This window comes from Paenibacillus sp. OAE614, assembly GCF_040546645.1.
GTDB classification, from domain to species: domain Bacteria; phylum Bacillota; class Bacilli; order Paenibacillales; family Paenibacillaceae; genus Paenibacillus_AQ; species Paenibacillus_AQ favisporus.
Genome location: NZ_JBEPOD010000001.1, coordinates 4,622,939 through 5,084,311, shown reverse-complemented (window position 1 = coordinate 5,084,311; position 461,373 = coordinate 4,622,939). Strand labels below are relative to the sequence as shown.

Sequence of the window (461,373 nt, the reverse complement as noted above, 5' to 3'; positions counted from 1 at the left end):
AGTATTAGCGGCTGACGTCTCAGTCTTTGCCTCGCTGGCAGCAGAATCTGCGCTTTCTTTCTCCGAGCAGCCTGCGAAGAGCAGGGAGGAGAGGATAATACCGGCGGGAATGATCGTATGTAACTTCAAGTTCAAAGCAGCTCCTTTTTTAAGATTATAGAATGTGTACATTTTCAGCGGCGCTGAATGATTCTGTAACCACGAGAAAAACTTCCTCTATTTCTTATAGAAGAAAGGGGATAGATCAGTTTGATAATGATTCTCAATTTCATTGATAGCAACATCATAATGAGTTACCGACCATGTGTCAACTGCCATTTTAAAATGCCGAAATCTCTCCTGCTGTAAGCCCTTTCAAGGCAGGTGCCTAATTTTTATGCATAACGACACCAAAGCCCGGTGCCTTACATAATATGAGTTGACTGTATCCCTTTACCTTGTTATACCATACAAACCCGAGCAAGGAGGGGTGACACCATTGAAGGGGAACGATCATAAGAGCAAATTTTTGTTGACTCATCGTGAGCGCGAAGTATTTGAACTGCTCGTTCAGGACAAAACGACACGCGATATCGCCGGTCAGTTATTTATCAGCGAGAAGACGGTCCGGAACCATATTTCCAATGTGATGCAGAAATTAAACGTCAAAGGCCGTTCTCAGGCCGTTGTCGAGCTGATCAAGCTTGGGGAATTAAAAATCTGATCGAAGCCTCTCTTGCGACCTTGGCCTTCTGCGAGATGTCTTCCTTGACGGGAAGGCATAGCGGGAGGTTCTTTATTTTGTTCACTTCCATCTTATGCGGGGATTTCGTTACATGGGAAAGGGTACCCTGACGGGCACCCTTTGTAGATGATTACTGTCTGATAATAAGAATGTCTTGAGGCGGTCTGCCGGTGCTTTGAATTTGGGAAATTTCGGCATTCGTCAGGTTGCGTCCAACGAGGATGAAAGAAGACGTGACGTTGTTAAAGTTGAAATTGCCCAGGTTGGCTACATTTTGGCTGCCACGGAACACGCGGAAAGATCCCTGGAAATTAATTCGTGAGAACAAAACAAGCGTCACTTGATTGCTCTGCACCGTATTTCTGAGACGGAAGCTGGAGAGAAGATTGTCGAAGCGGAAAGCTCCAAGGTCGCGGACCGCAACTCCACCGCGTCTGAACAAGATTCTGCGGCCCGTAAAATTAATGCCGGACCAAAGGGCAAGACGTACATCGCTGTTTGCCAAATATATCACTCCTTTTCTTAAGATTGATATATTCTATGCCGGCTTCACAGATCGGTATCGGACAGATGATCGTGTGCAAAAGTTTGTTTTTCAAAGATTCATATTTATGAGCACGTAGGGGAGCGGAAAGCGCCCCGGCTAAGGAAAAAAACGCTATACCCAAACTTTATCGCTCCATCAAAGTGATTGCATGAGATAATGAGCGAGGCAAACCAATACCATTTTTTGGAGGAATACATATTGTCAAACTTTACGATTCGCCGTTTTGGCAGGGAGGATTTTCAAGCAGCCGCGGCGCTGCTGAGCCTGATCTGGTCGGAACCCGTCACCGCCAAGCAGCTGCAGGACGAAGAAGAGAGTATACCGCCGGGCCAGCTTCATTACGACGAAGAGGGGCGGCTGATGGGCTGGGATCGCCCGAAATGGGTCGCCGTTAACCGGGCAGGAGAGGTCATCGGTTACGCCATCGCCTGGCGTGCGCCCTGGAACGAACCCGGCAGCCTCAACGTTACACTTGTCGTCCATCCGGATGAACGCGGCTGCGGAGCTGGAAGGGCACTGTCCCGGGAAGTGCGCGAGTGGGCGTGCCTGGTTAAGGCTTCCCGTCTCGTTTGTTTTATGAGGGAGAATGACGGGGCCTCGCTATCGTTTGCGGAACGCCGGGGCTACCTGCTGGAACGCCACACCTTTGAATCTGTGCTGGATCTGTCGTCTTTTACCGACCAAGCTTTGCTGCCAAGCATTCGCAGCGCCGAGTCATCCGGCATTATGTTCGTGACGCTGAAGGATGAGCCTGGAGAGGCGCAGGAGCGGAAGCTTCATGAGCTGTATAGGATCGCCCATCAGGACATTCCGGGATACAACGAGGATTTCCCCTGGTTTGAGGAATGGAAGAAATGGAATATTAACCTGGCCGGCGTGCGGCCGGAGTATGTACATATCGCCAAGGACGGGGACCGCTATGTCGGCGTCGTGACCCTGCAGCAGAACGAACAAACCCAGGCGATGTGCCACCAGTTTACCGGTGTGCTTCCGGAGTATAGGGGCCGGCGGATCGGGCTGGCGCTGAAGCTGTTGGCCATACATACCGCACGCGCTGCCGGTGTGCCTTATTTGCGAACCCACAACGATTCGCTGAACGGTCCCATGCTTCGCATCAACCGCGATCTGCTGGGGTTTCAGGCGGTACCCGGAAACTTCAAAATGGTCTGTTCTCTGGAGAAGGGGCGGTCATAAAAACAGCAGCATAAACAACCCGATTACGATAAAAATCGAGCCGAGCACGATCGCAAGGAAGCCGCGGACCTTTTGGAGTTCCAGGTAGGACTCGCTGGGCTCCGCTTCTTCTACTGTCTTCCAGCTTTCGCTGCTCCGCCATCCCCTTCCCAGGTTCCGGCGGGTCATGATACCGCCTCCAATCAAGATCAGCCCAAAGATGATCAGATACATGTTCATATCCATCAGCTCCTTCCTATATAGAACGTCTGAATGGAGGAGGATGTTCCCGGACACAAGTAATATGCAGCTTCATATTATTTTCAGCAATTCATAAGAAATCCCGGGAAATGAACCATGCTAGGATAATGGCAGAACCAACGAATCCTTTAAAACTTGGAGGAGGATACCCGTGGATACGAAAAACACAGCACTTCCGCAAATCGTTTCGGAACAAGAGTGGGTGGACGCGCGCGATAAGCTGCTCGTCAAAGAGAAGGAGCTTACCCGGGCGCTGGACGCGCTGGCCGCAGAGCGCCGCAGGCTGCCGATGGTACGGATCAGTAAAGATTATATGTTCGAGGGACCGGATGGTACAGTGCCGCTGCTTGATCTTTTTGACGGACGCCGCCAGCTCGTGGTGTACCACTTCATGATGGCTCCAGGCGCCAGTCAAGGCTGCACAGGCTGCTCCTCTTTTGTCGACAACATCGGCCACCTTGCCCACCTGAATGCCCGTGATACGACCTTTATTCTCGTCTCCCCTGCGCCCCTGTCACAGATCCGGCCGTTCAAAGACCGGATGGGATGGAATGTACCTTGGTTCTCTTCAAACGGGAACGAATTCAACAATGACATGGGTGCAGGGGACGGGTTCGGCTTAAGCGTCTTTCTCCGCGATGGAGATGAGGTGTTCCGCACCTATTTCACAGCCTCCCGTGGCGTCGACAGGATCCGCGCGGACTTCAATTTGCTCGACCTGACACCCTTTGGCCGCCAGGAAACGTGGGAGGATTCACCTGAAGGATGGCCGCAAACCCAGCCTTACATCTGGTGGCGTCTGCATGACGACTATCGTTAATCCGTTTTGACGACACGCGATGCCGCTCAGGTTACCACCGTCGGTTTTTAACCCGAGTTCTTTCCAAAAATGAAGGCAGCCTCTTTCTCCGACATGGAGAAGGGCTGCCTTGTGCTGTCTGCTGACCCGATATCAGGCCAGCTTCTTCAGCATGGCGTTGATCATTCCGACATGCGATGCTTCATGATTAATGTTCATGACCAGCAGCTCGTCGATCGTCTCGGCTTTGGCAAAGTTGTCCGCTTTGGCGACTGGCTGATTTAGGTCGTCACCGAGCTGCTCTTGGAACACGCGAATCTGCTCGGTGAGCTGCGAAATCAGGGTATCCCACGCCGGTGCCTCGCCCTGCCAATCTGCCGGTTTCGTCCCCGAAGCAAAATAAGGGCGGTATTCGGCCGGAATGACGCCGTCCTTGCCGCTGTACTGGAGCACGAGCATGTCGGATATGACCAGCAAATGCCCGAGGTGCCAGTGGATATTGTTGTTGAATCCGTCGGGGACGATATCCCGCTTGGATTCAGGCAGCGCGGACACCTTGTTGATGATGCCCGTGCGCACGCGCTCGATTTGGCCGAACAAATAAGCATTTCTCATTATTGTACCTCCGTCGTTCTCCGATTATGATGTAACAGTAGTTATTGTAAATCTGTCCGGCCAGGGAGGCAACCCGGGCGAACGTCCCGGAGTCTACCCCAGCGGGGAACCTCTGCAGAGCATAAGCATGTGTTGGGAAGAGCTGAGAGTCCGCAAACAGTAGATCGCCAGGGACGGCAGCTCACCCGCAGCCAGTATGTAAAATGATTGGAATGAAAAGAAAAAGTTTAAAAAATGCTTGTCGGTTAAAAGCTATACCGGTAGTTTGTTACGAGTAAGGCAGTAAAGGAGTGTGGCACCATGTACAAGGTGGTTCTGGTCAGACATGGGGAAAGCGAGTGGAACCGCGAGAACCGGTTCACAGGCTGGACGGATGTCGATCTGACGGACAAAGGGGTCCAGGAAGCGATCAAGGCCGGGCATCTGCTGCAGGATATTCCCTATGAAATCGATATCGCATATACGTCCGTATTAAAGCGGGCGATCAAAACGCTGAATTATATTTTGGACGTCAACGACCTGCTGTGGATCCCGATCCGCAAATCGTGGAAGCTGAACGAACGGCATTACGGCGCGCTTCAGGGACTTAACAAAGAGGAGACGGCGAAGAAATACGGCGCGGAGCAGGTCATGCTGTGGCGCCGGAGCTACGACGTGCCCCCGCTGCAGATTACGGCCGACGATGACCGCTACCCTCCCAAGGATAAGCGCTACGGCAACTTGACGAAGCAGGAGATTCCGCTGGGAGAAAGCCTGAAGGACACGATCGCACGCGTGCTCCCTTATTGGGAAGCGGAGATCGTGCCGCAGATCAAGGCGGGCAAGAAGGTGCTCGTCGTCGCGCACGGGAACAGCCTGCGGGCCTTGATGAAGGTGCTGGAAAATATAAGCGAGGAGGACATCGTGGATCTGAACATCCCGACCGCGGTGCCGATTCTGTACGAGCTGGACGACGATTTGAAGCCGCTGAACCGCCATTTTCTGGGGAGCCCGGAGCGTGTGCAGGAGAAAATCGACGTCGTTGCCAACCCGTCGAAAATTATGGAATAGCGGCGTCAGGCATCGGATTTGGGGTATCAGCAGTATCCATTGGCATTTAGGAGTGATCTCTTGGGGAGGTGACTCCTTTGCCGTTTTTATGGTAGGTTAGTAATGCCGATATATTTAGATCGGGCACAGCTTTAGAAAGAAAGAGAAAGAAGGGAACGGCTTTGCCTTTTGTCAGATTTACAGGTTTTGAAAAGAATGTGGTGGAGACCGCCGCACCGGCCATTATCGAATGCATTTCAGGAATCGCCAACATTCCGGAAGAAATCGTCAAAATTGAGCTTTTACATGTGGAAAAAATCACAAACAGCCCCCGGTCCGTGGAAATTTTCATGTTCCCGCGCGAGGAAGAGAAGCATCATGCGATCGCCGAGAACATCAACCGGATCCTCGAGAACCTCGGTTGCCCGCATACCCATATTTTCTATGTGCTGCTGAATCCGTCGCTGTATTATAAAGAGGGGCAGCCGCTGAAGCGGATTCCGGCCAAGACGCCTCCCGAAATCAGGCTGTAATCAAGCCTTCAGGAATAAATCTCTGTAAAGGAATTGGAATATAGCCCAATTCCCGCTATAATCGTATGTAGATTACGGCATGAACCAAGTCTTCATTTATTCCAAACGATAAAGGAGCAGTTGAAACCATGGCAAAAACATTGATTTTCGGGCACAAAAACCCGGACACGGACACGATCACATCAGCGATCGTATACTCTTACCTCAAGAATAAGCTCGGCCATAATACGGAGCCGGTTCGTTTGGGCGCCGTCAACGGCGAAACGCAGTTTGCGCTGGATTATTTCAAAGCCGAGGCCCCTCGCCAAGTGGAAACCGTGGCTAACGAAGCAAGCGAGGTTATTCTCGTTGACCATAATGAGCGCCAGCAAAGCGCTAGCGACATCGATCAGGTGCGCGTGAGCGAGGTCATCGACCACCACCGCATCGCGAATTTCGAGACAAGCCATCCGCTGTACTACCGCGCAGAGCCTGTAGGCTGCACGGCAACGATCCTGAACAAGCTGTTCAAGGAAAAAGGCGTTGAAGTTACGCCGCAAATCGCCGGTCTGATGGTATCCGCGATCGTATCCGATACGCTCCTGCTGAAATCCCCGACCTGCACCGAGGAGGACGTAGCCGCTGCGCGCGAGCTCGCCGAAATCGCCGGAGTCAACCTGGAGCAGTACGGGCTGGACATGCTTAAAGCGGGTGCAGATGTCAGCAGCAAGACGATTGCCGAGCTGATCTCCCTGGACGCCAAAGAATTCCAAATGGGCAGCAGCAAAGTGGAAATCGCCCAAGTGAACACGGTGGACCCTAACGACGTCCTGAACCGTCAGGCTGAACTGGAGGACGCCCTGAATGCGATCATCAGCGAGAAAGGTCTCGATCTGTTCGTGTTTGTCGTAACGGATATCCTGAACAACGATTCCGTGGCGCTGGCCCTCGGAAAATCCACTGCTGCGGTCGAAACGGCTTATAACGTGAAGCTTGAGAACAATACCGCCGTATTGAAGGGTGTTGTGTCTCGTAAATCGCAAATCGTACCGGTGCTGACCGAAACGCTGAGCAAATAATTACATTGAACGGCTGAACTGGAGCAGGCTGATTCCTTGAAATGGGAGGATGGCCTGCTCGTTCTATTTTTGCGATCGAAATTCAAAAAACCTGTTCATCGCTGAACAGGTCTGTTGGATTAGCTTCTGTGTATCTGGGAGAAGGGATTGTGTTGCCAGTTAAGCTTCTTCGTCGTCTTCTTCATCGTCGGCTTCTTCGTCTTCGTCCTCATCCGCCTCTTCTACGAATTCGGATTCTTCCTCGTCTTCCGCCTCTTCATCTTCTTCTTCGATGTCGTCGATCTGCTCTTCCTGTTCTGCTTCTTCGTCAGCCATCAAGATGTCCAATTCCAAATGCTCCATATCTAATCCCTCCAATTTTTAAAACACTATGATTAGTGCATATTTACTATATCACCAGTCTGGTGAAAGGTTTGTCGCAATATGGGCCGGGTTCCGCATTATTTTCCGCTATATTTCGGCAAATGATGGCGGCTGTGGCAGCTCTCCTAATGCTCTTCATTTAAGGGGGTCGACACCGAAAGGCAGATGGATTAATCTGGATTCAATTCATTCAATGCGTTTCGAAGGAGGAGACATGAAGATGAGGCTGGAGACGAACAGGCTGGTCATCCGCGAGTTTGTGCCGGAAGACTGGGAGAGCGTACACCGTTACGCATCAGATCCCAAAGTTACCCGTTATACCCTTTGGGGTCCGAATACCGAGGAGGAAACGAAGGACTATGTCGCAGGCATGAAGGCGATGCAGCAGAAAGAGCCAAGGACCCATTACGAGTGGGCGGTAACCCGCAAAACGGACGGGGAGCTGATCGGCGGCTGCGGAATCAACGTCTCGGGCTCGAACGGAGAAATCGGCTACTGCTTCCATGCGGATCATTGGGGCCAAGGCTATGCTTCGGAATGCGCGAAGGCGATGCTGGAATTCGGCTTCCGTCAGCTGGGAGTACACCGGATTTATGCGACCTGCCGTCCGGAAAATATCGGGTCCGAGCGGGTCATGCAGAAGATCGGCATGCAAAAGGAAGGCTATCTCCGCGAGCATATGCCGACGAATAAAGGAGGCTTTGCGAATTCCTGGCTGTATTCGATTCTGTCGCATGAATATGTGCCTGGGTCGTAAACCGGACCAGCCTTATCGGCTCGATTCATACAATCCCATGGCGCGTCGAATCCTATACTGCATACGGCGGGCACAGGCTGCCAGCCGGCTGGTTTCAACCGTCCTTTTTGAATGTAATAATTCATGGAACCGACTCACATACACAGGAGGATGACGCAGAGGATGAAGGATTGGTATGAAAAAAGTTTCGGAGAGGACTATCTCCTGGTATATAAGCACCGTGACATCGAAGGGGCAGCCCGGGAGGTCAAGACGATGATCTCCTGGCTGGACCTGCCGTCAGGGGCGCAGGTGCTCGACTTGTGCTGCGGAACAGGCAGGCACTCCCTCGCGCTGGTGGACGCGGGCTACCGCGTCACCGGGGTTGACCTCTCCGACGTACTGCTGCGGGAGGCCCGGAGGCTGGACACGAAGGAGCGGGTGGAATGGCGGCAGGCCGATATGCGCGAACTTCCGCTGGAAGGCGGGTTTGACGCGGTCGTCAATCTGTTTACGTCGTTCGGGTATTTTCGCGAGGACGGGGAGCAGCTCAAGGTACTCCGGGAGATTCGCCGAATGCTGAAACCCGGAGGGTGGTTTATCATCGATTTCATGAACTCCCCTTATGTCCGGAGGCATCTGGTTCCGGAATCGGAGCGGGAGGAAGAGGGGCAGCGGATCGTGGAGAAGCGCCGAATCGAAGGGGATTTTGTAATCAAGGACATCTCCATATCGGATATGCACGGCACCAAGGGCACACGGGAGTATCACGAGCGGGTGAAGCTGTACACGCGCGGCCGGCTGGAGGAAATGCTGCAGGAAGCCGGGCTCATGACAGACGAAGTGTACGGCGGCTATAATGAGGAAGTCGATTATGACGAGGGGCGCTCACAGCGGATGATTTTTGTGGGACGGCGCCCGCAGGAAGAGAAAGCATAAATGAAAGAAGGACGGGGCATTGAATATACCCGAGATTACGCACTATGAAGACGGCATCATTCAGGTAAAGATGGCGATGTCATACCCTTTGCGCTGGGTAAACAGCTATATTCTGCGGGGGCCTTCAGGAGGGGTTACGGTGATCGATCCGGGACCGCGGACCGCGGAGAATGAAGCTGCCTGGAACAAGGTATTGGATGAGCTGGGCATCCCTTTCGGGAACGTGGAGTCGGTCGTGCTTACGCACCATCATCCCGATCATTTGGGATTGTCGGGGTGGTTCCAGGAAAAGGCGGGCTGCCCGGTCCGGATGTCCGCGCGGGCGGCGGAGGAAATGCAGCGGATGTGGGGCGAGGCATCCACGATGAATGACGACCTGCCGCTATTGTTTCGGCAGCACGGCATGCCCGAGGCGTGGACAAGCCAGCTCCCCGCCCATTTGGAGAGCTTCTTCCCGCAGGTAGAGCCGCTGCCTTCGGCGCTGCCGCTGACCGAAGGGGAACCGCTGGAGATGGGCGGGCGGCGATGGATGCCCATCGAAACGTGGGGCCATGCGCCAGGCCATATGTCGCTGCTGCACGAGGAGAGCGGGGTCATGCTGTGCGGAGATGCGGTGCTGCCGCAGATCTCCCCGAACGTCAGCCTGCTGTCCGGAAGCGATCCTGAGCCGCTGCATTCGTTTCTGAACGGGCTCAGGAAGCTGCAGGGCTTCCAGGTAAAACGGGCCTATCCGGGACACCGGAATCCGTTTGACCATTTTGAGGCCCGGCTTGAGGCGCTCCTGCAGCATCATGAAGAGCGGCTGGTGCGGGTGCTGGGACGGATTCAGGCAGGGCCGGCGACCGGTTTTGAGCTGTGCGCCGCCCTGTTCGGCACCGCGCTCGGCATTCACCAGATGCGCTTCGCCATGTGCGAGACGCTGGCGCATACGCAGGAGCTGGAGCGGCGAGGCCAGGTGAAGAAGGTGCCGGGTCATGACGGCATCTTTCGCTATGAAGCCGCCGTTACATAGCGGCAGGAAGAGCAGAAAGGACGGCCAAGAGGCCGTCCTTGTTTGCGTTCGGAGCGTTGCATTAGTCCGGCTCCGAACCTTCTGCGTTATTTTCCTCGCCAAATGACAAGAGAAGGGCTGACGAATCAGCCCTCCTCGATGATGATAGAGTTGTTTTAGTGATCTTCGGGAAGCCGAACCTCATCGGGCCCGTCGCCCGTTTCCTTCTCCGCCTGCTTGCCGTGCGCGATCCGGCTGCTGGCCGCCGCGGCGACCGCGCCGACGATATCGTCCAGGAACGTGTGGGTTTCCCCGGTGCTTTTGTCATTCAGGCGCTCGAGCACGCCGGGCTTGAGCTTATCGATATAACCGTAATTCGTAAAGCCGATGCTTCCGTATACGTTAACGATGGAAAAGGCCAGCACTTCGTCGACGCCATACAGGCTCTCGTCATTTTCCAGCATGTCCTGCAGCGGGGAGAGCAGCTTGCCCTGCTCGGCCAGCATATCGAGCTGGATGCCGGTCAGTACCGCGTTTTGCACCTCGCGCTTGCTAAGCACTTTCTCCACGTTCAGGATGCATTCCTCCATCGTCAGGTTCGGATAGTACTTTTTCTGCAGCAGCATAACGAGCTCGGCGATCTCCTCCACCCTCACGCCCCGGTTATGAAGCCACTCCCGCGTCGCTTCGGATACCTTTTTACTGTTTAAGCTGTATGGAATTTTTGCTTGTTTTGCCTCATTTGCTTCACTCATTACGTCACCCCGTCATCCAAGTAGTATGTAACTTCACGCAATTTGATTGTATGTTTTGCAGTATATCTTTGTCCAGTTATGCCCATTTTGACGCATCCTCAAGCAGCAGGGAAGGCGCAGGAGCCTGGATAAAATTAATATGGGCCGGCTGTTATTTTTTCGGAAGGGGGCTCGTATACATGGTAGTACAAACTGTACAAAATGATTAGGAGGAACCAGACTTATGACCAAGCTTAACAAAATTCGCGGCATTTCCGCCGCCGGATTGCTGGCCGTTCCCGTTATCCTGTCCGGCTGCGGTTTGTTCGGGACCCATTCGGCTTCGGAAGACATCGATGCGCCGCCGAAAGCGGTCGAGGAGCAGATGCTCAATATGTCGGACGGCACAGGCACCACAGGCGCCAAGGCTAAGGCCGAGCTCACCGGCACCCCGACGACCGTGTATTTGGCGGACGGGAACGGGATGCTTGCCCCCGTCACCCTCGGTCTGCCGGAAGTAAAGGATAAAACTTCGGTTCAGCTGTCGGTGGAAACGCTCGTCTCCGGCGGAGCCTATGCCAAATATATTCCGGAAGGCTTCACGGGCGTCCTGCCTGCAGGAACCGAGGTCAAGAAGGTCACGGTGGACAAGGATAACAAGCTGGCCGTTGTCGAGTTTAACAGTGCATTCACGAAATACAAAGCGCCGGATGAGCGCAAAATTCTCGAATCGCTGGCCTGGACCCTGACCGGTAATGCGGATGTGCAAAAGGTCCAGCTGTGGGTTGACGGCAAGAAGCTGTCGGAAATGCCTGTAGGGGGCACTCCGCTGGATCAGCCGCTCAGCCGGAGCATGGGCATCAATCTGGAAGTCGGGCAGGGGGCCACGCTGACGAATTCGTCGCCAGTCACCGTTTACTTCTCGGCGGCATCGCCGGCCGGCATTCAGTATTACGTTCCGGTAACGCGGCTTGTCAAACCGGGACAGGACGCGCTGCAGTCGGCACTCGCCGAATTGATCCGCGGTCCGCAGGAGACAGACGGCCTGGAACAAGTCATGACCGACGAGACGCAGCTGCAGTCCGTGAAGAAGGAGAAGGACGGAACGGTAACGGTCTCCTTGAAGGAAGACATGTTCGCCGAAGGCGATGCGGTACCGACCGAAATGCTCCAGTCCGTCGTGCTGACGGTGGCGGAAAATGCGGGGAATCCAAAGGTCAAAATCGAGCTGAACGGGGAGTCCAAGGTCGTCGGAACCGACAATTTGGACTACAGCCAGCCAGTCACACGCCCCGATTATATTAACGAAATCCCGCTTTAAGGGCAGCTCAGGGTGTTTTTATCCCTCCATTTTGGTAAAATAAAGGTTGCTTAAACAGGATGCGAACGAAGTAGGAGGCAGAAATGATGAGATCAAACGGACGCAGCAGCCATCAGCTTAGGCCGATGAATTTGACAGTGAACGTAAACAAGTACGCGGAAGGCTCCGTGTTCATTGAGATGGGGGACACCAAAGTCCTTTGCACCGCCACGGTGGACGAGAAGGTTCCTCCTTTTTTGAAAGGACAGGGGAAAGGCTGGGTAACGGCGGAGTATTCGATGCTGCCCCGGGCGACGCAATCCCGCAACCAGCGGGAAGCCGCGCGCGGCAAACTCAGCGGACGTACGATGGAAATTCAGCGGCTGATCGGCAGAGCGCTACGCTCCGTTGTGAATTTGCAGGCGCTGGGCGAGCGGACTATCACGCTGGATTGCGACGTCATTCAGGCAGACGGAGGTACGCGCACGACGTCGATTACCGGATCGTTTGTGGCGATGGCCATTGCGATCAACAAAATCGCCCAGCAGCACAAGCTGCCGGTGTTCCCGATCAGCGACTTTCTGGCTTCGGTCAGCGTCGGAGTGGTCGGTGAAGAGCCGCTGCTCGATCTGAATTATGAGGAAGATTCGAAGGCGAAGGTGGACATGAACCTCGTCATGACCGGCAGCGGCGCGTTCGTCGAACTGCAGGGAACCGGCGAGGAAAGCCCGTTCACGCGGCAGGAGCTTGATGAGCTCCTGAAGCTTGGAGAGCAGGGCATCCGCGAGCTGATCGCCAAGCAGAAGGAAGCCCTTGGCCCCATTGCGCTGATGATCGGCTCGGGACAAGCCGGAAGAGAGGCCTAGCATGATTCCGGCGGGCGATACGATTATTGTGGCGACGAAGAACAAAGGGAAGGTCAAGGAGTTTGAGCATGCCTTCGCCGCGCTGGGCAAACAGGTGAAAAGCATGTTCGACTATCCCGGCATCCCGGATGTAGTAGAGGACGGGAGCACGTTTGCGGAGAATGCGCTGAAGAAAGCCAAAACCGTAGGCGATGCCCTCGGGCTTCCGGTGCTGGCCGACGATTCCGGCTTATGCGTTGACGAGCTGGAAGGCCGTCCGGGCGTGTACTCCGCCCGGTTTGCGGGTGAGCATGCCACGGATGAGCAAAACAACGAGAAGCTGCTGCAAATGCTGGAGGACAAAAAGATGGGCGCGGACGTTCAGGATTCGCTGCTCAGCCCGGCGAGCTTTGTCTGCACGCTGATACTGTATGATCCGGCAACGGGCGGCTTCATTGAGGCCTCCGGCTCGGTTCAGGGATGGATTACCGCCGACCGCGCCGGCTCGGGCGGTTTCGGGTACGACCCGCTTTTCTATCTTCCCGAATACGGGAAAACAATGGCCGAGCTGACGATGGAGGAGAAGCAGGCGATCAGCCACCGCGGAGCGGCGCTCCGCAGCCTGATGGCCAAGCTGGCCCCATAAACAACGTGTTTCCGATAAAGGCTGCTCCTTTGGATCTACCCGATCCAAGGGGGCGGCCTTTTCGCCGTGTCCTGTATTGGCGTCCCACATAGGAGATCCCACAAAGCAAAGCACGATCATATCAAAGCTGTGAACCCGTCTGAAGGGGATTAATCGTGCCTTTAACCAAATTTTGTGATCGCTTTCCAGCGGATTATGGTAGAATGGGCGTGCGTAAACTTTGAGAAATGAGGTGTTGATGTGAGCAACACAGCCATACCGGAGATGGAGCTCCGGTTCATGTCGTATAACATCAAAAACGACTATGACAAGGAAGGCGAGAATACCTGGAACAGCCGGCGGGACCTGGTTGCCGGAATCGTCCGCTTCCACCGCGCCGACTTGGTCGGCATGCAGGAGGTGCTGCATAACCAGCTGACGGATCTGGAAGAGCGTTTGCCGGGGTACGGCTGGATCGGAGCCGGCCGGGAGGACGGGAAAGCAGGACGGCGAATACGCCTGCATCTTTTACCTGAAGCAGCGGCTGAAGCCGCTGGAGCATGGACATTTCTGGCTGTCCGAAGAGCCGGAGAAGCCGGGCAAATTGGGCTGGGACGCAGCCTGCACCCGGATGGTAACCTGGTGCCGGTTCAAAGATACATATACGGGAAAAGAATTTATCCATCTGAACACTCATTTTGATCACATCGGCGTGGAGGCGGTCAAGCAGAGCGCACATTTGATCAAAAGCCGGATCCGGGACTTGGTGGAAAAGGGCGCCGCGGTGCTGACCGGGGATTTCAACGTCACCAGCGATTCGGAAGCCTACCGCGTCCTCTGCGGCGAAGAAGAGGGCGAGGCTCTGTTGCGTGATGCGGCGGTCAGCGCGGATTACCGGCATTTCGGCCCGGCATTCACCTTCCAGGGCTTTGACTCCCGGGAAACGGCCGCGCGGCTGTTCCCTGCGTATTTGAACTCGGGCGAGGAGCATGGTCTCGAGTTCGAGAGCGCCATCGATTTTATTTTCGTGACCGGCGGGGTACAGGTGCGCAATTTTGGCGTGATCACCGACCACCGCCAGGGCAAAATGCCGTCCGACCATTTTCCGGTGGTCGCCGACCTGCTGGTGTAAGCAGGCATTGGCAATTCGCATTTCAGCAAAAAAACATCCGCTTGGCTTCGTCAGCCGTGGATGTTTTTTTGTAATACGCCCATCTGTTTATCCGTTTAGCGTCGCTGTCTCGGATCCTGCGCCGGCCGTTTTGCCGTCATGGCGAACCATCGTCAGGAACAGCAGGGCGATCAGCAGGCTGGCCGACGCGACGACAAACAAGGAGGCATAGCCGAACTGGTCGATGATCAGCCCGAGCAGCGGCGGCGAAGTGATCGCCGCCAGGGAGGACACGAGGTAATACAGTCCGGTTCGGGTTCCGATGCTCGCTTCGCTTCCGGTCGATACGATGAACGGATAGGAGTTAATATTGATGCACGCCCAGAAGATGCCGCCGAGGGCAAGCAACACGCGGAGCGGTCCCACGGTCCCGATGAACGGAACAGCCGCGAACACGAGAAACAGGCCGGCGACACCCGTCAGGATGATCTTCTTCTTCCCGTAACGGTTGCCGAGCCAGCCGCTCGGGATGGCAAACAGGACGAAGAACAGCGAAAAGAAGGTCAGGGAGAAGGAAGCGGCGCTTTCCTGCAGCCCCATATGATGCTTGCCGTAAAGCGTAAACAACGATTCGACTCCCTGATAGCCGACGAACCAGAAAAAGATGGCGATCAGCAGCAGCACCGTCGTCCGGTCCAGCTCGCCGCGCAGCTTGATCCGGCTTCCTTCCTGCGGCGCGGAGGAAGGTGTGGAACCGCTTCCCCGAACGGGGACGAAGCGGTACAGAATCCACAGCGACAGCAGGGTGATGACCGCCGCGGCGATAAACGGGAAGGAGCGGTTCTGGTTGTACAGCAGCGATCCGCCGGCAAACGCGAGAATGCCGCCTACGCCGCCCATGAAGTTGATGACGCCGTTGGCTTTGGTCCGCTTCCCTTCCGGCGTGATGTCCGGCATGAGCGCGATCGTTGGCGAGCGGTAGAGGCTCATCGCCAGGTTCATCAGCATCATGAACAGGACCAGCGTCAGCAGACTGGTGTGAAAGGGGATCAGGACGACGAACAGGGCAGCGAGCGGCATGCCGATAAGCAGGTAGGGCATCCGCTTGCCGAAACGGGAGACGGTCCGGTCGCTCCGATTGCCGATCCATGGCTGCAGGAACAGGGCGAAATAATTGTCGATGGTCATCATGAAGCCGATCCACGCGGCGCTCTTCAGATACGGATCGAGGAAAAACGGAACAAACGCATTGTACAGCGCCCAGGTGATGCTGATGCTGAAAAATCCGAAGCCAAGCAGCCAGGTCTTTTTCATGGACGACAAATCCTCCGTTTCGTTTAGTGGTCATTTTCCACTATTATACAACGGCAGTGTATCCGGTAGCTTCATGCGAGTGTAAAAATTATTTCAGGAAGGATATTCCTGCCGCGTGTCGTATTATGTTTCAGGACACCCCAAGTGGGAACATTATAGGAGGTTTTTGTCATGTTGAAAGGAATTTCTGCATTGCTGTCTCCTGAGCTGTTGAAAATATTAAGCGAAATGGGGCACGGGGACGAGATCGTATTCGCCGACGGAAATTTTCCTTCCGCCAGTCTGGCCAAGCGGCTGGTCCGGGCGGACGGCCACGGCATTCCCGAGCTGCTCCAGGCTGCGCTTGAGCTGCTGCCCCTGAACAGGTACGTGGAGTATCCCGTCATGCTGATGCAGGTGGTGCCGGGAGATCCGGTGGAAACGCCGGTGTGGGAAGTATACCGCAAGATCGTGCATGAGACGGAAGGGGAAGACATCAAGTTCACCGAATTGGAACGTTTCGAATTTTATGAACGCGCGAAGAAAGCCTACGCAGTCGTGGCGACCGGAGAACGTGCGTTGTACGGCAACCTGATTTTGTCCAAAGGGGTCATTTCTTAAGGGAATGACAGATACGAATGGTCCAGATTCCTCACCCCCAAGCAAGCAAAAACGGTGCTCTCCTCGCCTAAGAGGAGGCACCGTTTTGTTGTATTTTCTGACATGTCACGAAAATGTAACACGCTTAGAGCTGGGGCAAAATATCTGCCCAGACGGCGTCGAGAATGCCCTGCATATCATCCTCGTCACTGTTGATGGCGATCACGGCCTCTTTGTCCGGGATGACGACGCAGAACTGTCCACGCATGCCGTCGGCGCGGTATGCTCCATGCGTGCACATCCAGAATTGGCCGCCGTAACCCGCACCCCAGTCCGCCGTTCCCGGCGTGTCGATTTGCTTCCGCGTAACCTCGCCGATCCATGCCTCCGGGATCAGCTGGACGCCCTGCCACCGCCCCTTCTGCAACAGCAGCTGACCGAACCGGCTCAGCTCTTCGCAGCTGATCCACAGCCCGGTGCAGCCGAGCGTGACGCCTAGCGGCGACGTGTCCCACCGGACATCCCGGATGCCGAGAGGCTCGAACAGCCGCGGCACCAAATAATCGCGCACCGTCTCTAGGGCGGCGGCCTGAACCATGGCCGAGATCATAAACGTATCGCCGCTGCTGTACGTGAAGGTCTCTCCGGGAATCCGGTCCAAGGGCAGGGACATATAGTATTTTGCCCAATCCTTCTCCTGCAGCGTTTCCCGCTCTTCCGCCCAGAGCGGCGGGGCATCGTGGCCGGAAGCCATCCGGAGCAGATGACCGAGGGTCAGCTCTCCCGGTGGATAGGCCGAATCCTTCACCGATTTTCCATAGTCAGGGAAAAAATCGTTTAACCGTGCATCCAGCGTCAGCTTTCCTTCGGCGATGGCAAGTCCGACCGCCATGCTTGTAAAAGACTTGCTGACCGAATGCTGAAGCCGGCGGGCGTCGCCCTCCTGGTCCCAGAGCCCCAGCAGCTGCCCATTTTGCAGCACCCGGACGGATAAAACGTTTAGTTTCCTGCTGCCTGCGTTATCGATAAAACCGTCGATTTGAAATGTCATCGTTAAGCCTTCCTTCCGCTTGATCCCTATGGCTGAAACGGGTTACTGCATATGCCGTTCCGCTACGGCCGTCAGGGAATAGGATGAAATCTATAGAAACGTTTCCACATTGATTCGTTAATCTTGAGATTATTACAGATTACTTTATGTTGTCAACTCCATTTTGTAAGCGGTTACCATTTGCAATCCGCTAGGGATTTTGTCGCATTAACGTAAGTGAGATCAAGGATTTGCACAAAAATACAGTTCGCTGGGCCTTTGTAAAAAAGGTTGTTGACAGGTTTAGACAACGGGCTTATGATGTTAATCGAAACGATTCGAAAAAATCGCTTTCATCGCTTTTGACGCTCCTGCGGCAGCTACCGATAACGCCCGATGAGGCTGAATCGGATCTTGCTTAGGCGGGAACGCAATCGGCGATCAGAAGAACCAATGACGGGCCGAAACTGTCCGTTATCGGCTCAGCCGGGCCGGCTTCCCGAAAGGGGGCTGCTGCTGACTAAGGCGGACAACACGATAGAGCAGTCGAACTGAAATGAAAGGGGTTACATATGGCGCATCTAACGATCGATACCGGCTCGCCAACGCTGCGGATGACGACCAGCATCCATGTGATCTCTCCGGTGGATACCGGCATCCCCACTTCAAGCACGCTGTATCTTCTGCACGGAGCGGGGGACAACGCCAGCACCTGGCACCGCCTGACGACCGTGGAAATGTTCGCGGCGAGGCACGGCTGTACGGTGATCATGCCGGAAGCAGGACGAAGCTTTTATACCGACATGGTTTACGGGCTGGACTATTTTCACTACATCACGGAGGAGCTACCCGAGCTGTGCGGGCGCCTGCTGCATTTGAATACCGATCCCGAAAGAACGTTTGTGGCGGGATTGTCGATGGGCGGCTATGGAGCGCTCAAATGCGCGCTCACCTACCCGGAGCGGTACGCCAAAGCAGTATCTTTCTCGGGCGTGACCGACATCCGTCAGCGTCTGAATGACCCGGCGATGCCGGAAGGGATGCGCAGGGAGATGCAGGCCGTCTTCGGACCGGGGCTTGAGGTGAAGCCGGATCAGGATGTGTATGCGCTGTCCGCGAAATTGATCGAAGAGGGCCGAAGGCTGCCGCCGGTGCTGTGCTGCTGCGGATCGGAGGATCCGTTCGTCGGAATGAACCGGCAGTTTGCCGCCAGCATGGAGAACAGCCCGTTCGATTTCCGGTACGTAGAGGGACCGGGAACGCATGACTGGCTCTTTTGGGAAGAGCATTTAAAGACCGCTTTTGATTTTCTGTTTGAAGACAAGACCCAAGAATAGTGAGGAGATGCCAATTGAAACCCGCAGCCTTAGGGCCGAACAAAAATGCAAAGGGGCGTTCCAAAACCGGTAATCTGTTTACGGAAATTTGGAAGCACCGGATGACGTATACGCTGCTTATTCCCGGCATCATCTGGCTGATCCTGTTTGCTTATCTGCCGATGGGCGGCTTGTCGCTCGCGTTTAAGCATTACAAAGCCAACATGGGAATTTGGGGCAGCCCTTGGGTCGGCCTGGAGAACTTCAAGTATGTATTCCGCGACCCGACGTTTGCCCAAGCGGTGTGGAGAACACTGTATATCAACATTATCAAGCTGATCATCACCTTCCCGTTCCCGATTCTGCTGGCGCTCCTGCTGAACGAGCTCCGGATGCGGAAGACGAAGAAGCTGTTCCAGACGATCTTTACGTTTCCGCAGTTCCTGTCGTGGATCATTGTTTCGGGGATCGTGATCAACGTCCTTTCCTATGACGGCCTGCTGAACAGCGCGCTGCAGCTTCTTGGACTTCCGACGATCAACTTCCTCGGCTCCGAGCCCATGTTCCTGCCGATGCTGATTTTGACGGACATCTGGAAATCCACCGGATGGGGGGCCATCATCTTCCTGGCTGCCATCTCGGGGATCGACCAGGATCAATACGAATCGGCGCAGATCGACGGCGCTTCGCGGATGCAGCAAATTTTCAAAATTACGCTGCCGAACATTTTGCCGACCGTCACGGTCATGTTCATCCTGAACGTGGGCGGGCTGATGTCCGCCGGCTTCGACCAGATCTTCAACTTGGCGAATGCGGCGACGCAGAACGTGTCCCAGGTGCTCGACGTGTACATTTACCGGATCACGTTCCAGTCTTCGACGGACTTCTCGTTCTCGACGGCGGTCAGCTTGTTCCGTTCGCTCGTGAACATGATTCTGCTGCTTGCTGCGGACCGCGTGGCCAAACTGATGGGCGGAGACGGATTGTTCCGTTAGGAAAGGAGTGTTAGAGAGATGAGTACGCATGCTGAGAAACGGCATAAATACCGGGTCGGTAAAATGACGCTTCTCGATTACATCATGTTTATCGTGCTGATTGTGTTGGCTTTAATTATTTTGATTCCGTTCCTGAACGTGATCGCGATTTCGCTCGCCTCACAGAAGGAGTATGCCGATAATCCGATGATGCTGTGGCCGAAGCATCCGACGCTGGACGCCTACCGTGCGCTGTTCGAAGACGGCAGGCTGCTGACGGGCTTCTGGAACACCATTAAAATTCTGGTGGTCGGCCTGCCGCTGAGCTTGTTCCTGACGAGCACGATGGCTTACGGCCTCAGCCGCAACAAGTTCCCGGGGAAAAAGTTTATCTTCTTCCTTGTCCTGTTCACCATGATCTTTAACGGCGGGATTGTGCCACTGTACCTGGTCATGAAATCGCTGCACCTCACCGGTTCCCTGTGGTCTGTCATCCTGGTAGGAAGCTTCAGTGCCTTCAATATGATCCTGATGATGAACTACTTCCAGGGCCTGCCGGAGTCCTTGATGGAATCCGCGAGGCTCGACGGGGCGGGCGAATGGCGCATCTTGTTCTCTGTCGTCCTTCCGCTCGCGGCGCCGATTATGGCGACCATTACGCTGTTCTATGGCGTGGCCTTCTGGAACGGATGGTATGATGCAATGATCTTCCTGCGAAAAGCGGAAATGCTTCCGCTGCAAAACGTCCTGCGGACCATTATCGTCGAATCGTCGACAAACGTTTCGAATGCGGCCAGCGTGGACGCCCTGAACAAATCCGGTTTTTCCACGGGAATGAAGATGGCTTCGGTCTTCGTATCGATGGTGCCGATCATGTGCTTCTTCCCGATGCTGCAAAAGCACTTCGCCAAAGGGGTGTTAACAGGGGCTATCAAGACCTGATTACACAATAGATTTTTTTTACCACAAAAAATCTGATCAAAAGAGGGGAAAAAACATGAACACCAAAAAGCTGTTCAAACCGCTTCTGGCCGTTGCGCTGTCGGCGGTGATGCTGACGGTGACTGCCTGCGGGAAAGACACGGCATCATCCGGCGGCAACGAAAAAGACGCGGACGGGAACTACAAGGACAAATTAAAAATTTCCGTCGCGCAGACCACGGAAGTAAAAGACGGTGTGCTCGACAACGAGTTCCACAAGTACTGGATGGACAAATTCAACGTCGAGTGGGATTACAACTACGTACAGTGGGATTCCTGGCCGGAAAAACTCCGCTTGTGGATCAACTCCGGCGACCTGCCTGACGTGGCCAGCTGGAACTACGTGCACGGCGATTTCATGAACTATGTCGATCAAGGACTGCTCTACAAATTCCCGGATGACTGGAAAGAGCGCTGGCCGAACGTAGCGGCAGCCTACAAGCTGACCGGCCTCGGCGACAAGCTGGAAGAGCTGACAGGCGGTACTTACATTCTGCCGAAACCGGTGTACTACCAGAACAAACCGGCTGATCCGCTTGTGAACCAAATCGGCGTCATTGCGATCCGCAAAGACTGGGCCAAAGCTGTCGGGTTTGAACTTAAGGATGCTTACACCACAAGCGAACTGATTCATTATGCGGAACTGGTCAAAGAGAAAGACCCAGGGAAGCTGGGCTCCAAGCTGGTTCCGATCTCATACACAGCGGATGACGCTTTGACCAACATCATCATGGCCAACAGTGAGCACTCTCGAGTGGAATCGGCGTTCTACAAAGGAGAAGACGGCAAGTTCCATTGGGGACCAGCCGATCCGGAGACGCTGACCGGTCTGAAGCTGATGCAGAAAGCGTACAAAGAAGGCCTGCTTAATCCGGAATTCTACACCTGGAAAAACAACGAAGGCAGCGACAACTTCAGAGTCAAAGGCGTTGCTGCGATGATGTCCCTGGGCGGTCTGGCTTCGTACAGACAAGACATGGACAAGAACATGCAGAAGAACCTGGGCGTAAGCAGCGACGACCTCGTCCATACGGCGATCGTTCTGGGTGACGACGGCAAATACCGCAACCTGGAGCAGCCGAACTTCTGGTCTGCGCTGATCTTCTCGCCGAACATCAGCAAAGAGAAGTTCGAACGCATCATGGATATTATCGATTACTCGACGACCAAAGAAGGACAAATGCTCCTGAACATGGGCTTTGAGGGCAAGGATTGGAAGTACGACGAGAACAAAGAGCCGGTCAGCCTGCTTCCGGAAGGAACGACCCTGGAAGACAAATATCCGGCACGTTTTGAAGGACTGTACATTTTGGGCGACGACTTCAGTATCGTGAACCCTGCGATCAAGAAGGAATACCGTGACCGCGCCGTTGAGCTGTTTAAAGAGAAAGCGAAACTGGGCAGCGAAGGCGGCAAGCTGGCAACTTACGACTGGGATGTGCAGCTGTACGATTCCAAAGCGAAGAGCCAGGCATCCTTCGATTACCAGAACGAGTATGCCAACCTGATCCTGCAAGGCGGCGATCTGGAAGCAAACTGGAAGAAGTGGGTACAAAGCAAGCAGTCCCTCGTTCAACCGGTTCTGGATGAACTGAACAGCAAATTTGCCAAGTAACAGATCGTTCTGAAATAAGGCTAAGAACAGAGCATTATACGCAGTCCGAGTCTAAGGAACCCGGTGTGAAGCACATTTTGATGCAGCCGGGTTCTTCTCTTCCACGGTGGTGCGGGCCGGGTTTCTTCTATTATAAATAGGCCGGCCTGGCCGCAGGGAGGAGACATAGATTCTTATAACGATTAAAGAATGCAAATGTACATCGATAGACGCTTTTCTTCATGAGGAATTTGCACAAAAGATAAGCGCCAAGGACGGGTTTCATCCTTGCTGCCCTTGTCAGCCAGGTTTTGTGCAAGCTCCTGAGAAAGGAGAAAGGGTCTGAAAGAGCCGGACCATTCGTGTCCGGAAGGCCTGGATCATCATACGACTTTGTTGTGGAGGGAATGGAATGGACAACCGGCAGTTAACCGAACTGTTACATCAGATGACGCTGGAGGAGAAGATTGCGCAGCTGCTCCAGCTGACCGCCAATTTTCATGAAGGCGGCGAAAGCCAAATTACCGGACCGCTTGAGGAAATGGGGATCACCGAATCGATGGTGACCGCCAGCGGCTCCGTTCTGGGGTTATCGGGAGCGCAGTCGGTCATCGACGTGCAGAAATCATATTTAAGCAAAAGCCGGCTCGGCATTCCGCTGATGTTTATGGCCGATGTGGTGCATGGCTTCAAAACGATCTTTCCGATCCCGCTGGCGATCGGATGCTCCTGGGATACGGAGCTGGCCGAGAAGAGCGCCGAAATTGCTGCGAGAGAGTCGGCGGTGTCCGGCATTCACGTCACTTTTGCCCCGATGGTCGATCTGGTGCGCGATCCGCGGTGGGGACGCGTCATGGAGACGACCGGCGAAGATCCGTACCTGAACAGCCTGTTCGCCCGCGCTTTTGTCCGCGGCTATCAAGGCGGGAGCCTGAAGGAAGAGCCGGAGCGGCTGGCTGCCTGCGTTAAGCACTTCGCCGCATATGGCGCTCCTGAAGGGGGACGCGACTACAACACGGTCAACATGTCGGAACGCAATCTGCGGGAGCAGTATCTGCCGGCTTATAAAGCGGCACTGGACGAAGGCTGCGAGATGGTCATGACGTCGTTCAATACCGTGGACGGCATTCCGGCTACCGGCAATGAGAAGCTGATGCGCGGCATCCTCCGCGATGAGTGGGGTTTTGACGGCGTCCTGATTTCGGACTGGGCGTCGATCCGCGAAATGATCGCGCACGGCGCGGCGGAGGACGATTGCGAGGCCGCTTATCGGGCGATCCGGGCCGGCGTGGATATCGAGATGATGACACCTTGTTACGTACAGCATCTGCCGGGCCTCATCGAGAGCGGACGCGTGGACGAAGCCTTGGTCGACGAAGCGGTGCTGCGGATATTGCGGCTGAAAGACAAGCTCGGGTTGTTCGACAATCCGCTGCGAGGAGCCGATCCGGAGCGTGAGCGCGAAGTGCTGTTCTGTCAGGAACATCGAAACGTTTCTTACGAGCTGGCAGCCAAATCGAGCGTACTGCTGAAAAACGAAGGCGGCCTGCTGCCGCTTGCGCCTGGGAAGAAGGTTGCCCTGATTGGGCCGTTCGCCCAGAGCGACGACATCCTCGGCTGGTGGTCCTGCGTCGGCGTGAAGGAAGACGCCGAGAAGCTGGGAACCGCGCTGCAGGAGCGGCTGGCTGAGGGACAGCTGGTCATTGCCGAAGGCTCCGGCGTCGTAAGCGTGGAGCAATCGCAGATTGATGCTGCCATCGCCGCGGCTCAAGACGCGGACGTGATCCTGCTCGCACTTGGCGAAGATTCGGCCATGAGCGGGGAGGGCGGATCCCGCACGAACATCCGCCTGCCGGAAGCCCAGCTGGAGCTGGTGCGGCAGCTGAAGAAGATTGGCAAGCCGATGGCTGCGGTGATCTTCAACGGCCGCCCGCTGGACCTGCACGGAATCATTGACGAAGCGGACGCCGTCCTGGAAGCCTGGTTCCCGGGCAGCGAAGGCGGAGCTGCGATCGCTGACATTCTGATCGGGCGCGTGAATCCTTCGGCCCGGCTGACGATGTCCTTCCCGCATTCGGTGGGACAAATTCCGGTCTATTATAACCATTACAATACCGGCCGTCCGATGAATCCGGACAAAACGGAAGAACGGTATGTGTCCAAATATATCGACAGTCCGAATGATCCGCTGTTTCCGTTCGGATACGGCCTATCCTATACGACGTTTGAATACGGCGAGCTGAAATTGTCCGGAAACGAGATAACGGCCAATCAGCCGCTTCAGGTCAGCGTGAACGTAACAAACACCGGGGATCGCGCAGGCATCGAAACGGTTCAGCTGTATATCCGCGACGTGGCCGGTGAAGTGGTCCGTCCGATGCGCGAGCTGAAAGGCTTCGTACGTCTTGAGCTTGCTCCCGGGGAAAGCGCGGATGCGGTCTTTACGATCACGGAGGAACAGCTTCGTTATCATCATTCCGACCTTACGCAAGCCAGCGATCCGGGAACGTTCCAGGTGTTTGTCGGTCCGAACAGCCGGGACACCCTTGCTGAGTCGTTCCGGCTGGTTTAGATGAACAGACGGCCATGCGCGTACACAAAGAACAGCGCATGGCCTTGGAGAGAGCTGACCAACAAGACGATGCAGGATGAAAAATACTGTAAAAGCTGCCTCGAAGCCGTACCGGACAGGTTCCGGCCGGCTTCCGGGATAGGAGGATGAACAACTATGACAACCATTACGAATTCCAAGCTTCATGTCCAGGCCGGCGATCTGTCCTTTACGTTCTGGGAAAGCGGCGACCTGTTCCAAGCCGTCAGCGGCAAGACGATGATCAACCAGCTGATGAGCAGCCCGCTCGACGGGGCATTAAATAACCTGTATCTCCGCATCCATGACGATTCCGCCATCCGCTTCTACCCGCTGCTGGGCATCCGTTCGGACAGCCGGGTCAGCACAGGCGAAGGACGTATCGTCTGGACGGGAGAAGCCGAAGGGGTAGCGTACAGCGTAACGTTTGCGCTCAGCCCGCTCGGCGTATGGTTCTGGGACGTTCGGGCGACCGGGCAGGGCCTCAAGATCGACGTTGTTTACGGCCAGGATATCGGGGACGCGGATCCGGGCGCCGTTCGCAGCAACGAGGCGTACCTGTCCCAATATATCGACCATACCGTCTTCGAAGACAAAGACCACGGCTATGTGGTGTGCTCGCGCCAAAACCAGCCGCAGGGCGGAACGTTCCCTTACATACAGCAGGGTTCGCTGACGCGTGCCGCGGGGTTCTCTACGGACGGCTTCCAGTTCTTCGGCCTGTCTTATAAAGAAACGAACGTGCCGGCATGCCTCAGCCAGCCTCAATTGGCGAACGAGGTCTATCAATACGAGTTCGCCTACACGGCGCTTCAGTCCGAAGCGGTAACGCTGGACGGGGAAGCACGCTTCGTGTTCTACGGCTTGTTCAAGCCGGATCATGCGGCTGCGGTAACCGAGCTGGAATTCAAGGACGAGGTGCTGAAAGCCTGGGATCAGGTGCAGGCAAATCTGGCCGCTGCGGCCGGTCTGCTGCGCGAACTGCCGCGGGTCCGCCTGAATCCGGAGATCGGCGAACCGCTGCGCACACTGCCGCTTACCGCGGAGGAGCTCGAAGCCCTTTTCCCGGCAACTGGAAGACAGGAGGAGGAAACCGAGAACGGACAGCTTCTGGCGTTCTTTACCGACACCTATGAGCATGTCGTGCTGAAAGAGAAGGAGCTGCGGGTGGAGCGTCCGCACGGTCATATTCTGATGAGCGGCGGCAGCGTCAAGCTGGGCGCCAAAGTCGTGACGACGACTTCTTATATGTACGGCATTTTCAACTCCCATCTGGTGGTGGGCAATACCAACTTCAACAAAATGATGAGCAATGCCCGCAGCGCCTTGAACGTGCCGAAGACGGCGGGACAGCGGATATACGTAAATATCGAGGGAGTGTACCGTCTCCTGACGATGCCGTCCCTGTTCGAGATCGGCTTCAATTACGTGCGCTGGTATTACAAAACGGCGGATGACATGCTGGTGATCACCAATTTCGCGGCGGCGGATGCGCCTGAAGTCCGCCTTCATGTGCGCTCGGAGAGCGGCAAAGCGTATGAATTCCTGGTGACCAGCCAGGTCACCATGGACGTCAACGAGTTCGGAGCGCCGGTCCGCATGACGGAATCGGCGGGTGTGTTGACGTTCCACGGCGCCCAGGATGCACTCCGGAAGGAAGCCTATCCGCACCTGAAATACACTATGCGGATTGACGGCGCCAACGCGGCTGTTAGCGATGAAACGGCACTCGCAAGCGGCGTTCAGGCTGGGGAAGCGTCGGTAGTGACGCTCAAGCTGGATGCTGCCTCGGAGTGGACTTTGACGATGCAGGGGCTTCTGGACGGGGAAGACCTTCCTGAGGCTAACCGCAGCGCAGAGGATGAAATCGCGAAGTACCGGGAGTTTTTCCGGGACGTGATGAACGGATTCCGCTTAACCGGCGGGGACGGCACGGAAGGCAAGGACTTTTTCAAAGTGAATGCGCTGGCCTGGTGGTACACCCATAACATGCTGGTTCATTATTCGGTGCCGCATGGCTTGGAACAGTACGGAGGCGCGGCTTGGGGAACGCGTGACGTCTGCCAGGGGCCGACCGAGTACTTTATGGCGACGCAAAAATTCGAACAGGTGCGCGACATTCTGACAATGGTGTACTCCCACCAGTACGAAGACGACGGCAACTGGCCGCAGTGGTTTATGTTCGACAACTACTTTACCGTCCAGCAGGAGGAGAGCCACGGCGATATCATCGTATGGCCGCTGAAGGTGCTCAGCGATTACCTGCGGGCGACCGAAGACTTTGGCATTCTCGAGGAGAAGGTTCCGTATACGGTCAAGCACAAGTTCCATTTTACCGAAGAAACCGCCACGATTCTGGATCACGTGTACAAGGAGATCGGTTACATTCGCAGCCACTTCCTGCATGATACCCATCTGTCCTCTTATGGGGATGGAGATTGGGACGATACGCTGCAGCCTGCCAACGCCCAGCTGAAGCAGTATATGGTCAGCAGCTGGACCGTCGCCCTGACGTACCAAACGATGACACAGCTCTCAGGCGCCCTGAAATCCGCCAAGCCGGAATTGGCTCAGGAGCTTCATGACATGGCGCAGGGAATCAAGCGCGATTACGAAAAATACATGCTCGGAACGGAAGTCATTCCTGGGTTCCTCTATATGGAGAATCCGGACGAGGTGAAGCTGATGCTCCATCCGACCGACGAAGAGACCGGCATTCAGTACCGCCTGCTGCCGATGACCCGGAGCATGATTGCAGAGCTGCTGGATCCGGAGCGCGCGAAGGCGCATTATGAGCTGATCAAAGAGAAGCTCTTCTTCCCGGACGGCGTCCGTCTCATGAACCGCCCGGCCCAGTATGCCGGCGGCGTCAGCACGCACTTCAAACGGGCGGAGCAGGCGTCGAACTTCGGGCGCGAAGTGGGCCTGCAGTATGTTCACGCCCATATCCGCTTCATTGAAGCGATGGCGAAGCTCGGGCATGCGGATGATGTATGGAACGGCCTGAACGTGATCAACCCGGTCGGCATCCGCAATGTCGTGCCGAATGCCGAGCTGCGTCAAAGCAACGCTTATTTCAGCAGCTCCGACGGCAAGTTCAATACGCGTTATGACGCGCAGGCGCATTTTGATGAGCTGCGCAGCGGCAGCGTGCAGGTGAAGGGCGGATGGCGCATTTATTCCAGCGGCCCGGGGATCTACATGAATCAGCTGATCTCGAACGCCCTGGGCATCCGCCAGGAGCAGCAGGATCTCATCGTGGATCCGGTGCTGCCGAAGGCGCTGGACGGCCTGCGCTTCGACTTCCGCTACGACGGTCAGGACGTGGCTTTCATTTACCATTTGAACGGCACCGGCGAGCGCCGCGTGAAGCTGAACGGCCGGGAGCTGGAAGCTTCGGCGGTGAGCAATCCGTACCGCGAGGGCGGACTGCGGATTTCGAAGGACGTGTTCGAGCAGGGAATGAAGCCGGACGGCCACAATGTGGTTGAGATTTTTATGTAGCAGTTTAAGGCGATCTTCACGGATCGCCCTTTTCCATGAGAACTGGAATATGGATAATTTTGGACCTAGCAATGGTTTGATACGGGGGAGCGAGGAACATTGGTTAGTATTAAGGATATCGCTAAAAAAGCCGGGGTTTCTATATCGACGGTATCATATGCACTGAACGGCAGCAGCAAGGTGACGGATGAAACCCGCTCGAAAATTTTGGCGATCGCCAAGGAACTGAACTATGTGCCGAACGCGGCCGCGAGATCGCTGAAGAAGCGGGAGTCCCGGATCATCGGGGTATTTCTGACGGATTTTAAGGGGGACGTGTATGGCGACCTGCTCGACGGGATGAAGGAGGTCTGCAACGCCCAGGGCTACGACCTGATCGTATGCAGCGGCAAGCAGGCCCACCGGATGCTTCCGGAGAGGATGATCGACGGAGCTATCATACTGGACCATGCGTTCACGAACGCCGAGCTGCTCAAATATGCCGAGCGGAACCACAAAATCGTCGTGCTGGACCGGGAGCTCGAGCATCCCAACATCAATCAGGTGCTGCTGGATAATAAGGCAGGGGCTACGCTGGCCACCGAATTTTTGGTCGAGCAGGGCCACAAGAAGATTTACATCGTGACGGGGCCAGATGACTCGTTTGACTCCATTCAGCGCATGAAGGCGGTCAAAATGGTTGCGGACCGCACGGAAGATGTGGAGTGGATCGAGATCCCCGGCGATTTCAAGAAAAGCGGAGGGGAACGCGCCGCCGAACGGGTCATCGGTGAGTATACCGGCCCGGCGGCCGTGTTCTGCCTCAATGACGAAATGGCCATCGGTTTCTGCAACCGGCTGGCGGAGACCGATTACCGGATCGGGGAGCATGTGCATTTGATCGGCTTCGATAATATTGAGCTGACGAGCTACATGCAGCCGCGCCTGGCGACCATCAACTACTCCAAACGGAAATGGGGGGCGCTGGCGTCGGAGCAGTTGATCAAAATTTTATCCGGTGAGGAAGTGGAGCATGAGCGCATCTACGTCACGCTGATCAAAGGGGAATCTGTCGGAAAAAGAGCCCGGCAGGTTAACGTGGGTTAGATGAAGCACGCATGCACCGCGGTAAACAAACAGAAGGGTATCCGGCTGACTAGAGCCTGTCGGATACCCTTTTTGCATGTTCATTTTACGTTAACGAATGGCCACATTGTAGGTTTTCAACCAGTTGTTGACCTGGGCCAGGTAAGCAAACAGCTGCGGCCCCGACATCAGCTGGCCGAACCATGGCAGATTCGAGGATGCCTCAGGGGAAGCGGCGATCTCGAGAATTCTATTCTTGTCGATCAGCGGCAAGATCGGGGCAGACGGATCGTCCAGAATATCGAGCATCTGCTGCTTGACGGCGGCAAGGAAATCCGGATTGTGGGTTTTCGGATACGGGCTTTTCTTGCGGTAGAGCACGTCGTCCGGCAGCACGCCTTCCAGTGCCTTGCGCAGAATGCCCTTTTCCCGACCGCCGGTCATTTTGATTTCCCAAGGGATATTCCATACGTACTGGACCAGTCGGTGATCACAATAAGGCACGCGCACTTCGAGGCCGACGCCCATGCTCATGCGGTCCTTGCGGTCCAGCAGCGTCGGCATGAAACGGGTGATGTTCAGGTAGGACATGACCCGCATTTTGGCCTGCTGGCCGGTCTCGCCGCGCAGCTTGGGAACTTCCCGTACCGCATCGGCGTAACGGTCTCCCAGGTAATCCAGCGGACGGATCCATTCGCGGATTTCGGGAGACAGCAGGCTGGCCCTCATGTCGGGTGCGACCGACCAAGGGAACGTGCCGGAATTCAGCATTTCCTCGCGGTGAAACCAGGGATAGCCGCCGAAAATTTCGTCGGCCGCTTCGCCGGAGACGGCTACCGTCGCCCCTTTTTTGATCTCACGGCAAAATAAGTAGAGCGAGCCGTCTACGTCCGCCATGCCGGGCAGGTCCCGGGTCAGGGTGGAGGCGTTGAGCGATTCCACGAGCTCGGGGGTATCAAATTCGATGTAATGGTGCTGTGTCCCGAGTTCCTCCACCATCCGCTGGATAAACGGAGCGTCGGCTCCCGGCTGGAAGGCATGCGATTTGAAATGCTTCTCATTGCCGACGTAATCGACGGAGTAAGTGTGGACCTGCCCTTGGTTGGTCCGGTTATAATACTGAACGGCAAGGGCCGTCAGGGCGCTGGAATCCAGCCCTCCGGACAGCAGCGTGCAGACCGGAACGTCCGAAACCAGCTGCCGTTCCAGCGTATCCTGCAGCAGCTCGCGCAGCTTGGCCGCCGTTTCCTCCACGCTGTCTTCGTGGATGTGGCTGTCCAGACGCCAGTAGGCGTAACTGCGCAGCCCGTCGCGGCTGAAGATCATCGCGTGCCCTGCCCGCAGCTCCTTCATGTCTTTATAGACGCCCTGTCCCGGCGTCCGCGCCGGGCCGATAATGAACACTTCGGCGAGCCCTTCCGGGCCGACCACGGGCTCCATTTTGGGATGCTGCAGCAGCGCTTTGGGCTCAGAGCCGAATATTAAAGTGCCGTCGATGTAGGCGTAGAACAGGGGCTTAACGCCCAGGCGGTCCCGCGCCATAAACACCTGCTCCCGGACGCTGTCCCAGATGGCAAAGGCAAAAATGCCGTTGAACCGGTCCACGCAGGCCGGCCCCCACTCGATGTATGAAACCAAAAGAACTTCCGTATCGCAATGGGTCCGGAAGTGATGTCCTCTTTTGACCAATTCGCTCCGCAGCTCGGCCGCGTTATATAGCTCCCCGTTATAACAAATCGCATACACATCATCATCATCATGAACGATCATGGGCTGTGCACCGTTTTCGGGGTCAATGACGCTCAGACGGCGGTGGCCGAAGGCGCATGGATTGGAGATCCATGTTCCCGAAGCGTCCGGTCCGCGATCCGACATCGTTTCAGTCATTTTGACAAGGATCTGCGAATCCTGGGTTAAGTCGCCGCTCCATTGTATAAAACCGGTTATTCCGCACATGATGGGTCATCCTCTCTTTGTCGTTTGTCCACTCGCTGTCCTTTCTGTTTGCCAAAGTGATACAGTTATATGCCGAATCGGGGCATAAAATGTCTGTCCTTTAACGAAAACTATAGGAAAGGCAGTGTAAGAAAAACGTGTCTGTCGACGTACTTCTACAGCAGGCAGGCCGCATTTAGCGGATGTTTTTCTTGCGATCATGGAATGGTTCAGCTCCGCTGAAAACTTATAAATTTCTATGATCTTTACAAAGGAGAGTAATGTGACATGGATAAGCAGCATTTTTATGTATCGGTACACGGCAGAAGCGTTCTTGCCGAACAAGGCGCCGCTCCTTATGAGCTGGTGATGTACTGCACGGTGGGGCAGGCCAGGGAAGTGCAGCAGATGATGGAGGATATGCAGGAGCATGCCGAAGATTCCTTCCTCGCCTATACGTTTCCATGGCCGGATACGCCGGAGGATGATGTCAATTCGCAGTACACGGAGAGCCTGAACAAGCTGTACCGGAAAATATATGAATACGGCACGGCAGAAACGCGCCAGCATCTGACGGAGAACAAAATGCTGGGTTATACTTGATTTCTGAATTCAAGCTGACCGGGAGAGGAGGAAAGCATGTATTATATTAAGGATGCCAAGGTGCGTCGGATGACGGAGCTGGACGGGGTCCGCTGCGCCGAAATCGGCGTGCTGCCAGGGGCGGTCGACGATCCCGCGCTTTTGGCTTATGTGGCCGAACTGTCCCCGGGCTGCTACGATCTGATCCGGCTGATCCGCAATGATGCCGACACAGAGCTCGACTGGTACGACAACAGCATGCATCAGGCGTATACCGATGTGACGATGCAAGCGTTCGAAGGCAGCTTTTTTCTGACGGCCGACGAGGAGCGGGATCTGTTCCTGCGCGATCTGATCTCTTTTGGGAACGTAGAGGAGGATCTGCGGAACAGGTTCGCAAAGTAAACGCAGCCATAATTTAAGAAACATAGCCGGCAGACTCCCGCCCCATACTATGGTTTAGGGGAGGTGAGCTAAATGGCGGACTTCACGAACAAAAAAGGCAAGAGAAGCAAGTACGCCCGACAAAACGCTTTTGCTGGTGGAGTGACGAGCAGAAATTCGAGAAATTTGGCTGTGCCCCATAACCCAAGACGTTTTGGCAACCAGTAACCTCCTTGAATCATGAACAAACCTCCGGGGATATCCCCGGAGGTTTGTTCAGCTGTTACTTAGCTGTTCGCGCTTTACGCATATTCGCGAAGCACCTGAATGCCTTTCACGATGTTGTAGACGAACGTGCCGAAGTAAATAACGCAGAACAGCAGGATATATCCCAGGATCGAGCCGGCATGGTGGGCTGCCAAAGTAAAAAACAGCAGCGGTACGGCCGCAATGAATGGCAGCAGATGCGAGAGCAGCGCTCGCTTGGCATGCCTGGCGACATATTCGTCCCGGACGGCGATCCATACGATCACCGGCAGGATAAACGGGGCGAAAAATATGCTGAAGTAGGAAAGTGAAGATAACAACTGTCGCATGGAAATGCTCCTTTACAACTTATTTTGTTAAGTTATTACCCATAGTATTTCCCGCCAATCGGCTTTCTCATTTTCCTCTTGAAAAATTGGCTAAATGCGGTATAATAAATAACGCATTCGCTTTTTTTATTACATAACAAGTCCCAGTAGCTCAGCTGGATAGAGCAACGGCCTTCTAAGCCGTCGGTCGGGGGTTCGAATCCCTCCTGGGACGTACAAGGAAAGCCCTCACTCGAGGGCTTTTTCTTTAGATATAAGCAAGTGGTGCGAGAAGGGAGAGAGACCGGATGAATCAGGATATTAAAGTATCACAGTGGACCGCAATTCTGATCGAGCAGGCGAAGCGGGCCGGACTGTCTGCGGCCGCCATCGCTGAGGCTGTCCAAAAAAAGGACGCTGAGCCGTTTATCCAGGCTGGGCTCGAAGGCGAGCGATATGCCAACCTGTTCGGCTACTCGGAGGAACACGGGGAGCCGCTGGCCCAGGCGGCAACGGAAGGCTACCGCATGACGTTTAACACGCGGAACGGGCTGAAAAACTGGCTGGTGCAGCGTTTTGGCCTGGATGAGGAAAAGGACTTTGAGGTTGGCGAGGGCGTGATTCACGGGCTCCGGCTCACCTTGGAGCAGCTGGCTGCATTGCAAAAAGCACTGGCCGTAAATTGGGTGATTGCCGGATCGCGCGACCTTCCGGGCGGCATGGTGGAGCTGGATTTGTCCATTCGTGCCCTTCAATCCGCTTCTCAAGCTTAATTCGATCTAATTAGGCGTTGCCGGTTAGCCATAATAAAAGGGGCTGTCCCATGCTGTCGTGTCATGCACGACGGTGGGCAGCCCCTTTGTCATTTAGTCTCCATCGCTCCCATCGAACGATTCCTGCTTACTTCCTTGTTAACCACGCCTAGCCGAAGGTCCACGCTAACTGATCAACATCAGGATGATCGAGGACAATGACAGGCAGGCACTGAGCAAATAGATGAACACGACCGCCTGCTTCGGGCTCAGCCCCCAGGACAGCAGCCGATAATGGAGCTGGCTTCGGTCGGCCTTGTACACCGGCTTGCCGTCGCGATACCTTTTGATTACAACGTAAATGTTATCGAAGATCGGCACGCCAAGCGCCAGCACGGGCACGAGAATGGAAATGACGGTCACCTGTTTAAAGGCTCCGTCCAGTGCGATGATGCCGAGCATGAACCCGATAAACGTCGCGCCTGCATCCCCCATGTAGATTTTGGCGGGCGGCTTGTTGTATCTCAGATAACCGAGCGTCACCCCGACCAGCAGCACTGCCATGATCGCGGAATGGGACTGGCCTTTAGCAATAGCAACGATAAACAGCGTCAAGGCCGAAATTGCGGCCACGCCTCCGGACAGCCCGTCCAGCCCGTCCATAAAATTAATGACCGTCGTGACGCCGAAGATCCACAGAATCGTCAGAATAAACTGCAGCCACTCCGGAAACACGACCATATGGCCGGCGAACGGAACGGTGATCCCTTCAAATGAGATCCCTGAATAATAGACGATCACCGCAGCGCCTACCTGCACGAGCGTTTTGGGCAGAGCGGCAAAATCCTTGCCTTTCGTCTTGTACCAGTCATCGATCATGCCGATGCCGAGGATGAGCAGCGAGCCGGCCACAATGCCGGCCATTTCCTTGTCCCAGTGTCCGGTGAGAACGATGTAGGGAACCATGAAGCCGAGAAAGATGGCGATGCTTGCCAGATGCGGTACGGGTTCCTTATGTATTTTGCGAGTGGTGGGCCGGTCGACGAAATCAACCCGGATCGCGAGCTTCCTTAAAGGAGGGATCAAAGCCAAAACGATAACAAGCGACACAATAAATCCAATTACATACACAATGGTCAGGCCTCCAATACTTAGCTTTGCAATTTCTGTCGTTTCATTCAAAGTCTCTGGTTGGTTTTCGGATAGGGTCAGCTAGATTGAACTAAAGATTTTTATCGAAATTGTTGGTAAAGCGGCTCAATTAGGCGCTGATTTCTTTAGTTCATTTTACATAGATGTAGCATTTGTATTTTTAACTAGAATAATCGCTATTTTTGCAAAATACAACGATAAAATATTTAATATTTCCATAACATTCCAACTAACCGCTTTTTACAATTCTAGTAGAAAATAGGTCTATAGCACTTATGCTAATAGAAGAAGGGTGAGCCGATGTTGAAGAAAAATAAAATGTTTCAGGTACTGATGGCCTCTGCGGTTGTAACTTCCGTACTGGCCGGAGGAACGGCAGAAGCTGCTTCCACTGCAAAATCATCCGCTGCGGGTCAGGCTGCAAAGATGGCGTCGCCAAAACTGAAAGCGGCCAAGGTGGAACTCAGCGTGAACGGCGCGAGCGTCTCCGTCAATGCGGTCCAGCTCAACCAGGCTTACCTGGTAGCTGTGTCAGACATCGTCAAGGCTTTCGGGGCAAGCGCAAGCGCCGCCAAAGGAATCGTCACGATAAAGGATGCGACCGGTTCACGCGTCGTTCAGCTGCAGGCAGGAGCAAAGTCCTATAAGGTGAATGGAGAGGCCGCAGCCTTTACGAACGCTCCTCTGCTTCAAGATGGCAAAACCTACGTAGAGCTTCAATCGCTCGTGGAAGCACTGGGCGGGGAATGGATCGCAGGCAGCGGACAGACGCAGCAGGTATTGACGGTTCAAAGACCGGAAGGAAGCTATTCTTCGGTACGCTGGAACGCCCAAGGGCAAATCATTGCCAGCCGTGACGACGCGGAGTCCGCCCAAATCGTTAAACTGGACCCGGCAAGCTATGGCAGCACGGTGATCTCGACGGACGAATATGCTGCGGAATTGGCGGTGTCCCCGAACGGGCAGTGGGGAGCTTATACCGATAACGCCGGCCAGCTCTACCTGATGAACCTTGCCAGCGGGCTGTCGCAAAAACTCGGCTCCGACACTTCCGTCAAGACAGATTTGACCTGGTCGGCGGATAACAGCCGGATTTATTTCATCCAGGGCGACAAGCAGGAAAAAATATCCTACATGAATGTCGGCGACGGCAAGGTGACCGAAGTGCTGGCCGACAAAGTGGAGAACAAGTCCGATGTGAGCCTGTCCGCGGACGGCAAACGATTGGTCTATATCGTCAATGTGACCGGCGTGGCCAGCAGCGATAAGGACAGCACGGAAGAATCGCTCAGCATCGACTATTCAGGCGCGGGCCAGCAGCTGTATTCCCTGGACCTCACGGATAAAGAGGCTAAGCCGGTTCAGCTAACAACGGGTAAAGACAATAAATTGTATCCTGTCGCACTGGATGGCGGCAAAGCGGCGTATTTGAGCGCCGATCCGGATAGCGTCACTGCCAAGGACGTCATCAAGGTGATCGGCCCAGGCAGCAGCGTCCAGGACCTGTCTAGCATCATCGATGTGACGGTCATCGCGGCCGGGCCATCCGGAACGCTTGCTGCAGCGGGCATCGCCGCCGACGGCAGCACGAAAGTGCTGAAGATCGACAGCGGCAGCCAGGCGCAGCTTTACAGCACGTCCGGAACCGTCAGCGAGCTGGCGGTATCTGCGGACGGCAGCCGGATCGCGCTGATCGAAGACGGCAGGATTGTAGTCATAACAGGCGGAAAGACCATTCAGCTTACCCAATAAAAGCGGTTCTTAACCGAAAAGGAGAATAGACAATGAAACTGTTCAAAAAATTAACGCTGGCTGCCGTCACTTCCCTGGTAGCGGTAACCACCCTGGTCGGTTCCGCTAGCGCCGCCTCCGGCATCTCCGGCAAAATTACGATTAACGGGTCCACTGCGCTGCTTCCACTCACGCTTCAGGCAGCCAAGGAATTTCAGAAAATCAATCCGAAAGTCAGAATTTCCGCTTCCGGCAAAGGCTCGGTAACCGGACCCCAGGCTGTGAAGAAGGGCATTGCGGACATCGGGGCGTGCGACTGGGACGCCAGCATGGACGTACCGGGCTTCAAGGCTTTTGAAGGCCAGGTAGCGAACAAGGTGGCCGTCATTCCTTTTGCGACAGTCACCAACAAAAACGTGAAGGTGAACAACCTGACCACCGAACAGCTGAAAGGGATTTTCTCTGGCAAAATCACCAACTGGAAAGAAGTCGGCGGTGACAACGCGGACATCGTCGTCATCACGCGCGCCTTCGGCTCCGGCACCCGCGTCAACTATCAGGCCAAAGCGCTGGCTGGCGGCGACATCGTCAAAAAGGCTAAAAACTACAAGGAAGTCGGCTCCAGCGGCGACATGAAAACCGCCGTAGCTACAACGCCGAACGCCATCGGATACATCGACCTGGTGTACGTAAACAGCGACATCAAGGCGCTGAGCTATAACGGCGTGCAGCCGACGACGGACAATGTCATCAACGGCAGCTACAAAATTTGGGCATACGGATATTACATGACCAAAGGCCAGCCGACCGGCGCTACCAAGGCGTTTATCGAGTATGTTCAAAGCGCGAAATTCCAGCAGGGTTCCCTGAAAAAACTGAAATTCATTCCGATTTCCGCCATGCGTTAAGGCTAGTGGATTGAGCTGATCCAAGCCAAGCCATATTTATGATCGCGGCCAGCCCTCAAATACTGATGGGGCTGGCCGCTTTATAGGAGGAGAGCCAGTTTGAGCACCCCCGTGCAGCAGTACGTGCCCGAGGAACGTCAGGTGCTGACCCCGCCCGCGAAGCGTCGCAGGTTCAGCCGCAGCGCCAGGGTCCGTTTCACCAACCGCATGTTTACGTATTATTTCTGGTTCAGCATAATTGCGCTGTGCCTGGTGCTGGGCCTGGTGATCTTTTTTATCGGCAAAACCGCGCTTCTGACCTTCCGCGACATCTCCTTTGCGGATTTCTTCCTTTCCTTTAACTGGACCCCGGAGGAGGAGCACTACGGCGCAGCCGCGTTTATCATTAATACCCTGTCCCTGACGGCGCTTACGCTTGCGCTGGCCGTGCCGGTATCCGTCGGGCTGGCGGTGCTGATCGCCGAAATCGCGCCCGGCTGGCTGAAAAACGCCATGCGGCCGATTCTGGACCTGCTGGTCGGGGTTCCTTCCATCGTCTACGGATACCTTGGCCTGACGGTGCTGATTCCGTTTTTGCGCCGGCTGAGCGGGGAGAATCTGGGCGACGGGCTGCTGGCGGCGGCGCTCGTGCTCGCCCTGATGGTGCTGCCGACGATATGCCGGATCAGCGACGACGCGATTTCCGCCGTGCCGAAAAAATACCGCGAGGCTGCGTATGCCATGGGCTCCACGCGCCTGCAGGTCATGATGCGGGTCGTCATTCCCGCCGCCGGCAGAGGCATCATTGCGGCGGTGATTATGGGGATGACCCGGGCGATCGGGGAGACGATGGCGGTGGTGATGGTCATCGGAAACACGGCGCAGCTCGCCAAGTCCCTGTTTACGCCGGCTTCGGTGCTGACCAGCAACATCGTGATGCAGATTTCCAATGTGGAGTTTGACTCCACCTGGAATTACGCGCTGCACATGATGGCCTTCCTGCTGCTCATCATCTCGTTTGTCCTGATTTTGTTCATCCGCTATTTGGGACGCAAAGGGAGGGAGCAGGCATGAGCGAATGGACGCGCACCCGCAAAATGCAAAGATCGCTTGTGTACGACCGGCTGGCAACGTACGGGTTTTACGGGCTCGGCATCCTGGTTCTGCTGCTGATCTTCTGGCTGCTGCTGACCATCCTGGGCAAAGGGCTGCCCGGGCTGAGCCTTGAGTTTTTGATGAAGCTGCCCGAGGACATGGACCCCGGCGGCGGTATCGGGCCGGTGCTGTTCAACTCGTTTTATATTTTGATTCTGTCGCTGCTTATTTCCGTTCCGATTGGGGTCGGAGCAGGGATCTACATGGCGGAGTACGCCCCGCCGAATAAATTTACAGAGGTGCTGCGGATTTGCGTCGAGAGCCTCTCCTCCGTTCCGTCGATCGTATTCGGGATGCTGGGCTTGGCCATTTTTGCCGAGTATTTTCAAATTGGCCTGACCATTCTCGGTGGAGCGGTTTCCCTGGCCTTCCTCAACCTGCCGATGCTGGCCCGGGTGACGGAGGAAGCGGTGCGCGCGGTGCAAAATGACGTAAAGAACGCATCCTATGCCCTCGGGATGACCAAATTCCAATGCATCCGAACTGTCATTATCCCGATGGCCATGCAGGGAATTGTGACGGGCATCTGCCTCGTGGCGGGCCGGGCCTTCGGAGAATCGGCCGTCATCCTGCTGACCGCTGGGCTCAGCACCTCCGGGGAGATGTGGGACTTCAATCTGTTCTCACCGGGTGAGACGCTGGCTGTACACCTCTGGTACGTGCAGTCGGAAGCGATCGTGGAGGATGCCCGCCAAATCGCCGACAAGTCGGCCGCGGTGCTGGTCATCGTCGTCCTCTTGATGAATCTGCTGTTCCGCATTCCGCTGTGGATCAGCAACCGGCGCCTGAAGAAATAGGGCCTTCTAGAGGTTGTTCAAAAAGTCCGCTTTTGATCACGAAGTAAATCGGGAAGCTGATTCGGCATCGAATCTTGAATTCAGCCGGGTCTAAGGTGGATGCTTGCGTAGTATGTTTCCTTCGGAAACATTTCAGGTGCTCACGTACCCACTACGTACGCTCTGCTCCTCAGCCCCTAGCTTCATCCAATCTTCTCGGTGCTGAAAACCGACCTTTGAACATGCATTTATATGTATTCATACTGAAATAAGCTTTGATCTAGGAAAAAAGGGCTGTCTTCCGGCACAATGACTCTGCCGGAAGACAGCCCTTTAAGGTTGACTGATTTATCCGCTTATTCAGCGATGCTGAACGCTTCGGATTGCTACAAGCGAGTAACTTTCGGCTGAAAGTGGTCAGCATTGTTGCCCTCAACGGCCCGTAATAATATCCAGCTGTGCGGAAGTATCGTATACCATCTGGTAAGGGTCGGCGCTGTACGGAGTAAGCTCGGCCGTGACGGTATCCGTGTAGCCGATCTCGTTCAACGCCTTCCGCACTTCGTTCCAGTTGACGCTGCCCGACAGCAGCGGGACGAAGCCGTTCGGTCCGGCTGCCGGATTAAAGTCCTTCACGTGGACTTTGCGGATCCGCTCGCCCAGCGTCCGGATCCAATGCTCGGGATAGCCGAAGAGAAGGACGTTTCCGATGTCAAAATAGGCTCCGGCCCAAGGCGAATCGAGCTCGTCGATATACCGGGCCATCTCCAGCGGGGAGAGCAGAAATTTGTTCCAGACGTTTTCGATGCCGATATGAACGCCGTGCTGTTCAGCCAGTGGGATGAGTTCCCGCAGTTCTTCCTGGCTGCGGCTATAACATTCCTCATAGGAGACGGAAGGCGTCACCGCCCCGGGAACGACCAGAACGGTGTCCATCCCGAGCAGGGATGCAAGCTCCAGCTGCCGGGTGACGATCTCCCGTCCGCCGGCGCGGACATCCGGATCCGCCGCGGACAGGGGGGATTTCCACAGCATGCCGGTCGACAGGCTGCGCAGCTGAATGCTGTGACGGGAAGCCAGAGCCAGTACGGCCTCCGCCTCCTGGGCGGTGGTGTCCATGGTCAGCCCGGTTCCGCCGGACGGGTACAGGTTCAGCTCGACGGCATCGTAACCCGCCTGCTCCGCATGAAGAAAAATCATCTCGAGCGGGGTTCCCTCCGGAAATCCCCATTGATTTATCGACTTCAGCATCGCTTCATACACCCCTTTGTCAGGTTTAGGTTCAGAGCTCTGCAGGCGAAACGGCGGACAATCGCTCCGCCGAGCGGTATGCAGCCAGGGCCACTTCGAGCGCCTTGAGCCCGTCGACGCCCGTCACGTTCGCCTCGGTCCTGCCTTCTGCGATCGAGGCTACAAAATCCCGGACCAGGCCGAAGTCCATATCGTCGCCCCAGAAATGGTGCCGGTAACCGCGCTCCTCGCTGAATACATTCAGCTTCTGTCCGAAGGCGTCGATCGTCAGGGTGCCGGCCGTCCCGACGATTTCCAGCGTCACGTCGCCCCAGGTCGGGAAGGAAGGATTCCTGGACCAGCTGCAGTCCAGCGTGGCAAAGACGCCGTTGTCAAATTCGATCGACAGAATTCCGCAGTCATCGATGGGGGCGGCGGACATGAGCTGCCCGATTTCCGCGTATACCTCTTTTACTTCCGCGCCGATGAACCAGCGCATAATATCGGCGACATGAACGGTGTGGTCAATGACCGCTCCGCCGCCGGACAGGGCGGGGTCGACGAACCATCCGCCCGGATTTTGTCCGCGGTTGGTCCCCTTCATGGCGAGGATCCGGCCGAGCTTGCCTTCGTCGATCATTTGCTTGGCCCGGATGACGGACCGGTTATACCGGACCGGAAAGGCCGTCTGCAGCATAACGCCGGCGGCCTTGCAGGCCTCGATCATGTCCCGGGCGTCCGCGGCATTGGTCGATATGGGCTTTTCGCACAGCACATGGACCCCTGCCTTAGCGGCCGCAAGGACATGCTGCTTATGGTTTGCGTTCTCCGACGTAACGATGATCCCGCTGAGTCCTTGCGACAGAAGCTCCGCATAATCGCCGTAATAGCTGGTGCCAAGGATGCCGGCGAACTTTTGACCCCGCTGCTCATCGGGATCGTAAATGCCGGCGAGCTCCACTCCTTCCAATTGGATCAGCGCTTTCGCATAACTGTAAGCGTGCATATGGGCAAAACTGGCGATGCCGATTTTCATGAACCGATCACTCCTTTGCTGCTCGGGTCGGCTGCACCGGTTCCCAGATGAACCGGCCACCCGGTCTCCATCGATTTCAGCGCCGAGAGCGCAATCCGGAGCGCCTCATAGGCGTCTTCCGCGGTTACGATCGGCTCTTCATCCTGCTCGATGCAATTCAGGAAATGGCGAAGCTCCTGGAAATACGGGTTTTCCTCGACCGGGCTTTCCGGAACGGGGACGCCGCCGCCTCCGCCTGCATGACCGCCGCGCTGAAAAGACAGCAGCGGCTGATCCCGGGCACTGTCATAGCCGATGATCCCCTGCGTGCCGGCCATCTCCAGATTCATGGAGAAGCCTTCATGCGACCAGGTTCCCTCGACGTGGGCGATGGCGCCGCTTTGAAAGCGGAGGGTCACGAGCGAATAGTCCAGCTGGGCGTGAACTCTCCCATGGAGCCCCTTGGCATACACACGTTCCACTTCGCCGAAGCACCAGCGAAGAAAATCGAAATCGTGGATCATGGCGTCCAGCGTAATGCCGCCGCTGGCCCCGAAATCACTGTACCAGTGCTGCCAGCCGATCGGATACCCTCCACCGCGGCCTGCGCGGATGACGGCCGGCTTGCCGATGACGCCATCATCCAGCAGCTGCTTGGCATGCGCATATTCGTGGAAGAAGCGGAGAACATGCCCGACAAACAGCCGGACGCCACGCGAACGGCAGTGGTCGATCATTTCCCTGGCGTCGGCCAGACTGCGCGCCAGCGGTTTCTCGCAGATGACGTGCTTGCCGTCGTCGGCCGCTTGAAGAACAAACTTCTTGTGGAGCGGCGTCGGCAGGCAAACATCGACGACATCGACGCGGTCAAGCGCTTCCATCGCCTCCGCGTAGGAAGTGAACGAAGAGGTGCCGCATGCCTTGGCAACCCGCGCTCCCTTGCCGTCGTCGGTGTCGACGATACCGGCCAAGTGCGCATTCGGCATATCGGCATAGGCTGCGGCATGGGTGCTCCCCATCGCCCCCGCGCCTATAACGAGTACGTGAATCATAACGGTTTTCAGCTCCTTTTATGATGGACCGGTTACACTTGTAAAAGGTCTATTCGTTTCCTTATCCTTTGATGCCATTCATAGCGATTCCTTCTATAAAATAGCGCTGCAGGAAAATGAACAGGATGATGATCGGCAGCGTAGCCATCACGGCACCCGCCATCAGCAGCGGATAATCGGTCGAATGCTGCCCCTGGAAGGAGGAGATGCCGATCGACAGCACGCGCATATCCTCCGAGCTGGTCATGATGAGCGGCCACAGCAGGTCGTTCCATGCCGCCAGAATCGTAAAAATGGCCAAAGAGACGAGAGCGGACTTGGACAGCGGCAGGTAGATGTTCCAATAAATCCGGAAATAGCTGCAGCCGTCGATTTTGGCCGCCTCCTCCAGATCCTTCGGCAGCGTCATGAAGAATTGCCTCAGCAAAAAGGTGCCGAATGCGCTGAAGATGCCGGGGATAATCAGGACATAGAAGGTATCCAGCCAGTTCAGCTGCCGCATGATGACAAAGCTCGGGATCATGACGACCTGGGACGGCACCATGAGCACGGCCAGCAGGGCGAGAAAAATGACGTTTTTCCCCGGGAATTTCAGGCAGGCGAAGGAGTATGCGGCCAGGGAACACAGCAGCAGCTGTCCGGCCGTGCGGCCCAGCGTCACCAGAATCGTATTGAGGTAGTAAGTGCCGAAGTCGATGGTGGTCAGCACCTTGGCGTAATTTTCAAAATGCCATTCCGACGGCAGCAGCGTAGGGGGCACCTTCATGGAATCCGCAAAGGACTTAAACGATGTGGACAGCATCCAGACAAAAGGGGTCACCATCAGGACGGCTCCCGCGATCAGCAGAATATGAACGGCCAGCCGTCTTCCGCGGTCGGAAGTTCGGGTTATCATGACAGCCTCTCCTCCTCATGAAGGTTATTGATAATGAACCCAGCGTTTTTGGAAATACATCTGAAACGCGGTGATGATCAGGATGACGATAAACAGGATGAACGCCTCCGCCGAAGCGTAGCCCATGTTGAAGTACTTGAAGCCGTCCTCCCAAATGCTGTACACGACGGTGCGCGTGGAATCGAGCAGGGAGGTCTGCTGTCCCATCATGATGAAGACGAGGTCGAATACCTGGAAAGAGTTGATGAAGGACATGACGAGAACGAAAAACAAGCTCGGCGTCAGCAGCGGCAGCGTTATCCGGAAAAAGCGGTAGACCGTGCCGGCGCCGTCCAGTGACGCCGCTTCGTAATAGCTCGACGGAATTCCCTGCAGCCCTGACAGCAGGATGACGGCGTTGTAACCGACGCTTGTCCAGACGCTGACAATGACGATAGACATGAGCGCAAACTTTTCGTCGAACAGCCAGTTCGGCTGGGGCAGATGCATCGCCCCGAGCACGTAATTGATCAGGCCGAACTCGGAGTTATACAGCCATTTCCACACCATGCCGACCGCGATCGGCATGGTGATGACCGGGATGAAATAGAACGTGCGGTACACGACCATCCCTTTGATATGCTGATTGAGCAGCACGGCGAGCAGCGTGGCAAAGACGATGGACAGCGGGACAGTCGCAACGGTATAGAGCAGCGTATTCAGCAGGGAACGCGTAAACTTCTCGTCCTGCATCAGCTGGGTAAAATTGTCGATCCCGTTGAACGCCGGAGCGGACATGCCGTCCCAGTTCGTAAAGGACAGAATCAGGGAAGCGGCGGAAGGCACCATATAAAAGAGGGCCAGACCCAGTGCGACGGGGAGGATAAATACGTACCCCCAGACCGCCTCCTGGATGGCCAGCTTGGAAGTTTTCCGCTTCCGGGCTGCAGGCAGGTTCGGGTCTTTCGACTTGACGGCCAGCGGCGTATTCACCGGCAGCACCATCCTTTCTCTCGAAGTTAAGTGGATACAAGCATTTCTTTAATCCTTCTTCTCTTCCGCGAGAATCTCGTTCATTTTATCGGCTATCGTCTTCAGCGCTTCCTCAAACGACTTTTTCCCGAGGTAGGCGTCCTGAAGCTCCTTGGTCTCCACGTCCTGCCACTCGGCCGTCCGCTCGGACACCGGATACGGCACAGCAAAGTCCAGACTATCCACGAATACCTTCAGGTCAAGGGAAGGGATCGACTTCAGCCAGCCTTCCTCCGTTCCTTTATAAGCGGGAATGCTGAAGCCCGATTCGGCCAGGTACTGCTCGCCTTCTTTGCCGGAAAGCACCTGGATCAGGTCCCATGCTTCCTGCTGATGCTTCGTTTTTTCGTTCATCGCCCAGCTCAGGCCGTGAACGATCGTCGCTCTCTGCTTGCCTGCGGGCAGCGGGGCAACCCCCAGCTTGTCTCCCAGCAATTTGTACAGCTCGGGCGCGCTGACGGAAATGGCGGGGAACATGGCGGCTTTGCCGGAGCCGAACAGCTGGAGCGCCTTGGTCTCAAGCTGCTGCTGGGCGTTCGGGGAATAGCCCTGGTCCATCAGCTTTTTCTCCCATTGAAAAGCGGACAGCGCTTCGGGCGAATCGAAGCCGGATTTCGTTTTATCTTCGGAGATGATGTAACCGCCGGCCTGGTGGATCAGATCGTAATATCCCGACTGGCTGTCAATCAAAGCGGTGTAGCCGTACACGCCGTTCTGCTTGTCCGTCAGCTTGGCGGCATTCTGCTCGATCGTATCCCAGGTCCAGCTGCCGTCCGGGTAAGACACGCCGGCTTTGTCGAAAAGTTCTTTATTGTAGTAGAGTCCAACCGCATCGAGGAAATAAGGAAGTCCATAAAGATGATCGTTGTAGGTGTACAGATTGACGAGGGCGTCGGTGTAAACGGAGGTATCGAGCTTGCTTTCATCAATAAGCGGCTGCAGATCCTTGATCCAGCCTTTGGAGGCATAAGCGTAGAAGTTGGGGCCGTTCATCCAGAAAACGTCGGGCCCACTGTTGCCGGCGAGACTTGTTTTCAATTTGGTCCAATAGTCGGCCCAAGGGGTGTAAGTTACTTTGACTTCCACGTCGGGGTGGTTTTTCTTGTACAGCTCAATCGATTTGTTGACGGTGTCCTTCACGTTCTCATCCCATAGAGCCACGTTGATTACTTTTTTGCCGCCAGCTTCTCCGGAAGAGCCGCTGCAGCCCGTCATTACAGCAGTGAACAGAAACAGGAACACGAGGATGATCGACATTTTTCTAGCCATTCCAATAACCTCCTCTAAATATGGTTCTTGCACTCATTCTTGATCTGCCGCAGTTCCAATGATGTACGAATTTCCCCCCCCTTATCTTGCGAAAATCCATCGCCATACTTATTCCAATAATCAAAATAAGTAGATGCCAACTGACCATTCGATGTGAGGTTTCAGGAAAAGAATGGCATCTATTTGCGTAAGATTATATATTTGGTGATTTTTATTTTCAATAGTTTGATAAATATTTGCATAAAAACTTTTGGAAGGCAGGAAAACGGCGTTTTCAAGTGGAAAGTATCGGTTTCCGCATATTTTGGTCATTGGAATATGTTACATGGAATGGAGCATTGGGAACTATATTTTACTGTAAATATGGAATAAGATGGAATATATTGATGCATTTTGCCGAAGAAAGGGGAAGATGGTTGAAAACGATGAGAAAAGGCGATTGGAAACTGATTCAGGAGCTGAACCGGTCGATCATTTTAAATAAAATCCGCCTGGACGGCCCGATCTCCCGGATCGAGCTGGCCAAAGGAAACCGGATTAGCCCCTCCACCGTAGCTGCGGCGGTTCAGGAGCTGATCCGGGAAGGCTATGTGACCGAAATCGGCAGAGGAGAGTCCAGCGGCGGGCGCAAGCCCATTTTGCTGCGATTTACGCCGGATAACCATTTTTTGTTTGCCGCATCAATCTCAAACACAGTCATCGAGGTTGCCCAATTAAACCTGGAGGCGAACATCCTGCGCAAAGAATCCGCCCTTGTCGGAACGCGGCAGGGAGAAGGCGTCATCGAGCTGATGCTCGGCATGATCGACCGCTTCGTCACCGAAACCGGCAGCCTGGACGCTTGCATCGGCATAGCCGTCACGACGCCGGGCGTGGTTAATGTTGAGCAGGGGGTTGTCTACTATAATTCCAAGCTCCGCCTGAATGACGTTCCGGTCAAGCAACTCGTGGAAAGCCGCTATGGGATTAAAACCTGGGTCGAGAACGATACGAACTCGCTCGTGCTTGCGGAACGGCGGTTCGGGAGCTACAGCTCTTTTGCCAATCTGATCTATATTATGGTCGGCAATGGGATTGGGGCGGGCATCCTTGTCGACGACATGATCCTCCGGGGAAAGCTGGGAGGAGCGGGCGAATTCGGCCATACGAGCGTCAACCGGAGCGGAATCCGCTGCGAATGCGGAAACGTCGGCTGCCTGGAGAACTCGGTAAGCTGGCCTGCAGTGCACTCCCGAATGATGGCGGCGATGGCTTCGGGCCGGCAGACGCTTATCCACGATCTGACAGGCGGTGACTTCAGCCGGATCGAGCCTGCGGTGTATAAAGAGGCACTGTCCAGAGAGGATCGGCTGGCCATGGACATCACCGAGGAGATCGCCGAGCATCTGGGTGCCGGCCTCGTCAACCTGGTGAACCTGTTTAATCCGGGAGCGATCGTGTTAGGCGGGAACGTGGCTCAGGACAATCCTATTCTGCTCCATAAGGTTGAGGAGCATATTTCAAGGTATGCCATGCGTATTTTGAAGGACGATCTGGTTGTGGGGCAGTCTTCGCTTGGGGATGACGGCAAATTAATCGGTGCGGCCGCTGTCGTGCTGCAGGATCTGTTTCAGTTTTCGTTAACATAACCGTCATCCTTCGGTGAGGAGACTGTGAGGAAATGAAAAAAGAAACTGGAAAAGGCTTCATACATAAATATGGTTGATGGAAACCGGTTCTAGCAGTACAATAAGGCAGCGGTTCTCGAAGGAATCCCTTAACATCTTTTGCAACCGGCAGAGAAAGGTTTGATATGGTGACGAAGGTAAATGCAATGATGCAGAGGCTGCGTCCTCTCGCCCCACTAGTACTGATGCTCGTTTTTCCCGTTCTGGGGTCGATTTACCAGCTGGTGAACCACCCGAATGACCGCGTGTATTCCCTTGTCACGCAAGCGGATCTGGCTATTCCATTTATAAAATATTTTGCGCTCCCTTACGGCGTATGGATCTTCTATATCTATGCCTGCCTGGTCTACCTTTTCTTTAAGGACCGGAATTTGTATTACCGGGGCATTATACTGTACACGGTATGCGCAATGACATGCTACGGCATTTATCTTGTATTTCAAACGACGGTGCCAAGGCCGGTCGTGACCGGCAGCGATCCGTTCAGTGAGCTTGTCCGATTTATTTATAAAAGGGATCAGCCCTACAACTGTTTTCCGAGCATTCACTGCTTCTCGAGTTACATGGTTATGCGACTCTTTCTGACAAGCAAGTCCCGGAGCCGCATGATCATGATTCTCGTCAGCACGATGTCGATTCTTATCATCGCCTCGACACAGTTCGTGAAACAGCATGTCCTCTGGGACGCCGTTTCGGCGATCGCGATGGTTGAAATCTACCACTTCGTGATCTATGTCCTGCCCGGGGCACACCGCAGCCGGGAGAAAGTACGGCAGCAGAAGGAACTTCAAGCATAAGGCAGCATGCTTTAACTGAGCCGGCTGCACCAGATCGGCAGTCTTCCGAGTGAAGGCTGCCGTTGCTGCGTTTCAGGGCCAATGATGGTGCGAAAACGAAAAAATTGTGCAGGAAACCGAAGTTCATGCTACAATGAACCAAACATCCTATGTTTGGAGGTATTCGAATGAACTTGCAGCGTCCAACGCGTTCAACGCTTGTCGAGCAGGTCGCTTCTCAGCTGGAGAAGCTGATTGAGGAAGGCCAATGGCCCGTTGGGGAACGCATTCCTCCGGAACCGGAGCTGGTAGAGAAGCTGGGCGTCAGCCGAAACACGATCCGTGAAGCGATCCGTGCCCTGATTCATGCGGGACTGCTCCGGACGCGGCAGGGGGACGGGACGTACGTCGTCGCGTCGAGCAGCCTCGGTCCCGTCCTTCAGCGGCGGATGGAGCGCTCCAAGCTGAGCGAGACGCTGGAGGTTCGCGCTGCGCTGGAGCAGGAGGCCGCCCGGCTCGCTGCCCAGCGGAGCACGGCGGATGATATCAAGCAGATCCGGCTTACGCTTGCGGCCTGCAGCGCCGCTGAACAGTCCGGAGATATGGAAGCTTACATCATCGCCGATTTGGCCTTTCACAAGCAGGTGATCGCCGCTGCGCATAACCGGCTGCTCAGCGAATTGTATGACAGCATTAGCGAATCCGTGACGAGTTCCCTCTCGCTGGGCAGCTTGCGCTGGGATCTGGTGCTTGTGCACTGCCGGCTCAATGAGCGTCTGCTTGAAGCCATCATCCGGCGGGACGCGGCGGAGGCGGGCGAAATTGTTCGGTCGTATATCCAGGCATCCCAGGATGCCTTGCTTGATTTGTCTGAAGGAGGAAATACAGAACAGCATGAATAAAACATACGAAATATCTACGCAGCAGGCGGAGAATCCCCAGGTTTCCACAGGGATGAAGGCGCTGCTGCTGGTTCTTGGAATTATCCTGATCGCGACGACGCTGCGGGCGCCGATCACTTCGGTGGGTCCACTCGTTGAAACGATCCGGCTCGATACGGGAATGTCGCATACCCTTGCGGGGCTGCTGACGACGTTCCCGCTGCTGGCCTTTGCCGTCGTCTCCCCGATTGCTCCGAAGCTGGCCCGGAGATGGGGCATGGAGAAGACGCTGTTTAGCGGAGTGGCCGCTGTAACGCTGGGCATTGCCCTGCGGTTCGTTCCTTCGGTCGCCGCTTTATTTGCCGGCACGATTCTGCTCGGCCTCGGCATCGCGGTCAGCAATGTGCTGCTGCCGAGCCTGATTAAGCGGGATTTTCCGCTGCGGGTGGGTGTCATGACGGGAATTTATTCCGTTTCGATGAACATCTTTGCGGCTATCGCCTCCGGCGTCAGCCTTCCGGTGTCGAATCATCTCGCTTCCGGGTGGCGGGGATCCCTGCTCATCTGGGGAATCCTGTCGTTGATCGCCCTCATCGTCTGGCTGCCGCAGCTCCGGTACCGGCATCGGACCGGCGGGGTGCGGATTTCGTCGAAAAGCAGCATCTGGCGCTCGAAACTGGCGTGGCAGGTCACGATTGTTATGGGTTTGCAATCCTTCGTATTTTACTCGGTCGTGTCCTGGCTGCCTGAAATTTTGACCGATCGGGGCATGAGCGGTTCGACGGCAGGCTGGATGCTGTCGCTGATGCAATTTTTCAGCGTGCCGGTCACGTTCTTCGTGCCGATTCTGGCGGGACGCTTTCAGAATCAGCGCGGACTGGTCGTCGGGACGTTCCTCTGCTTTGTTCTGGGCTTTGTGCTGCTGCTTAGCGGATGGAATGCGATCGTTCCGGTCGCGGTCGTATTGGTCGGAATCGGCACCGGTGCGGCCTTCGGCCTCGTAACGATGTTCTTCATGCTCCGCACCCGCCGGACCGAACAGGCTGCGGAATTGTCCGGTATGGCCCAGTCGGTCGGGTACCTGCTGGCCGCTGTCGGACCTCTGCTGATTGGACTTGTCCATGACCTGAGCGGCAGCTGGACGACCGCGACCTCGGTCCTGCTGATCGTGGCGATCGTCTATATGCTGGCCGGATGGGGCGCCGGAAACAACACTTACATTGAAGAATAAAGCACAACCTCCGCCGGAAGGGCGGAGGTTGTTTGCATTTTTTTTGATACGGCCGTTACAAATAGATGCCGCTGCTGAAGCCCTGAATGTACATGGCATGCTTTCTGCGGGAGCTGCGGCGCATCGTAAGGATGCGGGACTTGCTGCCGGTCGCAGATTTGTGCCGGGAGTACCTGGAGTGTCTGGAGGCTTTTCTCCGCTTCCTCATGACGACCCGTTCACTCTGTTCCCTTTCGCTCCGGTGGCGGGAGGATGGTTTTCTAGGCGAGTGTTTGCGGGTTTTGCGTTTCATAAGCAGATGCCGGGCTTTTCTGTCCGCGCTTCTTTTGATGGGCGCCGGGAGTATCGGCTCCTTGCTCCATGGCGTTAATCTCAGATTATCCTGATAGAGGACATATCCTGGGGAGAGCGGGTCCCAGCACTTCATGTCACCGGCAAAGTGAACGATTTTTTGCTGGAGGTCCATTTCGGAACCCGGGACGTAAAACCAGTTGAACCGTTGATCCAGCAGCAGGCAGTTTCCCCCGAATACGTGGTTCAGGCAGTCCTGGTCTGGCATCGAGGTGCCGGGAAAGGCGCGGAAAAAGTTCAGCATTTCTTCAAACCACGTCACGTGCTGCCGAATGGCATTGAGGTCAAATACAAGGACCCCGGAGTTAAAATAGGTTTCGGGGTTTAAACCCTGGACGGCCACGACTTCTGCGATGCCGTGGATGCCTTGGTCGTGGATAGCCCCAAGGTAGCCCCCGTTCAGGTTGATCTCCCAAAGCTCGGTGATGTCCATATTGACCATCACGTCGCAGTCGAGATAGATTACCCGTTCAGCAGGTACCACGGCTGGCAGCAGCAGCCGATAAAGACTGCCCCACGTCCATCGGTCGATGGAGCCGGTTCCCGAGAGAACGTTTATCATCTCGACCGGCAGGGTCACAGGATAGAAGTGGATCGGATGCTTGAAATCCGCCGCCAGCTGGGCGAGCTTGTTCCTGTTTTCTTCCAGGAGCGAATCGTCATGGAGGATGTGAACCTGAAGCTCGGAGGAAGTATTACGGAACACCGAAGCCAACGCGGCGGCAGCGTGCTCGGAATAGCTTCCGTCCTTATCCGTAAAAGCTAAAGCCAATTCAATCATTTGCGGGGACACCTCTCTTTAGAATTGGTTTTCCGTTACATACCTGCATCACGAGAAGGCAGGCGGGTGAAGCTTGGGCTTACGGCGCAGGGTCACCGGAACCGGAATCCGGTGATTGCGGGTCCTCTTTTAACAGCTCGCTCATTTCGTCCTGCAGGTGTTGCTTCAGTTGCGCTCTTTGCTTCGTCAGTGCCAAAATGGCCTTCACATAACCCAGCGGATCACCGACGTCATGCCAGCGGCCTTTAATCTCGCAGGTATAAATCGCTTCTTTGACAAGTAATTGATTCAATGCGTCCGTCAGCTGGATTTCGCCGCCAACTCCCGGGGATTGGTTTTCCAGGATATCGAAAATGGATGCAGTCAAAATGTAACGGCCCACCATGGCCAGCCTCGAAGGAGAGGCATCGACCGCGGGTTTTTCCACCAACCGGTTCACATACGCAAACGAATCGACCAACGGTTTGGCGTCGACGATGCCGTAGCTCGATACCTTGTCAGCCGCCACGCTCTGCACGCCTACGATGGACGTCTGCAGCCGGTCATACCCATCCATAAGCTGTTTTAGCGACGGCGGATCAGCGTCAAAAAACGTGTCTCCAAGCAGGACGGCAAAGGGCTCGTTTCCGATAAACTTGCGCCCTACCCCGATGGCGTGCCCCAGACCTTTACGCTCTGATTGGCGGATATAGTGGATGTCGACAATGCCGGTAAATTCCCGGATTTTGCGGAGTTCCTCGAACTTGCCTTTTTGCTCCAAATAATATTCGAGCTCCAGCGCCGAGTCGAAGTGATCCTCGATCACCTTTTTGCCTTTGCCGGTCACGATCAAAATTTCCTCAATCCCTGAAGCCGCGGCTTCTTCGATAATAAACTGGATGGTGGGCTTATCGATAATAGGCAGCATCTCTTTGGGCATTGCTTTGGTGGCGGGAAGAAACCGCGTTCCGTAACCGGCTGCCGGAATGATCGCTTTACGAATCTTCAAGCGGTCCTCCTCCTTTGCTGATAGCAATTTCGCATACTGTCATCTTATGCCGAAGAGAGCTGCGGATCGTGGACATTTATCCAGTGCGGCAAAATTAATGGACGGCCGGTTTTTTGCAGGCAGAAGTAAGACTCCAAAAAAAATTTATCCGTTCCGGGACACGGTTTTTTCGCTGCTCTGCCAGGTTGGGAAAAGCCCAATCTTTTTTTTCTGTGGTATATTTTAATGGATGGGTCGGAAGCGGGTAATGATGAAGTATCAATTCAATTGAAACCAAAGGAGGGAATGGAACTCTTGAAAAGCTTCGAGCTGCTCACCAATTATTTGAAGAAAAACGCGCTTCTCTACCTGACCGCCGTCATCCTGATCATCCTGTCCAACGTGGATCAGGCGCTGCTGCCGCAGATTCTCGGTAAGGTGACGGATGGACTGAAGGAACGTTCGATCGGTCGCGAGGATATCATCCGCTACAGCCTGATCCTGCTGGGGATCGCCGTGTCCTATGGCGTGCTGTTCGGCTTAGGGCAGTTTACCATTATGCGTCTCGGCCGGCGGTTCGAATTTTTGACAAGGGGCCAGATCTTTGCCCAGTTTTCCCGCCTCAGTGAGGACTTTTTTTCCAAACAGGGGACCGGCAAGCTGCTCAGCTATGTCATGAACGACGTGACTTCGGTTCGGGAAGCGATTTCATTCGGAGTCACGCAGACGACCAACGCCGTGTTCATGGTCATCTCCTGTGTTGTCATGATGCTGGTTACAGGTATACCGGTAACTCTGATTCTGGTCAGCGTGTGCCCGCTGGTCGCCATTCCGTTTCTGGTCATTTATTTCGGTCCCCGCATCCGGAACCGGTCGATGGATGTGCAGGAAGGGTTGGCCACGATGACGGAATCCGCTGATGAGCAAATCGGGGGCATCCGCGTTACGAAGACGTTTGCCATCGAGGAGACGGCGCAGCGCCGGTTTGACGAGACGGTCGACGGGGTGCGCAGCGCGCAGCTGCATCTGGTGAGGATGTCATCCTTGTTCCAGGCGCTGCTTCCGTTCTTGGGGGCGTTATCCCTGGTCGTCTCGCTGCTGGTCGGCGGGTATATGACGATTCAGGGCCGGATGACCCTTGGAAGCTTCGTTGCGCTGACCTTCTACCTCCGGATGCTGACGGGACCGCTGCAGCAGATCGGCAACGTGATTAACATGATGCAGCGCTCAGGAGCCTCCCTGGAACGCGTCAACCGGCTGCTGGCCCGGGTGCCGAGCGTGAGGGACAAGGACGACGCTTCGGACCTTGCCCGCATCGGGGATATCGCCGTGGACCACTTGACGTTCTCTTATCCGGGGACGTCGGAACAAGCGCTTAAGGACGTCAGCTTCACCATTCCGGAAGGCCGCACCGTCGGGCTCATCGGCCGCACCGGCAGCGGCAAATCGACGCTGGCAAAGCTGCTTCTGCGCATTTATGAGCCCCCGGCCGGCAGCATTAAGGTGAACGGCCAGGATATTACCCGTGTGACCCTGGAGTCGCTGCGCCGCAAGATCGGCTATGTGCCGCAGGACGGCTTCTTGTTCAGCACGGATATCGCCGACAATATCGCCTTCAGCGACCGCTCCGCCAGCATCGAGCAAATCCGCGAGGCAGCGGCCCAGGCTTTGCTGCTGGAAAGCGTCAACTCCTTTGAAGCGGGATTTGAGACCCGGCTCGGCGAGCGGGGCCTTACGCTGTCCGGCGGTCAAAGGCAGCGTGCGAGCCTGGCGAGAGGGCTGATGAAAAAGCCCGAGCTCTTGATTCTCGACGACAGCATGAGCGCCGTCGACGCGATGACGGAATCAGGCATCCTCGGCAATTTGATCCGGGAGCGCAGCGGCAAATCGACGCTCATTATCGCGCACCGGATCAGCAGCGTCCAGCATGCCGATGAAATCATCGTGCTGGATCAAGGCCGCATTGTCCAGCGGGGCAGCCACGAGGAATTGATGGCCTGTCCGGACGGGCCATATGCATCTTTATACCGGATTCAACAGGAGGGACTGCAGCATGCCTAATTCTTCAGCCGCTGCCCTCAAGGCAACGCAAGCAAAGGATGCAGCGGACAAGAAAAAATCATTTGAAGCCTTCAGGGCGATACTGGCTTACGGCAAACCGCACAAGTGGGCTTTTGCCGGCGTGTTTGTCTGCGCGATCCTCGGCATTTCCGCCGATCTGCTGCAGCCGTATCTGGTCAAAATCGTGATCGACGATCATTTGGCTGTCGGCGGCAGGGACATGGGTTATATCGCCACGATCGCCGGCATTTATCTCGGCATTTCGATCGTCAGCTTCTTATTCACGTATTTGCAGAATAATCTGCTTCAGTACGCGGGTCAAAGCATCGTGGCACGGATCCGGAAGGACTTGTTCCAGCATATTTCCAAGCTGTCGATGTCCTATTTCGACCGCGTGCACCGCGGCAGTCTGGTGACCAATGTCTCCAGCGACACGGAGACGATCAGCCAGTTTTTCACGCAGGTGCTGCTCAGTTTGATCCGCGACGGCATGACGCTCGTACTGATCATTGTCTTTATGTTTCAGCTCGATACGACGCTCGCCTGGTATTCGATGATCGTCCTGCCTGTCATCGGCCTCGTGGCCTTCCTGTTCCGCCGCTATCTACGCCAGGCGTACCAGGTAACCCGGAGCCGCTTGTCGCGGTTAATCGGATTCATTGCGGAGAATTTGTCCGGGATGGGTCTGATTCAGGCGTTCCGCCAGGAAGAGGAGCAGACCCGGCGTTTTAACGAAAATAACCAGAGCTACTGGGAAGCGAACATGAGGGAGGTCCGCGCCAACGTGCTGTTTAACCGGACCTTCGACATTCTGGGCAACGTCGCCCTCGTCACGGTTGTCTGGCTGGGCGGACTGGCGGTATTCCATGAGCATATGGCCGTCGGCGTTCTGTACGCGTTTACGAGCTACATCCGGCAGTTTTTCCAGCCGATCAACCAGATCACCATGCAGTGGAACACGTTCCAGTCGACGACCGTATCGATGGACCGGATCTGGAAAATATTCAGCACCGAGCCCGAAGTGAAGGACCCGGAGCCTGACAAAACGTGCCGGCTGCGCTTGTCCGAAGCCCGCGGCCGGGTCGACTTCAATCACATTTCTTTCGGCTATTCGGAATCCAAGCCGGTCATTCCCCATCTCGACCTCCATTTGAAGCCCGGAGAGATGGTCGGCATCGTCGGCACGACGGGAGCGGGAAAGAGCACGATGATCAGCCTCTTGAACCGGTTCTATGACGTTAATTCCGGCAGCATCAAAATCGACGGGGCGGATATCCGCGATATTCCGCAGCAGCAGCTCCACCGTCTCGTCGGACTGATCCAGCAGGAGCCCTATCTGTTCGCGGGAACCGTCCTTGATAACGTCCGGCTGTTTCAGGAGGACATCTCCCGTGAAAAGGTGATGGATGCCTGCCGGTTCGTAGGAGCGCACGACATGATCATGCGGATGTCCGGCGGATACGACACGCTCCTATCGGAGCGGGGCAGTGGCCTGTCAGCCGGGGAGCGGCAGCTGATCTCCTTCGCGCGGATCATGGTCTTTGAGCCGCGGATCCTCATCCTTGATGAGGCGACCGCCAACCTGGATTCGCATACGGAGCAGCTGGTGCAAAGCGCGCTGGCGAACGTGTCTACCGGTCGGACGACGCTGGTGATCGCCCATCGGCTGTCCACGGTCATGCACGCCGACCGCATTTTGGTCATGAAAGACGGCCGGGCGATTGAGGAAGGCACTCATGACGAACTGCTGGCCATGCACGGATACTATGAGCAGCTGTACAATCATGCAAGACAGGCGGCCGATGAAGAGTAGCCCGGGATAGCCGGATGTATAGAAACGGGGAGAGAGCGATGCTCTTTCCCCGTTTTATTTTGCAAACAGGAAAACGAGGCTTCCAGCGTAACGCGATCGGATCATAGCTGTAGTAACGGCGTACCTCTGGGCGCAGGCTCTGACGCGTGAAATACTCCCTCAACCGACGAGTTTTTAAGTGCAAAACGGATTCTACTGCGACTTTTTAACCATTTACTTAAGACCTAGTGATCTTCTAAGATAGTGAATAAACCTAACATGAAGCTCTGTGATAAAGCCGAATGGTTTATTAGCAAGCGTTTTCAATGTTATATAATATTACATAATCATTTCATAAACCGACGTAGGAGGGATCATATGCAGCATTGGTTCGGAACATCCTTGAAGCATAAGCTGTCTCTGCTCACCATTCTGGCCGCGCTGGTTCCGCTGCTGTTCCTCGGCATTTTCTCCTACAAAATGGCCGAGAGCCTGACCGAGGAAAAGGCCAAAACCTCCGGAATGAACAATCTCAGGCAGCTGGATGTCTATCTGGAGACGATGGTCAAGGACGTTGAGAACATTTCGCTTTTTCTGATCGGCAACGAAGGCGTGCAGTCCTATTTAAAAAGCTCCGAAAGCAATTACGTGCAGCAGACCGCCGTCATCAACTTTCTGACAAGCCTCGCCTTTTCCAAAGATTATATCGCGAACATCATCGTCGAGCCGCTTGGGGCCAAGGACTCGATCTCCTACAAGTCGCTGGTGCGGTCGGAGTTCCAGGATGTCACGGAGAGGGATCCTGATTATTATGCCGAGCATCCCAAATGGTGGTCTTCGGTCCACCGGCAGTGGACCTTTGAAGGGGTGAGGAAGATGATCACGCTGGCAAGACCGATCCGCAGCACCGATAAATACAAGCCGATCGGAAATCTGCAGATCAATCTGGATCAGGGGGTCATCGCCAGCCAGGTCCGGCAGGTGGCATTGGAAAAAACGGGCTTCGTGCTGCTGCTGGACGAGAACAACCGGATTCTCGCAGGCCCCCCGGATATGGAAACGAATCTTGCGCTGGACGCTTATTATCCTTCGATCGGCCCTTTTGAGGGACAGAGCGGGGATTTGGTCTACGGGCAGGGGAGCGGCAAGAAGACGATTTTGTATAAAAAGATGTCCAGCGTGGGCTGGAAGCTTGTCGGGATCATACCGGCTGCGGAATACAGCTCGCAAAACCAGTATTTTCTAAGGCTTACGGCTGTCGCTGTCACCGCTGCGATCCTGTTTGTCATCATTCTGGTGCTTTTTCTGATTCAAAAAATAACTAACCCGCTCTCCGCGCTCACCAAATTCCTCAGAAACGCCAGGCCGGAAGAACCTCTGCCTGCACTGCCGGTCAAAACGATAGACGAGGTAGGTCAGCTGATCATCAGCTATAACCGGCTTACTTCGCGGATCGTGAAGCTCACCGATGAGGTCAAGCGCAATGAATCACTGAAGAAGGAAGCCGATATGCATGCGCTGCAGGTGCAGATTAACCCGCATTTTTTGTATAACACCCTCTCCTCGGTGCAATGGCTGGCGCTGATGAATCAGGACGGTGCCAAGATCGCCGAGATGGTCGGCTCGCTGAGCGATTTTCTGCGGTTCAGCTTAAATGCCGGCCAGGAATACTGCACGGTGCTGCAGGAGATCACGCATGTCCGTCATTACATGAATATCCAGTCGATCCGGTATCCCGACAAATTCGATTTTCGGGTCGATGCGGCCGAGAGTTTGCACCATCTAACGATGCTTAAGCTGCTGCTTCAGCCGCTGGTGGAGAATGCGATCCTTCACGGCCTGCTCGGCCGAGACGGGCGGGGCATGATCCGGATTGCGGTGGAACGCAGCGGGGGGTTCCTCGATTTCGCCGTTGAGGACGACGGGACGGGAATGCCCGAAGAGAGGCTTCAGTGGCTCCGGAACCGGCTGGCGGAGCATCCGGCGGCCTTCGGGCAGGAGCCTGACGCCCGCGGGAGCTACGGGCTGCGCAACGTCAACAAGCGGCTGGCGCTGCATTACGGCAGGGAGGCCGGACTTCGGGTAGAGAGTGCGGAAGGAGCGGGCACGCGGATTACATTCAGGATCCCGATCGTGCAGGAGCCAAAGGAATGGACTCGGGAAGAATCAAGCAAAGGGGAGAACGAAGATGAAGGTTATGATCGTTGATGACGAAGTGATTATCCGAAACGGGCTAAGCACGGTGGTCAATTGGGAGGAGAACGGTTTTACGGTGCTGGAGCCGGCCGCTTCCGCCGAAGAAGCGCTGCAGCGGATTCCGGATGAGCAGCCCGAAATTATATTTACCGATATTCGGATGACGGGGCTCAGCGGTATCGATATGGCCCGGGAGGTGAAAAAGCAGTTCCCGGATACCGAAATTATCATCATTTCCGGATTCGACGAGTTTGCCTATGCCCAGCAGGCGATGCGTGAAGGAGTCAGCGACTATTTGCTGAAGACGAGCAGACCGGGGGAAATCATCCAGTCCGCGGCCAAGGCCAGGGAGCGGCTGGAGGTTCGCCGGCGGAACGAGGAGGGCGGCAGGGTCCAGCAGACGATCGTGAACCGCGGGTTCTTAAGGAGACTGTTGGCTTCGGGATCCGCACCCGATGCCCGAACCGAAGCCGAGTTTTGGGACCGGTTCCCCGACCTTCGGCCCGATGCTGACGGGCTCACGGTGCTCCGGATTTGGCTGCTGTCGGTCCATTCCTCCAGCTCGGGGGAAAGGGGCAGCCGCCCGGACGGCGATGTATACCGCATCATCGGCAGCCGGCTGGCTGAACGATTGCCATGCGCATGGCTCGAATGGAACGGTGCACTGCTTCTTCTGGCAAAAACCCGGGGCGAGGACGACTGGAGCCGCATGAGGCCGGTGCTGGGCCATGTGGAGGCTGAGCTGGGCTGCCGGGTCACGGCTGCCTGCGGGCTGCCGTTCACCCAGCTTCAGGACCTGCCCGGCGCCTTAGCTGCCGCAGCGGAGGCCGGCTCCTATGCATGGCTGCTGCGTGCAGAACGGCGGATCCGGTATGAAGAGGTAGCCTCCCGCCGGGGCATCCGGACGGTATGCACGGTGGAGGAAGAAACCGAGCTGTTTGGCCTGCTCCGGGCGGGCGACACGTCCCGCCTGCAGTCCTGGATTACGGATTTGCTTGAACGGATCATACTGGACCCCGAAGCTACACCAGGATCGATGCAGGCTTACCTTCATTCCATTCTTCTCTCGGCCCGTCGGTGGCTGGAGCGGGCCGCCGCTTCGATCGGTTACTCCAGTCCGCTTCCTTCAGGGACTCCATTCGATATCTACGAGCTGGCCAAGTGGCCAGAACGAATCATGGTTCATGAATTGAAACAGATCATGCAGCAGTACAGCGGGATGGTATCGGCGTCCAGTCCGGTAGAACGGGCCATTGCTTACATTCACGACCACTTGGACCAAAGCCTGTCGCTGCAGCAGGTGGCGAAGCACGTCCATATGAACCCGAACTATTTCAGCGAGCTGTTCAAGCGGGAGACCGGCCGCAACTATCTCGAATACGTCACGCAGGCGAAACTTCGCAAGGCGATGAGGCTCCTGCGGGAAACGCCGGCCAAAATCAGCGAGGTCGCCGGCGAGATCGGTTACGAAGACCTGAAGTATTTTAATCGCCTGTTCAAGAAATTCACCGGTCTGACCCCTTCGGAATATCGGGCAAGTGCTGAAGTTTGTCCCTCCCTTGACTGAATTCTATCCCCTGTGGGAGACGTTCATCCTCTTTTATACTTGGGCTAATCATCGTAAGGCTGATTGAACTTAAGATTTATATCAGAGGGGGATGACCATGAAAACTACACGCAAATTAGGCATTGTTCTGCTGCTCATGACGATGCTCCTTGCCGCTTGCGGCAGCGGGGAGAGCGGCAAGCAGGCAGAGGGAAACGCGGACGGTCAGGAGAAAGTGAAACTGACGATCTGGCACAATTTTGCAGGGGATGATTTGCGGGCCAAATCGGTCCGGAGCTTCATCGAGCAGTTTGCCAAAGACCATCCGGAGGTAGAACTCGACGCCCAGGCCATCCCGCCTGACGGTTACCGCCAGCGACTGAGCACGGTTGCCGCGGCGAATGAAATGCCGGACGTATTTTTCGTCTACGCGGGCAGCCAGTCCTCCGAGCTGTATCAGGCCAAGTTGCTCCAGCCGATTACGGAGGTGCTTGACGCGCATTCGGATTGGAAGGACAAGTTCCTGCCAGGCGCTTTTGAACCGTATGAGTTCGAGCAAGGTCAGATCTATTCGGCTCCGCTGGGCATGTCGGCCACCTCAATCCTGTACTATAATAAGGCCTTGTTCGAAAAAAGCAACGTCAAAGTCCCGACCACGTGGGATGAGATGATGACGGCCGTCAGCGCATTCAATGCCAAAGGCATCACCCCGATTGCGCTGGGCAACAAAGCCCCGTGGGTAGCGCAGTCCACGATTCTCGGTTCGCTCGCCGACCGGGTAACGGGAACGGAATGGTTCAAGAACGCCGCTGCGCAGAAAGGGGCCAAATTCACTGATCCGGAATTCATCCAGGCGCTAGGTCATTTTAAGGAGCTGGTGGATCACAAGGCGTTCCAGGACGGCGCCAACAGCATCGACAATACGCAGGCTGAGCAGTATTTCATACAGGGGAACGCGGCGATGATGATCAGCGGCGCCTGGACGCTCACGAACCTGGCGGCATCCTCTACGGAAGACCAGATGAAGGATATCGAAGTGACTGTGCTGCCGCCAATCCCCGGAGGGAAAGGGAAGGCAGGCACGATTTCCGGCGGTGCCGGCGGCGGACTTGCGCTCAGCAGCCGGACGGAAGGCAAAGCAAGGGAATTGGCGCTGGAGCTGATTTATGCGGTCAGCGGACCGGATGCCCAGAAAGCGATCGCCGAGAGCAACTCCATGGTGATGTACGACACCGATATCGACAAGTCTAAGGTGACTTCCCTCTACTATAAAGCCTTCAACCTCGTCAAATCGACCGAAGTCACGCCGGTCTATGATGCTTATTTGTCGGCGGAAGCGGCCGAGGTTATTAATAACGGCCTCCAGGAAATCATGATGGGCGGCTCCGTAGAAGGCGTCGCACAGAAACTGCAGGACGCGCAGGCCCGGTCGGCCGCGCCTTAATGACGGACATGAGAAAGGGAGGAAGCTGCCATGCCGACAGCGATGCGAAGTAAAGGATTCATAGCACTAGCTCTTCTTCCGGCGCTTCTGCTGTTTTTGATCTTCGTCATTATTCCGGTGTTCTGGTCGGCGTATTACGGGTTTTTCAGCTGGAAAGGCTTTGGAGACGCCAAATTCATCGGGCTGGACAATTATAAGGAGATGTTCCGGGATCCGATTTTCTGGCGGGCGCTTCGCAACAATCTGATCTTGGTCGTATCGTCGATCGTCGGCCAGGTTCCGGTCGCGCTCGTTTTGGCCATCGTATTGTTCAAGAACTCGCTGTTCTCCCGGTTTGTCCGTTCGGCCGTTTTTATGCCGATGGTGCTGTCAACCGTCGTTGTCGGCCTCATCTGGGGATACATTTATCACCCGCAGTTCGGGGTTGCGAACCATGTGCTGGATCTGCTCGGCCTCCACTCCTGGACCCGGGCCTGGCTGTCCGACCCGAAGGTCAACATGCTGGCCATATCCATTCCGATCAACTGGGCGAACATCGGCCCTTACCTGGTCATTTTCGTCGCGGCGCTGCAAAATATTTCACCCGAAATTCACGACGCGGCCAAAATCGACGGCTCCGCCGGCTGGAACAAGCTGATTCACGTCACTCTCCCCATCATTTGGGGGACAGTGGTCGTCACGATCGTACTTTGCATCTCCGGAAGCCTGAAAGCCTTCGACCATGTCATCGTCATGACGGGCGGGGGGCCGGCGCGGTCAACCGAGCTGCTGGCGACGTACATGTACAACAGCACGTTCAGCGTTTACCGGTACGGTTACGGCTCGGCCGTGTCCACCATGATCATGATCGTCAGCGCGGTGCTGATCGCCTTGAACTATTTGGCGACGCGCCGCAAAAGCAGCTGAGGGGAGGAGAAGCAAGGATGAATGCAACGATTACGGCCGCTTCCCGGAGCGGCACGGGCAAAAGAGCCGTCTTCAAAGGGCTGGCCGGCTTCGGCAAGCTGATCCTGCTGGCGTATGCCGTCGTTACGCTGTATCCGCTGTACTGGCTGTTTACGAGCGCCTTTAAAACAAACCAGGACTTCTTTGCCAATCCGTATGGACTGCCGAAACAGTGGATGGCGCAAAACCTGGTGAGGGCGTGGGATCTGGGGAATATGGGAAGGGCGATGCTGAACTCCGCGGTGGTGACGGTCTCGGCGGTTATCCTGACCGTCCTGCTCAGCGTGCTTGCGGGGTATGTGCTGTCGAGATTTTCGTTCCCGTTAAAAAAAGTCGTCGTCGTGCTGTTTACGATGGGGCTTCTGATTCCGATCCACAGCACGCTGGTCCCCTTGTTTATCATGATGAAAAACATGGGTCTCCTCGACACCTACGGTGCGCTCATTCTGCCCTATACAGCGTTTGAGCTGCCGATCGCCGTGTTTCTGTCCATGGCCTACATGTCCTCGATTCCGAAAGAGATTGAAGAGGCGGCGATGATCGACGGCAGCGGATGGTGGGGGATATTCGGCCGGATGATCCTCCCACTCTGCACGCCGATCGTGGCGACGATTTCGATTCTGGCGTTTCTGCGGTTCTGGAACGACTTTTCCTTCGCGCTCGTCTTTATTAACACGCAGGCGCTGAAGACGCTGCCGCTCAGCTTGTCCCTTTTCTCGGACGGTTTCGGTACGGATTACAGCCTGACGATGGGGGCGATGGCCATCGCGGTGCTTCCAACGATCGTCATCTATCTGATCCTTCAGGAGAAAATCATGAAGGGCATGGTGGCCGGCTCCACCAAAGGATAGGGTGGATGTTCAATGATCGAAAACAATCTGCTCGCGTAAAATCAGGCAATCCGTCAACGGTTCATACCGGGCGGGTTGCTTTTTGATATGACCGTTTATTTGTCCGGCTGCGGTTTGGCATCAGGTGCGAAGCTCTCCCTGTATTGGGCCGGCGACATCCCGTAGGCGCTGCGGAACACGCGGTGATAGTAAGAATAACTGGCAAAACCGCAGGTTTCGGCAATCTCCTCCTGGGTCATGGTGCTGTATTTCATCCGTTCGATGGCGGCGTTCAGCCGGATTTCCAAGGCGTATTGAATCATCGTTTTGCCGTACTGCTCCTTGAAGATTTTGACAGCTCTGGACAGGCTCAGGCCAACATGGGCGGCGGCTTCTTCCAATTTAAAGGTAACGGTGGCATGCTCCTCGACAAAACGCTTCAGCCTCAGCGCGGTATAAGCGGTGCGGTTCGCCGGTTTCGTCTCCGTGATGGCTCGGTCCAGGCAAAGGCACAAGCTTCGCAGCAGGTAACCGGTGAGCTCCACGTTCTCCCCCTCCAGGCCGCGCCTTTTTTCTAGCAGCAGCTGCCTCCAGAGACCAAGCAGGCGATCGTCGCTGCCAATCCGGCTGACGACCGGCCGGCTCATCCGGCTCCACCAGGCATCGATCCACCCGCCTTCGCAAAACAGAAAATAATCCCCGCTCGAGACGCGTCCCCCGCCGGCATCTTCATGCACCATAAGCTCGTATTCGTCTCCCGGCTTCAGCAGCAGCAGGTCCCCGCCTTCGACATGGTAATCGGTGCCGTTGCAGAATACGGTGCAGGATCCTTCCGTCTGCAGCCGGAACAAATAGGTCGTCAAGCCCGCGCGGTGGCTGTTGCTGAACTGCTGGAAATGGTAGGAATAATCGCATATCAGGAGTCTGGCTTCCATCATGTACTCCCCCTTCTTAAAAAAACAACCAGATAGTTCATGTTGCAATCATATTGTTTATGTTCATTTTAGCTTACTTGCATGTATGATAGTAGCAGATAGAGCAATCATTTTATTGGGAAACGAGGTGCCCTGTTTATGAAAAAATTGAACATTGGCTTGCAATTGTATACGCTTCGTGATGAAACGGCTAAGGATTTCCGAGGAACGCTTCGCAAAGTGGCTGAGCTTGGGTATGAAGGTGTGGAGTTTGCCGGATACGGTGACATTCCTGCTGAAGAAATGAAAACGCTTCTTCAAGAGCTCGGTCTTCAAGCGATCGGCGCTCATGTGGGCCTGCATCTGCTTCGGGCCGACCTGCAGAAAGAGATCGATTACCTGAAAACGATCGGCGCGACAACCATGATGTGTCCTTACGTTGCACCGGAAGACCGGGAGAACATCGAGCAGTGGAAGGAACTATTTGCTTTCCTGGAGGAAGTGGGTACCGAGGCGCGCAAACAAGGATTGACCTTCGGATATCACAACCACGATTTTGAATTCGCGGACAAGATTGACGGCGAGTTTGTATTCGATGCCATGTATTCCTCTACTTCGCCTGAAGCCGTTCAAGTGGAAATGGACGTATGCTGGGTGCAGTTTGCCGGACAGGATCCGCTCACCTATATCCCGAAATATGCCGGACGCCTGCCGCTCCTTCACCTGAAGGACTTCAGCAAGGATGCCGAAGGCAACATGAAGACGCTTGAGCTTGGTCAAGGGGACGTGAATTTGCCGGGCGTCATTCAGGCCGCTTCCGATGCTGGTACGCAGTGGCTGATCGTCGAGCAGGACGTGTGCCAGAATCCTCCGCTGCAAAGCGTGGAGAACAGCATGAACTGGCTGAAACAGAACTACCTGAACCAATTTTAATTTGATGAAGATCAGAGCCAAGGAAAGGGAGATTTGTATCCATGAGTAAAATTAGAGTAGCGGTTTTCGGCTGCGGCGCCATCGCCCAGCGCAGACATATTCCTGAATACGCAGCGAACCCGAACGTGGAGCTGGTTGCTTTCGCGGATCCGCTCAAGGAGCGCGCTGAAGAAGTGGCGGCACAATACGGTGCCAAAGCATACACCGACTACAAGGAACTGCTGAAGAACGAGAAGCTTGACGCAGTCAGCGTATGTACACCGAACTACCTTCACGCTTCGATGAGCATCGATGCAGCGAATGCCGGGCTGCACGTCCTGGTGGAAAAGCCGATGGCGACCACGAAGGAAGAAGGGGAGCAGATGATCGAAGCGGCCCGCAAAAACGGCGTCTTCCTGATGGTGGGCCACAATCAGCGCCTCATGCCTCCGCACGTGAAGGCAAAAGAAATTCTGGATTCCGGCAAGCTCGGCAGAGTGCTGACGTTCCGCACGTCTTTCGGCCACGGTGGTCCGGAAAGCTGGAGCGTCGACGGACGCGACAGCTGGTTCTTCCGCAAGGATGAAGCGATCATGGGCGCTATGGGCGACCTCGGCGTGCACAAATCCGACTTCATCCGCTATTTGCTGAACGACGAAATCGTGGAAGTCGCCGGCTTTATCGGTACCGTACATAAAGAAGGTACGGACGTGGACGACAATGCGACCTGCATCGTGCGCATGAAGAGCGGAGCTGTGGGCACGCTGATGGCGAGCTGGACGCACTACCGTTCCGGCGACAACGGTACGGTGCTCTGGTGCGAAAACGGCTGCATGAAGATCGGAACCGTTGAAGGCGACGAGGTTATCGTCGAGCTGACCAACGGCACTGTGGAAACGTACAAGGTAGGCGCCATGGCGACGAATGAAAAGCAAGTACCGAGCGGCGTCATCGACGCGTTCGTGGAATCGATCCTGACCAACACGCCGCCGCAAATTTCCGGCGAAGAAGGTCTGCGTTCCCTGAATGTCATCCTGGGCGCGTTTGAATCGCAGGACACAGGCAAAATCGTTAAGCTGTAACAAGCATGGGATAGAGAGGACCTTGGGGTAACCTTGGGGTCCTCTTTTTTGTGTTCAGCTGAGCGAATGGGTAGGGAAGGTTACAGAAGAGAAGATTCTCGGTACGTATGCTTCAACGGACCCCTGTAGGGGTTCTCAATTCCCTCCTGGAACTAAAAAAAGCTCTCCAATAAGGAGAGCTTTGTTACGTCCCAGCTCGGGATACCGCCCTGACGGGCGGACTGCGAAGCGGGTGCTATCGAAGCATATGCTTCGACGAACCCCTTGAGGGGTTCTCATCCCTATGGACGCAAAAACACATCCCAGCTCGGGATACCGCCCTACGGGCGGACTGCGAAGCGGGCGCTAACGAAGCGTATGCTTCGACGAACCCCTTGAGGGGTTCTCAATTCCCTCCTGGGAGGGATACCGCCCTGACGGGCGGACTGCGAAGCGGATGCTAACGAAGCGTATGCTTCGACGAACCCCTTGAGGGGTTCTCAATTCCCTCCTGGGAGGGATACCGCCCTGACGGGCGGACTGCGAAGCGGATGCTAACGAAGCGTATGCTCCGACGAACCCCTTGAGGGGTTCTCATCCCAATGGACGCAAAAACACGTCCCAGTTCGGGATACCGCCCTGACGGGCGGACTGCGAAGCGGATGCTAACGAAGTGTATGCTCCGACGAACCCCTGTAGGGGTTCTCAATTCCCTCCTGGAACTAAAAAAAGCTCTCCAATAAGGAGAGCTTTCTTACGTCCCAGGAGGGATTCGAACCCCCGACCGACGGCTTAGAAGGCCGTTGCTCTATCCAGCTGAGCTACTGGGACATGAAAAATTCAAGCAAGAAAGATCATAACATATATTTGCGATAACATCAACATGTTTTTCTTTCCTTTCTCAAAGTCCCCCTCATCTGTCTCCGGGCATGAGAAAAAAGTTGTTTCAATCCCCGTTTATATTATTAATGGTTTCTATACGTTTTTCATAGAACGATTGGATTCCCCGTCCATTCACATGTTTTTTTTCAAGTTGAAAGAGGTATGCTATAATCAACAATTATTTGCACAAGCACGGGGGAAAGGAGGTAATACATATTAAAGAACATATTTCCCCAGCGAAGGACAACGTCATTCTTTTTCCAAAGACGCTCGACTTCTATCAGATTCAGCTCACCGTCATGCTGGAAAATGAACGGTACGGGGAAGCGATGGAGCTTTTGCGTTTCCTGCTGCAGTGCCAAGGGCAGGATGAGAGGCATTATGAAGAATGGCAGGCGCTTCTGGAATGGCTGGAAGCCGCTTTTCCACAATATATGAATCACGGCGGCGGGCAGGGTGCAGGCTTGGACTCTCATGAGCATGAGGAGGAGCCTGACGAGGAAGAAATGAAACGGCAGAACGTGCGGGCCAAGCTGGCCGAAGACCAGCATTACGCCGACAAGCTGCTGCACACCGCCATGGAAGAGCCTTTATCGGAGCAGACCATGCTTGCTCTCGAGCAGCTGTCCTATCTGGAAGGCTCGGATATCGACGACAAGCTGGTGGGGTGGCTGATGCAGGCTCGCCTTCATCCGCTGCTGCAGTTCAGGGTGCTTCAAACGCTGCGCAAGCGCGGTATGCAGGGCACGGTGCAGTTTAAGCGCGGACAGGAGCAGGTAAGCGTCGATATGGAGACGGTGCCTTTAACGCCGGAGGAGTTTCCGCCGCAGGTGGCAATGGTAACAGAGCGCGTGGCTGCACAGACCGAAGTGCAGGAGCCGACGCTGTATTATTTTGCCCAGGAGCTGTGGTCGCAGTTTATTATGGCGATCTACGGGACGGAGGATTACCGGTCGATCCTTGACGAGGACGACACGACGATCGACATCTGGGCGGCTGCCCTGCATCAGATCGTCACCGAGAGCCTCACAGGCAGCCGCAACGAGGAGGAGTCCCGGGCGATGTACGGGATCACGGACACGATGCGCTTCCGTTTTGAGCAGGCTTATCGAAGCTTCAGGCAGTTCGTGTCGGCCGGCATGCAGGAGTAGGCGATCGGAAACGTTTACCTGAAGAGTTGCCAAGGGCTTGCCCTTGAAAAACACGGCAATGTTGTTTATACTATAATGGTTATTCTGTGCGTGCTGATAACTTAAGTACATGTGAATTATTTTTGGAGGGGAAAGCATAAAATGAAAGCAACCTGGGAAAAAATAGAGAAGAACCTTGGCGTTCTTGAAGTTGAAGTGGAAGCAGACCGCGTAGCTGCAGCCCTCGACAAAGCTTTTAATAAAGTAGCAAAAAAGGCTAACGTGCCTGGTTTCCGTAAAGGTAAAGTGCCTCGGCCGATCTTCGAAGCCCGTTATGGCGTCGAAGCTCTGTATCAAGACGCAATCGACATTTTGCTTCCTGAAGTATACACAGAAGCTGTCGACCAAACTGACATCTTCCCTGTAGACCGTCCTGAAGTGGAGATTGACCAATTCGCGAAAGGCGAAGTGTTCAAATTCAAGGCGAAAGTAACGGTTAAGCCTGAAGTGACTTTGGGCGAATACAAAGGCGTGGAAGTTCCGGTACAAAAGGTTGAGGTTTCAGACGAAGAGCTTGACGCTGAACTGAAGCGTCTGCAAGAACGTCATGCCGAACTGTCTGTTATCGACGAAGGCGCTGCCGAGAACGGAGACGTCGCCGTGATCGACTTCGACGGATCTGTTGACGGCGTTCCTTTCGAAGGCGGACAAGCTGAGCGTTATTCTCTGGAACTGGGAAGCGGCACGTTCATTCCTGGATTTGAAGAGCAGGTTGTCGGCATGGCGACTGGCGACTTCAAAGATGTGGAAGTGACTTTCCCTGAGACATATCATGCAGAAGAACTGGCCGGCAAGAAAGCCGTGTTCAAAGTGAAAGTGCATGAAATCAAGCGCAAACAGCTTCCTGAACTGGACGACGAATTCGCCAAAGACGTAAGTGAATTCGAAACGCTCGCCGAGTACAAGGAAGACCTGAAGAAACAGCTTCTGGACCGTAAGGAACAAGAAGCCAAAGGTAACAAGGAAGCAGCTGTCGTAGACAAAGTTGCCGCCAACGCCGAAGTGGAAATTCCACAAGCAATGATTGACAGCGAAATTCAAAACATGATGCGTGATTTTGACAACCGTCTGCGCAATCAGGGCATGAACCTTGAAATGTTCCTCAGCTTCTCTGGCCAAACGACGGCTGATCTGCAAGAGCAAATGAAGGAAGATGCCGAAAAACGCGTCCGCAACAACCTTGTTCTGGAGCAAATCGCCAAAGAAGAGAACATTGAAGTAACTGAGGAAGACATCAACAAAGAGCTGGAAGTGATGGCTGAATCTTACAAGCGCACGGCTGACGAGATCCGCAACATTCTTACAGCAAACGGTTCGCTGGGAAGCCTGCGCGAAGAAATTTCCCTTCGCAAAACGGTGGATCTCCTGATTGAGAACAGCAAAGAAGTGGAAGCAGCCGAAGAAGCTGCTGAAACTGCTGAAGAAAAATAAGAAGGGAACGGACGCGGCCATCTGCATCTGATCTAAGTGTGGAGGCTGACATAAGGGACCTATAGAGAGATAAGGCACGTATATTCATTTGCGTGCCTTATTTTTAACTAAAAGTATCCATTTATATCTAAATCTTGCATGAAAATGGATGCTTTGTTTCCATACATATTCGATTCAAGAGTCCGTTTCGGGTTATAATTGTTAGAAGACTCATACACTGTATTAAATGGTGTGGAGTGAAAAAATGACATCGTGCTTTGAACATGTTAGAATAGTGCTGTAAACTTGATTGAAGCACGCATCACATCTTTTACATGGAAAAGAGGTTGGACACATGAGTCTGATACCTATGGTTGTAGAACAAACCAATAGAGGCGAGAGATCGTACGATATTTACTCCAGATTGCTCAAGGACCGCATTATCTTCCTGAGCAGTGCGATTGATGATGATGTTGCCAATCTCGTCATAGCTCAATTATTGTTCCTGGCTGCGGAGGATCCGGAGAAAGATATTCATTTGTATATCAATTCACCGGGTGGTTCTGTCACAGCGGGGATGGGTATATATGATACGATGCAGTTTATCAAGCCTGATGTATCCACGATTTGCGTTGGTATGGCGGCGAGCATGGGATCTCTGCTGTTGACGGCCGGAGCACCCGGCAAGCGTTTTGCGCTGACGAACAGCGAGGTCATGATTCACCAGCCGCTCGGCGGTGTTCAGGGCCAGGCGTCCGACATCCAAATCCATGCGAGCTGGATTATTAAAACCAGGGAAAAGCTCAATCAAATTTACGTGGAGCGCACGGGTCAGCCCCTTGAAAAAATTGAGCGCGATACGGATCGTGACTTTTTCATGAGCGCGGAGGAAGCGAAAGCATACGGCATAATTGACCAGGTTCTCACTTCACCGATTAAATCTTAAAGGGGTGTTTACATGTTTAAATTTAACGATGAAAAAGGGCAGCTGAAGTGCTCTTTTTGCGGGAAATCCCAGGAGCAAGTGCGCAAGCTTGTTGCTGGCCCCGGTGTCTATATATGTGACGAATGTATCGAGCTCTGCACGGAGATCGTGGAGGAAGAGCTCGGACATGAGGAAGAGCTGGATCTGAAGGATATTCCGAAACCGAAGGAAATCTGCGATATTTTGGACCAGTATATCATCGGTCAAGAACAAGCGAAGAAATCGCTGTCTGTTGCCGTGTACAACCATTACAAACGGATTAATACCGGCAGCAAAATTGAAGACGTCGAGCTTCAGAAGAGTAACATTCTGCTATTGGGTCCAACCGGTTCGGGTAAGACACTGCTTGCCCAAACGATGGCCAAAATTTTGAACGTTCCATTTGCCATCGCCGACGCGACTTCCCTTACGGAAGCGGGGTACGTGGGCGAGGACGTAGAGAACATCCTGCTGAAGCTGATTCAAGCAGCCGATTACGACGTGGAAAAAGCCGAACGCGGCATTATCTATATCGACGAAATCGACAAGGTGGCGCGTAAATCCGAGAACCCTTCGATTACCCGTGACGTATCGGGTGAAGGGGTACAGCAGGCGCTGCTGAAAATCCTGGAAGGAACGGTCGCTTCGGTTCCGCCACAAGGCGGGCGAAAGCATCCGCACCAGGAGTTTATCCAAATCGATACGACGAACATCCTGTTTATTTGCGGCGGTGCCTTTGACGGCCTGGAGCAAATGATCAAGCGCCGGATCGGCAAGAAAGTTATCGGCTTTAACGCGGGTACCGACAACCAGAAAGATCTGAAACCGGGTGAATACCTCGGTCTGGTTCTGCCGGAAGACCTGCTGAAATTCGGCCTGATCCCTGAATTCGTGGGACGTCTGCCGATCATTTCGACGCTGGAGCCGCTCGATGAGAAGACGCTGGTGCGTATTCTGTCCGAGCCGAAGAATGCGCTGACGAAGCAGTATCAGAAACTGCTCGAAATGGATAACGTAACGCTGAAATTCGAGCCGGAAGCCCTTGAAGCGATTGCCCGCGAAGCGATCAAACGCAATACGGGTGCCCGCGGACTTCGGGCCATCATTGAAGGCATCATGCTGGACGTAATGTATGAGGTTCCTTCCCGCGAGGATATCAAGGACTGCATCATTACGGAGCAGGTTGTCAAAGAGAAGATGATTCCGGAATTGATCAGCAAAAAAGATAAAAAACAAGAGGAAAGTGCGTAATCTGTTTGTAAAACAGATGCCATTTTCCCAAATTTAGGTGCCGATTCTCCACTTCCGCCCTGCCGCTTGCTTCGCGGGGACGGGGTGGAGTCTTGGCGTTATGGGAGAGAACAATCATGTTTTTGAGACAAGACACACGGCCGGTCAAGGTCGGTAATTTGACGATTGGCGGTAACAACGAAGTCATTATCCAAAGCATGTGCACGACGAAGACCGCAAACGTGGAAGCCACGGTGGCGGAAATCCTTCGACTCGAAGAAGCCGGCTGCCAGATTGTCCGGGTAACAGTCAACAATGTGGAAGCGGCGGAAGCCATTAAAGAGATCAAGAAACGCATTCATATTCCGCTCGTTGCGGATATTCATTTTAACTACCAGCTGGCGCTGAAAGCCATCGAGAACGGCATCGATAAAGTCCGGATCAACCCCGGCAATATAGGAAGCCGGGAGAAGGTGGAAGCGGTCGTCCGGGCTTGTAAAGAGCGCGGGATTCCGATCCGGATCGGCGTCAACGCCGGTTCGCTCGAAGCTCATCTGCTGGAGAAATACGGGTATCCGACGCCTGAAGCTATGGTGGAAAGTGCCCTATATCACATAGGCATTTTGGAAGAGCTCGACTTCCACGATATTATCGTGTCTCTGAAAGCCTCCGACGTGCCGATGGCCATCGAAGCTTACCGTAAGGCGGCCGAAGTGATTCCTTATCCGCTGCACCTTGGTATTACCGAATCGGGAACGCTGTTCTCCGGTACGATCAAAAGCTCGGCGGGCATCGGCGCCCTGCTCTCGATGGGCATCGGCAGCACCGTGCGTATTTCCCTGAGCGCAGATCCGGTGGAAGAAGTCAAAGTGGCGCGTGAGCTGCTCAAGACCTTCGGTCTGATCTCGAACGCCGCAACGCTCGTGTCCTGTCCGACCTGCGGGCGGCTGGACATCGACTTGTTCTCCATCGCCAACGAGGTGGAAGCCTACATCTCCCAGCTAAAAGTGCCGATTAAAGTGTCCGTGCTTGGCTGCGCGGTCAACGGTCCGGGCGAAGCGCGTGAAGCGGACATCGGCATCGCCGGCGGTCGCGGCGAAGGACTCCTTTTCCGTTACGGAGAGATGATCCGCAAAGTGCCGGAAGCCGAGATGGTGGACGAATTGAAGAAGGAAATCGACAGCATCGTCAAAGTATACGAAGAAACCGGAACGATCCCGGGGCGCAAACACTAATTTTGCCGCAAGAAGCCGCAGTCCTGCTTATGCAGTGCTGCGGCTTCTTTTTTGAATGAGGGCGGACAATTTCCAAAAAAGATGCAAAAAACCCGGCCCATCCCGTTTACTCATGGGTGAAAAGGCTATACTACCATGTATCAGGCTAACGAACCTATTTCCGGCAAGATGATTTATCAATCTAAAACCATGCCGGAGGAGAAGCCACTGAACTGAGAATCGGGAGGGATTTACTATGGATTTAACCATGATTATGATGCTGGTACAATTTTTCTTTGCGATCATCATCGGCGTCTATTTTTGGAATTTGCTCCGAGGGCAGAAGACGAACCGCACCGCGGTGGATCGGGAATCACGCAAAGAGATGGATAAGCTGCGCAAGCTGCGTTCGGTTTCGCTGACCAAGCCGCTGGCCGAAAAAACGAGACCGCAGTCGCTGCAGGATATCGTCGGACAGAAGGACGGGCTTCGTGCGTTGAAGGCCGCGCTGTGCAGCGGGAATCCGCAGCATGTCATTATCTATGGGCCACCGGGAGTCGGGAAAACCGCAGCCGCCCGGGTCGTGATGGAGGAGGCCAAAAAAAATCCGGCCTCGCCATTTAAAGCCGATGCCAAATTTACCGAAATCGATGCGACCACCGCCCGTTTCGACGAGCGGGGGATTGCCGATCCATTAATCGGATCGGTCCATGACCCGATCTATCAGGGGGCGGGCTCCATGGGCGTCGCCGGCATTCCCCAGCCTAAGCCAGGTGCGGTTACGAAAGCGCACGGGGGAATTTTGTTTGTCGACGAGATTGGGGAATTGCATCCGATCCAAATGAATAAATTGTTAAAAGTACTGGAGGACCGTAAGGTCCTGCTCGAAAGTGCATACTATAATTCGGAGGACAGCAACACCCCGGCCTATGTGCACGATATTTTCCAGAACGGCCTTCCGGCCGATTTTCGTCTGGTCGGGGCAACGACACGCTCGCCGCAGGAAATTCCGCCGGCGCTGCGTTCGCGCTGTATGGAAATCTTTTTCCGCCCGCTGCTTCCTGAGGAGATCAGCCGCATTGCGGAAGATGCGATTCAAAAGATCGGTCTGAAGCCATGCCCGGAGGCGGTCGAGGTTGTGAAGCAATATGCCACCAACGGACGCGAGGCGGTCAATATCATTCAGCTGGCAGCAGGTTTGGCCTTGACGGAAAAAAGGGACTCCCTGTCGGCTTCCGACGTCGAATGGGTAGCAAGCAGCAGTCAGCTTCAGCCCCGTCCGGACCGGAAGGTTCCGGAGCGACCGCAGGTTGGCCTGGTCAACGGCCTTGCCGTGTACGGTCCGAACATGGGAGCGCTGCTTGAAATCGAGGTGACTGCCGTTCCTGTCGCCAAAGGACAAGGTATTTACAATATTACCGGGGTCGTCGAAGAGGAAGAGATCGGCGGGGGCAGTTCCAGAACGCTGCGCCGCAAGAGCATGGCGAAGGGTTCCATCGAAAACGTGCTGACCGTTCTGCGCTCCATGGGTCTTTCGCCGGGCGATTACGATCTGCATATCAATTTCCCTGGAGGAACGCCGATTGACGGTCCTTCTGCCGGGGTTGCCATGGCTACCGCCATCGTTTCAGCGATGAAAGGGCTGCCGGTGGACAATCGTCTGGCCATGACGGGCGAAATCAGCATTCACGGCAAAGTAAAGCCGATCGGGGGCGTTATCGCCAAAGTTGAGGCGGCCTTCCAGGCAGGAGCGACGACAGTGATCATTCCGAAGGAAAATTGGCAGACTCTGTTCGAGGATTTGAACGGACTGCGCGTCATTCCGGTGGAGTCGATCCAGGAAGCGTTCGGGCATATTTTCGGAAGCGAGCTGGATCGTCAAGTCGACAGCAGCGCAGAGGAAACGATCGAACCCAGCGCGGCCCCGGAGACATTCCCGGCAGCTTCAGCTTCCTTCCTGCATGCCAAGCCTGCGCGTAACAGCCAAATAACGGATGCCGGCTCCTGCTGATCAGGCTACAAAGATTGGTGTTTTATGTGAACATTTGCTAAAATAAAATCGAATGTCATAACCCTGAGAACGGCTGGAGGTGCAAAAGCGATGGGGCCCAGTAAATCAAAAGGCCGCCGGTTTCCTTTACTGCCTTTGCGAGGCCTTCTAGTCTACCCGAGCATGGTTCTGCATCTCGATGTAGGCCGGGAGAAATCGGTCAAAGCGCTGGAAAAAGCAATGGTGGAAGATAATTTGATTCTCCTTTGTTCTCAGTCCGAGGTGAACATAGAAGAACCAACGCAGGAAGATATTTTCCGGGTTGGCACAGTCGCCAACGTCAGACAGATGCTGAAGCTTCCGAACGGCACCATCCGGGTGCTGGTGGAAGGGATGGAGCGCGCCGAGATCATTCAGTACACGGACAATGAAGAATATTACGAAGTCATTGCCCGCGAGCTGAAGGAGGAAGACAGCGACGATCCTGAAGTGGATGCACTGATGCGTACGGTACTCAGTCAATTCGAGCACTATATTAATTTATCGAAAAAGGTAACGCCCGAGACGCTTGCCGCGGTGTCCGATATCGACGAGCCCGGCAGGCTGGCCGACGTCATTACAAGCCATCTGTCGTTAAAAATCAAGGATAAGCAGGATATTCTGGAGACCGTCGACGTTGGCAAACGGCTCGAGAAGCTCCTCGATATTCTGAATAACGAACGCGAAGTGCTGGAGCTGGAGCGCAAAATTAACCAGCGCGTCAAGAAGCAGATGGAAAAGACGCAGAAGGAATATTATTTGCGCGAACAGATGAAGGCGATTCAGAAGGAGCTGGGCGAGAAAGAAGGCCGCGCCGGAGAAGTCGAAGAGCTGCGTGAGCAGATGAACAAGCAGGAGCTTCCCGAAAGGGTCAAAGAGAAGGTGGAGAAAGAAATCGACCGTCTCGAGAAAATGCCTGCAAGCTCGGCGGAAGGCGGCGTGATCCGCAATTATCTCGATTGGCTGCTTGGCCTTCCCTGGTCGGCTAAAACCGAGGACGATCTGGATATCCATAAGGCGGAACAGGTGCTCAACGAGGATCATTACAGCCTCGACAAGCCGAAGGAGCGCGTACTCGAATACCTGGCCGTTCAGAAGCTGGTGAAGAAGATGAAAGGGCCGATTCTGTGCCTGGTCGGACCTCCGGGCGTTGGTAAAACTTCGCTTGCCCGGTCGATTGCCAAATCGCTGAACCGCAAGTTTGTCCGGATATCGCTCGGCGGCGTGCGGGATGAAGCGGAAATCCGCGGTCACCGGCGCACCTATGTGGGAGCGATGCCGGGACGGATTATCCAGGGAATGAAGAATGCGGGTGCGCTGAACCCGGTATTCCTGCTGGATGAGATCGACAAGATGGCTTCGGATTTCCGGGGAGACCCGTCTTCGGCGCTGCTTGAAGTGCTCGATCCGGAGCAGAACAATACGTTCAGCGACCATTTTATCGAGATTCCGTTCGACTTGTCCCAAGTAATGTTTATTACGACGGCGAATGCCATTCATAATATTCCGCGTCCGCTGCTGGACCGGATGGAAGTGCTCAACATCCCGGGTTATACGGAACTGGAGAAGCTTCAAATCGCCATGCGCTATCTGCTGCCGAAGCAGAAACGGGAGCATGGCCTGAACGAAGACCAACTGGAGATCGGGGAAGAGGCGCTCATGAAAGTGGTCCGCGAGTACACCCGGGAATCCGGCGTACGGAACCTGGAACAGCAGGTCGCGGCGCTGTGCCGGAAGGCTGCGAAGATCATCGTATCCGAAGAGATCGATAAGATTACCATTGGGCCGGACGATGTCAAGGACTATTTAGGCAGCCCGAACTTCAGATATGGCGTGGCCGATCTGGAGGATCAGATTGGTGCGGTAACCGGCCTGGCCTGGACCGAGGTCGGCGGCGTAACATTAATGGTCGAAGTCACGGTCGTGCCGGGATCCGGCAAGCTGACCCTGACCGGCCAATTGGGGGACGTGATGAAGGAATCGGCACAGGCCGCTTTCAGCTACACGCGTGCCAAAGCCGATGAGCTTGGCATCGACCCCGATTTTCATGAGAAGAATGATATCCATATTCATATCCCTGAAGGGGCGATTCCGAAAGATGGACCTTCGGCAGGCATTACGATTGCCACGGCCCTCGTGTCGGCCCTGACCAAGAAACATGTCTCCAAAGACATCGCCATGACCGGTGAAATCACCCTGCGCGGCCGGGTGCTGCCGATCGGCGGACTGAAGGAGAAATCGCTGGCTGCGCACCGCGCCGGCTACAAAAAAATACTGCTCCCCAAAGACAACGAGCGGGATCTGCGCGAGATTCCGGACAGCGTCAAAGAAGAAGTGGAGTTTGTTCCGGTGTCCCATATGGACCAGGTGCTGAAGCATGCACTGGTGGAGCAGGCGGGAGTGCACTAGAGAGGGTTTTATTTAACATGAAAGTTACGAATGCAGAATTTATTATCAGCGCCGTCGGCCCTGACCAATATCCTGTGGACGCCTTGCCGGAGATTGCTCTGGCAGGGCGTTCCAATGTCGGCAAGTCCTCGCTCATCAACCGGATGATCAATCGGAAGAACCTGGCGAGAACAAGCTCGACCCCGGGCAAAACCCAGCATATGAACTATTATCGTATTAATGAGGCTTTGTATTTTGTGGACTTCCCAGGGTACGGCTACGCCAAAGTGTCCAAGACGCAGCGGGCTGCCTGGGGCAAGATGATTGAGAAATACATGCTGGAGCGGCAGACGCTGAAGCTGGTTCTCATGGTGGTGGATCTTCGCCACCCGCCGACCAAGGATGACGTCATGATGTATGACTGGCTTCAGCATTATGACATTCCGATCTGCGTCGTGGCTACGAAAGCGGATAAAATACCGAAGAGCCGCTGGCAGAAGCATGTCAAGCAAATGAAGGAGAGCCTCCTTCTCCGCAGCACTGATTTGTTCGTCATGTTTTCTTCGGAGCTTGGTGTGGGTAAAGAAGAGTTATGGGCTGTGATCCAGTCATTTACGGAAAACGGCGACTCTCCGCAGTCCGGGGCGGTTCCGCAGGAAGGGCAGCAGCAGGATAACCCGTAACGCCTCAACCTAACGAAAATGCGATAAATTCGCTGTATACTATAGGGATTCAGACTTTTCGCGGGAGGAAAGTGAGCATCCCATAAGATTTTTCGGCTACAATCCGGTTTAATCCGTTATTTTATGAAATATGAAGGAAATTCATGGTTCGCTCAGCAAGCCAATGCTCGAGGATGTGCTGTATAATAATACTAAAGGTTGTTTAAAGAGGCCTTGAGCCCCTTTAACGATCTTCGCCCGCCATGTCCGGCGGAAATTTTTCTTGCGATTATAGAATCGAACCGTGCTGGAGCACATCGTTCTGTAATCATAAAAAAGAATTGAGGAGATTTTTATGGCTCAGCGGTTAGCCACAGAGTATGTTCAAACTACTTTACAAATGACGGAGCAGCAATTGAACCAATTTTTGCATTCGGCGGAAAGCTGTCATGTGCATCCTTATGTGAAAGTACTGGACGGCGGAGGACAAGAAATTGTGCTTGAAGACGAAAGCGGCGAGGCGGTTCATCTCCCTCTGGAGCGTAAAGGTTCGTTATACATCTGTGAATTGTCTTGCCGCTTGGTGAACCCTCATCTGACAAACGCGGTCCGCAAACTGTTCGTCGCCTGCAAAGGAGACGGAATCGTCAATCGCATTTATCAAGGATTCACGATGATGTATTATTATGAAAAAGGCTCGGTTCGCAAAATTGCGGAAGTTACGACTTCCCAGAGTAAGCTGGTGTATGAATATAAGCATACGGCCGGAGAACTCCAGCGAATGTTCCAGCTCACCGAGGTCGAACAGGAAATATCCCGTTTGTACCAGGATATTAACTTTTGGCTCGATGAACGGAACAAAGCGGTGACCCCTGAACAGATTGCTCTCATTGACCAGAAACTGCGCCTCACCACACATAAATGGTTTGCACTTGAGGCTTGAGATGGCCTCGGAGAAAGAGAACCCTTCGGTAACTGAAGGGTTCTTTTTACGTCTCAAATGCCCAGTAAAACGGGTCGGGTGACGCGGGGATGAGTGGCTAAAAATAAATATTTGCAAAGGATAAAAAAGGGTTGCAATTAGGGCGGATAGATGTTATTTTTAATCTCGTTGAAAAGAATTATATAGGAACCAGGATTCACTCAGGACATTGAATGTTGCGAGAGATTATTCCCTCGGGAAGTGAATGACGTAGGTCCTAGCGGATGAAATTTTCAAACATTTTATTCCTAGGAAGGGGGAACCGAAGGATGGAATATTCAACTTTCGGAAGACACGTTGCTGTTGATACTTGGGGTGTAGATTTTGACATGCTGAATGACGCGGAATTTCTGCAGGCTCAGATGGTTGAGGCAGCCGAAGCATGCGGTGCTACAGTCATGTCGGTACAATCCAAGCAGTTTGAACCACAAGGCGCTACAGTACTCGTATTGTTGTCAGAAAGCCACCTCTCGATCCACACGTATCCTGAGAGAGGATTCGCAGCGATCGACTGCTACACTTGCGGTGAGACGGTAGATCCACAGTTGGCCATTGATTACCTGGTATCCGTATTGAAACCTGAGAAAACTTACGCCAAGAAACTGGTGCGCGGTTTGGGTGAATTGACGGTAGAAACCCCTGAACTGAAACAGACCGAGCTGGTGTAACTTCGCGGCACGAATAACGATATCTAAATCATAACCATGGACATCTCCATGGTTATTTGTTTTTTTGGACCCCCATACAATGAGTAGTAAGCTTGTTAACAGGGAGGTTCGCTTAAGCGTGAGAAGGAGAAAACAGAGGGATTTGCTGTTTGTCGGTCTGCTGCTGGTACTGCTTGTCAGCCTTGTCTACCAAGGATACCGGATGATTTGGCCTCATACCGAAGGAGAGAATGCCGAAAGGATGCTGTTCGAGGTGGCCCAGTTTCAAATGCAGGTGCTGGGAACGTCCCTGGCGGATGCGGCTGGCAGTTCGCGCACCGATGAGCTGAACGCCCTCAAGCTGGCGGCATATTCGGCGTCGTATGCTCACGACCGGCTGGCAAAAACATTTGGGGACGGTGCCGTCGATCCGCTTAAACCGGTCGGTGATCTGGTTAATGTAATCACAGAATGGCAAATCGGCGGCAACCGCCTCCTCACCGACGCGGAGAAGGACATGCTGCTTCGGTACAGCCAGCTGTATGCAGGTGTCATGCCTGTATACGAAAAGCTGCTGAGCGAGGACGGGCACGTGATCGCCTCGCAAGCAGGCCAGCTGAAGAAAATCGGCAAAGAACTCGCCAAGACGCTGGAAGAAACGCAATAAAGAGGGTATAAAGCCCAGTGCTTTGTGACACAATAAATCACATGTAATTTCATAAACATTTCAAAAATAGTTCAGAGAGAGCAGGACATTTGTGATATAATGAACACGTTGTTAATGAACGTACCGTAAGAAAAGCGTCTATCGACGTACCTTCAAAGAAGACAGACCGCGTTTAAATGTAATTTTTCTTGCAATATCAGGAAGCCATGGCTCTGGAGTTTAAACTTTCTGATATTATCAAAAAAACGTCCTGAACTGGATCTTTTTTTTTGAAATGAAACATAGGCAGGTGAACACGTAATGCACATCGTCGTTGTCGGATTAAACTATCGTACAGCGCCTGTAGAAGTGAGGGAACGTTTTACATTTGATCAAAGCGAACTTCCAAAGGCACTCAGCCAGCTGATGCTGACGAAAAGTGTAATGGAAGGCGTGATTGTGGCTACGTGCAACCGCACTGAAATATACGTGGTGGTGGACCGTCTTCATATGTGCGGATATTTCATCCGCAGTTTTGTGGAGCAATGGTTTGACATCCCAAGAGAAGAATTTACAAAGCATTTATATATATATGAAGACGAGCAGGCCATTTCTCATTTGTTCCGGGTGACCTGCGGCCTGGACTCCATGGTGATCGGGGAGACGCAAATTTTGGGTCAGGTCCGCAGCGCCTTCCTGCAAAGCCAGGAGGAGAAAGCGACGGGCACCTGGTTCAACATGCTGTTCAAGCAGGCTGTGACCCTTGGCAAGAGAGCCCATTCGGAGACTTCCATTGGGGAAAGCGCAGTGTCCGTGAGCTACGCGGCCGTTGAGCTGGGCAAACGGATTTTTGGCATGTTCAACGACAAGAAGGTGCTCATTCTCGGTGCCGGCAAAATGAGCGAGCTGACCGTCAAGCACCTGTACGCGAACGGGGCCGAAGAGGTGATCGTCGCCAACCGGACCCTGGCGCGGGCGGAGGAGCTGGCCAGCAAGTTTCGAGGTACGCCGTGCACGATGGAGCAGGCGATTGCCCGGCTTCACGAAGTGGACATCCTGATCAGCTCGACCGGTGCCAAGGATTACGTCCTTACGCCGGCGCAGGTCAGCGAGAGCATGAAGAAGCGGCAATCCCGGCCGCTGTTTATGATTGATATTGCGGTGCCGCGGGACATTGATCCGGCTATCGCCGAGATTAGCAACGTATTCCTGTATGATATTGACGACTTGGAAGGAATCGTTGAGAGCAACCTCGAAATGCGCCGGGCGGAAGCCGCGAAGATCGAAGTGATGATCGAAGAGGAGAAGACGGCGTTCTATCAATGGCTCAAGACGCTCGGCATCCGGCCGGCGATCCGTGCGCTTCAGGAGAAGTCCACGGCGATTCATGAAGAGACGCTGGAAAGCCTGTTTAACAAGCTGCCTGAACTGAACGACCATCAGCGCAAAGTCATTCGCCGGTTGACCAAGAGCATCGTCAATCAGATGATGCACGATCCGATCAACCGCTTGAAGGAAATGGCCGGCGGCAAGGAAGGCAATGAGGCGCTAGAGTTTTTCACACATATATTTGCTTTGGAAGAGGACATGAATGCGTCCGGTCATGGCAGCAGCGTCATGGAGAAATCCGGCAAGGTCCCGCAAGGGATCAGCAAGAACCCATCGGACATGAAGCTGTCCAAGGTTTCTTTGACTCCTGCAAGCCTGTAAACCGGTAGGGGGAGTTGACATTGCTCACTGGTTTTTACGATGCCGGCATTTATATCTACGCCCTGAGCCTTCTGTTTTTTATCTCGGATTGCATACGACGCAATCAGGGGGCAAAGCGGATGGGTACAGGGCTTCTTGTTGTAGTTGGCGTTTTGCAGGGAGGCGCGCTTCTGATCAGAGCGTGGCAGGAGAGCATGCTGCCGATCTTTACCCCGTTCGATTTTTTGCTCTTATTTTCATTTAGTATCGTCATCGCCGCGCTGATCATGAACTGGGTGCAGCGGTCGGAGTTTGCCGTCCTGCTGCTCAGCATCATCGGATTCAGCGCCATGGTGCTGAACCGTTTATGGTTTGCGGCCGGGAATAACCCGCTGCGTCATTGGGAGACGGTACACGGCCTGCTCATACTGCATATCACGCTCGCCAACCTAAGCTTCGCCGTTTACACCATTACCGCCGTATTTGCCGGCATGTATTTGTTTCTTCATAAAAGGCTGAAAGGGAAAAAATGGAGCGACACCGTCCGCCGGCTTCCGAGTCTTGAGCTGATGGACAAGTATACGTACCTGCTCGCATCGATCGGAACCCCGCTCTTATCCGTTTCGTTCATCGTCGCGGTGCTGTCGCTTATTTCCGAAGGCAAGCTCAGCCTGCTGCTGGACTTGAAAGTAGTGGCTACGCTTGCCGGACTGGCGATTTATTATTTTTTTCTGATTCGTAAACGTTCCAAACAGCATTCCGGTCAAGTGATGGCCCAGTGGATTCTGATCGGATATGCGTTTATTATCTTTATTTTCGTACTGAATACGTGGTCCGATTTTCACCGTTGGACAGGAGAGTGAGTCCTTTGTCGGTATATTTGCCCGTAATGCTGGATTGCAAGGGGCGCTGTTGCGTCGTGGTGGGCGGCGGGGCCGTGGCCGAAAGAAAGGTAAATTCCCTGCTTGCGGCTTCGGCCGATGTGACGGTGATCAGTCCGGAAGTGACACAAGGACTGCGGCAGCTTGTAATGGAAGGCCGGATCCGCTGGATTTCCCGCGAGTACGCGGCGGGAGATTTGGCGGGGGCCTTTTTGGTCTATGCGGCAACCTCCTCGCCTGACGTGAACGGTGCCGTGATCGACGAAGCAGAGCGGATGGGTGCGCTGGCAAACGCGGCCGGCGGCAGTAAGCCGGGTTCTTTTATCAGCCCGAGCGTGCTTCGCCGGGGCAGGCTGGTGGTCGCCGTGTCCACATCGGGCGCCGGACCGGCGCTGGCTGCGGAGATTTGCGACAGGCTGGAGGAAGAATACGGCCCCGAATACGAGGAATATCTCGAATGGATGTACCGGATGCGCAGCAGCATCAAGAGGCAGGTTACGCGCCCGGAAACCCGGCAAAGATTATTAATGAAAGCGGCAGAGCTTGAAGTGCTGGATGAAATCCGCAAGGGCACGTTTGAGCCGTGGGATACGGAACAAATCAAGCAATGGATTGCGAACAACCAGGAGGAATCATGATGCGGACAATCGTAGTAGGCAGCAGACAAAGCGCTTTGGCATTAACGCAGACAGGGCAGGTCATCGACCAGCTGAAGCAGCTGTGCGCGGAACACGGGTTTGATTTTCAATTTGAAGTGAAAAAGATCGTAACGAAAGGCGACCGCATTCTGGATGTGACGTTGTCCAAGGTCGGCGGGAAAGGCTTGTTCGTTAAAGAAATCGAGCAGGCTATGCTGGACGGCGAGATCGATATGGCCGTGCACAGTATGAAGGACATGCCTTCGGTTCTCCCCGAAGGTCTGATGAACGGTGCAGTGCCCCGTCGCGTCGATCCGAGGGACTGCCTCATTTCCCTTCATGGGAAAAGCATTGACGAGCTTCCGCAGGGAGCGAAAGTGGGAACGAGCAGCCTGCGCCGCTCCAGCCAGCTGAAGGCTCACCGGCCGGACCTGGAACTGGAGCCGGTTCGCGGGAATATTGACTCGCGTCTGCGCAAGCTCGAGACGGAAGGCTTTCAGGCGATCATTCTCGCCGCTGCCGGACTGTACCGCATGGGCTGGGAGGATAAAATCAGCTCGTATATTCCGGTGGAGACCTGCCTGCCGGCTGTTGGCCAAGGAGCGCTCGGCATCGAATGCCGCGAAGATGATGCGGATCTGCGCAGACTGCTTGATTTATATAACGATAAGGAATCGGAGCTGACCGTTGCTGCCGAACGCAAATTTCTCGCCGTACTGAACGGCGGCTGCCAGGTGCCGATCGGGGCCCACGCCGTACTCGTTCCGTCCGAAACGGAGCATTCCCAAGGGACTCCGCCCGTTATACAATTAACGGGAATGGTAGGATCTCCCGAAGGGGACGTCATTTTAAAAGAAACGCTGACGGGAACGGATCCACAGAAGCTTGGGGAAGACGTTGCCAATAAGCTGATTGCCCAGGGAGCCGAGAGAATTCTGGAACAGACCAGGGAGTAGGGGATGAGAACATGGCGGGAAGAGTATTTTTGGTGGGAGCCGGGCCCGGGCATGCCAAATTAATTACGGTAAAAGGGCTGGAATGCCTGCAAAAGGCGGATGTCGTCGTATATGACCGCCTGGCTGGGCCGCAGCTGCTGCATTCGCTCAAGCCGGGAACGGAAAAAATATACGTCGGCAAGCTCCCGGACCGCCATACGATGAAGCAGGAAGAGATCAACCAGCTGCTGGTGGACCTTGCCCTGCAGGGCAAAACGGTCGTGCGGCTGAAGGGCGGCGATCCGACGATATTCGGACGCGTAGGTGAGGAAGCCGAGCTGCTAAGGCGAAACGGCATTCCGTATGAAATCGTGCCCGGCATTACGGCGGCGATCGGGGTACCGGCGTACGCAGGCATTCCGGTGACCCACCGGGATTTGGCATCTTCCTTGTCCATCATCACCGGACATGAAAGCCCGGACAAGCTGGACCGGATGATCGAATGGGACAAGGTCACGAACGCGACCGGAACGCTGGTCTTTATGATGGGCGTGGCCAAGATCGGTTATATCGCCGAGCAGCTGATGCGCCATGGACGCAAGCCCGGCACGCCAGTGGCCTTGATCCGGTGGGGGACACGGGCGGAGCAGGCGGTGCTCGCCGGGACGCTCGCCGACATCGCGGAGAAAGTGGAGCAGGCGGACTTTCAGCCGCCGGCCGTCATCGTTGTTGGCGACGTCGTGCGGCAGCGCGAGCAGCTCAAATGGGCGGAGTCGCTGCCGCTGTTCGGCAAGCGAATCCTCGTCACCCGCTCCCGGGCCCAGGCAAGTGATCTGGTCAACCGGATCGAGGAGCTCGGCGGGGAGCCCTACGAATTTCCGGTGATCGAGACGGTGTATCCCGAAGCGTCCGAGCTTAAGCAGGGCATTCGAGACGCCTTCGATCGGCTCGATGAATACGACTGGGTGTTCTTCACCAGCACCAACGGCGTCGACTACTTCTTCCGCCATTTGATGGAGCAGGGGAAGGACATCCGGCAGCTGCACCGGGCGCGGATTGCGGCGGTCGGCCCGGCCACAGCCGAAGCGCTCGGGCAGCGGGGCATCATCCCCGTGGAGCTGCCGGACCGCTTCCAGCAGGAAGGACTGATCGAGTCGCTGGGCAGCCAGCTGCTCGCCGGCCAGAAGGTCTTCCTTCCGCGCGGGGATCTGGCACGAAACTGGCTGCCTGAGAAGCTCGCGGAGATGGGACTCGAGGTCACCAGTGCGGTGATGTACCAGACGATCGCCGGGCGGGAGGACGATCCCGAATTGATCCGGCTGCTGGAAGAGGGCGGGATTCATGCCGTGACGTTTACCAGCTCGTCGACTGTGAACAATCTGCTCTCGATTTTGAAGCGGATGGGAGTGCAGGACCCGGCAGCGCTGCTGCAGGGCGTAGAAGTTGCATGTATTGGAGAAATTACGGCCAAGACAGCCCGTGACGCGGGGCTTGAAGTAGGCATCATTGCCGAAGAAGCGACGCTGGACAGCCTTGTCCGGTCGCTGTGCCTGTGGAACGCGGAAGCTGCGGCCGCATCAGAATAGAAGGGTCTGGGATGACCTAGACTCGTAAATATCTACCAACAGGAGGTTTACAGCTATGAGTTTTCCAATGGTAAGACACCGGCGCCTCCGCCAGTCCGCGGGCATGCGGAACATGGTGCGCGAAACGGTGCTGAACGTGAATGACCTGATCATGCCGATTTTTGTAACCTATGGAGAAAACATAAAAAACGAGATTTCATCCATGCCGGGAGTCTATCATTTTTCGCTGGACCGGCTGAAAGAAGAAGTGGACGAAATTGCCTCCCTCGGCATTCCGGCCGTGCTGTTGTTCGGCATTCCGGAAACGAAGGACAGCATCGGCTCCTCGGCCTTTGCTGAAGACGGCATCGTGCAGGAAGCCACACGCCTGATCAAGTCCTGGTATCCGGACATGCTCGTCGTAGCCGACACCTGCCTCTGCGAGTTTACGGATCATGGACACTGCGGCATGGTGCATACCTATGAACGGGATGGCCATGTGTGCGGCGACGTCATGAACGATGAATCGCTGGAGCTGCTGGTCAAAACGGCGGTGTCCCAGGCAAAAGCCGGCGCCGATATTATCGCTCCGTCCAACATGATGGACGGCTTCGTGAAGGCGATCCGCGCAGGGCTTGATGAGAACGGCTTTGAGCATATTCCGATCATGTCTTATTCGGTCAAATATGCTTCCGCCTTCTATGGCCCGTTCCGCGAGGCAGCCGACTCGGCACCTCAGTTCGGCGACCGCAAAACGTACCAGATGGATCCGGCCAACGCGCGCGAAGCGCTGCGTGAAGCGGAATCCGATGTGCTTGAAGGGGCCGACATGCTGATGGTCAAGCCTTCTTTGTCCTATATGGACATTATGCGCACGCTGAAAGATCAGTTCGACCTTCCGCTCGTCGCCTACAATGTGAGCGGGGAGTACTCCATGGTCAAAGCGGCGGCCATTCAAGGCTGGATCGACGAAAAAGCCGTAGTGCAGGAAATGCTGACGAGCATGAAGCGCGCCGGCGCGGATATCATTATTACTTATTTTGCCAAAGACGTGGCCCGGTGGATCAAGGGATAACCGAAGCATCGGAGCAAAATCCCCGCTTAGCGGGGTGATTTAAACCGATAGATTGGAGTGAATGACATGAGCAGTATGTCAGGAAAGCGCAAGGAGGAGGCTTCCCGGTCGGCCTTTGAAGAAGCCAAGCAGTATATCCCCGGCGGGGTGAACAGCCCGGTCCGCGCCTTTAAATCGGTCGGCCTTACGCCGATTTATGTGGACCATGCCCAAGGATCGCGCGTGTACGATATTGATGGCAACAGTTTTATCGACTACGTCGGCTCCTGGGGACCCCTGATTATGGGACACGCCCATCCGGAAGTGATTGCTGCGGTTCAGGAAACGGCGGCCAAAGGCACGAGCTTTGGCGCTCCTACGCTGATTGAGACGGAGATGGCCAAGCTCGTATGCGAGCGTGTCCCTTCTATCGACATCGTCCGGATGGTCAATTCCGGTACGGAAGCGACGATGAGCGCGATTCGCCTAGCCCGCGGGTACACGGGACGCAGCAAAATTTTGAAATTCGAAGGCTCCTATCATGGACACGCGGACAGCCTGCTCATCAAAGCCGGCTCCGGGGTGGCGACGCTGGGTCTGCCTGACAGCCCGGGCGTGCCGGAAAGTGTGGCCAGCAACACGATCACGGTTGCATACAACGACCTTGAGTCCGTTACGCTTGCTTTTGAACGCTTTGGCGAGGAGATCGCCTGTGTCATCGTGGAGCCGGTAGCCGGCAATATGGGCGTCGTACCTCCGCTTCCGGGCTTTCTGGAGGGCCTGCGCGAAATTACGACAAAATATGGCAGCCTGCTCATTTTTGATGAGGTCATGACCGGGTTCCGTGTTCATTTGAACTGTGCCCAAGGCCGGTTCGGCATTACGCCTGACCTGACTTGCCTGGGCAAGGTTATCGGCGGCGGACTGCCTGTCGGCGCATACGGCGGCAAGCGCGAAATTATGGAGAAAGTGGCGCCATCCGGTCCGATTTATCAAGCGGGCACGCTGAGCGGAAATCCGCTGGCCATGGCGGCTGGGTTTACGACGCTGAAGCTCCTGACGCCTGCCGTATATGACCAGCTGGAAGAGCGCGCAGCCCGTCTGGAGGCCGGTTTTGTGAAAAATGCCAAAGAGCTTGGCATTCCGGTGACGATTAACCGCGTCGGTTCCATGGTATGTCCTTTCTTCACGGAAGGGCCTGTCGTGAATTACGATACGGCGAAGACGAGCGACATTCCGCGCTTCACCAAATATTTCGGCAATCTGATTGAGGAAGGCGTGAGCGTGGCTCCTTCCCAATTTGAGGGGATGTTTGTATCGGCTGCCCACAGCATCGAAGACATCGATGCGACGATCGAAGCCAATTACAACGCCCTCAAGCAGCTGTGAGCCTGAACCACTGGCTCCGGCGCGGGGAATGGCTGGAGCTGGCTCCGGGCAAAAAAATCGCATCGGCCGAAGACCGCGAAGCGGCGGCCGCAGTGTGGCTGCTGAACGAGGCAGGCATGCCGGAGAAGCTGCTTGGACAGCTTAAGGCATCAAATGGCATCGAGTGGAAAGGGGACCGGCTTCGGCTGGCCCTTTTTGCTGCCCGCAAGGCAGGGATCGAGCCGATCTGGACGGATCTCACCGTGCTGTACGAGGACGACTTCTGCCTGGTCGTTCACAAGCCTGCCGGGATGAAGGTTCACCCGGATGGGCACTCCGACGAAATCACGTTGGATCATGCCGTGGCCGCCCATTATCAGATGCAGGGGGAAGAGATTGCGGTCAGGCATATTCATCGGCTCGACCAGCATACCACTGGGCCCGTACTGTACGCCAAAAATGACTGGGCGCAGCTTGTGCTGGACAAGGAGATGAGCGGCAAGCGGATTTCGCGGATTTACGCCGCCTTTGTCGAGGGGCGGATCCCTGCGGATCTGAAGGTCATCGACCTGCCCATCGGCAAGGACCGCCATCACAAGCAGCGCAGACGGGTGTCTCCGGGAGGACAATCTGCGGTGACCCGGATTCTCCAGGCAGAAGCCGGGAATCAAGCCAGCCTCGTCTACTTGGAACTGGAAACCGGAAGGACGCATCAGATCCGTGTTCATCTCAGTCATGTCGGCCACCCGCTGCTGGGCGATGCCCTGTATGGCGGAAGCATGTCCGCCATCGGCAGGCAGGCGCTTCACGGGGAGCGTCTCTCTTTCGCCCATCCGCTCACACGCGAGCAGATTGAGGTGAGCGATCCGTGGCCCGAGGATATGGAGCGTCTCAAAGCCCTTGTGAGAGCATAAACCTAAGTATCATATGAAAACTGGCATGCTCCTCTTTTTAAAGCATATAAATAGAACGAGTAACGATTTAGGCTCGTGCTGTGGGGTTGGCCCACGGTTAGAAATATGCCGAAAAGGAGGACGTTATTTGTGTTTGACCAGTCCTACGGTTTACGCTTTGACATTTATGAACGCATTCATTTAAACGAAGACGTGGCGGGAATCGAAGAACTCGAGGAAATCGAGCTGCTTCCGCATATTCAAGTGATCAGCCAGGACGAACAAGCCAGTCTGCGCGGGCATCTGCTCCTGTCGGGGCTGTACAGAAGCGAAGGTGAGGAAGAAGGGACGCAGCGGCTGGAGCATTTCATTCCAGTGGAGATTACGGTTCCCTTGAACCGGGTAACCTCGCTGGATGACATTGCGGTGGAAATCGAAAATTTCGACGTCGACCTGCTGTCCAAACGGAGCCTGAATATTACGGGCGTTCTCTCTCTGCGCGGCATCGAGACTCAGGTCGCGGAATCACCCGCCTGGAAAGCGGATGAATTCACGGTGGTTCATGCACCGGACGAGGACCTTCCGGAGGAAGCGGCTATCTTCGCGCAAGAGCGGGAGGAAGAACCGGTTTCCGCAGAACCTGAACAGCGTGAATTCACGCCGCCGGACGACCCTGCGCCTGTCTGGACCGCACCGGCTCCGTCCTTTGCGCCGCCTCAGTCCCAAATTCAGGCAGAGCAGCCGGAACAGGTTCCGATCGAAGCCGCGGAAGCCAGTGACTCGGATGAAGCACGGGAAGCGGCAGCCTGGCAAGCCGCATGGCAAGCGGCTGCTGTTCCTCCGTCCGAGCCGGAGGAAGCGGCTGTGCCTCAGGCGTCCGATTCCCGCGAAACTGCGCCGTCTACCGCATGGGAATTTGCCCGCGAACCTGAGCGGGAAGCGGCAGCGCCTCCGCCGCAGGTGGCCGGATTATCCGCTTTACATACGGACAAGGAACCATCAGACCGGACAGCGGAGCCCCAGTACCCGAACAAGTGGCATTTTGAGCATGAAGAGGAGTCGGAGCTGCTGCATCCGGAAGCGACGGCGGTTCAGGCGGATGAGGAGCAGGAAGACATCTATTTGAACGCGGCGGGTAAAGACCCGTTCAGCGAGCCTACGTTCCCGTTTGGAGCTTTCCAGGATAAAGTTCAGCAGGAAGAACCGCCCGAAGACCGGGAAATGCGGATCGCGTTAGGAAGCAAGAAGGAACCCGAGTCCGGCGAGAAGGAAGCGATCGGTTTTTCCTCGATCTTATCCTCAAGCCGTTCGATCAAGGAGCTTGAGTACCAGCAGGCGCAGGAGGAGCAGCAGGCTGCTGAAGCCGTCGCCAGCGCGAGTGCTGCTGAAGCCGATGATATCAAATGGAAGAATCTGTTCCTCGGCAGTATCTCCGAGCAGACTCCGTTCCGTAAGGTCCGGCTGTGCATCGTTCAGCGGGAAGAGACTCTCGAGACGATCGCCGACCGTTACCAGCTGACACCGCGGGAGCTTGTGCTGTACAACCGGCTGGCGGATCAGACCGTGCAGGAAGGTCAAATTCTGTACATCCCGTAACGTTTTTGATGCAATCCCAAGAGTCTGGCGCTTTGTTGCGCCGGGCTTTTTTTTGTTCCTAGGATGAGGTCTGCCTGAACACGGGAAAATGGTCCTGCACTTTGGGCCAAGGGAAGTTGACTATCGACATGAAGCGCGTTATTATGGAGTATATGTTTTGCAGAAAAACATCACTGAACGTCAAATACAGATGACATCCTGTATTTGGCCGAAGTTTTTCTTGCGATATGAATCGCTTCAGCTTCGCTGAAAATGAATCCATTTCACCATCTTCACAAAAACGATGAACGGGAAGAGTAGGCGGTATTGCCCTTCAGAGAGCGGAATTGCAGCGCTGGAAGATTCCGCAGGATGCAGCTGTCCGAAGTCGCCCGGAAGTTGTCGGTTTGAGCACTTGCGTCCGAAGGCGCGGGAGGTAGAGCCGGCCGGCTGCAGCCGTTATCTGTATGAAGTGTTGCGGGGCATGCGTGTTTATGCTGCCTGACGCAAAACAAAGGTGGTACCGCGAAAGAACAGCCTTTCGTCCTTTGAGGACGAAAGGTTTTTTGTATTTTTGGCAAAGCTGATCTTGTGATGGAGGATGAACAATATGACAGACCAGGATAACCAAGCAACAACCGGGATGCCGACGACGTATGACCCGAAATCGGCCGAGAAGAAATGGTACAAATACTGGATTGACGGCCAATATTTCAAAGCTGGGCAGAAGCCCGAGGCGGAGCCGTATACGATCGTGATTCCGCCGCCAAACGTAACGGGGATGCTCCATATCGGGCACGCCCTTGACTTTACCCTGCAGGATATTCTGATCCGCACGAAGCGGATGCAGGGATACGACGCCTTGTGGCTTCCGGGCTCGGACCATGCGGGCATCGCGACGCAGACCAAGGTGGAGCAGAAGCTGCGCGAGCAGAATATTAGCCGCCACGACCTGGGGCGCGAGAAGTTCCTGGAGAAAGTGTGGGAATGGAAGGACCAATACGCGGAAACGATTCATGAGCAGTGGGCCAAAATGGGCTTTTCGCTGGATTACTCCAGAGAGCGGTTTACGCTTGACGAAGGTCTGTCGAAGGCGGTTCGCGAAGTTTTCGTGAAACTCTATGAAAAAGGGCTGATCTACCGCGGCAAAAAGATCATCAACTGGGATCCGGCCGCCAGAACCGCCTTGTCCGATATTGAGGTTGAATATAAAGAAGTCAACGGCCATCTGTATCATTTGCAGTATCCGCTGAAGGACGGAAGCGGCCACATTACGGTAGCGACCACGCGTCCCGAGACCATGCTTGGCGATACGGCGGTTGCGGTTCATCCGAAAGATGAGCGCTACAAGGACATGGTCGGCAAGATGCTCGTGCTTCCGATTGTCGGACGCGAGATTCCGATTATCGCCGACGAGTACGTGGAACGTGAATTCGGCAGCGGCGCCGTGAAAATTACCCCGGCACACGATCCGAACGATTTTGAGGTGGGATTGCGCCACGATCTGCCGCAAATCATCGTGATGGACGAGACCGGCACGATGAATGACCAGGCCGCGAAGTACGAAGGCATGGACCGGGCCGATTGTCGCAAGCAGATCGTTCAGGATTTGAAGGACCTTGGCGTGCTGATCAAAATCGAAGACCATGTGCACCAGGTAGGTCACAGCGAGCGCACAGGCGCCGTAGTCGAGCCTTACCTGTCGACGCAGTGGTTCGTTAAAATGCAGCCGCTCGCGGAAAGAGCCATCGAGGCGCAAAAGGCGGGCAATGGGGTACGCTTCGTTCCGGAGCGTTTCGAGAAAACATACCTGAACTGGATCGAAAACGTCCGGGATTGGTGTATTTCCCGTCAGTTGTGGTGGGGACACCGGATTCCGGCTTGGTACTGCGAATCCTGCGGCGAGATCCACGTAGCCCATGAGGATGTAACCCAATGCTCCAAATGCGGAAGCACCGAGCTTACGCAGGACAACGACGTTCTGGACACCTGGTTCAGTTCGGCGCTGTGGCCGTTCTCTACCCTCGGCTGGCCGGAGCAGACGGCGGATCTGGAGCGTTATTATCCGACGAACGTGCTCGTTACGGGCTATGACATCATCTATTTCTGGGTAGCCCGGATGATCTTTACCGCGCTGGAATTTACGGGCGAAATTCCGTTCAAGGACGTGCTGATGCACGGTCTGGTCCGGGATTCCGAAGGACGGAAAATGTCCAAGTCGCTCGGCAACGGCGTCGATCCGCTCGACGTCATCGAACGGTACGGCGCAGATGCGATGCGCTACATGATCTCCACGAGCAGCACGCCGGGGCAGGATCTGCGCTTCCGCTGGGAACGCGTGGAGCAGGCGCGCAACTTTGCCAATAAAATCTGGAACGCTTCCCGATTCGCTCTGATGAATCTGGAAGGATTCACATATGACGACATTGACATAAGCGGAGAGCTCAGCACGGCGGACCGCTGGATTCTCCACCGCCTGAACGAAACTTCCCGTGACATTACGCGTCTAATAGATGCCTACGAATTTGGTGAAACGGGCCGGCTCCTGTATAACTTCATTTGGGATGACCTCTGTGACTGGTACATTGAGTTTGCCAAACTCTCTTTGTACGGAGACAATGTGAGCGCCAAGAAAACGACGCAGTCGGTGCTTAGCTATGTGCTGGACCGCACGCTGCGGATGATTCATCCGTTTATGCCGTTCATCTCCGAAGAAATTTGGCAGCATCTGCCTCACGAAGGGGAGACGATCACGCTTGCGGCATGGCCGGAGTATGATCCAGCCTTCGAGGATGCCGAAGCTGCAGCCGAGATGTCGCTGTTGATGGATGCCATCCGCGCCGTTCGCAACATCCGCGCAGAGGTTAATGTTCCGATGAGCAAGAAGATCGAGCTGATGCTGAAGGCGGGCGACGAACAAGTGCTGCAGATCGTGAACCGGAACGAAGTATACGTTCAGCGCTTCTGCAACACCTCGAGCTTTACGGCAGGTCTGGACCTGACGACACCGGACAAGGCGATGACCGCCGTGATTACCGGTGCCGAGCTGTACCTGCCGCTTGCCGGTCTGATCGACATTGACCAGGAGATTGCGCGGCTGGAGAAAGAGCTGCAGCATCTGAACAGCGAAGTGCTGCGGGTGGAGAAAAAGCTGGCCAATGAAGGCTTTGTGGCTAAAGCGCCGGCAAAAGTCATTGAAGAGGAGAAGGCCAAGATGGCCGACTATTCCGATAAACGCAGCAAAGTCATCGCACGGATCGAAGAGCTGAGAGGCTGATCACGACGCAGCAGAAACTTAACTAAAATTCAGAAGGTGAATGGTATGGGGGATCAATTGGAAGCCGGACGGGAGGCTTCTCTGCGCACATATGAAGAGGCGGCGAATTGGATTAACGGTCTGATTCCGTTTGGGATCAGACCGGGGATGCAGCGGATCGAAACGTTAATGGAGAAGTTCGGGAACCCGCACCGGAGGCTGAAATTCATTCATGTCGCCGGTACGAACGGGAAAGGGTCGACATGCGCCTACTTGACCCGTGTACTTCTGCAAAGCGGTTATTCGGTAGGCACGTATACTTCACCGTATATCACCAAATTCACGAACCGCTTTCAGTACAACGGGGAAGACATTCCGGAGGAGGTGCTGCTCTCCCTGGCGAACCGCCTGTACCCTGCGGTGCAGGAGATTGCGGCCACGGAGCTCGGATCGCCGACGATGTTCGAAGTGTCCACGGCTCTGGCGATTCTGTATTATGCCGAGGAATGCTACCCTGACGTGGTTGTATGGGAGACCGGGCTCGGGGGAAGGCTGGATGTAACGAACATCGTTCACCCCATCGTCTCCATCATCACCAATGTCGGGATGGACCACACCGATATTCTTGGCGATACGCTTGTGGAAATCGCCACGGAAAAGGCCGGCATTATCAAACCAGGCGTTCCGGTGGTCAGCTGCGTGAACCAGCCGGAAGTCATTGAGGTGCTGAAGCAAAAAGCCGAAGAGTGCCGCACGACGCTGTATTTGGCGGGTGAGCAGTTCACCTACGAATATACCGGTCTGGACGGTTCCTTGCAGACGTTCCATTTCAAAGGCCCTTTCCGCGAGCTGGATCTGAGCATCGGGATGAAGGGCGAGCACCAGATTGCCAATGCCGCCGGCGCGATGATGGCGCTGGAAGTGCTGCGGCAGTACATGGCTTTTGTCATGGACGATGAGGATCTGCTGAAGGGGTTCCGGGATACGAAGTGGGCCGGCCGGCTCGAAGAAGTGGGCGATTCTCCGCGGATTGTTCTGGACGGGGCGCATAATCCGGAGGGGCTGGAGAGCCTCAGCAAGAGCCTGCAAAGGCATTATCACTTTAAACAGTTAAATTTGATGATGGGAATGCTGTCAAATAAGCATCATGAGTCCTCTTTGAAGCATATACTTCCAATAGTGGATACGCTTATCCTGACCGAGCCGGATTTCCGGAAAAAAATGGACGCTGATGCTTTGCTGGACATTGTGGAGCGGCTGAAGCATTCTCACGGCAAACCAGGTTTGCAGATCATCGTAGAACCGGATTGGAAACACGCGCTAGACATACTTAAGTCACGGACAGAACCGGGGGATTTGGCAGTGGTGTCCGGCACGCTGTATTTGATTTCTGATGTGCGGGCAGCCCTGCTGGGTCAGACCGATTCTGAAAAAGGTTGGTGAAAATCTGTTGAATTCTGAACATGTTCATTTTATCGGTATTGGTGGCTACGGGATGAGCGCCATCGCACGGGTTATGCTGGAAATGGGATACACGGTCACGGGTTCGGACGTGGCTGCCCAGGAATTAACGGAAAAACTGGCTGCCAAGGGAGCCAAAATTTATATAGGCCATACGGCCGAGCAGGTTCACGGAGCGGATTTGGTCGTCTATTCGACGGCGCTTCCCAAAGACAACGTGGAACGAAGAGAGGCGGAGCATCTGAACATTCCGATCCTTCACCGCTCGCAAATGCTGGCCAGATTGCTGAATGAGCGCAAAGGCATCGCCGTTGCGGGAGCACACGGCAAGACAACTACGTCGTCCATGATTGCACTCGCCATGGAGGAATGCGGCGCAGATCCGACATTTATTATCGGCGGGGAAATTATGAACGTCGGCACGAACGCCAAAGCCGGCAAAGGGGACTACGTGGTGGCTGAGGCGGATGAGAGCGACGGCTCCTTTTTGCAGTACCATCCGTGGCTCGGCATCGTGACGAACATTGAAGCGGATCATCTTGAAAACTACGACGGCGATTTCGAGAAGCTGAAGAGCGCTTATGTGCAGTTTTTGAGCCAGATCAAGGAAGACGGCACGGCCGTCGTCTGCGCTGATGACGCGAATATCCGCGCGATCCTTCCTTCGATCCGCTGCAATGTGGCCACCTACGGGATCGATTCCGATGCGGAATATACCGCCGAGGATCTGGTCCTGGGCGACCGTCACGTATCCTTCACGATGAAGCATAACGGACAGACGCTGGGAACCGTCGAGCTTTCGGTTCCGGGACGCCACAACGTCTATAACGCCATGGCCACGGTGATCGCCTGCCTGAAGGCCGGGATTCCGTTCGAATCCATCGCTGCGGGCGTTTCGAAGTTCCACGGCGCCAAACGCCGTTTCCAGGTGCTCGGTGAGAAGAACGATATTCTGATCATCGACGATTACGCGCATCACCCGACGGAGATCGAAGCCACCATCAGCGCCGCCAAGGCTACGGGCAAAAAGATTATCGCCGTGTTCCAGCCGCAGCGCTATACACGGACCTTCTTCCTGCTCGATGCATTCAGCCGGGCGTTCGGCGGAGCCGATGAAGTGATCATTACCGACATTTATTCGCCAGCCGGAGAGAAGCAGATCGAGGGCGTGAGCTCTTCAAAGCTGGTTGATCTGATCGTCAAAAACAGCAATGCGGGCGCCCGTTATTTGCCGACGAAGGAAGATGTCCTGAACGATCTGAAGCCGCGGCTCCAGCCAGGGGTGCTTGTCCTGACCATGGGGGCAGGCGACATTTGGAAAGTCGGGGCGGAAATCGCCAAGACAATGTAAGGAATGCCTCTGCCGGATGGGCACGGGCTGCATATGATCATGACTGAAGAAACCGTAATTCCCTGATTCTGAAGGGGGATTACGGTTTTTTTGCTCTTGTCATTTTCGTGGGACAATCAAACATAACTTCTGGAAATCTATCATATATACATAGTAGATACGGACAAGGGTGAGGTGTTTGGGTGTGAACAAGGCGAGAATGACGTTCCGGTTTGATGAAGAACAAGGGCGCCAGCTTGAAGATAAGAAGGACCGCGGACAGCTGACGGTTGCGGGATCGGCTGCACAGAACCCTGCATGGGCGGATGATCGTAATTCCGGTAGCAACCGCCGCGATGTTGAAACAAAGCGTACCCCGATATCGGCTGTGCCTGCGTCGATGCAGGGATGGAGTGATCCGTTCAACAGGGAGGACAGCTGGGAGCGTCTGGAGGAGAGGATGGGTTACGGAATCCAGGAGCGGGCAGACGATACTCCTGAGCATGATTCCGTTGCGGACGGGCCAGATCATCGCTATCCGGACAGCTCAGAAGACTGGGACCTGGATCGTGCCAATAATAGGTACACGGTCAGGGAGGACTATGATGCCTACGATAACATCGAGAACAGACCCGAGGAAGCGGGGCCCGGGCCCATCATCGAGGAGTATTCCTACCGGCCTCACCGGCCGGGATCGATATGGAAAGTCGTCGGAACGGTAACTGGAGCAATCGTCACCGGGGCGTTGTTCGGTTTGGTGGTCCTCTCCTTTTTCAAGGACGGATCTGCGGGAATGGACCCGGGCGGCAACACAGGAAACCCGAGTGCTGTAAGCACCTCTGCGCAGTCCGGTGAGGATCAAGCTTCCGTCCCGGCGGTCGCCGTCGAGGTGGGTCCTCAAACCTACTACATGCTGCAGTATGGCGTCTTCAGCACCACCGACCGGGTTCAGCAGGCGAAGGATGAACTGGAGCAGTACGGCATTGCCGCAGGGAACGACCCGGATGAGGAAAACCGGGTATATGCGGGACTGTCCACAGACCGCGAACAGGCCAAGCTGCTCAGCAATCAGCTGAAGGCGGAAGGGGTTGATCTATATGTGCGGGAGGTGGATCTCCCGGCCGCAACCTCCCTGCATTTTAACGGAGACGCGGAGGCCGTTAACCAATACTTTCAGGTGAGCGCGGACCTGGTTGCGCTGCTGAGCCAAACATCGGCGAGCCTCCTGGGCAAGGATCTTCCGGGGAAAATCGGTACTGAGGATATGAGCCGTTTGACCGATCTGCACCGGCAGTGGACGGAGGCGGCCAAGCCATTCCAGGCCGGTCTTGGCGCGGATCAGCAGGAGATGGGCAGGCAGCTGGAGCAGGCGATGAACAGCTCGCTTTCGTCCGTCGAGGAATACAACAAAAATACGGCGAAGGGGCATTTATGGGAAATCCAGTCCAGGATGATGGAATTCATCATGCTGCAGAAGCAGCTTGTCGCTTCCCTGGAAAAAGCATAAAACACAAAGATCCGGCGTGGAAATGGAAATACTTCCCCATGCCGGATTTGTGTTTGTATTGACGTCCAAATAACCGTATAATAATGTGGGTGTCAAATTATGGCGAGGGAAGAGAAGAATGAAGAAGAATGTTGGAATATTACTGCTGTTTCTGCTGCTTGGCTGGCTGGCGGGAGCATGGATAGCCAAAGCGCTGGAGCCTGTACAAGCTCTTTCTTTTCTGACCGCATCCACGATGATCAAATGGTCACCGCAAGCTAATTTGGACATTATCAGTTACGACATTACCATTCAAATGAAACTAAGCCTGCTGAGTTTGATCGGCATCATTGTCTCCGTGTGGCTGTATCGCAGGCTTTAACTACCGGACAAAGGAGATCCTTTCATTGAAATCAAACCATTCACGCCGCATTATTCTGGCATCAACTTCACCGAGAAGGCAGGAGCTGATCGCTTCTCTACATATTCCGTTTGAGATCCGTCCCAGTCACGCTGAAGAACATACACCCGAAGATTGGACACCGCAGCAGGTCGTGGAAGGACTGGCCTTACGCAAAGCGGAAGCCGTTCATGCCTCGCTTCATGATGATAAGGAGGATGCCGTGATCGTCGGCAGTGATACGGTTGTTGTGCTGGACAATCAGGTGCTGGGCAAGCCGGTCGACAAGCAGGATGCGGTTCGCATGCTGACATCGCTGCAAGGCCGGACCCACGAGGTATATACGGGAGTCGCCGTCATCGATGTCATGAACGGCAAGACGATGGTGCGCCATCGTGTGACGTCGGTGACGATGAAGCCGCTCACCGGGCGCCAGGTAGAGGCTTACGCCATGAGCGGAGAGCCTGATGACAAAGCGGGCGCCTATGCGATCCAGGGACTCGGGTCAACGATCGTCGAACGGATCGAAGGATGCTATTTTAACGTGGTCGGACTGCCGCTGTCCCTGCTTTCGGACATGCTGGGCGAGTTCGGAATCGACGTTTTGTAAAACTTGCGGATGTTATTTGAATGAAGGGAAAGAAGGGGAACTTATGGAGTCGCAAACTTATCTGCTGCGCGACATCCCCCATGAAGAACGCCCGAGAGAACGCATGCTTGAATATGGGGCGAGTGCTTTAAGCCATGCCGAACTGCTTGCTATTTTGCTTCGGACGGGAACCCGCCAGGAGTCAGCCGTACATTTGGCTCAGCGTATACTGAAGCAAGTCGGCAGTTTGCGAAATCTGGTCGACCTGAGCGTAGAGGAGCTGATGTCCATTCGGGGCATCGGCAGTGCGAAGGCGCTGCAGCTCAAAGCCGGAATCGAGCTTGGACAGCGCTTATCCAGAGCGCGCAAAGATGAACCCGTAACGATACGGAGCCCGAAGGATGCCGCGAATGTGCTGTCGGAGCAGCTGCGGTATTTGCAGAAGGAACATTTTGTCTGTTTGTTTTTGAATACGAAAAATCACATTATTGCTCAAGAGACGCTTTCGATCGGCAGTCTGAACGCCTCTATCGTGCACCCCCGCGAGGTGTTTCGCGCAGCCATTAAATGCAGCAGCGCATCCGTCGTTTGTGCACACAATCATCCCAGTGGAGATCCCACACCTAGTCCAGAAGATATTTCCCTGACCGCCCGGTTGAAGGAGGCTGGGGACATCGTGGGCATCGAGGTGTTGGATCATTTGATCATCGGCGATGGAGGATACGTCAGTTTGAAGGAGCAAGGCTTGATGTAATATAATAGTTGAGATTGACGAAGAAAGGGAGATTACAGCATGTTTGGGAGCTTCACGAAAGATTTGGGTATTGATTTGGGGACGGCGAATACGCTCGTTTATGTCCGTGGAAAAGGAATTGTCGTTAGGGAGCCCTCGGTAGTCGCTTTGCGCACCGATACGAAGAGCATTGAAGCCGTTGGTGAATCCGCCAAGAAAATGATCGGCCGCACGCCGGGGAATATCCGTGCCATCCGTCCGATGAAGGACGGGGTCATCGCAGATTTTGACACGACGGCCACCATGATTAAATATTTTATCCGCCAGGCGCAAAAGCAGCGCTCTATGTTCCAGCGCCATCCGAACGTGATGGTTTGTGTACCTTCGGGCATCACTGCGGTAGAGCAGCGGGCGGTTGAAGATGCCACCAAGCAGGCGGGTGCGCGTGAGGCTTACACCATCGAAGAGCCGTTTGCGGCAGCCATCGGTGCAGACCTTCCGGTATGGGAGCCGACAGGCAGCATGGTCGTTGACATCGGCGGGGGGACAACTGAAGTTGCGGTTATTTCCCTGGGCGGTATCGTTACGAGCCGTTCGGTCAGAGTGGCCGGCGACGAAATGGACGAATCTATCATTCAATATATTAAACGGCAATACAATTTAATGATCGGGGAACGGACTTCGGAGCAGCTGAAGATGGAAGTAGGCTCTGCGCTGCCGCTGGAACAGGTGGAAACGAGCGAAATCCGCGGGCGTGACCTCGTAACCGGCCTGCCGAAGACGATTACCATCACATCCGACGAGATCAGTGAAGCTCTGTCTGACACGGTCAATGCGATCGTTGAAGCGGTGAAGGTGACGCTGGAGAAATGTCCGCCGGAGCTTGCCGCCGACATTATGGACCGCGGTATCGTCCTGACCGGAGGCGGAGCCCTTCTGCGCAACTTGGACAAGCTGCTGGCACAAGAAACCGGCATGCCGGTCATCGTGGCGGACAATCCGCTGGACTGTGTCGCCATCGGTACAGGCAAGGCGCTGGAGAACATTCATCTATTCAAATCCCGCAGCAGTTCGGCCGTACGTTCCAAACGTTAAGCCGTTATAAAGCGGGTCACCCCTGATCATGGGAGAGAAATCAGTAAGTTAGAGGGTGTTAGAACTGTTTAAACTGCTCGGCAATAAGCGATTGTTTGTCATACTGATTGCTCTAGTTATGTTTATTGCGCTCATGGGATTTACGTTGGGGCCCCGGGCCTCGTTATCCTGGCCCGAGAAGTTTTTGAGGGATACAGTCGGATTTGCCCAAAATATCTTTTATAAGCCCGCTGGTTACATAGCGGGCTTGTTTAAAGATATTGCCAATATGCGGGACATCTACAAAGAAAACGAGGAGCTCAAGATTGCTCTTGCCCATTATACGCGCGATAAGGTCAAATATAATCTCATGGAAGAGCGAAATAAGGAACTTGAAGAAAAGCTGGATTTTACGAATGCCCAGAAAGAGCAGAACAATTATACTTATCATATTACCCAAGTTGTTAGTGTCAACTCGGATACGGTGAACCGCTCCCTGGTCATTGATCTGGGCGAGCGGGACGGCATAAAGGTCGGCCAGTCTGTCATTTCGAGTGAGGGCCTTGTTGGGGTGATCAGCCATGTCAGCAACTTCACGTCGACCGTCAAGCTGATTACGACGATGGATGCGAAGGACCCGAATTCCAACGGCATTTCAGCGACGGCTTTAAACAATCATAAGGTGTTCGGAATTATCGAAAGTTATGACGAGGTCAGCAAGACCCTGCAGATGACCCAGATCAAAGAGGACGATCCGATTAAGAAAGGGGATACCATCGTTTCCGCAGGAGATCCGAGCAAGTATCCGCAAGGCCTGATCATCGGCGAAGTCACCAAGGTTCAGGTCAGCCCGTTCGGGAAGACGAAGACGGCAACTATCAAGCCTGCGGCGGAGTTCCAGGATTGGAAGCTGCTGTTCGTCGTGTCGCAGCCGGAGGTACAGCAATAATGGTCCGCAAGCAAGTGCTGATCCTGCTGCTGTTCGTCCTTTTTCTTCTCGAAGGCACGATCATTCCCTGGCTGCTGCCGAGTTCCTGGCAGAACGTTATTTCGCCGAATTTGGTCTTTATCGTCCTGTTGTTTGTTTCGGTATACCATCACCGTCATACTGCGCTCGTACTCGGGATTATTTTCGGCATGCTGCATGATATCGTCTTTTACGGGGATATGATCGGTACATACTCCTTTGTTATGGGTGTCTCTGCTTACCTTATGGGCTTTATTTTTCGGATGCCGCGCGCCCAAATGCCTGTTATGATGACGGTCATCATTTTGGGGAGCCTACTGTTTGACAGCCTGCTGTACGGGATCTACCGGGTGTTCTCGCTCACGGCCGTTCCGTATAACTGGAACCTGCTGCACCATATTCTGCCCGATCTGGTCGTTCATTTCGTTTTCGGGTTAATCATTTATGTTCCGCTGCGCAAGCAGCTCGAGAAGCTTGGTAAACGCGCAAAAGTGGAAAAGGCGGCGTAAACCGCCCTTACAATTTGCATAATCAGGCAGGAACTTATGCATCCGGGGACGAAATGTATAGAGATGGGAGGGACAGGCATGGCAGTCAAATCGAATCATGTGACGATTAAGGGCATCAAAGATGGCCTGGTTTTCCTGCTCGATGACGAATGTGAATTTGAGGAACTGCTGGGTGAGCTGAGGTATAAGCTGGAGCATACTCATCAAAATATTTTGACCGGACCGATTATTCATGTGGACGTAAAGCTTGGGTCAAGGCGTATATCGGAAGACCAGAAACAATCCATGCTGGACATCTTGAAGCAAAAGGGAAATTTGCTGATCCGTTCCGTGGAGATGCCTGAGGGGGAAAACGAACCCGGGAAAGAGCCGGCTTATGCGGTCATGAGCGGAATGGTCCGATCAGGCCAGGTGCTGCATCATCACGGGGACCTGCTGTTCCTGGGCGACGTGAACCCGGGCGGAAGCATTCTGTGCACGGGTGATATTTATATATTGGGGGCTCTGCGTGGAATGGCCCATGCAGGCGTTGAGGGAAATGAGGAAGCGATCATTGCAGCCTCCTATTTTGCCCCCACCCAGCTCCGGATTGCCGAAAGAATCAGCCGGCCTCCGGACGAATGGAACATTCGGGAGACGAGCATGGAGTTTGCGTTTTTGCGCGACGGAGCCATGCAAATCGATAAAATTAGCAATATTGTCCGGATACGGCGGGATTTTAACGTGTTTAAAGGGGTGTAACACATGGGAGAAGCTATCGTCGTTACTTCCGGTAAAGGCGGTGTGGGCAAAACGACCACATCGGCGAACATCGGAACCGCGCTTGCGCTGCTTGGCAAAAAAGTGTGCCTGGTCGATACCGACATCGGCCTGCGCAATTTGGACGTCGTGATGGGCCTGGAGAACCGGATCATTTACGATTTATGCGATGTGGCGGAAGGGCGCTGCCGATTGAACCAGGCGCTGGTGAAAGATAAGCGCTTTGACGAGCTGTATATGCTTCCGGCAGCCCAGACCAAGGACAAAAACGCGGTGTCGCCGGAACAGGTCAAGGATATTATTCTTGAGCTGAAGAAAGAGTACGAATATGTCATTATCGACTGTCCTGCCGGCATCGAGCAGGGATTTAAGAACGCGATTGCCGGAGCGGACAAGGCGATCGTCGTTACCACGCCGGAGAACGCCGCGGTTCGCGACGCCGACCGTATTATCGGGCTGTTGGAGAGCTCTGCCGTGGAGTCGCCCAAGCTGGTCGTGAATCGGATTCGGCCGAATATGGTCAAATCCGGAGACATGCTCGACATAGAGGATGTGCTCCAGGTGCTCAACATCGATCTGATCGGGATCGTGCCGGATGACGAGTACGTCATCAAGGCAGCCAACAGCGGGGAACCCACGGTGATGAACCCGGAATCGCGGGCCGCGATCGCGTACCGCAACATTGCGCGCCGCATCCTGGGCGATACGGTGCCGCTAATGCAGCTGGACCAGAAGAAAAGCATGTTCACCCGTTTCAAAAAGCTGTTCGGAATGGGTTGACCGGATTCATTTATACGATGATTATTCTAAATAGAGAAGGGATGGAGCCAAGCGGCCTCATCTCTTTTTTTGCGTTTGAGCTCCGCATCATTTCCTCCAAATCCCCTTGATGTATAGGCCATTTCCTTTCATTCATCCATTCTGGTCGTGAATAGAGGCTTGGCGAATTGGGTTAAGTTACTACATAGACAACCTGAGAATAGACAAGGGGTGCTTATTATGCTCGGAATACTGGTATTTATTTTCGTCATCCAAATCGTGTACGTTTCTTTCTTTACGCTGCGCATGATCTTGACGTTGAAAGGCCAAAAGTATTTGGCCGCGGTGCTCAGTATGTTTGAAATTACGATTTATGTGCTCGGACTCAGCATCGTGCTGAAGTATGTCAATCAGCCGCTGTCCCTGATCGTGTATGCCGTGGGCTACGGTCTTGGCGTTCTGGTGGGCTCCTGGATCGAAAACCGGATAGCGCTCGGCTATATTACGATGAAGGTCATCGTCAATGATCCCGAGAGCGATATGGCCAACACGCTGCGCAACATCGGGTATGGCGTCACCTCCTGGATCGGCAGCGGGCGCGACGGCCATCGACTTGTCTTCGAAGTGCTGGCCAAACGGAAAAACCAGAAGAAGCTCTACAACTCCATTCTGGAGCTTGACCCGAAGGCATTCATTGTCGTCACCGAGCCTGTCATGCTGCATGGGGGATTCTGGACCCGGGGAACGAAAAAATAGTACCGGCGGACATTTCACGCGGGGTCGGGAGACGGTGCTGCAGAGGCTGCATTTTCTTTTTATAAAAAAGCCCCCTGCCTGTTTCATTTTGCAGCAGAATGGGTAATAAACTAAAACCTGCTGTGAGCCAGCCAGGCAGGAGGTCCCAAATTGTTGCTTGGAACCGGATCCACAGTCGCATTTCGCCAATCTTCCGTCCAGGTCCAAAAGAGTTAGGCTTGTCTATTTGCAGTTTGGCATGTCTGTTGAACGCGAGAATCTAAGGATGCACGGATGCTTAGCTTCATCCATTCGTTGCATATGGCAACGTTCACGCCGTATATGGATGATTCCTTTAACTCCCCGTTAGGAAAACCGCTTTTCCACTACATAACAGGCCCGTGAGCCTATCTATGAAACAAGCTCGGATACTTGAAGATTGAAGCCATGTTTGATGGGCCCGCTCCCATTTGCGGACGGACCATGTGTTTGCGCCGGATGGCGGATGATATGCGAAATGCTCCACATACTATGAATACAGCTGGCTAAAGGAGCGATTGAATGATTGTACTGGAACATGTAAACAAAGTGTATGATGACGGGTTTCATGCCCTCAAAGACATCAACCTGGAGTTTAAGAAGGGTGAAATTACAGTCTTGATCGGCCCCAGCGGCTGCGGCAAATCGACGACCATGAAGCTGATCAATGCCCTGAACACCCCTTCCTCCGGAAAAGTACTGATCGACGGAAAAGACATCTCCGGGCTTAACCCGGTGGAACTGCGCCGGAATATCGGTTATGTCATTCAGAGTGTAGGCTTGTTCCCTCATATGAATATCGCCAAAAACGTGGCGGTCGTCCCTCATTTGAAAAAGTGGGATAAAGAGAAAACTGACCGGAAAGTGAACGAGCTGCTCGACCTGGTTGGTCTCGACCATACCATATACCGGAACCGTTATCCTTCCGAGCTCAGCGGCGGGCAGCAGCAGCGGGTCGGGGTTATCCGGGCGCTGGCGGCCGACCAGGATATTATCCTGATGGACGAGCCGTTCTCGGCGCTCGACCCAATTAGCCGGGAGCAGCTGCAGGATGAGCTTATCCGGCTGCAGCAGGAGCTGAACAAGACGATCATTTTCGTGACGCATGATATGGACGAAGCGATCAAAATCGCGGACACGATCGTGCTGATGAAGGATGGGCAAATCGTGCAGACCGGGAAACCCGAGGCGATTCTGCGCCACCCGGCAAACGATTTCGTCCGCAACTTTATCGGTCAGAAGCGGCTGCAGAGCGAGAACGAGTTATCCTATGAAATTCCGCTCGTTGACGACGTCATGATTACGAATCCCGTAACGGCCTTTCCAAACCGCGGACTGGCGGAAGCGATCAAAATGATGGAGTCCAAGCGTGTAGACTCCCTGTTTATCGTGGACCGGAACAAGCAGCTGCAGGGCGCGGTTTCGATTTACCGGGTGCTGGACATGTACGGGGAAGAGGGCAAAACGGTTGCCGACGTCATGGTCCCAGTCCGCTTCTCGGTAGCTTCGGGGAGTACGCTTCCCCAGGCTATTGAGCTCATGGACAGCCACCAGCTGAGCAATATCCCGGTGGTCGACGGAAATAACCGGTTCCTGGGACTGGTAACCCGGGGCAGTGTCGTCAAGCATCTGGCCGAGGTGTATCCGAACCTCGCTCCTCCGCAGCCTGCCGGAGAGGGGGAGCCGGTGTGAATGAATTTTGGAGCTTTATCACCGAAAGGTACCCGGATATCCTGCTGGCCCTCCGGCAGCATCTGACCATCTCCTTTTCCGCGGTGATCCTCGGGACGATCGTGGCGGTCCCTATCGGCATTTTGCTGGTATACAACCGGGTCGGCTGGATCAACAGCGTCGTATTTTTTATCGCCAACCTGTTCCAGACGATCCCGAGCCTGGCGCTGCTGGCCATTCTGATTCCGCTGCTTGGCATCGGCGTGAAGCCGGCGATTTTGGCGCTGCTGCTGTATTCCCTCATGCCGATTCTGCGGAACACTTACGACGGATTCCAGTCAGTGGATAAAGGCGTGCTGAATTCCGCCAAAGGCATGGGATACAGTGCAGCCCAGACGATTCTGAAAATCCAGCTTCCCTTATCGCTTCCTTATATCATGTCTGGCATACGGATCACGACGGTATATATCATCAGCTGGGCGACGCTTGCTTCCCTGATTGGGGCCGGCGGACTCGGGCAGCTGATCGTTTCGGGGCTTGGCGTCAACAAGCCGGAAATGATCTTTATCGGCGGCATCGGCGCAGTTGTGCTGGCTCTGGTGGCCGACGGCCTGCTGGGGCTGCTGGAAGGCTGGCTGACCCGGCGCTACCGTCAAACCCGAAGTGCTGCCGTATGACAAGGCTGACGAAGCCCTTTAGACTGATCCGAGGAGACGTGATGAAACTGAAAACGTTGAAATTGTCGTTATTTTTGTGCTGTGCCATCCTTCTGACAGGCATCACTTCGGCCTGCGGGATCCAGCAGGATGTGGTTATCGGAACCCAAACCTACACCGAAACGAAAATTTTGGCCGAAATGTACAAGGCCTTGATTGAAGATAAAACCAACGTCAGCGTCGACATCATTCCCGACCTGGCTTCAAGCTCGATCGTCATCAACTCGATGAAAAGAAACGACATCCAAATGTCCACGCTCTATACGGGCGAAATTTTCAACAACCATTTTCCGATCAGCGAAACCAAGGACCGGGCGAAGGTGCTCGAAGAAGCCAAGGCTGGGTTTGACAAGTACTTTCATTTTACCTGGCTGGATCCATTAGGCTTTGAAAATACGTATGCCTTTACGGTCCGTAAGGATCTCGCCGATTCGAAGGGCTACCAGAAGATTTCGGATGTCAAAAAAGATATGGCGTCCATGAAGCTCGGCGTTGATACGACGTGGCTGGAACGGGAAGCGGACGGTTATCCGGCTTTTTCCAAGGCTTATGGCATCAATTTCGGGCAGGTGTTCCCGATGGAGATCAGCCTGGTGTACAGCGCGGTGGCGAACCGTCAGGTCGATATCGTGCTGGCCTATTCCACGGATTCCCGCTTGAAAGCCTATCAGCTGCAGACGCTGAAGGACGACAAACAGTTCTTCCCTCCGTATGACGCGAGTCCGGTGATCCGGACGGACATCCTCCAAAAGCATCCTGAAATCAAAGACGCCATTGCTCCGTTGATCGGGCATATCGATGCCGACACGATGATTTCGCTGAACTACCAGGTGGATATCGAGAAGAAAAGCGAGCGGGAAGTCGCGATTGCTTATTTGAAGGAGAAAGGTTTGATCAAGAGCTAGAGGAGGGTTAGCATGGACGAGAAAAAGCTAACGTTTATGGATTTCGTATCTTATGTCTCGCGGAACAGCGGGCTATTATGGGAGTATTTCATCCAGCATATTTTGATGGTGGTGATCGGACTGGGGCTTGCGATCGTCATCGGGGTACCGCTCGGTATATTGTGCTCCAGAAGCCGCTGGGCGGCGAAAATCATTTTGTTCATCACCAACATTCTGCAGGTCATCCCCAGCCTGGCGATGCTCGTCATCCTGATGCTGTGGCTCGGCCTGGGCATGAAGACGGTGATGGTCGGTTTGTTCCTGTATTCGCTCAACCCGATCGTCCGCAATACGTACGTCGGGCTCAAGCAGGTGGACCCGAGCTATATGGAATCCGGCAGAGGCATCGGCATGAGTCCGTTTCAGCTGCTCTATAAAGTCCGGTTCCCTTTGGCGCTGACCTACCTGATGTCAGGGATCCGCATCGCCGCTGTCATAGCGATCGGTGTCGTGACGATTGCGCCACTGGTCGGCGGCAGCGGTCTGGGGCGGGAAATTTATGCGGGACTGAACAGCAACAACTCGCTGCGGATTTTTGCCGGGGCCATCCCTGCGGCGCTGCTGGCGATCGTGGCGGACATCGTGCTGGGCTACCTGCAGAAGAAGCTGGACCTGAGCAAAAGGAAGTCGTCGGGCGCCGCCCCGGTCCCGCCTAAAATTCAGAAGGTGTGAGGAATGGAAGCAAAAGCAGCTTCGGGAATGTCCCGGGGGTGCTTTTTTGCTTTCCGTAACGGTGTGAATAGGCATTGGAGCAGCGAGGGCCCTGAAACGCCAATAGCCAATGCTATGGAATCACATGGTGGAACAGGCTTGTTCTAAAAACGGGACTTTCCCACATAAACTGGTATAAAACAAGCCTCGAAAAGGGGATGAGCACAAGTGGACATGAAATCTTCCATCAAACAGCGGAGAGAAGAACGGATCCGCGATCTGCTGACCAGAGACGATTTGTCAAAAACGATGCCGATTCAGCCGCCCTCGCAGCCTTCACCATTGCCTGTACAGGACGAGCCAAGGCTGTGGAGCCGGGGCAAACTGCCCGAAAGCTACGTGCCCGAGCCCGATCCGGAGAAGCAGTGGAAAAAGGAACGTTATCAGGCCGGCGGCCCCTTCCATAGAAAGCACCACTTTGTTTCCGGCTTCATGTGGCGCCTGTTTTTTAGCGCCATCGTGTTTGCGGGAGTGTGGGGCGTGTTCCACTTTCCGATCAACCAGCCGTGGAGCGGCAAAGTGCAGAGCTTTGTCGTTCAATCGCTGAACCGGGAAATGGATTTTCAGGCTGCGGAAGCCTGGTATGAAACATACTTCGGGAAAGCTCCCTCTTTTATCCCTATTTTCAAACAGGATCCGGTGTCCCCATTGAAAGTCGATGCGTCCAAATCGATGGTGCCCCCGATCGAAGGTAAAATCGTACAGGCCTTCGCCGTCAACCTGAAAGGAGTAGAAATTGCTCCGGATGAGGTTTCAAGCACGGCGCTTCAGGTGAAAAGTGTAGAAACGGGACGAGTCATGGAAGTGTCGGATTCGCCGGAAACCGGAGTCTCGGTGACCATCCAGCACTCCGGCGGCCTGGTAGCGACATACAGCCATTTGCAGGAGACGCAGCTGCAGAAGAACGATTGGGTTGAGGCCGGAGACCCGGTCGGGTCGCTCGGACAGGGGAGTGACGGCGAAACGCCGACCTTGTTCTTTGCGGTCAAAGAAGGGGGCCATTATGTGGATCCGGCCGATGTGATCCCGATTGATTAACGTTCGCGGAATGACCCTGTCGCTGCACCCGTTTTTCGTGATCCTGATGCTGTTTTCGGTCGTTACCGGGCATTTCCTCGAGCTAATTACGCTGTTCGTCATCGTATTCATTCATGAGCTGGGACATGCCGGGGCTGCGCTGATGTACGGCGTGCGCATCCGTTCGATTCAGTTCCTCCCGTTCGGCGGGGTGGTGGAAATCGAAGATCAGGGCCGGCTGTCCGCGTGGAAGGAAATCGTCATCGCGGCAGCGGGGCCTTTGCAAAACGGAATGATGATCCTGTTCGCGCTGCTCCTCCGTCTGGCCGGCTGGGGGGATGGCGCCTTTCTGTCTTATGTAATTTATGGCAACGCGATGATTGCATTGTTTAATCTGCTGCCGATTTTACCCCTTGACGGAGGGAAAATATTACAGTCGGCTGCCAGCTTGTTTTTCCCTTATCACCGTACGCTTCTCTGGTCCTCGAGGATCAGCGTTGGGGCGAGCGTGATCGTCATTATATGCGCGCTGGCGCCGCTTTTTCAAGGGAAGGGCAGCGTTCAGCTCAACCTGCTGTTAATCGGTATTTTTCTGCTGTACTCGAACTGGGTCGACTACCGGAACCTGCCCTACCGATTTACAAGATTTCTCATGCACCGTGAATCGATGTACACCCGCTCCAGAGCGGACGGGGAACTCGCGCAGCCCATCGTTGCCGATCCGGCGAAACATTTGGACAGTATCCTGCGTCTATTAAAAAGAGAGAAATACCATCTTATTTATGTGATGAACGAGCGCGGAAAAATCATTGCCGTGCTTCCCGAGCAGCGCATTATTTCTGCTTATTTTGCGACAGATCGTACTTCGTGGATATAAATACGCAAGGAACAACGAACGTGAAAAAGGTGTGAATGCGGGCTGCTCCTAACTCAGGGATGGAGCTAATTTAAAGGAGATTTCATGGTACAATGAAAAAGATATGTCTTCTGGCAGGGGTGAAGCCATGAAACAAATGATCGTTCACATCGAACCGAAGCTGACCCAGATGGCGCTCTTGGAGGAAGGCAAGCTGGTGGAATTCGCTGCCGAGCGGAGCCAGGGGCACAGTCTGGTCGGGAGCTTTTACAAAGGGCGAGTCGTCAACGTATTGCCCGGCATGCAGGCCGCGTTTGTGGATATCGGCCAGAAAAAAAACGCCTTTTTATACGTGGACGACGTGCTGCATCCGCATTTGGAGAAGCAGCCGAAGGACAAGCCGAATATCGAATCGCTGCTGCGCGTCGGGCAGGAGATCGTCGTTCAGGTGATGAAGGAGCCGCTTGGCGGCAAAGGTCCAAGGGTGACGACGCACTATTCGCTTCCGGGCAGATGGATCGTGTATATGCCGCATGCGGATTATGTGGCCGTCTCCAAGAAGGTATACCGGGAGCATGACCGGAACCGGCTGAAGGTGCTGGGCGATTCCCTCCGGAGGAGCGGAGAGGGCGTCATCATGCGGACCGTCTCCGAGGATGAGCATCCGGATGCCATCGAAGGGGATTTGAACGCGCTGCGGGAGCGGTGGCTAAGCATTCAGGAGAAGGCTGACGCCTGCGCGGCACCGTGCCTGCTGCACCGGGATCTGAGCATCGTGCAGCGGTTTATCCGCGACGTGTTCGATCCGGAGCAGGACGAGCTCTGGATTGACAGCAGGCCGGAAGCGAGAGAAGCCGAGCTGTTTCTGGAGGAGATTGCCCACGGCGGACACCGGCCCGTTCGAATGCACCAGGGCCACGAGCACATTTTTAGGGCCCATGGCGTTCAAGAGCAGCTGGAGCGGGATTTTGCGCGCAGGGTGACGCTGGAGAGCGGAGGCACGATCGTGCTGGACCAGACCGAGGCGCTGACGGTGGTCGACGTCAATACGGCGAAATATACCGGTGGCGGCAATTTGGAAGAGACCGTCACGAAGACCAATCTGCAGGCGGCTGAAGAAATCGCCCGGCTGATCCGTCTCCGCGACATCGGCGGCATCATTATTGTCGATTTTATCGATATGGAAGAAGAGAAGAACCGGCAGGAGGTTGTCAACCGGCTGGAGGCGGGCATGAGCCGGGACCGGACCAAAAGCCATGTCGTCGGCTGGAGCAAGCTTGGCTTGCTGGAGCTTACGCGGAAGAAAGTAAGAGAGGACACGGCTGTCATGTTTTCCAAATCATGCGAAGTATGCGGCGGGACGGGGAAAATAAACCTTCTGAGCGCGCATTGACTTATGATGGACGGATATGTTAATATCTATGAGTATGTGTCCAGTATTTATTGCTTGTCACATGCTGTAACCGCTCCGGTCGGGTTTACAAGTGCCGCTGTTGAAGACGGCAGGCCACCTGGATTAGGCGAGTCTGAGACATGAGGAGGTGCAAGCAAATGTACGCAATTATCGAGACAGGCGGTAAACAATACAAAGTTCAAGAGGGCGACGTATTGTTCATCGAGAAGCTGAACGCAGCCGATGGCGAAAGTGTAACTTTCGACCGTGTATTGGCCGTATCCGGTGACAACGGTCTGGTGGCAGGAACTCCAGTCGTAGCCGGCGCATCCGTAACCGCTAAAGTTGAGAAGCATGGTAAGGGCCAGAAGGTTGTTGTATACAAATACAAGCCTAAGAAGAACTACCACAAGAAGCAAGGTCATCGTCAGCCATACACAAAAGTTACGATCGAGAAGATCCAAGCGTAAGAAGGTGCGCTAATTGATTAACGTACGGATATTACGCCGGGAAGACGGCAAGATTCGTGGCTTTGAAGTGAAGGGGCATGCGAACTACGCGAAGGCCGGAGAAGACATCGTATGCGCCGGAGTATCGGCGGTCACGGTGGGAACGGTCAATTCGGTGGAAGCATTAACTGGAACGGTCATGGACAGCAGAATGAACAACGGTTTTCTGAGCGCGGACGTTCCTTCGATGGAGGAATCAGGCGTGCACGACCAGGTTCAGTTGCTGCTGGAATCGATGGTGGTTATGCTGAATTCCATAGCAGAATCATACGGGAAGTATATTCAAATACAAGAAGTACATTACTAACAGAAGGAGGAGACAACATGTTAAAGCTGAATCTTCAATTGTTCGCTTCGAAAAAAGGTGTTGGTTCCACAAAGAACGGACGCGACAGCCAAGCGAAACGTCTCGGCGTTAAGCGTGCTGACGGCCAAACCGTTACTGGCGGAAGCATCTTGGTTCGCCAACGCGGAACGAAAATTCATCCTGGTACGAACGTGGGCATCGGCAAAGACGACACTCTGTTTGCTAAAGTGGACGGCGTTGTGAAATTCGAACGTTGGGGCCGCGACCGCAAGAAAGTGAGCGTTTATCCTGTGGATGTCGCTCCTGTAGCGGCAGCAGTAGAAGCTTAATTGTCTGCGAACGCAGAATGAACAAGAAGCCTCCGGCAATGCTTGCCGGGGGCTCTTTTTGAATTAAAGCATATTCTTGGGAGTCCCCCCTGCAAATCAGCTGATTATGCGTTGGAGCAAAAGCCCCACTTGGTGGGGTTATTTTGTAGGCCGTGTATTATTGATGAACATAACTGGACAATTATGGTATACTGGGCAATGATGTTAACTATCTCATGTGTGGGACGGGGACGGGGAGTGCTATGAAATTTGGGAAGAGCATAATGGCCGCTGCGGTCATTTCAATCGTGATTCCGTTAGTATTTATATACCGTGGCGGCTCGTGGATTTGGTACATGATCCTTCCGCTGTGGATATTAGCGGTGCTTTTTCTCGGATATGCGCAGATTCGCCGGAGTACTTCGCGTCATCATGATGCCGTAGTCCGCAGTCTGGAGCAAACGGCCATCCGGACGCTCAACCATCACCGCCATGACTGGATGAACGATTTGCAAATTTTGTATGGTTATATCAAGCTCGGAAAAAGTGATAAAGCGGTTCAATGTGTGGAAAGAATAAAGGAACAGATGGCTGTCGAAAGCAAAATAGCCAAGCTGGGCATTCCTTCGCTTATTTTCTACCTTCAGTCTTTTCGCAGTACCAGCAGCAATTTGGAGCTGGACGTTCACGTGGATGACCAGATGACGCTGATCAACAACCTCAGCCAGGAAGAAGGGGCAAATCTGGCCTTGGCCGTCATCCAAACGATCCGGGCATATCAATACAGCAGCAAGTCTTCGCGGGGCGAGTCCCGCAAACTGTTCCTGAGCCTTTATGAGGAAGGCTCGGAGTTGATCGTAAGATTTGAGGAAGAAGGTTCCCTTGGGGACCCGGAACTGCTTCGGCAGCAAATATATAATGTGGTACAAGGCAAGAAAATGAAAGCAGAGCAGATCGATCCGACTCAGGCTTCATTTGAATTGCGCGTGCCGTGTGGAGCATGAGGAAGGTGAAGTCATGTTTGTAGATAAAGCGAAAGTCTATGTCAAAGGCGGCGACGGCGGTGACGGCCTGGTGGCTTTCCGCCGGGAGAAATACGTGCCGGAAGGCGGACCTGCCGGCGGTGACGGCGGCAAGGGCGGAGATGTCATCTTCCGTGTGGACGAAGGTCTGCGCACGCTGATGGATTTCAGATACCAGCGCCATTTCAAAGCCAAACGCGGCGAGAAGGGCCGCAATAAGAGCCAGCATGGCGCAGGGGCGGATGACATGATCGTCCGCATTCCGCCGGGTACCGTGCTGATTGACGATGATACGGGCGAGGTCATTGCCGACTTGACGCGTCATGGACAGCAGGTGGTCGTTGCCAAAGGCGGCCGCGGCGGCAGAGGCAACATCCGTTTTGCCACCCCGAACAACCCGGCTCCCGAGCTCGCCGAGCACGGGGAGGAAGGCCAGGAACGGTATGTGGTGATGGAGCTGAAAGTGATGGCCGACGTCGGTCTGGTCGGCTTCCCGAGCGTAGGGAAGTCCACGCTCTTGTCGGTCGTTTCCGGTGCGAGACCGAAAATCGGGGCGTACCACTTTACGACAATTACGCCGAACCTCGGCGTCGTGGAGGTCTCGGAAGGCCGGAGCTTCGTCATGGCCGATCTGCCGGGATTGATCGAGGGTGCTCATGAAGGGGTCGGCCTCGGGCATGAGTTTCTCCGCCACGTGGAACGGACTCGCGTCATTATCCATGTGGTGGATATGGCGGGGTCCGAAGGCCGGGATCCATACGAGGACTGGGTCAAAATTAACGACGAGCTGAAGCTGTACAACGCCACCCTGGCCGAGCGGCCGCAAATCGTAGCAGCGAACAAAATGGATATGCCGGAAGCGGAAGACAACCTGGCCGAATTCCGTGAAAAGGTCGGCAAGGACAGACCTGACCTGGAGATCATGCCGATCTCCTCGCTGACCCGGCAGGGCGTTCAGGAGCTGCTCTACCGGGCGGCGGATTTGCTGGACCAGATTCCTGTGGAAGCCGCGCTGGAAGAAGTACCCGAAATCACTGAACGAAAAGTGTACAAGCTGGATAAGACCGAGGACAACTCGTTCACAATTACGAGAGACAACGAGGCTTATGTGGTCCACAGCGTCAAGATTGAGCGCCTGCTCAAACGCATGCAGATGAACTCGCATGAAGCGATTCTGAAACTTGCGCGGACGATGCGCCATATGGGGATCGACGATGAGCTTCGCAAACGCGGTGCCGCTGAGGGCACCATTGTGAGAATCGGCGATTTTGAATTCGAGTTTGTAGAAGGCAGCAGCTACTATTAAACATACAAGAACCGGACACCGTATATTTCGTATACGGGGTCCGGTTTTTTTGTTGCTGCACCTTCTGTTCTGACATTTTACGTTACATGGCGGGCATTTTTTTGTATGATGGAGATTAAAAAGGCGTCGGACTATTGACCGTCAGGCAAGGGTTCCTATATAATGTCCACTATATGAATACATCAGTCTTTGAGGAGAGGACGTTCGTGAAAGAACGCTATTATTTGGTCCGGGAAGACATTTTGCCGGAAGCCGTTGTCAAGACGATGCAGGTGAAACAGCTGCTAGCGGCCGGGGACGCGAAGACGGTTCATGAAGCCGTGGAACAAGTCGGGCTGAGCCGCAGCGCTTTTTATAAATACAAAGACGGAATCCACCTGATCAACCAGCTGGAGCGCGAGCGGATCGTGACGATTTCCATCGATATGGAGCACCGGGCGGGCATGCTGTCGAAAGTGCTGAGCACGGTGGCCGGTTATGGCGGAAACGTGCTGACGATCCACCAGAGCATTCCTTTGCAGGGGATGGCGAACGTGGTGATATCCGTCGAGGTGACGCGGCTTGGCGACGAGCTTGGGGACATGCTGGAAGGCATGCGCGACGTAGCGGGAGTCAAGCGGGCGAATTTGATCGGACAGGGGTAAGTCCGTGCCTGGTGTCACAGAAGACAAAGAATGTTATTTGGAGATTCACGGGAGGTATGAGAATGAAGCCGGTTAAAGTTGGATTGTTGGGTCTGGGCACGGTCGGTACGGGGGTCGTCAGGATCGTGGAAGGCCATCAGGAGGATTTGAGCAGCCAGGTGGGCTCTCCGGTCGTCATCGAAAGGATCGCGGTGAAGAACTCCGGGAAAACGCGCAGCGTGGCCGTTGATCAAGGCAAATTGACAGAAGATCCGTGGGATGTCATCCGTGACCCGGAAATCGACGTCATCGTCGAGGTGATGGGCGGCATTGATGAGACGAAGTCCTACATTTTGGAGGCGCTGGAGCGCGGCAAGCATATCGTCACGGCCAACAAAGACCTGATGGCGCTGCATGGAGCGGAGATTTTGGCCAAGGCTCAGGAGAAGCAGTGCGACGTTTTTTATGAGGCGAGTGTGGCGGGAGGCATTCCGATTATCCGGACGCTGATCGAAGGATTTTCTTCGGACCGCATCTTGAAGATCATGGGGATCGTGAACGGTACCACCAACTATATTTTGAGCAAAATGAGCCAGGAAGGCGCGTCCTATGAGGATGTGCTGGAAGAAGCGCAAAAATTGGGCTATGCCGAAGCCGACCCGACCTCCGATGTCGAAGGCTTGGACGCTGCCCGCAAGATGGCGATTCTGGGCACGCTCGGCTTCCGCTCCAACATCGAGCTGAAGGACGTCAGCGTGCGCGGCATCTCGCAGGTGACCAAGGAAGACATTACGTATGCCAAACGCCTTGGCTACGAAATGAAGCTGCTTGGCATAGCGGACCGGCAGGACGATCATTTCAGCATCAGCGTGCAGCCGACAATGGTGCGTAAAGGGCATCCGATCGCCGCTGTGAACGGCGTCTTCAATGCCGTATATGTGTACGGGGAAGCGGTCGGCGAGACGATGTTCTACGGCGCCGGCGCCGGCGAAATGCCGACGGCTACCTCCGTTGTGGCCGACCTGATGGCCGTCATCAAAAACCTTAGACTGGGCGTCAACGGCCTGAAAGCGATCGTTCCTTACAAGCCGAAGAAGCTGAAGACCGATGAACAGATCAGTTACAAAAACTTTATCCTGCTTCACGTTGACGACAAAGCCGGTGTTCTCGCCAAAATTACGCAGGTGTTCGCCGAATTCGGAGTCAGCCTGGAATCGGTCGTACAGCAGCCGAACGAGCACAATCCCGAAGCGGAGATCATCATCGTGACGCATCAAGCCAACAAAGCGAGCATGGATAAAGTGCTGCAGCATTTTGAAGGGCTGGACGTCATCCGCAGAATCAAGAGCGTATACCGGGTTGAGGGGTAACCCCGCCCATTCAAATAACTACCTCGAATACAGAAAAGGAGTTTTACGATGCCATACCAAGGTTTACTGCAAACGTACAAGGAATATTTACCCGTGAACGACAATACGCCTCTCCTGACGCTGAAGGAAGGCAACACCCCGCTGATCCGCGCCGAAAATTTGTCGGAGGAGCTTGGACTCGATCTTTATTTTAAATATGAAGGGCTGAATCCGACCGGTTCGTTCAAAGACCGCGGCATGGTCATGGCTGTTGCCAAGGCTATGGAGGAAGGCAGCCGTACGATCATGTGTGCTTCCACGGGCAACACCTCGGCTGCAGCGGCGGCCTACGCGGCGCGCGGCGGCTTGAACTGCATCGTTCTCATTCCGAACAACAACATTGCGCTCGGCAAGCTGGCACAGGCCATGATTTACGGTGCCAAGGTCATTGCCATTGAAGGCAACTTTGACCGGGCTCTGGAGATCGTGCGCGACATTACGGCCAAGCATCCGATCACGCTCGTAAACTCCGTCAACCCTTTCCGCATTGAAGGGCAAAAGACGGCCGCATTCGAAGTGGTGGACCAGCTGGGCAAAGCACCGGACGTGCTGGCCATTCCTGTAGGCAACGCAGGCAATATTTCCGCGTACTGGAAGGGCTTCAAGGAATACAACGCAGCCGGCAAAGCCTCCTCACTGCCGCGCATGGTCGGCTTCGAAGCCGAAGGCGCGATGGCCATCGTGAAGGGCGAGCCGATTCTCGAACCGGAAACGGTCGCAACCGCCATCCGGATCGGCAATCCGGCCAGCTGGAAGACCGCTGTTGCTGCGGCGGAGGAATCCAACGGTCAGATTAATTACGTCACTGACGATGAGATTCTGAGCGCATACCGCACCATTGCCGCACGTGAGGGCGTCTTTGCCGAGCCGGCTTCCGCCGCATCGGTAGCAGGGGTGTACAAGCTGAAGCGCGAAGGATTTTTCAAAGGTGGAGAGACGGTTGTCTGCGTCCTGACCGGGAACGGACTGAAGGACCCGAACGTGGCGCTGAAAACGGTCAACGCTGAGCCTATCGTCGTTCCGGATACGGAGGAAGCCGTTATGGAGGCGATCGCGAAGCTGGAAGAGGAGCGGGTATGATTCAGCCTGACGGGGTACGGGTGAAAATTCCTGCCAGTACCGCGAATCTCGGGCCGGGCTTTGACACGCTGGGCATGGCCTTGTCGCTGTACGCCTGGATCGAGATGAAGGAAGCGGAGCATACCGTATTTCATTTGTACGGAGACGAAATGCAGGGAATTCCCCGGGATAAAAGCAATCTATTGTATCAAGTCGCGCAGCAGGTGTTCGAGCGGGCGGGAGTTCAAGTGCCCGAGCTCGAAATATCCATGTATTCCGACATCCCCTTGACCCGTGGGCTGGGAAGCAGCGCCACGGCGATTGTCGGGGCATTGGCTGCGGCCAACGCACTCATCGGGTCACCGCTGAGCAAAGCGGAGTTGTTTGATATGGCCACAGGGATCGAGGACCATCCCGATAATGTCGGGGCTTCTCTGTATGGCGGCATCATTACGGCGATTTGGGACGGTGTTCATGCCGAATGCATCCGCTTCGATCCGCCTAAAGATCTGGAAGTGCTGGTCGTCGTCCCGGATTTTGAGCTGCAGACTTCGGAAGCCAGGAAAGTTTTGCCGGATCATATCAGCCGTAAGGATGCGGTGTATAATGTAAGTCGGGCCTCCTTTTTGGTCGGAGCGCTGGCCGGCGGCCGGTTGGACCTCATCGGAAAAGCGATGTCGGACCGTCTGCACCAGCCGTACCGGGCTCCCCTCATTCCGGGCATGACCCGGATTTTGGAGGAAGCGGGGAATCACGGCGCGCTTGGGGTGGCGCTGAGCGGTGCGGGTCCCACGCTGCTCGCTTTGGTGGACCGCCAACAATCCAGAAAGAACGAACTGGAAGCCTTCCTCCTGAATACGATGAGGGCTGAGGGCATCAACGCATCCGCCAAATGGCTGCTTCCCGACGTGGAAGGAGTCGTTGAGATTTCCGGGATGCCGTCCCGTTCATTTATGGATATGGTAAAGGGGAAGTAAGCGCATGAAACGAATTGCATTATTGCCGGAAGGGTCGGTGTCGCACGAGGCCGTCGCGTATTTGCTCGGGGATGAGCCGGTGGAGCTGGTCTATCATAAGCTGATTTCCGACGTGTTTTTGTCGACGGCTCAGGGAAAAACCGATTATAGCGTCATTCCGATCGAGAACACGATTGAGGGCTCGGTAAGCCTGCATATGGACTGGTTGGTGAATGAAGTCGACATTCCAATGCGGGTGGAGTGGGTCTATCCGTCGATCCAGAATTTGATCGGTGACCGCCAAGAGTTTATGTCCGAGGCAGGGGAGATCGATTACAGCCGGATAGAGAAAATTTTGTCTCATCCTGTAGCCACGGCCCAGTGCCAGCAGTTTATCCGCCAGCATGCTCCGCAGGCCGAGCTGATCAACGCAGGCAGCACAACCGAAGCCGTAGGCATCGTCAAAGCCAATCCGGGCAAAGGCTGGGCCGCCATCGGAACAACACTCGGAGCGGCTACTCACGGGCTCGACGTGCTGGCCAAACGCATTACCGATCATGACAACAATTTTACCCGGTTCGTACTGATCGGCCATGAGGAACTTCCGCCGCTCAACCGGCCGGTTGAACAGCAAAAAACGAGCGTGCTGGTGACGCTGCCCGAGGATTTTGCGGGAGCGCTGCATCAGGTGCTTGCAGCTTTTGCTTGGAGGCGTTTGAATTTGTCGCGGATTGAATCCAGACCAACCAAGAAAAAGCTGGGAAGCTATTACTTTTATATCGATGTGCTCGAATCCGTGGACTCGGTGCTGCTGACGGCGGCCTTCGGCGAGATCGAAGCGCTGGGCTGCCAGGTACGCGTGCTGGGATCTTACCCGAGCTTTACTTATCAGGATCAGGAACAAAATTCGGAGGTGCGGTAACAGATGTCAGAACAGTGGATTTACCTAGATGGAGAATTTGTAACGAAAGAAAACGCGAAAGTTTCGGTGTTTGATCACGGCTTCCTGTATGGGGACGGCATTTTTGAAGGAATCCGAATCTATGAGGGTAACATTTTCAAATGCAAAGAGCACTTGGACCGCCTGTATGATTCCGCCAAATCGATCGATTTGGTCATCCCGCTGTCCTTCGAGGAAATGCGCGACGCCATGGCGGAAACGATTCGCCGGAATGATATGCGCAACGGGTATATCCGTTTGATCGTATCGCGCGGTGTGGGGAACCTGGGCCTGGATCCTAGACGCTGCCCGAAGCCAACCGTTCTTATTATTGTGGAGCAGCTGGCGATTTATTCGGAGGAAGCCTATTTGAACGGACTGAGAGCGGTCTCGGTATCGCAGCGCCGCAACCTGCCTGATGCACTGAATCCGAAGATTAAGTCCCTGAACTACCTGAACAACATTTTGGTCAAAATCCAGTCGAACTTCGCGGAAGCAGACGAGGCGATCATGCTGAACGCGCAGGGTTATGTGACCGAAGGATCGGGCGACAACATTTTCCTCGTTAAAAACGGTGTCGTCTACACTCCTCCTTGCTACCTTGGAGCACTGGAAGGCATTACTCGCATGGCGATTATCGAGCTCTGTGAGAAGCTGGGCTACAAGCTGAAGGAAGAACCGTTCAGCATGCACGACGTGTACATTGCCGACGAAGTTTTCTTTACCGGAACCGCTGCCGAAGTCATCGCCGCCCGCGAAATCGACGGACGCGTCATCGGACAGGGACAGGCTGGACCGGTCACTTTGAAGCTTCTTGAAGAATTCCGGAAAATCGTTACGCAGGACGGCTACAAAGTTTGGGAATCCTGATTCCGACAGCCTTTTTATGACCTGTTTTTCTCTAAAATCCTTTCACGATCTTCTTCGTGGAAGGATTTTTTTGTCTAAAGGGATGTCATCCGCCTATCCCCTGCATAAGATGTAGTAACGAATGGAGGCGAACCCACGCCTACAAGAAGTTTAGGAGGTATTTGCCGCGTGAAAATACACATGGTCAAAAGTGGCGACACATTATATGAGCTTTCGAAAAAATACGGCGTTCCTTTGCAAAAAATTATCGACGCCAACCCGCAAATCTCCGATCCAAACCAGCTAACGGTCGGACAGAAAGTCAAAATTCCTGCGGAACCGATACAGGTTCCAAACAACGATCAAATCATCCATAAGCATGTCGTCAAGCAGGGAGACAGCCTTTGGAAATTGTCCAAAGCCTGGGGTGTGACGCTCAAGGATATGATCGACGCCAACCCGCAGCTCAAAAATCCGAACGCGCTCCTTGTGGGGGAAGTGGTCAACATACCTAAAGTCGGTGGCGTCACAGCAGAGAGTGTAGACGGGAATGCGAATGCCAAAACGATCCCCGGCAACAAAACATATACCGGTCCCAAAGAAGAACTGACGGCACCGATTGAGGAGAACGTGGAGCCGGAAGAGGCGGAAAAACCGAATAAAGAAGAGCTTACCGCGCCTATGGAAGAAAATAAGGAAGAAAACAATGCCCAGGTGCTGCCGCAGCAGCTTCCCGAGCTGCCGAACATACCGTCTCCACCCCCGCTCCCCAACCTGTCGATGAACCAGGAAATGCCGGAAATGACCTCGCCGAATTACACCTTTCCAAACGTGATGCCCATAGCGGAAAACCAGCCTAACATCATGCCTGCTGCCGAAAACCAGCCCAATGTGATGCCTATCATGGAGAACAAACCTAATATCATGCCTGCGGTGGAAAATCAACCGAACGTGATGCCGGCAGCCGAGAAGAAGCCGACCTACAGCAAAGAGACCATTTACAGCGAAGTTACGCATAACCTCTTTATTCAGTACCCGGGTCCCGTGCACGAAGTGGCTTCCTATCACGACATGCCGAATGCCGAGAACGCAAACCTGCAGCACGCCATGCAAGAAAACAAGCAGAAAACACCTTATTATCCGGGAATCGTTCAGGGTACCGAGTATGAACCGGGTCCCAACGCTTATCCGACAAGTGTGTCCCCTGCCTATGCGCCGCATTGGGAAAATCACGAGCATCCGGTCGCTTATGAGCCCATCCATGTGGGGCCGGCCCATTACCAGCCGAATGAGGCGTTTCCGCACAGTGTAGAGCCGGCGTTTTATCATCCGGTTCACGCTGGAATTGCGCCGTATAGTCCATGTGGGTGCCAAGGAGTGGTATCTTCGTATTCGGGAGTAGATCCGTTCTACGCTCAGCCTTATAGTGAGCCGATAGCAGCATATCCAAACGCGAATGCCATGTTTCCGAATACTCAAGTAAGTCCGGCAGCAGCCTATCCGAATCAAATGCCAATGGTATCTCCGGCCGAAGCTTATCCGAACCAAATGCCGATGGTATCTCCGGCCGAAGCTTATCCGAACCAAATGCCGATGGTATCTCCGGCGGAGGCTTATCCGAATCAAATGCCGATGGTATCCCCGGCAGCGGCCTATCCGAACCAAATGCCGATGGTATCTCCAGCCGAAGCTTATCCGAATCAAATGCCGATGGTATCTCCGGCAGCGGCCTATCCGAATCAAATGCCGATGGTATCTCCAGCCGAAGCTTATCCGAATTACGCACCGATGACTCATTATCCAGAAGTAGATCCGGCATACGCCTATCCGCATCATGCTTATCCCACTCCATATGATTGGTGCTACCCGTCACCTTATGGAATGGGGTTTCCCTCGACGCTGGGAGCCTATGATCATGCAGGGCCCAACGCCCCTTTTGTAGGGGCCGCCGAGAACGCGGCGTACTGGGACCGTAACCCGGCGCCTGCCTACCCAGCCCCGATTGGGGAAGAGGTGGCCCAAGCGACAGCTACCATCAATGAGGCGGCGGTCCATGAGACATCCGAGGTAGAGGAGTCTGAGCCTGCGGCTGATGAGACTGCATCCAAAAAGATCAGCGATCCGAAGGATAAAGCAAAGGTAAATAAATCGAAAGCTCCCGCCGCTAAAAAGGAAAGAAAAAGCACAGTTGCTGACAGACCGCGTAAAAACCCATGGATTAATGGATGATAGCAGGTCAATTTGAGCAGAAGCAGGCATTTCGAGGTGAACGCCGGAATGCCTGCTTTTAATTGAGTGAGGTTCGTATCACTGTAACCATTCTTTAGCAAGAGCATTTCCGCTTAATGGCGGTTTGAACTCTATGAATGCTGTATTAATTTTATAAAAGAACTAGTATGAATATATGAAAAAGATGCTTGAAATATGCTAGAATTTATTTTGTTGTGGGTAAAAGTATAGTATGAATATTGGATGGAATATTTTGTGTGTTGCGGCAGTAGTGAGAACTGTGATAAATTATAAGTCCGGCCGAGTTAACGAGTTAGCAGGTCGGGTAAAATGAGATTTGATAGAAAAAAACTTCTTCAAAAAAAGTCTTGCAAATCTATCGAGTCTGTGATATATTATAAGAGTTGCTGCTGAAACACTGAGTGGTAACGAAACGAAATTTGATCTTTGAAAACTGAACAACGAGTGAGTATAAACGCGATGGTCTTATGACCGGAGCGATTGAGATTAAATCAATCTCGTCAGATTCAAAATGAGCTATATCAACTTTCTTGGAGAGTTTGATCCTGGCTCAGGACGAACGCTGGCGGCGTGCCTAATACATGCAAGTCGAGCGGACTTGATGGAGAGCTTGCTCTCCTGATGGTTAGCGGCGGACGGGTGAGTAACACGTAGGCAACCTGCCTGCAAGACCGGGATAACCCACGGAAACGTGAGCTAATACCGGATATCTCATTTCCTCTCCTGAGGGGATGATGAAAGACGGAGCAATCTGTCACTTGCGGATGGGCCTGCGGCGCATTAGCTAGTTGGTGAGGTAACGGCTCACCAAGGCGACGATGCGTAGCCGACCTGAGAGGGTGAACGGCCACACTGGGACTGAGACACGGCCCAGACTCCTACGGGAGGCAGCAGTAGGGAATCTTCCGCAATGGGCGAAAGCCTGACGGAGCAACGCCGCGTGAGTGATGAAGGTTTTCGGATCGTAAAGCTCTGTTGCCAGGGAAGAACGTCCGATAGAGTAACTGCTATCGGAGTGACGGTACCTGAGAAGAAAGCCCCGGCTAACTACGTGCCAGCAGCCGCGGTAATACGTAGGGGGCAAGCGTTGTCCGGAATTATTGGGCGTAAAGCGCGCGCAGGCGGTCATTTAAGTCTGGTGTTTAAGGCCAAGGCTCAACCTTGGTTCGCACTGGAAACTGGGTGACTTGAGTGCAGAAGAGGAGAGTGGAATTCCACGTGTAGCGGTGAAATGCGTAGATATGTGGAGGAACACCAGTGGCGAAGGCGACTCTCTGGGCTGTAACTGACGCTGAGGCGCGAAAGCGTGGGGAGCAAACAGGATTAGATACCCTGGTAGTCCACGCCGTAAACGATGAATGCTAGGTGTTAGGGGTTTCGATACCCTTGGTGCCGAAGTTAACACATTAAGCATTCCGCCTGGGGAGTACGGTCGCAAGACTGAAACTCAAAGGAATTGACGGGGACCCGCACAAGCAGTGGAGTATGTGGTTTAATTCGAAGCAACGCGAAGAACCTTACCAGGTCTTGACATCCCTCTGACCGGTACAGAGATGTACCTTTCCTTCGGGACAGAGGAGACAGGTGGTGCATGGTTGTCGTCAGCTCGTGTCGTGAGATGTTGGGTTAAGTCCCGCAACGAGCGCAACCCTTGATTTTAGTTGCCAGCACTTCGGGTGGGCACTCTAGAATGACTGCCGGTGACAAACCGGAGGAAGGCGGGGATGACGTCAAATCATCATGCCCCTTATGACCTGGGCTACACACGTACTACAATGGCCAGTACAACGGGAAGCGAAGCCGCGAGGTGGAGCCAATCCTATCAAAGCTGGTCTCAGTTCGGATTGCAGGCTGCAACTCGCCTGCATGAAGTCGGAATTGCTAGTAATCGCGGATCAGCATGCCGCGGTGAATACGTTCCCGGGTCTTGTACACACCGCCCGTCACACCACGAGAGTTTACAACACCCGAAGTCGGTGAGGTAACCGCAAGGAGCCAGCCGCCGAAGGTGGGGTAGATGATTGGGGTGAAGTCGTAACAAGGTAGCCGTATCGGAAGGTGCGGCTGGATCACCTCCTTTCTATGGAGAATCGCTTCCTGCGATGGAAGCATTCAAATACAAATCTAGCCGGGTCGGCTAGTTACTCACTCGTTGCTCAGTTTTGAGAGTTCAAACTCTCGCATGCGATTTCCAGAACTTGCTTGTAGCCAAGCGATTCGGGATTTGGTATGATATAAGTCCGGTCGCGAGACTGGATGATTTGATCCTTGAAAACTAGATAACGAAACGAATCTGCGTTTTAGAAATATCCTTTTAGCTGCTTGTGTCTTCATTGAAAGACCAAGAAGTAAAAAGTAGCAGACGAGTGTTTTGAACGATGAGTGCCTTTGGCTTTGCGCGCAGCGCAAAACAAGAAAACGAATCGGGCAAAATAGGAGTCATTATGGTTAAGCTACTAAGAGCACACGGAGGATGCCTAGGCGCTAGGAGCCGATGAAGGACGTGGCGAACAACGATACTGCCTCGGGGAGCTGTAAGCAAGCTTTGATCCGGGGATGTCCGAATGGGGAAACCCGGCTGATGTAATAGTCAGTCACTCATAACTGAATACATAGGTTATGGTGAGGCATACCAGGGGAACTGAAACATCTAAGTACCCTGAGGAAGAGAAAACAAGAGTGATTCCGTCAGTAGCGGCGAGCGAACGCGGAACAGCCTAAACCGGTCAGCTTGCTGGCCGGGGTTGTGGGACGTCTCACATGGAGTTACAAAGGGATTGGTTAGGCGAAGAGGTCTGGAAAGGCCCGGCATAGAAGGTAAAAGCCCTGTAGCCGAAAGTCAGTTCCCTCCGAGACGGATCCCGAGTAGTGCGGGGCACGTGAAACCCCGTATGAATCTGGCAGGACCATCTGCTAAGGCTAAATACTTCCTAGCGACCGATAGTGAAACAGTACCGTGAGGGAAAGGTGAAAAGCACCCCGGAAGGGGAGTGAAATAGAACCTGAAACCGTGTGCTTACAAGAAGTCAGAGCCCTGTTTATGGGTGATGGCGTGCCTTTTGTAGAATGAACCGGCGAGTTACGTTCCCGTGCAAGGTTAAGGTGAGAAGCCGGAGCCGCAGCGAAAGCGAGTCTGAATAGGGCGAATGAGTACGTGGACGTAGACCCGAAACCGTGTGATCTACCCCTGTCCAGGGTGAAGGTGCGGTAACACGCACTGGAGGCCCGAACCCACGAATGTTGAAAAATTCGGGGATGAGGTGGGGGTAGCGGAGAAATTCCAATCGAACTCGGAGATAGCTGGTTCTCCCCGAAATAGCTTTAGGGCTAGCCTCGGTGAATAGAGTCGTGGAGGTAGAGCACTGATTGGGTGCGGGGCCCGCAAGGGTTACCAAGCTCAGTCAAACTCCGAATGCCATAGACTTGTAACCGGGAGTCAGACAGTGAGTGCTAAGATCCATTGTCAAAAGGGAAACAGCCCAGACCATCAGCTAAGGTCCCCAAGTGTGTGTTAAGTGGGAAAGGATGTGGAGTTGCACAGACAACCAGGATGTTGGCTTAGAAGCAGCCACCATTGAAAGAGTGCGTAATAGCTCACTGGTCGAGTGACTCTGCGCCGAAAATGTAACGGGGCTAAACACACCACCGAAGCTATGGCTTGATGCTTTGCATCAGGGGTAGGGGAGCGTTGTATACAGCGTTGAAGGTATACCGTAAGGAGTGCTGGAGCGTATACAAGTGAGAATGCCGGTATGAGTAACGAAAAGATCAGTGAGAATCTGATCCGCCGAAAGCCCAAGGTTTCCTGAGGAAGGCTCGTCCGCTCAGGGTAAGTCGGGACCTAAGGTGAGGCCGACAGGCGTAATCGAAGGACAACAGGTTGAAATTCCTGTACCACCGTATAACCGTTATGAGTGATGGGGTGACGCAGGAGGGTAGTGACGCGAGCTGATGGATGCTCGTCCAAGCAGTGAGGCTGGTGTGTAGGCAAATCCGCACACTATTAAGGCTGGGCTGTGATGGGGAGGGAAAATTACAGTACCGAAGGTCATGATCTCACACTGCCAAGAAAAGCCTCTAACCAGGTGAAGGTGCCCGTACCGCAAACCGACACAGGTAGGCGAGAAGAGAATTCTAAGGCGCGCGGAAGAACTCTCGTTAAGGAACTCGGCAAAATGACCCCGTAACTTCGGGAGAAGGGGTGCCCCGGTAGTGTGAATAGCACGAGGGGGCCGCAGTGAAAAGGCCCAAGCGACTGTTTAGCAAAAACACAGGTCTGTGCGAAGCCGCAAGGCGAAGTATACGGGCTGACGCCTGCCCGGTGCTGGAAGGTTAAGGGGAGCGGTTAGGGAGCAATCCCGAAGCTGTGAACCGAAGCCCCAGTAAACGGCGGCCGTAACTATAACGGTCCTAAGGTAGCGAAATTCCTTGTCAGGTAAATTCTGACCCGCACGAATGGCGTAACGACTTGGGCGCTGTCTCAACGAGAGATCCGGTGAAATTTTAATACCTGTGAAGATGCAGGTTACCCGCGACAAGACGGAAAGACCCCATGGAGCTTTACTGCAGCTTGATATTGGATTTGGGTACGATCTGTACAGGATAGGTGGGAGCCTTTGAAACCTGAGCGCCAGCTTGGGTGGAGGCGCCGTTGGGATACCACCCTGATCGTATCTAGGTTCTAACCTGGTACCGTAATCCGGTATGGGGACAGTGTCAGGTGGGCAGTTTGACTGGGGCGGTCGCCTCCTAAAGAGTAACGGAGGCGCCCCAAGGTTCCCTCAGAATGGTTGGAAATCATTCGAAGAGTGCAAAGGCAGAAGGGAGCTTGACTGCGAGACCTACAAGTCGAGCAGGGACGAAAGTCGGGCTTAGTGATCCGGTGGTACCGCATGGAAGGGCCATCGCTCAACGGATAAAAGCTACCCTGGGGATAACAGGCTTATCTCCCCCAAGAGTCCACATCGACGGGGAGGTTTGGCACCTCGATGTCGGCTCATCGCATCCTGGGGCTGAAGTAGGTCCCAAGGGTTGGGCTGTTCGCCCATTAAAGCGGTACGCGAGCTGGGTTCAGAACGTCGTGAGACAGTTCGGTCCCTATCTGTCGTGGGCGTAGGAAATTTGAGAGGAGCTGTCCTTAGTACGAGAGGACCGGGATGGACGTACCGCTGGTGCACCAGTTGTTCCGCCAGGAGCATGGCTGGGTAGCTACGTACGGACGGGATAAGCGCTGAAAGCATCTAAGCGTGAAGCCCCCCTCAAGATGAGATTTCCCAGTATGTAAGACCCCTTGTAGACGACGAGGTAGATAGGTTGGAGGTGGAAGTGCAGCAATGCATGGAGCTGACCAATACTAATCGGTCGAGGGCTTATCCAAAATTACCCCAAAAAGTGACGTGAAGCGTTGGAACAACACCGATTACTTTTCGGGGACCCCGGGATACAAACCGGGTGAAGCTACGAAGATAAAACACAGATTCGTTTCGTATCTAGTTTTCAGGGAGTCAAAATTGCTGATTTCACTCCAAGCGGGTGAGAGCAGCCGGATGACTTTCAGCATTTGGCGATGCTGAAACCTGAATTATGCATTTGGTTATTAACCAATGCTCCGTTTGGTGGCGATAGCGGAGGGGTTCCACGCGTACCCATCCCGAACACGACCGTTAAGCCCTCCAGCGCCGATGGTACTTGGACCGAAGGGTCCTGGGAGAGTAGGACGTTGCCAAGCGATACATATTCCCTGATAGCTCAGTTGGTAGAGCACTCGACTGTTAATCGAGTTGTCACAGGTTCGAGTCCTGTTCGGGGAGCCACTTGTGGAGAGGTGTCCGAGTTGGCCGAAGGAGCACGATTGGAAATCGTGTAGGCGCCAAAAGCGTCTCGAGGGTTCGAATCCATCTCTCTCCGCCAGCTTGGATTTTAATAGCGCGGCCCGTTGGTCAAGGGGTTAAGACACCTCCCTTTCACGGAGGTAACATGGGTTCGAATCCCATACGGGTCACTTTCTTATTAACATCAGGGATGAGAATCCAAAAAGGGTTCGTCGGAACATTACTTCGGTAGCATCTATATCGCAGTCTCGAACGAAGTGAGAGTATCCCATACGGGTCACTTATTATGGAGGCTTAGCTCAGCTGGGAGAGCATCTGCCTTACAAGCAGAGGGTCGGGGGTTCGATCCCCTCAGCCTCCACCATTATCCCCAAAAAGTGAACAGAAACCTTCGTAGTTAATTCCGAATACTTTTCGGGGGCCCCAATAACAAAATACTTTTAATGACGCGGGGTGGAGCAGTCCGGTAGCTCGTCGGGCTCATAACCCGAAGGTCGTAGGTTCAAATCCTGCCCCCGCAATTATCTCCTTAAGATGGAGATCCCAAAGGCCGTGGAACCGTGGTGTAGAGGCCTAACATGCCTGCCTGTCACGCAGGAGATCGCGGGTTCGAATCCCGTCGGTTCCGCCACTTTAAAACTGCTTCAAGGGATGAGAATCCGAAATAAGGGTTCGTCGAAGCATCCGCATCGTTAGCGCTGCATCGCAGTCTCGAACGGAGAGAGAGTATCCCGTTAGAACCGCCATGATCTTTACTTCAGGGATGAGAATCCTCTTGAATTAAGAGCCATTAGCTCAGTTGGTAGAGCACCTGACTTTTAATCAGGGTGTCGAAGGTTCGAGTCCTTCATGGCTCACCAGTTTTATTTTTGGTTTTGCGGACGTGGCTCAGCGGTAGAGCATCGCCTTGCCAAGGCGAGGGTCGCGGGTTCGATTCCCGTCGTCCGCTCCATTTTTTTTTGCCTTTACCGGCGCCCTTAGCTCAGCTGGATAGAGCGTTTGACTACGAATCAAAAGGTCAGGAGTTCGAATCTCTTAGGGCGCGTACTTTTGTTTTACCGAGCCGGTGTGGCGGAATTGGCAGACGCGCGCGACTCAAAATCGTGAGGGAAACCGTGGGGGTTCGAGTCCCTTCACCGGCATTTTAACATTTTCAGATGAATAACGGGACGTAGCTCAGCTTGGTAGAGCACCTGGTTTGGGACCAGGGGGTCGCATGTTCAAATCGTGTCGTCCCGATCAGATCAACCACCGAATGAATTTCGGTGGTTTTTTGCTGTATAATTTGGTATTTCCCCGGTCACAATAAAGGAAAAAGATAGAGAATAGAAGGGGATTATCGTGAATGCAGCGCGAATCAAAAAGAAAATACAAAAGCAATGGAGACGTTGGAGACGCAGAGCGTTGACGCTTGGGATCTCTTCGTTAATGCTTGCCTTGGTCTGGCTCGGATCCTATCTTCCGGATCAGGTACAGAGCCTGCTCAGCACGAAACCGCCGGTTGCCATTGAAACGCTTCAGCATTATGAACAGACGGAAGGTTCCGATGACACCGTGGATAATTCGGAATTCTGGAAGACGTTGAATCAAACGAAGGGTACAAACGAAGTAACCGTTCACCAAGTTTATATATGCGGTGAGGAGGAACAGGTGCTCGGACAACTGAGCAGCGATGACATCTACTCCCTGATGAATGAGCATCCAACCTGGAAAGGCGAGTTTACCGGGAAGGGACAAATCCGGTTTGAGGAAACCATTTCGGATCTATCACCGACCTGTAAGGAACAGGCTTACATCAGCCTCGACAAAGATGGGAATCTGACCTTGTTCGAGGGACCGCCGACACACGAAAAGGTCATTAAAACCTTTTTCCAACTGGATATCAACTCGATGGAATCCTCCCTGCCAGACGGAGCCGTACAGCAGCTTTATGACGGCATCCGGGTGCAGGATATTGACGAATACAACAGCGTGCTGTCCACATTCAGCGATTATGCCAGAAAAGGGTAAAGACCGGGATGTTCGATGTCCTTTGCTTTAAACGGATTTTCGAAAAAAGGAATAGAACGCAAATGAAAAAGCTTTCCTGCCAGCGATGAGGCGAACAGGAAAGCTTTTTTGCATTCATCCTATCGGGACTTAAACGGGCATTGTCCATTTCAATGGATCTGGAAGCCGCCCGGTCTGGATACCCGTTAGGGTGTCATACAGCTTTTGCGAGTATGGGCCGATTTGGCCGTTGTTAATGAGGACTTGCCGGTCATTCCAATATAATTCGCCGACAGGAGAAATGACAGCCGCAGTCCCCGTGCCGAACACTTCCTCCAATTCGCCTTTGGCATTGGCCTCAAAAATCTCCTCAATCGATATTTTCCGCTCTTCCACCGGGATGTTCCAGCTGTCGAGCAGCTCCAGAACCGAAGCCCGGGTCACACCTTCCAGTATGCTGCCGTTAATGGCCGGGGTGATCACTTTACCGCCGATTTTGAAAAAGATGTTCATGCTGCCGACCTCTTCAATGTACTTCTTTTCCAGCGCATCAAGCCACAGCACCTGAGAGTAGCCGCCTTTCTTGGCATTGCTTTGGGCCTTGATGCTTGCGGCGTAGTTGCCGGCTGCCTTCGCATGCCCGATTCCGCCCTGCACGGCACGGGTATAGGAGCTCTCCACATTAATTTTTACCGGGGCAAGCCCGCCCGAGTAGTAAGCGCCTACAGGCGACAGAATGACGATCAGCTGGTAGGTGTGGGATTCTCTCACGCCGAGGCAAGCTTCCGTAGCAATGATAAAAGGCCGGATGTACAGCGATGTTCCTGGAGCCGACGGAACCCAAGCACGATCGATGTTAATGAGGGTGCGGATCGCTTCAATGACAAAGTCGCCTGACACTTCAGGGATGCCCAAGCGTTCGTTGGAGCGGTTCAGCCGCTTCATGTTTTTGTCAGGACGGAACAAAAGGAGGTCGCCGGAAGAAGTTTGGTATGCCTTCAGACCTTCGAATACAGCCTGCCCATAGTGGAATACCATCGAAGCCGGATCCATCTGCAGCGGGGCGTAAGGGACGATCCGCGGATCATGCCATCCCTTCTCCAGCGTAAAATCCATCATAAACATGTGATCTGTAAAATACTTGCCGAAACCAAGCTTCTCGCTGTCCGGACGTGTTCGCGGCTCGGTAGTTAACTGAATGCTGATCTCTTGTGTCATTGCAACGCTCACCTCATCTATAGAAATTTATTATTCTCACTATAGGGAATAAAAAATGATTGGTCAATTCAATGTTATCAATTAAAATAATAGTTATTAACTATGGTTTGGGTGAAGGGGGAGGCTTATGGATTTCCGCCTGCTGGAATACTTTCTTGCCGTATGCGAAGAGCTTCATTTTACGAAAGCAGCCGTTCAATTGGGCATCAGCCAACCGACGCTCAGCCAGCAAATCCGCCTGCTCGAGGAGAGAGTGGGCATGCCCCTTTTTCAAAGGATCGGAAAACGGAACTATTTGACGGAAGCGGGGCAAACGCTGAAGGAGCATGCGCTGAACATTTTTCATGAGCTGGAGCAGGCGCAGTCCGAAATCAATGAACTGAAAGGGATGCAGCGGGGGAGGCTGACGATCGGCTGCTCAGGCAACCATCTGCTGACGAGGACGCTGATTTCTTTTCACCAGAAGCAGCCTGGCATCTCGATTTCGGTCGTGGAGCTGGCGACGGAGGAAACGAGGGCCGGTCTGCTGGCTAACAAGCTGGATCTTGGAGTAGTTTTTCTCCCGCTGGAGGACGAGCAGCTGGTCAGCAAAGAGCTCTACACCGAAGAGCTGTGCCTGGCTGTGGCGAAGCAGCATCACCTTGCAGCCGCAGAAGCTGTGAAACTGGACCAACTGACAGAGGTGCCGCTAATCCTTTTTCCTGAAAAGTTTCTGGTACGTCAAATGGTGGACAGCTACAGTGCTCAAGCAGGGGTGCAGCTTCAACCGGCGTTTGAGCTATCGACTATGGACTCCATGCTGCAGATGGTCCGGCTCGGGGTCGGCGCGACCATACTACCCAGGTCCTACCTTTTACAAGGCTCTGATCCTTCGATCTGCACTGTACCGATCGTTGAGCCCGTCCCCCAGAAAAAGGTCGGCATCGTTTACCGGAAGCAGACGTTTCTGAGCACAGCGATGCTTGCTTTTATCAACGAGCTCATCCGGACGTTCACTCCTTCCGGTACGGAGTCTGTGTAGGCAGATCCCGGTTGCAGGCATACCTCTTTTAGTAGAATCATAGACTTGGTATGAAGTTTTACATTATAATGAAGAGAACGAATACATATGTTCGCTTTATACCAAGGGAGAGAAATGACTTGCGAATTTTAGGAATTGACCCGGGGATTGCGATCGTCGGATTCGGATTTATCGATAAAAACGGAAGTAAGGTCACTCCGGTTCAGTATGGATGCATTCAGACGGAAGCCCATACACCTGATGAAGAACGGCTGCTGCACGTCTATGAGGCGATGCTCCAGCTTATTGATAAGTATCAGCCGGAAGCGGTAGCATTCGAGAAATTGTTTTTTAATAGAAACGTCACGACGGCTATGTCCGTCAGTCAGGCGCGCGGCGTTCTGATTCTGGCGTCAACGCAGCGCGGGCTGCCGATCGCCGAGTACACCCCGATGCAGGTGAAGCAGGCCATTGTCGGATACGGCAAAGCGGAGAAGAAGCAGGTGCAGGAAATGGTTCGCATGTTTCTGAAGCTGCAGGCGGTGCCCAAGCCGGATGATGTGGCCGACGCGCTGGCCGTGGCGATCTGCCACGCCCATTCGTACACGTTAAATTCCAGAATAAATGAGGTATTGAGAAAATGATCGATTTTTTGAGAGGACCCGTGGTCCATCTGGAGAATGAGTACATTGTGCTTGACGTGCAGGGAGTAGGCTACCGGGTATTTTGCCCGAACCCTTTTGTGTTCGCCAAGACGGATGGTCCGGTCACCGTATATACCCACCACCACGTCAGGGAAGACGCCATCCTGCTGTTCGGCTTTCCAACGCGCGAGGAGCAGCAGTTGTTCCGCAAGCTGATCGATGTGTCGGGGATCGGCCCTAAGGTAGCCTTGGGCATTCTCGGCGGGGGCACACCGGATCATGTCGTGACAGCCATTTATCAGGAGAACATTACGTTCCTGACCAAGCTGCCGGGGATCGGCAAGAAGACCGCACAGCGCATGATTCTGGACTTGAAGGACAAGCTCGACGGCTTTGGTACGGCGGCTATGGCGACAGGTCTGTTTGCGGTTCCTGAACCGGTGGAAGGCGACGGATCGGCTTGGTCCGAAGCGCGCGAAGGCCTTAAGGCGCTCGGTTATACCGACGTCGAGCTGGACCGGGTGTGGCACAAGATCAAGGATGACACGGCGTTTGGGGATTCGGTGGACATTTTAATGAAACGGGCGCTCAAGCAGCTCTATGCGGGATAGTTATGGTAGGCGGGCGTTACAAGAGGAGCGATAGCAATGGATGACCGTATTATATCGGCAAACCTGATGATGGAGGACCAGGCGGTAGAGCTTAGCCTGCGTCCTCGTTATCTTGCGGAATATATCGGACAGAACCAGGTGAAGGAAAACCTGAAAATTTATATTGAGGCGGCCAAAATGCGCAATGAAGCGCTGGATCACGTGCTGCTGTACGGGCCTCCGGGCCTCGGAAAGACGACATTGGCCAATATCATTGCCAACGAGCTGGGCGTGAACCTGCGGACGACGTCGGGGCCGGCCATTGAGCGGCCGGGAGACCTGGCTGCGCTGCTGACGAATCTCCAGGAAGGGGACGTGCTGTTCATTGACGAAATCCACCGGCTGCACCGGACGGTAGAGGAAGTGCTCTACCCGGCGATGGAGGATTTTGCACTGGACATCATGATCGGTAAAGGGCCCAGTGCACGGTCTGTGCGGCTGGACTTGCCCCCGTTCACCTTGATCGGAGCGACGACACGGGCAGGGCTGCTGTCCGCACCGCTGCGGGACCGCTTCGGCGTCGTCAGCCGCCTCGAGTTTTATACGGTGGACGAGCTCAGCTACATCGTCTTCCCGGGGTGCCGACATTCTCGGCATCGAAATAATCGGGGATGCGGCCGACGAGATCGCCCTGCGGTCCAGGGGGACGCCGCGGATCGCGAACCGGCTGCTGCGCCGGGTCCGGGATTTTGCCCAGGTCCGGGGGGACGGCATGATTACGCCGGCCATCGCAGAGGAGTCGCTGAAGATGCTGCAGGTCGATCCGAAAGGACTGGATCAGATCGATTATAAAATGCTTCACGCTATGATCACGAGCTTCCGTGGCGGTCCGGTCGGCCTCGATACGATCGCGGCCACCATCGGCGAAGAGAGCCAGACGATCGAAGATGTATACGAGCCTTACTTGCTGCAGATCGGATTTCTCCAGCGGACGCCGCGGGGAAGAATGGTGACGGCTGCGGGCTATCAGCATTTAGGTCTGCCGATGCCGACAGACCAGTAAAGAGTAATTGTTACGAGGCTGCCGGACGTGAAATGGTTCGAACACATGTTCAGACAGAAGCGGGAGGAGAATGACGAGTGGGAAATTGGTGGAGAACGAAAGCGGGCCAGTGGGGAAGCAAGGGGATTTTGGCTGCCGTGCTGGCAACGGGAGTCCTGCAGCTGCCGGCTGTGACCGCAGAAGCCGCGGGAACGAGCATGGATCAAATCCGCGTAGGCTTGTTCCTCGACTTGGGAAGTACCTATAAATCAACGACGCCTGTCGTCACACTGTCATCGGGACAGTCATGGTCTGCAGGAGTATCGGCTGCTTCGGGGGCTCCGGCTCTTGTATCCTTTGGGGCTAACGAGACGGCTAAATTCAGCGTGGATGGATTCCGCGTGAAAGTACTCGCTACTTCGGATGCCAAAACGGCGGCGGATGCCTATAAAAAATTGAACGCGACGGCCGACAAGCCGGTCATCTTTACCGCATCGACGGGTGCCGGAACAGTATATCAGGTGTATACCGGCATGTATGCAAGCCAGCAGGCGGCTAACGATGCCGCGGCGCGGACAGCCAAGACAGCCGCGGGACAGCTGAACGGACAGACTCCGGTCGTGACCGGCGGCAATCACTTGTCGGCAGGGACCTATGGATCGGAGGCTGAAGCGGCAGCTGCGGCCCAGCAGATCCAGGCAGCCGGCGCCGATGCGTTTGTGGCGGTTCAGCCGGGCGGAGACGGCGGCGGCAGTTATGCGGTATGGGTCGGCGAAGCGGTAGACGCATCCGGCCTTGCGGCGGTGCGCAGTGCGGTAAGCGCAAAGCTTCCAGCGGCTACGCTGTCGGAGGTGGATGCATCGCAGCCCGCGCTGATCATCCGCAGTGATGCCGGGAGCAGCCCGGGAAGCTCCGCCGCGGTGAAACATATCGTGGTCAGCGGGACCAATACCAAAGGCTGGATTACCAGCAGCGGTGACCAAATTAAAGTGGCGGAAAGATCGGGGCGTACATACCGGGGCGGCATGGAGATCAGCATGGTGAACGGCCAGCTGGCGCTCGTGAACGAGCTGCCTTTTGAGCAATACCTCTATGCGGTCGTCGGCGGCGAAGTGCCGTCGTCCTGGCCGGAGGAGTCGCTCAAAGCCCAAGCCGTGGCTGCCCGCAGCTATGCTGCTTTCCAGATCAGCAGCAGCAATAATAAGTTCAAGGTGGCGGATGTCGTGGATACGACGCTCAGCCAAGTTTACAACGGAGTTGCCTCCGAAGCGCCAAGCGTCATCGGTGCCGTAGACGCCACACAGGGCGAAGTGCTGCTGCATAACGGCAATGTTGTCGAGGCCGTATTCTCTTCCAATGCCGGGGGCGCATCGGCCGATCCGACCGAGGTATGGAACAGCGGTGGAGCTGCGTTCGGCACCGTCGAGAGCAAGGAAGACGTAGCCGCGCAAAACGGGGCTAAAACCTGGTACCACGTTCTTCTCAGCAACGGGATTACCGGTTATGTCAGAGAGGACAACGTCAAGGAACTGGGCACGGCGACGGCTGCCGGACTTGCAAAAGTCACGGTGACGGCCAAGAACACCAATGTGCGTCCGCTTCCGCTCATTCAATCGAACGTCGAGCCTGCCGCGCAGATGAACCCCGGCGATACCGCCGTCGTTCTGGAGCAGGTGAAGGAATCGGGAACCTACGACTGGGTTCGGGGACCTTATACTTCGGCCGAGCTGGTCGCAACGCTGAAGGGCAAGACCTCGACGGCTGCACCTTCCACGATCAGCACGCTGGAGGTCACCAAGCGTGGACCGTCCGGACGGGCGATCCAAATTAAGGCCAACGGGCAGATTTTAGATGTGAAATATCCGGATATGTTCCGTTCAGCTTTGAACGGTATGCCAAGCACATTGTTTGATATTGTACCGACAGGAAGCTATACTGTATTAAGCGCAAACGGGACAACGACGAAGGTTTCCGGCACGTCCGACACGTCGGTCATTTCCGCTTCAGGGACTTCTTCCATCGCTGGAAAAGGCACGATCGTCATGAACGGGGATACGAAGGCGCGCCGGATCGAAGCCGGGGAAGCGTTTCTGTTTGTGGGCCGCGGCAACGGCCATGGCCTCGGACTCTCCCAGTGGGGAGCTAAAGGAATGGCGGATGCCGGGTATGGGTACCAGGACATTTTGAAACACTATTATCAGAATGTAACTATTGTTAAGGAATGACGAACAGATGAATGTAGACTTATACGATTTTGAGTTGCCAGAAGAATTAATCGCACAGACTCCTTTGCCGGAGCGGACGGCATCCCGCCTGTTAACATTGAACAAGCAGGACGGATCGATCGCCCACCGCACCTTCAAAGATATCGCAGACGAGCTTCAGCCCGGCGACACGCTGGTTCTCAACGATACCCGGGTCATTCCGGCGCGACTGTTTGGCGTGAAAGAAGAGACGGGGGCCAAAGCCGAGGTGCTTCTCCTGAAAAATTTGCAAGGGGACACCTGGGAAGCGCTCGTAAAGCCTGGGAAAAAGCTGAAAAAGGGCAGCGTGATCCGGTTCGGCGACGAGCTGCAGGCGGTCATAGAGGATGAGGGTGAAATGGGTGAGCGGAAGCTGACCTTTACCTATCAGGGGATTTTCCAGGAGATTCTCGACCGGCTGGGTCAAATGCCGCTCCCGCCTTATATCAAGGAGAAGCTGGACGACAAGGAGCGTTACCAGACGGTCTATTCCAAGCATGAGGGTTCCGCTGCGGCTCCGACCGCAGGCCTTCATTTTACCGAAGAGCTGCTGGATCAAATCCGTGCCAAAGGCGTGACGGTCGCTTTCATTACGCTTCATGTCGGTCTTGGCACGTTCCGGCCGATGTCGGTTGAGCGTGTCGAGGATCATGTCATGCATGCGGAGTATTACTCGGTGAACCAGGAGACAGCGGATATCCTGAACGAGGCCAGAGCCCGCGGAGGAAGAATTGTTGCCGTAGGGACCACCTCCTGCCGGACGCTTGAGACGATCGGGACGCGCTTTGAAGGCGGCCTGCTCGAAGCCTGCAGCGGCTGGACCGATATTTTTATCTATCCGGGGTATACGTTCAAAGTCGTAAACGCCCTGATCACTAATTTCCACCTGCCGAAATCGACGCTGGTCATGCTGGTCAGCGCGCTGGCGGGACGCGAGCATATTTTGAACGCATATGCGGAGGCTGTGAAGGAAAGATACCGCTTCTTCAGCTTCGGCGATGCGATGTTTATCTATTAAGACCGGTTGATCGGCATATAAGAGGATGGTATTTAATCATGGCAGCAGCAATTACTTATGAGCATATTAAAACGTGCAAGCAATCCGGAGCCCGGCTGGGGCGTGTGCATACGCCGCACGGCGTGATCGAGACGCCGATCTTTATGCCGGTTGGAACGCTGGCCACGGTCAAGACAATGAGCCCGGAAGAACTGAAGGAAATGAATGCGCAGATCATTTTGAGTAACACGTACCATCTGTTCCTGCGCCCGGGCCATGACATCATCCGCGAAGCCGGGGGACTGCACCGCTTCATGAACTGGGACCGTCCGATTCTGACGGACAGCGGCGGATTTCAGGTGTTCAGCTTGAGCGAGATGCGTAAAATTACCGAAGAAGGCGTGCATTTCCGGTCCCACCTGAACGGAGACAAGCTGTTTCTGTCGCCGGAAGTGGCCATGGAAATTCAGAACGCGCTTGGTTCGGACATCATGATGGCTTTTGACGAGTGTCCGCCGTATCCGGCCGAATACGACTACGTCAAGAAGTCCCTGGAACGCACGACCCGCTGGGCCGAGCGCTGTCTGAACAGCCATGCCAGACCGCATGATCAGGGGCTCTTTGCCATCGTTCAGGGCGGCATGTATGAAGACTTGCGCAAACAGAGCGCACGTGATTTGACTTCCATGGATTTCCCGGGGTATGCTATTGGTGGACTCAGCGTAGGAGAGTCCAAGCAGCTGATGTACGAAGTGCTGGATTACACCGTTCCGCTGCTTCCGGACAACAAGCCCCGCTATTTGATGGGCGTAGGGTCGCCGGATGCACTGATCGAAGGCTCCATTCGTGGCGTGGACATGTTTGACTGCGTCCTGCCGACACGGATCGCCCGGAACGGAACGACCATGACCAGCCAGGGACGGCTAGTCGTTCGCAATGCGCAATACGCCAGAGATTTTGGCCCGCTTGACCCAGCATGTGACTGCTATACTTGCCGGAACTATTCAAGAGCCTATCTGCGGCATTTGATCAAAGCGGATGAGACCTTCGGACTCCGTTTGACCACTTACCACAACCTGCATTTCCTCATCAATCTGATGAAGCAGGTGCGCCAGGCCATTATGGAGGACAGGCTGCTTGATTTTCGCGATGAGTTTTTTGAACAATATGGGCTTTATGACAATGATAAAGGGTTTTAAGCTTCAACAGCAGTATTGTATTTGAAAGGGGGGAAAAGTATATGTTCAACCAATCACAAACCTTTGAATTAGCAGCTGGTGCTGGCGGCTCCGGAGGAGGCGGCATTGTCGGCTTGATTTTGCCGCTCGTCCTGATGTTCGCGATTTTCTACTTCCTGTTGATTCGTCCGCAGCAGAAGAAACAGAAGACCCGGACTTCCATGCTGAGCTCATTGAAGAAGGGGGATAAGGTCGTAACGATCGGCGGTCTGCACGGAACGATTATGGAAATTACGGACGATATCGTGGTCCTGCGGGTGAACGACGTGACGAAGCTGACCTTCGATCGCGGATCCATCAGCCACGCGGTTAGCTCGAGCTCAGGCGAATCCGAGAAATCGTCCTAAGACGATCCGGATACACGGGAGAGCGTTCATAAGCAACATTTCCAGTAAGACCAAGCACATCACATAACGATAGCGGCAGAGGGAGCTCTGCTGCTGTCGCCGATGTTCATACTTACGGATGACAAAAGGCTGCACAGCTTGTCTACGGACAAGGGTGCAGCCTTTTTGTATTAGAGATCGGATACGATGGGCTTTACTTTTTGCTGCTTCGGGTGCGCAAGCCTCCGTCCCCAGTAGATCCCGGCGGAAGCGGCAAGCAGACCGAGCAGGGTACCGGCGACCGAATCCGTCAGCCAATGGATGCCGAGGTAGAAGATGCTGAAAATGATGATGACGGCGCTGACCAGCGTCATGAGGGACAGTCGGCGATTCCCCGAACGGATCCCGAGCACCAGCATGGTGATGGAAATCGAAGTGTGGAGGCTTGGAAAGCAGTTGTTAATACCGGATAGCGGCCGGTACGCCTGTTCGAATTTCGGAAAAACCTCCAGCATGTAGAACGACGCGCCGGATGGCGGAAAGGACCAAACCTCGTTCACGGGAAAGAAGAGGTAAAACGGGATGGCCACCGCATAATTGATGAAGACGGCTATGCAGGCAGCCATGAGAAAGGCTTTGTTCCCGTCGGCCGCAAAGATTCCAAGCATAGCGATCAGTAAGGATTGGAACACCACTACGTAAAAAAATACCGATACGGGCGTAATGTAAGGACTGTGAAAAAACTGCTGCAGATGCTGTACGAAATGCCCCTCGATCCCGAATACCCATGGGGTGAAGTCTTGCTTCACATGCATGCCTGCTTCGATTTGCAGTTCGTACCTGTTGAACAGGAGGATCGCAGCCATCAAAGCGAATAGACCCAAAAATTTGCGATTGGTCCCAAACTCCCGGATCAGCAGCCATCCGGCCCTCAGAGGGTTGCGCAGGGTGCCCAGCCAGATCAGCCCGATCGCCAAAACAAGCGTTGCTGCCGAAATATAATTCATAGAGTCATACAACACGTCGGGGACGTCCTCCTCTTGCTTTAAGTGCACTTAGTGTAGCACATGCAAGGAGTTTAATGGTTACGATTTGTTTTTTAAATTCACCCCGAACATGCCCCCGATGGCTCCCGAAGCAATAACGGCTGCGATCAACAGCAAATCTCCAAGCCGAAGGCTGCTGTCAAGGGCCAAAAATCCGATTATGATGATCATGAGACCGTACAAAATGCCGGTTAATCCGCCCTGGTACCAACCCCGTCTGCCTGAACGCTTCCCGGATACAAGACCTCCAAATGCCGCGGCGACAGCATGAACCACGTAAATGTAGCGGGACAGGCTTTGTTCTTTCATGCCGCTGGACCACAACAGGAAAGAAAGTATAAGCGCCCCGACCATCATCCAGAAAAAGGAATAATACAGTCCCGACAAAGTGGGATTGGAGATCCGAAAAGAGAACAGGCGACGGATCAAATGCATAAGAGAACCCCCTTCATAGTTCCACAATTTAATGTAAATTTATGTGACGGCTTGCCCCAGTAGTACAAGTAATTTTCCAATAATTTATCGCTCCGGCTTCTGAATGTCTGTGTTCCCGAAAGGTCAAAATATCCTTAATTGGCATGATGAATGGCACAGAAAGGAGCGGGTGGCCGTGATATCTGATATACTGATTCCTGTTTTCCGAACCGTCCTGATGTACTTTGTCATCTACCTGACCCTCCGGATCATGGGCAAGCGGGAGATCGGGAAGCTGTCCATTTTTGACCTGGTCATCTCGATCATGATCGCCGAAATCGGCGTTTTTGTGCTGGAGGATACGGCGCGGCCGATTACGGACGGACTCTTTCCGATGGCTACGCTTGTCTTGATACAGATCACGATTGCTTTCATCAGCTTGAAGAGCCGGAAAATCCGCCTGTTATTCGAAGGAAAACCGGCCATCCTCGTATCGGGAGGCAAGCTCAACCGTGAAGAAATGAGGAAGCATCGGTATAATCTGGACGATTTGCTTCTTCAATTGCGCGGGCGAAGTATCGAAAACGTGGCGGATGTGGAATTTGCGATTCTGGAAAACTCCGGGCAGTTGACGGTTATTCCTAAATCCAAACGGAATGAAAAAAGAGAAAAGTACGACATGCCCGTTCCTCAGGAGAAGCCAAATCGTAACGGAAAACCACAAGGACTCGCCGGCAATGCGGCAGCTATTTCACGTTCAGAGGAGATCGCCGGCAAGCCGAAACAGACTTATAGAACCCCATATGCCGATCCGTCCCGGGTACCGGCGAGAAACCGCAGTAAAAAAATTCTGGTTCCCAGCGGAAAATTTACCTATGGCATACTGCCGATCCCGCTCATCATGGACGGAAAAGTACAGGACGACAATTTGGAGCGGCTGAACAAAAATCGCTTCTGGCTGAAAAATCAGATCCGACAGCAGGGAATCAAAGAGTTTAAAGACGTGTTTCTCTGCTCCATCGACCATAAAGGCCGGCTTTACATCGACCGCAAATAAGACGGAAATTTCCGTGCAGCGGATCAGGCGGCAGGTGTCTTGGGGTTTCTTGGATTTCTAGGTTTGAACCATTTTTCAAGGTAGGGCATGCGGGACAGATCTCGCAGGGACACCAGCTTTAATGCAAACACGGCGGCCAGAAAAGCGATCATGCCTATAGACATGGCTGCCAAAAAGCGGATCCAAACGATTCCTCCCAATGGCAGATGGAGATAGCCGTATTGGGTAATGCCCGTCATGATGATCATGGCTCCCGCCAGCTTCAGCAGATCGAACATCCGGAAACGGTAGGCGAGCAGCCGGCTGACGCTGAATCCGTGCAGGAACGTGACCACGATGCTGTTGATGATAATGGCGATAACGGCCCCGTAAATGCCGTACTCCGGCTGGGAGGACAGGTACCAGATCAGGAACAGCTTGAGGACGGCTCCGATCAAGGTGTTGAACAGGGCACGGCTTGGCCGGTCCAGCGCCTGCAGGGTGGCCTGAAGCGGTGCCTGAACGTACAGAAACAGCGCAAATGGCGCCATCGTGCGCAGCATGTTGGAGATGTCCGCATTGTTGTACAGCAGCAGGCACAGCGGCTCTGCAAGGACATACATAATGACGGCAAAGGGGGCTCCGGTGACGAGCGCGAGCCGGATCGTCTGGTTTAACCGTTTGTGGATCGTAAGCTTGTCTTTGCGGGCGGCGGCTTCGGACAGCGAAGGCACGAGCGAGACCGCGAGGGACGAGGTCAGTACGCCTGGAAGCAGCAGCAGCGGGATGACCATGCCTTGCAGCGCGCCATACTGGGCGGTTGCTACAGCAGTCACGACACCGGCGAGCGCAAGGCTCTGGGCTGTAATAATCGATTCGAGCAGGTATGAGAAGGAGCCGACCAAACGCCCGGCGGTGACCGGTACAGTGATGCCAAGCAGGCGTGGAAACAATCCGCGGCTGACCTGGCTGCCGGAACTGTCTTCAAGGCCGGCTTTTTTGTGCTGCTTTGCTTTCTCTCTCCGGGCTTGCCTGGACAACAGCCAGTTCTCGTCCCGGTGGTACTGCCACAGCAGGGCGAGCAGCCCGAAGAATTCCCCGGCCATCACGCCAAGCATGGCTCCGGCAGCCGCATAAGCTATTCCTTTAGGCAACAGCAGGTAGGCAAACCACAGCGTGCACACGATCCGAAAAACGGTCTCGATAATCGAAGAGGTCGCGGATGGAATCATGTTCTGCCTTCCCTGGAAATAGCCGCGGTAGACGGACGAGATGGCCACGATAACGAGCATGGGCGTCATGCTGACAAAGGTGTAGTACACGCGGGAATCCGTTATAATCGTTGTCGTGATCCAAGGGGCCAGCCACAGGCATAAAGCCATAAACAGCACGCTGAGACCCACCGTCAACCCTAGGCTGACCCGCAGGACATACTTTGAATTTTGCGGTTTGCCTTCGGTTTCCGCTTCCGACACCAGCTTGGCGATCGCCAGCGGGACCCCCCCTGTGATCAGCGTCATAATCACCAGGAAAAAAGGATAACCCAGCTGGTAAATCCCCACCCCTTCGGCGCCGATGATCCGGGGCAGGGCGATGCGCGGTATAAACCCGAGAATGCGGTTCACGATGCCGGCGGCAAGCAAAATCATCGTGCCTTGGATAAAGGTTTGCTTTTTGATGCCTGGATTTTTAGGATGCTTGTTCAATTGTCCACTCCCTCTTCCCGTGTCGAAGCTGTGCTGCCACTTTTGGTAATGTCAGACCTTGTTTAATGGATATGCTGAACCTGTCCCAACTCATTCATCCTTTCCGGTAACATTTGGACAAAAGAAGGAAAGAAGGGTAGCGGGGTCGAATACAGTACAAATCAGTGATACAATGGACTGTAGGACATCCAGAACAGATCGTGCGTGGAAAGAGGCAATCGAGAGGAGGCCGTAGAGTGAGCTCTGAGGAAATGAACGACAGGCAGCTGGAGGAAGCGATTGAAACGCTCTGCCGCAGCAAGGCGGAGGAATTCAGACTCGTCGGCTATGAGCATGTAACCAGCAAGGACATTTGGAACTGCATCAGCGTCAAATACGAGAAGGAAGGGATTCCGCCGCTCTACAAGCTGGTTAACGATATACTCTCTTTGAAAGTGATGACATTTATGAATTTTATGACCATATCCGCATATAAAGGATCCACTTTCGATTGAAAGGGATCTTTTTTTCTGTTTGTGTTAAAAGAGATGAGGGATACGGTAAAATCGGAAAACGACAAATATTGATAAATTGACTGCCTTTTGGCGCATGGCTATAATAGGAATATTGAGAACGAAAGGGGAACTAGGAACGGCATGAAAAGAATTGTCACTTTCATCATCGTCGTGCTCGTATCGATTGCGGTCATGGCTGGGACAAGCCCTGCGCTGCTCGACAACGTACGACTCGGTCTCGATCTTAAAGGGGGCTTTGAGATTCTGTATGAGGCCCAGCCGCTGGAGCAGGGGCAGAAGATTACGAGAGAGTCCCTCATACGGACGGCGGAAAGCTTGGAGAAACGCGCCAACGCGCTCGGAACTAGCGAGCCTGAAGTGACCACGGAGGGCACGAACCGGATCCGTCTGAAAATCGCAGGCGTGACGAACGAAGCCGAGGTCCGCAAGAAAATGAAGGAGCCGGCGTCGCTGACCTTCCGAAGTGCGGATGGTTGTAAGACTCCTGAAGCGGGGAAAGACGGCACGGTAGATCCGAAAGATCTCTATTGTAAAATCGAACTCATCGGAAGCGATTTCGTGGAAAACGGCGCACAGGTGGGTTATAACCAGCTGAACCAGCCGCAAATCGATATCAAAGTCAAAGATAAAAAGAAATTTGCCGACGTGACCAAACGTTTGCTTGGCAAAGAGCTTGCTATTTTCCTGGATGATACCCTTTTATCCGCTCCGACCGTACAGCAGGAGCTGACGGACGGCAAAGCATCGATTACGGGCAATTATACGATTGACGAAGCGAACCAGATCCGCGATACGATCAACCTCGGGGCGCTGCCTTTGAAGCTGACGGAGAAGTACTCTCAGAGCGTGGGCGCAACGCTGGGCATGCAGTCTTTGCATAAAACGATTGAAGCGGGCATCATCGCTTCCATCCTGATTCTGATCTTCATGATCGGCATGTACCGCCTTCCGGGTGTCATCGCAAGCTTCGGACTGATCGCCCACACCTGGCTGCTCATTCTCGTCTTCGTCTGGGCCGACTTTACGCTGACCCTGCCGGGGATTGCGGCGTTTATTCTCGGTATCGGCATGGCGGTTGACGCCAACATCATTACGAACGAACGGATCAGGGAGGAAATGCGGAACGGCAAGAGCGTCATGTCTGCGGTCAAAGCAGGGAACAAGTCGTCCTTCCGTACGATTCTCGATTCCAACATTACAACCATTATCGTCGGAGCGGTTATGTTTGCCTTCGGTACAGGCGCCGTCAAAGGCTTTGCGCTGGTACTGATCGTGGAAATCGTACTCAGTATTCTCACGAATGTGTACTTCACCCATTACCTGCTCAGCCTTTTGGTTAAAGCCGGCGTGCTGAAGAAGCCGAAGCAGTTCGGGGTAAAGGAGAGTGATATTCGTGCACTTTAAAAAAGATTACGATTTTATGAAGATGAGCAAGTACGCGTTCATTTTCTCCATCGTCCTGACGATTGCGGGAATCATTACCCTTTCCGCTTTTGGATTAAACTACGGCGTTGATTTCCAAGCAGGCTCCAATGTGGACGTCAAGCTGTCGAAGAACGTGACGAAAGCTGAAATTGAGCCGCTGCTGAACAAGATCCACCTCAGTGACGGCGCAACGGTTGCCCCTGGAGACAAGCGGGTCAACATCCGTTTTACCAAAGAGCTTAACGAAGACCAGAGTGAACAGCTTAAGTCCTCGATCCAGGAGCTGGATAAAACAGCATCGTTCGAAATCAACACGGTCGATACGGAAATGGCCAAGGAGCTCGGGCGGAATGCCATTTACTCAGTTCTGATTTCCTGTATCGGGATTATCATCTATGTAAGTATCCGGTTTGAATGGCGGTTTGCGCTGGCGGCCATCGTGGCGCTGCTGCATGACGCCTTCATGGTCGTGGCCGTCTTCTCGATCTTCCGATTGGAAGTCAGCCTGACGTTTATCGTGGCGGTATTGACCATCATCGGTTACTCCATTAACGATACGATCGTTATTTTCGACCGGATCCGCGAAAATCTGCGGTTCGGCAAGCAGAAGACCAAAGACGATTTGAGAGCTATTATGAACAAGAGCGTGAGCCAGATGCTCATGCGCTCCTTGTATACTGCGCTGACGGTGTTTATTGCGGCCTTCTTCCTGTTCCTGTTTGGCGGGGAATCGATCAAGATGTTCTCGTTGGCGATGGTTATCGGGCTGTTGTTCGGAGCGTATTCTTCGATCTTTATCGCCAGTCCGCTGTGGCTCATATTCAAAAGCAAACAAAAGACCAGTGCCAAGCCAGCCAAACCTTCCAAGGCGTAACCTTGTGAAGCGAATGTAATGAAGGAAAGCCGCGTCTGATTGGGCGCGGCTTTTCCGCTGGAACTTATCTGACTTTATCTAAACTTATTGTCGTGAATGTCATATCTTTTTCAAATAACAGATCAGAATCGGTATTCAGATTGCCGGGGGGAGGCTTTCATGAGTATAGAGCGTTCAAATCCATCGGGTACCGTTGCATGGACGGGAATTGCCGGTGAACTGTTACTTGCCTTGTTCAAAGGCGTGGTCGGATATTTTACAGGGAGCAAGGCACTGCTGGGAGATGCGCTGTATTCCGCATCGGACGCAGCCGGCGCACTGGCCCGGCGCATTCCATGGCGGACGTCGTCAAAGCTCCGGAGTGCGCAGCAGGCTGATCTGCGGGCCGGAAGAACAGAGCCGATTCTGGCGATTTTGTTTTCGGTTCTTGTGCTGATGGGCGGATTGCAAATTGCCGTAGCGGCGGTCCGGGACCTGGCTTCAGGCCGTGTGCAGACACCCGGGCAGTTTACGCTGATTGCGATACTCGTCTCGCTTGCGGTCAAAGAAGCGCTCTTTCAGTTCCAGTACCGCCAATCCAAGAAGCAGGGTGACGGCATGCATACGGTGTACGCCGACAACCACCGTTTCAGCTTGTATTCGTCGATCACGGTATTGATCGGCGTCATTTTGGCGATGGCCGGCAGCGCCTTTCAGTGGTCCATGCTGCAGTATATGGATTCCATCTCGGCTCTGATCGTCGCGGCGCTGCTGCTGCGCAGAGGCTACCGCCTCATCGTCAGCTCCGTGTACGGACAGCTGGTGCAGGAGACCGAGCAGGAGGACGCGATTAATTTTATCGATACGGTGCAGCGGGTTCACGGCGTCATTACGGTGGATGACCTGAAAGCATCGGAGCAGGGACATTACATTACGATCGATTTGAAGATCAGCGTCAATCCGCGGATTACCGTCCAGGAAGGCGCCGAGATCGCCGACCGGGTCAAGAAGCTTCTGATGCACCGTTTTTTGCATGTCAGCATCGTAAATATCCAGGTCGTCCCTTATGATCCCGGTTATCCGTACAAGTCGAACCATCATCTGACGGATAATGAGCAGCCGACACTGCTCCAATAGCTTGCTCATGACTTATACGAACAGAAGACGGGGCGGGGAAAGAAAGGTGAAGACGATTGTTTGATTCAAAATATGAATGGCGGACTTCCGAAGCGGATCCGGAGAAGGCGGGACGGCTGGCACAGGAGCTGTCGGTTTCTCCACTGGTAGGTTCGCTGTTGGCGGCCAGAGGAATTAACAGTGCAGAGGAAGCCGCCATGTTTTTAAACGGAAGCCTGGACGCATTGCATGATCCGTTCCTGCTGCTCGGTATGAAGGAGGCTGTTCCACGGATTCAAAAAGCGGTTGAGACCGGCGAACATATATTAATCTACGGGGATTACGACGCTGACGGCGTGTCCAGCACTTCGCTCATGATTCATTTTATGCGCTATCTTGGAGCGTCCTATGACATCTATATTCCGCACCGCTCCAATGAGGGGTACGGACTGCACAACCATGCGCTGGATTGGGCGCATCAGCAGGGGGTCAGCCTGATCATCACGGTCGATACCGGCATCAGCGCCGTCGAGCAGATCGCGTATGCCAACTCGCTCGGGATGGATGTGATCGTCACCGACCACCACGAGCCTCCGGAAGTGCTGCCCGACGCCTATGCGCTGATCAATCCGAAGCAGCCGAACTGCCCGTACCCGTTTAAAGGCCTGGCCGGGGTTGGGGTAGCCTACAAGCTGACCCAGGCGATGCTCGGCCAGCCGCCGGTGGAATGGACGGAAATTGTGGCCATCGGTACCATTGCAGACTTGATGCCGCTGAGCGGCGAGAACCGCATCCTGGTCAGCCGCGGCTTAGAGCAGATGCGCAGCTCTGCGTTTCCGGGAATCCGCGCCCTCATGGAAGTTGGGGGCATTACGATGCGGAATGTTACATCGATCAATGTCGCCTTTGGCATGGCCCCGCGCATTAATGCCAGCGGGAGGCTGGATCATGCAGGATCGGCCGTAGCCTTGCTGACGACGGAAGACGAGGATGAGGCATTAAGATTGTCCCATGGGCTGGATGAACTGAATAAGGAGCGACAGCAGGTGGTCGACGATATCGTCCAGGAGGCGACCAGCCAGCTACTGGCCAAGACCGATGGAAGTCGGGTGCCCGACGTGATCGTGCTGGCAGGAGAAGGCTGGAATGTGGGCGTCGTCGGCATTGTCGCTTCCCAAAATTTTGGAACGGTATTACCGCCCAGTCATCATATTGGGTATAGATCCGGATACCGGCATGTGCAAGGGTTCAGCACGTTCCATTCCGGGGCTCGACATCTATGAGGCGCTGACCTCCTGCAAATCGCTGATGGACCATTATGGGGGCCATCCGTCCGCTGCGGGCATGAGCCTGCACAGGGATCAGCTGGACGCCTTCGAGCAGGCGCTGAACGAGTATGCCGCCGGGGTTCTGACCGAATCCGATTTTATTCCCGTCGCGGCATCAGACGGAGAGTGGCGGCTGTCGGACGTTCCCTTGTCGGTCATCGATGAGATGGAAATGCTGTCGCCCTTCGGTATGGCCAATCCTGTGCCCAAGTTCATTTTTCGAAACTGCAGGCTTCTTGAGACCCGGAAGATGGGACGTGACAGCAAGCACCTCAAGCTGGTCGTTCAGCAGGACGGCGTCCGCCTGGAAGTGGTCGCGTTCGGCAAAGGCGAGCTGGCCGAAGTGTTGACGGAAGGCGCTGAGCTCGATCTGCTCGGCGAAATGAGCGTCAATGAATGGAACGGTTCGCGAAGACCGCAGCTGATGCTGCAGGATCTGAAGCTTACGCAGCCGCAGGTGTTTGACCTGCGCGGATCCAAGGATCCTTGGCAGGAGATCGACCGGGTCAGTCAGCTGATCGGATCGCATTTCAGACTGGGGCCGACGCAGGTGGCGGCGGTGCTGGAAAGGGAGATTCTGGATCCGGCAAAAATCCGTTTGAATGAATCCACCCTTTGGGTATATGATAAGAATGCTGGAATTTTGGCGTATTATCCGAACGAGGAGCGGTCCGGCCAGGACGACGTGACGACGCTGTTCATGCTGAACGCGCCGGAGACGCCGGAGCAGCTGGATGCGGTTCTGTTTTCTTTTCCGAAACTGTCCAACGTATTTCTGCTTCATCAGGTACATAAGAAGGAGAGACTTGCTGTGCCGGACAGGGATCAGTTCAAGAAGCTCTATATATTGTTGTCAAGAATCGCAGCCGAGCCCGTCCAAGAAGAAACCGCCTTATCGAGGCTCAGTCAGCAGGCATCGTGCAGCATCCGCATGGTGACGAAGATGATGGATGTGTTCGAGGAGCTTTCTTTTATAGACAGGCAGGAAGGCCTTATCCGTTTTATTCCTAAACCGCCCAAGCGTGATTTGGCTTCATCCCGCCATTTCCTTGCGCTAGGGAACTTGGCGGAAATGGAACAGCATCTGCTGTATGCCAGCACGCCGCAGGTCACGAGCTGGTTCATTTCCCGCATGCAGGGAGCTTCGTGACCGGAGACAATCGGTCGAAATGAATGCTTACGAGGGTCCGTATCATTTCGTGACCTCAAGCAACTCTTACGGAGTCCGTTTCTTCGTAAAACTAAGCAACGCTTACGGAGTCAGTTTTACTTCGTAAAACCAAGTAACGCTTACGAAGTCAGTTTTACTTCGTAAAACGAAGCAACGCTTACGGAGTCAGTTTTACTTCGTAAAACTTTAGAAGGAGAGATTATGTTGAATTACAAAGATTATATCCGGGTGATTCCGGACTTCCCGATGGCTGGAATCAGTTTTAAAGATATTACGACCTTGCTTCAAAACGGGGAAATGTACAAAAAGGCCATCGATGACATCAAGGCTATGGTGTCTCACCTTAATATCGATGTCATTGCCGGTCCGGAAGCCCGGGGCTTCGTCGTTGGGGCGCCGCTTGCTTATGCGCTGGGCGTCGGATTCGCGCCGATCCGCAAGAGCGGCAAGCTGCCTTACGAAACGATTGAAGTCGGTTATGATCTCGAATATGGCAAGGATAAGCTGGCCATGCACACCGACGCGATCAAGAAAGGCCAGAACGTTCTGATTGCTGACGACCTGCTAGCCACGGGCGGTACCATCTCCTCTTCCGTTAATCTGGTTAACCAATTGGGCGGCAACGTGGTTGGGGCAGCGTTCATGATTGAGCTGGTTGCCCTGAACGGACGCTCCAAATTGCCAGGTGTGGAAGTATTCTCCCTCATGTCCTACGAAGATTAAAAACCGGGAGTTCGTTTCCCGGGAAATAAACGAAGAGCTGTCTGAAGTCGAAGCGACTTTCAGGCGGCTCTTTTTTTGATGTTGTGATTGGATTGTCGGTGCCCCTGTGCCCTCATTATATAGATGCGTCTACTTAAACAATAGCGGGGGGAATGATGCGCACATGAAGGAGCAACGGTGATTTCGTCTCATCAGGCTTGAACGCAGGTTCGCTGTGGAGCGACAGAGTTTGCCGCTGCAATATATTGAGCTTTTGTTGAAAAGTGGCTGCATGAGGAACGGAGTTGGATTAATCTATTTGGGAAAATAACTCCACTTTTTTTAATAAATATGAAAAATATCTTTTTTATTTTTATGCGGTTTGCTATAATCTGCCTAAAGCAGGAAACACATGCTTGGAATCATCTTTTATGATCAAAGGGGAGGCCATTGCTAATGAGGAAACAGGGAAGAGGTAGAAGTAGAGGTTTTGTTCTGACTTTGCTGTCTGTCATGCTGTTGTCGGTCGTACTCAGCGCTTGTGGAGGAGGGAATAAGGCGGATGCTCCGCCATCGCAATCCTCCGAACCGCAGCCGTCCACCGAGACGAAGAGCAGCGATCCGGTCAAGCTGGAGTTTTGGACCATCGCGCTGCAGCCTACATTCACGGACTACTTCAATAAGCTCATTGCCGATTACCAGAGCAGTCATCCGGGCGTCACGATCGATTGGAAAGACTATCCTTATGACGCGGTGACCAACAAGCTGCTGACCAGCATCGCCAGCGGCAACAGCCCGGACGTCGTGAACCTGAACACCGAATTTGCCAGCCAGATGGGCTCCAAAGGAGCCGTGCTCGATTTGAACGGATTCCTGACGGATGAAGAGAAGGGAGCTTATTTCGACGGCATCTTCAACTCCACCGTTATCGACGGCAAGGCTTATGCCCTACCTTGGTATACAGGCACCGAGGTTCTCTTTATGAACACGAAAATCGTGAAGGAAGCCGGCCTGGATCCGGCGAATCCGCCGAAAACGATGGAGGAGCTGGCCGATTGGGCGCGCCAAGTGAAGGCGAAAACCGGTAAGCTCGGATATTCGCAGCAATTCGCCTCGAAGCTGCTTCCAGTAAACGGTATTCCAATTCTGAATGATGACAAAACGGCCGCAGCCTTTAACACACCTGAGATGACCAGCATGATCGAAACGATTCAGAAAAACATCGCCGACGGCGTCATCATGAAAGAAGACGTTCCGTTCACGAAGCAGATCCAATATTACTCCGGGGAGCAGGTGGCCTTTGAGCTGGCCGGTCCGACTTTTATCAACTTCCTGAAGACTTCGGCTCCGGACGTGTATAAGAACACGATCGCCGTGCCGCTGCCGACCGGAAAAGCCGATGTCCGCTTGTCCAACTCCATGAACCTGGTCGTTCCGGCCAAGTCGAAGCATCAGAAGGAAGCGGTCGAGTTTGCGGTCTTCGTAACGAATGCCGAAAATCAGACGTCATTCTCCAAAGCGGCCAACACGCTGCCGTCCACCAAGGAATCGATCAAGGATCCGTTCTTTACGGAAACCGACAAGTCGCTGGAGGCGGAAGCCAAGATCGCTTCAGCCAACAGCTTGGATAAGGCGGTCGATTATATGGTCGGCGTGCCGAACGCTGGGGATATCAACTCCGCCATCGCCCGCGGCCTGCAGAAAATTTTCTTGAACGGGGCCGATGTCAAGTCGACGGTGGATGCAATGGAACAGGAAGTCAACGGGGTGCTCAAGAAATAATTGGGCCGGTTGACGGAAGACGTGCGGGGGGACTGGGTTCCCCCGTACATTCTAGTTAGGTGGTGATCACAGAGTGTACAAATGGATGCGGTCGGAGTCATTCACGGCATGGGCTTTTATGGCCCCGGGACTTCTAGTTGTCGCTGTATTCGTATTTTGGCCTATTATTTACGGTATCCCGCTGTCCTTCACGGACTACTCGGTTATTTCCGAAACGCATTATGTCGGTGTCGATAACTTTGTGAACGCGTTTAAAGACCACAATTTCATCATTTCGCTGTGGAATTCGCTGCTGTACGTGATCGTCGTTCCGATCATCCAGATTTTGTCCATCCTGATGGCGATTCTGGTCAACGGGAAAATCCCGGGCGTGAAGTTCTTCCGAACCGCTTATTATATTCCGGTCGTGACCTCCATGGTCGCCGTGGCGCTGATCTGGAGCTGGCTCCTGAGCAACAACGGGGTCGTCAATTTTCTTTTGATTAAAGTAGGAATCATCAGCGACCAGGTATCCTGGCTCGCCACCAGCAATACAGCACTGTTCGTGCTTATGTTCATTACGATGTGGAAGGGCCTGGGCTATTACATGATGCTGTACCTGGCCGGACTGCAGGGCATTCCTTCGGATCTGTACGAAGCGGCGCGGGTGGATGGAGCAAGCAGGCTGCGCCTGATCCTGAACATCACGATTCCGCTGCTGAGACCCCACATTTTATTCTGTACCCTGATCTCTTTGATGGGGGCGATCCGCGTCTTTGACGAGGTCTATATTTTGACCAAAGGCGGACCGGGTACATCAACGCTGACATCGAGCGTCTATATTTTCCAAAAAGGTCTGGAACAGTTCAACTTCGGGTACGCCTCGGCGCTGGGGCTCATCGTCAGCGTCATTATCGCCGTATTCAGCGTGCTCGTGTTCCGATTTAACCGGAAAGGCGGTGTCAATCCATACTGATGATAGCGAATCGTGGGATGAAGCAAGTGAAGACAGGGGTTCGGCTGACGATCGTCTATATTTTGCTGGTCGCGCTGGCTCTGTTTATGATGGGACCGTTTCTCTGGCTGCTCAGCGTGTCTTTGATGCCGGGGAAAAACGTGTTCGCCAACCCGCCGGCCATCCTGCCGACGTTCATTGACTTCGACAATTACGTGAAGGTTTGGCAGTTCATGAACTTTCCGAAGTATATCTATAATACGGTCGTGATTACAGTACTCGGGGTTGTGACGAACGTCGTTCTCTCCAGCCTGACCGCGTATCCGCTGGCGACCTTTCGCTTCAAAGGAAGGGATCTCGTGTTTACCTTACTGGTGGCCACGATGATTATCCCGTCTTCGACAGCGATGATCGTGCATTATCTTACGATTCAGTCTCTGCATTTAACCGGGTCCTTTCTGGGGGTCGTACTGCCTTCGGCCGTGTCGGTGTTCAACATCTTTTTGATGCGCCAGACGTTTCTTGGAATTCCCTCGGACGTACGCGATTCGGGAAAAATGGACGGTGCCTCCGAGTTCCGGATCTGGTGGCAGCTGATTCTGCCCTTGGTGAAGCCGGCGATTGCGGTCATTTCGCTGCTGGAGATGATGGCGTTCTGGAACAACTTCCTGTGGCCGATCGTCGTGCTGGACGATCCGCAGAAGTATCCGCTCGCCGCGGCGCTGACGTACCTGAACGGCCAGTTCTCCTACAATTTCGGATGGATCGCAGCGGGAACGATGATCTCGGTGCTGCCGATTATTATCGTGTTCCTGTTTACCCAGCGTTACTACATGGAAGGCATGGCCGGCGCGATCAAAGGGTAAGATGGGCTAATTTACGCTAGGAAAGGAAGCTTGCAGACATGGAGAAAAGTCACAAACTGGTGTTCGTCCCTCTAGACGAACGTCCCTGCAACTATGAATTCCCGTATATGCTGGCGCAGGGAACCGAGTTTGAGATGGTCCGGCCGCCGATGGACATGATGGGTCTCAAAAAGCGCCCGGGCGATACCGAAAGGTTGTGGGCCTGGCTGGAGAAGGAGGCCGCTGACGCCGACGGGGCCATCATCGCCATAGACACGCTGCTGTATGGCGGCATCATCCCGTCGCGCCTGCATTACCTGAAGCCGGTGGAGCTTGCGAACCGGGTGGACCGGCTGCGGCGGCTGAAGGCACGGAATCCGAACTTGCGGCTCTTTGCCTTTCAGCTGATCATGCGCTGTCCGCAGTATTCAATCGCCGATGAGGAGCCGGATTACTACGGCGACTGGGGCCGGGAAATCTTCCGCAAAGGCTTTATCAGCCACCGGCAGGAGCTAGGGCTGGCCACGGCGGAAGAAAGCATGGAACTGGCCGAGATCGATACCCGGCTGCCCGCTGATGTGCTGCAGGATTACCTGGACCGCAGGGCGGTGAACATCGAGGCGATCGGCCGCGTGCTGGATGTGATTGCAGACGGCGGCATTGATTTTATGATTTTCCCTCAAGACGACTCGGCGCCATACGGTTATACGGCCAAGGATCAGCAGAAGGTCAGAGCGCAAATCTCTGAGCTCGATGTGGAGCTGCGGGCATACATGTATCCCGGCGCCGATGAGGTCGGATGCACCCTGCTGGCTCGCATGGTCAACGAAATCAAGGGGAGCACGCCGCTCATTTATCCGCGACTTGCGGCGGTTCAGGGAAGCTTCGTCACACCGCTGTACGAGGACCGGTACTTCTATGAGACGCTGAAGTATCAAATCATGGCGGCGGGCGGCTTAATCGCTTCCGGCTGCAGCGAGTCAGACTTGGTTCTGCTCGTGAATACGCCGGGTGAAACGATGGTCGAAGCCGTGTCCCAGGAGCACCCGTTCTTCGGTTACGACATCAACCGGAACATTATCGAGCTGGTGGAGTACGGGGATTACGTGATGCGGGTCCAGAGCAAGCCGGCAGCTGTCGCGGACGTCGGGTATGCGAACGGCGGCGATTTGAAGCTGGTGAAGCTGCTGCGACAAAACGGGATGCTGTTTAACCTGGCGGGTTATGCCGGATGGAATACGAGCTCCAATTCGCTGGGAACGGTCATTTCACAATCCATGCTGTACCTGCATTATGGCAGGACGCAGGAGCATCTTGACTTTCTGGCGCTGCGGTATGCCGAGGATGTCTGCTACTGCGCGGGCGTCCGGATAGAGCTGAACGCCGGTCTGGTTGAGCAGCTGGGGCTTAGCGTGTTCGAACTCGACGGCCAGCGCGGTGAAGTGTCCAGGCTGGTCAAGGAACGCCTAGGAGAAATGCTGGATCAGCGCATAAACAGCGATCAAGGGGTAGTGGAGATCACGGATTGCTTCATGCCCTGGAATCGTACATTCGAAGTTGGACTACAAGCGCGTTTTCATGCGAAACCGCCGATATATAGATAATAGTGGCTTTGATAAGCCACATAAAAAGATGAGAGAGGGTGGACATACTGGAGCCAATACTGCAATCTCTGCGATACTGCCTGATCGCATCCTGCCAGGCGCTGCCGGATGAGCCGCTGCACGGTGCACACATTATGGCCCGCATGGCCAAGGCCGCTGAAGAAGGCGGAGCGTCGGCGATCCGGGCCAACGGGGCGGACGACGTCCGGGCGATCAAGGCCGCGGTTTCGATCCCGGTGATCGGGATCATCAAGCGGGAGTATGCGGGATCGGACGTTTATATTACGCCTACGCTCAAGGAGGTGGAGGAGCTGCTTGAGGCTGGTGCGGACATGATCGCTTTTGACGCGACGGGACGTAGTCGGCCCGGCGGGGCCCGGCTGGAGTATCTGATCCAGCGGATGAAGCAGGCGGGCGTTGCCAGTATGGCGGATGTTTCGACGCTGGATGAAGCTGTTCATGCCGCTTCCCTCGGCGTTAGCTGCGTATCGACGACGCTGTCGGGATATACAAATTATTCGCCGCAGCTCGAAGGTCCCGACCTGAAGCTGGTTGAAGAAGCGGCGGCCCGGCTGAGCATTCCGCTCATTGCCGAAGGCCGGATTCACGAGCCTCACCAGGTCGAGGAGGCACTCAAGCTCGGCGCGCACGCCGTCGTGGTGGGCGGGGCCATTTCCAGACCGCAGCAGATCACGCGGCGCTTCTCGAACGCGGCCCGGAAGGCAGCCCAGTCGCTGAGAGCATGAGAAGGACGGGCGTCCACTGAATATGACTGGTTAATAAGGAAAGGAGCGTGGATAACGTTGATTCAAGAGCTGGTGGCTGATGTCATTATCATCGGCGGAGGACTCGGCGGAACGTCAGCCGCCCTGGCGGCGGCCAAAGCCGGGATGAAGGTGGTCGTGACCGAGGAGACCGATTGGCTCGGAGGGCAGCTGACCTCGCAGGCGGTTCCTCCCGATGAGCACCGCTGGATCGAAAGCTTCGGCTGCACGGCATCCTACCGGGAGTTCAGAAACCGGGTCAGGGATTATTACAAACGCAACTACCCGCTCAACGAGCAGGCGCTAAACGACCCAGAGCTCAATCCGGGGAACGCCTGGGTCAGCAGGGTGGCGCATGAGCCGAAGGTTGCCCTGCAGGTGCTGGAGGATATGCTGGCCCCATACGTCAACACTCGCCGGATCCAGGTTCTGCTTAACTCGCGCCCTGTTCACTGCGAGACGGCAGGTGATCAGGTGGCATCGGTTACGGTGGAGAAGACAGATGGGCAGACCAGGTATAAGCTGAGAGGCGCGTATTTTCTGGACGCTACTGAAACCGGAGAGCTTCTTCCCCTGGCGGGTGCGGAATATGTGAGCGGAGCTGAGGCGCGCAGCGAAACGAACGAGCCGCACGCGCTGGAGCAGGCCGATCCGCTTGATATGCAGTCCATCACCCATGTGGCGGCTGTGGAATACATCCCAGACGGCAACTTTACGATCCCGAAGCCCGACAGCTATGACTTTTGGCATGAATACAAGCCCTCATTTTCCACGTATCCGATCTTAAGCTGGTATGTGAACGAAGCCGAGGATACGTCCAAATTGCGGAGGTTTACGATGTTTCCGAACGACCAGGGGATCATGTCGCTGTGGGATTACCGGCGGATCGTGGCCCCCTCCCTGTGGCGCGTGCCGCTGAGCGACGGCGAGGTGACGCTGCTTAACTGGCCGATGAATGATTATTATCTGGGGCCTGTGATCGGCGTATCGGAGCAGGAGCGCAAGCGTCATCTGGAGGCGGCCCGCGGGCTTACGCTGTCGCTTGTGTACTGGCTGCAGACCGAAGCTCCCCGGCTTGACGGGGGATACGGGTATCCAGGCATCCGGCTGCGCGGGGACGTACTCGGCACGGAAGACGGCTTGGCGAAGTCCCCTTATATCCGGGAATCGCGGCGGATCCGTGCGCAGTACACGATCACCGAGCATGATGTCAGCCAGGAGCTTCGCGGCGCTAATGGAATCAAGCGGTATGAGGACAGCGTCGGCGTCGGAAGCTATTATTTGGACCTGCATCCGACGACGGTGAACCAGCGGGCTTTCTTTATTCCAAACTATCCTTATGAAATTCCGCTCGGATCGCTGATTCCGGTGCGGATGACCAACCTGCTTCCGGCATGCAAAAATATCGGCATGACGCAGATCGCCAATGGCTGCTACCGGCTGCATCCGACGGAATGGAACATCGGCGAATCCGCGGGACTATTAGCCGCTTATGCGGTGATGCACGGCATTCCTCCGCGTGAAGTAAGGGCCTCGGCAGCGCATTTATGCGATTACCAGGCGATGCTGGAGCGATATGGGGTTCAGCTTCACTGGCCGGAAGGGACATTGGAAATGTAGATGCCCTGTTTTACGCCATAAATATACGAAAAAGCCGGACGGCATCTTTCGGATGCTTGTCCGGCTTTCTTGCGTTACGTCTGCTTTTTATTTGTGGGTTGGCGGTTCAACTGTTGTTCCGATCCCTTGTCACTCAATCCGGAATTTTCTCCACCAGTTCCTGCTCCTTGCCGCCCGGTTCATTGGACAGCCCTGTGACCTCAATCAGCTTAAAGAACAGGCTGAGCACGATGCCCACGACCGTGGCGAGCGCCATGCCTTTAAATTGAACGGGGCCAAGGTTGAGCTGCACGCCGCTGATGCCGACGACCAGAACCAGCGTCGCCAGGATCATGTTGGTCGGCTTGGAGAAATCGACCTTTTGCTCGACGAAGATCCGCAGACCGGAAGCGGCGATGACGCCAAACAGCAGCAGGGATACACCGCCCATGACCGGCGTCGGAATGTTCGCGATAACCGAAGAGACCGTGCCCGAGAAGGACAGCAGGATCGCGATGACGGCCGCGCCGCCGATGACGAAGACCGAATATACTTTGGTCAGCGCCATGACGCCGATATTTTCCCCGTACGTCGTGTTCGGCGTGGAGCCGACAAAGCCGGATAGGATGGTCGAAATGCCGTTGCCCAGCAGCGAGCGGTTCAGTCCCGGGTCCTTCGACAAGTCTTTGCCCACGATGTTGCTCGTTACTAGCAGGTGGCCGATGTGCTCGACGATGACGACCAGGGATACCGGGATGATGGTCATGATGGCGGCCCAGTTCCAGCTTGGCGTTGTGACCGTCGGCATCGTGAGGAAGTGGGCGTTAGCGATCGCGTCCTTATTAACCATGCCAGGCATAAAGAAGGACAGAACGTACCCGACGACGATACCGATCAGAATGTGGATGATCTTCGGAAATCCGCGGAACAGAACCGCGCCGATGACGGTTACGCCGAGCGTCGTCATGGATAAAATGATGCTGTTCATGTCATAGGTCATCGCGCCGGAAGCCGCGTCTGCTTTCGGAAGCAGTCCGGCCATGCCTGCCGCAGTCGGCACCAGCTCCAGTCCGATCGTGGCGACGATCGCGCCCATGGCGGCCGGCGGGAACACGACGTCGATCCAGCCCGTACCCGCGAACTGGACGATCAGGCCCACGATGACGAAGATGATACCCGTAATGATGAAGGCCCCCAGGGCCAGCGGGTAATTTTCCTTCGGATTGTCGCCGAGCACGATCAGCACCGGAGAAATGAAAGCAAAGCTGGAGCCCAGATACGCCGGTATCTTAGCCCGGCAGATCAGGATGTACAGCAGGGTGCCGATCCCGTTCATCAGCAGGATCATGCCCGGATCAACGCCGAACAGGTTCGGCACGAGCACCGTGCTTCCGAACATGGCGAAGAGGTGCTGCAGGCTGAGCAGAAAGCCCGGACCCAAAGGAAGCCTTTCATTGACTTGAATTTCGCGTTGCAATTCGTTCACTCCCATACGTGATTTCGTCCATATCAATAAATTCATTCAATCTAATTTATCTGGAATTATGACATTTTTCAATCTTTTTTTTCACTCCCGGGGCGCAATTTGGCCAAAAAACTTGTTTGTTGTTCCCAGGCTTCCTGTTCCTGGCAGGAAATGTTGACGTAACGCCGTTCAAGCGTCATAATTATATAAAATCATTACATGACAGAACCTGCAAAGATGGATTATGACGCGGGTTCTATTTTATATAGAAGGGAAACGGAAACGACTAGAATGGGCATAGAGCGATTACTTGAAAAGGCTGGAGCCTATATAAAAGAGCCGGATTTGGACCGCATCAGGGAAGCCTATGAATTTGCGGAACAGGCCCATCACGGTCAGGTGCGCAAATCAGGCGAGCCTTATATCCTGCATCCGCTTGCGGTTGCAGATATTGTCGTGAACTTGATGATGGATACGACCTCCATCGTCGCCGCGCTTCTTCATGACGTGGTCGAGGACACGACCGTATCGCTCGAGGATATCCGTACCCGATTTGGCGCCACCTGTGCCATGCTTGTCGATGGACTGACCAAGCTGGAGCGAATCCAGTTCCGTTCCAAGGAAGAACAGCAGAACGAGAATTACCGTAAAATGTTTATCGCCATGGCGCAGGATATTCGTGTCATCGTCATCAAGCTGGCCGACCGCCTGCACAACATGCGTACATTGAAATACCAGTCCGAGGAGAGTCAGCGGCGGATCGCTTATGAGACGCTCGAAATCTTTTGTCCGATTGCCGACCGTCTCGGTATTTCAGCGATCAAGAGCGAAATGGAGGATTTGTCGCTCCGTTACCTCAATCCGCAGCAGTATTACCGCATCGCCAACCTGATCCACAAGAAGAAAGCTGAGCGTGAGCAGTTCGTCGAAAACGTCATCGTCCGTATCCGCGAAAAGCTGGAGGAGATGGGCATTGAGGGCGATTTGTCGGGACGGCCGAAGCATATCTACAGCGTCTTTAATAAAATGACGACCAAAAACAAGCAGTTCAACGAAATCTACGATTTGCTCGCGATCCGTATTATTGTGGATAACATTAAAGACTGTTATGCCACCCTGGGAATTATTCATACCCTGTGGAAGCCGATGCCGGGCCGGTTCAAGGACTATATCGCCATGCCGAAGGCCAACATGTACCAGTCGCTGCATACGACCGTAGTCGGGCCTAACGGTGAGCCGACCGAGGTTCAGATCCGGACCTGGGAAATGCACCGGACCGCCGAGTACGGGATCGCAGCCCACTGGGCTTATAAAGAAGGTACAACCGCCGTCGGCGGCAACTTTGAGAATAAAATGACCTTTTTCCGCGAGATTCTGGAGCTGCAGCATGAAGCCAAGGACGCTTCGGAATTTGTGGAATCGCTCAAAATGGACTTTTTCTCGGATCTTGTTTTTGTGTTTACGCCAAAAGGCGAAGTCATTGAGCTGCCTTCCGGCTCGGTGCCGCTGGATTTTGCTTACCGGATTCATACGGAGGTCGGAAACCGGACCATCGGGGCCAAGGTGAACGGGCGGATCGTACCGCTGGATCACCGTCTCAAAACCGGGGATATCGTTGAGATTTTGACGTCCAAGCATTCTTACGGACCGAGCGGCGACTGGCTGAAGATTGCCCAATCCTCGCATGCGCGAAGCAAGATCAAGCAGTGGTTCAAGAAGGAAAAACGGGAAGAGAACGTGGAGAAGGGCCGCGAAATGGTCGAGCGCGAGCTGAAGGGCCGCGGCCTGGACATCTCTGAATGGATGACGGACGAGAAGCTGCTGGAAGTGGCGAAGAAGTTTTCGTTCAACGATATCGAAGACATGCTGTCGGGCGTCGGCTTTGGCGGCATTACCGCAGCGCAGATTTGTACCCGCCTGACGGAGCGGCTCCGCAAGGAGCAGGAGGAAGCCAGCCTGCTGGAGCTCACGACCGAGAAGAAGGAAATCAAGCCGGCCGAGAAGAGATCGCGCCCGACCAACGGCGTCCGGGTCAAGGGGATCGACAACCTGCTCGTACGGTTCGCCCGCTGCTGCAATCCGGTGCCCGGCGACGACATCGTCGGTTATGTCACCCGCGGCCGCGGCGTATCGGTGCACCGCTCGGACTGTCCGAACATTCCGGCGTCGGGCGACGGTGAAGAAGCCGCACGCGTGATCGAAGTCGAGTGGGAAACCGAGATCGAGGCGAATTACAGCGTCGATATCGAAATTACGGGACATGACCGGAACGGGCTCCTGAACGAGGTGCTTCAGGCGGTATCGGAGAGCAAAACGAACATTTCGGCGGTGACCGGGCGCTCGGACAAAAACAAAATGGCGCTCATCCACATGACGATCCTGATCCGCAACACCGATCATCTGCAGTCGGTCGTGGAACGGATCAAGCGCGTGAAGGATGTGTACACTGTACACCGGATCATTCAGTAAGGATATTCAGTAAGGGGCCTGGGGAATGCACACTGCTCACCGGAGCATACGTTGGTTGACAACTCAGGTGCCCAGGGGAGCGGAACAAGCGAAGGAGCGTATAGAGACAGCATGAAAGTGGTTGTACAGCGCTGTAAGGAAGCGCAGGTTACGGTAGATGGGGAGGTCACGGGGGCGATCGGCCAGGGGCTGATGGTGCTCGTCGGCGTGACCCATGAGGACACGGAGAAAGACGCGAAATATTTGGCTGATAAGGTTGCCGGACTGCGCATTTTTGAAGATGATGAGGGGAAAATGAACTACAGCGTCATGGAAGTTGGCGGGGGCATACTGTCCGTGTCGCAGTTCACCCTGTACGGCGACTGCCGCAAAGGCAAACGTCCGAACTTCATGGCCGCGGCCAAACCGGATATCGCGGAGGGTTTGTACGAACAATTCAACCGCGAGCTCAGAGACAAAGGGCTTGAGGTCGCCACCGGCCGGTTCGGGGCAATGATGGACGTCACCTTTACCAACTGGGGGCCGGTCACGTTGATTATCGACAGCAAAGGGGCATAGAAACGGTAAATATCGGGCAAAATAGGGATGAGCATCCGCCATTTATATACACATAAGGAGTTCATCCAATATGCGCCAATCCGTTCAGACCCAAACGCTTCAGTCGCTGCCGCTTGCGCCGGTCGCCTCGCTGCACGAGGCCGCCAAGACGATGCAGGCCGTACGGGAAATCCCGTTTCCCTTATGGACCTTGTACACGAAGGGAATCGGCCGGCAGCAGACCATCCGGTAGTCGGCCCATGATTGTTTCAAGTAAATAGAACCGAGCAGAACCCTCTTTTGTTGCGAAAGAGGGTTCTTTTCTATTTATTACGAAAATCATCCCCCCCAATTTAACTTGCCTGGCTCGCAAACCGAAAATTCCGCCTCTTCTCCTTTCTTTCCTCGCGAATGGATCCGCGAGCATGTTATAAACGTGCGCGATTCGGGTAATAACAAGGCGTGGACCACTTATCCATGAAAGGAGAACGATATTCCATGAGCAAGGTTGCATTTTTGCTAGCGAACGCATTTGAAGATTCGGAAATGAAAGTCCCATATGATGAAGTCAACAAAGCGGGCCATGACACGGATATTATCGGCCTCCAGCAGGGTGAGAAGCTGACCGGTAAAAACGGCGAAGCCTCGTATACGGCGGACAAAGCTATCGCGGACGCGAAGGCGGCCGATTACGACGCCGTCGTCATTCCCGGAGGCTCTTCTCCGGAGAACCTGCGGCTGAACAAGGATTTGCTGAACTTCGTGAAGGAGATCAACAGCGCCGGCAAGCCGATCGCCGCGATTTGCCACGGCCCGCAAATTTTAATCAGCGCCGGTCTGCTGAAAGGCAGAACGATTACCTCGTACCCGCCGCTGCAGGATGACATGGTGAACGCCGGCGCGGAATTTAAGGATGAGGAGGTCGTCCTGGACGGCAACTTCATCACTTCACGGACTCCCAAAGACGAACCGGCCTTTGTCCGGGAACTGCTGAACGTGCTGTAAGGCTCCGGGAGTGCCTTGGAAGCTTTCGTTTTGTGATTCATGATTTTAAATAGAGATGGAGGTAATGTATCATGACGAAGCAAATTCAAGCGTACTTCAAAACCGAGGATGACGCGGAAAGCGCAAAAACGAAGCTGATTGGCTTCCAAACGGAGCACCTGGAGGTAAGCCGGCTTGGGGAGGGCATCGGCAGTGACCGCCGCATCCTGCTACCGATCGCCCCCGTCAATTTTAGCGGCAGCTCCAATGCTGCAGGAACGTCAGGTGCGGTAGGCGTGCCTACCGCTTACCCGGCCGCAGGCATCCCCGTGGTGGACGACCGGGATCCGGACGAGCTGTCCGAGGAGGACCGCGTACGCCGTGCGGACGAGGGAGGCGACCTGCTCTCGGGAGCGGTGGACGTGTCCCCGGACGATGAGGACTACCGGGACCTGGAGTACGTCCTTGCTGCCAAAGTGCCTGACGATTCTTATCAGGACGTTGTCAATAAACTGCGGGCAAGCGGCGGTTATGTGGAAATTTTCGACTGATTTCCTCACAAACCGATGTAAAGAAAGCGCTGGATAAAGCGCTTTCTTTTATGTAATATAACTGTAATATTAGTTTCATATTTCCTTAATATTGGCTGTCTATAATAACAGCATGACCCCCTTTTTTAATATATTACCTTATTGAACCTACAATATGGATTGTAGGTTTTTTCTTTGCAGAAAAGTCTGTAAATTGACAGCTGCATCCAATTTGTGACAGAGACTCTTGACTTTAGTGCAGCGGTTCATTACAATCTAAAAATAATCTAAAATCGATTTGATGACGGGACCAAGTAGTCCGTGCCCCACCATGCAGAGAGGAATCCCTTAGGCTGAGAGGATTCTATGGATGACCGGATGAATGACTTCCCCGAGAACAGGCGGCGAAAGTGGCTTGCGGCGCAGAATGTGCGCTGTTCCAGATCATGAGTAGACGTGCTGCGCTGAACGGGCGTTAATCGTTTGGAGCGGATACATAAGAAGTATCCGGAATGTGGGTGGTACCACGGGAATCAATGAATAACGATCTCTCGTCCCTGTTGGCTTGTTCAAGCGCAGGGGTGAGGGATTTTTTTGTTAGCCACAAATGATCTATGAAAAGAGGGGTTGCTATGGCTTACCAAAAACCGACGGGCACGCAGGATTTGCTGCCGGGCACGGTGGAGAAATGGCAGTTTGTCGAAGAAAAAGCCAGAGATTTGTGCCGGCGGTTCAATTACCGCGAAATCCGCACGCCGATGTTCGAGCAGACCGAACTGTTTGAGCGCGGCGTTGGCGAAACGACGGATATCGTCGAAAAAGAGATGTACACGTTCAAGGACAAGGGCGACCGCAGCATGACGCTGCGCCCGGAAGGCACAGCCGGCGTGGTCCGCTCCTACGTCGAAAACAAGCTGTACGGTGAACCCGATGTCACCAAGCTTTACTACATCGGCCCGATGTTCCGCTACGAGCGTCCTCAGGCGGGACGTTACCGCCAGTTCCATCAGTTTGGGATCGAGGCGTTTGGTGCATTGGATCCCGCCATCGATGCGGAAGTCGTCTCGCTCGGATACCAGTTCTGCAAAGACCTCGGCCTGCAGGGCGTGACCGTGGAAATCAACTCCGTGGGCAATCCCGCCAGCCGGGCGGCGTACCGCGAGAAGCTGCTCGCGTTTCTGACGCCGATGAAAGACACGCTGTGCAAGGACTGCCAGTCGCGGATGGAGCGCAACCCGATGCGGGTGCTGGACTGCAAGACCGACCAGGACAAATTCATCGATGCGCCATCGATTCTGGACAGCCTGGACGAGGAGTGCACCACGCACTTCGAGCAGGTGAAGGCGTACCTCACCGCGATGGAGGTCGACTTCAAGGTCAACCACCGGCTGGTGCGCGGCCTGGACTATTACACCCACACCGCCTTCGAATACAAGGCGCAGGGTATCGGCGCGATCGATACGATCGGCGGCGGCGGGCGCTATAACGGCCTCGTCGGCGAAATCGGCGGGCCGGACCAGCCGGGCATCGGCTTCGGCATCGGCCTCGAGCGGATCCTGCTGATCCTCGACAAGCAGGAGATCGACCTTCAAGCGGTGAAGCCGCTGGACGTGTACCTGGTGGCCCTCGGCGAAGCGGCCGACCGCGAAATCACCAAGCAGCTGTACCTGCTGCGCAAGGAAGGCTTTGCCGCAGAGCGTGACTACCTGAGCCGCAAGATGAAAGCGCAGATGAAGTCCGCTGACCGCCTGAAGGCGCGTTATACCGCGATTCTCGGGGACGACGAGCTGTCGCGCGGGGAAATCGCCCTGAAGTCGATGGAAACCGGCGAGCAGCAGACGGTGAAGCTCAGCGAACTGCATTTGGCATTACGTAAATCCGCCGAAAAGGCTGAATAAATATACCAATTAAAAGGGGAATGACAAAACATGCATAGGACCCATCAATGCGGTAGCCTGACCACCGCGAACATTGGAGAAACGGTAACATTAAACGGCTGGGTGCAAACCCGCCGTGACCTCGGGGGCGTCTTGTTTATCGACCTGCGCGACCGCAGCGGCATCGTGCAGATCGTATTCAATCCGGCATACTCCGGCGAAGCCTTGGCCATCGCCGACCGAGTGCGCAGCGAATACGTGCTGTCCGTCACAGGTAAAGTTGTGCAGCGCGACGCAGAAACGGTCAACCCGAACCTGCCGACCGGACAAATCGAAGTGCAGATTACCGAGATCGAAGTGCTGAACGGCGCCAAAACGCCTCCGTTCTTCATCGAAGACGGTGTGGAAGTTGACGAGTCGCTTCGCCTCAAATACCGTTACCTGGACCTTCGCCGTCCGGAAATGCAAAAAACGCTGCTGCTCCGCTCCAAAGCATCGAAGATCTTCCGTGACTTCCTGGACGGAGAAGGCTTCATTGAAGTCGAAACGCCAATCCTGACAAAAAGCTCCCCGGAAGGCGCACGCGACTATCTCGTACCGAGCCGGGTGCATGAAGGCGAGTTCTTCGCTTTGCCGCAGTCCCCTCAGCAGTATAAGCAGCTTCTGATGGTAGGAGGCATCGAGCGTTATTTCCAAATCGCCCGCTGCTTCCGTGACGAAGACCTGCGCGCCGACCGGCAGCCGGAGTTCACGCAGGTGGACATCGAAACGTCCTTTATGAACCAGGACGAGCTTCTGGGCATGATGGAGCAGCTGATGGCCCGCCTGTTCAAAGAAACGATTAACGTAGACATTCCTTTGCCTTTCCAGCGCCTGACTTATGCCGAAGCGATGGACAAATACGGCTCTGACAAACCGGACCTCCGGTTTGGGCTGGAATTGATCCAAGTCAGCGACCTGGTAGCTTCGAGCGGCGTCAAGGTGTTTGCTTCCGTCGTCGAAAAAGGCGGAGAAGTCAAAGTGCTGAACGCCAAAGGCTGCGGCACGTGGAGCCGTAAAGAAATCGACGATCTGGGTCCGTTCGCGGCCCGTTACGGTGCCAAAGGCTTGGCCTGGATTCAAGTCAAGGAAGGCGAGTTCAAAGGGCCGATCGTGAAGTTCTTTACGCCTGAAGAGATCGAAGCGCTGAGAGAGCGTACCGGGGCCGAAGAAGGCGACCTGCTGCTCTTCTCCGCTGACAATAAAAAAGTCGTAGCCGACGTGCTTGGCGCGCTTCGCCTGAAGATCGGCAAACAGCTCGGCCTGATCAACGAAAATGAGTTCAAATTTGCCTGGGTGGTCGACTTCCCGCTGCTTGAGTGGGATGAAGAAGAGAAACGTTACGTTGCTCTGCACCATCCGTTCACCCGTCCGCGCGACGAAGACCAGCATCTGTTTGAAACCGATCCGGGCAGCATTCTGGCCCAGGCTTATGACATCGTGCTGAACGGTTACGAAGTTGGCGGCGGTTCCATGCGGATCTACAAGCGTGACATGCAGGAAAAAATGTTCGCGGCCCTCGGCTTGTCGCCTGAGGATGCCAAAGACAAATTCGGCCACCTGCTGGATGCCTTTGAGTACGGCACGCCACCTCACGGCGGCATCGCGTTTGGTCTGGACCGGCTCGTGATGCTGCTCTCCGGACGCAGCAACCTGCGCGAAACGATCGCTTTCCCGAAAACGGCCAGTGCGACCGATCTGCTCATGGATGCACCGTCGCCGGTCGACCAAGGGCAGCTTGAACAGCTTCACATCAAGCTCGTGAAAAAGCCGGGGGAAGAAAAGAAAGTTCATTCTTAAGTTAAGGGAGGCCACCTGACGATATGCTTAATCAATTTTCACGTACGGAGCTGGCCATCGGGCCGGAAGGCCTGGAAGTCATGAAAAACAGCACGGTGGCGGTCCTCGGCATCGGCGGGGTGGGGTCCATTGCGGTGGAAGCCCTGGCCCGCACCGGGGTCGGCCGCATTATTTTGATCGATAAAGACGTGGTTGACATTACCAATATCAACCGCCAGATCCATGCACTGACGACGACCATCGGCCAGAAGAAGGCGGATCTGATGGTAGAGCGTGTCAAACTGATCAACCCGGACATCGATGCGATCGCATTGAACATGTTTTATACCGAAGAAACCTATCAGGAGCTGTTTAAGTATGAGCTGGATTACGTGCTGGACGCATCGGATACCGTGTCCTACAAAATCCATCTCATCAAAGAGTGCCTGAACCGCAAAATCCCAATAATTTCCAGCATGGGCGCGGCCAATAAAATGGACCCGACCAAATTCCAGGTTGCGGATATTTCCAAGACGACGATGGATCCGATCGCCCGGGTCATCCGGACAAAACTGCGCAAAGACGGCATCAAAAAAGGCGTCAAGGTCGTGTTCTCGACCGAAGAGCCGATCAAGCCGCGCGTAGACGTGACGGAAAAAATCGTTCCGGAGAACGCGCCGGAGATCCGTAAGGCAAAGCAGCCGCCGGCCAGCAACGCCTACGTACCTCCTGTCGTCGGCCTCATCATGGTGAGCGTTGCCGTGAAGGACCTGCTCGCCAAAGCAGGGATTCAGGTATAACGAACATTCCGGAGCCGACCGGAAGACGCTCGCGAAATAACGGGCATAACTGAAGCAAGTGATGGCGCGCGAGGCCGTATAACGGCGCTCGCGCCTTTTATTTTACAAATATGGTATAAATAAAATAGGTTGGACACCGTTTGTCGAACAGGAGGACTATTGTTGAAATCTAGTTTTTGGCACCGCAGCCTGGGGCTGCTGCCGGGGGACAGCTGGAAGAAAGAATGGATTGCGGGTGCTGTTTCGTATTTTTCCGTCGTATATATTGTGATGGTTAACGCGAATATTTTGCACGACGCAGGGATGCCGCTGAAGGCCGCCATGGTGGGAACGCTACTGACGTCGGTTGTGGGCTGCCTCCTGATGGCCTTTGGCGGCAAGTCGCCGATTGTGGTCGTACCGGGCATGGGCATCAACGCCTTCTTCACGTACACCCTGGTGCATTCCATGAAGCTGTCCTGGCAGGAAGCGCTGATGGTCGTCGCGGTCACGGGCGTATTATTTTCGATCGTTTCCTTTACGTCCTTGTACCGGATCGTGAGCGAGGCCATCCCGCACAACCTGAAGCACGGCATTACGGTAGGGATCGGGCTGTTTCTGACGTTTATCGGGCTGCAGAAAAGCCAAATCGTGATCGCCCACCAGACGACTTTTGTCACCATCGGGCATTTCAGCGATCCGGCTGTCATCGTGTCCTGCTTTACGCTGCTGCTTGCCCTGATTTTGTTTATCCGGGGCGTGCAGGGAGGACTGCTCATCAGCATTCTGCTGGGAACGGGACTGGCTTATCTGCTCGGTGCCGTCAAGCCGGTACAGCTCGAATCCGGACATACCTTCCGCCAGTACGGGGAACTGTTCGGCCATCTGTCAGTGGCAGGGATCGGCAGCCTGGTGTTCTGGATCGCCGTCTTTCTGCTGCTTCTGATCGTCGTCTTTGAAAATATCGGCCTTATCGCGGCGCAAACCCAGATGATCGGCCGGCCGGAACATTTTAAAGGCAGCCTCCGAGCGCTGTCGATATCGAACATCTTCGCCGGAATATTCGGGAGCAGTCCCGTGGTGGCGGCTGCGGAAACCTCCGCCGGGATTGCCGCCGGGGGGAGAACCGGGCTGTCGGCGCTCGTATCCGGCCTGCTGTTCGGAGCGACCTTTTTCTTCATTCCGCTTCTGAGCTACATACCGGACAGTGCTATCGCGCCTGTACTGATCGTGATCGGCGGGCTGATGGTCCAGAACGTCAAAGAGATGGAGTTTACGGATTTGACCGAAGCGTTCCCGGCATTTCTCATTATGGTCATGATCCCTTTTACGTACAGCATTGTGGACGGCATGGCTTTCGGCTTTATCGCTTACCCGGTGGTAAAGCTGGCCCAGGGCAGAGGCCGGGAGGTTTCGCCTGTGCTGTACGGCATTGCCGTACTGTTTGTGGCAAACTTCGTGCTGCATGCATTCCTCTAAGGCATAAATCGCGGAAGTGGAATCCCGGGACCCGCTTAAGGGCGGGTGGATCTTTCCGGTTTGGGGTAATGGATAGGGACAGCTAAGCAGCTGTCCTGAACCGTTTTTTCAGTGAATTTTTTAGGAGGATTTCAAGAGATGACACTTATTCAATCGTTTACCGAAGGGCAGGAAATTACGGGCTTCTATCTGCTGAAATCGCTGCAGGTCAAACAGACGAACGCCACGCCGCCCAAGGATTATTTGGATATGATCTTATCGGATACGAGCGGGGAAATCCCGGCGAAACTGTGGGATACCTCCTCGACGGACAAGGAGACGTTCTTTGCACCTATGCTTGTCAAAGTGCGGGGTATCGTCCAGCTGTACCGGGAGCGACTGCAATTTAAAGTAACGCAGATTCGGCCGGCCAAGGATGAAGACGGGTACAGCATCACCGATTTCGTACGGTCGGCTCCCGTGCAGCCGGCGGACCTGGTCTATACGATCAAGGCGGCGGCGGCAAGCGTCCAGGATCCCGAGCTCCGCAAAATTATCGAGCACTGCTACGGCAAGGTTGGGGATAAGCTCATGCATTATCCGGCTGCCAAAGGCATGCACCATGCTTTTTATGCCGGCCTGGCCTACCATGTCGTACGGATGCTGGAGCTGGCCGAGTTCGTGTGCATGCAGCGGCCGTTTTTGAATCGGGATCTGCTCGTGGCGGGTATTATTCTACACGATATCGCCAAGACGGAAGAACTGACGGCGGAGCTGGGCATCGTCAGCGAGTACAGCTTCACCGGTAAGTTGATCGGCCACATTCCGCTTGCGGTCAGCTGGATTACGGAGGCGGCGGTGCTTCACGGCATGGACCTGAACGCGGAGAAAATCGTGCTGCTGCAGCACGTTATTCTGGCCCATCATAACTTGGCCGAGTGGGGCAGTCCGGTGCAGCCGCAAATACCGGAGGCGCTTGCCCTGCATCTCATCGACCAGATGGATGCCAAGCTGCAAGCCGCCGAAGACGCCATCGATACGATGTCCATGGCGGATGAATGGACCACGCCCGTACGGGCGCTGGAGAACAAGGCGTTTTACCGTTCGAAATACGGCAAGGCTTAACGTTGTGTGCATTTTCGTCTGATTTCCGGACTTTATACGATATACGATCCTGAATTCATAAATAATGGGGAATGTTAAAACAGTCAGTGTGCGTTGACCCGCCCTGGCTGTTTTTTGATCTTCAGCGGAAAAACAACGCATTGGGCAGCCGGATCTTCCACCATCTGAGAAGCGGCTGAGCGGAGGGGCGATGGCTGCGCAGGAATCAGATTGCGATTTTTCCGGTTTATGGTAAAATCTTCACCAATACAAATGGCTATTGAGATCCATGATGAAATAAAGGAGCATGCCCTTGAGAAATGTAACGGTGGGAATGATTATTCGAAGGCTGCTAATTTTTGCTTTTGCCGCGCTGCTGCTGTTCCAGCTGGTCGACTGGCTCCCATGGAGAGACGGCAACCGGCTTATGATCGCGGACTTGAAAAACGACGGCCGGGTTACGGCGTATCCGGTGAACCGGAAACTGAACATGGATGACGATACATTTACATTAAAGGAACTGTACACCACCTCCAAGCGAACCGCGATCCGCTACGCCTTCCGTAAAAAGATGAGGGACGGGTGGTCCTTCCCGACGGCTTCCGTCAAGCTGATGGACGCATCAGGAAACGAACTGATCCAGCACGGGGCGAGCAGCACCGGAGTGCCATGGGGAGAGAACGGATGGATCTATTTTGACCCGCTGCCTGCGGGGACGAAGAAGCTGACCCTCCGCTATGATTGGTATGACCGGCAGAGTGAGCTGCCGATTCTCCTGGAGAAGGAGGAGAGCGCCGAATGAAGATCAGCAGGCTGGGCGGAGTGCTGGAATGGTGTGCGGTCCTGATTTTGTTCATCATCCTGCTGTGGGTAACCGGATTGGATCGCGGCAGCTTTACGGCGCAGGGCGCCCATGAGCTTTCCGAGCGAAGCTATCATTACGGGCCGTCCAAGGTCGTGAGGAAGGTTCAGGTGGATCAGGATACGGTGGTGTTCCTTGGCACCTACAAGCAGTGGTTTTCTGCCGATACGGTCACCTGGAGCCATTTTAAATGGCACCCCAGCGGAGGTGTTGCCGGTGTGCCCAAAAACCCGGAAAAACCGCTGACCTACAGCTGGGATGTTAAGAGCACCGGGTCGGATGGCGGGCTGGCCAAATTTTACGGTTATGTCAACGATCCCGACATCGTTACCGTGGAACTGGGTGTGGTGATGGAGGACCGCGGCAGCAATACAGCGACGTCCGGATCGGAGCGGCAGCGCATATCGGATGACCGCATGTTCCTGTTTGTGTGGAAAACGGAGGGACGGGATTTCTCATGGCAATCCATCAAAGGACTGGACCGGGAGGGAAAGGTCAGGTACGAGCATAAGCTGCAGTAACGCCGCAAAAGTGGCAGCACGGGAAACATAGGTCGTCTTTATTCCTTTCCCCGGTCCCCGGGAATCTGAAATCCCTATGGTAAAATGCCTCCGGATTATGATATACTGAATATCCTTTTTAAGCGCGGCTTATGGATAATAAACCTTAAGCATTGGCTTACAAGAGCAGGAGCGGTTAACCCGCTCCTTAATACTTTTAGGAGGTAACTGAAATTGGAGACCGATTTTCAAAGTGCCTATCAAGAGGAAGAGAGTAGGCTAAATGCGACGATCGCTGAGATCGACCGCCAGCTCGAGAGGCTGCGCGGCATTCCGGTATACACCGGGCATGATTTTACGGAACAGGTGTTGGAAGCGGGCCGGGAAGAGAAGCGCCAGGCCCTGGCCAAAAGCCTGCAGGAGCCTTATTTCGGCAGACTGGATTTCCAGGAAGGAACCGGGAAGCGCAAGCCGCTCTACATCGGAAAAATCGGCGTAGACCAAGCGGAGGTCGGCGACCAGCCGATGGTCATTGACTGGCGGGCGCCGGTGGCCAGCCTGTTCTATTCGTTTACGGGCGGGGAAGAAACGGCTTCGTACGAAGCGCCTGAGGGCATCATCGAAGGGCTGGTGTATTTGAAGCGGAACGTGGTGATCCGCAAGCAGATTTTGGAGAGGGTGGCCGATACATACAACCGCGAGAGCGACCAGCCCGCCGTGTCCGACGAGTTTCTCGTGTACCGGCTGGGCGAGAACAAGGACAATCGCCTGCGGGACATCGTGTCGACGATCCAGGCGGAGCAGGACCGGATCATCCGGGCCGCGCGGAACACGGCGCTCATCATCCAGGGGGTGGCGGGAAGCGGTAAAACAACCGTGGCGCTGCACCGCCTGGCTTTTCTGCTGTACCAGTACAAGGACCAGGTGTCGGCGGACAAAATGATCATTTTTGCCCCGAACCACATGTTCCTGGATTACATCTCCGACGTGCTGCCTGAGCTCGGGGTCGGGGATATCCAGCAGAGCACGTTTGCGGACTGGGCACTCCAGCTGCTGGGGCTTGACCTTCCACTGGCTGATAACGAAGAAACGCTGCGGTATTGGTTCGAGACGCCGGGAGGCATGCCGGAAATCACCGATAACGTGCCGGGACGGTTCAAGGGATCGATTGGATTCATGCAGATGATCCGTGACTGCTTGTCGTCCATGGAATCGAGTTCAGTGCCTCCCGGCGATTTTATGCCGTGGGAAGGGGCAACTTTGGCTAGAGAGACGATTCTGCATTGGTTCAATGAGGAATATAAGCCGTACCCGCTGGCGAAGCGAAAAGAAAGGGTCATGGCCAGAATCCACCGCTGGATCGAAATGGAGCTGAAAAAGTCGCCTTCGGCGGCAGCGCTCAAGGACCGGAAGAAGAAAGCGGCGCAGCGTGAAAAGTCGTATGCGAACAAATGGCCGAAATACGAGCCGCTGCTGCTGTACAAGCAGATGTTCAAAGCCGTCAAAACGGCCGGTGGCTGGCCCGAGGAAGCGCTGAGCGGCATCCCTGCCGCGGTGCTGAAGAAGTCTACCCAGTCCGACTTGAAAAAGGACATCATCCGGGAAGAGGATCTTCCGGCTCTCCTTTATATGCACTACCTGCTGAACGACATTACGGGGGAGCAGCGCTTTGACCATATCGTCATCGACGAAGCGCAGGATTTCTCCCCGTTTCAGGTGGCGGTACTGGACTTGTTCGTGCGGGGACACTCCTTCACGATCCTGGGCGACTTGTCGCAAGGGATTCACGCCTACCGCGGCGTCCACAGCTGGGAGGAGATGAGCTCGCTGTTCGCTCCGGAGAACACCGCCTACTTTGCCCTGACGCGAAGCTACCGCTCGACGATGGAAATTATCGAATTTGCCAACGGTATCCTGGAAAATGGTGTGAAGAGCGATCTGCTTGCCGTACCCGTTTTCCGGAGTGGCAATCCGGTGCGCATTCTTCCGTATCATACGGGAGAAGCGGGGAGGGTCCGCTCCCTTCAGGAAGGGCTGCAGCAGCTGGCTGGCGGCGATTACCGGACGGTAGCCATTCTAACGAGGACGCTGGCCGACGCCGCCAGGCTGCATGAGCAGCTGGCCCCTGGAATGCCCGACCTGCATTTGATAGACGGTGGCAAAAAGGCGTATGAAGGCGGTTTATCGGTTCTACCCGTGTATTTGTCCAAAGGTCTGGAATTCGACGCAGTCATCGTGGCCGATGCGGATCTTGCCCATTACGGCGATCAGGCCTGGGATGCCAAGCTGATGTACGTCGGCTGTACGCGCGCGCTGCATGAGCTATGGATTATGCATGAGGATGCAGTGCCGCAATATTTGAACAACCCGCAGGAGGATATCGTCACAAGCGGGTGGAAATAGCATCGAACGCAGACCGTTCCTTTTTCAAGGGACGGTCCTTTTTTTGTGATAACAGTTGCAGCCCAACTTTTCAAAATACGATTGACAGTTCCTGGGAGGGAAGATATACTGAAGACAAATGAATGAATGGTTCATTCATAAAAATGGGTAAAGGCGGTCGATCGAATATGAACAATACGGTAGGGTTCCACAATAGCCGGACGCTTGAAGGCAAATATATTGTGATCACAGGAGCCACCAGCGGCATTGGTTACGCGGCGGCAAAGGCATTGGTGCTGAAAGGGGCGAAGCTGGGCATCGTGGCCCGCAGCCGCAGTAAAGCCGCGGAATTGTCGGCAGAGCTGGGTAAGATGACAAACGGGGAAGCCCAGGTAGACTGCTTCATTGCGGATATGTCGTCCCAGCAGGATATCCGCCGCGCAGCGGCCGAAATATTGAACCGCGTTCCACGGATCGACCGCCTAATCAACAACGCGGGAACGATGTTTGTCAAGAAGAAGCTGTCCGAGGACGGCCTGGAAATGACCTGGGCGGTGAACCATCTGGGCCCGTTTCTCCTGACCAGCCTGCTGCTGGATCGGCTGAAAGCGAGCGGCGATGCCCGGATTATTACGACCTCCTCCCACGGCCACAAAATGGCGAAAAGAGGCATAGATTTCACCGATTTGAACGGTGACCGCCTGTACAGCGGACCAAAGGCGCTTCTCGGAGGCGCGAATCTCCGCTATGGCCAGAGCAAGCTGGCGAACATTTTGTTCACCGCCGAGCTGGCCAGAAGGCTCAAGGGTACGGGAGTTACGGCCCACTGTTTTGATCCCGGTCTGGTGGCGACCAACTTCAACCAGGATAACGGAGGGTTGGCCCGGCTGACGATGGCCTGTATGAAGCCTTTTTCCCGAACGCCTGAACAAGGGGCCCAGACGCTCGTATGGCTCGCAGAATCATCGGAGCTTCTGCTGAAGAGCGGCGGTTATTACGCGGACATGAAGCTGGAGACGCCTTCCGATGCTGCGCGGGATGAAGCTGGCGCGAGCCGTCTATGGCAGGTGAGTGAAGAGCAGACCGGACTCCTTGCCGGACCGGGCTTACGACGGATACAATAAAAGCAGGGATGACTGATAAAAAGGAGGTCGCCGACGTGGCACCGCTGAACGAGCAGCAGTTGGAACAAATTCATGATGAACGCAGGGAACAGATCAAGAAGGCGGCGCTGAAGGTGTTCGCCCGGCACGGAATCAACGGAACGAAAATGAGCATGATTGCCGCCGAAGCGGGAATCAGCCAAGGGCTGTCTTACCGCTACTTCAGCTCCAAGGAAGAGCTGTTTACCGAACTCGTACAGGAGGCGATGGAGGAGGCGCAGCACTCGATGAAGGAGCTGGGGCGTATGCCGGGAAGCCCTGCCGAGCAAATCCGCGTCCTGACGGAGGCTATGCTGGAGGGCGACAATAAGGATGCCTTTCTGCTGATCCACCAGGCTCAAACCTCGAGCGATGTTCCGGAGCGGGCGAAGGAAATGATCGGGCGATATTCGCCGGAGGATACGATTGAGCAGCTGGTCCCGATTCTGGTCAAAGGCCAGGAAGCAGGCGAATTTCGCGAAGGAGACCCCCGCCGGCTGCTGTTTCTCTATCTGTCTGCGCTGACGGGCTTAATGCTGCAGGAGGTACCGGGACAACCGGATTATTGGCGGAATGAGAGCGACCTTCTGATGGGAATTCTCCTCCGTTAGCCCGGTGCAGCAGCGGTGGTAAAGAATATCCTATCATCATTGAAGAGGTAAAGAATATTTATATCCGTTCTTTCACTTGCTGGAATTCCCAAAATATGAGTTAATAAAGGTGTCGGACGGCCGACGATTCTGTATGAAAGGAGGCTGATGCAATTTGATCACACAATACGAGGTGGTCTTCGCGTAAGCGAAGCCCCGCAGTATCGGGGGGCCGATCGGCTCCCCTTATACCGTTTTATTAAAATATATGGGTACATAATTCGAAAGGAGGCGAAAACAGCATGATCCAAGCATTTAGCGGGTTTGAAACAACCGTCGGAACTGGACATCTGTTGAAGTTTAAGGAGGACGTTTATCGTGAATTACAAAAACGGGAGGGATGTGCTTCCCCCTAGTTTGCTGAAGGAACTTCAGAAACATATTGAGGGCGAGCTGATTTACATCCCGAAGAGAAGCAACGAACGCGTCGGATGGGGTGTAAACAGCGGGACACGGCAAATGATCGAACGCAGAAACGAGGAGATCTTTGCTCTTCATTGCCAAGGTCATTCAATCGAATACTTGAAACAGGCTTTCCACCTGTCTCAGGAGAGCATCCGTAAGGTGATTTTTAAGAAACGGTCGGAACACGCCGCGGATGCCTCGAAACAAAAAGTGTCGGCACGCCAGTAGGCTATAACACCTCCCCATCTATGCGTAAAATAGATCGGAGGAGAAATATATGATGGAACACCACTATGTACAAGAGAAATTGATGGAATACAAATACGCGGATCTGCACAGACGAAGGAGCCGGTTGCTGCGTGCAACGGAAAAACCTGTGGAAAGCACGGTACAGCTGTATGCCGGTTGGAACAGTCCATGGCCAGGTATGCTCTCGCGTTTGTTCCGCTCTAAAATGCGGCAGCAGTAAAGAGTGCGCCAGCGTTAAACCCTCTTTTTCATATGCTCGAAATGGCTCAGCAGGCGGGCCGTTTCTAAAGAAACCGTTCGGATGCTGAACGGTTTTTTGCTGTTTAAGATTATAGAATTTATAAATTTCAGCGAAGCTGAACCATTCTATGATCGCAAGAAAAACTTCAGCTAAACGCGGTCTGTCTTCTTTGAAAGTACGTCGATAGACGTTTTTCATATGCCCGGGAGTCCGCCTCCTTCCTTCTTTTGGCTGCGGTTACAAAGCAATAGCATCGGGGCTAAGCAGTAAGGTACAATGAAGAGGGGGCATATTCAAGCGGTTACGAAAGCAAAAGGACATGCTGCACCCAGATATCCGTGAACCGCGAGGTGATGCAATGAGTCCGAAAGGTTTGACGGTCAGGGAGATGCTGAAGCTGCCGGTGATGGAGCATGCGCAGCTGATCAGCGGGGAACGCGGCCTTGACCGTATCGTACAATATATAGATATTTGGGAGGTTCCCGATATCGGAAATTGGCTGCGGGAAGGCGAGATGGTGCTGACGACAGGTTATTCGACCCGGAACGACCCGTCGCTGCTGGTCGAAATGATCGAACAGCTCGCCAAAGTGAACGGGGCGGGGGTGGCCATTAAGCCGGAACGCTTTATTCCCCATATCCCGCAGGAAATGATCGATAAAAGCAACCAATACGATATTCCGATCATTCAGCTTCCTATCGGGATGGCTTACATTGACATAACGTATCATGTTATGGATCAAATTTTAAACCGGCAGGCCGTGCTGCTGAGGCGGGCCGAAGAGGTCAATAAGGCGCTGACCCGGCTGGTATTGAACAATAAAGGCATTCAGGTCGTCGCTGACAACGTCTCGGAGTTGATTGATTCGCCGATATGGATTATCGGTAAGGCCGGAGAGGTGCTGGCGTCGTCGCCGGAAGGGTACCCTTACCGGTCTTCGGGGAAGCATCACCAGTGGGAGGTTAGCGTCGACAACAAAATGCTGGGTAAATTTGTGGTGGAGAAGCGGGAGCTGAATGAGCTGGATCTCATGCTGATTGAGCAGGCAAGGCTCGTTTTCTCGCTTGAGCTGATGAGGAACAAAATCGCCAAGGACACGGAAAGCCGGCTGCGGGGCACGTTTTTCGAGGAGCTGATTTTGAACACGGTGTCCGATGAGCGGGTGACGGCCTCCAGGGGGCGGCAGCTCGGTCTTTCGCCCGAATGGCTGTGGGAAGTGGCTGTCGTAGAGGCGGATGAGCCCTTTTACAATGAAGAAAGTACGGTCGTCACTAATATTCAGGCATTCATTCGCAAGGAGTCCGCCGCGCGGAAAGTCCGGTCCCAGCTCCAAATCCATGGGGGAAGGATCGTGTTGTTTCTGCCCTCCGCCAAGCCTGCGGGACAGGACCGCCGGATCGTGGACAAGGATGTGCCGCTTCCATGGTGCGATGCCCTTTCCGGGCAGCTGGGCTCTTGGGAAGGAGTGCGGATGGGCATTGGCCGTCCCGGCTCCCTGGTCGAGGCGCACCGAAGCTATGGCGAAGCCCGAACGGCGGTGTCAATCGGATACCGGCTGAACCAGGAGCGCCGGATGTTCACTTACACGGAAGTGGAGATGATCCACCTGCTGCAGGAATCGACCGACCCTGCCCGCCTGAACCGGTTCGTTGAGGAAAAGGTAGGCGTGCTCGCTGAACATGACAGGACCCACGGCACAAATTACGTCAGGACGCTATATCATTATATGGCGACAGGCGGCAGTCTGAACGAAACGTCGTTGCGGATGTTTATTCACCGCAATTCGGTAAATTACCGGATGGACCGGATTAAATCGATTCTTGATCTGGATCTGAACAATCCAAGGTGCCGTTTCGAATTGTACTTATGTACGACATTTTATTTATTAAATCATTAGCGGATCAAAGCGACCCTTTGTGCCATGAGCACAAAGGGTCGCTTTCAGTTTTGGTGGATGAGTACATTGTTCCATCGGGGTGAAAGGCATAAAATCTAATGTAATATATTTTAACATCAATAGTTTAAAGGAACGAAGGGGTGATCGACTTGATAGGATTAATTCGTGTATTTACGGCGAAAGATAATGAAGTGCTGCAAGCGCACGGAAACATGATTCAAGAGCAATTTGAAGTCCCTGTCATGAGCAGAAGCATACCTGATCAACCGCTGGGCATTTACGATGATGCGTCGGAGGAAGCAGCCCTTCCGAAAATCGTAGAGCTGGGCATCCAGATGGAGCAGGAAGGCTGCCGCCTGCTTATTGTCAGCTGCGCCGCCGATCCGGGCGTACGGGAATTGCGCAGCCGCGTGTCGATCCCCGTCATCGGGGCCGGAAGCTCTGCTGCTTTGGTCGCTCTCTCGCTCGGCGAGCCCGTCGGATTAATGGGGATCACCGAAGGGATTCCGCCGGTCATGAAAGTATTGCTGGATGAGCTGATCGTAGGATACTCCCGGCCTGAAGGCGTGACCAATACGACGGATCTGCTGACGGAAGCGGGACGGCAGAAAGCGCTTGAAGGAGCACGGTCCCTGGTGGAGAAGGGCGCAAAAGCCATTGTATTCGCTTGCACCGGTTTCTCTACTATTCATTTTGCCGATGTGATCCGGAAAGAGCTGCAGGTTCCCGTCGTTGATATCGTCGAAGCGGAAGGCCTGATGGCCGCCAACTATTATAAGCAGATTATTTCCGCTTCCTGATCGCTCGGATTTGCCAGTACTGTATTACCCTGATGAGAGGATATGGAATCTCCCTTCTCATACGGAGTGTAGGGCAGATACTTATCCTTAACCTCCGGTGGCGTCCGGGTCCAGCAGCACCGGGCGTGGCATAAAACGTATCCTTCAAATGCGGCCTGCAATATAGATTGAACTAAAGAAATGAATGTTAAAGTGCCAAGTGAAATTCGTATATATTGGAGGCGTTATCATGAGCGAAGTAAAACACGAAGCAGAACAAGCAGGCGGTAAAGAGAAGCACCCCAGCATTTTTGAGCCCTTTGGCTTGATACTCAACATCGTTACCGCCATCCTGGGTGCCATCGTCGGGATACAAATCGTTACCACGCTTGGTGTTACGCCGAATACGGCTATTATCGGAGCGCTCGTGGCGATGCTGATCGCGAGGATTCCGATTGCGGTCTTTAAGAAATACAAGTCGGTACACCGGCAAAATATGGTGCAGACTTCGATATCCTCGGCCACGTTCGGGGCTGCCAACAGTTTGTTTATTCCGATCGGCATTCCGTTCGTGATGGGGGAGACGAAGCTGATCGTTCCGATGCTGATCGGCGCAGCGATGGCCATGTTCGTGGATGCGGCCCTGCTGTACAAGCTGTTCGACTCGAAGCTGTTCCCCGCGTCAGGGACATGGGCTCCGGGCGTAGCGACAGCCGAATCGATCATAGCCGGCGATAAGGGCGGCAAGCGCGCCGGACTGCTCGGCGTCGGTACGGTACTCGGACTCATCGGTTCCTATTTCCACATTTCGATGTCGGCCTTCGGCGTCGCCTTTATCGGCAACATCTGGGCGCTCAGCATGTTCGGCATCGGCCTTCTGATCCGGCAGTATTCCATTCCGTGGTTCAACATTAACGTGGAGGCTCTCTATATCGCCCATGGCGTCATGATCGGCGCAGGGATCGTCGCCCTCGTTCAAGCCGCGATTCTGATTTTTAAGCGGCCGAAAAAATCGGAGCGGGAAGCTGACGATTCGAAGTATACCCGTACGGAGGGTGAAGCGAGACGCTCCCTGGGACTGGGCTTTGTCGCTTACCTGATCATCGCACTTATTATCGCCATCATCGGCGGCCTGATGACGAAGATGTCACTCGGCATGCTGATCGGCTTCCTGTTCTTTGCGGCCTTTGCCGCGTTTGTGCACGAAATTATCGTCGGCATCGCGGCCATGCATTCCGGCTGGTTCCCTGCCTTTGCCGTCGCGTTCATTACGCTTTTGTTCGGCATGCTGATCGGCTTTCCGCCGGTGGCGCTGGCCCTTTTGGCCGGATTCAGTGCCGCTACGGGCCCGGCGTTTGCGGACATGGGATACGACCTGAAGACAGGCTACATTCTGCGCGGCAACGGGGAGGACCCCGAATTTGAAAAGCGGGGCAGAAAGCAGCAGTACATGACAGGCATGATCGCCTTCGGCGTAGCCGTTATCGTTGTTGCCCTGACGTATAACTCGTACTTCTCGCAAAAGCTCGTTCCGCCAATCGATACGGTTTACGTATCGACGATTCAAGCGGGAACCTCGGGCGATGTGGCAATGAAGCTGCTGCTGTGGGCCATTCCGGGGGCCATTCTGCAGCTCATCGGCGGCGCCAAGCGCCAGATCGGCGTCATGTTCGCGACAGGCCTCCTCATTGCGACACCGAACGCCTGCTGGGCGGTCCTTGCGGGTCTCTTGATCCGGATCGTCGTCCTGAAAGTGAAGGGGAAGGAAGCCGAAACGCCAATGAGTATCCTGGCGGCCGGATTTATCGCAGGGGATGCGCTGTACAGCTTCTTTAACTCGATATTCAAAATCAGAAAGTAGGTGCATACACCAATGGCACGTATACCTTTGGATGAAAGCATGATGGAGAGCGCCGTTTATGGCGGCGCGGTATTGGGCGGCGGCGGTGGCGGCTGGATCGAGGAAGGCCTACAAATCGGCAGGCTTGCGCTCGAGCTGGGGCAGCCGGAGCTGCGCACCATCGACGAATTCGCCGATAACGACACGCTCGTGACCGTATCGCTGGTCGGTGCACCAGGGGCAAAGGATAAGTATCTGAAGCCCATTCACTACTCCAAAGCGCTGGACATGCTGGCCGGCTTGCTCGGCAAGCCGATCTCGGCCATTCACACCAACGAGAACGGGGCCGGTACAACGGTCAACGGATGGCTGCAGTCGGTCATTACCGGAATTCCGCTGGTCGACTTCGCCTGCAACGGCAGAGCGCATCCGACAGGCACGATGGGCGCCCTGAATCTAACGGAGGTGGAAGATTATGTGTCCCACCAAACGGCCATCGGCGGTAAAGGTGACAACTACCTAGAGTTCAGCGTCTCCGGCTCCCTCGGCAAAGCGGCGTCGATGGTCCGCAAGGCGTCGGTGGAGGCTGGCGGCCTGGTCGCAGTGGCGAGAAATCCGGTGACCGCAGCTTATGCGAAGCAAAACGGCGCTCCGGGAGCCATTTCGCAGGCGATCGAAGTCGGCCGGGCGCTGCTCGGCGCCAAAGGTGAAGCAGCTATCGAAGCAGTTGTCGCCAAGCTCGGCGGCCGGATCGTGGCGGCCGGAGAAGTGACGGATTTTCAGATCGAGACGACCGGCGGATTCGATGTCGGGACCGTGCAGATCGACGGGTTCGAAATGACGTTCTGGAATGAATACATGACGCTGGAAAAGGACGGGGAACGCTTCGCGACATTCCCGGACCTGATCATGACCCTGGACGCCAAGACGGCCAGACCGGTCGTGACCGCTGCTTTGGAGAAGGGACAGCAGCTCGCCGTGATCGTCGTGCCGAAGGAGAAGCTGCTCCTCAGCACCACGATGCGCAACAAGAAGCTGATGCTGCCGGTGGAAGACATTATCAAGAAGCCGGTTCTGGATTATTTGTTCTAAATCGTTACGGATGGTTCGAATGTTACGGAGAGAACACCCGCACAACAGACAGAAGATGGAGGTATCGGTCATATGACACTCAAGCAAACGATGATTTCGCTGGATGCGATGGATGATGGCTATGTAACGGGAGAGAAGGTCAAAGCGCTGTTCGCCGACTATGCGGAGATTTCCGTCGAAGTACAAAAAGTAACCGGCGAAAAGGGAAGCACCGATTTTATTAAAATCGTCATTCCGGGAACCGAGGGTAAGTCCAAGGGCGGGTCCGTTCCGACCCTCGGCATCGTTGGACGCCTTGGCGGCATTGGCGCCCGTCCAAGCCGGATCGGACTCGTCTCCGACGCTGACGGGGCAGTAGCGGCAGTTGCTTCCGCGCTTAAGCTTGCGGATATGCAGGTCAAGGGAGACCGCCTCAAAGGCGACGTCATCGTGACGACGCATATTTGTCCGGACGCCCCGACCCGTCCGCATGAGCCGGTAGATTTTATGGATTCGCCGGTTGATATCGGTGCGATGAACGCCCACGAGGTGCTGCCGGAAATGGACGCGGTCCTATCGATCGACACGACGAAGGGCAACCGGGTCATCAACCATAAAGGCTTCGCCATTTCGCCGACCGTCAAGGAAGGTTACATTTTGCGGGTGAGCGAGGACCTGCTGCGCATTATGGAAATGACGACGGGACTGCTGCCGGTGACGTTCCCGATCACGATGCAGGACATTACACCTTACGGCAACGACGTGTACCACATCAACTCGATCCTGCAGCCTGCCGTGGCCACTTCGGCACCGGTCGTCGGGGTAGCCGTAACGGCCCAGTCGGTCGTGCCGGGATGCGGCACGGGGGCGAGCCACGAGATCGACATCGCCGCCGCGGTCCGCTTTGCGGTGGAAGTCGCCAAGGAGGTCACGAACGGAACCTGCGCTTTTTATAATCCGGATGAATATGACCGGATCGTCAAGCTGTACGGTTCGATGAAGGTGCTGCAGACGGCGGGGAATGCCTGAGTCAGCACGGGAGAGGGAAGAGGCCAAACGGCTGTCTTCCCTTTTTCAGCAGGGAAATCCCCGTTTGGGGACGATTCAATCATGACGTAACCAGGGGATCACGAACAATGTGGAATGGGGAAGCTTCATTCGATATCGATCATGGTGAAGGAGGATCAGCGGTATGACGAAACTGGGGGTAATTACGATCGGGCAGGCGCCGCGGAAGGACGTTACGCCGATTCTGGAGGAGCATTTGCCAAGCCGGGTGGACATCGTTCAGGCCGGCGTGCTGGACGGAATGACTAAGGAGGAAATCGACGCAAAGCTGAAGCCGGAGGAGGGGGACCATACGCTCACCTCGCGGTTAACGACAGGGCGGTCGGTCGTCATGGGAAGAAGCAAGATGCAGCCGCTCCTTCAGCAGAAAATTTATGCCATGGAAGAGCAGGGCATCCGGCAGATTTTGCTGCTGTGCACAGGCGTATTTCCGGGACTCGCCACCCAATCTTCCTATTTGATCGAGCCGGATCATATCATTCCCCCGGCGGTGAAAGCGATGGTCGGCCCAAGACGATTGGGCGTCATCGTTCCGCTGGAGGAGCAGAAGGACAGCATGAACTCAAAGTTTGAGCTTCATGGACTGCATCCGGTGTTTGCCGTTGCTTCGCCGTACATTGTTGAGGAAGGGAATTTCGAAGCCGCCGCACGCGTGCTGAAGGACCAGACGGATCTGATTCTGTTGGACTGCATGGGATACACCGAGGAAGCGCGCCGTATGGTGGCCGAAGCCTCCGGCTTGCCGGTCATTCTGTCGAATGCTATTATGGCTAAAATCGTATCGGAAATGATTTGAGCCGGTCGAGCCCTATTTTTTATAAGGAAGGAAGCTGTTTCGCAATGAATGAAAAGATCGTTGAAATCAGTATGAACACGTTGGCCGATTGCCTTGGCTTGAAATCCGGAGAGACTTTTCTGGTCGTTACCGATGAGAGCCGGAAGGAGCTGGCCGAAGCGCTGCATGAAGCCGGAAAGCGCCTCGGAGCCGAGTCGATGCTGGCTGTCATGACAGAGCGCGCGAAGTCGGGGGAGGAGCCCCCTGAGGCGATTGCGGCCGCAATGACCAAAGCGCAGGTCGTGGTGTGCATTACGAAGCACTCGCTGACGCATACGCAGGCCCGCAAGCAGGCGGCAGCCGCCGGAGCGCGTCTGGCTACCATGCCGGGCATCACCGAGGACATGTTTCTGGAAGGCGCCATTGCCGCCGATTATACGCAGGTCAAAGCGCTGACCGAGAAAGTGACGGATATGCTGACAGGCGCTCAAACGGTACGCATCGAGAAGGACGGCCGTTCGCTGGAGTTTTCCATCCAGGGGCGGGACGGGGTGCCCAGCACGGGCATGTATCTGGAGCCGGGGCAATCCGGAAATCTGCCTTCGGGTGAAGCCTATATTGCACCGGTCGAAGGAACGGCCGAAGGTCAAATCGTCGTTGACGGCTCCATTGCCGGCATCGGCAAGCTGTCGGGCCCGATCGTGCTGACTGTGGAAAAGGGACGCCTGACCGCGGCCGAAGGCGGGCCGGAGGGAGAGAAGCTGCTGCAGATGCTCGGCGACGGGGACGGCCGTCTGCTTGGCGAGTTCGGCATCGGCACGAACGAGAAGGCCCGGATCACCGGCGTCGTGCTGGAAGACGAGAAGGTGTACGGCACCATCCACGTGGCCTTCGGCAGCAACAACACGTTCGGCGGCGTCGTCGCCGCAGGCGTGCATATCGATTGCGTCGTCGGCAAGCCGGATGTGTATCTGGACGGCCGTCAAATCATGAAGAATGGGGAATTGAACGGCTGAACCCTATGATGTTCTAGTGGAATGCCTATTGCTTGAGGGGGGAGAGACATGGGACGGAACATGATACGAAACCGCTTCGAGCTGGAGGGAAGGGTGCCGGACGAAACGCACTTGAACGGGACGATCCAGGTTCTGACCAGCCATGAGTCCATCCGGGGCTTTACGCCGGAGGAGGTGCCGCCGGCCGCGCTTGAAGCGATCCTGACGTCCGCCAGAAGCGCACCTACTTCCTCCAACCTGCAGGCTTACAGCATCATCGTTGTCCGGGACGCGGACCGGAAATCGCGAATTTCGGCGCTTTCCGGCCACCAGGGATTTATTCAGGAAGCGCCGGTGATGCTGGTTTTCTGCGCGGACATCTATCGGCTGAAATATGTAACGCAGCGGCAGGGCTACGACTTTAAAGCGGACACGCTTGAAATGTTGCTGCTGTCTTCCGTCGATGCCGCACTGGCGATGCAGAACGCCCTGGTCGCTGCCGAAGCGCTCGGTTATGGCGCCGTCCCGGTCGGGTCCGTCCGCAACCATCCGGAGGAGCTGGCGCTTGAGCTTGGCCTTCCCGAGGGGATGTTTGCCGTGGTCGGCCTGGCTGTCGGCCGGGAGCGTGAAGGGGTGCGCAGAGGGGTGAAGCCCCGCCTGCCGGGGAGCGTTACGGTTCATGAAGAACGGTATTCGGCCGCCGCATTGGACGAAGGGCTGAAGGCGTACGATGAGCAAATGATATCACGCCGTTCGTATGACGGCCGCCGGGTCTCGATTGCCGGCGAGCCGGAGAAGGAAGGATCGGATTATGGCTGGTGTGAGCACACGGCCAGACGCTGCACGCGACCGGAGACGATCGCGGCATCGTCAAGCTTGAGAGAGAATTTACGGGAAGTTTTGATGCGGAGAGGATTTTCCTTGCGTTAGGCGAGAGGGGGATAACACCATGGATGTACTGGAAACCATCAAGGCAAGGCGCAGCGCGCGTTCTTTTACTGACCAGCGGCTTGAGACGCATATCGTAGAGGCGATCGAGGAAGCCATTCTTCACAGCCCGTCGGCAAGCAATGCGCAGGAATCGCATTTTGTCGTCGTTCAGGACGAAGTGCAGATAAGGCATATCAAGCGGTTTGCGCAGGGGCTGTCGGGGCAGCCGGCGGCGGTGGTCGTTCTCTGCAGCAATCATCAGGAGGCGCTGGCACGGGGCGGAGCAGACAGTGCCGACACGCTGCGGTTCATTAATTTGGGGGTCGCCGCTTCCGCGATCATGCTCACCGCTCAATCGCTCGGCGCGTCCAGCTGTCCGGTCCGGTCGTTCCACGCACCGTCCATTGCGGCCATCACCGGTTTGCCGGAGGAAGTGAAGCCCGAGCTGCTGATCAGCCTCGGCTACGCCGACAAGCCTCCGCGTCCGAAAACGTCCAAGCCGCTGAAGGAGATGATTTCATATGAACGCTACGGAAACTAACCCGGGAGCAGGGGATATGCGGGAGCGAATGCTGGATTTTGCGGCCTATGTGCTGACCAGCGCCCGCGCCCTCTACCGTGAGCCCCAGTCCTACGGCCCGATGCGGCTCGCGGATACGCTGGAGAAGGGGCTGGAGCTGCTGCAAGACGCCGGGATTCGGGACGAGACGGTGGAGCAAGCCATGGCTGTTGTCCGCGAATCCCGGCCGGTGGCGATGACGGACCCTGAAGGCTTTGCCGAAGCCTTGGACCGGGCGATCGCCGTGCTGGTTCAAGCGACGCTTGAAGTGAAGCCCGAAGCTTAGCAGCTCGCCGCAACGACGAGAGCCGTTGTTAATATTACACCGCAGTCCGGCTGGCCGGCTCTGCGGTGTTTTTCGTCATGCGGGCCATTATAATAAAGGCATGACCATCCATTTTCTACAAAGAAGGAGAACAACGAACGATGCAGCATCAGGTGACGGAACATTGGGACGAAGCGATGTGGCAGCAGGCGGAGCCGATTTATGAGGAGGCTTTTCCGGAGCATGGGCGGAAAACGAAAGCGATCATCATGCGCATGTTTGAAAGGGGACTGTGTGCACTGCACGTCTGGAGCGAAGGCCAAACCGCAGCTGCCATGGCCCTGACGGGGACGGATGCCAAGGAAAACCTGCTGGTCATCGATTATATTGCGGTACGGGGAAATTCAAGGGGACAAGGTGTCGGACTTGCCTGCCTCCGGGATTTGCGTGAATGGGCCGGCAGAAGGGGCTGGAGAGGTATCGTGATCGAAGCGGAAGCCGATCCGTCGGAAGAAAACGCCGGCAGAATCTCCTTTTGGAAAAAGGTCGGTTTTACGCCGACAGCGTACGTGCATTCGTACATTTGGGTTCCTGAAACGTACCGGGCGATGTACCTCAGCCTTGATCCCGAGCATCCCGTCGAATCGCATGACGGCGGCGAGGAGCTGTTTCAGTCGATCCTGCGCTTTCACGAAAAGGCCTACCGCCGTCCGAGCAAGTCATGAGCGCACCTCCTGTTCGCCCGGAAACAGAAGGGAATGAACTCTCCCGGCCGGGTATGGTATGATAGAAGAACAGCTTTGGTCCGCAGGGACAAGCATTTTAGACTTTCAAGGACGTGAATCGAATGGACTTATTCTCTTTCCAGCAGGACGCGAATCCGGGCGCACGGCTCTTGGCCGACCGGATGCGGCCGACCACGCTGGATGAATATATTGGACAGGAGCATATCGTCGGTCCGGGCAAGCTGCTCCGCAGGGCGATTGAAGCCGACCAGGTATCCTCCATCCTCCTGTATGGGCCTCCGGGATGCGGCAAGACGACGCTCGCCCATATTATTTCGCAGCATACGCAGGCGGACTTCGTCCGGCTGAACGCGGTTGACGCTTCCGTCAAGGATGTCCGCGAGGTGATTGACCAGGCCCAGACCAATAAATCGATGTACGGAACGAAAACGATCCTCTTTCTGGACGAGGTGCACCGTTTTAACAGCTCGCGCCAGGACGCGCTGCTGCCTGCGGTGGAGAAGGGGACGATCATTTTTATCGGAGCGACGACGGAGAACCCGTTCCATTATGTGAACGGCGCCTTGATGAGCCGCTCGACGTTGTTCCAGCTTCATCCGCTTACTAAGGAGCATTCCATGCTGGCGATGAAGCGGGCGCTGCAGGATCCGGACAAGGGGCTCGGCTTCATGAAGCTGAAGGTCGATGAGGAAGCTCTGGATCATATTGCGACGATGGCGAACGGGGATATCCGGCGCGCGCTGAATGCGCTGGAATTGGCGGCATTGACGACGCCTCCTGAGGCGGACGGATCCGTCCATATCACGCTCGAAGTGGCGGAGGAGTCCATCCGCCGGCCGATCGTGCGTGCGGACGAGTCGACCCAGTATGACGTGCTTTCGGCGTTTCATAAGAGCATCCGCGGCTCAAGCGATGCCGCGCTGTTCTGGTTCCTCTACGCGGTGGAGAAGCTGGGCATGGACCCGATGGTGTTCATCCGCCGGCTGATTGCCGCCAGCAGCGAGGATATCGGGCTGGCAAACCCGCAGGCGATGGTTCAGGCCGTCAGCGCGCTGGACGCTTACCGGAACAACGGCTGGCCGGAGGCGAAGCTGAACATTGCGCAGGCGATCCTGTTTGCAGTGGAGAGCCCGAAATCCAACAGGGTCTATACGGCGATTTCGAATGCGATGTCCGCCATGGACGAGATCAAATCCGCGGAAGTGCCGCTTCACTTGCGGGATACGCACTATAAGGGTGCTGTCAAGCTGGGCCATGAAGGGTACAAGTACCCGCATAATTATCCCGGCCATTATGTGAAGCAGGACTACCTGCCGAGGGAAATCGCCGGCCGGGTATTCTATGAAGCGTCGGAGCAGGGCAACGAGGCGAAAATCCGGCATAATCAGCAGCTTCGGAAGGATCAGTCTTAAACCGCCGGTGCCTGGGAACATCCTTCGATTGGGGATTAGTTTTGCAATGACAGCAGGATAATAATGATGGCAGGGAGAATCTTTAAGGACGGCATGCAAAAAAACCGCCGGCCCTCGAAAGAGCCGGCGGTTTGCACATATGCTTTGCGTTTAGATGGCAGCTTCGTATTGAACTTTTTCCACTTTGTCGATCGTTCCGCCGCCCAGGCACACATCGTCCTGGTAGAACACGACGGCTTGGCCGGGTGTAATGGCCTTTTGCTTCTCGGCAAACGTAACGTGGACGTTGCCGTCCGGCAGCCATTCCAGTGTAACCTTCTGGTCGGGCTGGCGGTAGCGGAACTTGGCGGTACATTGGAAGGGCTCTTTGGGCACGGCCCCTTGTCCCGCGATCCAGTTCACGCCTGAAGCGATGAGTCCGGTGGAGTACAGGCTGGGATGCTGATCCCCCTGTACGACGTACAAAATGTTCTTCTCCAGATCCTTGTCGGCGACGAACCATGGTTCGCCCGAGCCGGAACCGCCGATGCCAAGGCCTTGGCGCTGTCCAAGCGTGTAGTACATGAGGCCGTCGTGGCGGCCTTTGACTTCGCCGGTGGCGATATCGACCATTTGGCCGGATTGGGCAGGCAGGTATTGGCTCAGGAACTCTTTGAAATTGCGTTCTCCGATAAAGCATACCCCGGTGCTGTCCTTTTTCTTGGCGGTGTAGAGTCCGGCTTCCTCCGCAATTCGGCGGACCTCGGGCTTAGGCAGATGTCCGATCGGGAACATCGCCTTTGACAGCTGCTGCTGATTGAGCGCGTTCAGGAAGTAGGTCTGATCCTTGTTGCTGTCCACGCCGCGCAGCAGCGTATAGACGCCGTCCTGCTCGACAACGCGGGCATAATGGCCGGTGGCTACATATTGGGCGCCCAGATTCAGCGCTTTCGTCAGAAATTCGCCGAATTTAATCTCGCGGTTGCACATGACATCGGGATTTGGTGTGCGGCCCAACTTATATTCATCGAGAAAATAGGAAAATACTTTATCGTAATATTCCTTTTCGAAGTTCACCGTGTAATAAGGAATGCCGATCTGCTCGCAGACGCGGCGGACGTCCTCGGCGTCGTCTTCCGCGGTGCAGTTGCCGAATTCATCGGTGTCATCCCAGTTTTTCATAAAAATGCCGATGACGTCGTAGCCCTGCTGCTTCAGAAGCAGCGCGGTGACGGATGAGTCGACACCGCCGGACATCCCGACGACGACACGTATATTTTGATTATCTGTAGACAAAAGTCATCACCATTTTCATATGAGATTGTGCCCATAGCCTCTATTTTAACACATTTGTCCACAGATCACACCACATAGGTTGTCCACCGGTCGCGAACATTTCTTTGTTTTGTCATTGTTTTTTAAACCAAAACGGAGCCGGATATGTTAACATAGGCTAGGGAAATGATCGGAATACGCAGATATGGAAAAGCTTACATAAGCTGTATTCTCTTGGATCAACTCACCGACATGTTGAATCAAAGCCATTGATAACGATACATGAGTAAGAGCTAAATAGATGCAACTCAAGTTTCGAAATTTGAACCCCCTGTTGTAATAGGCTTATCCAAGCCCTCAACATGAAGTTTTTGAGTTCATTCTATATAGATACCATGAATTTTACTTGAGAGAGGTGCCACCTTTGAAAATATCGACAAAAGGCCGTTACGGCTTGACAATCATGATGGAGCTTGCCGCCAAATACGGCGAAGGGCCGACATCCCTGAAGAGCATTGCCGAGAAAAACCAACTTTCCGAGCACTATCTGGAGCAGCTGATCGCTCCGCTCCGGAACGCCGGACTCGTTAAGAGCATACGCGGCGCTTACGGCGGTTACATCTTATCGCGTGAAGCTTCCGAGATTACAGCCGGTGATGTCATTCGCGTGCTCGAGGGGCCGATTTCGCCGGTCGATTTTACAGAAGAGGATGATCCGGCCAAACGTAATCTTTGGCTGCGGATCCGTGACGGAATCGCCAACGTGCTGGATTCGACGACGCTTGCAGACCTGATCTCCTACCAGGAGAAAGAGACGTCCGAGAACTATATGTTTTACATCTAGACTACAAGCTGCAGCCACTCGCCCCTTGCGAGTGGCATTCGGCTTTGCAAACGGCGTACCTTCCGGGTGTACCTTCTGTAAGGATAGTCAACTTCCAAAGTTTTGTAAGTAAATGTTTTCCAAATTAAAAACAGACCCGCTTCGGCGAGTCTGTTTCCGGTTGTTACTGTTGACGGAACTGGTTGTTGAACCCCGTTTGGAAGCCTTGCGGCTGCTGCGTTTCCATATATCCCGATACCGGCTGGGAAACGGAGCTCACCATTTGCTGGGCCAGGCTGGAGATTTGCTGCAGCTGTTGAATGGCGCGCTGGTGGCCTTGAAGGGCGGATTGAATCATTTGCGACGTTTGCTGCTCACGCTGAGCGAGCTGCTCCAGCTGCATCGCATTTTGCTGCTCCTGCTTCAGCATTTGCTGGTAAGCCATAGAAGCTTGTTGGGTTTGCTGCGTCAGCTGATGAATGATTTGGTTGATTTGCTGGGATTGGGAATACGGGTTCATGTCATGACCTCCATATCGGGATTGGATTACCGACATATTATGACTGCCCGGAAACCGTTCTATCCGAGCCAAACCCTGTATGAACAGGCTCCAAATTCCTGATCTGAATACAACAATTTCACTGGACATCATAAGCGAAATACTACACAAGACCAAGGTGGTGTAATCATGAAATCAATCTATTTGGACCATGCGGCCTCCACTCCGGTACATCCGGAAGTGGCGGAAGAAATGATGCGCGTCATGACCGGACAATACGGCAACGCCTCCAGCGTTCACGCATTCGGCCGTGCGGCCAAACGTACCGTCAGCGGGGCAAGGGACCGAATCGCCAAATTTCTCGGCTGCCTGCCCGATGAGATCGTCTTTACCGCCGGGGGCACGGAAAGTGACAACCTCGCTTTATTCGGCGCAGCCTCCATGCGCAGGTCTAAGGGGAAGCACATCATTACGTCGTCCATCGAGCATCATGCTGTGCTTCACGCCTGCGAAGAGCTGGAGAAGGAAGGTTTCCGTGTCACTTACCTGCCGGTAGACCACACCGGACGGGTTCGGCCCGAGGATCTGGAGGCGGCATTGTCGGAGGATACGATTCTGATCAGCATCATGTATGCGAACAACGAGGTAGGAACGATTCAGCCGATTGAAGAAATCGGGAGAATCGCCCGAAGCAGAGACATCCTTTTTCATGTGGACGCCGTTCAGGCTCTTGGAGCGCTGCCCATCAACTGCCATGAGCTTCCGGTCGACATGATGAGCTTTTCCGCGCACAAAATCAACGGACCTCAAGGTGTAGGAGCGCTGTACGTCCGCAAAGGACTGGTCATCGCACCGCGCCTTCACGGCGGACTCCAAGAGAAAAAGCGGCGCGCCGGAACAGAAAATATGGCCGGAATCGCCGGCTTCGGCAAAGCCGTGGAGATTGCTTCCCGCCAGATGGAGCAGCGAAGAGAGCATGATCTTCGTTTGCGCCAGGCCTTGATCAGCACGCTGGAGCAGAAGATCGGCAGGGATGCTTTTGTAATCAACGGCCACCAAGAGGAATGCCTTCCCCACATCGTGAACATCAGCTTCCCGCAGACAGATACGGAGACGCTTCTGATGAATCTCGACATGGAGGGTATCGCCGCGGCCAGCGGTTCGGCATGCACTTCAGGCTCGCTGGAGCTGTCCCATGTGCTGGAGGCCATGCAGCTGCCTCAAAATGTTTTGCGTTCGGCGATTCGATTCAGCTTTGGTTTGGGTAATACTACTGAAGATATGGAGTACACAGCCCAAAAAATTGAAACCATTCTGCGTCGTCTTACGTAAGAAAGGTAGGGATTCTCCATGGATGGAGAGGGAGGGATGAGTGCTCCATACCGTTCGCGAGACAAATCGACCTGCGCGTGCCGCATTGGATTGGCTGACTTCGGTGGTAACGTGAAGGGGTTCGTTTCAATTTTGAAGAGGGTAAGGTGGGATCCTGGCCATGAAATTCCAAGAGATGATCGGACTTGCCGTATTTGATGTGGAAGAAGGCAAGGAGATCGGCAAAATATACGATATTATCATCACCGAAGATTGGAAAATTCAAGGTCTTGAGCTGGAAGGCAAAGGGTTGTTCTCCAACACAGCGAAGACGGTGTCCTGGGAGGACGTCGTTGCTTATGGCGAAGATGCTGTGATGATTCGTAATAAACAGGCTGTTCGCAAGACGGATGCCGACGACATACAATACACCTATCTTTTGGGTAAAAATAAATTAAAGGATCTGGACGTGCTTACTGAGGACGGTACGATGCTCGGTAAAGTGACGGACGTTTATTTTGACCAGGAAATGGGAAATACAATATTAGGTCTCGAAATAAGCGACGGATTTGTTTCGGATTTGATTGAAGGGCGGAAATGGCTGCCTTGCACCACGGAAATGTCCATAGGGGAGAATGCGGTCATGGTTCCGCCTATGAGCGAACAGCGTTTGGAAAAAGCCATTAATTCTGTTAACGGATAGGTGATCAATGAATATGAGATGTCCTAACTGCAATTCCAAAGATATAGGAAAAATCGGTTCCCACCAATTTTTACTGCTGGGGCTGCTTTATCGAACTGACGGTGAACGGGGAGAAAATGTCCGTATACCAGGTAGAAGAGGACGGTACGCTCAGCTCACTGGACGATTTGTTCTTTGAGGAGATTCCTCAGGATTTTCCTCATCTGCACGCTTCCTCTTAAACCATATGCATGTACCGGTCAGAACATTTCCGCAGACCCTCGGGTCCTAACGAATATTTTTCTGATTTATGCTGCGTAATGGAGCCGCCCCTTCCGCTAATTGTGGTTTGTCTTCACTTTGCCACGGCCCGCAAGGGGGATTCACCCGGCAGCTTCAATCCCTATTATTGGTTACATAGCACCCATAGCGGAAAGAACCATACACGGTCTTATTGCCGTCATCTTGGAAACCCGTACCCGTTTTTGCCTGCACGGCAGAATCAGGTATCCGGGTTTCTTTGCGTTTACCCATACTTCTCCTCCCGTGGCCGCCAATAGGTTAAATTCGAATTTCGGGACATATACTAACTTGACAGCACGTCCGGAAGGAGGAGACAAGGTGGATAAACTGACGGCCAATAAATGGTTCCGGGGGATGATTTGGATCCTGCTTGGTCTGATTATTCTGTATTTCGTTTGGCTGCTGCGGCCGATGTTCATGAATATCTATCAATTTCTGAAAGCGATCCTGGCCCCCTTTGTCGTGGCGATGATCATTTCCTATGTGCTCAATCCGGTCGTTTGCATGCTGGCCGCGCGGAAAATGCCGAGGGGAATCGCCGTGCTGCTCATTTACGCCGTCTTTCTGACCTGCCTTGCGGTGATTCTGATCAATCTGATCCCGATGCTGATCGAGCAGATGGAAGAACTGAACGAGCATTTGCCGGAGATGACGATGCATGCCCAGAACATCATGAACAACCTGGATAATCGGGGGTTTCCGGTGGGAATCAAGGAGGGCGTGGATCAGTGGCTGCTGCAGTGGGAGGACCGGCTGGCCAAAGGCATCTCCAATTTCATGGACCATATCGGCAGTACCATTAACATCGTGCTGAACATTTTCATCATCCCGTTTTTGATTTTCTACATATTAAAGGACTTCGACGTTTTTGAGCGGGCGGTCGTATCGCTGCTGCCGCGCACCCGGCGCAAGGCTTCCGTCAGATTGCTGAAGGAGATCGATGAGGCGCTCGGCAATTACGTCCGCGGGCAGTTTCTGGTGTGTCTCATCGTCGGCATTCTGGCTTATATCGGATATATGATCGTCGGCATGCCGTATGCCCTCTTGATGGCGAGCATCGTCGCGGTATTCAACATCGTGCCCTACCTCGGCCCGTTCCTAGGCGCGGCGCCTGCGGTGGTCATGGCTTCGACGATATCCTGGAAAATGGTGCTGATGGTCATCATCGTGAACTGGCTGTGCCAGCTCCTGGAGAGCAATATCGTATCGCCCCAGGTCGTGGGGAAGAAGCTGCATCTTCACCCGATGCTGATTATTTTTGCCCTTCTGGTCGGCGGGGAGATCGCAGGGGTCGTCGGACTGATTCTGGCGGTGCCTTTATTCGCGGTGCTCAAGGTCATCATTCAGCACTTCTTTGCCTATTACGTCAAGCGGAAGACGACGTAGAGCGGTTTGACAAGCGTCCGCGCTATCGGATATAATTCAGACAATACTATGCAAAAACGGACAAAACGGCGATGAAATGAAGTACGGCAGTTCCTCCTTGTTCAGAGAAGGGCTCCTTCACGGTGAGCGTGACGGCTGCAAGAGCCCCCAAGCGATACTGTCCGGAAAGCTGATTTCGGAGTGTGACAAATTCACCGGCTGGCCCCGTTAACGGCCTTAACAAGGCGATCGCCTGATCATTCAAGCTGGCAGCCGGCGTATGGCGCCCGGCAGTCGTTCAGGCGGTAACCAGGGTGGTACCGCGAATTCATTCGTCCCTGATCTGATCAGGGGCGTTTTTTACGTTTAACCGTCCATTTGCATGCAATTTACGAGAGAGCTGGAGGCTGTTTAATATGAAAGCAAGTGAAATTCGTTCCAAATGGCTTGAATTTTTCGCAAGCAAGGGACACCAGATCGAGCCGAGCGCTTCGCTCGTGCCGCATAACGATCCCTCCCTGCTGTGGATCAACGCGGGTATGGCCCCGCTGAAGCCGTATTTTGACGGACGCATCAGTCCCGAAAATCCCCGGCTCACGAACTCGCAGAAGTGTATCCGTACCAACGATATCGAAAATGTAGGCAAAACCCGCCGGCATCACACCTTCTTTGAAATGCTCGGTAACTTCTCCATCGGCGACTATTTCAAGGAAGAGGCCATTACATGGGCATGGGAATTTCTGACCAGCAAGGAATGGATCGGATTCGATCCGGAGCGCCTGTCGGTCACGGTATATCCGGAGGACGAAGAAGCCTTTAAGCTCTGGAACGAAAAGATTGGCCTGCCGGCCGAGCGGATCGTGAAGCTGGAGGATAACTTCTGGGACATCGGCGAAGGCCCTTGCGGTCCTTGTACGGAAATTTTCTATGACCGCGGCGAAGCCTATGGCGACCTGTCCGATCCGGAAATGTACCCGGGCGGGGAGAACGAACGCTTCCTGGAAGTGTGGAACCTCGTCTTCTCGCAGTTCAACCACAACAAGGACGGCTCCTACACGCCGCTTCCAAACAAGAACATTGATACCGGAGCGGGCCTGGAACGCTTTGCATCCATTTTGCAAAACGTCGACTCCAACTTCGACACCGACCTGTTCCAGCCGATCATTCAAAAAACGGCAGAACTGGCCGGCGTTAAATACAATGCAAGCGTAGAGGGCGACGTCGCACTGAAGGTTATTGCCGACCATGTGCGCACCGTTACGTTTGCGGTGGCCGACGGCGTGCTTCCGTCAAATGAAGGACGCGGCTACATCATCCGCCGTTTGCTGCGCCGCGCCGTACGTTACGGCAAAGTGCTGGGTCTTGACCGTCCGTTCCTGTACAGCCTGGTGGAAACCGTCGGCGACATTATGGGCGTATACTACCCGAACGTGGTGGAGAAACGCGAATTCATCGAGAAGGTGATCTCCACGGAGGAAGAACGTTTCCATGAGACGCTGTCCGACGGCCTGGCGATCCTCGAGGAAATCAGCAAGCAGGCGCTGGAGCAGGGCACGAAGCAGATCGGCGGCAGCGATGCATTCAAGCTGTACGATACGTACGGTTTCCCGTTCGACCTGACGGAAGACTATGCGGCTGAGCATGGGCTGACCGTTGACCGCGAAGGCTTTGACGCAGCGATGCAGGAGCAGCGCGACCGCGCGCGTGCAGCCCGCCAGGAGAGCGGCGGCATGAAGGTTCAGGGCGGCGTCCTGTCCGATTATACGGTTAAAAGTGAATTTGTTGGATATAATGACACGGTAACCGAGTCGAAAATTGTGGCGATCATTATCGATGACGCCATGGTGGACATCGCCGGGGAAGGACAGAGCGCCCAGGTGGTGCTTGACGTCACTCCGTTCTATGCTGAGAGCGGCGGCCAGGTCAGCGACCAGGGTCTGCTGCGCGGCGGATCGGTGACGGCCAGAGTGGAGGGCCTCTTCAAGGCGCCGCACGGACAGCATGTGCACCAGGTGACGGTGGAAGCCGGGGAGCTCAAGGTCGGCGAGACTGTCAAGGCGGAAGTCGATCATGACAAACGCAGAGACATCGAGAAGAACCATACGGCGACCCACCTCCTTCATAAAGCGCTGAAGGAAGTACTCGGCACCCACGTCAATCAGGCCGGATCGCTCGTTGAGCCGCAGCGCCTGCGCTTCGACTTCTCGCATTTCGGCAGCATTACGCCGGAAGAACTGGCGGATATCGAACGCCGCGTGAATGAACAAATTTGGAAGGGCACTAATGTAACAATTGAATATAAATCGCTCGACGAAGCCAAAGCGATGGGCGCCATGGCGCTGTTTGGCGAGAAGTACGGCAGCATCGTCCGCGTCGTGCAGGTCGGCGATTACAGCTTGGAGCTGTGCGGCGGATGCCACGTGAACAACACGTCCGAGATCGGAATCTTCAAGCTGGTCAGCGAAAGCGGCATCGGCTCGGGGGTACGCCGGATCGAGGCGGTAACCGGCCGCATGGCATACGAATTCCTGGAAGGCCAGTTGTCGCTGCTGAAGCAGTCCGCAGAGCTTCTTAAATCGAATCTGCACGACGTGCCGAGACGGATTGAAGCGCTGCACGGCCAGCTGAAAGAGCTGGGACGCGAGAACGAGTCGCTTCAGAGCAAGCTGAGCACGATCGAAGCCGGCCAGCTCACCGAACAGGTGAAGCAGGTGAACGGAAGAGAGCTGCTCGCTGTCCGCGTCAATGCGGGAAGCATGGACGGCCTGCGCTCGATTGCCGACGAACTGAAGGGCAAGCTCCCGAATGCCGTGCTGGTTCTCGGCGCAGCGATGGACGAGAAGGTGAACTTCGTCGTTTCCGTTCCGCAGGAGCTCGTGAAATCGGGGCTTCATGCAGGCAAGCTGGTGAAGGAGATCGCGGCAGTCTGCGGCGGCGGAGGCGGCGGACGTCCCGACATGGCCCAGGCTGGCGGCAAGGACGCCAGCAAGCTCGAAGACGCTTTGAAGCTGGCTGAGCAATTGGTTGGATCTGGAATTTAGGCATATCATCTTTGCCTTCTGCATCCAATACATTGTAAAGACTCCGGCGGCTACCCGGGACTTTGTAAAATTTTTGTTTTTTATTTCCGTGGAATTTCCTTCGGCGCGGCCCGGTATGGTATGATAGAAAAAGTAGGAAACCTTAAAGATTCAATTCGTCAAAACATGCATGGACATGTTTTTGAAGAAGCGAGGTGTCACAAATGGATTCCATGGATAAGACAGTCAAGTTTAACGTGAAGGGTGATGAGAAGGAGGCCTCCGCGAAGGATATCCTTCTGACGGTATACGACGCGCTGGTGGAGAAGGATTATAACCCGATCAACCAGATCGTCGGCTACCTGATATCCGGAGACCCCGCTTATATACCGCGCCAGAACAACGCGAGAAGCCTGGTTCGAAAAAAAGAGCGTGATGAGTTGATTGAAGAGCTGGTCCGGTTCTATCTAGCCAATCACCGATAGGAGAGCTTTATGAGAATTATGGGACTCGATTACGGGGACCGCAAAATCGGGGTGGCCGTGAGCGATATGTTCGGCTGGACCGCCCAGGGGCTTGAAGTGGTCGAACGCCGCCGCGACGGGGCGGAAATGCAGCGAATTGCGGATCTGGTCCGCGAGCAGGAAGTGGAAGAAATCGTGGTTGGCCTCCCGAAGAACATGAACGGCAGCATTGGTCCGCGCGGCGAAATCTGCATCGCGTTTGCAGATCAGCTGAGAGACATGCTGAACTTGCCGGTTCATCTGTGGGATGAGCGGTTGACGACGGTATCCGCCGAAAGGACGCTGCTTGAAGCGGATGTCAGCCGGAAGAAACGCAGGCAAGTCGTGGATAAAATGGCTGCCAGCTTGATTTTGCAAAACTATTTGGACTCTAAGAGTAAAAGGTGAGGGTGATACAAATGGCTAATGACCGTAATCGTATGGAAGAAGAACCGGAAATTATTTATATTCCCGATGACGAAGGCAATGAAGAGGAGTTTGAAGTCATCATGAAATTCGAGGTCGACGGCTCGGACTCCAAGTATATGATGGTCGTTCCGCTTGACTCCGAGGATGATGACTCTGACGAGGTCTATGCCTTCCGCTATGAGGAGGACGGAGACGATCTGAAGCTGTATATGATCGAGGACGACGAAGAGTGGGAAATCGTCGAGGAAACGTTCAATACGCTGGTTGCCGAACTTGATGGAGGGAATGAACATGAATGATTTCTCTGCAGATCAGGCCGTATGGACTTCCAAGCTGAAGGAAGCCTTTGGTCCAACTGTGGAACTGGAAGATGAGGACGGAGTCACTTCCGTCTACGATCTTACAGCTGAGTTTGAAATCAACGGTCAGAGCTATGCTGTGCTCCAAAAGCCAGGAGATCAAAGCGGTGAATTCGATATCCTGAAAGTGGTCTCCTCGCCTGAAGGAACTCTTGGGCTTGTCACCATAGATGATGACGATGAATGGGAAAATATCAGCGAGCTGTACGATGAAATGACCTTTCCTGAGGACAGCGAAGATTAATCGGGCACAAGGTTTGATCAAGTACCAAAATTGATAACTCCGGAGTCCCCGCAAAGACAGCGGAATGCGTGAAACGGAGCATTGCGCTGCTTTGTGGGGATTTTTTTGGTTATGGAGGGTTGGATCGGTTTGAAAGCTGCCAAAAAGGCTCTGGTTGTGCTGGTGATCGTCTTGGTGATCATTGCCGGCGGGGCCTATTACGTCTGGAACGGCATGCAGCCGGTGAAGGCTTCGCAGAATGCCGTCAAGTTTACCATTGAGCAGGGAATGGGAACTTCGCAAATTGCCGGGGTTCTTAAGCAAAGTGGACTCATTAAAAACGATATGTTCTTTAAAATCTACTTGAAATGGAAAAACCAGGGCTCCCGTTTTCAGGCGGGAACCTATGAGGCGAAGCCGGGGGTAACCTACGACCAACTGATTGCCAAGCTGAACAGCGGCGAAGTGGTGAAGGCGGAAATGATCCGCATTACGATTCCGGAAGGCTATACGCTGGAGCAGATCGCAAAGACGGTGGGAGAAGCAAGCCAGAGTGATCCGGCCGCGTTCGTAAAGCTGGCGGATACCGGCGGTCAGACGGACGTACCGGCCTTTAAAGAGATCCCTACGAATACTTCGTTAAAGCATAAGGCGGAGGGGTACCTTTTCCCGGACACGTACGAATTCAAAAAAGGGACCGGGCAGGGAGAGATCCTGACCCGAATGCTGGAGCAAATGCAGAGCAAGCTGGATCAGATCCCTGATCTGGAGCAGAAGCTGAAGGCTCATGGCCTTACATTGCACGAGATGCTGACGGTGGCTTCGCTCGTCGAACGGGAGGTTGTCGTCGACAAGGAGCGTCCGCTTGTTGCGGGTGTCATCTACAACCGCCCTGCACAAGGAGATGAAGCTGGAAATCGACGCAACGGTGCAGTACGCTTTGAAGGAGCCGAAGGAACGGCTGCTGTATAAGGACCTGAAGGTGGACAGTCCATATAACACGTATTTGCATCCGGGGCTCCCGCCAGGACCGATCTGCAGTCCGAGCATCGCTTCGATCGAAGCCGCATTATCGCCGAAAGCTTCCGATTATTTGTATTACGTGACCAAGAAGGACGGCTCGCATGAGCATTTATTCGCGAAGACGTACCAGGAGCATTTGAACAACATCAAGAAAAGCAACAGCAATGCGAAGCAGTAGCTGCAGGGCAATTATCGACTAAAGTCCGTTTGCCGCTGCGAGCACCAAAGCACCTCAGACTCTGCCGGAGACACGCGCTTCCGCCTGGTCCGGGGTGCTTTTTAAGTACTGTAGTTTCGCCTGGAAATCGTTAAAATGTTAAAATTCGTTTGGGGAGAGGGTGGCATGAATATGACTAAACAAGTGATACCGTGGATTAGCGGCCGCTGGTCGACGGAACCGGCTGCTTGTGAGGAGAAGGACGGGGAGCTGATCGTTGAAGCGTGCCAGGGCAGTGATTATTGGCAAACGACCATGTACGGTTTTGAACGGGACAACGGCCACTCGCTTCTGCTGCCATGGGATGGGGAAGAAGCGGTAGAGGTAACTTTCCGTTTGACCGCCTTCGATCATTTGTATGACCAGGCAGGGCTGATGTTATGGAGCCATGGGCAGCAGTGGATCAAAGCCGGAATCGAGATGAATGACGGCGTCCCTCATCTCGGAGCGGTCGTGACCCACGGCTATTCGGATTGGTCGCTTGCGCCTGTCCCGGAGTGGATGGAGAAGATCGTGACGATCCGGGCGTCCCGTCTGAAAGATGCGGTTATTATCAGAGCACGAACGCAAGGGGAAGGCTGGAGAACCGTCCGCGTATGCCGGCTTACTCCGGATGAATGGCAAGCGGGACCGTATTTGTGCGCGCCGACAAGTGCTGGGCTCAAAGTGGCCTTTACCCGATGGGCAACGGCCCAGCCGGATGCGGATGTGCATGAACAGCCGCCGGAGTCGCAATGAAGGCCATGCCTGACGGCTGAGCTTGCCTTTGCTCCTTCACCGGAACAGTCGACTTCATCGGCGAAAAAGGCTGCAGACTCTTGTCCGAACCCGGACGGAGGCTGCAGCCTTTTGGTGGTTGAATTCAAATCGGTTGTTTCTTGAAGCCGGGCCGTATCAAACAGCCGCCAGCGTTATGCCTGTAAATGCAAAGGGACTGGAGTGAGCCGTTCGATGGACAGCATGTCCCGGATCGCTGCCATTTCAAGGTAGCTAGTAATGACATGGTCCGCCTGGGACAAATCCTGCCGGCCGGATCCGGGGTTAAGGTACCCGATGCAGCGCATGCCTGCGCTCTTTGCGGCCGTGACCCCATTGCGAGAGTCCTCGATGACCAGGCATGATGAGGGCTCGGCTCCCAGCAGCTTGGCGGCCTGCAGAAAAATATCGGGTGCCGGTTTGCCGGACTTCACTTCTTCTCCGGAAAGCCGCACGCTGAAAAAGGCTCCAAGTCCGGTACGTTCCATGACGAGCCGGATCAGGGACGGAGGCGAGGAAGAAGCTACCGCAAGCGGCACCTGACGGCTGCGCAGCCAATCCAGCCATGGCGTTACGTGGGGAATCGGCTGCAGTTCGGGGTGTGCTGCCATGATGTCCAGCACGTTATTCTGATGATAGGCGAGCACTTCTTCCAGCGGGAAGGAGAGCTTATGCTTCTCCAGCACCTGCCTCCACATGGACTCCAGCGTTACCCCCACGTAGCCGTGATGCTCCTCTTCCGTTACGGGAGCGCCGAAGTGGGCGAACGAGCTGCGCTCAATCTCAAAATAGATCGGTTCGCTGTTTACGAGCACGCCGTCCATATCAAAAATAACGGCCTTTACCGGCGGGGCTTGCCATTCCTGCTTCTGCAATGTCATATAAGCTTAACGCTCCTTTGTCGTTATTTTTCGGGATAAACGGCTTTAGACCGATTGCAGAATGACCTTGATCGCCTGGGACGAAGGGCTCAGCGAACGCCCGTCCAGATCACAGCCCAGGGCTTGGAAGGCTTCCCGGTATCGGGCCAAGGGATAGGTGTGGGTTATGATTTTTTGCGCGGGAATAATTTGGCGCTCGATCATGTAATGGGCGGTGGAAAAGGTGCCCAGGGAATCGATCGAGCCGATGATTTTGAGGCTCCGGTCGACGACCTCTTTGGGATTAAAGGTGCTGACGCCGTCTCTTAAGCCGACAAGCATGAGGTAACCGCCGTTTGCCAGGCTTGGAAGCACCTGCGTTCCGACCACGCCAGTCGTATCGACGATAAGATCCACCTGGCCGCCGCCGGATGAGGCCTCCGCTACGGCCGTTTCGAACGAATCGTAAGCTCTCCAGCGTTCCGGGGCGATACTCCCGGCGATGGCGAGCCTTTCCTGGGAGATGTCCACAATGCTTCCCGTTACGCCTTTGGAGGCCAGGGCATAGCTGTACAGAATGCCGATGGGTCCGGCGCCGAGGACGACCGTGCGAAAATTCGGCAGAAGCCGGATTTGGTTGATTCCTGTCAGGATGCAGCTTAGCGGCTCCGTTAAGGTGGCCTCCTCGTAGCTGACATGATCTTTTAATGGATATAAAAAGCGGTCTTCGGTGACGTAATAATCGGTAAAGGTTCCGTTGGCGCTGACCCCGGTTTCCGTCACAGACTTATGGATGCAGTGATTTTGCCGGCCAGTTCGGCACATCTCACAGTGCCCGCAGTAATAAGTCGGGTCGATCACGACCCGGTCCCCGGGCTTCAGCGTGGTGACCCCTCTGCCGACGCTAACGACATCTCCTGCCGATTCGTGGCCCAGGATGACGGAAGATACCGCATGATATTTGCCGCTCACAATGCCCAGATCGGTCCCGCACACGCCGGTGGCGCGAATGCGGACGAGAACCTGATGTTCCTCTGTAATGGACGGCTCCGGCCGTTCCTCAAGCGTTACGTCCCATGCCGAATTGTATACCAATGCCTGCATCACGTATTACCTCCTTGGATATGGATATTTGACTTTTGCGAACATTAGCAGACCTGTTAACCGACGCTGGCCAGAACCGCGTCCAGTCTTTCCACGATCGTTACGATCTCATCCGTCGTTACGGTCAGGGACGGTCTGACCTTGACCACGTTTCCGAATCCGTATCTGGACCCGCGAAGGATCAAATGCTGATCGGTAAAAGCGCGATCGATGACCGCGTTGGTCTTGGCGACATCCGGTGCCCCATCCTCGTCCACGATCTCCAAACCCCACATCAGCCCGACTCCGCGTGCTTCGCCGATGCAGGCGTATTTGGTCTCAAGCTCATGCAGCAGGTCGCCGAGTATTTCGCCTTTCAGTTTGACTTCATCCAAAAATCCAGGCTCGGATACGACCTCCAGGGTGGACTTGGCCGCCGTGACGGATATCAGATTGCTGCCCGAGGTGAAGGAGTGCTCGTGTTTCTCCAACACATCGAGGCGGGATTGCATCAGCACGGCCGCCACCGGAACACCGATACCGCCCAACCCTTTGGCAAGGGTGATCATATCCGGCTGAATGTCGAACCGTTCGCTGGCGAACATGTAACCGGTCCGCCCGATCCCGGTCTGAACCTCGTCGGCGATCAGAAGCAGCCCGTGTTCGTCGCAAAGCTTGCGCAGCAGCTTGAAATATCCTTCGGGTGGAACGATATTCCCGCCGTTGCCGAGGATCGGCTCGATGATGATGCAGGCGACCGACCCGGAGCTTGCGTATTCGAGGTGGTCATGGATCGATTCGATGCATTGAAAACCGCAGTTCGGGCGGGAGGCGTTAAAGGGACAGCGGTAGCAGTAAGGAGCGGGAACGTGTACGCTGTTCGCGGCAGTCGAGTTGGGGAAGTGCTTGCGCCGGAATGCGTTGCCGGAGATGGCGGTGGCAAACTGGGTTTGGCCGTGATGGGACAGAAACAAGCTGACGATGTCGGTGGCCTGCGTAAATTTTTGCGCAATCTTGGTCGCGCATTCGTTGGCCGTGGAGCCGGTAATATCCCGCATCCAGCCTGTATCGATCCCATTCGGGGCGTGCTCGGTCAGTTGGTCGAGCACTTCGTTCACATAAGGTTCGGTAAAAGTGGAGGACATGTGAGTCAGGCGTCCCACCTGCTCCTGAACCTTTTCGACGACATGCGGATGGTTGTAGCCGAGCGAAAGATTGAACGTTCCGGACACGCCGTCCAAATACTCCGTGCCTGCATCATCGACCAACGTAATCCCTTTTCCAAACTTGAAACGGTTTGTGGTTAAGGTTTGCATTCGTCTTCCCTCCAAAGGTTAATTATAATTTCGGTAATAGGTTGTTATAAGAATATTCTTTTCCTTATGGATATCGGATTTTCCAAAAAGGGGGCCATCATCCCTCGTGGCCGTGCCCCAGAAGGCTTCTTCCCAGCTTATGTTTCCTGGACTGCTGCTGCTTGGTGAGGATCAGGGACGCCAGCAGGATCAAGCTGAATCCGGCAAGGATCCAGACGGCCATTCCGGCCGACCATTGATCCATCGACCAGCCGATCAGATACTGCAGCACCGCGCCGCCGATCCCGCCGGATGCGATCAGGATGCTGGTGGTTGTCTCCGTCATTCCCGGAATGAGCACGTTGGCATACACGAGGGCGATGGAAAACAGCCCGGACATCGAGACACCGACTCCAAAGACGAGCAGGTAGGCTGTCCATTCGTTCGCCCATAGAGCGAACCCGATCGTAAAGGCGAGGGTAGCCGCCGTGCTCCAGACCAAAAACGGGATATACCTTACCGTTTCCGCGATTCTACCCACGAACAGCCGCCCGATGACCATAGCAATCCACAGGATGGTGACGCCAAGGGAAGCGAGTGAATCTTTAACGTGCACCTTCTCGATCAGAATGGAGGGCAGAAAATTCATCAGCCCCAGCTCAAGACCCATATATACAAAGAAAAAGACGATGAATATACCCAGCAGCCCGGCGTATCTACCCCGGTAGCGGTTTTTCTCCGGAGAACCAGCAGATACCGCCTTGTCCAGCCGTGCGGAGCTCTCTTCCGGCATGGCCAGCCACAGGATCAATAGCATCAGCGATACCAGGGCAACTGTAAAAAAGGTGAGGAACCAGGCGTCCATCGTAAGAAACAGGCTGACCGCCGCGGGAATAAGGAGCGCGCCCAGACCGAAGTAAACGTCGAGCTTGGTCATGGCGACCGCTTTCTGTTCTTCGGCAAATTCAATCGTAAACGCGCCGATCGAAGACTCAATGATGCCGGAACCGAAACCGACGAGCAGGGTCATCAGAATGATCCAGGTCCAGGACGGAAGGCTTCCCATGACAATGCAGGCTGCGGTGACGCAGGCCAAGGAAACAGCCAGCATCCGCTTTCGGCCGAGCTGGGCCGACATGAAAGGCGAAGCCGTAACTCCGGCGAGAAAACCGAGAAACTGCAGGAAGAGCAGCGTTCCGCCGTCACCGTAATCCTTATGGTAATGGGCCAGGAGGACGGGAAGCATGGCGCCGAGCACCACGCTGGTGATTCCGATCAGCAGGTAAAATCCGCAGCTTAAGGTAAACAACCTCCGCAAGAATTCACGCTCCTTTGTCGATATTTTGGGAGATCTCCAAATCTATCAGCTGATGTAATACAATTTATACCATATTAGCCATAAAATAAATATGTTATTTTGTAAAAAAATATTTTTAATGTAAAAAATATGTAATTAGAAGGAGAACGCACCATCCGCATGGTTCCTTTCTCATACGAAAGAGAAAGAAGAGGCTTGACTGGTTTCGTCGAATAATAAGGTCTTCCGCCTCTGGCAGCCTCTGTTTCATCATCTTTAATGGGCATTTCCATGCATAGTTCAATGGAATTATGAGGTTTAGGAAAAAAGTTATAAAAAAATTGCCAAAAAAGCAAAGGTTCGAGATGGAAAATGTCGAAGAATAAAGTAGGCATTCGTTTTTTAAACTTACATACGACGTAATGCAAGAAATTGAAACGGCGGTGAGTGAGAGTGGGATGGATTCGAAAGAAAGATATGGGGGAAGAGAAACAGAAACAGAATAGCTCCAGCTCAAAGGAGCGGAGCGGCAGCACGCAGAAGGCTTCAGCAGCATCAGGAGGTCCTGGAGATCCGAAAAAGCCGTCCCGGTTCGCCAGCCTGCCGGGTATCAGCGGGGCACAGCTGCAAAATTTAAACCCGTTCAAGTCGGTGGGCGTGAAGCTGTTCCTGATTTTTTTCGTGGCGATAGCGGCGATCGTGCTGACCCTGGGTCTAACATCCTATAGCAAAGCCAAAAGCACCATCAAGAACAATACGGCGCTGGCGAATAGCCAGACGATCCAGCAAACTCAGGAAAAATTGGATATCATTCTGAAGCAGTATGAAGATATGGCGATGCAGATGTTTTTTGATCCGGAAATGCAGAGCGTCATCGACGAGCTGGCACGGAACCGGCAGGATGAATACCAGAATTTCGTGCTTACGGATCAGATCAATAAAAAATTGTCAAACCAGCTGAACAGCAACTCTTCGATCAAAGCGATTTACCTGGTTCCGCCCGAAGAGTCGCAGCGAATCATCTCTTCCGGTTCAGGCGGCCTGGACATCAATACGATCCGCGAAGCCGACTGGTTAAAAAATGCGAAGAAAACAAATCAGACATCATGGGTTCCTTCTTCAAAGGGTAAGGATGGAAGCGTTTCCTTCGAGCTGGTCCGCTCGCTGCAGAGCTTGTCCCGCGGCGGAGCCTACGTCATTATCGTGGAGCTTAAGACCGACGTCATCGAAAACCAGCTCAACGGAATCAGCCTGGGTGACGGCAGCAAGCTGCAGGTGGGCGACGCGAACGGTCAAGTCGTTGCCTCTACCGTGAACAGCGAAGCAGGAACCAAGTCTACGTTTTCGTTCATGCAAGGCCAGACAGAACCGGCCAAGACACTGGAAACGCAGGATAACGAGGGGGATGGAATCCTTGCCGTATACAACACGCTCGAGACGACAGGTTGGAAGCTGGTCGGAACCGTTCCGGTCGAAATGCTGGTCAAAGACGCCAAGGGAATTCTGATTTTGACCATGGGAATGGCCGTTGGAGCGATCGTGGTCGCCATCCTGATCGGGTTCTGGATGGCACGCATGATCGCCAGCCCGCTCAGCAAGCTGAAGGATCTGATGCTGGAGGGGGCCAAGGGCAATCTGAACGTGCGGACGCAGCATAAGTCCAAGGATGAAATCGGTCAGCTGGGACAAGCTTTCAACCTGATGGTGGATCAAATTACGAAGCTTGTTCAGCAGACGAATACGACGGCCCAGCTCGTGCTTGAAACGGCGGGCGAGCTGACCGATGCTTCCAAGAAGACGGCGATCTCGGCCAAAGAAATCGCCATTGCGACCGAGGAAATCGCTAACGGGGCAAGCAGTCTGGCTACCGAGGCGGAGCGCGGAAACGAGATGACCGAGCATATGGCCAAGCAGATGGGATTGGTGATCACGGCCAATGAGGAAATGGGCAGCGCCGCGCGGCATGTTGAACAGTCCAGCCAGTACGGAACCAAACAGCTGAACGAGCTGCTGGACAAAACGCATCAAACGGAAGAAATGACGCGTGAGCTGATGCACAAGGTGGATGCCTTGAAGCAGACGGCAAGCTCTGTCAACAAAGTGCTGGTCGTGCTGCAAAACATTACGAAGCAGACGAATATTCTTTCCCTGAACGCTACGATCGAAGCGGCGCGGGCCGGGGCGGCCGGACGGGGCTTCATGGTCGTGGCGGACGAAATTCGCCAGCTTGCCGACCAATCCAGACAATCGATTGACATGGTTGGGCAGATCACCGGTCAAATCATGTCCGAGATGAATGAAACGGTCGAAGCGCTGTCGGACGCTTATCCGCTGTTCCAGCACCAAATGAATGCGGTGAAGGAAACGAACGAAATTTTCGTATCAGTTCAGGAACAGATGGGCGATTTCACGCAGCGGCTGCAATCCGTAACCGAATCGATATCAGCGCTGCATGATTCGCACAGCGTCCTTTCGGAAGGCATGAGCAACGTCAGCGCGGTAGCAGAGGAATCTTCGGCGACCTCCGAGGAAGTTGCCTCGCTCAGCAATGAGCAGCAAAGCGTGGGCGATCATCTCGTTGAGCTCTCCGCCAAGCTGGAAAATGTATCGATTCAGCTGAAGGAATCGCTGTCCCGGTTTACGCTGAACTAAAGGAAGCATAAGGAAGCATAGCTTTATTCGCATGCAGCAACGTTGGCAGTGTAGTGCCAACCCAATAAACAGTTTTCACAGTGAGCCAACGCGTCTCCGTTCGGGGATGCGTTGGTTTTTTGGTTCTCTGAGAACGAATCCAGCCTGAGTTGGCCGGGTTGGACATGCCTGCTGAAGGATATACTGAGTGGAAAAGGCATAAAGAGGGGTTCTTCTTGAGCGTAAAACATAAGCAGCGCATTTTCTATGTGCTGGTCATCCTTTCGTTTATGATGACGGTACTCATATTGAGGTTAGCCTACATACAGCTCGTTATGAGGGTGTCGGAGCTGCCCGGAAGCCGGTTTACGATGCAGGAAATGTCGGTGCTGCAGCGGGAACGCGGCGTCGTTTTGGACTCCGGTCGGGGCAAGTTTTACGACAGAAACGGCGAGCCCTTAACAGGGAAGACGGTTTCCGCCGCCGTGCTGTTCCCGGTTTCCGGTTCCATACGGCAAGAGGCGAAGGACAAGCTGAATGCGGTCACCCGGGTCCTGAAGACGGATCAGGCCTCCTTCCTGAAGGTATGGGACCACTTGAGCGTCCCTCTCGTGTGGCCGGACTCCCGCAAGAGCGATCCGCTGGCGTTGAAGGACAGCGAGGCAAAACAGGTAAGGACGGCCGGAATCAGCGGCATCGAAGTGCTGCCTTATACCAAGCGGTATGAGGATGCTTCCAGCGGGATGCAGTGGCTCGGCTATTTAACGGAGCAGCCCGGGCAGAAGCATCTGATCCACACGGGGTATGCCTTCCAGGAAGGGGCGGCCGGGCTGGAAAAGACGCTGGAGCCGCTCCTGCGCGGGATGGGTCCGACGACCGCCTATTATACCGTCGATGGAAGCGATCAGCCCATTCCGGGTACGGGCATCCGGATTAAGGGACCGGGTAACGCCTATTATCCGCTCAAATTCCGCACCACGGTGGATGTGACGCTGCAGCGGCAGATCGAGCAGCTGGCCAAGGAATCGGGGATGAAGGAGGGCGCCGTTGTCCTCCTTGATGCACAAACGGCCGATGTGGTGGCCATGGTATCGCTGCCGTTCTACAATCCCTTGGACGTCAATCCGCAGCAAAGGGCATGGAATAACCGCGCTTTGCAGGCAGCCGTCCCTGGTTCCATATTCAAAACGGTCATCGCAGCAGCGGCACTGGAGGCAGGCGTCACTTCTCCGGATGAAACCTTTGCATGCACCGGCGCATACGGTAAATATGGACTTTCCTGTCCGAAAGAGCATGGCGTGATTACGCTCGCGGAGGCTTATGCCGAATCGTGCAACGCCGTGTTTGCCGAACTGGCGGAGCGGCTGTCAGCAGGCGAAATCGAAGCGGCCGCTCATAAGCTGGGCCTGGCCAGAACGGTGGGTTGGGAGGAAAAGGACATCCTTGGCCTGCCTCTTCTACGACCGTTCGATCATGAGGACAGCGGAAAAATCTTTGCCGATCCGGATAAGGCTGACCGGGACGGGGGGATCCGCGCACAGACCGGCATCGGTCAGCGCGATGTTCAGGTGACCCCGCTGCAGGCCGCCAACATGATCGTGACGCTTCTTCAGCAGGGACAAGTCCATGCGCCACGAATTCTGGAGAGCGTTTCGTATGCCAACGGCCAGCTGATGAAAGAGCTAAAGCCCCATTTGGCCCCGTCGTCCCTTGGTACCGTCCAGCCGGCAACCGCGGATTTGATTACCGGCTGGATGGAAAAGGTGGTCACCGAAGGAACGGGTCAGTCGATCCGCGGCGCGGCATGGCCGCTGGCCGGCAAATCGGGAACGGCCCAGGTGACCATAAACGGGCAGCCGCGTAATCATCAGTGGTTCATCGGGTACGGACCCGTGAACCAACCGAAATACGCGGCTGCAGTACTGTATCAAAATATGTCGCCGTCCTCCCGGAACCAGGCGACGGTGCTGTTCGCACGCATTATGAACCTGCTTGCGGCTCATCCGGCGGCGTAGCATCCGGCGTGCGGGTGGTCATATCAAACGGCGAGACGTCGAACTCTTCCTTCGGGAGGCGGATCCAGCTCTGCAAATATCCCTGCTGGAGCAGTTCCTTGATCAGGATCAGCAGCACGGGAGAGAGGATCAGTCCGGCGATGCCAAAGATCGACAGGGAGATGATCATGAACGAGAGCATCAGGAATGCCGACGACACGCCGATCGAATTGCCCGTAATTCGCGGTTCAAGCAGCTGGCGGGTGAGAAGCACCACGACGAGCAGGACAGAAAGGCCGATCGCCAGACTGAGATTGCCGACAATAAACAAATAAATGATCCATGGAATCAGGATAACCGGAACCCCGACGAGCGGCAGAATATCAAATACGGCACAAACCAAGGCTAGTGCAAGCTCGTTGCCTGTGCGCAGAATCAACAGCCCGGCATATACGAGCACGAGGGTGATGAGCACCATGATCAGCTGGGCCTTGATGTAGGAGCCGATGGCTTTCAGGACATATGTCTTCAGAAATGTATAGGCGTTCTTCAGCGTCTTCGGCGACTTGTCCCGCATCACTTTTCTCCAGCTGCCGATTTCGGTGCTGAGGAAAAACGCCAGGATGATGGCGATGCCGAAGTTGCCCATAAAGGACGAGAACGAACTGAACAGTCCGACCATATATTTAAAGAAAGCGGTGGCCCACCCGCTGGCATAATCCGTTAATGTCGTAATAATACTCGTTCATTTTTGCGGTGACATTTGGCGGCAGGGCTGCGATTTTTTCTTGAAGAAATTGCGTCAGCTTGGTAAATTCCGTTTGAATCATATGCGTGTATTTGGGCAAATTATCTTGGACCTGGGCGAACTGGGAAACGACGATCAGTCCGACCCCGAACAGGATCCCCAGGATCACCAAAATAAACACCAGTACGGAAATGGCGGAAGCGAACGGTTTGGGCATGCCCCTCTTGTGCAAAAACTTGGCCAGCGGTTCGATCATAAAGAAGACGACGAACGATAAAAATACGGGCGCGGCGATTTGGTACAGCTTGCTGAATATGTACATGACGAGGAAAACGGTAAGTACGATGAACCCGATATCCACAAAGGTTCGCCAGTATTTTTTGTACAGTGGAAGCATCGCGGGCGGATCTCTCCTTTTCACAACAGATTATTTTTCATTGTACACGATTTATAAAAAAACGCCTATTTCTTCAGTCACTGTGATAAAATAAGAGGTAGCGATTTTTATAGGGTGCCTATGAAAATCAAAGTTATCAAATAACACATGCCTTTCGGCAAGTCAAAGTCAATACAGAGAAAAGTGGGGATATGACATGCAGACTTTGCTGCTTTGGTTATTTTACATCTCATCGTTTTACGCGTTTATTCCCGGCTTGATCACCCGGATATTCGGTTTCCGCGTATTTCGCAGAGGGATCACGGAGCATGAATACGCGCTGACCTTCGATGACGGTCCCGATTCGGTGTACACTCCGAAATTGCTGGATCTGCTGAAAAGATACAACGCCAAGGCCACCTTCTTCGTCGTCGGCTCGCACGCGGAGCAGCATCCCGAAATCGTCAAGCGGATCTATGACGAAGGCCATCTGATCGGCATTCATAATTACGTCCATAAATCGAACTGGCTGATGCGGCCGGGAACAGTCAAGAAACAGATTATGAAGACCGACAAGGTTATTCATACGATTACCGGCGAGCGCAGTTCTTATTATCGTCCGCCGTGGGGAATCGTGAATTTGTTCGATTTTGCCAAGCGGAGCCAGTTCAAGATCGTCCTGTGGTCGTCCATGTTCGGCGACTGGCGGGAACGTATCGGCGCGGACCGGCTGACCGAGCGGATGCTGAACAAGCTTCAGCCCGGAGAAGTGATGCTGCTGCATGATTGCGGCCTCACGGCCGGAGCTAACCCGGACGCGCCGCAGCAGATGCTGATCGCTTTGGAGCGGGTGCTGGAGGAAGCGGAGCGCCGCGGAATGAAAGCCATCCGGATCGACGAGATGATCGAAGCGAAGGAGAAAGCGCCGGAGCGAAAACTGCCGCGGCTGAAACGGGCTTCGGTCAAAGTTTGGCTGCTGTGGGAAACGCTGTTTCATGCGATGTTCCGGTTGAAATCAATCCGGCCTTATGATCCTTTCATCCATTACCGGCTGCGCACCTATAAGGGACAAACGGTGGAGATGAATGACGGCGCAACGCTGTCCAAGGGAGATAAAGTGATCGAGCTGCACTTCGATAACGAGAAGCTGTTCCGGCTCGGTGTCCGGTCCAGATCGATGGTGCACCTGGCCATCCAGATGATCCGCGCCACCGAAGATCAGTTCCCGGAACTGGCCCGGATCATCCTGAGCGACCCTGAACTGCAGCAGGCGAAGGCCATATACGGAGTCACGATGATTAACCGGGGGCCGAAGAACTTCGGCTTCAAAATCGTCGACTTAAAAGACGGGCTGTTCGCCAAGTCGACGAAGCTGTACCTCAGATTTCTGCTGCGGATCATTAATCCGTCCGGACAGGAACGGCTGAAGGACCATTCGGAACAGATGGTTCCGAAACTGCTGGTCATGCCCGTTGATCAGCTGGTCGGGCGGTTTTCCGAGAGCGGGTCCCATCGCCGTCCGCATGTGAAGGAGCCGGCCGATCCGCAAGAGGAGAAGAAGGGCGAGCTGCTTGACCTGAATCTGGTTGCTTCGTCGCAGGGTATCGGCAGCACGCCGCCTGCTATTTAAATCAAACAGCACTTATACGAAAATATGGATCGGGGCTGTCCCGGCTGTGGTAAAGATCGCAGCTGGAGACAGCCCTTTTGTTGTTGAACCGGAAACCGAAATGAAGCAGCCTTACTATTTAAAGCTTTATGCTTTATATAAAAAAGGTGCTTCATAAGTCGGAGTGACTCATGAAGCACCTCGGATGCATCTCACTTCGATGCAGAGTGGATTAGATTTTCATGACGCCGCCTTGGCTGGCGTTGGTGACGAGCTTGGAGTAACGGGCGAGATAGCCTGTTTTCACCTTCGGCTCGAAGCCTTTCCAATGGGTGCGGCGCTCGGCCAGCACTTCGTCGCTGACAAGAAGCTCGATTTTGCGGTTGTTCAGGTCGAGCTCGATGATGTCTCCGTCTTCGACGAAAGCGATCGGACCGCCCTCAGCCGCTTCCGGAGAGATGTGGCCGATACTGATTCCGCGGGATGCGCCGGAGAAGCGTCCGTCCGTGATCAGGCCGACTTTGGCTCCAAGGCCCATGCCGACGATTTGGGACGTAGGCGCCAGCATTTCCGGCATGCCCGGACCGCCTTTAGGTCCTTCGTAACGAATAACGACGACGTGGCCTTCTTTAACCTTGCCGTTCGCGATGCCTTCCAGTGCCTCTTCCTGGGAGTCGAAGCAGATGGCAGGGCCTTTATGATAGCCGCCGACGGATGGATCCACCGCGCCGACTTTGATGATGGATCCCTCCGGAGCCAGGTTGCCGTACAGCACCGCCAGGCCTCCGCGCTCGGAGTATGGCTGATCGATCGGATGGATAACGTTCTTGTCCTGGATTTCGCAGCCGGCCACGTTCTCGGCCAGCGTCTTGCCGGTAACCGTCATGCAGTCACCATACAATGCGCCCGGCTTCTTGAGCAGTTCGTTCAGCACGGCGCTTACGCCGCCTGCGGTATGAACGTCTTCGATGAAGTAATCCGAAGCCGGTGCAAGCTTGGAGATATGCGGCACGCGGTTGGCGACTTCATTGATCCGCTCCAGCGGATAATCGATGCCGGCTTCCTGGGCGAGGGCCAGGGTGTGAAGCACGGTGTTTGTGGAGCCGCCCATGGCCATGTCGAGCGCAAAGGCGTTGTCGATGGATTCCCTGGTCACGATATCACGCGGCTTCAGGTCCATCTTCACGAGTTCCATCAGCTGGCGTGCGGATTGCTTGACGAACTCTCTGCGTTCTTCGGCAACCGCCAGAATCGTACCGTTGCCCGGCATTGCCAGTCCAAGGGCTTCCGCCAGACAGTTCATGGAGTTCGCGGTGAACATGCCTGAACAGGAACCGCAGGTAGGACAGCCGTATTGTTCGAGCTCCAGCAGATCGTCGTCGCTGATTTTGCCGACCTGGTGGGCACCGACGCCTTCGAATACGGATGTCAGGGACAGGCGGCGTCCTTTGCTGTCTACGCCGGCCTTCATCGGACCGCCGCTGACGAAGATCGTAGGGATGTTGACACGCAGCGCGCCCATCAGCATGCCTGGCGTAATTTTGTCACAGTTCGGAATGCAGACCATGCCGTCGAACCAGTGTGCAGAGACGACGGTTTCGAGCGAGTCGGCGATGATTTCGCGGCTCGGCAGGGAATAACGCATGCCGATGTGCCCCATGGCGATGCCGTCATCGACGCCGATCGTGTTGAATTCAAACGGAACGCCTCCGGCTTCGCGGATGGCCTCCTTGACCAATTTGCCGAATTCCTGAAGGTGGACGTGGCCGGGAACGATATCGATGTATGAGTTGCACACGGCGATAAACGGCTTGCCGAAATCCTCCTCTTTCACGCCCGCCGCGCGGAGCAAGCTGCGGTGAGGCGCGCGGTCAAAGCCCTTCTTGATCATGTCAGAGCGCATTTTATTAGCTGCCATGATGTCTTTTTCCCCCTAACTGTAAGTATCGCGCTTTAGCGCGGTTAACTATGAAAGTGCCCGTATAAAACGAAACGGTTTTAAATGAGTCTATCACAAAATGAAAGCTTTTTCTAGCAATGGTTCGAAAGATTCGGGGAACTTTAGGCCCAGGGAGGCGAACAGGAAAAGGCACCTTCCATTCACTGGGAATGAAGGTGCCTTTTGGCTTATGTCAATCAATCACTCGTTGTTGGCTGATGGTCAGGCAGGGATTAGTTTTTGCCGCCCTTGCGGCCGATTTCTTTGTAGAACTCCTTATCGTGAGACTCGGAAGTGGCTTCACCGCCTTTTTGGCCGATCTCCTGATAGAATTCACGGTCATGGTTTTTGGAAGTGGCTTCGCCGCCTTTGCGGCCGATTTCCTGATAAAATTCCTTGTCATGATTTTTGGCCGTTGCTTCCCCGCCCATACGACCTGCTTCTTCTCTGCTCATTTTACCGTTATTATCGTTGTTACGTGCCATTTCAAATCACTCCTTGGAAAGTATTTTTGATTGATATAGATTGAACTAAAGTGTACCTCCGGACCCGAAGTCCGTACCCGCCTTCCGAAGAAAGCGCAGATGACGTTAGCCTTAGTTCACTCTATATTAGTTGCGCGCATCCTTTACTTACCACGGCTTTATTGGAGTGAAACAATTAAATTATGAAATCATTGGTAAATAACTTGCTTGGATACAGCCCCGCCGGAAGGGAGGCCTATCGGATCAGCCCTAGCGGATAAGCCTGTGGATAGGAGGAGAGAAATACGGCTCCGCTTCAATTGTTACATATTGACAACCCTTCTTCATCCGCTGACAATAGGGACAGACCAAGTAACGGAAAGGGGAAGAAAACATGCAGGATAGTAACCTACCTGGATCACCCGAGCTTGTCACGTTCGGAGAAAGCATGGGGCTGTTCACGGCGCAGGATTCCCGCGGCCTGGAGTATGCTTCCACCTTACATAAATCCTTTGGCGGAGCGGAGAGCAATGTGGCCATTGGTGTCGCCCGTCTGGGTCACACCTCAGGCTGGTTCGGGGCGCTGGGAAAGGATCCTCTCGGGGACATGATTTACAAGTCAATCCGCGGCGAAGGCGTGGACGTGTCGCAAACGGTCCGCGGCGTTGACGCGCCAACAGGCATGATGATCCGTGAAAATACGGCGGGCCGCACATCGGTATACTATTACCGGAAAGGCTCCGCGGCAAGCCGGATGCAGCCGGATCAGCTGAATGCTTCCTATATTGCCGGGGCCAAAATTTTGCACGTGACCGGCATTACGGCGGCGATCAGCCCGTCCGGACTGGCCTGCGTCGAAGCGGCTATAGACATCGCCGCGGCAGCCGGAGTCAAAATCAGCTTTGACCCCAATCTCCGCCTGAAGCTGTGGAGCCTGGAAGAGGCGCGGGGCGTGCTGCTGCGTCTGGCCGAAAAGGCGGATTATTTTTTACCGGGCCTCGACGAGTTGAAGCTGCTGTACGATACGGACGATGACGCGGCGATTTTTGCAAGCCTTTCCAAACTGAAAGCCGTATCGATCGTCAAAGGCGGTCCTGACCTGACTTATGTGCTGGAGCAGGGGAACGTAACGGAGGTTCCGTACTTCAAAGCCGACAATGTACTGGATACGGTCGGAGCGGGTGACGGCTTCTGTGCCGGCTTTATCGCCGGGCTATTGAAGGGCGAAAGCGCCGTTGAAGCGACCCGTCTGGGGAATCTAACCGGATCCATGGTTATTCAGGCCGTGGGTGATTGGGAAGCGCTTCCGACATGGGAGCAGGTCGAGGCGAAGCTCGGCAACAAGGCGCATATCGAGAGATAAGGTGAGAGGTGCAGGGGTACTCTGGAAATAGACATCTTTCAGGCTTTTCCATATAATGAACACAAAGGAGCGGTCATTGTGAAAAAAATCCAGCTTTTGCAAAAAATTATCGATAACGGCGTCGTTGCCGTTCTGCGCGGAGATTCGGCCGATCAGGTGTTTGACATGGCGGAGGCGGCGATTGCCGGCGGGATCAAGGTCATCGAGGTTACGCTGACCGTGCCGGGAGCGCTGCATGCGATCGAGAAGCTCAGCCGGATGTACAGCTGGGAGACGAGCGACCCGGACAAATTCGCCATCATCGGAGCGGGAACGGTACTGGAGCCTCAGACGGCGCGCGCTTCCATCATGGCCGGAGCCCAATTTGTCGTCGGTCCTTCACTGAATCCCGACACGGTTAAGCTGTGCAATTTGTACCGTGTGCCGATTCTGCCTGGCGTCATGACGATCGCTGAAGTGCAGCAGGCACTCGAGCTCGGGGTCGACATCGTGAAGCTGTTCCCTGGCAGCCTGTACGATCCGTCCATCATCAAGACGATGAAGGGGCCTCTGCCTCAAGCAGACTTTATGCCGACAGGCGGCGTATCGTTGTCCAATCTCGGCGACTGGATCAAAGGCGGGGCGGTGGCTGTGGGCATCGGCTCGGACCTGACCAACGAGGCTGTGAAGACTGGGGATTTAAGCCATGTCCGCACGAAAGCGGAGCAGTACATGGAGGCTTACCGCAAGGCAAAGGCGGAGCTGTAAGCCGGCCGGAATGTTGTGAGCGGAATCATTGTATCATAAGTAAAACCCAAGCATTGTGAATCAAACCCGATCGTAACGGGTACTACACCATACAGCCTGCCGTCCCGCATGTGGAGGCGGGCTGGTCCATTATTCCATATGAAGCGAGAAGCCGCGGATCGGATCAAAAGGACCAACACTTGTGGAGGTGCACCATATCGTGCAGAACATAGATACGCTTGCCTCTTGGATTGAACAAAGCGGCAATATCGTTTTTTTCGGTGGAGCGGGAACGTCGACGGAAAGCGGCATTCCCGACTTCCGTTCCGCCGCCGGGCTGTATCAGACCGAACAGCATCTGCCATACCCGCCGGAGCAAATGCTGAGCCGGTCCTTTTTTATGAAGCTTCCCGAGGTGTTCTTTGATTTTTACCGCAGCAAAATGCTGCACCCCGATGCGGCCCCGAACGGCTGCCACCGGATGCTGGCCAAGCTGGAGCAAGCCGGCAAGCTGAAGGCTGTCGTAACCCAGAACATTGACGGATTGCATCAGAAGGCGGGAAGCAAAGAGGTGCTGGAGCTGCACGGTTCTGTTCACCGGAACTACTGCATGGGCTGCGGGGCGTTTTACGACCTGGAGCACATCATGGCGACGAACAAGCTCGTTCCGCGCTGCCCGAGCTGCAGCGGGATCATCAAGCCCGACGTCGTCCTGTACGAGGAACCGCTGGACCAGCAGGTGCTCTTTGGTGCGGTGGAGGCGATCTCCCAGGCGGATCTGCTCATCATCGGCGGCACCTCCCTGACGGTTCAGCCGGCAGCGGACCTGGTGTCCTATTTTCAAGGAAGCCGCACCGTCCTCCTGAATATGGACCCCACTCCATATGACCGCAAAGCGGATCTGTTGATCGCTGATAAAATCGGGGAAGTGATGGAGCAGGTGGAGCGGAAACTGGGTATTTAATGGGTGGCAGATGTTCATAGCGCGGTAAGCGTGGTAACAGCTTAGTCCATCCCTTTTTAACAGGAAGGATATCAGCCGGGACCTCCAGCCCGTGTAATCGGTTTCTTGTCAAATGCCTTGCCGAGGATTTATGATGGTTCTAGTAGTCTATTAACCGTGAGAGAGAAGGGCGGATATCAATGGCATATACACCAAGCGAATCACGTTATGAAGAGATGACTTATAACCGCTGTGGCCGTTCGGGACTGAAGCTCCCGGCCATTTCGCTGGGACTCTGGCATAATTTTGGCGGAATCAATACGTACGAAAATGCGCGGAATATGATCACCCGCTCGTTTGATTTAGGAATTACCCACTTTGATCTGGCGAACAACTACGGTCCTCCACCAGGCTCGGCGGAAGAAACGTTTGGCCGGATTCTGGCCCAAGACCTGAAGAGCCACCGGGATGAATTGATTATCTCGTCCAAAGCCGGGTATTTCATGTGGCCCGGTCCTTACGGGGAGTGGGGATCACGCAAGTACCTCGTCTCCAGCCTGGATCAAAGCTTAAAGCGGATGGGTCTCGATTACGTCGACATTTTTTATTCGCACCGCTTTGACCCGGATACTCCACTGGAAGAAACGATGATGGCTCTTGACCATATTGTGCGCTCCGGTAAAGCGCTGTACGTCGGCATTTCGAATTATTCGGCGGAGCAGACGGCGGAAGCCGCCGCGATCCTGAAGCAGCTGGGAACGCCGCTCTTGATCCACCAGCCAAGCTATTCCATGCTGAACCGCTGGATCGAGAACGGCCTGCAGGACGTGCTGGATGAGCAGGGGATCGGCACGATTGCCTTTACCCCGCTGGCTCAAGGGCTGCTGACGAACAAATACCTGAACGGCATTCCGGAAGATTCGCGTGCTGCGAGCCCGTCGGTCTTCCTGAACGAGAGCAACATTACGCCGGATGTGCTTCGCAAAATTCGGGCGCTGAACCAGCTTGCCGCCGCACGCGGCCAAAGCCTGGCCCAACTGGCGCTGGCCTGGGTGCTGCGCGGAGGGCGCGTGACTTCAGCCCTGATCGGAGCCAGCCGCGTCAGCCAGATCGAAGACAACGTGGCTGCACTGAAGAATCAGGAATTCAGCAAGGAAGAGCTGGACCGGATCGAAGCGATTTTGAAGACGGAAAGCGAATCCTGATCCTGTGGATATCCTGCGGATCGATGAGAGGCAAATTCCGGTGACGGAAACTTAAGTCCATATTAGCGACCATCCTCGATTAACCCGTTAACACGGATAACTCGATTGCGGTTGACCTTGCGCGTATATCAGTTGTATGACCGGCTTGGATTAACTTTCCGCACAACTTACGCGTTACGCGGAATAACTCACTTGTCTGGCTCTTAATCGGAATAACCCGCTTATCATGGGCCTAACTCACAATAACCCGCTTGTCTGCCAGAGGGCAGGGCATGCGGGTTATTGTGTGCCTTGGCGCTTAGGATCCGCGCTGCGAGTCCGGCCGGGCGGAAGCGACAAGGTCCGGAGCCGTTACGACGGCACGGTACGCCGTCGGGGACTGCCCGCACAGCCGCTTGAATTGGCGGGAAAAATACAGGGCGTCCGTCAGCCCGACGGAGGCGGCCACCTGCTCGATTGACAGCTCTGGCCGTTCGCGCAGCAGCTGGCGCGACTTATCGATGCGGAGCTTAAGCAAATAGGTCACTGGCGAGCATCCTGTTTCCTTCTTGAATATCCGCGACAGATAAGCCCGGTTATAACCGAGGCTGTCGCACATTTGCTCAATGGAGACCGGATGGGCGTACTGTGCTGACATGTAGTGGATCATCTGCTTGACGGTCCGCTGCACCTGCGATTCCGTTCCCGTCAGCCGGGAATGGCTGGACAGGATATTCTGCGCTTCCGAGAAGATCAGGTACAGATAGCCGAGCGACGCCAGATCGGCGCTTTCCTGCTTCGTATAGAACGCTTCCTGCATCCGTTCAATGGAGCCGGGGATCATGGTGTCCCCGTCGGTAAAGAGCACCGGATGCAGCGGGTCGAAGCCGGCGTTCGCCAGGAGACCCTGCGCCTCTCTGCCGGAGAAGGCGGTCCAGCGGTACCGCCAAGGCTCGCCGGCGTCGGAGGCGTAGCTGACCAGCTGGCCGGGATGAATGAGAAAGCAGCTCCCTTGTCCGAGCTCATAGGTGCGCTGCTCGGTTCGGAACGTCCCTTTTCCCTCTTCTACATAATGAAGCAGATAGTAATCATAAATTTTTGGCCCGACGGCATGCACGGGCCTGGTCTGGCTCTCTCCCGCAAACAGCACGTGCAGCGGGCCGTCGTCATGATAGACGGGGTTTGAAGCAACGGAGTAGGTCTCCTGCGGAATCATGGATTCATCGATCCTTTCACAGACATCAAAATAAATGCGGTCCTTCTTACACCATTATATTCCCCAAGGTCACATAAATCCATATCCAGTCAACATAATTGCATTAACGCGGACAGGAAGTCCTTTTATAATGAAAGAGCAGAACCATAAGGAAAGGATGGGTGCATATCCCTATGACATCGGAAACTTTATTACAGCAATTCATGACGAAATACGGTGACAGCAGCGAGGAAGTACGTGTGTTTCATGCTCCGGGCCGGGTTAACCTGATCGGGGAGCATATCGATTATAACGGAGGTTATGTCCTTCCCGCAGCGCTGGAGTTCGGCACGACGCTGCTCATTCGGGAGCGAGGGGACGATGTGATTCAGCTGGCCTCCACAAATTTGCCTTATGAATACAAACTAGCCGTCAAGGAAATCGGCAGCCACAAAACGGGCGAGTGGGTGGATTATGCCGTCGGCGTCATGGTCGAGAACGCGAATATCGGCTGTCCGGTTACGAAAGGCTATGACATCCTCTATCACGGCGATATTCCGAACGGCGCCGGATTGTCTTCTTCCGCCTCGATCGAAGTGGTCACTTCGTATGCGCTGCAGTCGATGGAAGGCTGCAGTACGGATACGGTGCAGATTGCGCTCCTGTCGCAAAAGGCAGAAAACCAGTACGTCGGCGTCAACTGCGGCATCATGGACCAGTTCGCCGTCGCGAACGGGAAGAAGGACCACGCGATCCTGCTCATGTGCGACACGCTGGAATACAAGCATGTTCCGTTCCAGACCGGGGTCTACAAGCTGGTTATCAGCAATACGAACAAGCGCAGAGGCCTGGTGGATTCGGCTTACAACGAACGCCGCTCGCAGTGCGAAACGGCCCTGGCCCAGCTGCAGGCGAAGATGCCTTCACTTCAGTATTTGGCCGGCCTGACGCCGGATCAGTTCGAATCGCTGAAGGATGCTATCGCCGATGAGACGGTCGTAAGACGTGCCCGGCACGTGGTCGAAGAAAACCAGCGCGTGCTGGATTCAGTGGAAGCGTTGAAGCAGAACGATTTGCATACCTTCGGACAGCTGATGAACGCATCGCACGCATCGCTGCGTGACCTGTACGAGGTCAGCTGCGAAGAGCTGGACGTTATGGTCGAAGAAGCGCAGCGGATCGAAGGCACGCTGGGCTCGCGGATGACCGGAGCTGGCTTTGGCGGCTGCACCGTGTCGCTCGTGCATGAAGATGCGGTGGAACGGTTCATTCAGCAGGTCGGCGAAGCGTATCAGGCGAGAACGGGCCTCAAGGCCGATTTCTATGTGTGCAGCGCAGGCGACGGAGTCAAAGAACTGAAGGGGGATCACTAACATGGCTATTCTCGTAACGGGTGGAGCAGGATATATCGGGTCGCATACGGTAGCGGCTCTTCTGGAGCGCGGCGAGGAAGTAGTCGTGCTGGACAATTTGCAAACGGGGCACCGCGGGGCGCTGCTCGGCGGCAAGCTGTACGAAGGGGATTTGCGGGACAAGGAGCTGCTGGCGAAGCTGTTCGCCGAGAACGAGATCGACGCGGTGATCCATTTCGCTGCGAATTCTCTCGTGGGCGAAAGTATGCAGAAGCCGGTGAAGTACTATGATAACAACGTCTACGGCACGCTCTGCCTGCTGGAAGCGATGGACGCAGCGAACGTGCGCCGGATCGTCTTTTCCTCCACAGCGGCGACTTACGGTGAACCTGAACGCGTGCCGATTGTCGAGAGCGACCGTACGCAGCCTACGAACGTGTACGGGGAGACCAAATTGATGATGGAGCGTATGATGTCCTGGTTCGACCAGGTGCTCGGCATCAAATACGTAGCCTTGCGTTATTTCAATGCGGCCGGGGCGCATGACAGCGGCAAAATCGGCGAGGACCACCGTCCCGAAAGCCATCTCATTCCGCTGGTACTGCAAACCGCGCTGAAGCAGCGCGAGAGCATTGCCGTCTTCGGCGACGACTATCCGACGGCTGATGGATCCTGCGTCAGAGACTACATCCACGTGAGCGACCTGGCGGACGCGCACTTGCGGTCGGTCGATTATTTGCGTAAGGGTGAGGCCAGCAACGTGTTTAACCTGGGGATCGGGGAAGGCTTCTCCGTGAAGGAAGTGATCGAGACGGCCAAGAAAGTCACTGGGCTGGACATTCCGGTCGTCGTGCAGGCCCGCCGTGCCGGCGATCCCGCTGTGCTCGTTGCATCTTCTGAAAAAGCCCGCACCGTTCTCGGATGGAACCCTTCGCGCACCAAGCTGGAAGACATTATCGAGAGCGCCTGGAGCTGGCATCAAAGCCATCCTGACGGATACGGCAAAGAATAAGGGGGAAGCGCATTGAATTCACAAACTGACACCACGAATCCCTTGAAAGAGCAAGCCTTGCAGGCGATCGACCGCCTCGTGCGTTTCGCCCTGGATCACCGGCTCATTCAGGCTGAAGACGCCGACTATAGCCGCAACCTGCTGCTGGATCTGTTCGGCGCAAGCGAGCCTTCGCTGAGCGAAGCTGAGCCGGAGGCCGCGGACAGCCCGCAGCCGATGATCGACACGCTGCTGGATTACGCGTTTGAGATTGGACTGATGCCGGAAAACACCGACACCTACCGCGACCTGCTCGACGCCAAAATAATGGGCCTGCTCATGGCCCGGCCTTCGGAAGTGATCGCGGAATTTGAGCGCACGGCACGGGAGCGGGGAATCGAAGCGGCGACCGACCGGTTTTACCGGCTGTCGATCGATTCGAACTACATCCGGATGGACCGGGTCAGCAAAAACGTATACTGGACGTATCCGTCGGAATACGGCAACATCGAAATGACCATCAACTTGTCCAAGCCGGAGAAAAGTCCGAAGGAAATCGCCATGGCGAAGCTGCTGCCGCCACCGGTCTACCCCAAATGCCAGCTTTGCCGCGAGAATGTGGGCTATGCCGGCCGGGTCAACCATCCCGCACGCCAAAACCTGCGGATCATTCCGCTTGAGATGAACAACGAAAACTGGTTCTTCCAGTATTCGCCTTATGTGTACTACAACGAGCACTGCATCGTGTTCCACCACGATCACGTGCCGATGAAGCTGACGAAGGACAGCTTGCGTCGCCTGCTCGCTTTTGTAGACGTCTTCCCGCATTATTTTATCGGCTCGAATGCCGATCTGCCGATCGTGGGCGGGTCCATTCTAACCCACGACCACTTCCAGGGCGGGCGCCATACGTTCCCGATCCAGAACGCACCGAAGGAAGCATCCTTCGCTCACCCGCAGTTCCCGGGCGTCATAGTCAGCATCGTCAAATGGCCGATGTCTGTGCTGCGGCTTGCGTCGACGGACAGTGCCGTCCTGCTGGAATGCGCTGATTCCATCTACGAAGCCTGGAAGCAGTACAGCGATCCGGAAGCCGAGATTTATGCTTTTACAGAAGAAGGCGGGCAGCGGGTGCCGCATAACACGGTGACCCCGATCGTCCATCGGACGCCGGACGGCGCTTACGAAATGGACTTGGTGCTGCGCAACAACCGGACCAGCGAGGAGCATCCGGCGGGGATTTTCCATCCGCATGCCGAAATGCACCATATCAAGAAGGAAAACATCGGCCTCATTGAGGTGATGGGCCTGGCGATTCTGCCGGGACGGCTGAAGGAAGAGCTGGATCAGGTCGCGGATATTCTGTCCGGAAACCGCGGGCTGTATGAAGCGCTGCTTCAGGACGACAACCATCCGCTCCAGGTTCACAAACCGTGGATCACCCGACTGGTGGAAGAACAGGGCATGGAGCGGGACAAAGCTGCCGCCGAGGAATGGGTCCGCGAGGAGGTTGGACGCATTTTCGTGGAAATTTTGGGCCACGCCGGCGTCTATAAACGGACGGAGGCCGGGCAGCAGGCGTTCCGCCGCTTCCTTGCTGCGATGGGTTATACCGAGGCGTAATTTCTTATATCCGGGGGATGCGCCCCCTTCCTTACAAACCGCTTATTCCCTGCACGGGAAGGGCGGTTTGTTTCTTCTGCGGCCGGAGGGTTATAATATTTAGGGCAACTCATTACATCATGGAGGCGAATCCGACAATGAAAGCATTTGAATTTCATAACCCGACCAAGCTGATTTTCGGCCAAGGTCAGCTGGATAAATTAAAAACCGAAGTTCCGAAATACGGGAAAAAGGTGCTGCTGGTTTACGGCGGCGGAAGTATCAAGCGCTCCGGCCTGTACGACAACGTGCTTGCGCTGCTCAAGGAAATCGGCGCCGAGGTGACCGAGCTGGCGGGCGTAGAGCCGAATCCGCGCTTATCAACTGTACATAAAGGGGTGGACCTGTGCCGGACAAAAGGCATTGAGCTGATCCTTGCGGTTGGCGGCGGCAGCGTCCTGGACTGCTCCAAGGCGATTGCGGTCGGCGCCAAATACGACGGCGATATGTGGGACTTTGTGGAACGCAAAGCCGCTCCGCAGGCGGCCCTTCCTCTCGGCACTGTGCTGACGATGGCGGCGACGGGCTCGGAAATGAACGGCGGCTCGGTTATTACGAACGAGCAAACGAAAGAAAAGATGGGCTGGGGCAGCCCGCTTGCCTTCCCGGCATTTTCCATCCTGGATCCAGTGAACACGTATTCCCTGCCGAAAGACCAAACCGTTTACGGTATGGTAGACATGATGTCCCACGTGCTGGAGCATTACTTCCACCAGGAGACCAACACGCCGGTTCAGGACGGATTCTGCGAAACGGTCCTTCGTACCGTCATCGAAACCGCGCCGAAGCTGATTAACGATCTGGAAAACTACGAGTACCGTTCTACGATCATGTACTGCGGCACGATGGCGCTGAACGGGGTGCTGAACATGGGCATGTCCGGCGACTGGGCGACCCACAACATTGAACACGCCGTATCGGCCGTGTATGACATTCCGCATGGCGGCGGTTTGGCCATCCTGTTCCCGAACTGGATGAAATATAACCTGAGCGTGGATCCAAGCCGCTTCAAGCGCCTTGCCGTCAACGTGTTTAACGTGGATCCGGCCGGCAAGAGCGACGAGCAGGTCGGGGAAGAGGGCATCCAGGCGCTTCGCGATTTCTGGAGCTCCATCGGTGCGCCGGCCCGCCTTGCCGATTACGACATCGACGACAGCCAGATCGAAGTGATGGCTGAGAAGTCGGTCCGCTTCGGTCCGTTTGGCAACTTCCGCAAGTTGAACAAGGAAGACGTCATCGAAATTTACAAAATGTCGCTGTAAGCCGATAAGCGTTCCGTCAGCGACCGGAGAGCTGAAGCATACTTCTTTTCTCCGCCAATATAGCCAAGGGGCTTCCCATAAGGTCGATCCGACCCGGGAAAGCCCCTTTTTGCCGTTCCACATCTTTCCCGTGTCGAGGGTTCGGGTTGATGTTGCCTACCCCTAGGTCGCTGAATTCATGGCTTACTTTATGCCTCCTGAACCGGCTTGAGCCTCCCCGCCTTGTTTCTTGGGGCGGTTTCGCTGCACCCAATGAAGCCGGACCAACCAAATCGTCTTCATCATTCCCTTCAGTGCCAGAAGGATGGTTACGATCTTCAGCCAAAGGATGACGTCCGGCTGATAAATTTCTGCAATATGCCATAACCTGAGTCATGTTCAATATGAGCACAATACAAGTATAGTCCCGTCCTATGATCATTGTGCCCGTCCGGCATACTCGTTTTCGTAAATGCCCTGAACAAGTTCCAGCACCGGTTTGCCGGCTTCGGCATACTTCAACTCTGTGGGCTCGTTTTTCAACAGAAATACGCCGTTCAGGTTCTTGTGCTTGCCGAAAGCCGCTTCATACAGAAGCAAAGCGCCCTTTGAAGGAGGACTCATGACCAGCTTCATCGCTATTTTTATATACCAGGGCAGCCCGGAATCTTTTCCTTTCCGCATCGTATTGTTACCCCCTGGGTCGGCGCTGCGGATCGTCAAGCCTTCGGCGGCTGCCAAGGGGGCGATTTCGCGGGTCCACAGTGACAACGCCAGCTTGGAAGCGGCGTAGGGACCGAACAGCTTCTTGAACGTCCGCGGAGAGGCCAGCTCTGCCGGCTCGAAGGTGCGGACCATTTTCATCGCTGAGGACGACGTGTTGATGATCGTTTTGAAGGAACCTTGCTTTACCAAATCTTTCAGCTCCATGAAGATGATATAGGGAACTACGGTTTGCAGCTCGAAGTGCATCTCCCGTCCCTGCTTGGAATACGCAAGCTCAGGGAAGCTGCCTCCGGCGTTGTTAAACAGTACGTCGATTTTGTCCTCCTTGCTCTTGATCTCGTCCAGCGCCTGTTGTAAGGCGGAGAAATCGGCGAGATCGGCTTTATATAGACGAAGCTGCCGGTTGGCGAGAGCTTTCTGGATCAAGGTGTCGTCGCTGGGGAAAGCGGAACGGACCAAGGCAAGAACGGTCCAGCCTTCACCCAGCAGTCTGCGGGTCAGCTCCAGGCCGATGCCGTTGTTTCCCCCGGTAATCAGTGCAATTGAGTTGGTTTTCATATATGCCTCCTAGCAGATGAATAGGTTTTTGTATTTGCGGTAAAGCCACTCTACAACTTGTAGTCGGCTACAAGTCAATCCCCATTTTTCGAAAAACCTACCGGACTTGACCTGAAGTCAGCTCCAAGTTGTATGATGGTATGAACATACCAGAAACGAGAGGGAAGAAAGCTATGACTGATGCATATACGATCAAAGAAGCCGCGGAGCATACCGGCATCCCTGAAGAAACGATTCGCTATTACGAACGGATCGGGATTCTGCCGCGAGCAGAGCGCAAACCAAACCGCCACCGGGTGTACCGGCCAAAGGATTTGGAGACGATGAAGCTGGTCACCTGCCTGAAGAAGACAGGTATGCCGCTGGAGGAGATGAAGCCGTTTTTGAAATTGTCGGTCGGCGATGACATCAGCGAGCATCCGGAGCTGCACGATTTGATTTTGGAGCACCGGGCAAAAATCAGGGAACAGATGGACTCTCTTCAGCAGATCCTGGATTTCATTGATTCTCAGGTGATTGGAACAGCGCCTGAAGCGGAGTGTAGTTTGGCCGACCAGCCGAAACGATTCGGCTTCCTGAGCTTGAAACCGTGAGCCAGCCGGAAGAAAAAGGAGGATTTTGGCGGAAAATTCCCGGAATCCTAACGGAAAAGGAAAATTTTGAAACAATTTAGGCACTTCTAACGTATACCCTTATATAGACAGTCAGGAATTCGCGCAGGGGGGAACGGAGGATGGAAACGCTTTATTGGAGCTGCCTGGCAGGCGGGGTTATTTTTGCGGTGGTCAGCGTGGTGCTCGGCGATATTTTGAGCCATGCACTGGATGGGCTTCTCGATTTTTTGTCCGTTGACGTGTTGAAGCCGATGGTGATTGCGACGGCGGTGACCGTATTCGGAGGCGCAGGTATTCTGCTGCTGCGTTACACCAGTTTGCACCAGGGCTTAAGCGCACTCATTGCTGGAATCGGTGCCGTTGCTATGGCGGGTGTCGTCTATGTGGCGTATGTCAGGCCGATGGAGAACAGCGAGAATTCCACGGGATATTCCATCCGCGAGCTCGAAGGCCGCATCGGTGAAGTGACGATTCCCATTCCGCCGGAAGGGTACGGTGAGGTGATGGTGAGGCTGGGGGCAGGCAACACGCTGCACATCGCCTCCAGTCTGGAGCGCCTTCCGCTGCCCGCCGGAACCCGCGTCGTCGTCGTGGATGTGCTGGACGGCGTCCTGCGCGTGACCGGACTTGAAGAGAGAAAAGGAGATGTGGTTTGATGACAGTGCCTGAATACCTGGTAATACCGCTGATCGTCATAGGGGTAATCGTCGTGCTTGGTTTGGCATTCTGGGCCCGTTACAAAACGGTGGGACCGGATGAAGCCATGATCGTGACGGGATCGTTTCTGGGAAGCAAAAACATATCGGAGGATGAATCCGGACGGAAAATCAAAATCGTTCGGGGCGGAGGGGCTTTTATCCTGCCCGTCTTCCAGCAGTCGGAATTCATATCGCTGCTCTCCCACAAGCTGGATGTGTCTACGCCGGAGGTATACACGGAGCAGGGCGTGCCCGTCATCGCTGACGGCGTGGCCATCATCAAAGTAGGCGGCTCGATTGAGGACGTCGCGACCGCGGCCGAGCAGTTCATTGGCAAGCCGATCGAAGCCTTGAAGGGCGAGGCGCAGGAAGTGCTGGAAGGGCATCTGCGGGCCATTCTCGGTTCGATGACCGTGGAAGAGGTGTACCGGAACCGCGACAAATTCGCCCAGGAGGTTCAGGGCGTGGCGGCCAGAGATTTGAAAAAAATGGGCCTGCAGATCGTCTCCTTTACGATCAAGGACGTACGCGACAAGCAGGGGTACCTCGATGCGCTCGGCAAGCCGCGGATTGCAGCGGTGAAACGGGACGCGGAGATCGCCGAGGCGGAAGCGATGCGCGATGCGCGGATCCAGAAGGCGAACGCCGAGGAGCAGGGGCAGAAGGCCGAGTTGCTGCGCGATACGAATATCGCCGAAGCGACGAAGGCGAAGGAATTGAAGGTAGCTTCCTTTAAGAAGGAACAGGACACTGCCAAGGCGGAAGCCGACCAGGCGTATCACATACAGGAAGCCCGCGCCAAGCAGACGATGGTGGAAGAGCAGATGAAGGTAGAGCTCGTTCGCAAGGAGCGGGAGATCGACCTGCAGGAGAAGGAGATTCTGGTACGGCAGAAGCAGTATGATGCCGAAGTGAAGAAAAAAGCGGACGCCGACCGGTATGCAGTCGAAGTCGCGGCCGAAGCAGACAAGGCGAGAAAAATGCTGGAGGCCGAGGCGCTGCAGTACTCCATCGAAACCCAGGCGAAGGCATCGGCCGAACAAAAGCGGCTGGACGGCCAGGCCATTGCCGACGCAGAACGTGCCAAAGGTACCGCCGAGGCGGAAGTCATCCGCCTGCGTGGTCTTGCGGAAGCCGATGCGAAAGAGAAGCTGGCCGAAGCCTTCCAGAAGTTCGGCGAAGCGGCCATCCTCGATATTATCGTGAAAATGCTGCCGGACCTGGCGGGCAAAATCGCTGAGCCGATCGCTTCCATCGACAAGCTGACGGTGGTGGACACCGGCAAGGGAGAGGGCGCGGCACGTGTGAGCAATTATGTCACCGAGCTGATGTCAACGGCTCCGGAAATGCTCAAGAACGTGTCCGGCATCGACGTGGAGAGCCTCATCCAAGGCTTGACCGGACGGAAAACGCCTCCGGCTGCATCCGCGGCGCCTGCGGCCGCACAGCAGGATTTGGTTACCCTGGAAGCAGGGGCAACGAAGGAATAATAGAACTCTACGCGGGATAACCGGCGCTTCGCAAGCCGAATGATCGGCATGCGAAGCAGACGACGGGGTATCCCGATCCTCGATCAAACAGTAACAGAATGATAGCTTAAACGGCGGCTCGCTTTGGGTATTTTTCCAAAGTGAAGCCGCCGTTTTTTGTTTTAGGGGTTAACCATCAGCAAGGATTCACATTACAGCAGCAGTATCGCCGCACCCATCATCGGGGTGATGACCATGCATGTTTTCAGCCAACGGGCGGGAACACGCTTCGTAAACTTCGCCCCGACGTAAGAGCCGATCATCGTTCCGCACACCACCGCAATAAGCAGCCGGAAATCCAGGTACCCGATCGTAAAATAGCCTGCTCCGCCAGCCAGCGCGATCGGAATGATGACCATCATCGTCGTTCCTGCCGCATAGCGCATCGGCATGCCAAGCAGCAGCATGAGCCCCAGCTGGATGAACGGCGTGGAACCGATGCCGAACAGGCCGGACAGCATGCCGGTAACGACGCCGATCAGCAGCGCGAATGACCAATACCGCAGCCCCTTGGCGGCAGGCGGAGCCTGGTTAACGGTCGCACCCGGCCGACGCGAAACGACGGCCATCCGCAGCCACAAGGCGAGCCCCGAGGCGAACAGCATGCCGGAAGTCATCCAGCCCAGTTTATCCTCCGGAATGAGCGTTGACCAGCTGGAGCTGACCCACGCCCCCGCCGCTCCGGCCAAACCGACGACCGCGCCCGACTTCAGCAGCATATTTCCTTCGCGGTAATGGCTGACCGAACCGGAAAGGGACGAGAAGAACATCGCCGCCAGCGCGGTTCCCAGCGCGATATGAATCGGATATCCGAACACAACGGTCAAGATCGAAATGATAAAACCGGAGCCGCCCGCGCCCACGAAGCCCAGGAGCAGACCGAGCAGAATCATAACGGCAGAGATATCGATCAGCTTCATCGGCCCACCCTCCACACCTGATGGGGAACGCCGATTCCAGCCGGTTCCGGCAGGTCATCAGCAACGCGGCTGGCTGTGTCCAGCACCATGATGGCTGGTTTTGTCCCATAGACCGGCCATGCAGGCAGCGCATCGATATTGGGATCCCCGCTTCGTATGAACGCGACCCAGGCTTCCCGCATACTTCTTGCGAGCGGGTATTGCTCGGCGGGTACTGCGTACGGGTCGCCGGCTGCAAGGGCAGCTGGAGTCTGCGCTTCCGGATCCCAATGAATAAGGCTGCCCTCATAGCCGTGCGTCGCTCCGAGAGCGCCGCCAGCGCGAAGCCGGTACATCCATACCGGCGTTCCCGAGGAAGCGAGGGCCTGTGCGAACTGCACAGCTCCAATCGTGTACAGATGCTCGGTTAACGTTGTACACCATGCGTCGGTTGGGGACATCGCCTCGGCATAACGCTGAAAGGCATCCCATACAGCGGGAGCATGGCTTCCAAAAAATCTGTCGAGCGGTTCCATACTTGGGGACTGGAGCGTGGAATCGTCCCGGATGAAGATCGACGCTTCGTTTTCGTTCGTGCCGATCAGGAGCGGCGGCAGACCGGAACTGGCGGCAATCCCGGCCAAAGGGTCGAAGGGAATGACCCGGCCGTCCGCCACCGGGCCGAACATGTGCAGGCTGCGCGATGTATCCGATCCGACGGCGGACTGCGCTGCGATGAACTGCTCGAACGGAAGCTCCAGCAGCGGGCTTGGATCTGCACCGGACAAGCCCAGCTCTTCGAGGATCCGGAGGGTGGTGACGTTGGCGGTGCGCCGATCCCGGATCGCGTGGGTGGCGCCGCTTTGTGCCACGGCCCGGTGGAATAACCCGCGTGCCGCTTCCATGGCATAGAGCGAAGCGGTGCACTTGGCACCGGCGGAATTCCCGATAACAGTCACGCGGGCCGGATCGCCGCCAAAAGCGGAAATGTTACGCTGAACCCACTGCAGCGCGGCCGCAATATCGAGCAGACCGTTGTTTCCCGAGGCTGCATATTCCTCGCCCAGCACCTCGCCCAAGTAGAGGAAGCCAAACGCGCCAAGGCGGTAATTGATCGATACGTAGACGATGCCATCCTCCGCCGCGTGCCGCAAACCGTCGCAGTCCGCGCCGGTGCCCGACACGAATCCGCCACCATGAATATACACCAATACGGGCATCGATTCTTTTCCGCATCCCCGGGTCCACACGTTCAAATACAAACAATCTTCGGACTGTATACGTGTAGTCCCTCCTGAAGGATCGGTTTGCTGGGGGGCGAGCGGACCGAAGTGATCGCATTTTCTTACGCCGGGCCATGGATGCGGAGGCGCCGGAGGCAGGAATCTCCGTTTGCCCGTCGGCGGCGCTGCATAGGGAATGCCCCGAAATACATAGGCCCCTTGTAAAGGTACTCCTGAAACTTTGCCTGATGCGGTTTGTACGATCAAGGTGCTCGACTCCTATTCCTATTGATTTGTGAACTATTATAACTTGTTTATTCCATGAACTATAATATATATTGAATTATATTTATCATAACTTATAGGTTATTCTCGAGATCGAAAGAGGGATATGGAATGGAACTGCTGCAGCTAAAATATTTTCAGGTTGCCGCCCGGATGCAGCATATGACCCAGGCGGCCCGCAGCCTGCATATTTCGCAGCCGGCGCTCAGCAAAATGATCGCCTCGCTGGAAGCCGAGCTGGGGACGAAGCTGTTTGAGCGGGAGCCCAAAAGCATACGGCTGAACGAGCACGGCAAGTTATTTTTGCACCAGGTGGATATCGCTCTGCAGGCCCTTGAGGACGGCAAGCTGCAGCTGCAGGACCTCGGCGGCTCTGCTTCTCCCGCCGTCTCGCTCGACGTCCGCGTTTCCTCGCATTTACTGCCGGACCTGCTGGCCGATTTCCGCAAAGAATGCCCGGCCTCCGAGTTCCATTTGCTGCAGCATTCGACGTTCGAAGGGGCGGCGAGCTTCGATCTTTGCCTTTCTGACGGGGCTGAACTGCCGCCGGGAACAACGTCGCTTTCTTTGCTGGAAGAGGAAATTTTTGTTGCGGTTCCCGCAGACCATGCGCTCGCTGACCATACGCAAATCAGCTTGAAAGAGCTGAGGGAAGAGAGCTTCATCTCGCTGCCTCCGGGCAAATCGCTGCGCGAAACGACGGATGCTTTTTGCCGCCTAGCCGGTTTTACTCCGCGTATCCGGTTTGAGAGCGACGACCCGGCCATGGTTCGCGGTTTGATCCGGGCGGGTCAAGGCGTTGCTTTTCTGCCGGCTATTACTTGGGGCGGCTCAACCGGGCCGGACGTCGTTCTGCTGCGGCTCGAAGAAAGCTGGTGCAAACGCTCGATTGCCTTGTCCTGGCCGCAGGAACGGTATTTGACGCATACCGCTGCGCTATTTCGCGATTATGCCGTAAACTATTTTGCCAGGCTGTCTGCATCGCATGATCAAGATAGTGGCCGAGGCGATTAAAACAGGGAATGCACGGTTTCATGTCCGCTCGGTTTGACGAATCGGCCGATTTCTGATATTTTTTCTGTCTGTCAGAGATGATAAACTTATCAGGCGTCAGCAAACGAGGTGCATAGTGTGAGCAGTCTGCAAGTGAGCAAGGTGTTAAACAACAATGTCATCATTGCCGAGCATCCCCAGCACGGCGAGGTGGTGGTCATCGGCAAAGGGATCGGCTTTAATCGGAAGTCCGGGCAGGCCATTCCGCTGGCTGAGGTAGAGAAGATGTTTATTTTGACCAAGCCGGAGGAGCAGGAGCAGTACAAGCAGCTGCTGCCCCAGGTCGACGAGAAACTGATTGAAGCGGTCAACGAAATATTGCTGCATGCCGACCAGACAAGCACAGGGGCCTTGAACGAGCATGTCCATATCGCCCTGACGGATCACATCGCATTTGCGATCAAGCGCATGCAGCAGGGCATTCATATCCATAATCCCTTTTTGTACGAGACCAAAGAAATGTACCCCGAGGAGTTTCGAATGGCGGAGTTCGCCGTCCGGCTGATTCATCAGAAGCTTGGCGTGGACCTGGGTGAAGAGGAAGCCGGATTTATCGCCCTGCATATCCACGGCGCGCTGACCAACCAGCATATTTCCGAAGTGCGCAAGCATTCCGAGCTGATCAGCGATCTGGTCTACATCGTGGAGACGGAGATGGACTTCCGGGTCCCGCGGGATTCGCTGGACTACTCGCGCCTTATTACGCACCTCCGCTTTGCTTTGGAGCGAATCCGCAGAGGCGAGGCCGTAGAGGAAACAGACACGCTCGACGCCTTGATGCAGCGGGAATATCCGGATACTTACCGCCTTGCCCAAAAGCTGACCGGAGTGATGGAGGAGCGCCTCGGCCGGCCCGTATATCCGGCGGAAGTGGGATATCTGACGATCCATCTCCAGCGTCTGGTTCACAAAAAGCAAGGGCGCGTGGATTGATCGCGCGTGGCGTGTGGCGCCTTTGATCACGAATGGTACCGCCGCATTCGAATTGGAAGAAGCGTAGGGACTTTTTTGCGAATATCAAGCGCTTGCAACTTGGCGGGATGGGTGCTACAATACTGACTGTAATGAACCCAATTGAACATGCATACGTGTTACTGATACGATCAGGCATGAGTAAACCTGTAGATCTTGGTTGTTTTCCCCATTACTGGGGCAATCTAACGCTTAGCGGTAGAAACCAGGATCCCGAGCGGATACTCATGCCTTTTTGGTATTTACAAAATTTCAGCAGAAAGCAGGATGATCCTCATGCAGCAAACGTTTAAAATTATTGATGAAGACGGAATCCATGCGCGTCCGGCGACAGCGCTTGTCAATACAGCTACCAAATTCAAGGATACGGAGTGCTTTGCCGAATCCGGCGGGAAGAAGGTCACTTTAAAATCGATTTTGGGCGTTCTGTCTCTGGATCTGGAGCAGGGCGACATCATTTCGCTGATCGCGGAAGGCGGCGATGAGCGCGCAGCGCTGGAAGCGCTTGAGCAGGTTATGGTTGGCGAGGGGCTGGGCGAGATTCATGAATAAGATCAAGGGAATCGCGGCATCGGCGGGAATTGCGATCGCCCGCGCATTCATCTTGGAGCATCCGGATTACGCGGTAAGCCGCAAGCAGGCGGATGACGTTCAGTCCGAGCTTGCGAAGCTGGATGATGCGCTGGCCAAGTCGCGGGTAGAGCTTGAGGCCATCAAGGCGCGGACGCTGGCGGAATTGGGCGAGAAAAAAGCGGAAATTTTCGAGTCGCATCTGCTTATTTTAAGCGATCCGGAGCTTATTGACCCGGTGAAGGACAAAATCCGGAGCGAATCGGTCAATGCGGAATATGCCCTGGATGAGACGGCAGCGCAGTTCATCCGGATGTTCGAAAATATGAAAAGCGCTTATCTCCAGGAACGCGCCGCGGATATGCGGGACGTGACCAAGCGCATTCTGAAGCATCTGCTCGGCCTTCAATACGTGAGCCCGTCGGAGATCGATGAGGAAGTGATCGTGATCGCCGAGGACCTGACTCCATCGGACACGGCCGGCTTAAACCGCAAGTTCGTGAAAGGCTTTACGACGAATATCGGCGGTCGAACGTCGCACTCGGCCATCATGGCCCGTTCGCTCGAAATTCCGGCAGTTGTCGGCACGAAAAGCGTTCTAAGCTCCGTGCAGAGCGGTGAGCTGGTGATCGTGGACGGGATTGAAGGTGATGTCATCATTCATCCGACCGAAGAGGTGATCGCCGAGTACACGGCAAAGCAGCAGGCCTATGCGAAGCAGATGGAGGAGTGGAAGCAGCTCCGTACGGAACCGACCGTCTCGAAGGACGGGATTCATGTGGAGCTGGCGGCCAACATCGGTACGCCGAACGACGTGGCAGGCGTTCTTGACAACGGCGGCGAAGCGGTCGGATTGTACCGGACCGAGTTCCTCTACATGGGCCGCGACAAGCTGCCTTCGGAGAATGTGCAGTACAACGCCTACAAGACCGTGCTGGAGCAGATGGAAGGCAAGCCGGTGGTCGTGCGCACGCTGGACATCGGCGGCGACAAGGAGCTGCCTTACATGGACCTGCCGAAGGAGATGAATCCGTTTCTCGGATTCCGCGCGATTCGCCTCTGCCTGGATCGGCAGGACATCTTCCGGATCCAGCTGCGGACTCTGCTGCGGGCCAGCGTGCACGGCAACCTTCGCATCATGTTCCCGATGATCGCCACGCTTGCCGAGTTCCGGGCAGCCAAGGCCGTTCTTCTGGAAGAGAAGGACAAGCTGGCGGCCGAAGGCATCGCCGTCGCGGATGACATCCAGATCGGAATCATGGTCGAAATTCCGTCGACAGCCGTCCTGGCGGACGTATTCGCCAAGGAAGTGGATTTCTTCAGCATCGGCACCAATGACCTGATCCAGTACACGATGGCGGCCGATCGGATGAACGAACAGGTATCGTACCTGTATCAGCCCTATAATCCGGCGATCCTTCGTCTGGTCAAAATGGTCATCGACGCCGCGCACCGCGAGGGCAAATGGGTCGGCATGTGCGGCGAAATGGCCGGGGACGCCGTGGCCATCCCGATTCTGCTCGGCCTCGGGCTCGACGAGTTCAGCATGAGCGCCTCGTCCATTCTTCCGGCGCGCAGTCAGATCTCCAAGCTGTCCCGGGCGGACATGGAGCGGCTCGCCGAACAGGCGCTGCAGCTCGGCACGGCGGAGGAAGTGACGCAGCTGGTGCAGAGCCTTCAGTAGTGGATGGTTCTGCTGGTGACCAGCGGGATTTAGAAAGGCATCATGATTTATAAGCCTTAGTTATCAAACTGAGCTTAGTTAAGCTTTGCACGCATAACGCATATCTTTATCCGAGCTTGGCCGGTATTCTTCGGAATGCCGGCCTTTTTTCATGTGGGTATGTCTCCGGTTTACAGAAGTACATAAAAAAGAACACCCTCAAAAGGATGTTCTTGGGTATTCTCTCCAATATCTGAATCCGCATTGAATCCGAATTAAATCGAATTTAAATCCAAATCTGAAAATCAGCTGCAGGCGCAGTTCAGCACCGGCTTGCGTGCCGCGGTCGTTTCGTCCAGCCGCGTCACCGGCGTGTCGTACGGCGCGTTCAGCAGCAGCTCCGGCTGCTCCTCCGCCTCTTTTGCGATGCGGATCATCGTGTCGATAAAGGCGTCGAGCGTGTCTTTGCTCTCCGTTTCAGTCGGCTCGATCATGATGCACTCCTCCACGTTCAGCGGGAAGTAAATGGTCGGCGGGTGATAGCCGAAATCCAGCAGGCGCTTCGCCACGTCCAGCGTACGGATGCCGTACTGCTTGAGCGGGGAGCCTGACATGACGAATTCGTGCTTGCAGACGCCCGGATACGGAATGTCGAAGTATGGCGCGAGCCGGCTCATCATATAGTTAGCGTTCAGCACGGCGCACTCCGATACGCGGCGCAGACCTTCAGGGCCGTAGCTGCGGATGTAGGTGTAAGCGCGGACGAGAATGCCGAAGTTGCCGTAGTACGCCTTGACCCGCCCGATGGACTGGTCGCTGCCGCCTTCGAGTGTATATTTGCCTTCAGCCGTTTTCGACACGAGCGGGCGGGGCAGGAACGGAATCAGGCGGCTCTTCACGCCGACCGGACCGGCTCCCGGACCGCCGCCGCCGTGCGGCGTGCTCATCGTTTTATGCAAATTCAGGTGCACGACGTCAAAGCCCATGTCTCCCGGACGGGTGATGCCCATGATCGCGTTGGAGTTGGCTCCGTCGTAGTACAGCAGGCCCCCTGCCTCGTGGACGATGGCGGCAATTTCCTGGATCTGCTCCTCGAACAGGCCGAGCGTGTTCGGATTGGTGAGCATCAGCGCCGCGGTGTCGCTGCCGACGGCGGAACGCAGGGCGTCAAGGTCGACGAGGCCTTTGTCGGTCGACGGGATCGTGATCGTCTTCAGCCCTGCGACGGTGGCGCTGGCCGGATTGGTGCCGTGCGAGGAATCCGGCACGATGACCTTGTCGCGCTGCTCGCCGCGGCTTTCATGGTAGGCGCGGATCATCATGAGACCGGTCCATTCGCCATGCGCGCCGGCGGCCGGCTGCAGGGTCACGGCGTCCATGCCGGTCAGACCGGCCAAATCGTCCTGCAGGCGGTATAGCAGCTCAAGCGCGCCCTGAATGCTGTCCTCCGGCTGATACGGATGGATTTTGGCAAAGCCCGGATAACGGGCGACATCTTCGTTCACTTTCGGATTATATTTCATCGTGCAGGAGCCGAGCGGATAGAAGCCGTTGTCCACCCCGAAATTGCGGCGGGACAGCTCGGTATAGTGACGGATGACGTCCACTTCATACACTTCAGGCAGCGCGGCCGGCTCCGACCGCAGCATCGAGCTTGGGATCAGCTCTTCGGTTTCCTCAACAGGGACGTCAAACTCCGGTAAAGAGTAGGCAATCCGTCCGGGATGGCTCAACTCGAATATCAACGCTTTTTCCTGAATCATATGCAGCCCTCCAGCGCTTGAGCGAATTGGTCGATCTGTTCTTTGGTGCGGCGTTCCGTGACAGCAATCAGCATATGTCCTTCCAGTTCGGAATAAGCTCTGCCGAGGTCGTAGCCGCCGAGGATGCCTTTCTGCAGCAGCTTCGCATTGACTTCGGCCACGCGGGTTCCTTCCGGCAGCTTAATGACAAACTCGTTAAAATACGGGGACGTGAACGGCATGCTTACCCCTGAAATGCTGCTCAGCCGGCGTGCGGCGTAATGACTCTTCTGCAGATTCAGCTGGCCGACCTCGATCATGCCCTGCTTGCCCATGACCGACAGGTACACGGATGCGCAGAGGGCGAGAAGCGCCTGGTTGGAGCAGATGTTGGACGTCGCTTTCTCGCGGCGGATATGCTGCTCGCGGGCCTGCAGCGTCAGAACGAAGCCGCGCTTGCCGTTCCGGTCGACCGTCTGGCCTACGATCCGCCCGGGCATGCGGCGCATATGGTCCTGCGACACGGCAAAGAATCCGCAGGTTGGCCCGCCCAGGGAAGATGAGATGCCGAGCGGCTGCGCGTCGCCGACGACGATGTCGGCTCCGAGCTTGCCCGGCGCTTCGAGAATGCCGAGGGAGATCGGGTTGGTGCTGACAACCATCAGCCCTTTGCTGGCATGGATGAGGTCACCGATGGCGGCCAAATCCTCGATCGCTCCGAAGAAGTTCGGGCTCTGCACGAGCACGGCGGCCGTTTGGTCGGACACGGCTTCAGCCAGCTCGGCCAGGTTGGTGACGCCGTTTGCGGAAGGGACCTCCACGACGTCGAGACCGAGCCCTTTGGCATACGTGCGGACAACCTGACGGGCCTCCGGATGCACCGTGCTGGACACGAGCAGCTGCTTGCGCTTTGTGGCGGCGCTGGCCAGGGAGCCGGCTTCAGCGAGGGCGGTGGCCCCGTCATACATACTCGCATTGGCGACGGCCATGCCGGTCAGCTCGCAAATGTAAGACTGAAACTCGAAGATCGCCTGCAGCTCGCCTTGGCTGATTTCCGGTTGATACGGCGTGTAGGCCGTGTAAAATTCGGAACGGGACACGACATGGTTGATGACCGAAGGGATGTGGTGATCATAAATTCCCGCGCCCAGAAAGCTGGCATATTGATCAGTATTGGCATTTTTAGCGGCAAGCTCCGACAGGTGCGTCGTCAGCGCGTATTCATTCAGTCCCGGGGATACGGGCAAGTCCCCTTTGAAACGGATTTCCTCAGGAATGTCCTTGAACAGGTCCCCCAGGGAGGAGACGCCGATCGTATCCAGCATTTCCTGCTGGTCCTGTTCGGTCATAGGCAGATAACGGTGTTTCAAGTGGAGTCAGCTCCTTTAGATTAGGTTGAAAATCGTATCATGCTGTTAGCCTGCTATTTATTTGCGCTCGCGTTTGTAGAAAGGGGTGCTTACGACCTTGGCTTTGAGCCGCTTGCCCCGGACGTCGACTTCCACTTCGGTTCCAAGGGCGGAATAGCCGCTTTGCACGAGCGCGAGCCCGAGATTACGCTTCAGCGTCGGGGACTGGGTTCCCGTCGTCACTTCGCCGATCTGCTCATCTCCCGCATATACGGGATAATGGGAGCGGGGGATGCCCCGGTCGATCATTTCGATGCCGACCAGTTTGCGCGGCACGCCGGCGTCTTTCTGCTGCTGCAGGGCCGCCTTGCCGATAAAATCGGCCGCTTTGCCCAGCTTGACGAAGAAGCCGATGCCGCCTTCGAGCGGGGAGATGTCCTTGGACAGCTCCTGTCCGTACAGCGGCAGCTTCGCTTCGAAGCGAAGCGTGTCGCGGGCGCCGAGCCCTGCCGGAATCAGGCCCGCACTCTCGCCTTGCTCGAGCAATCCGCTCCAGACCGCAGGAGCATCCTGTGCGGCAAGGTAGATCTCAAAGCCGTCTTCCCCCGTATAACCGGTGCGGGAAATCAACGTACTAGCGCCGAACAGCTTCACATTTTGGATAAAATGAAACGGGGCGAGCTGCCCCAGATCGGTATCGACGAGCGGCTGCAGCACCGCTTCAGCCTTCGGCCCCTGGAGAGCCAGCAGCGCAGTTCCATCGGACTCGTTCACCATGTTCACGCCGTCCGGCCGGTGCTCCTGAAGCCAGGCCCAATCCTTGTCGATATTGGAGGCGTTCACAACCAGCATGTAGGACTCCACGCCCAACTTGTAGACGAGCAGGTCGTCGACAACGCCCCCGTCCGGATAGCACAAAGCGCTGTACTGCGCCTGACCCGGCTCGAGAACCGATACGTCATTGACGGTCACGAGCTGGAGAAAATCCTCCGATCCCGGGCCGTCCACCTTGAATTCGCCCATGTGGGAAACGTCGAAGAGCCCGGCGGCCTCGCGGACCGCCTCATGCTCTTTGTGGATGCCGCTGAACTGGACGGGAAGCTCCCATCCGCCAAAATCGATGCAGCGGACGCCGGGAACCTGTGCATAGAGCGGAAAAAGCGGTGTTCTTTTCAATTCGGACATGAGTCACCTCGGTTTTCACGTGTTACCACGGATTGTTTAGGCTTTTCATCATAAAAGTTCTTTCAAGCAGCACAAAAAGGACAGGGCGAAAGAACAAGCATGCGTGCTCGCATACTTTCTTTCAAGCTCTGTCCTTGGTACCTGAGAGTTACCTTACGGATGCCGGTGAATGGAGCGGCCCGGAACTTCACAGGCGAAATTCGGGCTCCACATCAACCCCGGGCAACAAGCAAGTTTCCCCTTGGGTGATTCTTACGTTCAGAATTCTCTCCAGAGATGCGTCCGGTAATCGTCCTTTTGCCTGAGAGATTCACCCGGGTCCGGGCTTACTCCTTCGGCGTTACTGCTCGCAGTAATCTCTCCCATTACCATCATCCGCTATACGATTGTTTGTTCACGACATCATAAAGCTCGAATCAAATGTTCGAGTTCGTTCTATATATTATTAATACTCAAAGTGCAAACCGGTGTCAACAACATTATCATAATGCCTATTTACGAATATTACAATGAATTTATGTTGATAATGTTCGATTTTGGGTAATTTGGTCCAAGCGGTACTCTGAGGGGACTGTATCATCCCAGAGCTGTCCGCCGAAGATGAAGCGAATCAGGATGTTTGGGAGGAGCCGTGATGATGAAGAACGTAGTAGGCGTCGATATGGGATGCACGAAAATGCTGATGGTTGCCGAGGTGGACGGACAGCTTGTCGAGCACAAGGTCCCCACCGGGCTGGATTGTTCGCTGGAATATCTGGCGGGGGAGATTGACCGTTTTATAGCAGGGCTCCCGTATGAGCCGGAGGGGCTGGGAATCGCGCTTCCGGGACTCGTAGAGGGAGACCGCCGCCTGCAGTTTTCCGATATCCGCGCGCTGTGCGGGGTGACGGCTGACGATTTTGCCAAAGGGCGCTTTCGCTGCCGTCTGATCAATGACGTGAAAGCGGCGACGGTTGCCGAGGCGGCCAATTATCCGGAAAAGGATACGGTCGCGGTGATGATGGCCGGCTCGGGGCTGGCGCTCGGGGTCTACTCCAAACAGCGGATGTATACCGGCGCAGGCGGGTTTGCCGGGGAGCTGGGCTACACCGTTATTGCGACTGAAGCCGGGCCGCGCAAGGTGGACGAATTGGCGGGCGGCATCGGAATTCTCGCTAAGGCGGGCTGCGATATCGACGCCTTCCTCGCCAAAATCTGGGATGGAGACGGCGATTCGTTGGCCTTGCTGGAACGTGCCGGCTTTTACTGCGGGCTGGCCATCACCAACGTGCTGCACCTGTTTAACCCGGACGTTCTGGTGATTGGCGGCAGCACCTCCACCTATCCTGGGTATATGGACACCGCTTTGCGAACGGCCGAGAAGTATACGCTGCCGGACATGTTCCAAGCGTGCTCCTTCGCATCCCCAAAAGACGGCAAGCGGATTGCGGCGCTCGGAGCGATGCAATTTTTGCGCAAGGGAATGGAGTTTTAGACGAGGCCGCATATGTTATATTGACACCCGTATTCGCTCTGCTTTATTCTTAGTTCAGAGTTTAGAAAAGTAGAGCGGATGCTTGGAAAGTAATTGAATATTCAGCGGATGAACGCGCGCGGGAGAGACCGCCCATCGTATAAGGGCGGCACCGAAGGAGCAAGCTGCAGGTAGGCACATACAGGCAGCTAATCTCTCAGGTACAAGGAACCGCCGCGGGACGCGGCTCTGGAGAGAGCTATACGGCCACCCAAGGGGAACGCGGCGCACGATGCCGCACAAACTCTCAGGTACAAGGGACAGAGAAAAGGTGCTGACGCCTTTTTTGCTGTCCTTTTTTTCTGTCTAATTCATCGCAAAGCGCGTCGAAAATAGCTAACGGGGAGCGTAGAACGAAGTGAGATTTAAAAATGTGTTTTCCATCATCGGTCCCTCCATGGTGGGGCCTTCCAGCTCGCACACCGCTGGAGCGGTACGCATCGGCAGAGTGGCGCGTCAGCTGCTGGGCAGCCAGCCGGAGACGGCCAAGATGACGCTGTTCGGTTCTTTTGCAGAGACGTATTGGGGACATGGAACCGATTTGGCGCTGACCGCCGGGCTGATGGATTATGAAACGGATGATCAGCGGATTCCGCAGGCGGACGTGCTGGCCGAAGAAGCCGGCATGACCCTGGAATGGGTTCAAGGCCGGGGCAACGGACCGCATCCGAACTCGGTCAAAATCCAGCTGACCGGGGGCGGCCGGACCGCTGAAATCGTAGCCGCCTCGATTGGCGGCGGGACGATCGCGGTATATTCGCTGAACGGTTTTGACGTGCAGATCACGGGTGAATACCCGACCCTGGCGGTGAAGCATTCCGACAGCCAGGGCGTTCTGGCCAACATGACCGCGCTGCTCAGCCGGGACGGATATAATATCGGATATATGGATGTGGACCGCAAGGGACGCAGCGGGGATGCGATGACCGTGTTCGAGCTGGATTCCGCTCCGGAGGAGAGCACGATTCAGGCCATCCGCAAGCTTCCCCACATCAAGGAAGTAACGATGATCGATTTGACCAAAAGGAGCTAACCATCATATGAGATTCGAGACCCTCGAACAGCTGGCAGACATTTGCCGCCAGGAGAACAAGACGATTGCCGAGGTTATGCTTGAGGATCAGGCGCGGGAAACGGGCGTCTCCCGCGAGGATGTATTCCGGCAAATGGCCGAATATTACGGTGTGATGAAGGAAGCGGTGCGCCAGGGGCTCACCGGCAACACCAAGTCGCGGAGCGGACTCACCGGCGGCGATGCCAAAAAGGTGTCCGATTATATGCAGCAGGGGGAAACATCGCTTGGCGGCCCTGCGGCCGAGGCGATGGCCTACGCGCTGGCGGTGTCGGAAGTGAACGCCTCGATGGGACGCATTATCGCGACGCCGACAGCTGGCTCGTGCGGAATCATCCCCGGCGTATTCGTCAGTGCCCAGGAACGCTTCGGCTGGGAAGACGAACATTTGGTCAAGGGCTTGTTCTGTGCCGGCGCCATAGGTTATGTTATAGCCAACAACGCTTCGATCTCGGGGGCGGAAGGCGGCTGCCAGGCGGAAGTCGGTTCGGCGATCGGCATGGCCGCGGGCGCGATGGTCGAGCTGCGCGGCGGCACGGCCCAGCAGGCCGTTCATGCTGTTGGCCTGGCGCTGAAGAACTGCCTCGGCCTGATCTGCGATCCGGTCGCCGGGCTGGTGGAAATTCCCTGCATCGTCCGGAACGGGCTGGGGGCCGTCACCGCCCTGGCGGCTTCGGACATGGCTCTTGCCGGCGTTGGCAGCGTTATCCCGGCCGATGAGGTGATCGGCGTCATGCTGGAGGTCGGAAGCGCCATGCCGGCCAAGCACCGCGAGACCGGGAAGGGCGGACTCGCCCAGACGCCAACTGGCCGCAAGCTGACCAAGGAACTGGTGGAACAGCGGCGCAGAAAGGCCAAAGAAGCCAAAGCGCCTGCCAAGGAAGACTAACATATTAACGGCAGCCCCAAAATTGAAATCAAAGGAGACGCGAAATCGATGAGCAATGTGAAGGAGAACCGTTGGTACAGCAAGGATCATGAATGGGTGGAAAAGGCAGGCGGATCTGTGGTCCGCATCGGGATCAGCGACTTCGCCCAGCACCAGCTGGGGGACATCGTGTTTGTGGAGCTGCCGGAAGCCGGCGCCGACGTAGCGGCCGAAGAGAGCATCGGAACGATCGAGTCGGTCAAAACCGTGTCGGATCTGTTCAGTCCGGTGAGCGGCAAAGTGACCAAAATCAACGATGCGCTGGAAAACGAGCCGGAGCTCGTCAACAGCGAGCCGTACGACGGAGGCTGGATGATCGAGGTAGAGGTTGAAGGAGATTTGGACGAGCAGCTGCAATCGCTGCTGACGGCAGAGCAGTATGAGCAATTTTTGAACGAATAATAACGATATCGAGACAGGGGCTGGGGCACATCGTGCCGCAGCCTCTTTGATTTTATACGACGATTTTATACGACGGCCCGATATCCCGGCACAGCTTATTGCACCTGCAGCGCGGGATATTTTTTAACCATTCCTCAAGCGGACTTATTCCTGACCATGATTCAGTTTGTCGATAACAGGTATAAAAGGAGGGAAGCATACGCCGGCTAAATGGAAGCTGCCCTGCATCTATTACTCTATGATTTGAAAGAACCGTGCAACTATGGGGTAAATGCTAGCGTACAAGCATATAATGATTTAACCATGCAGTCACAGCTGTCCCGTAAATTTGGGCAGGGAAAAGCTTATAGAACCCCTTACAAATGGCAAGAAAGTAACATAGGATGTAGTGAAAGCGATTTTTTGAGGCATTTATTCAGGTAAACCATGGTGGTGAGATGAATGATGATGAATAACGTGGAAATATATGAAGGCGGCGACCTGGGATGTCATTATACGCATCTTGAAAGTATATTCAAAGTTTGGGCGCCGACGGCGGCGAAGGTAACCCTCGCCTTGTATGACGACGCGGGAACTTATGACAGCGGAGCGCTTACCGATCACGCCGGAGGGTTCGAAATCGGCATGAGACGCGGGGAAGGCGGCGTATGGTCACTTCATTTCAGAGGCGATTTGGCCGGAAAATATTATATGTACAAGGTGGAGCACCCGGACGGACGGGAAGTTTATGCGGCCGATCCTTACGCCCGGGCGGTCAGTGCCAACGGGCAGCGGACGGCGATCGTCGACGTGAAGGCCGCAAGCCCGGAGGGCTGGGATACGGATGAAACTCCCGGTCTTCTGGGGGTGGAAGACTCGGTACTCTATGAACTGCATGTCAGGGATTTTTCGATCAGCCCGGATTCCGGGCTCCAGTATAAAGGCAAGTTCAAAGCGTTTACGGAGACAGGCGTGCGGGACGCAGCCGGCAGCCGGCTCGGCATCGATCATTTGGCCGAACTCGGCGTGACACATGTCCATCTGCTGCCGATTTTTGATTATGCGACGGTGAACGAGCTGACGGTCAATGATCCGAACTCGGCAGAACCGAAATTCAACTGGGGTTATGATCCCCAGCATTACAACGTGCCGGAAGGCTCCTATGCGACCGACCCGTCAAGCCCCGAAGTCCGGATCCGGGAGTGCAAGGAGATGATCATGGCGCTGCACGGCAAAGGAATCCGGGTCGTGATGGATGTAGTGTACAATCATACCTACTCTGCGGGGGACGGCCTGTTTGAGAAGCTTGTGCCGGGTTATTTTTACCGGACCGATGCGTCAGGGCGGTTCAGCAACGGCTCCGGCGTCGGGAACGAGCTGGCAACCGAGCGCCCGATGGTCCGCAAATACATCAAGGATTCCCTGCGCTATTGGGCGGAAGAATACCATATCGACGGATTCCGTTTTGACCTGATGGGTCTGATCGACACGGACACGATCGCGCAAATCACCGAGGAGCTCCGCCGCGAGCATCCGGGACTGCTGATTTACGGGGAGCCTTGGACAGGCGGTGAAACGCCGCTGAAGCAGCAAACCTTGAAAGGATCCCAAAGGGGCAAAGGCTTTGCCGTTTTCAACGACAATTTCCGGGGGGCCATCAAGGGAGACAGCGACGGTGCGGGAAAGGGCTTCGCCACGGGGCAGCCCGGCAAGGAAGCGGCGGTATTGGCCGGCGTTCAGGGGGCAATCGACGATTTTACCGGATCACCTACGGAGACGATCAACTATGTGACGGTCCACGACAACCTTAACCTGTGGGATAAAGTGCTGATTACGCAGGGACTGGGAGGTGATCTGATCCGGGGTATCGATAACGGCCGACTTGCCGGAGGGGGGAGCCTCGAAGAAGCTGTCGCAGCGACCGATCCTTACCGGAGCATCGACCAGGACCGGCTGCTGGAGAACGAAAGCGTCCGGAGAGCGCTGCTGGCCAACGGCATCGTGCTGACTTCTCAGGGGATTCCGCTCATTCATGCGGGTGACGAGATGCTCCGCAGCAAATTCGGCGACCACAACAGCTACCGGAGCGGGGATGCGATCAACGCCATCCGTTGGAGCAACAAGTCCCGGTTCCTGCCGGTATTCGAGTATTACCAGGGGCTGATCGCGCTGCGCCGCGCCCACCGGGCGTTCCGTATGACGGACAAGGAGCAGATCAAACGGAGCATGGAGGTCATGCGCTGCGACGGCAATGTCATCGCTTACCGGTTGAAGGATCATGCCAACGGCGATACGTGGAAAAATATCATCGTCATCTATAACGCAAACGTCCGGGAGGCCCAGGTCGACATTCCGTTTTCCATTACCGGCTGGAAGGTAGCCGTCAAAAACCTTCAGGCCCGGAACGGGGCGCTGGAGATGATCGTCGACGAAACGGTGAGCGTCCCAGGCCTGTCGGTCATGGTTCTGTATGAGGAAGAAGGCGGCCGTCCGCGCCCGCTCAAGACGGTGGAGCTGCATTATGAGCGCCAGGACCGCAAATATGACGGCTGGAACTTATGGGTATGGGGCAGCGGCATGCGGGAACGCCGGGTCGATTTTGAACGGATGGAGGACGGACGCGCTGTGGCGACGATATATGTCCCGCTGAACGTGCAGGAAATCGGATATATCGTGCGGCTGAACGAGTGGGAAGCGAAGGACTGCGACCAGGACCGGTTTATCAAGCTCGGATGGCATCACAGCAAGCTGAAGGTGCTTGTCCGGAGCGGATCGGACGACTGGAAGAAGATCAGCTGACGCCCGGGTGCCGGAAGGAGTGCGGCCGGCTGTGTAAGGGGGCTGGCTGGAGCATACGGCAACCTGGGAATGGAGCAGCTTAACAGGTTGGAAGGTTTGGCCGCTTTAGAAGCTTGCAAGCTGAGAAGCCTAGAAGCTTGGGGCGACGGTATGACGGAAAAATGGAGCTTTCTTTTCTATATCCGGGGATAGGGATGCATGCATTTTACAAAAACGGGTGATTCCTATAAAGTAAAGTGAGATTCCCTTGGATAGGGTGATATATAACAGAGAAAGAAGGCTTACGATGACCGAGAAACTGCTGTCGCCTCTGGTGAAAACCTTTGACATGCTGCCCCATCCCGAGGGCGGGTGGTACAAGGAGTTATGGAAGGCGTCCTTTGAAATCCCGAAAGACGTGCTGGATCCCAAGTATTCGGGTTCGCGCCCTTCGGCGACTTCGATTTATTTCCTGCTGCATCCGGAGGAATCCTCCGCGTGGCACCGCGTTTATTCCGATGAATTGTGGCTGTGGCATTCCGGCAGTCCGCTCGAGCTGCTGCTCGGAGGCGATGGGGAACAGCCGGGCGGGGAGACCAAAATCATTTTGGGAATGGACGTTGAGAATGGCCAGGTGCCGCAGGCGCTCGTTCCGGCCAATGTCTGGCAGGCGGCCAAGCCGCTGGGCGACGAGCCGGTGTTCGTCTCCTGCGTCGTTTCCCCAGGCTTTCATTTTGACGATTTTACGATGATATCCGGAAAATAAAACTTTTGGCAGCGGCATGTCCCGCTTCGCTGGGCCAGCCCAAATCCCGCACGGTTGCAATGACCGATGCGGGATTTTTTGTGATATTGGAAAGGATAACCTTCGGGAGCTGGGCAATTTTATAGCGTTAGACACAAGCTTCAGTTAAAAACCGTCTAGCTTCCTTCAAAGGACGCTGCTAGACGTTTTTGTTTAGATACACTGCTCCTTCCTTCAGTGTACACCAGGCTAAGCAGCGTACTCCGTTTGCCTCTAAAGCAGCCGGCTGTTTTGCGCTGCAAGGTTTTGATTTCGCCCAAAATGGGTAATACATAGATATGCCTGTGTACTGCAGGGGACAGATTAAATATCAGAGGAGGTTGTAAAAGATGACATCTCATTCTCTTACAGCAGAACGAAGAACCGACACGAAGCATTCGAGCCTGCGCAGCTTGAGACAAAGCGGACGCATTCCGGCGGTGGTCTACGGGACACAGACCGAGAGCATGCCGGTCAGCGTCGATGCGAAGGAGCTGGCCAAAGTTGCCAGAACAGGCCGGTCCGAAGTGTTCAAGCTGAAGGTGGAAGGCTCGTTGGATCTGGACGTGATCATCAAGGATTACCAGCGTAAAGCCGGTGAGTGGATGCATGTGGACTTCATGCACATCTCTGCCAACAAGCCGATCAAGGTTCGCGTTCCGATCGACTTCCAAGGTACGGCTGCCGGCACCAAGGTGGGCGGCGTGCTTCAGCATCAGGAGACCGAGCTTGAAGTCGAGGCGCTTCCTGCAAATCTGCCATCCGCGATCACCGTGGACGTATCGCATATGGAAATCGGCGACAAGCTGATAGCCGGAGACATCCAGCTGCCATCCGGCGTAACGCTCGTAGCCTCACCGGAAGAGCTGGTTGCTTCCGTAACGGCATCCCGCATGGCGACCGAGGCCCAGGCTGCGGACGAATCCGTGGCAGCGGAGGGAGAAGAAGCGGCGGAAACGGCTGCAGAAGACAACAACGAATAAAACGTCTTATCATATACATGCTTGTACAGGAAAACCCTTGGTCGTTCACGACCAGGGGTTTTCGTTGCATGAGGCATGTGTGAGGTGCACTGCCCGTACACCCACTTGGCGAAGTGGGTGTACGGTTGCTTGTGTACTGCGAATCGCCTTTGTACGTTTCACTCGTATACGTATCACCTGTTTACGCGTCCTGCAGCTCCAGCCACTGCTCATACGCCGCGTTCAGCTGTGCCTGGAGCTGCTCCCGCTCCGCATGAAGCTGCTGCAGGCGCACCAGATCTGAGGCGGCGCTTTCCTCCAGCATGTCGGCGTCGATCTGCCCCAGACGGGCCTCAAGCTCCTTGATCGACTGCTCGAGTGAAATGGAAGCAGAGGCGTCGCTTTTCCGGGAACGCCGCTCGCCGGTATCGGCGCGCGCAGAAGCCGGCTTGGATACCGGCTCCTTGCCCTGGCTGCCGGCTTGCGCGGCCTTTGAGCCAGCCGCCTCTGCCTTCCGCGCCTGCGCCGCCGTTTCGGCTTCGCTCAGCTTGCGGATTTCCTGTTTGTAATCCTCGAAGTTACCGATGAAGGAACGGACCTGCCCGTGATCCAGGCTCCAAATTCTGGCCGCCAGCCTGTTGATAAAATACCGGTCGTGGGATACGCCGAAGATAGTGCCGGGGAACTCCTCGAGCGCCTCTTCCAGCGCTTCCCTGGCGTCAATGTCCAAATGGTTGGTCGGTTCGTCCAGAATCAGCAAATTCGGCTTCTGCTCCATCAGGATGGCGAAGCGCAGCCGCGTCCACTCCCCGCCGGAGAGGCTGCGGATGTCTTTGAATACATCGGCGCCGTAGAACAGGAATCGCGCCAGCCGGCCGCGGGCTTCGCCTTCCTCGATGCCGGCCTGCTCCCGGTAGTACTGAAGCACGTTCTGCTTGACGGATTCCGGCGTTTCCTCCTGCGCGAGGTAACCGATGCTGACGCGCGAGCCGACGGCCACGCTCCCCTCGGTCGGTTCGAGCTCGCCCAGGGCCAGCTTGATCAGCGTACTCTTGCCGCTTCCGTTGCCGCCGAGCAGCATGACGGTTTCCCCGTACCGGAGCGTTTCGTTTATGCCTTTGAACAAGGTGCGCGTGCCGTACGATTTGCCCAGCTCCTCGAACACGAGCACCTGCTTGCCGGAGCGGTCTTCCTGCTGCAGCGACAAATCCATCGTCTTTCGTTCAAGCACCGGCCGCTTCAACTTCACCATACGGTCGAGCGCCTTCTGCATGGAGGCGGCACGGCGGTGGAACCCGGCGTTCGGCGGGTTGGACCGGTTGCCCCACTCGATCAGCTGCTTGATGCTTTCCTGCATCTTTTTGATTTTTTTCTGCTGCTCCTGGTAATCGGCAAACTGCTGCAGGAGCCGCTCTTCCTTTTCCTTCTGATAACCGCTGTAGTCGGTGTGGTAGGTGAAAGCTTCTCCGTCTTCAATCTCGACCACCTTGGTCACGAGCTTGTCGAGAAAGTAACGGTCATGCGATATCGTAAGCACGGTGCCGCGGTATTCCTTCAGGAACTGCTCCAGCCATTCGATCGCCGCCATGTCCAAGTGGTTGGTCGGTTCGTCCAGCAGCAGCACATCAGGCTGCTCAAGCAGCAGGGAGGCGAGCCCGATCTTGGTTTTCTCTCCACCGGAGAGGGAGGCGAAGGGGCGGTTGTACTGGCCCGCGGGGATGCCAAGGCCGCCGGCGATACGGTCAATGGTCGCTTCCATTTCATAACCGCCTGCTGCTTCAAAGCGTTCCTGCAGCCTGCCGTATTCGGCGAGCCACTGCTCCGGCTCTTTGCCGCCGGAAGCGGAGGAGCCGGACATCAGCGCCTCCAGCTCGCGCATCCGCCGCTGCCATTCAAGCGGCGCCGCAAAGGCGCGCAGCAGGATGTCATACACCGTTTCGCCGTCACCGGCTTGGGGAATTTGGGCGAGGAAGCCAAGCTTGGCGCCCCGCGAAATGGAGATTTCGCCTTGGTCCGGCTTGTCTCCGCCGTTCAGCAAGTGGAGCATCGTCGTTTTTCCGCAGCCGTTGCGGCCGATCAGGGCGGCTTTTTCCCCTTCGCGGATTTCAAAGGATACATCGGACAGAACGAGCTGGGCACCATGGTATTTTTGTATGTTTTTGCATTGAATCATCATCGTATTTTCCTCCATAGATGCCGCATCTACAGAAAAAAACCGCAGGGAAATGTCCCTGCGGCTTGAACGTTCAACGCTTATCCGTTGAAGTTAAGGTAGGAGCGGCATTTCGCAATTTTGTAAAACAACCGGATTGTTAAAAATGGACAGACGGATCCCGTTAACGGGAACTCTGTAAAAAATGCCGGACAAAATCATCGGCAGTTGATTGATCCGGTCGTTTCCAAAATTGCGTACCACTTCTACCTCACCTCCCTGTTAAAAAAGTTAGCTTTATTGTATCCACAACGAGTGCTAAAAGCAAGCAATGGATGAAACATTTAATGAAAATGGCCATATAACCCTGATCAGAACTTTCAGCAGGCTTTGGATGTGTGGTCCCAATTCGGCTTCGGGCTGTCGAAGGGGTGTCGGTGTTTACGGCTGATTTGTAATAGCGGGACGGGCATTTATCTCCAAACCGGCATTATAATACAATAAGATGCAGTGGTTGAAACGAGTGGAGGGCCCCATGAAGAAAAAAATAATGTTTACCGGCGGAGGGTCCGCCGGACATGTCACGGTCAATCTGGCGCTGATCCCGCTGTTTCGGCAGGAAGGCTGGGCGGTGGAATATATAGGCTCGGTCAATGGGATCGAGCGGGAGCTGGTGTCGCCGCTGCCGGACGTGGCGTATTTTCCGATATCGACAGGAAAGCTGTGCCGATATTTGGACTGGCAAAACGCCAAGGATCCGTTCCGGATCGCCAAGGGCATCTATCAGGCGTACCGTCTCATCCGTCGCCGGAAACCGGATATTGTATTCTCCAAAGGCGGGTTTGTATCGGTGCCCGTCGTCATCGGTGCCTGGCTGAACCGGGTGCCGGTTATCATTCACGAGTCGGACATCACGCCGGGGCTTGCCAACCGGATTGCCATCCCGATGGCTGAAGCAGTGTGCACGACGTTCCCCGAAGCGGCTGCCCATATCGGCAAGGGCAAGGGCCGCCATGTCGGCGCCGTCATCCGGAATGAGCTGAAACAGGGCAGCGCTGCCGCCGGACGGAAGCTGTGCGGGTTCACCCCGCGGAGGCCCGTTCTGCTGGTGATGGGCGGCAGTCTTGGCGCGCAGAGCATTAACCGGGCGGTGCGCCAGGCGCTGCCTGAGCTGACGGAAGCTTTTCAAGTCGTGCACTTATGCGGGAAAGGGCAGCTCGATCCGGCGCTGACGGTTCCCGGCTATTGTCAATTCGAATACATTCGCGATGAACTGCCGGATGTGCTGGCGATGTCGGACCTCGTGATCACCCGTGCCGGCTCCAATTCGATCTTTGAGTTTCTTTCCTTGCGCAAGCCGATGCTTCTCATCCCATTGACCCGGCAGCAAAGCCGGGGCGATCAAATCCTTAACGCGCATTCGTTCGAAAAAGCGGGTTATGCCGAAGTGCTGGAAGAGGAAGGCGTGTCTCCGCAAACGCTGCTCGAGCGGGTTCGGGCATTGCATGCCCATCGGGATGCCTACGTATCGGCCATGGAGAGCGGCCAAAAGACGGACGCGCTTGCGGAAGTATTCAAGCTGATCAAAGAAACCGCAAAGCGACGTTGAAGATCGTCTGCACCTTGGAAAGGAACCTTATTTTACCTGAACGAATAGAGAACAAGAGTTCCTAATTTTTCGCTTTCCTGAGCCGAACTATGGTATATTGAGTACACGAGATTTTAGGACAGGAGACGGGAAAGGACGGAAGACATGCTGGCGTTTACTTCACAAAGAATCAGATCACTATGCGGCGCATCCGCCTTTAAACGGGGTGAGGAATACTGCGCCTACGGTCAGGTCATGATCGTGGAACGCGATGACGATAACCGTTACATTGAGGCGGTAGTGCAGGACGAGGATATATACCGGGTCGAGGTCGATATCGACGGAGCGGACTTCAGTGCAACCTGCCACTGTTCGGGCTTCGGCGGATATTATCCTTACTGCAAGCATATCGCCGGCATCTTGATCTATCTGCTGGAAGAAGAAAAGGGCGGGGCGGACCGGCTGCAGCCGCGGGGGGAGGTCGTCCCGATTCCGACGCCCGCGGTTTCCTCCAGGGACGTGCGGCTCACCAGCGGACTGATCGAGCTGTTTGAGCAGATGGCGGACAGCGAACGGCTGAAGACCGGCCAGAAAGCGGCGAGCGTGCTTAAGGAAACGCTGGCTGTGGAATGGATCTGCAAAGTGACGGACGAGTATCAGCCGGAACCGAAGTTCCGGATCGAGATGAAGGTCGGATCGAACCGGCTGTACGTCGTGCAAAATATCAGGCAGTTTCTGCTTCACATCGAGGAAGGGAGAAGCCTGCCCTTTACCAAGCTGTTCACATACAGCCCTAAGCAGCACACGTTCCGGCCGGAGGACTGGGCGGTCATCGACATGCTGATCCGGATTTGCGGAAGCGAGTTCGCGTATGATGAAGCAGGCCGCTCCATTCCCGGCTTCGCAGCCTCAGGCAGCCAGCGGATGCTGACGATCCCGCCGCTGGGCTGGAACGAGCTGCTGCCTTTGCTGGTCAAGGCCGGGGCCGCGATGGAGCGCGAGTATGCTTCGCCTCAGCCGATTCAGCTGGGTGAAGGCCAGATACCGCTGTCGTTCCATGTGGGCAGCATCGATAGCGGCGAGGCCTATCATCTGGAAATCAACGGGCTGAAGCGGGTCGTCGTGATGACCGCGTACGGCTGCGCAGCTGTTGACGGCACGATATACCGGCTGCCGGTGCGCGACCTGCTCCTGCTGTCAGAGATGAAAACCTTGATATACCGCTATGATCATAAGCGGATTAACATATCACCGCACCAGATGGACGCACTGATGGAGAAAGTGGTTCCCGGCTTGCGGCGCATTGGGAAGGTCGGCATGGACGCCAGCGTCCGGGATCAGCTGGTGCAGCCGGACCTCGTGGCCAAGCTGTATTTGGACCGGGACGAAACCGAGCTGACCGCAAGGCTGGAATTCGTGTACGACGGGGTTGTGATCGATGCATTTGCCGATACAGATGCCCGGAAGGACGGCGATTTTATTCTGGTCCGGGATACCGATAAGGAGCGGCGGATGATCGAGGCGTTGAAAGGAACGGACTTTGTGCAGAGCGGACGCGAAATGGTGCTGGACCTGTCGGAAGAAGACAGCGTATACGACATCCTGTTTCATTTGCTTCCCAAGCTGGAGAAATGGGTCCAAGTATACGCCACTCCCGCCGTCAAGCAGCTGATGCACAATCCGAACAAGCCTCCGAAAATCAAGGCGGACACGGACCATACGACCAACTGGCTCGAGATCAACTTTGAGCTGGACCATGTGAGCGACAAAGAAATCCGCAAGCTGCTGCTGAGCGTGATCGAGAAGCGGAAGTATTACCGTCTACCCGGCGGTGCGTATGTGTCCCTGGAAAAGGAAGCCTTCCAAACCTTCGGCGAGCTGTATGACGAGCTCGGGATGAAAAAAGGCGATATTACCGGCAGCCGCATCCATCTTCCTCTGGTCAAGGGTCTGCAGCTTCGTGACAAGGAAGGCCGGGCTTATGGGGTCCAGATGGGGAAATCGCTGCGGCAGCTGATTGATCATATGACGCATCCCGAGCAGATGGACTTCGATGTTCCTGAGGAGCTTGCCGACGTGCTCAGGGATTACCAGCGGGACGGCTTCCAGTGGCTGAAGACGCTCGGCCATTACCGGTTCGGCGGGATTCTGGCCGACGACATGGGGCTGGGCAAAACGCTGCAAAGCATTGCCTACATCGTGTCCGAACGCAGGGAGAAGGAAGGCGGGCACCTTCCGGTCCTGATCGTATCCCCCGCATCGCTCGTATATAACTGGGAGAGCGAGTTCCAGAAATTCGCTCCGTCCATTCAGGTTTATGTGGCCCTTGGCGCACGGAAGGAGCGCAGCGATTCCCTGCTTCGCATAGCGGCTGCGGGCGCAGAAACCGAATCTTCTAACAGCCTTGCTGCGCAGCAGGCGGACGTAATTATCACCTCTTATCCGTCCCTTCGCAAGGATATCCGGCTGTACCGGGAGATGGGCTTCAGCACCCTGTTTCTTGACGAAGCCCAGATGATCAAAAATTACGCGACGCAGACCGCTCAAGCGGTGCGGGAAATCCGTGCGGAGCGGCGGTTTGCACTGACGGGCACACCGATCGAAAACGCGGTGGATGAGCTGTGGTCGATTTTCGAGGCGGTATTCCCGGGTCTTTTTACGGGTCAGAAAGCTTTCCGCGGCCTGACCCGCGGCCAGATCTCCCGGATTGTGCAGCCGTTCATTTTACGCCGGTTAAGGGCCGATGTGCTGGACGAGCTGCCGGAACGGATCGAGACGGTTCAGCGCTCGGAGCTCAGCCTTGAGCAGAAGAAGCTGTACGCCGCTTACCTCGAGGAATTCAAGGAAGAGACGATCCGTGACCTGGAGATGGAGGGGTTCCAGAAGAGCCGGATGAAAATATTGGCCGGCATCACGAGGCTACGTCAGCTGTGCTGCCATCCCTCGCTGTTTGTGGACGGGTACGAAGGCCCGGCCGGCAAGCTCTCCCAGCTGCTGGACGTAGTCGACGAATGCCTCAGCAGCGGGCGGCGGATCCTGATCTTTTCCCAGTTTACGAGCATGCTCCGGATCATCCGCAGCGAGCTGGGCCAGCGGGGGATTCCGGTCTTTTATCTGGACGGGCAGACTCCGGCCAAGGAGAGGGTGGAAACCTGCTCGCGGTTTAACCAGGGAGAGAACGACGTATTCCTGATCTCGCTCAAAGCGGGCGGGACAGGGCTGAACTTGACCGGAGCGGACACGGTCATCCTGTACGATTTGTGGTGGAATCCGGCGGTGGAAGAGCAGGCCGCGGGTCGCGCCCACCGGATGGGGCAGAAAAACGTGGTCCAGGTTATTCGCCTGGTGACGAAGGGCACCGTGGAGGAAAAGATGCTGGAGCTGCAGCAGCGGAAGAAGGATTTGATCCGCGAAGTGATGGAGTCGGCGGATGACGCGGTCACGACTTTGACTGAGCAGGAGATCCGCGAGCTGCTTGCCTTATAGAGTGTCATTTTTATTCATGGAAGTACCATGAACCGGACCAGGGAGGGGCCGGTTTTTTTCTTGTCCAGCTGCGAGAACCGGCTGAGCTCCATTTGATCCCGATAAATTTTCATGAAAAAGATGCAGGAATATGAACGGCAATGGCGAAATTTACCTCTATGCTTTAGTATAAATGACCTATTACTTGTGATCCATTCACGGACTTGGGAATGAGGAGAAGAATGTATGCGAAATCGATACAATCATGGTATCCTAACCAATTCAGGGCCTCATCTGTACAGCATGGATACAGGGGGAAGCCGCGAACAGGGCGCAGATTCGCCGCCTGTCAGCGGATATATGCCTCGTGACGAACATGCGGTTGCGTCAGCGGCAGCAGGCTCTATAGCCTCTCTTTTTTCTACCACACCGACATACAGCAGCGCTTATCTTAAGCGCCGTGAACTTATAAACCGGCAGCAGGGGCAGACCGCTTGGAACGAGGCGGAAAAATTAGCGTTTGAGGCCGATTGGTATGACAATCAGCTGGAGTGGATCGCGACGATCGATCAAACTTACGGGGAGCCGGTATTCTGGGATGTTCTTGCCGCCATGGCTCCTCCGTTCCCGAGAGGGGAACAGGGACCGAAAGAGAAGCTGGCTGAGGGGAATTTGGCTGCGTTCCAGCCGACCCGTATCCAGAAGCTCCTCAAGCAGGACGCCATGATCCGCGAGGAGCTCGAAAGGCAGGTTCAGCTGGCCCGGGAAGAGGATCGTAAAGACTATCTGGCATGGAAAGCAGCCAACGATTTTGCACACGACATCCTGGACGGCAACCGTACCGCTTATTTACGGGTTCTGGAAGAGATGGCCCCGCTGCAGGAATTGACGATGCTGGGGAGCGGCCTCGAGTTCAGCGTCCGAAGCAGCTCCGAGGTGGAAGTGGAACTGGATGTCAATTCCCAGCAGGTGATCCCGCGCGAGGCGAAAGTCCGCACCGAAGCAGGAGTCGCTTCGCCTGAACTGTCCGTCCCCGAACGCAATGACCTGGAGCTGAAATACATCTGCGGCTCCGTCCTCCGGATTGCAGGCGAGTTGTTTGCCCTGCTCCCGCTGGAGTCGGTCGTCGTGCAGGCGAGGGACACCAAACTGAACGGAAAGACCGGGCAGGAGGAATACATTACGGTGCTGTCGATCCGCATCGAGCGGAAATTTTTTGCCGGCTATCATGCAGGACGTGAACGCTGCCTGGAAGCACTAATGCACTGCTCTCACCGGATGGAGTACGATCCCGGTACCGGTTTTGAACCGGTTGACGACCTTCTGTAATCAGCATGTTCATTTACTGTAGGCTGCCTTTGGGTGACTGACCTTTAGTGTCAGTTGATCATCCGGGGCAGTCTTTTTTAGGTTATAAACGCATAAAATGAGCGCTCTGTCCTCCAATGAACACATACCGAAAGACGCTGACAGTATGCGACGGAAGACGTATATTCCAACAATAAATGGCGAAAAAACTCATATTTTGGTACCATATGCACTTGTTTTCCACTAGGGGGCATTTGTTAATATAATAGAAAACGTCTATGGCAGCCGCTGTAACCCGAAGAATACAGCTCTTTGAATGACAGGGAAGCGGCATTTTGAATCTGTGCATAGTCAGTAGAGAGAGCAAGAAGTATGGAGATGGGAGTGAGCGCATGAGGAGATGGTGGCTACTGCTGGGCAGCCTAGTCCTGGTCCTTGGGATAACCGGCTGCGGAGACAAGAAGAGCTACTCGATGGACCGCGTGGAATCCAGGGCTTACCTCGGGCCGGATGGAGACTTGTATGTCGAAGAACTGTTTACGTATACCTTTAAGGGCAGTTTTAACGGAATGACGCGTGCGATTGATCGGGCGGATCAGAAGGGGGTTGAATTTTTTGAAGCCTATGTACCCCCGGAACATCCGAAGCTAGGCAGTTTCTCCTACGAAAACTTGCAGCGGCTGGATGTCCAATGGGACGACGACAATGATACGTATTACATATACGATGCCGCGCAGAACGAAACGAAACAGGTCTATTACCGCTACCGGATTGACCATGCGGCGGTCAGGTATGGCGAAACGGGCAAGCTGGAATGGAGCTTCTTCAAAAATAACCAAGAGGATCTTCACCAGGTGTCCGTCGACTTGTTTATGCCCGGCGATTATAAGGACGGAGACGTTCATGCCTTTTTGCATGACCGTTCGGGCGAGAAGATTACAAGCGAAGGGCCGCCAGCGGTTCACTATGAAACCGATGATTTGAAGAGTGACGGCACGGCGCATATGGTGGTCTATTTTCCACCGGATCAGCTATCCCAAATGACGGCTTCCGAGGAACACGTTTCTTTGCAAAAGCAGCTGTCTGCCGAGCAGAAATACCAGGAACGGCTTGCCGCCCGTGACGATCGAATGAACGCCATCCGTCCGGTTGTGCAAGTCGGCATGGCTGTTTTCATTGTAGGTGCGCTGCTGTACGCTTTGTCGTGGAGAAAAATTTCGGCCTGGCTGCGGCGCGGGGATGTCACCCGGCAGGACATCGATGAAGCGGATCCGCTGCTTCTCATGTATATGCTGCGAAAAGGCCGGTTAAAAAGGGAAGATTTCATGGCCGGATTGTTATCGCTGCGGCAGAAGGGTTACGTGACCGTGAAGCAGGTCCCGGCTTCCAAACGCTTCCAGGAAGAGCCGACGGCTCCCGAATTCACGCTGCTGTTCACCTTTATGGGCGGGATGGACCAGCTCAACCCGGCGGAGAAGCATCTTGTCGGCTGGCTGTTCGAAGAAATCAACGGCAGTCTGATCTTCAAGCTGGATTCCTTGGCGGGACCAACATTTAAGGAGCGGCAGAGCGCAAGGATCGTCAAGCAGTACCGGGCAAAGTCGGTTAAGCATGCCGACCGGCTGATGAAGTGGATCAGGCTGCTGTCGCGTACCCAGCCTTATTCGGGGCAGGTCCGGCCCAATCCGCTGCTGAAGCTGTTCATTCCGCTGACGGCTGCGGTGAATTACGGCCTGCTGCTGTATCTGCTGTACACCGACGCGGCGTCCACGCTCATGATCGTGCTAACCGCCGTGCTGCTTGGTGCCGGAGGGGTATGGGCGTCCATCCGTTTCCGGAATAAGCTGTGGATCTTCCTGTATCTGCTCGCATGCTTTATTATGGGCTCCCAAATCGTGCATGATATTTCGGGCGACTATTTGATCCTGACGGTATGTTCCGCTCTGTTTGTATGGAGCATTCCCGTTCATGTGCTGTCCTGGGAGACGCATCGCTATCGTTATGCACTCAAGGCACTTCGGAGTACGCTCGGAAAAGGAGAGATGTCCTACGCAGGCGAAACGCTGGAAACAGAGCAGGCCGCGGAGTATGCCGCCCTGCTTGGGACCGTTCCGCGGTACATTAAACACCGTAAGCAGACCGGAACGTCAGGCGCCGCCTTGGCCGCAGCCGTGCCCGCATTATTCAGCGTGGAAATTATGGAATCCTTGAATTATACGCAAAATCACCTGCTTCTAAAGCCGATGGGCGTCGGAGGCAGCAGCAGTTCCTCGTCAAGCTTCAGTGACGGCGGGGGAGGAGGCGGAGGCGGAGGAACCGGCGCGTTCTAGCATACGCCAAATTGTCCAACTGCACCGCCCAAGGAATAACGATAACGATTGAGATTACCACGTAAATCCGCAGCAGCCCGTTCCCTGGCATTCGAGGGACGGGCTGTTTTTATGCCTGGAGGATGGAAGAAAGCGGCTGTCCGCCCGCTACGTATTAACAAAAAAACGGCAAGCTCCTCTCAGAGAGAGGAACTGCCGTTTTTTTGGATAGGTGTACCCGATCAGTTGGTCTTGGCTGCCATGATGACGTCCCGGCACTCGTCGGAGCAGAAGGACTGATGGATCTCTTCGCACTCTTCGCAGCAAACATGCTGTTTGTTGCAGGTCGGGTTGGCGCAGTTGATATAGCGGTCATGCGTTTTGCCGCAGTGGATGCACTTGGCGATCACGACATCTTCTTCCGTACGGTTGATCGGCACCGAAATGCGCTCGTCAAAGACGTAGCATTTGCCGTCCCACAAATGTCCTTTGACTTTAGGGTCCTTGCCGTATGTTACGATGCCGCCCTCAAGCTGGGCAACATCCTGAAAGCCTTCTTTGATCATGAAGCCGGTCAGCTTCTCACAGCGGATGCCGCCAGTGCAGTAGGTCAGAATTTTCTTGTCCTTGAACTGGCTCATATTGTTGCGAATCCATTCCGGAAATTCGCGGAACGACTCGACATCCGGACGGATGGCGCCGCGGAAATGTCCGATTTCGTATTCATAGTTGTTGCGGCCGTCCAGGACGATAACGTCATCCTGCTGAAGCAGCTCATGGAACTCTTCCGGAGACAGACGCTTCCCGCCGATAACATTGGGATCAAGCGGCTCATCGTAACGGAACGTGACGAGCTCTTGCTTGTGACGGACAAAAATTTTCTTGAACGCATGGCCTTCCGACTCATCGATCTTGAAGACGATATCAGAGAACAGCGGATTCGCTTTCATGTCGTTCATATACTTCTCGGTTTGTTCCACGGTGCCGGACAGCGTGCCGTTGATGCCTTCAGAGGCGATCAGAATGCGGCCTTTGACGCCCAGATCTTTGCAATACTGCAGATGCTCCGCAGTGAACTGCTCAGGATCAGGGATGTTGACGAATTTATAATATAACAAAATACGGTATTCTTGCTTCGTTGTCATTGCTTCTTCACCTGTTCTTGTAAATTTACCTTATATATTGTAGATGAATAGGGCATACATAGTCAACTTGAAAGTATAGTAAGTAACCAGAGGATTCCTAATAGCTTAGCTGAAAGACGCAATTTCGATGCGGCCTATAGATGAGAATGAATCCGAGAAATACTGGAAAATGCTCCGTCTGCTCGCGCAAATTTAGATGGCGGCTATCCTTCTCGTTGGAGGAATAAAAAACCAAATATTATATTGCGTATCGTAACGATATATGATATTATGGATTCACGGATCCGAATCAGCCGAAGATAGAAGGTGCCTACTCTTAAAGAACGACGCGGCAGCGTCGGATATCCGGAAATCCGATACGGCTGTCCATGGAGTAAGCTTTCCTCGGCATGATAAGCCATCTTGAGTTTAACCGTATTCAGCAGCGCCGCGTAATACGACAAATCAAGCATGCAAAGGAGATGTTCTCTTATGAAAAAAGTGCTTTATGTGCCGCTGGACGACCGTCCTGCCAATTTGGATGATGTTATCGTGCAAGGGAGATCCGCCGGGATCCAGCTGATTGTCCCCGACCGGGAGGATATTGCCAATCGCCTCGATTCCAAGGCCGTGGCCGAAGACGGCCAACTGGTGAGCACTTCATCGCCAACGTACGGAAAGACGCGGAATATCCGCCGATTTATTAGGGAACACGCCGCTCAGGCAGACGGATTTATCATTTCGACGGATATGCTGGCCTACGGCGGGTTAATCGGCAGCAGACGGCTTCGTCCAAGCGCTGGCGGCGCCTACCCTGATTACGACCCCGAGACTACCAAACTGCTGGACGTCGTTCGGGAAGTGAAGCGGGCTTACCCGCGTAAGCCGGTCTATGTGCTGGATACGATTATGCGGCTGGCGACCACCGTGTTTGTGGAAGGCCTGACCCAGGCTGCATACGATGAAGCGAGAGCCTTTGCCCAGCAGCCGCGGGCGGTCGCAACCACGTTCGAGGGCATTTTGGAAGGGTATGACACGAAACCCGACGGCACTTCGTTCGGAGAGCCTACCCTTTTTGACAAAGAGCAGTACTATAATGCCAGAAGGCATAAATTCAAGACCAACCGATATATCATTGAGCGGCTCGTCCGTGAAGGATACGTGGATTTTCTCGCAGTGGGGGTGGATGACTCCTATACCCAGGGAGTACAGGCCAACGAAATTGCTTACCTGGAAGCCTTTGTGAATGAGCATTTGGGCGGCACCGGCGGCCAGAATCCGGACAAAGCGATTATTCTCCCCGATGCCGATGCGCTGGGATACTCGCTGCTGGGCCGGATGGCGAAGGAGCTTCACCGGTACAGCTGCCGTCCGAAATACGGCGTCAAATATTTTGGGCCGGACGGGTCGACCATCGTCAATCCTTACGAGTATATGAGCGTGCACGATAATATCCGGCATCATGTGGACATCGTCGGCGGGGAGTTCGTTGACACGGCAGCCTATGATATCGAAATCGTGGCGGTTACCAGCGCCAGCGAGATCGGCGCCGCCGTGAGCCGGATGGAAGCGAACAGCACCGGCCGGATCCCGACGCTTGTGATAGATTTTGTCGGGGGAGGTGCCGCCGATGCGACCGTAACCGAAGCGCTGCTCGACAGCGTGTCCACCGGACAGCTTCTGGGATACAGCGCGTGGAACACGGCCGGCAACAAAATCGGCATGGCCCTCGGCATGGCCCAAGCCCGATTCGTATACCTTGGCACGGAGAAGCGGCCGCCGGCGCTGCAAGAGGCAGTGAATGCGCACGGATCGCTGCTGTTCAAGCGATTCCTCAAGGACTACTACTATAAGAAGATCACGATTGCCGAAATTCGAGCGTACTCGCGGGCACACACCCTATACTCCAACGTCCCGTATGCGGACCAAAACATTCTCCTGTTCAACTCGCCGGAAGACTATAAGGTTCTGGTCGAGATGCTTCGCGAACGCATGCAGGCGAACACGGAGTCGCTGGCTGCCAGAAAGGCATTCGAGCTCGGCGTGTCGCAGAACGTGTGGCGGATCAATCCGTCCGGATGGTCGTATGCGACGTATGCTTGCGCGTCTCTGGACTACGACAATCCGGCATTCATTTGGGAGCGGGCGTTTGAGATTATGCTGGGGCCGGAAGTGACGCTGAAAGAGCGCTAGGGCGGGAAGCGACTGGCGGCTCGTGGTGGCTGCCGGCATCCGGTGCCAGCGCGAGCACGGATACAATCGTATAGCTTGCTGACGTGCAGGACAAAAACAAAGCCCGGGGATTCCGGGCTTTGTTCTGTATGGCTGTGAGCGATGTAACCCGGCAACCCGGGATCACTTGATGGCCCCGGCCGTTATTCCGCTGGCGATCTGCCGCTGGAAGAACATGTACATGATCAGGACGGGAACGATGGTGATGAGCAGACCGGCGAAAAGGGGGCCCCATTCGGTACGGTACTGCATCTGGGCCTGCATCATTGCGATGCCGACGGGCAGGGTATAGTGCTTCGGATCGTTGACCAGAATCGTGCCGATAATGTATTCGTTCCAGATGTTCAGGACGTTGACGATGCCCACGGTAATAAGCCCCGGCTGCGAGAGCGGCAGCATCACCCGGAAGAAGATGCCGAAGTAGGACGCCCCGTCCATGGCGGCGGCTTCCTCCAGCTCTTTGGGCAGGCTTTTGAAAAATCCGACGAGCACGAAAATGCCAAACGCAATCAGAGTAGAGGCATACACAAGGATCAGCCCTAAAGACGAATTCGTCAGATGCATGGAGTTCATCAGGAAAAAGAGCGGGATGAGCGCCAGGCTGAACGGGATCATCATGGAGGCAATGTAAAGCAGGAACAGCGCCGTGCTTCCCCGGAACGGGTAGCGGGCCAGAACGTAGGCGGTGGTGGCCGACAGCAGCAGCCCGAGCAGTGTGGAACCGATCGTCACCACGACGGAGTTCAGGAAGTAATCGCCGAAGCTGAACTCCCGCCATACGTAGCTGAAGTTGCTCCACAGCAGCGGAAAGTCCGGCAGGGACCAGGGCATTTTGCGGAAAAATTGGTCGTTGTTTTTCAGCGAGTCCAGCAGGGTCCACAGCAGCGGATAAATCACCGATATGCCCCACAGGATCAGGATGGCGTAAAACACGATTTTGACCATCGGATTGGAAAGGCCTGATTTCATTATTTGTTCCTCCTGTGCCTAGAAAAATCAGCTGATTTCGATCGTTTCCTGGCGCATGAGCCGCTGCAGGATGACTGTCGTGATCATCGATAAGACCAGAATCAGCACGCCAATGGCCGCACCATAGCCAAAGTGGTACTGCGTGAAGGCCATTTGATACAAGTAGGACCCCATGACCTGGGTGGTGTTGTCCGGCCCGCCGTTCGTCATAATCATCACGATGACAAAAGAACCGTTGAGCGTGGTCATCATAATGTTGAGGATGGACACCTTCATCTGTTCCCAGATCAGCGGCAGCGTGATATGGCGGAATTGGTGCCACTGCCCAGCGCCTTCAAGGCTTGAGGCCTCGTAGTAGGATTCCGGTATCCCCTGAATCGCGGCGATCAGGAGAATCATATAAAAGCCGATGCCGGCCCAGATGGCGGGCGGAAGCAGCATCCAGATCGTGTGGCTGGTGAAGCCGAGCCACGTAATGTCCACTTTGTCTTTGGTGAACAAGGACAGAAAGGAGTTCAGAAAGCCGATTTGCGGATTATAGATAAAATTCCAGAGGACGCCGATGACGACGACGGAAATGACGTTCGGAATGAAAAAAATCGAGCGAAAGAAATTGGCGAGCCGAAATTTGAAGCGGGTCAGAGCGACCGCAAAAAACGTCGCCAGAATCATGATGCCGATAATTTTGCCCGCGACGAGAAAATAGTCGTTACCCATCCCGATCCAGATGATGGGGTCGTGAAGCATCTCCTTGAAATTGTCCAGGCCGATAAACGTTTTATTGTCCGAGGAGCCGGACCAGTCATACAGCGAGTAATACATCGCCTGCAGTACGGGGTATACCGTAAACACGCAGAAGAACAGGAACGTGGGAATGATGAAGGTTGCGATAAACAGGTTACGCTGCCAGGCGTTCGTCCCCAATTTCATCTTCGTTCTCCCTGCCTTTCACCTAAAATGTACGGAGGATAACAGAGAGCGTTCATCCCCGTCATCCTCCGCGTTTCCTGCCGGTCTATCGCATTATTTTTTCACTTTCTTGGCGACGTCCACGACGCGCTGTACCCACTCTTCCGGCGTGATTTTGCCGATGGTCAGGGCATCCGTGGCATCCTGCATCGCCTTATCCACGTCCGCGTTAAAGGTAATGGACGGAACGACGACGGTGTTGGAATCGGTTAAATACCGCGCTGCATCTTTAACATGGCTTGGCGCGCTGGAGCTGCTGATGTCGCCCTTGATGTTGGACGGAGCGCCGCTCAGCTCGGCCCACTGCGAAGCTTGGGCTTCTGAGAAGATGAACTGCAGGAACGCTTTGGCCGCTTCCTTGTTTTTGGCGTTCTTGGCGATCGCCACGTTGGCGGTGGAAGTGTTGGCGACGACCTTGCCGCCTGAATCCTGCGTCACCGATGGAATGAAGCCGAAGGAGAATCCGCCCGGGACGTCTTTGGCCATTTCGTTTGGCAGCCAGAGGCCGTTCGGGATGAAGGCGTCTTTGTGCTGCAGGAACAGCATTTGCGAATCCGTGTGGTTGATCTGGATGGAGGCTTTGTCGATAAAGCCTTTGTCGCGAAGCTCGACGATTTTGTTCAGTGCGGTCAGCACGGCGGGCTGCTGGAAGGCTTCCACTTTGGAATCGGCCATGTCCTGCAGAATGGAAATATCGTTGTTGTTGGCGGATACGATCGCCGGGTACAAAATCGCACCGTTGATGTAGTACGGATATTTGCCGGTATGGATAAACGGAGTCACGCCCGCCGCTTTGATCTTGTCGCTGACGGCCAAGAAGGACTGCCAGTCTTTGGGCTCTTCCCAGCCTTTTTCCTGAAAGAGGGCTTTGTCCCAGAACACGCCCCAGGAGTTCAAAACGAGCGGGATGTCGTAGACCTTGCCGTCAAACAGCTGCGGCGGCTGCGCCAGAATGTCGCTGATTTTGGTGCCGTCGATGTTCGTGGCGTCCTTCATCCAATCCGTCAGATCCTCCAGCTGGCCGTCCTCCACCATTTGGCGGTCGTTCAGGTTCGGTCCGTCAATATACACGAAGTCCGGCGGATTGCCGCCGACCCAGCGGGGCTTCATCTGGTCGTTGATTTTAGGCCCGCCGCTTTCTTTAACGTTCAAATCGGGGTTGGCCGCTTTAAAGTCGGCGATGACCTTTTTCCACCACTTGTCGCCGTAGCCGCCGACGAAGTACTGGATTTCAAAGTCTCCGGTCAGTTTTTTGGTGCTGTCATCGGTCGTCGTGTTCGAGCTGGAATCGGTGTTGGTCGTTGTGGCGGTGGTTGAGGAGGACGCGTCTTCGGTTTTCGTCGAAGTGGACGAGTCCTTGGAGCCGCATCCGGCCAGCGGGGCGACGATCATCAAAGCCGCAAGGCTGAGTGCCGCCAAATGTCTCTTGAACATCATAAAAGCTAACCCTCCTTAAGTGATTGTGCAACGCCATAGTGGTTGTCTATCTTGGATTACAGCGCCTAAAACCATCATAAGGATTCGGGGGGAGAGGCTCTATTGAATATCTTCCATGAATTCTTTGTTATTTTCTGTTCGTGGGGAAAATAGGAGGATAATCTTCTACTTGGGATGAGGAGGGTAAATGAGAGGTTGTGGAGCGGCCCCGTCGCAGTGCTGCTGCGCCGCTGCCGCTTTCCCCTTACTCCGTTCCATGGACCTCCTTCTGCACCTTCTCGGCGTAACGCTGCAGCTCGTCCAGCGCCTCCTTCGGCGAGACGTGGTCGTGGAGGACCGCGTCGCCCATTTTCCGTGCGGTATCCATGATCGACTGCCATTCCGGCTGCTGGATCGGATAAAAGCTGGATTTCCGCAGCTCCGCCAGACGCTGCTTCACCATGGGATCCGCTGCCGACAGCTTGGCTCCGGCCTCCTCCGTCACGGGCAGGAAGCCTTCCTGCGCGATGATTTCCTCATACACCGGGCTGGAATACAGATAATCCAGGAACGCAGAGAGCGCCTCCTTGTTGGTATGGTCTGTTTTGAACGAGACCAGGTTATCATGCACGCCGAACAGGAGCGGCTTGCGGCCGTCCTTGACGGGAATAGGGCCGGTGCCCCACTTCAGATTCGGGAACTCCCTCGGCATGACGGTGCCGAAATAATTGCCCGAAATCATCATCCCCAGTTTCCCGTCCCCGACGATGCGCTGCTTCTCGTCCCGGGTGGTGACGGTCGGCTCGGGATCGGTTAATCCTTCGTCGTACAGGTCCTTCAGAAAGGCAAGGCCCTCGACGTTTTCCGGCGAATTGATCGTCCATTTCCCGTCACGGAACCACCCGCCGCCTGCCCCCAGGAAGAAATAAGAGAGATAGGCCTGGATTTCGTTATCGCTCAAATCGACGCCGAAGCCGTGGGCCTTGCCGGTGTTTTTGATTTTGAGGGCATCCTTTTTCAGCTCCGACCAGGTGGCCGGTGCTTCGGATATGCCAGCCGCCTCGAAAAGGTCCCGATTGTAATACAAATTCCGGGTGGACGAAACGTACGGAATGGCATACTGCTTGCCGTCCCACTGGTCGAGCTTCATCAGGTCCGGATAAAATTTCCGCTTCAGCTCCGGTGAAATGATCTCGTCCATGTCGTTCAGGAGGCCGTCCTTCGCAAAATGTGTGTACACGTTCGTGTTCAGCAGGTCCGGCGGCTGATTTTTACTGATCATCGTAGTATAGATGCCGTCGAGGATGTCCCAGTTGGCCACCTGCAAATTGATGACGATCGACGGGTTCTTCAGCATGAAGTCCTGCACCAGGTTTTCGAGCAGGGGCCGCGTCTCCGAGCTGTACTCGGAGGCGACAAAATTGATGAGCGCAGTCTGCTCCTCCTGCGGCTTCATCACCGGTTTGGCATCTTGCGGGCCGGAGCAGGAGAGAAGGAGCGCCGGAATGCTCAGCAGGCAGAGGGAGATCCCGGCAAGCCGGGTCAGAAAACGGGAAGTCATCGGCTCTCGCACCTTTCGATGGTTATTGTTTATTTATCGATAAATGGAAAGAGGAGTTTCTGATTTTCCGGGGAATACATGTTGGCCTTGGTGACAACGATCGAATTGGTGTAGGTTTCCGGCTTGACCTTTTTGCCGTTGATGAGGTCGAGCACGGTCTGTACGCCCAAATATCCGATGTTAAAAGGCTGCTGCACGACGGTCGCGTTCAGGGTGCCTTCCTCGAGCAGCCGGATTTCACTGGCCGACGTGTCGAAGCTGATCAGCTGCACGAGCCCGGTCCGATGGGCTTCCTTGACCGCTTTGGCGGCGCCGAGGGCCGCGGATTCGTTCAGCGCGATGATGGCGTTCATGTCGCGGTGGTCCCGGATCAGCGTCTTGGCGATCAGGTACGAACGCTCCTCGGAATCGGAGCAGTAAAACGTGCCATAGATCGCCGAGGACGAAGCCTCAAGCGCTTGGCGAATGCCCTTTTCCCGCTCGGCCGATACGCCGGACGTCACGAAATCGCTGATGATCACCGCCTTGGGCGAACCCCCGGTCTGCTCCAGCGCCACTTTGCCGGCCTGGACGCCGGCAGTGACATGATCGTTCGACACGAAGGCCGGCGGCGATTTCAGGCTGAGGGGCGTATCGATAATGACGAGCGGGATGTCCTCATCCTGGATGTTCTTGAGCTCGTCCATGATGCGGTCGTCGTTGATCGGGGCAACGACGACCGCCTGCGGCTTCTGTTTGAGGACGCCCTTCAGCAGCTGAAGCTGCGACTCGGCGTCCGTCTCCTGCAGCGGGCCGGTGATGCTGATGCTGGCCCCGGCCTCCTTGGCGGCCGCTTCGGCCCCGGCGCTCACCGTCTGCCAGAATTCGGAGCGGATGTTGTGCTCCTTGAGAATCACCATCACGCTTCGCTCCTGAGGGGGCGTCGGAATAAACAGCTTGAAATACAGGATGATGTAGACGCAGGATATGACAAAAATGATGGCCAACAGCAGCGTGGCACGTTGTATGCGCATGGGTGCTACTCCTTCATTTTGGGGATGGTGATGGTGACGCAGGTCCCTTCTTCCAGCTCGCTGCGGATTTGGATGCCGTACGTATCGCCGAAGTACAGCTTCACGCGCTCGTTGACGTTGGCAATCCCGATGCCGCCGGGTTTCGTCCGGCCGGATGTCCTGTCCTCCGGCGGGTTCCAGATGCGCCCGATTTGCTCCTCCGTCATGCCCAGCCCGTCGTCCTCTACTTCAAATTGAATCATCTGGCCCAGGTCGCGGGCCCGGATGACGATTTTCCCCGGTTCGGGCTTGTTGCGGATGCCGTGATAAATGGCGTTTTCCACAAAGGGCTGCAGCAAAATTTTGAGCGTCATGAAACCTCTGATTTCCTCCGGCACGTCGATGTCGTATTCCAGCTGCTCGTTGTACCTCATCTTCTGTATAAGCAGATAGTTGGTGATATGCTCGACCTCCACCTTGATCGGCACCAGCTCCTTGTCCTTAGTAATGCTGGCGCGGAACAGTTTGGCCAAAGCCGAGGTCATCAGGACGACTTCCTCGTGCTTCTTTTGCTCGCCCATCCATACGATCGAATCGAGCGTGTTGTACAGGAAGTGCGGATTGATCTGCGATTGAAGCAGCATCAGCTCGCTTTTTCGTTTGTTCTCCTGGTTGTGGATGATTTCCTGCATCAGGTTCTTGATCTGGGCAAGCATCAAATTAAACGACCGTCCGAGCTGGCCGATTTCGTTCGGCTGGTCGATCTTCGTGCGGATATTGAAGTTGCCGCGCTCGACCTTTTTCATATCCCGCTGCAGAATGCGGATCGGCTTGGACATGCGGTATGACAGCACGAGCGACAGAAGCAGGGAGAAGAGGATGCCCATGATGGCGTACAGCAGGATGGACCTGCGGATCGTGCCTTCGTTTGCGATCAGGTCGTCCGCATAGGCCACGCCGACGATTTTCCAGCCGAAGTTCGTGTCATGCACTGAGTAGATGCGCTTGCCCTTGTCGTCGTTGATCGTGAAGGAGGTACCGCTCTTGGCACCGGTGACCTTGGCGATCTGCTCCGTGCGCAGGTTGCTGTAGATCAGCTGCTGCTGTGGGTGGTAAATGATGTTCCCGTTCTGGTCGACGATGAAGACGTAGCCCTTTTTGCCCAGGTTAATTTTGCTGCATATATCGTTGATGATGCTCAGGTTCAGGTCCACGAGAAAAATGCCTTCGCCCCGGATCCCGTCCGTGCTCTTCAATTCGCGGCTGAGGGAGACGACCCACCGGTATTCGTTCTGGATGACGTTCTGCACGTGAGGCGGCGAAATGACGGATTGTCCGCCCTTGCTCTTGGCTTCCTTGTACCAGGATTGGTCCTCCAGCTTGGTGTTCGGGTTGAGCAGGGTAATCCGGCGGTCGGACACGTAATGGCCGTTGTATCCGAACACCATGATGGCTGAGATGTCCTTGCGCGAGTACAGGATGGCCTGGAACAGGTCGGAGATGCGCTTTTCGTACGGCCGCCGGTCGCTTGTGCTGATAAACGTGTTGTTGGAGATGTAATACTTGACGTCTTTGTTGGTCATGGCCAAGAGGCTGATATTTTCCATGTTGTCGATGTAAGACTGGATGTTGGAGTTGACCTGCGTGATGATTTCCTGGACGTAGCTCTCCGAATTGGTCTCCATCGCGGCGACCGACAGGTTGTAGCTGTTCAGGCTGATAACCAGGACGGTAATCAGGATCAGGCAGGAGAAGGTGAAAAAGATGCTCGACTGAATGCTCTTAAACGGCAAAAAAGGAAGGAGGGAGGCACGCTGTCTGGTCATGGCTGCGGGTTCTCCTTGGCATGCCTGTCGCGGAATTCCCGCGGCGTCATGCCCGCATGCTTCTTGAACAGGATGCTGAAATAGTTCGGGTCATTGTAGCCGACCTGACCGGCGATTTCGTAAAATTTGAGTCCGGTGTGTGCCAGCAGCTCCTTGGCTTTGTCCATTCGGATCCGGGTCAGGTATTCGACGAAGGTTTCGCCTGTATGCTGCTTGAAGACGAGGCTGAAGTAGCTGGTGCTCATCAGGACGTGGCGGCACAGGTGCTGCAGCGAGATGTCTTCGTCGGCATAATGCGTCTCGATGTAGTCGACGGCCTTGCGGATCTGCATATGGGTCAAATGATGGCGGTTTTCGGCAACGGCGTTCATGACGGAGGTGACCGTCTCCGTGAGCCAGGCTTCGATTTCGTCAAGCGTTTTGAATCTGTAGACGTCGGTCAGCAGGATCGAGCGCGGCTCGTGCAAGCCCAGCTCCTGAATGGTGTTCATGAGGGAAAGGATGACCTTTTGGATGTGAAAAATGCACGAATCCATCGGTGCCATGCCCTGTTTCAGGTCGCAGACGAATTCCCGGATCAGCTGGCGGATTTCCTCCAGGGAGCCGGTCTTGACGGCTGAAGCCAATTGGCGGTCCCAATCCGCACGGAGCGTCTCGGCGAGGGCGGGCCGGCCCTCCATGTCCAGCAGGCTGATCACCCGGTTTTTGCCGAGCAAAAAGCGGTAATCCAGCGCGGAAAGGGCGCTTGTGTACGATGCGGGAAGCTGCTGCACTGCCTGTACTGCTTGTCCGACGCCGATGGAAACGGTGAACTTTAAATATTTGTGAATGTAGAAGCGGGCTTCTTCGGCGACGCGGAACGCCTTTTCGTACACATCGGTATCCTCGGTTCCGTCCGAGACGACCAGGGCGATGCGCTCCTCGCGTGTGCGGAACAGCAGCAGGTCCTCGCGAAGGGCGATTTCCTCGAACAGGTTGTAAGCGGCGTAGCGTAGAATTTCCGTGTCCTGTCCGCTCTCGCTCTGCAGGGGGCGGAAGCCGAAATCGTCGATATCAGCTACCATGGCCAGGCACGGCGAAGCCAGCGGTGTCAGGCCGAAATAGCGGAAGCGCTCCTGTGCTTCCTCGGCTTTCATCCCGGTAACGACGAGGCGCTCCAGGAAGCGCTCCTTCAGTAGCGGCAGGCTCTGCTTTAGCTGGCTGTAGAGCCGGCTGAAATCCTCGCGCCTGCGGGTCTCTTCGTCCATCTCGGCCTTGACCTTCAGAAGCAGCTCGCGGATTTCCTGGGCTGTAATCGGTTTTAAAATAAAATCGGAAACCTTGAGGCGAATGGCCTGCTGCGCGTATTCGAACTCGTCGTAACCGGTCAGGATGATCATTTTGATATGCGGATATTTGGAGCCAGCGGCGGCCGTCAGCGCAAGGCCGTCCATAAACGGCATGGAGATGTCCGAAATGATGAGATCCGGCATGTTCAGATCGATCGCCTCCAGCGCCTCGCGGCCGTTGGCGTAATCGCCGATCAGCTCGAAGCCGAGCTCCTGCCAGCCGATCGTTCGCTTCAGCCCGTCGCGGACAACCGTTTCATCGTCGACGATGAATACTTTGTACATGGTATGCCCCCTGTCTTTTGTTCGATGCCGTAAGGCTTCCGGACCCAGGGTCCTTGTTCATAAAAGCGTAATAATGCTGGAATAATTATACTGTAAAAGCGGATTTGTGGATATGGGGAATGTGCGGGTCAAAGATGGAACGCCAAGGAGAACAGCCTATAACGCCGACTCGGAAAGCGATTGAGAAAGGAACATATGTTTGATAGGATAGAAAATAAACCGTCTAAACAAACTTAAGGGTTATCGAATAAAACGTGGGGGGATGAGCGGATGTATCAGTACATAGATGAGGAATACGTAAAGGTGGACTTTGGCCAAGCCGATCTGAAGGAAGGGGAGCTGAAGGGATGCACCTTCCATCAGTGCAGCTTTCGCGGAGCCGCGCTGGATGAGGTCTGGACGACCGGCTGCCGGTTTATCGAATGTGACTTTGGGGGAGCGACGCTGAACGCTTCTGTTCATGCCCGGTCGGCGTTTACAAACTGCCGCTTTGCGGGAGCCAATTTGTTCGTAAGCAAGTTTGAGGATTGCAAAATGACGGGCAGCGACTTCTCCGGCGCATCGCTGGACGGCATCACAATCCAGGGCGGGGACTGGTCGTATACGAACCTGCGGCACGCCAATCTCGTCAAGCAGCAGCTGCGGGGCATCCGTTTTGTAGAGGCGGACTTGTCCGAATGCAATCTGCAAAAAGCGGATCTCCGCGAGGCGGATTTGAGCGGCGTCCGGCTGGCAAAGGCCGCATTGAACGGTGCGGATCTCCGGGGCGCGAAGCTGGACCGCTTTGATTTCCGGTCGATCGACCTCACCGGGGTGCGGATCGACCTGGAGCAGGCGGTCGGCGTAGCCCGGGCCTATGGCGCCAAGGTGGACTAAGACCATGGCCGAGACTGCCGCCGATGGCCGCTCCGCCCTAGAACCGCCTGTACATGCCGACCGATGCCGGCGCCGTCTCCTCGAAGCCGAACTGCCGGTACAGACGGTCGGCCGGCACATCGGCGATCAGGCTGACATAGGCGGTGGACGGAGCGTTATGGTCCAGGTAGCCGGTGATTTCGGCCATGATCCGCTTGCCCAGGCCCTGGCCTTGATGATCGGGATCAACGGCGATGTCCACGACGTGGTACATGCAGCCGCCGTCCCCGATGACTCGGCCCATGCCGATCAGTTTCCCTTCCAGGCGGAGGGTCACGATGAAGAGGGAGCCCTGAAGTCCTCTGCGGGAGGCCACGATGTCCTTGGGACTGAGGCCGGCTTTTACCCGCAGCATGTTATACTCCTCGGCTTCCGGGATATTGTGTCCAAGTTGAATGTGTGAATTCATCATCTCACTCCTTTGCTCCCAAGTATATCTGAAGCTATGAAAGGCGTCACGGCTCAACAGGCAAGCACGACCTGGCTTGCAACGCGATGCTCGCAGCCGCCAAGCCACGCAGCGGGATGCTGCTTCCCCATCAAGCTTGAACGCTACCGCAGCATCATGGTGCCGCCGTCAACCATGATGGTTTGCCCGGTAATAAATTTGGCGTCCCTGCTTAGCAGGAAGCAGACGACCCGGCCGACGTCGTGCTCGCAGTCGCCAAGCCGCCGCAAAGGGATGTTGTTGACCATCTTCTCGTAAGCTTCGGGCATCTTCTCTTTCCATTCCAGCACGCCTTCGGAAGCTGCGATCGGGCAGACGATGTTGACATTGATCTGATCCGGCCCCCATTCCTTGGCCGCCACGCGGGAAATGCCGCGCAGGGCTTCCTTGGCGGCTGCGTAGGAGGTTTGCGTGGGCATGCCTTCGAGCGCCGCTCCGGACGCAAAGTTCACGATCGAGCCCTGCGTTTCTTTTAAATAGGGGTAGCTCCATTTCATCAGATGAAAAGCAGGCAGAAAACCTGTATGCAGCGCCAGTCTGAGCTCTTCTTCAGTCGTATCCAGAAAGGGAACGTTCCTTGAAGCCTGCGCGCAGTTCACCAATCCATGGAGCGTTTTGAACTTTCCGATGACCTGCTTGAAGCCTTGAGCGACCTCATCTTTATCGAGCAGGTTGACTTTCACAAACATGCATTCCGCTCTTTCGCTAACCTCCTTCTCCGTGATGCGTCCCTTTTCTTCGCTGCTGTCGAAAAAGGCGACCTTGGCGCCCTCTTTGGCGAGAGCCATAACGACCCCCCTGCCGATGCCAGCCGCGCCCCCATTGACGAGAATCGTATGATCCGCTAATTTCATAGGTTTGATCAGCCTCCTGATGTTGGGTTTATTTGCGTTCGATCGCTCTATCCGGAGCGCCGTAATGATTTTTACGTCCGGCTGTGATCCCAGAAATTCCTTATGTTTAAGGATGATGTCGCCCGTACCATAATGACTGTATGACGTTTGAACAGATCCGCCAGTGATGCAGCAATCCCCGGTACACGCATCCGCCAATAACACCGACCGTATTACTATGTTCCTTCCCGAGGATAATTACACCATGGACCCGATGATCCGTCCGTTTCCCTTATGGATGGGTGAAAAAGAAGGCTGAGCCCCTTTTGCCGTATTCCACTAACAATGATACAATCATTTATACAAACACAAAGAGAGAGGCGAAGTGATCATGACAGCAAACGATCGCATGCTGGTGTTCGTCGGTTCATATGCCGAAGCGGCATCCGACGGAATCTACGTATACGAATTGAATGAAGGGAAAGGCGAGCTGACGCTGCTCGACAAGGTGGACGGCAACAAAAATCCGACGTTCCTGAACGTGGACCAGGCGGGAAACCTGCTGTACGCGATCAGTGAAACGGCAGCCGAAGACGGAACGAAGACGAGCGACGCCGCAGCTTATACGATCGATCCGGCAACAGGCAAGCTGACCGAAGCCAGCCGGGCGTACGCACTGAACGGTCCGGCATGCCACATTCAGCGGAGCGCAAACAGCAAATATTTGACGCTGACCAGTTATCATAAAGGCACGATCAGCCTGGTGGAACTTGCCGCCGGCGGCAAGGTGGGAAGCGTGCTGGACATCCAGCAGCATGTCGGACAAGGCGACTACAGCGGAGTGGCTCCGCATCTGCATTCCTCGTTCTACAGCCCGGATCAGCGCTTTTTGCTCGCGTGCGACCTTGGTCTGGATCTCATCCGTACATACCGGATCGACGAAGCCGAAGGCAAGCTCGTGCCCGTGAGCGACGCCCGGGTGGAGAAAGGCGCCGGACCGCGCCATCTGACTTTCCATCCGAACGGAAAATTCGCGTATGTCATCAATGAATTGAATTCGACGGTTACGGCCTTTCAATACGATGCGGAACACGGAACGCTCGAGACGCTGGAAACCGTGCCGACGCTGCCTGACGAGTGGACGGGGGCCAACGGCTGCGCGGAAATTACGATTTCTGCCGACGGCCGGTTCCTGTACGGCTCGAACCGCGGTCACGACAGCATTGTCGTCTATGCGGTCGATCCGGAATCCGGCAAGCTGACAACGGTGCAGCACGTGTCGACGGAAGGCCAGCACCCGCGCCATTTTTCCATCGTTCCCGGCGGTAAGCATGTGATCGCGGCCAATCGGGATACGAATAACCTGACGCTCTTCACCATAGACCAGGATACCGGCAAATTAACGTATACAGGTCATTCGGTAGAAGTGTCCAAACCGGTCTGCGTGTGGGCTGTCCGCTTCTAAAACCATATTCCCCTGAAGGTCCGGCGGGCTTTCGCTGCCCGGCTGGCTAAGGATCTTTACGAAGCCAGGCACCGGATGCACGATCCGGACTCATCAATCGGTGAAACGGATGGTACAATAGAGATAGCCAGTAAGAAAGGATGGATGCGTGTGGAAGAGACCATGGAAGAATCCGTCAAGCACGAGTCTTGCGGAACAGGCGAACGGAAGAGCCACCATTCCCCCAAAACGAAAAACAACCTGATCAGCCGCTTGAACCGGATCGAGGGGCAGATCCGCGGCATTAAAGGCTTAATCGAAAAGGATACGTACTGCGACGATGTGCTGAACCAGATTTCGTCGGTCCAATCCGCTTTGAACGGGGTCAGCAAGCTTCTGCTCGAGCATCATATGAAGAGCTGCCTGATCGAACGCATTCAGGACGGGGAGAATGAAGTGATCGACGAGTTGCTCATAACGATTAATAAATTGATGAAATAATCGAATACGGCTCGGATGATCAAAGGATTCGAAAGAATCCTTTTTTTTAGGCAAAAATATAGATTAGGGGGGTATAGTAAAATAATGGTTGACTTATTATAGGGTAGGGGGGTATACTACATGACAAGGAGATGGTGATCAATGATTCGGGCTCATGCCAATACCATCTTCCAACTAAAACGATCCGAGGAGAGATGATATATGAACCAAGTTACATTACAGGTTAACGGCATGTCCTGCATGCATTGCGTCAATTCCATCGAAGGCGCGATGAAGGCGCTGGGTGCGGACGGCAAGGTCAACTTGGCCGACGGGACAGTCACGGTAACGTATGACAGTGGCAAGTTGTCGCTTCAATCCATTAAGGAAGCCATTGAAGATCAAGGCTATGAAGTCGCCTAACGAATAAATGAAACGGGGTGTCGTTGCAATGGAAACTTACGGTAGGGAGCAGGAGCAGCTGAAGCAGCAGGAGCAAGCGTCTTTGCAGATCACAGGCATGACTTGTGCCGCATGTGCCAACCGGATTGAGAAGGGGCTGAAAAAGCTGGATGGCGTGTCTGAGGCCAATGTGAATTTTGCGATGGAGCGCGCCACGGTTACGTATGATCCGGAACGGACCAGCACGGATCATATGGAGGAAGCCGTCAAGAAGCTGGGGTACGATACGGCCAAAGAAGTGGTCGATCTGGATATTACCGGGATGTACTGCGCGGCCTGTGCGGTCAAAATTGAAAAAACGCTCAACAAGATGCCTGGGGTAAAGAGCGCCAACGTCAATTTTGCGATGGAGACGGCCAGAGTGGAATTTAACCCGCTGGAAGTCAACGCGGGCGACATGGAGAAGCGGATCGACAAGCTGGGATACAAGGCGACTCCCAAGCGGGAACAGACCGCCGATCCGGCGGAGCAGCGTAGTCGGGTAATCACGCAGCAGAAGCGCAAGCTGCTGATTTCCGCTCTCCTGTCTCTGCCGCTGCTGTGGTCCATGGTCAGCCACTTCTCCTTCCTGTCCTGGATCTGGATGCCGGAGCTGTTCATGAACCCGTGGTTCCAGCTCGCACTCGCCACCCCGGTGCAGTTTTATATCGGAAGGCAGTTCTATAAAGGGGCGTTCAACGCCCTCCGCAACAAAAGCGCCAATATGGACGTTCTGGTCAGCTTGGGCACGTCGGCAGCCTACTTTTACAGCCTCTATTTAACCATCGAGTGGGCTGCCGGAGGCGGAAGCCTTCATCACGGCCCGGAAATGTATTATGAAACAAGCGCCGTGCTGATCACGCTGGTCATTATGGGTAAGCTGTTCGAGCTGCTCGCGAAAGGTCGGACGTCCGAAGCGATCAAAACGCTGATGGGGCTGCAGGCGAAGAACGCCGTCGTCATCAGAAACGGTGAAGAGCTTACCGTTCCGGTCGAAGAGGTTCTGGCCGGGGACATCGTCCTTGTGAAGCCGGGCGAAAAAATCCCGGTGGACGGACTCGTGCTCGAAGGTGCGTCGGCCGTCAACGAATCGATGCTGACCGGCGAGAGCATACCGGTTGAGAAAAAGGCCGGGGATTCCGTATTCGGAGCGACCGTCAACAAAAATGGGCGGCTCAAAATTCAGGCGACGAAGGTCGGCCGGGACACGGCCCTCGCGCAAATTATCAAAGTGGTGGAGGAAGCGCAGGGCTCGAAGGCGCCGATCCAGCGGGTGGCCGACGTCATCTCCGGCATCTTCGTCCCGATCGTGGTCGGCATTGCCCTCCTGACGTTCGTGGTCTGGTACTTCTGGGTTGCCCCTTACGACTTTGCCAGTGCGCTGGAGAAGGCGATTGCGGTTCTGGTTATCGCCTGCCCGTGTGCCCTCGGACTCGCGACACCGACGTCGATCATGGCCGGGTCGGGCCGCGCCGCCGAGCTGGGCGTCCTGTTTAAGGGCGGCGAGTATCTGGAATCGACGCAGCGCATCAATACGGTCATCCTGGACAAAACGGGCACGGTCACGAAAGGGAAGCCGGAACTGACCGATGTGCTGACCGCATCAATGGATGAGCGCGAGTTTCTGCGGTTGGCCGGCTCGGCGGAGAAGCCTTCGGAGCATCCGCTCGCTGAGGCCATCGTAGACGGCATCAAGGCCCGCGGCATTGCGCTTACCGAAGCCGGGGAATTCGAGGCGATCCCGGGTTACGGCATCCGGGCCGTCGTGGACGGCCGTGAGGTGCTCGCCGGAACCCGCAAGCTGATGGAGAAGCATGGCATCCTTGCCCGGGATGCCGAGAGCAGCATGACGAAGCTGGAGGAAGAGGGCAAAACGGCGATGCTCGTCGCAGTAGACGGCCGGTACACCGGACTGATCGCCGTTGCGGATACGATCAAGGAAAGCTCCAAGGCGGCGGTTGGCCGGTTGAAAGGCTTAGGTATTCAAGTGGTCATGATCACCGGGGACAATGAACGCACCGCCCAAGCGATCGCCCGGCAGGCTGGCATTGACGAGGTGCTCGCGGAGGTTCTGCCCGAAGGGAAGGCCGCCGAAGTTAAAAAGCTGCAGTCGCTTGGCAAAAAAGTGGCGATGGTCGGCGACGGCATCAACGATGCACCGGCCTTGGCGCAAGCCGACATCGGCATGGCCATCGGAACAGGGACGGACGTCGCCATGGAAGCGGCGGACGTGACGCTGATGCGCGGCGATTTGAACAGCATTGCCGACTCCATCGAAATGAGCCGGAAAACGATGAGCAATATCCGCCAAAACCTGTTCTGGGCGCTCGGCTACAACACGCTGGGCATTCCGGTCGCGGCCCTCGGGCTGCTCGCTCCCTGGATTGCAGGGGCAGCGATGGCGCTGAGCTCGGTCTCGGTCGTCCTGAACGCACTTAGACTGCAGCGGATGAAACTGCAGACGAACCCGAAAGGAGAGCGGGCCGCATGAAACGTTCAATAGGAATCGCCGCTCTGCTCGGACTCGCTGTGCTGACCGCCTGCGAGTCCGAAACAAAAGCCATAAAAGGAGATGGAGAACAAATGAACATGTCACATGACCATCACTCGGCCCATGGGCCGGCAAAGACGAACGACGCAGAGGGTACCGCGCATGAGCACGGCGGCGGCCAAACCGGAGGGCTTCAGGAAAAGGACGTGAACGTCAGCTGGACGTACGCAGATGACCAAGCGCCGGAAGCCGGTGTGGATACGAAGATCACCATGGCATTTACGCATGACGGCAAGGCGATTGAATCCTTCGAAACGACGCATGAACAAAAAGAGCATCTCATTATCGTCAGCAAAGATCTGTCATACTTTCACCATATTCATCCGGAGTACCGGGGAGGCGGCGTGTTTGAAGTGAACAACCGTTTCCCGGCAGGCGGAGATTACAAGCTGATCGCCGACTTTGTTCCGGAAGGCGGAGGCGCGATGAACAAATCGGCGTGGCTTCAGGTCAAGGGTGCACCGCTGCCGGCTGCTCCCGTGAAGCCGGACGGAGAGCGGGTCAAAACGGTGGACGGACTGCGGTTGACCCTGGATTTTGACCGACTTGCGGCAGGGCAGGAGCTTATGCTCACGTATACGATCGAGGATGCCGAGACCGGCGCACCGGTCACCGACCTGCAGCCGTACCTGGGCGCCGTAGGACACGTGGTCATTTTGTCCGAGGATGCGGAGCAGTACCTGCACGTCCACCCGATGGATGAAAAAGGCTCCGGGCCAAAGGCCGAGTTTATGACGACCTTTCCGCACGCCGGCATCTACAAAATATGGGGGCAGTTCCAGCGCGACGGACGTGTCATTACCGTTCCCTTCGTCGTGAACGTGCCGTAATCTGCTGCTGGCTGTCACCAGGTACCAAGTATATTCATCGAAGCGATAAGGAGTGAAGAAGGTTGGGTCAGCGCAAATTTGCGGTTACCCCCGGCTTCGGGGTCGGAGGAACCGTGTTCTCCCCGAAACAGCTTGCAGCGATCGGCGGTATTGCCGATAGAGTCGTCGACGTGGAAATGACCGGCTTCAAACAGCTGTACGTGACGGCAGAAGAAGAACGTATGGCAGAGGTTCAGGAGGAACTCAGGGCCGCCGGGCTTCAAATTCGCCCGGCGGGTTTTGTGACCAAGAGCCTGATCGCCTGCCAATTTTGCCGCGGAGCGGAAGAGGCCGGTTTGGATGTGGCGAGAGCTCTGGATCTGGCGATCGCGGGCATAGCGGTACCGAGTCCGCTGAGGATCGGGTACGCCGGCTGCGCACTCGGAACCAGCGAACCGCTGCTGAAGGATATCGCCGTTGTCAAGATGAAAGACAGCTACGATCTCTATGTCGGAGGTGAGCCGAAAGGGATCAAGGCTGAATTGGCCAAGCTGCTCTTGACGGGGCTTCAGGCGGAACAGCTGATTCCGGCCGTCACCCGGCTCATTGCCCAGTTTCAGGAGCATGGAAAAAAGAAGGAGTCCTACCGCCGTTTTGTCCAGCGGTTTACCCTCGAAAAGCTGCGCGAAGCCGCAGAGGGCGCCGCCGGGGAAACATCCTCGCAAGCAAGGCAGGCCTAAAACGGCAGGATTTTCTTTTAAACGTACAGGCACAGATGGGCCTTCGCCCACATAGAATGAACAGACCGCAGCCTAACAGCAGGAAGCAGCAGCCATGTTTTCGCGGTGCCCAGTCATTCAGCAGGAGGTGTCATCTTTGCCCGGACTTTTCAGCTTTATCGCCCTTTTCATTAAAGAATTAACGCTGCTGGTATCGTACGTCAAAAACAACGCCTTTCCGCAGCCGCTGACAGAGAAAGAGGAAAGTAAGTACCTTCAATTGATGGCGGAAGGAGACGCCCACGCCCGCAATATGCTGATCGAGCATAATCTGCGGCTGGTGGCGCACATTGTGAAAAAATTCGATAATACCGGCGAGGATCTGGAGGATCTGATCTCGATCGGTACCATCGGGCTCATCAAAGCTATTGAGAGCTTTCAAGCAAATAAAGGCACGAAGCTGGCCACGTTCGCAGCCCGCTGCATCGAAAATGAGATCCTGATGCATTTGCGTTCCTTGAAGAAAACGAGGAAGGACGTTTCCCTGCACGATCCGATCGGAACGGATAAAGAGGGGAATGAAATCACGTTGATTGATATTTTGGGCAGTGAGGCGGACGACGTGGCCGACATGGTCCAGCTCAAGATCGAGAAGAGCAAAATCTACCGGAACCTGGACATTCTCGATGAGCGCGAGCAGGAGGTCATCAAAGGCCGCTTCGGCCTGGAGCACGGCGGAGAAGAACGGACACAGCGCGAAATCGCCAGGGAGCTGGGCATCAGCCGCAGCTACGTGTCGCGGATCGAGAAGCGTGCCCTGATGAAGCTGTACCATGAATTTTATAAATCCAAGCAATAGCTTGCAGCGCAGGAAACACCGATGCTTTTGTCTAATTGACATAGGAAGCAGTGAGTTTGAGTAGATAAAGTAATGATTGATAGTCCGAAGGTTCGTGGCGTTTAACGTCACGGGCCTTTTTCTTTTTCTCGCCGATGGTCTTTGATGACTCCCATAATCCAGTATCAAAAAGTATCCTACCATACAAAAATGATCGGACCATACAAAAAAGTGCGTACTATTCAGGCGTAGAGGAACTTGATAATCTTACATATAGAACGATCGATCCAGATTTCGCCGAGCGGTACGGTCGTTTAAATCACAGGTGAGGTGCGAAGGTATGCAGAAATATTAGCTTACTTTGAAAGATAAGAACGTCACTGTCCATAGAGATAGGAGTAGGAGGGAATTTATATTGACTAGACAACATAAGCTTCTGACTTTGAATTTATTTTTATTGACTTTTGTCCTGGGAACCAGTGAATTTGTGATGGTCGGATTGTTGACCGAAGTGGCTTCGGACATGAAGATCTCCATATCGATCGCAGGCTCCTTGGTGTCGGCCTTTGCCCTGTCTTTTGCCATCGGTACCCCGATCTTCACGGCGTTATTCAGCCGATTCTCCAAGCGCCCGCTCATCCTTGCTCTGATCGGCGTATTTATTATCGGGAATATGATCACGGCGATATCCGGTTCCTATGGTTTGCTTCTGATTTCCAGAGTGATCACCGCCGTAGTTACCGGCGTCCTGATTGCACTTGCGATGGCAGTCGCCAGTGAAGCGCTGCCACCGGAAAAGAGAGGGCCTGTGATCTCGATCATCTTTACGGGTTTCACTGTGGCCAGCGTTCTTGGCGTCCCCCTTGGCACATTCATCGGGCAATGGGGCGGGTGGCATATGTCTTATTGGTTTACAACGCTATTGGGGATGGTTTCACTGATAGTAAGTTCTGCAACGATCCCGAGGGGACTGAAGGGAAAGCGGAGTTCACTCAAAAACCAACTTCGATTATTTACCTATCCCAGAATTGTGCTTGCTTTCTTTATTCCAGCGTTTAGCATAGCGGCAACTTATAGCGTCTATACGTATTTAGCCCCTATGCTGCAGGATGTGCTTTTTGTGCCGGCACGGTATATTAGCCTAGTCTTTTTGCTTTATGGTATCGTGTCCATCTTTAGTACTTTAATCGGGGGAAAACTGGCTGCCGGTGGCGGGATGGGGAAAATTCGCTATATCTTCCTGGCTCAGGCTGTCATTCTCGCGTCGCTTTATGTATCTTCCGGTTCGCTTGCCGGGGGGCTCATCAGCATCTCATTGATCGCTCTTGCTGTGTACCTTATGAACTCGACGATGCAGTTGTATTTCATGGATTGGGCCGATCGGCATGTTCCCGAGGCCAAAGACTTGGCCTCGTCCTTAACATCCGTATCCATCAATGTCGGGATCGCGATGGGATCCGCTTTGGGAGGTGTCGTCACGAAGAATATGGAGCTCATTGATCTTTCCTGGTCCGGGGGAATGATGGCTGTTTTAGCATCCTTATTGGCTTGGATCACCTATCGTTTAGATCGGGGAGCTCGCAGCGTATCTAGAGAGAAGAATGGGCTAAGCACCAATACGAAGGAAGTTCGTGATCACGTATTATAAGATGAAGAGGTACCCGCCCAGGGTACCTCTGTTTTCCACATTCGAAGCGGCTGTTTAGGCATGCTTTTGGCTGGTGTAGGATACTTCATCGGGATAACTTTCGATATAGGTAGTGCCAAAATCGCATAACATCGTGAGCATGGGAGCAAATTGTTCGCCCACTTCGGACAAGCCGTATTCCACTTTTGGTGGCGAAACCGGGTAAACCTTGCGAATAATGAGTCCGTCGTTTTCCAGCATCCGCAGCTGCATCGTAAGCATGCGTTGGGTCGCTTCGGGAAGCAGCCGCTGAAGCTGATTAAACCGTACCGGGCCATTAACTAATTCGTTTAATATGGATATCTTCCATTTACCGCTAACTAAGCTTAGTATAATTTCCGAGGTACAGCGATATGTTTTGTCTCTAAAGGTTATCATCTGTCGACACATCCCCTACAGAAGAATAGAAAAACCATGGGTTTTCCAGTTCAGTCAAATTATAGATCAGTCATTCCATATATTATGTTGAACCCTGCCCCTTGTCAAGAACTTCTGGATCGACTAGTACATAAATTAATGAAGGTGATCGTCAAGAGGTATGGCAAAAATACATTGGAAGTTTTCGCCGAGTGATTTTGTGCAGCGACCATGGATCAGTTGACTTGGGGTTTTTTAAATTGGCCAGGAAGCCCCGGCAGCCGAAAAAAGGCCTCTCTTACCGTCTGAAGTTCATTTCTTCAGAGCGGAAAGAGGGGCCTTTTGCGCTGCGACTATACCTGCCAAATGCTGGACTGGCGGAAAATCGGTTCATACGGCAGCACGATTTTGACCGGCAGCGGGAAGGGATCCCCGGTGATCTGCAGGATCGTTCGCGCGGCCATGACGCCGATCTCAAACGTCGGAATATGAATGGTGGAGAGCGGAGGAACGGTGTAGCGTGATGGTTCGTTGTCGTCGAAGCCGACGACGGCGAAGTCCTGGGGCATGCGGTAGCCTTTCTCGGAAATGGCCCGCATGGCGGCCATCGCCATGATGTCACTGGCCGCGAAGACCGCCGTCGGGAGCTTACCCTGATGCTCCTCCAAAAAGGTCAGCATAAGGCGGTAGGCCCGGTCGGGCTCCCATTCGGCATTCAGCACATACTCCGGCTGAACCGGCAAGCCGGCCTGCTCCAGAGCCTGCTTGTACCCCCGGTACCTTTTCTCCCGGTCGAATTGGCCGGACAAGCCCGTACCTCCGATAAACATAATTTCGCGGTGGCCCTGTCCGGTCAAGTGCTTGACGGCAATCGACGCCGCTTCGACGCGGTCGTACGAAATGGTCGGGATGCTCGGATCGGAAACGTCGATTCCCACCACATGCGGAACGTGTTTTTTGAGATAGCTGTATAATTTGGGCTCAATGCCCTCGATCACGATTAAACCGTCGATTGAATCTTTGCCGGAGATTTGCTGCAAAATTTCATTTTTTTGCAAATCTTCTTGCGTGTAGGTAAAAGCGATCTGGTATCCGTGACGGGCCAGTTCCTTCTCAATTCCCTCAAAAATAACCGAAAAATAGGGATGGTAGCGCCGTCCCTGCATGGTGGATACGACGCATCCGATTTTTTTGACTGCGGCCTGGTCCTGGGGCGGCACCTTCGCCATGTATCCGAGCTCCTGCGCCGCGTCCCAGATCTTCCGCTTGGTCCCGCTGCTTGAGGAGCGGTTCGAATCGTCGGCCAGTACGCGGGAAACGGTCGATATGGAGACGCCGACGCGTTCGGCAATATCTTTTAATGTGGGCATGTCATGACCTGCCTTTAATGTCAGATGAGGATTCTGCAAAACCTGTCGTTTGGATTGCTTACTCTATATGTTAAGTAAAATAAAATCACAGGTCAACTGAAAAACGATGATAATATTCTGCAAATTATAATAAAATTATTGCAAAATAATTGCAAAAATTGATTGACTAACTTTTTCATCAGAGGTATGATTTTCATGAGATTGAGGTGATATAAGCAAAAAAGTAAAGGGAAAGGGGTTATGTCATTGCGATATTTCAGAAGTTTCTCTGTTTTTGCTCTAATTTGCATGTTGTTTTTGCTGATTGGTTGCGCAAAGAATGACGGCTCTGATGCTTCCGCCACCTCTGCCGGTTCAACAGGCAAAACCAAACTTGTGTTTTGGAGTCATCAGGAAGATGCCATTATGAACGCTTATAAAGCGCTGATCGCCAAGTATCAATCTTTGCATCCCGACATTGAGATCGACTACCAGACTTTCCCTTACGACGTGTACAATCAGAAGCTCAAGGCATCCTTCTCCGCCAAAAATCCGCCCGATATCGCAGAAATGTTCGGTACCTGGGTACCGGAATATTCGAAAAACGGGGCACTTGTGGAGATCCCGGAGGCCGAGCAGCTGCGGCAGGAGTACTACGAAGCCCCTCTCGGAGGATACACGTTGAACGACAAGCTGTATGGACTGCCGCTCGAATTTAACATCGAGAACGGCGGAATGCTGATTCACCCGCAAATGCTGAAGGATCAGGGCATCGCGACCCCTCCGGCCACATGGGATGAACTGGTCGAAGACGCCAAGAAGCTGACGGTGCGGGATGCGAACGGCATCAAGGTGAAGGGATTCGATTTCGTCTCCAGCGACAACATCACCTTCACGTTCCTTTCCTTGATTCTGCAGCAAAACGGCAAGTATTGGGGCGATAACGACCATGTGAACTTTCAAACCCCTGAAGCACAAAAGGCGATGACCGCCTTAACCTCTTTGATCGCTACCGATAAAGTGGCGGACCTCACCACGTTTGGCGGTGAACTTGACACCTCAGACTACTTCTTTCAAGGCAGCTCGGCGATGACCTACCGGGGTCCATGGACGATTGCTGCAGGGCTGAATACATACAAGGTGAAAGACTTTGAGTATGTGCCCGTTCCTTCCTTTACGACGAATCCACCTTCTTATGCGGCCGAATCTGGCTGGGGCCTTGTAGCGTCCCAGAAGGGCAAGCATCAGGAAGCGGCCGTCGATTTTATCGAATTCATGTCATCCGACGAAAATCTGCTCGAGTGGAACCAGGGCACGTTTACAATTCCGGCCAAAAAAGCGGTGGCGCAAAATCCCGATTACGTTAAAGCGAATCCTTATATGAAAACATCGCTGGATATTTTGGAGCTGGGTCAGTGGATCGGGCCCATTGCCGACCGGGACTTTTTCTTTAAAACGATCAATGATCATTTCCAATTGATGGCGACCGGCCAGGAATCGGTGGAAAGCGGTCTGCAGCAGATCGAAAAAACCATCAACGACAGTCAGGATCAACATAAATGATCGGAGTGGTGTTCGCATGAAGCATGATGCTGCAGCAAGCAGCAGTCCTGGGATCGTCCCCGGTACCCCGAACCGCAGAGGGGAGAAAGGAAGGGGCCGCTGGTTCATCTATTTATCGCTGGCGCCGATCCTGCTGCTATTCGGTGTATTCGCTTTCATTCCTATTGGATGGAGTTTGGGACTATCGGTATTTAAGTATAATCCGCTCAGCGCAAGCGCGCTGTTCGTCGGGGCGGACAATTATATCCGCATGCTGGGAGATTCCATTTTTATCAAGTCGCTGTGGGTCACCTTTAAGTTCGTCGTCATTGCCGTTGCGGTCAATATCCTTATCACCTTGATGTTTGCCGTCGCGATCCAGCGGATCCGTACGGGTTGGCTGCGGAACCTGATGCGCACCGTCTTTTTTCTGCCGACGATCGCGCCGCTGGCGGGAACGGCGATCGTATGGAGCACGATGTTCAATTATAGTCACGGTCTGTTTAATATCGTGCTGACCCAGCTCCACATGGCTCCCGTGCAGTGGCTGAGCGATCCTCATTATGCGCTGTACTCGGTAATTCTGATGACGCTGTGGGCCGATATCGGGTATAACATCGTGCTCTTTATCGCCGGTCTGGATTCCATTCCGGATATGTATTATGAAGCGGCCATTCTGGACGGGGCGAGCCGCTGGCATTCGTTCTGGCATGTGACGCTGCCTCTGCTCCGGCGCACGATGCTGTTTGTTTCGGTGACGACGGTCGTCTCCTATTTTCAGGCTTTCGCCCAATTCCAGATCATGACCAAGGGGGAGCCGTTTAACGAGACCCGGGTGCTGGCCCTCCATATTTATGAGCAGGCGTTCTCCAATTCCAACATGGGATATGCGTCCGCGATGGCCACGGTGTTTCTGATCATTATTTTACTGGTGACCCTGCTGCAGCTGAAGTGGGGGCGCACGGAGTGGGAGTACTGACAAGGGGGACTTTCAATGCACCGTAGAAATAGATGGTTCGACGGCATCGTCATGCTCGTGCTGATCGCAGCCGGATGCCTGATGCTGCTGCCGTATTTGTGGATGGTTTTGTCTTCTTTAAAAAGCAACATGGAAATCGTGTCCGGCTCGCATGCGCTTCTGCCGCAGCATCCCAGCCTGGAGGGGTACCGGACCGTCCTTGAAGACGCACCGTTCGGAAGGTGGTTTTTGAACAGCGCGATGACGTCGGTTGTCATTACGGCCGCGACGTTATTTACGAGCGCCCTTGCGGGCTATATTTTCGCCAAGCATCAATTCAAGGGGCAGAAGCTGCTGTTCATCCTGATCTTGGCAACGATGATGATTCCGTTTCAGGTGGTCATGATTCCGACGTATCTGATTACGGCCAAACTGGGGCTGGTCAATCATTTGCTGGCGATTATCCTGCCCAATCTGGTCAGCTCCTACGGAGTGTTTCTGGCGAAGCAGTTCATCGAGGACATTCCCCAGGATCTGCTCGATGCCGCAAGGATCGACGGGGCGGGGCGAGCTGCGGCTGATGGTCCGGATCATTGCGCCTCTGATTCTGCCGATGCTGTCGGCGCTTGGTATTTTTACGTTTATGAATGCCTGGAACAACTATTTATGGCCGCTCATTATTTTGAACGACGAGAGCAAAATGACCGTGCCGCTCGCCCTTGTTTATTTTAACGGAACCCATATGGTCAACTATAACGTCGTCATGTCGGCGGCTGTGCTCATCACCCTGCCGGTGATTGTGGTGTTCCTGATTTTCCAGAAGCAGTTTATTAAAGGACTTACGATGACAGGCATGAAATAAAAAGAGAAGAGACCATGAGGAGGAGAAACTACATGACTAAAATATCGATTATCGGCGCAGGCAGCGCCTTTACGCAGGACATCGCCACGGACATTTTACTGATTGAAGGCATTGAAGGCGGGACGATCGCTTTGGTGGATATCGACGCGGAGCGGCTGGAGATCGCCCGCAAGCTGGTCGAGAAAATCATTGAGCTGTCCGGCAAGCGCTGGAACGTTATCGCTTCGACCGATCGCAGGGAGGTCATCGGGGGCTCGCAGTTCGTCATCAACCAAATTGAAGTGGGCGGGCTGCAAACGGTCCGCTATGAGTACGAGATTCCTCTGAAATACGGGGTCAATCAATGCATCGGCGATACGCTGGGGCCGGGCGGACTGTTTAAAACGCTGCGCACGCTTCCGAGCTGGATGGACATCATCCGCGATGTGGAGGATTTGTGCCCGGATTCGACCATTCTGAACTATACGAATCCGATGTCGGCGGTGACCCTGCTGACGTCGCGGGTGACCTCCATTCCGGTCGTCGGCCTGTGCCATTCCATCCAGAATACGTCCCGGAAGTTAGCCAAATACGCCGGCGTACCTTACGAAGACATGCAGTGGCGGGCCGGGGGAATCAACCATATGTCCTGGTTTGTGGAGCTGACCCACGAGGGAAAAGATCTGTACCCTGTGCTTCGGGAAAAGATCCAGAATCCCGACCTGCTGAAAAAGGACCCTGTGCGCTTTGACGCCATGAAGTACCTTGGCGCTTTTGTCTCGGAGTCCAGCGGGCACTTTTCGGAGTACATTCCGTACTACCGCAAACGGCAGTCCTTAATCGACAAGCACTGCAGCACCGGGTATAATGGCGCGACAGGCTACTATGCGGATAACTGGCCGATCTGGCGCAAGGAAAACGACGAAAAAATCGTCAAGCAGCTGGAAGGCTCCCTCCCGATCGAGCTTGCGCCAAGCAATGAATACGCGGCTATCATTATTGAAGCGATGCTGAAAAATGAACCGAAGGTGATTTACGGAAACGTGCCGAACGAAGGGCTGATTCACAATCTTCCCGGGGACGGGATCGTCGAAGTAGCCTGCATGGTCGACCGCAATGGCGTCAATCCATGCCGTTTCGGCAGCCTGCCTGAGCATCTGGCCGCGCTGTGCCGGTCCAACATGGCGTTCTTTGACCTGGCCGTCGGCGCTGTGCTGAATAACGACAAGGAAATGGCCCGCCATGCCCTGATGGTCGATCCGCTGTCCGCCGCCGTCTGTTCGCTGGATGAGATCAGCGACATGTTCGAGGAGCTGTATGAAGCGGAGCGCGATTTCATACCGGTGCTGAAATGATGAGAGCGGACAAGAATAAACCGATTGTCGTTGTGGCCGGTGAGCTGAACGTGGATATCATTGTTTCAGGAACGGACGTGATCCCGGAATGGAACCGGGAGAAAATCGTCGACGGTTTTGACGTCGTTCTCGGCTCCTCTTCGGCGATTACCGCGAGCGCGCTGTCCAGCCTCGGCCTGGACGTGCGGTTCGTCAGCGTGGTGGGGGCGGATGACTTCGGCCGCTTCTGCCTGGGCGAGCTGCAGCGGCTGGGGGTGAACACCGATCATGTAGCGGTGCTGCCGGAGGTCACAACGGGGGTTACCCTCTCGTTCACGACGCCTTCCGACCGCGGTTTGATCACGTACCCGGGAAGTATTCCGCTGTTGACGCCCGGCCATATTCCCGATGCTTTGATTCAGGAGGCGGATCATTTGCATTTTGGCTCCTACTATTTGCAGGACGGCATGCGGCCGCATTGGAAGGAGCTGTTCGGGAAGGCGCAGGACTTAGGGGTCAGCACATCTTTTGATACCGGATGGGACGTCCGTGGCCGGTGGGATGCTGCCGGGATCCGCACACTGCTGGCCGTTACAGATTTGTTTATCCCCAGCGAGGAGGAGGCGCTGCATATTTTTGAGCAGGACTGCGTAGAAACGGTATTCGGCCAATTGGCGGCCGTTCCCGGTCTGATCGCCGTTAAACAAGGCTCAAAGGGTGCATCGCTCCGGTCTCCTGATGGTTCTGTCGTGTCGGCGCCCCCTTATCCGGTTACCCCCGTAGACACGACAGGAGCGGGGGATTGCTTCAATGCCGGCTTGATTTGCGGTTTCCTCCAAGGCTTGACCGGCAGAGAGCTGCTTGAGTACGCCAATGCCTGCGGCGCGTTATCCACGCTGGGCGTGGGGGGGACCGGCCATTTGCCGACAGCTGCGGCGGTATCGGCCCTGCAGGGAGTGCGGCCGCTCCAGTAAGCGCCTCGGCGGTGGAAGCTCAGGCAAAGGTTCATGAGAGTCCGGGCAAAGGGGGTGATCGACACATTACATAGCAAGTCAAAATCGGATCCTTTTCATTTCAGTTCAAACTTTAATCATGGGAGTTGATATTTCGTGAAATTCGGTAAAACACTGATTGCAGGTATCAGTCTGGCTGTATTAGGGCTTGGAATCGGGTATGCGGCGTCGCAGACCGTCGAGGCTTCGGGCGCCGAGTACTACGTTGCCGTTAACGGAAACGATTCGAATGCGGGTACGAGCGCCGCACCGTGGGCAACGCTGCAGCATGCGGCCGACACGGCCGGGCCGGGGAGCACGGTCTATGTCCGGGGCGGGGTGTATAACCAAAAGCTGAAGATCACCAAGTCGGGTTCTGCGGATCAAGGGCCGATCACCTTTGCCAATTACAGCGGCGAGACGCCGGTTATTGACGGAACGGGACTTTCTGTAAGCGGAACGGAAGGCATCGTTGACCTTGCCGACGTCAACTATGTGACCATCCAGGGGTTTGAAATTCGCAATTATACGACGACTGCAAACAACGTCATGCCCGTCGGGATTTATGTTCACGGAGCAGGCGGCAACATTACGCTGTCCAAAAACAAGATCCATGATATCAAAAACACGTCGACTCCTGCCGGCATCGACCTGCTGGGCCGGGATGCGCACGGCATCGCCGTGTACGGAACCAAGGCGCCGGAATCCATTCATGACGTGACAATCGACGGCAATGAGCTGTACAATCTGGTGCTGGGGTCCAGCGAAACGCTCGTTCTTAACGGAAACGTGGATACTTTTGCCGTGACGAACAATATCATTCACGACAACGACAACATCGGTATCGACGTGATCGGATTCGAAGGGAAGTCGCCGAACTCCGCCTACGATCAGGCACGAAACGGAATCATCAGCGGCAATAAAGTGTACAATATCACCTCCAATAACAATCCTTCCTACGGCAAAAAGCTTCCGAACAACAGCAATTCGGCGGACGGCATTTATGTCGATGGAGGCAAGGACAGCATTATCGAGCGAAACTACAGCTATAACAACGATATCGGGGTGGAAATCGCCTCCGAGCATGCCGGCAAGGCGACCAGCAACATTACGATCCGCAGCAACTTCATTTACAACAACCGTTTGACGGGCATCGCCATGGGCGGATACGACACAGATCGCGGCTCGACGGTAGGCTGCCACATCGTCAACAATACGCTGTACAAAAATGACACCATGGGCGACGGTAGCGGTCAGCTCTACGTGCAGTATGACACCCAGAACAACGTCATCCGTAACAACATTTTTGTGGCCAGTTCTACCGATGTGCTCGTTTATAATGAATACACGAAAAATTCCGGCAACATCGTGGATTACAATCTGTACTTCGCTCCCGGCGGAAGTTCGAATGCCAGCTGGACCTGGAAAAACAAAGAATACACCGGCTTTGCCGCTTATAAAAATGGAACGGGCAATGATGCCCATTCCGTCTTCGCCGATCCGCTCCTTGTGAACCCCGCTGCCGGCGATTTACATCTGAAGGCAGGGTCTCCTGCCATTGATAAGGGCTTGACGGCTTCGGACATCGGATCGCTCGATATCGACGGGCAGCCCCGTGTTCAAGGGGCAAGCGTCAATATTGGTGCGGACGAATAACGTTCGTTCATCGTCATCGCAAGCCTAATTAGCAGCCTCCTTTCGTGGGGGGCTGCTTTTATTTTATGAGGAAAAGTTTAGTTCTCAGCAAAGGTTTCGCATCCAGATCTTAAAACGATTTCCCGTCTGGCGGGGCTGATGTCGAAACGGACTTGTTCACCCGGTACTGCCCGAATGGTATAGTAGAGATAACTATCCTGCTGCTAGCTGAAGATGCGGGAATTCGATTACACTTTCAGGAACAGGAGTTGACTGTAATGAACATCGTCGTGCTGGACGGACATACGCTGAACCCGGGGGATTTAAGCTGGGACGAGCTGGGAGAGCTCGGTTCTGTGACGGTCTACGAGCGCACCCCCGCCGGGCTGATTCAGGAGCGGATCGGGAACGCCGAAATTGTGCTGACGAATAAAACCCCGCTGACGCGGGAGGTGCTGGAGGCGGCAGAGAACCTCCGCTACGTCGGCGTGCTTGCGACCGGCTACAATGTGGTTAACATACACGCCGCTGCTGCGCGCGGGATTACAGTGACGAATGTGCCGGCATACGGAACCGAGTCTGTGGCGCAGTTTGTGTTCGCGCTGCTGCTTGAGCTCTGCCACCAGATCGGGCGGCATGGAGACAGCGTACGCTCGGGAGATTGGGCGAAGGCGGTGGATTTCTCCTATACGCTGACCCCGCAAATCGAGCTCTGGGGGAAGACGATGGGGATCGTCGGCTATGGCCGGATCGGCCGCCAGGTCGCGCGGCTGGCGGAGGCTTTCGGCATGCGCGTACTGGTATCTGGCAGACCGGGGAAGGCGGGCGGGAACGAAGGCAGCGGCGTCCGGCGTGTCCCGCTCGAGCAGCTGCTGGCCGAGTCGGACGTGGTGAGCCTGCATTGTCCGCTGACGGCGGAAACCGAGGGGCTCATCAACCGCGAACGCCTGGCGCTGATGAAGTCTTCGGCCTTCCTGATCAATACCGCCCGCGGCGGGCTGCTGCAGGAGCAGGATGTGGCCGATGCGCTGAACGAAGGCCGGCTTGCAGGCGCGGCACTTGACGTGCTTGCGGCGGAGCCTCCCGCCGCAGACCATCCGCTTGTGCATGCCCCGCGCTGCATCATCACCCCGCATATGGCATGGGCGGCGGTGGAAGCGCGGGAGCGGCTGATGAGCATCGCTGTGGGCAACGTCGCCGCGTTCCTGGAAGGGCGGCCGGTGAACACGGTTGGGCCGCACTCCCGCTGAGAATGACGTACTGCCGGAAGGCGTGAAGGCTCTTTTGATTCAGTGGGGAGAATCCGTGCATGGGAGGCATAAACATAATGCAAGGGAAGATTGTAAAAGGAGGGAATAGCCGAATGAAAATCGTGATCGCTCCGGATTCGTTCAAGGGCAGCATCCGTGCCGCCGACGCGGCGGCGGCCATTGACAGGGGAATAAGACGCGCACTGCCTGGCGCGGAAACGGTGCTTGTCCCCATGGCGGACGGCGGAGAGGGGACGCTGGACAGCTTGACCCGCTTTGGCGGTACCAAGGCAAAAGTGCAGGTGTCCGATCCGCTGGGAAGGCCGGTCGACGCCGAATACGGCCTCATCCACGGAGGGTCCACCTGCGTGGTGGAGCTGGCCAGCGCGTCCGGGCTTGAGCTGATCGCCGCTGAGGAGCGGGACCCGCTGCATACGACGACGTACGGGACCGGCGAGGTGATCCGCCGTGCGCTCGATGCGGGCTGCCGCCAATTTATTATGGCGATCGGCGGCAGCGCCACGAACGACGGAGGCGCCGGCATCCTGCAGGCGCTTGGCGTGCGGCTGCTGGATGAGGCCGGGCAGCCGGTCGGACGTGGGGGCCTGGAGCTGCAGCGCGTGGCGGCGATCGACATGGGCGGAATGGATGCACGCCTTGCCGAATCGACCTTTGTGATCGCTTCCGACGTGCAGAACCCGCTGCTCGGCCCAAACGGCGCATCCCATGTGTATGGCCCGCAGAAGGGCGCGACGCCCGAGATGGTCGCGATGCTGGAACAGGGGATGCGCGTCTGGGCGGACCGCATCCTGGAGGCGACGGGCATGCGCGTGCATGACCTGCCTGGGGCGGGCGCTGCTGGCGGCGTAGGAGCGGCGCTGCTCGCTTTTTTCAAAGCCGGGATGAGGAGCGGCATCGATCTCGTGATCGAGCATTCGGGATTCGTGGCGCACCTTGAAGGCGCGGACCTCGTCATCACCGGCGAAGGCCGGATGGACGCGCAGACCGCATCCGGTAAGACGCCGATGGGCGTCGCCAAGGAAGCGCGGCGGCACGGGGTTCCGGTCATCGCCCTGGCCGGATCGGTGGGGCCGGGGATCGATCCGCTGTATGATGCGGGAATCCTCAGCGTGCACAGCATCGTGAACGGACCGATGGCACTGGAGGAAGCGATGGCCCGTGCCGGAGAGCTGCTGGAGATGTCGGCTGAGCAGGTGATCCGGACTTTTGCCGGAATCGTCCGCGGGTAGAATTATGCCGTCAACGAATCGTCTTTTTAAAGGGCAATATCATTAAGACTATCGACGTACATGCCAAGAAGCCAGACCGCGTTTAGCGGAAAATTTTTTGCGAGATCAGGATGTTTAGCCCAGGAAGTTTATACTTTTGGATATAAAAAAAGCGGCAGTGTCCGGAAAGCCCGGCCAACTGCTGCTTTTTTTCTGTGATGACCCCTTGATTTTGGTTTGTGTTATTTCTTCAGCGTCATATCCGTCAGCGGGCTGGACATCCGTTTCTTAATCTGCTCCAAAACGCGTTTGGAAACGGAAATGGTGCGGGGGTAAGCAAAATCATCGCGGAAGTGAAGGACGTTGCCTTCAAAGGAAGTAATTTTATTCACGTTGACATGGATGTTGGATGCGGCTCGGACAAAATTGGGCTGCGAGATCAAAGCGGAAATTTCCTGGCTGGTTAACCGTTTCTTGATAATATAGTTTCTGCCGTGGAAAATAACCTGTCCCTGACCGCCGACCTTAAAGAAAAACGCGTCCGTCACCGGATCAAATTGATGATATTCCTGCAGCACCTTGTCGGATGAAGTCATCTTACCAAAGCCCCCTTTTAGAAGATGATAAAGTGTTAGCGCTTTCATTCTACCACACTTTTTCGTCCTGCATAAGAGTAAATTTGTGAATTCTATGATTTTTTTTGTGAACTTGGACAAAAGCGCTCACGGTATTGACCAAATTTTCCATTACGGCCACAATGGTCATAGACGGCTGCGATATGCGCGGTCGCCTGCCAATGTCAAACCGAGAAAGGACGAATGCCTTTGAACTCAAGTCCTATAAAGATCACGGCGATTTCCGGAAGCCTCCGGAGACAATCGTCCAATACGAGCCTGATTCACGCCCTCTATCCGCTGGCGCCGGAAACGATGGAGATTTCGATATTTGAAGGCATCGGAGACCTTCCCCATTTTAACCCGGATATGGATGGAGACGACCCGACCCCTTCGGTGGCACGGCTTCGTGACACGATCCGTCAGGCGGACGGCGTGATCATCAGCACCCCCGAATATGCCCATGGCGTGCCGGGCGTGCTGAAAAACGCGCTTGACTGGCTGGTATCGTCCGGAGAATTCGTCTACAAGCCCGTCGCTGTCGTCAGCGGATCGCCGATGGAAACCGGTGGAGAGAAGGCGCATGAGTCCCTTCAGATGACCCTTAGGATGATGACGGCTGACCTGGTGGAGGGCGGGTCTTTCACGGTACCTTTCCTCAATCAGAAGCTTCGGGGCGGAGAGATTAAGGATGAGGAGCTGAACGAGAGGCTGAAGGGCATGCTAGGGAAGCTGGAAGAGGCTGTACGAGAGGCAGCAGCAAATGGCATGAACGGGTTCAGGTAAGTTAGATAACCGGATTTCCTAATACAAAAGCCTGCAGCGCTCCAACTCTGAGATTTGGAGCGCGCAGGCTTTTTCGTGTTACCGTGTCGGAACTTCGGACGGGGAAGCATGCTGTTTAGCAAGCAATGAGCTTTCGCCGCCGGAGGGGCAGCCGTGCTTCAGGCATTTTCGATAATGGTGTTCAGCGTCGTGCGGTCGAGGCCTTTAACCAGCTTGGTCAGCAGTTCCTTGGCTGCATCGTAATCGTCGGTATGGATAATCGACGAAGACGTATGAATGTAGCGGGCACAAATGCCGATGACGGTAGACGGCACGCCGATTCCGCTCAAATGCACCTGCCCGGCGTCCGTGCCGCCAGGGGATACGAAATATTGATACTTAATGTTGTGGGTGTCCGCCGTATCCTGTACATATTCCACGAGTCCGCGGTGGGTGATCATCGTCGGGTCGAATATGCGCAGCAGCGCTCCCTGTCCGATATGCCCAAAGGCACTCTTGTCGCCGGTCATATCGTTGGCTGCGCTCGCATCCAGCGCGAAGAAAATATCCGGCTGGATGAGGTTGGCCGACGTGCGCGCGCCGCGCAGTCCCAGCTCTTCCTGAACCGTTGCGCCGCAGTACAGCGTATTCGGCAGCTTCTCCTGGTGGAGCGCCTCCAGCAGTTCGATCGCAAGGCCGACCCCGTAGCGGTTGTCCCAGGCTTTGGCCATGATTTTCTTCGGATTGGCCAGCGGCGTGAATTCGCAGACCGGCAGCACCTGAAGCCCCGGGTGGATGCCGAAGGATTCGGCTTCCTCGCGGTTATCCGCACCGATGTCGATGTACATGGCTTTGATGTCCACCGGTTTGCTACGCTGCGATTCGTCCAGCAGGTGGGTCGGCGTCGATCCGACGACCCCGAATACCGTTACCGGACCGTTAGGCGTGATGATTTGCAGCCGCTGGGAGAGCACGGCTTGGCTCCACCAGCCGCCGAGCGGCTGAAAGCGCACCATTCCGGCTTCGGTAATGCCGGTGACCAGGAAACCGACCTCGTCAAAATGGCCGGCCACCATGACTTTCGGGCCGTTCTCATCCCCGTGGAGAACGCCGAACAGACTGCCGAGGCGATCCTGAACGAACTCGTTCGTGAACGGGGTCACCGCCTCCTTGAAATATGCGCGCAGGTCTTTTTCAAATCCGGAAGCCGCGGGGAATTCCGTCAGCTTGCGGAACATATCTTTTGTTTTTTGATCCATCGTACCTTATCTCCTTTATCATGAATGTGGTTATGTATTTAGATTGAACCAAAGTTTTGCATTGAACTTCCTGTTATTACGGCCTATAGAGGCCAATAATATTCATTTCTTTAGTTCATTCTATGCAGTTGACTTCAATCCTTAGTATGAACCCACTTGATCCGAATGTCCACGTCCGGCGGGCAGAAGCACAAATGGCGAACCTGATGAATAGGATATCCTGGACGGATGCCCTGAAGTCAGCCGGAAGGAGCCTGGTTATGGAACCGATACACATGGATCGCCGCCAAGAAAACATCCTGATCCTCGTATTGTTGATTTTGCTGGTCATCGTGCTTCTCTTCTTATTATAATCCGCCTGCCATGGATAGCCCTCATTAAACAGCCGCCAGGTTTCAAATATTAGCGCCCGGCTGCCTGGCGCTGTTTGCTGCCCGCCTCCGCATGACATACATAACTCTCCTGCAAATGACAAATAATGAAAAGGAATGATGAATAGGAGGTGCCTGTAATGCCTGCCAATACGAAGAACAGGGGAACCGGATTCAAGATCGATTCCTTGACGCCCGAGGAATATAAATCCATTAGCAAAAAGCATTCTCCTTCGCGCAGCACATTCAAAAACTGCGTAAGTGCTTTTGTGGTCGGCGGCTTGATCTGTTTGATCGGACAAGCGATTCAGCGAGCGTTCATGAGCTGGTTTGACATGACGGTCAAAGAAGCGGGCAATCCGACCGTTGCGGTGCTCATTATTATATCGGTCATCCTGACCAGCTTTGGCGTGTACGACAAAATCGCCCAATGGGCTGGAGCGGGCACGGCGGTACCGGTTACGGGCTTCGCCAACTCCATGTGCTCGGCGGCGCTTGAGCATAAAGCGGAAGGCTATGTCCTTGGCGTCGGGGCCAACATGTTCAAGCTCGCCGGCTCCGTGATCGTGTTTGGAACCGTCGCCGCCTTCGTCGTGGGACTCGTCTACGCCATCTTCGGCATCCAGGGAGTGCATCAGCCATGAAGCTGACCGGCCAGACCTGGGAGTTTGACACCCGGCCCGTTCTGATCGGAAGCGCCGCCGTCGTCGGTCCTGATGAGGGACAAGGCCCGCTGTCTCCCGATTTCGATTATGTGTACGATAATCTCGAAATCAATGAGAAAACATGGGAGAAAGCGGAGCGGAGGCTGCTGGAGCAGGCCGCCCAGCTTGCCGTCATCAAGTCGGGACTGGACAAGGAACAGATCCAGTTCTATGTTGGCGGCGATCTGATGAACCAGATCATCAGCAGCACGTTCTCCGCCCGCAAGCTTGGCGTGCCATACCTGGGCGTATTCGGGGCCTGCTCGACGTCCATGGAAAGCCTGGCGATTTCCGCCCTGATGGTCGACACGGGGGCCGCGGAACGGGTGATGGCCGGAACGGGCAGCCATAACTGCACGGCCGAAAAGCAGTTCCGGTATCCGACCGAATACGGCTCGCAGAAGCCGCCGACCGCCCAATACACGGTCACCGGGGCGGGCTGCGGCGTCATCGCCAAAGGCGGACAGGGCCAAGCCGGCCCGAGGATCGCCCGGGCGACCATCGGCAGGATCATGGACCTTGGGGTCAAAGATCCGTTCAATATGGGCGCCGCGATGGCGCCGGCCGCTGCCGATACGATCGCCGCGCATTTCCGGGATACGGGGCTGTCTCCCGATTATTATGACTTGATTGTGACCGGCGATCTGGCTTCGGTCGGTCTGCCGATTGCGAAGGAGCTGCTGGAGAAGGAAGGCTACCAGATGGAAGAGACGAAATTCGGCGATTGCGGGCTCATGATTTATAACCGTGAGAAGCAGAAGGCAGTCTTGGCCGGAGGAAGCGGCTGCGGCTGCTCGGCGGCGGTGACCTACGGCCATTTGGTCAAACGGATGTTGCAACGCGAACTACATAAAGTGCTGGTCGTGGCGACCGGCTCGCTGCACTCCCCCTTGTCGGTTCAGCAGGGAGAGAGCATTCCGTGCATCGCCCACGCCGTAGCGCTGGAAATGGAGGATTAACCAATGCAGTTTTTATGGGCGTTTATTATCGGCGGTCTGATTTGTGTCATCGGCCAGCTCATGATGGACTTGTTCAAGATGACGCCAGCGCATACGATGAGCACGCTGGTGGTGGCGGGAGCGGTGGCTGACGGTCTCGGCTGGTACGATCCCCTCGTCAAATTTGCCGGTGCCGGCGCTTCCGTTCCCATCACCAGCTTCGGCAGCTCGCTTGTTCACGGAGCGTTGTCGGAGCTTCAGAGGGACGGCTGGATCGGGGTTGTGACAGGCATCTTCGAGGTCACCAGCGCGGGGATATCGGCGGCGATCATCTTTTCGTTTATCGCCGCGCTGTTCGTCCGTCCCCGCGGGTAATTCCACCAATCCGCCGTTTGCATTTCCTTGCTTGAACTGAAAATGGTATGCCCGAATAAACACCCCGGAATTGTGTATTCCGGGGTGTTTTGCCGTTCATTTCGGCGGGTATGTGGGGGTATACGACGATTTTAGGAAATGTGCCCAATATACTTTCTGTTCTTCCTTCATGTACAATGTAAAATATATACTTATATGTATCCAGCTATTTTACGATGTTATCGATTTACCAGTGAACGCATCTGCGAGCATGTTCATTGATTACGAATTCTAGGAGGAACTGATATGCCCGTACGCAGCGAATTTCTTCACATTATTGCAGCAGTAAGATCTAATCTCGAATCTTGCATATTGGGAAAATCATTTGAAATACAGCTCCTTCTAACTGCTCTGCTGGCCGAAGGGCATGTTTTGATCGAAGATGTACCCGGAACGGGGAAGACGCAGCTCATCAAGGCGCTCGCCCGGTCCATGAGCGGCGATTACCGGCGTGTCCAGTGCAACCCGGACATTCTGCCGAGCGATATTACCGGTGTTTCCGTATTTCATCCGCGCGAGGAGCGGTTCTACTTCCGTCCGGGTCCGGTGATGACCAACATTCTTCTGGCTGACGAAATTAACCGGGCCACGACGAAGACCCAGTCGGCCCTGCTTGAGGTCATGGAAGAGCGCAACGTGACGGTGGACGGCGAAACGTATGAGCTTCCCCGTCCGTTTATGCTGTGCGCCACCCAGAATCCGATCGACTTTGAAGGCACTTACATGCTGCCCGAAGCGCAGCTTGACCGTTTTATGATGAAGATCAGCCTCGGCTACCCCGACGCGGCCACGGAAAAAAGCCTGCTGTACCAGCACAAGCAGGGCCAGCCGGTCGACCGGCTGACTCCGGTGACCAACATGGAACAGATCGCGGAGATGCAGCATGAAATCCGCAGCATTTATATCGACGAGGCGGTGACGGACTATCTGCTGAGCATCGTACGCCGTACCCGGGAGCATGCCTCCGTCCTGCTCGGAGCCAGCCCGCGCGCTTCCCTGTCGTTCCTGAACGCGGTCAAGGCGTTTGCTTTCCTGCAGCAGCGGGAGTACGTCCTTCCCGACGATATTAAGACGCTCGCTCCTTATGTTCTCGCCCACCGCATCATCCTTCGTCCGGAGTCCCGGCTGGACAACGTCAGTCCGGAATCCGTGCTGAAAAACATCCTTCAGCAGGTGCATGTGCCTGTAGCGATGGAGCGATAAATGATGACAAGGCTGTTAACCGGTATCCGATCCGGACTCAAAACCCCGAGGTATTGGGCCGTACTGCTCGTATGGGTCGCCAGCCTGTTCTATGTTCTGTTTCAGGGGGGCAAGACGTCCCTGATGCTGTTTGTCATGATCAGCGTCATCGTGCTGTATTTGATCGTGCTTGGCATCAGCGGCGTCCGGCTGACGCGGGGAACGCGCCAGCTGTCCACCGAAAGGGGACAAGGCACCGTGCTTCACGCCGGCGAGCAGATCAAGGTCAGGCTCCATTTTTCGATTCCGGGATTTCTGCCGATGCCCTATATCATTATCCGTGAAGTCATGAAGCGGCATAACGGAGATTCCTGGTCGTTTGAGGAAAGCGTCATTCCCAATTACAGAGGCGGCGGTACGCTGATGTTCCAGACGCCGCCGCTGGAGCGGGGAAGATATTATTTTACGGAGACGGAATGTGTCAGTGAGGATATTTTCGGCTTTATCGAGCATAAAGGCCGTTTTCATGTGCCCGGCCAGTTTCGCGTGATGCCCCGAACCGTGTTTATCCCCACATGGAAGCTGTTCGACCGGAATTCCCCGCTTGCAGGGCCGCAAACCGCCTCGGCAGCTTCACGCAAAGAGACGACCCAGATTAATGGCGTCCGCGATTATGTGTACGGGGACCGGATTTCCCGGATTCACTGGAACGCTACCGCGAAGACCGGACAGTGGAAATCCAAGGAATTCGAGTACGATTCCGTTCCGAAAACGATGCTTCTGCTGGACGCCACGAAGGCTCACTACGGCTCCGACGCGCAGTTTGAGCTGGCTGTTTCCACAGCGGCTTCCTTGCTCGAGTATGGCGGGCGCGGCAGAATGAATATGGGCCTCGCCACCCTCGGCGACGCATTCAAATTGTTTCCGCCAAGCAGCGTGCAGGGGGACCGCCAGCGGATGATGCATCACCTGGTGGACCTGTCCGCCGACGGCTACGGTAAGCTGCTCCCGAAGCTGGAGCAGAACGCACGGTTTCTCCCGGCGGGGGCCTTCCTCGTTTTCATTTCACCGGCCAGCGGCCAGCAGGTGCTCGACATTCTGCGCTGGGTTGAAACCCGGGGCATGAGCTCTTCGCACATCCGGATCAGCTCCGGGCGAGAAAAGGGCGTAGAAGGCTGGGGAGCGATGCTCGCTTCCCGCGGAACCTTTGCGTGCAGCATTCAATCGCTGAGTGAGCTGCCGGCCGTATTAGGGGGTGGAAGGGTTTGATCAACTGGCTGTATTCGCTGCGCACTTCGTTTTTCCGCACCTTATCCTTGGTGTGGTTGTGGATTATGGCGCTGCAGTGGATTTACTTTATGAACAACATTTGGTACAGCGAGACGACAGCCATCGTCATCATCAGCGTGACGGTCATCACGGCGATCGAAATCTTGCTGCCAATCAAAAGCATTTACCGGTACGTGCTGGAAGGCATCGCCGTGCTGTACATCATTCACCGGGAGATGATCGCGTACTGGATTTACTTTCCGGCAGGAAGCCTGCCGAACCGGATTCAGCAGTTTACGGGCAACGCGCTGCCGTACCTCGGTTTTGCTGTAGGCGCTTGGATTCTGCTGCTGCTCAGCGCCAAGCTGGTCAACAATCAGCGCAGAATTCTCGTGTTCACAGGCATGCTGATCGTGGCGTTCTCCATACTGGATTCCTTCACCGTGTACGATTTATGGAAGGAAGTCGCCTGGACGGTGTTTGCGGCGCTCGGCTGGCTGGTCAGCGAGCACTTCCGCCGCTTCCAGCAGAAATACCCGCATGGCTGGCGCTATCTTCGGCAGTACCCGCTAAAAATGCTGCTGAACGTGGCGGTCATTTTTTCGCTCGTGTTTGCGGTCGGCGTCAACATGCCGGAAGTGCCGCCGTCCTTGACCGATCCCTATACGGCTTGGGTCGTCCAAGGCGAGACGGCTGCCACGGCCGGCGTTGACGGGGATCCGGCTGACTCGGTGCTGCGGACTTCCTCGGGATACAGCCGCAACGACACCAAGCTCGGCGGCGGGTTCAACTTTGACTACACGCCGGTGATGGAAATCAGCTCGGACCAGCGAAGCTATTGGCGCGGGGAGACCCGCAGGCTGTATACTGGCAGCGGCTGGGGGGACGAGCGCAATTCCGGCAGGGAGACCGATGAGGTGACGGCAGATACGAAGCTTTCCGGTGATGGACCAACCGCCGGCGATTCGATGACGGTAAGACAGACGGTTACGATGCTGAGCGACAATCAGTACCCCGTTTTGTTTGGTGCGTATAACCTGTCCAAAGTAGAGCTTATCGATGACGGGAAAAATACAGGCAGCCTCCGCTGGAACAGTTCCCAGTCGGAGCTTCGCTGGACCGCCGAGTCAAAGCGGGACCGTTATCCGAAAACCTACACGGTGGTGTCCGAGGTTCCGGTCGTTTCGGAGGATGAAATCCGCCAGAAGTCGTTCGCCGACCTGTACGGCTCCCAAGGGACCGAGGATGCCTATCTGCAGGTGCCGAACGACTTTCCGAAGCGGGCCCGCGACCTTGCGGAAGAAGTGACGGCTTCCGGAGCAACGCCTTATGAAAAGATCGGTCTGCTTCAAAACTATTTAACAACGAATTACACATATACAAACGAGCCCGACTTGTCCAAAAAGGTCAGCGACGATTTCGTGGACAGCTTCCTGTTTGAGATCAAGGAAGGATACTGCGATTATTTCTCGACTTCGATGGTGATGATGGCCCGTTCCCTCGGCATCCCGGCGCGGTGGGTCAAAGGGTACGCTCCCGGCCAGGTGCAGGGTAGCAGCGCCGACGTGCAGGTCCAAGGCGTGCAGGGCACCTCGGACTCCGGCGTGTATACGGTGACCAATGCCGATGCGCATTCGTGGGCCGAGGTCTATTTCGGGCCGTACGGCTGGATTCCGGTGGAAGCGACCCCCGGCTTCAGCATGCCGCTGCTCACGCATGACGCCCAGGCGCAAGATCCGGCCGAGCCGGAGGCACAGCCGGAAGTGGAGGAAGACCAGCCTGAGCAGGCGCCGCAACAGGCAGCGCAGAGCCAGGATCGCGGACCAGTGGTGCAAATCGTATACGGCGCTTCCCTCCTCATCCTCGCAGCGTTTGCAGTGTATGTGCTGTGGCGGAATCGGCTCCAGCTCCGGTTCGGATGGCTCCGGCTTCGTACGGGACAAAAGCTGTCTCCCGACCAGAAGGTCATTGTCATGACCGAACGGTGGATCAAGCAGCTGCGCCGAAGAGGACTCAAACGCGGCGCGGACGAAACGCTCCGGGAGTCGGTCAGCCGCTGGGAAGGACGGTCCCCGGCGCTCGGATCCTTCCTGGAGCCGCTGCTGCAGCTGTTCGAGAAGGCGCGCTACAGCCCTTCATCGGTGTCGGAATCGGAATGGAGAAGCGTCCATGCCCATGCGAAGGAATTGAAAGCTGCGATGAAAAAGATACCGAAGAATGCAGCGTGATGGACTTTTTAGAAGGCGCCCTCCGGGCGTTTTCTTTTTTGTTTCGCCCGAACATAAGTTTTTTACTAACTACGCAGATTATGGTATAGTTTGTCCTATGAAACTGAGGTGACATCAATTTGTTTGAAATGCTTATCCCGAAAATGAGGGTAAAAACGGTGTTTGATCTGGATTTGGAGCGGCTGTATTCGCAGGGATTCCGTGGAATTATCACGGATCTGGACAATACGCTGGTCGGTGCCAAGGCTCCCTTGGCCACCCCCGAGCTGATCGCCTGGTTCGAAAAGGTGAAAAAGGCGGGGTTTCAGCTTGTCATCGTGTCCAATAACCAAATGGCGAGGGTATCAACTTTTGCCACCCCGCTGGATATCCGGTTTGTCCATGAAGCCCGCAAGCCGTCGAACGCGCCTTTCCGGAAAGCTATGCAGATGATGGGCCTGAAGAGCGAGGAGACGATCGTGGTCGGCGACCAGATGCTGACCGATGTGTACGGCGGCAACCGGCTCGGCCTGTTTACCGTGCTGGTGCTCCCGATATCCATTCAGGATGAAGGCTGGGGTACGCGCATGAACCGGCGTCTGGAGAAAATTGCGCTCGCACGATTGCGGAAAAAGGGATTATGGCTGGAGGAGGAACACCAACAATGAAAGACCCGATAGACGGCAGTCAAGCCGTAAAATGCAGCGGCTGCGGCATTGCCATCCAAACGGAACGGCCCGAGCTTCCGGGGTATACCCCGGAGAAAGCGATGGACCGGGATCCGGTCATCTGCCAGCGCTGCTTCCGGATTAAAAACTACAACGAGGCTTCTTCCGTTGCCGTCGACCAGGATGAATTCCTGCGTCTATTGAGCCAAATCGGCGGGAAGAACGCGCTCGTTATTCATATTGTGGACCTGTTCGATTTTGAAGGAAGCCTCATTTCAGGCCTGCAGCGGTTTGTCGGCAACAATCCGGTCATTCTCGCCGTGAACAAAATCGACCTTCTGCCCAAAGTGACGAACTGGAACAAGGTGCTCAATTGGGTGCAGAAACAATGCAAGGAGCACGGCCTCAAGACGGAAGAAATCGTCCTCTGCAGCGCCAAGAAAAACCAGGGCTTCGACCGCCTGCTGGACACGGTTGCCTCGTATCGCGGGGACCGCGACGTCTATGTGGTGGGGGCGACCAATGTCGGCAAATCGACGCTGATCAACCGGCTGATCCGGGATTACAGCGATTTGGAGCAGGAGCTGACCGTATCGCGTTATCCGGGAACGACCCTGGATATGGTCAACATTCCGCTCGACGACGGCCGCTTTATTATCGACACGCCGGGGATCGTATACCCTTGGCGCTACAGTGAGCTCGTCACTCGTGAGGACCTGGGCGCCGTCATGCCGGACAACCCGTTGAAGCCGGCCGTGTACCAGCTGAACGAAGGACAGACGCTGTTTTTCGGAGCCATGGCACGGTTTGACTTTATTCAGGGCGAGCGCCAGTCGTTTACCTGCTTTGTCGGCAGCCGCGTAGGCATACACCGCACCAAGCTGGAGCGTGCCGATGAGCTGTACGCGGAGCATGCCGGAGAATTGCTGTCCCCGCCGAACCGGGAGAACATCGGGAAGCTGCCGGAATGGACAAGGCATGAATTCCGCATCAAGCGCGGTATGCGCATGGATTTGTTCGTCTCCGGATTGGGCTGGATTAAAGTGAACAGCGATCAGGGAGCCCTGTGCGCTATTCATGCGCCGCGGGGAGTCAAGGTGCTGGCAAGACCTTCTTTAATCTGACGCTGCCTTTGAACGTTGCAAGAGCTGACAGGTGAGAGCAGGGAAAGGGGAAACTATGAATTTGGCTAAACCGGAGTTACTGAAACATACAGGGGAGCTGCTGCTGGGCGTCATCGGGGATCCGATCGCCCATTCCAAATCGCCCGTGATGCATAAGGCGGCGCTGGCCGCGCTCGGCATCCCGGGCGCCTATGTTCCGATGCGCGTATCGCGGGAGCAGGTCGGAACGGCGCTGGAAGGCATCAAGGCGCTTGGCTTTCGGGGAATCAATGTTACGATTCCGCACAAGCTGGAGGTTATTCCGTTCCTGAACGAGCTGGATGAAACGGCCTTGAAGATCGGAGCCGTCAACACGATCGTGAATGACGGAGGCTACCTCACGGGGTATAATACAGACGGTATAGGTTATGTCCGTTCCCTGAAGGAAGAAGCGATTGCCGAACTGAAAGGCAAAAGCATTCTGGTGCTCGGAGCCGGAGGTGCCGCTCGCGGTATCGTATACGCCCTGACGCTGGAGCATCCGGACCGGATTTATGTCGCCAACCGGACGGCCGATAAAGCCGAGGTGCTGGCGGCTGAATGGAAGGCGCTGGCAGACATTCGCGGGATGGCGATGGACGACATTCCGGCCATTCTAGGCGGAGTGGATGTGATCATTAATACGACATCGGTCGGGATGCATCCGCATACGGACGGAACACCGCTAGATTCCGAGCGGATTTCTCCGGGAATCGTGGTCAGCGACCTCATCTATAATCCGCTGAAGACCCGGCTGCTCGCCGACAGCGAGAAGAAGGGCTGCGTCATTCACGGCGGTCTCGGGATGTTTGTGAATCAGGGAGCCTTTGCCCTGGAGTATTGGACCGGACTGCCCGCGCCGGTAGAGGCGATGCGCAGCGCGGTTCTGGCCAGTATGAAGGAATCATGATTATTGAATTGTACATTGAAGATTAAGGAGTTTTGACATTTTATGTTAACAGGTAAGCAAAAACGCTATCTCCGGTCCCAGGCGCATCATTTGGACCCGATTTTTCAAGTCGGCAAGGGCGGAACCAACGACCAGTTAATCCGTCATATCGTCGAGGCCATTGAGAAGAGGGAGCTGATGAAGGTCAGCATTCTCAACAACTGCTTGGAAGATAAGCACGAAATTGCCGAGGAATTGGCCGAAAAATCGGGCTCTGAACTGGTGCAGGTGATCGGCAGCACGATTATTTTATATAAAGAATCCAAAGATCATAAGCAGATTGAATTGCCATAAGCGGGAGGGATCAGCATGAAGGTAGGTATCATGGGAGGTACCTTTGATCCGATCCACATCGGACATCTGCTCGCTGCCGAAGCGGCCCGGGACACGTTCGGACTGGACGAGGTTTGGTTTATGCCCAGTCATATTCCGCCCCATAAGGAACAGGCGGGAGCTACCGGCGAACAACGTCTCGGCATGGTCGCTGAAGCGATTGCGGACCATCCCTGCTTTCGGACCCTGGATATCGAAATCAGAAGAGGCGGGGTTTCTTATACGATCGACACGGTCAAGGAAATCCGCAGCTCGTTTGAAAACATCGGTTTTCATTTCATCATCGGGGCCGATATGGTCAATTATTTGCCGAAGTGGGAGGGCATTGAGGAACTGGTGGAGCTGATGAGCTTTATCGGTGTCGGGCGTCCGGGCTCCACGCTGAACTTGGACGCGCTCCCCGCTTATTTGAAGGGAAAAATTCTACTGGCCGACATGCCCCAGGTGGACATCTCGTCGACCGAAATCCGGGAAAGGCTGGCCACCGGACACTCCATTCGTTATATGGTGACAGACAGTGTCTACGACTATATCAGAAGGAGGGGAATGTATGGCATTCAGCCGCGAAGAACTGATTAAAGCCGTGTCCGGACAAATGCCGGCCATGCGCTGGAAGCACACAGAAGGCGTGATGCAATCCGCCGTCATGCTTGCGGAGCGTTACGGAGCGGACCCTGTTAAGGCCGAAACGGCGGCGATTCTGCACGACGTGGCCAAATACTGGCCTGTGAAGCAAATGGAAGCGATCATTAAGGAAAACGATTTGTCCAAGGATCTGCTGTTTTACGACAAGCCGCTCTGGCATGCCGAAGTGGGTGCTTTTGTAGCGGAACGGGATTACGGCATTACCGATCCCGAAATTTTGGATGCGATCCGGTATCACACCTCCGGCCGCATCGGCATGACCCTGCTGGACAAGGTCGTGTGCCTGGCGGATTACATCGAACCGGGAAGGGATTTTCCGGGCGTGAATAATATCCGGGAACTGGCCAACCATAGCCTTGAAGAGGGATTGATCGCCGGACTGGACTCCACGATCAGCCTGCTCATCTCCCGCCGTCAGATCATTTACCCGCTGACCGTATTTGCCCGCAATGATCTTATTAAACAGTTGGAGGCGAATGTATGACCTTGAAACCTGAAGAATTGTTAAACTTGGCCGTGGCTGCCGCTGAAGATAAAAAGGCCATGAACGTCGTGGCGCTCGACCTGCGGGGGATTTCCCTCATTTCCGATTATTTCGTCATCTGTCACGGCAACTCGGATACCCAGGTCCAGTCGATCGCGACCGAAATCCGCAAGCGGATGCACGACGCCGGCTCGGACATCCGCGGCATAGAAGGACTGGATTCCGCCCGCTGGGTCCTGATGGATCTTGGCGATGTAATCGTCCATATCTTCCACAGGGATGAGCGGGATTATTACAATATTGAGCGCTTATGGTCCGACGCCAAGGTTGTGGAAACGGTATGAAGCCGATCGCAGGAACGATTCAGACCTATGAAGTGATGCGGGAAGTATCGCCTTACGGATATTTTCTGGATGCGTATGATCAAGACGTTCTGCTCCATTACACCGAGCTTACGCGGGAAATCGAGCCTGGTGACATGGTCGAAGTGTTTATTTTCTACGATACAGAAGACCGTCTCGCCGCAACGATGAAAAAGCCATATCTGACGCTGGGCGAAATGGCCAAGCTGGTTGTGGCGGACGTGCATCCAAGGCTGGGATGCTTTCTCGAGATGGGGCTTGGCCGTCAGCTGCTGCTGCCGATCCGCGAGCTTCCGGAATTGAAGGAGCTGCATCCACGGGTCGGGGACTCGGTGTTCGTCATCATGGAGCATGACAAGCAGGGACGGCTGCGCGCGAAGCTGGCCGGCGAACAGGAGCTATCGCAGCATACGTTCCAGGCGCCGCTATCCTGGGTAAACCAGTGGTTCACCGCAACGGTGTACCGCCCGCTGCAGATGGGAACATTCGTAATCGTGGACGGTGGAGTGCTCGGCTTCGGCGCCATCGGCATGATCCACTCCTCGGAGCGAACCCGTATGCTGCGTCTGGGCGAAGAGCTGCAGGTGCGGGTCAGTCACATTCGTGAGGACGGACGCGTCAACCTGTCCATGGCGCAGCGCAAGGAAGTTGGCCGGGATTTGGATGCCGACCGCCTGCTGGCGTTCTTGAAGGAACGTCCGAACGGAGGCATGCCGTATTCGGATGCGACGCCTCCGGACATTATCAAGCAGCGCTTCGGCATCAGCAAGTCGGCTTTCAAGCGCGCAATCGGCAAATTGATGAAGGAAGGTCTTATCACACAGAAGGAGAACTGGACTTATCTGGTTCAGCCGGAAAGTTCCAAACCGGAAACGGGCGGGAACGCCGATCCGTCCTAACAGGGCTGGGAGGATTTTCGGAACGTTAACAGAAAGTGCGGTGTCATCATGTCCTCTTACAGAAAATTTGCATACGTTTACGATGAACTGATGGAAGATATGCCGTATCCCGATTGGCTCAGGTTTGCAAGACAGGCCTGGGAAAAATACGGCATGCCGAAAAGTGTGGTAGAACTGGGATGCGGCACGGGGAGCATCACGATTCCGCTTGTGAACTCGGGGTTCGAAGTGACAGGGATCGACCTGTCGGCGGACATGCTGTCCGTAGCAAGGCGAAAGATGGAAAAGACGCCGCAGGGCAGCCGCCTGTTCCGGGAGGGCTCCATCCGCTGGGTTCAGCAGGATATGCGCGCTTGGGAGCTGCCCGAGCCCGTCGATGCGGTCATTTCATTTTGCGACTGCATCAGTTACCTGCTGGAAGAAGCCGATATCGTGTCGACCTTTAGACAGACCTACAATGGGCTGAAGGAAAAGGGGATCTTCGTGTTTGACGTGCATCATCCGAATACGATCATCCGCTATGACGAGGAGCAGCCGTTCGTATGGGACGACAAGTCGGTTTCGTACATCTGGACCTGCGACCTGGACGCGCCGCGGTGCGAAATCGAGCATCATTTGAGCATCTTTGCGAAGGAAGAAGACAGCGACTTGTATCGCCGCTTTGAAGAAGTGCACGTGCAGCGGGGCTATGATCCGAAATGGATGAAGAGCGAACTGCTCAAGGCCGGATTCCGCGACGTGCAGACGTATGCTGACTTTGAGTGGGTGGAAGCGGACGACGAGGCGCAGCGGCTGTTTTTCGTCGCGGTCAAATAGGCTGAGAACATCATGTCCTTGCAAAGCATCTGGTCTGCATTGGTGAGGATGCTTTGCGGGATTTTGCCTCGGAACGAAGGTTCCGGGGCTATTTGCGGCTAATAGTATAATGGGAGATGCCTAATTGAGGCATCGTCTTCAACAAATTCAAACAGAAACGGAGAGAACATGATGAGTTTGATGGATCTACAAGGAAAAACGGCGGTCATTACCGGAGCGGGCAAAGGAATCGGCTTGGCGATTGCTGAGCTGCTGGCCAAAGAAGGCGTGAATCTGGGCCTCATTTCCCGCACCGCCTCCGATTTGGATGCGCTGAATGCTTCGCTGGCCGGCGAACACGGCATCCGTGTTGCGACCGCAGCGGCAGACGTATCGAAACGGGAAGAAGCGGAAAGCGCGGTGAGTGCGCTGAAGGCAGAGCTCGGCACGATCGATATTCTGATCAATAACGCGGGCATCGCTTCGTTCGGGACCGTACTCGAAATGGATCCGGCGCAGTGGGAACAAATTATTCAGGTGAATCTGATGGGTACATATTACATGTCCCGGGCCGTCCTGCCGGACATGGTGGGGCAAAACAGCGGCAGCATCATCAACATTTCCTCCACAGCCGGTGAAAAAGGCTTTGCCACGGGCTCCGCATACTGCGCGTCCAAATTTGCAGTCATGGGGCTGACAGAGTCGCTGCTTCAGGAAGTGCGCAAAAACAACATCCGCGTCGTTGCGCTGACGCCATCCACTGTCAATACGGCGCTGGCCCGCGACAACAACCTGAAGGTCGGCGATGAGGACCGCATGATGCAGCCGGAAGACGTGGCTGAGCTGGCGCTCGCCACGCTGAAGCTGCCGCAGCGCGTATTTGTGAAATCGGCCGGCATCTGGACGACCAACCCGCAATAACAATATTGTACGGACTGTAAGCCTGTCTCTTATGGATCGGAAGCCGATCTGCTAAGAGTCAGGCTTTTTTCGTTAGTATTCGGATTTTATGGTGGAGGAGGGCTTATAGCTGGCCCTTCTCCAATTTCTCGATCAAGGTGGGAAAATCAATTCCCAGGAAGATTATTTCTTCTGGCTCACGAACAACTTCAATAGTTGGCTTATTAAACATCGGGAAGTTTTCCTCTCGTAGATGGTAGCTATCAAACCTCCTCTGGTACTTTGGTTTGAATTGCTTTCTAAGTCCCTCTGTAAAGAGTATCTTGGCTCTTAGGGCCTCAAAAGAGTATCCCCTTCTTAAACGATTAATGATTCGAATAAGGCTAATTAGAGATTCCGTATAAGCACCTGGAATGCGATGGTCGAAATAAGCGAATATTTCTTCTTCCCAGTTCTTCATAGCCTTTGTCAATGGTTCAAAAGCGGATTGCAGTTCCGTTGGTACTTTAGCTTTCCATTCGTTGTATTTAAGAAATGCCGTTTGTCTGCTATCACATTCCCAAATATCCAAATATGATTCCTTTAAGCCATAAGCAGTGACGAGAGACGGATGATTCTTTGTCCAAAGGTCTAGCGTAATCCTATCCTTCTCTGTAAGCTCTATATCCCGTTTTAAGAGGATAAAACGGCCTGGCATTAGCCCGCGGCGTTCTTTTGGCGATAATCTTTCAAGGATCTGCTTACGAATGGTTTCTAACGCTTGGTTTGCCATACGGACAACGTGAAATTTATCTACGATGATAAATGCTTTTGGCAATACAGCCCTTACGGCGTCTTTATACGGTTGCCACATATCCATAGTGACGTATCGGATTTGCCCTATATTTGGAAGGCGTAAGAGGTAATCTACAACGGTTTCCTTGTTACGATTGGGCAAAACATCCAACAAAGTACATTCCTCTATGTTGGTTAAAACGCATCTTGGTTTAATGATATGAATTTCGTCAATTCCAAGCCAATTGGGAGTTTCATATCGATGCGTTTCTCTAAGACGGTTGATGTAATCACGAAAGATGTTGCGTATTGTTTTTTCATGCAATCCAACATCCTCGGATATGCTAACAAACGTACGTTTAAGGCTTTGCGTCTCTATATAAGACAATAATCGTTTGGTGCAGTTTCGCTTTTTGTCTATGGTGTGGTCTAAGTGTTCCCAAAAGGTTCGATTGCAGTCTCTACAGCAATATCTCTGACGCTTTATGAGAAGGACTACGCGCTTGCCGTGAAGAGGTAAGTCCATACAAATCTGTTCCCTGCTATCGTGTTTGTAGAGGTTGGCTATACATCCACAATGAGGGCAAGCCAAAGGTGGATAGTTCGTCACCATTTGAATTAGAAATTCAAATTCATTCTCACAAATACTTAGGATGTTAAATTTCGGAAAGTTTAGAATATCCATATGAGTTTCTTCTATGCATTTATGATGCAATCTCCTTCTTTGTTTTCACTTGGCTGGTCAAAATACCGCTGAATATGAAAGATAACAATGAACCGGCAAAGCATATAGCCGCAAACATGCCAACGGCGGAAAAACCGTTAAAAGCCGCGTAAATGAGGCCAGCGATCCATGACCCGAGCGTTGTCGCAGCATACATGATTGAATTGGCCAAGCTGGAAGTCGTGCCGCGGATGGTTGGATTTAATGAATTCAACATTCCCAATATTAGGGGAAAAGCGATCCCCATGTTAACGAATATGAAAAAATAAACACTTTCGAAAGCCGCAACCGATGGCAAGTGAGGCAAAACAATAAAACATGTGATAGAGACAAGAAAGCCCACAACTAGCGTATTGAAACGGTTAAACGTTTTAATTACATAGGCACCACCGAAGCTTCCAACTATATTCCCGAGACCAAGAAAAAACATCACGTACCCCGCTTGATCAATTGAAAGATGAAAGCGATCTGTTACCCATTTTCCAATGAAAGAAAAGGCAGCAAAGAATCCACACTGAAATAAGAAGTGAGCGAGGAAAGCCCTTCTCGCCATTCGGCTATTCAATAAGGGGATGTATCTACTGAAAATCGGAGTCTTGGTTTTTTGGCCTTGAATTGGTTTCATTTCGGGCAAAGCATAGAAGATGAATACCGCCACCAATAGTGCACATGCACCGATTGTAAAGAAAGGATAATACCAATGGGTTGAGGCAAGCAGACTTCCAATAGGGATGCCGAACGCTTGGGAAGCAGCTAAGCCTGCCATGACGATTCCTGATACTTTGGCTATTTTTGGTGTTGGAAACAGAGCAGGGATCGATGCCCAGACTTGAGGCGCCGTAAATGCTGCGCTGACTCCAGCTAAAAAACGGAATACGAACATCGACCAAAAACTTGTGGCAAAGCCGCATAATATGGTTGAAACCGAGAAGCAGACCATGCCAAAAAGCATTACTTTTTTGCGATCCCATCCATCGGAAAGCGGTCCAGCGATTAATGCGAAAATGGCATAACCTAAAGCATAAGCCCCAACCATCCAACCGGAATATTCCGTTGGGATATGAAACAAGTTCTGAAGAGTGGGGATGAGCGGAGAAATCAAAAACGTATCTGTACCGATAACAAACATGATGAGGAAAAATAAAGTAGTTAATTTGATCATTCTATTCACCCTTTATAATTAGTTCTATTGTTCAATGATTATTGAACTAATGAAGAAAAAAAGAGAATTTCTTTCTACAACGTATCCAGAAATCCGGGTAAGTAAGTTTGAAATGTCTCCAAATCGATGCTCATATACTTCGCTTGAGCTTCTTTTCGTACCTTGATCAATTTCGCCTCCTTTAAAGTACGCAAGTGATACGAAGTATTTGATTTCGTAGTATCGCGAATGTGGCCGACTTCTCCACAATTCATCTCATTCTTGCTGATGTATAGATTTCGAATAATGTCCAATCTTGTTTCATCAGCTAACGCCTTAAATATTTTGACTCTGAGCTCATCATTTATCATTTTTTGAGTAGTCATAAAACCATTGTACTAAGATACCGCTACAAATCAAGTCTTTAGATAATTACCACCATATTCTCCGATTTTTAAGTGAAATGTTTTGATTTTGTCTCCACCATAAAATCCGAATACCCTTTTTCGTATGACTGGATGTCGATGTACCGCAAAGTACCTGAGAATCAATATTGCAGCACGGGAGTCCCCACAATGTGGGGTTTTTTTATGCGAAAAAGCTTGAGATGCGGCAAAATTTACGGTTACGGCGGTTTTTTTACAGAAGCTTTACCGTGCCTTAACCCTTGCAACTTGGCACCAAGTTAGACTGTCACTACAGACAGCCGAAGCGATGCAGCGGACGTGAATCATCGGTTGTGGCGGCGGTTGTCTGCTTATCCAAGATAAGGTGGTGCTGAGCGATCAAGACGGAACTGCATTGTCATACGACCATTTCGGACGGTTCGTATTCATTTGAGGAATTAGCCGAGGCGGCATTGAATGAGAACATTGGCGTGCTGGCGGTCACAAACCACGATACGACAAAGGGCCTTGCCGCCATGCTGGAACGGGGAAGAGAGCTTGGCCTTGAAATGATCCCGGGGATCGAAATATCGGCCTATGACATGGAGAGAGGCAGGAGGGTTCATATCCTGGGCTATTTCATCGAGCCAGGGCATCCGGCTCTGGAGCAGGTATGCACCCCGATGATCCACAAGCGGCATGAAGCTTCCCGTGTGATGGTGGAACGCCTGATTGAGGCGGGGTACGGCATCACCTGGAACCAGGTTCTGCGGTATGCGGATGGGGGAACCGGCGTATACAAGCAGCACATTATGCACGCACTGATCGACAATGGCTATGCCAAATCTATATACGGTGAGCTGTACAAAAAGCTGTTTTCCCGCGGGGGGAACGGAGAAGAGCCCGGCATGGCTTACGTCCGGCTGGACTACCTTCACGCCCGTGACGCCATCGAGGCCGTCATTCAGGCTGGCGGGGTGCCGGTTCTGGCCCATCCAGGCCAATACGGCAACTTTGAATATGTCCGCGAGCTGGTGGGCATGGGGCTTCAGGGTATCGAAGTGTGGCATTCGCTGCATGATGCCGATGACGAGGAGCGGGCCATGGAGTATGCGCGCCGTTACGATCTCGTCATGACCGGAGGATCCGACTTTCACGGGTTCTACGGGGAGAAGGAGGTCCGGCTGGGAAGCAAGGATCCGGGCATTTCATGCGTCCAAGAGCTCAAGAAGCGCAGACCGAAGTAAAGGGGGAACATTCATGGAAAAATATTCGATTCATCGCCCTGCGGAAAGTAAACGGCTGAGCCCGGATCCTGATATTCACGAAAGCGCGCATATTCTTCACAGCACGTTCGGATCCTGGACCTCCGTCGGTCCAGGCAATCAAATTATCGAATCCGATATCGGGGATTACACCTACACCATGGACGACGTGACGATCAACTACACGGAAATCGGCAAATATACTTCGATTGCCTCGCATGTATGCATCAACCCGGTGGATCATCCCATGGAGCGGGTTACGCAGCATCATATGACTTACCGGAGAAGGGATTACGGTTTTGCCGCCACTGATGACGAGGCGATCTTCAACCGGCGGCGGGGCAACCGGGTAACGGTCGGACATGATGTCTGGATCGGCCACGGCGCGATTATCATGAAGGGGGTCCATATCGGCTCCGGAGCGGTGATCGGATCCGGAGCTATCGTCACCAAAGACGTTGAACCGTATGCCATCGTCGTCGGCGTCACCGCCAAACCGGTCCGAAAGAGATTTTCGGAGGATGTCGTCGCTAAGCTCCAGCAGATCGCCTGGTGGGATTGGCCGCGGGAGGTCATCCAGGAGCGGTTCGAAGAGCTGAACGATACGGCTTCCTTTATCCGGAAGTACGGGGTTTAAAAGAGGAGGGTGAGCGTAAGGGATGCATGACGAAATGGAGATCATGGATAAGCTCATAGCCGATATGGAGGCAGGCATCTATGAGCCGGATGACAAGCTGCCGTCGGAGAACGATTTGGCCAGGCTGTTCAAAGTGCCCCGTATGACTGCTCGGAAAGCTTACGAGAAGCTGCAGGACCTGGGGTATGTGTACTCCAGGCAGGGCAAGGGCAGCTTTGTCCGCGACCAGCATCAGCGCATCCCGCTCCTCTTTTCGGGAGGCGAAAGCTTCAGCCGGAAGATGATCCACATGGGGTATGATTATCAGTCACGCAACATTTTTTGCGATCCCATCGAGTATAACCACAAAGTGTATAAAGCGCTTGAAGCGCAGCCGGAAGAGCGGGTGTTCCGGATTGGCAGGCTCCGTCTCATCGACAACCGCCCGATTGCGATTCACGCGTCGTATGTGGCGGAGTCGATGTTTCCGGACATCGGACGGACAGGCAGGGACATTACCTCGATGTTCGATTTCTACCGGGCAAAAGGGTATACGGGGTTCGAGTCGATGAAGACGCTGCTCAGCGTGACCTATCCCGGCAGGAAAGAAAGGGAGCTGCTCGCCTGCACCAGCCTCATTCCGCTGCTCGTCGTGGAGACCGGCTGTCTGGACAGCCAGACGAGCAAGCCGCTGGAATATACGAGAATTATGTACCGGAGCGACTACTTTACGTACGAGCTCTAAAAGTGCGTGTTCAAAAACGGACTTTTTGAACAACCTCAAACAGGGAGGCCGGGAATGGATGAAACGAAGACAACGGACTGAAATTCTGGTTGAAGGCTCTTGGGAACTCGCCGCCCGTATGGCGCAGGCTATTGCTGACCGTTATGAAGTGAAGCTGGTCGAGCAGCCAAGCCAGGGACTGGTCATGGTTAAAGTGAGAGAGACTGCCAAGCGAAGCTTGTTCTATCTGGGGGAAGTGCTGGTGAGCGAATGCAAGGTGCAGGTCGAAGGCAGCATGGGCATCGGCTTGGTCAAAGGGCATGACCATGAGCTGGCCTATCAGCTCGCCCTCATCGACGCGGCGTATCAGGCCGGATTGCAGGAGACCAGGGTATGGGATCAGATGCTGCTGGACGAAGAAGCCCGGATCGCTGCTACGCGCAGCCAGGCTTTTGCCGAGATCGCCAAAACGAAGGTCGATTTTGAAACGATGGACGTGGATTAGGGGGAGAGAGCGATGAACTTCGACGCAGTTCATGATATACAGCGCGCCTACCGCAAAGTGGTGGATTCCATGTCGAGACCCGGCTTGATTTCGGATCTGACGACTGAAGCGGGCAAGGCCGACGCACAGTGGGGAGGGCTACCCGTCATCTGGGTGCTCGCATTGATGCTGCTGGACACGGAGGTTACATTCTGCATCTGCTCGCAGCGGGAAGCGGAGCTTACGCGGCTCCTGAACCAGCTGACCTTCGCCGTCCGGACGGAGCCGGAGAAAGCGGATTACATTTTTGTCCTGCACGACGCGAAGGAAGTGGATTTGCTGAAGGCTCTGCAGGGCGCCAAAGTCGGTACGCTGGCCGATCCGCATGCCTCTGCCACCGTGATCGTGGAGTCGGGGGAGCTGTCCGGGGACTTTGAGCTGAGCCTCAAAGGGCCGGGCATCGAGGGTGAAAGCTTTGTCCGGATTCCGCTGGCTCCCGGTTGGCTGGAGGCGCGGGCGGAGAAAAACGCGGAGTATCCCCTGGGAATTGACATGCTGGTCGTCGACAAAAACAACAAGCTGCTGTGCCTGCCTCGGACGACGCAAATCGAGGAGAGGGAGGTGCTTCTATGGGATATGTAGCGGTAAAAGGCGGAACGCTTGCGATCGAGGAATCCTTGAAGCGGATCAAATTCGAACGGATCAAGCAGGGAAAGGTACTGGACGTCACCCGCATTGAAGGCGGGATGAGAGGGCTGATCGATCAGATCATGTCGGAGAGCAGCCTGTACGACGAAACGCTGGCGGCGCTGGCGATCAAGCAGGCGGAAGGAAGCCCGGAGGAAGCGGTGTTTCTGCTGAGGGCCTACCGCTCCACGCTTCCCCGAAAGCATTATTCGCGAGCGGTGCACACCCGCGAGATGAGGGTTGAGCGGCGGATCTCCGCCAGCTTCAAGGACATTCCGGGCGGGCAAATTCTCGGCGCTTCGGTCGATTACAGCCATCGGCTCCTGGACTTTGACCTGATGCATGAAACGGATGAGGATGCCGCCCGGTGGCTGGAGGCTTTTGCGGGTGAGCTCGGAAGCTTGCCGGAGGCCGGCCGCCCACCGGAGCTGATGAAGGTCATGGACTATTTGATCGAGCAGGGGCTCATGATCAGCCCTGCGGACGACAATACCGAACCGGATGACGTGACGCGCCGAAGCATCACGTTTCCGGCCAGCCGCAGCCAAAAGCTGCAGGTGCTGACCCGGGGCCAGACCGGGACGGTTACCTCGCTCGCTTACGCGGTCATCCGAGGATACGGCGTATCGCATCCCACTGTCGGCGAGCTGCGGGTCGGGCGAGTTCCGGTATGCATCGATGATCCGCTCGGAACCGGTGCAGATGCTGAGGACAGCTATTATATCGGGGAAATCAAGGTAACGGAGGCGGAAATGCTCATGTCTGCCTCGGTGGCGAAGGAGCAGGGCGGGAAGGAATTGTCCTTTGAGATCGGCTACGGGCTCTGCTACGGGCAAAACGAGACCAAGGCGATTGCCATGGGCATTCTGGATCACAGCCTGGAGCAGGGAGACAGCCGTTTTCCGACCCAGGATCAGGAGTTTGTGCTGTACCATATCGATTCCGTGGAATCCACCGGTTTCATGTCCCACTTGAAGCTGCCGCATTATGTCACGTTCCACTCCAAAATGAACGACGTGCGGAAAACGAAGATGGGAGCGGCCACATCAATGGCGGACGAAACGGAGGAGGTGGAGGAAATATGCAAATAAATTACAATTTCGCGTTTTTCGACGAAGGCTCCAAAAGGGAAATCCGCAGAGCGACGCTGAAGGCGATTGCCATTCCGGGGTACCAGGTTCCTTTTGCCTCCCGGGAAATGCCGATTGCCAGGGGATGGGGAACCGGCGGGCTGCAGCTCACCCTGTCCTTGGTAGGTCGAGATGATGTAGTCAAGGTGATTGACCAAGGTTCCGATGAGTCCGTCAATGCCGTCAGCATCAAGAAGCTGGTCCGGAACACGACGGATATCCGCATCACGGATGAAACGGCGCAGGCGACGCTGATTCAATCCAGGCACCGCATTCCAGAGGTACCGCTTCGGGCGGGTCAAATTTTGGTGCTGCAGGTGCCCATGCCTGAGCCGCTGCGGATGTATGAACCGCGGGAAGCCGAGACGAAGAAGCTGCACGCCGAAAAAGAATACAGCGGGGCCTGGCTTATGCTGTTCGAGCAAATCATGAATTACGGCAGCATGACGACCGGCGCGGACCACCCGGTGATGGTTCATGACCGTTATGTGATGGCACCGAGCCCGATCCCCAAATTCGACAATGCCAAGCTGAATGCCTCCGAAGCGCTCATTCTGCTCGGGGCCGGCCGGGAAAAGAAAATCTACGCGGTGCCGCCTTACACCAAGGTCATATCTCTTGATTTTGAGGACTACCCGTTTGAGACGGAGTCCTTTGAAGACCGGTCCTGCAGACTGTGTGGATCCACCGGCGTGTTTATGGATGAATTGTACGACGACGCCAGCGGCACGGCTTATTATCAATGCAATGATACGAGCTACTGTTTGGAGCGGATGAATGAACAATCCTGGCGGGAAGGTGCTGAGAGCCGATGATCCAGACGGAACAACCGATGATTTCCGTACAACATTTAAGCAAGCAGTTCGGGCCTGGCTGCCCGCACTGCATGAATCCGGGCAGCCGGAAGCTTTACAAAAACTTTTGCACCGTCTGCCATACCGTGTATTCCTGCCAAGACGTTTCTTTTGACCTGTATCCGGGAGAAATCATCGGGGTGGTGGGAGAAAGCGGCAGCGGAAAGTCCACCATGATGAGATGCCTGTATTTTGACCAGGAGGCGACGAGCGGCGAAGTCTATCTTCAGGCTTACAAAGAAGGTTCGCGAAACCTGTTTGTGGAGTCGACGCAGCAGAAGCGTTATATCCGGAATCACCTTATGGGAAAAGTGTACCAGAACCCAATGCTCGGTTTGCGGATGGATTTCACCTCCATCGGCAACATCGCGGAGAAAATGATCGCGGCGGGCAGCCGCCGCGTCTCCGAGATGGAAGCGCGCGGTATGGAGCTGCTGGAGAAAGTCCACATCCCGCTTCACCGGATCAAGGAAGCGCCCAAGCATTTTTCCGGAGGAATGCAGCAGCGGGTCCAGATTGCCAAAGCGTTGTCGAACCGTCCTCCGGTGCTGCTGCTCGATGAAGTGACCACCGGCCTCGACCTGTCCGTTCAGGCCAGCGTGCTGGATCTGATCAAGGCGCTGCAAAGGGAGCTTGGCATCAGCATCGTGCTCGTCTCCCATGACCTCGGCGTGGTCCGCATGCTCGCCGACCGGACGCTGGTCATGCTGGACGGGCGAGTCGTGGAGGAGGGCTTGACCGATCAAATTTTGGAAGACCCGCAGGAAGCTTATACCCAGCAGCTGGTTCACTCCCTGCTCTAGCTTATTTTCGAAGGAGGAGTCGCCTTTGTATCTCATTACGAACGCACGCATCATTACGGAGGAAGGGGTTCTGAGCGGATACGACCTGCTCATTCAGGGAGACCGCATCGGCAGAATCGCCCCGCATGGCGTCATTGCAGTGGATACGCAAACGGAGGTCTTGGACGCCGCAGGCGGGTATCTGTCCCCGGGGTTCATCGATATTCATTCCGATTACATCGAGCATATGGCTGCCCCGAGGCCGACATCGCTGATGGATTTTCGTCTGAGCCTCCGGGAAACGGAAAAAGAGCTGATCACGCACGGCATTACGACGATGTTTCATTCCTTGTCCATTTTCAGGGGGTCGGAGTACAAATACCGCCCGATCCGCGAGCCGGAAAACGTGCGCAAGCTGCTGGAGCTGATCGAGGAATCGCATACGAGCCAGCACTTGGTGCGCCACCGTTTCCACGCGAGGTTTGAAATCGATAACCTGCTGGAGGTGGACAATCTCAGAAACTACATTGCTGAAAAGAAGGTTCACCTCGTTTCGTTTATGGATCATACCCCCGGCCAAGGGCAATACCGGGATCTGGAGATTTACAAGGCCACGGTGAAGGGCTATGACGATATGACCGATGAGGGGATCGACGAGTTGATCCGGAAGCACCAGAGCAAGGAGAAAATGACGATCGAAGGCATCCGCGAAATTGCCGAACTGGCACGGGAAGCCGGAATCGCGGTCGCTTCACATGATGACGACTCGCTCGACAAGCTGGAGCTCGTCCAGGGCTTCGGCGCAACGATCAGCGAGTTTCCGATTACGCTGGAGATTGCCCGGCGGGCCAAACAGCAGGGCATGTACACCGTGGCCGGTGCGCCGAACGTCATCCTTGGCGGCTCGCACAGCGGGAACTTGTCCGCAGCCGAGGCGATTCAGGAGAAGAGCATCGACATTTTGTGCAGCGATTATTATCCGGCAGCGCTGCTTCACGCGGTATTTTACCTCGTGGACCGCTGCGGGCAGGAACTGGCCGACATGTTCCGCCTGGTGACGCTTCATCCCGCGCGGGCCGTCAATCTGGATCATGAAATCGGCTCGGTGCGCGTGGGGAAAAAAGCGGATCTGATTCTGATCGAGAAGATCGACGGGGATTTCCCGGTCATTACGGCCGTTTTTGTGGACGGGAAGCTCATTCAGAGAACCCATTACAGGGATCATGAAGGGGGTAAATGGATTGAACAGTCTGCTCACGATCGAACACTTGTCCAAAACGTTCACTCTGTATAACCTGGATCAGCAGATCGAGGCCGCCGCAGACGTCAGCCTGCATGTGAACGAAGGCGAATTTATCGGCATTACAGGCAAAAGCGGGAGCGGGAAGTCCACCGTCCTACGCTGTATTTACCGGACCTATCTCCCCCAGAAAGGGACCATCCGGTACCAATCGGCAGCGTACGGTGAAATCGACCTGGCCTCCGCGCCGGACCGGGTGATGATCGACCTGCGAAAGCGGGAGATTGGCTACGTATCACAGTTTCTGAACGTCATGCCGCGGACGACGGCCCGGGAGCTGGTCACGCAGGCTCTGCTGGAAATGGGCAAGGATCCGCACCAGGCGGCCAGGGAGACAGCGCGCATGCTGGATCATTTTGAGCTGGATTCCAAGCTTCGCGACAGCTATCCCGCCACGTTCTCCGGGGGGGAGAAGCTTCGCCTCAACATCGCCAGAGCAATGGTGAAGCGGCCCCGACTGCTCCTTCTTGACGAGCCTACCGCCAGTCTGGACCATGCCTCCAAGGTCAAGGTGAAGACGCTGATCGAGCAGCTGATGCATGAAGGAACGACGATGCTCGGGATCTTTCACGACCTGGAATTTATGGAGGGGCTGTGCAGCCGCCAATACCACATGCAGGACGGCCGGTTTCATGAAGGCGGCAGGCCGGAAGCCGCGGGTCGTTTCTTAAGAAATCAGAAAGTATAAGTTTCGGAGCCTTGGCTTCCTGATCTCGCAAGAAAGACTTCCGCTAAACGCGGTCTGTCTACTTTGAAGGTACGGCGATAGACGTTTTTCTTATAATATCAGAAAGTATAAACTCCAGAGCCATTGCTTCCTGATATTGCAAGAAAAACTTCCTTTAGACGCGGTCTGTCTACTTTGAAGGTACGGCGATAGACGTTTTTCTTACACAAACATGTTCCCCCGTTAATCTTCTGCTGACCGTTCATCTTCATCATGAAATTGTATCCCATTATCCAAGGAAAAAGGGGCGCTGAAACCATGAAAAGATCGATTTCACTTTTCTTGATGCTGATATTGGCCGTGACCATTGCCGGATGTTCTTCAGGAGCGGCTTCATTAGGACTGAACGTTGGCGGCTCGAAGGACAAGGGCACCCTGACGATCGTGTGGTATCCGAACGAATCCGCAGCGGATTTGAAAGATGCGCGCGACGAGGTCGGAAAGATCGTGGAGCAGGCTACAGGCAAAAAAGTGGAGCATAAGATGACGACCGATTACAACATCGCCATTGAGGCGATTGCGAGCGGAAGCGCGGACCTGGCCTATATGGGTCCTCAGGGTTATGTGGAAGCAAGAAACAAGACCGAGGACGTGAAGCCGCTGTTCACCAACAGCGGGGAATCGGGTACGCTGGATGACGCCGTATATTATTCCTGGCTGAACGTTCGGAAAGGCGACGAAGGCGAGTTTAAAAACGGGGACGGATTTACGATTGACCCTCTTCCCGGGAAAAAATTCTCCTTTGTATCGAACAGCTCGACTTCGGGGTTCAAGGTGCCGTCTGCAGGCATCATCAGCTATTTTGGAAAGATGGACAAGTACAAAGATTTGAAGGAAGACGATTTGATGCAGGGCGGCAAAGATAAATTTTTCAGCGATGTCCTGTTTGGCGGCTCCCATCAGGGTTCGGCGGTGAATCTGCTGACCGGCAAGGCGGACGTCGCCGCGTTTTGCGATACGTGCGTATCCAATTACGTGGAGCTGGCGGACGGAACGGCCAACAAACCCGGGGCTGTCTATAAAGTAAAGGATGGCGCTGCTGAACCTTTCAATACGCTCTCCGGAAAAGAGTTTGTGGTGATTTCCGTGACACCGGTCCTCAATTCCCCGTTTGTGGCGAACACGAAAACGGTGAGCGAGGATGAGCAGAAGAAGATTACCGAGGCGTTTACTTCCGATGACGTGACGCATAATCCGAAAATTTTCCTTCCCAAAGATTCCAAAGACAGCGGGCTGTTCAAGCAAAAAAGCGGGAATGAACGGTTCCTGCCGGTCGACGACGCTTGGTTCGAACCCATCCGCGAGCTGTCCAAATAACCGGCAGCCGGCATATGAACTCCATACCAAACCGCCTGGAGGTGTACGATGACTGCGTTATTGGAATTCAAGCATGTGTCCAAGCAGTATGGATCTGAAACACGGGCATTAACGGATGTAAGCTTTTCGGTGAGGAGCGGGGAATTTGTGTCGATCATCGGCCCCTCGGGAGCCGGGAAATCGACGCTGCTCCGGTGCATTAACCGGATGATCGATGCCAGCAGCGGAGAAATTTGCATCGAAGGCAAAAATGTGCTGGAATTTCGCAAGAAAGAGCTGAAGCGGATGCGGACGAGCATCGGTATGATTTTTCAGCACTACAACCTGGTAGACCGGCTGAGCGTGATGGAAAATGTCCTGCACGGCAGGCTCGGCTACAAATCCACGCTTGCCGGCATGCTGGGGCTGTACCGTGAAGAGGAGAAGCAGCAGGCGTACCAAATTCTCGGTATTCTCGGCCTGGAAGAGCAGGTCTACAAGCGCTGCGACCAGCTCAGCGGGGGACAAAAACAGCGGGTCGGCATCGCCAGGGCGCTGATCCAGGGGCCCAAAATGCTCCTCTGCGATGAGCCGATCGCTTCCCTGGACCCGAATGCATCCAAGGTGATCATGGATCATTTAAGGCACATCTCCACGAATTTGGGCATCACCGTCATCGTCAATCTGCATCAGGTGGAGACCGCTCTGAAATATTCCGACCGGATCATCGGGGTCAATCAAGGGAAAATCGTCTATAACGGAACGCCGGGACAAATGACATCCGAAGAACTCCAGCGAATTTACGGAAGCGAGAGGAGAGAGACGCGTGCTGATCAAGGCGAGACGCAAGCAGGTTGACTACTTCACGGCCAAACGTAGGCATGCGTATTTGTTTTGGGGGCTGCTTCTGCTTGTAACCTATGTTGCAGCCGTACTGACCCAGTATGATTTCATCCAGGGGCTGAGCTCCATCCCGGGCGCATTGGTTTGGGGCGTCACCCATTTTTATCCCAATGCCGAATCTCTGGCCAAGTTTCCAGACGTTCTCCGCACGCTTGTCGAAACGCTGCTGATGTCCATCGCCGCTACAACCGTCGCTTCAGTGTTTGCGTTCGTGTTTGCCCTCTTGGGCTCCCAGACGATCGGCGTCCATGCCGGGATTAAGCTGGCCAGCCGTTCGATCGCAACCGTATTCCGGAATATCGATGTCACCGCGTGGTCGATGATCCTTCTGTTTTCCTTCGGGCAAAACGTAATGACCGGCTATTTCGCCTTGTTCTTTGGCTCGTTCGGGTTTTTGACCCGCGCCTTCCTGGAGTCCATCGATGAGACGGGAGGCCATTCGGCGGAAGCGCTGCGGGCAACCGGGGCCGGTTATATCTCCGTCATTTGCCAATCCGTCATCCCGGCTGCGCTGCCCCAGCTCATCAGCTGGATCCTGTTCATGATCGAAACGAACATCCGCAACGCGACACTGATCGGGATTCTGACCGGCACCGGGGTTGGGTTCCTGTTCAATCTGTACTATAAGAATCTCGATTACAACGCGGCCAGTCTGATTGTACTCGTGATCGTGATCTCAATATTGGTCATCGAATTCACCTCGAATAATATCCGAAAGGTGATGATCGGATGAGCACCGAGGCCGTCGACAAGATGATTGCCGCCGAGCTCCATCTCCGTCCGGACCGAAGACTTCCGGGCATCCCGCTTAAGAAGCCTTTTAGCAAGACCGCTTTAACGATCAGGCTGACCCTCATTGGGCTAAGCCTGCTGACCGTGCTCGCCTTCGTCAGCTTTGACTACAAAGGGATCCAGGTCTTTCAAGGCATCTACGCCACGCTGTTGAACCTGAAGACGATGTTTCTGCAGCCCCGTTTGCACCATTTCACCTTTGCCGCGGCTTTGTTCGAAGTGCTGATTACGCTGGGGCTTGCTTTTCTTGCCACCTTGTTCGGAGCGGTTATTGCGCTGTTTCTCGGCCTGTTCTCGGCCCGCAACCTGTCCTCGCCGATCGCGTCCGCCGTCATTAAAGGCCTGGTCGCGTTCATCCGCGCGGTGCCTACGGTCATGTGGGTGCTGATTTTTGCCGTCGCAGCAGGTCTTGGCAGCGTCGCCGCCGTCATCGGCATGACCTTTCACTCCATCGGTTATTTGATCAAAGCCTACTCGGAAGCCTTTGAGGAGATGGACAAGGGCACGATCGAAGCGCTGAAGTCCAGCGGTGCGAACTGGTGGCAAATCGTGTTCCAAGCCGTCATTCCGTCCTCCTTATCCTATTTGATGTCCTGGACGCTGCTCCGGTTCGAAATCAACTTCTCTGTGGCGGTTGCCATGGGAGCGGCCGCGGGGGCAGGGGGGATCGGCTATGATATGTTTATGGCCAGCGGCTTTTACTTTGATCTGCAGGAAATCGGAGCGATCACCTATTTTATTCTGGGCTTTGCCATTCTGCTGGAAATCGCCGCAAATCGTGCAAAGCGGAAGCTGATGCAGGGAAAATAACAGCAGCCGCAAGGCGTGCGTCCCATTTGGGATCGGCCGCCTGCACAAATAAAGAACCTTGGACAGGGAATGTCCAAGGTTCTTTGTGTCCGAAGCGCGTAACGCTTGCGGACGGTCCTCCAAACGGATTACCGGTGTTCGATCAGATCGATCGCACCCAGTACGATGTGGGCCAGACCGAATCCGACAATCCCCGTGGCGGCAAGCTTATACTTGCTGCCCAGCAGTGCGGCGCCGGAAGCGGTAACTACAGTTCCAAGAACGGCAGGAATCATTCCTTCACGCATGACGACACTCCTTTGGCTGTTGGTTTGGATAGACAAGGGTTATTTTTGTTTACCGTCCGTCGAATTATTCACCGTTGGCTAACATGGTGGGGGCGGAATTCAGGCCGATATGTAGATTTTCCCAATGGCATATTTGACATACTTGCTATACAATGGCTTAGCACTGCTATTTCCCGCATCCCTGTTAAACATTGGAGATTGTATACATATTCAACATATCAAAAATAACATATTTACGCGAAACCGGCCTGTTACTACACTTTTTGTAAACGCTAACAAACAAAGCGCAGCAGCAACTGGTACAAAACTTTACCCAGAGCTGCGGAGAAAAAGCGTGGAGTAGGCTTTAGTCCGAATTCAAGGGGGGAAACTCCGAAGGGCCAACGTAAAGCCGCGCACAACAATGAACAGGAGGAATCATCTGATGAGAAAAAGTTTAAAGCCTTGGGCCATCGTACTGTGCCTGTCCATGGTCGTCTCGCTGCTGGCCGCATGCGGTTCCGGCTCGAAAGATAGCGGGGACGGCGGTCAAGCCTCCGGCTCGGCGGATAGTGTACACAAGGAGGGCTTCCCGATCGTCGACAAGCCGATCACGCTGTCGGTATTTGCGCCTGACGTGGGCAGCGCCAAGTGGGATACGATGCAGGTGTTTAAAGAGATGGAGAAAATGACGAACATCAAGCTCACATTCCAGACGGTTCCGGTCGACAGCTTCGAGACAAAGAAAAATCTGATTTTTGCGAGCGGCGACCTGCCGGATATTTTCTACGCTTCGGCTTTGACGCCGGCTGAGCAGGTGACGTACGGAAGTCAGGGAACGCTGATTCCGCTGGAAAAGCTGATTGATGAATATGCGCCGAACATCAAGAAGCTGCTGGACGAAAATCCGGACGTCAGAAAGTCGATCACGACCCCCGACGGGCATATTTACGCCCTGCCTTATGTGGATAAAGGCGCGGTATGGTACAAGAGCCCGCTGTACTATAACGGAAGCTTCCTCAAGAAGCTCGGTGTCACCAAGCTTCCGGAAACGCCGGACGAGCTGTACGATTACCTGAAACGGGTCAAGACCGAGGATCCGAACGGCAACGGCAAGGCGGACGAAATTCCGCTCACGTCGACCAAGCTGAAGGATATCCGCGTGCAGATGCTGGGCTTCTGGGGCATCTACGACGAGGTGTATTATGCCGACAAGCAGGGGAAAGTTCACTACACGCCGCAGGAGGAAGGGTTCAAGGAGTATCTGACCTTTCTGAACCGGCTGTGGAAGGACGAACTGCTTGACCATGAAACGTTCTCCCAGACCGACGACCAGAAGAAGGCCAAGGGCAAAAACAATCAGGTGGCTTTGTTTAACGACTGGCTGCCGTACTTTATGCTGGGCGGTGAGCCGAACACCGACAACCCATTCATGGAGCCGCTGAAAACGGGCTTTCCGGACTCGCCGGTGGTGGCCAAGAATTCGGGAATTTCGAAGAACGGAACGTTTGCCATTTCGAGCACCAACCCTGCTCCGGAGGCAACGATGCGCTGGGTTGACTACCAGTACAGTTATGAAGGTTCTACGCTGTTCAACCAGGGGCCGGAAGGCGTGCTGTGGAAATACAAAGACGAGGCAAACCACGTCAAAGAATGGCTTCCGGTACCGGATGGAGGCGACCGCGAAAACTACCGCGGCAAGCTGACTCCGAACTATGGCATCACGACGCCGGGCGTCAGCCTTCCGGAAGTGAGCAAGGGACTGCGTTCCGACATCGACGAGTGGGTCGAAAAGGAGAACCAGGAGAAAATTTTGCCGTATGTCAAAGTGCCGTATCCGAACGTATTCCTGACGGAAGAGGAACAAACCGAGGTGACATCGCTGCTGTCGGACCTGAACAACTACGTCGAGCAGATGGAAGCCAAGTTTGTAACCGGGCAGGAGGCGCTGTCGAACTGGGACAAGTATAAAGCCCAGGTGAAGAAAATGGGCGGAGACCGCATTGTAGAAATCTACCAGGCTGCCTATGACCGCTGGGACGGTCAGGAGTCCAAGTAGATCAGCCAGTGAGTTATGTCAATGCACAAAAAAGAAAGGTCGCCGATATGGCGGCCTTTCTTTGATAAATGGGGACTGATTTATATCGCACCTGCATCCCTTGCCGAATAGAACGACGGGTAAATCGGTCGATAGTGTAATTCTTCTCTTATACGCGTTGTATCGACGACCATGTCCCATGGATCAAAATCCTGCTGCAGCGCTTCGGACGATATTTCGCTATGATGAAGCTGAAGCAGCTCCGCAACGGAGATCGGGGCATCGTCGCCAACATTGTAGATTCGGCCATCAATACCTGGTGTGGAAGCTGCGAGCATCAGGGCTTGGCTTACATCCGCATGATGCACCATAGAGAATCGTTTGGCTGGATTCCAATTACGCAATAGCGGCAGAAATTCCGCGATATGGGGATCGCGATCGCCATAGACAAAAGGAAGCCGTAGAATTCGCACCCCTAATCCCTGTTCGCGATGAAGCCGCAGCAGTGCTGCTTCGGCTTCAACTTTGGATTGAGGATAAGGAAAGGCAGGCCTAGGCTCGTCATCTTCACGGTTGGGTCTCGAATGCTGCCCGGAACCGTACACATTATTGGTGCTGGAAAAAACAAACCTTGGCACTTCCGCCATGAGCGCAGCGCGAGCTAGAGCTATGCTGCCATCGATGTTTGATATTCTGGTGGTATTTTCGTCCACACCACGGAACTGTGCTGCCAAGTGAACCACTGCATCCGTGCCCCGGAGAGCGTCAACATAACTGTCCGGCTGCAAAAGATCGCCTTCTACAACGTCAGCCCCTTGCCGCTGAAGCCAATCCGCCTTGGCAGCGTCCCTAACCAACAATTTAACGTGATGACCGCGCTGTAACATACGCGGAACAAAACGGCTTCCTACTTTACCTGTGGCTCCTGTTACGAAAAGGTTCATTTTCATATCCTCCTAAGTTTTTTAAACGGTATACCGGCAGTATAATAGAATGAGCCAGCAGCTACCTTCCTGAGTTTATCGTACGATTGGAAGTGTCAGGATAAGGAGGAATTAACCATGGAAGGGACTTCTTCCGGAATGTCATTAGGTGAATTTTTGCGTTCGCGGCGAGAACGTCTTACACCAGAAGATGTTGGGTTAATATCCTATGGAAGACGACGGACCTCGGGCCTTCGAAGGGAAGAAGTTGCCCAGCTTGCCCATATTGGAACGTCGTGGTATACCTCACTGGAACAAGGCAGAAGTGTCAATCCATCAGAGGACGTACTTAATAACATCGCCAAAGCGCTGCGCTTGACGGAGGATGAACGCCACCATCTCCATCTTCTTGCAAGACCGTTGCAACAGGAAAAGGTAGAAGATCAGCAATTAAATATTGGTTTGGAACGGGTAATAAGGGCGCTTGATCCTAATCCGGCATTCGTAATCGGAAGATACTGGGATTTATTGCTGTGGAACAAAGCAGCTGAGATCGTTTTTCGAATCCCGCCGCTTTCAAATCATATGCAGCTGAGACCCAATTGGATGAGACATCTCTTAATGGATGCCAAGCTCGGATCGGACATACAGGACTGGGAATCCAGAGCACAGGTCTTGATTGCACACTTTCGTGCAGATTACGCGCATTTTCCTAATGATGCGAGGTTTAAAGAGCTTATTGAGGAATTTATGCAGAACAGCCCGTTGTTTCGCGAGCTCTGGCCGCTGCATGACGTTCAGGCCGTAACGGATCGCCACAAGCAAAGGTACGACCCTCGAATCGGAGAGATGGAGTTTGAACATGTGACCTTGCAATCGTCAGCCAATCCGGACGTGAAGATTATGATTTATACAGCTTCAGCGGATACGGCTGCGCGTCTGCAACGTCTAATGAGCAATCTGGAGAATGGATAAGTCTATTTGCGTTTCATTCCCAACATGGCGTGCCTGTAAATAAAAAACCTTCCCCATTTACATACCTGCCAAATTCGCGGGAAGCACACTTTTTCGCATGCGTCGGCAATCCATGCTTCGATTCAGGCATACCAAGAGCGTTCCTCATCCCGATTAGCACGAGCGAAATAAATAATGCTTCGATTTGGGCCACATACTCATTGGGCAGCGGAAAGTGCTCTCCGTACCAGTCTATGTACTGTTGTCTGGCAGTGGGATGAATAAAGGTACATGTGATGGCCAGGTCAGTGAGAAAAGGACCGAATCCGCACGCGCCAAAATCAATGGGATGGGCAGCCCCATCTGCAAACACGATATTGGGAGGAACGATATCTCCGTGCAATACACCCCAAGTCAACTTGTTTTTAGGGAGTGTGTCCAGCAAAGCCATCGCTCTTTCCCCGGCGGCTTCAAGAATGTGAACATCATGTGCATCTAATAACCCTTCCCGCACCTGCTGCTTGAGCAGATCCAGAGCATTCTGTGTGCGTTCACGATGAACCGTTGGACGGATAAAAGACGAAGGGGGCTGCCACATACTGGCATGCTGATGCAAAGCTGCCGTCATTTCAGCGGTGGACTTCAATTCCTGATCGCTGGTAAAGTATTGTTTTTGCTCGCCTTCCACCCAACTGAGCATCGTACAACTTATATCGTCCACTTGTGTAACATAAGAACCCAGCCGATTACGTTTTGGCACAGGGAGGGTGAGATGGGTATCACGGTTAAGCGCATCCAGCCATACCAGCTCAGATTCCAGTACATCCCGGCCCGTCCACATGGTTTCAAGCGTACTGATTTTAGTTTTGTGAACACGCAGGCTGTACAGCAGCCCATGATGATCTTCAATTTTGAAAACCGCGGCACCGCTTTGTGCTACGGGCGACACGGATACAGCATTTATATCGTACTGAGCAAGCGCATGCTGCGCGATGATTGCAAGATCCATTCGATTCACACCTTCTAAAGGAAATAGCCCCTAACACCGGGGGATTGATATGATACTGCGCTCTAGAGCTGAACTACAGCTTAACGACAGGAATCCAAACTTCCATTTCGTACATGTTGTTACCGCGATCGTAAGTCATTTCAAATTCGGGACCGTTTGCAGCTTCGTAATGAGAGCTTGGAAACCACTCGCCCCAGATCCGCCTCCACAAACCATGAATGTCATTCTGTCCACTCGGATTGATTCCGGTTGAAAAAATCACATAAGACTGAGGGGGAATTTGAAGCTTTTCAAATCCTCCAGGCAAGCCGCTTTGGGGTAAAAAGTAACCGATCATGTACGAAAGTTGTTCTACTTGCTTGTTGTATAAAACCGCATGGAGCTGGCCGTGTTCGCCTAAACCTGCGGCAGCGCGGATTCGTTTGACGGTTCCATCGGAAATACATTTTTGCCAAAACGCGGGTATTTCGATAAACGGATTCTCGCCGTCGGCATGGATCACAGTCGAAACACCGAACATTTCAATGGCAGGTTTTCCTTCCATTCTATAGTTCATCTCGACATCTCCGCGAATCGAAATGTGAAAGGTTAACCGAGGATAAGCCTTAAGCGACACACCGTTGTCGCGCGCAGCCTTTGGCATGACACCGTGCATTTTTTTGAACGCCCTGGAAAATGCCTCGGGTGATTCGTAACCATACTTCAGTGCAATATCGATCACCTTTACACCACCGGATTGCAGTTCAAAAGCGGCAAGGGTAAGCCGTCTGCGCCGAATATACTCGGACAGCGAAACGTTTGTGATGAACGAAAACAGGCGTTGAAAATGGTAAGCCGAGCAGCAGGCCGTTCCTGCCACTTGGTCATAGTCAATCTCTTCCGACAGATGCGCTTCGATGTATTCCAACGCATGATTCATGCGTTTCAGCCAATCCATACAGATCATCCCTTCAACATTAATTATATGGAGTACCGAAAATAAAGCCTTGCATTCCATGCACAGAAATATCAGGTTTTCCGTCTTGCCTTACCACATACGCTGCAGTTCCTAAAAGAAAAAACGAACAGCTGAACAAATCAGCTGTTCGTTGTCAGTCCTGGAGCATTTCGCCAAGCAACACGCCGTCCGGATGGTTCAGCTTGCGGAATTGTCCCGGGGTATAGCCGGTTTCCTTTTTGAACTTGCGGATAAAATTCGGGGTGTCGGCATACCCGACCCTGCCGATGATTTCCTTGAGCGGTTCCTGGGTCGTCACGAGCAGCCGTTTGACCTCCTCCATCCTTTTCTGCCAGATGTACTGGGTAAAGTTCAGCCCTACATTTTCCTTAAACGTCCGGCTGAAATGCGAAGGTGATATTTCAAACAGATCCGCCAGGCTCTCCAGGCTCAGGCTGTGATCCATAAAGTGCTGGTCTATATAGCCGAGCATCTGGTCCTTTAGCGAGCTCTCCTTATGCTTGGTTTCCTGCTGTACCTGCGTGCAGATATGGGAGGCCAGCTTTCTGAGCTGCCCCTCGAATTCATCCAGCGACTGAAAAGCGCTGCTGGTCGGAATCTCCTGCGTAATATGGTGGATGCCAAGCTCCGAAGCGGTCTTCAGCATCGTATTAAGAATGTCAAAGCAGATGCAGCGGGAGAGCAGCGGTGATGGGCTGCCCTCTTTCAGGCTCATCATCGCTTCGCCGATCATGTGGGCAGAGACGTCATGGCTGCCCTGTTTCAAGCTTTGGGACAGCTTCAGCAGCACGTTTTTCGGAATCCAGAAGGCTTCCTCGCTCGCCGGCGCCAGTTTTTCAAAGAACGTAATACTGCCCTTTTCCGACGGGGTATGGAATTCCAGCGCCGAGCAGGCTTCGATAAACGACTGATTAAGCTGCCCCGCATGTGAATATCCGGTGCCGACCCCCATGATGGGGTTAAAGTCGAACGCCTCCAGGATATTGCTGCGGACGGCATCGACGATCCGGCTCATATGAATGAAGCTCTCCATCGCCGGGTGCGGGTCAAAGCAGACGATGAGGGCCATCTGGTCCCGGCGCGGGAGCTCCACGCTGTAAGCGGATGCCCGGAGCCCGGGGATGTCCACTTCGGCTAGGAGGGAAGCGAGCGTCTGCCAATCCTGGTAATCCTGGGAAGGGTCAGCAAGCTCGCCTCGTTCCATGGCGATGACAAAAAACTGCGAACGGTCAAACCGGATATTAAAGGCTTCCAGCAGATCCGGCTCGAGCTCCCGGTCTTCTCCCTGCTGGAGCAGTCTCAGCAGGAGATGGTTCCGGGCGTACGGTTCCTGCAGATCGGCACGGGAGCTGTATTCCTGCAGCGCGGAGCGGATATGCTCAAGTTCATTGCCCGGAAGGAGCGCATCTCCCGTTCCCCGGTCGTTTCTGGACTTCGAATTGGCGAAATCGACCAGGGCCGAAATCGGGTGATATTGTCTGCGGGCCAGAAGCAGGGCGATGCCGATGCCTGCCAGTACCACGATGCTGAACAGCATGATGATAAAGCTGCGGATGTGCAGCACGCTGCTGAAAAACTGATCGCTCGGCATCAGCGTCACATACGTCCAGCCGTTCATGTCCGATTTGGTGGACACGACGGAATGCGCTTTTCCGCCCAGCTCTACGCTGTGAATGCCCGGATCGAGGGAAAACAGATGTCCCGTGTCCAGGCCGTTGATCGTTTCACCGTGATTGTTGGCGGCCAGCACCTGTCCGTGGTTGTCGAAAATGTACGCCAGCCCCTTGTAGCTGCCCAGAATGGAGTCGATCAGACCCGTGAGCTCCGACTCATCGATCAAATACATGACCGTTGCGTGGGGATTCGGGCTGTTCGGCGTAATCGGCACCAGGTAGGCAAGCAGCGATTGCTGCCTGTAAGTGCCCCGGATCACCCGGTCCGCCGGACGCATTGTGGGAAAAGACACGTCGTTCAAATCGCCCATCAGGCTGTCTTTGGACCAATTCTGAAATATGTACTTCTCGCTGAACACGTCCAGGCTGCTAAGCCCCTGCGAGGAGTAAATCCGGTCATCCTGATGAAAATATAAAAATACATCTCCGATGATGGAGCTGGTGGACTTATATTGATCCAGGGCGTCAATCGCCTCCCGGGAATAGAACGGATCATGGACCCGGTAAGAGATCAGGCGGTCGTCGTAGGCGATCCTTGAGGCGATGTCGCCGAGCTCTTTCATCCGGCCGTCGACGATGCTTTCCGCCTGCGTCAGCTGGTTCAGATGGCTTTGCTCGATTTCCTCCCGGAGGTTGCCCGCGGCGCTTTGATAGATGAAGACGGTTACAAAAACGAGAGGAAGCAGCAAAATAAACAGATAAGACCATATATATTTCAAAAAAAGCTTCGATTTCAAGTACCTTCTGAAGTTACGCTTCAAACTTTCCGCCTCCCTTTGGTTCAATCATAACAAAAAATTCACTATCGGACATGGAATAATTCCGGCTGGCGGGTTTTTTGGCGGGAAAAGCGGGGCTTGTCCGCCAGGCTGGATACGTTGACTCGATGGATTTTTTTATATATAATATGGTTCAATGTTTCAACCATGAAAAACTGCAAATGAAGCGATGATAAGGGGTACTAGTTCCAGGGATGTCATACAGAGAGCCGGCGGTGGGTGCAAGCCGGTTGACGATTTGGGATGAACTCGCCTTTGAGCTATGATGTGAAGCGCGTGCAGAACGCGTCAAGGATCATCGATTCACCCGCGTTAAGGGTGCAAAGGGAGCGGGGATAAAGCATGTCCTCCGCTAACTAGGGTGGTACCACGGGAATCAAACCTCTCGTCCCTAGCGATGATACGCTATGGATGAGAGGTTTTTTTGTTGCAAACATGAAAGACGAGCGCCGTGCCGTCCCGGAATAACGGGCGGGCAGCGGGCGCATTTTAGGAGGCAAATGAGCATGAGTAACCAAGAGCAGGTTCAAGGCCAGGGCTACCAGCACAAGGTGATTGAACCGAAATGGCAGAAGTATTGGGATGAGCATCACACATTCAAGACGACAGAGGATCCTGAAAAGCCGAAATTTTACGCGCTGGATATGTTTCCTTACCCGTCCGGAGCCGGGCTTCATGTCGGCCACCCGGAAGGGTACACGGCGACGGACATCGTCTCCCGCTTCAAACGGATGAAGGGCTATAACGTGCTGCATCCGATGGGTTGGGACGCATTCGGCCTGCCGGCGGAGCAGCATGCGATGGATAAGGGCGAGCACCCTCGGGAAATCACGATCAAGAACATTAACACGTTCCGGCGTCAGATCAAGTCGCTCGGCTTCTCTTATGACTGGGACCGCGAGATCAGCACGACCGATCCGGAATATTATAAATGGACGCAGTGGATTTTCATCCAGCTGTACAAACGCGGCCTCGCCTATGTTGCCGAAGTGCCTGTGAACTGGTGTGAAGCCCTCGGTACCGTACTGGCCAACGAGGAAGTCATCGACGGGAAGAGCGAGCGCGGCGGCCATCCGGTCGTCCGCAAGCCGATGCGCCAATGGATTCTGAAGATTACCGAGTATGCCGACCGGCTGCTGGAAGATCTGGATGACCTGGATTGGAGCGAAAGCCTGAAGGATATGCAGCGCAACTGGATCGGAAGATCGAAGGGCGCTGAAGTGCAGTTCGAGATCGAGGGGCATGACGCCAAGCTGACGGTATTTACGACCCGTCCCGACACGCTGTTTGGCGCTACTTACTGCGTGCTCGCTCCGGAACAGGAGCTGGTAGAGCGCATTACGACGCCTGAACAGAAGGATGCGGTGAAGGCCTACCAGGAGCAGGCAGCCCGCAAGAGCGATCTGGAGCGCACCGATTTGGCCAAAGACAAAACCGGTGTGTTTACCGGAGCCTATGCCGTCAATCCGGTGAGCGGCGAGAAGCTGCCGATCTGGATTGCGGATTACGTGCTGGCAGGTTACGGAACCGGAGCCATTATGGCGGTGCCGGGACATGATTCCCGCGACTGGGAATTCGCCAAGAAATTCGGCCTGAACATCGTGGAAGTGGTCAAAGGCGGAAATGTGCAGGAGGAAGCTTACACCGGGGACGGGGAGCATGTGAACTCGGGCCCGCTGAACGGATTGCACACCGAAGAAGCCATCGCTACAATGATCGCGTGGCTTGAGGAGAACGGCAAAGGCCAGGGCAAGGTAACCTACCGCCTGCGTGACTGGCTGTTCAGCCGCCAGCGTTATTGGGGCGAGCCGATTCCGATTCTGCATCTGGAGGACGGCACGATGAAGACCGTTCCGGAGGATCAGCTTCCGCTGCTGCTGCCGGATGTGGATCAAATCAAGCCGTCGGGTACAGGGGAGTCGCCGCTGGCCAACGTCACCGACTGGGTGGAGACGATCGATCCCGAGACGGGCATGAAAGCCCGCCGCGAGACCAATACGATGCCGCAATGGGCCGGCAGCTGCTGGTATTACCTGCGCTACATCGATCCGCATAATGCGGATGAGCTGTGCTCGACGGAGAAGCAGGAGGCATGGCTGCCTGTCGATCTGTACATCGGCGGAGCCGAGCATGCGGTGCTTCACCTGCTGTATGCCCGTTTCTGGCATAAATTCCTGTACGACCTCGGTGTCGTCACGACCAAGGAACCGTTCCAGAAGCTGATCAACCAAGGCATGATTCTGGGAACAAACAATGAGAAAATGAGCAAATCGCGCGGCAACGTCATTAACCCGGACGAAATCGTCGAGCAGTTCGGTGCCGACACGCTGCGCGTGTACGAAATGTTTATGGGGCCTCTGGAAGCGACCAAGCCTTGGAACGAGAACGGCGTGGAAGGCGCGCACCGCTTCCTCTCCCGCGTGTGGCGCCTGATCGTCAGCGAGGACGGCAGCCTTAGCAGCAAAATTACGGACGGCGATGGCAGCGATGAGTTCAAGCGGACATGGCATAAAACGATTAAAAAAGTGACCGACGACCTGGAGAATCTGCGCTTCAACACCGCGATCAGCCAGCTGATGATTTTCATCAACGAAGCCTACAAAGCGGATGCGCTGCCGCGTCTAGCGATCGAGAACTTCGTGCAGATGCTGTCGCCGCTCGCTCCGCACATCGCGGAAGAGCTTTGGGAGCGTTTGGGCCATCAGGAGAGCATTACTTACGTACCGTGGCCGTCCTATGACGAATCCTGGACTGTGGAATCGGAAGTCGAAATCGTCATTCAGGTCAACGGCAAAATCGTTCAGCGGGCGATGATCGCCAAAGATATGAGCCAGGAAGCCATGCAGGAACACGCCATGTCGCTGCAGAACGTGCAGCAGGCCATTGACGGGAAAACCGTACGTAAGGTCATTGCAGTACCCGGCAAGCTTGTAAACATCGTCGCGAACTAATCGGCACCGGGGCCGCCGAACTGGGCGTCACACTTTTCCAGATCCTCTTTATATTTGCCGTGGGTTGTGGCGATCAGACGGTGAAAGACGCCGGTTAAGCTGCTGTCCAGCAGGGCAAGCGCCTCGGCGGTAATGCCGCCGGGAACGGTTACCCGCTTCTGCAGTTCATGGGGCGTAAAGCCGCCCTGCGTCAGCAGTTTACCCGTACCGAGGAGCATTTCCCCGGCGATCCACGTCAGTTCGCCGCGGTCCATGCCGGTCGTTTCTACGGCGGCGTTGATCCACTGATCCAGAAAAAAGCTTAAAAAGGCAGGCCCGCAGCTGGATAAATCCGATGTGATCCTGACAAAGGATTCATCGATGAGGATAGGCTTGCTGATGGGAGACAGGAGATGCTCGATGAGCTGCCTGTCTTCCTCTTTTATCCGGCTGCCATACATACATAGACAGACGCCGCTTTGAACGCGGTGGGCCACGCTCGGAATGATCTTGGCCACCTTACAGCACAAAGCCGACTCCAGGTGATGGATCTGCACCGGACTCGTGATGGATATCACCATTTGATCGGGCCGAAGCGTGCTCCCGATTTCATCCAGAATCGCTTTAAATTGAAGCGGCTTCACGCACAAAAAGATCAGATCGCTGTTGTGTGCGGTTTCCGCGTTGCTGGTGCATACATGCAGTCCGGGGTGTCGCTGCTGGAGCCGGATAACCTTCTCGGGGGTACGGTTGCTGGCATAGACCTGGTTTGGAGCGAGCGAACCCGAATCAATCAGGGCCTCAAGCAGCAGGCTGCCCATGCTGCCGGTTCCGATAAATCCTACCTTCATATAGGTTCCCTCCTTTCGTGCTTCGCAGTAACGACATGATCGTTCCCATTAGTGTATGCGCTATAACTTGGCCACCATGACGGCTAATTCAGCATTATAGAGTTATAAATTTTCAGTGTATGTTATTCTGTACTTCATCTATGGACCGACAGCGAGTGATTACAAGTCATTTCATAGAATCGGGGTGTTATGTTGTGAAAAGAATACCGGCAGTCGTCAGCATCGTTTGTGCCGTGCTGGGAAGCGGGGCCATTCTGCTGTCAGGAGTTCATACAAGCAGCGGCATGGAGCAGTGGCAGCCGCTCAACGGCAGGGTTGAAAGCGTACTGAACGAAAAAGCGGGCGGTTCGGCAGGCGAATTGCCTAAAGGCGCCGCGGCAGCGGATGACAAACAAAAGCAGGAGCAAGGTTCTAAGCAGGACGCCAACCCGGCTGCCAAACAGGATTCCGTACCCTCGGGATCCGCGCAGGCGAATGAACGCCGAAATACGGCAGATAAAGCGCAGAGTTCGGGGGATGAAGCGGCGGCGGGCCAAGCGGCAAACGGAAGCACCTATTCTGACGCTGGACTTGCGGCGAATGCGGCTTCAGGGCCGGCAGGAACTTCGTCCGAGCAGCCACCGGCTGGAGGTTCGGCCGACGCGGAGTCCGGTTCGCAGACAGATGCCGGAGCGCAGGGCAAAAAGGTCAACGTCAATACTGCAGGACTAACGGAGTTGACCGATCTTCCAGGAATCGGTGAGGCCAAGGCCAAAGCCATTTTGGAATACCGCAATCAGCACGGACCGTTCAAATCGGTTGCGGATTTGGACAAGGTCAAAGGCATCGGACCCAAAATGCTGGAAAAAATGAAGCCGTACATACAGCTGTAGGTTATCCGTTAGGCGCTAAATGCTTGTCTCCTATGTAGGTATATCGGTAAACGTTTTTCTTGTGATACAATATGTACACATTCTACGGAAATCAGGTGATGGATTCATGACGGTTGATACCCGAAAAGACTGGGACACATACTTTATGGATATTGCATATATGGTATCGACGCGTTCCCGCTGTTCCCGGCGCCATGTCGGAGCCGTGCTCGTTCAAGGGAAGAAGCTGCTCGGCACCGCTTATAACGGAGCGCCGATGGGCGTGCCGGACTGCTCGGAAGCGGGGTGCATGATCGCTGAGGAGTACGAGCTTGTGGACGTGGACGGTAAGCAGGAAATGGTGAAAAAGCAGCGCTGCGTCCGGACGATTCATGCCGAGCAAAACCTGCTGCTGTTCACCGACCGCATCGACCGGGAAGGCAGCTCCGTCTATGTTACGGACGAGCCCTGCTGGACCTGCGCCAACATGCTGGCGAACAGCGGCGTGACCGAGATCGTGTATCACCGTCCGTATCCTAAGGATACGGAGAAGGTGACGGAAATGATGCGGCAGAAGGGCATTACCTTCCGCCGGCTGCCCGTCTATGAGCCGCCACGGGAAACGGTGATGACGGTGGCGGATTAAAAATTGGCGGTAAGACTGAACATACGGTTACTCAGGAATATTCGGAAATATGGAATAAACCATCATTAGGGGAAGGACCTCTGTCCGCAGCTCAGCTGCCGGCAGGGGTCCTTTTTTGGTTTCCGTAAAGAAGGCGCAGGCGAAGTGCGCTTGAGAAACCGTCGGAAGCCTATATGTAAAGAAGGGAAGTGTGTGATATGAAACAAAGACCGCTGATCGTATTCACGGTAAGCTGGATCGCCGGCAGCAGCGCAGCGTATGCCTGTTCGGGTTCAAGGCTGCTTCTCCTGCTCGCAGGCGCATCGCTGCTGCTGGCAGCGCTCGGTATGTACCGGAGAGACTTCCTCCGGACCGTGATCATCATCTGGTGCGCCTTGGCGACGTCGGGAGCGTATTGGGAGCTGCAGGAAGCCGCAAATATATCCAAGCTTCCCGAAGCCCTTCAGGCGGCTGATGCTGCCCAAATGGACGGAGCCAGTGTCCGAATGACAGGCATGATCGCCTCCGCCGTCGAAGTCGACGGGGACCGAGCCGATTTTGTCATGAGCGTTCGGCAAGCGGTACCTATCGGCGGGACCGCAGCCAGCGGTAAACCCAACTCACGCGATGCCGGAACGAGTATGGGCAGCGAGCGTACGGTGTCCGAAAAGGTCATGGTACAGGTCAAGCTAAAAAGTCGGCAGGAGCAGGAAGCTGCCCGCCAATGGCAGCGGGGGGACCGGGTCCGGATTTCCGGCAGCTTCACGCAGCCGCAGAGCGCCCGGAACTTCGGCGGCTTCGATTACCGTCAGTACCTGGTGACCCAGAAAATTCACTGGTTGTTTAAAGCCGCCGGTGCCTCCAATGTCCAGGCTTCAGCTCCGTCCGGCTTTGGCATGACCCTTCTTCTGCGCTGGAACGATCAGGCGAGGAACAGCTTGAGCGGAATGATCGACCGGATTTTTCAGGAACCTCATGCCGGTTATATGAAGGGGCTGATCATTGGGCTTCAAGACGATCTGGATCCCGAAACCTACGCAGAATTCTCCCAACTGGGCCTGACTCATATTTTGGCAATCTCGGGTATGCACGTCGCCGTGTACGTTGGCTGTTTGCTCTATATCTTTTCCCTGCTGCGCCTCTCCCGTGAAAAATCGCTGCTGCTTGTCATGCTGCTCGTGCCCCTGTACGTTCTTCTGTCCGGTGTCAGTCCGTCCGTCGTGCGGGCGGGGATTATGAGCATGATCGGGCTGTATGCAGCCAGAAAGGGGATGCTGAAGGACGGATTGAACATCCTCAGCGCGGCGGCGCTGCTCATGCTGCTCTGGAATCCATATTATCTGCTGAGCGTAAGCTTCCAGTTGTCGTTTCTCGTGACGGCAGGCCTGATGGTCTATGTTCCCTTGATACATCCGCAGCTGTCCTTCCTGCCGTCCAAAATCGCCGGTGCGGTCGGCGTTACCCTCATTGCCCAACTCGTGTCTTTTCCGCTGACGATCTATTATTTCAATCAGTTTTCTTTACTATCGTTTGCGGCCAATTTTGTGCTCGTTCCTTTCATTACCTTCCTCGTTCTCCCTGTGGGGACGGTGGCGCTGCTTATCGGTTCGCTATGGCTGCCCGGGGGCAAGATGCTGGCGGCGGCAGCCGAGTGGTTGGACGATCTGTCTTTCTGGCTGGTGAAATGGATGAACGGGTATCCGCAATTCGTGACGATCTGGAAGTCACCTTCGTCGGTTTGGATTGCTTCCTATTTTATAGCGCTTTATGGGCTGCTCTATTCCGGAAAAGGGTGGTCGCTCAGCCGGCGGCAGATGGCAGTGGAGCCGGACGCGACCGTGCCGCTGGGTGTGCCCCCTGCAGCCCGCCGGCCGGAAGCGGCTTTGCCGTCCCGGACGAAAACCCGGCTTGCCGCTGGAGCGCTTGGGGGACTATGCATACTCATCGTTCTTCTGTACGCGGGATACCAGCCTGAGCACTTCCGCGGGGCAGGAGCGGTGCAGGTGCTGGACGTGGGGCAGGGTGACAGCATTTTGATCACGACTCCGCAAGGAAAGCACCTCCTGGTCGACGGGGGCGGAACCGTCAGCTTCCGTAAGGCGGAGGACGGGTGGAAGGAGCGGAAGCAGCCGTTTGAGGTCGGCGCCAAGGTTCTCGTTCCATTATTAAAGAAGCGGGGAATCCATAGGCTGGACGCGGTCATCGTAACACACGGGGACCAAGATCACGCCGGAGGCATGCAGGCGGTGCTGGAACAGATTCCGGTCGGGGCGTTTTTATTCAATGGGACGATGGCCGGTACGGCTGCTTTTGATCGGCTGATGGCTGCCGCCGTAGACAAGCATATTCCGATTTATGCCATTCACCAAGGAATGAACTATGCCCCGGACGGCCGGACGCAGCTGGTTTTTCTCGGCCCGATCCTGTCGCAGACCGATCAGGAGGCGCTGCCGGTCGTCAAGGACCAGAACCATGACTCGGTCGTGTTCCTGCTCGAAATGAACGGGGGACGCTTCCTGTTCACCGGAGATATGGACAAGGCGTCCGAGAAGCAGATTCTTGAGACACTGGACTCTGGCCGGCTTGGTGAGGCGGTGGCGGATCATGGGCAAGCCATCGATGATCGTGCACTGCAAACCGCAGGCGGGCTGCTGGAAGCACCCGTGGATGTGATCAAAATTGCGCACCACGGCAGCAAGACAGCCAGTTCGGCGGAATGGCTGAGCCGGTGGAAGCCCGCAGCCGCCGTGATTTCGGCCGGCGTGAACAATCTGTACGGCCATCCGCATGCCGATGTGCTGCAGCGGATTTCCGAGGAAGGAGCGGCCGTTTACAGGACCGATCTGCAGGGGGAAATCCAATTTTCGGTAAAATCCGGGAAAATCCGTGTCAGAACCAAGCTGATAACAAAATCGTAATGATTTGTCTATGAAAAACGCTTAGAATGATGAAGTTGGCCGCAGAATCTTCAGGTGACTCCGCCTCTGGAATTTGGTATTCTTAATTGTGGTTTTCATCAGCAGAGATGAAGTAAAACGGTGGTGTCACCCTTGACGTACATACCTTCCGGATTTTTACGGGAAGCAGATTTAACAAAACGATTACGGGTGGATCGAAGCAGAAGAAAAAACCGCTTTCGGTTGAAGGTTATATCCGGTTTTTTTAGGAATGGCAAGCACTCCCGGGGCCTGCCTTTTCAGCAACTTTAAAAATGTGGTTACAAATTGCAACAATTTGCTGGTCTTACACGTCTGTAAGATTGCAGGGAGAGGGGGATCCTTTGTGGTAGAGCAGGGACTCATCAGAGCCGCTCAATCGGGCGATCGCGACGCTCTAATCACCCTATTAAGAGAAATTGAACAACATGTTTACAGGACAGCTTTTTATATTCTGAATAATGAGCAGGATGCGCTCGACGCTTCCCAGGAAGCATTGATTCGGATTTATACCAAAATCGATTCCTATGAAGAGAAGGCACAGTTTAAAACGTGGATACAGCGGATCGTCACGAACATCTGTATCGACAAGTTCCGGCGGACGAAGCCTACGGTTTCGATCGACGAACATGAGCTCGTTTTTCAGGACAAACAGAATGTTGAGAAAGAGGTTCTATCCTCTTATTTGGCCCAGGACATCCAGGAGGCCATCAATCAACTGCCGGATCATCACCGGACTGTGATCGTCCTTAGATATTTGCAGGATTTCTCCTACAATGAAATCGCTGACTGTCTCAACCTGCCGCTGAATACGGTGAAATCCTATTTATTCAGGGCCAGACAGCAGCTGCAGAACATGCTCCAAGAGCATCAGAAAGGTGGTGTATCAGGATGAAGTGTCCAGAGGTGGTGGAGTGGATGCACCGTTACTTGGATTACGACTTGGACGAAGAGGAAACCGTAAAGCTCTATGAACATTTGAAGACATGCCCTGAGTGTGCGGATACCTTTCGGCTGCTGAAATCGTTGTCCAGAGACCTCGAAGATTTGCCAAAAGTAACGCCTAAGTTCAGTCTCGTCGATGCCATCATGCCTCAGCTGGATGCGATCGATCAGGCGCGCCACGAGAAGAGCGCATCGCTCGAAGAAATGCCGGCGCCAGCCGAAATGGTACCTGTTCCGTCCCGTCCGGCCCGCAAGGGCAAGTTCTGGAATACGGTAGCTGGACGTACAGCGCTCGGAGGCGCTGCGGCTGTAGTCATTCTTGGGGTGGCGGTGCTGAATTACAATCCGAAGCAACTATCTACGGCGGAAGAGCCGCCTGTTAGTACGGCAGCCTCCAACGAGGCAGGCAGCATGGACGCGGCGGCGACCTCAGGCGCTGAACAATCGAAGAGCAATGTTGTCGAACAAGATACAGGTTCTTCCGAGCCCGCACAGGGTCCTTCAGATGAGAAAACGCCGGCATCATCGGATCCTTCGCAGCTCAGCGAGAGCCAGATTGGCGGCAGCGACACAGCGTCTAGCGACAAGGCCACAGGCCAGGAAGCCCAGACCTATGCTCAGCAGCAGGACTCGTCCAACACTCCGGCCCAGGATCAGGAGACCAGCCGGAAAGCGGACACCGGCAGCCAGGACAATGCCGGCAAAGCCGGGTCCACCGAATCGGCTGACAATAGCACCGGCAAGCAGGAAGGGGATGGGGGCCAGGCGACGCTAAGCGCTCCAACCGACACGGAGAGCCCGCCTCCGAAGGGGGATGAGGTTCAGAAGGACATCGTTCCTCCGAATGGAGACGGTGGTCAAGCGGCCGATAGCACTGCCCCTGAGGTTAACGGATCTCAAGAAGGCGACACGTCGGGACAAATGGGCATTATGGCCATTAAGCCTAAGGAAGATTCGAACAAGTTCTATTCTCCTGACGGTCAGTATGCGGCCTCTGTCGAAAACAAAAAGCTGGTCATTTACAGCGTAACTTCGGACGGAAGCTCGAAGCAGGTAAGTTCCCTTGATCTGCCGGGAACGTGGGTATCGGGCGTGTGGTCTGCCGACAGCACCGTGTTTACGTACCAGACCACGGATGCCAGCGGCTCGACGGTAAGCCAGACGTATCAGGTGGGCAAACAGGACGGCTCCACACCGTAAGCCGCCTGATGACAAAGCATAAAAAAATGTGCTGCTCATGATGCACACATGATAGAGATATGGAATAGGTTATACTACGCAGGATCCAAAACGTCGTATGACCACCGGCGGTTAAGTTTCTAGAGCTTTTCACGCTGGTGTTTATAATAGATGTGCTGGAACAAAGGGACCTTATGCGAACAGCAGGGGTCCTTTTGTTGTTGCGCGACCCGTAATTCGGCCTGCCGGGGGGAGACCTGTTTTTCTTCCCCGCCGTTTTTGGTAAAATGGGTGTAGCGCTTTTTTTGGCCGGATGGACGGGGCATCGGAATGATGTACCTTGCGGAACGGGATTAGCAGATATCAATGGGCATGGATAGAGAGAAGGGGGAGCAACAATGGATGTAAAGGCGGCGGTGAAAGCGATCAGGCAGGGTGATGTATCGCCGGTCTACCTCCTGTACGGAACCGAGAAATACCAGATGAATGAATTTACCTCACTGATGGAGGACCAGCTGCTGCAGAAGGAGGAGAGGGATTTCGCGATCGTACACTATGATCTGGCCGACACCCCGATCCAGGAAGTGGTGGAAGAGGCCGAGATGATTCCTTTTATGGTGCAGCGAAAGCTAATTTTTGTCCGGGATGCTTCCGTATTTACTGCAGGAAAGGATTCAGGCAAAGTCGAACACCGCATGGAATCGCTGCTCGAATACATAAGTAATCCGGCGGAATACAGCGTGCTGATCTTCCTGGTGAACAACGAGAAGCTGGACGAGCGCAAAAAGGTCGTTAAGGCGGTGAAAAGCGCCGGCACGGTGCTTTCCTTTATGCCGATGGGCAGCGACGAGCTGCTGCGGTGGATCGAGAAGAAGGCCAAGCAGCGCGAATGCAGCTTCGCCACGGGGGCGGCGGAGATGCTGGTCCGCAACGCGGGCACACAGCTGCAGACGCTTGCAGCCGAAGTGGACAAGCTGTGCCTGTATGCTGGCAGCGGCGGCACCGTGACGACGGACATTGTGGACCGGCTGGTGGCGCGGAGCACGGAGCAGAACGTATTTGCCCTCGTTGAGGAGATCGCCAATCTGCGGCTGGATCAGGCGCTGGGCATCTTCTATGAGCTGCTGAAGCAGAAGGAGGAGCCGATCAAAATCGCCGCGCTGATCGCCCGCCAATTCCGCATTATTTTGCAGGTGAAGGACCTCGGCGGCCAAAGCTATTCGCAGCAGCAAATCGCTTCCCAACTGGGACTGCATCCTTATGCGGTCAAGATTGCCGGGGAGCAGGCGCGCAAGTTTCAGCCGAACCAGCTGAAGGCGATCCTCAGCAGGCTCGGAGATCTCGATTACCAGATGAAGACCGGGGCTATTGATAAAGTGCTCGGTTTGGAGCTGTTCCTGCTCAGACTGGCGGGGTAGCGGAACAATTGAATAGCTGTGAAAGAGGCACCGTTTTTACGCTTTGGAGCGTAAGGGCGGTGTTTTTTATTTTATTATTCATTCCTTCGAGTCAATATTTTCATGGATTTAAATGCGTTGGAATAAATGAATGAATTTTTTTATGATGGGTTTGACATCAGTAAATATTCTCGTCTTTTATAGAGGAAGGAGCTTGCTATCATGTTCAAACTGATCTATCTGATTGATTTTATCGTCTTGTTTCTCTTGATTGTGATGTGGGCGGTGATAGCGAATCGTTTGAGCCGTCTACCCTACCGGTCCACAAAAAAGGAGCTGCAGCGAAGTATCGCCCGGTTAATGATCCCTTTCTTTATCGCTCAAGGTCTGGTCATTTTCGAAGTCGTCATCCTGTTTTTATTAGGGATGTATGGATGGGAATTTATAAAAGAGAAGGTCCTCCTTACCATGCCGCTGTTCATTCCTTCGGCAATCTCTACGATAGTACCCCTTTCGATGCTGCGCAAGATCACCAGCCGAATACCGGAAAATCTCCAATCCACTGTAGACGAAACGGATCGGAAGGTCCTCACCTCACCTGGGCTCATGCTTCCCGTGCAAGCTGCTCTGATCAGTTCGATCGCAGGCTGTTACTTTTCTTATGTTGTTTACCCGTTTCAGTTAAATGTGTTACATGCCGTTATTCTATGGCTGTCCTTCGCTGCGGTTATCGTTGTTTTGTGGTTTCGGCAACAACGCCTCAGCCGAAAACGGGTCAAAGCCAATTATGCAATGACGGTATCTACAAGACTTCAGCATGCGGTAATCTCCAGTGCCTGCCTTGCGATTCTCATTGGCGGCTGGTACGCCTTTTCGATGAAAGCATCCGTACTGCCTGACCATATGAATATGGGCAGCATGGATCACGAAATGGATATGCAAGCGATGAATCATTCCATGAACCATACCATAAGTAATACCATGAACGTTAAAGAAATAAGCGTAACCGCATTAACAGGTCCTCAAACCGAGAAAGCAGACCGCCATTTCGAATTGGTCGCCCAGAAGAAGCAAGTGAAATTAAGTTCCGGCAAGACGATGGAGGGCTGGACCTTTAACGGGATTGCCCCGGGGCCGGAATTACGCGTGAAACAAGGGCAGATTGTTGAAGTTGTTTTGAAAAATAAAGATATTGAAGAGGGGGTGACGATTCACTGGCATGGCTATAATGTGCCAAATGCAGAGGACGGAGTTGCCGGGGTGACCCAAGATTCTGTGCCGCCCGGTGGAGCGCATGTATACCGTTTCGAAGCCAAACAAGCGGGAACGTATTGGTACCACTCCCATCAACAATCGGCCAAACAAGTGATCAAAGGGCTGTTCGGTTCGCTCATCGTTGAACCAAACGATCTTCCCCAGCTCAATACGAAGGACATCACCGTACTAAGCCACGCTTGGCAATTGTCGGACGGCAGCGCATTAACCCCGACGTATGGGCTAAAGGACACGCTGGATCGTCAAACGATTCCAGCCGGCACCCAGGTCAAATTGCGTCTGATTAACGCCCAGAACTACCCGCAAACGTTCCAACTATCGGGAGTCCCGTTCGAAGTGACGGCTATTGACGGCAACGAGATTCACTCGCCCACCGACATAAAGGATCAGAAGCTAATGATCGCCGGCGGAGGACGATATGATATTTTATTCACCATGCCCAAAACGCCTGTAAGATTGAGCAGCCGAAGTGAGGCAGGCGTCACCCCGGGTATCGTTTTTAGTGAGGCGGTCACCCATTCAACCCCGGCTATAAATGAAAAAAATTCTGTCTTTGATCCGGGGACATACGGGGAGAAGCAACCGACTCCTTTCGGCATCCACAGCAAGTTTGACCGTACCTTCAACATCGTTTTGGATTCGCGCCTCGGGTTCTATAATGGTAAAATATACGCTTTATATACCATTAACGGACGCGTCTTTCCGGACACACCTATGTTAACGGTCAAAGAAGGTGATCTGGTAAAAACAACTTTTATTAACCGCGGGTGGGATCATCATCCGATGCATCTTCATGGGCATACGATGCTCGTCCTCAGCCGGAACGGAAAACCAACGACAGGGAGCCCTTGGTGGACCGATTCGCTGGATGTCGCTCCCGGTGAAGTCTATGAAGTTGCGTTTCAGGCAGATAATCCGGGGATCTGGATGGATCATTGCCATAATTTATGGCATGCCGAAAAGGGAATGACGATGCACTTGTCCTATGAAGGGATCTCCACACCGTTTGAGGTCGGAAAGAAAACATCCAACCAGCCGGAATAAGTCATGGGTTCACCCTGAGCTATATTTTAACTAGACACAGCGGGTCGAAGTTAAATCTCGGTTTGAGCCATGTTCCGGAAGTGCTCGATGATGACTTGGCGGAATTCCTTGGCTGCATTTGTAAAATAGCGGCTCTGGTGTCTTGTCAGCCCAATTTCCCGTGTACACACCGGATCCTCGATTTGCAGGCAAGCCACGTTGGCACGGGACCCCGCTTGTAATGCGGATTCGGGTATAAAGGCAATGCCAAGCCCAGTTAGGACCAAAGGACCCAAGGTTGCGGGCTCATCGCCTTCATAAGCGTTACTGGGTACAAATCCGGCCTGTTCGCAATAACGATCCATCAAGTCGCGGATCCCGTAACCCTTTTTTAAACTGACGAACCGTTCCTCCTTAAGTTCGGATAAACGAATTCGGCTTCTGCCCGCCAGCCGGTGGGTTGCCGGAACGGTCACATAGATCTGCTCTTGGAAAACGACATCGCATACGAGTTCGCTGCCCAGAATGGGTGGGGAAGACAAACAAAAATCAACCTCACCCTTCTTTACCCGGGTTTCCATTTCATGGGTTCCCAGCTGCTCTACATGGAACTGAACCTGCGGCCGAATTTCACGAAATCGGTTAAGAATATCGGGCAGCATGTAAGCCGTGTTAACGGCCAGCGTCAGTGTTCCGTAATCAGCACTGGTCATATCCGCGATTTCGCGTTTACCTTCCTCCAATTCAAACAAAGCCCGCTCGACACGTTGATAAAAAGAACGGCCAAACGCATTTAGCCGTAGATTGCGGCCGCTTCTGTCGAATAAAGGGGCGCCCAGGTCTTCTTCCAACCGCTGAATCGTCTTACTGAGCGAAGACTGGGTAACATGTAATTCCCCCGCAGCCCCGGTCATATGTTCCAAACGAGCTACCGTACGAAAGTACTCAAGCTGAAGCAGTTCCAAAGTATATGCACCTCACATTCCTGTGGATCTATTTTATTATAGATAAAAATAGACTCATGTGAATCAATAAATGATGAAGAGGGAAAGGAGGCATATTATTGTGCCTTAACCGGGGTGCGAGGCTATTTCTCCAATTCAGATTGTCCTCCGGCAAGTGTGCAGCATATTCTACCTTATGATTGTTCCAGACCAAAAACTATATAGAAATGGTGGAGTTCGCATGCGCTGGTTAGAAGTGAAGCAGAGAGGCCCGCTCGACGGGAGCGTGATCATTCCAGGGTCCAAGAATAGTTCCCTCGCCCTCATCGCCGCTGCCGTTCTTGGAGACACACCGACAATACTGGAGGGCATACCGGATATTAACGATATCCGCGCCATTGGAGAAATTGGAAGCCGCATCGGCCTGCAGGTAAGCAAAAATGATGACGGCCATTTTGTTGTGGATTCATCCCGGATTCATTCATCCGTCCTCGATCAGGCGCTGACGTCTTCGTTCCGCGCTTCCTATTATCTGATCGGGGGGCTTCTCAGTAAGTACAAGCGGGTGACGCTCGGTTATCCGGGGGGTGATAATTTCGTGGAGCGGCCCATTGACCAGCATATGAAAATATTCAAGGCGTTCGGGGCGGACGTGACCCTGGAAGAGAAACAGTACACGGTATCGGCGGAAAAACTCACGGGCACCGATTTTTGCTTCGATCTGCTGACATCCGGCGCAACGATCAATGCGGTGCTGCTCGCTTCGCTGGCGGCCGGAATAACCCATCTGCACAACTGTGCGACGGATCCGGAAGTGGTGGACGTCTGCCAGCTGCTGAACCGGATGGGAGCCGACATCACCGGAGCCGGTACGGACACGATCCGTATACGCGGCGTGAAGTCTCTGACAGGATGCCGGTATCGGGTGATCCCCGATCGTCTCATTGCGGGGGCGTTTATGATGACGGTGGGCATTACGGGCGGCACGCTGACCCTGAAGCAGGTCATTCCCGAGCATGTGCGGTCCATCATGGCCAAGCTGAGCGAAATCGGCATTGAATTTGAAAGCGGGAACGATTACATTATCGCCAGCAGCCAGGGGAATATCAAGCCGACGCGGGTACGGACGGGCATGTATCCCGTGTTCAACTCCGACATGCAGCAGCCGATTACGAGCCTGCTCCTGAAGGCGCCGGGCTACAGTGCCGTCAGGGAAAAGGTGTACCCGTACCGTTTCAGCCATGTCGCCCAATTAAACCGGCTTGGCGCCGATATCCAGGCGAAGAACGGCTATGCCATCATTAAAGGCGGCAGACCGCTGCACGGCGGCTATGCCCACGCGACCGATGTCCGGGCAGGAACCTGTCTAATCATGGCCGGCCTGCAGTCGGAGCAGGCGACGCGAATCACGGGCATCGAGCATATTGAGCGCGGCTATGAGGACGCGGTGCATTTGTTCGGCCAGGCGGGGATCGGTCTGGTGATCCACGAAGGCGAACCCGCTCCGGACGGCACGGAATATACGACAACGGCGTGAGCGCCGGCCGGCTGCAAAGGGCTGTTTTAGCTTACGTGTTCTTGACGGCAAACAGCCCCCAAACCGGAAGAACGGCAGCGGGGGCTGTTTCGATTTGTTTTATGATTCGGATCAATCTTATACGAGACACAAAACGGTTCTAGCCGTCAATCGCTTTAGTCGAGGCCTGCTGAGCGGACAAGCTCCCGAAACGCTGGGACCAGTAGGCGAGGCCCATCGTCAGCAGCAGGAATAACCCTGTAATGAGGAACACGGTATGAATGCTGAACACGCCGCTGATTGCACCCCCCGCAAGCGGTCCCAGCATGCCGCCAAGCTGGTTCGCGGTCTGGTTGAGGCTGAAGGCCCTTCCGCGGAAATCGCTTGGCGTAGACCGGACGACAAGACCGTTCAGCGCCGGGAACACGGCGCAGAAGAAGCAGCCGTACAGGAAGCGAACGACCGAGAACGCCCAAATGTTGTGAAACGGGATCTGGAGCAGCGAGCCTATGCCTCCGGCGAACAAGCCGATCATCAGTATTTTCTGGAACCCGACCTTGTCGGCCAGCTTGCCCCAGCGCGGGGCGAAGATGATGCTCGCAATCCCGACGAGTGAGAAGATGAAGCCCGCCAGGATGGACGCATCCGATGCCGAGTGGCCGATCTCCACAATATAGAGGGAGAGCACCGGCTCGATGGTCATGACCGAGAACTGCGTCACCATGGTGAGCACCAGAACGATCATCAGCATTTTGTTGACGGCGGCTTGTTTCAGCGTGTTAAACACCGATAGTTTGCCTTTGCTCGGGACGAATTTTTCCTCTTTAACGTAAAAGATAACGAGCAGCGTGGCCAGAAAGCACAGCACGCCTGCGCTGCCGAAGGCCAGCCGGTTGTCGAACACCTTGGAGAGCACGCCGCCGAGGAGGGGCCCCATGATGCTTCCCGTAGCCGTGGCCGTGGACATGGTGGACAGCGCGTAGCCGACCCTTTTCTCCGGGGTGTTGGTACCGACGATCGCAATGGCTCCCGGAATAAATCCGGAGAGAAGCCCCTGCAAAATACGCAGGATGAGCAGCTGCACCGGATGCGTGACAAACGCCGTCAGCAAATAAATGATGCACAGCACAAAACCTGCGCGGATGATCATCGGCTTGCGGCCGTATTTGTCGCCGACGGATCCCCAGAACGGAGATGAAAGCGCTCCCGCAAAAAACGCTGCGCTGAACAGCAGGCCGGACCACATCTCAATGTTTTTGGTGACACCGATTTCAATCAGAAACAAGGGGAGAAAGGGTACCACCATCGAGAAGCTCGAGGACACGATCAGCGAGCCAAACCATAAAACCCATAGATTTTTCTTCCAGCTTTCCATAGACGTCATCTCCTGTTAAACCTAGTATACAGCACATGGGTTGTACACTTGCTTCGTGAGGCTGTTCCGAACATGGCTGTCCGTGCTATATAAAAGAGCAAAAGGCGCGCCGCTATGGCGTTGTCAGCTCTGTACGCGTTTCGAAAGAAAATTTAAAAGTCCTGATCAGCTTGGGAGCTGCTCAGGACTTTTCCATTTCATCGTATGGATAGCGCTCCCTTAGGCTTGTGCACTGAGAGCGTTAAGTTTTTTCGCCAGGCGGGACTTCTTGCGGCTGGCTGCGTTCTTGTGGATCAGGCCTTTAGTTACGGCTTTGTCCAGTTTTTGGGATGCAGCTTGAACAGCAGCTTTAGCAGCTTCGACTTCATTATTCGTCAGCGCAGAATCGGCAGCCTTCACAGCTGTACGAAGCGCGGATTTTTGGGAAGCATTAAGCGCACGGCGTTTGTCGCTTGTTTTCACGCGTTTAACGGCGGATTTAATGTTTGGCATTGCATTCACCTCCTGTAAGGCATTCGAATAGCTCGAAATGATTCACAACTTAAAATAGTTTAGCATGGGGTACTCTAAAAAGCAATACTATCATCTCGTTCCAAAGGTTTGGATTTTAAGAGGCACATGGATCGGCGGCGTATGAACGGTGTCCGGTGTAAAAAGGTTGTGCATAAACTGGCCGCCGCTCCCGCAAACTATCCATAACAAGCCAAAGGAGGCAGATGTATATGGAGTTGGATTTGCAGCGCTATTCCGTGCGGACCGACCTGGCGGTCGACGCCAGGGAAATGGCGGGCCATGCCGGACCGATCCCGGGGGTCGATGAAGAGATTACGGAGAAGGACGGCATCAAGATTACCCGCCTTAACGTGCTGAATGAGGCCGGTTCCCAGGCCATCGGCCGCGTCAAAGGGCATTATATTACCTTAGAGGTTCCCGGACTCCGCAACGGGGACACGAAGCTGCAGGAGCAGGTAGCTGAGGCCTTCGCCCGCGAGTTTGAGGATTTCCTGGCGCTGATCGGGATTCAGAAGAAACAGACGGTTCTGATCGTCGGGCTTGGCAACTGGAATGTGACGCCCGATTCGCTGGGACCGCTTGTAGTGGAGAACGTCCTCGTCACCCGGCAGTATTTTCAGCTGATGCCGGACCAGGTAGCCCCGGGATACCGGGAAATCAGCGCCATCGCCCCGGGGGTGCTTGGACTGACGGGGATCGAGTCCAGTGAGATCGTGCAGGGTATCGTGGAACGGACGAAGCCGGATCTGATCATCGCGATCGACGCGCTGGCATCCAAATCGCTGGAGCGCGTCAACACGACGATCCAGATCGCCGACATCGGCATCCATCCCGGCTCTGGCATCGGCAACAAGCGCCGCGGCCTCACCAAGGAAGTGCTTGGCGTTCCGGTCGTTGCCATCGGGGTGCCGACCGTATGCTACGCTTCGACGATTGTGAACAATGTCATGGAGATGATGAAGAATCATTTCGGCCAGGAGACGAACCAGACCCGACAAATTATGGGGATGCTGGACGATATCAACGAACAGGAGCGCCTCGCCCTGGTCAAGGAAGTGCTCGAACCGCTCGGCCACGATCTGATCGTCACGCCGAAAGAGATTGACGAATTTATCGAAGATATCGCCAATATTGTCGCGAGCGGTTTGAACGCCGCCCTGCATGACGCGGTAGACCCCGGAAACACGGGAGCCTACACCCACTAGGAGGTGCAGCTCCTTCTCTCTCTTCTATCATAAATGAGGAAGCCCGAATCTATCGGGCTTTCTTTTTTTGGTTCTATCGAATCTCTCCGGCTCATAGAGTTGAAGTATAAGAGATTTCAGGAGGACAACAGAATGAAGAGGAATGGTTTTCAGCTTTGGAATATCGGCAAATGGAGAGCCAGACTACTGTATTTTCTGTCTATGGGACGTACCTTTGTGCTGCTGGTGGTCGGATCGCTGCTGTTTTTCTTACTTCTGGGATTGGGAGGGATGGCCGAGCAGAAAATCAACGATTCTCCGGTTTCTTCAATGAAAGGATTCGCCGGCTCCGTATCAAGCAATTTCTTCATTGATATGTTAGGCATGGAACTGCCCCACATGAATAAAGAAAAAGGGAACTCGACTTTCTCAGGGGAAAACATGACGACATTCGTATTCCAGATGCTGACCAGCGTCAACCCTAAGGATCCGAAAAGCCTGCTGGCCCGGGAAATGCCGGGCATGGGGGCGAACGATCCGGTGCTGCTGAGGCATTCGGCAGGCAATGACAACGTCGTTCCTCCCGAAGATTATAATCCGCCTGCAGAAACGGCGGGACAAACGGATTCGGCCGGACAAAGCCATAACGCTTCAGCCGATCCCCAGAAGAACGGTGCGGGTCAGGCAGAAACCGATCCCGGAAAGGTCACCGACTCCGGTAAGGGCTCGGACAAGCAGCAGGATACGCCGTCCGGTCAGGTACCGGACGCCGGCGGCAAGAAAGGTGCCGGAGAAGGAACGCCTTCCAAGGACAATGGAGATACGGGACAATCTTCGGCGGTGAACTCCAAGAACAAATCGATCCTGATCTATCACTCTCATCCGAGAGAAGCATACAACCCGCTGCTGAGTAAAACCAGCGACAACCCCAGCTCTACGTCTCCGTTGCAAAACGTGATGCTGGTCGGAAGCTATGTGGCGAAGAAGCTGGAGCAGCTCGGCATCGGCACCGCCCATTCGGAGCAGGATTACATGACGACGGTGGCCGACTATAACTATAACTTTTCCTATAAATATTCCCGCGAGACGGTGAAGGCTGCGATGAGCCAGAACAGCGGCATGAAATACCTGATCGACATTCACCGGGATTCTCAAGGGCACAGCCGGACGACGAAAGACATTAACGGCAAAAGCTACGCGCAGGTCTTCTTCATCATCGGGCACGGCAACAAAAACTGGCGCAAAAACGAAGCCTTCGCTAATTCCATCCATGAACGGCTGGAAAAAGCCTATCCCGGATTGTCCCGCGGCATTTGGGGGAAAGATTCCTCCATGGGCAACGGGGAATATAACCAATCGCTGTCGGAGAACAGCATTTTGATTGAGGTCGGCGGGATCGACAGCACCGATGCGGAGCTGAAGCGGACGTCGGAAGTATTGGCACAGACGATCGCGGACGTCTATTACGCGGATCAAAAGGCGGAAAAGGCCAGCGCCGATCAAACGGCTCCCGCCAAGAAAGATAATAAAAGCTGAGAAAGCAATGAGCCAAGGGAGGTATGGTCATGTCAAAATGGGCTAAAAAAGTGTGCGTGCTTGGAATTTGGGCAGGCATTGGCGTTCTGGTCGGCATGCAGCTGGCCAGTCCGGATGCTCCGGCGCCCGCGCCGCAGGCGCAGACGGCGGCTGCCGCCGTGCAGGCCGGGCCGCAGCAGGGAGCTTCTACGCAGCAGAGGCAACAGCTTTCCCAGCCGCGCCAAAGCTCGAACCGGTTCAAGGCGGCGGACGAGCAGCCGCAGCAAGAACAGGTCGAGGTCCAGGACTGGCATGAGAAGACTCCCGAGCAGCTGCTGGTGGACCAAGGCGGCACGCCGACGGTCGACGTGCTGGCGGATAAGACGGCAGGCCTGCTGCAGGAGCTGTCCCAAAAGGGAATCCGTCTCGTCGTCTCCCTCTTCAGCAACGTGACGGAATAATGCGTGCAGGTGGGATTGCTGGCCTTTCCTCCAACTGTTATAATGAATTGATTACACATCAGGCTGTTTTTGGGGGTAAGGCATGACAGACGTACAAGCAAGGCAAAAGAACATTCGAAATTTCTCCATTATCGCCCATATAGACCATGGCAAGTCGACGCTTGCGGACCGTATTCTTGAATATACGGGCGCCCTCACCTCGCGCGAAATGCAGGATCAGGTGCTGGACCAGATGGATCTCGAACGCGAGCGCGGGATTACCATCAAGCTTCAGGCCGTTCACCTGACTTATCGCGCCGATGACGGCGAGGAATATTTGCTGAACCTGATCGATACTCCCGGACACGTCGACTTTACGTATGAAGTTTCCCGAAGCCTGGCCGCCTGCGAAGGCGCGCTGCTCGTGGTGGACGCCGCCCAGGGAATCGAAGCGCAGACGCTGGCCAACGTCTATTTGGCACTGGATAACAACCTGGAGATTCTTCCGGTCATTAACAAAATCGACCTGCCGAGCGCCGATCCGGACCGCGTGAAGCAGGAAATTGAAGACGTTATCGGTCTGGACGCAAGCGACGCCGTTCTCGCCTCGGCGAAGGCCGGCATCGGCATCAAGGAAATTCTGGAGCAGATCGTCCAGCAGGTACCGCCGCCAAACGGTGATCCGGATCAGCCGCTGAAGGCGCTCATTTTTGACTCGCATTATGATCCTTACAAAGGCGTAATCGTGTATGTGCGCGTCATTGACGGCAGCATCAAAGCGGGCTCGAAAATCAAGATGATGGCTACGGACAAGACGTTCGAGGTCATCGAAGTCGGCGCGTTTAAACCGCGGATGACGATCGTGGAAGAGCTTAGAGTCGGCGATGTCGGCTTTATCGTTGCGGGCATTAAGCACGTGGGTGATACCCGGGTCGGCGATACGGTCACTGATGCCAAAAATCCGACACCCGAGGCGCTGCCCGGCTACCGCAAAATCAACCCGATGGTATACTGCGGTTTGTACCCGATCGAGACGTCCGATTACAATGACCTGCGCGAGGCGCTGGAGAAGCTGCAGCTGAACGACGCTTCGCTGAGCTTCGAGCCGGAGACGTCGAGCGCGCTCGGCTTCGGCTTCCGCTGCGGCTTCCTCGGGCTGCTTCATATGGAGATTATCCAGGAGCGGATCGAACGCGAATTCAACATCCCGCTCATTACGACGGCGCCGAGCGTTATTTACCGCATTACGCTGACGAACGGCGACACGATCGAAATCGACAACCCGTCCAACTATCCGGAAATCGGGAAGATCGAATACGTCGAGGAGCCATACGTCAAGGCGGCCATCATCGTGCCGAACGATTATGTGGGCACCATTATGGAGCTGTGCCAGAACAAACGCGGCGAATTCGTCAACATGGAGTACCTGGATACGACCCGGGTTACGATCACGTACGAAATTCCGCTGTCCGAAATCGTGTACGACTTCTTCGATCAGCTGAAGTCCGGCACGAAGGGCTATGCTTCCTTTGATTACGAGCTGTCCGGCTATCGCCGCTCCAACCTCGTGAAGATGGACATCCTGCTGAACGGGGAGCAGGTCGACGCGCTCTCCTTCATCGTGCACCGCGACCGCGCGTACCACCGCGGACGCGGCATCTGCGAGAAGCTGCGCGAGCTCATTCCGCGGCAAATGTTCGAGGTGCCGATCCAGGCTTCGGTCGGGACGAAGGTCGTCGCCCGCGAGACGGTCAAGGCGATGCGCAAGAACGTCCTCGCCAAGTGTTACGGCGGCGATATTTCGCGGAAGCGGAAGCTTCTCGAGAAGCAGAAGGAAGGCAAGAAGCGCATGAAGCAGGTCGGCAGCGTCGAAGTGCCGCAGGAAGCCTTTATGGCTGTCCTGAAAATCGACGACAACTAGTCGGCTTTCACCAAGCAAGTTTATAGAGAACATTGGACCATTCCACGGGAGAGCCGCTGCGGCTTTCCCTTTCTAAATATAAGGAGGGAATTTGCGATGGCGATGTTGAATCCGCAAGGGACGCCAAGAGTTAAGTATCAGGGGAACCGTAAACCCCAAGCGGTTTATCTGCACATTCCCTTTTGCACGAATAAATGCTTTTACTGCGATTTCAATTCCTATGTGCTGAAGAACCAGCCGGTGATGGATTATTTGCAGGGGCTGGAGCGGGAAATGGAACGAACCGTCAAAGAGGTTCCTCCCGGTAAAATAACGAGCATTTTCGTCGGCGGGGGAACTCCGACCGTGCTGAAGCCGGACGAAATGGAGTATTTCCTCAAGACGGTCAAGACGTATTTTCCGGACTGGTCGGAAGATATTGAATTTTCGATGGAGGCCAACCCGGGGACAACCGACCTCGAGAAGCTGGCTGTGATGAGAGCGGGCGGCGTTAACCGCGTAAGCTTCGGCGTACAGGCGTTTCAGAACGAGCTGCTGAGCGGCATCGGGCGTATCCATGATACGGATGATGTGTACCAGAGCCTGGAGAACGCGCGCAAAGCCGGCTTTGACAACATGTCGATCGACCTGATGTTCGGCCTGCCGAACCAGACGGTGGAAATGCTGGCGGAGAGCGTGAGCAAGGCGCTTGCGCTGAATCTGCCGCACTATTCGATCTACAGCCTGAAGGTTGAGGAGAACACCCTCTTCCATACGATGTACCAGAAGAATCAACTGCCGCTGCCCCATGAGGACGACGAGCTGAAGATGTATTTGCTGCTGATGGAGAAAATGAAGGAAGCGGGTTACGAGCAGTACGAAATCAGCAACTTTGCGAAGCCCGGATTCCACAGCCGCCACAATATGGCCTACTGGCTGAACGAAGATTATTACGGACTCGGCGCGGGTGCCCACGGGTATGTCGGCGGCATGCGGCATATGAATATCAAAGGGGTTAATCCGTATACGGAAGCGACCAAAGAGGGATTGCCGAGAATGGAGAGCTTCGAGGTGCCCCGGGAAGAGGCGATGGAGGATTTCCTCATGGTCGGCCTGCGTGTCTTGAAGGGAGTGTCCCGGACGCATTTCGAAGAGCAGTTCGGCGTATCGATGGAAGACATGTTTGCCAAACCGCTGCATAAAATGCTGAATGCGGGGCTGCTCGAGGAGACGGGCGACGGGTACCGCCTCAGCGAACGGGGAATCCTGTTCGGCAACGACGTTTTCGGCGAATTTATAGGCTCGCTCACCGCAAAATAACCGCTTGAACTTCTATGCGTGTTGTTGTATATTTATTCATATCATTGACAGCACGTGTGAGGGGGAATGGCGATGCCGGCGGTAGTTATTTGCCGTAAAGCGGTGCCAGAGGACGTAGAACCGCTTTTCGAAATGATCGATGGTTATGCACAGAAGGGGATCATGCTGCCGCGCTCTCGCAAAGTGCTTGAGAAGCAGCTGGACCAGTTTGTCGTGGCCGAGGCGGACGGGAAAGTGATCGGCTGCGGCTCGCTCTGCCAGTTGGGCGCAGACCTGGTGGAGATCCGCTCCCTGGGAATTGCGGAAGGGCATAAGGGTATGGGAATCGGCTCCAAACTGGTGAGCAAGCTCACGGAAGAGGCGAGAAGACAAGGCATTCCTAAAATTATGGCCCTGACGTACGAAGTATCGTTTTTTCTGAAAAACGGATTTTCGGTTGTGGAAAAAGAGATTTTTCCCGAGAAGGTTTGGACCGATTGCGTGAACTGCGCCAAGCAGCATGCATGCGATGAAATAGCTGTTCTTAAGATGCTGAACTGACTTGACAATGCTCATGTCAGTTTGGTATTTTTGTATTAACGGTTAGCACTCATCTCTTTAGAGTGCTAACGATGCTCGAAATAAAGGTCACCAAGGGGGGAATGGTATGCTTACCGAACGTCAAAGAATGATACTGAATGCCATTGTGGACGACTATATTCGCTCCGCTGAACCCGTAGGCTCCCGCAGCATTTCGAAACGAGGCGATGTCGGCTACAGTCCGGCGACGATCCGCAACGAAATGGCTGATCTGGAAGAGCTGGGCTTTTTGGAACAGCCCCATACTTCGGCCGGCCGCATTCCATCTCATAAAGGTTACCGGTATTATGTCGATCATCTGGATCCGGCCTATTCGGCGCCTCCGGGGGAAATCCGGCTGCTCCGCAAGTTTTTTGCCGAGAAGCTCAGCGCGATGGAGCAGGTGATCCAGCATGCAGCCATGATACTATCCCATATGACGAATTACACTTCCATCCTGCTTGGACCGGAAGTTTTTCATACTTCACTGCGGCATTTTCAGCTGCTTCCGCTTAACGAGGAAACCGCCGTCGCGATTATCGTGACGAGCACGGGACAGGTGGAGAACAAGACGGTCCAGCTTCCGCCGGACGTACCGGTCTCCGAGATCGAGAAAGTCGTCAACCTGCTGAACAGCAAGCTGATGAATGTACCTATATATAAGCTGAAGACAAGATTATATACAGAACTCGGCCAGGAGATGGAGCGCCATATTTCCAACTATGAAGAAATCATGAAGGTGCTGGACAACATATTCCTGGACGGTGAGGCGGACCATCAGCGCCTGTATTTGAGCGGAACGACCAACATGCTGACCCAGCCGGAGTTTAAGGATGTCGATAAAGTGAAGACGATCCTGGACCTGCTCGAAGAGACGCCGACGCTTACGAAGATGATGGCGCCCCAGGATGGGGGCGGCATTCAGGTGCGGATCGGCACGGAGAACGACCATGAGGCGTTTGCCAACTGCAGCCTGATCACGGCGACTTACTCGCTTGAAGGGGAAGCGCTCGGCACCATCGGCATTTTGGGCCCGACGCGGATGGAATACGCAAGGGTAATGAGCATTTTGAACATATTGTCCAAGGATCTGACGGCGCTGCTGTCACACTGGTACAAATAAGGGGGAGAGGACGGATGAGTCAAGGCCAGCAGCCGGTTCGCGAGGGTGAAGAACGCTACGCGGCTCTGCTTAACAACAGCAATGCGGTCCGTGCCATCACCTCCGCCGTGGAAGGGACGCTCGGCCCCAAGGGACTGGACGTCATGCTGGTCGGCTCCCGCGGGGAAGTCATTATTACCAATGACGGCGTGACGATTCTCGACAAGATGGATGTCACACATCCCGCTGCCAGGCTGCTGATCCAGGTGGCCCGCAGCCAGCAGAAGCAGGTCGGCGACGGAACGACGACGGCAACGGTGCTCGCGGGAGCGCTGGTGCAGGAAGGCGTCGCGCAAATCGTCAGAGGCGTTCCCGCCTCTAAAGTGGTCGCCGGCATGCAGCAGGGCATTCGCATGGCAGTGGAAGCGCTGCGTCGCCGGACCCGGGTCATCGAAGGGCTGGACGATCCGCTGCTTGCCAAGGCGGCCTATGTCGCAGGGCGCGAGCGCGAAGATATCGTCCGCCTTGTCATGGAAGCCGCTTCGAAGGTGGGGACCCGGAAGCTGAGGGAACCCGGCTATTTGCTTGCCGATGCGGTTACCGCCCACGAGAAAGGCGATAATGAAGTATATGAAGGCATTCTTTTGAAGCAGAAGCCGCTTCATTCGCATGATAGACCCGTGCTGAAGAACACGAAGATCCTCGTCCTGCACGACGCGCTCGAGCCGGAGACGCTGGATGAAGAGGTTTTGACGACGGAAGCCGGCTTTGCCCGGTACATGGAGCTGCGCGACCGCTTCAGCAGCGAGCTTCACGTGCTGGCCGACCTCGGGGTGGGGCTTGTTCTGCTGGAACGGGGAATCCATCCCGATGCCGAGCAGTTCTGCATGGATCACGGCATCATGGTGGTGCCGCGCGTGAGCCGCAGCGACCTGCTCCGCGTCAGCGAGATGACAGGGGCGGTGCCCATGCGGCGTACCGCCTTACATAAGGAGCGCGATTCGCTTGCCAAGCTTCTGGGGAATTCCCCCTATGTGGCTTATGACGAAAGGCTGGAACGCGTGCGGGTCAGCAGCGGGGGGCAGGAGCGCGAGCCGTTTGTCACGCTGATCGTCGGGGCGAGCACCGCGGAAGTCGTCGGGGAGTCCGCCCGGATTGCCGCGGATGCGGCCTCGGCTGTACAAGCCGCCGTCTCCGGCGGAGTGCTTCCCGGCGGAGGTACGGCCGAGCTGGCCGTCTCCTACGAGCTGGAGCATCAGCGGGAGGCGGTGAAGGGCATGGAAGCCTTCGGCATTGCCGCCGTGGCGGCGGCAATGCGCAAGCCCATGGCGCAAATTTTGCTGAACGCCGGCTACAACCCGCTGGAGAAGATGGAAGAGGCGCGTGCCGCCCAGCTTGCGGAAGACTCCGACTCCATGGGCATCGACTGCGATACCGGGCTCGTCATTCGCTATGAGGAGCGGGGGATCGTCGATCCGGCCCTGGTGAAGATTCATGGGCTGGAGGCCGCGGGGTGAGGTGGCGGCTGCCGTGCTCCGCATTCATAATGTCATCAAAATGAGAGGCTATGGCGGTCAGGATGAAGATTGAGTTCTTCGGGACCGCTTGAACCGATGAACAAAAGCATGATCAGTTTACCAAGGAGGTGAAGACATCTTGAAAGAAAACCAACCATTTCAAGACAGTGAAAACGAATTGAACCAACAAACAAATGAAGAAGTGAATGAACATACAGCCGAGGCGGAGGCTAGCCAAGCTGGCGAGACAGTTTCGGAGGATGCTTCTGAAGGGACGGCTGCGGAGAATGAAGCATTGGACCCTGCTGCTCTGAAGAGCGAAGTGGAGCGTCTGCAGGGGCTGGCTGACGATTATCAGCAGCGTGCCATCCGTACGCAGGCCGACTTCGACAATTTCCGCAAACGGACCCAGAAGGAAAAAGAGGACCTGGCCAAGTATGCATCCACTAAACTGGTGACCGAGCTGCTGCCTGTCGTGGATAATTTCGAACGGGCTCTCGCCGCTGCCGGCGAAGGCAGCGAAATGGAGTCCTTTACGAAAGGCGTAAGCATGATTTTCCGCCAATTGGAAGGCGTGCTACAAGCGGAAGGGCTGCAGGCTATGGTTACCGTCGGCGAGCCGTTTAATCCGGAATATCATCAAGCCATCATGCAGGTGGAAAGCGATGAATACGAGGAAGGCATCGTTGTTGAGGAAGTGCAAAAAGGCTATATGCTGAAGGACAAAGTGCTTCGTCCAGCCATGGTTAAAGTCAGCATGTAAATCCCTGCTGTTTAACATATAAGTATTGATCCACCATTTCTTATATCCCAGAGGAGGAAACCATACATGAGTAAAGTTATCGGTATTGACCTTGGTACGACTAACTCCTGCGTAGCCGTCATGGAAGGCGGCGAGGCTGTCGTTATCCCGAATCCGGAAGGCGCGCGTACAACCCCTTCGGTTGTCGGCTTCAAGAAAGACGGCGAGCGCATCGTCGGCGAAACGGCAAAGCGCCAAGCCATTACGAACCCTGACCGTACGATCATTTCGATCAAACGCCACATGGGTACAAACCATAAGGAAACGATTGACGGCAAAGAGTTTACGCCTCAAGAAATTTCCGCAATGATTCTGCAAAAGCTGAAATCCGACGCCGAGGCTTATTTGGGCCAACCGGTAACCCAAGCAGTTATTACGGTTCCGGCATACTTTAATGACAGCCAGCGCCAAGCGACCAAAGACGCCGGTAAAATCGCCGGTCTGGAAGTGCTGCGGATCGTCAACGAGCCGACGGCTGCCGCTCTCGCTTACGGTCTGGAAAAAGCGGAAGATCAAACGATCCTCGTATACGACCTTGGCGGCGGTACGTTTGACGTTTCGATCCTGGAGCTGGGCGACGGCTTCTTCGAAGTTAAAGCGACGAGCGGGGACAACCACCTCGGCGGCGACGACTTCGACCAAGTGATCATCGATTACCTCGTAAGCGAGTTTAAGAAGGACCAAGGCATCGACCTGAGCAAGGACAAAGCGGCAGTTCAACGTCTGAAAGACGCTGCGGAAAAAGCGAAAAAGGAATTGTCCGGCGTTCTGACGACGACGATTTCCCTGCCATTTATTACGGTTGTGGACGGCGTACCTCAGCACTTGGAGGTTAACCTGACCCGTGCCAAATTCGAAGAGCTGTCTGCCGACCTGGTGGAACGCACTCTTGGACCAACCCGTCAAGCGCTCAGCGATGCGGGCATGAGCTCCAGCGACATTGACAAGATCGTCCTTGTCGGCGGTTCCACGCGGATTCCGGCCGTACAGGAAGCGATCAAGCGTCTGACCGGCAAAGAGCCTCATAAAGGCGTTAACCCGGACGAAGTGGTTGCCCTTGGTGCCGCGGTGCAAGCCGGCGTGCTGACAGGCGACGTCAAAGACGTCGTGCTTCTCGACGTAACTCCGCTCTCCCTCGGTATCGAAACCGCAGGCGGCGTATTTACGAAAATGATCGAGCGCAACACGACGATCCCAACCAGCAAATCACAAATTTTCTCGACGTATGCGGATAACCAGCCAAGCGTTGAAATCCACGTACTGCAGGGCGAACGCCAAATGGCGGCGGGCAACAAAACGCTGGGACGCTTTATCCTGGGCGACATTCCGCCAGCACCTCGCGGTGTACCGCAAATCGAAGTTACATTCGACATCGACGCCAACGGCATCGTGAACGTATCGGCTACCGATAAAGGAACGAACAAAACGCAGAAGATTACGATTACTTCTTCGAGCGGTCTCAGCGACGACGAAGTGGAACGCATGATGAAGGACGCCGAGGCGCATGCCGAGGAAGACCGTCAGCGTAAAGAACTGATCGAAGCGAAGAACAACGCCGACCAGCTCGTATACTCCACAGAAAAGACAATTAAGGACCTTGGCGACAAAGTCGACGCTTCCGAAGTCGAAAAGGCCAATGCGGCGAAGGATAAAGTCAAAGCGGCTATCGACTCCGACGACCTGGAGCAGATCAAATCCGCTACCGAAGAGCTGACCGAAATCGTGCAGCAGCTGTCTGTGAAGCTGTATGAGCAGGCTGCTCAAGCGCAGCAGGCTCAAGGCGGCGAAGGCAATACCGACGGCGCAGCAGGCTCCGCGAAGAAGGACAATGTCGTTGACGCGGACTACGAGGTTGTTGACGAGGACAAAAATCAAGGTTAACCTATAGAAAGTTATGTTCAGGAATAGGGAAGTCAAAGCCGGGGCATCCCGCTGCTTTGGCTTTCCTTTTGTCCATGAACCGGAGCATGACTGAAATATTGGGGGTGGAAGAGTGGCTGAAAAGCGTGACTATTATGAAGTCCTGGGCGTCGGCAAGGACGCTTCGGATGATGATATCAAAAAAGCTTACCGGAAGCTGGCCAGGCAGTATCACCCGGACGTGAACAAGGCGGATGACGCCGAGGCCAAGTTCAAAGAGGTTAAGGAAGCCTATGATGTGCTCAGCGACGGGCAGAAGCGTGCGACCTACGACCAGTACGGCCATATCGATCCGAACCAGGGCATGGGCGGAGGATTCTCCGGTGCAGACTTCGGCGGCATCGGCGATATCTTCGACATGTTCTTCGGGGGCGGAGGACGCCGTGACCCGAACGCGCCGCAGCGGGGGAACGACCTGCAGTATACGATGACGATCGAGTTCAAGGAAGCGGTATTCGGCAAGGAATCGGATATTACCATTCCTAGAACCGAAAACTGTGACACTTGCCACGGTTCGGGAGCCAAACCGGGAACGAAGCCGCAAACCTGTTCCGTCTGCCACGGCAGCGGGCAGCAGGAAGTCGTCCAGAACACGCCGTTCGGACGGATGGTCAACCGTCGTACCTGCTCCAACTGTAACGGTACGGGTCAAATCATCAAGGACAAATGTACGACCTGCCACGGCAGCGGTAAAGTGAAAAAGCAGCGCAAAATTCACGTGCGCATTCCTGCGGGCGTGGACGACGGCGCCCAGCTGCGCATGACCGGCGAAGGGGAGGGCGGTCTGCGGGGCGGCCCGTCGGGCGACTTGTACATCGTCATCCGCGTGAAGCCTCACGACTTCTTCGAGCGGGAAGGCGACGATATTTACTGCGAGGTTCCGCTCACCTTTGCCCAGGCGGCGCTTGGCGACGAGATCGAGATCCCGACGCTGACCGAGAAGGTCAAGCTGAAAATTCCGGCCGGTACACAAACGGGCACGTTCTTCCGGCTCAAAGGCAAAGGTGTTCCGCGTTTACGCGGCATCGGACAGGGCGACCAGCACGTGAAGGTCGTCGTCGTTACGCCTAGCAAGCTCAGTGACGAGCAGAAGGACCTGCTGCGCCAGTTTGCCTCCATGGACGGCGAGCAGACGCATGAGCAGGAGCAGTCTTTTTTTGACCGCATGAAAAAAGCGTTCCGCGGGGAGTAACCGCGTAATTGCAGTATATAGGTAAGACGTCTTCCGATAACCTTCAGGAAGATGGATCGTATTTAGAAAGTCCGGCCGTGACGGCCGGGCTTTTTTTGCATGCAAACCCATAGACGTTTCCAGTTCCCACCCCCGGTTGTTTCTTGCGCATAAAAGGGACCGCGCTTGCACAGCCTAAAACCGCACGTGAGAAGCCGTAAACGCTTAATCCATATAAAAAGCAGGTGAAGCAAGTGTCTGAAAAGAGCATTCTGGCCTATTTTAAAAGTCCGGAAGAAGCCGAGGGCGTAGCCAAAAAGCTGCGCGCCCTGCGGGTGGTGGACCTGTCCATCGACCGCTTCAGCCGGTTTCCGGGGGCTTCGATGTACAGCACCGGCCCATTTACGGGTGATATGCCCAGCCTGACGTCTGTGACTTATGGCACAACATACAGCGATAAGGATGTCTCCATCTTGGCCGCAGCCGATCCGTCCGCAAGCGGGATGAGCGACGGCGGACAGGGAGGGCCGACCGGCCGGGATATCATTCTGAGCGTTGTGGTCGAGGAAGAATCGTTCGAAAAGGCAAGGAGAATCGTCGAGGAAGCCGGCGGCTTCGTCTAGGCGCGAAAGTGGGACCGTAACATTTTCTAAAGGTGAATAGTTCGTTCAAGGAAAGGATGGGAGCTTGATGGCTAGCCGCGATAAAAAAGGCAAAATCATGACCAAGACGGAAAAAATCAAGGAACTGATGTCGATGAAAAACGAGGACGTCGAGTTCTCGGGCGCTCTGGCCGATGCGGATGATGTGGAAGCGCTCCGCCGCAGCGAGGAGGCTGACGAGCGTCAGCTCCGCAAAATGGATACCGGCTGGACGGATGAAGATTGAGAATGCATAAAACCGTGGGGAAGCGCGATGCGGACCTGCGGTTTTTTTGTTAGCGGGGAGCCCTAAATTTTGTACTCGGCCGCCGATGTATAGTACAATGGTACTTATGCATAGGTCGAGGAGGAATTTAACGAATTATGTTATGGCATGAATTTACAATACATACCACGGAAGAAGCCGTGGAAATGATTTCGAATTTTTTGCATGAGGCCGGCGCCGGCGGCGTATCCATCGAAGAGTCGGGAACCCTGAACAAGAAACGGGATACGTCGTTCGGGCAATGGTACGAGATGCCTCTCAACGATATTCCGGAGGGACAGGCGGAAATCAAAGGTTATTTTTCCGAAGAGTCCCCAGTGGAGCAGATCATTGCCGAGGTCAAGGAACGGATCGGGCAGCTGCATGAGTACGGCATCGACACGGGAGAGCTGCGCTATGAGCTCAAGACGGTGAATGAGGACGATTGGGCTACCGCCTGGAAAGCTTACTTCAAACCGCTGAAGGTATCGGAGCGTCTGACGATCAAGCCGACCTGGGAGGACTACACGCCGGCTATCGAGACGGAAAAAATCATCGAGCTCGATCCCGGAATGGCGTTCGGCACAGGAACCCATCCGACAACGGCGCTCTGCCTGCGCACGCTGGAGAAGGTCATCCGGGGCGGGGAGGAAGTCATCGACGTCGGAACGGGATCGGGTATTCTGGCCATTGGGGCCGTCCTGCTCGGCGCGAAGCATGTGCTTGCACTGGACCTGGATCCGGTGGCGGTGTCGAGCGCCAAGGAAAACAGCCAATTGAACGGCATGCTGGATCATCAGATTACGGTCAAGGAAAGCGATCTGCTGTCCCTGTTAAGCGGTGATCAGCGCGAAGATCTGGGCGTTACCCTGCCGGTCCAAGTGATCGTCGCCAACATTTTGGCCGAAATCATTTTGCTCTTTATCGACGACGTGTACCGTGCACTCGAGCCGGGAGGAGTCTACATCGCCTCAGGCATTTACAAAAATAAGGAAGACGTCGTTCAGCAGGCGCTGAAGGACTCCGGGTTTGAGATCGAGGACGTTTGCCGTGACGAAGACTGGGTAGCCTTTGTCGCGAGAAAGAGGTCGTGATGGATTTTCTGAACAATATTCTCAGGTTTCCGCTGGAAGAGCTTCCGTTCGTTCTGATCGTGCTGGTGATCGCCTTTACGGTGCATGAATTTTCGCATGCGTATTTTGCCTATAAATTTGGAGATCCTACAGCCAAACTGCTGGGCAGGGTGACGCTGAATCCGGCGGTTCACTTCGATTTTCTCGGCGTCCTGCTGCTGGTGATCGCAGGGTTTGGCTGGGCCAGACCGGTCCCGGTCAACCGCGACAACTTCAAAAATCCCCGCCTCATGGGCGTGGTTGTGTCGGCGGCGGGGCCGCTGAGCAACTTCGTTCTGGGTATCATCGGGGCGTTTGTTTACGCCCTCCTGATCGCAACGGGGGCGCTGGACGGGATTACGAACGAAAGGCTGCTGTTCGCGATCACGACGTTTTTGCGCTATTTCTGCTTCATGAACTTTTTCCTGTTCTTATTCAACCTTATCCCGCTTCCGCCGCTGGACGGATACCGCATCGTCGAAGATATCGTTCCGCCGCGGGTACGGATTAAGCTGCAGCAGTTTGAGCAGTGGTCCATCTTTATTTTCCTGCTGATTCTGTTCATTCCGGTGCTGCAGATGTATACGATCAGTCCGCTATACATGTGGGCTAACAGCATCAACTACCAGTTCGTGTTCTCCTTCCTGAAATTGTTCGGCGTGTCGATATAATCGGAGCGGGAACGCGAACGTTCGAGGCCGTATTCGCTTGTTGAATAGGGTCTGGTCATGCGAACCTAAAAGTTGTATGATGAAGTTTGTGATTTTGGAAATAGGATGTTGATAAAGGTGCAGAGATATTTTGTATCACAGGAGCAGTTTAAAGGCGATACCGTCGAGATTACCGGTGAGGATGCACGGCATATCGCCAAGGTCATGCGCGGCAAAGAAGGGGACACCTTTATCGTCAGCGACGGCCGCGAGCGGGAAGCGCTGGTGGAAATCCGGTCGATCGACCAAGGGGTTGTCACCACCGCTGTCGTCGAGATGCTGGCGATGACCCAGGAGCCGCGGGTTAAAGTCACCATTGCGCAGAGCCTCCCTAAAGGAGACAAGATGGAGACGGTGATCCAGAAATGCACCGAGATCGGTGCGGCGGCATTTGTTCCTTTTTTATCAGAGCGAACCATCGTGCAGTACGATGCCAAGAAGGAAGAGAAGCGCATCGTCCGCTGGAGCAAAATCGCCAAAGAGGCGGCTGAACAGAGCCACCGCAACCGGGTGCCCGAGGTCGGTTATCCGATCCATTGGAAAAACCTGCTGGCTTCGTTTTCGGCGTATGATGCGGTATATTTCTGCTATGAGAAAGAACACGGTCTTCAGCTGCGGGATGCAGTGAAGCCTTGGATAGAGAAGACCGGCGCTGCCGCAGACCTGCAGGTGCTTCTGATCGTGGGACCGGAAGGCGGTTTCAGCGAAGAGGAGTGCCGGGCGGCGGAGGAAGCCGGCGCGGTCAGCATCGGCCTGGGACGGAGAATCCTGCGCTGCGAGACGGCGGGTATGGTTGCCCTGGCCTGCATACTTTATGAATCCGGAGAAATGGGGGGAGCTTGAATATGCCATCCGTTGCATTTTATACGTTGGGCTGTAAAGTGAATTTTTACGATACAGAGGCCATTTGGCAGCTGTTTAAAAATGAAGGCTACGAGCAGGTTGATTTCGAACAAAACGCAGACGTTTATTTAATTAATACCTGCACCGTAACCAATACAGGCGATAAGAAGAGCCGGCAGATCATCCGCCGCGCCGTGCGCCAAAATCCGGAAGCGATCGTCGCCGTGACGGGCTGCTATGCGCAGACCTCGCCGGCCGAAATTTTGGACATTCCCGGGGTTGACCTCGTCATTGGGAACCAGGACCGGGACAAAATCATTCCGTACGTGAATCAAATCCGCCAGTCCCGCGAGCCGATCAATGCGGTCCGCAACATTATGAAGACGCGCGTATTTGAAGAAATGGACGTGCCTGATTTTGCCGACAGAACCCGGGCGTTTCTGAAAATTCAGGACGGCTGCAACAACTTCTGCACGTTCTGCATCATCCCATGGTCGCGTGGGCTTTCACGCAGCCGGGATCCGAAGAGTATCGTGAACCAGGCGCATCAGCTGGTGGAAGCGGGATACAAGGAAATCGTCCTGACCGGCATCCATACAGGCGGCTACGGCGATGACCTGGACAGCTACCGCCTGTCGGACCTGCTGTGGGATCTCGACAAGGTGGACGGGCTGGAACGCGTACGCATCAGCTCCATCGAGGCTAGCCAAATCGACGAGCGGATGCTCGACGTGCTGAACCGTTCCTCGAAAATGTGCCGCCACCTGCACATTCCGCTGCAAGCGGGGGATGACACCGTGCTCAAGCGGATGCGCCGCAAGTATACGACAGAAGAGTTTTACAACAAAATGCAGCTGATCCGCCAGGCGATGCCGGATGTCGGCATTACGACGGACGTTATCGTCGGGTTCCCGGGCGAAACGGACGAAATGTTCCGGAACGGCTATGAGCTGATGAAGGCGATCGGGTTCTCGGAAATGCACGTCTTCCCGTATTCCCAGCGGAACGGCACGCCAGCCGCGCGGATGACCGACCAGGTGAGCGAGGAAGTGAAGCATGCGCGGGTGCGCGAATTGATCGCGCTGTCCGAGCAGATGCAGCTGGCGTATGCCCAAAAATTCGTCGGCCAGGTGCTGGACGTCATTCCGGAAGGCACTTCCAAAGGAACCCATGGTCCGGGCAAAATGCACGGCTTCAGCGATAACTATCTGCAGCTGATCTTTGACGGTCCGGAAGACCTGCAAGGCAAGCTGTGCCGCGTTAAGCTGACCAAAGCCGGCGTTCACGAGTGCGAAGGCCAGCTGGTGCGTGTGCTGGATGAAAGACCGGGACAAGCGGTTTAATTTGTATATAGCAAGGTCCCTGTGCATTGCGGGATCTTGGGCGAATGGCAAGGATTTCATTTCCGGCAGCACCGGAGGTGAAATCCTTGTTTGTACTATGGCATGAGGAGGAGGAGCGGGTGATGAGGAAGGAAATATCGGCAGGAGGCGTCGTGTTCCGCAGCATCGGCGGCCGGCTGGAGATTCAGCTGATTCTGGACCGCTACGGCAAAATTTCGATGGCCAAAGGCAAAATGGAGCCGGGCGAAACCGTTGAGCAGACCGCGCTGCGCGAAATCGAGGAAGAGACAGGCATTATCGGCAGCATCATTTCCCCCGTGGACATCATTAAGTATACGTACAACCATCCGATTCATGGCCAGGTTCAAAAAGAAGTCCATTATTACCTGGTGGAGGCGGTCGGCGGATTGCATCGTCCTCAGGTGGAGGAGATCAGCGGTGTGGCCTGGTATGAGCCGCGTGAGGCATGGCTCCGGCAGGATCAGAACGGGTATGATAATAATGACCGGATCGTGCGGAAAGGGCTGTCCCTGCTCGGCATCGAGGTTTAAGACTTATCTTAGGTCGGCCTAAGGAACTGTCCTCCTACCAAGCGCTTAAGTGTGAGCTATACACTCAGGCGTGTGCGGCTTTTTTCCAGATCGGCAGGTAGCATAGAGGCAGAGCGGCCAGGGAGCTGATCACATTAAACAGCGTCTGCGCGTGGGCGATTTGCGCGCCTTCACTGCCGGTGATGGCCGCCACGGCCCAGTGCAGCTGCGGAATCAAGGGCATGAAGACGAGGGCTCCGCCGACGTTCAGAACCACATGGGTCCAGGCGACGAATCGGCCAGAGGCCGTGCTGCCGATGGAGGCAAGAACCGCGGTCACGCAGGTGCCGACGTTCGCGCCGAGCACGATGGCGATGCCGACGTCGACCGGCAGCGTTCCCGAGGAGGCCAGAGCGATAGCCAGGCCGATGACGGCGGCGCTGCTGTGCATCAGGGCGGTTAGTACCGCGCCGGCGGCAATGCCCCACCATACGCTGTCGGCGGCGCGGTCCAGGAACCAGCCGAACAGACCGGACTGCTCCAGGGCCGGACCGATCTTTTGCATGACGCGGATGCCCAGCATGACCAGGGCAAAACCGGCGATGGCCAGCGACAGAAACTGGACGGGCATCATCAGGTGCTGAATGCGGCTGATTCCCGGCGGTGAGCTCTCGCTGAAAATGACTGCGGCCGCCCATACGATCAGGGAGACGGTCAAGAGCGGCAGGGCGATCCGTCCGATCTGCAGGCCGATCAGCTCGGTGGTCAGGCAGGTGCCGATGTTGCTGCCTAGTATAATGCCGAGGGTGCGTTCGTACGTCAGCAGCCCGGCATTGACCAAGCCCATCGTAATGACGGTGACGGCGGTGCTGCTTTGCAGGACGGCCGTGATGCCGGTGCTGAAGAGGAGCCCCTTCAGCGGCGAAGCGGTGGCCTTTTGCAGGAAGGCGGACAGGAGGGGCCCCGCCCATTTGCCGAGGGCTGCCTCCATCACCTTCATGCCGGCCATAAAAATAACAAACCCGTACACGACGGGAAACACGACAGTTTGAAACACGTGGTACGTCCTCCTTGGGGTTGTTTATGGAGTCAACCATAATTACGTATATGTCCAACCCTGGACAACCATGACTCCAGGAGGGGCTTCAGCCGGGGACTTGCCGGAATCCATATATCATTTTTGAAACGTTGAAGGAGTGAATCGATTGGCATCGGTCGTATTGGAGCGCAGCCGGAAGAAGCGGCTGGAACAGGGGCATCCCTGGATTTACAACAATGAAATTGCCTCGGTGGAGGGCAGCCCGGAGCCGGGCGACCTCGTGGATGTGGTCAATCATCAAGGGCGGTACCTGGCCACGGGCTATTACAATCCGGCCTCGCAAATTACGGTGCGGGTCATCTCGTACCATCCCGTCGAGACGATGGACCGTGCCTTCTTTGCCGAACGCTTCCGCGGCTGCCTTGAGCACCGGGAGCGTTTCCTGAAAGGAGACAATGCTTACCGCCTCGTGTATGGGGAAGCTGATTTTCTTCCCGGGCTGATCGTGGACCGCTTCGGCGATGTGCTGGTCGTACAGCTGCTGACGCTGGGCATGGACGTGCACCGTACGGACATCGTCGACGCGCTGGTCGAGGTGCTGAGCCCGCAGGGAATCTATGAACGCAGCGACGTTCCCGTGCGCGAGCTGGAAGGGCTTGAGCAGACCAAGGGACCGCTGTACGGGGAATGCCCGCGCCACGTGACCGTGACGGAGAACGGTCTGTTCGTGAAGGTCGACATTGAAGAAGGCCAGAAAACGGGCTATTTCTTCGACCAGCGGGAAAATCGGGCTTCGATCGCTCCGCTGATGACCGGCTGGGGAGGCCGCAGCGGGATTACGCTGCAGGAAGTAGAGCAGGACGGGCAGCGCGTCAGCCTTCCGGTCAACAAAAGCGGCAAAGTCGTCACCTTCCCTTATTGGGACGGGGCCACGGTGCTGGAATGCTTTTCGCATACGGGCAGCTTCACGCTGAATGCCTGCAAGTACGGAGCGAAGAAGGTCACCTGCCTCGATATTTCCCAGCACGCGATTGAGAGCGCCAGGGAAAACGTCGTGCTGAACGGCTTTGAGGACCGCGTGGAATTTGTTGTGGCCGACGCGTTCCAGTATTTGCGCGAACAGGTCAAAGGTGTGGAGGAACGGCGGCAGCGGGCCGCAGGGAACGAGGGGAAGGTCGATACCTCGAAGAAAATGACCGCAGGGGGCGGCCGGACGTGGGACGTCGTTATTTTGGACCCGCCGGCTTTTGCCAAGACGAAAAGCGCCGTGAAGGGCGCCTGCCGCGGCTATAAGGATATCAACCTGCACGGCATGAAGCTGGTGAACGAGGGAGGATACCTCGTCACGGCCAGCTGCTCGTACCATATGCGCCCGGACCTGTTCCTGGCCACGATCCAGGAAGCGGCAGCCGATGCCGGCAAAATTTTGCGCCTGATCGAATGGCGTGCGGCCGGCAAGGACCACCCGCAAATTCTCGGCGTCGATGAAGGCCACTACCTCAAGTTTGCTGTATTTGAAGTTCGCAGCAGGGCTTAACTTCGATCTTAAAAAACCAAACCTTTCCGTGATGGACGGAAAGGTTTTTTGTTTTCGCAGCGGCAAGCTCATCTGAAAAAGAAGCAAGCGTAACCTTCGGTGGATTGTTAGCGTCTAGGAAGTAGGACGTTCCAAAAAAAGGGATTCAGCATACGACGGGGTGACGTAATGAAAAAAGCAATCATCGTATTAACCTCACTGATGATGTTAACAATCGCCGCCTCAGGCTGCACCTCACCAGCTGCCAACCATTCGGAAGGCTGCTGCGCAAACCCGGTTAGCCAAACGGCGCCGGGGCAATATCGGGACGCTGCAGGCTTTTCGAATTTAGAACAGAGAGCCATCGGTCCGATCGGGGTGCAGGAGCCGTTCTATGGCGTGCGCCTTCTGAACCGGGACGGAACGACCGTTCAGGAGTGGCCGCTTGATTCCTTAACATCGTATCAACCCGTTTGGGACGATGAGGAGGAAAATGGGCCCGGGATGCTGGTGTACAGCTTGAGTGGCAGGCTGCCTTCGATTTTGCAGCAGAACGGTTCGATAAGCGTGCTATCCCAGCCGGAATGGGCGCCGCCTAAGGTGGAGTTTACGAACGATTTTGGGCTGAAGGTTCAATATGCGGACCGGCTTGCCAAGCACGGGATCTATGCCGTCAACGGCCATTTGAAGCTGTACCGGGTAAATTCCCGATCCGGAGCGGCTCAGGAGCTGTACGAGTCCGCCCGCCCGGTCTACGGTATATCCGCATCACCTGACAACGACCGTGTAGCGCTGCTGGTAGCTTCGGACGACACGTTTGGTCCGGATGCCGACTTGATTGTGCTGGACCGGGACGGGAACAAGCTGCTCCACCGGCCGAGAGCGAGCTATTTGTCACACAGCGACGGATTCCTTTTTATTTATCCTTTAGCCTGGAACGATAACGAGACCGTTACGGTCCCTGTTGACGGATATAAGGAGGGCAGAACCCGTGGCGTTCTTCATATCCGTCTGAACCGGGAGGGGGCGTCCTACGAAGCCGATCCAAAGCTGCCGGCCGCGGCCAGGCGAATTTTGGCTCAGCACGCAAGGGTCGCAAAGGAAACGGACATCACCGCCTTTATCGCAGCAACCGGGAATCCCTCCGGTTTGTATGCGGTCCAACTGGCCAATCGCGACGTATGGATTGTCGATATTCTGAAAGGGAAGGCGCTCAAAGCCGGCGTCGGCTATCCGCTGCGCTGGACGAAGGATAACCGGCTGTGGCTGGCGGCCAACCGCTCGGAGCTGCCGGTCTATTATAGCGGTAAGTAATATGCCATGCGAGGCAAAATGATGATGCATTCGATGATCAGCGTATCATTTATCCAAACCCCAAACCCCAAACCCCAAACCCCAAACACCAAAATGTTAAAAATCCCTTCTCGCCGGATGCGAAAAGGGATTTTTGAATTTTTTACCCAGGCTATATAAACAGCGTGCTTTTTTCAATTCCAAGGCTAAAGCTCTCGCTTTGTCCGGGTTACTATCATTCCTGCTTATAGCGATGGACCAGCTTGTCCCGGTGGGAAGCAAAAATGTCCTCCAGTCCGATGTCGTATTTGTTGGCGATCACAATCAGATTCCCCAGCACGTCGCCAAGTTCTTCCACAAGCTCCTGCTTATGCTCGTCATACGTACCCACGGCCTCATCCGGCCGGTCCCGGCCGATTTCAAGCGCCCGAATCGCCCGGGCTACTTCGCCGGTCTCCTCCGCCAAAAAGCCGATCCGGATAAAGATATCGAGCTCCGACCAGCCCCGCTGTTCATAATACTCCTTGACCCACTGCTGAAATGCGTTCACATCCACAGACTCCGCCTCCTCTTGCAATTCATGTTCTAGTGATAGGCACTTCTTTAAGTATAAGGGATGGAGGCAAGAAGTTGGTGCGTTATTCAAAGGCTGGATTGAGGGCAAAAACCATTATTTACATTTTGGTACACATTAAATAGGCTGAAAAATCATAGAAAGGAAGGGAAATCCGAACATTAAGCCTTAGAGAACTAATATTCATGGATCTTAGACAGCAAAAAATTCACTTGGAGCGCCCCTTAGGCTGCTAGGAGATCACGTGGAACGGCCGGTAATTTCAGGGTTGGACGCCATGATCGTTTCCGCCGCGCGCCATACCTCCGGCAAAAAGTCGATGACCGCAGCGGCACGCACGCTGAAGTCCTGGACGGAGTGAAAGCCGAGATCGGCCAGAAATGCTTCCAGACCGGGGGCAAGCTCTTTTTGCACTTTCGGATCACTGTCTGCGGCGAGAATTTTGTGGCAGCGTGCGAAGGTGGCGCCCATCCAAAACACCGCCTCACGGTGGAATCCTTGTTCAATTAACGTTATGCTCCCGTCGATGGCGATCGGGCGGGAAACCGGAGAAATGTCGCTGCTGAAGAAAAAGGGCGTTTTGGCGGCGGCAGCCGCGGTGTCGAAGGTACGCTCGAGCGACCTGACATGCTGCAACGCCCGCTCCGGCTCCAAATCGGCACAGCCGAGGTGGCGAAGCAGCTCGGGGTACAGCGAGCTCAGGCCGTAATCTTCCAATACGCCGCGGACGGCTGCGTAACGGAGCCGCACCGTCGGGTTTTTCAGGGCGGCGAGCAGCAGCACATGCGTGGTGATGCCCGTAGGGAAGAGCCAGGATGTGAACAAGTCATGCAGCGGCAGGGACAAGTCGAGGCCGAGCAGAGACCGCTTGATTTGCTGCAGGACGTTTTCGCACCGCTGCCGCACCCAAACCTCATCGGCAAAATGCCGTGATACTTCTGAATACAGGCGATGCAAATGGCTATGGGGATCGGAGATGATCGTATTCACCCGGAACGGGCCTGCCAGATGGTGCGAGACGAGCACCTTTTGCACCGAGGACAGCTCGGATAGGGAGATGTAAGAGCCTTCGATCAGGGTATCCCGATATATGAACTTACCCGGTTTTAACGGCGGCTCCGCCAGTTCGGACACGACCATCACGTCGATATCGGAGCTTGGAGACATCGGGGCATCTTCCGGCATTCCGATCGTGGAACCCGTGAAATAAGCACCCATAAATCCTTTTTCCTTTGAGGCTTGGTGCATCACCCAGTCCGCTGCAGCGGCTCTTGCTGAACCGACCGTACCGGGCTGATTTTCAGACGAGCTTGAAGAATCCTTGATATCCACCGTACTTCCTCCCTTTGCCTTAAAGTGGGAACGTCCTCATTATAGAATGTCAGGTGAAAAATGGTAGACTGTTTGTTTTTGGGAATATGAGCTATAATAGCAATATAAGGAGCCGAAAGGCTCCTTTTTTCGTTGGATTCCGGCTTACAGGCCGCAGAAGGACAAGGGGTTGACATGAAACCAAAAGGTTTCGTATAATCCATGTGAAACCAAATGGTTTCACATTCGAATGTAAACCGGGTTGATTGACTGCATATGGAGGTATTTATACATGGAAAATTCAACAAACAATGCTTTGCCTGATATCCGCCACACCGGCGTATTCCAGGCTCCGATTCAGAAAGTGTGGGAGGCGGTGGCGACTCCAGAAGGGCTGTCCGCCTGGTTCATGCCCAATGACATGCAGCCCGTCGTAGGCCACGAATTTCACATTAATGCCGGTCCGTACGGCATGTCGCCGTGCAAGGTGACCGAAGTGGATCCGCCGCACCGGCTGGCGTTCCGCTGGGGCAAGGACTGGACGCTTGCTTTCGAGCTGAAGGAGCTGGACGGCAAAACGGAAGTAACGCTCATTCACTCCGGCTGGAGCGCGGACCAAGTGACCGAGTTCAACCAGCCGCATACGATCGTGCGCGAGACGATGGACCAAGGCTGGGCCGGACTCCACCAGAAGCTGGGCAGATACGTCGAGGCATAAGCATGACGGCGACTGCGTCCAAGCACGACGTATTCCAGGCCGTGGCCGACCCGACCCGGCGCCAGCTGTTGAAGCTGCTGTCCGATCAGGAGATGCCCGTAACGGTTCTCAGCAGCCATTTTCCGATGAGCCGGACGGCGGTTTCCAAGCATCTGCGGATTCTGTCGGAGGCAGGACTGGTGAAGGAAAGGAAGGTCGGCCGCGAGACAAGGTACCGGCTGGATCCGGGGCCCTTGCAGGAGCTCAAGGATTGGTACTCCTATTTTGAACGCTTTTGGGAGAACAAGATGGCAGCCCTGCAGCACTTCGTGGAGTCGGATGGTTCCGAACGCTTCCCTGCCCCGCTAACCCTTGTGGAAGAGGAGAAGGAACAAGATTAGCCGGTGATTCAATCTCTCTATGCTGAACGATGATCCCTGCATGATCGCCGGAAGGCTGGAAACTAGCATTCGTAAAAATCTAGCAAAACAAGAGACAGCGGTACAAGAGGATCACCTCCTCCTGTACCGCTGTTTGGCATGCCGGGAAACGGCGTTCCTTCGGTTTGATCGTATCTGGAAAATTGTAAAAAACGGTAAGTGCCTCCTTTTTACAGTTCCGCAAACATACGTTCTTTTCAAAAAAGGTTGTGTTATACTTATATTTAATAGTTTTCGAGGTTTACATACGAAGGAGGCAACACCATGTCGGTTCATTTTCTGATCGGACGATCCGGTAGCGGCAAGACGACGGCGATCCTAAGCGAGATTACGTCCCGGCTGCAAGCAGAGCCTAAGGGCAGTCCGATGATCCTGCTTGTTCCCGAGCAGGGCTCATTCCAGGCGGAGCACAGCCTGGTATCATCAGGGGCTGTCAAAGGCAGCGTCCGCGCGCAGGTTCTCAGCTTCCGGCGCCTGGCGTACCGGGTGATGCAGGAGACCGGCGGGTCGGCGAGAGTCGGCATCAGCGAAGAAGGCAAAAAAATGCTGCTGTACAAAATCATTCAGCGCCGCAAAGAGGAGCTGAAGCTGTTCGGTGCCTCCGGTGACCAGCTGGGTTTCATAGGCAAGCTGAACGAGCTGTATACCGAGCTCAAGCGGTACTGCGTAGATTCCGCCGTGCTGGAAGAGCATTTGACCCAACTGACGGAGCAGAAGGCGGCCGCGCCGATCCTGCGCTATAAGCTGGAGGATTTATGGACGGTGTACCGCGACTTTGAACAGGAAATATCACCGCTTTATATAGATGATGAAGATACGCTCGTCACTTTGGCCGAAGGGATTCGCAGCTCGTCTTATGTCAAAGGTGCGGACGTATGGATCGACGGCTTCCACGGGATGACTCCGCAGGAATACGGGGTTGTTCGCGAGCTGATGGCCCATGCGTCATCGGTCACCATTGCGCTCACGCTGGACAAGCCGTACCACGGCAGCATGGAGCCGCATGAGCTGGACCTGTTTCACCCGACCGCCACGACTTACATCAAGCTAAGAGGAATGGCCGAGGAGCTGGGCATCGAAACGAACGATTCGATTCTGACGGCATCGGACCTGCCCAAATTCCGCCTCAGCCCGCGGCTTGCTCATTTAGAGCGCGGTTATGACCGCCGGATTCCCTGGAAGGGGCAGGAGAAAGATCAGGTTCAGGAAACCGAAGGGATTTCCCTCTATGCGGCCGAGAACCGGCGCACCGAAGTGGAAGGGGCTTTGAGGGAGATGCTGCGCCTGGCCAGGGAGGAAGGGGCGAGATACCGCGAAATGGCCGTGTTCGTCCGTAATTTGGGCGATTACGAGCATTTGGTGGAACCCCTGTTCCGGGACTACGGCATTCCGTTCTTTCTCGACCAGAAGCGAAGCGAGCTGCACCATCCGCTGGTGGAGTTTATTCGCTCCGCATTGGATGTCGTGCGCCGGAACTGGCGGCATGAGGACGTATTCCGCTGCATCAAGAGCGACCTGCTGCTTCCGCTGGACGGGTCGCTGGGGCGGGAGGATATGGACGTGCTGGAGAACTACGCCCTCGCCTGCGGAATTCAGGGATACCGCTGGACGGACGGCCGCCCGTGGAAGGCTGTTCCGAGCCTGTCCCTGGAAGAAAACGGCGGAGAGCGACGCAAATCCGGAGAGCAGCTTCTCAGCCTGATGGAGCACTGCCGGAGGGTGGTCAGCGAGCCGCTGCTGGCCTTCGGCAAGCGGGTGAAGAAGGCGGGCAGCGCCGAGGAGCTCAGCACAGCGGTCTTCCGTCTGCTCGAGGAAGCCGACATTCCCGAGAAGCTGGACCTGTGGAGCCGCGAAGCGCTGGAGTCCGGGCGCCCGGAGGCGGCGAGGGAACACCGCCAGCTGTGGGATGCGGTCCTGGAGCTGCTGGATCAGATTGTGGAAATGATGGGTACGGAGAAGATGGCCTTCGAGCTGTTTGCCGGCATTCTGGAAACGGGGCTGAGCGAACTGAAGCTGGGCCTCGTTCCGCCTGCGCTCGATCAGGTGCTGGTCGGAAATATGGACCGGACGCGGACGGGTGGCGTAAAGTACGCGTTTCTGCTCGGCGTCAACGACGGAGTCATCCCGGCCGTGTTTCAGGATGACGGGGTGCTGACCGAACAGGAGCGCTCCCTGCTGTCGCAAACCGGAATGGAGCTGGCGCCTGGCATTTCGCGCAAGCTGCTCGACGAACGGTTCCTGATTTACAACGCTCTGACCTCGGCCAGCCGGCATGTGTGGGTCAGCTATCCGGCCGCAGACGATGAGGGCAAGGAGCTGCTGCCGTCCGAAGTGGTGCGACATGTCCGCAAAATGTTCCCCGGTCTGCCGGTTCGCCGTCTGTCGGCGCAGCCATCGGCAGAGCAGCGGGAAGAAGAGCTGCTTGCGTATTTGTCCCACCCCCGCCAGAGCCTCAGCCATTTGATCATTCAGCTGCGCAAATGGAAGCAGGGCGCGGAAATCCCGCAGCTGTGGTGGGATGTGTACAACTGGTATATCCGGGAACGGGAATGGAAGGGGGCGCTGGATATGCTGCTGCGGTCGCTATTTTACCGCAACGATACCCGCCAGCTGGAGCCGCAGACCAGCCGCAGGCTGTACGGTGCCAAAATCCGGACGAGCGTGTCCCGCATGGAGCGGTTCGTGGCTTGCCCGTTTTCACACTTCGCTTCACACGGGCTGAAGCTGCGCGAACGGCAGCTGTACCGCCTGCAGGCGCCGGATATCGGCCAGCTGTTCCACGCGGCGCTGACCCAAATGGCGCTGCGGCTGCAGGAACAGAAGCGGAGCTGGGGAAGCCTGACCGCCGAAGAGTGCCGGCGCGAAGCGGAAACAACTGTAGAGCGCCTCGCTCCGATGTTGCAGGGAGAAATTTTGATGAGCAGCAAGCGCTACGGCTACATTTCACGCAAGCTCAAAAGTATCGTAAGCCGCGCCTCTGTCATTCTGGGCGAACAGGCACGGCGGGGAAGCTTTGAGCCGGTCGGCCTGGAGCTGGATTTTGGCCCGGGTAAACCGCTGCCTCCGCTGGCCTTCTCCCTCGAGAACGGAACGGTGATGGAGGTCATCGGGCGAATCGACCGGGTGGATATGGCCCAAGGCGAAAACGGACTGCTGCTGCGTGTAATCGATTATAAGTCCGGACAGAAGGACCTGCGGCTTCATGAGGTGTACTACGGCTTGTCCCTGCAGATGCTGACCTATCTGGACGTGCTGTTGACCTATGCGGAGCACTGGCTGGGCAGCAAGGCGCTGCCGGCGGGAACGCTGTATTTTCACGTGCATGATCCGATCCTGCAGTCGAGCAACGGGCTGACGATGGAGCAGGCGGCGGAAGAGCTGCTCAAACGGTTTAAAATGAAGGGGCTGCTGCTGGCCGACCGCGACGTCATATCCAAAATGGACGCATCTCTGGACAAAGGCCATTCATCCATCCTTCCGGTTGCCGTCAAATCGGACGGAAGCTTCTACAGCTCCGCATCGGTCGCAACGCCGGATCAGTGGGACACGCTGCTGTCTTCCGTCAGGGACAATATCACCCGGATCGGAACGAGAATTACCGAAGGGGACGTGGACATCGAGCCTTACCGCATCCAGCAGGAGACGGCATGCACGTTCTGTCCGTTCAAGCCGGTGTGCCAGTTTGACGAAAATGTCGAGGGCAACCATTACCATATGCTCGGCAAGCCAAATAAATCGCAGGTATGGGAAATGATGTCCAGCCGCCAAGGAGGAGATGCGCATGATCGAAATTGAAAAGCCGGCAGGCAGCATGTGGAGCGACGATCAGTGGAAGGCGATTTCGCTTCACGGCGATCACATTCTGGTCGCGGCGGCGGCAGGCTCAGGGAAAACGGCCGTTCTGGTCGAACGGATCATCCGGAAAATTTTGAATGAGGAGCAGGGCTTCAGCGTGGACCGGCTGCTTGTCGCCACGTTCACTAAGGCGGCTGCGGCCGAGATGCGTGAGCGCATCCGCGACGCGCTGGACCGGCAGCTGGAGAAGGATCCGGAGAATACCCATCTCCGGCGGCAGCTGTCCCTGCTCGGGCGTGCTTCCATCACGACGCTTCACTCCTTCTGTCTTGAAGTGATCCGCAGGTACTATCAGATGATCCCGATCGATCCGGGGTTCCGGATCCTGAACGAGAATGAAGCCGAGCTGATGCGCCAGGAGATCCTGGAGGAGCTGTTCGAGGAGAAATACGGGGAGCAGCCGGAGGACAGCGATTTTATCGCGCTGGTGGATTGGTTCAGCGGTGAGCGTACGGACGATGCCGTCCACCATTTGGTGCAGAGGCTCTATGATTTCTCACGAAGCCACTCCTGGCCCGATCAGTGGCTGCGGGATATGGCCGAGTCCTTTTTGCTGCCGGATACGGCAAGTCTGGGCGAAAGCCAGTGGGTCAAGAGCATCCTTCAGGATGCGCGGCTGGCGCTTGCCGGGGCCGAAGGACTGCTGGAGCAGGCCCGGCGTCTGACACTGCTGCCCGGAGGACCGGGGCCCTATCTGGATAATCTGAACGCGGATCTGGAAGTGGTTCAGTCGCTCAGGGATGCGCTGGACAACCGTCCGTGGGACGAGCTGTTCGAACGTTTTCAGACGGTGTCGTTCAGCAAGCTGAAGAGCTGCCGCAAGGAGGAGACCGACCCGGCACTGCAGGAAAGGGTCAAGGAGCTGCGGGAAGCGGTGAAGAAAACGGTGCAGGATCTGAAGGGGGCGCTGTTCGGCCGGCCGGCCGATGCGTTTCTGGCCGAGCTGCACCGGGCGGCGCCGCTCATGAAGGAGCTGGCAGAGCTCGTCATTGAGTTCGGCGACCGCTATCTTCATGAAAAGCAGAGAAGAAACGCGGTGGATTTCAGCGATCTGGAGCACTACTGCCTGCAAATTTTGCGGCACCCGGATTCGGTGCCGGGTCAGCCGCTCCCTTCGGACGCGGCCATGGAATATCAGGAACAGTTCGACGAGGTGCTGCTGGACGAGTATCAGGACACCAACAGCGTGCAGGAAGATATCGTCAAGCTGATTTCGCGCGAGCTGCCGGGGAACCGGTTCATGGTCGGCGACGTCAAGCAGAGCATCTACCGCTTCCGCCTGGCGGAGCCGAGCCTGTTCTTGGACAAGTACCGCAGGTATGCTTCCGCCGAGGGCGGCGGCATCCGTATCGACCTTGCCCGTAACTTCCGCAGCCGGCTGGAAGTGGTGCATGCCGTGAACATGGTGTTCCGCCAGCTGATGAATGAGACGGTGGCGGAGATCAGCTACGATGAGCGGGCGGAGCTCGTTTACGGAGCTTCTTATCCGGAAGCCCAGCCTGAAGGGGCGTCAGGGCCGTCTCCGTACGTGCCGGAGCTGGTGCTGATTGACAAGGCCAGAGGCGGGGAGGCGTCTGAGGAAGAGCCTCAGGACAGCGACAACGGAAGTCTGATCCAGGAGAGCGAGGCCGCCGAAATGGAGACAGCCCAGCTTGAGGCCAGAGCGATTGCCAAAAAAATACGCGCGCTCATGGGTGACACATCGCCTAAGCCGATGCAGGTGTTCGACAAGGAGACCAAAGCGATGCGGCCTGTCCGTTACGGCGACATGGTCATCCTGCTTCGGTCCGCCTATATCTGGGGGCCGCTGATCATGGAGGAGCTGCGCCAGCTCGGCATCCCTGCCGACGGGGAGCAGAATCAGGGGTATTTCCAGGCGACCGAAGTGGAAATTATGCTGTCCCTGCTCCAGATTATCGATAACCCCCGGCAGGACATTCCGCTTGCAGGCGTGCTGCGCTCGCCGATCGTCGGCCTGACCGAGGAAGATCTGGCACAGGTCCGGTTATGCGGGAAGGGTACGTTCTATGAGGCCGTCATGGCGGCTGCAGGAGGGACGGTTCCTGCGTCTGCGGAGCCCGGTGATTCAATTTCGATTCCGGATGAGGAAGGGACGCTCCCTGCCTACGCTGAAAGTGCCGCCGCCCTGGAGTGGGCGGAACAAACGGAAGCAGTGGATGAGGAATTCAGCCTCTCTCCGGAACTGCAGCGGAAGCTGGCAGGGTTCCTGGCTTCGCTGGAACGCTGGCGAAATATTGCCCGTCAAGGCGGTCTGGGGGATCTGATCTGGCTGCTGTACCGGGAAACGGGATATTTGGATTGGGTAGGCGGCCTCCCCGGAGGAATGCAGCGGCAGGACAATCTGAAGGCGCTGCACGACCGGGCGGTCCAGTTCGAACAGACGACGTCTTCCCGCGGACTGTTCCGCTTTTTGACGTTTATTTCCAGGCTGCGTGACAACGGATCGGATCTGGGCGGACCAGGTACGGCTGAAAGCCGGGACAACGCAGTGCGGATAATGACAATCCATAAGAGTAAGGGCCTCGAATTTCCGGTCGTGTTTTTGGCAGGCATGTCCAAAATGTTCAACCAGCAGGATTTGAACGCATCGTTCCTGATGCATAAGGAGCTCGGCTTCGGACCGAAATTTGTGGATACCGAGAAGAGGGTCAGCTATCCGACGCTTCCGAACCTGGCCATCCGCCGCCGTTCCCAGCTTGAGCTGCTGGCCGAGGAAATGCGGGTGCTCTACGTCGGCCTGACCCGGCCGAAAGAAAAGATGATCTTGATCGGGACGGTGAAGGATCTGGAGAAAAAGGTGTCCTCCTGGGCCCAGGTGCAGAGCCGGCCGGAGCTGATGCTCCCCGATTACCTCTTGGCAAGGGGCAGAAGCTACCTCGACTGGGTCGGGCCTGCGCTAATCCGCCATCCTGCGGCCGCCAAGCTGCGCGAGCTCGGCGGTTTGGAAGGCGAGACGGCCTCCGCGCTGGAGAACGATCCGGCGGATTGGCGCATTTCGATCCTCTCCACGGAGGATCTCACGCTGGCGGCACTTGGGGGCTGGGAGGAAGCGGAAGAATCGACGCCGGAGCGCCGGCGCAAGCTGAACTCGCTTCTTCGTAGAGAGACGGTATTCCCGGGAAGCGATGAGCGGGATGGTGGTCCTTTCCTGTCACCTGACCAAATATCTGCCCGGCTGAACTGGCAGTACCCGCATGCTGCCGCCAGCCGGCTCTCGGCCAAAACGTCCGTGACCGAAATGAAAAAGCTGCTTGCCCTGCAGGACGGGCCCACCCTGGACTGGGTCGAGGAGACCCGGGTCCGGCGGGAGCAAAGTTTGCCTGCCTCCCAGCAGACAGGCACGCTTGCCCTGCGCCGGCCCAAATTTATGGAGCAGAGCCGGATGAGTCCTACGGAACGGGGAACGGTGTACCATACCGTCATGCAGCACATCCCACTGGATGCGGGATTGGTAGATTTGCGGGTCGTGGAAGCGACGCTGCGGCGATTGGTCGACCTTGCGATCCTTACAAGCTCGCAGGCGGAGATCGTGGAGCCGGAGCAAATCGCCTCCTTTTTTGACAGCGATATCGGCAAGAGACTGCAGTCGGCGGAGTGGGTGTCGAGGGAAATGCCTTTCAGCTACGGTCTTCCGGCTCATGAGGCGCACCAAGCGCTGCTTGCGACTGAGCGTTTTAACGAGGGGAACATCATACCGATGAAGGCATCGGATGCAGAGACCCGGGCTTCGGACGAAGTGGTGCTCATTCAAGGGATCGTCGACTGCCTGTTCCGTCAGGACGGTAAATATGTCATCGTCGACTATAAAACCGACCGGGTGCTGGAACACCGCGGCGGAATAGCCGCTCTGGCGGAGAGCTACCGGTTTCAGCTGGAACTGTACGCCCGGGCGCTGGAAGATATATTAGGTGAGGCGGTTCAGGAGAAATGGCTGTACTTTGTGGATGCCAAGCAGTCCGTGTTGCTGTAGTGGAGTGTTCAAAGCTCATATAGATTTAATTTAAATAGGACATGTGTTTTTTGATTTGTTATTTCTTCGATTGGATAGGCTTCTTCGGTTGATAGATTTCTTCGATCTGATCGTTTTTTAAAATGGCAGTTTGATCGTTTTTTAGAATCGATATTTAATAGAGTCAATAGTTTAATAGAATCGATTGTTTAATAGAATTTGATTGTATTCTTAGACGCGATCGGGTTTAGGAATGGATCGTTGGTTAGGTGTTTTCATTTTTAGGTGTGACCCATACACGGCATGAATCCGTCTGGGTTCACGGCTTGCGCGAAAGCAAGTTCAGGAGGGAGAAGCAGGATGCGCATACTTCACACGGGTGACTGGCACTTTGGACGGACGCTCGAGGGCCGGAGCCGGATGAAAGAGCAGGAAGATTTCGTTGAGGAACTGGTCCGGATCGTACACGATCAGAAGATTGACCTGGTTATGATGGCAGGGGATGTCTATGATTCGGTCAATCCGCCGGCGGCAGCGGAACAGCTGTTTTATGAGGCGGCGGCCCGGCTGACTGAAGGAGGGACGCCGCTCGTGGTCATTGCGGGCAACCATGATCAGCCCGAGCGGGTTTCCTCGGTAACGCCGCTGGTCGCCCGGCAGGGAATCACGCTGGTCGGGCTTCCCGTGGCCGAAGCCGTCACGGTTCAAGCGGTCCGGACCGGGGAGATCGCCAAGATTGCGGCGCTCCCCTATCCGTCCGAAGCCCGCTTAAATGAGCTGCTCGCCGCCGAAGGCGACGAAGAGGAGCTCCGCCGGGCATACAGCGCCCGCGTAGGCATGCTGATGCGGAAATTGGCGTCAAGCTTTACGCCCGAGACCGTCAATTTGGCCATGAGCCACATTTACGTGCTTGGCGGCGTGGAAAGCGACTCGGAACGGCCGATACAGGTCGGAGGCGCGTATACGGTGGACCCATCGGCGCTTGCGGTTGGGGCGCAGTATACGGCGCTTGGCCACCTGCACCGGCCTCAGGCGGTCAAGGGTGAGGGAATGATCCGCTACAGCGGGTCCCCGCTCGCCTACAGCTTTTCCGAGGCCGGTCAAGCGAAGTCCGTTTCCATCATCGATGTGGCCCCGGGGCAGCAGCCCGTAATGGAGGAGGTCTATTTGTCCTGCGGCCGGCCGTTAATCCGGTGGAAAGCAAAGGGTGGACTGGAGGAAGTTCATCGCTGGCTGGATGAAGGCAGGGATGCGAACGGTTTTATCGATCTGGAGATTTCGCTGACCGAAGCCATGTCTCTTGGGGATATTCACAGGCTGCGCAAAAGCCACGAAGGGTTCGTACATATCCGTCCCGTGTATCCCGAGATGGAACAGGTCGAGGTGGAGTACAGCCGGTCGAGCCTGCCGGTGCCGGAGCTGTTCCGGAAATTCTACCAGCGGCAGACCGGAGGAGCCGAGCCGGATGATGCGCTCGTTGAATTGTTCCTTGCGCTCACTTCGGAAGACGCAGAGGTAAAGGAGGAAGCGTAACATGAAGCCGATCACACTGAAGTTGTCGGGTCTGCAGAGCTATCGCGAGATGCAGCAGATCGATTTTGACGAGCTGTGCCAGATGGGGCTGTTCGGTATTTTTGGACCGACGGGCAGCGGCAAATCGACGCTTCTGGACGCGATGACCCTGGCTTTGTACGGCAAAGTCGAACGTGCGGTGAACGGCACGCAGGGCATCATGAACCATTCGGAAGATGCACTGTACGTCTCCTTTACCTTTGAACTCAGTTCCGCGGACGGACCGAAGCGGTACAGAGTGGAGCGCCGTTTTAAAAGAACCAACGAGCTGTCAGTCAGCAATACGGTTAGCCGGTTTATCGAAGTCACCGCGGAAGGTGAAACGGTTATGGCAGACAAGCTGGCTGAAGTCACCCGCTGCGTGGAAGACAAAATCGGTCTGAAAATGGAAGACTTTACGCGGGCCGTCGTCCTTCCCCAGGGGAAGTTTGCCGAGTTTCTGTCGCTGAAGGGCAGTGAGCGCAGGCAGATGCTGCAGCGCCTGTTCCATTTGGAAAAATACGGCGACCTGCTCGCGCAGAAGCTCAGCCGGCGGGTAAAGGACAACGATGCTGCGCTGAAGGAAGTGGAGGCGGAGCAGCAAGGCCTCGGCAGCGCAGGCGCGGAAGCAGTGGACGAAGCGAGGAACAGACTCAAGGAAGCCTCCATGGAGGCGGAGGCTTCGCGGCTGAAGCTGCGGCAAATGACCGAGGAGGCCGAGAAGGCCGGCAAATTCAGGGAGATGCAGCTGGAGAAGGAGCGGCGCGAACAGGAGCTCCACCGGCTTTCCGCCGAAGAAGAAGCGATTGTCCGGCTTGAGCGCCGGCTGGGACAGTCCGCTGCGGCACGGGCGATCATGCCTTTGTATACGCAGTGGACGGACAGCAGGCAGGAATGGGACAAACGCAACCGGGAGGCGGAGCAGCTTCAAACGAAGGCTGAGGCCGCGGACACGGCGGCCCAGGAGGCCGCTGCCGCCGACGATGCGTCGCACCGGGAACTTGCCGCTGAGGAGCCGAAGCTGCTGCAGCGCCAGGAGCAGCTGGAGCAGGCGGTACTGCTGCAGCGGGAGCGGGACGAGCTGAAGACTGTACTGCAGCAGCTGGCTGAGCAGCGGTCAAAGACGGCCCATGAAAGCAAGGAACGGACTGAAGCTCTGGCCAAGGAGCAGGAGCTGCTCGCCAAAGGGCTCAAGCGGCAGTCCGAGCTGCAGGAAAGCCTGAAGGGGCTGGAAGTGAAGGCGAAGGACCGCGAACGGCTGCATAAGGCGATGCGGCACGTTCAGCAGCTGGGAGCAAGCGAGCAGCGGCTGCGGAGCGCTGAGGCTGAATTTAAAGAGCATGGCGAGAAGCAAAGCAGAGCCGAAGCGCTGTTGAAGCAGGCCGGGCAGGAGCGGGAGCAGCATCTGCAGGAGCAGAAGCGGTTCGCGCTTGCGGTTTCGGCCCATATGGAGCAGGTTCTGGGCCATGACAGCCGGATGGAGGCGGCGTTGTCCCGTCTCGACCAAGAAGAGGCGCTGGTCCGTTCTTCCTCCAAAGAACGGGAGCTCCACGCGCTTTCGCTGGCGCTGGCCGCCGAGCTGCGCCCGGGAGAACCGTGTCCGGTATGCGGCTCTTCCCATCATCCGGCACCGGTATCGCCGGATCAGGATGCGCCCGGTGCGGATGACGGTCTGCTGGAACTGCTGCGGCTTCTCCGCCAGCAGCTGCAGGAGCTGCGGCTGAGCGGGCGCCAGCTTGTACATGAGACCCGGAGCTTGCTGGAATCGTACGAGCCTGGGGTTCAAGTGGGGGCAGAGGCTCCCTTCAAGGCCGGTTCTGGCCCGCTGGAATGCGCAGGCGAAGCGGCCGCTGCCCTCGAGCTGGTCTCGGACCCGGAGCAAGTAGAGTCATTTTCCAGGTCCGCGTGGGAATCCCGGATCCGGAAAATGGAGGAGGACGCCGAAGCGTTGGCATCCTCCACGAGACAGCTTCAGCGCGAGCATGCCGCGCTGAAGGAGCGGGGGGAAGCGCTGAGCGCGCTGCAGGTGAAGCGGACGGCTGAAATCGAGTCGCTTCGGGAAACGTTCACCAAGCTGGGCGACCGATTTGAAACGGAGAAGCGGGAATACCTAAGGCTTCAGGAGGAGTGGCGCCGGGAGCTTCCGGACCTTCAGCCGGAGCAGGCGGACCGCTTGTCCGCGGAAATCCAGCAGAAGGATGCGCAGGCCGAAGAGATCCGCGAACGGCTGCAGATCAGCATCCCTTTTATCGAGGAGAAAACGGCCTCGGTCCAATCGCTGGAGCGGCAGATCAACGATCTCGACAAGTCGCTCATTCAATGGGATGCCCAGCTGCAGGGCAAGCAGGATTTGCTGGCCGAGAAGGAGCGGCGCCTTCAGGCCTGGGTCGGAAGCGAGTCCGCCGACCGGCTGCTGGAGGGCTGCAAGCAGCGCCTGCTCTCCCTTCGGGAAGCTGCGGCTCGCTCCAAAGAGAAGCGTCAGGCAGCCGAGCAGCTTAAGCATGAAGCAGCCAAAGCGGCGGCGATGGCAGCCCAGGCGGCGGAATCCGCAGAGGAGCACTGCCGCAAGGCGCAGGCCCGCTGGGACGAGCAGCTGGCGGCTTCCCCGTTCGCCACATCGGAGGAAGTGGCTGACGCCTGCATGCCGCCTGACGAAGAAGTGCACAGCGCGGAACGGGTCCGGCTGCACCGCGAACGGGAGCAGGAGATCAAGGTGCAGCTCCGCCATTTGGCTGAGCAGCTGGACGGCCGCGGCGTGACCGAAGAAGAGTGGCAGCGGATCTCCGCGGAGCTGGCTGCCTGCCGGGAGCGCGATGAGACGGCGCTTCAACAGCGGGCAAGGGCGGAGCGGGACCTGGACGACGTGGAGAAGCGTCATGTCCGCTGGTCGCAGCTGGAGCTGATCCGCAAACAGCGGCAGCAGGAAGCCGAGAAGCTCTCCAAGCTGCAGTCCTGTCTCCGGGGCAATGCCTTCGTCGAATACATTGCCGAGGAGCAGCTGATGCAGGTCAGCCAGGCTGCTTCACAGCGTCTGCGCTTCTTGACCAAGCAGCGCTATGCGCTGGAGGTCGATTCCGGGGGAGGCTTCCTGATTCGGGACGATGCCAACGGCGGGGTGCGCCGTCCGGTGTCCACCCTGTCCGGAGGCGAGACCTTCTTGACCTCCCTGTCCCTTGCGCTGGCCCTGTCTGCGCAAATTCAGCTCCGGGGTCAATATCCTTTGCAGTTTTTCTTCCTTGACGAAGGTTTCGGGACGCTCGATCCCGAACTGCTCGATACGGTAATCACTTCTTTGGAGAAGCTGCATAACGATCATTTGTCGGTCGGAATTATCAGCCATGTGCCCGAGCTGCGTGCCCGCCTTCCGCGCAAGCTGATCGTGGTGCCTGCCGAGCAGGCCGGTGGCGGCTCGCGGATCGTTCCTGAAACGTTATAGGCCATCATCCATATTTTTTTGAAAAAGACAGTAGCCATTCGCCCAGCCTTGAATACGATGTTCTTGTAAATCTTCTGAAATTGGGAGGCTGTGAAGGGCAATGGAAAAGTTTGAGGCCATAGAGTTATGCAAAAAACATATGTACCGCTATGTCCGCGCGACAATGGCTGACGGAAGCGTACACGACGGATTTGTGGAAAGTGTTGATGAGGAGAAGCTGTATTTGGCGGTACCGGTAGGCCATGAAAACGTGTCGCCAGCAAATGTGTCACCGAATGCGAACGCAGCTCCGGCGTATGTGTCGCCTGCAAGCGTGTCACCGAATGCGAATATGGCTCCGACGTATCTGTCGCCTGCAAGCGTGTCACCGAACGCGAACATGGCTCCGACGTATGTGTCGCCTGCAAGCGTGTCACCGAACGCGAACATGGCTCCGATGTATGTGTCTCCTGCTAACGTGTCACCAAACGTGGCTCCGGCTCATGTAGCTCCGGCCAACGTGGCGCCAGCGGTCATGCCGGTCCATCATGGCTGCTTCCACCCTTGCGGAGGTTTCCCGGGATATGACTATCGAGCATTTTTCCCAGGGTTCTATCCTCCGTTTGGATACGGCTACGGCTATGGGTATCCGTTTTACGGACGCCGCTTTAACCGTTTGATTCTGCCATTGGCCGGATTGACGGCGCTGTCGCTGCTGCCATTTTTTTAATATCTGATATAACGTACGAACCTGAAGAGGGATACCGGGAGAATCGGTGTCCCTTTTCTTTTGGATTCGGCGCGCCAGCCGAACTATTTCTTAGCCGGATACAGCGGGGACATTGGACGGGTCATTTTATATCCGGTATGATAAGAAAAGAAAATCTCTTACATATTAAAGGAGGCAACAATCCGATGGATTGCCTGTTTTGCAAAATCGTTGAAGGGAGCATCCCTTCCCAGAAAGTCTTTGAAAACGAACGGATCCTGGTATTTCGTGACATTCAGCCGGCCGCGCCGGTTCACGTGCTTATCATCCCGAAAAAGCATATCGCCTCAATGAACGAGGTTCAGGAGGAGGATCTCCCGCTGATCGCCGAAATGCATCAGGTGGCCCAGCAGGTAGCCAAGGATCTGGGCGTCAATGAGTCGGGATACCGGCTAATCAATAATTGCGGACCGGATAGCGGACAAGCGGTCCATCATATCCACTATCACCTGCTCGGAGGGGCCAAACTGGGCGCCCTGACCGGAATTTCCGACTCTCACGCATAAGCTTGTACCCCGGCAAATCCGGCCTTTGGTGAAAAAATAGGCCCTGAGGTTGACACCCTATTTCTCTTTCACCTATAATTAAGTTTGATGAACCGTGTTATTGCTCTTGGACGGTCTGGTCGGAGGGAGGGAAAACTGGTGTCTGAAACTAAAGTTCGCAAAAACGAGACTATTGATGCTGCACTTCGCCGCTTTAAGCGCTCCATCGCTAAGGATGGCGTATTGGCTGAGGTGAAGAAACGTAAGCATTATGAGAAGCCAAGCGTAAAGCGCAAGAAAAAGTCCGAGGCTGCTCGTAAGAGAAAGTTTTAGGAGGATTTGAACTAGCATGAATCTTAGCGAACGATTGAACGAAGATATGAAGCAGGCGATGAAGAGTAAAGACAAGTTCAAACTCTCCACGATTCGAATGGTTCGTTCGACGATCAAGAATCTTGAAATAGATTTGAAAAGAACTTTGGATGACAACGAAGTGCTTGATATCCTCAGTCGTGAAATCAAACAGCGCAAAGATGCCCTCCAAGAATTTCAAAAAGCAGACCGCGAGGATCTTGCGGAACATGCCAAAGCAGAAATCGAGATTATCGGTCAGTATCTTCCCGCACAGCTTTCCGAAGAAGAAATTAAAGTTATTGTACAGCAGACCATCCAGGAAACCGGTGCTTCTTCGAAAGCCGACATGGGGAAAGTGATGAGCGCGCTCATGCCGAAGGTAAAGGGACGCTCAGACGGCAAACTTGTGAACCAAGTGGTTCAACAATTTCTGCAATAAACATAAGTGAAACACCCCTGATTTCAGGGGTGTTTTTTCATTTTCTGAAACGATTCCCTTCTATGATGCGTAATAACTACCATATGATGGACATTATAACGGGAATGTGGAAAGGAGGGGTAAGGTGAGTTTGGCCAAAAAGGGACTTAAGTCTATCGTGATGATGCTGATGCTCATATTCTTGGTTGCCGGCAGCTGGCTTCCCGGGCCTGTATCCGCCGAAACCGGTGAGAAGAGCGGCCCGGTCTATATCATACCGGTGGACCAGGAAATTGAGACGGGGCTTGAGAAGTTCATGCGCCGCGGTTTTAAAGAAGCGGCCGAGATGAATGCCGGGCTGGTTGTGCTCGAGATCAACACGCCGGGCGGGCTAGTCGATACCGCCGACAAAATCGGGCAGATGATTCGTGACAGCAAGATCCCTACGCTCGCTTACATTCAAGGCAATGCCGCTTCGGCCGGCAGCTATATCGCGCTGAATGCCGATAAAATCGCCATGAAGCCAGGCAGCATGATCGGCGCCGCCGCCATGGTGGACCGTACGGGAAAACGCGTGGAAGATGCCAAGCTGGTCGCGTACTGGAAGTCTAAAATGAGCGCAGCGGCTGAGTCCAGCGGACGGGACAGCAAAATCGCCGAGGGCATGGCGGATATCAACATGGTCGTCGACATGCCGGCAATCGGAGAGAAGAAAGAGAAAGGCGATATTATTGCCTTGTCGAGCGAACAGGCTTTGAAAGTCGGATATGCCGATCATATCGCTTCAACGCCTGAGGAAGCAATTCAATGGATGGGATACTCGACGGATGACGTTTTCCGGATCGAGCATACTGGTGCGGAGAAGGTGGCAGCCTTTCTGACACATCCAACCGTGATGATCATTTTGCTGTTCCTTGGGATAGCCGGTGTCGTCATCGAGCTGATGATTCCTGGCTTTGGCGTTCCGGGGATCGTGGGCGTAGTTGCCTTTGTACTGTATTTCTTCGGTAACTATGTGGCGGGCTTCGCAGGGTCCGAGACGTGGCTGCTCTTTATTATCGGGCTCATTCTTATGATTCTAGAAATGTTTGTCCCGAGCTTCGGTATCCTCGGTATTCTGGGTGCCGTCAGTCTAGTCGCGGGCGTTGTCCGTGCTGCTTATGATACGACGCACGCTTTGTTCTCGCTCGGGATCGCATTTGCGGCAGCCGTCGTGGTCGTGGTGATCGTCGCGATCATATTTAAGGAGAAGGGTATCTGGAACCGCTTCATCCTGAAAGAATCGCTGACCAAGGAGCAGGGCTTCGTTCCGACTGATGCGAAGGAGGATTTGCTTGGAAAATCAGGCGTTAGCGTGACTCCGCTCCGTCCGGCCGGTACCGTGGACGTGGAAGGCGAGCGGATCGACGTCGTAACGGACGGAGAGTTTGTCGCGGCGGGCACACCGGTCAAGGTCGTTCGCGTCGAAGGTGCGAGAATTGTCGTAAAGCCGGAATAATGCTGGCTTTTTAGCGAGATTCGTGTAACATGTTGTAAAGAACCTGGAAAGAATGTCACATGAAACCAATTGATTACCTGGAGGTTGATAGGCAGTATGGATGGAACTTCTCTTATCACGGTATTACTGATTGCGGTTGTCATCATTATTGTGCTCAGCGTATTTTTCAGCTTTTTCCCGGTCATGCTCTGGATCTCGGCCTTGGCGTCCGGCGTCCGGATCGGAATTATTACGCTGGTGGCCATGAGACTGCGGCGCGTCACGCCGAGCCGGATCGTCAATCCGCTCATCAAGGCGACGAAGGCGGGGCTGGGTCTTAACATTAATCAGCTGGAAAGTCACTATTTGGCCGGTGGTAATGTGGACCGGGTAGTTAACGCCCTCATTGCGGCCCAGCGCGCCAACATTCCGCTCGAATTTACGCGTGCCGCCGCCATCGACCTGGCTGGCCGCGACGTACTGCAGGCCGTTCAGATGAGCGTCAACCCGAGAGTCATTGAGACTCCGGTCGTAGCCGCCGTTGCGAAGAACGGGATTGAAGTGAAGGTTAAGGCCCGGGTTACGGTCCGTGCCAATATCGACCGTCTCGTCGGCGGTGCGGGTGAAGAGACGATTATTGCCCGCGTAGGTGAAGGGATCGTAACGACCGTCGGCTCCAGTGACATGCACAAGGACGTGCTGGAGAACCCGGACTCCATTTCCCGGACCGTATTGGCCAAGGGGCTGGATGCGGGAACCGCTTTTGAAATTCTGTCGATCGATATCGCCGACGTGGATGTAGGCAAGAACATCGGGGCTTACCTGCAGACCGAGCAGGCCGAAGCCGATAAGCGGATCGCCCAGGCGAAAGCCGAGGAACGCCGTGCGATGGCGGTAGCTCAAGAACAGGAAATGAAGGCTCGCGTCGTCGAGATGAGAGCGCGGGTTGTGGAATCCGAATCCGAAGTGCCGCTCGCCATGGCGGAAGCCCTTCGCTCAGGAAAGATTGGCGTCATGGATTACATGAACCTGAAGAACATTGAAGCCGATACCCAAATGCGCGGCTCGCTGGGCAAAATGGGGGATAGCGGAGATGGCGGCGGCAGTCCGAAAAATAACAAGTAGGGAATGAGCATCCATGTGGATCATTGAACACTTTTACTGGATCCTGATCATTGGATTTGCGGTCATCTCTGCGCTGAGCAAAAGAGGAAATAAATCGAAGCAGAGGCAGCAGCCCCGGGGCATGCCCACGTTCGGGGGAGAAGGCCGTCCGTATCAACGACGGGACGAAGCGGACGATTACGACGAGGACGAGGATGAGGAATACGATGAGGGCCGTCCAGATCCGGCATACGGCTCCCGGCCACGGCCGCAGGAACCTGATGGCAGAAGGAGCTCCCCGTTCGGATCGTATGATTCATCAGCCCCTGAACCGCCTGTATATTCCCAAGACTACCGTCCGGCTCCGGACTATGATACCGGCGAAGGAGTATCCTCGATGTGGGCGGAGGAGAAGCCGTCCCCGGTACAGGCTACGCTGGAAGAACGAACCCGTACAATGCAGCGGGAGATCAACAGGATGAACGCTTCTCTGGACAAAATATCGACGAAGATGGATATGACGGCAGACAAAACGTCAGACCGGGAGGCACCCGCCCCGGTATCCCCTTTGGCCGAGCAGGCCAGACAAGGGATCATCTGGGCTGAAATTTTGGGTCCGCCCCGCTCCAAACGCCCGTTGAATCCGCGAAAATAACGATAATCTAGAAGTGAGGCCTCTTTCGGCCCGGGAAGATCATGATATCTATCCGGCAGCGGAAGAGGCTTTTCATTTTGGATCGCACAGCCTGTCCGCTGTGACCTTACGCCGTGAGGCGTTTTTTTTCGTGCTGCGCAAAGCGTGTGATCTTATGGCTTGAACTTCCCTGAAAAGCTTCATAAACCGGGCTTTACACGCATAAGGTGTAGAGTACAGGAAGGGGGAAGACCTTCGTATGGCCGGGATCAGCCGCAGGCTGCGGAAGTGGACGAACGAAATGCTGGATGTTCCGCAGGACGTTTTGTTCGATCTGCCGCGCATCACTATGGTGGGAAACAAAGAACTCTATATCGAAAATCATCGGGGCGTCCGGCATTTTTCACCCGATAAAATGGTCCTTTCCCTGTCCCAGGGACTGCTCGAGATCGAAGGCTCCGGGCTTATGATCCGGTCGATTCTGCCGGAAGAAGTGATGATCGAAGGATCGGTAACGAACATTAAATATACAGGAACGGAGGAGAGTCCATGAAAATCCCGACGTTAACCCGGGTTCGCGGCTGCGTGCGGATTGCTGTCCGGGGGGAGCATGTGGAGTATTTCATCAATGCACTGGCGGAGAACGGTGTACCGGTATGGGACATCGAACCCAAAAACGGAAATTTGGCAGAGATGAAGGTGCTGCTGAGGGATTTTCATGCTCTTCGTCCCTTGTTGAAACGGACAGGCTGCCGGGTGCACGTACAGGGCCGGATCGGTTTGCCCTTTACGCTGGTCAAGCTGTATAAGCGCAAGTTTTTTATGGTGGGCATCGTGCTGTTCTTCGTTCTGCTCTTCCTGCTGTCGTCGATGGTGTGGAACGTCAGGGTAACCGGCAACGAAAAGATCGCGACCGAAGACGTGCTCGAAGCGGCGAAGAAGGAGGGGGTCCGCCCGTTCCAGTGGATTTTTCGCTTAGATTCGCCGGACAAGCTGTCGCGTGAGCTGAGCATCCGGCTTCCGGGCACGTCCTGGATCGGGGTCGAGCGCAAAGGCACCACCATCACGATCCAGATCGTGGAGGCGGCCGAACCCCCGAAGCAGCCGCTGACCGACCCGCGCCATCTGGTCAGCCGGACGGACGCGGTGGTCACGAGCATCTATGCGGAGCAGGGGCGGCCGCTCGTCGAGAAGAACTCTCGTGTGAAAAAGGGACAGGTGCTCATATCGGGCATTCTTGGCGTTGACGGCGGAAACACCGAGGTAGTCGTGGCCAAAGGGGAGGTCAAAGGGCTGGTTTGGCACGAATATAGCCTTACGGTTCCGCTGGTCCAGAAGCATAAAGTGTATACCGGGGAGAGAAAGACCAAGTCTTATTTTGTGATCGGTGACCGCGCGGTGCAGCTGTGGGGCTACGGAAAGGATCCGTACAAGGCTTCCGAAACGCTAACGGAGCATGATCCTCTGACCTGGCGTTCCTTCAAGCTCCCCGTCGGATGGATGACGGAAAAAGTCATGGAAGTACAGGAAAGCAAAGAAACGCTGACCGTCGAAGAGGCCAAAAAACAGGGATTGGACGGAGCCGTGCGGGATATTTTGGCGAAATATGGGACGGATTCGCAGATCATCAGCCAAAAAATTTTGCATGAGAAGAAAGAGAATGGTAAAGTTTATATGAAAGTGCTTTTCGAAGTGGAAGAGAAGATTGCCGAAGAGCTTCCCATAGTTCACAACCAAGGAGAATGAGGCTATTTGTCAGAAAAAAATCACAGCGCACAAATCTTACTTCAAAGTGCAAGCGAAGGGATGTCCATTTTCGGACCGCAAGACACCTTTCTGAAGATGATCGAAGCGGAGATTCCCGCCCAGATCGTGTCGAGGGAAGCGGAAATTACCGTCCGCGGCAGCGACCGCGACGTGCAGGTGCTGACCGAGCTGTTTGAGGTGCTTCTCCAGCTTGTCCGCAACGGTTACATTCTGACCGAACGCGACGTATCCTATGCGATCGACTTGGCGAAGGACTTCCGGGCGGATCAGCTGCTCGACCTGTTCAAGGGTGAAATCACGACCACGTTCCGGGGCAAACCGATCCGGGTCAAGACGATCGGCCAGAAGCACTACGTCACCACCATCCGCAAGCGTGACATTGTATTCGGCATCGGGCCTGCGGGAACAGGCAAGACCTATCTAGCGGTTGTTTTGGCGGTTGCGGCCTTGAAGGAGGGCTCCGTCAAGCGGATCGTGCTGACGCGTCCGGCTGTCGAAGCGGGGGAAAGCCTGGGTTTTCTTCCGGGTGACCTTCAGGAGAAGGTAGACCCGTATTTGCGTCCGCTGTACGATGCGCTCTATGACGTTATGGGACCTGAACAGACTGCAAAGTCGCTGGAACGGGGATTGATTGAGATCGCTCCGCTCGCCTATATGCGGGGACGGACGCTGGATGATTCTTTTATCATATTGGACGAGGCCCAGAACACGACACCTGAACAAATGAAAATGTTTCTTACCCGTCTTGGGTTCGGCTCGAAGATGGTCATCACGGGCGACGTAACCCAGATTGACCTGCCGAGAGGCAAGAAGTCCGGGCTGGTTGAAGCCAAGTCGATCTTGAGCGGCATTGAAGAGATCGGGTTTGTGCAGTTCGCCGAGCAGGATGTCGTGCGTCACTCCCTAGTGCAGAAAATCATTGTTGCTTACGACAAAGCTGCAGAAAACCAAGATTAGAGGGGATTATCTTTATGACTTCGAAAGAAGCGTCATCAGGCAAATCTTTCTCAACTAAAAATATCGGATGGAAACATAGCGCGGCAACCCGCTATGTTCTCTTTTTATGTCTGGCCATTCTGTTCTACGTGAGCCTGGCGCCGGATTTGCTTCCGGAAAAATACAATATTCAGGTCGGCACGCACAGCGAGAAGGAAATTACGGCGCCGATGCAGATTCCGAACAACAAAGCGACCCTGAAGGCGCAGGAGGAAGCTGCCGAACGCGTGCAGCCGATTTATACCATCGTTCCGATCCGGAACGATAGCCTGATCGCCTCGCTGCTTGACCGGATCGACAAGCTCAATCAGGACGACCAGGTTTCCCGGGAGGACAAGGTGGCGATCTACCGTCAGGAGATTCCGCAGCGCGCCCAGGACTTTGTGCAGAACTACGTCAATAATACGCGGAGTTCGGGCACCTATTCCGAAGCGCTGCTGAACGAAATGCTGAGGGTGACCAACCAGCAGGTCTATAAAATTCCGGAAGAGACCTTCATCAAAATTCCGCGTCTGACCTCTGCCGATATTACCGAGATGAAGCCGGTGGCGCGTGAAATCGTATCGCGGCTGACCAACGACCAGATCGTGGACGCCCAGACCGCAAGGGCCAAGGTGGCCGAGCTGGTCAGCACGAGCTCTCTGAGCCAGCGCACCGCGCGCGAGGTAGTGCAGGAGCTGTCGAAGATCGCGATTACGGCCAACAAGTTCTATGACGAAGAGGCGACGAAGGAAGCCAAAGTTCAGGCCCGGGAAAATACCCCTACGGTATACATCAAGCAGGGCGGCGTGCTTGTCGCCAAAGGCGAGCTGATTACGGAAGAGCTGTACAACCTGCTGGATGATAACGGCCTGCTCAAAAATGACGTCAACTATTGGCCGCAGTTTGGGCTGCTGCTTTTGTCTCTTCTGCTGGCCTTAGGACTCATGATGTTTATCCGCCAGCTTAACGGGGGCAAGTTTGGGTATAACAATTCCCAGCTGCTGATGCTTGTTCTTATTTTTATGATTACGATCGTTTCCATGCATGTCGCCGGTATTTTGCAGAGCAGCGAGCGCCCCTATCTGGGCTATTTGGCGCCGGTTGCCATCGGCTCGATGCTGGTCACGCTGCTGCTGGACATGTCGCTCGCGTTTTTCTGCGCCATGGTCTTCAGTATTCTGTCCAGCGTCATCCTGAATGTGCATCAGGGGCAAATGTTTGATTTTAAGTTCGGCTTGTTCTCGCTGATCGTATCCTACGTGGCGATTTTTACGATCCATAAGGCAAGCCAGCGGTCGACCCTGCTGAAGGGCGGGATCATGGTTTGCTTGTTCGGCTCGTTGACTGTATTTTTGATTAACCTGATCGACAATGATGACTGGCAGCAAATGTCGACGCTGTACGCATTGGGGTTTGCCTTTGCAGGCGGACTGCTGACTGCGATTCTGGTCATCGGCCTCATGCCGTTTTTTGAGGTCACGTTCGGCATTCTGTCAGCCCTGAAGCTGGTGGAGCTGTCGAATCCGAACCACCCGCTCCTGCGTAAGCTGCTTACCGAAACGCCGGGAACGTACCACCACAGCGTCATGGTTGGCAATTTGTCGGAGGCGGCGGCCGAAGCGATCGGCGCCAACGGGCTGCTGTGCCGGGTCGGATCGTATTACCATGATATTGGGAAGACGAAACGGCCAAGCTATTTTATAGAAAACCAGAACAATATGGAGAACCCCCACGACTCGATCGATCCGAAGCTGAGCAAGTCGATCATTATTGCGCATGCGAGGGACGGGGTCGAAATGCTCAAGGATTATAAGCTGCCGAAGCCGATTCGCGATATCGCCGAGCAGCACCATGGCACCACCTTCCTGCATTTCTTCTACCACAAGGCGCTTCGTCTGGCGGAGGAGCAGGGCAAAGAGCCGGATTTCACGGAAGAGGATTTCCGATACCCCGGTCCGAAGGCTCAGTCCAAAGAGTCGGCCGTCATCGGGATCGCGGACAGCGTCGAAGCTGCCGTGCGGTCCCTCCGTAATCCGACCGTCACTCAGGTGGAATCGGTGATCGAGAAAATCATCAAGAGCCGGCTGGACGATCACCAGTTTAACGAGTGCGATCTGACGATGAAGGAATTGGATATTATCGCAAAGACGCTGAAAGAAAGCGTCATGGGGATTTTCCACTCCCGGATCGAGTATCCGGAAGAAATCAAGAAAACGAAGATGGATGAAGAGAATAGAAGGAGCGGTTGAAAGATGGGTCTGCATCTGGCTTGGAACAATGAACAAAATGAGCATCCGGTCAGCGATGAGCTGATTGCCACGCTGGAGGTCATCCTGCAGAAGGCGGGAGAAGCGGAAGGCGTGGAGGACGGCGAAGTGGCGCTCACATTCGTCGACGATAAGCAGATTCATGAGCTGAACCTCGAGTACCGCGGCATCGACCGTCCGACGGACGTCTTGTCATTCGCAATGAACGAGAGCCTGGACGAAGAGCTGGACATCGTGTATGAGCTGGAAGAGGACGAGGAGCTGCACGATATGCCGGAGGTGCTCGGCGACATCATTATCTCCCTCGACCGGGCCAAGGCGCAAAGTGAAGAATACGGGCACTCCGTGGAGCGGGAAATCGGCTTCCTGTTCGTTCACGGATTTCTGCACTTGCTCGGGTACGACCATCAGGATGCGGAAAGCGAAGCGGAGATGATGGGCAAACAGGAGGCTGTCCTGGCCCAGGTGGGGTTGACCCGGTAATGGCCAAGCGCTCCTTCCTTGCTTCATTCAGTTATGCCGCGGAAGGAATCGGATATGCATTGAAAACCCAGCGGAACATGCGGTTTCATGCCGTGGCGGCGGTTGTGGTCATTGCCGCTGCCGCCCTGCTGCAGCTGACGTGGCAGAGGTGGCTGTTCCTGCTCGTTGCGATCACGATGGTGATGGCCGCCGAGCTGCTGAACACCGCAGTCGAGGTCGTTGTGGATATGGTTTCACCGGAGCCGCATCCTATGGCGAAGGCGGCGAAAGATACCGCAGCCGGCGCAGTGCTGCTGACGGCCATCTTTGCCGTCGTCGTCGCCATTATTGTGTTCTATCAGCCTGTCGCTGCATGGCTGGGAAGTCAACATTAGAAGTTACAGGAGGAATCATACTATGGACACTGCTCAATTAATGCAAGAAGCGATCAAGGCACGGACCAAGGCCTACACCCCTTATTCCCACTTCGGCGTAGGAGCGGCCCTGCTGGACGCCGAAGGCCATATCCATCACGGCTGCAACGTGGAGAACGCGGCATACGGGCCGACCAACTGCGCGGAACGGACCGCGCTGTTTCGCGCTATCGCAGACGGACATCAGCCGGGCAGCTTCCAGGCGATTGCCGTTGTTGGAGATACCGAAGGTCCGATCTCGCCGTGCGGCGTGTGCCGCCAGGTCCTGGTGGAGCTGTGTGCTCCGGACATGAAAGTCATCATGGGCAATCTGAAGGGGGACATCCAGGAAACCACAGTGCGGGATCTGCTGCCGGGTGCGTTTGGACCTTCCGACTTGAAACACAGTGACAACGAATAAGCTGCACGATCTATTGGAATACACACATAAAAAACCTGGGGCCCCATCTTCGGCGGCGGTGAGCATCATGTTTTGCCGCGGTACGAAGAATGCGGGCCCTGATGGTCTTCCTGCTAAAGGAAGCATTATAGGAGGGTAATGACTTACATGGCGAAACCGTCATTCAAATCAGGCTTTGTGGCCATTATAGGCAGACCGAACGTGGGGAAATCGACGCTGATGAATCAAGTCATCGGCCAGAAAATCGCCATCATGTCGGACAAGCCGCAAACGACGCGCAACAAAATTCACGGCGTATATACGACGGATCACTCCCAAATCGTGTTTCTGGATACGCCGGGTATTCACAAGCGCCAATCCAAGCTTGGCGATTTCATGAACAATACCGCGCTGAATACACTGCAGGAGGTGGAGGCCGTACTGTTCCTGGCCGATACGTCCGAAGGATTCGGGGGCGGGGACCGCTATATCATCGAACAGCTGAAGAAGGTGAAGACGCCGGTCATTCTCGTGCTCAACAAGATTGACAAAATCGAGCCACCGGCGCTGCTTCCGATTATCGAGGAGTACCGCAAGCTGCATGATTTCGCCGAAATCGTGCCGATTTCGGCCATGCTGGGCAATAACGTGAACACCTTGCTCGAGCAGGTGGAGAAGTATTTGCCCGAAGGGCCGCAGTACTATCCGGAAGATCAGGTCACGGACCATCCCGAGCAGTTCGTCTGCGCGGAGCTGATTCGGGAGAAAATTTTGCATATGACCCGTGAAGAGGTTCCGCATTCCATCGCGGTCACGATCGAAGATATGCGCGTGCAGGACAACGGCGTCGTGTATATTTCGGCGGTGATTTTCGTGGAACGGGATTCGCAGAAGGGCATCATTATCGGCAAGCAGGGCTCGCTGCTGAAGGAAGTCGGCAAGCAGGCGCGGCAGGATATCCAAAACCTGCTTGGCTCGAAAATTTTCCTCGAGCTGTGGGTAAAAGTGAAAAAAGACTGGCGCAACCAAGAGCGGATTCTTCGCGATCTGGGCTTTAACCGCGACTAGTGAGCATCCGATGCCGGGCGGGTGGATCCCGGCTTGGCAGGAATTGCAACACATAGTTTCACGGCTTTCGTAACATCCTATTTTTTGAAGATGCAGACGCCATTTCCGAAGAAAGGATGAATACGAATGCGAGATTTTTCGTGGAAGTATTTTGCGATGACTGGAGATGTGGATGCTTACTTGCTCTATAAACAGGCCGCCGGCATGACGGCGGATGAAGCGGAGACGGCGGCTGCGACGCAGCTGCTGGATGAGACGGATACCTATGAAGAGAACGAATGATCTTTGGCTGCTCCGGGAATGGCTGGGGGAAGAAGCATGCTATACAGGGTGGAAGGGATCGTCATCCGCAGCATGGACTACGGCGAAGGGAACAAAATCATTACGATTTGCACCGAAAACGCGGGTAAAGTAGGCGTACTTGTCCGTGGCGCCAAAAAGGTGAAAAGCCGCCATGCTGCACTGACACAGCTGTTTACGACAGCGGAATACGTATTTTTCAGAAACGGCACGGGACTCGGCACGCTGAATGCGGGGGAAATTATGCAATCCCATCACGTGCTGCGCGAGGACATCGTTCTTGCCGCTTATGCCTCCTACGCCTGCGAGCTGCTTGACCGCGTGCTTCAGGACGAGGAGACGGGGAGCTTTTGGTTCCAGCAGCTTAAGGCGTGTCTAGACGCGCTGGAAGATGGCAAAGACCCCGCCGTCATTATCAACTTGTATGAGATGAAAATATTGCAGACTGCAGGATACGGTCCCGAACTGTCATCCTGCATTTCTTGTGGAAGGGATATTTCACCACAGGAGGAACGGTATTGGGTGAGTCCACGGCTCGGAGGTGTACTGTGCCGGGCGTGCAAGCACCTGGATTCTCAGGCTATGGGGATTTCGCCCCGGACGATGAAGCTGTTGCGGCTGTTTGCCCAGCTCGATTTGCGGCGGCTTGGCCACGTCGATGTGAAGGAAGAGACCAAGGCGGAGCTGAAGGCTGTCATGCGGGCATTTATGGATATGCAGCTGGGGCTGAATTTGAAGTCGCGGGGTTTCCTCGATCAGATGGAGAAGTACGGGCTGTAGGATCTGTTGCAGGAGATCTTGACTATCGGAATCATTTCCTGTAGTATATATTAAGTTTCTAATTAAATTGTCTGACACGCAATGATCGAAGAAGTAGTGGGTCTTCCATTCCTGTTAGCGAGCCGGGGAGGGTGCAAGCCTGGCGGAAGGAATCCATGAACCGGCACTTCGGGAGTGTGATATGAAATCGGAAAAGTGGGTTGTTCCTGGCTAAAGCGAGGGGCAGCCAAGTAGGGTGGAACCGCGGGATCAGCTCTCGTCCCTATGTCTGTACAACAGGCATAGGGCGGGAGCTTTTTGTTGTACAGAAATGTGATCATTTTTGACGGGTATCCGTCCATTCCCCCCCAATTACCAATGAAGGAGAGTCGTATATGAACTTTCAGCAGATGATTTTGACGCTGCAGCAGTTCTGGGCCAATCAGAATTGCATCATCGTGAATCCCTATGACACAGAAAAAGGGGCCGGCACGATGAACCCGATGACGTTTTTGCGTTCTCTCGGACCGGAACCCTGGAAGGTAGCCTATGTAGAACCTTCCCGCCGGCCATCGGACGGCCGTTACGGGGAAAACCCGAACCGGCTCTATCAGCATCACCAGTTCCAGGTGATCATCAAGCCGAGCCCGGACAACATTCAGGAGCTGTATCTCGACAGCCTGAAGGCGCTCGGAGTGGATGCGCTCGACCACGATATCCGCTTTGTCGAGGACAACTGGGAGAACCCTTCGCTTGGATGCGCGGGTCTCGGCTGGGAAGTCTGGCTGGACGGTATGGAAATTACCCAGTTCACTTACTTCCAGCAGGTGGGCGGTATCGAAACAAACCCGGTCGCCGTGGAAATTACCTACGGGATGGAGCGCCTGGCTTCCTACATTCAGGAGAAGGAAAACGTATTTGACCTGGAGTGGGTTGACGGCATTTCTTACGGTGATGTGTTCCATCAAGCGGAAGTGGAGCATTCCACGTATACCTTTGAAGTGTCCGACGTGAAAATGCTGTTTACGCTGTTCAACATGTACGAGCAGGAAGCAGGCAAGGCGATGGAGCGGAATCTCGTATTTCCGGCATACGACTACGTCCTGAAATGCTCGCACACGTTCAACCTGCTCGACGCAAGGGGAGCCATCAGCGTTACGGAGCGTACCGGCTATATTACGCGGGTGCGCAATCTGGCCCGCCAGGTGGCGGCAACCTACATGGAGGAGCGCGAGAAGCTCGGCTTCCCGCTGCTGAAGAAAGGAGGCGACCTGAATGTCTAAGGACCTGTTGTTTGAAATCGGCCTGGAGGAAGTGCCGGCACGGTTTTTACGCGCAGCAATGGAGCAATTGGAAGAACGCATGGTGAAATGGCTGGAGCAGTCCCGGATCGCACACGGCGAAGTTCACTCCTACGCAACCCCCCGCCGCTTGGCCGTGCTTGTTAAATCGGTTGCGGAGAAGCAGGAGGACGTGCAGGAGGAAGTAAAGGGCCCGTCCCGCAAAATCGCCCTCGACGAGAACGGCAACTGGAGCAAAGCCGCGCTTGGCTTCGCCCGCGGACAAGGCGTAGATCCCGAGCAGTTTACGTTCAAAGAGCTGAACGGCGTGGAATACATTTACGTCACGAAGAGCAGCAACGGTGTTGAGACTTCTGCGCTGCTGCCTGAGGCACTGCTCGGCATCCTCTCTTCGATGACATTCCCTAAGCATATGCGCTGGGGCAGCTACGAATATAAATTTATCCGTCCGATCCGCTGGATTACAGCCCTGTTCGGCACGGACGTCATTGATCTGGAAGTGACCGGCGTGAAGTCGGGCAACGTGACCCGCGGCCACCGTTTCCTCGGAACGGAAGCCGTCGTGCCGGAAGCCGGCGCTTACCAGGAAGTATTGCGCGGCCAGCACGTCATCGTAGACGTGAAGGAACGCGAAGGCATGATTCTGGAGCAGATCGAGTCGCTCGCTGCAGAGAAAAACTGGACCATTGCGGTCAAGGACGATCTGCTGGAGGAAGTGTTGTTTCTGGTGGAAACCCCGACGGTGCTCTTCGGAACATTCGATCCGTCCTTCCTGAACATTCCACAGGAAGTGCTGATCACTTCCATGCGGGAGCATCAGCGGTACTTCCCTGTTCTGGATGGCCAGGGACAGCTGCTGCCATTCTTCGTAACGGTGCGCAACGGCGACAAGCGGTCGCTTGACGTGATCGCCAAAGGGAACGAAAAGGTGCTTCGCGCCCGCCTGTCGGACGCCAAGTTCTTCTATGAGGAAGACCAGAAGCTGGAGATCAAGGATGCGCTCTCCAAGCTGGAAAGCATCGTCTTCCACGAGGAAATCGGCACGGTTGGCGATAAGGTCCGCCGGATCCGCCGTATCGCCGACCAGATCGGAGAAGCGCTGCAAATTTCCGGCACGGACAGTGAATCGGTAAGCCGCGCTGCGGACATCTGCAAGTTCGACCTCGTTACGCAAATGGTGTATGAATTCCCTGAATTGCAAGGGGTCATGGGCGAAGACTATGCCCGCAAAGCCGGCGAACGGGAAGACGTGGCCAAGGCGGTATTCGAGCATTACCAGCCGCGTTCGGCATCGGACGACGTTCCGTCCAGCCTGGTGGGTTCCATTGTCAGCATTGCGGACAAAATCGACACGATCGTCGGCTGCTTCTCAATCGGCATCATCCCGACCGGTTCCCAGGACCCTTATGCGCTAAGACGCCAGTCCCAGGGCATCGTGCAGATTTTGCTGGCTAAGCAGATGCCGCTCACGCTGTCCCAGCTGTTCGACATCGCGCTCGGCGTGCATGCAGAGCTTCGCAGCTTGGACCGCCAGCCGGACGACATCCGCAAGGATCTGGCCGAGTTCTTCAGCCTCCGCGTGAAGAAACTGCTCTCCGAGACGCTCCGCTACGACGTGGTGGACGCGGTCATTTCCGCCGGATTCGACGATGTCATCTCCGTTGTATCCCGCGGGGAAGCGCTGATGCAGGCGGTTAACAGCGGAGACGACTTCAAGACGACCGTTGAATCCTTCAACCGGGTCAGCAATCTGGCAGCCAAAGCGGCAAAGGCAGAAGTTCAGGAGCCGCTCTTCGTGGAAGAGGCCGAGTCTAATCTGTTCCGCGCATGGCAGTCCATCACCGCCGATTACCATGCAGCGCTGTCGGAGCGGGATGGCGCCAAAGCCCTTGCGCTTCTTGCTGACATTAAGGAAGCCGTTACGAAGTTTTTCGATTCCGTCATGGTCATGGCCGAGGATGAGCGGGTCCGGGCTAACCGTCTGGGTCTATTGGCATCGATCGACCGCGATTTGAAGCAGTTTGCCGATTTTAACAAGCTGGTATGGTAAACCTGTAAAGGTTTCGGGTAAAAGAATACGGAAGCGGGACGAAACAAATCGGTCCCGTTTTCGTATCTTTTTCATGTATATAGATTGAACTGAAGTTTTTCATTCAGCTTCCTGTTTTATTTTTCTTTAGTTCATTCTATGTACCCAAAAGTTTCCTGCGGCACTGTCAGAAGTTGTAATGTCCGTCCCGGAAGGATTTTTATAGGACAGGCTCGTATATAATAGTACGGAATACCAAGAATGACAGGTGGGCTCGAATCGGCTATGGATGACAGACAAATCGTTGTGGACGGCGATGCCTGTCCGGTGAAACAGGAGATTGCCTCAGCGGCTAAGGCTTTGGGCGTTCCCGTGCTGATGGTCTCTTCGTTCGATCACTTGATCCAGGCCGGGGAGGGTGTGCGGACCGTTCAGGTGGACCGGAGCGATCAGAGCGCCGACCTATACATCGCCAATCATATCCGCCGGGGGGACGTTGTGATTACCCAGGACTACGGACTGGCCGCCTTGGCCTTGTCGAAACATTGCTATGTGCTCTCCTTTCGGGGCATGCAGTTTCATAACGAGGACATCGAGTTTATGCTCGACCGCAGGCACCATCAGGCCAAAGCGCGTAGGAACGGAAAGCATTCCAAAGGTCCGAAACCGATCACGGCGGAGGATAAAAGAATCTTTCAACAGAAACTGACAAAACTTTTGCAGGATTTGCAGGAGAACGTATAACGATAGCGAATTATATTTTACGTGCAAAAAGAGATGAAGGTGGTTATGATGAGTGCCGGACATGGAAGCATTCCGGAGAAGGTCATCGACGCGGTGCTGGAGCAGCATGATATCGTCGATACGGTAAGCAGGTACGTTCATCTGACCAAGCAGGGGAAATACATGAAAGGCCTCTGCCCGTTTCATTCGGAGAAAACACCGTCTTTCACGGTCACGCCTGAGCGGCAAATCTTTTACTGCTACGGCTGCGGCAAGGGTGGAAATGCCATCAAATTCAGGATGGAAATCGAAGGATTATCTTTTCCCGAAGCCGTTAAAGTCATGGCGGAAGAGAGCCACATCGCGGTACCGGAAGGGCTGGGGGGACCGGCGCATCAGCCGAATCCCGAGAGAGACCGCCTGCTTCAGGCCTACGAATGGACAGCGAAGTTTTATCACTATTTACTGAAAAATACGGAGCATGGCAAGGCAGCCATGGATTATTTGCGGCAGCGGGGCTTCACCGACAAGATGATCGATTTGTTCCAGATCGGGTACGCTCCGGATACGTGGAATACGCTGGTCCAGTTTCTGTCCAGGCGCTCCTTTGATCTCGAAGAGGCGGAGAAGGGCGGATTGCTGACCAAGCGCAGTGACGGCGGGGATTACTTGGACCGTTTCCGGGACCGGATCATGTTTCCGATCCATGACCGCAGCGGCAAGGTGATCGCTTTCGCCGGCAGGATTCTCGGTGAAGGGCAGCCGAAGTATTTGAATTCGCCGGAGAGCAAGCTCTTTAACAAAAGCCGGACGCTGTACAACCTGCATCAGGCCAGACCGTCCATTCGCAAATCGCGGCAGATCGTTCTTTTTGAAGGATACGGGGACGTGATCTCGGCATGGGAAGCAGGGGTTCAGAACGGCGTGGCCACGATGGGCACGTCCTTAACGGAGAATCACGCCTCTCTGATGAAGACGATGGCGGACGAAGTGCTTGTGTGCTACGACGGAGACCGGGCCGGACAAGCTGCGGCAATGAAGGTGATTCCGCTGCTTGAAAACGTGGGGCTGAACATCAGGATCGCGGTGCTCAGCGATGGGCTGGATCCTGACGAATTCATCCGTAAATACGGGGCGGAACGGTTCATGCGGCAGATTATCGAGGGCGCCGTTTCAACCACAAAATTTAAGCTTATATATCTGAAAAAAAACCATATACTCCTAGAAGAAGATGGAAAAATCGCCTACATGAAGGAAGTCCTGCCCATCATCGCGGTGCTGCCTTCTTCCACCGAACGGGAGGTATATTTAAGGGAATTATCTTCAGAATTGCAGCTTTCCTTTGACAGCTTGAAGCAGGATTGCAACGAGATCCGCCAGTCGATGCAAAAAAACATGCCGGATGGGGATAATAACGACAAAAGGTGGAATAATGGTAGGCATAAAAAAGGGCATGTTCCCGCCCCGACATTACTGCCGGCTTATCATACCGGAGAACGTCGCCTTTTAGCCATGATGCTGCAGGATGCCGAGGCCGCCCGCTACGTGGAAGAACGGCTTGGGGACGCGTTTAACATTGATGATCATGCAGCGATTGCTGCTTATCTATATGCCTATTATGCACAGGGCAAATCACCGGATATCAGCCGGTTTATGTCGTCGCTCCACGACGATCGCCTCGAGAAAACCGTCAGCTCCATCTCCATGATGGATATGCCGCGGGAGTGGAGCGTGCAAGAGCTGGATGATTGCATTCGGGAGGTACAAAAGGTCCCGCAACAACGGAAAATAGAGCAGAAGAAAGAAGAAATGATATCTGCCGAACGGTCCGGAGACTTTTTGCGTGCTGCACAAATTGCAAGTGAGATTATAGCCCTAGAGAGACAGTAATCGTTGCTTCGATGGTTTCTAGGGAGGAGGGAGTCGAAATATGGCGAATGATCAGCATACTGAACTAGAGACAGAATTTACGCTCGATCAGGTTAAGGATCAGCTGATTGAGCAGGGTAAAAAGAGATCGTCACTGAATTACAAAGATATTATGGAAAAACTATCGCCGTTCGACCAAGACCCTGAACAGATGGATGAGTTCTATGAGCATCTGGGCGATTTGGGTATTGAAGTGGTCAATGAGAATGACGAGGAAGTCAGCAATTTGCGTCAAGGCGAAGACCATGACGGAAACGACAACGACGACTTTAATTTTGACGATGACCTTTCTTTGCCGCCGGGCATTAAGATCAACGATCCCGTACGGATGTATCTCAAGGAAATCGGCCGGGTGCCTCTCTTGTCCGCTGACGATGAGGTGGAACTGGCTAAGCGGATTATGAACGGGGACGAGGAAGCGAAGCGCCGGCTGGCTGAAGCGAACCTGCGTCTCGTTGTCAGTATCGCCAAACGCTACGTCGGCCGCGGCATGCTCTTCCTTGATTTGATTCAGGAAGGCAACATGGGTCTGATCAAGGCCGTTGAGAAATTTGACCATAACAAAGGGTTCAAATTCAGTACGTATGCCACTTGGTGGATTCGTCAGGCCATTACGCGCGCGATTGCTGACCAAGCGAGAACGATCCGGATTCCGGTTCATATGGTGGAAACCATCAACAAGCTGATCCGGGTATCCCGTCAGCTGCTGCAGGAATTGGGGCGCGAACCAACGCCGGAGGAAATCGCGGCCGAGATGGAACTCAGTGTGGAGAAGGTCCGGGAAATCATGAAGATTGCCCAAGAGCCGGTGTCGCTTGAGACGCCGATTGGGGAAGAGGATGATTCCCACCTGGGAGATTTTATCGAGGATCAGGAGGCGCTTGCTCCTGCGGATGCGGCGGCCTACGAGCTGCTGAAGGAACAGCTGGAAGACGTGCTCGATACGCTGACTGAACGTGAGGAGAATGTGCTCCGGCTTCGTTTTGGTCTGGATGACGGCCGGACTCGGACGCTTGAGGAAGTGGGCAAAGTGTTTGGCGTTACCCGTGAACGGATTCGCCAAATCGAAGCCAAAGCGCTCCGGAAGCTTCGCCATCCAAGCCGCAGCAAACGGCTTAAGGATTTTCTCGAATAGCGAAACCAACTTGGACCTTCTGCGGCGTGCCGCCAGCAAGGTCCTTTTTTTAGATATAAGGTTGTATACAAGCTTTGGAGGTTGGGCTTTGGCTTTCTTATATCGCAACGAGCAGGCTATGTACTGAGGCTTCGGCGGACGGCCTGCTTGTAAGTTCTGTTTTCTTTTAGAATTATTTCCTTAATTTGTTTTTATTTTAGCGCTTTTAACGAGCCAATGCAAATGATCTGGACATTTATCCAAAGATTGGAAGTGTGTATTGCATGGGGGCCGCTTCCGCTTCTGCTGCTGCCGATTTGCAGAAAGGACCTGCCGTTTGGTAGGGTTAAGGAAGGGACAAAAATAACTGATGGTGACGGTGGACATATGAAATTATCAAGAAGATTACAGCTTATTATGGAGCAGATTCCCGATGGAAGCCGCCTCGCGGATATTGGCTCGGACCACGCGCTTCTTCCGGTAGCAGCCGTTGAGGCGGGCAGAGCTATAAAGGCCGTGGCGGGAGAAGTCAATCAAGGCCCGCTACAGGCGGCTGCCAAGCAGGTAGCCGAAGCTGGACGGGGTGAGGACATTTCGGTGCGGCTCGGAGACGGTCTGGCGGTCATTTCGCCGGGGGAAGTGGATGTGATTACGATCGCCGGCATGGGCGGAAGCCTGATCGCGAGCATTTTAAACGAGGGGCAGGACAAACTGTCCGGGGTGAAGCGGCTCATCCTGCAGCCGAACGTCGGCGAAGATTTGCTGCGCCGGTGGCTGCTCGATCATGCCTGGGTGCTGGTGTCCGAGATGATTATCGAGGAAGACGGCAAAATATATGAGATTTTGACAGCTGTACCGGAGCATTCATCACCTGTACGGTCGAATGAGGAGTTGTACCGGGAGCGCTCATGGAAGGCCGGGGAAGCGGGCGGCGACATAATCCTTTCGAGTGAGCTGTTGATCCGCATGGGTCCTTGGCTGCTGGAGCAGCCAGATGAAGTGTTTGTGGCCAAATGGCAGGGCGAACTGGTGAAGATGGAAGGCATTCTGAAATCCGTATCGTCCTCCAAGCTGCCTTCTGCCGCAGCCAAGGCCAGAGAGCTGACTGAAGAAATGAAACAAATCAGGGAGGTGCTTGCATGTTTGCAAAAGGACAAACGGTAATTCAATATATGGAGCAGCTCGCCCCCAAGCACTTGGCGGTGCCGGACGACCGGATCGGGCTGCAGCTGGGCAGCCTGCAGAAGGAGATCCGGAGCGTGCTAGTGGCCCTGGATGTCAATGACGAGGTGGTCGAGGAAGCCATTGCGATGGGCGCGGATTTGATCGTAGCGCATCACGCCATCATTTTCCGTCCGCTCAAACAGCTTCAGACCGACACCCCAATGGGAAAAATGTATGAGAAGCTGATCAAGCATGACATCGCCGTCTATATTAGCCACACCAATCTCGATATTGCCGAGGGAGGCATGAACGACTGGATGGCTGAAGCGCTTGGCATTGCGGACGGCGTACCGCTGGATGAGGTGCATGCCGAGAAGCTGTACAAGCTGGTCGTGTTTGTTCCGGCTGCCCATGCAGAGAAGGTCCGGGCCGCCATGCTGGACGCAGGAGCGGGTGCTATCGGTAATTACAGCCACTGCAGTTTTAACGTACAGGGCACGGGCACCTTTTTACCACAGGAAGGAACGGAACCTTATATCGGCAAGCCGGGGAAGCTGGAGCAGGTGGAAGAGGTTCGGATCGAGACCATCGTCCCCCAAGGGATCCGAAACAAGATCGTTCAGGCGATGATCAAGGCGCATCCTTATGAAGAGGTGGCTTACGATCTATATCCGGTTGACTTGAAAGGGCGCAGTTACGGGCTTGGCCGGGTAGGGAAGCTTCGGGAACCGGTGACGCTGGCCGAATTCGTCGACGTGGTCAAGGAAAAGCTGGATGTGCCGCATGTCCGGGTCGTTGGCGACCTGAACCGCAAGATCGGCAAGGCCGCCGTTCTTGGCGGATCTGGCAGCCGCTACGTGAATTCCGCGATATTCCGCGGGGCTGACGTGCTCGTGACCGGAGACATCGATTATCACACCGCGCAGGATGCGCTGATGGCCGGGATTGCTCTGATCGATCCGGGGCACAATGCAGAGAAAATCATGAAGGCCAAAACAGCTGAATGGCTGCAGGCCAAGCTGTCGGACGGCCGCTATGATACGAAAGTTGCCGCGTCCCAAATCAACACCGAGCCGTTCCGCTTTATGTAAAAACGGTAATTTTCGTTAAATTAATAGGCATTTGCCATTGTGTCCGACGGCAATTCCTAGTATAATATTTTTTGTTGTCCGGAAAGTTTGACAGACAATCGCTGGCGGCGCGTAAGGCGCCGCGAGAGGAAAGTCCGGGCTCCGTAGGGCAGGGTGCTGGATAACGTCCAGTCAGCGCGAGTTGAAGGATAGTGCCACAGAAATGGACCGCCGATGGCTGCTGCTTGCAGCGGCACAGGCAAGGATGGAACCGAGGTGTAAGAGACCCCGAGGAGCGTTGGTGACTTCGTTCCTGGTAAACCCCACCTGGAGCAAGACCTAATGGAACGCAGCTTCCTCGAGAAGCAGCCTTTGCCCGAGGCGCGTTCGGGTTGGTCGCTGGAGCCAATCAGTAATGGTTGGCCTAGATAGATGATTGTCGCTTATCCGTGGGAGGGTAGTTCCCGAATGCACCACGACGAGCACAGAACCCGGCTTACGTAAAACTTTCCTAACTGCCAACAGTTCTTATTAGGATGACGTAATCAAGGCGGTATCCCGTAATTTACGGGATACCGCCTTTTTGCCGTCCGATCACCGGGTCAAGCCTGTTTTAGACGGATACCATTCAGTTAAGGACAAACGTACAATCCCGATTGGGATCTCCATAATAGACTATATTAAATTTATGAAGGGAGATGCTTATCGAATGAGCCACTGCTTTAATTGTCCTCCTGCAGATCCGGTTTATACCGATCCGACTGTGGTTTATCAAGATTATTACTATCCGCAGGTCGTTCCGATTGTCCACACGGTCGAAATTGTAAAAAGACATCACTGTGTCCCCGTTCCTAAACACTGCTATAACTATGTCGTTCGCGACGAAAACATTGTAGGTACCGTTTCCGCTTACAGAGGTCCGAAACGCGCAGCCCGCAAGTCGAGAGCCAAACGTACACGGTAACTCGTGCTCTAAAAAAGGCAACCCGCTCCTGAAAGGGGCGGATTGCCTTATCTTTGGTGCAACTTATTTGGTTTTCACGCTCTCACTGCCCATGATCGAATTCATCTGATTCTGTACATGCTGCGGCCACAGCTGAAGCGGAGAATTGCCGCCACCTGCTGCCTGCAGCGCTCTATAGATATCAATTTGACCGTTGCCGTAATATTTGTCATGTCCTTTCGGCCCAAGATCAATGGTGCTTTGGCACATAATGTCCATCACTTGTTTATTGGTCAAGTCCGGATTCCGCGAGCGGATCAGCGCGGCCATGGCGGCGACATGCGGACTGGCCATCGACGTTCCGGACAGGGCGGCGTACTGGTTACCCGGATAGGTGCTGGCAATGCTCGTCCCAGGCGCGGCTACGTCGATATAATCCCCGTAATTGGAATAGGAGGCTTTCTTCATGTTCGCATCGGTCGCAGCAACGGCGAGTACTTCGGGATAGGCCGCAGGGAAGCCTGGCCGCTCGGTGTTGTCGTTCCCTGCCGCGGAAACGAGCACAACGTCCTTGTCGTAGGCGTATCTCACCGCATCGTGCAGGAACTGGGAATCGGCGTAGTTGCCCAAGCTCAGATTAATGACTTTGGCACCATGATCCGCCGCCCAGATGATCCCTTCCGACACCGAATAGGTCGTGCCCGATCCGGATTTATCGAGCGCCTTCACCGGCAATATTTTGTTATACCAGCTGATACCGGCCACGCCTTCATTATTGTTGACGACGGCCCCGATGATACCGGCCACATGCGTGCCGTGACCTACATCGTCCAGCGGGTCGCTGCCGGGATCCACGACGTTGTAGCCGGACAGCAGTTGGCCTTGAAGATCCGGATGGTTAATGTCTGCACCCGTGTCCACGATACCGACAATGACATCGTTGCTTCCCTTGGATAAATCCCATCCCTGGTTCGTTTCAATCGCTGGGAGGTTCCACTGGTATTTCGCAAACAGCAGGTCATTCGGCACGTTCGGAAGGCTGCCTGTTTCCGGAACGGTATCGTTGGTTAAATATAAATAATGCGGTTCTACATAATGCGGATTCCAGTGGTTTAAGAAATATACCTTCAACTGGCTGTAATCCATCGTACTGGAACGGAAGACGTAAGCATATCCAAGTTTTCGGGCGGATTCCGCTTTGACGTCACCTTTGATCCTGTTCATCTCGTCCGGAGACGGATCCTGGCGGAAGCGGACGACGATTTCGTTCTCGTAGAAGTGGCTTGCGTTTTCGTTATCATGTCCTGTCTTAACCGTTAAATCCCGCAGCGTGTCGGCGTGAACCGATTCGACTTTAAATTTGCCCTCTCTCGGGTAAGGGATCAGCCGCAGGTTTTTCTTCTGATGATTTTCCACGTCGAGCAGTATTTTTTGATTCATTAAGGCGATGACGCTCTGATTGCTTTTGGCCGACGGTTCCGCGATGACGAAGTACTGCTTGCCCGCCATTTTGAAGGAGGGGGACTGGTACGTCTGGTGATTCTTCACCTGCTGCTTGGCTATACTTAAATAATGATCCAGCCTTTTCCGGTCCTGGGAGGTCCAGGAGTCTTCCTTTTTGGCAAATTTAAGCGGTTGATTCAGCTTAGGGTCCTGCCACACCAGCATGGAAAAATGGTCATGGGTTTTCTGCAAATTCCGTACATAATCGGTAATCTGCTTTGGCTTTGCGCTGCCCAGATTGTTCAGCATCGCCGTCAGATGCTGTCTCGCATCCAGCCGGGTCAAATGGTCGGTTGAAGCGATATCCTGCGCCATCATGCTGTTCTTTAAACGATGCTCCTGATGCGGAGCCGGGACCGGAGGGGATTCGGCGGCCTGCTGCCGGCTGTCTGAGCGCGGGAGCAGCAAAAATAACGCGAGCGCGCCGCAAACGGTTGCCGTTCCGATGCCCACCCATTTTCCTTTCGACATAAAAAGTACCTCCTTGAGAAAGATAAGTACCTTTAGCGTGAGAAATGGGAAGCTATTTTATACCCCGGCGGCCGACTCAGGCAAAAACCTGCTCAATTCGTCCAAATCGTGACCAGAAAGGGATACCGTTCCAGTTTGTTTTATGTTAGGATAGTACATGAAAATTGATCCTTGCTTCAAACGATGGTGATGAAATTTCGGATCCTCTCCAGGACCGAAAGGAACAAATTAAGGGGGAGCTAATTAGCTATGTCAGCAGGTAATGTTCAAAAATTGTGTGAGACCACGAAAGAGAAGCTGAAATCCGCGATCGAGAAACTGGAACAATTCCTCAATGAGAATTCGATTCCGCAGCTTGCGCCAGACAATAATGAGGAAACGCTGCAATTTTACAAAGGATTTTTGTCTGACCTGCGGCATCTTCTGGTTTTCTCCGAAGTATCAGCCGAGAAACTGGGAATTGCGTTGCGCCGTGCCAATTTTGACACTGATTTTGCTGAAAAAGCTCTCTATAATGTGTATCATCATTGCGTTAACAACTTCTTTTATCCGAAAAGCGAAAGCTATTCCGAAGATGGGCGTTATGCATACACGGGACAGGATGCTATCCGTTTCCGGGTAAAACCGGTTCGGCCGGTAAGAGACATCATTCTCGATATCACTAAAGTATATGAAGAGCTTCGGGACGATCTGACTTATTACGAAAGCGATTATTTAACGGAGCGCCGGATGCACAACCAGCGTTCGCACGCTTAAACCTTATACGATTACACCAAAGATGCCTGATGATGGCATCTTTTTTTATTTTCCTCATGACGACCATCAACTGACAAGATGCAGCAGGGATACGCCGATATGGAGCAGGGGACAATGAAGCTTGAGGTGATAAATAATGAAGGATCCAAGAACCTACGTAAAATGCAGCGTCAGCAACTGCAGCTACTGGGGTGAAGAGAACGTCTGTAAAGCCGAGCAAATCCTGATCGAAATCGACAAGCACGCCTCCGCCAAGTACAGCGAGGAGTACGGCAGCGAGCTTGGAGAGCACAAAGACCGGGCTGTAAATTCTTCGGCTACCTGTTGTCTGACCTTCAAACCCAAAACTTCTTAATTCAAGCGTCCGACTCCCTTTATGCACTTATCCATCTGTCGTGAGGAGGCTTCTAATCATGGATGAATTCAACAAACGAGAGCAGGAACACAAGACGGACAGCCCATTCGCAGGAAAAGGAATCACTCCCGTTTCAACGAATAACGATTCCCGCACGAATCACCGAGAAGAATATGCAGCTGAAGCGGGTACTCCCTCCGCAACCCGGGATAACGAGTTCCGGCAGGCGATCGCCACACGGATCCGTACCGATTACCCGCGCAGGGACGCCCACAAAGAGGAGTATGCATCAGAGGTAACATCCCCTGAAGTCACAAGCCGTGCGGCCGGATATTCGGTCCGGGACGACCGGAAGGCGGATGCCGCCGTGAAGAGAACGGATTTGTACAAAAATGACCGCGAGGAGTATGCGGCAGAAGTAGCTCCGGCACCATCGGTCCGCAGGGATGAGGTCCGTACCTCGGATGATGGCGAAAACCGGAACGCCGTTCAAAACTATGGACGTACGGCCGGTTATGTCGGTGTAGGCTTCGGCGTCCTGTCCTTGTTTATGTGGTCCATTATCCTGGGCCCGTTGGCTGCGGTCATCGGCTTTTATGCGTACAGCCAAGGCAGCAAGGTATGGGGCGGATGGGCAATGGGTCTCGGCATTCTGGCAACGATCAGCTACTTCGTGCTGGTTCCGTTCGCCCGGTAAAACAAATGGGCAATATAGCGTCTTTGGCCGCTCATGAAGCGGCTGAGGGCGCTTTTTTCATGTCAGCGTTTTTTGGAAGAGGTCTGGCGCAAGACGGCGGAATCATGGTAAAATAAATCCAATCCGCATGGACGAGATTATGATGGAAAACGAGGTTTGAGATGATGCAAATCGATCCGGCTGCAGCGCAGCAGTTGTTGGCAATGCAGGACAACAGCCGTATTCAAAATAGAGACGAGCTTCTCCAGGACATTATCGAGAAGGGCAGCACCTCTGATTTTGGTGTTATTCTGAACCAGCTGCTGGATGACTCCAGCGCGGCAGCTGCAGAAATCGATGCTTCCGTACAACCGACGGTGCCCGGCGTATCGTGGAGTGATGGTCTGCTGTGGCAGCAGCTGGGAGAGGCGAACACCTCGCCGGTGAAACAAGTTGACGAAGTGTCCAAGCCGGTGCATTCCGGCTCAGGCAAATCGACCGCTTACAACGACTTGATTGAACAGGCCAGCCGCAAGTACGGGGTGTCCCAATCGCTAATCAAGGCCGTCATCGAGACGGAGTCCACCTTTAATCCGAATGTCGTATCTTCTGCGGGGGCCAAAGGCCTGATGCAGCTGATGGACGGCACGGCGCAGGGACTCGGGGTCAGCGATCCGTTCGACCCGGCGCAGAACATCGATGCCGGCACGAAATACCTTTCGTATCAGCTGAGCCGCTTCGGTGGGCAGGAAAATATGGCGCTGGCTGCATACAATGCGGGGCCTAACCGGGTGCTCAAACTCGGAGTATCGACCGATGCCGAATTGATGCAGCAATTGGACCGGCTTCCTGCAGAAACAAGGAACTATATCCGTAAAATTGCGGATGCCAGGGCAAAATATGAAGGTTAATACCAATCGCATAGCGTTTTAAGTTACGGGATCAAACTCGGGAGAACGGGAAGCGGCTCGATATGAAGCGCTTCTTCCGATGTTTGATCTCTTTATATTGCTTCGGGTGATCCGTGTAAAGGAGGAAACGTAATGATCTATTGGGACCATGCGGCAAGTACGCCACCCTACGAAGAGGTTATCCAGACAATGGCGGAAGTAATGAGACAGCATTACGGCAATCCTTCATCCATTCACCGGATGGGCGAGGACGCTGCCAAGCTAATCAAGCGTTCCCGGGAAGTATGCGCCGCCGCCCTTGGTGTTAAACCGGCCGAGATCATCTTGACCTCGGGCGCAACGGAAGGGAACAATATGGCCATTAAAGGAACAGCCTTTCAATATGCCGGCAGGGGCAAGCACATCATAACAACTGCAACGGAGCATCCGTCCGTCTACGACAGCTGTTTATATCTTCGGGAACACGGATTCGAGGTAACCCTTCTTGATGTGGACCAGAAAGGCCGGATCCATCCGGACCAGCTGCTCAGCCTCATTAGAAAGGACACCATCCTGGTCAGCATCATGCATGTAAACAATGAGACCGGAGCCGTGCAGCCGCTGGAGGCGGCGGGACGAATCATTAAACAGTGCAACCCGCTGACCCTTTTCCATGTGGACGGTGTTCAGGGCTTCGGCAAGCTGCATGTCGACCTGCAGGCGTGGCAGGCGGACTTATATACGTTATCCGCACACAAACTCCGCGGTCCCAAAGGAGCCGGCGTATTATTTCGAAGGGAAGGCGTTCAGCTTCATCCGCTGCTGTCGGGAGGCAAACAGGAGTCCGGCATGCGCTCGGGTACGGAAAATTATCCAGGGATTGTCGCCATGGCCAAAGCCATGCGGATGGCTAAAGAGCAGTTAGGGACTTTCGGTGAGCAGGTCGGGGCGCTGCGGGACGAATTGCTCGCATTTATCCGAACGATGCCGGCCCTTGCGCTGAACAGCGACGAAGACGGGGCGCCGCATATCGTTAACGTGTCCTTTTCCGGAATGAAAGCCGAGGTCCTTCTGCATTCACTTGAGGAGCACGGCATGCTCGTGTCCACCAAATCGGCCTGCTCTTCCAAGACGGCGGAGCCAAGCCGTGTCCTGCTTGCCATGGGACGGAGCGAGGAAGAGGCCTCCAGCGCAATCCGGATCAGCATGGGGCTTACCAACACCAAGAATGATGTAGAGCGGTTGAAAAACGCGCTTCAGGATGCGGTCGAACGGCTGACGCCTTTAATGACAGGAAGGAATGAAATCCATTGAAATATGATATGCTTCTGCTCCGCTATGGAGAAATTACACTCAAGGGAAAAAACCGGGGGCGCTTCGAAAATGCGGTGATCTCGCATATCCGGTCCGTTCTTAAGGATTTTCCCAAAGCGAAAATTCGCAAGGAGTACGGAAGACTGTACGTTGAACTGAACGGGGAAGAGCCGGAACCGCTGATTGCCTCGCTCCAAAAAATATTCGGACTGACGTCGATCAGCCCGGTAGTTGTCAGCTCTACGGAGCTGGATTCTATTTTGGAAACTTCTTCGGCATTTATCGGGCAGATGAACATGGAGGAAGAGGTCACCTTTAAGGTTCATGCCCGCAGAGTGTGGAAGGCTTTCCCGCACTCGTCCCATGAGATGAACCATCTGGTGGGTGCGCCGCTGCTGAAGAAGTATCCTCTGTTAAAAGTGAGCATGAAGGATCCCGAGCTCACTCTGCAAGTGGAGATCCGCGAGCAGGGAACCTATATATTCTGTCAGACGATTCCCGCCGTCGGCGGATTTCCGCGGGGAAGCAACGGTAAGGCCATGCTGCTCCTCTCCGGCGGAATCGACAGCCCGGTCGCAGGGTGGTCTTCCATGCGCAGAGGGCTGGAAGTGGAGTGCGTTCACTTCTACAGCTACCCGTTTACAAGCCGGCTCGCCAAAGAGAAGGTCATCGAGCTGGCGAAGGTGCTCTCAGGTTATGCAGGGGAGATCAAGATTCATCTGGTGCCGTTTACCGAAGTGCAAACGTCCTTTACCGGCATTGGACAGGACAATTTGATCATCACCCTGATGCGGCGTTCGATGCTCAGAATTGCCGAACTGCTGGCCAAGCGTGAAGGGGCACTTGCGATCGTTACCGGAGACAGCCTCGGGCAGGTCGCCAGCCAAACCCTGCCAAGCATGAACGTGATCGGCCGGGCGACCGAGCTGCCGCTTCTTCGGCCGCTGATCATGATGGACAAAAACGAGATCATTCGGATTTCCAAAGAGATCGGCACATACGAAACCTCGATTCTTCCTTATGAAGACTGCTGCACCTTGTTCGTGCCCAAGTCACCGACCACGAATCCGAATTTGCGGGTCGTCGAGAACGTGGAGGCGTCGATCGAGAAGCTCCCTGAGCTGATCCAAGACGCCTTTGAGCGGACCGAAACTTTGGTGCTCACCAAGGATTATGTGATTGGAGAGGAAGAAGAAGCAGGCGGCGTTAACGAGGATTGGTTCTAAAGCTCAGGGGATTAGGAAACAAAAAAAGGAGGCTCTTCATTGAAGAGCCTCCTTTTGTATGACAACAAGCCGGACATGTTGGTTCTAACTATACGAATGTTCGTCTTTCCGTTTCTTCATCGAAGCGCGTTTCAGGTATCCGAGGGCGAGAATGGCTATGACGACGATCACGATAAACAGCACCCGCAGAACCGGATATTGTTCAAAAAACGGAGCAAACCGCTTTTCTTCCGTAATCATGTTGGATGCCGTGTAACCGAGTACGGCCGAACCAAGGTAAATAATCCATGGAAACTTGTTAATCAGCTTAATAAACAGGGTGCTGCCCCAAACGACAATCGGAACGCTGATGAGCAGTCCAAGAATGACGAGGATGATATTCTGCTCGGCTGCGCCAGCCACAGCGATCACATTGTCCAGCCCCATCGCGGCATCCGCGACGATGATGGTCCGTACAGCTCCCCATAAGGTTTGGCCTGCCTTGATGTCCGTGTGATCGTCGTTATCGGCCAGAAGCTTGTAGGCGATCCATACGAGCATGACACCGCCCAGGGCAAGCAGCCACGGAACTTTCAGCAGCCAGACGACGACGATCGTCGCAATGATCCGGAGCAGGACTGCGCCGCCGGTTCCATAAAAAATAGCCTTTTTCTGAGTCGAGGGGGCAAGATTCCTCGCAGCAAGGCCAATTACGATGGCGTTATCGCCAGCCAATATTAAATCCAAAAAGACGATTTTGATCAAACTAACTAAAAATTCTATTACACTGTCCAAATCAGGTCACTCCTTATTATGACTGTATACGGAGTTCAATAGCAAATCGATTCATTATAGGCTAATTTTTCATGTGAAGTCAAGCATAGCCTGGCCAACTCCCACATAGATGTAGAGTGGGGGTGTTGACCTTTGGAATCGATTTGGCTGCTCATTCAGATCCTTATGATCAATTTGGTCCTAAGCGGTGACAATGCCGTCGTGATTGCTCTGGCGAGCAAGGACCTGCCGGAGAAGCAGCGTAAACAGGCGGTATGGTGGGGAGCGCTCGGCGCTGTTATCCTAAGGTGCTTGTTGACTTTTATTGCGGTCATTCTGCTGAAAATCCCTTATGTTCAGGCGGTCGGCGGGTTCATGCTCATCTGGATCGCCTTAAATCTGCTGATCGAAAACAAGGATGAGCTCCGGCTGCAGGAATCCTCCACCATCTGGAAAGCGGTCAGGACTATTCTTGCGGCGGATTTAATTATGAGCCTCGACAACGTACTGGCCATTGCCGGACTCGCCAACGGCGATCTCGCACTGATCGTGATCGGCATTGCGATCAGCATACCGATCGTCGTCTGGGGCAGCAATTTGATCGTCACCTGGCTTCACCGTTTCCCGGTGCTCGTGTACATCGGGGCGGGCATTCTAGCTTATACAGCCGGTGAGATGCTCCTCCAGGACCACAGGCTTGGGGCTCTCCTCTCCGCATCTCTGCCGGAATTCCACCATCTCATTCCCGGCGTATTGGCCGGCTTGGTGATCGTCTCCGGCGGTATCAAGCAGCTGCTGCTGCGGCCGCGCTCATAAGCAGGACAATCTCGTTAAAAACCGGGTTCAGCCCGGTTTTTTTCTTGTTTTGAACATAAAAATCGCAAAGTATGGGAATAATTCGGGCTTGCGGCAGGACCCTTCCTTTGCAGGGTTATTTTGGGCTGCAGTGCCTAAAAAATTACAGGCGCAATCTGGTTTTTTTCACAGGTTTCAGATAAACTAAAGATGAAAATATGTCGTTTTTTGCGTATGGCGTAAGGGACGGCTATAGAGAAGAGGGTGGGAGAATGTCCTCAAGGAACGACTTGAAGCTGGGCCTGTTCATTGTCATTGCTGGGATCGTCATTTTGCTTGGCAAGCTTGGTGTTTTCGGTTTTTTGGGCCGCACGCTGTGGCCGCTGGTCCTTTTGATTCCCGGACTGGTTCTGCATATGCTGTTTTTCGGCAACCGGGCGCGTGCCACGGTGCTTGTACCCGGCGGTATTTTGACGGTGTACGGGCTGCTCTTTTTACTGTGCAGCACGATCAGCTGGGGGCTGATGTCCTACTTGTGGCCCGCCCTTCTGCTCGGGATCGCGGTCGGGATGTACGAGTATTATCTGTTTGAAAAGCCGCGTCCGTCCTCCTTGCTTCCTGCCTCCGTCATTTTGGGACTGGCCTCGCTGGTGCTGTTCTTCTTCAGCCTTCTTCATACCGCGGCGATCTATATCCTCGCCGTGCTGCTGATTATCGGAGGCATTTGGCTGATTGCCGGAAGGGGGAAATCCAGAAACCGGAAGTGGAAGAGCGGCTGGTAAATCAGGCCTTCTATTTTCTGTAAAACACTTGTTTTTTTCTGAAACTTCATTATAATATAAGGGATGTAGAAGCGTCGGCGCTACCGCCTGACGCTTCATTTGTTGAAAGACTTCGTTACGATTTGAAAGGGAAAGGATCTGGATAAAAGCCATGCATTCAAGAGATAAAATTCGCAACATTGCGATTATTGCGCACGTCGACCACGGCAAGACAACCCTAGTTGACCAGTTGCTGCAGCAATCGGGGATATTCGCCAAGCACGAACACCTGCAGGAACGCGCCATGGACTCCAACGATTTGGAGCGCGAACGCGGCATTACCATCCTGGCCAAGAACACGGCCATTACGTATAAAGATTTTCTGATTAACATTGTGGACACCCCGGGACACGCCGACTTCGGCGGCGAGGTGGAACGGATTATGAAGATGGTCGACGGCGTACTTCTCGTCGTTGACGCATATGAAGGCTGTATGCCTCAGACCAAATTCGTGCTCCGCAAAGCGCTTGAGGCGAATCTGACGCCGATCGTCGTCGTCAACAAAATTGACCGTCCGGCGGCCCGTCCGGCCGAAGTTATCGACGAAGTGCTCGACCTCTTCATCGAGCTTGAAGCAAACGACGACCAGCTGAACTTCCCGGTCGTTTACGCTTCGGCGCTGAACGGAACCTCGAGCCTGGATCCGGACAAGCAGGATGACAACATGCTGGCCCTGTATGAAACGATTACCGAGCACATTCCTTCTCCGACGGAGAAAGTCGATGAGCCGCTTCAGTTCCTCGTTACACTGATGGACTACAATGAGTATCTTGGACGGATCGCGATCGGCCGGGTTAACCGCGGCGTGATCAAGCAAGGTCAATCGGTTACGGTCATCATGCGCGACGGCAAGAGCAAAACCGCCCGGATCGAGAAGCTGTTCGGCTTCCAAGGACTGAAGCGCGTGGAGCAGGAAGAAGCCGGTGCGGGTGACATCATCGCGATCGCCGGAATTAAGGACATCAATATCGGGGAAACGATCGCCGATCCGAACCATCCTGAAGCACTGCCGGTTCTTAAGATTGATGAGCCAACCTTGCAGATGACGTTCCTGGTCAACAACAGCCCATTCGCCGGACGCGAGGGCAAGTGGGTAACGTCCCGCAAGCTGCGTGAGCGTTTGATGAAGGAACTGGAGACAGACGTCAGCCTGCGCGTTGAGGAGACGGACAGCCCGGATGCGTTTATCGTGTCGGGACGCGGCGAGCTTCACCTCGGCATCCTGATTGAGAACATGCGCCGCGAAGGGTACGAAATGCAGGTTTCCAAACCTGAAGTTATCGTCAAGGAAATCGACGGAGCCAAGATGGAGCCGATCGAGCGCCTTCTGATTGACGTGCCTGAAGAGAGCATGGGCGCGGTCATGGAAAGCCTCGGTTCCCGCAAGGCCGAAATGGTGAACATGGTTAACACCGGCAGCGGACAGGTGCGCCTGGAGTTCCTGATTCCCGCACGCGGCCTGATCGGTTACCGCACGCATTTCCTGACGCTGACCCGCGGTTATGGCGTCATGAACCATGCCTTTGACAGCTACGGCCCGCTGCACAGCGGCCAAGTCGGCGGACGCCATCAGGGCGTGCTGGTTTCCAGCGAAACCGGAACGAGCACTTTCTATGGCATGATGGGCGTTGAAGACCGGGGCATCCTGTTCCTGGAGCCGGGAACCGAAATTTATGAGGGCATGATCGTCGGCGAGCATACGCGCGATAATGACATCATCGTTAACATCTGTAAAGAGAAGCAGCTGACAAACGTGCGTTCCGCGACGAAAGATGATACAGTAAAAATGAAGACGCCTCGTCTATTCTCACTTGAACAGGCGCTTGAATATTTGAATGACGATGAGTATTGTGAAATCACGCCGAAATCGGTCCGTCTGCGCAAGAAGATTCTGAACAAGAGTGAGCGCGAACGTGCCGAGAAGCACCGCAAGATGGCCGAAGCCAACATGTAATCCGGGTAAGGTCCTCACCTCATTTCTGGAAGGAGTGAACTGTCCGTGCAAGCTTGGTTAGCAGCGCATCCGATTATCTCCTATATCATCATCTTTGTGCTGATCACCTATGTATACAACAAGGTGTTTCGGGTCAAACAGAAGCTTCCGCTCCTCAAAGAGATTCTGCTGTATATTCTGATGGCCATCGGCTCCGGGATGCTGCTGATTTTTCAACACGACAAGCTTCCGATCATCCAGTGTCTGCTTGTCGCGGTAGCTCTGATGTTCACGGTGCGCATCCGCTATTTCGTGGAAGCGCGGCAGAAGAAGAAAGCCGAAGCGGCTGCCAAGCGGGTCTAACGGCCCGCTGTGGCCCGACTCTTTGCAACATTACGAAGGTCGTCATCGTTTATAGAGAGATTACCTCAAAATAAATGAAAAAGGTGTTTGAGATGAGTCCCAGCAATACGAGTCTACCTCCAAGATCTCATGGCGGCACCCCGAAAGGGAAAGTGCCTCCAAAGAAGAAAAAGAAGAAAAGCGGGTTCAAAACGTTTTTGAAATTCGTATTGATTCTGATTATATTAGCTGTACTCGCTGTAGCGGGATACGCGGGATATTTGTACTATAAAGCGGATCATGGCGTGCTGGACACAGGTGTGGATGCACCGGTCGCTCCTTCCCAATCCGCCAAGGTCAAACCGATTACGATGCTGCTGCTTGGAACGGACTATCGTCCGGAGACGAAGACGCACCTGTCTGACGTCATCATGATCGCGGCTTTTAATCCGGATACGAAATCGGCAACGGTAGTGTCGGTTCCGCGTGATACCAAGATCGAGCTGAAGGGCTACAGGGAGAACAAGGCCAATGCCTATTATCCGAATTTCCTGGCTGATGAGAAGCAATCCGGGATTAAGGCGACCGATGAGATGAAGACAATGTTCTCCAAGTATTTGGACATCGATATCGATTACGTGACGGTGCTGAATTTCCAGGCATTCCGTGATGCGGTAGATGCACTGGGCGGCGTTGACGTGACAGTCGACAAGAACATGTGCTACCGGGATAAAGCCGACGGAACGGACATCAACCTGAAGAAGGGTGAGCAGGAACTGAACGGGAAGCAGGCGCTCGATTTTGTGCGCTACCGTAAGTCCAACTGCCGTCCGAGAACGGACGCTTCCGACGATTTTGACCGCAACCGCAGACAGAACGAAGTTCTTCACTCCCTGATCGATAAGATGCAGACATTCAAGGGCGTCACGAGCCTGGGCGGTGTGCTGGATGCCATGAATAACAACATGGAAACCGACATCGAGAAGGATCAATTGAAGAACATGATTGCAACCTATTGGAAAATTAATAAAGAAGACGTCAAATTCATGCCGATTACCGGCAACTGGAAAAGTCCTTATGTGTATGTAGACGATGACGAGCTGGATAAAGCAAAGCAGGCATTGAAGGACGAGCTTGCCGGCAAGACTGCCGTGGAAGCCGGTACTTCAGCGGATGAAAGCTCGAATCCGTAAAGTTGGGTGCAAGTTTTGGGACGACATATAATATACTAGAGTACAATGGAACCTGTACAGGAGGTCAGTGCGATGTCCGAGACGGTTACGAAGTGGACTCCAATATATGTAATGCAACGTCAACCAGCCGTTCATCTCTCTGTGCCGACTTCTGCTGAATCCGGTGTATGTTTTGACGCGCCATGCAAAAAAGCCTAGTGATCTGATCACTGGGCTTTTTTCTTTTTTTGCAAAATTTGTTGATTCGGCTAGTATTTCGCCTGTCCTATGCTTTAGCGGGTTGGGCTTGGCGAAGAAGGGCTGTTCTGACGCGATTTGACATCGCGCGGGAGCTGCGGCACAATCCGGCCGACAATATCCGCCAGTTCGGAAGCGAATCCCGATACGGGTTCCCCTTTTTGAATATGCTGACCGATTTCGGCAATCCGGCTGGACAAATCCATATCGGCCGTCACGAGGGCGTTTTTGCCCCGAGGATCCTTTTTGAGTGCTTCGGCAACGGTATATTTGATGGTTCCGACGCGGGAACGCGTCAAATTGCCGTCTACGTCGATGCCCACAACGGCAGTATTGCCTAACACGACTGCATGCGCTTTTTTCACACCGTTCACCTTTTCGGCGATGTTTTCCAAATGGTCTTTTAAAGCCAGGTCCGTTGTATCTTCTGCAGAACGCACGGCTGTGTTTCCTGCAGACCGGAGTGAAAGGCGGTGATGGTCGCCGGTTGATGCGGCTGTCGGCCCCTGTTGACTTTGAGGAGAGGGTGATGCAGTGTTCTGATGATTACAACCGCTCAGTAGAGCCATAGTTAACACAACGAGCAAAAACATTCTCATATGTGATCGTCCTTTCCAGGTCATAAATTGGCATGACGGGTTGTAACTTAGGATGTCCATGACGAAATAATTTATGTGTTTATTATGAGTTCAGTGGAGGGAGAAAGTATGAGAAAGATATTTGTACTGGATACCAATGTGCTGCTGCATGATCCCCGGGCGATATTTGCGTTTGATGAACATGAAGTCGTGATTCCGGCCGTCGTTCTGGAAGAAATAGACTCCAAGAAACGGAATGCTGACGAAATCGGGAGAAATGCGCGGACGGTGTCCCGCCTGCTGGACGGATTGAGGGAAAACGGCGGCCATTTACACAGCGGGGTGCTTCTGGAAAACAAAGGCAGCCTGAAAGTGGAGCTGAATCACCGCAGTTTTGTGAAAGTACAAGAAATGTTCGGCGAAATGTCCAATGATAACCGCATTTTGGCAGTCGCCTTAAATTATCATCTGGAGGAGCAGGGCAAGGAGGACCCGACGTCGGTAGTGCTGGTAAGCAAGGACGTGCTCGTTCGCATCAAGGCGGACGTGCTTGGTCTGGTGACCCAGGATTACTTATCCGACCGCACCGTAGGTCCCGGAGATCTGTATACCGGATATTCTACGCTTAAGGTGCATCCTTCCATCATCGACGAGTTTTATTCGTACCGTTTTTTGTCCATCAAGCCGCTGCAGCTGCCTTATCCGCTGTATCCGCATGAATTCGTCATCCTAAAGGACGAGATGGGGAGCACGAAATCGGCCTTGCTGAAGGTGAATGCGGATGCGCTCCGGCTGGAGCCGCTCTTTTTGAGCAATGAATCCGTATGGGGAATCAGCGCGCGCAACGCACAACAGCGCATGGCGCTGGAGCTGCTGCTTAACGACGATATTCCGATCGTAACGATTACCGGAAAGGCCGGTACGGGCAAAACGCTGCTTGCCTTGGCAGCCGGGCTGATGAAGGTCGAGGATGAACATAAATACAAAAAGCTGCTGATCGCAAGGCCGGTCGTTCCGATGGGCAAGGATATCGGTTATCTGCCCGGAGAGAAAGAAGAGAAGCTCCGTCCGTGGATGCAGCCGATTTACGACAACCTGGAGTTTTTGTTTGATACGAAAAAGTCGGGCGATATCGATAAAATTTTAATGGGTCTGGGCAGCATTCAGGTCGAGGCGCTCACTTATATCCGCGGACGCTCCATCCCCGGTCAGTTTATCATCGTGGACGAAGCCCAGAACCTGTCCCGCCACGAAGTGAAAACGATCGTCTCCAGGGTCGGGGAGGGAAGCAAGATTATTCTGATGGGGGACCCCGAGCAGATTGATCATCCGTATCTGGATGCATCGAGCAACGGCCTGTCATATATCGTGGAGAAATTCAAGCAGGAAGGGATCAGCGGGCACATTACCTTGGAAAAAGGCGAGCGCTCCAAGCTGGCCCAGCTCGCAGCCGACCTGCTGTGATTTCATAAGCTGGTACTATTTCCCGAGAAATGATGCCACCACCTGCCAGCACATAAAAAGAAGTCCCCCTTGTCCGGTTCATTGGAACCGGCTGGGGGCTTTTTTTGAAGAGATCAGAACGTATAAGATTTGGAGCCTCCGCTTCCTGATCTCGCAAGAAAAACTTCCGCTAAAAGCGGTCTGTCTTCTTAGAAGATACGTCGATAGACGTCTTTCTTTAGTTTTAACAATTTCAGGCACCGGATCAAATATACTCGAATTACAATAAGGACATTCACAGGCGTAGATTCGTAGTTAGCCTCATGGTATGGCTCATCGGCTTATTTCTTGCCAGTCCGTTAAACATTTCCAGAAAAAAATAGGACAAGCGCCCTATGAATTTGCTAAAATGTTGTATAAGTATTGTGAGGGGAGGCCTAGAGACTTGAGGCGGAAAAATTACTGGCTTCTGTTTGCCATTTTGCTGCTCTCTTTAACCGCTTTATCCCAGGGGCAGGATTTATCGCAGACCCCATCGGGTCATGAAGAGGAAGATGACGCGTCTCTGTTTCCGCAGCCTTCCACACAAGAGCGAACGTCCCAATCCCCCATCCGGGTCACCGTGCACCTGAGCGATGAGGATTTTAAGCAGCTCGAGGAGCTGAATCATACATATGTCACCGACACCGGAGCCACGGTGGAATTGAACAACATCCCGGATGCCGATGCGTACCTTCAGCTGACGTCCGCTCTGGCCGTAGGGGAAGGCCCCGATGTCATGCTCATCAACAGCTCGTGGGTCCGCCCGATGGCCTCCCGAGGCTACTTGCTGCCAGTCGAATTCTATACAAGCAATCGTGCGGATAGTGATACCATCAACCCGCTGCTGCAAGAAGTGGAATGGAACGGCTACCAGTGGGGAACGCCTGCCGATATGGATCCTTATGTGCTGGCATGGAATGTGAAAGCGCTGAATTCGCTTGGAGTGACGGATATTCCAGGCGGTATCAGCAGTTGGAAAGAGCTGCTGAGCAAAGCGAAGAACCGAGGACATCAGCAGCTGCTGAAGATTTCGTCCGGGGACGGCTATGATGCTGCTGCTTTGATGGGAGCACTGGGCACCGATCCGTTAAGCCCGAGCCAGGCATCCCTGGAATGGATCGACAAGGCTCGCACATTCATGCAAATCGATCAGGCCGAGCAAGGCGCTGACGGAGCCCAGCTTCCGCTAACCATTTCCGCCGTCTCGGAAGCGGCAAAGTCTCAGACGGCAAATACGGAACTGCGGATGCCCGAGCAGCTGTACGCCATCTATCCGTCGCTCCTGCGCAGCCGAAGCTACGCCGTATCGGCGGGATCGCAGCATGCCAAGGAAGCGGCCGAATGGATCGCGTATATGAGCTCGGCAGTCGTTCAGCAGGAATGGTACCAGGCTACAGGTAAACTTCCGGCGCTGAAGAGCCTGTACGACGATACGGTATTCAATCCGGCCGGGCTGCCGTTCCATCTCAACTCCCTGCTTCAGACGGCGGGTACCGATAAGGACACAGGCAGGCTGCAGGCGAAATGGGATGTGTTTGTCAAAGCATCAGGCGACTATATTACAGGCAAATCTACGGCCGCAGATTACGTTGAGGCTGTAAGAGGGGAAGCCGGAGGAAGCTGATCCGATACTCGCGGGCAGTTCGTCTCCGGCTTTTTTGTGTTACATGGACAGCTTAAGCGTGACATGGAGGTTTTTATCCGTACTTTTCACCTCGGTCGCCTTCACGAAGGAGACGATTTGCTGCGGATAAAATCCTAAATCGAATTCTTCCTCCATTTGGCGGCATGTCGTATCGGGCAGTTCATAGCCGTTAAATACGAGCTTATCCACATGGAACATGATGGAGTTCTGCGGTTGCTCCTCGACGCTGTAGTGGCCCTGAACTTCAAGGGACAGCGTGCCGCTTTGGCCGGAGGCCGAAATCTCGTCTTCGCCAAAGTGGAAGGCAAACTGCTTGAACAGATCGTTTTTGGAGCGGAGGAAAGCGTTCAGATCGTCCTCCTTGATGTCGATATTATAGGTCGTTCCGTTGGTGCGGATCGCTCCGTCCTGATTCTGGATAAACTCCGGGAGGTCGTTCATGGCTGAGGCGAGCGCGTTAAAATAGGTTTTTACCTCGTTAAGCCCGACATTTTCCCAATAAAGCGTAAATTCCTCAATCATTTTCTTGAGCGCTTCCGGATCGCTGCTGGAGGCGATTCCGTGATCGACCTTTTGCTGCAGGGCCGATACCCGTGCCCGCTGCTCAATGAGATTGGACTTCATTTCTTCCAGATCGGCCGTCTTTTTCTCCATGGCCAGCTTCGTGTTTTTAATCTCCTTGTACTCCGATTGATACGCATCAAGAACCGAGCGGTCATGCTCCATAATCATGTCGTAGACATCATACATATGAATGAGGCTGCCCAGATCTTTGGCGGACAGCACGGCAACGAGCAGGCCTTCCCTTTCCCCCATGTAATAAGAACGAATCACGGCTCCCGCGCGGTTCTGCTGATCCTGGATCTGAAGCAGCTTGTCTTCCAGCTGCCCGGACAGCTTCTTCAGATCCTGCTGGATGGTCTCCTGCTGCGCGGTGATCCGCTCAATTTCCCGGTCGATTTCCACAACAGACAGGCTGTTCTGCAATATTTCTCGGTCGCCTGTGCTGGCACCGGCGGACGGGTCCGCACGAAGTTCAGGTACGGGGCGGAGCAGCGACAGGCAGAGCATTGGCAGAAGCAGGCAGAGGATTCGCAGGCGTCGATTGTAAGGCTTCAATGGATTTGATCCCTCCCCCGTGGTTGTCCATTGTAAATATATGATTCAACGGTAAAAAATATCATCTCTCTTGGAGCCTGTCAGATTTGGCAAGCCAAATAACCTCAGCAGGCAGATTCAGATTTATGCAGGTGCCCCCGATAAAAGTCGGTATAAGCGAAAAAAGCGACCCGGCATTGGATGTCGGATCGCTTTCCTTTGGGTTCTCTAATGATCGGATTAAAGCGGTAAGCCCATTTTGAATACTGTCCAATAGCTGAAACCGGTAAACGTCACGATCATATAGCCCCAGAAGAGAAGAATGTAAGTTCTCTCCGTAAATTTCAGATACCCCAAGATGACGAAAAATGCGGTCTGTACGAAGAACAACAGAGCCATCTCGACCATGTTGCCGGCATATGCCATAAGCCCGATTGCGAGCGTAAAGAACCCGAGTACTCGAAACATGCGTGCCACGTTATATCCCCCTCTCCTTATGTACGGTCATAGCTAAGCTACGTATCATTATATCGTTAACCCAAAATTGTGTAAACGAAAAAGTTGTTTTTATTATTGTGGTCCCATGAAGACAAAGTATACATCGCCATGCATCGGCAAATTTCCAATATGAGGGTATGAGCGCTTTGCAAATTGGCAATACAATTTAGTATCAAATAGATTCTATGAACTCTATGAGAAGCATAGAAATGAAAATAAGCAGCTGTTATACCTTATTCAGTACCCGGTGAACAATCCGGTTATGGAGACGGGTTATTTTAGGATGTTGTTAGGAGGGTTTTGTTGCATGACAGCAGTTAGACAAGATGCATGGAGCAGCGAGGATGACCTTATTTTGGCGGAAGTAACCTTAAGGCATATCCGGGAAGGAAGCACTCAGCTGGCCGCTTTTGAGGAAGTAGGCGAAAAAATCGGAAGGACGGCGGCAGCCTGTGGATTCCGATGGAACAGCTGTGTCCGTAAAAAGTATGAGGAAGCAATCAGCCTGGCCAAGACGCAGCGCCAGAAACGGAGCTACTATAAGAAGCAGCCGGCAAATTCGGGGATCCAGGTGGCCGGTTTAGGTCTGTCCGAAGCTGAGGCGGGTTATTACAAAATGGAGGGAGCCAGTGAAGAGACACTCTCCATTGATGCGGTCATCCGCTTTTTGAAGCAGTGGAAAGGGAGCCTCCAGGAAAACGGACGCCAGCTGAAAATGCTGGAGAAGGAGCTCCGTGAAAAGGAAGAAGAGCTGAACAACTTGAGAAGGGTCAACGAACGGCTCTCCCGGGAAGTCAGTGAAGTCCAAACCGATTACAGGGTCGTTAATGACGACTACAAAGCGCTTATTCAAATTATGGACCGGGCACGGAGGCTTGCCTTTTTGAACGAAGAGGACGAGGAGCTGAAGTCGCGGTTCAAGATGGATGCCAACGGCAATTTGGAGCGGATTGAGTAAAAGTCATACACAGCGATGCAATACAGATCCCGTGCGGATGCGTGAAGTTTGCGCAGACCGAACGGGTTTTTTCGTGCGTGTAAGCCTTATGTGATCCCGGATGCGCTATAATAGGGACACGGAAAGTAACCATTGGACACGGAGGGCAAGCTAATGCTGATCGATATTGTGGGCGCGGGATCGCTCGGGCTGCTGTTTGGCGGGAAATTGGCCGGGTCCGGCAGCCTGGTGCGGATCTGGAGCCGCAGCGCTGGACAGGCGGAGGAGCTCCGCCATTCCGGCATCCATATTGCCAAAGACGGTGAAAGCGGATTAAAGGTGGAACCCGCGCATTTTCAAACCGGTACGGTCGAACAGCTCGGGCAAGCTTGGGAGACGAAGCCGGGAGATTATGTGCTTGTGATGACCAAACAAAAGGATACGGAGGCGGTATGCCGCTATTTATCACAAGTCAGGCTTCCGCAAGGATCCAGCCAGCCGGTCGTCGTTTGTTTTCAAAACGGCTACGGGCATATGGACAGGCTGAAGGCGATACTGTCCGGATGGACTATGCTGGCTGCGGTGACGTCTGAAGGTGCAAAGAGAACATCGTATACAGAAGTGTTTCATGCGGGATCAGGGGATACGGTGATCGGCGAGAGCGGTATAGGGCATGTCTCCAAGAAGATTGGCGGCCGGTGGTTAAATCTTGTTCAGGCCCTAAAACAAGCAGGATTTTACCCGGTATTGTCGAATGACATCGATAACATGATGTTTCGTAAATTGCTGATCAATGCGGTGATCAATCCGCTGACCGCACTCTGGAGGATTCCGAACGGAGAGCTGTTGAAAAGTCCAGCGAGGATGAAGCTGATGAAGGAATTGTATGAAGAGACCCTAGCCGTTTACGACGCATGCGGAATCCGGTATGAAGAAGACATGTGGGATCAAATATTGAATGTGTGCAGAGCGACTTCCGGGAATACCTCGTCCATGCTGAAGGATGTGCTTGCCGGTTCGCCGACGGAAATCGGCTGGATTAATGGAAGCATCGCGGACATGGCGCTGAAGGCGGGGGTTCAGGCTCCTGTCAACGAGCTGGTGACCCGGCTCATCGAAGGAATTATCGCAGAGGAGGAGTGAGGAATCTTGGATTTCTTGAGAAATTCATTTATTTTTTTGAGCATCCTTCCGTTTTTCCCGTTTTTGCTCGTGTATTTAGGAGGATATTACTGGCGGAAAAACAGCAGAAACCACGCGCTGCTGCTGGCCATGGACGTCACTACATTGTTTTTGATCTTTTCCGTTGCGGCGCTGTTCAACAATACGTTCCATACCAGGTTCGGCTTTTATTTGATCCTCTTGTTCATGCTCATCGCGGTGGGGTTGATCGGCGGGGCGCAGAACCGGCTCAAAGGCAGGATTGATGCCAGGAAAATCGCCAAAGTCGTATGGAGAATGTCCTTTATGCTCATGAGTGCAAGCTACATCATATTTACATTAATCGGTATTTTTAAATACATAATACAGACTGGGGCCTAATTTTTTACAATTTTAATCAACAAAAAGACTGGGGAAATCCTTGTTTTTGGCCGTTTGTCACAAGAAAGTAAAATTTTCATGTTTTTCTGTGTAGATTTTTTTGACCACTGGTTGTATAATTTCTTACCATACACATAATTAATTTACCTTTAGGGGGAACAGTTAATGAAAAGGAAAAGCCTGCTCATGGTTCTGACGCTGATCCTCGTTGTTGGCACTGTACTTGCTGGGTGCGGTTCCAAGAATGACAATGGCGGCAGCACGGCTAGCGGCGGCGACAAAGGAAGTTCGTCGGCTGCTAAAGAACAAGTACTTCACATTAACCTGAGCGCTGAGCCGCCAACGTTTGACCCGGCGCAAGCCCAGGACACTCAAGCTAACACCGTACTGAAAATGATGTACGAAGGCCTTGTGCGTATTGACAAGGATAACAACCCGATTCCGGGTGTGGCCGAGAAGTGGGATGTTTCCTCCGACGGTCTGAAGTACGTGTTCCATCTGCGTAAAGACGCGAAGTGGAGCAACGGCGACCCTGTAACGGCAAAAGACTTCGTCTTCGCTTGGGAGCGGGTTTTGAATCCGGCTACAAGCCCAGCACCGCCTTATGCATATCAACTTTATTACATTAAAGGCGCAGAAGACTACAACACCAAGAAAATTACCGACTTTAACCAAGTTGGCGTAAAAGCGACAGATGACAACACACTGGAAGTAACACTGAACAATCCGACTCCTTATTTCCTGGGTTTGACTTCGTTCTACACACTCTATCCGGTGCATCAATCGGTGAAAGACAACGACAAATGGGCAACCGATCCGAAGCTGATGGTAACGAACGGACCGTTCACGCTCACAACTTGGACAACCGGTCAGAAGATCGAAGTGACCAAAAACGCAAACTACTGGGATAACCAAAACATCAAGTTGACCAAGGTTACGATGTCGCTGTCCAACAGCAGCGCAACGGAACTGTCCAGCTATAAGGCAGGCCAGCTTGACTACGCGGGTAACCCGAACGGAACGATCCCTACGGACCAAATGCCTGCAGTGAAGAACGAGCTGAAGGACGAGCTCGATTTGAAACCGATCGGCAGCATTTACTACTACGTGTTCAACACAACAGCGAAACCGTTTGACAACGTAAAAATCCGTAAGGCGTTCTCGATGGCCATCAGCCGTCAGGATATCGTCGATAAAGTAACGATGAGTGAAGAAACCCCTGCGTTCGGATTCGTGCCACCAGGCATTTCCGGTGACAAGGGAGAATACCGTACCGAGTTCAAAGACGATTTCTTCACCGAAAATATGGAAGAAGCCAAGAAGCTGCTTGCTGAAGGCATGCAGGAAGAAGGATACACGACGCTTCCTCCGATCACTTTGATCTACAACTCCGATGACAAGCATAAGAAAATTGCGCTTGCCATTGCAGATATGTGGAAGAAAAATCTTGGCGTTGAAGTGAAAACCGAAAACCAAGAGTGGGGCGTGTTCCTCAAGAACCGTCAAAACCTGAACTACCAAATCGCACGTGCCGGCTGGAGCCCGGACTACAACGATCCGATGACTTTCTTCGATCTGTGGACTTCGACCAGCGGCAACAACGATTCCGGCTTCAAAAACAAAGAGTATGATGCTTTGATCAAAGACGCATTCTCTACACCTGACACAGCAAAACGTATGGAAGACTTTAAAAAGGCTGAAACGATGATCATTAAAGATCAGCAAGTCGTGCTGCCGATTTACTACTATACAAACGTTGCCTTGATCAAACCGAATCTTAAAGGCGTTGTCATTGACTATGCCGGTCAAGTAGACTTTACAAGAGCTTATTTCGAATAAATTTCGAATGGTCTAACAAAAGCAGCTTAGCTTGATAAATACTGTTCGGGATATATGTGTGGAGCTTCCATATATATCCCGTTTTTTTTGCTTAGTATATATCTTTACCAAGGATTTCTTCAATTTGAAATATATAGCATGGACAAATAGATTCGGCATTCTTTAAAATTAAAATATGGCCCGCGATGGTTGGTGCCATGTTATATGAAGTTTAGCGGGGAGGGTAAATCGGACATGGTACGTTACGTACTGAGCAAGTTTTTCTATATGCTGGTATCGCTCTTTATTTTGATATCGGCTACATTTTTTCTGATGAAGGCCATTCCTGGTAACCCTTTTATGTCCGAGAAAAATGTACCGCCTGAAATCCAAGCCCGGCTGATGGAGCAGTATGGATTGGACAAGCCGGTATATCAGCAATACTTCAAATACTTGGGGGATATTGCAACAGGTGACCTGGGGATTTCCATGAAGCATCAGAACCAGGAGGTAGGGGGCATTATTCTGCAGACCTTCTCTGCATCCCTGAAACTGGGTATCTTCGCCATCGTTATTTCCGTAATTGTCGGTGTGCTCCTTGGCATGCTCGCCGCGCTGTACCACCGAAAGCTTATTGATAATATCGCCATGGTGCTGGCGGTGCTGGGCATCGCCGTTCCGAGCTTCGTGCTGGCATCGCTGATCCAGTATCTGTTTGCGCAGAAGCTGGGCTGGTTCAACGTCATGGGCTTTGACGGCCCGCTTGACTACGTTCTGCCGGTCGCCGCGTTGTCGGCGCAGCCGATTGCCTTTATCGCCCGCTTGACGCGCTCGAGCATGCTCGAAGTGCTGCATGCGGATTACATCAAGACAGCCAAGGCCAAAGGCCTCAACTGGATGACCATTATGTTCAAGCACGTGATCCGTAACGGCATTTTGCCGGTGGTCACTTATATCGGACCGATGACCGCCAACGTCATTACGGGTTCCGTCGTTATCGAGCAGATTTTCGGGATCGGCGGGATTGGTAAAGTGTTCGTCGAATGTATTACCAACCGGGATTACACGATGATTATGGGTGTGACGATTTTCTACGGCGTACTGCTGATGCTTGCCCGTTTCATCACCGATATCGTATACGTGCTGGTTGATCCGCGCATTAAATTAACCGGCGGGAAGGAGGGCTAACGATGGCTGTACAGGATCCAACCTTGATGAATAACAACGTAGAGCTGACGCCCGAAGACTTCCGGAAAATCGGTACCGATGAGAAAGAGGCTGAAATTATTCAGCGGGAAAGTATTTCGGCGTGGAGAGACGCGTGGCAGCGTCTACGTAAAAATAAACTCGCCATGGCGAGCTTGGTCGTTCTCATCTTGATCATTCTGGCTGCGATTATCGGGCCGATCATTTCGAAATTCGATTCGGCAACCAATGATTTGCTGGCCACGAATCAGCCTCCTTCCAAGGAGCACTGGTTCGGCACCGACGACTTGGGCCGCGATATGTTCGTCCGGACGTGGATGGGCGCCCGTATATCCTTGGTCGTCGGCCTGGCTGCGGCACTCATTGACCTCTTGATCGGTGTCATTTACGGCGGGATCATGGGGTATTTTGGTGGACGCGTCGACGCCATCATGAACAAGTTTTCCGAAATTTTGTATTCCATTCCTTATATGCTGGTTACGATTCTGCTGCTCGTCGTCTTTGAGCCGAGTATCGGAACGATTATTCTGGCGCTGACCATTACCGGCTGGATTAACATGTCGTGGATCGTCCGCGGTGAAATCATGCAGCTGAAGAACAGGGAATACGTTCTGGCATCCCGTTCCATGGGAGCAGGCTCCGGCCGGCTGCTGTTCCGCCACCTGCTGCCGAATGCGGTTGGTCCGATCATCGTCACCTTGACGCTGTCGGTACCGAACGCGATTTTCTCGGAAGCCTTCCTTAGCTTCCTCGGTCTGGGTGTCCGGGCACCGATCGCTTCGCTCGGTTCGATGGTCAACGACGCATTGACCGGCTGGATGTACTATCCTTGGCGGATGCTGTTCCCTGCCATTCTGATCAGTTTGACAATGCTCGCATTTAACATTTTCGGTGATGGCCTCCGCGATGCGCTCGATCCGAAATTGAAATAACAGGAGGTGAGATCATGGAGCCGATTTTACAAGTAAAAGACCTGCATGTATCCTTTCACGTCAAAGGCGGCGAAGTCAAAGCCGTCCGCGGCATGAATTTTGAAATAGGCAGAGGAGAAACGGTGGCGATCGTCGGTGAGTCCGGCAGTGGTAAGAGTGTGACCGCGCAGACGATCATGCGCTTGATCCCGTCTCCTCCTTCTGACATCAAGAGCGGTCAGATTATTTTCCAGGGCGAAGATATTCTGAAGAAAACCAATAAAGAAATGGAAGCGATCCGCGGGAAAGACATCGGCATGATTTTCCAGGATCCGATGACTTCCCTGAATCCGACGATTAAGGTCGGCAAGCAAATTACCGAGGTTCTGATCAAGCACCAAAAGCTGTCCTCCGCGGAAGCGAAAGAGCGCGGTCTGGAAATGCTGAGACTTGTCGGCATCAAGAACCCGGAAGAACGCTTCAATCAATACCCGCACGAATTCTCCGGCGGGATGCGCCAGCGCGTCATGATTGCAATCGCCTTGGCGTGCCGCCCGGCGCTCCTGATCGCCGACGAACCGACAACAGCGCTGGACGTGACGATCCAGGCGCAAATCATGGATGTCATGAAGGAAATGCAGCAGAAGCTCGGAACTTCCATTATCCTGATTACGCATGACCTCGGCGTCGTTGCCGGCATGTGTGACCGCGTTATCGTCATGTACGCCGGTGAAGTGGTAGAGACGGGGACGAAGTGGGAGATTTTCAAAAACCCGCAGCACCCGTACACAAAAGGCCTGCTGCGTTCGATGCCGCGTCTTGACCAGAAGAAGGGCGAGCCGCTGATTCCGATTATCGGTACGCCGCCGGACCTGATTAAACCGCCGGTCGGCTGCGCGTTCTGCGCCCGCTGCGATGAAGCGATGAAAGTATGCGAACGGATCAATCCGGGAGCGACGGTATTCAGCGACACCCAAATGGCGCGCTGCTGGAATCTTCATCCGATGGCCAAGGAGGTTCAATCGTCATGAAAGAGAACCATTTGATCGAAGTCGAAGGCCTCAAGAAATACTTTAACGTCGGCGGCGGCAAGATCGTCAAAGCCGTGGACAACATTAACTTTTTCATCCGCGAAGGCGAAACGCTCGGCATGGTGGGCGAATCGGGCTGCGGCAAGTCGACCGCGGGCCGTACGATTCTCCGCCTGTACGAGCCGACTGCCGGCAGCGTCAAGTTTAACGGCACGGATATTTACAAGCTGTCGCCTTCCAAGATGAAAGCGATGCGACGCGACATGCAGATGATTTTCCAGGATCCATACGCTTCCTTGAACCCGCGGTTTACCGTGTCGGACATTATCGGCGAAGCGCTGGATATCCACAACCTGGCCGGCAGCCGCAAAGAGCGGAAGAAGCGCGTGGAGGAATTGCTGGATATGGTCGGTCTGAATCCGGACCATGCCACACGTTATCCACACGAGTTCTCCGGCGGTCAGCGGCAGCGGATCGGGATTGCCCGTGCGCTTGCCGTCAATCCGAAGTTCATTATTTGCGACGAGCCGATCTCGGCGCTGGACGTGTCCATTCAGGCACAGGTCGTCAACCTGCTGAAGGATTTGCAGGACCGGCTTGGGCTGACCTATCTGTTCATTGCCCATGACCTGTCGATGGTTAAGCATATCAGTGACCGCGTAGCGGTGATGTACCTGGGCAAAATGGTAGAGCTGGCCGACAGTGAGGAACTGTACGCCAATCCGATTCACCCGTATACAAAAACGCTCCTCTCGGCGATTCCGATCCCGGATCCCGAAGTGGAGGAGAACAAGAAGCGGATCTTGATGAATGACGAAAAGTCGGGACCGATTCACTCCGCCAAAGGCGGAGATGCAGCGGATCAGGAAGACACGAGACTTGTGGAAGTTTCCAAAGGCCATTGGGTCGCTGCTCCATATGCCTAAGCTATGACAGCTTTACCGCCGGGTGATCCCGGCGGTTTTTTGTTTGCTTTGACGGATACAACAACATTGGTTACAATCAAGAAAGATTGCGGTAGTATAAAGTAAGCACGGAAGTGATTGGGCACAGAATAGGAGGCATACCCATGAATGTGGTTTCCGACTCACTCAAGAGCGGTTCGGCTCTTGCAGATGATTATATAAACCGTTTTAGCGAAGTACAGCCTTTATATGGTGAAGATTTTCGCGATGAAGCAAGCTGGCTGAAACGTGTGGAATGGCTTGACCAATCGGAGTCCGTCCGGGTTAACCGGGGCGAATTGGCAGAAGTTTTACGGCGGTATAACAGCCGGCACAATAACCATCAGGCGGTACATAATGCACTGGATTTGCTGGCGAAGGAAGGAACGCTGGCCGTGGTGGGGGGACAGCAGAGCGGATTGTTTACCGGTTCGCTGCTGGTGATCTATAAAGCCATGACCATTATCCAGTCGGCGCAAGAAGCGGCCAAGAAATTCAACCGGCCGGTGGTGCCCGTCTTCTGGATCGCGGGTGAGGACCATGACTTCGATGAAGTGAACCATACGTACGTCATGACACCGGAGCTGAAGGTCGCCAAAATCAAGATGGAAGCGAAGCCGGGACCCCGCTCGTCGGTGAGTGCGATTCCGATCGGTCCAAACGAATGGAAGCAGTCCTTCGACCAGCTTGGCAGATGGCTTCCGGACAGTGAAAACAAGCCGGAGATTTTGAGATGGATCCATGAGGCGTCTGAGCAGTCGGATAATCTCAGCGACGCTTTCGCCAAGCTGCTGGGCCGGCTGTTTGGCGAGTACGGCTTGATTTTGCTCGATTCGGCGGATCCTGAACTGCGCAAGCTGGAAGTTCCGGTGTTTGAAAAAATGATCGAGCGCAACGACGGGCTGGAACAGGCTTATCAGCAGGCGGCGGCGTGTATTACCGGCAAAGGCTACTCGCTTCAGGCGGAAGTTGCGGCCGGCGGGGCCAATTTGTTCTATATATATGAAGGAAACCGTCTGCTGCTGTATAAACAGGATGGCAAGTTCACCGATCGCAAAGGGATCGTCAGCTTAAGCCAGAGTGAGCTGATGGAGCAGCTTCGAACTCATCCGGAGCGGTTCAGCAACAATGTGCTGACGCGCCCGATGATGCAGGAATCGCTGTTCCCGGTACTTTGTACTGTGCTTGGGCAAGGGGAAATTTCCTATTGGGCCATTACGAAGCAGGCTTTCGAAATCCTTGGGCTCCGGATGCCGATCCTGCTGCCGCGGATGTCCTTTACCTTGATCGAAGGCGCCTTGCAGAAATACATGGATAAGTTCGGCGTGACCTTCCAGGATGTTCAGCACCGGTTTGCAGAAGCCCGCCAGCAGTGGCTTTCGAGCCAGGAGGAATTCCATATCGAACCGAAATTCGCCGAGACGCGCCGGGCTTTTGAGCAGCTGTACGAACCGCTGATCCGCGAGCTGGGCACGATTCAGTCCGGTTTGATCCCGCTCAGCGAGAAAAACAAGGGCAAAATTTTGGAGCAAATATCTTATCTGGAACGCAAAACACGCGAAGCGGTGGAGAAGAAGCATGAAGCCGAGCTGCGGCAGTGGGACCGGATCGGCGTTTCCCTGTTTCCGCTGGGCAAGCCGCAGGAACGGGTGTTTAATATTTTCTACTATTTAAACCGCTACGGCCTCGAATGGATTCATGATTTGATCCGCACCTCGGATCATTTTACGGCGGAGCACCGCATTATCGAGTGTTAATCAAAAAGAGGATAGGGAGGCAATGAGATGAGTTCATCTTCACTGCAAAACAGCGTTGTCAAGGATATGGCGCTGGCACCGGAAGGCCATTTGAAAATCGATTGGGTGGAAGCCCATATGCCGGTGTTAAACGAAATCCGCAAGCAGTTTGAAGCGGAGCAGCCGTTTAAGGGGCTGAAGGTCACCATTTCGCTGCATTTGGAGGCCAAGACGGCATACCTGGCTAAAGTGGTAAAGGCCGGCGGTGCGGAAGTAACGATCACAGGCAGCAACCCGTTGTCCACACAGGATGATGTCTGTGCGGCGCTTGTGGAAGACGGTGTGACGGTGCTGGCCAAATACAATCCGGATCCGGTGGAGTACAAGGAATTTCTGATCCGGGCGCTGGAGACCAAACCCGACCTCATTATCGATGACGGTGGAGACCTGGTGACGATTCTTCACTCGGAGCGGCCGGACCTGCTGGAGTCGATCCGCGGGGGCGCGGAAGAGACGACGACCGGCATTATTCGCTTGAAGGCTTTGGAAAAAGACGGGCTGCTGAAGTTCCCGATGGTGGCCGTTAATGACGCTTACTGCAAGTATTTATTCGATAACCGCTACGGTACGGGACAATCGGTGTTCGATGCGATCAACCGTACGACAAACCTCGTCGTAGCGGGCAAAACCGTTGTCGTTGTAGGCTACGGATGGTGCGGCAAAGGCGTAGCGATGCGGGCCAAGGGACTCGGCGCCAAAGTCATCGTGACGGAAGTCAATGCAATCCGTGCGGTGGAAGCTCATATGGACGGCTTTGAAGTAATGCCGATGCTGGAAGCCGCGAAGCACGGCGATTTCTTCGTGACCGTGACGGGCAACCGGGACGTCATCACCGGTGAGCATTACGACGTGATGAAGGACGGCGCGATCCTGTCGAACGCCGGCCACTTCGATGTCGAAGTCAACAAACCGGAACTGGCGGCACGAGCCGAGTCGGTACGCACCGTGCGCCGTAACATCGAAGAATACAAGCTGACGGACGGCCGCAAAATCTACCTTCTGGCCGAAGGCCGCCTTGTCAATCTTGGGGCGGGAGACGGGCATCCGGCGGAAATTATGGATATGACGTTCGCCCTCCAGGCGATGTCTCTGAAATACGTGAATGACAACTATCAAAACCTGGGTGCACAGGTGCTGAACGTGCCGCTCGAAATCGACGAGCAGGTCGCACGCCATAAATTGGCAAGCCTGGGGATTCAGATCGACCGGCTGAGCCAGGAGCAGATCCGGTATTTGGACAGCTGGTCCACCCACGAATAATCGGTAAATTGTGGTTATCCACATGTGGAAAACCCCCTTGATTCTTCGCGAATCAGGGGTTTTTGCTGTTTTTCCGCGCAGGGCGGGGCTGGATTTATCCACAAAAAAACATGTGGATAAGGCAGGATTTTGATTTTATCCGGCGAATCTAGTATCCTTAAGTGGTGGAAAGTGGTGCAAAGTGGGGATTTGGGGTTAAAGGGGTGAGTGAACGGTGTTTATGGGGGAATATCAACACAGCTTAGACGATAAAGGCCGCGTCACCATCCCTGCCAAATTCCGCGAGCTGCTTGGCTCCTCCTTTGTGGTCACCCGGGGCTTGGACCAATGCCTTTTTGTATATCCTATGAATGAATGGCAAATTTTGGAACAAAAGCTGAAATCACTGTCCCTGATGAAATCCGACGCGCGTGCGTTTACCCGGTTTTTTTTCTCGGGTGCAACGGAATGCGAGTGGGATAAACAGGGAAGGGTAAATTTACCGGGGAATCTCCGCCAATACGCAAAGCTGGAGAAAGAATGCGTGGTGCTCGGCGTATCGAGCCGGGTGGAGATTTGGAGCAAGGATACTTGGGAGGAATACTTCCAGCAATCCGAAGAGACGTTTAACGATATTGCTGAGAAGCTGGTTGATTTGAATTTTGATTTGTAGAGAGTTTGGAGGGCTGCAGCTTGTTTCATCACATCACGGTGCTTAAAGAAGAAGCGACAGAAGGGCTGCGCGTGAAGAGAGACGGCATTTATGTCGATTGCACGCTTGGGGGTGCGGGGCACAGTTCCCTGATCGCGTCCAAGCTGGGGGAATACGGCAGGCTGATCGCGTTGGACCAGGATGACTGGGCGCTCGATAACGCAAAGGAAAGGCTGGCCCCGTACGCAGACCGCGTATCCCTGGTCAAGACGAATTTCCGGCATCTGGAGGAAACCCTCCGGGAGCTGGCTGTTCCGAGCAAGGACGGCATCCCGCAGGTGGATGGCATTTTGTTCGATCTGGGCGTGTCATCTCCCCAGTTTGACGAAGGGGACCGGGGATTCAGCTACAATTACGATGCGCCGCTCGATATGCGGATGGATCAGTCGGCGTCCTTGACGGCTGCCGAAATTGTAAACGAATGGCCTGAGCAGGAAATTGCCCGGATTTTGTTCCAATACGGTGAAGAAAAGTTCTCAAGACGGATTGCCAGAGTGATCAGCGAGCGCAGAGCGCAGAAAGCCATTCAAACTACGGGCGAGTTGGTCGATATTATTAAAGAAGGCATTCCGGCGGCAGCGCGGAGAACAGGCGGCCATCCGGCCAAACGAAGCTTCCAGGCCCTTCGGATCGCGGTGAACGACGAGCTTGGCGCATTTGAAGAAGCGCTGCATCAAGCGGTGCGCTGTCTTGCTCCCGGCGGAAGGGTATCGGTGATTACGTTCCATTCGCTGGAGGACCGGATATGCAAGCAAATTTTGAACAGCTACGTAGGCAAATGCACCTGCCCGCCGGACTTTCCGATGTGCGTGTGCGGCGGGAAGGGTGAAATGAAACTGGTCAACCGCAAGCCGATCGTGCCGGGTGAAGAAGAACTTGCACAGAACCCGCGAGCGCGTTCAGCCAAGCTGAGAGTTGCTGAGAAAATATAACCTAACGCATCTGACACACGATTCATATTTTTGAAGGCAAGGACTCATGTTCAGGGCGTAGAGACTAAGACAAAGGGGAATCAGACATGGCCTATACGCGTGGTAACCTGGCAGTTAAGGAGAAGGTCGCTGAACGAACGTCTCCCGGGTACCGGGAGAAGACGAAAGTCGTTACTCACCGTACATATCTGCCGATCAAGGAAAAGCTGCTCTATTTGCTGACGGTTGGAATATGCGTCATGGTGGCGAGCCTGATCATCTGGCAGAACGCCAACATTTACGACCTGAACAAGCAAGGGCAGAAGGTCGACAAGAACATTAAGAACATGAACGTGACCATTAAAGAGCTTAAGGCGGAGAAGCAGCGCCTTGAGGTCGGAATCCGTGAGAAGGCGATCCAGCTTGGTTACCAAGAACCGGGCAAGGAGGCGCTTACCGTTCCGCGTTCCAATACGACAAGTACTGATAACGCCGGAACAGGGTCGGAAACGGCAAAAAAATAGAGCTTGTGAGGGTTGAGCATGGTAAAAAGAATAAAACTTCGCACACTGCTCCTAGGAGGATTCATCACCCTCCTTTTTGTTGTTCTGTTAATTCGTGTATTTGCACTGCAGGTGGTCAATGGGGATGATTGGCACGACCGTGCCGTAGCCCAATGGACGAAGAAGGTACCGATTCCGGCATCCCGCGGCACGATTACGGACCGCAACGGCGATATTCTCGCATCCGACGTCCCGGCCTATACCGTTATCGTCAATCCGGCCGTTATCCACGAGAACGGGCTGGAGAACGAAATCATCGAAGGGCTGCACAAGATTTTAGGCAAGGATGAAAGCGAGCTTAAGGAACTTGTAAACGCCAAAGACAAGGACGGGGAATACCTTACCAACCGGGAGGTCCGGAACGAAGGGTGGAAAATTGACGAAACGAAGAAGGCCCAGATCGAAGATCTCAACAAAGAGTTGAAGGCACAGCTTAAAAAAGAAAAAAAGGTGCTTGAAACCGGGCTGGATATGATTAAGGAGCAGAAACGCTATTATCCGAAGGGGACGCTTGCGGCTCATATTTTGGGTTACACCAACCGGGATGGTGAGGCTGTCGCCGGACTTGAGGCAAGTCTAGATGATTACCTCAAAGGCACCTCAGGACTCATGAAATACGAAAGCGACCGGCAAGGGGACCAGCTTCCCGAAGCGAATATGGTGTACAAGCCGGCTGTCAATGGTAAAAATTTAAAGCTGACGATCGACGACACGATCCAGTATTATATCGAAGACGCGATGAAAGAGACGTACGAAAAGTACCAACCGATCAGCATGACGGTCATTGCGGCTGATCCGAAGACGATGGAAATACTCGGGATGGCCAACCTGCCGACATTCAATCCGAATACGTACTGGAACACGAAGGACCAGAAAGACTTCTTCAACTATGCCGTAAAAGCTACGTACGAGCCGGGTTCCACGTTCAAAATCGTAACGCTGGCAGGTGCGGTGCAGGAAAAGCTTTTTAATCCAAATGCGATCTACCAGTCCGGACAAATCCAGGTCAAAGGGACTCATACGTACCTTCATGATATCAATCGTTATGGTTGGGGACCAATCACGTTCCTTGAGGGCGTGAAGCGCTCCAGTAACGTCGCTTTCGTTAAGCTGGGATCGGAAATGCTCGGGAAAGACCGCCTGCTGAAATATATCAAGGATTTTGGCTTCGGTCAGAAGACTGGCATCGAACTGCCAGGCGAAGTCTCCACCACGATCAATCTTCCGGGTCCGGTCGAGGTGGCGACCGCGTCCTACGGACACGGCGTATCCGTGACGCCGATCCAGCAGCTGGCGGCGATCAGCGCGGTGGCGAACGGCGGCAAGTTGAAGACACCGCATATCATCAAAGAGATTACCGATCCGGATACAGGCAAAGTTGTGTTAGCTCCGGATACGAGCAAGGTCGTCCGTCAGGTTATCTCACCGGAAGCCGCCAAGGAAACGAGCAGCTACCTGGAGCAGGTCGTCGCGGACCAGGTAAAAGGTACCGGGCGCAACGCCTACATCGACGGATACCGGGTGGCCGGTAAAACCGGAACCGCGGTCAAATACGGCTCCGACGGCAAACCGGATTACTCAAAGTCCGTCGTCTCCTTTGTCGGTTTTGCTCCGGTGAACGATCCGAAGATCGCCCTTATTGTCATTGTGGACCAGCCGAATGATCCTGATGTCGGCGGCGGAACGGTGGCGGCGCCGATCTTCAAGAAAATCGTGTCCCAGGCCCTGCCGTATATGGGCGTGCCGAAGGCGAACACCAAAAAAACGTCCGACGGCAAAACGACGGCAGAACGCTCACCGGCTCCGACGCTGACGAAGCTGGCTGTGAAGGACGCGAAGCAGAAGCTGCTGAACGCAGGCATCGACTTCGAAACGATCGGCAAGGGCACTTCGGTCATCCGGCAGTTCCCGGCAGCGGGAACGCCGATGAGCCCGGGGCAGCGCATCTATCTGCTCACGGAGGAGACCGACAAGATGACCGTGCCGGATCTAAAAGGCGAATCGCTGCGCGATGCGCTGGATATTTTGACCTTGCTGAAATGCTCGGTTACCGTCGAAGGCCAAGGATACGTCAGCGAGCAGCTGGTCACGGACAAGAACGGCAAGCGTTCCGTCCAGCTGACGCTGAAGCCGGTCAAGGATGACGAGACATCGCAGGATACTTCATCATCCTCCACGAAGGACGATTCCGGTTCGAAGGATACGTCGACCGGCGATTCGGCCGACGGTAAGTCCGGCGAAGAAGCCAGCGATAACTGATAAGCGGCAACAGCTTGTTCTATCCCCTGGTTGTCCCGAATATTCATGATATGAACAGTCATGAAGCTGTAGGGAAGCGGGGAGGGATAACAAATGAAGGTTTCAAACGTCACCATGAGGCGGAGGCTGCTGTGGAGCTTGCTGATCCTGTGCCTGTTGTTCGCCGCTCTGATCGTGAGGCTAGCCTATGTGCAGCTTGGAAAGAGCAGCGAATTATCCGCCAAGGCCGAGGAGAACTGGCGCCGGGAAATTCCGTCAACGGCCAAGAGGGGCGAGATTCAGGACCGCAATGGGACGCCCTTGGCTTATAATATAAGCACGCCGACGATCATGGCGATCCCTGTTCAGATCAAGGAGCCCGAGAAGACGGCGAAGACGCTGGCTCCTCTGCTGGGTATGAGCGAAGACAAGATTATGAAGTCTATTACGAAGAAATCAAGGATTGAACGACTGCAACCCGGTGGACGCAAAATTACGATGGAGCTTGCTCAGAAAATTCGTGATTTAGAGCTGCCGGGTATCGTCGTTGCTGAGGACAATAAGCGGTTTTACCCCTACGGCGACCTTGCCGGGCACATTCTGGGCTTTACGGGCATCGACAACCAGGGCTTGACCGGGATCGAGCAGAGATATGACACCAAGCTGCAGGGGATTAACGGCAGCGTCTCCTATTTGTCCGATGCGGGGGGCAGGCTCATGCCGGGATCTTCCGAGAAATACGAGGAGCCCAGAGACGGCCTTAACCTCCAGCTGACGATCGACAAATCGATTCAGTCGATTATGGAGAGGGAGCTGGACCAGGCGATGGTTCAGTACCAGGCCCGCGGCGCCTGGTCGATCGCCATGAACCCGAAAACCGGAGAGATTCTGGGGATGGCCAGCCGTCCGGGATTTGAGCCGGCGAATTATCAGGAATATCCATCCGAAGTGTATAACCGGAACCTGCCGATCTGGATGACGTACGAGCCCGGTTCGACCTTCAAGATCATTACGCTGGCGGCCGCTCTTCAGGAGAAGAAGGTGGACCTCAAGAATGAGCAGTTTTTTGATCCGGGATATATCAAGGTCGGGGGAGCCAGCCTGAGATGCTGGAAGCGGGGCGGCCACGGCAGCGAAACGTTCCTGCAGGTCGTGGAAAACTCCTGTAACCCGGGGTTTGTCGTTCTGGGTCAGCGGTTGGGCAAAGATTCGCTGTTTAACTATATCCGCAATTTCGGGTTCGGCTCCAAAACGGGCATCGATCTGAACGGGGAAGAGAACGGCATCCTGTTCAAGCCGTCCCAGGTGGGCCCGGTCGAACTGGCCACGACGGCTTTCGGACAAGGGGTGTCCGTGACGCCGATCCAGCAGGTGGCCGCCGTGTCGGCTGCCGTCAACGGTGGCAAGCTGTTTAAGCCTTACGTTGCCAAAGCCTGGATTAATCCGGAGACCGGCGAAACGGTGAGCGAAACGAAGCCGACGCTGGTCAGACAAGTTATATCGGAGGATACGTCCAAGCAGGTGCGCGAAGCGCTGGAGAGCGTAGTGGCCAAAGGGACAGGCAGACCCGCTTTCATCGACGGATACCGTGTCGGCGGCAAGACGGGTACCGCCCAGATCGTCGTCAACGGCCGCTACTCCTCCACGGAGCATATCGTTTCTTTTATCGGCTTTGCCCCGGCGGACGACCCGCAAATCGTTGTTTACACCGCGGTGGATAATCCGGCCGGCATTCAATTCGGCGGCGTCGTGGCGGCGCCGATCGTCCAGCACATTCTCGAGGATTCGCTGCATGTGCTGAAGGTGCCGGAGCGCAAGGATCAGCTGCCGAAAACTTATAAATACGGAGATACGCCGATCGACACCGTTCCTGACCTGGTGGGAGCGACGGTTGAAGATTTATACGAGGATCTGAACATGAATTTTATGCTGGCTAAGTCCGGTACCGGGAACACGGTCATCAGCCAGGCGCCCAAACCGGGCAGCCGCGTGGAGCGGGGGTCCACGATCCGGATTTATATGGGAACGGACGCTGACGTGAAGGATCAGAGCGATGCGGACGAAGCGCAGGATGATCCGGAAGCGTCTCAGGACGGAACCGGCACACAGCAGAATGATGCCTCAACCCATAATTGATTGCGGCGATATTCGAGACTAATAGAACTAGAGTGAGGGATCAAGAGATGAAACTAAATGAACTGGCATCAGCATTAACGACGGCACAAATTATCGGAGACGGCGACATTACGATTACGAACATCCAGGTGGATTCGCGTAAAGTGGCGCCGGGAGACTTGTTTATCTGCCTCCCGGGCCACACGGTCGACGGTCATGACTATGCCAGCCAGGCTGCGGAACAAGGGGCGGTGGCGCTCGTTGTCGAGCGGAAGCTGGACATCGACCTCCCGCAGATCGTGGTCAAGGACTGCCGGTTTGCCATGGCCGTTCTGGCCGATGTGTTTTTCGGGTCGCCAAGCTCCCACATGAAGATGATTGGCGTGACGGGAACCAACGGCAAGACGACCACAACCTACCTCATCGAAAAAATGATGAGCGACCAAGGGGTCAACACCGGCCTGATCGGCACGATCCAGATGCGATACGGCGGACGGACCTTCCCGATGTCGGGCACGACGCCGGAAGCGCTGGAGCTTCAGCGTTCCCTGGATGACATGACGGCGAACGGCGTGGAGTGTTGCGTGATGGAGGTATCCTCCCATGCGCTGGAGCAGGGACGGGTGAAGGGCACCGACTTCCGCACCGCCATTTTCACCAACCTGACGCAGGACCACCTCGATTATCATAAAACGATGGAGGAATACCGCGCGGCCAAAGGCTTGTTTTTCGCCCGCCTGGGCAACAAATTCGCCCATCAGCCGGAGCAGCGCAAGTTTGCCGTGCTGAATGCGGATGATGAAGCATCCTCCTACTTCGCCAAAATTACGGCAGCCGAAGTCATTACATACGGTGTTGAGAACAGCGCGGACGTCCGGGCAACCGGCGTCAAGGTGACGGCGCAGGGAACTTCCTTCCATGTGGACACCTTCCGGGGCAGCGCCGATATCCAGCTGAGAATGGTCGGCAAGTTCAACGTCTACAATGCGCTGGCCGCCATCACCGCCGGCCTGCTGGAAGGCATTGAACTGGACAATATCAAGCGCAGCCTTGAATCGGTACCGGGCGTGGCCGGTCGGGTCGAGTCGGTGGATGCCGGACAGCCTTTTGCCGTTATCGTCGATTACGCGCATACGCCTGACGGTCTGGAGAACGTGCTGAAGACGGTCAACGAATTCGCCGAAGGCCGGGTCATCACCGTGTTTGGCTGCGGCGGAGACCGGGACCGGACCAAACGTCCGATCATGGGCAAGATCGCGGCCAAGTACAGCGACTTCATTTTTGTCACATCCGACAACCCGAGAACGGAAGACCCGGAGCTGATTCTGAAGGACATCGAGCAGGGTCTGAAGGATGACAGTGTTCCGCAGGAGCGTTATGAGATGATCGTGGACCGGCGGACGGCTATACAAAAGGCTATTGAAATGGCAAGCCCTCAGGATGTAGTATTGATTGCGGGGAAAGGTCATGAGACCTATCAAACCATTGGTACGACGAATTATGACTTCGACGACCGTGAAGTTGCCAAGGAAGCGATAAGGGGATTGGATAAGTGATTACGACGACTTTAGGCCAAATGGCCGCCATGTGCGGAGGAACACTCTCGCAGGAACAACACCGGGAGCTGCCGATTCAAGGCGTGTTTACGGACTCCCGACAAATAAAGCAAGGAAGCCTGTTCGTCCCGCTCGTCGGGGAACGTTTTGACGGACACGCTTATGCCGAATCCGTACTGAAGGACGGAGCGGGCGCGACGCTGTGGCAGCGCGACCGGGGCGAGGCGCCGGCGGGAGCTGTCATTCTTGTCGATGACACGCTTGCGGCGCTGCAGACCTTGGCTGAGGCCTATTTGGCGGAAGTAGGCTGCCGCGTAGTCGGCATTACGGGCAGCAACGGCAAAACGACGACGAAGGATATGGTGTATACCCTTCTGTCTACGACCTATAAAGTTCATAAAACCGGGGGCAATTTCAATAATCATATTGGACTGCCCTTAACCATTTTAGAGATGCCGGCGGATACGGAAATTGCCGTATTGGAGATGGGAATGAGCGGCCGGCATGAGATCGAGCGTCTCTCCCAAATCGCCCGTCCTGATGTAGCGGTCATTACTAATATCGGGGAAGCGCATCTGCTTCAGCTCGGTTCAAGACATGAAATCGCCCGGGCCAAGGTGGAAATTATTAGCGGCATGAAGCCCGGCGGCCTGCTGATCTACCATGGCGACGAGCCGCTGATTCCTACGGTGCTCGGCGAAGCCGAAACGGTGAAACCCAAGGGGCTCCGGACCTTTACGTTCGGGTTGGATCAGAGCAACGACGATTACCCCACAGGGATGATGTTCCACAGCAAGGGGATTATTTTTACGTCGCTGCTGCATCCGGAGGAGGGGCTGGATCTGCCGCTGCTTGGCCAGCATAACGTCATTAACTGCCTTGCAGCTCTCGCGGTGGCCCGCCATTTCGGCATTACCGAGGAGAACATCCGCACGGGACTGACTGGACTGCATCTGACCGGGATGCGGATCGAGCAAATCGTGGCGCCGAGCGGGCTGACCATTCTGAACGACGCCTACAATGCCAGCCCGACCTCCATGAAGGCCGCGATCGACGCGCTTCATAGTCTCAAAGGTTATCATCACAAGGTGGCCGTGCTGGGGGACATGCTGGAGCTTGGGCCGCAGGAGAAGGAGTTCCATGCCGAGATCGGGCAGTACGCCGCGGCGGACCGGGTGGATGTGCTGTACACGTACGGACCGTTGTCGGAGGAGACCGCTGAAGCGGCCCGGAAGATTCGTCCGGATCTGAGCGTATTTTCTTTTACGGATAAAGCTGAGCTGATCCCTCATCTCATCAAGCGCGTTCATGCCAAAGATGTGGTGCTCGTCAAGGCGTCGCGGGGTATGAAGCTCGAAGAAATTGTGGATGCTCTAGTTAAGGAAAACTTGCAGAAATAGCGCACAGAGGGGGTGAATCCATGGACTATCAACTATTGCTGTTAACGATCGGTGTATCTTTTATTCTCGCGGTGATTGCCGCTCCGCTGCTTATTCCGCTGCTCAGGCGTATGAAGTTCGGCCAGCAGGTCCGCGACGACGGGCCGCAGACCCATTTGAAGAAGGCGGGAACGCCTACAATGGGCGGAATCGTCATTATTTTGGCTTTTACGCTTGCTTTTCTGAAATTTTCCGTCATTAATACGGATTTTTACGTGCTGCTCGTAGCCACGCTTGGCTTCGGCCTGATCGGGTTTCTTGATGATTATATTAAAATCGTGTTCAAGCGTTCGCTCGGACTGACGGCGAAACAGAAGCTTATCCTGCAGCTGCTCTTCGCGGCGATCATGTGTTACCTGCTCATCAAGAACGGCCACAGCACGGCGATCAGCGTACCGGGAACGTCTTGGTCGTTTGACTGGAGCGGATGGTTCTATTATCCGTTCATTGTCATTATGATGATGGCCGTGACCAACGCGGTCAATTTCACGGACGGGGTCGACGGACTGCTGTCCGGCGTCAGCGCCATCGCTTTTGCCGCTTTCGCCATCGTCGCCATGCAGGCGACCTCGCTGTCGGCCGCCGTTTGTGCCGCTGCCATGATCGGGGCGGTGCTCGGGTTTCTTGTATTTAACGCCCACCCGGCCAAAGTATTCATGGGGGATACAGGTTCGCTCGGCATTGGCGGAGCCATCGGCGGCATCGCCATCGTCACCAAAACCGAGCTGCTGTTTATCGTGATCGGCGGCGTGTTCGTCATCGAAATGCTGTCCGTCGTTCTTCAGGTCGCATCATTCAAGACCCGGGGCAAACGTATCTTTAAAATGAGTCCGATTCACCATCATTTCGAGCTGACCGGATGGTCCGAATGGCGGGTCGTCATGACCTTCTGGGCGGTAGGCATCGTGCTCGCGGGACTTGGACTTTACTTGAACAAGGGGTTGTAGAAGATGAAGCATCCAGATTCGTACAGGGGTAAAGAGATCGTAGTGCTCGGGCTTGCCCGAAGCGGCGTGCAGGTCGCCAAAGTACTGCACCAGGCCGGAGCGATTGTTACTGTGAATGATCGAAAGGAAAAGGATCAATGTCCCGAAGCCGGGGAACTGGAGCCCTTGGGAATCACCGTCATTT

Annotated in this window: 398 protein-coding genes, 13 tRNA genes, 3 rRNA genes, 1 other RNA gene, 7 pseudogenes, 2 riboswitches and 3 other annotated features (2 of these 427 only partly in view); of the genes and pseudogenes, 343 read left to right on the top strand and 79 right to left on the bottom strand. The window is 54.7% G+C overall.

Translation table 11 applies throughout. The features are described from left to right. A protein-coding gene (gene efeO / locus ABIE48_RS23490; protein ID WP_192717289.1) for an iron uptake system protein EfeO crosses the window boundary here: on the bottom strand, positions 1-129 show its 5' end (the start). It extends 774 nt beyond the left edge of the window; the window shows 129 of its 903 coding nt (coding positions 1-129); the start codon lies at positions 127-129; the stop codon falls past the left edge of the window. 349 nt (positions 130-478) lie between these two features. On the opposite strand from efeO, the gene ABIE48_RS23485 reads away from it, so the two are divergent. Continuing rightward, complete coding sequence (locus ABIE48_RS23485) at positions 479-703, top strand: helix-turn-helix domain-containing protein (protein WP_036649309.1); 225 nt, start codon at positions 479-481, stop codon at positions 701-703. A 151-nt stretch (positions 704-854) separates the two neighbouring features. Here the strand turns inward: ABIE48_RS23485 and ABIE48_RS23480 are convergent, their stop codons facing one another. After that, entirely contained in the window at positions 855-1,229 is a 375-nt protein-coding gene (locus ABIE48_RS23480; protein ID WP_105446116.1) for a hypothetical protein, read from the bottom strand. Between the two features lie 240 nt (positions 1,230-1,469). On the opposite strand from ABIE48_RS23480, the gene ABIE48_RS23475 reads away from it, so the two are divergent. Then, on the top strand, positions 1,470-2,465 hold the full coding sequence (locus ABIE48_RS23475; protein WP_192717288.1) for a GNAT family N-acetyltransferase: 996 nt from the start codon (positions 1,470-1,472) through the stop codon (positions 2,463-2,465). Here ABIE48_RS23475 and ABIE48_RS23470 read toward each other — a convergent pair. Then, entirely contained in the window at positions 2,460-2,684 is a 225-nt protein-coding gene (locus ABIE48_RS23470) for a DUF6199 family natural product biosynthesis protein (RefSeq protein ID WP_192717287.1), read from the bottom strand. The two genes, ABIE48_RS23475 and ABIE48_RS23470, sit on opposite strands and share 6 nt — an antisense overlap. Positions 2,685-2,856: 172 nt before the next feature. Between ABIE48_RS23470 and ABIE48_RS23465 the strand changes: the two genes are divergently transcribed. After that, a complete protein-coding gene (locus ABIE48_RS23465; protein WP_192717286.1) occupies positions 2,857-3,525 on the top strand; it encodes a DUF899 domain-containing protein in 669 nt (222 codons plus the stop codon). Positions 3,526-3,657: 132 nt separating this feature from the next. Here the strand turns inward: ABIE48_RS23465 and ABIE48_RS23460 are convergent, their stop codons facing one another. Next, entirely contained in the window at positions 3,658-4,119 is a 462-nt protein-coding gene (locus ABIE48_RS23460) for a DinB family protein (RefSeq protein WP_192717285.1), read from the bottom strand. A 300-nt stretch (positions 4,120-4,419) separates the two neighbouring features. Here ABIE48_RS23460 and gpmA point away from each other — a divergent pair, with 300 nt between their 5' ends. From gpmA to ABIE48_RS23445, 3 genes are all read left to right on the top strand, one after another. Then, positions 4,420-5,169 carry a 2,3-diphosphoglycerate-dependent phosphoglycerate mutase gene (gpmA, locus tag ABIE48_RS23455; protein ID WP_076174196.1) on the top strand — a complete coding sequence of 250 codons (750 nt, stop codon included), beginning with the start codon at positions 4,420-4,422 and terminating at the stop codon, positions 5,167-5,169. Positions 5,170-5,330: 161 nt separating this feature from the next. Beyond that, positions 5,331-5,681, top strand: coding sequence for a DUF1904 family protein (locus ABIE48_RS23450; RefSeq protein ID WP_089548421.1), 351 nt, complete (start codon positions 5,331-5,333; stop codon positions 5,679-5,681). Positions 5,682-5,809: 128 nt separating this feature from the next. Beyond that, a complete protein-coding gene (locus ABIE48_RS23445; RefSeq protein ID WP_192717284.1) occupies positions 5,810-6,739 on the top strand; it encodes a manganese-dependent inorganic pyrophosphatase in 930 nt (309 codons plus the stop codon). Positions 6,740-6,898: 159 nt separating this feature from the next. Here ABIE48_RS23445 and ABIE48_RS23440 read toward each other — a convergent pair whose 3' ends face one another. Continuing rightward, entirely contained in the window at positions 6,899-7,081 is a 183-nt protein-coding gene (locus tag ABIE48_RS23440; protein ID WP_163881492.1) for a hypothetical protein, read from the bottom strand. A 241-nt stretch (positions 7,082-7,322) separates the two neighbouring features. Here ABIE48_RS23440 and ABIE48_RS23435 point away from each other — a divergent pair, with 241 nt between their 5' ends. The 3 genes from ABIE48_RS23435 (at position 7,323) to ABIE48_RS23425 (ending at position 9,789) form a co-directional block, all read left to right on the top strand. Beyond that, complete coding sequence (locus ABIE48_RS23435) at positions 7,323-7,859, top strand: GNAT family N-acetyltransferase (RefSeq protein ID WP_145029714.1); 537 nt, start codon at positions 7,323-7,325, stop codon at positions 7,857-7,859. 162 nt (positions 7,860-8,021) lie between these two features. Beyond that, positions 8,022-8,777, top strand: a complete 756-nt coding sequence (locus tag ABIE48_RS23430) for a class I SAM-dependent methyltransferase (protein ID WP_145029200.1) — start codon at positions 8,022-8,024, stop codon at positions 8,775-8,777. Positions 8,778-8,796: 19 nt separating this feature from the next. After that, positions 8,797-9,789, top strand: a complete 993-nt coding sequence (locus ABIE48_RS23425) for an MBL fold metallo-hydrolase (RefSeq protein ID WP_354519740.1) — start codon at positions 8,797-8,799, stop codon at positions 9,787-9,789. A gap of 155 nt (positions 9,790-9,944) precedes the next feature. Here the strand turns inward: ABIE48_RS23425 and ABIE48_RS23420 are convergent, their stop codons facing one another. After that, positions 9,945-10,523: a phosphatidylglycerophosphatase A family protein gene (locus tag ABIE48_RS23420; protein ID WP_105446124.1), complete on the bottom strand. Its 579-nt coding sequence runs from the start codon at positions 10,521-10,523 to the stop codon at positions 9,945-9,947. Between the two features lie 223 nt (positions 10,524-10,746). Between ABIE48_RS23420 and ABIE48_RS23415 the strand changes: the two genes are divergently transcribed. The 4 genes from ABIE48_RS23415 to ABIE48_RS23400 all read left to right on the top strand — a co-directional run bounded on the left by ABIE48_RS23415 (position 10,747) and on the right by ABIE48_RS23400 (position 14,404). Next, a complete protein-coding gene (locus ABIE48_RS23415) occupies positions 10,747-11,823 on the top strand; it encodes a GerMN domain-containing protein (protein WP_076174208.1) in 1,077 nt (358 codons plus the stop codon). Positions 11,824-11,906: 83 nt separating this feature from the next. Then, positions 11,907-12,668 (top strand): ribonuclease PH, encoded by a 762-nt coding sequence (rph, locus tag ABIE48_RS23410; RefSeq protein ID WP_116234184.1) that lies wholly within the window; start codon positions 11,907-11,909, stop codon positions 12,666-12,668. Position 12,669: 1 nt separating this feature from the next. Next, a complete protein-coding gene (locus ABIE48_RS23405; protein WP_192717283.1) occupies positions 12,670-13,293 on the top strand; it encodes an XTP/dITP diphosphatase in 624 nt (207 codons plus the stop codon). A 421-nt stretch (positions 13,294-13,714) separates the two neighbouring features. Further along, positions 13,715-14,404, top strand: a complete 690-nt coding sequence (locus ABIE48_RS23400) for an endonuclease/exonuclease/phosphatase family protein (RefSeq protein ID WP_354520691.1) — start codon at positions 13,715-13,717, stop codon at positions 14,402-14,404. Between the two features lie 87 nt (positions 14,405-14,491). Here ABIE48_RS23400 and ABIE48_RS23395 read toward each other — a convergent pair whose 3' ends face one another. Further along, positions 14,492-15,697, bottom strand: a complete 1,206-nt coding sequence (locus ABIE48_RS23395) for an SLC45 family MFS transporter (RefSeq protein WP_145029194.1) — start codon at positions 15,695-15,697, stop codon at positions 14,492-14,494. Between the two features lie 171 nt (positions 15,698-15,868). On the opposite strand from ABIE48_RS23395, the gene fucU reads away from it, so the two are divergent. Further along, a complete protein-coding gene (gene fucU / locus ABIE48_RS23390; RefSeq protein ID WP_076174215.1) occupies positions 15,869-16,297 on the top strand; it encodes an L-fucose mutarotase in 429 nt (142 codons plus the stop codon). 124 nt (positions 16,298-16,421) lie between these two features. On the opposite strand, the gene ABIE48_RS23385 is transcribed toward fucU, so the two are convergent. Beyond that, a complete protein-coding gene (locus ABIE48_RS23385; RefSeq protein ID WP_192717282.1) occupies positions 16,422-17,327 on the bottom strand; it encodes a serine hydrolase domain-containing protein in 906 nt (301 codons plus the stop codon). Between the two features lie 551 nt (positions 17,328-17,878). Here ABIE48_RS23385 and ABIE48_RS23380 point away from each other — a divergent pair. The 7 genes from ABIE48_RS23380 to ABIE48_RS23350 all read left to right on the top strand — a co-directional run bounded on the left by ABIE48_RS23380 (position 17,879) and on the right by ABIE48_RS23350 (position 29,351). Beyond that, the gene (locus tag ABIE48_RS23380; protein ID WP_192717281.1) at positions 17,879-18,643 is read left to right on the top strand and encodes an alpha/beta hydrolase; all 765 of its coding nucleotides are present in this window, start codon (positions 17,879-17,881) and stop codon (positions 18,641-18,643) included. Between the two features lie 14 nt (positions 18,644-18,657). Then, positions 18,658-19,617 (top strand): ABC transporter permease, encoded by a 960-nt coding sequence (locus ABIE48_RS23375; RefSeq protein ID WP_116234189.1) that lies wholly within the window; start codon positions 18,658-18,660, stop codon positions 19,615-19,617. A gap of 18 nt (positions 19,618-19,635) precedes the next feature. Beyond that, positions 19,636-20,538, top strand: coding sequence for a carbohydrate ABC transporter permease (locus tag ABIE48_RS23370; RefSeq protein ID WP_076174223.1), 903 nt, complete (start codon positions 19,636-19,638; stop codon positions 20,536-20,538). 55 nt (positions 20,539-20,593) lie between these two features. After that, the gene (locus tag ABIE48_RS23365) at positions 20,594-22,192 is read left to right on the top strand and encodes a type 2 periplasmic-binding domain-containing protein (RefSeq protein ID WP_116234190.1); all 1,599 of its coding nucleotides are present in this window, start codon (positions 20,594-20,596) and stop codon (positions 22,190-22,192) included. A 391-nt stretch (positions 22,193-22,583) separates the two neighbouring features. Continuing rightward, positions 22,584-24,743 (top strand): glycoside hydrolase family 3 N-terminal domain-containing protein, encoded by a 2,160-nt coding sequence (locus ABIE48_RS23360; RefSeq protein WP_192717280.1) that lies wholly within the window; start codon positions 22,584-22,586, stop codon positions 24,741-24,743. Between the two features lie 156 nt (positions 24,744-24,899). Continuing rightward, positions 24,900-28,265: a GH36-type glycosyl hydrolase domain-containing protein gene (locus ABIE48_RS23355; RefSeq protein WP_192717279.1), complete on the top strand. Its 3,366-nt coding sequence runs from the start codon at positions 24,900-24,902 to the stop codon at positions 28,263-28,265. 99 nt (positions 28,266-28,364) lie between these two features. Further along, positions 28,365-29,351, top strand: coding sequence for a LacI family DNA-binding transcriptional regulator (locus ABIE48_RS23350; protein WP_192717278.1), 987 nt, complete (start codon positions 28,365-28,367; stop codon positions 29,349-29,351). Positions 29,352-29,441: 90 nt separating this feature from the next. Here ABIE48_RS23350 and asnB read toward each other — a convergent pair whose 3' ends face one another. After that, on the bottom strand, positions 29,442-31,286 hold the full coding sequence (gene asnB, locus ABIE48_RS23345) for an asparagine synthase (glutamine-hydrolyzing) (protein WP_192717277.1): 1,845 nt from the start codon (positions 31,284-31,286) through the stop codon (positions 29,442-29,444). A gap of 267 nt (positions 31,287-31,553) precedes the next feature. Between asnB and ABIE48_RS23340 the strand changes: the two genes are divergently transcribed. Together ABIE48_RS23340 and ABIE48_RS23335 are read left to right on the top strand one after the other, a co-directional pair. Continuing rightward, positions 31,554-31,868 carry a hypothetical protein gene (locus ABIE48_RS23340; protein WP_076174234.1) on the top strand — a complete coding sequence of 105 codons (315 nt, stop codon included), beginning with the start codon at positions 31,554-31,556 and terminating at the stop codon, positions 31,866-31,868. A gap of 36 nt (positions 31,869-31,904) precedes the next feature. Then, positions 31,905-32,252, top strand: coding sequence for a hypothetical protein (locus tag ABIE48_RS23335; RefSeq protein ID WP_192717276.1), 348 nt, complete (start codon positions 31,905-31,907; stop codon positions 32,250-32,252). A gap of 281 nt (positions 32,253-32,533) precedes the next feature. Here ABIE48_RS23335 and ABIE48_RS23330 read toward each other — a convergent pair whose 3' ends face one another. Then, positions 32,534-32,827 (bottom strand): magnetosome magnetite crystal formation protein family, encoded by a 294-nt coding sequence (locus tag ABIE48_RS23330; RefSeq protein ID WP_076174239.1) that lies wholly within the window; start codon positions 32,825-32,827, stop codon positions 32,534-32,536. A 140-nt stretch (positions 32,828-32,967) separates the two neighbouring features. Between ABIE48_RS23330 and ABIE48_RS23325 the strand changes: the two genes are divergently transcribed. Both ABIE48_RS23325 and ABIE48_RS23320 read left to right on the top strand, forming a co-directional pair. Beyond that, positions 32,968-33,041 (top strand) — tRNA-Arg (locus tag ABIE48_RS23325). Between the two features lie 73 nt (positions 33,042-33,114). After that, on the top strand, positions 33,115-33,579 hold the full coding sequence (locus ABIE48_RS23320) for a hypothetical protein (protein ID WP_163881464.1): 465 nt from the start codon (positions 33,115-33,117) through the stop codon (positions 33,577-33,579). Positions 33,580-33,744: 165 nt separating this feature from the next. Here ABIE48_RS23320 and ABIE48_RS23315 read toward each other — a convergent pair whose 3' ends face one another. After that, entirely contained in the window at positions 33,745-34,692 is a 948-nt protein-coding gene (locus tag ABIE48_RS23315) for an MraY family glycosyltransferase (protein WP_145142081.1), read from the bottom strand. 318 nt (positions 34,693-35,010) lie between these two features. On the opposite strand from ABIE48_RS23315, the gene ABIE48_RS23310 reads away from it, so the two are divergent. From ABIE48_RS23310 to pstA, 4 genes are all read left to right on the top strand, one after another. After that, a complete protein-coding gene (locus tag ABIE48_RS23310) occupies positions 35,011-36,462 on the top strand; it encodes a stalk domain-containing protein (protein WP_192717275.1) in 1,452 nt (483 codons plus the stop codon). A gap of 32 nt (positions 36,463-36,494) precedes the next feature. Continuing rightward, entirely contained in the window at positions 36,495-37,349 is an 855-nt protein-coding gene (locus tag ABIE48_RS23305; protein ID WP_076174249.1) for a phosphate ABC transporter substrate-binding protein, read from the top strand. A gap of 99 nt (positions 37,350-37,448) precedes the next feature. Next, entirely contained in the window at positions 37,449-38,402 is a 954-nt protein-coding gene (gene pstC, locus ABIE48_RS23300; RefSeq protein ID WP_483312664.1) for a phosphate ABC transporter permease subunit PstC, read from the top strand. Beyond that, entirely contained in the window at positions 38,399-39,280 is an 882-nt protein-coding gene (gene pstA / locus ABIE48_RS23295; RefSeq protein ID WP_192717274.1) for a phosphate ABC transporter permease PstA, read from the top strand. The genes pstC and pstA overlap by 4 nt, the downstream gene beginning before the upstream one ends. A 411-nt stretch (positions 39,281-39,691) precedes the next feature. On the opposite strand, the gene ABIE48_RS23290 is transcribed toward pstA, so the two are convergent. The 6 genes from ABIE48_RS23290 to ABIE48_RS23265 form a co-directional block, all read right to left on the bottom strand. Next, positions 39,692-40,510 (bottom strand): sugar phosphate isomerase/epimerase family protein, encoded by an 819-nt coding sequence (locus tag ABIE48_RS23290; RefSeq protein ID WP_192717273.1) that lies wholly within the window; start codon positions 40,508-40,510, stop codon positions 39,692-39,694. 31 nt (positions 40,511-40,541) lie between these two features. After that, entirely contained in the window at positions 40,542-41,525 is a 984-nt protein-coding gene (locus ABIE48_RS23285; protein WP_192717272.1) for a Gfo/Idh/MocA family protein, read from the bottom strand. Next, complete coding sequence (locus ABIE48_RS23280) at positions 41,522-42,556, bottom strand: Gfo/Idh/MocA family protein (RefSeq protein ID WP_192717271.1); 1,035 nt, start codon at positions 42,554-42,556, stop codon at positions 41,522-41,524. Before ABIE48_RS23280 ends, ABIE48_RS23285 begins: the two co-directional genes overlap by 4 nt. Before the next feature lie 61 nt (positions 42,557-42,617). Continuing rightward, positions 42,618-43,451, bottom strand: coding sequence for a carbohydrate ABC transporter permease (locus ABIE48_RS23275; RefSeq protein ID WP_076174262.1), 834 nt, complete (start codon positions 43,449-43,451; stop codon positions 42,618-42,620). 24 nt (positions 43,452-43,475) lie between these two features. Beyond that, positions 43,476-44,423, bottom strand: a complete 948-nt coding sequence (locus tag ABIE48_RS23270; protein WP_145029706.1) for a carbohydrate ABC transporter permease — start codon at positions 44,421-44,423, stop codon at positions 43,476-43,478. Between the two features lie 48 nt (positions 44,424-44,471). Then, positions 44,472-45,731 (bottom strand): ABC transporter substrate-binding protein, encoded by a 1,260-nt coding sequence (locus ABIE48_RS23265; RefSeq protein WP_192717270.1) that lies wholly within the window; start codon positions 45,729-45,731, stop codon positions 44,472-44,474. A gap of 425 nt (positions 45,732-46,156) precedes the next feature. On the opposite strand from ABIE48_RS23265, the gene ABIE48_RS23260 reads away from it, so the two are divergent. The 4 genes from ABIE48_RS23260 (at position 46,157) to ABIE48_RS23245 (ending at position 50,286) form a co-directional block, all read left to right on the top strand. Then, entirely contained in the window at positions 46,157-47,359 is a 1,203-nt protein-coding gene (locus ABIE48_RS23260) for an ROK family transcriptional regulator (protein ID WP_354520688.1), read from the top strand. Positions 47,360-47,523: 164 nt separating this feature from the next. Then, a complete protein-coding gene (locus tag ABIE48_RS23255; protein WP_192717268.1) occupies positions 47,524-48,195 on the top strand; it encodes a phosphatase PAP2 family protein in 672 nt (223 codons plus the stop codon). 167 nt (positions 48,196-48,362) lie between these two features. Continuing rightward, the gene (locus ABIE48_RS23250) at positions 48,363-49,076 is read left to right on the top strand and encodes a FadR/GntR family transcriptional regulator (protein WP_192717267.1); all 714 of its coding nucleotides are present in this window, start codon (positions 48,363-48,365) and stop codon (positions 49,074-49,076) included. Continuing rightward, on the top strand, positions 49,069-50,286 hold the full coding sequence (locus ABIE48_RS23245; RefSeq protein ID WP_192717266.1) for a CynX/NimT family MFS transporter: 1,218 nt from the start codon (positions 49,069-49,071) through the stop codon (positions 50,284-50,286). Before ABIE48_RS23250 ends, ABIE48_RS23245 begins: the two co-directional genes overlap by 8 nt. 55 nt (positions 50,287-50,341) lie before the next feature. On the opposite strand, the gene ABIE48_RS23240 is transcribed toward ABIE48_RS23245, so the two are convergent. Together ABIE48_RS23240 and galU are read right to left on the bottom strand one after the other, a co-directional pair. Next, positions 50,342-51,418: a glycosyltransferase family 8 protein gene (locus ABIE48_RS23240; RefSeq protein WP_192717265.1), complete on the bottom strand. Its 1,077-nt coding sequence runs from the start codon at positions 51,416-51,418 to the stop codon at positions 50,342-50,344. Positions 51,419-51,497: 79 nt separating this feature from the next. Beyond that, positions 51,498-52,406 carry a UTP--glucose-1-phosphate uridylyltransferase GalU gene (gene galU / locus ABIE48_RS23235; RefSeq protein ID WP_192717264.1) on the bottom strand — a complete coding sequence of 303 codons (909 nt, stop codon included), beginning with the start codon at positions 52,404-52,406 and terminating at the stop codon, positions 51,498-51,500. A gap of 285 nt (positions 52,407-52,691) precedes the next feature. On the opposite strand from galU, the gene ABIE48_RS23230 reads away from it, so the two are divergent. The 7 genes from ABIE48_RS23230 (at position 52,692) to ABIE48_RS23200 (ending at position 63,220) form a co-directional block, all read left to right on the top strand. Then, positions 52,692-54,446 (top strand): ABC transporter ATP-binding protein, encoded by a 1,755-nt coding sequence (locus tag ABIE48_RS23230; RefSeq protein WP_354519732.1) that lies wholly within the window; start codon positions 52,692-52,694, stop codon positions 54,444-54,446. Beyond that, a complete protein-coding gene (locus ABIE48_RS23225; protein ID WP_089548393.1) occupies positions 54,439-56,259 on the top strand; it encodes an ABC transporter ATP-binding protein in 1,821 nt (606 codons plus the stop codon). Before ABIE48_RS23230 ends, ABIE48_RS23225 begins: the two co-directional genes overlap by 8 nt. Before the next feature lie 357 nt (positions 56,260-56,616). Continuing rightward, positions 56,617-58,446 (top strand): sensor histidine kinase, encoded by a 1,830-nt coding sequence (locus ABIE48_RS23220; protein WP_145029149.1) that lies wholly within the window; start codon positions 56,617-56,619, stop codon positions 58,444-58,446. Beyond that, the gene (locus ABIE48_RS23215; protein WP_192717263.1) at positions 58,427-60,001 is read left to right on the top strand and encodes a response regulator transcription factor; all 1,575 of its coding nucleotides are present in this window, start codon (positions 58,427-58,429) and stop codon (positions 59,999-60,001) included. Before ABIE48_RS23220 ends, ABIE48_RS23215 begins: the two co-directional genes overlap by 20 nt. 97 nt (positions 60,002-60,098) lie before the next feature. Further along, the gene (locus ABIE48_RS23210; protein WP_192717262.1) at positions 60,099-61,424 is read left to right on the top strand and encodes an extracellular solute-binding protein; all 1,326 of its coding nucleotides are present in this window, start codon (positions 60,099-60,101) and stop codon (positions 61,422-61,424) included. A gap of 30 nt (positions 61,425-61,454) precedes the next feature. Further along, positions 61,455-62,330, top strand: a complete 876-nt coding sequence (locus ABIE48_RS23205; RefSeq protein ID WP_089548390.1) for a carbohydrate ABC transporter permease — start codon at positions 61,455-61,457, stop codon at positions 62,328-62,330. Between the two features lie 17 nt (positions 62,331-62,347). Next, a complete protein-coding gene (locus ABIE48_RS23200; protein ID WP_076174289.1) occupies positions 62,348-63,220 on the top strand; it encodes a carbohydrate ABC transporter permease in 873 nt (290 codons plus the stop codon). Between the two features lie 95 nt (positions 63,221-63,315). Here ABIE48_RS23200 and ABIE48_RS23195 read toward each other — a convergent pair whose 3' ends face one another. Next, positions 63,316-64,134 (bottom strand): helix-turn-helix domain-containing protein, encoded by an 819-nt coding sequence (locus tag ABIE48_RS23195; protein ID WP_145029145.1) that lies wholly within the window; start codon positions 64,132-64,134, stop codon positions 63,316-63,318. A 138-nt stretch (positions 64,135-64,272) separates the two neighbouring features. On the opposite strand from ABIE48_RS23195, the gene ABIE48_RS23190 reads away from it, so the two are divergent. Then, positions 64,273-65,046, top strand: coding sequence for a sugar phosphate isomerase/epimerase family protein (locus ABIE48_RS23190; RefSeq protein WP_192717261.1), 774 nt, complete (start codon positions 64,273-64,275; stop codon positions 65,044-65,046). Positions 65,047-65,087: 41 nt separating this feature from the next. Then, entirely contained in the window at positions 65,088-66,107 is a 1,020-nt protein-coding gene (locus ABIE48_RS23185; protein WP_076174298.1) for a Gfo/Idh/MocA family protein, read from the top strand. Between the two features lie 736 nt (positions 66,108-66,843). Here ABIE48_RS23185 and ABIE48_RS23180 read toward each other — a convergent pair. Continuing rightward, positions 66,844-66,917 (bottom strand) — tRNA-Arg (locus ABIE48_RS23180). Positions 66,918-67,267: 350 nt separating this feature from the next. On the opposite strand from ABIE48_RS23180, the gene ABIE48_RS23175 reads away from it, so the two are divergent. From ABIE48_RS23175 to ABIE48_RS22845, 67 genes are all read left to right on the top strand, one after another. Continuing rightward, the gene (locus ABIE48_RS23175; protein WP_145948593.1) at positions 67,268-68,119 is read left to right on the top strand and encodes a hypothetical protein; all 852 of its coding nucleotides are present in this window, start codon (positions 67,268-67,270) and stop codon (positions 68,117-68,119) included. Between the two features lie 141 nt (positions 68,120-68,260). Further along, entirely contained in the window at positions 68,261-69,589 is a 1,329-nt protein-coding gene (gene tig / locus ABIE48_RS23170) for a trigger factor (RefSeq protein ID WP_192717260.1), read from the top strand. Positions 69,590-69,923: 334 nt separating this feature from the next. After that, a complete protein-coding gene (gene clpP, locus ABIE48_RS23165; RefSeq protein ID WP_076174335.1) occupies positions 69,924-70,514 on the top strand; it encodes an ATP-dependent Clp endopeptidase proteolytic subunit ClpP in 591 nt (196 codons plus the stop codon). Between the two features lie 12 nt (positions 70,515-70,526). After that, positions 70,527-71,783 (top strand): ATP-dependent protease ATP-binding subunit ClpX, encoded by a 1,257-nt coding sequence (gene clpX / locus ABIE48_RS23160; protein ID WP_076174338.1) that lies wholly within the window; start codon positions 70,527-70,529, stop codon positions 71,781-71,783. A 116-nt stretch (positions 71,784-71,899) separates the two neighbouring features. After that, positions 71,900-72,997 carry a flavodoxin-dependent (E)-4-hydroxy-3-methylbut-2-enyl-diphosphate synthase gene (ispG, locus tag ABIE48_RS23155; protein ID WP_076174340.1) on the top strand — a complete coding sequence of 366 codons (1,098 nt, stop codon included), beginning with the start codon at positions 71,900-71,902 and terminating at the stop codon, positions 72,995-72,997. 235 nt (positions 72,998-73,232) lie between these two features. Then, on the top strand, positions 73,233-74,987 hold the full coding sequence (gene lonB, locus ABIE48_RS23150) for an ATP-dependent protease LonB (protein WP_145029139.1): 1,755 nt from the start codon (positions 73,233-73,235) through the stop codon (positions 74,985-74,987). Between the two features lie 90 nt (positions 74,988-75,077). After that, positions 75,078-77,414, top strand: coding sequence for an endopeptidase La (lon, locus tag ABIE48_RS23145; protein WP_145029137.1), 2,337 nt, complete (start codon positions 75,078-75,080; stop codon positions 77,412-77,414). Between the two features lie 17 nt (positions 77,415-77,431). Beyond that, positions 77,432-78,076: a ribosome biogenesis GTP-binding protein YihA/YsxC gene (yihA, locus tag ABIE48_RS23140; RefSeq protein WP_192717259.1), complete on the top strand. Its 645-nt coding sequence runs from the start codon at positions 77,432-77,434 to the stop codon at positions 78,074-78,076. Positions 78,077-78,410: 334 nt separating this feature from the next. Next, positions 78,411-78,998 (top strand): non-ribosomal peptide synthetase module, encoded by a 588-nt coding sequence (locus ABIE48_RS23135; RefSeq protein WP_145029132.1) that lies wholly within the window; start codon positions 78,411-78,413, stop codon positions 78,996-78,998. A gap of 308 nt (positions 78,999-79,306) precedes the next feature. Beyond that, positions 79,307-79,705 (top strand): adenosylmethionine decarboxylase, encoded by a 399-nt coding sequence (gene speD / locus ABIE48_RS23130; RefSeq protein WP_089548381.1) that lies wholly within the window; start codon positions 79,307-79,309, stop codon positions 79,703-79,705. 118 nt (positions 79,706-79,823) lie between these two features. After that, a complete protein-coding gene (locus tag ABIE48_RS23125; protein WP_145029130.1) occupies positions 79,824-80,351 on the top strand; it encodes a hypothetical protein in 528 nt (175 codons plus the stop codon). A 300-nt stretch (positions 80,352-80,651) separates the two neighbouring features. Next, positions 80,652-82,040 (top strand): glutamyl-tRNA reductase, encoded by a 1,389-nt coding sequence (gene hemA / locus ABIE48_RS23120; protein ID WP_192717258.1) that lies wholly within the window; start codon positions 80,652-80,654, stop codon positions 82,038-82,040. A 119-nt stretch (positions 82,041-82,159) separates the two neighbouring features. After that, the gene (gene ccsA, locus ABIE48_RS23115) at positions 82,160-82,882 is read left to right on the top strand and encodes a cytochrome c biogenesis protein CcsA (RefSeq protein WP_354519726.1); all 723 of its coding nucleotides are present in this window, start codon (positions 82,160-82,162) and stop codon (positions 82,880-82,882) included. Positions 82,883-82,887: 5 nt separating this feature from the next. Further along, complete coding sequence (locus ABIE48_RS23110) at positions 82,888-83,538, top strand: precorrin-2 dehydrogenase/sirohydrochlorin ferrochelatase family protein (RefSeq protein WP_483312663.1); 651 nt, start codon at positions 82,888-82,890, stop codon at positions 83,536-83,538. Beyond that, positions 83,538-84,494 carry a hydroxymethylbilane synthase gene (gene hemC, locus ABIE48_RS23105; protein WP_145142000.1) on the top strand — a complete coding sequence of 319 codons (957 nt, stop codon included), beginning with the start codon at positions 83,538-83,540 and terminating at the stop codon, positions 84,492-84,494. Before ABIE48_RS23110 ends, hemC begins: the two co-directional genes overlap by 1 nt. Positions 84,495-84,505: 11 nt before the next feature. Continuing rightward, a complete protein-coding gene (gene cobA, locus ABIE48_RS23100) occupies positions 84,506-86,059 on the top strand; it encodes a uroporphyrinogen-III C-methyltransferase (protein WP_192717255.1) in 1,554 nt (517 codons plus the stop codon). A gap of 55 nt (positions 86,060-86,114) precedes the next feature. Continuing rightward, positions 86,115-87,113: a porphobilinogen synthase gene (hemB, locus tag ABIE48_RS23095; protein ID WP_192717254.1), complete on the top strand. Its 999-nt coding sequence runs from the start codon at positions 86,115-86,117 to the stop codon at positions 87,111-87,113. A gap of 66 nt (positions 87,114-87,179) precedes the next feature. Beyond that, positions 87,180-88,481 (top strand): glutamate-1-semialdehyde 2,1-aminomutase, encoded by a 1,302-nt coding sequence (hemL, locus tag ABIE48_RS23090; RefSeq protein WP_192717253.1) that lies wholly within the window; start codon positions 87,180-87,182, stop codon positions 88,479-88,481. Next, positions 88,478-89,374, top strand: a complete 897-nt coding sequence (locus ABIE48_RS23085; protein WP_192717252.1) for an RluA family pseudouridine synthase — start codon at positions 88,478-88,480, stop codon at positions 89,372-89,374. The genes hemL and ABIE48_RS23085 overlap by 4 nt, the downstream gene beginning before the upstream one ends. A gap of 129 nt (positions 89,375-89,503) precedes the next feature. Beyond that, positions 89,504-90,949 carry a LysM peptidoglycan-binding domain-containing protein gene (locus tag ABIE48_RS23080; RefSeq protein WP_192717251.1) on the top strand — a complete coding sequence of 482 codons (1,446 nt, stop codon included), beginning with the start codon at positions 89,504-89,506 and terminating at the stop codon, positions 90,947-90,949. Between the two features lie 274 nt (positions 90,950-91,223). Next, positions 91,224-91,480, top strand: a binding site (T-box leader). 58 nt (positions 91,481-91,538) lie between these two features. After that, positions 91,539-94,205 (top strand): valine--tRNA ligase, encoded by a 2,667-nt coding sequence (locus ABIE48_RS23075; protein ID WP_192717250.1) that lies wholly within the window; start codon positions 91,539-91,541, stop codon positions 94,203-94,205. Positions 94,206-94,250: 45 nt separating this feature from the next. Continuing rightward, positions 94,251-95,627 (top strand): bifunctional folylpolyglutamate synthase/dihydrofolate synthase, encoded by a 1,377-nt coding sequence (locus ABIE48_RS23070; protein ID WP_192717249.1) that lies wholly within the window; start codon positions 94,251-94,253, stop codon positions 95,625-95,627. Positions 95,628-95,631: 4 nt separating this feature from the next. Further along, entirely contained in the window at positions 95,632-96,996 is a 1,365-nt protein-coding gene (gene murC, locus ABIE48_RS23065) for a UDP-N-acetylmuramate--L-alanine ligase (RefSeq protein WP_105446197.1), read from the top strand. A gap of 184 nt (positions 96,997-97,180) precedes the next feature. Beyond that, positions 97,181-98,482 carry an SPOR domain-containing protein gene (locus ABIE48_RS23060; protein ID WP_192717248.1) on the top strand — a complete coding sequence of 434 codons (1,302 nt, stop codon included), beginning with the start codon at positions 97,181-97,183 and terminating at the stop codon, positions 98,480-98,482. Between the two features lie 118 nt (positions 98,483-98,600). Further along, on the top strand, positions 98,601-98,843 hold the full coding sequence (locus ABIE48_RS23055) for a DUF4321 domain-containing protein (protein WP_076174380.1): 243 nt from the start codon (positions 98,601-98,603) through the stop codon (positions 98,841-98,843). A 25-nt stretch (positions 98,844-98,868) separates the two neighbouring features. Further along, complete coding sequence (locus ABIE48_RS23050; protein ID WP_105446166.1) at positions 98,869-99,471, top strand: Maf family protein; 603 nt, start codon at positions 98,869-98,871, stop codon at positions 99,469-99,471. A gap of 43 nt (positions 99,472-99,514) precedes the next feature. Then, a complete protein-coding gene (gene radC, locus ABIE48_RS23045; RefSeq protein ID WP_145029105.1) occupies positions 99,515-100,204 on the top strand; it encodes a RadC family protein in 690 nt (229 codons plus the stop codon). Positions 100,205-100,243: 39 nt separating this feature from the next. Further along, positions 100,244-101,278: a rod shape-determining protein gene (locus tag ABIE48_RS23040; RefSeq protein WP_105446167.1), complete on the top strand. Its 1,035-nt coding sequence runs from the start codon at positions 100,244-100,246 to the stop codon at positions 101,276-101,278. A gap of 55 nt (positions 101,279-101,333) precedes the next feature. Then, positions 101,334-102,206, top strand: a complete 873-nt coding sequence (gene mreC / locus ABIE48_RS23035) for a rod shape-determining protein MreC (RefSeq protein ID WP_145029103.1) — start codon at positions 101,334-101,336, stop codon at positions 102,204-102,206. Next, positions 102,203-102,733, top strand: a complete 531-nt coding sequence (mreD, locus tag ABIE48_RS23030) for a rod shape-determining protein MreD (protein WP_397342820.1) — start codon at positions 102,203-102,205, stop codon at positions 102,731-102,733. The genes mreC and mreD overlap by 4 nt, the downstream gene beginning before the upstream one ends. A 78-nt stretch (positions 102,734-102,811) precedes the next feature. Continuing rightward, positions 102,812-103,474 (top strand): septum site-determining protein MinC, encoded by a 663-nt coding sequence (gene minC, locus ABIE48_RS23025; protein WP_076174394.1) that lies wholly within the window; start codon positions 102,812-102,814, stop codon positions 103,472-103,474. Between the two features lie 3 nt (positions 103,475-103,477). After that, complete coding sequence (minD, locus tag ABIE48_RS23020) at positions 103,478-104,272, top strand: septum site-determining protein MinD (protein WP_076174396.1); 795 nt, start codon at positions 103,478-103,480, stop codon at positions 104,270-104,272. 219 nt (positions 104,273-104,491) lie between these two features. Continuing rightward, positions 104,492-105,007: a DUF2179 domain-containing protein gene (locus ABIE48_RS23015; RefSeq protein WP_145029099.1), complete on the top strand. Its 516-nt coding sequence runs from the start codon at positions 104,492-104,494 to the stop codon at positions 105,005-105,007. Positions 105,008-105,547: 540 nt separating this feature from the next. After that, a complete protein-coding gene (locus tag ABIE48_RS23010) occupies positions 105,548-106,717 on the top strand; it encodes an ABC transporter ATP-binding protein (RefSeq protein WP_192717247.1) in 1,170 nt (389 codons plus the stop codon). Next, positions 106,714-107,373 (top strand): ABC transporter permease, encoded by a 660-nt coding sequence (locus tag ABIE48_RS23005; protein WP_145029097.1) that lies wholly within the window; start codon positions 106,714-106,716, stop codon positions 107,371-107,373. The genes ABIE48_RS23010 and ABIE48_RS23005 overlap by 4 nt, the downstream gene beginning before the upstream one ends. Positions 107,374-107,414: 41 nt before the next feature. Next, entirely contained in the window at positions 107,415-108,317 is a 903-nt protein-coding gene (locus ABIE48_RS23000; protein WP_192717246.1) for a glycine betaine ABC transporter substrate-binding protein, read from the top strand. A 12-nt stretch (positions 108,318-108,329) separates the two neighbouring features. After that, a complete protein-coding gene (locus tag ABIE48_RS22995; protein WP_192717245.1) occupies positions 108,330-109,028 on the top strand; it encodes an ABC transporter permease in 699 nt (232 codons plus the stop codon). Positions 109,029-109,241: 213 nt separating this feature from the next. Next, on the top strand, positions 109,242-110,105 hold the full coding sequence (locus ABIE48_RS22990; RefSeq protein WP_244364600.1) for a M23 family metallopeptidase: 864 nt from the start codon (positions 109,242-109,244) through the stop codon (positions 110,103-110,105). Continuing rightward, positions 110,098-110,961, top strand: coding sequence for a M50 family metallopeptidase (locus ABIE48_RS22985; RefSeq protein ID WP_145163062.1), 864 nt, complete (start codon positions 110,098-110,100; stop codon positions 110,959-110,961). Before ABIE48_RS22990 ends, ABIE48_RS22985 begins: the two co-directional genes overlap by 8 nt. A gap of 127 nt (positions 110,962-111,088) precedes the next feature. After that, complete coding sequence (locus ABIE48_RS22980) at positions 111,089-112,333, top strand: Rne/Rng family ribonuclease (RefSeq protein ID WP_076174413.1); 1,245 nt, start codon at positions 111,089-111,091, stop codon at positions 112,331-112,333. A gap of 58 nt (positions 112,334-112,391) precedes the next feature. Then, positions 112,392-112,478 (top strand) — a sequence feature (ribosomal protein L21 leader region). A 13-nt stretch (positions 112,479-112,491) separates the two neighbouring features. Then, the gene (gene rplU / locus ABIE48_RS22975) at positions 112,492-112,803 is read left to right on the top strand and encodes a 50S ribosomal protein L21 (protein ID WP_076174416.1); all 312 of its coding nucleotides are present in this window, start codon (positions 112,492-112,494) and stop codon (positions 112,801-112,803) included. Positions 112,804-112,816: 13 nt separating this feature from the next. Beyond that, positions 112,817-113,149, top strand: coding sequence for a ribosomal-processing cysteine protease Prp (locus ABIE48_RS22970; RefSeq protein WP_192717244.1), 333 nt, complete (start codon positions 112,817-112,819; stop codon positions 113,147-113,149). A 17-nt stretch (positions 113,150-113,166) separates the two neighbouring features. Next, positions 113,167-113,478: a 50S ribosomal protein L27 gene (rpmA, locus tag ABIE48_RS22965; RefSeq protein WP_076174421.1), complete on the top strand. Its 312-nt coding sequence runs from the start codon at positions 113,167-113,169 to the stop codon at positions 113,476-113,478. A 242-nt stretch (positions 113,479-113,720) separates the two neighbouring features. Next, positions 113,721-114,461, top strand: coding sequence for a Spo0B domain-containing protein (locus ABIE48_RS22960; protein WP_145029089.1), 741 nt, complete (start codon positions 113,721-113,723; stop codon positions 114,459-114,461). Between the two features lie 13 nt (positions 114,462-114,474). Next, the gene (obgE, locus tag ABIE48_RS22955; protein ID WP_192717243.1) at positions 114,475-115,785 is read left to right on the top strand and encodes a GTPase ObgE; all 1,311 of its coding nucleotides are present in this window, start codon (positions 114,475-114,477) and stop codon (positions 115,783-115,785) included. A 206-nt stretch (positions 115,786-115,991) separates the two neighbouring features. Further along, entirely contained in the window at positions 115,992-116,429 is a 438-nt protein-coding gene (locus ABIE48_RS22950; protein WP_076174428.1) for an ACT domain-containing protein, read from the top strand. A 62-nt stretch (positions 116,430-116,491) separates the two neighbouring features. After that, positions 116,492-117,778: a homoserine dehydrogenase gene (locus tag ABIE48_RS22945; protein ID WP_076174430.1), complete on the top strand. Its 1,287-nt coding sequence runs from the start codon at positions 116,492-116,494 to the stop codon at positions 117,776-117,778. 48 nt (positions 117,779-117,826) lie between these two features. Then, positions 117,827-118,897, top strand: coding sequence for a threonine synthase (gene thrC / locus ABIE48_RS22940; RefSeq protein ID WP_192717242.1), 1,071 nt, complete (start codon positions 117,827-117,829; stop codon positions 118,895-118,897). After that, positions 118,894-119,853, top strand: a complete 960-nt coding sequence (gene thrB, locus ABIE48_RS22935) for a homoserine kinase (protein ID WP_192717241.1) — start codon at positions 118,894-118,896, stop codon at positions 119,851-119,853. The genes thrC and thrB overlap by 4 nt, the downstream gene beginning before the upstream one ends. Before the next feature lie 4 nt (positions 119,854-119,857). Next, complete coding sequence (gene pheA / locus ABIE48_RS22930) at positions 119,858-120,754, top strand: prephenate dehydratase (protein ID WP_145029081.1); 897 nt, start codon at positions 119,858-119,860, stop codon at positions 120,752-120,754. A gap of 3 nt (positions 120,755-120,757) precedes the next feature. Then, on the top strand, positions 120,758-121,642 hold the full coding sequence (gene ilvE, locus ABIE48_RS22925; RefSeq protein ID WP_076174439.1) for a branched-chain-amino-acid transaminase: 885 nt from the start codon (positions 120,758-120,760) through the stop codon (positions 121,640-121,642). A 168-nt stretch (positions 121,643-121,810) separates the two neighbouring features. Continuing rightward, positions 121,811-123,850 carry a LysM peptidoglycan-binding domain-containing protein gene (locus ABIE48_RS22920; protein ID WP_192717240.1) on the top strand — a complete coding sequence of 680 codons (2,040 nt, stop codon included), beginning with the start codon at positions 121,811-121,813 and terminating at the stop codon, positions 123,848-123,850. Positions 123,851-124,398: 548 nt separating this feature from the next. Continuing rightward, positions 124,399-125,951: ribosomal RNA gene (locus ABIE48_RS22915) — 16S ribosomal RNA — on the top strand. Positions 125,952-126,317: 366 nt separating this feature from the next. Continuing rightward, a 23S ribosomal RNA gene (locus tag ABIE48_RS22910) occupies positions 126,318-129,248 on the top strand. 234 nt (positions 129,249-129,482) lie between these two features. Beyond that, positions 129,483-129,599 (top strand): 5S ribosomal RNA (gene rrf, locus ABIE48_RS22905). The 16S, 23S and 5S rRNA genes sit together here with 11 tRNA genes alongside, the layout of an rRNA operon. Before the next feature lie 9 nt (positions 129,600-129,608). After that, positions 129,609-129,684 (top strand) — tRNA-Asn (locus ABIE48_RS22900). A 5-nt stretch (positions 129,685-129,689) separates the two neighbouring features. Continuing rightward, positions 129,690-129,781: transfer RNA gene (locus ABIE48_RS22895), tRNA-Ser, on the top strand. 19 nt (positions 129,782-129,800) lie between these two features. Next, positions 129,801-129,872: transfer RNA gene (locus ABIE48_RS22890), tRNA-Glu, on the top strand. A 118-nt stretch (positions 129,873-129,990) separates the two neighbouring features. Continuing rightward, positions 129,991-130,066: transfer RNA gene (locus ABIE48_RS22885), tRNA-Val, on the top strand. A gap of 83 nt (positions 130,067-130,149) precedes the next feature. Continuing rightward, positions 130,150-130,223 (top strand) — tRNA-Met (locus ABIE48_RS22880). A 33-nt stretch (positions 130,224-130,256) separates the two neighbouring features. Continuing rightward, a tRNA-Asp gene (locus ABIE48_RS22875) sits at positions 130,257-130,333 on the top strand. Positions 130,334-130,486: 153 nt separating this feature from the next. Then, positions 130,487-130,562: transfer RNA gene (locus ABIE48_RS22870), tRNA-Lys, on the top strand. A gap of 17 nt (positions 130,563-130,579) precedes the next feature. Further along, positions 130,580-130,654: transfer RNA gene (locus ABIE48_RS22865), tRNA-Gly, on the top strand. 19 nt (positions 130,655-130,673) lie between these two features. Continuing rightward, positions 130,674-130,747 (top strand) — tRNA-Arg (locus ABIE48_RS22860). A 17-nt stretch (positions 130,748-130,764) separates the two neighbouring features. Then, positions 130,765-130,844 (top strand) — tRNA-Leu (locus ABIE48_RS22855). Positions 130,845-130,867: 23 nt separating this feature from the next. Next, positions 130,868-130,941 (top strand) — tRNA-Pro (locus tag ABIE48_RS22850). Positions 130,942-131,043: 102 nt separating this feature from the next. After that, the gene (locus ABIE48_RS22845) at positions 131,044-131,712 is read left to right on the top strand and encodes a BofC C-terminal domain-containing protein (RefSeq protein ID WP_354519713.1); all 669 of its coding nucleotides are present in this window, start codon (positions 131,044-131,046) and stop codon (positions 131,710-131,712) included. A 129-nt stretch (positions 131,713-131,841) separates the two neighbouring features. Here the strand turns inward: ABIE48_RS22845 and ABIE48_RS22840 are convergent, their stop codons facing one another. Beyond that, on the bottom strand, positions 131,842-132,909 hold the full coding sequence (locus ABIE48_RS22840; protein WP_192715826.1) for a branched-chain amino acid aminotransferase: 1,068 nt from the start codon (positions 132,907-132,909) through the stop codon (positions 131,842-131,844). Positions 132,910-133,036: 127 nt separating this feature from the next. Between ABIE48_RS22840 and ABIE48_RS22835 the strand changes: the two genes are divergently transcribed. The 8 genes and pseudogenes from ABIE48_RS22835 (at position 133,037) to yajC (ending at position 141,010) form a co-directional block, all read left to right on the top strand. Beyond that, a complete protein-coding gene (locus ABIE48_RS22835; protein WP_192715825.1) occupies positions 133,037-133,930 on the top strand; it encodes a LysR family transcriptional regulator in 894 nt (297 codons plus the stop codon). Positions 133,931-134,049: 119 nt separating this feature from the next. Continuing rightward, on the top strand, positions 134,050-134,553 hold the full coding sequence (gene ruvC, locus ABIE48_RS22830; protein ID WP_192715824.1) for a crossover junction endodeoxyribonuclease RuvC: 504 nt from the start codon (positions 134,050-134,052) through the stop codon (positions 134,551-134,553). After that, the gene (gene ruvA / locus ABIE48_RS22825) at positions 134,550-135,164 is read left to right on the top strand and encodes a Holliday junction branch migration protein RuvA (RefSeq protein WP_116229345.1); all 615 of its coding nucleotides are present in this window, start codon (positions 134,550-134,552) and stop codon (positions 135,162-135,164) included. The genes ruvC and ruvA overlap by 4 nt, the downstream gene beginning before the upstream one ends. 36 nt (positions 135,165-135,200) lie before the next feature. Then, positions 135,201-136,206: pseudogene (gene ruvB, locus ABIE48_RS22820) on the top strand (Holliday junction branch migration DNA helicase RuvB). Positions 136,207-136,283: 77 nt separating this feature from the next. Next, positions 136,284-138,410, top strand: a complete 2,127-nt coding sequence (locus ABIE48_RS22815; RefSeq protein ID WP_192715823.1) for a SpoIID/LytB domain-containing protein — start codon at positions 136,284-136,286, stop codon at positions 138,408-138,410. A gap of 7 nt (positions 138,411-138,417) precedes the next feature. After that, complete coding sequence (queA, locus tag ABIE48_RS22810; RefSeq protein ID WP_076176981.1) at positions 138,418-139,446, top strand: tRNA preQ1(34) S-adenosylmethionine ribosyltransferase-isomerase QueA; 1,029 nt, start codon at positions 138,418-138,420, stop codon at positions 139,444-139,446. Positions 139,447-139,484: 38 nt separating this feature from the next. Then, complete coding sequence (tgt, locus tag ABIE48_RS22805) at positions 139,485-140,624, top strand: tRNA guanosine(34) transglycosylase Tgt (RefSeq protein WP_076176982.1); 1,140 nt, start codon at positions 139,485-139,487, stop codon at positions 140,622-140,624. A gap of 41 nt (positions 140,625-140,665) precedes the next feature. Further along, the gene (yajC, locus tag ABIE48_RS22800) at positions 140,666-141,010 is read left to right on the top strand and encodes a preprotein translocase subunit YajC (RefSeq protein WP_192715822.1); all 345 of its coding nucleotides are present in this window, start codon (positions 140,666-140,668) and stop codon (positions 141,008-141,010) included. Positions 141,011-141,180: 170 nt separating this feature from the next. Here the strand turns inward: yajC and ABIE48_RS22795 are convergent, their stop codons facing one another. Next, on the bottom strand, positions 141,181-142,011 hold the full coding sequence (locus tag ABIE48_RS22795) for a phosphatase PAP2 family protein (RefSeq protein ID WP_354519709.1): 831 nt from the start codon (positions 142,009-142,011) through the stop codon (positions 141,181-141,183). 63 nt (positions 142,012-142,074) lie between these two features. Continuing rightward, complete coding sequence (locus ABIE48_RS22790) at positions 142,075-142,470, bottom strand: TIGR04086 family membrane protein (RefSeq protein ID WP_076176984.1); 396 nt, start codon at positions 142,468-142,470, stop codon at positions 142,075-142,077. Positions 142,471-142,687: 217 nt separating this feature from the next. Between ABIE48_RS22790 and ABIE48_RS22785 the strand changes: the two genes are divergently transcribed. Next, on the top strand, positions 142,688-143,506 hold the full coding sequence (locus ABIE48_RS22785; protein WP_483312696.1) for a DUF421 domain-containing protein: 819 nt from the start codon (positions 142,688-142,690) through the stop codon (positions 143,504-143,506). 23 nt (positions 143,507-143,529) lie between these two features. Here the strand turns inward: ABIE48_RS22785 and spoVB are convergent, their stop codons facing one another. After that, on the bottom strand, positions 143,530-145,164 hold the full coding sequence (gene spoVB / locus ABIE48_RS22780) for a stage V sporulation protein B (RefSeq protein WP_192715876.1): 1,635 nt from the start codon (positions 145,162-145,164) through the stop codon (positions 143,530-143,532). 278 nt (positions 145,165-145,442) lie between these two features. Here spoVB and ABIE48_RS22775 point away from each other — a divergent pair, with 278 nt between their 5' ends. The 12 genes and pseudogenes from ABIE48_RS22775 (at position 145,443) to ABIE48_RS22720 (ending at position 159,850) form a co-directional block, all read left to right on the top strand. Further along, positions 145,443-145,685: a post-transcriptional regulator gene (locus ABIE48_RS22775; protein WP_373319005.1), complete on the top strand. Its 243-nt coding sequence runs from the start codon at positions 145,443-145,445 to the stop codon at positions 145,683-145,685. 141 nt (positions 145,686-145,826) lie between these two features. After that, positions 145,827-147,110, top strand: coding sequence for a protein translocase subunit SecD (secD, locus tag ABIE48_RS22770; RefSeq protein WP_192715819.1), 1,284 nt, complete (start codon positions 145,827-145,829; stop codon positions 147,108-147,110). Further along, complete coding sequence (gene secF / locus ABIE48_RS22765) at positions 147,100-148,005, top strand: protein translocase subunit SecF (RefSeq protein ID WP_192715818.1); 906 nt, start codon at positions 147,100-147,102, stop codon at positions 148,003-148,005. The genes secD and secF overlap by 11 nt, the downstream gene beginning before the upstream one ends. Before the next feature lie 159 nt (positions 148,006-148,164). Beyond that, on the top strand, positions 148,165-149,121 hold the full coding sequence (locus tag ABIE48_RS22760) for a cation diffusion facilitator family transporter (protein ID WP_192715817.1): 957 nt from the start codon (positions 148,165-148,167) through the stop codon (positions 149,119-149,121). 56 nt (positions 149,122-149,177) lie between these two features. Continuing rightward, positions 149,178-151,578 (top strand): annotated as a pseudogene (gene recJ / locus ABIE48_RS22755) (single-stranded-DNA-specific exonuclease RecJ). 225 nt (positions 151,579-151,803) lie between these two features. Next, positions 151,804-152,322, top strand: coding sequence for an adenine phosphoribosyltransferase (locus ABIE48_RS22750; protein WP_145023261.1), 519 nt, complete (start codon positions 151,804-151,806; stop codon positions 152,320-152,322). A 435-nt stretch (positions 152,323-152,757) separates the two neighbouring features. Beyond that, positions 152,758-154,083 (top strand): ABC transporter substrate-binding protein, encoded by a 1,326-nt coding sequence (locus ABIE48_RS22745; protein ID WP_192715815.1) that lies wholly within the window; start codon positions 152,758-152,760, stop codon positions 154,081-154,083. 73 nt (positions 154,084-154,156) lie between these two features. Continuing rightward, positions 154,157-155,038 carry a carbohydrate ABC transporter permease gene (locus tag ABIE48_RS22740; protein WP_152398577.1) on the top strand — a complete coding sequence of 294 codons (882 nt, stop codon included), beginning with the start codon at positions 154,157-154,159 and terminating at the stop codon, positions 155,036-155,038. Between the two features lie 86 nt (positions 155,039-155,124). After that, a complete protein-coding gene (locus ABIE48_RS22735; RefSeq protein ID WP_373319006.1) occupies positions 155,125-155,883 on the top strand; it encodes a carbohydrate ABC transporter permease in 759 nt (252 codons plus the stop codon). A 38-nt stretch (positions 155,884-155,921) separates the two neighbouring features. Beyond that, complete coding sequence (locus ABIE48_RS22730; RefSeq protein WP_192715814.1) at positions 155,922-157,466, top strand: DUF4127 family protein; 1,545 nt, start codon at positions 155,922-155,924, stop codon at positions 157,464-157,466. 38 nt (positions 157,467-157,504) lie between these two features. Beyond that, positions 157,505-158,212 (top strand): N-acetylmannosamine-6-phosphate 2-epimerase, encoded by a 708-nt coding sequence (locus ABIE48_RS22725; RefSeq protein WP_483312662.1) that lies wholly within the window; start codon positions 157,505-157,507, stop codon positions 158,210-158,212. Between the two features lie 57 nt (positions 158,213-158,269). Next, positions 158,270-159,850: an FAD-dependent oxidoreductase gene (locus ABIE48_RS22720; RefSeq protein WP_354519705.1), complete on the top strand. Its 1,581-nt coding sequence runs from the start codon at positions 158,270-158,272 to the stop codon at positions 159,848-159,850. A 133-nt stretch (positions 159,851-159,983) separates the two neighbouring features. Here ABIE48_RS22720 and uraA read toward each other — a convergent pair whose 3' ends face one another. Beyond that, positions 159,984-161,306: a uracil permease gene (gene uraA / locus ABIE48_RS22715; protein ID WP_192715873.1), complete on the bottom strand. Its 1,323-nt coding sequence runs from the start codon at positions 161,304-161,306 to the stop codon at positions 159,984-159,986. Between the two features lie 279 nt (positions 161,307-161,585). Between uraA and ABIE48_RS22710 the strand changes: the two genes are divergently transcribed. The 16 genes from ABIE48_RS22710 (at position 161,586) to ABIE48_RS22635 (ending at position 179,019) form a co-directional block, all read left to right on the top strand. Next, the gene (locus ABIE48_RS22710) at positions 161,586-163,763 is read left to right on the top strand and encodes a RelA/SpoT family protein (protein ID WP_076176994.1); all 2,178 of its coding nucleotides are present in this window, start codon (positions 161,586-161,588) and stop codon (positions 163,761-163,763) included. Between the two features lie 111 nt (positions 163,764-163,874). Continuing rightward, positions 163,875-164,321 carry a D-aminoacyl-tRNA deacylase gene (gene dtd, locus ABIE48_RS22705; RefSeq protein ID WP_145023269.1) on the top strand — a complete coding sequence of 149 codons (447 nt, stop codon included), beginning with the start codon at positions 163,875-163,877 and terminating at the stop codon, positions 164,319-164,321. Positions 164,322-164,391: 70 nt separating this feature from the next. Beyond that, positions 164,392-164,553 carry a hypothetical protein gene (locus ABIE48_RS22700; protein ID WP_163879807.1) on the top strand — a complete coding sequence of 54 codons (162 nt, stop codon included), beginning with the start codon at positions 164,392-164,394 and terminating at the stop codon, positions 164,551-164,553. Between the two features lie 245 nt (positions 164,554-164,798). Continuing rightward, positions 164,799-165,305 carry a type 1 glutamine amidotransferase domain-containing protein gene (locus ABIE48_RS22695; protein ID WP_145023271.1) on the top strand — a complete coding sequence of 169 codons (507 nt, stop codon included), beginning with the start codon at positions 164,799-164,801 and terminating at the stop codon, positions 165,303-165,305. A gap of 71 nt (positions 165,306-165,376) precedes the next feature. Next, positions 165,377-165,835 carry a hypothetical protein gene (locus ABIE48_RS22690; RefSeq protein WP_145023273.1) on the top strand — a complete coding sequence of 153 codons (459 nt, stop codon included), beginning with the start codon at positions 165,377-165,379 and terminating at the stop codon, positions 165,833-165,835. 611 nt (positions 165,836-166,446) lie between these two features. Continuing rightward, on the top strand, positions 166,447-167,712 hold the full coding sequence (hisS, locus tag ABIE48_RS22685; protein WP_145947350.1) for a histidine--tRNA ligase: 1,266 nt from the start codon (positions 166,447-166,449) through the stop codon (positions 167,710-167,712). 30 nt (positions 167,713-167,742) lie between these two features. Then, positions 167,743-169,530: an aspartate--tRNA ligase gene (aspS, locus tag ABIE48_RS22680; protein WP_089548342.1), complete on the top strand. Its 1,788-nt coding sequence runs from the start codon at positions 167,743-167,745 to the stop codon at positions 169,528-169,530. Between the two features lie 23 nt (positions 169,531-169,553). After that, positions 169,554-170,309, top strand: coding sequence for a tRNA threonylcarbamoyladenosine dehydratase (locus ABIE48_RS22675; protein WP_076177000.1), 756 nt, complete (start codon positions 169,554-169,556; stop codon positions 170,307-170,309). Positions 170,310-170,471: 162 nt separating this feature from the next. Further along, on the top strand, positions 170,472-171,767 hold the full coding sequence (locus ABIE48_RS22670) for an NCS2 family permease (RefSeq protein WP_145023277.1): 1,296 nt from the start codon (positions 170,472-170,474) through the stop codon (positions 171,765-171,767). A 138-nt stretch (positions 171,768-171,905) separates the two neighbouring features. Next, on the top strand, positions 171,906-172,871 hold the full coding sequence (locus tag ABIE48_RS22665) for a 3'-5' exoribonuclease YhaM family protein (RefSeq protein WP_145023279.1): 966 nt from the start codon (positions 171,906-171,908) through the stop codon (positions 172,869-172,871). A gap of 292 nt (positions 172,872-173,163) precedes the next feature. Next, a complete protein-coding gene (locus tag ABIE48_RS22660; protein ID WP_186325953.1) occupies positions 173,164-173,652 on the top strand; it encodes a DUF5643 domain-containing protein in 489 nt (162 codons plus the stop codon). Next, a complete protein-coding gene (locus tag ABIE48_RS22655) occupies positions 173,649-174,233 on the top strand; it encodes a DUF5044 domain-containing protein (RefSeq protein ID WP_192715813.1) in 585 nt (194 codons plus the stop codon). Before ABIE48_RS22660 ends, ABIE48_RS22655 begins: the two co-directional genes overlap by 4 nt. A gap of 213 nt (positions 174,234-174,446) precedes the next feature. Beyond that, positions 174,447-176,615, top strand: a complete 2,169-nt coding sequence (locus ABIE48_RS22650; protein ID WP_354519700.1) for a HelD family protein — start codon at positions 174,447-174,449, stop codon at positions 176,613-176,615. Between the two features lie 167 nt (positions 176,616-176,782). Next, the gene (locus ABIE48_RS22645; protein ID WP_192715811.1) at positions 176,783-177,718 is read left to right on the top strand and encodes an SDR family oxidoreductase; all 936 of its coding nucleotides are present in this window, start codon (positions 176,783-176,785) and stop codon (positions 177,716-177,718) included. 35 nt (positions 177,719-177,753) lie between these two features. Next, the gene (locus ABIE48_RS22640) at positions 177,754-178,347 is read left to right on the top strand and encodes a TetR/AcrR family transcriptional regulator (protein WP_354519698.1); all 594 of its coding nucleotides are present in this window, start codon (positions 177,754-177,756) and stop codon (positions 178,345-178,347) included. A gap of 357 nt (positions 178,348-178,704) precedes the next feature. Continuing rightward, a complete protein-coding gene (locus ABIE48_RS22635) occupies positions 178,705-179,019 on the top strand; it encodes a CD3324 family protein (protein WP_076177008.1) in 315 nt (104 codons plus the stop codon). A gap of 1 nt (position 179,020) precedes the next feature. On the opposite strand, the gene ABIE48_RS22630 is transcribed toward ABIE48_RS22635, so the two are convergent. Further along, positions 179,021-179,479: a hypothetical protein gene (locus tag ABIE48_RS22630; protein ID WP_192715810.1), complete on the bottom strand. Its 459-nt coding sequence runs from the start codon at positions 179,477-179,479 to the stop codon at positions 179,021-179,023. 160 nt (positions 179,480-179,639) lie between these two features. Between ABIE48_RS22630 and ABIE48_RS22625 the strand changes: the two genes are divergently transcribed. The 12 genes from ABIE48_RS22625 to ABIE48_RS22570 all read left to right on the top strand — a co-directional run bounded on the left by ABIE48_RS22625 (position 179,640) and on the right by ABIE48_RS22570 (position 191,618). Continuing rightward, entirely contained in the window at positions 179,640-181,178 is a 1,539-nt protein-coding gene (locus ABIE48_RS22625; RefSeq protein ID WP_192715809.1) for a PucR family transcriptional regulator, read from the top strand. Positions 181,179-181,327: 149 nt separating this feature from the next. Then, a complete protein-coding gene (locus ABIE48_RS22620) occupies positions 181,328-181,978 on the top strand; it encodes an aspartate/glutamate racemase family protein (protein ID WP_145023294.1) in 651 nt (216 codons plus the stop codon). A gap of 229 nt (positions 181,979-182,207) precedes the next feature. Next, positions 182,208-183,818 (top strand): OPT/YSL family transporter, encoded by a 1,611-nt coding sequence (locus ABIE48_RS22615; RefSeq protein ID WP_145157755.1) that lies wholly within the window; start codon positions 182,208-182,210, stop codon positions 183,816-183,818. A gap of 12 nt (positions 183,819-183,830) precedes the next feature. After that, positions 183,831-184,889 carry an S-methyl thiohydantoin desulfurase family protein gene (locus ABIE48_RS22610; RefSeq protein WP_192715808.1) on the top strand — a complete coding sequence of 353 codons (1,059 nt, stop codon included), beginning with the start codon at positions 183,831-183,833 and terminating at the stop codon, positions 184,887-184,889. Between the two features lie 72 nt (positions 184,890-184,961). Continuing rightward, a complete protein-coding gene (locus ABIE48_RS22605; protein WP_192715807.1) occupies positions 184,962-185,897 on the top strand; it encodes a DUF1177 domain-containing protein in 936 nt (311 codons plus the stop codon). A gap of 163 nt (positions 185,898-186,060) precedes the next feature. Next, positions 186,061-186,732, top strand: coding sequence for an AroM family protein (locus tag ABIE48_RS22600; RefSeq protein ID WP_192715806.1), 672 nt, complete (start codon positions 186,061-186,063; stop codon positions 186,730-186,732). Positions 186,733-186,776: 44 nt separating this feature from the next. Beyond that, positions 186,777-187,727 (top strand): aminopeptidase, encoded by a 951-nt coding sequence (locus ABIE48_RS22595; RefSeq protein ID WP_089548328.1) that lies wholly within the window; start codon positions 186,777-186,779, stop codon positions 187,725-187,727. A 48-nt stretch (positions 187,728-187,775) separates the two neighbouring features. Next, positions 187,776-188,636, top strand: a complete 861-nt coding sequence (locus ABIE48_RS22590) for an NADPH-dependent oxidoreductase (protein ID WP_192715805.1) — start codon at positions 187,776-187,778, stop codon at positions 188,634-188,636. 19 nt (positions 188,637-188,655) lie between these two features. Beyond that, entirely contained in the window at positions 188,656-189,177 is a 522-nt protein-coding gene (locus ABIE48_RS22585) for a nitroreductase family protein (protein ID WP_192715804.1), read from the top strand. Beyond that, positions 189,158-189,481 (top strand): DUF6092 family protein, encoded by a 324-nt coding sequence (locus ABIE48_RS22580; RefSeq protein ID WP_192715803.1) that lies wholly within the window; start codon positions 189,158-189,160, stop codon positions 189,479-189,481. The genes ABIE48_RS22585 and ABIE48_RS22580 overlap by 20 nt, the downstream gene beginning before the upstream one ends. Before the next feature lie 140 nt (positions 189,482-189,621). Continuing rightward, complete coding sequence (locus ABIE48_RS22575; protein ID WP_192715802.1) at positions 189,622-190,185, top strand: GNAT family N-acetyltransferase; 564 nt, start codon at positions 189,622-189,624, stop codon at positions 190,183-190,185. Between the two features lie 122 nt (positions 190,186-190,307). Beyond that, positions 190,308-191,618 (top strand): replication-associated recombination protein A, encoded by a 1,311-nt coding sequence (locus tag ABIE48_RS22570; protein WP_192715801.1) that lies wholly within the window; start codon positions 190,308-190,310, stop codon positions 191,616-191,618. Between the two features lie 150 nt (positions 191,619-191,768). On the opposite strand, the gene mnmA is transcribed toward ABIE48_RS22570, so the two are convergent. After that, on the bottom strand, positions 191,769-192,893 hold the full coding sequence (gene mnmA / locus ABIE48_RS22565) for a tRNA 2-thiouridine(34) synthase MnmA (RefSeq protein ID WP_354519692.1): 1,125 nt from the start codon (positions 192,891-192,893) through the stop codon (positions 191,769-191,771). Positions 192,894-193,296: 403 nt separating this feature from the next. On the opposite strand from mnmA, the gene cymR reads away from it, so the two are divergent. Further along, positions 193,297-193,716 (top strand): cysteine metabolism transcriptional regulator CymR, encoded by a 420-nt coding sequence (gene cymR, locus ABIE48_RS22560; RefSeq protein WP_076169637.1) that lies wholly within the window; start codon positions 193,297-193,299, stop codon positions 193,714-193,716. Between the two features lie 163 nt (positions 193,717-193,879). On the opposite strand, the gene ABIE48_RS22555 is transcribed toward cymR, so the two are convergent. After that, the gene (locus ABIE48_RS22555) at positions 193,880-194,215 is read right to left on the bottom strand and encodes a hypothetical protein (RefSeq protein ID WP_076169638.1); all 336 of its coding nucleotides are present in this window, start codon (positions 194,213-194,215) and stop codon (positions 193,880-193,882) included. A gap of 168 nt (positions 194,216-194,383) precedes the next feature. On the opposite strand from ABIE48_RS22555, the gene ABIE48_RS22550 reads away from it, so the two are divergent. From ABIE48_RS22550 to ABIE48_RS22500, 11 genes and pseudogenes are all read left to right on the top strand, one after another. Further along, entirely contained in the window at positions 194,384-195,526 is a 1,143-nt protein-coding gene (locus ABIE48_RS22550; RefSeq protein ID WP_192715800.1) for a cysteine desulfurase family protein, read from the top strand. A gap of 160 nt (positions 195,527-195,686) precedes the next feature. After that, entirely contained in the window at positions 195,687-196,208 is a 522-nt protein-coding gene (locus ABIE48_RS22545; RefSeq protein ID WP_076169640.1) for a PRC-barrel domain-containing protein, read from the top strand. A gap of 13 nt (positions 196,209-196,221) precedes the next feature. Continuing rightward, a pseudogene (locus tag ABIE48_RS22540) lies at positions 196,222-196,429 on the top strand (hypothetical protein). Between the two features lie 415 nt (positions 196,430-196,844). Then, positions 196,845-197,876, top strand: coding sequence for an AI-2E family transporter (locus ABIE48_RS22535; RefSeq protein WP_483312695.1), 1,032 nt, complete (start codon positions 196,845-196,847; stop codon positions 197,874-197,876). A 395-nt stretch (positions 197,877-198,271) separates the two neighbouring features. Then, a complete protein-coding gene (gene alaS, locus ABIE48_RS22530) occupies positions 198,272-200,896 on the top strand; it encodes an alanine--tRNA ligase (protein ID WP_192715797.1) in 2,625 nt (874 codons plus the stop codon). Between the two features lie 203 nt (positions 200,897-201,099). Then, complete coding sequence (locus ABIE48_RS22525; RefSeq protein ID WP_076169644.1) at positions 201,100-201,360, top strand: IreB family regulatory phosphoprotein; 261 nt, start codon at positions 201,100-201,102, stop codon at positions 201,358-201,360. Between the two features lie 9 nt (positions 201,361-201,369). Beyond that, a complete protein-coding gene (ruvX, locus tag ABIE48_RS22520; RefSeq protein WP_076169645.1) occupies positions 201,370-201,786 on the top strand; it encodes a Holliday junction resolvase RuvX in 417 nt (138 codons plus the stop codon). 11 nt (positions 201,787-201,797) lie between these two features. Continuing rightward, complete coding sequence (locus ABIE48_RS22515) at positions 201,798-202,106, top strand: DUF1292 domain-containing protein (protein WP_192715796.1); 309 nt, start codon at positions 201,798-201,800, stop codon at positions 202,104-202,106. Further along, positions 202,099-202,410, top strand: coding sequence for a DUF1292 domain-containing protein (locus ABIE48_RS22510; RefSeq protein WP_116229388.1), 312 nt, complete (start codon positions 202,099-202,101; stop codon positions 202,408-202,410). Before ABIE48_RS22515 ends, ABIE48_RS22510 begins: the two co-directional genes overlap by 8 nt. Positions 202,411-202,521: 111 nt before the next feature. Then, positions 202,522-203,590 (top strand): annotated as a pseudogene (gene mltG / locus ABIE48_RS22505) (endolytic transglycosylase MltG). A gap of 171 nt (positions 203,591-203,761) precedes the next feature. Continuing rightward, a complete protein-coding gene (locus ABIE48_RS22500; RefSeq protein WP_192715794.1) occupies positions 203,762-204,367 on the top strand; it encodes a DUF1349 domain-containing protein in 606 nt (201 codons plus the stop codon). A 173-nt stretch (positions 204,368-204,540) separates the two neighbouring features. Here the strand turns inward: ABIE48_RS22500 and ABIE48_RS22495 are convergent, their stop codons facing one another. From ABIE48_RS22495 to ABIE48_RS22480, 4 genes are all read right to left on the bottom strand, one after another. Further along, positions 204,541-205,266, bottom strand: coding sequence for an HAD family hydrolase (locus ABIE48_RS22495; protein WP_192715793.1), 726 nt, complete (start codon positions 205,264-205,266; stop codon positions 204,541-204,543). Positions 205,267-205,311: 45 nt separating this feature from the next. Then, a complete protein-coding gene (locus ABIE48_RS22490; protein ID WP_192715792.1) occupies positions 205,312-206,349 on the bottom strand; it encodes a zinc-dependent alcohol dehydrogenase in 1,038 nt (345 codons plus the stop codon). A gap of 56 nt (positions 206,350-206,405) precedes the next feature. Then, entirely contained in the window at positions 206,406-207,644 is a 1,239-nt protein-coding gene (locus tag ABIE48_RS22485; protein WP_192715791.1) for an aspartate aminotransferase family protein, read from the bottom strand. Between the two features lie 97 nt (positions 207,645-207,741). Then, positions 207,742-208,941 carry an MFS transporter gene (locus ABIE48_RS22480; RefSeq protein ID WP_192715790.1) on the bottom strand — a complete coding sequence of 400 codons (1,200 nt, stop codon included), beginning with the start codon at positions 208,939-208,941 and terminating at the stop codon, positions 207,742-207,744. Positions 208,942-209,397: 456 nt separating this feature from the next. Here ABIE48_RS22480 and ABIE48_RS22475 point away from each other — a divergent pair, with 456 nt between their 5' ends. Then, positions 209,398-211,572, top strand: a complete 2,175-nt coding sequence (locus ABIE48_RS22475; RefSeq protein WP_192715789.1) for a methyl-accepting chemotaxis protein — start codon at positions 209,398-209,400, stop codon at positions 211,570-211,572. A gap of 215 nt (positions 211,573-211,787) precedes the next feature. Further along, positions 211,788-213,566, top strand: a complete 1,779-nt coding sequence (locus ABIE48_RS22470; protein ID WP_354519685.1) for a peptidoglycan D,D-transpeptidase FtsI family protein — start codon at positions 211,788-211,790, stop codon at positions 213,564-213,566. On the opposite strand, the pseudogene ABIE48_RS22465 reads toward ABIE48_RS22470, so the two are convergent. After that, positions 213,532-214,690: pseudogene (locus ABIE48_RS22465) on the bottom strand (AI-2E family transporter). The gene ABIE48_RS22470 and the pseudogene ABIE48_RS22465 overlap by 35 nt on opposite strands. A 196-nt stretch (positions 214,691-214,886) precedes the next feature. Here ABIE48_RS22465 and ABIE48_RS22460 point away from each other — a divergent pair. Then, a complete protein-coding gene (locus tag ABIE48_RS22460) occupies positions 214,887-216,299 on the top strand; it encodes a polysaccharide deacetylase family protein (protein WP_192715787.1) in 1,413 nt (470 codons plus the stop codon). A gap of 211 nt (positions 216,300-216,510) precedes the next feature. On the opposite strand, the gene ilvD is transcribed toward ABIE48_RS22460, so the two are convergent. Both ilvD and ABIE48_RS22450 read right to left on the bottom strand, forming a co-directional pair. Then, positions 216,511-218,196 carry a dihydroxy-acid dehydratase gene (ilvD, locus tag ABIE48_RS22455; protein ID WP_186325955.1) on the bottom strand — a complete coding sequence of 562 codons (1,686 nt, stop codon included), beginning with the start codon at positions 218,194-218,196 and terminating at the stop codon, positions 216,511-216,513. Positions 218,197-218,456: 260 nt separating this feature from the next. Next, positions 218,457-218,702, bottom strand: a pseudogene (locus ABIE48_RS22450) (KGG domain-containing protein); the annotation flags it as partial. 373 nt (positions 218,703-219,075) lie between these two features. Here ABIE48_RS22450 and ABIE48_RS22445 point away from each other — a divergent pair. The 4 genes from ABIE48_RS22445 (at position 219,076) to mgrA (ending at position 222,918) form a co-directional block, all read left to right on the top strand. Next, positions 219,076-220,044: a sugar kinase gene (locus tag ABIE48_RS22445; protein ID WP_145023339.1), complete on the top strand. Its 969-nt coding sequence runs from the start codon at positions 219,076-219,078 to the stop codon at positions 220,042-220,044. A gap of 78 nt (positions 220,045-220,122) precedes the next feature. Next, a complete protein-coding gene (locus ABIE48_RS22440; protein WP_116229394.1) occupies positions 220,123-220,791 on the top strand; it encodes a bifunctional 2-keto-4-hydroxyglutarate aldolase/2-keto-3-deoxy-6-phosphogluconate aldolase in 669 nt (222 codons plus the stop codon). Positions 220,792-220,990: 199 nt separating this feature from the next. Then, positions 220,991-221,734 (top strand): NAD-dependent protein deacylase, encoded by a 744-nt coding sequence (locus tag ABIE48_RS22435; protein WP_076169657.1) that lies wholly within the window; start codon positions 220,991-220,993, stop codon positions 221,732-221,734. A gap of 179 nt (positions 221,735-221,913) precedes the next feature. Continuing rightward, positions 221,914-222,918, top strand: a complete 1,005-nt coding sequence (gene mgrA / locus ABIE48_RS22430) for an L-glyceraldehyde 3-phosphate reductase (protein WP_192715786.1) — start codon at positions 221,914-221,916, stop codon at positions 222,916-222,918. 298 nt (positions 222,919-223,216) lie between these two features. Here the strand turns inward: mgrA and ABIE48_RS22425 are convergent, their stop codons facing one another. After that, positions 223,217-224,113, bottom strand: coding sequence for an AraC family transcriptional regulator (locus ABIE48_RS22425; RefSeq protein WP_105444416.1), 897 nt, complete (start codon positions 224,111-224,113; stop codon positions 223,217-223,219). A gap of 173 nt (positions 224,114-224,286) precedes the next feature. On the opposite strand from ABIE48_RS22425, the gene ABIE48_RS22420 reads away from it, so the two are divergent. From ABIE48_RS22420 to ABIE48_RS22405, 4 genes are all read left to right on the top strand, one after another. Continuing rightward, complete coding sequence (locus tag ABIE48_RS22420; RefSeq protein WP_076169660.1) at positions 224,287-225,465, top strand: galactokinase; 1,179 nt, start codon at positions 224,287-224,289, stop codon at positions 225,463-225,465. A gap of 1 nt (position 225,466) precedes the next feature. Beyond that, positions 225,467-226,456, top strand: a complete 990-nt coding sequence (galE, locus tag ABIE48_RS22415) for a UDP-glucose 4-epimerase GalE (RefSeq protein WP_145023345.1) — start codon at positions 225,467-225,469, stop codon at positions 226,454-226,456. Positions 226,457-226,468: 12 nt separating this feature from the next. Then, complete coding sequence (locus ABIE48_RS22410) at positions 226,469-228,058, top strand: UDP-glucose--hexose-1-phosphate uridylyltransferase (RefSeq protein ID WP_145023347.1); 1,590 nt, start codon at positions 226,469-226,471, stop codon at positions 228,056-228,058. A gap of 137 nt (positions 228,059-228,195) precedes the next feature. Continuing rightward, entirely contained in the window at positions 228,196-229,359 is a 1,164-nt protein-coding gene (locus ABIE48_RS22405; protein WP_145023349.1) for an iron-containing alcohol dehydrogenase, read from the top strand. A gap of 417 nt (positions 229,360-229,776) precedes the next feature. Here the strand turns inward: ABIE48_RS22405 and ABIE48_RS22400 are convergent, their stop codons facing one another. Then, positions 229,777-230,622 carry an SDR family NAD(P)-dependent oxidoreductase gene (locus ABIE48_RS22400; RefSeq protein ID WP_192715785.1) on the bottom strand — a complete coding sequence of 282 codons (846 nt, stop codon included), beginning with the start codon at positions 230,620-230,622 and terminating at the stop codon, positions 229,777-229,779. Between the two features lie 173 nt (positions 230,623-230,795). On the opposite strand from ABIE48_RS22400, the gene ABIE48_RS22395 reads away from it, so the two are divergent. The 3 genes from ABIE48_RS22395 (at position 230,796) to ABIE48_RS22385 (ending at position 233,424) form a co-directional block, all read left to right on the top strand. Continuing rightward, on the top strand, positions 230,796-231,215 hold the full coding sequence (locus tag ABIE48_RS22395; protein WP_192715784.1) for a MerR family transcriptional regulator: 420 nt from the start codon (positions 230,796-230,798) through the stop codon (positions 231,213-231,215). Positions 231,216-231,355: 140 nt separating this feature from the next. After that, complete coding sequence (locus ABIE48_RS22390; RefSeq protein WP_145023355.1) at positions 231,356-231,892, top strand: NfeD family membrane protein; 537 nt, start codon at positions 231,356-231,358, stop codon at positions 231,890-231,892. Further along, positions 231,892-233,424, top strand: a complete 1,533-nt coding sequence (locus ABIE48_RS22385; protein WP_260866871.1) for a flotillin lipid rafts scaffold protein FloT — start codon at positions 231,892-231,894, stop codon at positions 233,422-233,424. The genes ABIE48_RS22390 and ABIE48_RS22385 overlap by 1 nt, the downstream gene beginning before the upstream one ends. 191 nt (positions 233,425-233,615) lie before the next feature. Here the strand turns inward: ABIE48_RS22385 and ABIE48_RS22380 are convergent, their stop codons facing one another. Further along, positions 233,616-234,383 carry a sulfite exporter TauE/SafE family protein gene (locus tag ABIE48_RS22380; RefSeq protein WP_192715783.1) on the bottom strand — a complete coding sequence of 256 codons (768 nt, stop codon included), beginning with the start codon at positions 234,381-234,383 and terminating at the stop codon, positions 233,616-233,618. Beyond that, positions 234,380-235,852 carry a carboxylesterase/lipase family protein gene (locus ABIE48_RS22375; protein ID WP_192715782.1) on the bottom strand — a complete coding sequence of 491 codons (1,473 nt, stop codon included), beginning with the start codon at positions 235,850-235,852 and terminating at the stop codon, positions 234,380-234,382. The genes ABIE48_RS22380 and ABIE48_RS22375 overlap by 4 nt, the downstream gene beginning before the upstream one ends. 129 nt (positions 235,853-235,981) lie before the next feature. On the opposite strand from ABIE48_RS22375, the gene ABIE48_RS22370 reads away from it, so the two are divergent. The 4 genes from ABIE48_RS22370 to ptsP all read left to right on the top strand — a co-directional run bounded on the left by ABIE48_RS22370 (position 235,982) and on the right by ptsP (position 240,149). Next, positions 235,982-236,884, top strand: a complete 903-nt coding sequence (locus ABIE48_RS22370; RefSeq protein WP_192715781.1) for a LysR family transcriptional regulator — start codon at positions 235,982-235,984, stop codon at positions 236,882-236,884. A gap of 117 nt (positions 236,885-237,001) precedes the next feature. Further along, positions 237,002-237,856, top strand: a complete 855-nt coding sequence (gene glcT, locus ABIE48_RS22365) for a glucose PTS transporter transcription antiterminator GlcT (protein ID WP_192715780.1) — start codon at positions 237,002-237,004, stop codon at positions 237,854-237,856. A 315-nt stretch (positions 237,857-238,171) separates the two neighbouring features. Further along, complete coding sequence (locus tag ABIE48_RS22360; protein ID WP_076169674.1) at positions 238,172-238,447, top strand: HPr family phosphocarrier protein; 276 nt, start codon at positions 238,172-238,174, stop codon at positions 238,445-238,447. Beyond that, positions 238,440-240,149, top strand: coding sequence for a phosphoenolpyruvate--protein phosphotransferase (gene ptsP / locus ABIE48_RS22355; protein WP_192715779.1), 1,710 nt, complete (start codon positions 238,440-238,442; stop codon positions 240,147-240,149). Before ABIE48_RS22360 ends, ptsP begins: the two co-directional genes overlap by 8 nt. A 284-nt stretch (positions 240,150-240,433) precedes the next feature. Here ptsP and gcvPB read toward each other — a convergent pair whose 3' ends face one another. From gcvPB to gcvT, 3 genes are read right to left on the bottom strand one after another with little or no spacing between them, the layout of a single operon-like run. After that, positions 240,434-241,891 carry an aminomethyl-transferring glycine dehydrogenase subunit GcvPB gene (gene gcvPB, locus ABIE48_RS22350; protein WP_105444427.1) on the bottom strand — a complete coding sequence of 486 codons (1,458 nt, stop codon included), beginning with the start codon at positions 241,889-241,891 and terminating at the stop codon, positions 240,434-240,436. Beyond that, positions 241,888-243,240, bottom strand: a complete 1,353-nt coding sequence (gene gcvPA, locus ABIE48_RS22345) for an aminomethyl-transferring glycine dehydrogenase subunit GcvPA (RefSeq protein WP_192715778.1) — start codon at positions 243,238-243,240, stop codon at positions 241,888-241,890. Before gcvPA ends, gcvPB begins: the two co-directional genes overlap by 4 nt. Positions 243,241-243,297: 57 nt before the next feature. Further along, the gene (gene gcvT / locus ABIE48_RS22340; protein ID WP_145947390.1) at positions 243,298-244,404 is read right to left on the bottom strand and encodes a glycine cleavage system aminomethyltransferase GcvT; all 1,107 of its coding nucleotides are present in this window, start codon (positions 244,402-244,404) and stop codon (positions 243,298-243,300) included. 279 nt (positions 244,405-244,683) lie between these two features. Continuing rightward, positions 244,684-244,779: riboswitch (glycine riboswitch) on the bottom strand. A gap of 259 nt (positions 244,780-245,038) precedes the next feature. Here gcvT and ABIE48_RS22335 point away from each other — a divergent pair. The 7 genes from ABIE48_RS22335 (at position 245,039) to ABIE48_RS22305 (ending at position 252,843) form a co-directional block, all read left to right on the top strand. Continuing rightward, positions 245,039-245,878, top strand: a complete 840-nt coding sequence (locus tag ABIE48_RS22335; RefSeq protein ID WP_354519677.1) for an ROK family protein — start codon at positions 245,039-245,041, stop codon at positions 245,876-245,878. Between the two features lie 110 nt (positions 245,879-245,988). After that, positions 245,989-246,101, top strand: a riboswitch (glycine riboswitch). A 174-nt stretch (positions 246,102-246,275) separates the two neighbouring features. Beyond that, complete coding sequence (gene sdaAB / locus ABIE48_RS22330; RefSeq protein ID WP_145023371.1) at positions 246,276-246,950, top strand: L-serine ammonia-lyase, iron-sulfur-dependent subunit beta; 675 nt, start codon at positions 246,276-246,278, stop codon at positions 246,948-246,950. 7 nt (positions 246,951-246,957) lie between these two features. Continuing rightward, positions 246,958-247,878, top strand: coding sequence for an L-serine ammonia-lyase, iron-sulfur-dependent, subunit alpha (sdaAA, locus tag ABIE48_RS22325; RefSeq protein ID WP_145023373.1), 921 nt, complete (start codon positions 246,958-246,960; stop codon positions 247,876-247,878). A 48-nt stretch (positions 247,879-247,926) separates the two neighbouring features. Beyond that, a complete protein-coding gene (gcvH, locus tag ABIE48_RS22320) occupies positions 247,927-248,319 on the top strand; it encodes a glycine cleavage system protein GcvH (protein ID WP_145023375.1) in 393 nt (130 codons plus the stop codon). A gap of 441 nt (positions 248,320-248,760) precedes the next feature. After that, the gene (gene pulA / locus ABIE48_RS22315) at positions 248,761-251,097 is read left to right on the top strand and encodes a type I pullulanase (protein ID WP_354519674.1); all 2,337 of its coding nucleotides are present in this window, start codon (positions 248,761-248,763) and stop codon (positions 251,095-251,097) included. A gap of 286 nt (positions 251,098-251,383) precedes the next feature. Beyond that, a complete protein-coding gene (locus ABIE48_RS22310; protein ID WP_076169683.1) occupies positions 251,384-251,842 on the top strand; it encodes a cupin domain-containing protein in 459 nt (152 codons plus the stop codon). A gap of 368 nt (positions 251,843-252,210) precedes the next feature. Beyond that, the gene (locus ABIE48_RS22305; protein ID WP_192715775.1) at positions 252,211-252,843 is read left to right on the top strand and encodes a 50S ribosomal protein L25; all 633 of its coding nucleotides are present in this window, start codon (positions 252,211-252,213) and stop codon (positions 252,841-252,843) included. 181 nt (positions 252,844-253,024) lie between these two features. On the opposite strand, the gene abc-f is transcribed toward ABIE48_RS22305, so the two are convergent. Together abc-f and ABIE48_RS22295 are read right to left on the bottom strand one after the other, a co-directional pair. Then, entirely contained in the window at positions 253,025-254,998 is a 1,974-nt protein-coding gene (gene abc-f, locus ABIE48_RS22300) for a ribosomal protection-like ABC-F family protein (RefSeq protein ID WP_192715774.1), read from the bottom strand. 90 nt (positions 254,999-255,088) lie between these two features. After that, positions 255,089-255,238, bottom strand: coding sequence for an RAxF-45 family protein (locus ABIE48_RS22295; protein WP_279628456.1), 150 nt, complete (start codon positions 255,236-255,238; stop codon positions 255,089-255,091). A gap of 271 nt (positions 255,239-255,509) precedes the next feature. Between ABIE48_RS22295 and ABIE48_RS22290 the strand changes: the two genes are divergently transcribed. The 4 genes from ABIE48_RS22290 to ABIE48_RS22275 all read left to right on the top strand — a co-directional run bounded on the left by ABIE48_RS22290 (position 255,510) and on the right by ABIE48_RS22275 (position 263,665). Next, complete coding sequence (locus ABIE48_RS22290) at positions 255,510-256,583, top strand: undecaprenyldiphospho-muramoylpentapeptide beta-N-acetylglucosaminyltransferase (protein ID WP_192715773.1); 1,074 nt, start codon at positions 255,510-255,512, stop codon at positions 256,581-256,583. Positions 256,584-256,727: 144 nt separating this feature from the next. Next, entirely contained in the window at positions 256,728-260,048 is a 3,321-nt protein-coding gene (locus ABIE48_RS22285) for a DEAD/DEAH box helicase (protein ID WP_192715772.1), read from the top strand. Positions 260,049-260,273: 225 nt separating this feature from the next. Continuing rightward, positions 260,274-261,356 carry a hypothetical protein gene (locus ABIE48_RS22280; protein WP_192715771.1) on the top strand — a complete coding sequence of 361 codons (1,083 nt, stop codon included), beginning with the start codon at positions 260,274-260,276 and terminating at the stop codon, positions 261,354-261,356. A gap of 371 nt (positions 261,357-261,727) precedes the next feature. Then, positions 261,728-263,665 (top strand): DUF2207 domain-containing protein, encoded by a 1,938-nt coding sequence (locus ABIE48_RS22275; protein WP_192715770.1) that lies wholly within the window; start codon positions 261,728-261,730, stop codon positions 263,663-263,665. Between the two features lie 221 nt (positions 263,666-263,886). Here ABIE48_RS22275 and trhO read toward each other — a convergent pair whose 3' ends face one another. Next, positions 263,887-264,789 carry an oxygen-dependent tRNA uridine(34) hydroxylase TrhO gene (gene trhO / locus ABIE48_RS22270; protein ID WP_145023393.1) on the bottom strand — a complete coding sequence of 301 codons (903 nt, stop codon included), beginning with the start codon at positions 264,787-264,789 and terminating at the stop codon, positions 263,887-263,889. Positions 264,790-265,260: 471 nt separating this feature from the next. On the opposite strand from trhO, the gene ABIE48_RS22265 reads away from it, so the two are divergent. Next, positions 265,261-266,961 carry a DUF4127 family protein gene (locus ABIE48_RS22265; protein ID WP_145023395.1) on the top strand — a complete coding sequence of 567 codons (1,701 nt, stop codon included), beginning with the start codon at positions 265,261-265,263 and terminating at the stop codon, positions 266,959-266,961. 162 nt (positions 266,962-267,123) lie between these two features. Here ABIE48_RS22265 and ABIE48_RS22260 read toward each other — a convergent pair whose 3' ends face one another. From ABIE48_RS22260 to ABIE48_RS22230, 7 genes are all read right to left on the bottom strand, one after another. Continuing rightward, entirely contained in the window at positions 267,124-267,969 is an 846-nt protein-coding gene (locus ABIE48_RS22260) for a carbohydrate ABC transporter permease (protein ID WP_076169692.1), read from the bottom strand. Positions 267,970-267,996: 27 nt separating this feature from the next. Then, entirely contained in the window at positions 267,997-268,899 is a 903-nt protein-coding gene (locus ABIE48_RS22255) for a carbohydrate ABC transporter permease (RefSeq protein WP_105444443.1), read from the bottom strand. Between the two features lie 93 nt (positions 268,900-268,992). Continuing rightward, positions 268,993-270,375 (bottom strand): ABC transporter substrate-binding protein, encoded by a 1,383-nt coding sequence (locus ABIE48_RS22250; RefSeq protein ID WP_089548283.1) that lies wholly within the window; start codon positions 270,373-270,375, stop codon positions 268,993-268,995. A gap of 244 nt (positions 270,376-270,619) precedes the next feature. Beyond that, on the bottom strand, positions 270,620-271,915 hold the full coding sequence (locus tag ABIE48_RS22245) for an extracellular solute-binding protein (RefSeq protein WP_192715769.1): 1,296 nt from the start codon (positions 271,913-271,915) through the stop codon (positions 270,620-270,622). 29 nt (positions 271,916-271,944) lie between these two features. Then, positions 271,945-272,928, bottom strand: a complete 984-nt coding sequence (locus tag ABIE48_RS22240; RefSeq protein WP_192715768.1) for a substrate-binding domain-containing protein — start codon at positions 272,926-272,928, stop codon at positions 271,945-271,947. A 5-nt stretch (positions 272,929-272,933) separates the two neighbouring features. After that, positions 272,934-274,733, bottom strand: coding sequence for a cache domain-containing sensor histidine kinase (locus ABIE48_RS22235; protein ID WP_192715767.1), 1,800 nt, complete (start codon positions 274,731-274,733; stop codon positions 272,934-272,936). Further along, entirely contained in the window at positions 274,730-276,346 is a 1,617-nt protein-coding gene (locus ABIE48_RS22230; RefSeq protein ID WP_192715766.1) for a helix-turn-helix domain-containing protein, read from the bottom strand. The genes ABIE48_RS22235 and ABIE48_RS22230 overlap by 4 nt, the downstream gene beginning before the upstream one ends. A gap of 270 nt (positions 276,347-276,616) precedes the next feature. Between ABIE48_RS22230 and ABIE48_RS22225 the strand changes: the two genes are divergently transcribed. Then, positions 276,617-277,222, top strand: coding sequence for a pentapeptide repeat-containing protein (locus ABIE48_RS22225; RefSeq protein ID WP_076169703.1), 606 nt, complete (start codon positions 276,617-276,619; stop codon positions 277,220-277,222). 37 nt (positions 277,223-277,259) lie between these two features. Here the strand turns inward: ABIE48_RS22225 and ABIE48_RS22220 are convergent, their stop codons facing one another. Together ABIE48_RS22220 and ABIE48_RS22215 are read right to left on the bottom strand one after the other, a co-directional pair. Next, positions 277,260-277,670, bottom strand: a complete 411-nt coding sequence (locus ABIE48_RS22220; RefSeq protein ID WP_192715765.1) for a GNAT family N-acetyltransferase — start codon at positions 277,668-277,670, stop codon at positions 277,260-277,262. 143 nt (positions 277,671-277,813) lie between these two features. Further along, entirely contained in the window at positions 277,814-278,563 is a 750-nt protein-coding gene (locus tag ABIE48_RS22215; RefSeq protein ID WP_192715764.1) for an SDR family NAD(P)-dependent oxidoreductase, read from the bottom strand. A gap of 370 nt (positions 278,564-278,933) precedes the next feature. Here ABIE48_RS22215 and ABIE48_RS22210 point away from each other — a divergent pair, with 370 nt between their 5' ends. The 8 genes from ABIE48_RS22210 to ABIE48_RS22175 all read left to right on the top strand — a co-directional run bounded on the left by ABIE48_RS22210 (position 278,934) and on the right by ABIE48_RS22175 (position 287,472). After that, the gene (locus ABIE48_RS22210) at positions 278,934-280,007 is read left to right on the top strand and encodes a lactonase family protein (protein ID WP_192715763.1); all 1,074 of its coding nucleotides are present in this window, start codon (positions 278,934-278,936) and stop codon (positions 280,005-280,007) included. 162 nt (positions 280,008-280,169) lie between these two features. Next, a complete protein-coding gene (locus tag ABIE48_RS22205) occupies positions 280,170-280,487 on the top strand; it encodes a metal-sensitive transcriptional regulator (RefSeq protein ID WP_089550326.1) in 318 nt (105 codons plus the stop codon). 201 nt (positions 280,488-280,688) lie between these two features. Further along, positions 280,689-280,889 carry a cation transporter gene (locus ABIE48_RS22200; protein WP_192715762.1) on the top strand — a complete coding sequence of 67 codons (201 nt, stop codon included), beginning with the start codon at positions 280,689-280,691 and terminating at the stop codon, positions 280,887-280,889. Between the two features lie 28 nt (positions 280,890-280,917). Further along, positions 280,918-283,398: a heavy metal translocating P-type ATPase gene (locus tag ABIE48_RS22195; RefSeq protein ID WP_192715761.1), complete on the top strand. Its 2,481-nt coding sequence runs from the start codon at positions 280,918-280,920 to the stop codon at positions 283,396-283,398. Next, the gene (locus ABIE48_RS22190) at positions 283,395-284,288 is read left to right on the top strand and encodes a hypothetical protein (RefSeq protein WP_192715760.1); all 894 of its coding nucleotides are present in this window, start codon (positions 283,395-283,397) and stop codon (positions 284,286-284,288) included. Before ABIE48_RS22195 ends, ABIE48_RS22190 begins: the two co-directional genes overlap by 4 nt. A gap of 62 nt (positions 284,289-284,350) precedes the next feature. Then, positions 284,351-285,007, top strand: coding sequence for a nitrite reductase (locus ABIE48_RS22185; RefSeq protein WP_192715759.1), 657 nt, complete (start codon positions 284,351-284,353; stop codon positions 285,005-285,007). A gap of 136 nt (positions 285,008-285,143) precedes the next feature. Further along, positions 285,144-285,845, top strand: coding sequence for an RNA polymerase sporulation sigma factor SigK (gene sigK / locus ABIE48_RS22180; RefSeq protein ID WP_076169711.1), 702 nt, complete (start codon positions 285,144-285,146; stop codon positions 285,843-285,845). Positions 285,846-286,239: 394 nt separating this feature from the next. Next, entirely contained in the window at positions 286,240-287,472 is a 1,233-nt protein-coding gene (locus ABIE48_RS22175) for an MFS transporter (RefSeq protein ID WP_192715758.1), read from the top strand. 54 nt (positions 287,473-287,526) lie between these two features. Here ABIE48_RS22175 and ABIE48_RS22170 read toward each other — a convergent pair whose 3' ends face one another. After that, positions 287,527-287,889 (bottom strand): winged helix-turn-helix transcriptional regulator, encoded by a 363-nt coding sequence (locus ABIE48_RS22170; RefSeq protein ID WP_145023426.1) that lies wholly within the window; start codon positions 287,887-287,889, stop codon positions 287,527-287,529. 332 nt (positions 287,890-288,221) lie between these two features. After that, complete coding sequence (locus ABIE48_RS22165) at positions 288,222-289,238, bottom strand: LacI family DNA-binding transcriptional regulator (protein WP_089548270.1); 1,017 nt, start codon at positions 289,236-289,238, stop codon at positions 288,222-288,224. A gap of 405 nt (positions 289,239-289,643) precedes the next feature. Between ABIE48_RS22165 and ABIE48_RS22160 the strand changes: the two genes are divergently transcribed. The 9 genes from ABIE48_RS22160 to ABIE48_RS22120 all read left to right on the top strand — a co-directional run bounded on the left by ABIE48_RS22160 (position 289,644) and on the right by ABIE48_RS22120 (position 299,019). Beyond that, entirely contained in the window at positions 289,644-290,780 is a 1,137-nt protein-coding gene (locus ABIE48_RS22160) for an ABC transporter substrate-binding protein (protein WP_192715757.1), read from the top strand. A 16-nt stretch (positions 290,781-290,796) separates the two neighbouring features. Further along, positions 290,797-291,738: a carbohydrate ABC transporter permease gene (locus ABIE48_RS22155; protein WP_145023429.1), complete on the top strand. Its 942-nt coding sequence runs from the start codon at positions 290,797-290,799 to the stop codon at positions 291,736-291,738. A 15-nt stretch (positions 291,739-291,753) separates the two neighbouring features. After that, on the top strand, positions 291,754-292,449 hold the full coding sequence (locus ABIE48_RS22150; RefSeq protein ID WP_354519663.1) for a carbohydrate ABC transporter permease: 696 nt from the start codon (positions 291,754-291,756) through the stop codon (positions 292,447-292,449). Continuing rightward, entirely contained in the window at positions 292,331-292,579 is a 249-nt protein-coding gene (locus ABIE48_RS22145) for an ABC transporter permease family protein (protein ID WP_354519661.1), read from the top strand. The genes ABIE48_RS22150 and ABIE48_RS22145 overlap by 119 nt, the downstream gene beginning before the upstream one ends. Before the next feature lie 32 nt (positions 292,580-292,611). Beyond that, positions 292,612-293,913: an alpha-galactosidase gene (melA, locus tag ABIE48_RS22140; protein WP_192715756.1), complete on the top strand. Its 1,302-nt coding sequence runs from the start codon at positions 292,612-292,614 to the stop codon at positions 293,911-293,913. Beyond that, on the top strand, positions 293,913-294,866 hold the full coding sequence (locus ABIE48_RS22135; RefSeq protein WP_354519659.1) for a carbohydrate kinase family protein: 954 nt from the start codon (positions 293,913-293,915) through the stop codon (positions 294,864-294,866). The genes melA and ABIE48_RS22135 overlap by 1 nt, the downstream gene beginning before the upstream one ends. Before the next feature lie 135 nt (positions 294,867-295,001). Next, positions 295,002-296,540, top strand: coding sequence for a choice-of-anchor Q domain-containing protein (locus tag ABIE48_RS22130; RefSeq protein WP_192715754.1), 1,539 nt, complete (start codon positions 295,002-295,004; stop codon positions 296,538-296,540). Positions 296,541-296,797: 257 nt separating this feature from the next. After that, on the top strand, positions 296,798-297,769 hold the full coding sequence (locus ABIE48_RS22125; protein ID WP_192715753.1) for a D-2-hydroxyacid dehydrogenase: 972 nt from the start codon (positions 296,798-296,800) through the stop codon (positions 297,767-297,769). Positions 297,770-297,882: 113 nt separating this feature from the next. Beyond that, the gene (locus ABIE48_RS22120) at positions 297,883-299,019 is read left to right on the top strand and encodes a glycerate kinase (RefSeq protein WP_145023439.1); all 1,137 of its coding nucleotides are present in this window, start codon (positions 297,883-297,885) and stop codon (positions 299,017-299,019) included. A gap of 221 nt (positions 299,020-299,240) precedes the next feature. Here ABIE48_RS22120 and ABIE48_RS22115 read toward each other — a convergent pair whose 3' ends face one another. Beyond that, complete coding sequence (locus tag ABIE48_RS22115) at positions 299,241-299,594, bottom strand: LytTR family transcriptional regulator DNA-binding domain-containing protein (protein WP_105444462.1); 354 nt, start codon at positions 299,592-299,594, stop codon at positions 299,241-299,243. Between the two features lie 222 nt (positions 299,595-299,816). On the opposite strand from ABIE48_RS22115, the gene ABIE48_RS22110 reads away from it, so the two are divergent. Next, the gene (locus tag ABIE48_RS22110; protein ID WP_145023440.1) at positions 299,817-300,398 is read left to right on the top strand and encodes an NADPH-dependent FMN reductase; all 582 of its coding nucleotides are present in this window, start codon (positions 299,817-299,819) and stop codon (positions 300,396-300,398) included. 158 nt (positions 300,399-300,556) lie between these two features. On the opposite strand, the gene ABIE48_RS22105 is transcribed toward ABIE48_RS22110, so the two are convergent. After that, positions 300,557-301,636: a M42 family metallopeptidase gene (locus ABIE48_RS22105; RefSeq protein WP_192715752.1), complete on the bottom strand. Its 1,080-nt coding sequence runs from the start codon at positions 301,634-301,636 to the stop codon at positions 300,557-300,559. Positions 301,637-302,147: 511 nt separating this feature from the next. Between ABIE48_RS22105 and spoVAC the strand changes: the two genes are divergently transcribed. The 16 genes from spoVAC (at position 302,148) to ABIE48_RS22025 (ending at position 315,919) form a co-directional block, all read left to right on the top strand. Next, the gene (gene spoVAC, locus ABIE48_RS22100; RefSeq protein WP_076169727.1) at positions 302,148-302,651 is read left to right on the top strand and encodes a stage V sporulation protein AC; all 504 of its coding nucleotides are present in this window, start codon (positions 302,148-302,150) and stop codon (positions 302,649-302,651) included. Beyond that, complete coding sequence (spoVAD, locus tag ABIE48_RS22095; protein ID WP_145947427.1) at positions 302,648-303,670, top strand: stage V sporulation protein AD; 1,023 nt, start codon at positions 302,648-302,650, stop codon at positions 303,668-303,670. Before spoVAC ends, spoVAD begins: the two co-directional genes overlap by 4 nt. Positions 303,671-303,673: 3 nt before the next feature. Continuing rightward, positions 303,674-304,024 carry a stage V sporulation protein AE gene (gene spoVAE, locus ABIE48_RS22090; protein ID WP_076169729.1) on the top strand — a complete coding sequence of 117 codons (351 nt, stop codon included), beginning with the start codon at positions 303,674-303,676 and terminating at the stop codon, positions 304,022-304,024. 285 nt (positions 304,025-304,309) lie between these two features. Next, the gene (locus tag ABIE48_RS22085) at positions 304,310-305,266 is read left to right on the top strand and encodes an AAA family ATPase (RefSeq protein WP_076169730.1); all 957 of its coding nucleotides are present in this window, start codon (positions 304,310-304,312) and stop codon (positions 305,264-305,266) included. A gap of 3 nt (positions 305,267-305,269) precedes the next feature. Further along, positions 305,270-306,514 carry a DUF58 domain-containing protein gene (locus ABIE48_RS22080; protein WP_192715751.1) on the top strand — a complete coding sequence of 415 codons (1,245 nt, stop codon included), beginning with the start codon at positions 305,270-305,272 and terminating at the stop codon, positions 306,512-306,514. Then, positions 306,511-308,742: a transglutaminase TgpA family protein gene (locus ABIE48_RS22075; RefSeq protein WP_192715750.1), complete on the top strand. Its 2,232-nt coding sequence runs from the start codon at positions 306,511-306,513 to the stop codon at positions 308,740-308,742. The genes ABIE48_RS22080 and ABIE48_RS22075 overlap by 4 nt, the downstream gene beginning before the upstream one ends. Before the next feature lie 119 nt (positions 308,743-308,861). Then, positions 308,862-309,389 (top strand): YqeG family HAD IIIA-type phosphatase, encoded by a 528-nt coding sequence (locus tag ABIE48_RS22070; RefSeq protein ID WP_145023448.1) that lies wholly within the window; start codon positions 308,862-308,864, stop codon positions 309,387-309,389. Continuing rightward, the gene (gene yqeH / locus ABIE48_RS22065; protein WP_192715749.1) at positions 309,386-310,513 is read left to right on the top strand and encodes a ribosome biogenesis GTPase YqeH; all 1,128 of its coding nucleotides are present in this window, start codon (positions 309,386-309,388) and stop codon (positions 310,511-310,513) included. The genes ABIE48_RS22070 and yqeH overlap by 4 nt, the downstream gene beginning before the upstream one ends. Positions 310,514-310,574: 61 nt before the next feature. Continuing rightward, positions 310,575-311,441, top strand: coding sequence for a shikimate dehydrogenase (locus ABIE48_RS22060; protein WP_354519653.1), 867 nt, complete (start codon positions 310,575-310,577; stop codon positions 311,439-311,441). A gap of 42 nt (positions 311,442-311,483) precedes the next feature. Then, positions 311,484-311,774: a ribosome assembly RNA-binding protein YhbY gene (gene yhbY / locus ABIE48_RS22055; RefSeq protein ID WP_076169735.1), complete on the top strand. Its 291-nt coding sequence runs from the start codon at positions 311,484-311,486 to the stop codon at positions 311,772-311,774. Positions 311,775-311,789: 15 nt separating this feature from the next. Beyond that, positions 311,790-312,392 (top strand): nicotinate-nucleotide adenylyltransferase, encoded by a 603-nt coding sequence (gene nadD / locus ABIE48_RS22050; protein WP_192715747.1) that lies wholly within the window; start codon positions 311,790-311,792, stop codon positions 312,390-312,392. Beyond that, entirely contained in the window at positions 312,364-312,942 is a 579-nt protein-coding gene (gene yqeK, locus ABIE48_RS22045) for a bis(5'-nucleosyl)-tetraphosphatase (symmetrical) YqeK (protein ID WP_076169737.1), read from the top strand. Before nadD ends, yqeK begins: the two co-directional genes overlap by 29 nt. Then, positions 312,939-313,286: a ribosome silencing factor gene (rsfS, locus tag ABIE48_RS22040; RefSeq protein ID WP_145023458.1), complete on the top strand. Its 348-nt coding sequence runs from the start codon at positions 312,939-312,941 to the stop codon at positions 313,284-313,286. The genes yqeK and rsfS overlap by 4 nt, the downstream gene beginning before the upstream one ends. Continuing rightward, positions 313,283-314,203, top strand: a complete 921-nt coding sequence (locus tag ABIE48_RS22035) for a CvfB family protein (RefSeq protein WP_145023460.1) — start codon at positions 313,283-313,285, stop codon at positions 314,201-314,203. The genes rsfS and ABIE48_RS22035 overlap by 4 nt, the downstream gene beginning before the upstream one ends. 48 nt (positions 314,204-314,251) lie before the next feature. After that, positions 314,252-315,019, top strand: coding sequence for a class I SAM-dependent DNA methyltransferase (locus ABIE48_RS22030; protein ID WP_145023462.1), 768 nt, complete (start codon positions 314,252-314,254; stop codon positions 315,017-315,019). Between the two features lie 180 nt (positions 315,020-315,199). Further along, positions 315,200-315,919: a 3-ketoacyl-ACP reductase gene (locus ABIE48_RS22025; protein WP_145024541.1), complete on the top strand. Its 720-nt coding sequence runs from the start codon at positions 315,200-315,202 to the stop codon at positions 315,917-315,919. Between the two features lie 103 nt (positions 315,920-316,022). On the opposite strand, the gene ABIE48_RS22020 is transcribed toward ABIE48_RS22025, so the two are convergent. The 3 genes from ABIE48_RS22020 to ABIE48_RS22010 form a co-directional block, all read right to left on the bottom strand. Then, positions 316,023-317,357, bottom strand: coding sequence for an ISL3 family transposase (locus ABIE48_RS22020; protein ID WP_192715746.1), 1,335 nt, complete (start codon positions 317,355-317,357; stop codon positions 316,023-316,025). Positions 317,358-317,376: 19 nt separating this feature from the next. Continuing rightward, complete coding sequence (locus ABIE48_RS22015) at positions 317,377-318,558, bottom strand: MFS transporter (protein ID WP_192715745.1); 1,182 nt, start codon at positions 318,556-318,558, stop codon at positions 317,377-317,379. A 74-nt stretch (positions 318,559-318,632) separates the two neighbouring features. Next, positions 318,633-318,908 (bottom strand): ArsR/SmtB family transcription factor, encoded by a 276-nt coding sequence (locus tag ABIE48_RS22010; protein WP_425281307.1) that lies wholly within the window; start codon positions 318,906-318,908, stop codon positions 318,633-318,635. Between the two features lie 413 nt (positions 318,909-319,321). Between ABIE48_RS22010 and ABIE48_RS22005 the strand changes: the two genes are divergently transcribed. The 14 genes from ABIE48_RS22005 (at position 319,322) to ABIE48_RS21940 (ending at position 331,293) form a co-directional block, all read left to right on the top strand. Next, positions 319,322-320,170 (top strand): PHP domain-containing protein, encoded by an 849-nt coding sequence (locus ABIE48_RS22005; RefSeq protein WP_192715872.1) that lies wholly within the window; start codon positions 319,322-319,324, stop codon positions 320,168-320,170. A 13-nt stretch (positions 320,171-320,183) separates the two neighbouring features. Next, positions 320,184-320,825: a DapH/DapD/GlmU-related protein gene (locus ABIE48_RS22000; RefSeq protein WP_192715744.1), complete on the top strand. Its 642-nt coding sequence runs from the start codon at positions 320,184-320,186 to the stop codon at positions 320,823-320,825. A 22-nt stretch (positions 320,826-320,847) separates the two neighbouring features. Then, entirely contained in the window at positions 320,848-321,549 is a 702-nt protein-coding gene (locus tag ABIE48_RS21995) for a GntR family transcriptional regulator (protein ID WP_192715743.1), read from the top strand. A 58-nt stretch (positions 321,550-321,607) separates the two neighbouring features. After that, positions 321,608-322,033 (top strand): phosphonate C-P lyase system protein PhnG, encoded by a 426-nt coding sequence (gene phnG, locus ABIE48_RS21990; RefSeq protein ID WP_192715742.1) that lies wholly within the window; start codon positions 321,608-321,610, stop codon positions 322,031-322,033. Positions 322,034-322,045: 12 nt separating this feature from the next. After that, a complete protein-coding gene (gene phnH, locus ABIE48_RS21985) occupies positions 322,046-322,654 on the top strand; it encodes a phosphonate C-P lyase system protein PhnH (RefSeq protein WP_192715741.1) in 609 nt (202 codons plus the stop codon). Continuing rightward, a complete protein-coding gene (locus ABIE48_RS21980) occupies positions 322,642-323,790 on the top strand; it encodes a carbon-phosphorus lyase complex subunit PhnI (RefSeq protein ID WP_192715740.1) in 1,149 nt (382 codons plus the stop codon). Before phnH ends, ABIE48_RS21980 begins: the two co-directional genes overlap by 13 nt. After that, the gene (locus ABIE48_RS21975; protein ID WP_145023481.1) at positions 323,781-324,644 is read left to right on the top strand and encodes an alpha-D-ribose 1-methylphosphonate 5-phosphate C-P-lyase PhnJ; all 864 of its coding nucleotides are present in this window, start codon (positions 323,781-323,783) and stop codon (positions 324,642-324,644) included. The genes ABIE48_RS21980 and ABIE48_RS21975 overlap by 10 nt, the downstream gene beginning before the upstream one ends. Then, positions 324,641-325,486 (top strand): ATP-binding cassette domain-containing protein, encoded by an 846-nt coding sequence (locus ABIE48_RS21970; RefSeq protein WP_192715739.1) that lies wholly within the window; start codon positions 324,641-324,643, stop codon positions 325,484-325,486. Before ABIE48_RS21975 ends, ABIE48_RS21970 begins: the two co-directional genes overlap by 4 nt. Continuing rightward, complete coding sequence (phnM, locus tag ABIE48_RS21965) at positions 325,455-326,759, top strand: phosphonate metabolism protein PhnM (RefSeq protein ID WP_354520678.1); 1,305 nt, start codon at positions 325,455-325,457, stop codon at positions 326,757-326,759. The genes ABIE48_RS21970 and phnM overlap by 32 nt, the downstream gene beginning before the upstream one ends. Next, positions 326,707-327,453, top strand: a complete 747-nt coding sequence (locus ABIE48_RS21960) for a phosphonate C-P lyase system protein PhnL (RefSeq protein WP_192715737.1) — start codon at positions 326,707-326,709, stop codon at positions 327,451-327,453. Before phnM ends, ABIE48_RS21960 begins: the two co-directional genes overlap by 53 nt. Positions 327,454-327,750: 297 nt before the next feature. Continuing rightward, positions 327,751-328,809, top strand: coding sequence for a phosphate/phosphite/phosphonate ABC transporter substrate-binding protein (locus tag ABIE48_RS21955; RefSeq protein ID WP_192715736.1), 1,059 nt, complete (start codon positions 327,751-327,753; stop codon positions 328,807-328,809). 48 nt (positions 328,810-328,857) lie between these two features. Next, positions 328,858-329,646: a phosphonate ABC transporter ATP-binding protein gene (gene phnC, locus ABIE48_RS21950; protein ID WP_145157999.1), complete on the top strand. Its 789-nt coding sequence runs from the start codon at positions 328,858-328,860 to the stop codon at positions 329,644-329,646. After that, positions 329,618-330,424, top strand: a complete 807-nt coding sequence (locus ABIE48_RS21945) for a PhnE/PtxC family ABC transporter permease (protein WP_234489371.1) — start codon at positions 329,618-329,620, stop codon at positions 330,422-330,424. The genes phnC and ABIE48_RS21945 overlap by 29 nt, the downstream gene beginning before the upstream one ends. Next, the gene (locus ABIE48_RS21940; RefSeq protein ID WP_397351440.1) at positions 330,421-331,293 is read left to right on the top strand and encodes a PhnE/PtxC family ABC transporter permease; all 873 of its coding nucleotides are present in this window, start codon (positions 330,421-330,423) and stop codon (positions 331,291-331,293) included. The genes ABIE48_RS21945 and ABIE48_RS21940 overlap by 4 nt, the downstream gene beginning before the upstream one ends. 128 nt (positions 331,294-331,421) lie before the next feature. Here the strand turns inward: ABIE48_RS21940 and ABIE48_RS21935 are convergent, their stop codons facing one another. Next, on the bottom strand, positions 331,422-331,580 hold the full coding sequence (locus ABIE48_RS21935; protein ID WP_076169753.1) for an asparagine synthase: 159 nt from the start codon (positions 331,578-331,580) through the stop codon (positions 331,422-331,424). 424 nt (positions 331,581-332,004) lie between these two features. On the opposite strand from ABIE48_RS21935, the gene ABIE48_RS21930 reads away from it, so the two are divergent. Next, a complete protein-coding gene (locus ABIE48_RS21930; protein WP_192715735.1) occupies positions 332,005-333,618 on the top strand; it encodes a type 2 periplasmic-binding domain-containing protein in 1,614 nt (537 codons plus the stop codon). Positions 333,619-333,698: 80 nt separating this feature from the next. Here the strand turns inward: ABIE48_RS21930 and ABIE48_RS21925 are convergent, their stop codons facing one another. Further along, positions 333,699-334,541 (bottom strand): NAD-dependent epimerase/dehydratase family protein, encoded by an 843-nt coding sequence (locus ABIE48_RS21925; protein ID WP_192715734.1) that lies wholly within the window; start codon positions 334,539-334,541, stop codon positions 333,699-333,701. 117 nt (positions 334,542-334,658) lie between these two features. Here ABIE48_RS21925 and ABIE48_RS21920 point away from each other — a divergent pair, with 117 nt between their 5' ends. Then, on the top strand, positions 334,659-335,495 hold the full coding sequence (locus tag ABIE48_RS21920; protein WP_192715733.1) for a helix-turn-helix transcriptional regulator: 837 nt from the start codon (positions 334,659-334,661) through the stop codon (positions 335,493-335,495). Between the two features lie 13 nt (positions 335,496-335,508). Here the strand turns inward: ABIE48_RS21920 and ABIE48_RS21915 are convergent, their stop codons facing one another. The 3 genes from ABIE48_RS21915 to ABIE48_RS21905 all read right to left on the bottom strand — a co-directional run bounded on the left by ABIE48_RS21915 (position 335,509) and on the right by ABIE48_RS21905 (position 339,875). Then, positions 335,509-336,483, bottom strand: a complete 975-nt coding sequence (locus ABIE48_RS21915) for a phosphotransferase enzyme family protein (RefSeq protein WP_192715732.1) — start codon at positions 336,481-336,483, stop codon at positions 335,509-335,511. Positions 336,484-336,556: 73 nt separating this feature from the next. Beyond that, positions 336,557-337,420, bottom strand: a complete 864-nt coding sequence (locus ABIE48_RS21910; protein ID WP_192715731.1) for an AraC family transcriptional regulator — start codon at positions 337,418-337,420, stop codon at positions 336,557-336,559. Between the two features lie 154 nt (positions 337,421-337,574). Continuing rightward, positions 337,575-339,875, bottom strand: coding sequence for a helix-turn-helix domain-containing protein (locus tag ABIE48_RS21905; RefSeq protein ID WP_192715730.1), 2,301 nt, complete (start codon positions 339,873-339,875; stop codon positions 337,575-337,577). A 178-nt stretch (positions 339,876-340,053) separates the two neighbouring features. After that, positions 340,054-340,289: a binding site (T-box leader), on the top strand. A 110-nt stretch (positions 340,290-340,399) separates the two neighbouring features. Here ABIE48_RS21905 and leuS point away from each other — a divergent pair. Next, a complete protein-coding gene (gene leuS, locus ABIE48_RS21900; protein ID WP_192715729.1) occupies positions 340,400-342,844 on the top strand; it encodes a leucine--tRNA ligase in 2,445 nt (814 codons plus the stop codon). On the opposite strand, the gene comER is transcribed toward leuS, so the two are convergent. Continuing rightward, a complete protein-coding gene (gene comER, locus ABIE48_RS21895) occupies positions 342,841-343,674 on the bottom strand; it encodes a late competence protein ComER (protein ID WP_192715728.1) in 834 nt (277 codons plus the stop codon). The genes leuS and comER overlap by 4 nt on opposite strands. A gap of 194 nt (positions 343,675-343,868) precedes the next feature. On the opposite strand from comER, the gene ABIE48_RS21890 reads away from it, so the two are divergent. The 7 genes from ABIE48_RS21890 (at position 343,869) to ABIE48_RS21860 (ending at position 353,926) form a co-directional block, all read left to right on the top strand. Next, positions 343,869-344,546, top strand: a complete 678-nt coding sequence (locus tag ABIE48_RS21890) for a ComEA family DNA-binding protein (RefSeq protein ID WP_260869331.1) — start codon at positions 343,869-343,871, stop codon at positions 344,544-344,546. 106 nt (positions 344,547-344,652) lie between these two features. Further along, a complete protein-coding gene (locus tag ABIE48_RS21885; protein ID WP_076169763.1) occupies positions 344,653-345,171 on the top strand; it encodes a deoxycytidylate deaminase in 519 nt (172 codons plus the stop codon). A 197-nt stretch (positions 345,172-345,368) separates the two neighbouring features. Continuing rightward, positions 345,369-348,068: a ComEC/Rec2 family competence protein gene (locus ABIE48_RS21880; protein ID WP_192715727.1), complete on the top strand. Its 2,700-nt coding sequence runs from the start codon at positions 345,369-345,371 to the stop codon at positions 348,066-348,068. A 364-nt stretch (positions 348,069-348,432) separates the two neighbouring features. Then, complete coding sequence (locus tag ABIE48_RS21875) at positions 348,433-348,981, top strand: RNA polymerase sigma factor (RefSeq protein WP_076169765.1); 549 nt, start codon at positions 348,433-348,435, stop codon at positions 348,979-348,981. Continuing rightward, positions 348,978-350,231 carry a zf-HC2 domain-containing protein gene (locus ABIE48_RS21870; protein ID WP_192715726.1) on the top strand — a complete coding sequence of 418 codons (1,254 nt, stop codon included), beginning with the start codon at positions 348,978-348,980 and terminating at the stop codon, positions 350,229-350,231. The genes ABIE48_RS21875 and ABIE48_RS21870 overlap by 4 nt, the downstream gene beginning before the upstream one ends. Before the next feature lie 377 nt (positions 350,232-350,608). Then, on the top strand, positions 350,609-351,628 hold the full coding sequence (gene holA, locus ABIE48_RS21865) for a DNA polymerase III subunit delta (protein WP_192715725.1): 1,020 nt from the start codon (positions 350,609-350,611) through the stop codon (positions 351,626-351,628). Positions 351,629-351,829: 201 nt separating this feature from the next. After that, the gene (locus tag ABIE48_RS21860) at positions 351,830-353,926 is read left to right on the top strand and encodes a multicopper oxidase family protein (protein WP_192715724.1); all 2,097 of its coding nucleotides are present in this window, start codon (positions 351,830-351,832) and stop codon (positions 353,924-353,926) included. A 50-nt stretch (positions 353,927-353,976) separates the two neighbouring features. Here ABIE48_RS21860 and ABIE48_RS21855 read toward each other — a convergent pair whose 3' ends face one another. After that, positions 353,977-354,870, bottom strand: coding sequence for a LysR family transcriptional regulator (locus tag ABIE48_RS21855; protein ID WP_192715723.1), 894 nt, complete (start codon positions 354,868-354,870; stop codon positions 353,977-353,979). Between the two features lie 220 nt (positions 354,871-355,090). On the opposite strand from ABIE48_RS21855, the gene murA reads away from it, so the two are divergent. Continuing rightward, positions 355,091-356,386 carry a UDP-N-acetylglucosamine 1-carboxyvinyltransferase gene (gene murA, locus ABIE48_RS21850; RefSeq protein WP_167527090.1) on the top strand — a complete coding sequence of 432 codons (1,296 nt, stop codon included), beginning with the start codon at positions 355,091-355,093 and terminating at the stop codon, positions 356,384-356,386. A gap of 139 nt (positions 356,387-356,525) precedes the next feature. Here the strand turns inward: murA and ABIE48_RS21845 are convergent, their stop codons facing one another. Further along, a complete protein-coding gene (locus tag ABIE48_RS21845) occupies positions 356,526-357,740 on the bottom strand; it encodes an MFS transporter (protein WP_076169769.1) in 1,215 nt (404 codons plus the stop codon). A gap of 219 nt (positions 357,741-357,959) precedes the next feature. After that, positions 357,960-358,232 carry a 30S ribosomal protein S20 gene (rpsT, locus tag ABIE48_RS21840; protein ID WP_076169770.1) on the bottom strand — a complete coding sequence of 91 codons (273 nt, stop codon included), beginning with the start codon at positions 358,230-358,232 and terminating at the stop codon, positions 357,960-357,962. Positions 358,233-358,462: 230 nt separating this feature from the next. Between rpsT and gpr the strand changes: the two genes are divergently transcribed. The 18 genes and pseudogenes from gpr (at position 358,463) to ABIE48_RS21750 (ending at position 377,147) form a co-directional block, all read left to right on the top strand. Next, positions 358,463-359,458, top strand: coding sequence for a GPR endopeptidase (gene gpr / locus ABIE48_RS21835; protein WP_076169771.1), 996 nt, complete (start codon positions 358,463-358,465; stop codon positions 359,456-359,458). Positions 359,459-359,590: 132 nt separating this feature from the next. Further along, positions 359,591-360,973, top strand: a complete 1,383-nt coding sequence (locus ABIE48_RS21830; protein WP_192715722.1) for a stage II sporulation protein P — start codon at positions 359,591-359,593, stop codon at positions 360,971-360,973. Between the two features lie 29 nt (positions 360,974-361,002). Beyond that, positions 361,003-361,413 (top strand): hypothetical protein, encoded by a 411-nt coding sequence (locus ABIE48_RS21825; protein WP_145023521.1) that lies wholly within the window; start codon positions 361,003-361,005, stop codon positions 361,411-361,413. Positions 361,414-361,495: 82 nt separating this feature from the next. After that, positions 361,496-363,313, top strand: coding sequence for a translation elongation factor 4 (lepA, locus tag ABIE48_RS21820; protein WP_192715721.1), 1,818 nt, complete (start codon positions 361,496-361,498; stop codon positions 363,311-363,313). A gap of 102 nt (positions 363,314-363,415) precedes the next feature. Then, positions 363,416-364,612 (top strand): radical SAM family heme chaperone HemW, encoded by a 1,197-nt coding sequence (gene hemW, locus ABIE48_RS21815; RefSeq protein ID WP_192715871.1) that lies wholly within the window; start codon positions 363,416-363,418, stop codon positions 364,610-364,612. A gap of 72 nt (positions 364,613-364,684) precedes the next feature. Beyond that, a complete protein-coding gene (locus tag ABIE48_RS21810) occupies positions 364,685-365,152 on the top strand; it encodes an N-acetyltransferase (RefSeq protein ID WP_089548229.1) in 468 nt (155 codons plus the stop codon). Positions 365,153-365,258: 106 nt separating this feature from the next. Then, positions 365,259-366,293, top strand: a complete 1,035-nt coding sequence (gene hrcA / locus ABIE48_RS21805) for a heat-inducible transcriptional repressor HrcA (RefSeq protein ID WP_192715720.1) — start codon at positions 365,259-365,261, stop codon at positions 366,291-366,293. A gap of 14 nt (positions 366,294-366,307) precedes the next feature. Further along, positions 366,308-367,862, top strand: a pseudogene (locus ABIE48_RS21800) (TCP-1/cpn60 chaperonin family protein). A gap of 66 nt (positions 367,863-367,928) precedes the next feature. Continuing rightward, entirely contained in the window at positions 367,929-368,552 is a 624-nt protein-coding gene (gene grpE / locus ABIE48_RS21795; RefSeq protein WP_145023529.1) for a nucleotide exchange factor GrpE, read from the top strand. 66 nt (positions 368,553-368,618) lie between these two features. Next, positions 368,619-370,472: a molecular chaperone DnaK gene (dnaK, locus tag ABIE48_RS21790; protein WP_192715718.1), complete on the top strand. Its 1,854-nt coding sequence runs from the start codon at positions 368,619-368,621 to the stop codon at positions 370,470-370,472. A 112-nt stretch (positions 370,473-370,584) separates the two neighbouring features. Continuing rightward, entirely contained in the window at positions 370,585-371,703 is a 1,119-nt protein-coding gene (dnaJ, locus tag ABIE48_RS21785) for a molecular chaperone DnaJ (protein ID WP_105444488.1), read from the top strand. 233 nt (positions 371,704-371,936) lie between these two features. Continuing rightward, on the top strand, positions 371,937-372,305 hold the full coding sequence (locus ABIE48_RS21780; protein ID WP_192715717.1) for a hypothetical protein: 369 nt from the start codon (positions 371,937-371,939) through the stop codon (positions 372,303-372,305). Between the two features lie 67 nt (positions 372,306-372,372). After that, positions 372,373-372,570 carry a YfhD family protein gene (locus tag ABIE48_RS21775; RefSeq protein WP_145023533.1) on the top strand — a complete coding sequence of 66 codons (198 nt, stop codon included), beginning with the start codon at positions 372,373-372,375 and terminating at the stop codon, positions 372,568-372,570. 137 nt (positions 372,571-372,707) lie between these two features. Further along, on the top strand, positions 372,708-373,682 hold the full coding sequence (gene prmA, locus ABIE48_RS21770) for a 50S ribosomal protein L11 methyltransferase (RefSeq protein WP_192715716.1): 975 nt from the start codon (positions 372,708-372,710) through the stop codon (positions 373,680-373,682). Then, a complete protein-coding gene (locus ABIE48_RS21765) occupies positions 373,682-374,371 on the top strand; it encodes a site-2 protease family protein (RefSeq protein WP_192715715.1) in 690 nt (229 codons plus the stop codon). The genes prmA and ABIE48_RS21765 overlap by 1 nt, the downstream gene beginning before the upstream one ends. Positions 374,372-374,488: 117 nt before the next feature. After that, positions 374,489-375,253, top strand: coding sequence for a 16S rRNA (uracil(1498)-N(3))-methyltransferase (locus tag ABIE48_RS21760; protein ID WP_192715714.1), 765 nt, complete (start codon positions 374,489-374,491; stop codon positions 375,251-375,253). 2 nt (positions 375,254-375,255) lie between these two features. Further along, a complete protein-coding gene (gene mtaB / locus ABIE48_RS21755; protein ID WP_145023540.1) occupies positions 375,256-376,596 on the top strand; it encodes a tRNA (N(6)-L-threonylcarbamoyladenosine(37)-C(2))-methylthiotransferase MtaB in 1,341 nt (446 codons plus the stop codon). 122 nt (positions 376,597-376,718) lie between these two features. After that, positions 376,719-377,147: an NUDIX hydrolase gene (locus ABIE48_RS21750; RefSeq protein WP_192715870.1), complete on the top strand. Its 429-nt coding sequence runs from the start codon at positions 376,719-376,721 to the stop codon at positions 377,145-377,147. A gap of 64 nt (positions 377,148-377,211) precedes the next feature. On the opposite strand, the gene ABIE48_RS21745 is transcribed toward ABIE48_RS21750, so the two are convergent. After that, positions 377,212-378,183: a Na/Pi cotransporter family protein gene (locus ABIE48_RS21745; protein ID WP_192715713.1), complete on the bottom strand. Its 972-nt coding sequence runs from the start codon at positions 378,181-378,183 to the stop codon at positions 377,212-377,214. Positions 378,184-378,331: 148 nt separating this feature from the next. Between ABIE48_RS21745 and ABIE48_RS21740 the strand changes: the two genes are divergently transcribed. Together ABIE48_RS21740 and ABIE48_RS21735 are read left to right on the top strand one after the other, a co-directional pair. Beyond that, entirely contained in the window at positions 378,332-379,702 is a 1,371-nt protein-coding gene (locus tag ABIE48_RS21740) for a class I SAM-dependent rRNA methyltransferase (RefSeq protein ID WP_192715712.1), read from the top strand. 168 nt (positions 379,703-379,870) lie between these two features. Next, positions 379,871-380,995 (top strand): hypothetical protein, encoded by a 1,125-nt coding sequence (locus ABIE48_RS21735; RefSeq protein ID WP_192715711.1) that lies wholly within the window; start codon positions 379,871-379,873, stop codon positions 380,993-380,995. Positions 380,996-381,209: 214 nt separating this feature from the next. Here ABIE48_RS21735 and ABIE48_RS21730 read toward each other — a convergent pair whose 3' ends face one another. Together ABIE48_RS21730 and ABIE48_RS21725 are read right to left on the bottom strand one after the other, a co-directional pair. Then, positions 381,210-381,530, bottom strand: a complete 321-nt coding sequence (locus tag ABIE48_RS21730) for a MazG nucleotide pyrophosphohydrolase domain-containing protein (protein ID WP_116229490.1) — start codon at positions 381,528-381,530, stop codon at positions 381,210-381,212. A gap of 258 nt (positions 381,531-381,788) precedes the next feature. Further along, the gene (locus ABIE48_RS21725) at positions 381,789-382,880 is read right to left on the bottom strand and encodes a hypothetical protein (RefSeq protein ID WP_354519637.1); all 1,092 of its coding nucleotides are present in this window, start codon (positions 382,878-382,880) and stop codon (positions 381,789-381,791) included. Positions 382,881-383,151: 271 nt separating this feature from the next. Between ABIE48_RS21725 and ABIE48_RS21720 the strand changes: the two genes are divergently transcribed. The 31 genes from ABIE48_RS21720 (at position 383,152) to rnpB (ending at position 420,286) form a co-directional block, all read left to right on the top strand. Then, on the top strand, positions 383,152-383,577 hold the full coding sequence (locus ABIE48_RS21720; RefSeq protein WP_089548220.1) for an SRPBCC family protein: 426 nt from the start codon (positions 383,152-383,154) through the stop codon (positions 383,575-383,577). Between the two features lie 2 nt (positions 383,578-383,579). Continuing rightward, a complete protein-coding gene (locus ABIE48_RS21715; RefSeq protein ID WP_192715710.1) occupies positions 383,580-383,957 on the top strand; it encodes an ArsR/SmtB family transcription factor in 378 nt (125 codons plus the stop codon). A 303-nt stretch (positions 383,958-384,260) separates the two neighbouring features. Beyond that, positions 384,261-387,791: a helicase-exonuclease AddAB subunit AddB gene (gene addB, locus ABIE48_RS21710; RefSeq protein WP_192715709.1), complete on the top strand. Its 3,531-nt coding sequence runs from the start codon at positions 384,261-384,263 to the stop codon at positions 387,789-387,791. Further along, a complete protein-coding gene (gene addA / locus ABIE48_RS21705; RefSeq protein WP_192715708.1) occupies positions 387,772-391,842 on the top strand; it encodes a helicase-exonuclease AddAB subunit AddA in 4,071 nt (1,356 codons plus the stop codon). Before addB ends, addA begins: the two co-directional genes overlap by 20 nt. Before the next feature lie 339 nt (positions 391,843-392,181). After that, positions 392,182-393,354, top strand: coding sequence for an exonuclease SbcCD subunit D (locus ABIE48_RS21700; RefSeq protein ID WP_116229496.1), 1,173 nt, complete (start codon positions 392,182-392,184; stop codon positions 393,352-393,354). A gap of 1 nt (position 393,355) precedes the next feature. Continuing rightward, the gene (locus tag ABIE48_RS21695; protein WP_192715707.1) at positions 393,356-396,808 is read left to right on the top strand and encodes an SbcC/MukB-like Walker B domain-containing protein; all 3,453 of its coding nucleotides are present in this window, start codon (positions 393,356-393,358) and stop codon (positions 396,806-396,808) included. A gap of 100 nt (positions 396,809-396,908) precedes the next feature. After that, positions 396,909-397,517, top strand: coding sequence for a RodZ family helix-turn-helix domain-containing protein (locus ABIE48_RS21690; protein WP_192715878.1), 609 nt, complete (start codon positions 396,909-396,911; stop codon positions 397,515-397,517). A gap of 185 nt (positions 397,518-397,702) precedes the next feature. Then, the gene (locus ABIE48_RS21685) at positions 397,703-398,062 is read left to right on the top strand and encodes a histidine triad nucleotide-binding protein (RefSeq protein WP_076169798.1); all 360 of its coding nucleotides are present in this window, start codon (positions 397,703-397,705) and stop codon (positions 398,060-398,062) included. Positions 398,063-398,200: 138 nt separating this feature from the next. Further along, on the top strand, positions 398,201-398,374 hold the full coding sequence (rpsU, locus tag ABIE48_RS21680; RefSeq protein WP_005547957.1) for a 30S ribosomal protein S21: 174 nt from the start codon (positions 398,201-398,203) through the stop codon (positions 398,372-398,374). Positions 398,375-398,390: 16 nt separating this feature from the next. After that, a complete protein-coding gene (locus ABIE48_RS21675) occupies positions 398,391-398,834 on the top strand; it encodes a GatB/YqeY domain-containing protein (protein WP_076169799.1) in 444 nt (147 codons plus the stop codon). Positions 398,835-398,994: 160 nt separating this feature from the next. Further along, complete coding sequence (locus ABIE48_RS21670; protein ID WP_192715868.1) at positions 398,995-400,311, top strand: NfeD family protein; 1,317 nt, start codon at positions 398,995-398,997, stop codon at positions 400,309-400,311. Positions 400,312-400,407: 96 nt separating this feature from the next. Then, positions 400,408-401,415 (top strand): flotillin-like protein FloA, encoded by a 1,008-nt coding sequence (gene floA, locus ABIE48_RS21665; protein WP_076169800.1) that lies wholly within the window; start codon positions 400,408-400,410, stop codon positions 401,413-401,415. A 13-nt stretch (positions 401,416-401,428) separates the two neighbouring features. After that, positions 401,429-402,049 carry a hypothetical protein gene (locus tag ABIE48_RS21660; RefSeq protein ID WP_192715706.1) on the top strand — a complete coding sequence of 207 codons (621 nt, stop codon included), beginning with the start codon at positions 401,429-401,431 and terminating at the stop codon, positions 402,047-402,049. Between the two features lie 238 nt (positions 402,050-402,287). After that, the gene (yqfC, locus tag ABIE48_RS21655; protein WP_076169802.1) at positions 402,288-402,581 is read left to right on the top strand and encodes a sporulation protein YqfC; all 294 of its coding nucleotides are present in this window, start codon (positions 402,288-402,290) and stop codon (positions 402,579-402,581) included. Then, positions 402,578-403,774 carry a sporulation protein YqfD gene (yqfD, locus tag ABIE48_RS21650; protein WP_192715705.1) on the top strand — a complete coding sequence of 399 codons (1,197 nt, stop codon included), beginning with the start codon at positions 402,578-402,580 and terminating at the stop codon, positions 403,772-403,774. The genes yqfC and yqfD overlap by 4 nt, the downstream gene beginning before the upstream one ends. Before the next feature lie 60 nt (positions 403,775-403,834). Continuing rightward, entirely contained in the window at positions 403,835-404,752 is a 918-nt protein-coding gene (locus tag ABIE48_RS21645; RefSeq protein ID WP_373309598.1) for a PhoH family protein, read from the top strand. A 14-nt stretch (positions 404,753-404,766) separates the two neighbouring features. Further along, the gene (locus ABIE48_RS21640) at positions 404,767-407,022 is read left to right on the top strand and encodes an HD family phosphohydrolase (protein WP_192715704.1); all 2,256 of its coding nucleotides are present in this window, start codon (positions 404,767-404,769) and stop codon (positions 407,020-407,022) included. Between the two features lie 3 nt (positions 407,023-407,025). Next, positions 407,026-407,523, top strand: a complete 498-nt coding sequence (gene ybeY / locus ABIE48_RS21635) for an rRNA maturation RNase YbeY (RefSeq protein WP_163879560.1) — start codon at positions 407,026-407,028, stop codon at positions 407,521-407,523. Next, positions 407,523-407,897 (top strand): diacylglycerol kinase family protein, encoded by a 375-nt coding sequence (locus tag ABIE48_RS21630; protein WP_076169807.1) that lies wholly within the window; start codon positions 407,523-407,525, stop codon positions 407,895-407,897. The genes ybeY and ABIE48_RS21630 overlap by 1 nt, the downstream gene beginning before the upstream one ends. Before the next feature lie 22 nt (positions 407,898-407,919). After that, the gene (locus ABIE48_RS21625) at positions 407,920-408,336 is read left to right on the top strand and encodes a cytidine deaminase (RefSeq protein WP_145947471.1); all 417 of its coding nucleotides are present in this window, start codon (positions 407,920-407,922) and stop codon (positions 408,334-408,336) included. 147 nt (positions 408,337-408,483) lie between these two features. After that, on the top strand, positions 408,484-409,383 hold the full coding sequence (era, locus tag ABIE48_RS21620; RefSeq protein WP_145023573.1) for a GTPase Era: 900 nt from the start codon (positions 408,484-408,486) through the stop codon (positions 409,381-409,383). A 126-nt stretch (positions 409,384-409,509) separates the two neighbouring features. Continuing rightward, on the top strand, positions 409,510-409,665 hold the full coding sequence (locus ABIE48_RS21615; protein WP_076169810.1) for a YqzL family protein: 156 nt from the start codon (positions 409,510-409,512) through the stop codon (positions 409,663-409,665). A gap of 36 nt (positions 409,666-409,701) precedes the next feature. Continuing rightward, positions 409,702-410,463: a DNA repair protein RecO gene (gene recO, locus ABIE48_RS21610; RefSeq protein ID WP_116229508.1), complete on the top strand. Its 762-nt coding sequence runs from the start codon at positions 409,702-409,704 to the stop codon at positions 410,461-410,463. Positions 410,464-410,837: 374 nt separating this feature from the next. Then, positions 410,838-411,725, top strand: a complete 888-nt coding sequence (glyQ, locus tag ABIE48_RS21605; RefSeq protein ID WP_076169812.1) for a glycine--tRNA ligase subunit alpha — start codon at positions 410,838-410,840, stop codon at positions 411,723-411,725. Further along, on the top strand, positions 411,718-413,793 hold the full coding sequence (gene glyS / locus ABIE48_RS21600) for a glycine--tRNA ligase subunit beta (RefSeq protein WP_145023574.1): 2,076 nt from the start codon (positions 411,718-411,720) through the stop codon (positions 413,791-413,793). The genes glyQ and glyS overlap by 8 nt, the downstream gene beginning before the upstream one ends. Before the next feature lie 264 nt (positions 413,794-414,057). Then, entirely contained in the window at positions 414,058-414,516 is a 459-nt protein-coding gene (locus ABIE48_RS21595; protein WP_145023576.1) for a YaiI/YqxD family protein, read from the top strand. Between the two features lie 48 nt (positions 414,517-414,564). Further along, a complete protein-coding gene (gene dnaG / locus ABIE48_RS21590; protein ID WP_145024559.1) occupies positions 414,565-416,385 on the top strand; it encodes a DNA primase in 1,821 nt (606 codons plus the stop codon). A 40-nt stretch (positions 416,386-416,425) separates the two neighbouring features. After that, the gene (rpoD, locus tag ABIE48_RS21585; protein ID WP_116229511.1) at positions 416,426-417,559 is read left to right on the top strand and encodes an RNA polymerase sigma factor RpoD; all 1,134 of its coding nucleotides are present in this window, start codon (positions 416,426-416,428) and stop codon (positions 417,557-417,559) included. Positions 417,560-417,925: 366 nt separating this feature from the next. After that, positions 417,926-418,702: a tRNA (adenine(22)-N(1))-methyltransferase gene (locus tag ABIE48_RS21580; protein ID WP_145023578.1), complete on the top strand. Its 777-nt coding sequence runs from the start codon at positions 417,926-417,928 to the stop codon at positions 418,700-418,702. Next, the gene (locus tag ABIE48_RS21575; protein WP_145023580.1) at positions 418,678-419,793 is read left to right on the top strand and encodes a Nif3-like dinuclear metal center hexameric protein; all 1,116 of its coding nucleotides are present in this window, start codon (positions 418,678-418,680) and stop codon (positions 419,791-419,793) included. The genes ABIE48_RS21580 and ABIE48_RS21575 overlap by 25 nt, the downstream gene beginning before the upstream one ends. An 82-nt stretch (positions 419,794-419,875) precedes the next feature. Then, positions 419,876-420,286: RNase P RNA component class A (gene rnpB / locus ABIE48_RS21570), an RNA gene on the top strand. Positions 420,287-420,799: 513 nt separating this feature from the next. Here the strand turns inward: rnpB and ABIE48_RS21565 are convergent. After that, on the bottom strand, positions 420,800-422,689 hold the full coding sequence (locus tag ABIE48_RS21565; RefSeq protein ID WP_145023584.1) for a S8 family peptidase: 1,890 nt from the start codon (positions 422,687-422,689) through the stop codon (positions 420,800-420,802). Between the two features lie 249 nt (positions 422,690-422,938). Between ABIE48_RS21565 and ABIE48_RS21560 the strand changes: the two genes are divergently transcribed. The 6 genes from ABIE48_RS21560 (at position 422,939) to thiI (ending at position 427,906) form a co-directional block, all read left to right on the top strand. After that, positions 422,939-423,445 carry a YpuI family protein gene (locus ABIE48_RS21560; RefSeq protein ID WP_076169820.1) on the top strand — a complete coding sequence of 169 codons (507 nt, stop codon included), beginning with the start codon at positions 422,939-422,941 and terminating at the stop codon, positions 423,443-423,445. 136 nt (positions 423,446-423,581) lie between these two features. Next, the gene (locus ABIE48_RS21555) at positions 423,582-423,800 is read left to right on the top strand and encodes a DUF1540 domain-containing protein (protein ID WP_076169821.1); all 219 of its coding nucleotides are present in this window, start codon (positions 423,582-423,584) and stop codon (positions 423,798-423,800) included. Between the two features lie 58 nt (positions 423,801-423,858). Continuing rightward, on the top strand, positions 423,859-424,497 hold the full coding sequence (locus ABIE48_RS21550) for a hypothetical protein (protein WP_313958203.1): 639 nt from the start codon (positions 423,859-423,861) through the stop codon (positions 424,495-424,497). Between the two features lie 164 nt (positions 424,498-424,661). Further along, a complete protein-coding gene (locus ABIE48_RS21545; protein ID WP_145024561.1) occupies positions 424,662-425,387 on the top strand; it encodes a lytic transglycosylase domain-containing protein in 726 nt (241 codons plus the stop codon). A 132-nt stretch (positions 425,388-425,519) separates the two neighbouring features. Continuing rightward, positions 425,520-426,680, top strand: a complete 1,161-nt coding sequence (locus ABIE48_RS21540) for a cysteine desulfurase family protein (protein WP_192715703.1) — start codon at positions 425,520-425,522, stop codon at positions 426,678-426,680. Next, entirely contained in the window at positions 426,677-427,906 is a 1,230-nt protein-coding gene (thiI, locus tag ABIE48_RS21535) for a tRNA uracil 4-sulfurtransferase ThiI (protein WP_145023590.1), read from the top strand. Before ABIE48_RS21540 ends, thiI begins: the two co-directional genes overlap by 4 nt. 84 nt (positions 427,907-427,990) lie before the next feature. On the opposite strand, the gene ABIE48_RS21530 is transcribed toward thiI, so the two are convergent. Next, positions 427,991-428,680, bottom strand: a complete 690-nt coding sequence (locus tag ABIE48_RS21530; RefSeq protein ID WP_145023592.1) for a TerC family protein — start codon at positions 428,678-428,680, stop codon at positions 427,991-427,993. A gap of 132 nt (positions 428,681-428,812) precedes the next feature. On the opposite strand from ABIE48_RS21530, the gene ABIE48_RS21525 reads away from it, so the two are divergent. The 5 genes from ABIE48_RS21525 (at position 428,813) to ABIE48_RS21505 (ending at position 433,743) form a co-directional block, all read left to right on the top strand. Continuing rightward, the gene (locus tag ABIE48_RS21525) at positions 428,813-429,475 is read left to right on the top strand and encodes a TerC family protein (RefSeq protein WP_192715702.1); all 663 of its coding nucleotides are present in this window, start codon (positions 428,813-428,815) and stop codon (positions 429,473-429,475) included. 251 nt (positions 429,476-429,726) lie between these two features. Continuing rightward, positions 429,727-430,236: a LiaF transmembrane domain-containing protein gene (locus ABIE48_RS21520; protein ID WP_192715701.1), complete on the top strand. Its 510-nt coding sequence runs from the start codon at positions 429,727-429,729 to the stop codon at positions 430,234-430,236. A gap of 151 nt (positions 430,237-430,387) precedes the next feature. Continuing rightward, positions 430,388-432,229, top strand: a complete 1,842-nt coding sequence (gene typA, locus ABIE48_RS21515; RefSeq protein ID WP_116229522.1) for a translational GTPase TypA — start codon at positions 430,388-430,390, stop codon at positions 432,227-432,229. 45 nt (positions 432,230-432,274) lie between these two features. Further along, entirely contained in the window at positions 432,275-432,571 is a 297-nt protein-coding gene (locus ABIE48_RS21510) for a YlaH-like family protein (RefSeq protein WP_076169828.1), read from the top strand. Positions 432,572-432,663: 92 nt separating this feature from the next. Next, a complete protein-coding gene (locus ABIE48_RS21505; RefSeq protein WP_145024563.1) occupies positions 432,664-433,743 on the top strand; it encodes an LCP family protein in 1,080 nt (359 codons plus the stop codon). Between the two features lie 272 nt (positions 433,744-434,015). On the opposite strand, the gene ABIE48_RS21500 is transcribed toward ABIE48_RS21505, so the two are convergent. Next, positions 434,016-434,573 (bottom strand): YhcN/YlaJ family sporulation lipoprotein, encoded by a 558-nt coding sequence (locus ABIE48_RS21500; protein WP_256993151.1) that lies wholly within the window; start codon positions 434,571-434,573, stop codon positions 434,016-434,018. A 114-nt stretch (positions 434,574-434,687) separates the two neighbouring features. Between ABIE48_RS21500 and ABIE48_RS21495 the strand changes: the two genes are divergently transcribed. Further along, the gene (locus ABIE48_RS21495) at positions 434,688-436,022 is read left to right on the top strand and encodes a PhoH family protein (RefSeq protein ID WP_192715700.1); all 1,335 of its coding nucleotides are present in this window, start codon (positions 434,688-434,690) and stop codon (positions 436,020-436,022) included. 424 nt (positions 436,023-436,446) lie between these two features. Continuing rightward, positions 436,447-437,667 (top strand): extracellular solute-binding protein, encoded by a 1,221-nt coding sequence (locus ABIE48_RS21490; protein WP_192715699.1) that lies wholly within the window; start codon positions 436,447-436,449, stop codon positions 437,665-437,667. 39 nt (positions 437,668-437,706) lie between these two features. Here the strand turns inward: ABIE48_RS21490 and ABIE48_RS21485 are convergent, their stop codons facing one another. Together ABIE48_RS21485 and ABIE48_RS21480 are read right to left on the bottom strand one after the other, a co-directional pair. Beyond that, complete coding sequence (locus ABIE48_RS21485) at positions 437,707-438,807, bottom strand: coiled-coil domain-containing protein (protein ID WP_260869332.1); 1,101 nt, start codon at positions 438,805-438,807, stop codon at positions 437,707-437,709. A gap of 219 nt (positions 438,808-439,026) precedes the next feature. Continuing rightward, positions 439,027-439,263 carry a DUF2626 domain-containing protein gene (locus ABIE48_RS21480; RefSeq protein WP_076169833.1) on the bottom strand — a complete coding sequence of 79 codons (237 nt, stop codon included), beginning with the start codon at positions 439,261-439,263 and terminating at the stop codon, positions 439,027-439,029. A 328-nt stretch (positions 439,264-439,591) separates the two neighbouring features. Here ABIE48_RS21480 and ABIE48_RS21475 point away from each other — a divergent pair, with 328 nt between their 5' ends. From ABIE48_RS21475 to murD, 19 genes are all read left to right on the top strand, one after another. Then, the gene (locus ABIE48_RS21475) at positions 439,592-440,242 is read left to right on the top strand and encodes an RsfA family transcriptional regulator (RefSeq protein WP_076169834.1); all 651 of its coding nucleotides are present in this window, start codon (positions 439,592-439,594) and stop codon (positions 440,240-440,242) included. Between the two features lie 153 nt (positions 440,243-440,395). Beyond that, positions 440,396-441,364, top strand: coding sequence for a ketopantoate reductase family protein (locus ABIE48_RS21470; RefSeq protein WP_192715698.1), 969 nt, complete (start codon positions 440,396-440,398; stop codon positions 441,362-441,364). A gap of 6 nt (positions 441,365-441,370) precedes the next feature. After that, positions 441,371-441,763, top strand: a complete 393-nt coding sequence (locus ABIE48_RS21465; protein ID WP_145023602.1) for a DUF3397 domain-containing protein — start codon at positions 441,371-441,373, stop codon at positions 441,761-441,763. A gap of 165 nt (positions 441,764-441,928) precedes the next feature. Continuing rightward, positions 441,929-443,602, top strand: coding sequence for a peptide ABC transporter substrate-binding protein (locus ABIE48_RS21460; protein ID WP_192715697.1), 1,674 nt, complete (start codon positions 441,929-441,931; stop codon positions 443,600-443,602). A 234-nt stretch (positions 443,603-443,836) separates the two neighbouring features. After that, positions 443,837-444,769, top strand: coding sequence for an ABC transporter permease (locus ABIE48_RS21455; protein WP_076169838.1), 933 nt, complete (start codon positions 443,837-443,839; stop codon positions 444,767-444,769). A gap of 2 nt (positions 444,770-444,771) precedes the next feature. Further along, positions 444,772-445,719, top strand: coding sequence for an ABC transporter permease (locus ABIE48_RS21450; RefSeq protein WP_089548194.1), 948 nt, complete (start codon positions 444,772-444,774; stop codon positions 445,717-445,719). A 14-nt stretch (positions 445,720-445,733) separates the two neighbouring features. Next, positions 445,734-446,729, top strand: coding sequence for an ABC transporter ATP-binding protein (locus ABIE48_RS21445; protein WP_076169840.1), 996 nt, complete (start codon positions 445,734-445,736; stop codon positions 446,727-446,729). Beyond that, the gene (locus ABIE48_RS21440; RefSeq protein ID WP_076169841.1) at positions 446,726-447,655 is read left to right on the top strand and encodes an ABC transporter ATP-binding protein; all 930 of its coding nucleotides are present in this window, start codon (positions 446,726-446,728) and stop codon (positions 447,653-447,655) included. Before ABIE48_RS21445 ends, ABIE48_RS21440 begins: the two co-directional genes overlap by 4 nt. A gap of 143 nt (positions 447,656-447,798) precedes the next feature. After that, complete coding sequence (bshC, locus tag ABIE48_RS21435) at positions 447,799-449,430, top strand: bacillithiol biosynthesis cysteine-adding enzyme BshC (RefSeq protein ID WP_192715696.1); 1,632 nt, start codon at positions 447,799-447,801, stop codon at positions 449,428-449,430. A gap of 27 nt (positions 449,431-449,457) precedes the next feature. Then, the gene (locus ABIE48_RS21430) at positions 449,458-450,729 is read left to right on the top strand and encodes an adenosylhomocysteinase (protein WP_192715695.1); all 1,272 of its coding nucleotides are present in this window, start codon (positions 449,458-449,460) and stop codon (positions 450,727-450,729) included. A gap of 214 nt (positions 450,730-450,943) precedes the next feature. After that, positions 450,944-451,381 carry a division/cell wall cluster transcriptional repressor MraZ gene (mraZ, locus tag ABIE48_RS21425; RefSeq protein WP_145023610.1) on the top strand — a complete coding sequence of 146 codons (438 nt, stop codon included), beginning with the start codon at positions 450,944-450,946 and terminating at the stop codon, positions 451,379-451,381. A 20-nt stretch (positions 451,382-451,401) separates the two neighbouring features. Further along, positions 451,402-452,352: a 16S rRNA (cytosine(1402)-N(4))-methyltransferase RsmH gene (gene rsmH, locus ABIE48_RS21420; RefSeq protein ID WP_105444520.1), complete on the top strand. Its 951-nt coding sequence runs from the start codon at positions 451,402-451,404 to the stop codon at positions 452,350-452,352. 86 nt (positions 452,353-452,438) lie between these two features. Further along, the gene (locus ABIE48_RS21415) at positions 452,439-452,855 is read left to right on the top strand and encodes a hypothetical protein (RefSeq protein ID WP_076169846.1); all 417 of its coding nucleotides are present in this window, start codon (positions 452,439-452,441) and stop codon (positions 452,853-452,855) included. An 18-nt stretch (positions 452,856-452,873) separates the two neighbouring features. Next, positions 452,874-455,153, top strand: a complete 2,280-nt coding sequence (locus ABIE48_RS21410; protein ID WP_192715694.1) for a penicillin-binding transpeptidase domain-containing protein — start codon at positions 452,874-452,876, stop codon at positions 455,151-455,153. A gap of 93 nt (positions 455,154-455,246) precedes the next feature. Then, on the top strand, positions 455,247-457,268 hold the full coding sequence (locus tag ABIE48_RS21405; protein ID WP_192715693.1) for a stage V sporulation protein D: 2,022 nt from the start codon (positions 455,247-455,249) through the stop codon (positions 457,266-457,268). Between the two features lie 47 nt (positions 457,269-457,315). After that, positions 457,316-458,803 carry a UDP-N-acetylmuramoyl-L-alanyl-D-glutamate--2,6-diaminopimelate ligase gene (locus tag ABIE48_RS21400; RefSeq protein WP_192715692.1) on the top strand — a complete coding sequence of 496 codons (1,488 nt, stop codon included), beginning with the start codon at positions 457,316-457,318 and terminating at the stop codon, positions 458,801-458,803. Further along, positions 458,803-460,203 carry a UDP-N-acetylmuramoyl-tripeptide--D-alanyl-D-alanine ligase gene (locus tag ABIE48_RS21395; protein ID WP_354520674.1) on the top strand — a complete coding sequence of 467 codons (1,401 nt, stop codon included), beginning with the start codon at positions 458,803-458,805 and terminating at the stop codon, positions 460,201-460,203. Before ABIE48_RS21400 ends, ABIE48_RS21395 begins: the two co-directional genes overlap by 1 nt. A gap of 20 nt (positions 460,204-460,223) precedes the next feature. Beyond that, entirely contained in the window at positions 460,224-461,189 is a 966-nt protein-coding gene (gene mraY, locus ABIE48_RS21390) for a phospho-N-acetylmuramoyl-pentapeptide-transferase (RefSeq protein WP_145023621.1), read from the top strand. A gap of 3 nt (positions 461,190-461,192) precedes the next feature. Beyond that, a protein-coding gene (gene murD, locus ABIE48_RS21385) for a UDP-N-acetylmuramoyl-L-alanine--D-glutamate ligase (RefSeq protein ID WP_192715691.1) crosses the window boundary here: on the top strand, positions 461,193-461,373 show its 5' end (the start). The gene runs 1,241 nt beyond the window's last position; the window shows 181 of its 1,422 coding nt (coding positions 1-181); its start codon is at positions 461,193-461,195; its stop codon lies off the right edge, out of view.

Excerpts from the sequence above, each read along its gene's own strand:
- hemC (WP_145142000.1), top strand. The coding sequence starts at position 83,538 with ATGCGGACAATCGTAGTAGGCAGCAGACAAAGCGCTTTGGCATTAACG.
- spoVAD (WP_145947427.1), top strand. The coding sequence starts at position 302,648 with ATGAAGCTGACCGGCCAGACCTGGGAGTTTGACACCCGGCCCGTTCTG.
- yihA (WP_192717259.1), top strand. The coding sequence starts at position 77,432 with ATGAAAGTTACGAATGCAGAATTTATTATCAGCGCCGTCGGCCCTGAC.
- ccsA (WP_354519726.1), top strand. The coding sequence starts at position 82,160 with ATGGGTACAGGGCTTCTTGTTGTAGTTGGCGTTTTGCAGGGAGGCGCG.
- trhO (WP_145023393.1), bottom strand. The coding sequence starts at position 264,789 with ATGACAACGAAGCAAGAATACCGTATTTTGTTATATTATAAATTCGTC.
- ABIE48_RS23195 (WP_145029145.1), bottom strand. The coding sequence starts at position 64,134 with ATGGAAGCCAGACTCCTGATATGCGATTATTCCTACCATTTCCAGCAG.
- ABIE48_RS23285 (WP_192717272.1), bottom strand. The coding sequence starts at position 41,525 with ATGAAAATCGGCATCGCCAGTTTTGCCCATATGCACGCTTACAGTTAT.
- ABIE48_RS22310 (WP_076169683.1), top strand. The coding sequence starts at position 251,384 with ATGACCGAGAAACTGCTGTCGCCTCTGGTGAAAACCTTTGACATGCTG.
- ABIE48_RS21720 (WP_089548220.1), top strand. The coding sequence starts at position 383,152 with ATGGAAAATTCAACAAACAATGCTTTGCCTGATATCCGCCACACCGGC.
- ABIE48_RS22020 (WP_192715746.1), bottom strand. The coding sequence starts at position 317,357 with ATGGATATTCTAAACTTTCCGAAATTTAACATCCTAAGTATTTGTGAG.
- ilvE (WP_076174439.1), top strand. The coding sequence starts at position 120,758 with ATGTCAGAACAGTGGATTTACCTAGATGGAGAATTTGTAACGAAAGAA.
- ABIE48_RS22370 (WP_192715781.1), top strand. The coding sequence starts at position 235,982 with ATGGAACTGCTGCAGCTAAAATATTTTCAGGTTGCCGCCCGGATGCAG.
- clpP (WP_076174335.1), top strand. The coding sequence starts at position 69,924 with ATGAGTCTGATACCTATGGTTGTAGAACAAACCAATAGAGGCGAGAGA.
- ABIE48_RS22215 (WP_192715764.1), bottom strand. The coding sequence starts at position 278,563 with ATGAAATTAGCGGATCATACGATTCTCGTCAATGGGGGCGCGGCTGGC.
- ABIE48_RS22235 (WP_192715767.1), bottom strand. The coding sequence starts at position 274,733 with ATGACCAGACAGCGTGCCTCCCTCCTTCCTTTTTTGCCGTTTAAGAGC.
- ABIE48_RS23175 (WP_145948593.1), top strand. The coding sequence starts at position 67,268 with ATGCTGGAAAATGAACGGTACGGGGAAGCGATGGAGCTTTTGCGTTTC.
- ABIE48_RS22495 (WP_192715793.1), bottom strand. The coding sequence starts at position 205,266 with ATGACATTGCAGAAGCAGGAATGGCAAGCCCCGCCGGTAAAGGCCGTT.
- ABIE48_RS23420 (WP_105446124.1), bottom strand. The coding sequence starts at position 10,523 with ATGAGTGAAGCAAATGAGGCAAAACAAGCAAAAATTCCATACAGCTTA.
- ABIE48_RS21475 (WP_076169834.1), top strand. The coding sequence starts at position 439,592 with ATGACAGCAGTTAGACAAGATGCATGGAGCAGCGAGGATGACCTTATT.
- ABIE48_RS21400 (WP_192715692.1), top strand. The coding sequence starts at position 457,316 with ATGAAACTAAATGAACTGGCATCAGCATTAACGACGGCACAAATTATC.
- ABIE48_RS21450 (WP_089548194.1), top strand. The coding sequence starts at position 444,772 with ATGGCTGTACAGGATCCAACCTTGATGAATAACAACGTAGAGCTGACG.
- ABIE48_RS22675 (WP_076177000.1), top strand. The coding sequence starts at position 169,554 with ATGCTTAATCAATTTTCACGTACGGAGCTGGCCATCGGGCCGGAAGGC.
- minC (WP_076174394.1), top strand. The coding sequence starts at position 102,812 with ATGGCAGTCAAATCGAATCATGTGACGATTAAGGGCATCAAAGATGGC.
- ABIE48_RS22280 (WP_192715771.1), top strand. The coding sequence starts at position 260,274 with ATGCGAAATCGATACAATCATGGTATCCTAACCAATTCAGGGCCTCAT.
- ABIE48_RS21580 (WP_145023578.1), top strand. The coding sequence starts at position 417,926 with ATGAAATTATCAAGAAGATTACAGCTTATTATGGAGCAGATTCCCGAT.
- ABIE48_RS22145 (WP_354519661.1), top strand. The coding sequence starts at position 292,331 with ATGCTGTCGGCGCTTGGTATTTTTACGTTTATGAATGCCTGGAACAAC.
- gpr (WP_076169771.1), top strand. The coding sequence starts at position 358,463 with ATGGAGTTGGATTTGCAGCGCTATTCCGTGCGGACCGACCTGGCGGTC.
- hemL (WP_192717253.1), top strand. The coding sequence starts at position 87,180 with ATGAGCAGTATGTCAGGAAAGCGCAAGGAGGAGGCTTCCCGGTCGGCC.
- ABIE48_RS22255 (WP_105444443.1), bottom strand. The coding sequence starts at position 268,899 with ATGAAATTGGGGACGAACGCCTGGCAGCGTAACCTGTTTATCGCAACC.
- ispG (WP_076174340.1), top strand. The coding sequence starts at position 71,900 with ATGTTTTTGAGACAAGACACACGGCCGGTCAAGGTCGGTAATTTGACG.
- ABIE48_RS23205 (WP_089548390.1), top strand. The coding sequence starts at position 61,455 with ATGCCGACAGCGATGCGAAGTAAAGGATTCATAGCACTAGCTCTTCTT.
- galE (WP_145023345.1), top strand. The coding sequence starts at position 225,467 with ATGGCTATTCTCGTAACGGGTGGAGCAGGATATATCGGGTCGCATACG.
- spoVAC (WP_076169727.1), top strand. The coding sequence starts at position 302,148 with ATGCCTGCCAATACGAAGAACAGGGGAACCGGATTCAAGATCGATTCC.
- ABIE48_RS22575 (WP_192715802.1), top strand. The coding sequence starts at position 189,622 with ATGCAGCATCAGGTGACGGAACATTGGGACGAAGCGATGTGGCAGCAG.
- ABIE48_RS21640 (WP_192715704.1), top strand. The coding sequence starts at position 404,767 with ATGACTTCGAAAGAAGCGTCATCAGGCAAATCTTTCTCAACTAAAAAT.
- ABIE48_RS22615 (WP_145157755.1), top strand. The coding sequence starts at position 182,208 with ATGAGCGAAGTAAAACACGAAGCAGAACAAGCAGGCGGTAAAGAGAAG.
- ABIE48_RS23470 (WP_192717287.1), bottom strand. The coding sequence starts at position 2,684 with ATGAACATGTATCTGATCATCTTTGGGCTGATCTTGATTGGAGGCGGT.
- ABIE48_RS22490 (WP_192715792.1), bottom strand. The coding sequence starts at position 206,349 with ATGCAGGCATTGGTATACAATTCGGCATGGGACGTAACGCTTGAGGAA.
- ABIE48_RS22775 (WP_373319005.1), top strand. The coding sequence starts at position 145,443 with ATGAACGACAGGCAGCTGGAGGAAGCGATTGAAACGCTCTGCCGCAGC.
- ABIE48_RS23385 (WP_192717282.1), bottom strand. The coding sequence starts at position 17,327 with ATGACATTTCAAATCGACGGTTTTATCGATAACGCAGGCAGCAGGAAA.
- tgt (WP_076176982.1), top strand. The coding sequence starts at position 139,485 with ATGGCAGCAGCAATTACTTATGAGCATATTAAAACGTGCAAGCAATCC.
- ABIE48_RS23430 (WP_145029200.1), top strand. The coding sequence starts at position 8,022 with ATGAAGGATTGGTATGAAAAAAGTTTCGGAGAGGACTATCTCCTGGTA.
- ABIE48_RS22990 (WP_244364600.1), top strand. The coding sequence starts at position 109,242 with ATGAAATCTTCCATCAAACAGCGGAGAGAAGAACGGATCCGCGATCTG.
- ABIE48_RS22585 (WP_192715804.1), top strand. The coding sequence starts at position 188,656 with ATGGATGTACTGGAAACCATCAAGGCAAGGCGCAGCGCGCGTTCTTTT.
- ABIE48_RS23365 (WP_116234190.1), top strand. The coding sequence starts at position 20,594 with ATGAACACCAAAAAGCTGTTCAAACCGCTTCTGGCCGTTGCGCTGTCG.
- thrB (WP_192717241.1), top strand. The coding sequence starts at position 118,894 with ATGATTCAGCCTGACGGGGTACGGGTGAAAATTCCTGCCAGTACCGCG.
- rplU (WP_076174416.1), top strand. The coding sequence starts at position 112,492 with ATGTACGCAATTATCGAGACAGGCGGTAAACAATACAAAGTTCAAGAG.
- ABIE48_RS21675 (WP_076169799.1), top strand. The coding sequence starts at position 398,391 with ATGAATCTTAGCGAACGATTGAACGAAGATATGAAGCAGGCGATGAAG.
- ABIE48_RS21925 (WP_192715734.1), bottom strand. The coding sequence starts at position 334,541 with ATGAACCTTTTCGTAACAGGAGCCACAGGTAAAGTAGGAAGCCGTTTT.
- ABIE48_RS21455 (WP_076169838.1), top strand. The coding sequence starts at position 443,837 with ATGGTACGTTACGTACTGAGCAAGTTTTTCTATATGCTGGTATCGCTC.
- ABIE48_RS23075 (WP_192717250.1), top strand. The coding sequence starts at position 91,539 with ATGACAGACCAGGATAACCAAGCAACAACCGGGATGCCGACGACGTAT.
- ABIE48_RS21660 (WP_192715706.1), top strand. The coding sequence starts at position 401,429 with ATGTGGATCATTGAACACTTTTACTGGATCCTGATCATTGGATTTGCG.
- ABIE48_RS21885 (WP_076169763.1), top strand. The coding sequence starts at position 344,653 with ATGACGGTTGATACCCGAAAAGACTGGGACACATACTTTATGGATATT.
- ABIE48_RS21550 (WP_313958203.1), top strand. The coding sequence starts at position 423,859 with ATGGATGAATTCAACAAACGAGAGCAGGAACACAAGACGGACAGCCCA.
- ABIE48_RS22610 (WP_192715808.1), top strand. The coding sequence starts at position 183,831 with ATGGCACGTATACCTTTGGATGAAAGCATGATGGAGAGCGCCGTTTAT.
- ABIE48_RS22030 (WP_145023462.1), top strand. The coding sequence starts at position 314,252 with ATGTCCTCTTACAGAAAATTTGCATACGTTTACGATGAACTGATGGAA.
- abc-f (WP_192715774.1), bottom strand. The coding sequence starts at position 254,998 with ATGATGATTCAATGCAAAAACATACAAAAATACCATGGTGCCCAGCTC.
- gcvH (WP_145023375.1), top strand. The coding sequence starts at position 247,927 with ATGAGCAATGTGAAGGAGAACCGTTGGTACAGCAAGGATCATGAATGG.
- ABIE48_RS23225 (WP_089548393.1), top strand. The coding sequence starts at position 54,439 with ATGCCTAATTCTTCAGCCGCTGCCCTCAAGGCAACGCAAGCAAAGGAT.
- speD (WP_089548381.1), top strand. The coding sequence starts at position 79,307 with ATGGAATATTCAACTTTCGGAAGACACGTTGCTGTTGATACTTGGGGT.
- ABIE48_RS21430 (WP_192715695.1), top strand. The coding sequence starts at position 449,458 with ATGAGTTCATCTTCACTGCAAAACAGCGTTGTCAAGGATATGGCGCTG.
- ABIE48_RS22120 (WP_145023439.1), top strand. The coding sequence starts at position 297,883 with ATGAAAATCGTGATCGCTCCGGATTCGTTCAAGGGCAGCATCCGTGCC.
- ABIE48_RS22690 (WP_145023273.1), top strand. The coding sequence starts at position 165,377 with ATGACGAAGCAAATTCAAGCGTACTTCAAAACCGAGGATGACGCGGAA.
- ABIE48_RS22475 (WP_192715789.1), top strand. The coding sequence starts at position 209,398 with ATGGGGGAAGAGAAACAGAAACAGAATAGCTCCAGCTCAAAGGAGCGG.
- ABIE48_RS21995 (WP_192715743.1), top strand. The coding sequence starts at position 320,848 with ATGCATGACGAAATGGAGATCATGGATAAGCTCATAGCCGATATGGAG.
- yhbY (WP_076169735.1), top strand. The coding sequence starts at position 311,484 with ATGTTAACAGGTAAGCAAAAACGCTATCTCCGGTCCCAGGCGCATCAT.
- ABIE48_RS22400 (WP_192715785.1), bottom strand. The coding sequence starts at position 230,622 with ATGAAAACCAACTCAATTGCACTGATTACCGGGGGAAACAACGGCATC.
- hemA (WP_192717258.1), top strand. The coding sequence starts at position 80,652 with ATGCACATCGTCGTTGTCGGATTAAACTATCGTACAGCGCCTGTAGAA.
- thrC (WP_192717242.1), top strand. The coding sequence starts at position 117,827 with ATGCCATACCAAGGTTTACTGCAAACGTACAAGGAATATTTACCCGTG.
- sdaAA (WP_145023373.1), top strand. The coding sequence starts at position 246,958 with ATGAGATTCGAGACCCTCGAACAGCTGGCAGACATTTGCCGCCAGGAG.
- ABIE48_RS21460 (WP_192715697.1), top strand. The coding sequence starts at position 441,929 with ATGAAAAGGAAAAGCCTGCTCATGGTTCTGACGCTGATCCTCGTTGTT.
- ABIE48_RS22210 (WP_192715763.1), top strand. The coding sequence starts at position 278,934 with ATGACAGCAAACGATCGCATGCTGGTGTTCGTCGGTTCATATGCCGAA.
- ABIE48_RS23440 (WP_163881492.1), bottom strand. The coding sequence starts at position 7,081 with ATGGAGCATTTGGAATTGGACATCTTGATGGCTGACGAAGAAGCAGAA.
- ABIE48_RS22225 (WP_076169703.1), top strand. The coding sequence starts at position 276,617 with ATGTATCAGTACATAGATGAGGAATACGTAAAGGTGGACTTTGGCCAA.
- ABIE48_RS21470 (WP_192715698.1), top strand. The coding sequence starts at position 440,396 with ATGCTGATCGATATTGTGGGCGCGGGATCGCTCGGGCTGCTGTTTGGC.
- ABIE48_RS21500 (WP_256993151.1), bottom strand. The coding sequence starts at position 434,573 with ATGTTTTTGCTCGTTGTGTTAACTATGGCTCTACTGAGCGGTTGTAAT.
- ABIE48_RS23415 (WP_076174208.1), top strand. The coding sequence starts at position 10,747 with ATGACCAAGCTTAACAAAATTCGCGGCATTTCCGCCGCCGGATTGCTG.
- ABIE48_RS22590 (WP_192715805.1), top strand. The coding sequence starts at position 187,776 with ATGGGACGGAACATGATACGAAACCGCTTCGAGCTGGAGGGAAGGGTG.
- ABIE48_RS21940 (WP_397351440.1), top strand. The coding sequence starts at position 330,421 with ATGAGCACCGAGGCCGTCGACAAGATGATTGCCGCCGAGCTCCATCTC.
- ABIE48_RS22265 (WP_145023395.1), top strand. The coding sequence starts at position 265,261 with ATGAAAAAAGTGCTTTATGTGCCGCTGGACGACCGTCCTGCCAATTTG.
- ABIE48_RS21955 (WP_192715736.1), top strand. The coding sequence starts at position 327,751 with ATGAAAAGATCGATTTCACTTTTCTTGATGCTGATATTGGCCGTGACC.
- ABIE48_RS22695 (WP_145023271.1), top strand. The coding sequence starts at position 164,799 with ATGAGCAAGGTTGCATTTTTGCTAGCGAACGCATTTGAAGATTCGGAA.
- leuS (WP_192715729.1), top strand. The coding sequence starts at position 340,400 with ATGAGTAACCAAGAGCAGGTTCAAGGCCAGGGCTACCAGCACAAGGTG.
- spoVAE (WP_076169729.1), top strand. The coding sequence starts at position 303,674 with ATGCAGTTTTTATGGGCGTTTATTATCGGCGGTCTGATTTGTGTCATC.
- alaS (WP_192715797.1), top strand. The coding sequence starts at position 198,272 with ATGAAAGCAAGTGAAATTCGTTCCAAATGGCTTGAATTTTTCGCAAGC.
- ABIE48_RS22995 (WP_192717245.1), top strand. The coding sequence starts at position 108,330 with ATGGACGAGAAAAAGCTAACGTTTATGGATTTCGTATCTTATGTCTCG.
- ABIE48_RS21860 (WP_192715724.1), top strand. The coding sequence starts at position 351,830 with ATGTTCAAACTGATCTATCTGATTGATTTTATCGTCTTGTTTCTCTTG.
- phnH (WP_192715741.1), top strand. The coding sequence starts at position 322,046 with ATGAACTTCGACGCAGTTCATGATATACAGCGCGCCTACCGCAAAGTG.
- ABIE48_RS21615 (WP_076169810.1), top strand. The coding sequence starts at position 409,510 with ATGCGAGATTTTTCGTGGAAGTATTTTGCGATGACTGGAGATGTGGAT.
- ABIE48_RS21445 (WP_076169840.1), top strand. The coding sequence starts at position 445,734 with ATGGAGCCGATTTTACAAGTAAAAGACCTGCATGTATCCTTTCACGTC.
- ABIE48_RS21405 (WP_192715693.1), top strand. The coding sequence starts at position 455,247 with ATGAAGGTTTCAAACGTCACCATGAGGCGGAGGCTGCTGTGGAGCTTG.
- ABIE48_RS22790 (WP_076176984.1), bottom strand. The coding sequence starts at position 142,470 with ATGCATTTGATCCGTCGCCTGTTCTCTTTTCGGATCTCCAATCCCACT.
- ABIE48_RS22980 (WP_076174413.1), top strand. The coding sequence starts at position 111,089 with ATGAAACAAATGATCGTTCACATCGAACCGAAGCTGACCCAGATGGCG.
- pulA (WP_354519674.1), top strand. The coding sequence starts at position 248,761 with ATGATGATGAATAACGTGGAAATATATGAAGGCGGCGACCTGGGATGT.
- ABIE48_RS22380 (WP_192715783.1), bottom strand. The coding sequence starts at position 234,383 with ATGAAGCTGATCGATATCTCTGCCGTTATGATTCTGCTCGGTCTGCTC.
- phnC (WP_145157999.1), top strand. The coding sequence starts at position 328,858 with ATGACTGCGTTATTGGAATTCAAGCATGTGTCCAAGCAGTATGGATCT.
- ABIE48_RS22260 (WP_076169692.1), bottom strand. The coding sequence starts at position 267,969 with ATGAAATCAGGCCTTTCCAATCCGATGGTCAAAATCGTGTTTTACGCC.
- ABIE48_RS22125 (WP_192715753.1), top strand. The coding sequence starts at position 296,798 with ATGAACATCGTCGTGCTGGACGGACATACGCTGAACCCGGGGGATTTA.
- ABIE48_RS21565 (WP_145023584.1), bottom strand. The coding sequence starts at position 422,689 with ATGTCGAAAGGAAAATGGGTGGGCATCGGAACGGCAACCGTTTGCGGC.
- ABIE48_RS21845 (WP_076169769.1), bottom strand. The coding sequence starts at position 357,740 with ATGGAAAGCTGGAAGAAAAATCTATGGGTTTTATGGTTTGGCTCGCTG.
- ABIE48_RS21695 (WP_192715707.1), top strand. The coding sequence starts at position 393,356 with ATGAAGCCGATCACACTGAAGTTGTCGGGTCTGCAGAGCTATCGCGAG.
- dtd (WP_145023269.1), top strand. The coding sequence starts at position 163,875 with ATGAAAGTGGTTGTACAGCGCTGTAAGGAAGCGCAGGTTACGGTAGAT.
- ABIE48_RS22630 (WP_192715810.1), bottom strand. The coding sequence starts at position 179,479 with ATGAAAAACGTCTATCGACGTACTTTCAAAGAAGACAGACCGCGTTTA.
- ABIE48_RS23340 (WP_076174234.1), top strand. The coding sequence starts at position 31,554 with ATGGATAAGCAGCATTTTTATGTATCGGTACACGGCAGAAGCGTTCTT.
- ABIE48_RS21495 (WP_192715700.1), top strand. The coding sequence starts at position 434,688 with ATGAGAAAGATATTTGTACTGGATACCAATGTGCTGCTGCATGATCCC.
- ABIE48_RS23360 (WP_192717280.1), top strand. The coding sequence starts at position 22,584 with ATGGACAACCGGCAGTTAACCGAACTGTTACATCAGATGACGCTGGAG.
- mtaB (WP_145023540.1), top strand. The coding sequence starts at position 375,256 with ATGCCATCCGTTGCATTTTATACGTTGGGCTGTAAAGTGAATTTTTAC.
- ABIE48_RS22945 (WP_076174430.1), top strand. The coding sequence starts at position 116,492 with ATGAAGCCGGTTAAAGTTGGATTGTTGGGTCTGGGCACGGTCGGTACG.
- ABIE48_RS23210 (WP_192717262.1), top strand. The coding sequence starts at position 60,099 with ATGAAAACTACACGCAAATTAGGCATTGTTCTGCTGCTCATGACGATG.
- ABIE48_RS22535 (WP_483312695.1), top strand. The coding sequence starts at position 196,845 with ATGATTTGGATCCTGCTTGGTCTGATTATTCTGTATTTCGTTTGGCTG.
- ABIE48_RS22735 (WP_373319006.1), top strand. The coding sequence starts at position 155,125 with ATGATGGGACCGTTTCTCTGGCTGCTCAGCGTGTCTTTGATGCCGGGG.
- ABIE48_RS22580 (WP_192715803.1), top strand. The coding sequence starts at position 189,158 with ATGAACGCTACGGAAACTAACCCGGGAGCAGGGGATATGCGGGAGCGA.
- ABIE48_RS23200 (WP_076174289.1), top strand. The coding sequence starts at position 62,348 with ATGAATGCAACGATTACGGCCGCTTCCCGGAGCGGCACGGGCAAAAGA.
- ABIE48_RS23265 (WP_192717270.1), bottom strand. The coding sequence starts at position 45,731 with ATGGCTAGAAAAATGTCGATCATCCTCGTGTTCCTGTTTCTGTTCACT.
- ABIE48_RS22205 (WP_089550326.1), top strand. The coding sequence starts at position 280,170 with ATGGAAGAATCCGTCAAGCACGAGTCTTGCGGAACAGGCGAACGGAAG.
- ABIE48_RS22305 (WP_192715775.1), top strand. The coding sequence starts at position 252,211 with ATGACATCTCATTCTCTTACAGCAGAACGAAGAACCGACACGAAGCAT.
- ABIE48_RS22390 (WP_145023355.1), top strand. The coding sequence starts at position 231,356 with ATGGAAACGCTTTATTGGAGCTGCCTGGCAGGCGGGGTTATTTTTGCG.
- ABIE48_RS22080 (WP_192715751.1), top strand. The coding sequence starts at position 305,270 with ATGACAAGGCTGTTAACCGGTATCCGATCCGGACTCAAAACCCCGAGG.
- ABIE48_RS22405 (WP_145023349.1), top strand. The coding sequence starts at position 228,196 with ATGAAAGCATTTGAATTTCATAACCCGACCAAGCTGATTTTCGGCCAA.
- pheA (WP_145029081.1), top strand. The coding sequence starts at position 119,858 with ATGAAACGAATTGCATTATTGCCGGAAGGGTCGGTGTCGCACGAGGCC.
- ABIE48_RS21810 (WP_089548229.1), top strand. The coding sequence starts at position 364,685 with ATGCCGGCGGTAGTTATTTGCCGTAAAGCGGTGCCAGAGGACGTAGAA.
- ABIE48_RS22150 (WP_354519663.1), top strand. The coding sequence starts at position 291,754 with ATGCACCGTAGAAATAGATGGTTCGACGGCATCGTCATGCTCGTGCTG.
- ABIE48_RS22420 (WP_076169660.1), top strand. The coding sequence starts at position 224,287 with ATGACATCGGAAACTTTATTACAGCAATTCATGACGAAATACGGTGAC.
- gcvT (WP_145947390.1), bottom strand. The coding sequence starts at position 244,404 with ATGTCCGAATTGAAAAGAACACCGCTTTTTCCGCTCTATGCACAGGTT.
- melA (WP_192715756.1), top strand. The coding sequence starts at position 292,612 with ATGACTAAAATATCGATTATCGGCGCAGGCAGCGCCTTTACGCAGGAC.
- ABIE48_RS22170 (WP_145023426.1), bottom strand. The coding sequence starts at position 287,889 with ATGATAACCTTTAGAGACAAAACATATCGCTGTACCTCGGAAATTATA.
- ABIE48_RS21930 (WP_192715735.1), top strand. The coding sequence starts at position 332,005 with ATGAGAAAAAGTTTAAAGCCTTGGGCCATCGTACTGTGCCTGTCCATG.
- rpoD (WP_116229511.1), top strand. The coding sequence starts at position 416,426 with ATGGCGAATGATCAGCATACTGAACTAGAGACAGAATTTACGCTCGAT.
- ABIE48_RS22135 (WP_354519659.1), top strand. The coding sequence starts at position 293,913 with ATGAGAGCGGACAAGAATAAACCGATTGTCGTTGTGGCCGGTGAGCTG.
- ABIE48_RS21560 (WP_076169820.1), top strand. The coding sequence starts at position 422,939 with ATGTCAGCAGGTAATGTTCAAAAATTGTGTGAGACCACGAAAGAGAAG.
- ABIE48_RS22665 (WP_145023279.1), top strand. The coding sequence starts at position 171,906 with ATGACACTTATTCAATCGTTTACCGAAGGGCAGGAAATTACGGGCTTC.
- ABIE48_RS22570 (WP_192715801.1), top strand. The coding sequence starts at position 190,308 with ATGGACTTATTCTCTTTCCAGCAGGACGCGAATCCGGGCGCACGGCTC.
- ABIE48_RS22160 (WP_192715757.1), top strand. The coding sequence starts at position 289,644 with ATGAACGCTTATAAAGCGCTGATCGCCAAGTATCAATCTTTGCATCCC.
- ABIE48_RS22250 (WP_089548283.1), bottom strand. The coding sequence starts at position 270,375 with ATGATGTTCAAGAGACATTTGGCGGCACTCAGCCTTGCGGCTTTGATG.
- obgE (WP_192717243.1), top strand. The coding sequence starts at position 114,475 with ATGTTTGTAGATAAAGCGAAAGTCTATGTCAAAGGCGGCGACGGCGGT.
- ABIE48_RS21970 (WP_192715739.1), top strand. The coding sequence starts at position 324,641 with ATGATCCAGACGGAACAACCGATGATTTCCGTACAACATTTAAGCAAG.
- ABIE48_RS21505 (WP_145024563.1), top strand. The coding sequence starts at position 432,664 with ATGAGTCCCAGCAATACGAGTCTACCTCCAAGATCTCATGGCGGCACC.
- minD (WP_076174396.1), top strand. The coding sequence starts at position 103,478 with ATGGGAGAAGCTATCGTCGTTACTTCCGGTAAAGGCGGTGTGGGCAAA.
- ABIE48_RS22625 (WP_192715809.1), top strand. The coding sequence starts at position 179,640 with ATGAGTCCGAAAGGTTTGACGGTCAGGGAGATGCTGAAGCTGCCGGTG.
- ABIE48_RS22745 (WP_192715815.1), top strand. The coding sequence starts at position 152,758 with ATGAGGAAACAGGGAAGAGGTAGAAGTAGAGGTTTTGTTCTGACTTTG.
- ABIE48_RS21410 (WP_192715694.1), top strand. The coding sequence starts at position 452,874 with ATGGTAAAAAGAATAAAACTTCGCACACTGCTCCTAGGAGGATTCATC.
- ABIE48_RS22500 (WP_192715794.1), top strand. The coding sequence starts at position 203,762 with ATGACTAAACAAGTGATACCGTGGATTAGCGGCCGCTGGTCGACGGAA.
- ABIE48_RS23280 (WP_192717271.1), bottom strand. The coding sequence starts at position 42,556 with ATGATTCACGTACTCGTTATAGGCGCGGGGGCGATGGGGAGCACCCAT.
- ABIE48_RS22335 (WP_354519677.1), top strand. The coding sequence starts at position 245,039 with ATGATGAAGAACGTAGTAGGCGTCGATATGGGATGCACGAAAATGCTG.
- ABIE48_RS23255 (WP_192717268.1), top strand. The coding sequence starts at position 47,524 with ATGGTGACGAAGGTAAATGCAATGATGCAGAGGCTGCGTCCTCTCGCC.
- ABIE48_RS22385 (WP_260866871.1), top strand. The coding sequence starts at position 231,892 with ATGACAGTGCCTGAATACCTGGTAATACCGCTGATCGTCATAGGGGTA.
- ABIE48_RS22195 (WP_192715761.1), top strand. The coding sequence starts at position 280,918 with ATGGAAACTTACGGTAGGGAGCAGGAGCAGCTGAAGCAGCAGGAGCAA.
- ABIE48_RS21830 (WP_192715722.1), top strand. The coding sequence starts at position 359,591 with ATGAAGAGGAATGGTTTTCAGCTTTGGAATATCGGCAAATGGAGAGCC.
- ilvD (WP_186325955.1), bottom strand. The coding sequence starts at position 218,196 with ATGGCAGCTAATAAAATGCGCTCTGACATGATCAAGAAGGGCTTTGAC.
- ABIE48_RS23055 (WP_076174380.1), top strand. The coding sequence starts at position 98,601 with ATGAAGAAGAATGTTGGAATATTACTGCTGTTTCTGCTGCTTGGCTGG.
- ABIE48_RS22525 (WP_076169644.1), top strand. The coding sequence starts at position 201,100 with ATGGATTCCATGGATAAGACAGTCAAGTTTAACGTGAAGGGTGATGAG.
- yqeH (WP_192715749.1), top strand. The coding sequence starts at position 309,386 with ATGAAAGACCCGATAGACGGCAGTCAAGCCGTAAAATGCAGCGGCTGC.
- ABIE48_RS22710 (WP_076176994.1), top strand. The coding sequence starts at position 161,586 with ATGGGCATAGAGCGATTACTTGAAAAGGCTGGAGCCTATATAAAAGAG.
- ABIE48_RS23435 (WP_145029714.1), top strand. The coding sequence starts at position 7,323 with ATGAGGCTGGAGACGAACAGGCTGGTCATCCGCGAGTTTGTGCCGGAA.
- ABIE48_RS21690 (WP_192715878.1), top strand. The coding sequence starts at position 396,909 with ATGGAAAAGTTTGAGGCCATAGAGTTATGCAAAAAACATATGTACCGC.
- asnB (WP_192717277.1), bottom strand. The coding sequence starts at position 31,286 with ATGTGCGGAATAACCGGTTTTATACAATGGAGCGGCGACTTAACCCAG.
- ABIE48_RS22425 (WP_105444416.1), bottom strand. The coding sequence starts at position 224,113 with ATGATTCCGCAGGAGACCTACTCCGTTGCTTCAAACCCCGTCTATCAT.
- ABIE48_RS21555 (WP_076169821.1), top strand. The coding sequence starts at position 423,582 with ATGAAGGATCCAAGAACCTACGTAAAATGCAGCGTCAGCAACTGCAGC.
- dnaG (WP_145024559.1), top strand. The coding sequence starts at position 414,565 with ATGAGTGCCGGACATGGAAGCATTCCGGAGAAGGTCATCGACGCGGTG.
- glyS (WP_145023574.1), top strand. The coding sequence starts at position 411,718 with ATGTCTAAGGACCTGTTGTTTGAAATCGGCCTGGAGGAAGTGCCGGCA.
- rpmA (WP_076174421.1), top strand. The coding sequence starts at position 113,167 with ATGTTAAAGCTGAATCTTCAATTGTTCGCTTCGAAAAAAGGTGTTGGT.
- ABIE48_RS22285 (WP_192715772.1), top strand. The coding sequence starts at position 256,728 with ATGCTGGCGTTTACTTCACAAAGAATCAGATCACTATGCGGCGCATCC.
- glyQ (WP_076169812.1), top strand. The coding sequence starts at position 410,838 with ATGAACTTTCAGCAGATGATTTTGACGCTGCAGCAGTTCTGGGCCAAT.
- mgrA (WP_192715786.1), top strand. The coding sequence starts at position 221,914 with ATGGCATATACACCAAGCGAATCACGTTATGAAGAGATGACTTATAAC.
- dnaK (WP_192715718.1), top strand. The coding sequence starts at position 368,619 with ATGAGTAAAGTTATCGGTATTGACCTTGGTACGACTAACTCCTGCGTA.
- hemB (WP_192717254.1), top strand. The coding sequence starts at position 86,115 with ATGAGTTTTCCAATGGTAAGACACCGGCGCCTCCGCCAGTCCGCGGGC.
- ABIE48_RS21575 (WP_145023580.1), top strand. The coding sequence starts at position 418,678 with ATGTTTGCAAAAGGACAAACGGTAATTCAATATATGGAGCAGCTCGCC.
- ABIE48_RS23015 (WP_145029099.1), top strand. The coding sequence starts at position 104,492 with ATGCTCGGAATACTGGTATTTATTTTCGTCATCCAAATCGTGTACGTT.
- ABIE48_RS22360 (WP_076169674.1), top strand. The coding sequence starts at position 238,172 with ATGCAGCAAACGTTTAAAATTATTGATGAAGACGGAATCCATGCGCGT.
- ABIE48_RS22290 (WP_192715773.1), top strand. The coding sequence starts at position 255,510 with ATGAAGAAAAAAATAATGTTTACCGGCGGAGGGTCCGCCGGACATGTC.
- ABIE48_RS23135 (WP_145029132.1), top strand. The coding sequence starts at position 78,411 with ATGGCTCAGCGGTTAGCCACAGAGTATGTTCAAACTACTTTACAAATG.
- gpmA (WP_076174196.1), top strand. The coding sequence starts at position 4,420 with ATGTACAAGGTGGTTCTGGTCAGACATGGGGAAAGCGAGTGGAACCGC.
- ABIE48_RS23445 (WP_192717284.1), top strand. The coding sequence starts at position 5,810 with ATGGCAAAAACATTGATTTTCGGGCACAAAAACCCGGACACGGACACG.
- ABIE48_RS22015 (WP_192715745.1), bottom strand. The coding sequence starts at position 318,558 with ATGATCAAATTAACTACTTTATTTTTCCTCATCATGTTTGTTATCGGT.
- ABIE48_RS21415 (WP_076169846.1), top strand. The coding sequence starts at position 452,439 with ATGGCCTATACGCGTGGTAACCTGGCAGTTAAGGAGAAGGTCGCTGAA.
- ABIE48_RS23230 (WP_354519732.1), top strand. The coding sequence starts at position 52,692 with ATGGAACTCTTGAAAAGCTTCGAGCTGCTCACCAATTATTTGAAGAAA.
- ABIE48_RS21625 (WP_145947471.1), top strand. The coding sequence starts at position 407,920 with ATGGACACTGCTCAATTAATGCAAGAAGCGATCAAGGCACGGACCAAG.
- ABIE48_RS23215 (WP_192717263.1), top strand. The coding sequence starts at position 58,427 with ATGAAGGTTATGATCGTTGATGACGAAGTGATTATCCGAAACGGGCTA.
- aspS (WP_089548342.1), top strand. The coding sequence starts at position 167,743 with ATGCATAGGACCCATCAATGCGGTAGCCTGACCACCGCGAACATTGGA.
- ABIE48_RS21540 (WP_192715703.1), top strand. The coding sequence starts at position 425,520 with ATGATCTATTGGGACCATGCGGCAAGTACGCCACCCTACGAAGAGGTT.
- recO (WP_116229508.1), top strand. The coding sequence starts at position 409,702 with ATGCTATACAGGGTGGAAGGGATCGTCATCCGCAGCATGGACTACGGC.
- ABIE48_RS23370 (WP_076174223.1), top strand. The coding sequence starts at position 19,636 with ATGAGTACGCATGCTGAGAAACGGCATAAATACCGGGTCGGTAAAATG.
- ABIE48_RS21520 (WP_192715701.1), top strand. The coding sequence starts at position 429,727 with ATGTCCTCAAGGAACGACTTGAAGCTGGGCCTGTTCATTGTCATTGCT.
- yqeK (WP_076169737.1), top strand. The coding sequence starts at position 312,364 with ATGGCATTCAGCCGCGAAGAACTGATTAAAGCCGTGTCCGGACAAATG.
- ABIE48_RS22110 (WP_145023440.1), top strand. The coding sequence starts at position 299,817 with ATGCCTTTGAACTCAAGTCCTATAAAGATCACGGCGATTTCCGGAAGC.
- ABIE48_RS22245 (WP_192715769.1), bottom strand. The coding sequence starts at position 271,915 with ATGACTTCCCGTTTTCTGACCCGGCTTGCCGGGATCTCCCTCTGCCTG.
- ABIE48_RS21685 (WP_076169798.1), top strand. The coding sequence starts at position 397,703 with ATGGATTGCCTGTTTTGCAAAATCGTTGAAGGGAGCATCCCTTCCCAG.
- ABIE48_RS21910 (WP_192715731.1), bottom strand. The coding sequence starts at position 337,420 with ATGGATTGGCTGAAACGCATGAATCATGCGTTGGAATACATCGAAGCG.
- rph (WP_116234184.1), top strand. The coding sequence starts at position 11,907 with ATGATGAGATCAAACGGACGCAGCAGCCATCAGCTTAGGCCGATGAAT.
- pstA (WP_192717274.1), top strand. The coding sequence starts at position 38,399 with ATGAGCGAATGGACGCGCACCCGCAAAATGCAAAGATCGCTTGTGTAC.
- cobA (WP_192717255.1), top strand. The coding sequence starts at position 84,506 with ATGGCGGGAAGAGTATTTTTGGTGGGAGCCGGGCCCGGGCATGCCAAA.
- ABIE48_RS22395 (WP_192715784.1), top strand. The coding sequence starts at position 230,796 with ATGACTGATGCATATACGATCAAAGAAGCCGCGGAGCATACCGGCATC.
- ABIE48_RS21980 (WP_192715740.1), top strand. The coding sequence starts at position 322,642 with ATGGGATATGTAGCGGTAAAAGGCGGAACGCTTGCGATCGAGGAATCC.
- ruvX (WP_076169645.1), top strand. The coding sequence starts at position 201,370 with ATGAGAATTATGGGACTCGATTACGGGGACCGCAAAATCGGGGTGGCC.
- ABIE48_RS23010 (WP_192717247.1), top strand. The coding sequence starts at position 105,548 with ATGATTGTACTGGAACATGTAAACAAAGTGTATGATGACGGGTTTCAT.
- tig (WP_192717260.1), top strand. The coding sequence starts at position 68,261 with ATGAAAGCAACCTGGGAAAAAATAGAGAAGAACCTTGGCGTTCTTGAA.
- lon (WP_145029137.1), top strand. The coding sequence starts at position 75,078 with ATGGGGCCCAGTAAATCAAAAGGCCGCCGGTTTCCTTTACTGCCTTTG.
- clpX (WP_076174338.1), top strand. The coding sequence starts at position 70,527 with ATGTTTAAATTTAACGATGAAAAAGGGCAGCTGAAGTGCTCTTTTTGC.
- ABIE48_RS21935 (WP_076169753.1), bottom strand. The coding sequence starts at position 331,580 with ATGCGTGAAGGAATGATTCCTGCCGTTCTTGGAACTGTAGTTACCGCT.
- comER (WP_192715728.1), bottom strand. The coding sequence starts at position 343,674 with ATGAAGGTAGGATTTATCGGAACCGGCAGCATGGGCAGCCTGCTGCTT.
- ABIE48_RS23380 (WP_192717281.1), top strand. The coding sequence starts at position 17,879 with ATGGCGCATCTAACGATCGATACCGGCTCGCCAACGCTGCGGATGACG.
- gcvPB (WP_105444427.1), bottom strand. The coding sequence starts at position 241,891 with ATGATTCAGGAAAAAGCGTTGATATTCGAGTTGAGCCATCCCGGACGG.
- ABIE48_RS22700 (WP_163879807.1), top strand. The coding sequence starts at position 164,392 with ATGCGCCAATCCGTTCAGACCCAAACGCTTCAGTCGCTGCCGCTTGCG.
- ABIE48_RS21715 (WP_192715710.1), top strand. The coding sequence starts at position 383,580 with ATGACGGCGACTGCGTCCAAGCACGACGTATTCCAGGCCGTGGCCGAC.
- ABIE48_RS21595 (WP_145023576.1), top strand. The coding sequence starts at position 414,058 with ATGGATGACAGACAAATCGTTGTGGACGGCGATGCCTGTCCGGTGAAA.
- ABIE48_RS23250 (WP_192717267.1), top strand. The coding sequence starts at position 48,363 with ATGAACTTGCAGCGTCCAACGCGTTCAACGCTTGTCGAGCAGGTCGCT.
- yqfC (WP_076169802.1), top strand. The coding sequence starts at position 402,288 with ATGGCCGGGATCAGCCGCAGGCTGCGGAAGTGGACGAACGAAATGCTG.
- secD (WP_192715819.1), top strand. The coding sequence starts at position 145,827 with ATGAAAAGAATTGTCACTTTCATCATCGTCGTGCTCGTATCGATTGCG.
- bshC (WP_192715696.1), top strand. The coding sequence starts at position 447,799 with ATGAATGTGGTTTCCGACTCACTCAAGAGCGGTTCGGCTCTTGCAGAT.
- ABIE48_RS22275 (WP_192715770.1), top strand. The coding sequence starts at position 261,728 with ATGAGGAGATGGTGGCTACTGCTGGGCAGCCTAGTCCTGGTCCTTGGG.
- yajC (WP_192715822.1), top strand. The coding sequence starts at position 140,666 with ATGTTCAACCAATCACAAACCTTTGAATTAGCAGCTGGTGCTGGCGGC.
- ABIE48_RS22115 (WP_105444462.1), bottom strand. The coding sequence starts at position 299,594 with ATGACTTCATCCGACAAGGTGCTGCAGGAATATCATCAATTTGATCCG.
- floA (WP_076169800.1), top strand. The coding sequence starts at position 400,408 with ATGGATGGAACTTCTCTTATCACGGTATTACTGATTGCGGTTGTCATC.
- ABIE48_RS22835 (WP_192715825.1), top strand. The coding sequence starts at position 133,037 with ATGGATTTCCGCCTGCTGGAATACTTTCTTGCCGTATGCGAAGAGCTT.
- ABIE48_RS23310 (WP_192717275.1), top strand. The coding sequence starts at position 35,011 with ATGTTGAAGAAAAATAAAATGTTTCAGGTACTGATGGCCTCTGCGGTT.
- ABIE48_RS22645 (WP_192715811.1), top strand. The coding sequence starts at position 176,783 with ATGAACAATACGGTAGGGTTCCACAATAGCCGGACGCTTGAAGGCAAA.
- ABIE48_RS23040 (WP_105446167.1), top strand. The coding sequence starts at position 100,244 with ATGTTTGGGAGCTTCACGAAAGATTTGGGTATTGATTTGGGGACGGCG.
- ABIE48_RS22760 (WP_192715817.1), top strand. The coding sequence starts at position 148,165 with ATGAGTATAGAGCGTTCAAATCCATCGGGTACCGTTGCATGGACGGGA.
- ABIE48_RS23240 (WP_192717265.1), bottom strand. The coding sequence starts at position 51,418 with ATGATTGAATTGGCTTTAGCTTTTACGGATAAGGACGGAAGCTATTCC.
- rpsT (WP_076169770.1), bottom strand. The coding sequence starts at position 358,232 with ATGCCAAACATTAAATCCGCCGTTAAACGCGTGAAAACAAGCGACAAA.
- murA (WP_167527090.1), top strand. The coding sequence starts at position 355,091 with ATGCGCTGGTTAGAAGTGAAGCAGAGAGGCCCGCTCGACGGGAGCGTG.
- ABIE48_RS23245 (WP_192717266.1), top strand. The coding sequence starts at position 49,069 with ATGAATAAAACATACGAAATATCTACGCAGCAGGCGGAGAATCCCCAG.
- ABIE48_RS21645 (WP_373309598.1), top strand. The coding sequence starts at position 403,835 with ATGTCCATTTTCGGACCGCAAGACACCTTTCTGAAGATGATCGAAGCG.
- fucU (WP_076174215.1), top strand. The coding sequence starts at position 15,869 with ATGTTGAAAGGAATTTCTGCATTGCTGTCTCCTGAGCTGTTGAAAATA.
- ABIE48_RS21750 (WP_192715870.1), top strand. The coding sequence starts at position 376,719 with ATGAGGAAGGAAATATCGGCAGGAGGCGTCGTGTTCCGCAGCATCGGC.
- ABIE48_RS23000 (WP_192717246.1), top strand. The coding sequence starts at position 107,415 with ATGAAACTGAAAACGTTGAAATTGTCGTTATTTTTGTGCTGTGCCATC.
- ABIE48_RS22035 (WP_145023460.1), top strand. The coding sequence starts at position 313,283 with ATGAAGCCGATCGCAGGAACGATTCAGACCTATGAAGTGATGCGGGAA.
- ABIE48_RS22190 (WP_192715760.1), top strand. The coding sequence starts at position 283,395 with ATGAAACGTTCAATAGGAATCGCCGCTCTGCTCGGACTCGCTGTGCTG.
- nadD (WP_192715747.1), top strand. The coding sequence starts at position 311,790 with ATGAAGGTAGGTATCATGGGAGGTACCTTTGATCCGATCCACATCGGA.
- ABIE48_RS22730 (WP_192715814.1), top strand. The coding sequence starts at position 155,922 with ATGGAGAAAAGTCACAAACTGGTGTTCGTCCCTCTAGACGAACGTCCC.
- phnG (WP_192715742.1), top strand. The coding sequence starts at position 321,608 with ATGAAACGAAGACAACGGACTGAAATTCTGGTTGAAGGCTCTTGGGAA.
- ABIE48_RS23275 (WP_076174262.1), bottom strand. The coding sequence starts at position 43,451 with ATGATAACCCGAACTTCCGACCGCGGAAGACGGCTGGCCGTTCATATT.
- lonB (WP_145029139.1), top strand. The coding sequence starts at position 73,233 with ATGGATTTAACCATGATTATGATGCTGGTACAATTTTTCTTTGCGATC.
- ABIE48_RS21880 (WP_192715727.1), top strand. The coding sequence starts at position 345,369 with ATGAAACAAAGACCGCTGATCGTATTCACGGTAAGCTGGATCGCCGGC.
- ABIE48_RS23260 (WP_354520688.1), top strand. The coding sequence starts at position 46,157 with ATGAGAAAAGGCGATTGGAAACTGATTCAGGAGCTGAACCGGTCGATC.
- ABIE48_RS23355 (WP_192717279.1), top strand. The coding sequence starts at position 24,900 with ATGACAACCATTACGAATTCCAAGCTTCATGTCCAGGCCGGCGATCTG.
- ABIE48_RS21670 (WP_192715868.1), top strand. The coding sequence starts at position 398,995 with ATGATGCTGATGCTCATATTCTTGGTTGCCGGCAGCTGGCTTCCCGGG.
- ABIE48_RS23185 (WP_076174298.1), top strand. The coding sequence starts at position 65,088 with ATGAGTAAAATTAGAGTAGCGGTTTTCGGCTGCGGCGCCATCGCCCAG.
- hisS (WP_145947350.1), top strand. The coding sequence starts at position 166,447 with ATGGCTTACCAAAAACCGACGGGCACGCAGGATTTGCTGCCGGGCACG.
- ABIE48_RS22010 (WP_425281307.1), bottom strand. The coding sequence starts at position 318,908 with ATGATAAATGATGAGCTCAGAGTCAAAATATTTAAGGCGTTAGCTGAT.
- ABIE48_RS22220 (WP_192715765.1), bottom strand. The coding sequence starts at position 277,670 with ATGAATTCACACATTCAACTTGGACACAATATCCCGGAAGCCGAGGAG.
- holA (WP_192715725.1), top strand. The coding sequence starts at position 350,609 with ATGGATGTAAAGGCGGCGGTGAAAGCGATCAGGCAGGGTGATGTATCG.
- ABIE48_RS22840 (WP_192715826.1), bottom strand. The coding sequence starts at position 132,909 with ATGACACAAGAGATCAGCATTCAGTTAACTACCGAGCCGCGAACACGT.
- ABIE48_RS22960 (WP_145029089.1), top strand. The coding sequence starts at position 113,721 with ATGAAATTTGGGAAGAGCATAATGGCCGCTGCGGTCATTTCAATCGTG.
- ABIE48_RS21765 (WP_192715715.1), top strand. The coding sequence starts at position 373,682 with ATGGATTTTCTGAACAATATTCTCAGGTTTCCGCTGGAAGAGCTTCCG.
- ABIE48_RS22785 (WP_483312696.1), top strand. The coding sequence starts at position 142,688 with ATGTACTTTGTCATCTACCTGACCCTCCGGATCATGGGCAAGCGGGAG.
- ABIE48_RS23330 (WP_076174239.1), bottom strand. The coding sequence starts at position 32,827 with ATGCGACAGTTGTTATCTTCACTTTCCTACTTCAGCATATTTTTCGCC.
- ABIE48_RS23335 (WP_192717276.1), top strand. The coding sequence starts at position 31,905 with ATGTATTATATTAAGGATGCCAAGGTGCGTCGGATGACGGAGCTGGAC.
- ABIE48_RS23320 (WP_163881464.1), top strand. The coding sequence starts at position 33,115 with ATGAATCAGGATATTAAAGTATCACAGTGGACCGCAATTCTGATCGAG.
- ABIE48_RS22555 (WP_076169638.1), bottom strand. The coding sequence starts at position 194,215 with ATGAACCCGTATTCCCAATCCCAGCAAATCAACCAAATCATTCATCAG.
- ABIE48_RS23190 (WP_192717261.1), top strand. The coding sequence starts at position 64,273 with ATGAAAAAATTGAACATTGGCTTGCAATTGTATACGCTTCGTGATGAA.
- ptsP (WP_192715779.1), top strand. The coding sequence starts at position 238,440 with ATGAATAAGATCAAGGGAATCGCGGCATCGGCGGGAATTGCGATCGCC.
- ABIE48_RS21870 (WP_192715726.1), top strand. The coding sequence starts at position 348,978 with ATGAAGTGTCCAGAGGTGGTGGAGTGGATGCACCGTTACTTGGATTAC.
- ABIE48_RS22165 (WP_089548270.1), bottom strand. The coding sequence starts at position 289,238 with ATGCCCACATTAAAAGATATTGCCGAACGCGTCGGCGTCTCCATATCG.
- ABIE48_RS21735 (WP_192715711.1), top strand. The coding sequence starts at position 379,871 with ATGAAAAAAGCAATCATCGTATTAACCTCACTGATGATGTTAACAATC.
- ABIE48_RS21825 (WP_145023521.1), top strand. The coding sequence starts at position 361,003 with ATGTCAAAATGGGCTAAAAAAGTGTGCGTGCTTGGAATTTGGGCAGGC.
- ruvA (WP_116229345.1), top strand. The coding sequence starts at position 134,550 with ATGATCGATTTTTTGAGAGGACCCGTGGTCCATCTGGAGAATGAGTAC.
- ABIE48_RS22550 (WP_192715800.1), top strand. The coding sequence starts at position 194,384 with ATGAAATCAATCTATTTGGACCATGCGGCCTCCACTCCGGTACATCCG.
- queA (WP_076176981.1), top strand. The coding sequence starts at position 138,418 with ATGAATGTAGACTTATACGATTTTGAGTTGCCAGAAGAATTAATCGCA.
- ABIE48_RS21700 (WP_116229496.1), top strand. The coding sequence starts at position 392,182 with ATGCGCATACTTCACACGGGTGACTGGCACTTTGGACGGACGCTCGAG.
- ABIE48_RS22545 (WP_076169640.1), top strand. The coding sequence starts at position 195,687 with ATGAAATTCCAAGAGATGATCGGACTTGCCGTATTTGATGTGGAAGAA.
- ABIE48_RS21545 (WP_145024561.1), top strand. The coding sequence starts at position 424,662 with ATGCAAATCGATCCGGCTGCAGCGCAGCAGTTGTTGGCAATGCAGGAC.
- ABIE48_RS23290 (WP_192717273.1), bottom strand. The coding sequence starts at position 40,510 with ATGCTGAAGTCGATAAATCAATGGGGATTTCCGGAGGGAACCCCGCTC.
- ABIE48_RS21775 (WP_145023533.1), top strand. The coding sequence starts at position 372,373 with ATGGCTAGCCGCGATAAAAAAGGCAAAATCATGACCAAGACGGAAAAA.
- ABIE48_RS21920 (WP_192715733.1), top strand. The coding sequence starts at position 334,659 with ATGGAAGGGACTTCTTCCGGAATGTCATTAGGTGAATTTTTGCGTTCG.
- mraY (WP_145023621.1), top strand. The coding sequence starts at position 460,224 with ATGGACTATCAACTATTGCTGTTAACGATCGGTGTATCTTTTATTCTC.
- typA (WP_116229522.1), top strand. The coding sequence starts at position 430,388 with ATGCATTCAAGAGATAAAATTCGCAACATTGCGATTATTGCGCACGTC.
- addA (WP_192715708.1), top strand. The coding sequence starts at position 387,772 with ATGCGCATGATCGAAATTGAAAAGCCGGCAGGCAGCATGTGGAGCGAC.
- ABIE48_RS22000 (WP_192715744.1), top strand. The coding sequence starts at position 320,184 with ATGGAAAAATATTCGATTCATCGCCCTGCGGAAAGTAAACGGCTGAGC.
- hrcA (WP_192715720.1), top strand. The coding sequence starts at position 365,259 with ATGCTTACCGAACGTCAAAGAATGATACTGAATGCCATTGTGGACGAC.
- ABIE48_RS22230 (WP_192715766.1), bottom strand. The coding sequence starts at position 276,346 with ATGTACAAAGTATTCATCGTCGACGATGAAACGGTTGTCCGCGACGGG.
- prmA (WP_192715716.1), top strand. The coding sequence starts at position 372,708 with ATGTTATGGCATGAATTTACAATACATACCACGGAAGAAGCCGTGGAA.
- ABIE48_RS22655 (WP_192715813.1), top strand. The coding sequence starts at position 173,649 with ATGAAGATCAGCAGGCTGGGCGGAGTGCTGGAATGGTGTGCGGTCCTG.
- ABIE48_RS22510 (WP_116229388.1), top strand. The coding sequence starts at position 202,099 with ATGAATGATTTCTCTGCAGATCAGGCCGTATGGACTTCCAAGCTGAAG.
- addB (WP_192715709.1), top strand. The coding sequence starts at position 384,261 with ATGTCGGTTCATTTTCTGATCGGACGATCCGGTAGCGGCAAGACGACG.
- ABIE48_RS21630 (WP_076169807.1), top strand. The coding sequence starts at position 407,523 with ATGGCCAAGCGCTCCTTCCTTGCTTCATTCAGTTATGCCGCGGAAGGA.
- radC (WP_145029105.1), top strand. The coding sequence starts at position 99,515 with ATGGAGTCGCAAACTTATCTGCTGCGCGACATCCCCCATGAAGAACGC.
- ABIE48_RS22600 (WP_192715806.1), top strand. The coding sequence starts at position 186,061 with ATGACGAAACTGGGGGTAATTACGATCGGGCAGGCGCCGCGGAAGGAC.
- ABIE48_RS22085 (WP_076169730.1), top strand. The coding sequence starts at position 304,310 with ATGCCCGTACGCAGCGAATTTCTTCACATTATTGCAGCAGTAAGATCT.
- ABIE48_RS22605 (WP_192715807.1), top strand. The coding sequence starts at position 184,962 with ATGACACTCAAGCAAACGATGATTTCGCTGGATGCGATGGATGATGGC.
- ABIE48_RS23305 (WP_076174249.1), top strand. The coding sequence starts at position 36,495 with ATGAAACTGTTCAAAAAATTAACGCTGGCTGCCGTCACTTCCCTGGTA.
- ABIE48_RS21975 (WP_145023481.1), top strand. The coding sequence starts at position 323,781 with ATGCAAATAAATTACAATTTCGCGTTTTTCGACGAAGGCTCCAAAAGG.
- ABIE48_RS23395 (WP_145029194.1), bottom strand. The coding sequence starts at position 15,697 with ATGAAAAAGACCTGGCTGCTTGGCTTCGGATTTTTCAGCATCAGCATC.
- lepA (WP_192715721.1), top strand. The coding sequence starts at position 361,496 with ATGACAGACGTACAAGCAAGGCAAAAGAACATTCGAAATTTCTCCATT.
- ABIE48_RS22460 (WP_192715787.1), top strand. The coding sequence starts at position 214,887 with ATGCAGACTTTGCTGCTTTGGTTATTTTACATCTCATCGTTTTACGCG.
- ABIE48_RS22485 (WP_192715791.1), bottom strand. The coding sequence starts at position 207,644 with ATGCAAACCTTAACCACAAACCGTTTCAAGTTTGGAAAAGGGATTACG.
- ABIE48_RS22595 (WP_089548328.1), top strand. The coding sequence starts at position 186,777 with ATGAATGAAAAGATCGTTGAAATCAGTATGAACACGTTGGCCGATTGC.
- ABIE48_RS22105 (WP_192715752.1), bottom strand. The coding sequence starts at position 301,636 with ATGGATCAAAAAACAAAAGATATGTTCCGCAAGCTGACGGAATTCCCC.
- ABIE48_RS23405 (WP_192717283.1), top strand. The coding sequence starts at position 12,670 with ATGATTCCGGCGGGCGATACGATTATTGTGGCGACGAAGAACAAAGGG.
- ABIE48_RS22515 (WP_192715796.1), top strand. The coding sequence starts at position 201,798 with ATGGCTAATGACCGTAATCGTATGGAAGAAGAACCGGAAATTATTTAT.
- hemW (WP_192715871.1), top strand. The coding sequence starts at position 363,416 with ATGTTGAATCCGCAAGGGACGCCAAGAGTTAAGTATCAGGGGAACCGT.
- ABIE48_RS23070 (WP_192717249.1), top strand. The coding sequence starts at position 94,251 with ATGGGGGATCAATTGGAAGCCGGACGGGAGGCTTCTCTGCGCACATAT.
- ABIE48_RS23460 (WP_192717285.1), bottom strand. The coding sequence starts at position 4,119 with ATGAGAAATGCTTATTTGTTCGGCCAAATCGAGCGCGTGCGCACGGGC.
- era (WP_145023573.1), top strand. The coding sequence starts at position 408,484 with ATGGCGAAACCGTCATTCAAATCAGGCTTTGTGGCCATTATAGGCAGA.
- ABIE48_RS22240 (WP_192715768.1), bottom strand. The coding sequence starts at position 272,928 with ATGCGCATACAACGTGCCACGCTGCTGTTGGCCATCATTTTTGTCATA.
- ybeY (WP_163879560.1), top strand. The coding sequence starts at position 407,026 with ATGGGTCTGCATCTGGCTTGGAACAATGAACAAAATGAGCATCCGGTC.
- ABIE48_RS22200 (WP_192715762.1), top strand. The coding sequence starts at position 280,689 with ATGAACCAAGTTACATTACAGGTTAACGGCATGTCCTGCATGCATTGC.
- ABIE48_RS22025 (WP_145024541.1), top strand. The coding sequence starts at position 315,200 with ATGGATCTACAAGGAAAAACGGCGGTCATTACCGGAGCGGGCAAAGGA.
- ABIE48_RS21915 (WP_192715732.1), bottom strand. The coding sequence starts at position 336,483 with ATGGATCTTGCAATCATCGCGCAGCATGCGCTTGCTCAGTACGATATA.
- ABIE48_RS22155 (WP_145023429.1), top strand. The coding sequence starts at position 290,797 with ATGAAGCATGATGCTGCAGCAAGCAGCAGTCCTGGGATCGTCCCCGGT.
- rsfS (WP_145023458.1), top strand. The coding sequence starts at position 312,939 with ATGACCTTGAAACCTGAAGAATTGTTAAACTTGGCCGTGGCTGCCGCT.
- yqfD (WP_192715705.1), top strand. The coding sequence starts at position 402,578 with ATGAAAATCCCGACGTTAACCCGGGTTCGCGGCTGCGTGCGGATTGCT.
- ABIE48_RS21440 (WP_076169841.1), top strand. The coding sequence starts at position 446,726 with ATGAAAGAGAACCATTTGATCGAAGTCGAAGGCCTCAAGAAATACTTT.
- ABIE48_RS22445 (WP_145023339.1), top strand. The coding sequence starts at position 219,076 with ATGCAGGATAGTAACCTACCTGGATCACCCGAGCTTGTCACGTTCGGA.
- ABIE48_RS23220 (WP_145029149.1), top strand. The coding sequence starts at position 56,617 with ATGCAGCATTGGTTCGGAACATCCTTGAAGCATAAGCTGTCTCTGCTC.